This window comes from Erythrobacter sp., assembly GCF_039988855.1.
Lineage (GTDB): Bacteria > Pseudomonadota > Alphaproteobacteria > Sphingomonadales > Sphingomonadaceae > Erythrobacter.
On sequence record NZ_JBDXIY010000019.1, the window covers coordinates 173,015 to 624,753 of the forward strand.

440 protein-coding genes and 3 tRNA genes (1 of these 443 cut by a window edge) are annotated in these 451,739 nt (G+C 55.5%); 277 read left to right on the forward strand and 166 right to left on the reverse strand.

Going from position 1 to position 451,739, the window contains the following annotated elements; all coding sequences use genetic code 11:
- The 4 genes in view from ABJ205_RS12870 to ABJ205_RS12885 are tightly spaced (at most 41 nt apart) and all read left to right on the forward strand, a layout consistent with a single transcriptional unit that may run on beyond the window.
- Positions 1 to 249 carry the final stretch of a heavy-metal-associated domain-containing protein gene (locus ABJ205_RS12870; RefSeq protein WP_348157156.1) on the forward strand. It extends 1,044 nt beyond the left edge of the window, so the window shows 249 of its 1,293 coding nt (coding positions 1,045-1,293); the start codon falls outside the window, past its left edge; the stop codon is at positions 247 to 249.
- Positions 250 to 264: 15 nt separating this feature from the next.
- Positions 265 to 906, forward strand: coding sequence for an ATPase (locus ABJ205_RS12875; RefSeq protein ID WP_348157159.1), 642 nt, complete (start codon positions 265 to 267; stop codon positions 904 to 906).
- 41 nt (positions 907 to 947) lie between these two features.
- Positions 948 to 1,682, forward strand: coding sequence for a serine O-acetyltransferase EpsC (gene epsC / locus ABJ205_RS12880; RefSeq protein ID WP_348157161.1), 735 nt, complete (start codon positions 948 to 950; stop codon positions 1,680 to 1,682).
- Positions 1,682 to 2,050, forward strand: coding sequence for a DUF2794 domain-containing protein (locus tag ABJ205_RS12885; protein WP_348157163.1), 369 nt, complete (start codon positions 1,682 to 1,684; stop codon positions 2,048 to 2,050). The genes epsC and ABJ205_RS12885 overlap by 1 nt, the downstream gene beginning before the upstream one ends.
- A gap of 79 nt (positions 2,051 to 2,129) precedes the next feature.
- Here the strand turns inward: ABJ205_RS12885 and ABJ205_RS12890 are convergent, their stop codons facing one another.
- The gene (locus ABJ205_RS12890; RefSeq protein WP_348157166.1) at positions 2,130 to 3,059 is read right to left on the reverse strand and encodes an SDR family NAD(P)-dependent oxidoreductase; all 930 of its coding nucleotides are present in this window, start codon (positions 3,057 to 3,059) and stop codon (positions 2,130 to 2,132) included.
- A 156-nt stretch (positions 3,060 to 3,215) separates the two neighbouring features.
- On the reverse strand, positions 3,216 to 3,899 hold the full coding sequence (locus tag ABJ205_RS12895; RefSeq protein ID WP_348157169.1) for an HAD-IA family hydrolase: 684 nt from the start codon (positions 3,897 to 3,899) through the stop codon (positions 3,216 to 3,218).
- A 92-nt stretch (positions 3,900 to 3,991) separates the two neighbouring features.
- On the opposite strand from ABJ205_RS12895, the gene glmU reads away from it, so the two are divergent.
- Positions 3,992 to 5,344, forward strand: coding sequence for a bifunctional UDP-N-acetylglucosamine diphosphorylase/glucosamine-1-phosphate N-acetyltransferase GlmU (gene glmU / locus ABJ205_RS12900; RefSeq protein ID WP_348157172.1), 1,353 nt, complete (start codon positions 3,992 to 3,994; stop codon positions 5,342 to 5,344).
- On the forward strand, positions 5,341 to 5,613 hold the full coding sequence (locus ABJ205_RS12905; RefSeq protein WP_348157174.1) for an HNH endonuclease: 273 nt from the start codon (positions 5,341 to 5,343) through the stop codon (positions 5,611 to 5,613). Before glmU ends, ABJ205_RS12905 begins: the two co-directional genes overlap by 4 nt.
- A gap of 106 nt (positions 5,614 to 5,719) precedes the next feature.
- Here the strand turns inward: ABJ205_RS12905 and ABJ205_RS12910 are convergent, their stop codons facing one another.
- The 4 genes from ABJ205_RS12910 to ABJ205_RS12925 all read right to left on the reverse strand — a co-directional run bounded on the left by ABJ205_RS12910 (position 5,720) and on the right by ABJ205_RS12925 (position 10,767).
- Positions 5,720 to 5,965 carry a DUF1153 domain-containing protein gene (locus tag ABJ205_RS12910; protein ID WP_348157177.1) on the reverse strand — a complete coding sequence of 82 codons (246 nt, stop codon included), beginning with the start codon at positions 5,963 to 5,965 and terminating at the stop codon, positions 5,720 to 5,722.
- A gap of 159 nt (positions 5,966 to 6,124) precedes the next feature.
- Positions 6,125 to 7,744: a hypothetical protein gene (locus ABJ205_RS12915; RefSeq protein ID WP_348157179.1), complete on the reverse strand. Its 1,620-nt coding sequence runs from the start codon at positions 7,742 to 7,744 to the stop codon at positions 6,125 to 6,127.
- A gap of 186 nt (positions 7,745 to 7,930) precedes the next feature.
- The gene (locus ABJ205_RS12920; RefSeq protein WP_348157182.1) at positions 7,931 to 10,069 is read right to left on the reverse strand and encodes a prolyl oligopeptidase family serine peptidase; all 2,139 of its coding nucleotides are present in this window, start codon (positions 10,067 to 10,069) and stop codon (positions 7,931 to 7,933) included.
- A 68-nt stretch (positions 10,070 to 10,137) separates the two neighbouring features.
- Positions 10,138 to 10,767, reverse strand: coding sequence for a hypothetical protein (locus tag ABJ205_RS12925; protein ID WP_348157183.1), 630 nt, complete (start codon positions 10,765 to 10,767; stop codon positions 10,138 to 10,140).
- Positions 10,768 to 10,830: 63 nt separating this feature from the next.
- Here ABJ205_RS12925 and ABJ205_RS12930 point away from each other — a divergent pair, with 63 nt between their 5' ends.
- Complete coding sequence (locus ABJ205_RS12930; protein ID WP_348157186.1) at positions 10,831 to 11,319, forward strand: Rrf2 family transcriptional regulator; 489 nt, start codon at positions 10,831 to 10,833, stop codon at positions 11,317 to 11,319.
- Between the two features lie 59 nt (positions 11,320 to 11,378).
- On the opposite strand, the gene ABJ205_RS12935 is transcribed toward ABJ205_RS12930, so the two are convergent.
- Genes ABJ205_RS12935 through ABJ205_RS12960 form a run of 6 tightly spaced genes read right to left on the reverse strand, consistent with a single transcriptional unit; the run spans position 11,379 to position 16,280 of the window.
- Positions 11,379 to 11,636 (reverse strand): ATP synthase F1 subunit epsilon, encoded by a 258-nt coding sequence (locus ABJ205_RS12935; protein WP_348157187.1) that lies wholly within the window; start codon positions 11,634 to 11,636, stop codon positions 11,379 to 11,381.
- A gap of 8 nt (positions 11,637 to 11,644) precedes the next feature.
- The gene (locus ABJ205_RS12940) at positions 11,645 to 11,824 is read right to left on the reverse strand and encodes a glutathione S-transferase (RefSeq protein ID WP_348157190.1); all 180 of its coding nucleotides are present in this window, start codon (positions 11,822 to 11,824) and stop codon (positions 11,645 to 11,647) included.
- A gap of 5 nt (positions 11,825 to 11,829) precedes the next feature.
- Positions 11,830 to 13,284, reverse strand: coding sequence for a F0F1 ATP synthase subunit beta (gene atpD, locus ABJ205_RS12945; protein ID WP_348157193.1), 1,455 nt, complete (start codon positions 13,282 to 13,284; stop codon positions 11,830 to 11,832).
- 20 nt (positions 13,285 to 13,304) lie between these two features.
- Positions 13,305 to 14,174, reverse strand: a complete 870-nt coding sequence (locus ABJ205_RS12950) for a F0F1 ATP synthase subunit gamma (RefSeq protein WP_348157194.1) — start codon at positions 14,172 to 14,174, stop codon at positions 13,305 to 13,307.
- A gap of 12 nt (positions 14,175 to 14,186) precedes the next feature.
- Positions 14,187 to 15,713, reverse strand: coding sequence for a F0F1 ATP synthase subunit alpha (atpA, locus tag ABJ205_RS12955; RefSeq protein WP_348157195.1), 1,527 nt, complete (start codon positions 15,711 to 15,713; stop codon positions 14,187 to 14,189).
- A 12-nt stretch (positions 15,714 to 15,725) separates the two neighbouring features.
- Positions 15,726 to 16,280, reverse strand: coding sequence for a F0F1 ATP synthase subunit delta (locus ABJ205_RS12960; protein ID WP_348157197.1), 555 nt, complete (start codon positions 16,278 to 16,280; stop codon positions 15,726 to 15,728).
- Positions 16,281 to 16,507: 227 nt separating this feature from the next.
- On the opposite strand from ABJ205_RS12960, the gene ABJ205_RS12965 reads away from it, so the two are divergent.
- Together ABJ205_RS12965 and ABJ205_RS12970 are read left to right on the forward strand one after the other, a co-directional pair.
- The gene (locus ABJ205_RS12965) at positions 16,508 to 17,335 is read left to right on the forward strand and encodes a TauD/TfdA family dioxygenase (protein WP_348157199.1); all 828 of its coding nucleotides are present in this window, start codon (positions 16,508 to 16,510) and stop codon (positions 17,333 to 17,335) included.
- Positions 17,336 to 17,426: 91 nt separating this feature from the next.
- Positions 17,427 to 18,101: a hypothetical protein gene (locus ABJ205_RS12970; RefSeq protein WP_348157201.1), complete on the forward strand. Its 675-nt coding sequence runs from the start codon at positions 17,427 to 17,429 to the stop codon at positions 18,099 to 18,101.
- 24 nt (positions 18,102 to 18,125) lie between these two features.
- On the opposite strand, the gene ABJ205_RS12975 is transcribed toward ABJ205_RS12970, so the two are convergent.
- Positions 18,126 to 19,751 (reverse strand): serine protease, encoded by a 1,626-nt coding sequence (locus ABJ205_RS12975; RefSeq protein ID WP_348157204.1) that lies wholly within the window; start codon positions 19,749 to 19,751, stop codon positions 18,126 to 18,128.
- 81 nt (positions 19,752 to 19,832) lie between these two features.
- Here ABJ205_RS12975 and ada point away from each other — a divergent pair, with 81 nt between their 5' ends.
- Positions 19,833 to 20,900 carry a bifunctional DNA-binding transcriptional regulator/O6-methylguanine-DNA methyltransferase Ada gene (gene ada / locus ABJ205_RS12980; protein WP_348157207.1) on the forward strand — a complete coding sequence of 356 codons (1,068 nt, stop codon included), beginning with the start codon at positions 19,833 to 19,835 and terminating at the stop codon, positions 20,898 to 20,900.
- 143 nt (positions 20,901 to 21,043) lie between these two features.
- On the forward strand, positions 21,044 to 22,789 hold the full coding sequence (locus ABJ205_RS12985) for a diguanylate cyclase (protein ID WP_348157209.1): 1,746 nt from the start codon (positions 21,044 to 21,046) through the stop codon (positions 22,787 to 22,789).
- Positions 22,790 to 22,944: 155 nt separating this feature from the next.
- Here ABJ205_RS12985 and ABJ205_RS12990 read toward each other — a convergent pair whose 3' ends face one another.
- Both ABJ205_RS12990 and ABJ205_RS12995 read right to left on the reverse strand, forming a co-directional pair.
- Positions 22,945 to 23,730: an SDR family NAD(P)-dependent oxidoreductase gene (locus tag ABJ205_RS12990; protein ID WP_348157211.1), complete on the reverse strand. Its 786-nt coding sequence runs from the start codon at positions 23,728 to 23,730 to the stop codon at positions 22,945 to 22,947.
- Positions 23,731 to 23,743: 13 nt separating this feature from the next.
- Positions 23,744 to 24,376: a glutathione S-transferase family protein gene (locus ABJ205_RS12995; RefSeq protein WP_348157213.1), complete on the reverse strand. Its 633-nt coding sequence runs from the start codon at positions 24,374 to 24,376 to the stop codon at positions 23,744 to 23,746.
- A 129-nt stretch (positions 24,377 to 24,505) separates the two neighbouring features.
- Between ABJ205_RS12995 and ABJ205_RS13000 the strand changes: the two genes are divergently transcribed.
- Both ABJ205_RS13000 and ABJ205_RS13005 read left to right on the forward strand, forming a co-directional pair.
- On the forward strand, positions 24,506 to 25,267 hold the full coding sequence (locus ABJ205_RS13000; protein ID WP_348157214.1) for a siderophore-interacting protein: 762 nt from the start codon (positions 24,506 to 24,508) through the stop codon (positions 25,265 to 25,267).
- A gap of 41 nt (positions 25,268 to 25,308) precedes the next feature.
- Entirely contained in the window at positions 25,309 to 25,689 is a 381-nt protein-coding gene (locus tag ABJ205_RS13005; RefSeq protein ID WP_348157215.1) for a nuclear transport factor 2 family protein, read from the forward strand.
- A gap of 15 nt (positions 25,690 to 25,704) precedes the next feature.
- Here the strand turns inward: ABJ205_RS13005 and ABJ205_RS13010 are convergent, their stop codons facing one another.
- Positions 25,705 to 26,298 (reverse strand): hypothetical protein, encoded by a 594-nt coding sequence (locus tag ABJ205_RS13010; protein ID WP_348157218.1) that lies wholly within the window; start codon positions 26,296 to 26,298, stop codon positions 25,705 to 25,707.
- A 105-nt stretch (positions 26,299 to 26,403) separates the two neighbouring features.
- Positions 26,404 to 28,572, reverse strand: coding sequence for a primosomal protein N' (locus ABJ205_RS13015; RefSeq protein ID WP_348510063.1), 2,169 nt, complete (start codon positions 28,570 to 28,572; stop codon positions 26,404 to 26,406).
- A gap of 55 nt (positions 28,573 to 28,627) precedes the next feature.
- Between ABJ205_RS13015 and ABJ205_RS13020 the strand changes: the two genes are divergently transcribed.
- The 10 genes from ABJ205_RS13020 to ABJ205_RS13065 all read left to right on the forward strand — a co-directional run bounded on the left by ABJ205_RS13020 (position 28,628) and on the right by ABJ205_RS13065 (position 39,437).
- Positions 28,628 to 29,335, forward strand: coding sequence for a DUF4197 domain-containing protein (locus tag ABJ205_RS13020; protein ID WP_348157223.1), 708 nt, complete (start codon positions 28,628 to 28,630; stop codon positions 29,333 to 29,335).
- Positions 29,336 to 29,443: 108 nt separating this feature from the next.
- The gene (gene fsa, locus ABJ205_RS13025; protein WP_348157226.1) at positions 29,444 to 30,097 is read left to right on the forward strand and encodes a fructose-6-phosphate aldolase; all 654 of its coding nucleotides are present in this window, start codon (positions 29,444 to 29,446) and stop codon (positions 30,095 to 30,097) included.
- A gap of 63 nt (positions 30,098 to 30,160) precedes the next feature.
- The gene (gene cobT, locus ABJ205_RS13030; RefSeq protein ID WP_348157229.1) at positions 30,161 to 31,999 is read left to right on the forward strand and encodes a cobaltochelatase subunit CobT; all 1,839 of its coding nucleotides are present in this window, start codon (positions 30,161 to 30,163) and stop codon (positions 31,997 to 31,999) included.
- A complete protein-coding gene (locus ABJ205_RS13035) occupies positions 31,996 to 32,493 on the forward strand; it encodes a HEAT repeat domain-containing protein (RefSeq protein WP_348157231.1) in 498 nt (165 codons plus the stop codon). The genes cobT and ABJ205_RS13035 overlap by 4 nt, the downstream gene beginning before the upstream one ends.
- On the forward strand, positions 32,490 to 33,152 hold the full coding sequence (locus ABJ205_RS13040) for a nitroreductase (RefSeq protein ID WP_348157234.1): 663 nt from the start codon (positions 32,490 to 32,492) through the stop codon (positions 33,150 to 33,152). Before ABJ205_RS13035 ends, ABJ205_RS13040 begins: the two co-directional genes overlap by 4 nt.
- Positions 33,153 to 33,158: 6 nt before the next feature.
- Positions 33,159 to 33,737: a carboxymuconolactone decarboxylase family protein gene (locus ABJ205_RS13045; protein WP_348157237.1), complete on the forward strand. Its 579-nt coding sequence runs from the start codon at positions 33,159 to 33,161 to the stop codon at positions 33,735 to 33,737.
- 33 nt (positions 33,738 to 33,770) lie between these two features.
- Complete coding sequence (gene cysS, locus ABJ205_RS13050) at positions 33,771 to 35,213, forward strand: cysteine--tRNA ligase (protein ID WP_348157240.1); 1,443 nt, start codon at positions 33,771 to 33,773, stop codon at positions 35,211 to 35,213.
- Positions 35,210 to 36,148 carry a D-2-hydroxyacid dehydrogenase gene (locus ABJ205_RS13055; RefSeq protein ID WP_348157241.1) on the forward strand — a complete coding sequence of 313 codons (939 nt, stop codon included), beginning with the start codon at positions 35,210 to 35,212 and terminating at the stop codon, positions 36,146 to 36,148. The genes cysS and ABJ205_RS13055 overlap by 4 nt, the downstream gene beginning before the upstream one ends.
- A 223-nt stretch (positions 36,149 to 36,371) precedes the next feature.
- The gene (locus tag ABJ205_RS13060) at positions 36,372 to 38,030 is read left to right on the forward strand and encodes an acetolactate synthase large subunit (RefSeq protein ID WP_348157244.1); all 1,659 of its coding nucleotides are present in this window, start codon (positions 36,372 to 36,374) and stop codon (positions 38,028 to 38,030) included.
- Positions 38,031 to 38,057: 27 nt separating this feature from the next.
- The gene (locus tag ABJ205_RS13065) at positions 38,058 to 39,437 is read left to right on the forward strand and encodes an aldehyde dehydrogenase family protein (RefSeq protein ID WP_348157247.1); all 1,380 of its coding nucleotides are present in this window, start codon (positions 38,058 to 38,060) and stop codon (positions 39,435 to 39,437) included.
- Positions 39,438 to 39,498: 61 nt separating this feature from the next.
- Here the strand turns inward: ABJ205_RS13065 and ABJ205_RS13070 are convergent, their stop codons facing one another.
- Both ABJ205_RS13070 and ABJ205_RS13075 read right to left on the reverse strand, forming a co-directional pair.
- Complete coding sequence (locus ABJ205_RS13070) at positions 39,499 to 39,957, reverse strand: hypothetical protein (protein ID WP_348157250.1); 459 nt, start codon at positions 39,955 to 39,957, stop codon at positions 39,499 to 39,501.
- Positions 39,947 to 40,192: a hypothetical protein gene (locus ABJ205_RS13075; RefSeq protein ID WP_348157464.1), complete on the reverse strand. Its 246-nt coding sequence runs from the start codon at positions 40,190 to 40,192 to the stop codon at positions 39,947 to 39,949. Before ABJ205_RS13075 ends, ABJ205_RS13070 begins: the two co-directional genes overlap by 11 nt.
- A 226-nt stretch (positions 40,193 to 40,418) precedes the next feature.
- On the opposite strand from ABJ205_RS13075, the gene ABJ205_RS13080 reads away from it, so the two are divergent.
- Both ABJ205_RS13080 and ABJ205_RS13085 read left to right on the forward strand, forming a co-directional pair.
- Positions 40,419 to 41,081: a S24 family peptidase gene (locus ABJ205_RS13080; RefSeq protein ID WP_348157252.1), complete on the forward strand. Its 663-nt coding sequence runs from the start codon at positions 40,419 to 40,421 to the stop codon at positions 41,079 to 41,081.
- Positions 41,078 to 41,491 carry a hypothetical protein gene (locus ABJ205_RS13085; RefSeq protein WP_348157255.1) on the forward strand — a complete coding sequence of 138 codons (414 nt, stop codon included), beginning with the start codon at positions 41,078 to 41,080 and terminating at the stop codon, positions 41,489 to 41,491. Before ABJ205_RS13080 ends, ABJ205_RS13085 begins: the two co-directional genes overlap by 4 nt.
- A 90-nt stretch (positions 41,492 to 41,581) precedes the next feature.
- Here the strand turns inward: ABJ205_RS13085 and ABJ205_RS13090 are convergent, their stop codons facing one another.
- Positions 41,582 to 42,865 carry an NADH:flavin oxidoreductase/NADH oxidase family protein gene (locus ABJ205_RS13090; RefSeq protein ID WP_348510064.1) on the reverse strand — a complete coding sequence of 428 codons (1,284 nt, stop codon included), beginning with the start codon at positions 42,863 to 42,865 and terminating at the stop codon, positions 41,582 to 41,584.
- A gap of 56 nt (positions 42,866 to 42,921) precedes the next feature.
- On the reverse strand, positions 42,922 to 43,200 hold the full coding sequence (locus ABJ205_RS13095) for a hypothetical protein (RefSeq protein WP_348157258.1): 279 nt from the start codon (positions 43,198 to 43,200) through the stop codon (positions 42,922 to 42,924).
- Between the two features lie 77 nt (positions 43,201 to 43,277).
- On the opposite strand from ABJ205_RS13095, the gene ABJ205_RS13100 reads away from it, so the two are divergent.
- A complete protein-coding gene (locus tag ABJ205_RS13100) occupies positions 43,278 to 43,946 on the forward strand; it encodes an MBL fold metallo-hydrolase (RefSeq protein ID WP_348157260.1) in 669 nt (222 codons plus the stop codon).
- Here the strand turns inward: ABJ205_RS13100 and ABJ205_RS13105 are convergent.
- Together ABJ205_RS13105 and ABJ205_RS13110 are read right to left on the reverse strand one after the other, a co-directional pair.
- Positions 43,943 to 45,067, reverse strand: coding sequence for a hypothetical protein (locus tag ABJ205_RS13105; RefSeq protein WP_348157262.1), 1,125 nt, complete (start codon positions 45,065 to 45,067; stop codon positions 43,943 to 43,945). The two genes, ABJ205_RS13100 and ABJ205_RS13105, sit on opposite strands and share 4 nt — an antisense overlap.
- A gap of 92 nt (positions 45,068 to 45,159) precedes the next feature.
- Positions 45,160 to 45,555 (reverse strand): MAPEG family protein, encoded by a 396-nt coding sequence (locus ABJ205_RS13110; protein WP_348157264.1) that lies wholly within the window; start codon positions 45,553 to 45,555, stop codon positions 45,160 to 45,162.
- Between the two features lie 302 nt (positions 45,556 to 45,857).
- Between ABJ205_RS13110 and rpmF the strand changes: the two genes are divergently transcribed.
- The 5 genes from rpmF (at position 45,858) to ABJ205_RS13135 (ending at position 49,063) form a co-directional block, all read left to right on the forward strand.
- Positions 45,858 to 46,040 (forward strand): 50S ribosomal protein L32, encoded by a 183-nt coding sequence (rpmF, locus tag ABJ205_RS13115; RefSeq protein ID WP_348157267.1) that lies wholly within the window; start codon positions 45,858 to 45,860, stop codon positions 46,038 to 46,040.
- Positions 46,041 to 46,066: 26 nt separating this feature from the next.
- Positions 46,067 to 47,137, forward strand: a complete 1,071-nt coding sequence (gene plsX, locus ABJ205_RS13120; RefSeq protein WP_348157269.1) for a phosphate acyltransferase PlsX — start codon at positions 46,067 to 46,069, stop codon at positions 47,135 to 47,137.
- 23 nt (positions 47,138 to 47,160) lie between these two features.
- The gene (locus ABJ205_RS13125; RefSeq protein WP_348157271.1) at positions 47,161 to 48,165 is read left to right on the forward strand and encodes a beta-ketoacyl-ACP synthase III; all 1,005 of its coding nucleotides are present in this window, start codon (positions 47,161 to 47,163) and stop codon (positions 48,163 to 48,165) included.
- Positions 48,166 to 48,285: 120 nt separating this feature from the next.
- The gene (locus ABJ205_RS13130) at positions 48,286 to 48,588 is read left to right on the forward strand and encodes an integration host factor subunit alpha (protein ID WP_348157273.1); all 303 of its coding nucleotides are present in this window, start codon (positions 48,286 to 48,288) and stop codon (positions 48,586 to 48,588) included.
- A gap of 34 nt (positions 48,589 to 48,622) precedes the next feature.
- A complete protein-coding gene (locus ABJ205_RS13135; protein WP_348157276.1) occupies positions 48,623 to 49,063 on the forward strand; it encodes a MerR family transcriptional regulator in 441 nt (146 codons plus the stop codon).
- A gap of 41 nt (positions 49,064 to 49,104) precedes the next feature.
- On the opposite strand, the gene ABJ205_RS13140 is transcribed toward ABJ205_RS13135, so the two are convergent.
- From ABJ205_RS13140 to ABJ205_RS13155, 4 genes are all read right to left on the reverse strand, one after another.
- Entirely contained in the window at positions 49,105 to 52,530 is a 3,426-nt protein-coding gene (locus tag ABJ205_RS13140) for an AAA family ATPase (protein ID WP_348157277.1), read from the reverse strand.
- A 22-nt stretch (positions 52,531 to 52,552) separates the two neighbouring features.
- The gene (locus ABJ205_RS13145; protein WP_348157280.1) at positions 52,553 to 53,302 is read right to left on the reverse strand and encodes a thioredoxin domain-containing protein; all 750 of its coding nucleotides are present in this window, start codon (positions 53,300 to 53,302) and stop codon (positions 52,553 to 52,555) included.
- 157 nt (positions 53,303 to 53,459) lie between these two features.
- Positions 53,460 to 54,236, reverse strand: coding sequence for a thioredoxin domain-containing protein (locus ABJ205_RS13150; RefSeq protein ID WP_348157282.1), 777 nt, complete (start codon positions 54,234 to 54,236; stop codon positions 53,460 to 53,462).
- Positions 54,233 to 54,829, reverse strand: a complete 597-nt coding sequence (locus ABJ205_RS13155) for a DciA family protein (RefSeq protein WP_348157284.1) — start codon at positions 54,827 to 54,829, stop codon at positions 54,233 to 54,235. The genes ABJ205_RS13150 and ABJ205_RS13155 overlap by 4 nt, the downstream gene beginning before the upstream one ends.
- A gap of 47 nt (positions 54,830 to 54,876) precedes the next feature.
- On the opposite strand from ABJ205_RS13155, the gene ABJ205_RS13160 reads away from it, so the two are divergent.
- Complete coding sequence (locus ABJ205_RS13160; RefSeq protein WP_348157461.1) at positions 54,877 to 55,890, forward strand: A/G-specific adenine glycosylase; 1,014 nt, start codon at positions 54,877 to 54,879, stop codon at positions 55,888 to 55,890.
- Here ABJ205_RS13160 and ABJ205_RS13165 read toward each other — a convergent pair.
- Positions 55,887 to 56,108 (reverse strand): hypothetical protein, encoded by a 222-nt coding sequence (locus tag ABJ205_RS13165; RefSeq protein WP_348157286.1) that lies wholly within the window; start codon positions 56,106 to 56,108, stop codon positions 55,887 to 55,889. The genes ABJ205_RS13160 and ABJ205_RS13165 overlap by 4 nt on opposite strands.
- Before the next feature lie 158 nt (positions 56,109 to 56,266).
- Between ABJ205_RS13165 and ABJ205_RS13170 the strand changes: the two genes are divergently transcribed.
- From ABJ205_RS13170 to ABJ205_RS13200, 7 genes are all read left to right on the forward strand, one after another.
- Complete coding sequence (locus ABJ205_RS13170) at positions 56,267 to 57,589, forward strand: serine hydrolase domain-containing protein (RefSeq protein WP_348157289.1); 1,323 nt, start codon at positions 56,267 to 56,269, stop codon at positions 57,587 to 57,589.
- Positions 57,589 to 58,494 (forward strand): NAD(+) diphosphatase, encoded by a 906-nt coding sequence (gene nudC, locus ABJ205_RS13175; protein WP_348157290.1) that lies wholly within the window; start codon positions 57,589 to 57,591, stop codon positions 58,492 to 58,494. Before ABJ205_RS13170 ends, nudC begins: the two co-directional genes overlap by 1 nt.
- Positions 58,491 to 59,174: a DsbA family oxidoreductase gene (locus tag ABJ205_RS13180; protein ID WP_348157293.1), complete on the forward strand. Its 684-nt coding sequence runs from the start codon at positions 58,491 to 58,493 to the stop codon at positions 59,172 to 59,174. The genes nudC and ABJ205_RS13180 overlap by 4 nt, the downstream gene beginning before the upstream one ends.
- Before the next feature lie 32 nt (positions 59,175 to 59,206).
- On the forward strand, positions 59,207 to 60,022 hold the full coding sequence (locus tag ABJ205_RS13185) for an SDR family NAD(P)-dependent oxidoreductase (protein WP_348157295.1): 816 nt from the start codon (positions 59,207 to 59,209) through the stop codon (positions 60,020 to 60,022).
- Between the two features lie 10 nt (positions 60,023 to 60,032).
- Positions 60,033 to 60,920 (forward strand): DUF1295 domain-containing protein, encoded by an 888-nt coding sequence (locus tag ABJ205_RS13190; RefSeq protein ID WP_348157297.1) that lies wholly within the window; start codon positions 60,033 to 60,035, stop codon positions 60,918 to 60,920.
- 74 nt (positions 60,921 to 60,994) lie between these two features.
- Positions 60,995 to 61,501, forward strand: a complete 507-nt coding sequence (locus tag ABJ205_RS13195) for a cytochrome c (RefSeq protein ID WP_348157299.1) — start codon at positions 60,995 to 60,997, stop codon at positions 61,499 to 61,501.
- Between the two features lie 22 nt (positions 61,502 to 61,523).
- Positions 61,524 to 62,189: a cytochrome b/b6 domain-containing protein gene (locus tag ABJ205_RS13200; protein WP_348157301.1), complete on the forward strand. Its 666-nt coding sequence runs from the start codon at positions 61,524 to 61,526 to the stop codon at positions 62,187 to 62,189.
- A 26-nt stretch (positions 62,190 to 62,215) separates the two neighbouring features.
- Here the strand turns inward: ABJ205_RS13200 and ABJ205_RS13205 are convergent, their stop codons facing one another.
- Positions 62,216 to 62,608: a DUF1489 domain-containing protein gene (locus ABJ205_RS13205; RefSeq protein WP_348157304.1), complete on the reverse strand. Its 393-nt coding sequence runs from the start codon at positions 62,606 to 62,608 to the stop codon at positions 62,216 to 62,218.
- A 30-nt stretch (positions 62,609 to 62,638) separates the two neighbouring features.
- The gene (gene mgtE, locus ABJ205_RS13210) at positions 62,639 to 64,090 is read right to left on the reverse strand and encodes a magnesium transporter (RefSeq protein WP_348157306.1); all 1,452 of its coding nucleotides are present in this window, start codon (positions 64,088 to 64,090) and stop codon (positions 62,639 to 62,641) included.
- Positions 64,091 to 64,206: 116 nt separating this feature from the next.
- Between mgtE and ABJ205_RS13215 the strand changes: the two genes are divergently transcribed.
- The 4 genes from ABJ205_RS13215 to miaB all read left to right on the forward strand — a co-directional run bounded on the left by ABJ205_RS13215 (position 64,207) and on the right by miaB (position 67,840).
- Entirely contained in the window at positions 64,207 to 64,668 is a 462-nt protein-coding gene (locus ABJ205_RS13215; protein ID WP_348157309.1) for a peptidylprolyl isomerase, read from the forward strand.
- Positions 64,661 to 65,479, forward strand: a complete 819-nt coding sequence (locus tag ABJ205_RS13220; protein WP_348157311.1) for a hypothetical protein — start codon at positions 64,661 to 64,663, stop codon at positions 65,477 to 65,479. Before ABJ205_RS13215 ends, ABJ205_RS13220 begins: the two co-directional genes overlap by 8 nt.
- 160 nt (positions 65,480 to 65,639) lie before the next feature.
- Positions 65,640 to 66,443 (forward strand): hypothetical protein, encoded by an 804-nt coding sequence (locus tag ABJ205_RS13225; RefSeq protein WP_348157314.1) that lies wholly within the window; start codon positions 65,640 to 65,642, stop codon positions 66,441 to 66,443.
- Positions 66,444 to 66,478: 35 nt separating this feature from the next.
- Positions 66,479 to 67,840: a tRNA (N6-isopentenyl adenosine(37)-C2)-methylthiotransferase MiaB gene (gene miaB / locus ABJ205_RS13230; protein ID WP_348157316.1), complete on the forward strand. Its 1,362-nt coding sequence runs from the start codon at positions 66,479 to 66,481 to the stop codon at positions 67,838 to 67,840.
- Between the two features lie 13 nt (positions 67,841 to 67,853).
- Here miaB and ABJ205_RS13235 read toward each other — a convergent pair whose 3' ends face one another.
- Positions 67,854 to 68,108, reverse strand: coding sequence for a hypothetical protein (locus tag ABJ205_RS13235; RefSeq protein ID WP_348157319.1), 255 nt, complete (start codon positions 68,106 to 68,108; stop codon positions 67,854 to 67,856).
- A 91-nt stretch (positions 68,109 to 68,199) separates the two neighbouring features.
- Here ABJ205_RS13235 and ABJ205_RS13240 point away from each other — a divergent pair, with 91 nt between their 5' ends.
- The gene (locus tag ABJ205_RS13240; protein ID WP_348157322.1) at positions 68,200 to 69,249 is read left to right on the forward strand and encodes a PhoH family protein; all 1,050 of its coding nucleotides are present in this window, start codon (positions 68,200 to 68,202) and stop codon (positions 69,247 to 69,249) included.
- A 219-nt stretch (positions 69,250 to 69,468) separates the two neighbouring features.
- Here ABJ205_RS13240 and ABJ205_RS13245 read toward each other — a convergent pair whose 3' ends face one another.
- Positions 69,469 to 70,068 (reverse strand): hypothetical protein, encoded by a 600-nt coding sequence (locus tag ABJ205_RS13245; RefSeq protein WP_348157324.1) that lies wholly within the window; start codon positions 70,066 to 70,068, stop codon positions 69,469 to 69,471.
- A 529-nt stretch (positions 70,069 to 70,597) separates the two neighbouring features.
- Between ABJ205_RS13245 and ybeY the strand changes: the two genes are divergently transcribed.
- The 3 genes from ybeY (at position 70,598) to ABJ205_RS13260 (ending at position 73,068) form a co-directional block, all read left to right on the forward strand.
- Complete coding sequence (gene ybeY / locus ABJ205_RS13250) at positions 70,598 to 71,116, forward strand: rRNA maturation RNase YbeY (protein WP_348157326.1); 519 nt, start codon at positions 70,598 to 70,600, stop codon at positions 71,114 to 71,116.
- A gap of 28 nt (positions 71,117 to 71,144) precedes the next feature.
- On the forward strand, positions 71,145 to 72,089 hold the full coding sequence (locus ABJ205_RS13255) for a hemolysin family protein (protein WP_348157328.1): 945 nt from the start codon (positions 71,145 to 71,147) through the stop codon (positions 72,087 to 72,089).
- A gap of 94 nt (positions 72,090 to 72,183) precedes the next feature.
- Positions 72,184 to 73,068 carry a LysR substrate-binding domain-containing protein gene (locus ABJ205_RS13260; RefSeq protein WP_348157330.1) on the forward strand — a complete coding sequence of 295 codons (885 nt, stop codon included), beginning with the start codon at positions 72,184 to 72,186 and terminating at the stop codon, positions 73,066 to 73,068.
- Positions 73,069 to 73,085: 17 nt separating this feature from the next.
- Here the strand turns inward: ABJ205_RS13260 and ABJ205_RS13265 are convergent, their stop codons facing one another.
- The 6 genes from ABJ205_RS13265 to ABJ205_RS13290 form a co-directional block, all read right to left on the reverse strand.
- Positions 73,086 to 74,024, reverse strand: coding sequence for a lysophospholipid acyltransferase family protein (locus ABJ205_RS13265; protein WP_348157333.1), 939 nt, complete (start codon positions 74,022 to 74,024; stop codon positions 73,086 to 73,088).
- 11 nt (positions 74,025 to 74,035) lie between these two features.
- Positions 74,036 to 74,458, reverse strand: coding sequence for a Fur family transcriptional regulator (locus ABJ205_RS13270; protein WP_348157335.1), 423 nt, complete (start codon positions 74,456 to 74,458; stop codon positions 74,036 to 74,038).
- 197 nt (positions 74,459 to 74,655) lie between these two features.
- Positions 74,656 to 75,093, reverse strand: coding sequence for a MucR family transcriptional regulator (locus ABJ205_RS13275; protein ID WP_348157338.1), 438 nt, complete (start codon positions 75,091 to 75,093; stop codon positions 74,656 to 74,658).
- A 136-nt stretch (positions 75,094 to 75,229) separates the two neighbouring features.
- Positions 75,230 to 75,712 carry a GNAT family N-acetyltransferase gene (locus ABJ205_RS13280; protein ID WP_348157340.1) on the reverse strand — a complete coding sequence of 161 codons (483 nt, stop codon included), beginning with the start codon at positions 75,710 to 75,712 and terminating at the stop codon, positions 75,230 to 75,232.
- On the reverse strand, positions 75,709 to 76,347 hold the full coding sequence (tsaB, locus tag ABJ205_RS13285; protein ID WP_348510065.1) for a tRNA (adenosine(37)-N6)-threonylcarbamoyltransferase complex dimerization subunit type 1 TsaB: 639 nt from the start codon (positions 76,345 to 76,347) through the stop codon (positions 75,709 to 75,711). Before tsaB ends, ABJ205_RS13280 begins: the two co-directional genes overlap by 4 nt.
- Before the next feature lie 60 nt (positions 76,348 to 76,407).
- Positions 76,408 to 76,989, reverse strand: a complete 582-nt coding sequence (locus tag ABJ205_RS13290; RefSeq protein ID WP_348157345.1) for a NifU family protein — start codon at positions 76,987 to 76,989, stop codon at positions 76,408 to 76,410.
- A gap of 125 nt (positions 76,990 to 77,114) precedes the next feature.
- On the opposite strand from ABJ205_RS13290, the gene ABJ205_RS13295 reads away from it, so the two are divergent.
- The 5 genes from ABJ205_RS13295 (at position 77,115) to egtD (ending at position 84,722) form a co-directional block, all read left to right on the forward strand.
- Positions 77,115 to 80,138: an insulinase family protein gene (locus ABJ205_RS13295; protein ID WP_348157348.1), complete on the forward strand. Its 3,024-nt coding sequence runs from the start codon at positions 77,115 to 77,117 to the stop codon at positions 80,136 to 80,138.
- A gap of 150 nt (positions 80,139 to 80,288) precedes the next feature.
- Positions 80,289 to 81,665 carry a 3-deoxy-7-phosphoheptulonate synthase class II gene (locus ABJ205_RS13300; RefSeq protein WP_348157351.1) on the forward strand — a complete coding sequence of 459 codons (1,377 nt, stop codon included), beginning with the start codon at positions 80,289 to 80,291 and terminating at the stop codon, positions 81,663 to 81,665.
- 55 nt (positions 81,666 to 81,720) lie between these two features.
- Positions 81,721 to 82,341: a hypothetical protein gene (locus tag ABJ205_RS13305; protein ID WP_348157353.1), complete on the forward strand. Its 621-nt coding sequence runs from the start codon at positions 81,721 to 81,723 to the stop codon at positions 82,339 to 82,341.
- A 122-nt stretch (positions 82,342 to 82,463) separates the two neighbouring features.
- Positions 82,464 to 83,729, forward strand: coding sequence for an ergothioneine biosynthesis protein EgtB (egtB, locus tag ABJ205_RS13310; protein WP_348157355.1), 1,266 nt, complete (start codon positions 82,464 to 82,466; stop codon positions 83,727 to 83,729).
- A 6-nt stretch (positions 83,730 to 83,735) separates the two neighbouring features.
- Positions 83,736 to 84,722, forward strand: coding sequence for an L-histidine N(alpha)-methyltransferase (gene egtD / locus ABJ205_RS13315; RefSeq protein WP_348157356.1), 987 nt, complete (start codon positions 83,736 to 83,738; stop codon positions 84,720 to 84,722).
- A 92-nt stretch (positions 84,723 to 84,814) separates the two neighbouring features.
- Here the strand turns inward: egtD and ABJ205_RS13320 are convergent.
- The 3 genes from ABJ205_RS13320 to yghU all read right to left on the reverse strand — a co-directional run bounded on the left by ABJ205_RS13320 (position 84,815) and on the right by yghU (position 87,297).
- Positions 84,815 to 84,889 (reverse strand) — tRNA-Gln (locus ABJ205_RS13320).
- A gap of 57 nt (positions 84,890 to 84,946) precedes the next feature.
- The gene (locus tag ABJ205_RS13325; RefSeq protein WP_348157358.1) at positions 84,947 to 86,341 is read right to left on the reverse strand and encodes a glycoside-pentoside-hexuronide (GPH):cation symporter; all 1,395 of its coding nucleotides are present in this window, start codon (positions 86,339 to 86,341) and stop codon (positions 84,947 to 84,949) included.
- 86 nt (positions 86,342 to 86,427) lie between these two features.
- A complete protein-coding gene (gene yghU, locus ABJ205_RS13330) occupies positions 86,428 to 87,297 on the reverse strand; it encodes a glutathione-dependent disulfide-bond oxidoreductase (protein WP_348157360.1) in 870 nt (289 codons plus the stop codon).
- A gap of 188 nt (positions 87,298 to 87,485) precedes the next feature.
- On the opposite strand from yghU, the gene ABJ205_RS13335 reads away from it, so the two are divergent.
- The gene (locus ABJ205_RS13335) at positions 87,486 to 89,546 is read left to right on the forward strand and encodes an NAD(+) synthase (protein ID WP_348157363.1); all 2,061 of its coding nucleotides are present in this window, start codon (positions 87,486 to 87,488) and stop codon (positions 89,544 to 89,546) included.
- 138 nt (positions 89,547 to 89,684) lie between these two features.
- On the opposite strand, the gene ABJ205_RS13340 is transcribed toward ABJ205_RS13335, so the two are convergent.
- The 5 genes from ABJ205_RS13340 to ABJ205_RS13360 all read right to left on the reverse strand — a co-directional run bounded on the left by ABJ205_RS13340 (position 89,685) and on the right by ABJ205_RS13360 (position 94,416).
- Positions 89,685 to 90,062 (reverse strand): hypothetical protein, encoded by a 378-nt coding sequence (locus tag ABJ205_RS13340; protein ID WP_348157366.1) that lies wholly within the window; start codon positions 90,060 to 90,062, stop codon positions 89,685 to 89,687.
- 147 nt (positions 90,063 to 90,209) lie between these two features.
- Positions 90,210 to 90,863 (reverse strand): glutathione S-transferase, encoded by a 654-nt coding sequence (locus tag ABJ205_RS13345; protein ID WP_348157368.1) that lies wholly within the window; start codon positions 90,861 to 90,863, stop codon positions 90,210 to 90,212.
- Positions 90,860 to 91,789 carry a rhodanese-related sulfurtransferase gene (locus ABJ205_RS13350; RefSeq protein ID WP_348157370.1) on the reverse strand — a complete coding sequence of 310 codons (930 nt, stop codon included), beginning with the start codon at positions 91,787 to 91,789 and terminating at the stop codon, positions 90,860 to 90,862. Before ABJ205_RS13350 ends, ABJ205_RS13345 begins: the two co-directional genes overlap by 4 nt.
- Before the next feature lie 358 nt (positions 91,790 to 92,147).
- The gene (locus ABJ205_RS13355; RefSeq protein ID WP_348157373.1) at positions 92,148 to 93,227 is read right to left on the reverse strand and encodes a branched-chain amino acid aminotransferase; all 1,080 of its coding nucleotides are present in this window, start codon (positions 93,225 to 93,227) and stop codon (positions 92,148 to 92,150) included.
- A gap of 616 nt (positions 93,228 to 93,843) precedes the next feature.
- Positions 93,844 to 94,416, reverse strand: coding sequence for a hypothetical protein (locus ABJ205_RS13360; protein ID WP_348157375.1), 573 nt, complete (start codon positions 94,414 to 94,416; stop codon positions 93,844 to 93,846).
- A 34-nt stretch (positions 94,417 to 94,450) separates the two neighbouring features.
- Between ABJ205_RS13360 and ABJ205_RS13365 the strand changes: the two genes are divergently transcribed.
- Positions 94,451 to 95,203, forward strand: a complete 753-nt coding sequence (locus tag ABJ205_RS13365) for a TlyA family RNA methyltransferase (RefSeq protein WP_348157377.1) — start codon at positions 94,451 to 94,453, stop codon at positions 95,201 to 95,203.
- 4 nt (positions 95,204 to 95,207) lie between these two features.
- Here the strand turns inward: ABJ205_RS13365 and ABJ205_RS13370 are convergent, their stop codons facing one another.
- Positions 95,208 to 95,894, reverse strand: a complete 687-nt coding sequence (locus tag ABJ205_RS13370) for a hypothetical protein (protein WP_348157379.1) — start codon at positions 95,892 to 95,894, stop codon at positions 95,208 to 95,210.
- Positions 95,895 to 96,028: 134 nt separating this feature from the next.
- Positions 96,029 to 96,184 carry a hypothetical protein gene (locus tag ABJ205_RS13375; protein ID WP_348157381.1) on the reverse strand — a complete coding sequence of 52 codons (156 nt, stop codon included), beginning with the start codon at positions 96,182 to 96,184 and terminating at the stop codon, positions 96,029 to 96,031.
- A 467-nt stretch (positions 96,185 to 96,651) separates the two neighbouring features.
- On the opposite strand from ABJ205_RS13375, the gene ABJ205_RS13380 reads away from it, so the two are divergent.
- From ABJ205_RS13380 to ABJ205_RS13405, 6 genes are all read left to right on the forward strand, one after another.
- The gene (locus tag ABJ205_RS13380; protein WP_348157383.1) at positions 96,652 to 97,203 is read left to right on the forward strand and encodes a TspO/MBR family protein; all 552 of its coding nucleotides are present in this window, start codon (positions 96,652 to 96,654) and stop codon (positions 97,201 to 97,203) included.
- A 45-nt stretch (positions 97,204 to 97,248) separates the two neighbouring features.
- Positions 97,249 to 97,500: an accessory factor UbiK family protein gene (locus tag ABJ205_RS13385; protein ID WP_348157386.1), complete on the forward strand. Its 252-nt coding sequence runs from the start codon at positions 97,249 to 97,251 to the stop codon at positions 97,498 to 97,500.
- Positions 97,501 to 97,591: 91 nt separating this feature from the next.
- A complete protein-coding gene (locus ABJ205_RS13390) occupies positions 97,592 to 99,586 on the forward strand; it encodes a prolyl oligopeptidase family serine peptidase (RefSeq protein WP_348157389.1) in 1,995 nt (664 codons plus the stop codon).
- Between the two features lie 10 nt (positions 99,587 to 99,596).
- Positions 99,597 to 100,199 (forward strand): DNA repair protein RecO, encoded by a 603-nt coding sequence (gene recO / locus ABJ205_RS13395; protein WP_348157392.1) that lies wholly within the window; start codon positions 99,597 to 99,599, stop codon positions 100,197 to 100,199.
- Positions 100,200 to 100,209: 10 nt separating this feature from the next.
- On the forward strand, positions 100,210 to 101,274 hold the full coding sequence (gene leuB / locus ABJ205_RS13400) for a 3-isopropylmalate dehydrogenase (protein ID WP_348157394.1): 1,065 nt from the start codon (positions 100,210 to 100,212) through the stop codon (positions 101,272 to 101,274).
- A 14-nt stretch (positions 101,275 to 101,288) separates the two neighbouring features.
- Positions 101,289 to 102,380, forward strand: a complete 1,092-nt coding sequence (locus tag ABJ205_RS13405) for a glycosyltransferase family 2 protein (RefSeq protein ID WP_348157397.1) — start codon at positions 101,289 to 101,291, stop codon at positions 102,378 to 102,380.
- Between the two features lies 1 nt (position 102,381).
- Here the strand turns inward: ABJ205_RS13405 and ABJ205_RS13410 are convergent, their stop codons facing one another.
- Together ABJ205_RS13410 and ABJ205_RS13415 are read right to left on the reverse strand one after the other, a co-directional pair.
- A complete protein-coding gene (locus ABJ205_RS13410; protein ID WP_348157400.1) occupies positions 102,382 to 103,743 on the reverse strand; it encodes a glycosyltransferase family 39 protein in 1,362 nt (453 codons plus the stop codon).
- A 97-nt stretch (positions 103,744 to 103,840) separates the two neighbouring features.
- The gene (locus ABJ205_RS13415) at positions 103,841 to 104,230 is read right to left on the reverse strand and encodes a hypothetical protein (RefSeq protein WP_348157403.1); all 390 of its coding nucleotides are present in this window, start codon (positions 104,228 to 104,230) and stop codon (positions 103,841 to 103,843) included.
- 113 nt (positions 104,231 to 104,343) lie between these two features.
- On the opposite strand from ABJ205_RS13415, the gene ABJ205_RS13420 reads away from it, so the two are divergent.
- The 12 genes from ABJ205_RS13420 to ABJ205_RS13475 all read left to right on the forward strand — a co-directional run bounded on the left by ABJ205_RS13420 (position 104,344) and on the right by ABJ205_RS13475 (position 115,923).
- Complete coding sequence (locus ABJ205_RS13420; protein WP_348157406.1) at positions 104,344 to 104,877, forward strand: TetR/AcrR family transcriptional regulator; 534 nt, start codon at positions 104,344 to 104,346, stop codon at positions 104,875 to 104,877.
- 12 nt (positions 104,878 to 104,889) lie between these two features.
- Positions 104,890 to 106,107, forward strand: a complete 1,218-nt coding sequence (locus ABJ205_RS13425; RefSeq protein WP_348157408.1) for an aminotransferase class I/II-fold pyridoxal phosphate-dependent enzyme — start codon at positions 104,890 to 104,892, stop codon at positions 106,105 to 106,107.
- 190 nt (positions 106,108 to 106,297) lie between these two features.
- Entirely contained in the window at positions 106,298 to 107,551 is a 1,254-nt protein-coding gene (locus tag ABJ205_RS13430; protein WP_348157410.1) for an Nramp family divalent metal transporter, read from the forward strand.
- A gap of 13 nt (positions 107,552 to 107,564) precedes the next feature.
- Positions 107,565 to 108,746, forward strand: a complete 1,182-nt coding sequence (uxuA, locus tag ABJ205_RS13435; protein ID WP_348157413.1) for a mannonate dehydratase — start codon at positions 107,565 to 107,567, stop codon at positions 108,744 to 108,746.
- 378 nt (positions 108,747 to 109,124) lie between these two features.
- On the forward strand, positions 109,125 to 110,639 hold the full coding sequence (locus ABJ205_RS13440) for a SulP family inorganic anion transporter (RefSeq protein WP_348157416.1): 1,515 nt from the start codon (positions 109,125 to 109,127) through the stop codon (positions 110,637 to 110,639).
- A 352-nt stretch (positions 110,640 to 110,991) separates the two neighbouring features.
- Positions 110,992 to 111,612 carry a 2-hydroxychromene-2-carboxylate isomerase gene (locus tag ABJ205_RS13445; protein WP_348157419.1) on the forward strand — a complete coding sequence of 207 codons (621 nt, stop codon included), beginning with the start codon at positions 110,992 to 110,994 and terminating at the stop codon, positions 111,610 to 111,612.
- An 11-nt stretch (positions 111,613 to 111,623) separates the two neighbouring features.
- The gene (locus ABJ205_RS13450; protein WP_348157421.1) at positions 111,624 to 112,700 is read left to right on the forward strand and encodes a phosphotransferase; all 1,077 of its coding nucleotides are present in this window, start codon (positions 111,624 to 111,626) and stop codon (positions 112,698 to 112,700) included.
- On the forward strand, positions 112,700 to 113,782 hold the full coding sequence (locus ABJ205_RS13455; RefSeq protein ID WP_348157424.1) for a hypothetical protein: 1,083 nt from the start codon (positions 112,700 to 112,702) through the stop codon (positions 113,780 to 113,782). Before ABJ205_RS13450 ends, ABJ205_RS13455 begins: the two co-directional genes overlap by 1 nt.
- Positions 113,783 to 113,883: 101 nt before the next feature.
- A complete protein-coding gene (gene apaG, locus ABJ205_RS13460; protein WP_348157427.1) occupies positions 113,884 to 114,288 on the forward strand; it encodes a Co2+/Mg2+ efflux protein ApaG in 405 nt (134 codons plus the stop codon).
- Positions 114,289 to 114,340: 52 nt separating this feature from the next.
- Complete coding sequence (locus tag ABJ205_RS13465; protein WP_348157430.1) at positions 114,341 to 115,132, forward strand: LysR family transcriptional regulator; 792 nt, start codon at positions 114,341 to 114,343, stop codon at positions 115,130 to 115,132.
- 31 nt (positions 115,133 to 115,163) lie between these two features.
- On the forward strand, positions 115,164 to 115,652 hold the full coding sequence (locus tag ABJ205_RS13470; RefSeq protein WP_348157432.1) for a GNAT family protein: 489 nt from the start codon (positions 115,164 to 115,166) through the stop codon (positions 115,650 to 115,652).
- A 28-nt stretch (positions 115,653 to 115,680) separates the two neighbouring features.
- Positions 115,681 to 115,923: a hypothetical protein gene (locus tag ABJ205_RS13475; RefSeq protein WP_348157435.1), complete on the forward strand. Its 243-nt coding sequence runs from the start codon at positions 115,681 to 115,683 to the stop codon at positions 115,921 to 115,923.
- Between the two features lie 1,175 nt (positions 115,924 to 117,098).
- Here ABJ205_RS13475 and ABJ205_RS13480 read toward each other — a convergent pair.
- Both ABJ205_RS13480 and ABJ205_RS13485 read right to left on the reverse strand, forming a co-directional pair.
- The gene (locus ABJ205_RS13480; RefSeq protein ID WP_348157436.1) at positions 117,099 to 117,581 is read right to left on the reverse strand and encodes a glycine-rich domain-containing protein-like; all 483 of its coding nucleotides are present in this window, start codon (positions 117,579 to 117,581) and stop codon (positions 117,099 to 117,101) included.
- Positions 117,572 to 118,678, reverse strand: coding sequence for a hypothetical protein (locus ABJ205_RS13485; protein WP_348157437.1), 1,107 nt, complete (start codon positions 118,676 to 118,678; stop codon positions 117,572 to 117,574). Before ABJ205_RS13485 ends, ABJ205_RS13480 begins: the two co-directional genes overlap by 10 nt.
- Before the next feature lie 530 nt (positions 118,679 to 119,208).
- On the opposite strand from ABJ205_RS13485, the gene rpsL reads away from it, so the two are divergent.
- The 39 genes from rpsL (at position 119,209) to ABJ205_RS13680 (ending at position 145,257) form a co-directional block, all read left to right on the forward strand.
- Positions 119,209 to 119,580, forward strand: coding sequence for a 30S ribosomal protein S12 (gene rpsL, locus ABJ205_RS13490; RefSeq protein ID WP_007164630.1), 372 nt, complete (start codon positions 119,209 to 119,211; stop codon positions 119,578 to 119,580).
- A gap of 122 nt (positions 119,581 to 119,702) precedes the next feature.
- A complete protein-coding gene (gene rpsG, locus ABJ205_RS13495; RefSeq protein WP_348157440.1) occupies positions 119,703 to 120,173 on the forward strand; it encodes a 30S ribosomal protein S7 in 471 nt (156 codons plus the stop codon).
- 105 nt (positions 120,174 to 120,278) lie between these two features.
- Positions 120,279 to 122,408 carry an elongation factor G gene (fusA, locus tag ABJ205_RS13500; protein ID WP_348157443.1) on the forward strand — a complete coding sequence of 710 codons (2,130 nt, stop codon included), beginning with the start codon at positions 120,279 to 120,281 and terminating at the stop codon, positions 122,406 to 122,408.
- Between the two features lie 93 nt (positions 122,409 to 122,501).
- Entirely contained in the window at positions 122,502 to 123,677 is a 1,176-nt protein-coding gene (gene tuf, locus ABJ205_RS13505) for an elongation factor Tu (RefSeq protein WP_348157446.1), read from the forward strand.
- Between the two features lie 362 nt (positions 123,678 to 124,039).
- Positions 124,040 to 124,351: a 30S ribosomal protein S10 gene (gene rpsJ, locus ABJ205_RS13510; protein WP_061924928.1), complete on the forward strand. Its 312-nt coding sequence runs from the start codon at positions 124,040 to 124,042 to the stop codon at positions 124,349 to 124,351.
- 278 nt (positions 124,352 to 124,629) lie between these two features.
- Positions 124,630 to 125,409 carry a 50S ribosomal protein L3 gene (gene rplC, locus ABJ205_RS13515; RefSeq protein ID WP_348157449.1) on the forward strand — a complete coding sequence of 260 codons (780 nt, stop codon included), beginning with the start codon at positions 124,630 to 124,632 and terminating at the stop codon, positions 125,407 to 125,409.
- Between the two features lie 3 nt (positions 125,410 to 125,412).
- Entirely contained in the window at positions 125,413 to 126,036 is a 624-nt protein-coding gene (gene rplD / locus ABJ205_RS13520) for a 50S ribosomal protein L4 (RefSeq protein ID WP_348157452.1), read from the forward strand.
- Positions 126,029 to 126,340: a 50S ribosomal protein L23 gene (locus ABJ205_RS13525; RefSeq protein WP_034958167.1), complete on the forward strand. Its 312-nt coding sequence runs from the start codon at positions 126,029 to 126,031 to the stop codon at positions 126,338 to 126,340. Before rplD ends, ABJ205_RS13525 begins: the two co-directional genes overlap by 8 nt.
- Positions 126,340 to 127,176 carry a 50S ribosomal protein L2 gene (gene rplB / locus ABJ205_RS13530; RefSeq protein ID WP_348157454.1) on the forward strand — a complete coding sequence of 279 codons (837 nt, stop codon included), beginning with the start codon at positions 126,340 to 126,342 and terminating at the stop codon, positions 127,174 to 127,176. The genes ABJ205_RS13525 and rplB overlap by 1 nt, the downstream gene beginning before the upstream one ends.
- 6 nt (positions 127,177 to 127,182) lie before the next feature.
- Positions 127,183 to 127,458, forward strand: coding sequence for a 30S ribosomal protein S19 (gene rpsS / locus ABJ205_RS13535; protein WP_348157456.1), 276 nt, complete (start codon positions 127,183 to 127,185; stop codon positions 127,456 to 127,458).
- Entirely contained in the window at positions 127,458 to 127,835 is a 378-nt protein-coding gene (gene rplV, locus ABJ205_RS13540; protein WP_348311671.1) for a 50S ribosomal protein L22, read from the forward strand. Before rpsS ends, rplV begins: the two co-directional genes overlap by 1 nt.
- A gap of 3 nt (positions 127,836 to 127,838) precedes the next feature.
- Positions 127,839 to 128,534, forward strand: a complete 696-nt coding sequence (gene rpsC / locus ABJ205_RS13545; RefSeq protein WP_348155268.1) for a 30S ribosomal protein S3 — start codon at positions 127,839 to 127,841, stop codon at positions 128,532 to 128,534.
- Positions 128,535 to 128,546: 12 nt separating this feature from the next.
- Complete coding sequence (gene rplP / locus ABJ205_RS13550; protein WP_348155270.1) at positions 128,547 to 128,984, forward strand: 50S ribosomal protein L16; 438 nt, start codon at positions 128,547 to 128,549, stop codon at positions 128,982 to 128,984.
- Positions 128,984 to 129,187, forward strand: a complete 204-nt coding sequence (gene rpmC / locus ABJ205_RS13555) for a 50S ribosomal protein L29 (protein WP_348155273.1) — start codon at positions 128,984 to 128,986, stop codon at positions 129,185 to 129,187. Before rplP ends, rpmC begins: the two co-directional genes overlap by 1 nt.
- 11 nt (positions 129,188 to 129,198) lie before the next feature.
- Positions 129,199 to 129,489: a 30S ribosomal protein S17 gene (rpsQ, locus tag ABJ205_RS13560; RefSeq protein WP_348155274.1), complete on the forward strand. Its 291-nt coding sequence runs from the start codon at positions 129,199 to 129,201 to the stop codon at positions 129,487 to 129,489.
- A gap of 100 nt (positions 129,490 to 129,589) precedes the next feature.
- Positions 129,590 to 129,958, forward strand: a complete 369-nt coding sequence (gene rplN / locus ABJ205_RS13565; protein ID WP_034958154.1) for a 50S ribosomal protein L14 — start codon at positions 129,590 to 129,592, stop codon at positions 129,956 to 129,958.
- A 1-nt stretch (position 129,959) separates the two neighbouring features.
- Entirely contained in the window at positions 129,960 to 130,280 is a 321-nt protein-coding gene (gene rplX / locus ABJ205_RS13570; RefSeq protein ID WP_348155276.1) for a 50S ribosomal protein L24, read from the forward strand.
- Complete coding sequence (gene rplE, locus ABJ205_RS13575; protein WP_348155279.1) at positions 130,273 to 130,851, forward strand: 50S ribosomal protein L5; 579 nt, start codon at positions 130,273 to 130,275, stop codon at positions 130,849 to 130,851. Before rplX ends, rplE begins: the two co-directional genes overlap by 8 nt.
- 44 nt (positions 130,852 to 130,895) lie before the next feature.
- Positions 130,896 to 131,201, forward strand: a complete 306-nt coding sequence (gene rpsN / locus ABJ205_RS13580) for a 30S ribosomal protein S14 (RefSeq protein WP_348155281.1) — start codon at positions 130,896 to 130,898, stop codon at positions 131,199 to 131,201.
- 11 nt (positions 131,202 to 131,212) lie between these two features.
- A complete protein-coding gene (gene rpsH, locus ABJ205_RS13585) occupies positions 131,213 to 131,608 on the forward strand; it encodes a 30S ribosomal protein S8 (protein WP_298304235.1) in 396 nt (131 codons plus the stop codon).
- On the forward strand, positions 131,608 to 132,141 hold the full coding sequence (gene rplF, locus ABJ205_RS13590; RefSeq protein WP_348155283.1) for a 50S ribosomal protein L6: 534 nt from the start codon (positions 131,608 to 131,610) through the stop codon (positions 132,139 to 132,141). The genes rpsH and rplF overlap by 1 nt, the downstream gene beginning before the upstream one ends.
- A 1-nt stretch (position 132,142) precedes the next feature.
- A complete protein-coding gene (gene rplR, locus ABJ205_RS13595) occupies positions 132,143 to 132,487 on the forward strand; it encodes a 50S ribosomal protein L18 (protein WP_348155285.1) in 345 nt (114 codons plus the stop codon).
- The gene (gene rpsE / locus ABJ205_RS13600) at positions 132,487 to 133,284 is read left to right on the forward strand and encodes a 30S ribosomal protein S5 (protein WP_348155286.1); all 798 of its coding nucleotides are present in this window, start codon (positions 132,487 to 132,489) and stop codon (positions 133,282 to 133,284) included. The genes rplR and rpsE overlap by 1 nt, the downstream gene beginning before the upstream one ends.
- Positions 133,285 to 133,290: 6 nt before the next feature.
- On the forward strand, positions 133,291 to 133,467 hold the full coding sequence (gene rpmD, locus ABJ205_RS13605; RefSeq protein WP_348155288.1) for a 50S ribosomal protein L30: 177 nt from the start codon (positions 133,291 to 133,293) through the stop codon (positions 133,465 to 133,467).
- A gap of 171 nt (positions 133,468 to 133,638) precedes the next feature.
- A complete protein-coding gene (locus ABJ205_RS13610; RefSeq protein WP_348155290.1) occupies positions 133,639 to 134,085 on the forward strand; it encodes a hypothetical protein in 447 nt (148 codons plus the stop codon).
- Positions 134,086 to 134,326: 241 nt separating this feature from the next.
- Positions 134,327 to 134,539: a cold-shock protein gene (locus tag ABJ205_RS13615; RefSeq protein ID WP_298304248.1), complete on the forward strand. Its 213-nt coding sequence runs from the start codon at positions 134,327 to 134,329 to the stop codon at positions 134,537 to 134,539.
- Positions 134,540 to 134,643: 104 nt separating this feature from the next.
- Positions 134,644 to 134,880 carry a hypothetical protein gene (locus tag ABJ205_RS13620; RefSeq protein WP_348155292.1) on the forward strand — a complete coding sequence of 79 codons (237 nt, stop codon included), beginning with the start codon at positions 134,644 to 134,646 and terminating at the stop codon, positions 134,878 to 134,880.
- A 216-nt stretch (positions 134,881 to 135,096) separates the two neighbouring features.
- The gene (locus ABJ205_RS13625; protein WP_348510066.1) at positions 135,097 to 135,540 is read left to right on the forward strand and encodes a hypothetical protein; all 444 of its coding nucleotides are present in this window, start codon (positions 135,097 to 135,099) and stop codon (positions 135,538 to 135,540) included.
- Between the two features lie 136 nt (positions 135,541 to 135,676).
- Positions 135,677 to 136,162 (forward strand): 50S ribosomal protein L15, encoded by a 486-nt coding sequence (gene rplO, locus ABJ205_RS13630; RefSeq protein ID WP_348156226.1) that lies wholly within the window; start codon positions 135,677 to 135,679, stop codon positions 136,160 to 136,162.
- A gap of 160 nt (positions 136,163 to 136,322) precedes the next feature.
- Complete coding sequence (gene secY / locus ABJ205_RS13635) at positions 136,323 to 137,687, forward strand: preprotein translocase subunit SecY (RefSeq protein ID WP_348156229.1); 1,365 nt, start codon at positions 136,323 to 136,325, stop codon at positions 137,685 to 137,687.
- Positions 137,688 to 137,760: 73 nt separating this feature from the next.
- The gene (locus tag ABJ205_RS13640; RefSeq protein ID WP_348156232.1) at positions 137,761 to 138,408 is read left to right on the forward strand and encodes an adenylate kinase; all 648 of its coding nucleotides are present in this window, start codon (positions 137,761 to 137,763) and stop codon (positions 138,406 to 138,408) included.
- An 80-nt stretch (positions 138,409 to 138,488) separates the two neighbouring features.
- On the forward strand, positions 138,489 to 139,256 hold the full coding sequence (locus ABJ205_RS13645) for an SRPBCC family protein (protein WP_348313026.1): 768 nt from the start codon (positions 138,489 to 138,491) through the stop codon (positions 139,254 to 139,256).
- Between the two features lie 301 nt (positions 139,257 to 139,557).
- Positions 139,558 to 139,926 (forward strand): 30S ribosomal protein S13, encoded by a 369-nt coding sequence (rpsM, locus tag ABJ205_RS13650; protein WP_034958128.1) that lies wholly within the window; start codon positions 139,558 to 139,560, stop codon positions 139,924 to 139,926.
- 53 nt (positions 139,927 to 139,979) lie between these two features.
- Positions 139,980 to 140,369, forward strand: coding sequence for a 30S ribosomal protein S11 (rpsK, locus tag ABJ205_RS13655; protein WP_348156238.1), 390 nt, complete (start codon positions 139,980 to 139,982; stop codon positions 140,367 to 140,369).
- Positions 140,370 to 140,507: 138 nt separating this feature from the next.
- A complete protein-coding gene (locus ABJ205_RS13660; protein ID WP_348156241.1) occupies positions 140,508 to 141,563 on the forward strand; it encodes a DNA-directed RNA polymerase subunit alpha in 1,056 nt (351 codons plus the stop codon).
- A gap of 106 nt (positions 141,564 to 141,669) precedes the next feature.
- A complete protein-coding gene (gene rplQ, locus ABJ205_RS13665; protein ID WP_348156244.1) occupies positions 141,670 to 142,104 on the forward strand; it encodes a 50S ribosomal protein L17 in 435 nt (144 codons plus the stop codon).
- A 90-nt stretch (positions 142,105 to 142,194) separates the two neighbouring features.
- Positions 142,195 to 143,583, forward strand: coding sequence for a serine hydrolase (locus ABJ205_RS13670; RefSeq protein WP_348156246.1), 1,389 nt, complete (start codon positions 142,195 to 142,197; stop codon positions 143,581 to 143,583).
- A gap of 143 nt (positions 143,584 to 143,726) precedes the next feature.
- Positions 143,727 to 144,266, forward strand: coding sequence for a hypothetical protein (locus tag ABJ205_RS13675; protein WP_348156249.1), 540 nt, complete (start codon positions 143,727 to 143,729; stop codon positions 144,264 to 144,266).
- Between the two features lie 148 nt (positions 144,267 to 144,414).
- On the forward strand, positions 144,415 to 145,257 hold the full coding sequence (locus ABJ205_RS13680; RefSeq protein ID WP_348156252.1) for a hypothetical protein: 843 nt from the start codon (positions 144,415 to 144,417) through the stop codon (positions 145,255 to 145,257).
- On the opposite strand, the gene ABJ205_RS13685 is transcribed toward ABJ205_RS13680, so the two are convergent.
- The 15 genes from ABJ205_RS13685 to ABJ205_RS13755 form a co-directional block, all read right to left on the reverse strand.
- Positions 145,215 to 145,949, reverse strand: coding sequence for a trimeric intracellular cation channel family protein (locus tag ABJ205_RS13685; RefSeq protein ID WP_348156255.1), 735 nt, complete (start codon positions 145,947 to 145,949; stop codon positions 145,215 to 145,217). The genes ABJ205_RS13680 and ABJ205_RS13685 overlap by 43 nt on opposite strands.
- A complete protein-coding gene (locus ABJ205_RS13690) occupies positions 145,946 to 146,644 on the reverse strand; it encodes a PepSY domain-containing protein (protein ID WP_348156258.1) in 699 nt (232 codons plus the stop codon). The genes ABJ205_RS13685 and ABJ205_RS13690 overlap by 4 nt, the downstream gene beginning before the upstream one ends.
- 23 nt (positions 146,645 to 146,667) lie before the next feature.
- On the reverse strand, positions 146,668 to 148,026 hold the full coding sequence (locus tag ABJ205_RS13695; RefSeq protein WP_348156260.1) for an amidase family protein: 1,359 nt from the start codon (positions 148,024 to 148,026) through the stop codon (positions 146,668 to 146,670).
- 97 nt (positions 148,027 to 148,123) lie between these two features.
- Positions 148,124 to 149,209: a serine hydrolase domain-containing protein gene (locus ABJ205_RS13700; RefSeq protein ID WP_348156263.1), complete on the reverse strand. Its 1,086-nt coding sequence runs from the start codon at positions 149,207 to 149,209 to the stop codon at positions 148,124 to 148,126.
- Positions 149,210 to 149,287: 78 nt separating this feature from the next.
- A complete protein-coding gene (gene lpdA / locus ABJ205_RS13705) occupies positions 149,288 to 150,706 on the reverse strand; it encodes a dihydrolipoyl dehydrogenase (protein ID WP_348156265.1) in 1,419 nt (472 codons plus the stop codon).
- 99 nt (positions 150,707 to 150,805) lie between these two features.
- Positions 150,806 to 151,567 carry a class I SAM-dependent methyltransferase gene (locus tag ABJ205_RS13710; protein ID WP_348156268.1) on the reverse strand — a complete coding sequence of 254 codons (762 nt, stop codon included), beginning with the start codon at positions 151,565 to 151,567 and terminating at the stop codon, positions 150,806 to 150,808.
- Between the two features lie 302 nt (positions 151,568 to 151,869).
- Positions 151,870 to 153,087, reverse strand: coding sequence for a 2-oxoglutarate dehydrogenase complex dihydrolipoyllysine-residue succinyltransferase (odhB, locus tag ABJ205_RS13715; protein ID WP_348156271.1), 1,218 nt, complete (start codon positions 153,085 to 153,087; stop codon positions 151,870 to 151,872).
- 33 nt (positions 153,088 to 153,120) lie between these two features.
- Positions 153,121 to 155,949, reverse strand: a complete 2,829-nt coding sequence (locus tag ABJ205_RS13720; protein WP_348156274.1) for a 2-oxoglutarate dehydrogenase E1 component — start codon at positions 155,947 to 155,949, stop codon at positions 153,121 to 153,123.
- A gap of 73 nt (positions 155,950 to 156,022) precedes the next feature.
- Positions 156,023 to 156,913: a succinate--CoA ligase subunit alpha gene (sucD, locus tag ABJ205_RS13725; RefSeq protein WP_348510067.1), complete on the reverse strand. Its 891-nt coding sequence runs from the start codon at positions 156,911 to 156,913 to the stop codon at positions 156,023 to 156,025.
- Entirely contained in the window at positions 156,914 to 157,285 is a 372-nt protein-coding gene (locus ABJ205_RS13730; protein WP_348156772.1) for a hypothetical protein, read from the reverse strand.
- Positions 157,278 to 158,240, reverse strand: coding sequence for a malate dehydrogenase (gene mdh / locus ABJ205_RS13735; RefSeq protein ID WP_348156770.1), 963 nt, complete (start codon positions 158,238 to 158,240; stop codon positions 157,278 to 157,280). Before mdh ends, ABJ205_RS13730 begins: the two co-directional genes overlap by 8 nt.
- Before the next feature lie 242 nt (positions 158,241 to 158,482).
- Positions 158,483 to 160,462 (reverse strand): EAL domain-containing protein, encoded by a 1,980-nt coding sequence (locus tag ABJ205_RS13740; protein WP_348156767.1) that lies wholly within the window; start codon positions 160,460 to 160,462, stop codon positions 158,483 to 158,485.
- 127 nt (positions 160,463 to 160,589) lie between these two features.
- The gene (locus ABJ205_RS13745) at positions 160,590 to 161,528 is read right to left on the reverse strand and encodes a Coq4 family protein (protein WP_348156765.1); all 939 of its coding nucleotides are present in this window, start codon (positions 161,526 to 161,528) and stop codon (positions 160,590 to 160,592) included.
- Positions 161,529 to 161,620: 92 nt separating this feature from the next.
- Complete coding sequence (locus ABJ205_RS13750; protein ID WP_348156763.1) at positions 161,621 to 161,977, reverse strand: hypothetical protein; 357 nt, start codon at positions 161,975 to 161,977, stop codon at positions 161,621 to 161,623.
- Positions 161,978 to 162,167: 190 nt separating this feature from the next.
- Positions 162,168 to 163,460, reverse strand: a complete 1,293-nt coding sequence (locus tag ABJ205_RS13755; protein WP_348156760.1) for a cell wall hydrolase — start codon at positions 163,458 to 163,460, stop codon at positions 162,168 to 162,170.
- Positions 163,461 to 164,316: 856 nt separating this feature from the next.
- Here ABJ205_RS13755 and uvrA point away from each other — a divergent pair.
- Positions 164,317 to 167,280 carry an excinuclease ABC subunit UvrA gene (uvrA, locus tag ABJ205_RS13760; RefSeq protein WP_348156757.1) on the forward strand — a complete coding sequence of 988 codons (2,964 nt, stop codon included), beginning with the start codon at positions 164,317 to 164,319 and terminating at the stop codon, positions 167,278 to 167,280.
- Positions 167,281 to 167,304: 24 nt separating this feature from the next.
- Here the strand turns inward: uvrA and ABJ205_RS13765 are convergent, their stop codons facing one another.
- On the reverse strand, positions 167,305 to 169,134 hold the full coding sequence (locus ABJ205_RS13765; RefSeq protein WP_348156755.1) for a hypothetical protein: 1,830 nt from the start codon (positions 169,132 to 169,134) through the stop codon (positions 167,305 to 167,307).
- Positions 169,135 to 169,626: 492 nt separating this feature from the next.
- On the opposite strand from ABJ205_RS13765, the gene ABJ205_RS13770 reads away from it, so the two are divergent.
- Both ABJ205_RS13770 and ABJ205_RS13775 read left to right on the forward strand, forming a co-directional pair.
- Positions 169,627 to 170,151, forward strand: coding sequence for a hypothetical protein (locus ABJ205_RS13770; RefSeq protein ID WP_348156753.1), 525 nt, complete (start codon positions 169,627 to 169,629; stop codon positions 170,149 to 170,151).
- Between the two features lie 303 nt (positions 170,152 to 170,454).
- Positions 170,455 to 170,841 carry a hypothetical protein gene (locus tag ABJ205_RS13775; protein ID WP_348156750.1) on the forward strand — a complete coding sequence of 129 codons (387 nt, stop codon included), beginning with the start codon at positions 170,455 to 170,457 and terminating at the stop codon, positions 170,839 to 170,841.
- Positions 170,842 to 170,856: 15 nt separating this feature from the next.
- Here ABJ205_RS13775 and ABJ205_RS13780 read toward each other — a convergent pair whose 3' ends face one another.
- Together ABJ205_RS13780 and ABJ205_RS13785 are read right to left on the reverse strand one after the other, a co-directional pair.
- Entirely contained in the window at positions 170,857 to 171,624 is a 768-nt protein-coding gene (locus ABJ205_RS13780; protein WP_348156747.1) for a septal ring lytic transglycosylase RlpA family protein, read from the reverse strand.
- Between the two features lie 826 nt (positions 171,625 to 172,450).
- Positions 172,451 to 173,665 (reverse strand): argininosuccinate synthase, encoded by a 1,215-nt coding sequence (locus ABJ205_RS13785; protein WP_348156745.1) that lies wholly within the window; start codon positions 173,663 to 173,665, stop codon positions 172,451 to 172,453.
- Positions 173,666 to 173,823: 158 nt separating this feature from the next.
- Between ABJ205_RS13785 and ABJ205_RS13790 the strand changes: the two genes are divergently transcribed.
- On the forward strand, positions 173,824 to 175,182 hold the full coding sequence (locus ABJ205_RS13790) for an acyltransferase (RefSeq protein ID WP_348156743.1): 1,359 nt from the start codon (positions 173,824 to 173,826) through the stop codon (positions 175,180 to 175,182).
- A gap of 6 nt (positions 175,183 to 175,188) precedes the next feature.
- Here the strand turns inward: ABJ205_RS13790 and ABJ205_RS13795 are convergent, their stop codons facing one another.
- The gene (locus ABJ205_RS13795) at positions 175,189 to 176,436 is read right to left on the reverse strand and encodes a cyclopropane-fatty-acyl-phospholipid synthase family protein (RefSeq protein ID WP_348156740.1); all 1,248 of its coding nucleotides are present in this window, start codon (positions 176,434 to 176,436) and stop codon (positions 175,189 to 175,191) included.
- A 101-nt stretch (positions 176,437 to 176,537) separates the two neighbouring features.
- The gene (locus ABJ205_RS13800) at positions 176,538 to 177,872 is read right to left on the reverse strand and encodes a cyclopropane-fatty-acyl-phospholipid synthase family protein (RefSeq protein ID WP_348156737.1); all 1,335 of its coding nucleotides are present in this window, start codon (positions 177,870 to 177,872) and stop codon (positions 176,538 to 176,540) included.
- 100 nt (positions 177,873 to 177,972) lie between these two features.
- Here ABJ205_RS13800 and ABJ205_RS13805 point away from each other — a divergent pair, with 100 nt between their 5' ends.
- Positions 177,973 to 178,410 (forward strand): DUF1801 domain-containing protein, encoded by a 438-nt coding sequence (locus ABJ205_RS13805; protein ID WP_348156735.1) that lies wholly within the window; start codon positions 177,973 to 177,975, stop codon positions 178,408 to 178,410.
- A gap of 109 nt (positions 178,411 to 178,519) precedes the next feature.
- Here ABJ205_RS13805 and ABJ205_RS13810 read toward each other — a convergent pair whose 3' ends face one another.
- Positions 178,520 to 179,296 carry an SDR family oxidoreductase gene (locus ABJ205_RS13810; protein WP_348156732.1) on the reverse strand — a complete coding sequence of 259 codons (777 nt, stop codon included), beginning with the start codon at positions 179,294 to 179,296 and terminating at the stop codon, positions 178,520 to 178,522.
- Between the two features lie 74 nt (positions 179,297 to 179,370).
- On the opposite strand from ABJ205_RS13810, the gene ABJ205_RS13815 reads away from it, so the two are divergent.
- The gene (locus tag ABJ205_RS13815; RefSeq protein ID WP_348156729.1) at positions 179,371 to 180,210 is read left to right on the forward strand and encodes a PhzF family phenazine biosynthesis protein; all 840 of its coding nucleotides are present in this window, start codon (positions 179,371 to 179,373) and stop codon (positions 180,208 to 180,210) included.
- Here ABJ205_RS13815 and ABJ205_RS13820 read toward each other — a convergent pair.
- The 4 genes from ABJ205_RS13820 to ABJ205_RS13835 are packed head-to-tail and all read right to left on the reverse strand — an operon-like array spanning position 180,202 to position 183,205.
- Positions 180,202 to 180,879, reverse strand: a complete 678-nt coding sequence (locus ABJ205_RS13820; protein WP_348156727.1) for an MOSC domain-containing protein — start codon at positions 180,877 to 180,879, stop codon at positions 180,202 to 180,204. The genes ABJ205_RS13815 and ABJ205_RS13820 overlap by 9 nt on opposite strands.
- Positions 180,849 to 181,442 (reverse strand): class I SAM-dependent methyltransferase, encoded by a 594-nt coding sequence (locus ABJ205_RS13825; RefSeq protein WP_348156725.1) that lies wholly within the window; start codon positions 181,440 to 181,442, stop codon positions 180,849 to 180,851. The genes ABJ205_RS13820 and ABJ205_RS13825 overlap by 31 nt, the downstream gene beginning before the upstream one ends.
- The gene (gene rlmN, locus ABJ205_RS13830) at positions 181,439 to 182,686 is read right to left on the reverse strand and encodes a 23S rRNA (adenine(2503)-C(2))-methyltransferase RlmN (protein WP_348156722.1); all 1,248 of its coding nucleotides are present in this window, start codon (positions 182,684 to 182,686) and stop codon (positions 181,439 to 181,441) included. Before rlmN ends, ABJ205_RS13825 begins: the two co-directional genes overlap by 4 nt.
- Before the next feature lie 36 nt (positions 182,687 to 182,722).
- Positions 182,723 to 183,205: an invasion associated locus B family protein gene (locus ABJ205_RS13835; protein ID WP_348156721.1), complete on the reverse strand. Its 483-nt coding sequence runs from the start codon at positions 183,203 to 183,205 to the stop codon at positions 182,723 to 182,725.
- Positions 183,206 to 183,256: 51 nt separating this feature from the next.
- On the opposite strand from ABJ205_RS13835, the gene ABJ205_RS13840 reads away from it, so the two are divergent.
- Positions 183,257 to 183,799, forward strand: coding sequence for an RNA 2'-phosphotransferase (locus tag ABJ205_RS13840; RefSeq protein ID WP_348156719.1), 543 nt, complete (start codon positions 183,257 to 183,259; stop codon positions 183,797 to 183,799).
- Here the strand turns inward: ABJ205_RS13840 and ABJ205_RS13845 are convergent.
- Together ABJ205_RS13845 and ABJ205_RS13850 are read right to left on the reverse strand one after the other, a co-directional pair.
- The gene (locus ABJ205_RS13845) at positions 183,796 to 184,281 is read right to left on the reverse strand and encodes a GreA/GreB family elongation factor (RefSeq protein ID WP_348156717.1); all 486 of its coding nucleotides are present in this window, start codon (positions 184,279 to 184,281) and stop codon (positions 183,796 to 183,798) included. The genes ABJ205_RS13840 and ABJ205_RS13845 overlap by 4 nt on opposite strands.
- 9 nt (positions 184,282 to 184,290) lie before the next feature.
- Complete coding sequence (locus ABJ205_RS13850; RefSeq protein ID WP_348156715.1) at positions 184,291 to 186,129, reverse strand: lytic transglycosylase domain-containing protein; 1,839 nt, start codon at positions 186,127 to 186,129, stop codon at positions 184,291 to 184,293.
- Between the two features lie 221 nt (positions 186,130 to 186,350).
- On the opposite strand from ABJ205_RS13850, the gene dapA reads away from it, so the two are divergent.
- Positions 186,351 to 187,232: a 4-hydroxy-tetrahydrodipicolinate synthase gene (dapA, locus tag ABJ205_RS13855; RefSeq protein ID WP_348156712.1), complete on the forward strand. Its 882-nt coding sequence runs from the start codon at positions 186,351 to 186,353 to the stop codon at positions 187,230 to 187,232.
- Positions 187,233 to 187,247: 15 nt separating this feature from the next.
- Here dapA and ABJ205_RS13860 read toward each other — a convergent pair whose 3' ends face one another.
- Positions 187,248 to 189,206, reverse strand: coding sequence for a S9 family peptidase (locus ABJ205_RS13860; RefSeq protein ID WP_348156791.1), 1,959 nt, complete (start codon positions 189,204 to 189,206; stop codon positions 187,248 to 187,250).
- A gap of 168 nt (positions 189,207 to 189,374) precedes the next feature.
- Here ABJ205_RS13860 and smpB point away from each other — a divergent pair, with 168 nt between their 5' ends.
- From smpB to ABJ205_RS13905, 9 genes are all read left to right on the forward strand, one after another.
- Positions 189,375 to 189,857, forward strand: coding sequence for an SsrA-binding protein SmpB (gene smpB, locus ABJ205_RS13865; RefSeq protein ID WP_348156709.1), 483 nt, complete (start codon positions 189,375 to 189,377; stop codon positions 189,855 to 189,857).
- 182 nt (positions 189,858 to 190,039) lie between these two features.
- On the forward strand, positions 190,040 to 190,663 hold the full coding sequence (locus tag ABJ205_RS13870) for a DUF2062 domain-containing protein (RefSeq protein ID WP_348156706.1): 624 nt from the start codon (positions 190,040 to 190,042) through the stop codon (positions 190,661 to 190,663).
- Positions 190,664 to 190,907: 244 nt separating this feature from the next.
- Positions 190,908 to 193,343: a response regulator gene (locus ABJ205_RS13875; protein ID WP_348156788.1), complete on the forward strand. Its 2,436-nt coding sequence runs from the start codon at positions 190,908 to 190,910 to the stop codon at positions 193,341 to 193,343.
- Positions 193,344 to 193,418: 75 nt separating this feature from the next.
- Positions 193,419 to 194,915 (forward strand): DUF4139 domain-containing protein, encoded by a 1,497-nt coding sequence (locus ABJ205_RS13880; protein ID WP_348156703.1) that lies wholly within the window; start codon positions 193,419 to 193,421, stop codon positions 194,913 to 194,915.
- Between the two features lie 16 nt (positions 194,916 to 194,931).
- Entirely contained in the window at positions 194,932 to 196,611 is a 1,680-nt protein-coding gene (locus tag ABJ205_RS13885; protein WP_348156700.1) for a hypothetical protein, read from the forward strand.
- Positions 196,612 to 196,766: 155 nt separating this feature from the next.
- On the forward strand, positions 196,767 to 197,822 hold the full coding sequence (gene recA, locus ABJ205_RS13890; RefSeq protein ID WP_348156697.1) for a recombinase RecA: 1,056 nt from the start codon (positions 196,767 to 196,769) through the stop codon (positions 197,820 to 197,822).
- 323 nt (positions 197,823 to 198,145) lie between these two features.
- Entirely contained in the window at positions 198,146 to 200,803 is a 2,658-nt protein-coding gene (alaS, locus tag ABJ205_RS13895) for an alanine--tRNA ligase (RefSeq protein WP_348156694.1), read from the forward strand.
- Positions 200,804 to 200,898: 95 nt separating this feature from the next.
- The gene (locus ABJ205_RS13900) at positions 200,899 to 201,420 is read left to right on the forward strand and encodes a hypothetical protein (RefSeq protein WP_348156692.1); all 522 of its coding nucleotides are present in this window, start codon (positions 200,899 to 200,901) and stop codon (positions 201,418 to 201,420) included.
- 114 nt (positions 201,421 to 201,534) lie between these two features.
- Positions 201,535 to 201,693: a hypothetical protein gene (locus tag ABJ205_RS13905; RefSeq protein ID WP_348156689.1), complete on the forward strand. Its 159-nt coding sequence runs from the start codon at positions 201,535 to 201,537 to the stop codon at positions 201,691 to 201,693.
- Here ABJ205_RS13905 and ABJ205_RS13910 read toward each other — a convergent pair whose 3' ends face one another.
- The 5 genes from ABJ205_RS13910 to ABJ205_RS13930 form a co-directional block, all read right to left on the reverse strand.
- Positions 201,694 to 203,457, reverse strand: a complete 1,764-nt coding sequence (locus ABJ205_RS13910) for a cation:proton antiporter (RefSeq protein WP_348156688.1) — start codon at positions 203,455 to 203,457, stop codon at positions 201,694 to 201,696.
- Positions 203,458 to 203,612: 155 nt separating this feature from the next.
- Complete coding sequence (locus ABJ205_RS13915) at positions 203,613 to 204,833, reverse strand: NADP-dependent isocitrate dehydrogenase (RefSeq protein WP_348156685.1); 1,221 nt, start codon at positions 204,831 to 204,833, stop codon at positions 203,613 to 203,615.
- A 162-nt stretch (positions 204,834 to 204,995) separates the two neighbouring features.
- Positions 204,996 to 205,556: a DUF924 family protein gene (locus ABJ205_RS13920; protein ID WP_348156683.1), complete on the reverse strand. Its 561-nt coding sequence runs from the start codon at positions 205,554 to 205,556 to the stop codon at positions 204,996 to 204,998.
- Positions 205,557 to 205,639: 83 nt separating this feature from the next.
- Positions 205,640 to 205,714, reverse strand: a tRNA-Val gene (locus ABJ205_RS13925).
- A 101-nt stretch (positions 205,715 to 205,815) separates the two neighbouring features.
- The gene (locus ABJ205_RS13930) at positions 205,816 to 206,205 is read right to left on the reverse strand and encodes a response regulator (protein ID WP_348156680.1); all 390 of its coding nucleotides are present in this window, start codon (positions 206,203 to 206,205) and stop codon (positions 205,816 to 205,818) included.
- A 216-nt stretch (positions 206,206 to 206,421) separates the two neighbouring features.
- Between ABJ205_RS13930 and ABJ205_RS13935 the strand changes: the two genes are divergently transcribed.
- Positions 206,422 to 207,486, forward strand: a complete 1,065-nt coding sequence (locus tag ABJ205_RS13935) for an N-formylglutamate amidohydrolase (protein WP_348156678.1) — start codon at positions 206,422 to 206,424, stop codon at positions 207,484 to 207,486.
- 268 nt (positions 207,487 to 207,754) lie between these two features.
- Here ABJ205_RS13935 and ABJ205_RS13940 read toward each other — a convergent pair whose 3' ends face one another.
- Both ABJ205_RS13940 and ABJ205_RS13945 read right to left on the reverse strand, forming a co-directional pair.
- Positions 207,755 to 208,540: a SapC family protein gene (locus tag ABJ205_RS13940; RefSeq protein WP_348156675.1), complete on the reverse strand. Its 786-nt coding sequence runs from the start codon at positions 208,538 to 208,540 to the stop codon at positions 207,755 to 207,757.
- A gap of 127 nt (positions 208,541 to 208,667) precedes the next feature.
- Positions 208,668 to 210,116: an FAD-binding oxidoreductase gene (locus ABJ205_RS13945; RefSeq protein WP_348156672.1), complete on the reverse strand. Its 1,449-nt coding sequence runs from the start codon at positions 210,114 to 210,116 to the stop codon at positions 208,668 to 208,670.
- Positions 210,117 to 210,286: 170 nt separating this feature from the next.
- Here ABJ205_RS13945 and ABJ205_RS13950 point away from each other — a divergent pair, with 170 nt between their 5' ends.
- The 3 genes from ABJ205_RS13950 to ABJ205_RS13960 all read left to right on the forward strand — a co-directional run bounded on the left by ABJ205_RS13950 (position 210,287) and on the right by ABJ205_RS13960 (position 213,185).
- Positions 210,287 to 210,931, forward strand: coding sequence for a hypothetical protein (locus ABJ205_RS13950; protein WP_348156671.1), 645 nt, complete (start codon positions 210,287 to 210,289; stop codon positions 210,929 to 210,931).
- Between the two features lie 193 nt (positions 210,932 to 211,124).
- Positions 211,125 to 212,525: a DEAD/DEAH box helicase gene (locus ABJ205_RS13955; protein WP_348156668.1), complete on the forward strand. Its 1,401-nt coding sequence runs from the start codon at positions 211,125 to 211,127 to the stop codon at positions 212,523 to 212,525.
- A gap of 27 nt (positions 212,526 to 212,552) precedes the next feature.
- A complete protein-coding gene (locus ABJ205_RS13960; RefSeq protein WP_348156665.1) occupies positions 212,553 to 213,185 on the forward strand; it encodes a hemolysin III family protein in 633 nt (210 codons plus the stop codon).
- Positions 213,186 to 213,200: 15 nt separating this feature from the next.
- Here the strand turns inward: ABJ205_RS13960 and ABJ205_RS13965 are convergent, their stop codons facing one another.
- Complete coding sequence (locus tag ABJ205_RS13965) at positions 213,201 to 213,716, reverse strand: hypothetical protein (protein ID WP_348156663.1); 516 nt, start codon at positions 213,714 to 213,716, stop codon at positions 213,201 to 213,203.
- 133 nt (positions 213,717 to 213,849) lie between these two features.
- Here ABJ205_RS13965 and ABJ205_RS13970 point away from each other — a divergent pair, with 133 nt between their 5' ends.
- Complete coding sequence (locus ABJ205_RS13970) at positions 213,850 to 215,106, forward strand: hypothetical protein (protein WP_348156661.1); 1,257 nt, start codon at positions 213,850 to 213,852, stop codon at positions 215,104 to 215,106.
- Positions 215,107 to 215,109: 3 nt separating this feature from the next.
- On the opposite strand, the gene ABJ205_RS13975 is transcribed toward ABJ205_RS13970, so the two are convergent.
- On the reverse strand, positions 215,110 to 217,356 hold the full coding sequence (locus ABJ205_RS13975; RefSeq protein WP_348156785.1) for a UvrD-helicase domain-containing protein: 2,247 nt from the start codon (positions 217,354 to 217,356) through the stop codon (positions 215,110 to 215,112).
- 382 nt (positions 217,357 to 217,738) lie between these two features.
- Here ABJ205_RS13975 and ABJ205_RS13980 point away from each other — a divergent pair, with 382 nt between their 5' ends.
- Positions 217,739 to 218,107 carry a hypothetical protein gene (locus tag ABJ205_RS13980; protein ID WP_348156659.1) on the forward strand — a complete coding sequence of 123 codons (369 nt, stop codon included), beginning with the start codon at positions 217,739 to 217,741 and terminating at the stop codon, positions 218,105 to 218,107.
- Positions 218,108 to 218,156: 49 nt separating this feature from the next.
- Here the strand turns inward: ABJ205_RS13980 and rsmD are convergent, their stop codons facing one another.
- Genes rsmD through ABJ205_RS13995 form a run of 3 tightly spaced genes read right to left on the reverse strand, consistent with a single transcriptional unit; the run spans position 218,157 to position 220,724 of the window.
- Complete coding sequence (rsmD, locus tag ABJ205_RS13985) at positions 218,157 to 218,735, reverse strand: 16S rRNA (guanine(966)-N(2))-methyltransferase RsmD (protein ID WP_348156656.1); 579 nt, start codon at positions 218,733 to 218,735, stop codon at positions 218,157 to 218,159.
- Positions 218,735 to 219,526, reverse strand: a complete 792-nt coding sequence (locus tag ABJ205_RS13990; protein ID WP_348156653.1) for a pseudouridine synthase — start codon at positions 219,524 to 219,526, stop codon at positions 218,735 to 218,737. The genes rsmD and ABJ205_RS13990 overlap by 1 nt, the downstream gene beginning before the upstream one ends.
- 10 nt (positions 219,527 to 219,536) lie before the next feature.
- Positions 219,537 to 220,724 (reverse strand): aromatic ring-hydroxylating dioxygenase subunit alpha, encoded by a 1,188-nt coding sequence (locus tag ABJ205_RS13995; RefSeq protein ID WP_348156651.1) that lies wholly within the window; start codon positions 220,722 to 220,724, stop codon positions 219,537 to 219,539.
- 76 nt (positions 220,725 to 220,800) lie between these two features.
- Between ABJ205_RS13995 and ABJ205_RS14000 the strand changes: the two genes are divergently transcribed.
- Together ABJ205_RS14000 and ABJ205_RS14005 are read left to right on the forward strand one after the other, a co-directional pair.
- On the forward strand, positions 220,801 to 222,576 hold the full coding sequence (locus tag ABJ205_RS14000) for an MFS transporter (RefSeq protein ID WP_348156649.1): 1,776 nt from the start codon (positions 220,801 to 220,803) through the stop codon (positions 222,574 to 222,576).
- Positions 222,573 to 223,874 carry an MFS transporter gene (locus tag ABJ205_RS14005; RefSeq protein ID WP_348156646.1) on the forward strand — a complete coding sequence of 434 codons (1,302 nt, stop codon included), beginning with the start codon at positions 222,573 to 222,575 and terminating at the stop codon, positions 223,872 to 223,874. Before ABJ205_RS14000 ends, ABJ205_RS14005 begins: the two co-directional genes overlap by 4 nt.
- On the opposite strand, the gene ABJ205_RS14010 is transcribed toward ABJ205_RS14005, so the two are convergent.
- The 8 genes from ABJ205_RS14010 to purB form a co-directional block, all read right to left on the reverse strand.
- The gene (locus tag ABJ205_RS14010; RefSeq protein WP_348156644.1) at positions 223,871 to 225,190 is read right to left on the reverse strand and encodes a folylpolyglutamate synthase/dihydrofolate synthase family protein; all 1,320 of its coding nucleotides are present in this window, start codon (positions 225,188 to 225,190) and stop codon (positions 223,871 to 223,873) included. The two genes, ABJ205_RS14005 and ABJ205_RS14010, sit on opposite strands and share 4 nt — an antisense overlap.
- Positions 225,191 to 225,195: 5 nt before the next feature.
- Positions 225,196 to 226,050 carry an acetyl-CoA carboxylase, carboxyltransferase subunit beta gene (gene accD / locus ABJ205_RS14015; protein WP_348156641.1) on the reverse strand — a complete coding sequence of 285 codons (855 nt, stop codon included), beginning with the start codon at positions 226,048 to 226,050 and terminating at the stop codon, positions 225,196 to 225,198.
- Positions 226,051 to 226,061: 11 nt separating this feature from the next.
- Positions 226,062 to 226,838 (reverse strand): tryptophan synthase subunit alpha, encoded by a 777-nt coding sequence (gene trpA, locus ABJ205_RS14020; RefSeq protein ID WP_348510068.1) that lies wholly within the window; start codon positions 226,836 to 226,838, stop codon positions 226,062 to 226,064.
- A 232-nt stretch (positions 226,839 to 227,070) separates the two neighbouring features.
- On the reverse strand, positions 227,071 to 228,309 hold the full coding sequence (trpB, locus tag ABJ205_RS14025; RefSeq protein WP_348156637.1) for a tryptophan synthase subunit beta: 1,239 nt from the start codon (positions 228,307 to 228,309) through the stop codon (positions 227,071 to 227,073).
- Between the two features lie 25 nt (positions 228,310 to 228,334).
- Positions 228,335 to 228,973, reverse strand: a complete 639-nt coding sequence (locus ABJ205_RS14030) for a phosphoribosylanthranilate isomerase (protein WP_348156634.1) — start codon at positions 228,971 to 228,973, stop codon at positions 228,335 to 228,337.
- A 12-nt stretch (positions 228,974 to 228,985) separates the two neighbouring features.
- Positions 228,986 to 229,660, reverse strand: a complete 675-nt coding sequence (gene pyrF, locus ABJ205_RS14035; protein ID WP_348156633.1) for an orotidine-5'-phosphate decarboxylase — start codon at positions 229,658 to 229,660, stop codon at positions 228,986 to 228,988.
- On the reverse strand, positions 229,657 to 230,001 hold the full coding sequence (locus tag ABJ205_RS14040) for a hypothetical protein (protein ID WP_348156630.1): 345 nt from the start codon (positions 229,999 to 230,001) through the stop codon (positions 229,657 to 229,659). Before ABJ205_RS14040 ends, pyrF begins: the two co-directional genes overlap by 4 nt.
- Positions 230,002 to 230,079: 78 nt before the next feature.
- A complete protein-coding gene (purB, locus tag ABJ205_RS14045; RefSeq protein ID WP_348156628.1) occupies positions 230,080 to 231,405 on the reverse strand; it encodes an adenylosuccinate lyase in 1,326 nt (441 codons plus the stop codon).
- 122 nt (positions 231,406 to 231,527) lie between these two features.
- Here purB and ABJ205_RS14050 point away from each other — a divergent pair, with 122 nt between their 5' ends.
- On the forward strand, positions 231,528 to 233,768 hold the full coding sequence (locus ABJ205_RS14050) for an FAD-dependent oxidoreductase (RefSeq protein WP_348156625.1): 2,241 nt from the start codon (positions 231,528 to 231,530) through the stop codon (positions 233,766 to 233,768).
- 155 nt (positions 233,769 to 233,923) lie between these two features.
- The gene (locus tag ABJ205_RS14055) at positions 233,924 to 236,647 is read left to right on the forward strand and encodes a DUF3857 domain-containing protein (protein ID WP_348510069.1); all 2,724 of its coding nucleotides are present in this window, start codon (positions 233,924 to 233,926) and stop codon (positions 236,645 to 236,647) included.
- 2 nt (positions 236,648 to 236,649) lie between these two features.
- On the opposite strand, the gene radC is transcribed toward ABJ205_RS14055, so the two are convergent.
- Complete coding sequence (radC, locus tag ABJ205_RS14060; RefSeq protein ID WP_348156782.1) at positions 236,650 to 237,291, reverse strand: DNA repair protein RadC; 642 nt, start codon at positions 237,289 to 237,291, stop codon at positions 236,650 to 236,652.
- A gap of 222 nt (positions 237,292 to 237,513) precedes the next feature.
- On the opposite strand from radC, the gene ABJ205_RS14065 reads away from it, so the two are divergent.
- The 8 genes from ABJ205_RS14065 to ABJ205_RS14100 all read left to right on the forward strand — a co-directional run bounded on the left by ABJ205_RS14065 (position 237,514) and on the right by ABJ205_RS14100 (position 244,194).
- A complete protein-coding gene (locus tag ABJ205_RS14065) occupies positions 237,514 to 240,798 on the forward strand; it encodes a YdbH domain-containing protein (RefSeq protein ID WP_348156621.1) in 3,285 nt (1,094 codons plus the stop codon).
- Positions 240,799 to 240,866: 68 nt separating this feature from the next.
- Positions 240,867 to 241,055 (forward strand): YnbE family lipoprotein, encoded by a 189-nt coding sequence (locus ABJ205_RS14070; RefSeq protein WP_348156618.1) that lies wholly within the window; start codon positions 240,867 to 240,869, stop codon positions 241,053 to 241,055.
- A 120-nt stretch (positions 241,056 to 241,175) separates the two neighbouring features.
- Positions 241,176 to 241,514 carry a YdbL family protein gene (locus ABJ205_RS14075; protein ID WP_348156780.1) on the forward strand — a complete coding sequence of 113 codons (339 nt, stop codon included), beginning with the start codon at positions 241,176 to 241,178 and terminating at the stop codon, positions 241,512 to 241,514.
- Between the two features lie 139 nt (positions 241,515 to 241,653).
- A complete protein-coding gene (locus ABJ205_RS14080) occupies positions 241,654 to 241,989 on the forward strand; it encodes an AtpZ/AtpI family protein (RefSeq protein ID WP_348156617.1) in 336 nt (111 codons plus the stop codon).
- 71 nt (positions 241,990 to 242,060) lie between these two features.
- Positions 242,061 to 242,819: a F0F1 ATP synthase subunit A gene (locus ABJ205_RS14085; RefSeq protein WP_348156777.1), complete on the forward strand. Its 759-nt coding sequence runs from the start codon at positions 242,061 to 242,063 to the stop codon at positions 242,817 to 242,819.
- 47 nt (positions 242,820 to 242,866) lie between these two features.
- Positions 242,867 to 243,094, forward strand: coding sequence for a F0F1 ATP synthase subunit C (locus tag ABJ205_RS14090; RefSeq protein ID WP_324262799.1), 228 nt, complete (start codon positions 242,867 to 242,869; stop codon positions 243,092 to 243,094).
- 91 nt (positions 243,095 to 243,185) lie between these two features.
- Complete coding sequence (locus ABJ205_RS14095) at positions 243,186 to 243,680, forward strand: ATPase (protein ID WP_348156615.1); 495 nt, start codon at positions 243,186 to 243,188, stop codon at positions 243,678 to 243,680.
- Positions 243,673 to 244,194 (forward strand): hypothetical protein, encoded by a 522-nt coding sequence (locus ABJ205_RS14100; RefSeq protein WP_348156613.1) that lies wholly within the window; start codon positions 243,673 to 243,675, stop codon positions 244,192 to 244,194. The genes ABJ205_RS14095 and ABJ205_RS14100 overlap by 8 nt, the downstream gene beginning before the upstream one ends.
- A 69-nt stretch (positions 244,195 to 244,263) precedes the next feature.
- Here the strand turns inward: ABJ205_RS14100 and ABJ205_RS14105 are convergent, their stop codons facing one another.
- From ABJ205_RS14105 to rpsA, 3 genes are all read right to left on the reverse strand, one after another.
- Positions 244,264 to 245,184 (reverse strand): NADPH:quinone oxidoreductase family protein, encoded by a 921-nt coding sequence (locus ABJ205_RS14105; protein ID WP_348156611.1) that lies wholly within the window; start codon positions 245,182 to 245,184, stop codon positions 244,264 to 244,266.
- A gap of 67 nt (positions 245,185 to 245,251) precedes the next feature.
- Positions 245,252 to 246,007: a hydroxyacylglutathione hydrolase gene (gene gloB / locus ABJ205_RS14110; protein ID WP_348156608.1), complete on the reverse strand. Its 756-nt coding sequence runs from the start codon at positions 246,005 to 246,007 to the stop codon at positions 245,252 to 245,254.
- A 112-nt stretch (positions 246,008 to 246,119) separates the two neighbouring features.
- Positions 246,120 to 247,829 (reverse strand): 30S ribosomal protein S1, encoded by a 1,710-nt coding sequence (rpsA, locus tag ABJ205_RS14115; RefSeq protein ID WP_348156606.1) that lies wholly within the window; start codon positions 247,827 to 247,829, stop codon positions 246,120 to 246,122.
- A gap of 417 nt (positions 247,830 to 248,246) precedes the next feature.
- On the opposite strand from rpsA, the gene ABJ205_RS14120 reads away from it, so the two are divergent.
- Positions 248,247 to 248,705: a hypothetical protein gene (locus ABJ205_RS14120; RefSeq protein WP_348510070.1), complete on the forward strand. Its 459-nt coding sequence runs from the start codon at positions 248,247 to 248,249 to the stop codon at positions 248,703 to 248,705.
- On the opposite strand, the gene ABJ205_RS14125 is transcribed toward ABJ205_RS14120, so the two are convergent.
- The 3 genes from ABJ205_RS14125 to aroA are packed head-to-tail and all read right to left on the reverse strand — an operon-like array spanning position 248,702 to position 250,916.
- The gene (locus ABJ205_RS14125) at positions 248,702 to 249,340 is read right to left on the reverse strand and encodes a d(CMP) kinase (protein WP_348156601.1); all 639 of its coding nucleotides are present in this window, start codon (positions 249,338 to 249,340) and stop codon (positions 248,702 to 248,704) included. The two genes, ABJ205_RS14120 and ABJ205_RS14125, sit on opposite strands and share 4 nt — an antisense overlap.
- On the reverse strand, positions 249,337 to 249,597 hold the full coding sequence (locus ABJ205_RS14130) for a permease (RefSeq protein WP_348156598.1): 261 nt from the start codon (positions 249,595 to 249,597) through the stop codon (positions 249,337 to 249,339). The genes ABJ205_RS14125 and ABJ205_RS14130 overlap by 4 nt, the downstream gene beginning before the upstream one ends.
- A gap of 2 nt (positions 249,598 to 249,599) precedes the next feature.
- Complete coding sequence (aroA, locus tag ABJ205_RS14135) at positions 249,600 to 250,916, reverse strand: 3-phosphoshikimate 1-carboxyvinyltransferase (RefSeq protein ID WP_348156595.1); 1,317 nt, start codon at positions 250,914 to 250,916, stop codon at positions 249,600 to 249,602.
- A 164-nt stretch (positions 250,917 to 251,080) separates the two neighbouring features.
- Between aroA and ABJ205_RS14140 the strand changes: the two genes are divergently transcribed.
- From ABJ205_RS14140 to ABJ205_RS14195, 12 genes are all read left to right on the forward strand, one after another.
- Complete coding sequence (locus ABJ205_RS14140) at positions 251,081 to 251,419, forward strand: TIGR02300 family protein (protein ID WP_348156593.1); 339 nt, start codon at positions 251,081 to 251,083, stop codon at positions 251,417 to 251,419.
- A gap of 100 nt (positions 251,420 to 251,519) precedes the next feature.
- Positions 251,520 to 251,595 (forward strand) — tRNA-Ala (locus ABJ205_RS14145).
- Positions 251,596 to 251,721: 126 nt separating this feature from the next.
- On the forward strand, positions 251,722 to 253,203 hold the full coding sequence (gene ffh, locus ABJ205_RS14150) for a signal recognition particle protein (protein WP_348156590.1): 1,482 nt from the start codon (positions 251,722 to 251,724) through the stop codon (positions 253,201 to 253,203).
- Positions 253,204 to 253,265: 62 nt separating this feature from the next.
- Positions 253,266 to 253,775, forward strand: a complete 510-nt coding sequence (rpsP, locus tag ABJ205_RS14155) for a 30S ribosomal protein S16 (RefSeq protein WP_348156587.1) — start codon at positions 253,266 to 253,268, stop codon at positions 253,773 to 253,775.
- A gap of 81 nt (positions 253,776 to 253,856) precedes the next feature.
- Positions 253,857 to 254,360: a ribosome maturation factor RimM gene (gene rimM / locus ABJ205_RS14160; protein ID WP_348156585.1), complete on the forward strand. Its 504-nt coding sequence runs from the start codon at positions 253,857 to 253,859 to the stop codon at positions 254,358 to 254,360.
- A gap of 12 nt (positions 254,361 to 254,372) precedes the next feature.
- The gene (locus ABJ205_RS14165; protein WP_348510071.1) at positions 254,373 to 254,933 is read left to right on the forward strand and encodes a hypothetical protein; all 561 of its coding nucleotides are present in this window, start codon (positions 254,373 to 254,375) and stop codon (positions 254,931 to 254,933) included.
- Positions 254,933 to 255,769: a TIGR04222 domain-containing membrane protein gene (locus ABJ205_RS14170; RefSeq protein WP_348156581.1), complete on the forward strand. Its 837-nt coding sequence runs from the start codon at positions 254,933 to 254,935 to the stop codon at positions 255,767 to 255,769. Before ABJ205_RS14165 ends, ABJ205_RS14170 begins: the two co-directional genes overlap by 1 nt.
- Before the next feature lie 22 nt (positions 255,770 to 255,791).
- Entirely contained in the window at positions 255,792 to 256,118 is a 327-nt protein-coding gene (locus ABJ205_RS14175; protein WP_348156579.1) for a hypothetical protein, read from the forward strand.
- Complete coding sequence (locus ABJ205_RS14180; protein WP_348156576.1) at positions 256,115 to 257,068, forward strand: carbon-nitrogen hydrolase family protein; 954 nt, start codon at positions 256,115 to 256,117, stop codon at positions 257,066 to 257,068. The genes ABJ205_RS14175 and ABJ205_RS14180 overlap by 4 nt, the downstream gene beginning before the upstream one ends.
- A 334-nt stretch (positions 257,069 to 257,402) precedes the next feature.
- A complete protein-coding gene (gene trmD, locus ABJ205_RS14185) occupies positions 257,403 to 258,155 on the forward strand; it encodes a tRNA (guanosine(37)-N1)-methyltransferase TrmD (protein WP_348156574.1) in 753 nt (250 codons plus the stop codon).
- The gene (rplS, locus tag ABJ205_RS14190; protein ID WP_348156572.1) at positions 258,152 to 258,520 is read left to right on the forward strand and encodes a 50S ribosomal protein L19; all 369 of its coding nucleotides are present in this window, start codon (positions 258,152 to 258,154) and stop codon (positions 258,518 to 258,520) included. The genes trmD and rplS overlap by 4 nt, the downstream gene beginning before the upstream one ends.
- 158 nt (positions 258,521 to 258,678) lie before the next feature.
- Positions 258,679 to 260,910 carry a DPP IV N-terminal domain-containing protein gene (locus ABJ205_RS14195; protein ID WP_348156570.1) on the forward strand — a complete coding sequence of 744 codons (2,232 nt, stop codon included), beginning with the start codon at positions 258,679 to 258,681 and terminating at the stop codon, positions 260,908 to 260,910.
- A gap of 1 nt (position 260,911) precedes the next feature.
- Here ABJ205_RS14195 and ABJ205_RS14200 read toward each other — a convergent pair whose 3' ends face one another.
- Entirely contained in the window at positions 260,912 to 261,775 is an 864-nt protein-coding gene (locus ABJ205_RS14200; protein WP_348156567.1) for an alpha/beta hydrolase, read from the reverse strand.
- Between the two features lie 75 nt (positions 261,776 to 261,850).
- Between ABJ205_RS14200 and ABJ205_RS14205 the strand changes: the two genes are divergently transcribed.
- From ABJ205_RS14205 to ABJ205_RS14230, 6 genes are read left to right on the forward strand one after another with little or no spacing between them, the layout of a single operon-like run.
- Positions 261,851 to 262,876: an aspartate-semialdehyde dehydrogenase gene (locus ABJ205_RS14205; RefSeq protein WP_348156564.1), complete on the forward strand. Its 1,026-nt coding sequence runs from the start codon at positions 261,851 to 261,853 to the stop codon at positions 262,874 to 262,876.
- Positions 262,877 to 262,880: 4 nt separating this feature from the next.
- On the forward strand, positions 262,881 to 263,492 hold the full coding sequence (locus tag ABJ205_RS14210; protein ID WP_348510072.1) for a DUF2238 domain-containing protein: 612 nt from the start codon (positions 262,881 to 262,883) through the stop codon (positions 263,490 to 263,492).
- Positions 263,489 to 264,061, forward strand: coding sequence for an aspartate-semialdehyde dehydrogenase (locus tag ABJ205_RS14215; protein ID WP_348155601.1), 573 nt, complete (start codon positions 263,489 to 263,491; stop codon positions 264,059 to 264,061). The genes ABJ205_RS14210 and ABJ205_RS14215 overlap by 4 nt, the downstream gene beginning before the upstream one ends.
- 55 nt (positions 264,062 to 264,116) lie before the next feature.
- Positions 264,117 to 264,767, forward strand: a complete 651-nt coding sequence (locus tag ABJ205_RS14220; protein ID WP_348155599.1) for a DsbA family protein — start codon at positions 264,117 to 264,119, stop codon at positions 264,765 to 264,767.
- A complete protein-coding gene (locus ABJ205_RS14225; protein ID WP_348155597.1) occupies positions 264,764 to 265,510 on the forward strand; it encodes an alpha/beta fold hydrolase in 747 nt (248 codons plus the stop codon). The genes ABJ205_RS14220 and ABJ205_RS14225 overlap by 4 nt, the downstream gene beginning before the upstream one ends.
- A gap of 23 nt (positions 265,511 to 265,533) precedes the next feature.
- Complete coding sequence (locus tag ABJ205_RS14230; protein WP_348510073.1) at positions 265,534 to 266,058, forward strand: hypothetical protein; 525 nt, start codon at positions 265,534 to 265,536, stop codon at positions 266,056 to 266,058.
- Between the two features lie 11 nt (positions 266,059 to 266,069).
- Here the strand turns inward: ABJ205_RS14230 and ABJ205_RS14235 are convergent, their stop codons facing one another.
- The 4 genes from ABJ205_RS14235 to rpsF form a co-directional block, all read right to left on the reverse strand.
- A complete protein-coding gene (locus tag ABJ205_RS14235; RefSeq protein ID WP_348158625.1) occupies positions 266,070 to 267,506 on the reverse strand; it encodes an AMP nucleosidase in 1,437 nt (478 codons plus the stop codon).
- 122 nt (positions 267,507 to 267,628) lie between these two features.
- A complete protein-coding gene (gene rplI / locus ABJ205_RS14240) occupies positions 267,629 to 268,300 on the reverse strand; it encodes a 50S ribosomal protein L9 (protein WP_348158624.1) in 672 nt (223 codons plus the stop codon).
- 10 nt (positions 268,301 to 268,310) lie between these two features.
- Complete coding sequence (gene rpsR, locus ABJ205_RS14245; protein WP_348158623.1) at positions 268,311 to 268,535, reverse strand: 30S ribosomal protein S18; 225 nt, start codon at positions 268,533 to 268,535, stop codon at positions 268,311 to 268,313.
- Positions 268,535 to 268,900, reverse strand: coding sequence for a 30S ribosomal protein S6 (gene rpsF, locus ABJ205_RS14250; RefSeq protein ID WP_348158621.1), 366 nt, complete (start codon positions 268,898 to 268,900; stop codon positions 268,535 to 268,537). Before rpsF ends, rpsR begins: the two co-directional genes overlap by 1 nt.
- 381 nt (positions 268,901 to 269,281) lie before the next feature.
- On the opposite strand from rpsF, the gene ABJ205_RS14255 reads away from it, so the two are divergent.
- A complete protein-coding gene (locus tag ABJ205_RS14255; RefSeq protein WP_348158619.1) occupies positions 269,282 to 270,238 on the forward strand; it encodes a DUF808 domain-containing protein in 957 nt (318 codons plus the stop codon).
- Positions 270,238 to 270,885, forward strand: a complete 648-nt coding sequence (locus ABJ205_RS14260; RefSeq protein ID WP_348158617.1) for a glutathione S-transferase family protein — start codon at positions 270,238 to 270,240, stop codon at positions 270,883 to 270,885. The genes ABJ205_RS14255 and ABJ205_RS14260 overlap by 1 nt, the downstream gene beginning before the upstream one ends.
- Here ABJ205_RS14260 and ABJ205_RS14265 read toward each other — a convergent pair.
- Positions 270,873 to 271,148 (reverse strand): hypothetical protein, encoded by a 276-nt coding sequence (locus ABJ205_RS14265; protein WP_348158615.1) that lies wholly within the window; start codon positions 271,146 to 271,148, stop codon positions 270,873 to 270,875. The two genes, ABJ205_RS14260 and ABJ205_RS14265, sit on opposite strands and share 13 nt — an antisense overlap.
- Positions 271,145 to 272,569 (reverse strand): Mur ligase family protein, encoded by a 1,425-nt coding sequence (locus ABJ205_RS14270; protein ID WP_348158613.1) that lies wholly within the window; start codon positions 272,567 to 272,569, stop codon positions 271,145 to 271,147. Before ABJ205_RS14270 ends, ABJ205_RS14265 begins: the two co-directional genes overlap by 4 nt.
- Before the next feature lie 55 nt (positions 272,570 to 272,624).
- Between ABJ205_RS14270 and ABJ205_RS14275 the strand changes: the two genes are divergently transcribed.
- The 9 genes from ABJ205_RS14275 to ABJ205_RS14315 all read left to right on the forward strand — a co-directional run bounded on the left by ABJ205_RS14275 (position 272,625) and on the right by ABJ205_RS14315 (position 281,152).
- A complete protein-coding gene (locus tag ABJ205_RS14275) occupies positions 272,625 to 273,455 on the forward strand; it encodes an LD-carboxypeptidase (RefSeq protein WP_348158611.1) in 831 nt (276 codons plus the stop codon).
- Positions 273,456 to 273,482: 27 nt separating this feature from the next.
- Positions 273,483 to 274,418: an ACP S-malonyltransferase gene (gene fabD / locus ABJ205_RS14280; protein ID WP_348158610.1), complete on the forward strand. Its 936-nt coding sequence runs from the start codon at positions 273,483 to 273,485 to the stop codon at positions 274,416 to 274,418.
- 91 nt (positions 274,419 to 274,509) lie between these two features.
- The gene (locus ABJ205_RS14285; protein WP_348158608.1) at positions 274,510 to 276,438 is read left to right on the forward strand and encodes a beta-propeller domain-containing protein; all 1,929 of its coding nucleotides are present in this window, start codon (positions 274,510 to 274,512) and stop codon (positions 276,436 to 276,438) included.
- Complete coding sequence (locus tag ABJ205_RS14290) at positions 276,428 to 276,853, forward strand: GNAT family N-acetyltransferase (protein WP_348158606.1); 426 nt, start codon at positions 276,428 to 276,430, stop codon at positions 276,851 to 276,853. Before ABJ205_RS14285 ends, ABJ205_RS14290 begins: the two co-directional genes overlap by 11 nt.
- 11 nt (positions 276,854 to 276,864) lie before the next feature.
- On the forward strand, positions 276,865 to 277,626 hold the full coding sequence (gene fabG, locus ABJ205_RS14295) for a 3-oxoacyl-[acyl-carrier-protein] reductase (RefSeq protein WP_348158604.1): 762 nt from the start codon (positions 276,865 to 276,867) through the stop codon (positions 277,624 to 277,626).
- A 187-nt stretch (positions 277,627 to 277,813) separates the two neighbouring features.
- On the forward strand, positions 277,814 to 278,941 hold the full coding sequence (gene dnaN, locus ABJ205_RS14300; protein ID WP_348158602.1) for a DNA polymerase III subunit beta: 1,128 nt from the start codon (positions 277,814 to 277,816) through the stop codon (positions 278,939 to 278,941).
- Between the two features lie 38 nt (positions 278,942 to 278,979).
- Positions 278,980 to 279,357, forward strand: coding sequence for a hypothetical protein (locus ABJ205_RS14305; RefSeq protein WP_348158600.1), 378 nt, complete (start codon positions 278,980 to 278,982; stop codon positions 279,355 to 279,357).
- 9 nt (positions 279,358 to 279,366) lie between these two features.
- A complete protein-coding gene (locus ABJ205_RS14310) occupies positions 279,367 to 280,020 on the forward strand; it encodes a glutathione S-transferase family protein (RefSeq protein ID WP_348158598.1) in 654 nt (217 codons plus the stop codon).
- Between the two features lie 37 nt (positions 280,021 to 280,057).
- The gene (locus ABJ205_RS14315) at positions 280,058 to 281,152 is read left to right on the forward strand and encodes a DUF2855 family protein (protein WP_348158595.1); all 1,095 of its coding nucleotides are present in this window, start codon (positions 280,058 to 280,060) and stop codon (positions 281,150 to 281,152) included.
- A 28-nt stretch (positions 281,153 to 281,180) separates the two neighbouring features.
- On the opposite strand, the gene ABJ205_RS14320 is transcribed toward ABJ205_RS14315, so the two are convergent.
- The gene (locus tag ABJ205_RS14320) at positions 281,181 to 282,032 is read right to left on the reverse strand and encodes a DUF547 domain-containing protein (RefSeq protein WP_348158592.1); all 852 of its coding nucleotides are present in this window, start codon (positions 282,030 to 282,032) and stop codon (positions 281,181 to 281,183) included.
- Between the two features lie 206 nt (positions 282,033 to 282,238).
- Positions 282,239 to 284,005: a D-aminoacylase gene (locus tag ABJ205_RS14325; protein WP_348158589.1), complete on the reverse strand. Its 1,767-nt coding sequence runs from the start codon at positions 284,003 to 284,005 to the stop codon at positions 282,239 to 282,241.
- Between the two features lie 111 nt (positions 284,006 to 284,116).
- Here ABJ205_RS14325 and ABJ205_RS14330 point away from each other — a divergent pair, with 111 nt between their 5' ends.
- Together ABJ205_RS14330 and ABJ205_RS14335 are read left to right on the forward strand one after the other, a co-directional pair.
- Complete coding sequence (locus tag ABJ205_RS14330; protein WP_348158587.1) at positions 284,117 to 285,067, forward strand: glycerophosphodiester phosphodiesterase family protein; 951 nt, start codon at positions 284,117 to 284,119, stop codon at positions 285,065 to 285,067.
- Positions 285,064 to 285,975, forward strand: a complete 912-nt coding sequence (locus tag ABJ205_RS14335) for an alpha/beta hydrolase (protein WP_348158584.1) — start codon at positions 285,064 to 285,066, stop codon at positions 285,973 to 285,975. Before ABJ205_RS14330 ends, ABJ205_RS14335 begins: the two co-directional genes overlap by 4 nt.
- Before the next feature lie 14 nt (positions 285,976 to 285,989).
- Here ABJ205_RS14335 and ABJ205_RS14340 read toward each other — a convergent pair whose 3' ends face one another.
- The gene (locus tag ABJ205_RS14340) at positions 285,990 to 286,844 is read right to left on the reverse strand and encodes an alpha/beta hydrolase (RefSeq protein ID WP_348158581.1); all 855 of its coding nucleotides are present in this window, start codon (positions 286,842 to 286,844) and stop codon (positions 285,990 to 285,992) included.
- 122 nt (positions 286,845 to 286,966) lie between these two features.
- Positions 286,967 to 288,664: an alpha/beta fold hydrolase gene (locus tag ABJ205_RS14345; RefSeq protein ID WP_348158579.1), complete on the reverse strand. Its 1,698-nt coding sequence runs from the start codon at positions 288,662 to 288,664 to the stop codon at positions 286,967 to 286,969.
- Positions 288,665 to 288,882: 218 nt separating this feature from the next.
- Here ABJ205_RS14345 and ABJ205_RS14350 point away from each other — a divergent pair, with 218 nt between their 5' ends.
- The 5 genes from ABJ205_RS14350 (at position 288,883) to ABJ205_RS14370 (ending at position 297,871) form a co-directional block, all read left to right on the forward strand.
- On the forward strand, positions 288,883 to 291,078 hold the full coding sequence (locus tag ABJ205_RS14350; RefSeq protein ID WP_348158576.1) for an EAL domain-containing protein: 2,196 nt from the start codon (positions 288,883 to 288,885) through the stop codon (positions 291,076 to 291,078).
- A 206-nt stretch (positions 291,079 to 291,284) separates the two neighbouring features.
- Positions 291,285 to 293,459 carry an EAL domain-containing protein gene (locus tag ABJ205_RS14355; protein WP_348158573.1) on the forward strand — a complete coding sequence of 725 codons (2,175 nt, stop codon included), beginning with the start codon at positions 291,285 to 291,287 and terminating at the stop codon, positions 293,457 to 293,459.
- 93 nt (positions 293,460 to 293,552) lie between these two features.
- A complete protein-coding gene (gene lepA / locus ABJ205_RS14360; protein WP_348158571.1) occupies positions 293,553 to 295,370 on the forward strand; it encodes a translation elongation factor 4 in 1,818 nt (605 codons plus the stop codon).
- 67 nt (positions 295,371 to 295,437) lie between these two features.
- Positions 295,438 to 297,054: a DUF262 domain-containing protein gene (locus ABJ205_RS14365; protein WP_348158568.1), complete on the forward strand. Its 1,617-nt coding sequence runs from the start codon at positions 295,438 to 295,440 to the stop codon at positions 297,052 to 297,054.
- Positions 297,041 to 297,871 carry a PIN-like domain-containing protein gene (locus tag ABJ205_RS14370; RefSeq protein ID WP_348158565.1) on the forward strand — a complete coding sequence of 277 codons (831 nt, stop codon included), beginning with the start codon at positions 297,041 to 297,043 and terminating at the stop codon, positions 297,869 to 297,871. Before ABJ205_RS14365 ends, ABJ205_RS14370 begins: the two co-directional genes overlap by 14 nt.
- Positions 297,872 to 297,890: 19 nt before the next feature.
- On the opposite strand, the gene ABJ205_RS14375 is transcribed toward ABJ205_RS14370, so the two are convergent.
- Positions 297,891 to 298,715, reverse strand: coding sequence for a hypothetical protein (locus tag ABJ205_RS14375; RefSeq protein WP_348158562.1), 825 nt, complete (start codon positions 298,713 to 298,715; stop codon positions 297,891 to 297,893).
- Between the two features lie 150 nt (positions 298,716 to 298,865).
- Here ABJ205_RS14375 and ABJ205_RS14380 point away from each other — a divergent pair, with 150 nt between their 5' ends.
- The 3 genes from ABJ205_RS14380 to ABJ205_RS14390 all read left to right on the forward strand — a co-directional run bounded on the left by ABJ205_RS14380 (position 298,866) and on the right by ABJ205_RS14390 (position 303,011).
- The gene (locus ABJ205_RS14380; RefSeq protein WP_348158561.1) at positions 298,866 to 300,965 is read left to right on the forward strand and encodes a molybdopterin-dependent oxidoreductase; all 2,100 of its coding nucleotides are present in this window, start codon (positions 298,866 to 298,868) and stop codon (positions 300,963 to 300,965) included.
- A gap of 108 nt (positions 300,966 to 301,073) precedes the next feature.
- The gene (locus tag ABJ205_RS14385; RefSeq protein WP_348158558.1) at positions 301,074 to 302,063 is read left to right on the forward strand and encodes a tetratricopeptide repeat protein; all 990 of its coding nucleotides are present in this window, start codon (positions 301,074 to 301,076) and stop codon (positions 302,061 to 302,063) included.
- Positions 302,064 to 302,204: 141 nt separating this feature from the next.
- Positions 302,205 to 303,011, forward strand: coding sequence for an outer membrane protein assembly factor BamD (locus ABJ205_RS14390; RefSeq protein WP_348158556.1), 807 nt, complete (start codon positions 302,205 to 302,207; stop codon positions 303,009 to 303,011).
- A 107-nt stretch (positions 303,012 to 303,118) separates the two neighbouring features.
- On the opposite strand, the gene ABJ205_RS14395 is transcribed toward ABJ205_RS14390, so the two are convergent.
- On the reverse strand, positions 303,119 to 304,594 hold the full coding sequence (locus ABJ205_RS14395) for a serine hydrolase (RefSeq protein WP_348158553.1): 1,476 nt from the start codon (positions 304,592 to 304,594) through the stop codon (positions 303,119 to 303,121).
- A gap of 249 nt (positions 304,595 to 304,843) precedes the next feature.
- Here ABJ205_RS14395 and recN point away from each other — a divergent pair, with 249 nt between their 5' ends.
- The 5 genes from recN to ABJ205_RS14420 are packed head-to-tail and all read left to right on the forward strand — an operon-like array spanning position 304,844 to position 310,017.
- Complete coding sequence (gene recN, locus ABJ205_RS14400; protein ID WP_348158550.1) at positions 304,844 to 306,511, forward strand: DNA repair protein RecN; 1,668 nt, start codon at positions 304,844 to 304,846, stop codon at positions 306,509 to 306,511.
- Positions 306,511 to 307,062: a hypothetical protein gene (locus ABJ205_RS14405; RefSeq protein WP_348158547.1), complete on the forward strand. Its 552-nt coding sequence runs from the start codon at positions 306,511 to 306,513 to the stop codon at positions 307,060 to 307,062. Before recN ends, ABJ205_RS14405 begins: the two co-directional genes overlap by 1 nt.
- An 18-nt stretch (positions 307,063 to 307,080) precedes the next feature.
- Positions 307,081 to 307,449: a hypothetical protein gene (locus tag ABJ205_RS14410; protein ID WP_348158544.1), complete on the forward strand. Its 369-nt coding sequence runs from the start codon at positions 307,081 to 307,083 to the stop codon at positions 307,447 to 307,449.
- Positions 307,439 to 309,523 carry an NAD-dependent DNA ligase LigA gene (ligA, locus tag ABJ205_RS14415; protein WP_348158541.1) on the forward strand — a complete coding sequence of 695 codons (2,085 nt, stop codon included), beginning with the start codon at positions 307,439 to 307,441 and terminating at the stop codon, positions 309,521 to 309,523. The genes ABJ205_RS14410 and ligA overlap by 11 nt, the downstream gene beginning before the upstream one ends.
- Positions 309,523 to 310,017, forward strand: a complete 495-nt coding sequence (locus ABJ205_RS14420; protein ID WP_348158538.1) for a CinA family protein — start codon at positions 309,523 to 309,525, stop codon at positions 310,015 to 310,017. The genes ligA and ABJ205_RS14420 overlap by 1 nt, the downstream gene beginning before the upstream one ends.
- Here the strand turns inward: ABJ205_RS14420 and ABJ205_RS14425 are convergent.
- Genes ABJ205_RS14425 through ABJ205_RS14435 form a run of 3 tightly spaced genes read right to left on the reverse strand, consistent with a single transcriptional unit; the run spans position 310,014 to position 312,569 of the window.
- Complete coding sequence (locus ABJ205_RS14425; protein WP_348158535.1) at positions 310,014 to 310,925, reverse strand: 50S ribosomal protein L11 methyltransferase; 912 nt, start codon at positions 310,923 to 310,925, stop codon at positions 310,014 to 310,016. The two genes, ABJ205_RS14420 and ABJ205_RS14425, sit on opposite strands and share 4 nt — an antisense overlap.
- Positions 310,922 to 311,854 carry a subclass B3 metallo-beta-lactamase gene (bla, locus tag ABJ205_RS14430; RefSeq protein WP_348158532.1) on the reverse strand — a complete coding sequence of 311 codons (933 nt, stop codon included), beginning with the start codon at positions 311,852 to 311,854 and terminating at the stop codon, positions 310,922 to 310,924. The genes ABJ205_RS14425 and bla overlap by 4 nt, the downstream gene beginning before the upstream one ends.
- Positions 311,844 to 312,569, reverse strand: coding sequence for an SDR family oxidoreductase (locus tag ABJ205_RS14435; protein ID WP_348158529.1), 726 nt, complete (start codon positions 312,567 to 312,569; stop codon positions 311,844 to 311,846). The genes bla and ABJ205_RS14435 overlap by 11 nt, the downstream gene beginning before the upstream one ends.
- 109 nt (positions 312,570 to 312,678) lie before the next feature.
- Here ABJ205_RS14435 and sdhC point away from each other — a divergent pair, with 109 nt between their 5' ends.
- From sdhC to ABJ205_RS14455, 4 genes are all read left to right on the forward strand, one after another.
- A complete protein-coding gene (sdhC, locus tag ABJ205_RS14440; RefSeq protein ID WP_348158526.1) occupies positions 312,679 to 313,068 on the forward strand; it encodes a succinate dehydrogenase, cytochrome b556 subunit in 390 nt (129 codons plus the stop codon).
- Positions 313,069 to 313,071: 3 nt separating this feature from the next.
- Positions 313,072 to 313,458 carry a succinate dehydrogenase, hydrophobic membrane anchor protein gene (gene sdhD / locus ABJ205_RS14445; protein WP_348158523.1) on the forward strand — a complete coding sequence of 129 codons (387 nt, stop codon included), beginning with the start codon at positions 313,072 to 313,074 and terminating at the stop codon, positions 313,456 to 313,458.
- Positions 313,458 to 315,290 (forward strand): succinate dehydrogenase flavoprotein subunit, encoded by a 1,833-nt coding sequence (gene sdhA, locus ABJ205_RS14450; protein WP_348158520.1) that lies wholly within the window; start codon positions 313,458 to 313,460, stop codon positions 315,288 to 315,290. Before sdhD ends, sdhA begins: the two co-directional genes overlap by 1 nt.
- A gap of 68 nt (positions 315,291 to 315,358) precedes the next feature.
- A complete protein-coding gene (locus ABJ205_RS14455) occupies positions 315,359 to 315,631 on the forward strand; it encodes a hypothetical protein (RefSeq protein WP_348158517.1) in 273 nt (90 codons plus the stop codon).
- Here the strand turns inward: ABJ205_RS14455 and ABJ205_RS14460 are convergent.
- Positions 315,628 to 315,783, reverse strand: coding sequence for a hypothetical protein (locus ABJ205_RS14460; RefSeq protein WP_348158515.1), 156 nt, complete (start codon positions 315,781 to 315,783; stop codon positions 315,628 to 315,630). The genes ABJ205_RS14455 and ABJ205_RS14460 overlap by 4 nt on opposite strands.
- A 186-nt stretch (positions 315,784 to 315,969) precedes the next feature.
- On the opposite strand from ABJ205_RS14460, the gene ABJ205_RS14465 reads away from it, so the two are divergent.
- Positions 315,970 to 316,959 (forward strand): C13 family peptidase, encoded by a 990-nt coding sequence (locus tag ABJ205_RS14465; protein ID WP_348158512.1) that lies wholly within the window; start codon positions 315,970 to 315,972, stop codon positions 316,957 to 316,959.
- Here the strand turns inward: ABJ205_RS14465 and ABJ205_RS14470 are convergent, their stop codons facing one another.
- Entirely contained in the window at positions 316,960 to 318,495 is a 1,536-nt protein-coding gene (locus ABJ205_RS14470) for an esterase-like activity of phytase family protein (protein ID WP_348158510.1), read from the reverse strand.
- 198 nt (positions 318,496 to 318,693) lie between these two features.
- Here ABJ205_RS14470 and ABJ205_RS14475 point away from each other — a divergent pair, with 198 nt between their 5' ends.
- Both ABJ205_RS14475 and ABJ205_RS14480 read left to right on the forward strand, forming a co-directional pair.
- The gene (locus ABJ205_RS14475; RefSeq protein ID WP_348158508.1) at positions 318,694 to 319,098 is read left to right on the forward strand and encodes a BlaI/MecI/CopY family transcriptional regulator; all 405 of its coding nucleotides are present in this window, start codon (positions 318,694 to 318,696) and stop codon (positions 319,096 to 319,098) included.
- Positions 319,095 to 320,864, forward strand: a complete 1,770-nt coding sequence (locus ABJ205_RS14480; RefSeq protein ID WP_348158505.1) for a M56 family metallopeptidase — start codon at positions 319,095 to 319,097, stop codon at positions 320,862 to 320,864. The genes ABJ205_RS14475 and ABJ205_RS14480 overlap by 4 nt, the downstream gene beginning before the upstream one ends.
- Positions 320,865 to 320,927: 63 nt before the next feature.
- Here ABJ205_RS14480 and ABJ205_RS14485 read toward each other — a convergent pair whose 3' ends face one another.
- Together ABJ205_RS14485 and ABJ205_RS14490 are read right to left on the reverse strand one after the other, a co-directional pair.
- Positions 320,928 to 321,530, reverse strand: a complete 603-nt coding sequence (locus ABJ205_RS14485) for a hypothetical protein (protein WP_348158502.1) — start codon at positions 321,528 to 321,530, stop codon at positions 320,928 to 320,930.
- Positions 321,508 to 322,377 (reverse strand): neutral zinc metallopeptidase, encoded by an 870-nt coding sequence (locus tag ABJ205_RS14490; RefSeq protein WP_348158499.1) that lies wholly within the window; start codon positions 322,375 to 322,377, stop codon positions 321,508 to 321,510. Before ABJ205_RS14490 ends, ABJ205_RS14485 begins: the two co-directional genes overlap by 23 nt.
- Positions 322,378 to 322,560: 183 nt before the next feature.
- Here ABJ205_RS14490 and ABJ205_RS14495 point away from each other — a divergent pair, with 183 nt between their 5' ends.
- The 6 genes from ABJ205_RS14495 (at position 322,561) to ABJ205_RS14520 (ending at position 328,830) form a co-directional block, all read left to right on the forward strand.
- The gene (locus tag ABJ205_RS14495; RefSeq protein WP_348158496.1) at positions 322,561 to 323,313 is read left to right on the forward strand and encodes a 3-hydroxybutyrate dehydrogenase; all 753 of its coding nucleotides are present in this window, start codon (positions 322,561 to 322,563) and stop codon (positions 323,311 to 323,313) included.
- On the forward strand, positions 323,310 to 324,842 hold the full coding sequence (locus tag ABJ205_RS14500; RefSeq protein WP_348158493.1) for a M20/M25/M40 family metallo-hydrolase: 1,533 nt from the start codon (positions 323,310 to 323,312) through the stop codon (positions 324,840 to 324,842). The genes ABJ205_RS14495 and ABJ205_RS14500 overlap by 4 nt, the downstream gene beginning before the upstream one ends.
- 99 nt (positions 324,843 to 324,941) lie before the next feature.
- Entirely contained in the window at positions 324,942 to 326,396 is a 1,455-nt protein-coding gene (gene guaB, locus ABJ205_RS14505; protein WP_348158630.1) for an IMP dehydrogenase, read from the forward strand.
- Positions 326,397 to 326,399: 3 nt separating this feature from the next.
- The gene (locus ABJ205_RS14510) at positions 326,400 to 327,578 is read left to right on the forward strand and encodes an RsmB/NOP family class I SAM-dependent RNA methyltransferase (protein ID WP_348158491.1); all 1,179 of its coding nucleotides are present in this window, start codon (positions 326,400 to 326,402) and stop codon (positions 327,576 to 327,578) included.
- Positions 327,579 to 327,640: 62 nt separating this feature from the next.
- Entirely contained in the window at positions 327,641 to 328,135 is a 495-nt protein-coding gene (locus ABJ205_RS14515) for a tetratricopeptide repeat protein (protein WP_348158488.1), read from the forward strand.
- Between the two features lie 23 nt (positions 328,136 to 328,158).
- Positions 328,159 to 328,830 (forward strand): glutathione S-transferase family protein, encoded by a 672-nt coding sequence (locus ABJ205_RS14520; RefSeq protein WP_348158486.1) that lies wholly within the window; start codon positions 328,159 to 328,161, stop codon positions 328,828 to 328,830.
- On the opposite strand, the gene ABJ205_RS14525 is transcribed toward ABJ205_RS14520, so the two are convergent.
- Both ABJ205_RS14525 and ABJ205_RS14530 read right to left on the reverse strand, forming a co-directional pair.
- The gene (locus tag ABJ205_RS14525; protein ID WP_348158483.1) at positions 328,827 to 329,300 is read right to left on the reverse strand and encodes an RNA pyrophosphohydrolase; all 474 of its coding nucleotides are present in this window, start codon (positions 329,298 to 329,300) and stop codon (positions 328,827 to 328,829) included. The two genes, ABJ205_RS14520 and ABJ205_RS14525, sit on opposite strands and share 4 nt — an antisense overlap.
- The gene (locus ABJ205_RS14530) at positions 329,301 to 330,245 is read right to left on the reverse strand and encodes an alpha/beta hydrolase (protein WP_348158481.1); all 945 of its coding nucleotides are present in this window, start codon (positions 330,243 to 330,245) and stop codon (positions 329,301 to 329,303) included.
- Positions 330,246 to 330,308: 63 nt separating this feature from the next.
- Between ABJ205_RS14530 and ABJ205_RS14535 the strand changes: the two genes are divergently transcribed.
- The 4 genes from ABJ205_RS14535 to ABJ205_RS14550 all read left to right on the forward strand — a co-directional run bounded on the left by ABJ205_RS14535 (position 330,309) and on the right by ABJ205_RS14550 (position 335,207).
- On the forward strand, positions 330,309 to 331,265 hold the full coding sequence (locus tag ABJ205_RS14535; RefSeq protein WP_348158478.1) for a metal-dependent hydrolase: 957 nt from the start codon (positions 330,309 to 330,311) through the stop codon (positions 331,263 to 331,265).
- Between the two features lie 15 nt (positions 331,266 to 331,280).
- Complete coding sequence (locus ABJ205_RS14540; RefSeq protein WP_348158476.1) at positions 331,281 to 332,669, forward strand: deoxyribodipyrimidine photo-lyase; 1,389 nt, start codon at positions 331,281 to 331,283, stop codon at positions 332,667 to 332,669.
- Between the two features lie 95 nt (positions 332,670 to 332,764).
- The gene (locus ABJ205_RS14545; protein WP_348158473.1) at positions 332,765 to 333,988 is read left to right on the forward strand and encodes a serine hydrolase; all 1,224 of its coding nucleotides are present in this window, start codon (positions 332,765 to 332,767) and stop codon (positions 333,986 to 333,988) included.
- Positions 333,989 to 334,016: 28 nt separating this feature from the next.
- Positions 334,017 to 335,207 (forward strand): serine hydrolase domain-containing protein, encoded by a 1,191-nt coding sequence (locus tag ABJ205_RS14550; RefSeq protein WP_348158470.1) that lies wholly within the window; start codon positions 334,017 to 334,019, stop codon positions 335,205 to 335,207.
- Between the two features lie 16 nt (positions 335,208 to 335,223).
- Here the strand turns inward: ABJ205_RS14550 and ABJ205_RS14555 are convergent, their stop codons facing one another.
- From ABJ205_RS14555 to purF, 3 genes are all read right to left on the reverse strand, one after another.
- The gene (locus tag ABJ205_RS14555) at positions 335,224 to 335,571 is read right to left on the reverse strand and encodes a PilZ domain-containing protein (protein WP_348158469.1); all 348 of its coding nucleotides are present in this window, start codon (positions 335,569 to 335,571) and stop codon (positions 335,224 to 335,226) included.
- Positions 335,572 to 335,738: 167 nt separating this feature from the next.
- Positions 335,739 to 336,452, reverse strand: a complete 714-nt coding sequence (locus ABJ205_RS14560) for an SDR family NAD(P)-dependent oxidoreductase (protein WP_348158467.1) — start codon at positions 336,450 to 336,452, stop codon at positions 335,739 to 335,741.
- Between the two features lie 12 nt (positions 336,453 to 336,464).
- The gene (gene purF, locus ABJ205_RS14565; RefSeq protein ID WP_348158465.1) at positions 336,465 to 337,982 is read right to left on the reverse strand and encodes an amidophosphoribosyltransferase; all 1,518 of its coding nucleotides are present in this window, start codon (positions 337,980 to 337,982) and stop codon (positions 336,465 to 336,467) included.
- 259 nt (positions 337,983 to 338,241) lie between these two features.
- Between purF and ABJ205_RS14570 the strand changes: the two genes are divergently transcribed.
- The 4 genes from ABJ205_RS14570 (at position 338,242) to dnaE (ending at position 344,297) form a co-directional block, all read left to right on the forward strand.
- Positions 338,242 to 339,480 carry a lipoprotein-releasing ABC transporter permease subunit gene (locus ABJ205_RS14570; protein ID WP_348158464.1) on the forward strand — a complete coding sequence of 413 codons (1,239 nt, stop codon included), beginning with the start codon at positions 338,242 to 338,244 and terminating at the stop codon, positions 339,478 to 339,480.
- On the forward strand, positions 339,473 to 340,147 hold the full coding sequence (locus ABJ205_RS14575; protein ID WP_348158462.1) for an ABC transporter ATP-binding protein: 675 nt from the start codon (positions 339,473 to 339,475) through the stop codon (positions 340,145 to 340,147). The genes ABJ205_RS14570 and ABJ205_RS14575 overlap by 8 nt, the downstream gene beginning before the upstream one ends.
- Before the next feature lie 46 nt (positions 340,148 to 340,193).
- Positions 340,194 to 340,673 carry a glutathione peroxidase gene (locus ABJ205_RS14580; protein WP_348158460.1) on the forward strand — a complete coding sequence of 160 codons (480 nt, stop codon included), beginning with the start codon at positions 340,194 to 340,196 and terminating at the stop codon, positions 340,671 to 340,673.
- Positions 340,674 to 340,796: 123 nt separating this feature from the next.
- Positions 340,797 to 344,297, forward strand: coding sequence for a DNA polymerase III subunit alpha (gene dnaE / locus ABJ205_RS14585; protein ID WP_348158459.1), 3,501 nt, complete (start codon positions 340,797 to 340,799; stop codon positions 344,295 to 344,297).
- Positions 344,298 to 344,485: 188 nt separating this feature from the next.
- On the opposite strand, the gene ABJ205_RS14590 is transcribed toward dnaE, so the two are convergent.
- Complete coding sequence (locus tag ABJ205_RS14590) at positions 344,486 to 345,613, reverse strand: outer membrane beta-barrel protein (RefSeq protein WP_348158456.1); 1,128 nt, start codon at positions 345,611 to 345,613, stop codon at positions 344,486 to 344,488.
- A 352-nt stretch (positions 345,614 to 345,965) separates the two neighbouring features.
- Between ABJ205_RS14590 and ABJ205_RS14595 the strand changes: the two genes are divergently transcribed.
- Entirely contained in the window at positions 345,966 to 347,576 is a 1,611-nt protein-coding gene (locus ABJ205_RS14595) for a long-chain fatty acid--CoA ligase (protein ID WP_348158455.1), read from the forward strand.
- 3 nt (positions 347,577 to 347,579) lie between these two features.
- Positions 347,580 to 348,020 (forward strand): DUF1330 domain-containing protein, encoded by a 441-nt coding sequence (locus ABJ205_RS14600; RefSeq protein ID WP_348158452.1) that lies wholly within the window; start codon positions 347,580 to 347,582, stop codon positions 348,018 to 348,020.
- A 250-nt stretch (positions 348,021 to 348,270) separates the two neighbouring features.
- On the opposite strand, the gene ABJ205_RS14605 is transcribed toward ABJ205_RS14600, so the two are convergent.
- The 3 genes from ABJ205_RS14605 to ABJ205_RS14615 all read right to left on the reverse strand — a co-directional run bounded on the left by ABJ205_RS14605 (position 348,271) and on the right by ABJ205_RS14615 (position 350,587).
- Positions 348,271 to 348,432 (reverse strand): hypothetical protein, encoded by a 162-nt coding sequence (locus ABJ205_RS14605; RefSeq protein WP_348158450.1) that lies wholly within the window; start codon positions 348,430 to 348,432, stop codon positions 348,271 to 348,273.
- Between the two features lie 146 nt (positions 348,433 to 348,578).
- Positions 348,579 to 349,688: a PA0069 family radical SAM protein gene (locus ABJ205_RS14610; protein ID WP_348158448.1), complete on the reverse strand. Its 1,110-nt coding sequence runs from the start codon at positions 349,686 to 349,688 to the stop codon at positions 348,579 to 348,581.
- A 53-nt stretch (positions 349,689 to 349,741) separates the two neighbouring features.
- A complete protein-coding gene (locus ABJ205_RS14615) occupies positions 349,742 to 350,587 on the reverse strand; it encodes a LytTR family DNA-binding domain-containing protein (RefSeq protein ID WP_348510074.1) in 846 nt (281 codons plus the stop codon).
- Between the two features lie 209 nt (positions 350,588 to 350,796).
- On the opposite strand from ABJ205_RS14615, the gene ABJ205_RS14620 reads away from it, so the two are divergent.
- The gene (locus ABJ205_RS14620; protein ID WP_348158442.1) at positions 350,797 to 352,308 is read left to right on the forward strand and encodes an acyl-CoA thioester hydrolase/BAAT C-terminal domain-containing protein; all 1,512 of its coding nucleotides are present in this window, start codon (positions 350,797 to 350,799) and stop codon (positions 352,306 to 352,308) included.
- Here ABJ205_RS14620 and ABJ205_RS14625 read toward each other — a convergent pair.
- The 6 genes from ABJ205_RS14625 to ABJ205_RS14650 form a co-directional block, all read right to left on the reverse strand.
- Positions 352,218 to 352,628, reverse strand: coding sequence for an MAPEG family protein (locus tag ABJ205_RS14625; RefSeq protein WP_348158440.1), 411 nt, complete (start codon positions 352,626 to 352,628; stop codon positions 352,218 to 352,220). The genes ABJ205_RS14620 and ABJ205_RS14625 overlap by 91 nt on opposite strands.
- Positions 352,629 to 352,715: 87 nt before the next feature.
- On the reverse strand, positions 352,716 to 353,201 hold the full coding sequence (locus ABJ205_RS14630) for a YHS domain-containing (seleno)protein (RefSeq protein ID WP_348158437.1): 486 nt from the start codon (positions 353,199 to 353,201) through the stop codon (positions 352,716 to 352,718).
- A gap of 217 nt (positions 353,202 to 353,418) precedes the next feature.
- A complete protein-coding gene (locus ABJ205_RS14635; protein WP_348158434.1) occupies positions 353,419 to 354,351 on the reverse strand; it encodes an AraC family transcriptional regulator in 933 nt (310 codons plus the stop codon).
- A 104-nt stretch (positions 354,352 to 354,455) separates the two neighbouring features.
- Entirely contained in the window at positions 354,456 to 354,986 is a 531-nt protein-coding gene (moaB, locus tag ABJ205_RS14640; RefSeq protein WP_348158431.1) for a molybdenum cofactor biosynthesis protein B, read from the reverse strand.
- A 14-nt stretch (positions 354,987 to 355,000) separates the two neighbouring features.
- Positions 355,001 to 356,761, reverse strand: coding sequence for a lytic transglycosylase domain-containing protein (locus ABJ205_RS14645; protein WP_348158430.1), 1,761 nt, complete (start codon positions 356,759 to 356,761; stop codon positions 355,001 to 355,003).
- A gap of 11 nt (positions 356,762 to 356,772) precedes the next feature.
- Complete coding sequence (locus ABJ205_RS14650; protein WP_348158428.1) at positions 356,773 to 357,558, reverse strand: uracil-DNA glycosylase family protein; 786 nt, start codon at positions 357,556 to 357,558, stop codon at positions 356,773 to 356,775.
- 105 nt (positions 357,559 to 357,663) lie between these two features.
- Between ABJ205_RS14650 and ABJ205_RS14655 the strand changes: the two genes are divergently transcribed.
- From ABJ205_RS14655 to ABJ205_RS14690, 8 genes are read left to right on the forward strand one after another with little or no spacing between them, the layout of a single operon-like run.
- Complete coding sequence (locus ABJ205_RS14655; RefSeq protein ID WP_348158425.1) at positions 357,664 to 359,310, forward strand: electron transfer flavoprotein-ubiquinone oxidoreductase; 1,647 nt, start codon at positions 357,664 to 357,666, stop codon at positions 359,308 to 359,310.
- A gap of 28 nt (positions 359,311 to 359,338) precedes the next feature.
- On the forward strand, positions 359,339 to 359,869 hold the full coding sequence (locus tag ABJ205_RS14660; RefSeq protein WP_348158422.1) for an STM3941 family protein: 531 nt from the start codon (positions 359,339 to 359,341) through the stop codon (positions 359,867 to 359,869).
- Positions 359,869 to 360,681 (forward strand): 4-(cytidine 5'-diphospho)-2-C-methyl-D-erythritol kinase, encoded by an 813-nt coding sequence (locus tag ABJ205_RS14665; protein ID WP_348158421.1) that lies wholly within the window; start codon positions 359,869 to 359,871, stop codon positions 360,679 to 360,681. Before ABJ205_RS14660 ends, ABJ205_RS14665 begins: the two co-directional genes overlap by 1 nt.
- Positions 360,678 to 361,406 (forward strand): N-formylglutamate amidohydrolase, encoded by a 729-nt coding sequence (locus ABJ205_RS14670; protein WP_348158419.1) that lies wholly within the window; start codon positions 360,678 to 360,680, stop codon positions 361,404 to 361,406. The genes ABJ205_RS14665 and ABJ205_RS14670 overlap by 4 nt, the downstream gene beginning before the upstream one ends.
- Before the next feature lie 42 nt (positions 361,407 to 361,448).
- Positions 361,449 to 363,164: a dihydroxy-acid dehydratase gene (gene ilvD / locus ABJ205_RS14675; RefSeq protein ID WP_348158416.1), complete on the forward strand. Its 1,716-nt coding sequence runs from the start codon at positions 361,449 to 361,451 to the stop codon at positions 363,162 to 363,164.
- Entirely contained in the window at positions 363,145 to 363,501 is a 357-nt protein-coding gene (locus tag ABJ205_RS14680) for a hypothetical protein (RefSeq protein WP_348158414.1), read from the forward strand. The genes ilvD and ABJ205_RS14680 overlap by 20 nt, the downstream gene beginning before the upstream one ends.
- On the forward strand, positions 363,501 to 364,901 hold the full coding sequence (locus ABJ205_RS14685; RefSeq protein WP_348158411.1) for an NAD(P)H-hydrate dehydratase: 1,401 nt from the start codon (positions 363,501 to 363,503) through the stop codon (positions 364,899 to 364,901). The genes ABJ205_RS14680 and ABJ205_RS14685 overlap by 1 nt, the downstream gene beginning before the upstream one ends.
- On the forward strand, positions 364,832 to 366,106 hold the full coding sequence (locus ABJ205_RS14690) for a class I SAM-dependent RNA methyltransferase (RefSeq protein ID WP_348158408.1): 1,275 nt from the start codon (positions 364,832 to 364,834) through the stop codon (positions 366,104 to 366,106). The genes ABJ205_RS14685 and ABJ205_RS14690 overlap by 70 nt, the downstream gene beginning before the upstream one ends.
- 7 nt (positions 366,107 to 366,113) lie before the next feature.
- On the opposite strand, the gene ABJ205_RS14695 is transcribed toward ABJ205_RS14690, so the two are convergent.
- The 4 genes from ABJ205_RS14695 to ABJ205_RS14710 form a co-directional block, all read right to left on the reverse strand.
- Complete coding sequence (locus tag ABJ205_RS14695) at positions 366,114 to 366,902, reverse strand: hydrolase 1, exosortase A system-associated (protein WP_348158405.1); 789 nt, start codon at positions 366,900 to 366,902, stop codon at positions 366,114 to 366,116.
- On the reverse strand, positions 366,899 to 367,603 hold the full coding sequence (locus tag ABJ205_RS14700; protein WP_348158402.1) for a hypothetical protein: 705 nt from the start codon (positions 367,601 to 367,603) through the stop codon (positions 366,899 to 366,901). The genes ABJ205_RS14695 and ABJ205_RS14700 overlap by 4 nt, the downstream gene beginning before the upstream one ends.
- Before the next feature lie 5 nt (positions 367,604 to 367,608).
- Positions 367,609 to 367,923 (reverse strand): acyl carrier protein, encoded by a 315-nt coding sequence (locus ABJ205_RS14705; RefSeq protein WP_348158628.1) that lies wholly within the window; start codon positions 367,921 to 367,923, stop codon positions 367,609 to 367,611.
- Positions 367,924 to 368,027: 104 nt separating this feature from the next.
- A complete protein-coding gene (locus ABJ205_RS14710) occupies positions 368,028 to 369,053 on the reverse strand; it encodes a GNAT family N-acetyltransferase (protein WP_348158400.1) in 1,026 nt (341 codons plus the stop codon).
- Between the two features lie 30 nt (positions 369,054 to 369,083).
- Here ABJ205_RS14710 and ABJ205_RS14715 point away from each other — a divergent pair, with 30 nt between their 5' ends.
- From ABJ205_RS14715 to ABJ205_RS14775, 13 genes are all read left to right on the forward strand, one after another.
- Positions 369,084 to 370,646, forward strand: a complete 1,563-nt coding sequence (locus tag ABJ205_RS14715; RefSeq protein WP_348158397.1) for an acyl-CoA ligase (AMP-forming), exosortase A system-associated — start codon at positions 369,084 to 369,086, stop codon at positions 370,644 to 370,646.
- Complete coding sequence (locus ABJ205_RS14720; protein WP_348510075.1) at positions 370,643 to 371,893, forward strand: pyridoxal-dependent decarboxylase, exosortase A system-associated; 1,251 nt, start codon at positions 370,643 to 370,645, stop codon at positions 371,891 to 371,893. The genes ABJ205_RS14715 and ABJ205_RS14720 overlap by 4 nt, the downstream gene beginning before the upstream one ends.
- Positions 371,894 to 372,072: 179 nt before the next feature.
- Entirely contained in the window at positions 372,073 to 372,714 is a 642-nt protein-coding gene (locus ABJ205_RS14725; RefSeq protein WP_348156795.1) for an XrtA/PEP-CTERM system exopolysaccharide export protein, read from the forward strand.
- 18 nt (positions 372,715 to 372,732) lie between these two features.
- Positions 372,733 to 374,256, forward strand: a complete 1,524-nt coding sequence (locus ABJ205_RS14730) for an XrtA system polysaccharide chain length determinant (protein WP_348156797.1) — start codon at positions 372,733 to 372,735, stop codon at positions 374,254 to 374,256.
- Between the two features lie 11 nt (positions 374,257 to 374,267).
- Complete coding sequence (locus ABJ205_RS14735; RefSeq protein ID WP_348156800.1) at positions 374,268 to 375,293, forward strand: P-loop NTPase; 1,026 nt, start codon at positions 374,268 to 374,270, stop codon at positions 375,291 to 375,293.
- Between the two features lie 2 nt (positions 375,294 to 375,295).
- Positions 375,296 to 376,924 (forward strand): preprotein translocase subunit YajC, encoded by a 1,629-nt coding sequence (locus ABJ205_RS14740; RefSeq protein ID WP_348156802.1) that lies wholly within the window; start codon positions 375,296 to 375,298, stop codon positions 376,922 to 376,924.
- A gap of 24 nt (positions 376,925 to 376,948) precedes the next feature.
- On the forward strand, positions 376,949 to 378,196 hold the full coding sequence (locus tag ABJ205_RS14745) for an XrtA/PEP-CTERM system-associated ATPase (protein WP_348156804.1): 1,248 nt from the start codon (positions 376,949 to 376,951) through the stop codon (positions 378,194 to 378,196).
- Positions 378,197 to 378,216: 20 nt separating this feature from the next.
- On the forward strand, positions 378,217 to 379,149 hold the full coding sequence (locus ABJ205_RS14750; RefSeq protein ID WP_348156807.1) for an XrtA system polysaccharide deacetylase: 933 nt from the start codon (positions 378,217 to 378,219) through the stop codon (positions 379,147 to 379,149).
- Positions 379,146 to 380,207 (forward strand): FemAB family XrtA/PEP-CTERM system-associated protein, encoded by a 1,062-nt coding sequence (locus ABJ205_RS14755; RefSeq protein ID WP_348156810.1) that lies wholly within the window; start codon positions 379,146 to 379,148, stop codon positions 380,205 to 380,207. Before ABJ205_RS14750 ends, ABJ205_RS14755 begins: the two co-directional genes overlap by 4 nt.
- A 12-nt stretch (positions 380,208 to 380,219) precedes the next feature.
- Positions 380,220 to 381,443 (forward strand): TIGR03087 family PEP-CTERM/XrtA system glycosyltransferase, encoded by a 1,224-nt coding sequence (locus ABJ205_RS14760; RefSeq protein ID WP_348156812.1) that lies wholly within the window; start codon positions 380,220 to 380,222, stop codon positions 381,441 to 381,443.
- A complete protein-coding gene (gene xrtA, locus ABJ205_RS14765; RefSeq protein ID WP_348156815.1) occupies positions 381,433 to 382,464 on the forward strand; it encodes an exosortase A in 1,032 nt (343 codons plus the stop codon). Before ABJ205_RS14760 ends, xrtA begins: the two co-directional genes overlap by 11 nt.
- 14 nt (positions 382,465 to 382,478) lie before the next feature.
- Positions 382,479 to 384,377 carry an XrtA/PEP-CTERM system amidotransferase gene (locus tag ABJ205_RS14770; protein WP_348156817.1) on the forward strand — a complete coding sequence of 633 codons (1,899 nt, stop codon included), beginning with the start codon at positions 382,479 to 382,481 and terminating at the stop codon, positions 384,375 to 384,377.
- 225 nt (positions 384,378 to 384,602) lie between these two features.
- Positions 384,603 to 385,526: a crotonase/enoyl-CoA hydratase family protein gene (locus ABJ205_RS14775; RefSeq protein WP_348156819.1), complete on the forward strand. Its 924-nt coding sequence runs from the start codon at positions 384,603 to 384,605 to the stop codon at positions 385,524 to 385,526.
- 18 nt (positions 385,527 to 385,544) lie between these two features.
- Here the strand turns inward: ABJ205_RS14775 and zapE are convergent, their stop codons facing one another.
- Genes zapE through ABJ205_RS14790 form a run of 3 tightly spaced genes read right to left on the reverse strand, consistent with a single transcriptional unit; the run spans position 385,545 to position 387,942 of the window.
- Entirely contained in the window at positions 385,545 to 386,675 is a 1,131-nt protein-coding gene (zapE, locus tag ABJ205_RS14780) for a cell division protein ZapE (protein ID WP_348156822.1), read from the reverse strand.
- Positions 386,672 to 387,148: a PaaI family thioesterase gene (locus tag ABJ205_RS14785; RefSeq protein ID WP_348156824.1), complete on the reverse strand. Its 477-nt coding sequence runs from the start codon at positions 387,146 to 387,148 to the stop codon at positions 386,672 to 386,674. The genes zapE and ABJ205_RS14785 overlap by 4 nt, the downstream gene beginning before the upstream one ends.
- Before the next feature lie 11 nt (positions 387,149 to 387,159).
- The gene (locus ABJ205_RS14790; protein ID WP_348156827.1) at positions 387,160 to 387,942 is read right to left on the reverse strand and encodes a succinate dehydrogenase iron-sulfur subunit; all 783 of its coding nucleotides are present in this window, start codon (positions 387,940 to 387,942) and stop codon (positions 387,160 to 387,162) included.
- A 386-nt stretch (positions 387,943 to 388,328) separates the two neighbouring features.
- Here ABJ205_RS14790 and ABJ205_RS14795 point away from each other — a divergent pair, with 386 nt between their 5' ends.
- On the forward strand, positions 388,329 to 388,961 hold the full coding sequence (locus ABJ205_RS14795) for a class I SAM-dependent methyltransferase (protein WP_348156830.1): 633 nt from the start codon (positions 388,329 to 388,331) through the stop codon (positions 388,959 to 388,961).
- A 64-nt stretch (positions 388,962 to 389,025) separates the two neighbouring features.
- Here ABJ205_RS14795 and ABJ205_RS14800 read toward each other — a convergent pair whose 3' ends face one another.
- Positions 389,026 to 391,731, reverse strand: a complete 2,706-nt coding sequence (locus ABJ205_RS14800; protein WP_348156833.1) for an Rne/Rng family ribonuclease — start codon at positions 391,729 to 391,731, stop codon at positions 389,026 to 389,028.
- A 469-nt stretch (positions 391,732 to 392,200) separates the two neighbouring features.
- Here ABJ205_RS14800 and ABJ205_RS14805 point away from each other — a divergent pair, with 469 nt between their 5' ends.
- From ABJ205_RS14805 to ABJ205_RS14840, 8 genes are all read left to right on the forward strand, one after another.
- Positions 392,201 to 393,085 carry an N-acetylmuramoyl-L-alanine amidase gene (locus tag ABJ205_RS14805; protein WP_348156836.1) on the forward strand — a complete coding sequence of 295 codons (885 nt, stop codon included), beginning with the start codon at positions 392,201 to 392,203 and terminating at the stop codon, positions 393,083 to 393,085.
- 83 nt (positions 393,086 to 393,168) lie between these two features.
- On the forward strand, positions 393,169 to 395,694 hold the full coding sequence (locus ABJ205_RS14810) for a transglycosylase domain-containing protein (protein WP_348156839.1): 2,526 nt from the start codon (positions 393,169 to 393,171) through the stop codon (positions 395,692 to 395,694).
- Between the two features lie 116 nt (positions 395,695 to 395,810).
- Positions 395,811 to 396,938 (forward strand): peptide chain release factor 2, encoded by a 1,128-nt coding sequence (gene prfB / locus ABJ205_RS14815; protein WP_348156842.1) that lies wholly within the window; start codon positions 395,811 to 395,813, stop codon positions 396,936 to 396,938.
- 216 nt (positions 396,939 to 397,154) lie between these two features.
- Entirely contained in the window at positions 397,155 to 397,808 is a 654-nt protein-coding gene (locus tag ABJ205_RS14820; protein WP_348156843.1) for a class I SAM-dependent methyltransferase, read from the forward strand.
- A 119-nt stretch (positions 397,809 to 397,927) separates the two neighbouring features.
- The gene (gene fabA / locus ABJ205_RS14825) at positions 397,928 to 398,437 is read left to right on the forward strand and encodes a bifunctional 3-hydroxydecanoyl-ACP dehydratase/trans-2-decenoyl-ACP isomerase (protein ID WP_348156846.1); all 510 of its coding nucleotides are present in this window, start codon (positions 397,928 to 397,930) and stop codon (positions 398,435 to 398,437) included.
- Positions 398,438 to 398,495: 58 nt separating this feature from the next.
- Positions 398,496 to 399,725, forward strand: coding sequence for a beta-ketoacyl synthase N-terminal-like domain-containing protein (locus tag ABJ205_RS14830; protein WP_348156849.1), 1,230 nt, complete (start codon positions 398,496 to 398,498; stop codon positions 399,723 to 399,725).
- Positions 399,726 to 399,731: 6 nt separating this feature from the next.
- The gene (locus ABJ205_RS14835; protein ID WP_348156851.1) at positions 399,732 to 400,187 is read left to right on the forward strand and encodes a GNAT family N-acetyltransferase; all 456 of its coding nucleotides are present in this window, start codon (positions 399,732 to 399,734) and stop codon (positions 400,185 to 400,187) included.
- Positions 400,188 to 400,243: 56 nt separating this feature from the next.
- On the forward strand, positions 400,244 to 400,891 hold the full coding sequence (locus tag ABJ205_RS14840) for an alpha/beta hydrolase (protein ID WP_348156854.1): 648 nt from the start codon (positions 400,244 to 400,246) through the stop codon (positions 400,889 to 400,891).
- Here ABJ205_RS14840 and ABJ205_RS14845 read toward each other — a convergent pair.
- Complete coding sequence (locus ABJ205_RS14845) at positions 400,888 to 401,907, reverse strand: D-glycerate dehydrogenase (RefSeq protein WP_348156856.1); 1,020 nt, start codon at positions 401,905 to 401,907, stop codon at positions 400,888 to 400,890. The two genes, ABJ205_RS14840 and ABJ205_RS14845, sit on opposite strands and share 4 nt — an antisense overlap.
- 108 nt (positions 401,908 to 402,015) lie before the next feature.
- Here ABJ205_RS14845 and ABJ205_RS14850 point away from each other — a divergent pair, with 108 nt between their 5' ends.
- Positions 402,016 to 402,537, forward strand: a complete 522-nt coding sequence (locus ABJ205_RS14850; RefSeq protein ID WP_348156858.1) for an SH3 domain-containing protein — start codon at positions 402,016 to 402,018, stop codon at positions 402,535 to 402,537.
- 56 nt (positions 402,538 to 402,593) lie between these two features.
- On the opposite strand, the gene ABJ205_RS14855 is transcribed toward ABJ205_RS14850, so the two are convergent.
- Positions 402,594 to 403,790, reverse strand: coding sequence for an acetyl-CoA C-acyltransferase (locus ABJ205_RS14855; protein ID WP_348156861.1), 1,197 nt, complete (start codon positions 403,788 to 403,790; stop codon positions 402,594 to 402,596).
- Between the two features lie 177 nt (positions 403,791 to 403,967).
- On the opposite strand from ABJ205_RS14855, the gene ABJ205_RS14860 reads away from it, so the two are divergent.
- The 23 genes from ABJ205_RS14860 to ABJ205_RS14970 all read left to right on the forward strand — a co-directional run bounded on the left by ABJ205_RS14860 (position 403,968) and on the right by ABJ205_RS14970 (position 425,308).
- Positions 403,968 to 405,398, forward strand: a complete 1,431-nt coding sequence (locus ABJ205_RS14860) for a coniferyl aldehyde dehydrogenase (RefSeq protein WP_348156863.1) — start codon at positions 403,968 to 403,970, stop codon at positions 405,396 to 405,398.
- 243 nt (positions 405,399 to 405,641) lie between these two features.
- Positions 405,642 to 406,028: an NADH-quinone oxidoreductase subunit A gene (locus ABJ205_RS14865; protein ID WP_348156865.1), complete on the forward strand. Its 387-nt coding sequence runs from the start codon at positions 405,642 to 405,644 to the stop codon at positions 406,026 to 406,028.
- Positions 406,029 to 406,052: 24 nt separating this feature from the next.
- The gene (locus ABJ205_RS14870; protein WP_348156867.1) at positions 406,053 to 406,628 is read left to right on the forward strand and encodes an NADH-quinone oxidoreductase subunit B family protein; all 576 of its coding nucleotides are present in this window, start codon (positions 406,053 to 406,055) and stop codon (positions 406,626 to 406,628) included.
- Positions 406,625 to 407,140: a hypothetical protein gene (locus tag ABJ205_RS14875; RefSeq protein WP_348156870.1), complete on the forward strand. Its 516-nt coding sequence runs from the start codon at positions 406,625 to 406,627 to the stop codon at positions 407,138 to 407,140. The genes ABJ205_RS14870 and ABJ205_RS14875 overlap by 4 nt, the downstream gene beginning before the upstream one ends.
- A complete protein-coding gene (locus tag ABJ205_RS14880) occupies positions 407,137 to 407,841 on the forward strand; it encodes an NADH-quinone oxidoreductase subunit C (protein ID WP_348156872.1) in 705 nt (234 codons plus the stop codon). Before ABJ205_RS14875 ends, ABJ205_RS14880 begins: the two co-directional genes overlap by 4 nt.
- The gene (locus ABJ205_RS14885; RefSeq protein ID WP_348156874.1) at positions 407,838 to 409,049 is read left to right on the forward strand and encodes an NADH-quinone oxidoreductase subunit D; all 1,212 of its coding nucleotides are present in this window, start codon (positions 407,838 to 407,840) and stop codon (positions 409,047 to 409,049) included. Before ABJ205_RS14880 ends, ABJ205_RS14885 begins: the two co-directional genes overlap by 4 nt.
- 235 nt (positions 409,050 to 409,284) lie before the next feature.
- Positions 409,285 to 409,953 (forward strand): NAD(P)H-dependent oxidoreductase subunit E, encoded by a 669-nt coding sequence (locus ABJ205_RS14890; protein WP_348156876.1) that lies wholly within the window; start codon positions 409,285 to 409,287, stop codon positions 409,951 to 409,953.
- Between the two features lie 6 nt (positions 409,954 to 409,959).
- Positions 409,960 to 410,100 carry a hypothetical protein gene (locus ABJ205_RS14895; RefSeq protein ID WP_348156879.1) on the forward strand — a complete coding sequence of 47 codons (141 nt, stop codon included), beginning with the start codon at positions 409,960 to 409,962 and terminating at the stop codon, positions 410,098 to 410,100.
- Between the two features lie 88 nt (positions 410,101 to 410,188).
- A complete protein-coding gene (locus ABJ205_RS14900; RefSeq protein ID WP_348156881.1) occupies positions 410,189 to 410,389 on the forward strand; it encodes a hypothetical protein in 201 nt (66 codons plus the stop codon).
- Positions 410,379 to 411,671 (forward strand): NADH-quinone oxidoreductase subunit NuoF, encoded by a 1,293-nt coding sequence (gene nuoF / locus ABJ205_RS14905; RefSeq protein WP_348156884.1) that lies wholly within the window; start codon positions 410,379 to 410,381, stop codon positions 411,669 to 411,671. The genes ABJ205_RS14900 and nuoF overlap by 11 nt, the downstream gene beginning before the upstream one ends.
- A 3-nt stretch (positions 411,672 to 411,674) precedes the next feature.
- Positions 411,675 to 413,690 carry an NADH-quinone oxidoreductase subunit NuoG gene (nuoG, locus tag ABJ205_RS14910; protein ID WP_348156886.1) on the forward strand — a complete coding sequence of 672 codons (2,016 nt, stop codon included), beginning with the start codon at positions 411,675 to 411,677 and terminating at the stop codon, positions 413,688 to 413,690.
- The gene (gene nuoH, locus ABJ205_RS14915) at positions 413,687 to 414,733 is read left to right on the forward strand and encodes an NADH-quinone oxidoreductase subunit NuoH (protein WP_348156889.1); all 1,047 of its coding nucleotides are present in this window, start codon (positions 413,687 to 413,689) and stop codon (positions 414,731 to 414,733) included. The genes nuoG and nuoH overlap by 4 nt, the downstream gene beginning before the upstream one ends.
- Positions 414,730 to 415,302 (forward strand): hypothetical protein, encoded by a 573-nt coding sequence (locus tag ABJ205_RS14920; RefSeq protein ID WP_348510076.1) that lies wholly within the window; start codon positions 414,730 to 414,732, stop codon positions 415,300 to 415,302. Before nuoH ends, ABJ205_RS14920 begins: the two co-directional genes overlap by 4 nt.
- Entirely contained in the window at positions 415,299 to 415,787 is a 489-nt protein-coding gene (nuoI, locus tag ABJ205_RS14925; protein ID WP_247159176.1) for an NADH-quinone oxidoreductase subunit NuoI, read from the forward strand. Before ABJ205_RS14920 ends, nuoI begins: the two co-directional genes overlap by 4 nt.
- A 42-nt stretch (positions 415,788 to 415,829) precedes the next feature.
- Positions 415,830 to 416,453 carry an NADH-quinone oxidoreductase subunit J gene (locus tag ABJ205_RS14930; protein ID WP_348156895.1) on the forward strand — a complete coding sequence of 208 codons (624 nt, stop codon included), beginning with the start codon at positions 415,830 to 415,832 and terminating at the stop codon, positions 416,451 to 416,453.
- A complete protein-coding gene (gene nuoK / locus ABJ205_RS14935) occupies positions 416,450 to 416,758 on the forward strand; it encodes an NADH-quinone oxidoreductase subunit NuoK (RefSeq protein ID WP_348156898.1) in 309 nt (102 codons plus the stop codon). The genes ABJ205_RS14930 and nuoK overlap by 4 nt, the downstream gene beginning before the upstream one ends.
- Before the next feature lie 7 nt (positions 416,759 to 416,765).
- Positions 416,766 to 418,760, forward strand: coding sequence for an NADH-quinone oxidoreductase subunit L (gene nuoL / locus ABJ205_RS14940; RefSeq protein WP_348156901.1), 1,995 nt, complete (start codon positions 416,766 to 416,768; stop codon positions 418,758 to 418,760).
- 15 nt (positions 418,761 to 418,775) lie between these two features.
- Positions 418,776 to 420,320 (forward strand): NADH-quinone oxidoreductase subunit M, encoded by a 1,545-nt coding sequence (locus ABJ205_RS14945; RefSeq protein ID WP_348156903.1) that lies wholly within the window; start codon positions 418,776 to 418,778, stop codon positions 420,318 to 420,320.
- Positions 420,320 to 421,801 (forward strand): NADH-quinone oxidoreductase subunit NuoN, encoded by a 1,482-nt coding sequence (gene nuoN, locus ABJ205_RS14950; RefSeq protein ID WP_348156906.1) that lies wholly within the window; start codon positions 420,320 to 420,322, stop codon positions 421,799 to 421,801. Before ABJ205_RS14945 ends, nuoN begins: the two co-directional genes overlap by 1 nt.
- Positions 421,798 to 422,508, forward strand: coding sequence for a biotin--[acetyl-CoA-carboxylase] ligase (locus ABJ205_RS14955; protein WP_348156909.1), 711 nt, complete (start codon positions 421,798 to 421,800; stop codon positions 422,506 to 422,508). The genes nuoN and ABJ205_RS14955 overlap by 4 nt, the downstream gene beginning before the upstream one ends.
- Before the next feature lie 11 nt (positions 422,509 to 422,519).
- Positions 422,520 to 423,317: a type III pantothenate kinase gene (locus ABJ205_RS14960; protein WP_348156912.1), complete on the forward strand. Its 798-nt coding sequence runs from the start codon at positions 422,520 to 422,522 to the stop codon at positions 423,315 to 423,317.
- A gap of 36 nt (positions 423,318 to 423,353) precedes the next feature.
- Complete coding sequence (locus tag ABJ205_RS14965) at positions 423,354 to 425,018, forward strand: ribonuclease J (protein WP_348156915.1); 1,665 nt, start codon at positions 423,354 to 423,356, stop codon at positions 425,016 to 425,018.
- The gene (locus tag ABJ205_RS14970) at positions 425,018 to 425,308 is read left to right on the forward strand and encodes a DUF1467 family protein (RefSeq protein ID WP_348156918.1); all 291 of its coding nucleotides are present in this window, start codon (positions 425,018 to 425,020) and stop codon (positions 425,306 to 425,308) included. Before ABJ205_RS14965 ends, ABJ205_RS14970 begins: the two co-directional genes overlap by 1 nt.
- A 6-nt stretch (positions 425,309 to 425,314) precedes the next feature.
- On the opposite strand, the gene ABJ205_RS14975 is transcribed toward ABJ205_RS14970, so the two are convergent.
- Positions 425,315 to 427,939 (reverse strand): ATPase, encoded by a 2,625-nt coding sequence (locus ABJ205_RS14975; RefSeq protein ID WP_348156919.1) that lies wholly within the window; start codon positions 427,937 to 427,939, stop codon positions 425,315 to 425,317.
- Positions 427,940 to 427,967: 28 nt separating this feature from the next.
- Between ABJ205_RS14975 and ABJ205_RS14980 the strand changes: the two genes are divergently transcribed.
- The 4 genes from ABJ205_RS14980 to ABJ205_RS14995 all read left to right on the forward strand — a co-directional run bounded on the left by ABJ205_RS14980 (position 427,968) and on the right by ABJ205_RS14995 (position 432,035).
- The gene (locus ABJ205_RS14980; protein WP_348156921.1) at positions 427,968 to 428,285 is read left to right on the forward strand and encodes an Hpt domain-containing protein; all 318 of its coding nucleotides are present in this window, start codon (positions 427,968 to 427,970) and stop codon (positions 428,283 to 428,285) included.
- Between the two features lie 106 nt (positions 428,286 to 428,391).
- Complete coding sequence (locus ABJ205_RS14985) at positions 428,392 to 429,591, forward strand: hypothetical protein (protein ID WP_348156922.1); 1,200 nt, start codon at positions 428,392 to 428,394, stop codon at positions 429,589 to 429,591.
- A gap of 53 nt (positions 429,592 to 429,644) precedes the next feature.
- Positions 429,645 to 430,589, forward strand: coding sequence for a hypothetical protein (locus ABJ205_RS14990; RefSeq protein WP_348156924.1), 945 nt, complete (start codon positions 429,645 to 429,647; stop codon positions 430,587 to 430,589).
- Positions 430,590 to 430,598: 9 nt separating this feature from the next.
- A complete protein-coding gene (locus ABJ205_RS14995; RefSeq protein ID WP_348156926.1) occupies positions 430,599 to 432,035 on the forward strand; it encodes a HAMP domain-containing sensor histidine kinase in 1,437 nt (478 codons plus the stop codon).
- A 74-nt stretch (positions 432,036 to 432,109) separates the two neighbouring features.
- Here the strand turns inward: ABJ205_RS14995 and ABJ205_RS15000 are convergent, their stop codons facing one another.
- Positions 432,110 to 433,396 carry a citrate synthase gene (locus ABJ205_RS15000; RefSeq protein ID WP_348156928.1) on the reverse strand — a complete coding sequence of 429 codons (1,287 nt, stop codon included), beginning with the start codon at positions 433,394 to 433,396 and terminating at the stop codon, positions 432,110 to 432,112.
- A 48-nt stretch (positions 433,397 to 433,444) separates the two neighbouring features.
- A complete protein-coding gene (gene gltX, locus ABJ205_RS15005; RefSeq protein ID WP_348156930.1) occupies positions 433,445 to 434,875 on the reverse strand; it encodes a glutamate--tRNA ligase in 1,431 nt (476 codons plus the stop codon).
- Positions 434,876 to 434,913: 38 nt separating this feature from the next.
- Here gltX and ABJ205_RS15010 point away from each other — a divergent pair, with 38 nt between their 5' ends.
- A complete protein-coding gene (locus tag ABJ205_RS15010; RefSeq protein ID WP_348510077.1) occupies positions 434,914 to 437,220 on the forward strand; it encodes a ComEC/Rec2 family competence protein in 2,307 nt (768 codons plus the stop codon).
- A 33-nt stretch (positions 437,221 to 437,253) separates the two neighbouring features.
- Here ABJ205_RS15010 and lexA read toward each other — a convergent pair whose 3' ends face one another.
- From lexA to ABJ205_RS15065, 11 genes are all read right to left on the reverse strand, one after another.
- Positions 437,254 to 437,964 carry a transcriptional repressor LexA gene (lexA, locus tag ABJ205_RS15015; protein ID WP_348156935.1) on the reverse strand — a complete coding sequence of 237 codons (711 nt, stop codon included), beginning with the start codon at positions 437,962 to 437,964 and terminating at the stop codon, positions 437,254 to 437,256.
- A gap of 202 nt (positions 437,965 to 438,166) precedes the next feature.
- The gene (locus ABJ205_RS15020) at positions 438,167 to 439,372 is read right to left on the reverse strand and encodes a molybdopterin molybdotransferase MoeA (RefSeq protein ID WP_348156938.1); all 1,206 of its coding nucleotides are present in this window, start codon (positions 439,370 to 439,372) and stop codon (positions 438,167 to 438,169) included.
- Positions 439,369 to 439,854, reverse strand: coding sequence for a cyclic pyranopterin monophosphate synthase MoaC (gene moaC, locus ABJ205_RS15025; protein WP_348156940.1), 486 nt, complete (start codon positions 439,852 to 439,854; stop codon positions 439,369 to 439,371). The genes ABJ205_RS15020 and moaC overlap by 4 nt, the downstream gene beginning before the upstream one ends.
- Before the next feature lie 182 nt (positions 439,855 to 440,036).
- Positions 440,037 to 440,825: an indole-3-glycerol phosphate synthase TrpC gene (gene trpC / locus ABJ205_RS15030; protein ID WP_348156943.1), complete on the reverse strand. Its 789-nt coding sequence runs from the start codon at positions 440,823 to 440,825 to the stop codon at positions 440,037 to 440,039.
- 11 nt (positions 440,826 to 440,836) lie between these two features.
- Positions 440,837 to 441,829 carry an anthranilate phosphoribosyltransferase gene (gene trpD, locus ABJ205_RS15035; protein ID WP_348156946.1) on the reverse strand — a complete coding sequence of 331 codons (993 nt, stop codon included), beginning with the start codon at positions 441,827 to 441,829 and terminating at the stop codon, positions 440,837 to 440,839.
- Positions 441,826 to 442,425: an aminodeoxychorismate/anthranilate synthase component II gene (locus tag ABJ205_RS15040; RefSeq protein WP_348156949.1), complete on the reverse strand. Its 600-nt coding sequence runs from the start codon at positions 442,423 to 442,425 to the stop codon at positions 441,826 to 441,828. Before ABJ205_RS15040 ends, trpD begins: the two co-directional genes overlap by 4 nt.
- 1 nt (position 442,426) lies before the next feature.
- Entirely contained in the window at positions 442,427 to 442,969 is a 543-nt protein-coding gene (locus ABJ205_RS15045; RefSeq protein WP_348156951.1) for a YcxB family protein, read from the reverse strand.
- Positions 442,969 to 443,940 (reverse strand): prolyl aminopeptidase, encoded by a 972-nt coding sequence (gene pip, locus ABJ205_RS15050; protein ID WP_348156954.1) that lies wholly within the window; start codon positions 443,938 to 443,940, stop codon positions 442,969 to 442,971. The genes ABJ205_RS15045 and pip overlap by 1 nt, the downstream gene beginning before the upstream one ends.
- A complete protein-coding gene (locus tag ABJ205_RS15055; RefSeq protein WP_348156956.1) occupies positions 443,940 to 444,773 on the reverse strand; it encodes a phosphodiester glycosidase family protein in 834 nt (277 codons plus the stop codon). Before ABJ205_RS15055 ends, pip begins: the two co-directional genes overlap by 1 nt.
- Positions 444,770 to 446,302, reverse strand: coding sequence for an anthranilate synthase component I (gene trpE, locus ABJ205_RS15060; RefSeq protein WP_348156959.1), 1,533 nt, complete (start codon positions 446,300 to 446,302; stop codon positions 444,770 to 444,772). Before trpE ends, ABJ205_RS15055 begins: the two co-directional genes overlap by 4 nt.
- 46 nt (positions 446,303 to 446,348) lie before the next feature.
- Complete coding sequence (locus ABJ205_RS15065) at positions 446,349 to 448,286, reverse strand: SurA N-terminal domain-containing protein (protein ID WP_348156962.1); 1,938 nt, start codon at positions 448,284 to 448,286, stop codon at positions 446,349 to 446,351.
- Positions 448,287 to 448,578: 292 nt separating this feature from the next.
- On the opposite strand from ABJ205_RS15065, the gene tpiA reads away from it, so the two are divergent.
- From tpiA to ABJ205_RS15080, 3 genes are all read left to right on the forward strand, one after another.
- Positions 448,579 to 449,343 carry a triose-phosphate isomerase gene (tpiA, locus tag ABJ205_RS15070; RefSeq protein WP_348156965.1) on the forward strand — a complete coding sequence of 255 codons (765 nt, stop codon included), beginning with the start codon at positions 448,579 to 448,581 and terminating at the stop codon, positions 449,341 to 449,343.
- Between the two features lie 114 nt (positions 449,344 to 449,457).
- Positions 449,458 to 449,871, forward strand: coding sequence for a preprotein translocase subunit SecG (gene secG, locus ABJ205_RS15075; protein WP_348156968.1), 414 nt, complete (start codon positions 449,458 to 449,460; stop codon positions 449,869 to 449,871).
- A 106-nt stretch (positions 449,872 to 449,977) separates the two neighbouring features.
- Positions 449,978 to 451,615, forward strand: a complete 1,638-nt coding sequence (locus tag ABJ205_RS15080; RefSeq protein ID WP_348156971.1) for a CTP synthase — start codon at positions 449,978 to 449,980, stop codon at positions 451,613 to 451,615.
- Positions 451,616 to 451,739 lie beyond the last annotated feature (124 nt).

A 451,739-nucleotide genomic window follows, 5' to 3' on the forward strand; every position in this document is an offset into this window, starting at 1 on the left:
ACCACGGCGGCATTGAACAGTTTCACAATTCAGTTTGCAACGCCTGACCCTATGTCATTCGATGCAAATCTCTCGAGCGTTCGCCAAGTGCCCGGCATTCGCGGTGTCTCAGTCACCAGCACGGCTATGGGCGGGACTTCAGTCATGCGAGTGAGCTTTGCCGGGGAACTTTCGGCCCTTGCTGCAGAGCTTCGCTCGCGCGGGTTTGCCGTGAATGAGGGCGCAAACGCGCTTGCCATTAGCCGCTAAGAGCGTTGACGTTGAATGTCTCCAGCAAAAGACCATCCATCGCAAATTGCACTCCCACTTTCGATTGCGGGGGGCGTTAATTCGCACCGTATTGTCGTTGGTAATGCAAATGCAGGGATTGTGGATGCCCTGCGCAACCCTGACCATTGGCCCTTCCGTGCAGCCGTCCTAACCGGTCCGACCCGTTCGGGTAAGACACTACTGGGACGATGGGCAAGCGCCCAAGGGATCGAAGTCGTTGATGGCGCAGATCAGCTTGATGAGGCGGATGTATTCCACCGTTGGAATTCGGTTCAGGACGGGGGGTCAAATGCGGGCCAATCCTTATTGCTGATTGCGAACGTGACACCGTGGGACGTGACCTTGCCAGATCTTAAATCGCGACTTGGTGGTTCGCTCCATCTTGCCATCGGCGAGCCAGACGACGCCATGGCGGCAGAATTGATTGAAGCGCATGCCGAGGCGCGCAGCCTTTCTTTGGCAGAAGGAGCCGCCGAATATCTGGTGCCCCGCACAAGGCGCAGTTTTGCAGATATTGAGGCGCTTGTTGCGACAATCGACCGCATAAGCCTTGAACGGGCCCATCCTGCCACCATGTCTGTCTGGCGCGCAGCGTTAGAAGCTCTGCATGGGCCGCCCCAAGCAAAACTGCTGTAGTCAAATTTGCAATTGCGCCAGTTTGGTGGGAGAATCCTCACATGTTCACGAAGCTCAAATCCTATTTGGACTCGGTAAAAGAGCGCGACCCTGCGCCGCGTTCGCGTTGGGAAGTCTTGCTTTACCCCGGCGTTTTGGCACTCGGATTTCACCGCATTGCGCATTGGCTGTTTAACGCCAAGCTGTTCTTCCTTGCGCGTTTCGTAAATCATTTCAGCCGTTTGTTGACGGCGATTGATATTCATCCCGGCGCAAAAATCGGGAAGAACTTTTTTATCGACCATGGCTTTACCGTGATCGGCGAAACCGCTGAGATCGGCGACAATGTGACGATCTATCAATGTGTGACACTTGGCGGGACCAACCCCACCAACGGTAAAGGGGGAAAACGCCATCCCACGCTTTGTGACAATGTGATCATTGGTTCCGGCGCGCAGGTTATTGGCCCCATCACCGTGGGCGAACGCGGGCGCATTGGCGCCAATGCCGTTGTCACAGATGATGTGCCTGAAGGCGCAACGATGGTCGGGTTGAAGGCCCGTTCCACCCTTCTGCCTGCTGAAGAATGGATTAAAGAATTTATCCCCTATGGCACGCCGCTTGGCATGCAGTGCGAGGATGAAGAGGGCAATACGGTCGACTGCATCGAAAAGCTTGAAAGCGAACTTCGCGCGATGAAAGCAGAGATTGCGGTTCTTAAAGAGGCGCACGGGCGATCTGCAGATTCTGTACAAGGCACATTTGACCTTGATAAGAAAAGCGGGACCGCTGACTGATGAGCGCAGGGCTTGGACCGGGTAAAACCGGCCAAATTGTTGCATTTCCGGGCAAGGGCTCTGCAAGCCAAATTGGGTTTGAGCGCGAAGAGCTCCAACGGATATTGGACCTATATGGCCGAATGGTCGCCGCCGGAGAATGGCGCGACTATGCGATGGACTTCGACCGCCACGCTGCGACCTTTTCCGCCTTTCGCCGCGCAGCAGAACGCCCCAATGCCCGCGTGGAAAAGCGCCCAAGCCTTCGCGGTAAGCAAGGTATGTACACGCTTTTTGGCGAACATGGCCAAGTGCTCAAGCGCGGGTCAGACCTCTCTAACGTCCTTGCCCCGATGGAACGCCGCCTTGTGAAGGCGGTTGACGATTAGGTCACCATGAAAACGGCCCCCGCACATTTCTGTGCGAGAGCCGTGAAATTTCAAGCCAGTTTTTGGCAAAGCGGCGGAATTACCCCCGCGTGCTGGAAGGTCCGGTGCCGGTCACTTTCTGCATCGCTTTGAGGATTGCGCCTGACTGCTCGGAACCTGACTGCGGGGCGATCAGGTTTGAGAAGTCGCTAATGTCGCTCCAGCGGTCGGCAAAGCCTTCGACTGTGCGCTCACCATCGGGAAGCCATACGGCGTCGTTCATCACAACCCATGAAGAGTGGAAACCGCCAGCGCCAGCGCCGACGATGGCGTTGGTTGGGGCATCTTCGCTCACGAGGTAAAGCGCGGCAGGAACCACGTTTACTGGATCGAACAGTTTGAAGGCTTCTTCTGGGAAGAGGTCTTCGGTCATGCGCGTGCCAGCAACAGGTGACAATGAGTTCACACGGATGTTGTACTTCGCGCCTTCAAGTTGGAGCGTCTTGGTAAGGCCAGCAAGTCCCAGCTTCGCCGCGCCGTAGTTGGCTTGACCAAAGTTACCGAACAGGCCGGTTGACGATGCAGTCATCAGGATGCGGCCATAACCTTGCTCACGGAAGGTTTCCCAGCATGCCTTGGTAACGAAAGCGGAACCGGTGAGGTGAACTTTGAGAACGAACTCAAAATCATCAGGGGTCATTTTCGCGAAAGTCTTATCGCGAAGAACGCCGGCATTGTTGATCAGGACATCGACGCGGCCCCATTTTGCTTTGGTGTCCGCGACCATTTTTTCCATTTGGTCATATTCGGTGACGCTGCCGCCATTGGACATGGCTTCGCCGCCCATAGCTTCGATCTCTTTGACGACTTGAAGAGCCATGTCAGAGTGGCCAGTACCGTCGCGCGAACCGCCAAGGTCGTTGACGACAACTTTCGCACCGCGGCGAGCAAGCTCAAGCGCGTATTCGCGGCCCAGACCGCCGCCGGCGCCGGTTACGATGGCTACCTTGTCTTTGAAGTCGATGCTCATGGGATCGTTCCTTTCCGTACAAATTTGTTTTTCGTTCGAGGGGGACGGGCTTTACGTGCCCGTAAACTCAAATATGGACGCTGCGTGGCAGGATTCTTGTTGCGTTGCAACAGGGGGATTTGTTGATGCGCGCTGCCGTAGCGTCAGCTGGGCGACCTAGAGTGCTTCTAGGGCGGAAATAAGACCGCCGAGCGAATCAATCACGCTATCTGCGCCAAGGTCATGGGGCGGCTTGTCGCAATATCCGTATGCCGCGCCAATGACGGGAACGCCTGCCGCTTTGGCCGCGTTTACGTCATATGTGCTGTCGCCGACAAAGGCGAAGCTGCCGCCGCCGCAGATCTCTTGCGCTTTCAAGATGGGATCGGGGTGGGGCTTTGCGAGGAACTGCCCATCGGCACCTTTGCCCAGCGAATTGCCCCCAATGACGCCCTCAAACGGCGCGATAAAATCGATCTGCGTGAGGATAGAGCGGGCGAATTCTTCAAACTTATTGGTCACCACGATCACTTTGACGCCGCGTGCTTTCAGTTCGTCCACGACTTCGCGGGCGTGGGGATAGGGGCGCGTGTGGACGGCGTTGTTTTCGGAATAGAAGCCAAGCATCTTTTTATAGAGGACCTTGAATTCATCCGCCGGAAGCCCGCCTTGCGCATCGACCGCCTTGGAAAGCATGATTTTCGCGCCGCCACCGATTAGATCTTTGGAGCTGTCCACTGGCACACGGTCAAACCCGCCAAGCTCCAATGCAAAATTCACCGCTTCGCCAAGATCTCGGAAGCTGTCGACAAGGGTGCCATCGAGGTCAAAACCGACGGTTGAAAAGGGAAAATCGCTCATATTGGGGCGTGGTTGAAGGATCGGACTTCAAACTGCAAGCAATTGCTGGCAAGCCAGCCGCAGATTTAGATTTTCCGTGTTATAAGGCTCCTATGACAGATTTCGCCGCCATTATCCTTGCCGCTGGCAAGGGAACTCGCATGAAGAGCGATATGCACAAAGTGCTCCACCCGATCGCGGGTAAGCCGATGTTGATGCATATCCTCGATGAGTTTGAAACGCTTTCGCCTAAGAAGACCGTTGTGGTCGTGGGTGACAGGCGCGAACAGATCGATGGCGCTATCGAAGGCCGGGCAGTGGAAACTGCGCTGCAAGACCCGCAGCACGGGACAGCGCACGCCGCACTTCAGGCTAAGACCGCGCTTTCCGGTTTTAGCGGCCATGTGCTGGTGACATTTGGCGATGTTCCCATGGTCAGCGCTGCGACGGTTCAACGGCTTTTGGGCGCGCTTGAAGGCGGGGCCAAGGTTGCTGTGCTGGGTTTTCGCCCGGACGATGCGCTCGCCTATGGCCGGATCATTGCCGATGAGACAGGCACGGTGTCCAAAATGGTCGAGTTTAAAGACGCGAGCGAGGAAGAGCGCGCCGTCAACCTGTGCAATTCCGGGCTGATTGTGGCGCATTCTGACGATATGTGGCCGCTCTTGGGCGCGGTCGGCAATGATAATGCGCAAGGCGAATACTATCTCCCCGACGTTGCAACAGGCGCGATTGCGCGCGGTGACAAGGTGGTGGTGATCGAATGCGAGACGGGCGAAGTCGCCGGCATTAACAGCCGCGCTGAGCTCGCCGAGGCAGAGCAGCGCTGGCAGGCCGCGCGCCGAAACAAAGCGATGGAGGAGGGTGCGACCCTCAAAGCGCCCGACACTGTCTTTTTCTGCCACGACACGAAGCTAGGCCGCGATGTGACCGTGGACCCGCATGTGGTCTTTGAACCCGGCGTTTCTGTTGCGGACGGCGTCCACATCAAAGCCTACACGCACCTAGAGGGCGCAAGCCTTGCCACAGGCGTTCAAGTGGGGCCTTTCGCCCGGCTTCGCCCCGGCGCGGTCATGGAAGAAAACAGCTTTGTCGGCAATTTTGTCGAGATGAAGAAAGCGACCCTTGGCCCCGGTGCCAAGGCCAGCCACCTGTCCTACATCGGCGATGCAACCGTGGGCAAAGACGCCAACATTGGCGCTGGCACCATCACGTGTAATTACGATGGATATTTCAAATATCAGACCGTGATCGGCGAACGGGCCTTTATCGGATCAAACTCGGCCCTGATTGCGCCGGTGACTATTGGCGATGATGCCATTGTCGCCGCAGGCAGCGCGGTCAGCCGCGACGTGGGCGCAGGCGATCTTCGCATGGTGCGCGCCGAACAACTCGTCAAACAGGGATGGGCTGATCGTTTTCATGATACGATGAAAAAGAAAAAGGCCGCGAAGAAGAAGGGGTGAGCGACGAGTTACACACCTGCTGGCTTTGTGGGCGTCCCTTTGAAACCTTGATCCAGTGGCACCATCCTGTGCCCAAATCGAAAAAGGGGCGGGCAACGGTCCCGGTGCACCCGATCTGTCATAAGACAATTCACGCCAATTTCACCAATGCTGAACTCGCTCGCATTGGCGATGACCCAGACACGGTCCGCGCAAACCCGGCGATTGCGAAATTCGTGAAATGGGTGGAGCGCAAAGAGCCCGATTTCCACGCGCCAACACGGCGGTAAAGGCTCCCGGGTCGAGGTCGCCGCCCTGCAAAACGTTCTTTGGGCAACGGGGGGGATAGTCACCCAATGAACAAAGAATTGGGGCAACGACCTCTGGGGTCAGGAGTCACGCGTCCTCAAGTTGAGAGCGGCGAAGCGCTGCGACACCAGGGGAGAAGTCGCGCTCCCATTCCTCAAACTCGCTGCGTGATAGAAGATAGCGGTCGCGCGCTTCGTGAAAGCTGATCGCGCGTTCATGCACAGCGCGCACAACGCCAGCCTTGCGCGCTGGAGACCAATGCGCGCGGTGGCTTTTGGGAAGACCATATTGTTTAATCGCTTGGGCGATGGATATGTCGCGGGGGTACGCCATTTGAAACTCCTTGTTTGTGCCCTGTCGAGTTTCAAAATTGGCTTTGAAGCTTAACACGGGGCTGCCGAAGAAAGTTAATTTGGCGTTGAGGAACCCTCCCGTGGTTTCCTTGGGACGAACGGAGGCGAAAGTGTCGGATTGCTTTACGCGCTGTAGGTTTTAGTTCGTGAAGCTCGCAAAATACTGACACTGATTGCCATGCTTGATTACGCATGGGACCGAGGCAGGTCGATCGATTCCATCCCGATCTGCAGGCGCAAGATCAGCGCGAAGATACAATTCGAGCATTCCCGGATAAAACTCTGTCCTTTCGGCGAGCACATAACCCTTAGTGATAGCATCGCGGACCATGGCGCGGGTTTCGCTGACATAGCGGGGTGCATTGAAAGTTTCAGAAACGACAATCACGCCGGGCTGCCCAGCCAGAATGCGCGCTGTTTCTGCTGCGGGATCTACATCTAAGGCCGTTTGTTCATGGAAGCTGTTGAGATGCGGAGTGAACGCATACCGCGTTGGAATGCATCTTTGCGACTTTGAATAAAGGATGCTGGGTCCATCGAAGATGAAAATACACTCATCATCAGGAACATAGGTGCCGATCGCTTTCGTTAATGTCGCAATGGCGTTTTTGTGAGAGGAGGAGTGGACACGCTGTTCGGCAAATCCAGTACACCAAAGGGCCAGAGCCAGTGCCAAGAAGTTGAATATCTTGCGTGACGGGTGGAAGCTGAAAAAGCTGGAAGCCGCAAGACAGATGAATGGCAGCGTTACGCCAAAATAGTGAACGAACGGCGATCCCAACATAAAGAGTGAGAACGCTCCAACCAATGCGAACAAGAGGGTTAGGACGAACAAAGTTCCATCAATTTGCTCGCGCATTTTGCGCGCAGTGATGACGCTCAACACCGCGTAGACCGCAAGCGGGAAAATGACCGTGGCCAGATTGATCAGATTGTAGCCGACCAATCGTGGGTACATTTCGGTCCGCAAGAATATCGAGACGAAATTCGCGAAAAAGAACGTTTCAAACTCACCAACAGACGCAAAATACGCCGCGAATATTAGAGTCGGCAGCAGGCCAAGGAATGCGAACACACAAAGGCTTGCGCTGATCTGAGCAAAGCTCAATTGCATCTGCCACAATCGGAATGTGGCAAGAACCGCCAAAAGCGCGCAAAACGGCAGAACCGAATATTTGATCTGTAACGCAATTCCGCCCAGCAACATAATGCCGCATAAAGTTCGGAAGACTTTGGCCGGATCAGAATTCCTCAGAACGCTGGCTATGCCGATCAGTTGGAGCAGCAAAATCGGGACTAGAAATGTCTCTGATTGTCCCAAGTGCATAAAGAAGCGCGGAATGTTGAGTAGGAACAACACAGTCACAACCGCTGCGCCTGTTGGTGTCCCGATGCGCTTGGCGAGATGATAGATCATCAAGGCGCTAGCGGCGGTACAGGCAACTCCGGGTATTTGATAAGCGAGCGGTGAAGGGCCACCAATCCAGTGCATACCGGCAAACATGGCAAATAGGCCCGGCGGTTTGCGATCCCACAGATCACGGTACGGCATTTCCCCTTCCAGCCATGCTTGGCCGATTAAGGAGTACAGTTGTTCGTCTGGGTCCGCGGCTGGATCGCCAAAATATGGCGAGCGAATAAGCACGGTCACGGCAACAACCAACAAAGCGACCGCAAATGATCGTGCTTGCGCGGTGTTAAGAACATGCAAGCCCTTGGGCCAAGGTTCCCTGACCTTCAAAGTGAATGCATCAGACATTGGCCGCAAGCTATTAAAAATTAGTCTGAATATTTAGTTTACATTTGGCGAAGGTGATTGAAAAATCGGAGGTCCTGGCGGTTAACTTTTCAGCATGATTCACAGCCGCAAACAAAAAGGCGACCCCAAAAAGGGCCGCCTTTTTCGCGGTAATCGGCGAAAAAATAGATCGCCTCACACCTTGCGTTATTGTGCCGTGTCCATCAATTGCTGCATCAGATAGACATATTGCAGCGCTTGGAGCTTGGCGCGTTGTTCATTGTCGACGCCGCCTGAGTGACCGCCGGTCATATCTTCAAAGTAATAATAGTGATGGCCCTGTTCTTTGAGGCGCGCCGCCCCTTTGCGCGCGTGCGCCGGGTGCGTGCGGTCGTCGGCGGTTGAAGCCCATAGGAAGGGGGTTGGATAATCCACACCCTCTTTGATCAATTGGTAGGGTGAATACCCTTCAATCCATGCGCGCTGTTCGGGAATACGCGGATCGCCATATTCGCCAATCCACGATGCGCCTCTGCCAATGACGTGATAGCGCAGCATGTCGAACAGAGGGATCTGCACAATCGCCGCACCAAACAGGTCGGGACGCTGGGTGAAGGCTGTTCCGACCAGAAGGCCGCCTTGTGACCCGCCTTGAATGCCGAGGTGTTCGGGCGAGGTGAAGCCCTTGGCCACCAGATCATCTCCAATTGCGATGAAATCGTCCCAGGTGCGCTGCTTATTCTCGCGGATGGCGGTCTGGTGCCAGCCGGGACCAAACTCCCCGCCGCCGCGCATATTGCCAAGGACATAGGCCCCGCCGCGCTCTAACCACATCTTGCCGGTTGAACCCAGATATCCGGGCAGGCGCGGGACTTGGAAACCCCCATACCCCGTCATCAGCACGGCGGTTTCACCGTTCATCTCCATGCCTTTAGGCTTGACGATGAAGTAGGGGATTTTGGTGCCATCGGCGCTCGTCGCTTCATGTTGCTCCACTTCCATGCCGGCCGCATCAAAATAGGAAGGCGAGTTCTTGATCGGCTGAGGGGGAGCAGAGCCGTCAGTGTAATAAAGCGTTGTCGGATTGAGGAAGTCGGTGACAGTGAACATGATCTGTTCGCTCTCATTTGAACTTGCCGCGATGCCCACAGTGGCGTTGTCGGGCAGCGCAACCTCATCGCTTTTCCAAGCCCCGTCTTCGAAATTGAACTTCAAAACCTTGCCAACGACATTGTCGAGCAGACCGACATAAAGCGCGCCCGCTGTAATTGCGCCGCCGCGTTTGGTCTGGCGTTCTTGCGGTGCCCAAACGAGCGTTTTGGCCGCGCCATTGGGGTCAGCTTTGAATGCTTCAAGCTCAACTGCGATCAGGCTGTCCGCAGCAAAGGTTTGGCCGTCCACCTCCCAATCCACATCGGTCGAAAAGAGTATGTGGCCGTCGACGATGCCGTAAGGTGACGCCTTTTTCGGGATGTCGAGAGCGATCCAGTCGCTATCGATGGAGACGAAATATTCGCTTTCGTGGAAGCTGACGCCTCGGAACGCGGTCATTAACTGCACTTCGCCGGTTGCATCGCGCATCAGGCTCGCGCCTGCCCACACATCATCCGATTGCCCGCGGAATACCTCAGGCGCATTGGCGATGTCGGTTCCCCGGACCCAGACGCGGCTGGTGAAGGGATATTCGCTGTCGGTCAAAGTGCCTTCGCCAAAGTCGCGGCCAACAAGAAGCGTGTTTGCATCAATCCATTGAATGCCGCCTTGGCTTTTATGAGGAAGCTCAAACCCGCCTTCGACAAAGCTCTTAGTAGAGGTGTCGAACTCGCGCATGATGGTGGCATCTTCGCCTCCATCGCTCAATGCGATCATGCATTTGTTAAGTGCAGGCGGGAGGCAAGTTGAACCCTTATAGACCCATTCCTTCCCTTCAGCCGCTGCCAGAGCGTCGACATCGAGAACGGTCTCCCATTCCGGTTCATCGCCTTGGTAACTTTCGATGGTAGTCCGACGCAGAAGCCCCTTGGGGTTCTCCTTATCCTGCCAGAAATTGTAGAGACCATCAGGGCGAAAATTCACGAACGGAATGCGATCTTCGCTGTCGTAAATGGCGAGCGCTTCGTTCTTGAGGGTTTCGAACCGAGGGTCTGCTTCGAGAACGCTAAGGGTGCGTTCGTTTTCGGAAGTCACCCATGCCAGCGCTTCGTCGCTGCGGGCTTCTTCGAGCCAGATATAAGGATCCTGATCGGGGCCGGGAACACCATCGTCCGATTGGCCTTGTGCGTTTACGGAAGTTGCAGCGCCAATTGTCATGACAGCCGCCAGAGTGAGAGTGGATACAAGTTTCAAACCTTCTCTCCTTGAGGGATTGTGGATGAACTTGTGACGGGTTGATGGCCCCTTGTGAAGGGGAAACGCTAACTCTTTACACCGGGGAATGAAGCGAAATAGTCGCGATATTCCAGGGGCAGGGTGGCCGTTTCGAACACACCGCCATACCCAAGGACAAATGCTGCTCCCACCACAGGGCCAAGAGCCAGCGCTGGTGTGTGCCAGCGCCTGGGCTTTCGAAAATGAAGCGCTGCAAGAAGGTGGCTGACAAACGCGATCACCGCGAGGGTGTAATAGACGGCAAAATAGTATTTGATCGGTTCAAGGGTGAGGGTGCCTGCGATCCAATAGAAATTGGTATCAAGGCCCACAAATAACCGCGTGATGAGCGCAGCAGCCGTGTGCTGGACGATGAAATAGGCGAGGTAACACCCGCTTGCGAATTGTACCCAGTGCCAGCGGTCCTTGCGCAAGCGTTTTCGAATAGCGGCGAGCAGTCTTATCCCGATCACCACTTGCGCGGCGAAAGCACTGATAAGTCCGATCTCGATGAGCGGGAATTGGTAAAGCAACCTTCCCCAGCCAAGGGTTTGGGTGTGCAGTGAGGCCCCGCCAAGCGAACTGAAATGGGTGACGAAGTGCACGGCGATAAAGATCAACAGAAAGACCGCCACCCGCCCGTGGGCCTGGCGAACTTGCCTTGCAGAGAGGGTCATGTCATCACTCCTTAATCGGATATTCTTTATCCGGATAAAATATATCCGATTAAGGAGTCAAGCATGCAATTGGGCAAAGGGGTGGAATGGTGCACGCATATCTGCGGTATGCTTGCGCTTGTGCCAACGGGTAAGGGCCTTAGCGCCGAGGCGCTCGCCGATTTCTTCGAAGTGCCGAGCGCCTATCTTGCCAAGCAGATGCAGCTTTTGCGGCGTGCAGGAATTGTCGAAAGCGTACGCGGCAAGGGTGGGGGTTATCGCCTGGCGCGCGGTGTGGATGCGATTACCTTGCTCGACATCGTACAGGCGATCGAAGGCCCAAGCCCCGCCTTTCGCTGCACAGAGATCCGTCAGAACGGGCCATGCGGACTAAAACGCAAGGATTGCAAAGCGCCATGCGAAATCGCCAGCGCCTTTGCCGAGGCGGAAGAGGTTTACCGCGATGCCCTTCGCGCCAAGACCCTTGCCGCAATCAACGCAGAGGCCGCGGCCAATGGATCACCAGAGCATTTCATCGAAGTTGCCCAGTGGGTGCAACGTCAAGTGAGCTGAAACGAAAAAGGGCGACCCGTAAGGCCGCCCTTTGAACTCGTGTCGATGTCTAAAGCGATCTACGCCTCAACATGCTCCGCCAGAACGGTGATGCCGTTTTCGCTCACCTCGGCAAAGCCGCCTTTGACATTGATCAGCTCAGGCTCACCGCCAGCGGTTTTGAACACCTGAACCGCGCCGTCGTCGATTGTGCTCATGAAAGGCGCGTGGCCTTCAAGAACGCCAAATTCGCCTTCTGAGCCGGGCACCACAACCATGTGGACTTCCTCAGAGCGGACCTGCTTGGCAGGGGTTACGAGTTCAAAATGGAGTGCCATTTTCGCTTTTATCCATCAACGCTTGCGTCAAAGTGACGCTTAGCTTTTTCAAATTTGTCGCGGCAACCGGGATTACAAAACCCCACAACTTTGCCGCGGTACATCGTTAGGCTGTCTGCCGAAACCGGATCACCCGACCAAGGGCACGTCTCGTTGACGCAATCCTTGATGTCGAGCGTGTCAGACATGCCTCTTAGTCTTCTTCAGCGAGCTTGGCGGCTTTCTCAACCACCATGTCGATGCCGCCAACCATGTAGAATGCTTGCTCTGGCAGGTGGTCGTATTCACCGTCCACAACCGCCTTAAACGAGGCCACCGTGTCTTCGACCTGAACAAACAGACCGTTAATGCCCGTGAAGACCTCTGCCACGTGGAATGGCTGCGAGAGGAACTTCTGGATCTTACGAGCGCGCGCAACGGTGAGCTTATCTTCTTCAGAAAGCTCGTCCATGCCCAGAATTGCGATGATGTCTTGGAGCGACTTGTACTTCTGCAACGTCTCTTGAACGCGGCGAGCGGTGTCATAGTGCTCTTGACCAACAACCGACGGCTCAAGAACGCGGCTGGTTGAATCGAGCGGGTCAACGGCTGGGTAAATACCAAGCTCTGAAATCGCACGGTTCAGCGTTGTGGTCGCATCCAAGTGAGCAAACGATGTTGCAGGCGCAGGGTCGGTCAAGTCATCTGCGGGGACGTAGATGGCTTGCACCGAAGTGATCGAACCTTTGTTGGTCGATGTAATACGCTCTTGCAGGTTACCCATGTCGGTCGACAGAGTAGGCTGATACCCCACAGCCGAAGGAATACGGCCGAGCAGCGCGGACACTTCGGAACCAGCCTGCGTAAAGCGGAAGATGTTGTCGACGAAGAACAGAACGTCCTGACCTTCCACATCGCGGAAATATTCCGCCATGGTGAGGCCGGAAAGCGCCACACGAGCACGCGCGCCGGGAGGTTCGTTCATTTGACCAAAGACGAGGGCCACTTTCGAGCCTTCTGGCGTTGCAACGCCGTTATCGTCTTTCTTGATCACCTCTGCGTCGAGGAATTCGTGGTAGAGATCGTTACCTTCACGGGTACGCTCACCAACACCGGCAAACACAGACACGCCGCCGTGGCCTTTTGCGATGTTGTTGATGAGTTCCTGAATAAGAACGGTTTTACCAACGCCCGCGCCGCCGAACAGGCCGATCTTTCCGCCTTTTGCGTAAGGGGCGAGAAGGTCGATCACCTTAATGCCGGTTACGAGAATGGCCGCTTCGGTGGATTGATCCACGAAAGGAGGCGCTTCTGCGTGGATCGGCATGCTTTTATCAGCGCCAACCGGGCCAAGCTCGTCAATTGGCTCACCAACGACGTTCATGATGCGGCCGAGTGTTTTCGGGCCAACAGGCACAGAAATCTGCGCGCCAGTGTTCACAACTTCAGCGCCGCGAACGAGACCTTCGGTTGCGTCCATCGCGATCGTGCGAACGGTGTTTTCACCAAGGTGCTGTGCAACTTCGAGGACAAGCGTTTTGCCGTCATTCTTCGTTTCAAGCGCGGTGAGAATTGCGGGCAGTTCGCCAGGGAACTGAACATCGACGACAGCGCCAATGATCTGGCTGATCGTGCCGTTGGTGGTTTGGTTAAGTGCTGCGGTAGCCATGGTTCTTCCTTAGCCTTGCTTTAGAGCGCTTCTGCGCCAGCGATGATTTCGATAAGTTCAGTGGTAATCGCGGCCTGACGGCTGCGGTTGTACTGGATGGTCAGCTTGTTGATGAGGTCGCCTGCGTTGCGGGTGGCGTTATCCATCGCGGTCATCGAAGCGCCTTGCTCTGATGCCTCACGCTCAAGCAGCGCGCCGAAAACTTGCGTCTTCACATAGCGCGGCAGGAGAGCTTCGAGGATTTCCTCTTCGCCCGGCTCATACTCAACCACAGCGCCGCCTTCATCCGATGCTTCGGGTGAGGGGACAGGGATCAGCTGATTGACCGTTGGGTTTTGCACCAGAGCCGACTGGAAAGTCGGGTAGATCAGGTGAGCCACGTCAAACTTGCCTTCATCAAACATTGTGATGAGCTCAGCGGAAATGGCGTCAGCTTCTTCAAAGCCCGGTGTTTTCGCAACCGTTGTGTCGAAGCCGCCGGTAATCGCCGTTTCAAACTCGCGTTTCAAAGGGGCACGGCCCTTTTTGCCGACGAGATAAAACTCAACCGTTTTGCCAGCCGCTTGAAGCTCAGCCGCCTTGGCTTTCGCAGCCTTGACGATGTTTGAGTTCAAACCACCACACAGGCCCTTATCGGTGTTGACCACAACCAGAAGGTTGCGTTGGTCGCTATCGGAACCTGCGAGAAGTTTTGGCGCGCTGTCGCCGGAAACCTTGCCCGCGAGCGAGGCCATAACGGCGTTCAAACGCGTGGCATAGGGCCGGCCAGCTTCGGCAGATGCTTGCGCACGGCGAAGTTTCGCCGCTGCAACCATCTGCTTGGCCTTGGTGATCTTCTGAGTCGATTTAACCGACCCGATCCGATCTTTTAGTTCCTTAAGTGAGGGCACTGACGGCCTCCCTTACGCGAATTGCTTGGCGAAAGCCTGGAGAGCGGCGACGGTTGCGTCTTTGGCGCCATCAAACTTTCCGCTGTCACGGATCGTTTTCAGAACGTCAGCGTGCTCGCTGCGGAAATATGCAAGCATTTGCTCTTCATATTCGCCCACGCGGCTCACATCGACATCGTCGATATAGCCATTGGTGCCAGCGAAGATCGAAACGGTTTGCTCTTCAAACGGCATTGGCGAGAACTGCTTTTGCTTAAGCAATTCGGTCAAACGCGCACCGCGGTTGAGCAGCTTTTGCGTTGAAGCGTCGAGGTCTGAACCGAACTGAGCAAACGCTGCCATTTCGCGGTATTGAGCAAGGTCGAGCTTCATCGAGCCCGAAACCTTCTTCATCGCCTTGGTTTGCGCTGCGCCGCCCACACGCGACACCGACAGACCCACGTTAATCGCAGGACGGATGCCTTGGTAGAACAGGTCGGTTTCAAGGAAGATCTGACCGTCGGTGATCGAAATCACGTTGGTTGGAATGTAGGCCGACACGTCGCCTGCCTGCGTTTCAATGATCGGCAGAGCGGTGAGTGACCCAGCGCCATTGTCAGGGTTCATCTTCGCAGCGCGCTCAAGAAGGCGGCTGTGGAGATAGAAAACGTCGCCCGGATACGCTTCACGGCCCGGAGGACGACGAAGCAGAAGCGACATCTGACGGTAAGCAACAGCTTGCTTGGAAAGGTCATCGTATACGATCACAGCGTGCATGCCGTTGTCGCGGAAAAACTCACCCATCGCACAGCCAGTGTACGGTGCGAGATATTGCAGCGGAGCAGGTTCAGAAGCGGTCGCAGCGATAACGATGGAGTATTCCATCGCGCCGTTCTCTTCGAGTTGCTTCACGATTTGCGCAACGGTCGAACGCTTTTGGCCGACGGCTACATATACGCAGTAAAGCTTCTTGCCCTCATCATCGCCTGCGTTCACGCCCTTCTGGTTGATGAAGGTGTCGATCGCGACGGCGGTTTTACCGGTTTGACGGTCACCAATGATAAGTTCGCGCTGTCCGCGCCCAACAGGGACCAGAGCGTCAACAGCTTTAAGGCCAGTTTGAACAGGCTCGCTCACTGATTCGCGCGGGATAATGCCCGGCGCTTTGACTTCAACACGTTGGCGCGTGACGTCCGTGATCGGGCCTTTGCCGTCGATAGGGTTACCAAGCGCGTCAACAACGCGGCCAAGAAGACCCTTACCAACCGGAACGTCCACAATGGTCTCGGTCCGTTTAACCGTGTCGCCTTCCTTAATCTCAGCGTCAGAGCCGAAGATCACGACGCCGACATTGTCGCTTTCAAGGTTCAGAGCCATGCCCTGAACGCCGTTGGCAAACTCAACCATCTCACCAGCCTGAACTTTGTCGAGGCCGTGGATACGGGCGATGCCGTCACCAACGCTAAGCACGGTGCCAACTTCGCTGACTTCAGCTTCAGTGCCGAAATTGGCGATCTGGTCTTTGATGACCTTTGAAATTTCTGCGGCGCGGATTTCCATGTGTGTAGTCCTTTAAGCCTTCATAGCTTGCGATAGTGAATTCAAACGGGTGCGGATCGAAGCATCAATGCGCTCTGATCCAATGGTGACGACCAGACCGCCAAGAAGGTCGGCATCTGTGTCGGTTGTAAGCATAACGGTGCGGCCCACACGTGCGGTGAGCTTGTCTTTGAGCGTTTTGATTTGGGTCTCATCCAAAGGGTGCGCCGATGTGACATTGGCCGAAACTTCGCCGCGTTGGTTCGCTGCGATCGCTCTAAAGGCGGCAATCATCTCTGGCAGTTTTGACAGGCGACGATTGCCAGCCAGAACGCCGAGGAAATTGGTGGTGAGGTCAGAAAGCTTCAAATGCTTGGCGATTGCGCTGACCGCTGCACCTTGCTCAGCGCGGGACAGCTGAGGGTTAGTGGTGGCAGCCGACAGATCATCCGATTCGCTTAGCGCTGAGCCAAGCGTCTCGAGGTCTTTTTCGACAGCCGTGACGGTCCCATTCTCGCTTGCGAGATCGAAGAGAGCCGAGGCGTAACGCCCTTGAAGGCTAGACTGAATACCGGCGGAAGTTTCCACGCGTTGAATGTCCTCTTTGAGGCATGAGAAAAAGTAACGAGGCAAGGCGAGTGATGGCGGGCATCATAAATCCCTCCTGCCGAAGTTGGCGCGCGCCTAGCAAAGGGGTCTCCGTGATGCAAGCGGTGCGAGTGGGATAGTGGCGGGATTCTCTGGACAGGCGAGAATTCTTGGGTCAGATTACACCCCATACGAAGGCGAAAACGCCTCGACCGAGGAGAGAGAAAATGGAATTTACACCAATGGCGCCCCAATGCGGCGTTGAAATTTCTGGTGTTACACTTGCAGATTGCACCGACGATCAAATGGACGCGATCCGCAATGCCATTTATGAACACGGCGTGGCGGTTTTCCGCGATCAGGAATTCTCTCCCGAAGATCACATTAAGTTTGGTCGCCGGTGGGGCGGGATTGATGTGAACAATTATTTTCCGCTGCAGGAAGACTACGGCGAAATCGCGGTGGTGAAGAAAGAGCCCGATCAACAAACCAATATCGGCGGGGCATGGCACACAGATCATTCCTATGACCAAATTCCCGCAATGGGTTCGGTTTTGGTTGCACGCGAGTTGCCTCCTCAAGGCGGCGATACGATGTGGGCGCATATGGGAGCGGCTTACGATGCGCTTTCAGACGATATGAAAGCGCGCATTGATGGACTCGAGGCGTTTCACACTGCTGATCACGTTTACAAAGAGGATGGGCTTTATGCTCAGACCGACATGGGCAAGAGCCTTCGCGGTCAGAACCTGAAAACGGGCGCAGTGCATCCAGTGGTTATTCGGCACCCGCAAACCGGACGCAAATTGCTCTATGTAAACACTGCCTTCACGATCAATTTCGTTGGCGAAACGCGCGAAGAAAGCCTGCCACTCTTGATGGAGCTGACGAACGCAGCGCTGACTGAGGACAATCAATGCCGCCTGCAATGGAAGCCGGGTACGATTGCGATCTGGGACAACCGGACAAGCTGGCACAATGCGATGAATGATTACGCCGGCTACCGCCGCGAAATGCATCGGATTACATTGTCGGGCGAGGCGCTGGCGGCCTGATCGCTTTCTCGATCAGTTGCCTGCGTTCTCTGTTTCGAATTTTTTGTGCGGGTTTGCTTCGCACTTCACGCGTGTCTGGGAGAATTGCGAAATGGCGTCGACTTTCGAGCTTTTGGGAGCTGTCGAAACGCGTACGGTCGAAGTCATACTCAATATGCCAAACCCAGCGCCTGCGTTACCGATCTTGGCATATTATCAATCATTGGCGCGTCTCGCTTCCTCACCGGTCGTTTATGGCAATGCGCGCTCCTTTGAACTCCATTCGGTCAATGAGGGCAGCTTTCGGGCTCTATTCATCCAGGCCGCTGGCGTATCGGCGAGCATTGGAGGTATTTTTGGTCTGGGCGTATTGTTTGGTGCCGCTACCACTATGCCCGCGGAGCCGGCTTGCCACCATGCACGAACTCAGGTGCGTCTACACGGGTTGGAACAAATCGACATCATTGCTGGAGATGATGTCCTTACGATAACTGCGAGCGAAATTGGGAAAGCAAGGGTTCCACCTTCAATCGGGACGTTCGAGATTTCAGATGCGGATCAAGACAAGTATGAAGCTGGCTACAGGAGTTTTCTCGGTCGGATAGAAAAAGGGCGAGTGTTCTTATCGGAGATCCCTACCAATCATGATGGATACAAAGTTCAAGTGGCAGAAGAAAACTTGAGTCTGCCTGATAGAGCGTACGCCATTATTGTTGGCCGCCTCGTACCTCATGAGACCGAGGGCGTGCACTTTTTGATGGCAGATTATACAACAATTGTGAGATAGTTCGGGATCAAGCCCCGGGAAAAACTATTCACCTGCTCCAAACTCTTCGTCAAATGCTGCACCCAGTGCGCCGCCGACGCCTCCGGCCTGTTTGCTCTCGCACGAATAAACCAGCCGTTCATTGGGGCGATCGGGCAATAATGCGATCAAGGCCGCTTGCTGTTCACCCAAGACACGCGCGGCATCTGTGACGCCGCAAGCGGGGGGATCGTATTTGCTGCGGGCTTCGCGCGCAGCCGCCATATCCTCTTGGCTCAGCAAATATCTGTCCGTGCGATAGGTGCGCGTTTCCGGGTCGTAACTGCTTATCGAGACCGCCGCTTCGCTGGAGGGTACAAGTACGCGGGTCCATTCGCCGCCCACCATTCCATATTGCGTGCGCTCGTTGACGCATCCATTGGCGGCCCAATCAAATTCCACGTCATCAGTCCGCGCGCCAGTAATCCGGCTGCGTTCTGGAACCAATGTGCAGATAAGGGTGCCATCTCCTGCAAGGTTGCCGTCAGGATCATCCGGGCTCGCATCTGGGTCTGTGACCTCGCCCATCAAAGCCGCCACGCGTTCCTCGATGTCGCCATAACTTGGCCGGGTGATCCAAACGAGAGCCGCACCAATAAGAGCAGCGCCAGCAATGCCCGCTGCGATCAGAGCGCGTTTCTGATTCTCAGGCTTGTCGGCCATGCCCGCGCGCAATTGAGCGGCAGTGTAACCCGCTCCAATCGTGATCAGAAGCAGCACCATTGCCAATGCCATGGCATTGTCGCGCGCATCGAGGACTTCGATCTGAGCTTGCAATTGGGCGGCCGAACGCTTTTCGCGCAATTCTTCGGCCCGCGCTTCCAAACGAGCGGCGGCTTCTGCGCGTTGTTGTTCGAACCGTGCGCGCTCTGCTGCGTTTAGGTCTTCGATTGAGGTGCAAGGTAGGGCATTGACCGAAGGCTCCAACCCATTTTCACGCAAGAATGGCAGAAGTTCGCGCAAAGACACTGCGAAGTAGAATTCTGCGTCTGACCCGTCGGAGTCCGCGCCAAAGCTGTTGACGCCCAGAACGCGGCCACACCCGTCGAGCAATGGCCCGCCGGAATTGCCCCTTGCAATCGGGGCGGTGTGGAGGATCGTATCAAATTGGCGGCTTGGCCGTTCACCAGATAAGAAGCCGCGCGACTTCACCGGTGGCTGCGCGCGGAAAATGTCGCGGATTTCCAATCCCTGTGCGAGGTCCACATTCATCGGGTAACCGACGGCTGAAACTTCCCCCATATCGCCGTTTACCCCGCCTGATAGGGTCAATGGTGGCAAGCGAAGGTTGCCATCAGTAATGCGCAGCAGCGCCAAATCGTTGCGCGGGGAAACCGCCACGGGTGTCGCGAAGGTCCCTGCATCTCCTTCGCTGGGTACGATACCGATCTTCAACGTATCATCCAGCAATGCCTCGCGGATCACATGGGCGTTTGTGACGATCATACGCGGGCTGACGGCAAAACCGCTGCCATGGGTTATCGGCGCTGCATCCTCACCGCTATTGTCGATCAAGACCACGCGAACCACGCCGCGTGCGGCCGCGTCAACGTCTGCGGGGTCCGCGCTGGCCGTGGCGGGAATGAGGGTGAGCGCGATCAGCGCCGCGAGAATACGGGAGAAAACTGTCATCGCACCCGCCTTTACAAGGCACTTTACATTGACCGCAAGCTTCGGGATGCCTTTATGTGAACCTCATTGCAAAAGGGCAGCATGACGAACACAGGCGACCTTACCGACGACGAACGCTGGCGAATCGCGCTTGCGAAGGACCGCCGCCATGATGGCGCCTTTGTGACAGGGGTGCATTCCACGGGGATTTATTGCCGCCCCTCGTGCCCGGCGCGTGCGCCGCTGCGCAAGAATGTGAAGTTCTATGCCAATGCCGCTGATGCCGAGGCAGCTGGGCTGCGCGCTTGCAAAAGGTGCTCTCCCAACACCCAAAGCGCCGAAGAGGCCTGTGTTCTCGCAGCCATTGCCGCGATCAGAAGCCACGTTGGCGAAGGTAAGGGCGCGATGACATTGGATCAGCTGTCCGACCTTACCGGATACTCGCCGACCCATTTCCAGCGCCTGTTTAAACGCACCGTGGGGCTCTCCCCATCGTCTTTTGCAAGGGCACTTCGCGAAGAACGTGTACGCGGTGCATTAGAAAGCGGGGCAAGCGTCACGCAGGCGCTTTATGATGCAGGGTACAGCGCGCCGTCGCGCTTTTACGCCGACACAAAAGGACGATTGGGTATGCAGGCAAGCGATTGGACCAATGGGGGCGAGGGACGCCGTGTGCATTGGAGCGTGATCGGTACATCCCTTGGTGCGATGTTGGTCGCGGCGAGTGAAAAGGGCGTGTGCTGCCTTGCTTTTAACGAGGGCGAAGACGAATTGCGCGCCCGCTTTCCCAAGGCTGAGATCATAGAGGCAGGCGGCGATTTTAAGGCGTTGTTCGATCAAGTTGTCCAAGCAATTGAAGAACCGGGAAACGACAATTCACACATTCCATTGGATGTGAAGGGCACTGCTTTCCAACAGCGATGCTGGGAAGCCTTGCGCCAAATCCCGCCTGGAGAAACGCGCAGCTATGGCGAACAAGCCGCCATGCTGGGCAACCCCAAGGCCAGCCGCGCGGTGGGCAGCGCCAATGGGGCTAACAATATCGCGGTCCTTATCCCGTGCCACCGGGTCGTCCCCGCAAGTGGCGGTGTAGGCGGATATGCTTACGGGCCAGAAATAAAGGCTGAATTGCTCAAACGCGAAGGCGGTATTGACGAAGAGCTGTTTTAGACCAGCTGGAGGCGGTCCGAATACCCACCGCTCTGAAAACCGCCTGATCTGCTTGGATAAAAGCCTTTCATTTGCATCATGTTAACCATGGCTTGCTAACGCTCAGGACTTGAGCTGAAAGTTCTCGGAGCCGCAACACGCCAATGACAAAATGGCCTTTCCTTCTATGGCGCTTTGCTATCGTATGCCTGTTTCTTTCGCTGCCAATGACCGTTGCCAAAGCGGAAACGGCGGGGCCCACAAACTTTAGTAGCCGCACTTGCACCTTGGCAGGGCACGCGGCGGAGCGTCCAGAAGAGATTTTGAAACGACGCCCTGCTTTTGATTGCAGCGCTGACAAACTTACCAAAAAAACCGATATGTTGTGGTTGATTGCCGATATCGGAGATCTGCAAAATGGCATGGCCGAGCCCGTATTACGCTTTCGCGCAGCGCGGCAGGGCGCGGTTTTGTTGCATAGCGTGTATCCCGATGGAAGCACCCAAACAAATCAATACGATCAAGCCGAGATGACGTCTCGGTGGCGCTCGCCCTATGCGATCGCATTGCCATTAATTAGTCGCGACGGCCAATTCCCCCAAACAGTGTTGATAGGCGCAGCCAATCCGTGGGACCCATCGAACTGGAATGACATAGAGTTGATCGAGGCCAAGGCTGATTTGGCTTTGCATGAACAAAGTCAGCTGATCGGCGTATTGGTTGCAGGGCTGCTATTTGCGCCTTTGCTTATGGATTTCATGTTTTTTGTGTTCATGCGGCAGCGATTCATTTTTTATCACAGCCTGATGACAGTGGCCATTGTGGTCAATCATATCTGCTGGTCGGGGCTGATATTTGACTTGTTTTCGTCAGCGACATTGGTGGATCGGTCTTGGGTTGCCTTCATTGCATTGGCGGTTTTGGCCTTTGGCGGATGTATGTTGGTCCGTTCGCTTTGCGACAAGGATAAGCTGGGGAAATGGGGTGCGCTCTCGCTAAAGTTCATGGCTTGGACCACGCTGGTAACCACAACTTTCGTCATGATTTTTGCGGAGCAGTTGTCGCTCACGGGTTCTCTGATCTTCCATGCAGTGTACGGCTTAATGGCGGTGATCGCTCTCGGCAATTTGCTGCGTTGCGCGATCAAAGGCGACCGAATGGCGATGCTGCAATTGCTTGGCCTTTCAGGCGCAGCATTCATTGCGATTTGCCGCGTGATCCGCGCGATGGGTTGGATCGGTGATCTGCCGATTTTCGACTTTGGATTTTACATTGCCATTTTGGCTGAAGCGTTGGCAACAAGCATGGTTGTGGGATACCGCGCGATGCAAATGCGGCGCGAACATGAAGAGGCGTTGCTGGTCAAACGCGGGCTTGAAGAAATCGCCTATACTGACGAGCTAACCGGCATCCCCAACCGCCGGGCTTTCCAGGCGGCATTTTCTAGATTTGTCGCGAGCGAAGAAAAACGTGGTCAAGCATGTGCAATCGCAATCATCGATATTGATCACTTCAAGAAGGTGAATGACCAATATGGCCACACCGCAGGCGATATGGTCTTGATGCAGGTGGCGGCCATCATCAGAAGCCAGTGCCGCCACGGCGATTATTTCGCGCGCTTTGGGGGCGAAGAGTTTGTTCTGTTGTTATCAAACCAGACCAGAGAGGATATCGCCCGTTCCGCACAGAGCTTGGTGGAGAGCTGCGCGGCATATGATTTTAGAAGTTCTGAGCATGAAATTGGGCAGGTGACTATCAGCATTGGGCTAAACTATCTTAGCAACCACGCCGAGGCTGACCTTGAAACGAATTTCCGCCTTGCTGACGATGCGCTTTACAAAGCGAAGAAATCCGGTCGCAATCAAGTTAACTTTGCTTTGCCCGGCAATCTGGAATTCGCTGCCGCCTGACGTCCAACTCTCTGCGACGACAAGCAGCATCGCGGATTGCGAAACCCCATAGTGTGGAATGCCAAGATGGTGAATTGTCATCGCAAACCGCAGCACTTGGGTCGTTAGCGGAAGGGCTGCTTTGACCATATCAGGCCGGGTAATCGGCCCACGGCTCACGCGTTCTTGATCGTAAGCCCGCCATCGACTGGGATCGCAACGCCCGTCAGATAACTTGCCGCAGGCAGCACCAGAGACAGTGTCATGTTCGCAACCTCTTCGGGTATACCATACCGGCGGAGCGGCACGCGGCGCTTGGCGTAAATTTCCTTGTGTTCGTCTGGAATGGCCTCAGTGATACCGGTGCGAATGGGCCCAGGACAAATGGCGTTCACCGTTATCCCATCGCGCCCAAGGTCCACCGCGAGACCCCGCGTTAGGCCGATTACCCCGTGCTTGGCTGCGACATAAGGTGAGTTGCCCGGTGTTGCACCAAGCCCTTCGGTGGAGGCGATGTTCACAATGCGTGGGCATTCGCTCTCGCGCAAATGGGGCATGGCGGCTCGAATGATGCGCTGATGCGCGGTGAGCATCGCGGCCACACTTGCATCCCAGATACCGGGGTAGCTTTCATCCTCGATCAGTGAGTGCTTCGCAAAACCGGCATTGTTCACGACTATATCGATCCCGCCCAATTCCTTTGCGATGTTCGCAATTCCAACCTTGATCGCCGCTTCATCGCTTACATCAAGGGCCAGAGGGAATGCGCGGCCGGAATAGCCCGCCTCATTGATTTCCTTGGCCACCGCGTCGCATTTGGACTGATCGAGGTCGGTAACTGCGACTGCTGCGCCTTCGGACGCGAACAAATGCGCTGTGGCCCGGCCCATTCCGCTGGCAGCACCCGTGATGACGGCTTTATGGCCCGAGATTGACCGGCTTAGGGGTTTGTAGGGTTCCAATGTTGCGCGCTCCTTAGTCCAACTTGGGCGGAAAGCCGGGTTCAGCTTTGGCCATAGCCGCCTGATAGGCTGGCCGCGCGCCTATCCGCTTGAGATAGGCTTGCAAATTGGGCATGCCTTCAATGCTCATATCGTTGAACGCGCGCGCTGTGGTTAGCGAGAAGCCGAGCATAATGTCAGCCGCTGTGAAATTCGCGCCGCCGAAATAGTCTGCTTCGCCCAAGGCCGCCTCAATATGCGCCCATGCGTTGGAGACCCGCTTGGCCAGGGGAGGGGGCATTTCGGCCCCAACGGCGTTCACCGCAATACTCATCATGCCATTCGTCATCAGCGTCGCATTGGCGAAGTGATACCAATATAGGTGGCGTGCAAAGTCGGGATTATCAGCGGCGGGAACTAGGTCAGTTCCGGGTGCATATTTGCCGACAATATAATCCATGATCGCGCCACTTTCGCCAAGAACAAGGTCGCCAACAGTAATAACCGGGGCAATTTCCATCGGGTGAAGCGCCTTAAGCTCGGGTGGGGCGAGGCGTGTTTCGGGATCGCGGTTGTAGAGCTTTAGGTCATACTCAATCCCCAACTCCTCACATAGCCAGACGATGCGTTCGGATTGCGAAATGCGAAGGTGGTGAACGATGAGCATTGAGGGAACCTTTCATACGCTTTTGAATTGCGGTTCTGATTGGGCGATGTGTTGAGCAGTGTCGAGAGAATTTCGCACCTGTTGCACCATTGACCTTGTATTGCGAGCGATTCGCATTAAGTGGGGTGTATGGCTCAAGCATTCTATGAACTTACCGTCGCCGCAAGCAATCGCGTCTCGCCGTCGATGCATCAGATTACACTGGCAGGCGAAGCGCTCCGTGATTTTCCAAAGGGTCAGGATGGCGGCTATTTCAAGCTGATCCTTGAGCCGGGTAGCGCGGGCAAGAAAGCTCTTATGAGAACCTATACAATCCGGCGTCAGCGCGAGACGGAGATCGACGTGCTGTTTGCGCTTCATGGTGGCCATGCAGCGGGGGCTGCGACAAGTTGGGCCTTAAATGCGAATGTGGGCGATCCCATGACCATTCGCGGCCCCGGTCCAGCAAAGCCCTCGCCAAACACCTGCGGGTTTTATCTCATTGCTGGAGATATGGCGGCGCTGCCTGCGATCACGGCCAATCTTGAGGCGATGCCCCGCGGTGCCAAAGGTGTTGCTGTGCTGGAAATCCAGCATGAAAAGGATGCCTCACAGATCGATGTGCCTGAGGGGATTGAGCTGCGCTGGGTTGTGAATCCAGAGCCCGGTCTCGAACCATCGCTTTTGGTGGATACCCTTCGCCAGATTGATCTGCCGGATTGCGAGATTGCTGGATGGGCGGCGTGCGAATTTAAAGGGATGAAGCTGGTGCGCGAATATTTCCGCACTGAACTTGGGATTGAAAACCGTAATCTCTACGCATCGAGTTATTGGAAGCTTGGTCTTACCGAAACACAGCACAAAGTCGTAAAGCGTGAGGATGCTGAGGCGCAGGATGTGCCCATCAGCTAGAACGCTTCCCAATTGCGGCGATGCGCATTAGCGTGGGTGTCATGGACAACATCACACTTTGCCGCCGCTTCTTTTCAGCTTTGGAGGCAAACGATCTTGCCGCTGCACGCAAGCTGTGTGCGAGATCGTTTGAAGGCAGTCAGAACGGCGGCCCTTCGATGAATGTCGATACTTTGATGCAATTTACCGGCGCGGTGCATTTGATCGTGCCCGACTTTCATTATGAAAACACGAATTGCACGGCCAATGACGCCGGTTTTGTCGAAGAACACGATGTGTGTGGGACGCTGCCTAATGGTGAGACGTTCAAACTTGTCGTTTGCGTTGTGGCGCAGGTTAGCGACGGAAAAATCACGGCCTTGCGCGAGTATGTCGATACAGGCGCGGCGGCTGGTCTGTTAAAAGCGCTTCGGCCGACTTAACGGCGCACTACGCTGCTACAGCGCACCGGGCGCGGGGCTGAGATCGCGAGCGACAGTTACACCTTGTGGTGCAGGCTCATTGCCGAATTCTGTTCGCACAAAGCCGGGGGGAGGCGTGAATTGGAAGCCCCTCGAACGAAGCCCGACAAGCTTCGACCCGGAACAGCTGCGGCTTTGGCGCAAATGTCCGTCTTCGCGAAACGCCTGCATGACTTCTTCGCGCGTCTCTCTGAAGTACACTTGAGGGGGTTCATGTCCAACCGAGGTTGTGAGCCAGCGATATGGGATCGGTGCACGTTCAGCGACAAACATCATCCACCAAGAGGCCAGCTCATCTCCGTGCGCCGCGCGCACTTGCGGCGGACCTGTAACCACGATCGGCTCAACTGTGCTCACCTTATAGCGATAGGTGTCACAGCCGGCGGGTCCCACCGCCTGATGGACTGCGATCATCACATGCCATGTCTTTGGCTTATCGCTTTCCAGCTTTTCCCATGACCAAGCGGCGCCCTCTTCAGCAGGCGCTGATTGAGCAAAAGCAGGCGCACTGGTTGCGGTAAGGCAAAGCGCAATTGCAGGGGCGGTTATTGTGGCAGCGAACTTCAACATTCCATCTCTCTGACAAGCTATCGTGAATATTCTTCCCAATGGTTGCCATAAGAGGGTGACGATTGGCTTAACTTTTCAAGAGGACAGTTCTGAGTCCCTTGGTTGTCACACAAAGCTGTAGGGATCGACATCCACACCCACACGCACACCCGGGGGGAAATCCTGCACATCAAGCCAATCGCGAAGGACCGCTTGCAAATTGGCACTGCGCCGAGCGTTGATGAGGAAGCGATAGCGGTACCGATTCCTGAGAAGGGCCATGGGGGCAGGGGCCGGCCCTAAGATCATTACGTCATCCAGCTGCGGACGCGAATGGCCCATACGAGTGGCGCTGTCTCGCACTTCGCGTTCATCTTCACTTGAGAGGATGATGGCGGCCCACCTTCCGAAAGGCGGAGCGCCTGCATCACGTCGGGCCTCGGTTTCGGCTTCGTAAAATCCGTCGCGGTCGCCATCGGCAAGGGCTGCAATGACGGCGGCCTCTGGATGACGTGTTTGGATCAAAACCTCGCCCGGTTTTGACCCGCGCCCTGCACGGCCAGCAACCTGTGCGACTTGTTGATACGTACGCTCGGCGGCCCGCAAATCGCCGCCCTCAAGGCCCAAGTCTGCATCCACCACCCCGACAAGGGTGAGTTCTGGAAAGTGGAAGCCTTTGGTGACAAGCTGTGTGCCAACGATCACGTCGATGGCTTTGGCCTCGGCCTTCGCGATAAATTCGGCGGCGCGTTCTGGCGAACCCAAAGTATCGGATGTCGCCACTTCGACGCGGGCATCGGGGAACAATTCTCCCACTTCGTCCGCGATCCGCTCAACTCCCGGCCCGCAGGCGACAAGGCAATCCGCCTCCCCGCATTCCGGGCAGCTTTCTGGGACTGGTCCCTCTAATCCGCAATGGTGGCAAGAAAGGCGGCGCGATAGGCGGTGTTCGACCAACCAAGCGCTGCAATTGGGGCATTGGAACCTGTGTCCGCAATTGCGGCAGAGAGTGAGGGGGGCATAGCCGCGCCGGTTGAGGAAAAGGAGCGATTGTTCGCCCGCCTCCAGCCGCACCTCGATCCCTTCGACCAATGGCTGTGCGAGCCAGCGGCCTGCACCTGGTTTGTGAAGGGTTAAGTCTATCAGCTTGATTTCAGGGAGCTGCGCACCGCCAAAACGGCTGGGCAATTCAAGCTTGGTATAGGTGCCGCTGTTCGCCATATGCAGGCTTTCCAGCGCCGGTGTTGCGCTGGCCAGCACCACGGGGACTTTCTCAAACCGCGCCCGCATTACGGAAACGTCGCGCGCGTTGTAACGCACGCCGTCATCTTGCTTGAAACTGATCTCATGCGCTTCATCGACGACGATCAGGCCAAGGTTGGCATAGGGCAGGAACAGCGCCGAACGCGCGCCCACAATCACTTGCGCGCTGCCTTCGCTAATCGCGCGCCATGCGCGTCTGCGCTCGCTTGATTTCAATGACGAGTGCCATTGTACAGGCGCTGCACCAAAGCGTTGTTCGAACCGCGTGAGAAAGTTCTCGGTAAGGGCAATTTCTGGGAGCAAGACCAGAACCTGCCGTCCCATCCGAAGCGCCTCAGCGACAGGTTCAAAATAGGTTTCGGTCTTGCCTGAACCTGTGACACCGTCGAGCAAAAAGGGTTCAAATGCCCGTTTTTCGACCGCTTTTACCAAAGTCCTAGCAACGCGCATTTGGTCATCAGAAAGGGCGGGTTGGTGGAAATCAGCGTTCGCGGCGGGGTAGGGGCGGTCAATCGCGACAGTCACCGGCTCGATCACACCTTGGTTCACAAGGCCTCGCAGGACCCCGGTTGAAACCCCTGAAATTTCCGCTAGTTCGCGCAAGATACCTTGCTCACCTTTAAGCAGGTCGATCGCGGTTTCGCGCTGCGGGGTCATGCGTTCTGGCACGGCCCCTTCGACCAGCCGGTATTCGGTTGTCGTGGTTGGCCCGCCCAATGCTCCGCCGCTTGATAAAACCATGCGCGCAACGCTGGCCAAGGGTGCGCAGTAATATTCGGCGGTCCATTCGATCAGGCGGCGCAAGGGAGCGGAAATGGGCGGCACGGATACCACTTCGCGAAGTGCGCGAAGTTTGCTCGCATCGACCTCAGTTCCCGGCAAACGGCCTTCGTCCCAGACCACGCCTATAACCGTGCGCGGCCCCAAAGGCGCGATCACAACGCTGCCTGCTTCCACAGCGATTCCTGTCGCCAGCTTGTAATCAAGGGCTCCGAGTGCTGCATTAAGGACAAGAAGGCGAACGCGTTTCATATGTGTTAGAAATACGCAGGCCGACAAAGATATACCAGCCGTAGGAGAGGCAGATATGCACAAAGCCATTCAACAAGACACCCAAAGCCCGTTGGCGAGGCGTCAAATTCTTGGAGGCGGGCTCGCGCTTTCTGCGGCGCTTGCCTTGCCCGCCTGTGCCAGCATCCCCGGTTTTAGCCTGACTGAGGCGGTGCAGCGATTGCTTTTGATATCCAGCGAGAACGCCTTTGCCCGGCTTACTGCACCCAATGGTTTCTGGGACAGCGAAGTCGCAAAGCTTGGCCTTGGGGATATGTTGGGATCGCGCGGTAATGTGCTTACGCGCTTGCTCACATCGACGCTGGTCAAGGATCAACTTGAGGATGCCTTCGCAGATTTTGCCGTGGATGCGTCTTTCAAAGCTGCGCCTATCGTCACCGATGCGGTGCGCACAATCGGTTTTGCAAACGCGGCCGAACTTGTGCGCGGCGGTCCGAATGCTGCAACCAGTTTCTTGCGCGGCGAGCTGGGCGGACGATTGGTCGATCAATTGGTGCCAGAGCTTGGCGACGCTATCCGCATTGCCTCGAATCCGGGCGTGGCTGAGCTGCTGAGGCAAGTGAGCGGGGCAGATATTGGCGGTATTGCGCAAGGGTTTGCGGGCAATATCGATGACGCGATCTGGAATGAGATTGGTAATGAAGAGGCCCTTATCCGTGCAAACCCGCGATCGACCAATGACCCGCTCTTGATCGGTGTGTTTGGACTTGGCGAAGTGCTTTAGATCGAAAAACTCCACCAGTTCTCACCAGCGCACAAAGGCCCCTTGGTTGCGAATCTCGCCTGAGGTTGGCAGTCACTTCTGCGAACACGTATTGAAAGGCCGCGCCCCATGAAATTTTTCGCCGACACAGCCGAAATCGAACCGATCAAAGAGCTTGCTGCGACAGGCCTTTTGGATGGTGTCACAACCAATCCATCGCTGATCCACAAATCGGGCCGCGACTTTATGGAAGTGACGAAAGAGATTTGCGGCATCGTGGATGGCCCCGTCAGCGCCGAAGTCGTGGCTCTCGATCACGCAACCATGATGAAAGAAGCCGAAGTCTTGCGCAAAATCGCGGACAATGTGTGCATCAAAGTGCCGCTGACGGTGGATGGCCTTAAAACCTGTAAGGCGCTTTCCGATGATGGCACCATGGTCAATGTGACCTTGTGCTTCTCAGCCAATCAAGCGCTCTTGGCGGCCAAGGCTGGCGCGAGCTTTATCTCACCCTTTGTAGGTCGCCACGATGACAATGGTTTTGACGGGATGGACCTTATCTCTGACATTCGCCTGATTTATGACAATTATGATTTCGATACAGAAATCCTTGTCGCATCGGTGCGCCATGTCACCCACGTCCTTGAAAGTGCGAAGATCGGCGCAGACGTCATGACAGCGCCGCCGAAGGTGATCCTTGCCTTGTTCAAACATGTGCTGACCGACAAGGGCATCGAAGGTTTCCTTAAAGATTGGGAAGCAACGGGACAATCAATCGTCTGATGGCGATCCTTTGATCAGATACACCTTCCGCCGCCGCCCATGAGTTGCTAACGGCAACGGGTAATGGCTGAAGAAACTCCTCTCGATAAGTTTAAACAAGCTCTCACCGGAGCATCGCGCGCTATCGCAAAAGACGCAGAGGTTGAGGTTGCGTGGAGCGCCGATGTGCCCGGCGCGAGCGGAAACCGCTTCCGTGTGCCATTGCCGGGCCGCGATCTGCCCGTGGAGCAAGTTGCCGAGGCAAGAGGGTTCTCCGACAGTTTTTCACTTAAATTACGTCACCACAACGCCGGATTACACGCTCAGAATGCGCCGCCTGAACCGGTTGCAAGAGCCTGCTATGATGCGGTGGAGCTTGTTCGATACGAAGCTCTTGGGTCGAACAATTATGACGGAATGCGTGAGAACCTTGATGCAGCGTTGATGGTCCGCATGCAGACAGATCCGATCACTCGGGCACAAAAGTCAAACGAGGTCCCGCTTCAAGGTGCGTTAGCTTTGCTGGTTCGAGAGAAACTGACGGGGCAAGCGATCCCGGAAGTCGCGAAGGCTGGTGTCTCAATGGTCCAAGAATGGATCGAGGACACAGTAGGCGGTGGCATCGATGGCTTAGTTGACAATGTAAACGACCAAGAAGCGTTCCAAAAACTCGCCCTTGATATGCTGCGCGACTTGGATCTCACCCGTCCGGCAGAGGAGCAGGATCAGGGCGACGATGACGATTCTGATGAGGACGATGGTCAGGACGAAGAGGACCAAGGCGACGAGCAGCAAGAGGGTGAGGCAGAACCCGATGCCGCTGATGCGGCTGGCGAGATGCAAGAAGGCGAAGCAGACGGCGACACCGAAGCCGAAATGCAGGGCGATGAGGATTTCGAAGAAGGCGAACCGGGCGAAGACGGCGATGCCTCCAACGCGCCGACCCGCCCCAATCGCCCGCAGGCCGATATTCCCGAAGGGCTCGATTACAAGAGCTTCACGGAGAAATTCGACGAAGAAATCCTCGCACCGGAGCTATGCGATGCAGAGGAACTTGACCGTCTGCGCGCCTATCTCGATAGCCAGCTGACAGGTTTGCAAGGGGTGGTGACACGGCTCGCCAATCGCCTGCAACGCCGCCTTATGGCGCAGCAAAACCGCAGTTGGGATTTTGATCAGGAAGAGGGCGTTCTGGACGCAGCGCGCCTGTCCCGTGTGATTGTGTCGCCGGGCACGGCGCTGTCTTACAAGGTCGAACGCGATGTCGATTTCAAGGACACGATTGTGACCTTGCTGATCGACAATTCGGGGTCCATGCGTGGCCGCCCGATCTCTATCGCCGCGATCAGCGCCGATATCCTTGCGCGCACTTTGGAGCGGTGCGGGGTGAAGACAGAGATCCTTGGCTTTACCACCAAGGCATGGAAAGGCGGCCAATCGCGCGAAGCATGGCTCGCCGATGGAAAGCCGCAGCAGCCCGGCCGCCTCAACGATCTGCGCCACATCATCTACAAACAAGCGGACGAACCTTGGCGCCGCGCGCGCCGCAATCTCGGCCTGATGATGCGCGAAGGATTGCTGAAAGAGAACATCGATGGCGAGGCGCTTTTGTGGGCGCACTCACGCCTCGTCTACCGCCCCGAGGAGCGCCGCATTTTGATGGTGATTTCCGACGGTGCACCGGTCGATGACAGCACGCTCTCGGTGAACTCAGCCGGATATTTGGAGGCACACCTTCGCGGCGTGATCGACTGGATCGAAAACGTCTCGCCCGTGCAATTGGTCGCCATCGGCATCGGCCACGACGTAACCCGCTACTACCGCCGCGCCGTGACGATCATGGACGTCGAGCAATTGGGCGGCACGATTATGGAGCAGCTTGCGGAGCTGTTCGAGGATGAGAAGGGGCCTAAGCGGCGGTGAGTCAAGGCGAGCGTTATCTTCCCGCATCAGATTTTCTTTGCATGATTCTCAACGAGGAGGTTCCATTGACTGGAAGCGAGTTCGCGGAGAAGAACGTTCAACGCTTAATTGAATTCACTCGGGACAAGGATACCAGCAATCGAGATTGGGCGACCTTATTTCTTGCTCAATTAGCAGAATATGACGGATTAGAGCGCCCGGACATTGTCGCAGCACTCCTGACCGCTGCCGAAGATTCTGACCAAAACGTCCGTTCAGAAGCAATTCTTGGCCTTGCGAAGCTAAAGCATGAGAAAGCACCCTCATTGGTCGGACTTGAACTGAAAAAGGTCAACGCGAGCATGCAAATTTTCGAAGCGGCAGAACTGCTGGCCGACCCAACTTTGGTCAATGACCTTGAAGATTTCCAAGACGAAAGTGATGAACCTTTCGTCGATGAGGCGGCGAGAAGAGCTTTAGAAGCATGTCGCAAACACAATGGGAGAGCAAAATGAACGTAACAGAAGCCGTAACCAGCCGCCGCTCTGTGCGAATGTTCACTGACCAACCGGTCGAACTCGAAACCATTCGCCGCGTGCTAGACACTGCGCGTTGGGCAGCTTCTGGTTGCAACTTCCAACCTTGGGAAGCTGCCGTTGTTACCGGGGAATCCCTCAAACAACTGCAAGCCAAAATCATCGAAAACGGCCCGCAAAAGCCTGAATATGATTGGACTGCTCCCGAACAAGAACCCGCCTACAAATCCCGCCTTCATGCGGTGGGAGCTAGCATGTTTGGCGCGATGGGCATTGCGCGCGGCGACACCGAAGCGCGGATGAAGGCGATGGGCCGTAACGCCACATCTTTCGATGCGCCCTGCGTTATGTTCACGTATTTCCCGCGCTTTATGAAAGAGCCGCAGTGGTCGGACACGGGCATGTGGCTGCAAACGGTCGCGCTGCTCCTGCGCGAAGAGGGACTGGATAGCTGTTATCAAGAAGCGATGGCGATGTATGCGGACACGATCCGCGATCATCTTGGCCTCGATCACGAGCGTTATATGCTGTTTTGCGGCATGGCGATTGGGTACCGCGACGCGCAAGCACCCCTGAACAATTATGAACGCGAGCGTGTGCCATTGGATGAGCACGTCAGCTTCCATGGGTTTGAGTAAGCGCGCATGAGCCGTATTGATCCGCCAAGCGAGGAACAGCTCACACCCGAACTTAGACAAGGCATGGCCATGGCAGAGGCGTTTATGGGCTTTCTGCCCAACTCCTCTGTCTCCATGGCGCATTGGCCAGAGCTTGCTCAAACTTTTGCACCGTTTGCAGCCAACATCTTGGGCGGGGGCGAACTGGATCGTTCACTCAAGAATATGATCGCAGCAGTGGCCAGCAATGCGGCCGGGTGCCGGTATTGCTCCGCCCACACAACCCATCAGGCGCACCGCGCGGGCGGAGACGCCGAGAAGATTGCCAAGGTTTGGGAATACCAAACCAGCGACCTGTTCACCGATGCCGAACGCGCCGCGCTCGATTTGGCTTTGGTTGGCGGGCAAGTTCCCAATGGCGCGACCGACGCGCATTTTGACGAGCTTAAAAAACACTATTCTAACAAGCAGATTGTTGAGATTGTTGCGGTGATATCGCTGTTTGGTTTCCTCAACCGTTACAACGACACGATTGGCAGCGAGTTAGAGGAAGAACCGCTCAACTTTGCGAAAGAAACCTTTGCGCAGCGCGATTGGGACGGTTGACCCCGGCGAGGGCTTGCATAAAAGCGCCTGATTATGACCGGCCTTAAACTCTTCAACTCGCTCACCCGCGAGATCGAGCCCTTCACCCCCGTCCACGAAGGCGAGGCGCGGGTCTACACTTGCGGGCCGACGGTCTACAATTACCCGCATATCGGCAATATGCGCGCCTATGTGTTTGCGGATATTCTGGGGCGCGCGCTCAGCCACCAAGGGCTCAAGCTTACGCATATCATCAACATCACCGATGTGGGCCACCTCACCGATGATGCAGATGAGGGCGAGGATAAGATGGAGAAGATGGCGGCTGAAAAAGCGCAGTCCATCTGGGATATCGCAAAGCACTATACCGAGGCCTATTGGGCCGATGTCGAGGCGCTTGGCATTCGCGCACCCGCCAAATGGTCAATCGCAACCGACTATATCGAAGAGATGTTGGAGTTTGCGAAAAGCATTGCGGACAAGCACTGCTATGAACTGGAAAGCGGGCTATATTTCGACGTTGCTTCAATCGAGGATTACGGCCGCCTTGCGCGCGCTGTTACCGAAGACGGTGAAGGCAGGATCGATACGGTTGAAGGTAAGCGCAACGCGGCGGATTTTGCGATTTGGCGCAAGACCCCTGCTGGCGAAACGCGCCAGATGGAATGGGACAGCCCATGGGGCAAAGGCGCGCCGGGCTGGCACCTTGAATGCTCGGTCATGGGCGAGAAGCTGCTTGGTTTCCCGTTTGACATTCACACCGGCGGCATCGACCACCGCGAAATTCACCACCCCAATGAAATTGCGCAGAACCAAGCGTTTTGCGGCTGCGGGGGGCTATCCGAAGCGCGCAATTCGGGCGCGAACATCTGGATGCACAACAACTTCCTAGTTGAGCGGTCCGGCAAAATGTCTAAGTCGAGCGGAGAGTTTCTTCGCCTGCAATTGCTGCTTGGCAAAGGGTACCACCCGCTGGCCTACCGGATGATGTGCTTACAGGCGCATTACCGCTCTGAGCTTGAGTTCTCTTGGGAGGGGCTTGAGGCCGCGCTTACGCGGCTTAAACGCATGGTAATGCTCGTTGAGCGGTTAAAGGATGCGGAGAGCCAGCCGATGGCCGAGCACCAGAAGTTTGCAGCATCCCTTGCCAAGTTTGAAGAAGCGATTGCGGATGACTTGGGAACCCCGGTCGCGCTTACCGCTTTGGAAGACGCTTTGGCGGTCAAAAAGGTCGCGCCAGAGATTAAGCGGGCAGTGATCGAACATATGGACGCGGTTTTGGGGCTACAGCTGTTTGAGCTTACCCGCGAAGACTTGCGCATTCGTCCGGTTTCTGCCGAAATCAGTGAAGCCGAGATCGAAGACGGGCTTGCCCGCCGTAAAACCGCACGGGCCGAAAAGGACTTTGCCTCATCCGATGCGATCCGCGATGACCTCGCAGCAAGAGGCGTAGAGGTGATGGACGGCGACCCGCTGGGTTGGGAGTGGAAATTATGACCAAACTTGCTGCCTCTGGCCTCATTCGCCCTTTGCTTGAACCCCAATTGCCAGAAGATATCGAAGTCAGCTGGTTTATGACCCACGAGGAAGCTCTCGAAGCGGTCAAAGGCGCGGAAATCGGCTGGTTCGATATGAATGAGAAAGAAGCGATGGCGGCTGCCCTGCATGCAGCGACCGACCTCAAATGGCTCAATTCTATCTATGCGGGCCTCGATTTTCTGCCGATGGATGTGCTGGTTGATCGCGGGATCACCGTGACGAACGGCGTTGGCATCAATGCAATCACCATCGCCGAATACACCATCATGGGCATGCTCAATATCGCCAAGGGTTACCGCGATGTGGTTCGCGCACAGGAGCGCCGCGAATGGTTGATGGACAGCCCCGGTAAGCGTGAACTGGCTGGCTCCAAGGCGCTGCTCTTGGGCTATGGCGCGATTGGCAAACTTATCAAACCACGCCTTGAGGCTTTCGATGTAGACGTCACCGTCGTGCGCCGTTCAGGGGGCGAGGGTGTGCTGACACCCGATCAATGGCGCGGCAAATTGGGTGAGTTTGACTGGGTCATTCTGGCAGTGCCCTCAACGCCTGAGACCGAGAATATGATCGGGGCGGAGGAACTCGCCGCGATGAAGCGTGAAGCGGTTCTTGTGAACATTGCACGCGGCGAAGTGGTCGATCAGCTCGCTTTGATTGAAGCGCTTAAGGCACGGTCGATCGAAGGTGCATTCCTCGACGTCACAACGCCGGAACCACTCCCGAATGAGCATGAATTGTGGACTTTGGATAACGCCCATATCTCAATGCACTTGTCTGGCCGCGCGCAGAATATGATGTTCATCCGAAGTGCGCAGCGCTTCCTTGAAAACTTGCAAAAATACCGGGAAGGTGAGCCAATTGCGCCAATTTTTGATCCGAAATTGGGTTATTGATCCCCTTAAGGCGCCCATGTCTGATGCAAATTGTGCATTGTGCACTTGGAATCTGATGGATTCCTGCAATACTCTTGCGCGTACACAGGGTATTGCGCGCGCTCTAGGATTTGGAATGCAGCGCGCCGCGTAACCCAATTGTTATTCTAAGCGAACACAGGGCTATGTCTTAGCCCGCACCGCCAACCTTATTGTTGGGTGCAAAACGGGGGAAATTGCGATTATGACTGATACAAAAAAAGCGTCCGACGTATTCATCGAATGTCTGGAAGCAGAAGGCTGCGAATACATCTTTGGTGTGCCGGGTGAGGAGAATTTGGACTTTCTCGATTCGCTTGGCCGCTCTGACAAAATCAAGCTGATCTTGACGCGCCACGAACAAGGCGCAGGTTTTATGGCGGCAACCTATGGCCGTCATACGGGTAAGACCGGCGTTTGCGTTGCGACGCTTGGCCCGGGAGCTACGAACTTTGTGACCTCTGCGGCTTACGCGCAGCTTGGCGGTATGCCGGTTCTGATGATTACGGGTCAAAAGCCGATCAAGAAATCAAAGCAAGGCCGTTTCCAAATTGTCGATATCGTCTCCCTTATGGAGCCGGTGACCAAATATTCGGTTCAAATCGCTGCAGGCGACAACATTCCCAGCCGCGTTCGCGAGGCCTATCGCCTCGCCGAAGAGGAAAAGCCTGGCGCAACTCTGATCGAGCTGCCTGAGGATATTGCTGAAGAGCCCACGAGCGATTGGAAACCGCTTCCAAAAAGCGTCGCGCGCCGTCCTTCTGCAGAATCCAAAGCGGTTCGTGCAGCCGTTGAAGCGATTGAAAAGGCGAAGCACCCCGTCCTTGTGATTGGTGCTGGTGCCAACCGCAAAACCGCCGGGCGTATGCTTGAACAATTGGTTGAGAAAACGGGCATTCCTTTCCTTACCACGCAAATGGGCAAAGGCGTGATCGACGAACGCCACCCCAAATTCCTAGGCTGTGCAGCTTTGTCCGCGGGCGACTTCGTCCACCGCGCAGTTGAGGCAGCAGACTGCATCATCAATGTCGGCCATGATGTGATAGAAAAGCCGCCGTTTTTCATGCAGGACAACGGCGTGACAGTCATCCACGTCTCCACCAACACCGCTGAGGTAGACCCCGTTTACTTCCCACAAATCGAGGTGATTGGCGACATCGGCAATGCAATCTGGCAAATCAAAGAAGACATCTCGCCCAACCGCAGCTGGAACTTTGATAAGGCGCTGTCTTACCGCGCCGCAGAAGTGGCGCACACGACACCGCTTGAAAACGACACGCGTTTCCCGATCTTCCCGCCGCACCTCGTAAAGCAAGTGCGCGACTGTGTGCCGCATGACGGCATCATCTGCCTCGATAATGGGGTTTACAAGATCTGGTTCGCTCGCGGGTTTACGGCCTATCTGCCCAACACGGTTCTGCTCGACAATGCGCTGGCGACCATGGGTGCAGGCCTACCAAGCGCGATGATGAGCGCGATGCTGTATCCAGACCGCCATGTGATGGCGATCTGCGGTGACGGCGGGTTTATGATGAACTCTCAGGAGCTTGAGACCGCGGTTCGCCTTGGCCTTAATATCACTGTGCTGATCCTTCGCGATGATGCGTACGGCATGATCCGTTGGAAGCAGGCGAATATGGGTTTTGACGATTTCGGTCTCACCTATGGCAACCCAGACTTCGTCAAATATGTCGAAAGTTATGGCGGTCACGGTCACCGGGTGGAAAGCAGTGAGCACCTTACCGAGGTACTTGCGCATTGCCGCGATACGCCGGGTGTTCATCTGATCGATTGCCCGGTGGATTACACCGAGAACGACCAGATCCTGAACATCGACATCAAAAAGCTCAGCAAAGAACTCTGATCGCTCCGGTCGATAAGGACTTATTGTATGAATCTCGAAGTCGTGAACCCATTCACCCTTTCGCCGATTGGCAGCGTCCCTGCCGATTCGTGGGATGTCGTAGATGGCTATTTGACCAAGGCGGAAGCATTGTATCGCAACCGTGATGGTTGGATGAAACCGCATGAGCGCGCCGCAATCCTGCATAAAGCGATGAAAATCATGGAGGAACGTAAGGAACACCTTGCGTTCCAAATCGCGGATGAAGGCGGGAAACCGTTGATGGATGCACGCGTCGAAGTGGACCGTGCCATCAACGGTATGGAGCTTTGCATCCATGAAATGGGATCGCTGAAAGGCACCGAAATTCCCATGGGACTTACCCCTGCGGGTGATGGTCGGATGGCCTGGACGACGCGTGAACCGATTGGCGTTGTTGTTGCGATTTCGGCTTTCAATCACCCGCTCAACCTGATCGTTCATCAGGTTGCCCCGGCTGTTGCCACGGGCTGCCCCGTGATCGTTAAGCCATCGGGCGATACCCCATTGTCGTGCTTCGAATTTGTTTCGATCCTGCACGAAGCTGGTCTGCCAGAAGATTGGTGCCGCGCGACCTGCGCTCCGCGCGATGCGGCTGAAAAGATGGTGACCGATCCGCGCGTCGCCTTCTTCAGCTTTATCGGTTCGGCAGGTGTTGGTTGGTCTTTGCGTTCAAAGCTTGCTCCGGGCGCGCGCTGCGCGCTTGAACATGGCGGTGTGGCCCCCGTTATCGTTGATGCGTCAGCGGATATTGATGCAGCCGTGCCAAGCCTAACAAAGGGTGGTTTCTACCACTCGGGTCAGGTCTGTGTGTCGGTTCAACGCGTCTTCGCACACAGCTCGATCATTGATGAACTCGCGGAAAAACTGACCAAAAGCGTGATGGCGCTCAAAGTTGGCAATGCGACGGATGAAACGGTTGAATGCGGTCCGTTGATCCGGCCAAGGGAAGTCGACCGGGTGTCTGAATGGGTCGAAGAAGCACGGGCAGGCGGAGCGACAGTGCTCTGCGGGGGCCAGAAGCTTTCGGACACCACCTATGCGCCGACCTTGCTGCTTAACCCGCCTAAGGACGCGACCATCTCTCGCAAAGAAGTGTTCGGCCCAGTCGTCTGCCTCTATTCCTATGACAATGTCGATGATGCCATTGCACAGGCAAACTCGCTCGAAGTCGCATTCCAGGCGGCCGTTTATACAAACGACCTAAAGGGGGCGATGCACACATACCGGCATATCGATGCATCGGCAGTGATGGTGAATGACCATTCTGCCTTCCGCACCGATTGGATGCCGTTTGCAGGGCTAAGAAGTTCTGGCCACGGCGTGGGCGGTATTCCGTACACCTGCCACGAAATGACGCATGAAAAAATGATCGTCATCAAGTCATAAGTTTGATGAATTGAAATGATGCTGCGGGGCGAGGCTTTTTAGCTTTCGCCCCGCAGCTGTTTCAACTCTCTTCTAGCAGCAACAGTACCGCCGTTATTTCGAGCCGTTCGTTCATGCCGAAATGGTGATCGACCTCGCGAATGGTTGCATCGGCGACCAATTGACCGGGGATGGAGAATTCATGCTCGGGCAGCAGCTCCATAAGCTCCTCGCCATTGGCTACTGCCTCGGCCCCATCAAAGCGCAAGGTCACCTCGTGCCGCGTGCCGGAAAAGGTGATTGAACTCCACGCCTTTTCCTCATGTTTGACGCATGTGGCGCAGTGTCCAGAGAGTTTTAGGAGAGCTTCGCGAAGACGGTCACCGGTCGTGCGGCGAGCCCGCATTGGGTGCCTCTTCTTCGACTTGGCTTGCTGGCCTTCACCTTGTGCGGATTTGGTCTCAAGTGGAGGGATGCCAATAAGCGCGCCAATGGCGTTCCCGAAGGACGCACGGCCAAGGCGTTGGGGATCAAGCAGCATGGCGAAACCCTTTCACTTCGAGATCAGGTACCGCCTTAAAAGCGGTGTTCGGCGACGCGGATGACAGACGGCGGAAAGAATGCGGGCGAGCACCTTCCGGATTTTGCGCGTCGTATTTAGCCATCCATTCAAGCGTGCGCTTTTCGGTTGCCGGGCGCGGGATTCGGCCCATGCGCAGGTCCAAGACAAAGCGTGGATCGTGGGCCGCAAGACGGCCAAATTTTGTCGCGGCCATTTTGTGCGCCTGTAGGAAGCATTCGACTTTTCTGATCAACATCATGATCCCCTTCGGTGTTCCGTTCCTTGGTTACCGAGCTTCGTCTGCACCGCGAATCGCTCAATGTTCCTATAATGTTCCATTCCAATTCCTACTTGTCTAGGAAAAATCTTTCGTCTAGGAAGGATTTGTAAAGGATGTTCGCCAAAGCAGAGGCATGGGCATCATCAAAAGGGGTTTGAAGATGAGTCAGCCAGATGCACGTAACCGCTTGGCACAATTGTCAAAAGAGCGCGCAGCCAGCCTTGCAAGCCTGTCAGAATTGCTTGGAAGAAACGCCTCTTACCTCCAGCAATTTATCAAGAAGGGCAGCCCGCGAAAGCTGGAAGAAGGGGACCGAAAAACCTTGGCTGAGTTCTTTGGTGTGGATGAATCCGAGTTAGGCGCACCCGATGGAAGGTCGAAGGAAAATTCCTACAAGGCGCGTCTTGTTGCGCAGGATATTGACTATATTGACGTGCCCCGGCTCAATATTGGCGCCTCTGCAGGGCCGGGTGCATTACCCGATAGAGAAAAGCCCTTTGATGCCTTCCGCTTTTCGCGCCGTTGGTTGGCGGAGCAGGGCCTTGAGGGGGCGAAGCTTCAAGCGATCACGGTTGAAGGGGATTCGATGGAACCGCTTCTTAACAATGGTGATGAGATCCTGATCGACACCGCACCGCGGGCGTTCCGGGACGGTGTGCATGTGGTGCGCCTAGGCGATACGTTAATGGTCAAACGCATCGCGCAGGCCGGGGCAGGGCGGTTTTCGCTGCTCAGCCAGAATTTGGCCTATCCGCCGGTAGATGTGGCGGCGGATGAGATGGAAGTGATTGGCCGGGTGGTTTGGAAAGGGGGGCGGATATGATTAATCAAAAGCGCTTTCTTGCAGCCATCCTTTTGGCTTCGATTGTGAACACCATCCTGATGGTGACTGTGTTCAGGAACGGTAATGCGATCTGGGATGGCCGCGCATTCGAGACTGCCTATTGGATTGCATACCGGCCGAACCTTGGATCGGCTGTATTCGTCCAGTTCTTCTCATTGGGATTTACCGGCTCAGGATTGTTCCTGCTTCTTGGAATTGTGCACCATTTGGTCCCGAAATTTGTATCAGGTTGGAAGGCAAAAGTGGTTTTTGTGGCAGGAGGAGCTGGTCTTGGTTTTGCTATCACAAAGCTGCTCGTCCAAATTGAGATAGGTGTGTTTTTCGGTGCCGTCACAGCAGTGTTTTTTGCCTTGTTTTGTCTTGAATGGTTCGAAGAGCGGCGGATTTAGTCTGCGCGTTCTAAGCATCATCCGTTCGCCCTGAGCTTGTCGAAGGGCGCGCGCGTGCTTCGACAGGCTCAGCACGAACGGAGTTTGCATTTAACCCCGCCGCCGTTTCAGCCAATCTTTATGTTCCGCCTCGGTCTGCCTCCAAGCGGCGAACACAGAGAGGCCCTTATCCGACTTACCCGTCCGCCCAAGTGCATAAATCTGGCCATAGAACCAGAATTGCACTGCAAAACTCGCCGCTGCGCGCAGAGCCTTGATGCCGGTTAGGAACCGCAAGGGAGCGGGGAAGAGCGAGAGTTCATCTTCATAGCGGTGGAGGCTAGCCTCCCCTTCCAACAATCGCTTTGGCCCATCGGGATCGGCGCACAGCGGGCGGCCTAGGCCGATCACATCCGCAGCCCCGCTCTCCAATGCCTGTTCCATAGCTGCCTTGCTGCGAAAGCCGCCTGTGACCATCAGCGGCACTTTGCAGGCCTGTTTCATGGCATGCGCGAAATCCACGAAATAGGCTTCGCGCGCGGCGGTGGAGCTGGCGACCTCGGGGTTTTCGGCTGGTTCCATGCCTTCAATGCCGAGCAGTTTGGGCTGTTCATAGGTGCCGCCGGAAATCTCAATGAGGTCCACGCCCAATTCCTCGAGCCATGCGACCACTTGCACGCTGTCTTCAAAGGCAAAGCCGCCTTTTTGGAAATCGGCGCTGTTCAATTTGACGCTGATGGGAAATTCTGGCCCCGCCGCCTCGCGTGACCCACGGATTACTTCGGTCAGGACCCGCGCGCGGTTCTCTAAGCTGCCGCCCCATTGGTCGTTTCGCTGATTGGTGCGCGGGGAGAGGAATTGCGAGATGAGATAGCCGTGCGCACCGTGGATTTGCACGCCGGTAAAGCCGATCTCTTGGCAGGTCCGCACCGCCCGCACGAAGCTAGCGATGATGTCTTCGATCTCGCCGGCCTCAAGTGCGACAGGTTCGCCAAATTGCCCGCCGGGAATGCCGACTTTGACGGCAGAGGGCGCCTTGGGGTGCGGGTTCACGATCTTAAAGCATTGGCGCCCAGCATGGCTGATCTGCGCCCAGAATTGGTTGCCACTCGACGTGCCAGCATCTGTCCACTCGCGAAACTTGGCGCGCTCATCTTCGGTCAGGTCGCGGTCGATGATGACATTGCCGGGGCGTTCCAAATGGTCGGCATCAATCTGTATATTGCCCGAGAGCAGCATCCCCGAACCGCCCTCAGCCCAGATGCGATAAAGCCGCGTGAGCTCCGGCGTCGGCAGCCCTTGCGGGTCAGCCAGCCCCTCGGTCATCGCCGCTTTCGATAGGCGATTGGGCATCACCGCGCCGCAAGGCAGTTTGAGTTCGCTTGCGAGTGTCATTGTGTTTTCTCTCCCCGATTGCCTCGAAGCATAGCAAACTGGTTTCAATGGGAAACTTATTTTTCGTCGAGGCGATCACGCTGACTTGGGTGCACGACCTTTGCCCAGAGCCTCGAGCAAACATGATGTGCCAGATCAAACAGCGCAATTGAGGCGATCGTTGCAACCAGCAGCGATATTCCAAATATTGTCGTACCTCCGATGTCGAAAGCGAAAGCGTTAGACGCGCTGGCGATGGCAAACAAACTGAGCGGCCAGGAAATCATAAAGATCGCCGTACCGATGAATGCTTCTGAGAACCGATAGAGCCATGACTGCTTTTCACGATTGGGCATCGCTAGTGTTCGCTTTCTTAAGTGACAACTCAAACTTACCGATTGAATTTATCCATTCAAGCTACCAAACCGCATCCATGACCGACACGCCAAAACAGCCTCCGATGAAGGCCGCCATCATTCCTGTGACGCCATTGCAGCAAAATTGCTCGCTGATCTGGTGCACCGCCACAGGCAAGGCAGCGTTGACCGATCCGGGCGGCGATCTGGACAAGCTTAAAGACGGCATCGCCAAAGCGGGTGTGACTTTGGAGAAAATTCTCATCACGCACGGCCACTTGGACCATTGCGGGCAGGCGGGCATGTTGGCGGAAGAGCTCGGCGTGCCGATCGAAGGTCCGCACAAGGATGACCTTTTCTGGATCGAGCAACTCGACAGCGACGGCGCGCGTTACGGGATGGAAGCGAAAAGCTTTACCCCTGACCGCTGGTTAGAGCAGGGCGACACGGTGACAGTGGGTGAATTGACGCTCGATGTGATCCATTGCCCCGGCCACACCCCCGGCCACGTCGTCTTCGTCCACGGGCCCAGCAAGTTTGCAATTGTGGGCGATGTCTTGTTCCAAGGGTCTATCGGGCGCACCGATTTCCCGCGCAGCAATCATCAGGACTTGATCGATTCGATAACGCAGCGTCTTTGGCCACTTGGCGAAGACATAACCTTTATCCCCGGCCATGGCCCCACCAGCACCTTTGGTAGGGAACGCCAGACCAATGCCTTTGTCAGCGACTACGCGTTAAGTTAATTTTCGTCGGTCACGAGTGTAACCAAGATTTCCTCGTCAATCGGCTGAGACGGTTCTTGAAAGACAATATCGGTGATCGGCTCGAGAAGCTCGACATCGTAATCGCCGTCTTGTCCTTCGGTTGCGTTTAAACCGGCACCCATATTGTGATTTCGCCATGCTGGCGTACCAAATGCAGGCTTCCCAGGTTTGTGGTTGAGATAACGCCTTGGCTCTCCGCAATTGCCGTCTCGGCTGCCGACGGGGCCAGTTTTACCCGGTTTACCCGCTTGGCCGGGTCGTCCACCTACACCTCGGCTGTCACCGTCACATTCGCCGCCATTCAATCTGAAACGAGATCGTTCGATCGCGTCCCAAATATCGTTTTCACCGACGTAAAAGAAAAGCGAGGCACCATCTCCGCTGCAACCTGCGTTTCCTCCCTTGCCACCGCGCCCAGCGTTGCCACCTCTGCCACCTCTGCCATTATTGCGCCGGCAAAAGGGGCCGTCAGAACGCGCATTTTTTCCGCGTTTGCCCACGTTGCCATTGCTGCCGTTGCCGCCGCGTCCGCCATTGCCCCCGGGAATGCCGGGTAGGTCGAATTCGAAGTTAACCTCGCTTGGATCGCCGCCTTCCACTGTCATTTTCTTTATGAACACAAAAAAGGTGGGCGAGTGACGAGTGCCTCCAGTCCCGCCGGTGCCCCCGGTGCGGCCATGAGCACCTTTGCCGCTAGGGGAGGGCGCGTTCCCTCCGATACCCCCTTCTAGCGAACGCATGTAGGCATCGTAATCGCGAAAGAACCAACGAAAATTCAGAGTTGGAACGGATCGATCTGATTGTTTCACAATAAGCTCGTCGACAATCAGGCAATATGTCTCATTGTCTTTTGCCAAATCCCATTGGATGAACGCCTTGTCGAAGAGGGTCAGGCTCTTCCATTTCATGATCGGCTCATCGAAGAGGATGTCCGTTGGCCCGGGTGCGGCTGGATTTATGTCGAGATTTTGGCCGGTGTAGGGCGCGCGTGCGCACTCAACCAGGATATCAAAAACCTCGGGCAACTCGTGGTTGCTACAAATCGCATCATCACATGTGCTTTCATAGGCCAGCACGTTTTCCTGTTGTTCTGCTTGCATGTTTTCCCCCTCGAAGTTGCTCCGAGCCAACGATTTACTAGGGAATCGCAGTGGTAAAGTGCGAAAGTCACAACTCTGGCAGCCCCAAACCTTTACATCACTCTGCCAGCGATCAGAGCTGCCACGATTGCTAGACCCAGCAGTGTCAGCATCGAAACAACCGTGCCGATTACCCGGCCCACCTGAAACGATCCGCCGTCCATACCAAAGCCGTGTGCGATGCGGCCGATGATGAAGAGCCCGGCGACCCATGCAAGCCACGGATCGCCCCTGCCAGACAGCTCAATCGCGCCGATTAGTATGAGAGCGAAGGGTGCGTTCTCAACAAAGTTGGCCTGCGCGCGCATGCGGCGGATGAGGTTTTCATTGTCTTCGTCACCGATTGAGATCTTTTCGGCCTGACGCACCGCGCCGATCCGAAGCATAAGCCAGATATTCAAAATCGCAGCGGCGCCCGCCGTTGCCAAAGTAACAGGCAGAAGTTCCATAAAGCGTTCCCCTCAAATATGTTTTTAGTTTTGATCAGAAACCGAAATAGAGGGAATAGAAGGGTCTTGCAACGTCCCGCCTGTATCGCCGCCCAATTGCAGCGCAGACAAGCTGGTGCTTGCAAGCTTGGAGTTTTGCGTTATATCGCGCGCCTTCCCGCCATTTGAGGTTAGGACTCGCAATAGCGAAGGTTATTCACCTTGTGCACCTTGCGACCTTGCCGTAAGGGCGTCACCGAAACACATTAAAAGCGCCGGATTCCTGCGCTTTCTAACGCAATATTTAAGGAAATGGCTGAGCCATGGCTGTCCCTAAGAGAAAAGTATCCCCGCATCGCCGTGGAAATCGCCGTGCGCATGATTCGCTGAAAGTGGAGGCGTTCGTTGAATGCTCAAACTGTGGTGAATTGAAGCGCCCGCACATGATGTGCAACGCATGCGGTTACTACAACGGCCGTCTGGTTCTTGCCCCTAAGGGCATTTAAGCCGTCATTATAAAAGGACTTAGCGCATGACCCTCCCGCGTATCGCCATTGACGCGATGGGCGGTGATGAGGGCGTGCGCGTTATGGTCGAAGGCGCAGCGCTCGCTCGCCGCGATCATGCCGGCTTCAAATTCTTGCTTGTTGGTGATTCGGAGCGGATTAAGCGCGCTCTCGAAAACCATCCGGGCATGGCTGGCGCTTCCGAAATATTGCATTGCGATGATGTGATCAGCGGCGATGAACTGCCGTCAAAAGCCATTCGCCGTGCCAAAACCACCAGCATGGGCCTTGCGGTTAATGCTGTGAAGGAAGGCGCGGCTGGCGCTGCGGTAAGTGCTGGCAACACCGGCGCTTTGATGGCGATGAGCAAGATCGCGCTGCGCACTCTTCCCGGAATTGATCGGCCCGCTCTTGCGGCATTGATGCCAACGCTCGAACCTCACGATGTGGTCATGCTCGACCTTGGCGCCAATACAGACGCGGACGCGCGCAACCTTGTGCAATTTGCGGTGATGGGCGCGGCCTATTCTCGGATCGTCAATGGGTTTGAGAGCCCCACTGTACGCCTCCTCAATATTGGCACCGAAGACATCAAAGGCACTGGCGCGCTTCGTGACGCGGCCACTCAATTGACCGAAGCAACCGGGCTCGCGATGACTTTTGATGGTTTTGTCGAAAGCGATAAGATCAATCGCGGCGAAACGCATGTTGTAGTCACTGACGGGTTTTCCGGTAATATTGCGCTTAAAGCCATCGAAGGCTCGGCTCGGTTTGTGACCGATCTGTTGCGGCAGGCTTTTACCAGTTCGCTGCGTTCAAAAATCGGATTTCTCGTTTCACGTCCGGCGACGGAATTGCTGCGCCACCATCTTGACCCAAACAACCACAATGGTGCCGTCTTTCTCGGCCTCAACGGGGTTGTCGTCAAAAGCCATGGCAGCGCGACAGCCAAAGGCGTGGCACAGGCGGTAACGGTCGCCGCAAGCCTTTTGGAAAACCGCCTAATTGACCGGATTGCGGATGATTTGGGTGAATTGGGCGAAGAGGCCTTGAAACATAGCGGAAACGGGCCGAAAGCGGAACCCAACGAAACGTAACGTCAATCATCGGAGCTTTGCTCGTGACACGATCAAGAGCGCCTAGCTCGCGAATATTGGGCTCCGGCTCAGCCCTGCCTAAGCGCATCGTCACTAATGCCGAAATGGCCACTATGGTTGATACCTCTGACGAGTGGATTGTCGAGCGGACCGGCATTCGGCAACGCTACATCGCGGGTGAGGACGAAACGACTTCGACATTGGCAATTCAAGCTGCTCTGGCGGCGTTGGATGATGCAGGCCTGACGCCAGACGACATTGATTTGATTGTTTTGGCCACCGCGACCCCAGACAACACTTTCCCTGCGACCGCGACAAAGGTTCAAAACGCACTCGGATGCAATGGCGGTATAGCTTTTGATGTGGCCGCAGTGTGCTCGGGTTTCCTTTACGCGCTGACCACAGCAGATTCGCTGCTCACCACTGGCATGGCGAAGCGCGCTCTGGTGATTGGGGCAGAAACCTTTAGCCGAATCCTTGATTGGGAAGACCGCACAACTTGTGTTCTTTTTGGCGACGGGGCGGGCGCTATTGTCTTGGAATCGCCAGCTACATCCACATCGGTCGAAAAAGACGGGCAGAAAGACGCTCGGGGAATCTTAGCAAGCCGCCTCCACGCAGACGGCGCTCAGCACGATCTTCTATATGTCGATGGCGGGCCATCAACCACCCAAACCGTTGGACATTTGCGCATGCGTGGGCCCGAAGTGTTTAAGCATGCAGTCGTGAATCTCTCCAATGTGCTTAAAGAAGTCATTGAAGAGGCCGGTGTTTCTGCGGATCAGATCGACTGGATAGTGCCGCATCAAGCAAATAAGCGTATCCTAGATGCGACGGCGCGCAAGCTTAAGATCGCGCCGGAGCGGGTGGTCGTCACCGTTGATCGACACGCCAACACATCGGCCGCGTCTGTCCCGCTCGCATTTGATACAGCGCGCAAGGATGGACGGATAAAGAAGGGCGACCTAGTCTTGATGGAAGCCATGGGTGGCGGTTTCACTTGGGGCGCAAGTCTCATCCGAATTTGATATGCATTTGTATGGATGCGCCAAATTTTGCATGATACCAACACATTGAATTGCGTACGCCTGAGAAAAGGCTTATGCTACCATGGTTTAAGGGATCGCGCCGATTAAGGAGATATGCATATGATGCGTTCAGTTGGCACTCTAACTCGGGCCGATTTGGCCGAGACGATCAATCGAAAGATGGGCTTTAGCCGTGCTGAATCGCTCGATCTGGTTGAGGCGATCTTGGACAAGATGTCCGACGCTTTGGAAAAGGGCGAGAACGTCAAAATCTCAGGATTCGGCAGCTTCGTCTTGCGTGACAAGAATGAACGGGTTGGCCGCAACCCCAAGACTGGTGTTGAGGTTCCGATTACGCCGCGCCGCGTGCTCACCTTCCGCGCTAGTCAGCTGCTGAAAGAGAAAATCGCTGGCGCGTCATAACGCCAACGATTTTGTCAGCTAAGAGAGCGCCGCAATGGTAGAATTCGCCGATGGGAAAGCGAAAAGCGCCTTTCGTACGATTGGCGAGGTTAGCGAGGCGCTCAACATAAAGCCGCACGTCCTGCGTTATTGGGAGCAGCAATTTTCGCTGCTTAAACCGATGAAACGCAGCGGCGGGCGCAGGCTTTACCGCCCAGCCGACATCGAAATGGTCGAAGAGATTGACCGGCTGGTCAATCAAGAAGGCTATACGCTCAAAGGGGCTGAGGCTGTTTTGCGTTCAAGCGGTGTTTCTGGTGCGGAACGCCGCAAGGGCGAACGCCGGGATTTTGACCGCCGCGACGGTGAAGAATTTGCAGGCGCCCCTGCAACTCCACAACCATCGGCTGAACCCGGCGCCGCCGCCTCAACTGCAGAGAGCGTCGCCAAGCTCAAAGAGATCAGAATGCGGCTTGCGCGCGCTATTGAGGCTTAGAACAATTGGCGGGGATCGCGCGGATTTACCGCCCAATCGCTCTATTCAGCCGCCATTAGGGCCGCTTCTCCCAAATCAACGCTTACAAGACGAGAGACGCCTTTTTCGGCCATCGTTACACCGAACAATCTGTGCATACGGCTCATGGTGACGGCGTTGTGGGTCACGATTAAGTAGCGCGTTTTGGTTGTTTGAACCATGGAATCGAGCAGGTCACAAAAGCGTTCGACATTGGCATCATCAAGCGGCGCATCGACTTCATCAAGCACACAGATGGGCGCTGGGTTTGTCAGGAACAGTCCGAAAATCAGCGCGGTTGCGGTGAGTGCTTGTTCGCCCCCTGAAAGGAGCGAGAGGCTTTGTAATTTCTTGCCCGGAGGCTGGGCGTAAATCTCAAGGCCTGCTTCCAAAGGGTCATCGCTATCGACCAGGGCTAGGTGGGCCTTGCCGCCTTGGAAAAGGCGTGTGAACAAGACACGGAAATGGCCGTCGACTTCTTCAAATGCTGCACGCAGGCGTTCGCGGCCTTCGCGGTTGAGATTGCCGATGGAGGCGCGCAAACGCCCAACCGCTTCGACGAGTTCGGCTTGCTCTGATGCGCTGGTGCCGTGCTCTTCCTCGATCCGCGCAAGTTCGTCTGCAGCGACAAGGTTCACCGGACCAATCCGTTCGCGGCTAGCGGTGAGGCGCTCCATCTCTGCACTCTCGGTAGAGGCGGGTTCGACGCGTTCTTCATCAAACTCGAAACGCTCCGCCAAAAGTGGGGGCGGGCACTGGAATTTCTCGCCTGAGATCCGTGCCATCTCGCTTTGGCGGGCTTCTTCGTTCTCGGCGCGAGCAGCAAGGGTGGCACGGCCTTCGCGGGCAACGGCCAATGCCTCTTGCGCAGTGGCAAGCTGGCGATCTGCATCTGCAATCGCATCCTGGCAGCGGTCCATTTCGCTCTGCGCTTTATGCAGCTCATCGGTGAGACGCTTGGCGATGACGTCGCCTTGTTCAATTTCTGCCATCAAAGATGCGGGTTTTGCTGAATAGACGGCGTGCTCTTGGCTGATCTCCTCCAGCCGGTAATTGGAATCAGCCACGCGTTTGGTCGCTTCGCCTGAACGCGCTTCCCAATTGTTTTTATCCGCTTGCTGTGCCGCCAATCGTTCGCGCGACACTGCGAGACCTTGGTCGTGCGCAGCAAGCTGTGCCATTGCCGCCTGAACACTCGATTTCGCGGCCTCGTGCTTTGCCCGCGCTGCTTCGAGTGCGGCGCGGCCAGTATCAGGCGATGGGAGGGCGGAGCGCGCCTGTTCAGCAGCAGCGACTTCGCTTTTTGCGGCCGTAAATTGTTCTTCTAGATCAGCGCTTGTTGCTGCGAGTTCTTCGAGCCGTGCTGCGTTGCGCTCGCGGGCTGACTCTGCCTGATCGAGGCTGCGCAAAGCGCCTCGTTCTTCGTCAATTGCGCCAGCAAGCTCTCGTTCTTGTGCGATCAGGCCGGTCTGCAACGCCGAAAGCTCTTCACGGCTCGATACTTCGTCCGCTTGCGCCTTTTCCAAGGCTTCGCGCAAAGGAGGAAGCTGGACTTCAAGCTCGCTTATCCGGTTGGCCGCTTCAAGCCGCGCGGCCTCGGCTGAACCCTCACCGCGCGCAACAAATCCGTCCCATCGGCGCAGATGACCAGCCTTGGTCACGAGCCATTCGCCCGGATTAAGCGCCCGGCCATCATCGCTGTCGGCCACATGGACAAGGGCAAGACGTGCACGCAGTTCTTCTGGGCAATCAGTGATCTGATCGAGCAAATTGTTAGAAACAGGTGAGGGCCCACCTGTTCCGCCTGTCCAAAACCGTCCATCGGGATTGTCGGGCGGAAGGCCCAAGGGCGACTTCGCATCACGGCCCAGAACGGCTGCAATTGCGCGCTCATACCCTTTGGCAATCTTTACTCTGTCGAGCGCGGCAGGAAGGCCAATACGTCCCTTCTCGCGTTTGGATCGCGCATCGCGGTCGCGCACTAAAGCCGAATATTCGCGTTCAATCCCTGCGAGTTCCGCCTTTGCGCTGGCAAGAGCGGTTGAGGCATTATCGCGAGAGGTTTGAAGCTCACCTTTGCGCGATTGTTCTTCTTCAAGACGAGTGCGCTGGCGTGCGACGTTAGAAGTCGCCGCATCCACTGCCGCTTGCGCTGCAACGACATCGGCTTCGACGTCTGAACAATCGGCAAGCTCTGCGCGCATGGCGGTGATACGTTCGCGCTCGCGCTCTAGCCGGGTAAGCCGGGTATTCGCCTGTTCAATCGCGGCCTCAGCGACACGCCATTCCGCCTCGACCCCGGCGTGATCGGCGGTGGCTTTTGCAAGCGAAAGCTCAGCGGTGCGGCTGGCGCGTTCGGCGTCTTCGCTTTTGTCGGCAAGGGCAGGGCGTTCACTGTCTGCCTTGGTTACGCTCGCTTGAGAGGCCTCAACCTCGCGTTCAAGCCGGGTCAAAGCTTCTGCTGCATCTTTCGTTAGCCGGTCTGCATCCTTCCGATCTTCTTCAAGGCGGGTGCGTTGGCGGTCCAAGTCTTTGAGCCGCTGCTCTGCTGCGTCGAGTTTCTCGGACAAGGCGGCCATACGGTGACCATGCGCGCTCGCATCATCACGGCGATCGGCAAGTTCTTCGCGCGCTTCTGCCAAAGTCGCGGCAGCTTCAGCCTGCTGTGTTTGTGCCTCGGTTGCGGCGGTCTGAGCAAGGGTGACCTTGTTCTCTGCCCCTTGGGCCGCGGCGCGCGCTTCTTTTGCGGCATATGCGGCATCGCGCCAACGGGCGAACACAACGCGCGCTTCGGCGTGTTGGATTTGCTCGGTTAGCTTGGTGTAACGCTCGGCCTGCTTTGCCTGCCGTTTAAGCGATGCCATTTGCGCATCGAGGCCCGCCATTAAATCCTCAAGGCGTTCCAGATTTTTCTCGGTCGAACGAAGCTTGCTTTCAGCATCCTTGCGCCGAACATGAAGGCCAGCGATCCCGGCGGCCTCTTCGAGCATCATGCGCCGTTCGGCAGGCTTCGCCGCGATCACCTGAGCAATCTTGCCCTGACTCACCAAAGCAGGCGAGTGCGCGCCAGTCGCCGCATCGGCAAAGGTCAACGCCACATCTTTCGCCCGAACATCGCGGCCATTGACGCGGTAAGCAGAGCCCGCGCCTCGTTCGATCCTGCGGGTTACGACAAGCTCTTCGCCGCGGTCATCCTCGGCATGCAAGACAACTTCGGCAAAGGCACGCCTAGGCCGGGCATCGGTTCCGGCGAAGATCACATCTTCCATACCGCCCGAGCGCATGGACTTGGCGGAAGTTTCCCCCATGACCCATCGGATCGCTTCCAAGACATTGGATTTTCCGCAACCATTGGGGCCCACGACCCCGGTTAGGCCCGGTTCAATGCGCAATTCAGCCGGTTCTACAAAGCTCTTAAAGCCTGAAAGTTTGAGCCGGCTGATCTGCATCGAAGACGTGTTTTCTTACCTCTTACTCTTGGCGAGCGCCTGCACGTTGCAAGGTCGCTTCAAGGTCTTCCCAGCCTAGCGGATCAAGCTTGCGATCGTTCAGGAGGAATGTTGGCGTTGCCGTGATGTTCAACTCTTCGCCTTGTGCAGCTGAGTTGTCGGCAATGGCTTGAATCGTTGCGGTATCGGTCAAACATGCAAGCTGTTGATCGGCAGAAAGGCCGCGCGCTGCGAAAAAGTCGATGAGCCCAGCCGCCTGCGCGATGCCTGCAAAGCGTTGTTCAATCGGAGCCGCGCCGGCGGTTTCATATGCGGCTTGGTTGCGTTGCACATTCTCAAAAATTTGCGGCAAGAAACCCCATGCTTCGTCGGAAAGGACTTGCATGTTCTCTTTCGCACCGCAGCGAACAAGGGTCGCAACCGTCAGATCGATCGGGTCACGGACCAGATTGCGTTGTTCAAAGCTGACCACGCCAGTTGCGACATATTCTTTGATGCTTGTCTTAGCCTGCGCAGAGAAAGACGCGCAGCCGCCGCATGTGTGTGAGGCGTATTCGACGAGCTTTATCGGTGCCTCTGGGTTACCAAGGACATAGCCATCGCTTTCACTGACATTGACGGTATCCCCCCAATTGGTGCCATCGGGCGCTTCGATTGGGGCGATGACATCGCCTTCAAGTTCGTCCGTTGCAGCGTCCCCTCCGCAAGCGGCAAGGGCAAGTGCGAGCGGGGCGGTGATTGCCAATTTCATAGAGATGCGAAAGGCGGTCATGGCTATTAAGAATCCTCTGATCTAAGCAAAAAGACTATACGTATGCTCCCTTGGTCGGGAAGAGGACCAAGGGCGCGTGTTGTGCAAAAAGGGTGGATAGGTGAATTCGCATGAGATTTCACCCGGATTTATCCGAGAAAACGCACATAAATTTCCTCTATCGAGACGAATTGTTGGGTTTGAAACGCTCCGCGATAACGGGATAAAGTGTTCCCCACGCGTGAACTTGGTCAAGCAGCTCGCCATCAAGAGCAAAACTCGGCGTTAAATTGATGCCTAACTCTTTCCGGTCAGCCGCGCTTTCTTGCAACAGCTTTTGGGCCGCTGCATCGTCGCTAAGGCAGGTAGTGATGTCCATGCGAGACACACCGCGCTCAGCGAGCATATCATCAAGATCAAGTGCCGCGGCCATGCTGATGCGCGCCGATCTGTTACCACTTCCCCAAGTCGATGTCTGCAATCTGGGTGCAGTTCGTGCTTTCTCCAGCCAAGTTTTTTGCTGCAACAGATACATACGGTGGCGGTTTTTGAAGTCTTCTGTGCCGCCGCATTGGACGAGCATTGAGACAGTCAGGTCAACCATATTACGGATAATAGGGCGCACTTCGACGTTCATATGACCCGGCGCAAGCAGAGCCAGATCCAGCGCACCTTCGCCCTCGCGAGCGAATGCTGCACAGCTCCCACAAGTGTAGCTGATCCATTCGATCAATGAGGCTTCGGCCTCTGGGTTGCCGATTTTAAAGCCGTGTTCTGTCCGGACGACTTCGGCATGCCACGCGGCGCGGCGACCGCTGTTGACGAATGCGCTTGGCGGATCTTTAAGCTGGTTTTCAGCCTCAACCTGATTGCGCTCTTGAGCCGTTACGGCGCCTGCGAATGTCAAACCGATTGCACTTACCGCAATGAGGCCTGCGCGTTTGAAACTTCTCATCTCTTGTCGTCTTTCTTGTCATCACCAAGGTTCCGCGCGAGAGACTCAAGCACGGTGCGCAGTTCTGGATCCCCAATATCCCGCAAAGAGTCGCCCAATTCCATTGGTATGGGTTTAAGAGACGGCGGCGGTTTGGGGCGCTCTTCACCAGATGGCGGCTTAACCTCGCCTTGCCTGATTTTAGCGCGCGCAACGGCCTTGTATCCGAAAAACCGGTTTACCCGCTCAATAATCTCGGGGAGCACCTGTTGGATCAACGGCGCATGGGCAGGCTTTACCACCAATTGCAGTATGCCTTCGGACTTCTCTCCGGGAGGAAACCGAATGGCTTCGGGAGAACATACAAGCGCATGGGTGGGGCCCACAATTTCGGGCCAGCGGGTTACGACTGAACTTTGCACAAAACCGAAGCGGCGAAAAGCGGTACGGCCGATTTCTGGCATAAGGTCGCCAATTGCCTTTGCCCCCCGGCCACGCGGACGGGTGTATGGCTTGCCTGCTTTCTTGCGGCTCTTTGCGCCCGTTCCCTTGCTGCCCGTTCCCTTGCTGCCCGTTCCCTTGTTGGGGGTCTTTTTGTCGGTGTCGCTTCCCATGGTGCAAGTGCCCATGCCATAACCGGCCTGTGACCGCCACCATCTCAATGACGCTTTTGGACTGGTATGACGTGCATGCACGCAATTTACCTTGGCGTGTGCCGCCGGGCGCAGAGCGTCCGAATGATCCTGCCTATCCTTATAGGGTGTGGCTATCTGAGGTGATGCTTCAACAGACCACGGTTACGGCGGTGAAACCGTATTTCGAGAAATTCACAGCCATTTGGCCAACGGTGTTCGATCTTGCCAAGGCGAACGACGAAGACGTCATGGCGGCTTGGGCGGGGCTGGGATATTATTCGCGGGCGCGCAATCTGGTGAAATGCGCGCGGGCTGTGGCAGCGCGAGGAGGTTTCCCTGAAACCGAAGCGGAATTGTTGAAACTGCCGGGGCTGGGCGCGTACACGGCGGCGGCCATTGCCAGCATCGCCTTTGGCAAGCGCGCGGTGGTCGTCGATGCGAATGTTGAACGAGTGATGTCACGTCTGTTCAATATCGAAGAGCCATTGCCGCGGGCGCGCAAGGCCATTCGCAAGTATGCAGATAAGGTCACACCTGCAATTCGTGCGGGCGATTTTGCCCAAAGCATGATGGATTTGGGTTCGCAGATTTGCACCAATAGAGCGCCGCGTTGCCTGCTGTGCCCTCTGCTAAATATGTGCAAAGGCAATGCGGCAGGTGAGCCTGAACGATTACCCGTCAAACCACCCAAAAAGGCCAAGCCTGCGCGGTCCGGTACTGCCTATTGGATCGAACGAGAGGGCAAGGTCTGGCTTGTAAAACGGCCTGGCACAGGGATGCTGGGCGGGATGCGCAGTCTTCCTGATGATGGCTGGAGCGCGCAAGCCGACGGCACAGGCGATGCGCCCATTGATGGCGATATGAAGAGCCTAGGCGCCGTGCGGCACAGTTTCACCCATGCGCATTTGACGCTTGAACTTGTTCGAATTGCTGGGGAACAAATTCCTGCAGGTGAAGGCGAATGGTGGTCTGTGAGCCAAATCGAAGAGGCGGGTCTTCCCACGCTTTTCGCGAAGGCTGCGCGGTTGGCGATAGCTTAGATAAACCCGCCGCCAATAGCCAAGCGCACTGCGGCGATTAGGAAGACCACGAGACAGAAATTTCTGCCTCCATCGCTAGACGATAGGGCGCCAAAGATAATTCCGATTACAATCAACGGCATGGCCAACCAATTGCCCCAACCAAGAAACGGAATGGTCGAGGGGATGACGATCACAAGGCTGATAAGCCCAAAAAGATAAGCAAGAAGATTTCCCATGTGTGTTATATGAGTATAACACCAAAGAATTTCAAGGCCTCAGACGACAGGTCAGACAAGCGGGCCTTTCCAGTCCCAAATCACAACGTAATTGACCATTCAGCTCTGCTCCCCCAAGAGATACAAAACGCGCAAAGCGCCTGATCGGAGAGAGACCCTTGGCTTATCGTAACTTCGCAAACACAGATTTTTCACGCCGCTCCTTGTTTCGCGGCAGCGCCTTTGCCGCTGCGGGGGCAACGCTTGCAAGCTTGCCTTTTGGGCGCGAATTGCTTGCTCACAGTGTTGATGAAAGCTGGCCTAATGTTGCGGCAATGGCGAAGAGATATGTCGACGAGAAAAAAGTCGCACAAATGTACCTCACTTTCGGCTGGGGCCAAGACGATCACGCACACCATGTGGGCGGGGGCACTTTGGCGTTGAATTCGCAGCAAGAGGTCGACGAGAACTCGCTCTACCGTATCTATTCAATGACCAAGCCGATTACTGGCATGGCGGCGATGATCCTGATCGACGAAGGTAAGCTTGGCCTTGATCAGCCGATCTACGAATTCCTGCCTGCTTACAAAGACATGATGGTGCAGGTAGAATATGACGGCGCGATCACTGAAGATAATCTAGAGCCTGCGAAAACTCCCATCACTGTGCGTCATCTGCTGACCCACACTGCGGGTATTGGTTATGGCATCATCCAAAAGGGTCCGATTGTTGAGGCTTACAACAACGCTGGGGTTGTCGCTGGCCGCGTAACGCGCTTGCCTATTCCGGGCATCTTCCGCGGCGATCCTGCGCCAAGCCTCGAAGCTTTTGCGGATGAACTCGCTAAGTTCCCTCTTGTGCTGCAACCAGGCACGAAATTCAGCTATTCCATGGGTCTCGATCTGCTTGGCCGCGTGATCGAAGTCGCCGCTGGCCAGCCATTTGACGAATTCCTGAAAGAGCGCATTTTCGGTCCATGCGGCATGGACAGCACGGCATTTTTCGTGGCGCCTGAGAATGTCGATCGCTTCACGGACAATTACGGGCTTCTAAACGGCAGCGCTTTCCCGATCGATCCAGCGGCAAGCTCGGTTTATCTGGAGAAGGGCGCATTCCCAACTGGCGGTGCGGGCCTTGTGTCTTCACCCAAAGATTATGACCGCTTCCTGCGTATGCTGCTTGGCTACGGTAAGCTTGGTGACAAGCGTGTGATGAGCGAAGCGGCTGTACGCAAAGGCGTCTCGAACCTCTTCCCCGAAGGCACTGACCTTGTGGGCACTTGGATGGAAGGTCAGGGCCACGGCGCCGGTGGCCGCAGCGTCAATGGCACATTTGGTTGGGGCGGCGCGGCAGGCACACTTGCTGCTGTCGACTACAATCTGAACCTTCGTGCGTGCCTGTTCACCCAGTACATGCCGTCTGACGCCTTGCCGATTCGCGATGAATATATGGCCGCACTTGAGGCCGATACAGCTGCGATGCGCGCCAAGAAAGTGGCTTAATGGCCGAACGAATGGGGCGCTATCAGGGGCAAATATCCTTTGCCGGCTCGCCGCTTGACCGGGCAGACAATATCCGCGCGGACCGTGATGCGCTTGGCGGGTTGATGAATTGGAAGGCAAAGTTCCTTCTGCTCGATCAACTCATGCCGCTGCTTGATGATGCAGGGCGGCTTAGCTGGGGCACTTTGGCCGATGCGCCTGAGGACGCAGAGCTTGTGTTCTTGGGCCTCGATCGTGAGGGTGGAGGCGAGAAAGCCTGTTTCGCCGCCGTTCCTGCCGAAGGCGATGCCGCCCCGCGTATGGCCAACCCGCGTTTGTGGGCGCTTATGGCGAATCTCGATCCGGGTGATCTGGCGCTGTATGGCGGCGCGCGAAGCCTTATCGATTGGCATGCGCGCCATCGCCATTGTGCGCAGTGCGGTGCGCCCACCAAAATGGCCAAAGGCGGCTGGCAGCGCAACTGCGACAATTGCGGTGCTCAGCATTTTCCGCGCACTGATCCGGTGACCATTATGCTCTCCGAATATGAGGGCAAACTCATGCTTGGGCGCGGCAAAAACTGGCCCGAAGGCCGGTTTTCGGCGCTTGCGGGTTTTGTCGAGCCAGGTGAAACCATTGAAGAGGCGGTTGCGCGAGAAGTTTTCGAAGAGGCGGGCGTTCGCGTCCGCGATGTCGAATACGTCGCTAGCCAGCCTTGGCCGTTTCCAAGCCAGTTGATGATCGCGTGCCATTCGTATGCGGATGATGACGCACTGACAATTGACGAGACTGAAATGGCAGAGGTCAAATGGTTTGAGCGCGCAGATGTTGCGAGCGCTTTGAAAGGCGAGGGGCCATTCCACGCGCCGCCGCCTCATGCAATTGCGCATAATTTGATGGCTTGGTGGTTGGAGAAAACAGCATGAACGCCCAAAAACTGACAATCGACATTTATTCTGATGTCATGTGCCCATGGTGCGCGATTGGATATGGCCAGCTTAATCAAGCGCTTGGATCACTCGAAGGCGAGATTGAGGCGGAGATCCGCTGGCGCCCGTTTGAACTCAACCCTGACATGCCAAAGACGGGCGAGGAGCAGGAGGCGCATCTCACCCGCAAATATGGCCGTTCCGCAGAAGAAGGCGCGAAGGTGCGCGGGCAAATGCGCTCTATTGCCGAAAGTGCGGGGGTCTCGCTCACCTATGAAGGCGGCGACGAGCCAGCGCCGCCTGCAATGATGTGGAACACGCGCGATTGTCACAAACTTTTGGGACTGGCGCTCGAACAGATGGGGCCGCAGGTTCAAACCAAGCTTAAACTTGCCCTGTTTGAGGCGCATTTCAACCAGCGCAAAGATTTGTCGGATCACGGTGTGCTGCTCGATATTGCAGCGGGTGTTGGCGTCCACAGGGGCGCGGCAAAGGCGGCGCTGGAAGATGAAGAGCTTGAAGCGCGCGTGATCGCCGAAGAACGCCAAGCGTGGGATCTCAATATCTCTGGCGTGCCCGCCATGATCATCAATGAGAAATTTATGGTGCCCGGCGCGCAAGGGCCAGAGACCTATGTCAACGTCCTAAGGAAAGTGGCTGAGAAGTCGCGAGCCTGAATGGCGGCTGGTAATCAGGGGAAGGGGCGCGAATGAGCGAATTTGACCCGAAAACCGCCGTCATTACTGGCGGGGCGAGCGGAATTGGCCTTGGCCTTGCACGCGGATTGGCTGCACGCGGCGTTCGGGTGATGATCGCGGATTTGCCCGGTGATAAGCTGGATGCTGTAGCGGTTGAGGGCTTTGACGCGCAGCCTTGCGACGTTTCCGACCTGGCGCAAGTAGAGGCCTTTGCAAGGGCCGCCTTCACGCAGTTCGAAGCGGTCGACCTCGTCTTTAACAACGCTGGCGTAGGCGGACCCCATGGCAAATTATGGGAAGTCGACCCAGAGGCCGCCCGCGCACATTTTGACATCAATTTTTGGGGTGTATGGAACGGATGCCGTGCTTTTGCCCCGCGTCTTGCCGCGCAGGCCGCCCCATCCGCCATGTACAACACCGGCAGCGAGAACAGCCTGTTCCCCGCCTTCCCGCAAACCGCCGCCTATATCGGGGCAAAACACGCGGTGTTGGGCATCACTGAAAGTATGCGCGAAGACCTGCCGCCGCATGTTCATTTGGGTATGATCATTCCCGGCTGGGTCTTCACTGACATAGGCCCGGAAAAAGCCATGCGCCGCGCTCTTCCGGTTGCGGATTATATTGAGGTCATCCTCCCACAAATCCTTGCTCTCAGACGTTTTGTGGTGAGCCATGGGTACAATCAGGTCCGCATCGCGGAACGCATGGATGAGCTGACCGCTAGTTATCAGCAATTTGCGAGCGCAATTGCAGATGACGAACAATATGATGTTCGATTGATGTTTGATAGAATGCAGCGCAGGAATGCTGAGAAGAGATGGAGTTAGGGGAAGCACAATGGGGAAATCGGCGAAAAGCCTATTCGTGGTGGCATTGGTCACGGTGATCGCGGTCGCGTTTTCAGGGTTTGCAGGATCGGGCAGTGTCGAAGTGTTTGGCAGGCCTTCAATGTATCTCGCAGGTTGGCTTGCTTTGGCGATTAACTGGCTTGCCTTCATCCCATCTGCTGCGGCGAAGAGCGACAAGTTCTATGACACCATCGGCGCGGTCACCTATCTGTCGGTAACGGCCTTTGCGGTTTATGCGGCAATCGGCTTTCACGGCGATCTCGATGTTCGCAGCATGGTTGTGGCCGGAATGGTAGCGATCTGGTGCATCCGCCTTGGTTCATTCCTTTACACGCGCATTCACGCAGCAGGCGGTGCAGACAGCCGGTTTGAGAAAATTCGTGTGAACCCGGCCCGCTTCCTTGTCGCTTGGACCTTGCAAGGCCTTTGGGCTATCCTGACGGGGTCGGCTGCGGTTGCGATTATAACTTCGGAAACGCGCGCACCAATTGGTGCTTTCTTCTATGCAGGCGCCGCGATTTGGCTGCTTGGATTCGTGTTTGAAAGTGTCGCCGATTCTCAAAAAAGCGCGTTCAAAAAGGATACATCGAACGTTGGCAAATTTATCAATGTCGGCCTTTGGAGTTGGTGCCGTCACCCCAATTATTTTGGTGAAATCACATTGTGGTTTGGCATCCTTGTGATCGCCATTCCGGTGCTTTCGGGGCTTTCATGGCTCGTCGTGATTTCGCCTGTCTTTGTATTCCTGCTGCTTACCCGGATAAGCGGAATTAATTTGCAAGATGCGCAAGCCAAAGCACGTTGGGGCGATAATACCGCCTATCAAGCGTACCGCAAAAAAACGCCTGCTTTGTTCCCCAAACCGCCGGCTGGATAATTCGCCAGAATTGTGGTCAAATAACCATACGATAGATCCGCCAAGGGGATCGTCATAAATGAGAGGAAAGCCTTATGGCCCGCACGTCTGTCCCTAGTGTATTTGTTGCTGTTTCTGCCTTCACATTGCTCGCCGCGTGCAGCGGTGAGGCAGGTGATACGGTTGAGGAAATCGCTGTTCCTTCTGGTGATGCGCCTGCCGAAATCGTGCAGCGTCAGGACAATTTCGAAGCCATCGGCGACAGCTTCAAAACGATCCGCGAGCAGCTGGAATCAGAAGCGCCAGATTTTGCCGTGATCACTCCGGCGGCGGCTGACATTAATGAGCGTTTGCAGCGATTGCCCGGCCTCTTTCCGGAAGGGTCGAGCATGGAGGCAGGTCATGACACAGAGGCGCTGGCTGTGATTTGGGAAGATCCCGATGGCTTTGCCGAAGTACAAGAACAAGCGGTTGCCGCCAGCGCCGACATGATGGCAGCAGCAGCGACCGGCGATGCAGAAGCGGTGGGCGGTCAGGTGGGCAACCTTGGCCTCAACGGGTGTAAAGCGTGCCACGACAAATACCGCGTCGAACAAGAGTAATTTGACGCCGGGCAAACCCACTATGGCAACGCATGCAGTGAAGATATGGGATTGGCCGGTGCGTTTGACGCACTGGTCATTCGCTCTGCTTTTGCCTGCAATGTATCTTACCGCTGATAATTCTGAGTGGGGCTGGCACATGCGGCTGGGCCATGTGCTCTTGGCGCTCATCATCTTCCGAGTGATTTGGGGAGTGATCGGCACGGATACGGCGCGGTTTTCCAGCTTTGTTAAAGGGCCCGGCGCGGTGCTTAGATACCTTCGCGCTGAGCTCTCTCATAAGGAGTATAAGGGGCACACCCCTTTGGGCGCGCTCGCGGTTTTGGCTTTGCTCGGTTTGACCCTAGCGCAGGTTGGCATGGGGCTTTTTGCAGGCGACCCTTACGATGGAGCGACGGGACCATTGAACTCGCTAGTGGGCGTGGGAACAGCCGATTTCCTAACCGATACGCACGAATGGTTTTACTACGCCGTCTTCGGAATGGTGGGCCTGCACATCGCGGCGGTCGTGTATTACAGAGCGTTCCAAGCGCAGAAGCTGATCGGCCCAATGATTGGCGGTAAGGGTGAGAAGGCGCTCAGCGTTGAGGACAATACGCCCGCACCATGGGGCAGGGCGCTAGGCGCGCTGGCTGTGTCAGGGGCAATCGCGTTTTGGGTGTATTCGGGCGCGCCGGGGTTGATCTAAGCCCTCATACGTTTTCCACTATTGCCTCAAATCAATCCCAATCGTTCCAGCTTGCCTGCCAGTTTCCCGGGCAGCGCATCGCCGATATCTTCACCCTCATCCAAATCGCGTGGTGGTTCACCTTTTAGGTAACGCCAACCTTGGTGGGCGCGTTTGGGGCGGGGGTGAATACGGATGAGTTCGGGCTTCATCTCGATTAACCAGCGTCCATCATCGGTTTGGGAGAACCCCAGGATTTCGGAACGCGCAACCAGCGAGTGCTGATGTATCCAATAGAGCGAGCCGCCTATGCACTGTTCCCATTTTGTGGGGCGGTATTTGGTGGTGAGGCGGGGCGAACGCTTACCGCCTTGATACCAACTCTCAAGCTCGGCGTAGCTCTTTGCACCATAAGCGATTTTTGTGAGGTGTAGGGGCATGTTTGAAAGATAGCGCACCTGCGCTCAAGCTCAACCCAGCGGGGCCAATCCAGCCACAACTGCGAGGCCCAAAAACGCCAAAAAGCCCATGGAATCAGTGATCATGGTGACAAAAACGGATGATGCAACTGCCGGGTCTTGGCCCATGCGTTCAAATCCAACCGGCACCAGCACACCTGCAAGGCCGGATACAGCGATGTTAATCACCATAGCCAATGCAATCACGGCGCCCATTTCCGGGCCAAACAATATGCCCGCTGCTATACCGATAAGGACCGCGACCGTACCGCCATTTAGCAGCGCCACACGAAGTTCGCGCCAGACAATACGCCACGTGTTTGCCCGCGTCAGTTGATTGGTTGCAATCGCGCGCACGACCACGGCCATGGTCTGCGTACCTGCATTGCCGCCAATGCTTGCCACGATTGGCATCAACACTGCGAGCGCCACCAATTTCTCAATCGCAGCGCCAAAGAATGCGATGATGGCCGAGGCCACTACCGCCGTTCCAAGGTTCGCCACCAGCCAGCGAACACGGCTGGAATAGGCTTCTTTGATCGGTTCGTTAATGTCGCCATCACCTGCGCCGGAAAGAAGCAGTGCGTCCTCGCCCGCCTCTTCGGAGATGATGTGCACAATGTCATCGACTGTGATCTGCCCGACCAAACGTCCGCTTTCATCGACCACAGCAGCCGAGATCAGGGCGTATTTCTGGAACATCAAGGCGACTTCTTCCTGATCGGTCGTTACCGGGATCAGGGTCTGATCGCGTTTCATCACATCAGTGAGCGCGATATTGCGCGGCGTTGTGAGGATCCAATTAAGCGCGCAGGTGCCCACCGGGTGATGCGATGCATCGACGACGAAAACTTCCCAGAAATCATGCTCCAGATCACCTTCTTCGCGCAGGTAATCGATAAGATCGCCCACGCTCATATGCTCTGGCACCGCCATAAAGTGGCGGTTCATCAGGCGCCCGGCTGTCTCCTCTGGATAAGATAGCGCGCTTTCAACTGCGGCCTGTGTTTCAGGCCCAAGCTCGGCGATGATCGCCTTTTGGTCGTCTTCGTCAAGGTCTTCGAGCAATTGGACCGCATCATCGGTTTCCAACTGCTCTGTGATGGTGGCAACGTCCTCTGGTGCGAGGGCCTCCATCATCAATTCGCGCACGTGGTCGTTAAGCTCCGCGACCACTTCGGGCGTCATCAGATCGGTGAGGGCCGCCGCAAAAGTTTCCCGGTCGCTTTCGTCGATAAGCTCAACAAGGTCGGCAATGTCCGCGGGGTGGAGCGGTTCGACAAGTTCGTACACCGCCACTTGATCGCCGCGTTCCAACGCACCGCGCACCGCGCTCACAAAGGATGGCTTCAACCGATTCTCTTCGTCGTGCCGTTCGTCATCGATCCGGTCATCGGGGTGCACTTCGACTTCGTCTGCCTCAATCGGCAGCAGACCTTCATCGAGAGAGCTTTGATCGACCATGGTTGAGAGGGTCTAGGGCCCGCGCCTTCAAAAGCAAGCATACGCTTGCGACTAGTGGGTGACAGGAGCGCTGAATCCACTATATCACCGGCCAAACTTTCAGGAGATATTTGAAAATGGCCGATACACTCACTTTCACGCTCGACACCGGTGATGGGACGAGCAAAGACGTTGTTATCAAACTGCGCCCTGATCTGGCCCCCGGTCACGTTGCGCGCATCACCGAACTTGCCAGCGAAGGTTTTTACGACGGCGTGGTATTCCACCGCGTAATCCCGGGTTTTATGGCGCAAGGCGGCGATCCCACCGGTACCGGAATGGGCGGCAGTGAAAAACCCGATCTTAAGGCCGAATTTAACGCAGAACCGCATGTCGAGGGCACATGTTCAATGGCGCGTTCGCAAATGCCCGACAGCGCAAACTCACAATTCTTCATCTGTTTTGAAGATGCGCACTTCCTCGACGGTCAATACACCGTTTGGGGCCAAGTCGAAAGCGGCATGGAACACGTCCACGCGCTTCCAAAAGGCGAACCACCCCAGGCACCGGGCAAGATTGTTAAGGCGAGCGTTGCGTAAGCATTTGATATGGATCGGTGTTGCGGGCGCACAGCTTGCAACACCAGTCTCCGTTGCTGCCGACCACCCCGATTCAGAGATCGTAGGCGAGATGTCAAATAGACTATCGACGACTATTGAGATACTTGAAAGCGATGCGTCCGAGGAAGCAATTCAACGTCTGACCGACTTGATAAATCAAGGTCAGAACGCCGCAGAGGAATACTCCTCCGAAAGGCGGAAAAGTCGGGAAACCGAGACAAGATCGGAAGAATACCAGCTCCGCAAAGCAGCAGTTGAGGCGATTGTTGAAGAGATCAATTCTCATTCGCCAATGAAAGTCGATTGGCTCTGGCTGGTGACGCTTTACGGCTGGTCGAGCTCCGAAGAAGTCGCCCAAGGTTGGGCAATCGACTTTCCTGATCCAATCGTTGATCTTAACGTGGATGAAATTCGCGCACTCCTTGATAGGGTCGACAAGCATGCTAGCTCCAATAAGCTTGATCGCTTCCTTTGGTTTCTTGATGAGTCGCTTGGTAAGGCTTTCAGTACTGGCTTGATTTTCTATCCGTATCGCGAATGGGATAACGAAGAGCTTGCCCAAGAGATCGTCAAACGCCGGGATATCATTGAGACAGGTGGACAAGGCGAACTGGATGCGTACGAGCTTGATGTTGCCCAAGAAGTTTGGACCAATTTGGAGTCCGAATATTGGTCGCTCCAATGGGCCTCTTCGAGGCTGTATCCCGATGATCGTTCGCTTCGACATGAAAAGTTAGAAGAACGACATCAGTTGGCAAAAGAACATTCCAGCGCGAATCCAAACGACTGAGCCACTGAGTAACAGCACATTGAAACTATCAGTCCGACCATTGCTTTTAGGGCTCCTCCTCACTCTTTCCGCCTGCGCAACTTTCCCCGATATCTCCCAATCACGATCCCCGTGCCGGATGGAGCCGGGTGGGTGGTGTTCCTTTGTGCGTGAGGGGGCAGTGGAGGCTTACCCCTATGCAGTCGCCTCGCTTCAGGCTTATGTGGGTGATGGCGATCTATACACCGCGCCCATTCCCATGTTGGAGCAGTTGGAGGCGCTGCCCATTGATGAGGATGCGAGCGACAAGGGCTTTGGCTATGCCTTGTTCAATCAGTTTGCGCCCGGCACTTCAGAATTAGAAAACCGACAGCCTATCGCGCGCGTGCTGGCCTTTCGCGGGACCGATTTCGATGGGTTCTCAGATATTTTCTACGGCAGTTTGCGCAATGACCAGATCAATTTGGCGGTTGAGACATTCGCAGCAGAAGCGGCGCGTTTCGATGACAGTGTGCCTTGGGTGGTCACGGGGCATTCGCTAGGCGGGGCGCTGGCGACGGAGGTCTCCGTCGCGAACCCGCAAGTGCGCGCCTTTATGTTCAACACTTCGCCCTTTTACGGGGGCGATGCCATGTCCAATGATGTTCGGCGCACGGTGTTCAACGAACGCGGAGAGCTTTTGCGGCGCTTTGCCAAGTTTAAATCCGCGCCTGCTGCCGAAGTTTACACCATCAATTGCAGGCCGGGCGCAAGCGCGATCAAAAAGCACTCGATGCGTCTGCTCGCTGATTGCCTGACATGGATTGCGGCCTATGCGGACAAGGACGCGCTTCAAATGGTTGAAACCCAAGGGGTTGTACGGCCAAGGGTCGAATGCAAGCGTGATAACCCCGGACACCCGGGCATCGGTCACCGCGAGATCACGCCATGCGTTCACCAATCGCGTCCTGATAAAGAGATTTCGCCGGACGAAGCTGATGATTGAACCGGGCCCGACTTCCCGCTAGGTGCGCTTCAATCATGAAACCGACCACAGACCCCCGCGTGGCTCCTAATGAGAGCCCCAAGACCTACCGCGTCAAAAGCTTCGGCTGTCAGATGAACGTCTATGATGGCGAACGTATGGGCGAGCTTCTCGATGAAAAAGGCCTGTCGCCTGCGCCAGAGGGCGAGGATGCGGATCTTGTCGTGCTCAACACCTGCCATATTCGCGAGAAAGCGGCGGAAAAGATTTACTCCGACATTGGCCGCCTGACCAAAGGCAAGACCCAGAAGAAGGCACCGATGATCGCGGTGGCTGGCTGCGTGGCGCAAGCCGAGGGCGAAGAGATCATGACGCGCGCGCCTGCTGTGTCGATGGTTGTGGGGCCGCAGGCGTACCACCGCCTTCCAGATATGCTGGATTCAGCGGTTGCGGGTAAGCGCGCGACTGACACCGATATGCCTGCAATTGCGAAGTTCGGCGCGCTGCCGCAGCGCAAGCGGCGTTCGCCAACGGCATTTCTTACCGTTCAAGAGGGCTGCGACAAGTTTTGCACCTATTGCGTTGTGCCCTACACACGCGGCGCCGAAATCTCGCGGCCTTTCAATGATTTGATCGGCGAAGCACGCAAGCTAATTGAAGCGGGCGCACGCGAAATCACCTTGCTTGGACAGAATGTCAACGCTTGGGCGGGCGAGGATGATGCAGGGCGTCCTGTCGGTCTTGCTGGCCTGATCCGGGCCATTGCAAAGCTCGATGGGGTAGAGCGCATTCGCTACACCACGAGCCACCCCAACGACATGGAAGATGACCTCATCGCGGCACATGGCGAGGTCGAAAGCCTTATGCCGTATCTGCATTTGCCTGTGCAATCGGGCAATGACCGTGTGCTCAAGGCAATGAACCGTGCGCATACGGCAGAGAGTTATCTGAAACTGCTTGAACGGTTCCGCGAGGCCCGTCCCGATATTGCCCTGTCAGGCGACTTTATCGTCGGCTTCCCCGGTGAGACCGAAGCCGAGTTCGAAGACACTCTGAGCCTTGTTGACGAAGTGCGCTACAGCCAAGCGTTCAGCTTTAAATACTCGCCGCGTCCGGGCACCCCGGCGGCGGCGATGGACAATCAAATTGCGCGCGATGTGATGGATGATCGTCTTCAACGTCTCCAAGAGCGGCTAAACCGTGATCAGCGTGCCTTTAATGACGCTTTGCAAGGTAAGACTTGCGACATTTTGGTTGAGCGTAAGGGTAAACTTCCCGGACAATGGCTTGGCAAATCTCCTTGGCTCACCAGCGTCTGGTTCTCCGATGAAAATGGGGGCAAGACTGAGATCGGTGACATGGTGCGGGTCAATCTTGTCGATGCAGGGCCCAACTCAATTGAAGGCCGCCTGATCTAATCTTCCCCGGTGTTTAACGGCCCGCGTTTTGGGCATCTTGGTTTTTCAATATCGGCAGATAGCGATCCGCTGCGCCGCGAAGGCCGCGTGCATTCTCTTCAATCTGTTCTTTTACAGACCGGGCAATGTCGCCGGGCAGAAGATCACAGACCATAATGCAAGGCGGTGCGCCGCCCCGCGCAGCTGCAAGGCGAGAGCGTGCGAGAAGATTGATTTGACGTCCGATCCGTGACTTTCCACCATCATATGCCCCCTTCAAACTTGCCAAGATGCCTCGGAAGCCTACCTTTGCGACTCACAGATATCTTTTCCCCTGTTGCCAACTCTTCAGCGGGAAGGGCGTAAGCGCAAAGGACGTTATGGGACGCAGACCCACAAAACAGACCGCAGACACGATTGATCCAACAGTCGTACCCGAGGCCATCAATCTAAACGAGCCCGATGACGAAGGCGGGCGCGCCAAGGCCGAGCTCTCCTTTGAAAACCAATCGCTTTTGGGAACTTTGTTCGGGCAGTTCGATGCCAATCTGGTGCAGGTGGAAAACCGGCTCAATGTCTACATCCATGCACGCGGCGACAAAGTTCTGATTGAGGGGACGCCCGATGCCGTGGGGCGAGCGCGAGAGACACTCACCACCATGTACGACCGGCTTGCCAAGGGACAGGACTTGGATAGCGGGGCAATTGAATCGCTGATCGCAATGTCGAACGAGCCTACATTGGAAGGCATCATAAGCGGCGATAGCCAAGAGCCGCCAATCATGATTAGGACGCGCCGCAAAACGATTGTGCCGCGCTCTGCCATGCAAATCTCATACATGCGCAGTTTGACCCGCGACGACATTATCTTCGCGCTTGGTCCAGCCGGAACCGGCAAGACCTATATCGCGGTTGCACAGGCCGTAAGCCAACTTATCAGCGGCAGCGTCCAGCGCCTGATCCTGTCGCGACCTGCGGTTGAAGCAGGCGAAAAACTTGGCTTTCTTCCCGGCGATATGAAGGACAAGGTCGATCCCTATTTGCGGCCCCTGTATGATGCGCTCAATGACTGCATGCCGCCCGAACAGGTCGAGCGCCGCATTGCATCGGGTGAGATCGAAATCGCGCCTATCGCCTTTATGCGCGGGCGCACGCTGGCCGATGCTTTTGTGATCTTGGACGAGGCGCAAAACACCACGCGCGAGCAAATGAAGATGTTCCTCACTCGCTTTGGCCAGAACAGCCGGATGGTGATTTGCGGCGATCCCAAACAGGTCGACATCCCCGGAGGCGACCGCATGAGCGGTCTCGCCGATGCGGTCGGCAAGCTTGAAGGCGTCGATGGTTTCGGCACCATCCGCTTCACCGCTGCCGATGTGGTCCGCCACCCGATTGTGGGCCGAATTGTCGAGGCTTACGAGGGCGAGTGATTTGCCTACCTAAGCTTGGGTAAAAGCGTGAGGTCCGCTTCCAAATCGACAAGAAGTCAAAGCGGACGTGGATTCCATATTCCGAAAATGGCGGCTAACGATCCAAAAATGGCCGCAGATAGTTCGTTCGAAATAGATCAGTTACGAAACCTACGTCCGATCTGAAAACCAACTTATTGGGGTTTGACAAACATAGGACCAGAAACGGTTGATGAGAAGCTAGTGTTTGATCACCGAGACATGTGTCCCAGCCAACATGGTCCAGTTTTGCTGGTTCCTTTTTGATTTTGCTTGAGACATCAAGATGTAGCCATCTTCAACATGCCGATAAGGAAAAGCTATATCTTGCACCGCGCTAGTAGCCCAGCTGCCGTAGAGAGGCGTACTGATATGAACAATGAATTGAGTTGGCTGAGTCTTGGGAACGCTGGTTGTCTGTATTGCTATCGGCACGCTAGGAAATTGAACAAACTTCTTTCCATTCCTAAAATCAAATACCTCGACTTCTAAAATGACGAGTTGCCCTAGGGCTCTTGAACCTGAGATGGACGTGTTCTTGATATGGCAAAGCCCATCTTCACGACTTTTTAAATATTTCACATTGTTGCCGGATTTTGCTCTGAGAAAAACGGTGCAAGTTGCATTTGAATTTCCGCGCCCTTCAGGTTGGACGTACTCAATGCTGCTTGATGACTCGCTTGTGTCTAAGTCCACCACTTCGCGCTCGGTTTGTGCGAGAGCAAATGAGGAAGGAAGCGCTAGCAAGACGATTAGAACGCAGCAGAATGCACAGCTAAAGATTTTTGATATTTTGTACATTTGTAGATATGCACCTATAACTTCTTATTAGCTCTCAAAAAGACAATATTAGATTATTAGTTGCTTTGAGAACCTCAGCCACGCATATAACAGAGCGATGGTTTCGTCACGCCAAAATATTAAAATAACAAATGTGAAGGCAAGAGTTTTAGCTTGGTAGTGTCCGCCACACCCCAGTTTTGGACTTGCTGACATTCCCGAAATTAGGTCCGTTCTTGGGGAGTTGCTTCAACGCCACCTACTCCCGCGATCGAAGTCGAGAAAGGGCATTGCCGAATACTCTACCGGGCAGTTTTGTTGTGAGGCGAACTTGCCTTTGAAATGCTTCATGATGAGCAAACGCGGCTGAAACGCACGCTTTCCTACTGCGCCGGTGTTGGACTATGCAGTGCGCTATGAACCCTGCTTCTCCATCCAATTTACCCCGTCAGACCAGCGAGAAAATTGCGCCAAAGGTTTTTCTTCCTTTGGACAGTGTGTCATGTGTGTCAAAACTTTCGTTAAATGATTTTAATTCAATGAGATGCCCGTGCAGTTAGAAATTGACCTTGAAGATTGGCCTAAAGGTGATGGGCCGGATGATTTTTGGGAGGCACTGGTTGGCGATTGCGCAAAGGCCATTGGCGAAGTCGCGTCTGAACTTACGAACGCGCGCCTGCACACCAGTGTCCTTTTCACTTCCGATGAAGAAGTCCACACACTCAACCGCGAGTGGAGAGACCGGGATAAGCCCACAAATGTGCTCAGCTTTCCCATGCTCACCCGCGATGAGCTTTTAGAGCTGGGCCCCGATGGGCCTCCGGCAATGCTGGGCGATATTGCGTTGGCGTATGGAACTTGCGCGCGCGAAGCGGCAGAAAAAGGCATCGCGCTTAACCATCACGCCGCGCATCTCATCATCCACGGACTGCTGCATCTGGCCGGCTTTGATCATGTTCATTCAGACGAAGAGGCCGAGGCAATGGAGCATTTGGAGATAGCGGCTCTTGCCAAAATGGGCATAGGGGACCCATATGGGGACCGTAGCATCAACGACAAAACGTCGTAGGGCCCTAAGGAGCACATCAGGGAGCAAAATGCCCGATAGCAGTAGCAGCACCGCCGCGGGAGACGCGGAGAGTAGCAGCGGCATATGGGCCGCACTCAAAAAGATGGTTGGCGTCGATGAGGCGAACCGTTCTTTGCGAAAAACGCTCGAGGAGAAAATCGACGAGCATGAAGGCGAGAATGGCGACCATTCTGATACGAGCAGCGCGGATGGAACGGGCAATGGTGATCTATCGCCGGTTGAACGCCAAATGCTGCGTAACCTGCTGCACTTTTCTGAACATGATGCAGATGATGTTGCTGTCCCTCGCGGGGAGATCGTTGCGGTAGATGCAGCGCTGAGCTGGGATGAACTGGTCGCTGCTTTTGCTGAACACGGACACTCGCGCATGCCGGTGTACCGCCATACTTTGGATGAAGTGATCGGCATGGTGCACATTAAGGATGTGTTTGCTTACCTTGCGAAGGGTAAAGCGCCGCCGAGCGATTGGACTGTCCTGATGCGCCAGCCGCTTTATGTCCCGCAAACGCGCGGGGCCTTGGATGTGCTGGCGGATATGCGCCTTCGGCGTGTACACTTGGCGGTTGTTGTTGATGAGTTTTCGGGGACCGATGGTCTCATCACCATTGAAGATCTGGTTGAGGAAATCGTCGGCGAGATTGAAGATGAGCATGATGAAACGCCCGAAGAGCTGATCGTTCCGATCGGACAGGGTATGTGGGACTGCGATGCGCGTGCGGAGTTGGATGATGTGGCGAGCACTGTCGATCCGCGCTTGGCCGAAGTCGAGGAAGCGGTGGATACGCTGGGCGGTCTTGCTTTCGTTCTTGCAGAGGCGGTGCCATCCATTGGCTCTGTGCTGGAACATCCCAGCGGATGGCGCATTGAAGTTACTGCTGGAGATGAAACCCATGTGAAACGCCTGCGGCTTCACGCTCCTGAGGATCAGTCCAGCGAGAAGGGATCGCAGTAACGTCATCGGATTTGGGCTTCTTGAAAATACATTTCACTTTCTTGCATCACGGTCTAGTGACCATGCGTAGTCCCTTGCAAAGAAGCTAATGCTTATGCCGTCACGTCGCCTTCCCCCTCTGCGAGCGCTCGAAGCTTTTATGCGCACGGTCCGCCTTGGCTCTGCCCGCGCGGCTGCAGAGGAGATTAGCCTAAGCCCATCGGCGCTGTCTCGGCGGATTACCAATCTCGAAGAATTTGTTGGCAAAAAGCTGTTCACTCGGGCGCGTCAATCCATGCAGCTGACCGATGAAGGTCAGGCCTTTTATGAAGCGGTGAACCCGCATATGGAGGCACTTACTCGGGCGGTTGAAAGCCAGTCTGACAATATCGCGCTATTGCGGCTGCGTTTGGGCGTGCTTCCAATGTTCGGGAGCCAACGGTTGTTCCCGCGTCTTGGCGAATTGCGCAAACGTCATCCTTTACTCCACATCGACATCGACACCGCCCCCCATCTTGAGGACCGTGTTGGTGATACGCTGGATGCGGCGATTATCCTGTCTCGCGGACCGGCGAGCGGGCTTCACGCCGTGCGTTTGGACCACAACCTTGTCCACGCAATATGTTCGCGCGCAGCAGCTGGGGTGATCGGTGAAGAGATGAGCGCGGAGATGCTTTCCAAGCAGACATTCCTCATTCACAACGAATTGCCAGAAAGTTTCGTCGCCTGGAAAAAGGCCAACGAGCTTGAAGATCTAGAGCCGGCGGCCATTGATCATTACGATTCAGGTGCGTTGATGATCGAAGCGGCGGCGCAAGGGCTTGGAATTGCAATAATGCATGATGATCACCTGCGAAGAGCAGCCGATAATCGTTTAACCAATTTACCTGGCCCCGATGTGCACAGCCCGTACAGTTATTGGTTCGTATGCAAGCCAACTGCGCTTGAATCGCGGCCGGTGCGGCTCTTCCACGATTGGTTGGTCCGCGCGGACTTGTAGTCGGTTTGTCCGGCCGGTTAAGGGCCTTCTACCTCATGCACGGTTTTGCCCTCGCTCGCGGAATAGCGGATCGGAGGCACATCATGTGCAAAATCACGCAAGGGCTTTCCCAGCGCCTCGCATAGCGCCTCTTCGATGCGGCGGCGGCCTTCGACACTGATCGCCTTTCGACCTTGGTATTCCGCAGGGCTAAAGGGTTCTAGAAAGTGAATGTGGACAGGGAATGTCCCTCTGCGCGAAAGGATGCGTTTCGCATTGTTGAGGCCGTCTTCTTCGCCAATCCAACCGATCCATTCAGCAGCGGTACCATAGTCGATAAGGACCGGTTGAACCATGACGCCCGGGGGAGGAGGTTCGAGTACCGAGAGCATGCTGGTCTTAAATGGCAGCAATGACTGGCCGTCGGTGGTTGTGCCCTCTGGGAAGACTGTCACGGCCCAATTGTCGGCAAGCGCTTCCTTTAAAGCGTTGATTTGATTGGCAACGCTCATGCGAGCTTCGCGTTTTACAAAGACGGTGCGGTTCATCTTTGCGAGCCAACCCACCACAGGGGCCTTTGAAAGCTCCGCCTTTGCAACAAATGCTGTTCCGCAGGCACCTGCCAAACTCAAAATGTCTAGCCATGACACATGGTTAGCCATGTAGAAGACATCGCGCTTAAGATGGGTGCCGTGGATACGGACCTTCGCCCCAGAGATGCGCGCGGTGAAACGCAAGAACCACATGGGGAAGGGTGAGCCATAGGCAAAGATGCGATATAGAAAGTGCAGCGGTACGAAGATCACGATCAATGCAGCCATCAACGACGCCCGCATGATGATCCTGAACCAGCCGCGGAGCGAAATCGGCGTGCTTTCACCACGCGCGGCGGCCACTCTCAAATCCCAAGCACGATCGGAGGCATTCGCTTGAGCGCGCGCATCGGGAGAAGGGGTGGTGGTCTGCTGCTCACTCATCGGCCTATGCCTTAATCGTCACGCGACAGGCGCACCCCGTAAAGTTCCATCCGGTGATCAACCAAACGATAGCCTAACTTTTCGGCGATCTGTTTTTGAAGAGCCTCGATCTCTGGATCGACAAATTCGACAACCCTGCCGGTTTCGACATCAATTAGGTGATCGTGATGCGCCTCAGGCACAGGCTCATATCGAGACCGGCCGTCACCAAAGTCATGGCGATCAAGAATGCCTGCTTCCTCGAAAAGCCTAACCGTGCGGTAAACTGTTGCAATTGAGATCTTATTGTCGATTGCAGATGCGCGTTCGTGCAGCAATTCAACGTCAGGGTGATCTTCGCTTTCAGAGAGGACACGTGCGATGACGCGGCGTTGTTCGGTGATGCGCAGGCCTTTTTCTGCACACAATTGTTCAAGATCGATTTTCTGGCTCACGCCATTTCATCCTTGCTAACAGGGTGCCGGAGAATTCCAGCCGGGATCGCCTTCGTCCTTACCGATGGTTGGCCGAATTCTCAAGTTTCGTGCACTGTAGTGCCTGTCGATAGCTGCGCATTGCACGGTGCCAACGGAAAAAGGGCATCGCCTGCACAAAACCGGCAGGCAATGCCCTATTCAAAATCCAGCTCTAATTAAGCAGCTTTGCGGCGACCTCGCGATGCGCCGGGTTTGCGGCCAAGGCCGATTTTCTTGGCGAGATCACGACGCTTTTCAGCGTAGTTTGGTGCGACCATTGGATAGTCAGATGGAAGGTTCCAGCGATGACGATATTCCTCTGGTGTCATATCGTAGTTAGTGCGCAGGTAGCGCTTGAGCATTTTAAGTTTTTTGCCATCTTCCAAACATACAATGTAGTCTGGCTTGACAGACGCCCTGATCGAAACAGCTGGTTCCGGGCGAACTTCTTCTGCCTCTGGTTCTTCGCCTAAGCCAGCAAGTGCACCATAAACATTGGTGATCAACCCCGGTACAGCGTCGACATCTACGTCGTTGTTGCTGAGATGGGCTGCCACGATATCGCTCGTAAGCGTTATCAACGTCTCTTTCATCTCTATCTCTAAGTTTTGCATGAGTTCCTCGATCTTTTTTAGGTCGGATTTTTCCGATTCTTAGCGCATGGCTTACAAGGTTGTTAATTGCAAGTATGCTGCACGCAAGTTTTCCAAGAAACCGCGCTCCTGTCCAATAACTGGATGTATCTATTGATTAGATCGAGTAGGCGAAAGTAATCGCATCGACCCTTTCGCCATTGGTAAGGCGGTAGTAATTGGGGCGCTTGCCAATAGGCCTAAACCCAACTTTCTCATAGAGATGGATAGCAGGATTACCGCGCCGCATTTCAAGGAAAATGCGGGTCGTGCCTCTGGATTTGGCATGTTGGAAAAGTGTCTGGATTAAACCTTCCCCAAGGCCGCGTTGGCGAAAATCAGGCGAAACTGCGATCAAAAGCAGCTCTTCTTCATCGGCTGCTTGGCGAGTTAGAACGAATCCAACGGCGGTTTTCGCACTGTCATCGGGCGAGTCGTCAGCGATGATTGCACCGGTTTCGTCGATGACGAGTCCCCTTGTGCTGGGCATTGCCAAAGCATCGGAAACCTGACGGACATTCCATGCCTCGCCGTATGTGGGGTCAAAAGCTTCTGCCATCACCGTCATAATGCGCGCGATGTGGTGGTTAGATGGGGTCACGGCTTTGCCGCCTGCAAGCTTTGGGGTTTCGCATCCGGCGCACGGCCATAGATCGGGGAAAGGTCAAGGCTTAGGCGTGTTTCATCCAGACGATGCGCGAACCCTGCGTCGGGCAACAAATCCAAGGCCACCCGGTCATCGTCCAATAGGCCTGCAAATTCCTTTGCTCGGTTGCCAGCAATTACGCCTTTTGCATCCGTCTCAGCCGCGGCTTTGGGCGTGAGTGAGCGCACTGGGCCATCCGTGTTGTCAGGATCAAAGTTCTGAACGAACCATTCACCGTGCCCGCCATTCATACACACCGTGACGGGGCGAGGGGCCGGATCCCATGCCCGCACAGCCACCAGCGCAAGGGTTGGGTAGCCTAAGACCGGCACGCCCCAAGCAACGCCGAGCGCGCGGGCGGCCGCGATACCAATGCGTACGCCTGTAAAGCTACCCGGACCAAGAGATGTCAGTATGCGGTCTGCGCGGCCTTTGGCGGGGAGCGCATCGATCATTGGAATGAGGCGTTCGGCATGACCCCGCCCAAGTTCGCGGTGGTCATTGGCAATGCACTTGCCCGCGTCGAACAAGGCGACGGAGCAAGCCTCACTGGCCGTTTCAATGATAAGAGTTCGCCCGCCGAATTGCATGGCTGCGCCCTGCCTTAGCCGCGCGTCATTCGCAAGTCGCCCAAGCAATTGCGCCTAAAATTATGCTGCGCGAACCTCGGTCACTTCAGGTACGTAATGTTTCAGGAGGCTCTCAATCCCTTGTTTCAGGGTCATTGTGCTGGATGGACAGCCTGCGCAAGCGCCTTGCAATGTGAGGTAGACCACGCCTTCGGAAAAGCCGCGATAAGCGATATCGCCGCCGTCGCTGGCGACCGCTGGACGAACGCGGGTTTCGAGAAGTTCGTGGATTGAAGAGATTATTTCGGCATCTTCTTCACGGTCTTCGACCATAAGGGCCAACTCTTCGCCCGGAACAGAAATGCCATCGGCGCTTCCACCGACGAAGAGCGGCGCCTCGGACACGAAGTGATCGAGAAGGATGGTCACGACTTCTGGTTTCAGCCCGCTCCATTCGGCACCGGGCGCAGCCGTTACGGTCACAAAGTCATAGCCGAAAAAGACATTGACCACTTCACCGGTGTTGAAGATCGCCTCTGCAAGTGGGCTCGCTTCGGCCGCTTCTGGCGACGCAAATTCACGGGTTCCGGCTTGCATAACGGTACGGCCGGGCAGAAATTTGAGGCTCGAAGGGTTCGGGGTGATTTCAGTCTCGATAAACATGGAGGTGTAAATAGGGGTGAAAGAGCCTCGGGACAAGACGGGCAAATGGTCTTGAGAGTTTGGGTGATTGGTTTTGGGGCATCATTCACTGGTCCTTCATGCCTTGCATCCCTATAGTAGAGCCCATGAACGTTCTGATCCGGGCAAGCGCTGCCCTCTCCATTGCCGTGAGCACCTTTGCTTCGAGTGCCCCTCTCGCCTCGCAAGAGCTCATTTCCCCACTTGGGCCGGTTTACGATGTCCCTGCTCCCAAAGCGGTTCAAGGCGAGGACGAGACCCCTTGGCTTTATGAAGGAAGCAATGTCCCCGTTGATCGGGAATGGGTCTTTGGTGAAATGGACAATGGCCTTCGATATGCTGTGCGCCGCAACGGGGTGCCGCCACGTCAGGTGTCAATCCGCCTTCGTGTGGATGCTGGGTCTTTGCATGAGACAGATGATGAACAGGGCTATGCCCACCTGCTCGAACACCTCTTGTTCCGCGAGAGCAAATATCTTGGGCAGGCCGAGGCGATTGCGGCTTGGCAGCGCCTGGGTGCGACCTTTGGCGCGGATGCCAATGCCGAGACGAGCCCGACGCACACCGCCTATAAGCTGGACATTCCAGATATCGGTCCGGAGAAGCTGAACGAGAGCTTCAAATTGCTTTCCGGCATGGTTCGCGAACCCGTTTTGAATGATGAGAATGTTGCAGCCGAACGGCCCATCGTGCTGGCTGAAAAGCGGGAGCGAGGCGGAGCGGCGTTGCGCGTTAGCGATTTGACCCGCCGCACTTTCTTTGCAGGACAGCGCCTTGCGGTTCGCAATCCGATCGGCACGGATGAAACGCTGATCGGGGCGAATGGCTCGAAGGTTAAAGCGTTCTACGACCGTTGGTATCGCCCTGAAAATACTGTGATTGTTGTGTCTGGCGATGCTGATCCGATGGTGCTGGCTGGTTTGGTGGAGCAGTGGTTTGGCGACTGGCAAGGATCGGGCGAACCCGGTGTTGCTCCCGATTTCGGTGATCCGGTTGCGCCGCAGGGTGCGCCTACCATTAATGGCACGGACCTGCCTATCGGCGATCTTGGTGTTGCGGTCGAACCTGATCTTCCGCGCAATCTGACCTATGCTATCATGCGTCCTTGGCGCAAAGTTCAGGACACAATTGTCTACAACGAAGGCTTGCTGCTTGATGCCTTAGCCCAGGCTATCATCAACCGCCGACTAGAATCGCGTGCACGCAGCGGTGGCTCGTTCCTGTATGCACAAGTCAATCAGGACGATGTGTCGCGTTCGACCGATGCAACATTTGTGACATTTGCACCGCTAAGCAATGATTGGGAAGCCGCATTGGCGGATGTGCGCGGTGTGATCGCCGATGCTATTGCGACGCCGCCGACCCAAGAGGAAATCGACCGCGAGGCAGCTGAGTTCGAAGTGGCATTCGTCAATTCGGTGGAACAAGAGAGCGTTCAAGCAGGACGCAATCTGGCTGATAATATCATCAATGCTGTCGACATTCGCGAGACCGTTGCAAGCCCAAAGGTCGTCCTTGACGTGTTTCGCGGCATGAACGCTCGGCGGACTCCAGAGGAAATTCATGCCCGCACCAAAACCCTGTTCGAAGGAGACGTGGTGCGCTCTGTTTATGTGACGCCATCAATCGGTGAGGCAGATCAGACAAAGCTTCAGTTGGCACTTGCCCGCGAAGTTGAAGTGGACACAAGCGCTCGTCTTGCTGCGGAAAGCATCTCATTTGATGAACTCCCGGCAATTGGGGATCCGGGCACGATTGTAGAGCAAGGCCGCTTAGGGCTGCTTGAAGTTCAGAAGGTCAAATTCGCCAATGGCGTCAACGCAATCGTTTGGGCCAACGATGCAGAACCGGGGCGTGTGACCGTCAGAGTTCGCTTTGGTGCAGGATACCGGGCATTTGACGAGGACAGCGCCGTTTATGCTGGACTTGGCCAATCTGCTCTTGTTGGTTCTGGCATAGGCGAGCTTGGGCAGAACGAATTGGATCGGATTGCCACCGGACGAAAGCTTGGTTTTGATTTTGGCATTGATGATGCGGTGTTCACATTCACCGCGCAAACCCGCTCTAGCGATGTGGAGGACCAACTTTATCTCTTCGCTGCAAAGCTCGGCATGCCGCGCTGGGATGCAGACCCCGTAATCCGCGCAAAAGCGGCGTCGGAGCTCGCCTACAACACCTATTCCACCGGGCCTGCTTCCGTGCTCAATCGCGATTTGGAATTCCTGACCACTGGGGAGGACCCACGTTTTTCAACGCCGACCCCTGAAATGCTAGAGCGCGTGACGCCAGAGGGCTTTCGCGAGGTCTGGGAGCCCCTGTTATCGCAAGGACCAATCGAAGTGCTGGTCTTCGGAGAGTTTGATCAGGCCGCTATCGTCGAAAAACTTCGCACAACCTTTGGCGCCTTACCAGAGCGCCAGCCGATTTCACCTGAAGTCGCAGCGCGGGTCCCGTCATTCCCTGTAGCTGGTGCCTCTCCAACGGTGCTCCACCACCGCGGCGACCCGGATCAGGCAGTGGCGGCAATCGTTTGGCCGAGCGGTGCTGGCACGGCTCGTACTCGCGAATCGCGTCAACTCGAGATTCTTGTGCAGCTGTTCGGTAATCGCCTTCTCGAATCCATGCGTGAACGGGTCGGAGCAAGCTATGCACCGCAAGCATACTCTGATTGGCCATCTGATCTTGAGGCGGGCGGAAAGATCGTTGCTCTTGCCCAGCTCAAGCCAGAATTCGTGCCTGTCTTTTTTGCAGAGGCGCAGAAGATCGCAAATGACCTTGCGACTTCTCCGGCAAGCCTCGATGAAATCAACCGGGTGACCGAACCTTTGGGGCAACGTGTCCGCCGCGCATCAACGGGCAATCAGTTCTGGCTCTACAATCTGGAAGGATCGAGCGAGGATCCCCAACGTATTGAGCTTTTGCGTTCATTGTTGGTCGATTATTCGCGAACCACCCCCGAGGTGATGCAATTCTTGGCAAACCACTATTTCAATGGTCCTGTTCCGCTCAAATTGGCGGTCATCCCAGAAGGTCAAGAATTGACAGAAGTGCCTGAAGGACAAGGTGTTCCTGTGGCGACTGCACCCGCTGTGCGGCCTGCGCCGTCGACTACTCCTTTGCAAGGGCGTTAAGGCACAATCGAGTGCTTCGATAAGACAGTCCTTGAAATAAAACTGTCGCGGGTGTCCAACTCGCTTTACATATAGATCAAGCGGGCCTAGTCGGCGCGCCGCACTGTATTGAAAAGACGACAGATAGTCTCAAAAGAAACGAGTTTTACCGTGGCCCAAAATTGGCAACCAGAAAGCTGGAAAGAGTTCGAAGCAAAGCATTTGCCTCATTATGAGGATGCAAGCGAGTTGGCGGATGCAGAGGCAACGCTGGCGGCTTATCCGCCGCTCGTCTTTGCTGGTGAAGCGCGCGCGTTGAAAGCGGACTTGGCCGACGTGGCTAATGGCAGCGCGTTTTTGCTGCAGGGCGGCGACTGCGCAGAGAGTTTTGCCGAGTTCCACCCGAACAACATTCGCGACACTTTCCGTGTCTTGTTGCAGATGGCGGTTGTCATGACCTTTGGCAGCAAACGCCCTGTGGTCAAGGTGGGCCGGATGGCTGGCCAATTTGCCAAGCCGCGCTCCTCTGCGACGGAGACCAAGGGCGACATGACATTGCCCAGCTACTTCGGCGACAACATCAACGGGATCGATTTCGATCCGGTACAACGCCGCAATGATCCGGGCCGGATGGTGCGGGCATATTCTCAGGCTGCATCGACGCTTAACTTGCTACGCGCCTTTGCCGGCGGCGGCTATGCCAACCTTCGTCAGGTGCACCAGTGGACGCTCGATTTCATGGGGCGCACGCCATGGACGGAAAAATTTGCTGAGACTGCCGATCGGATCGGTGAGGCGCTCGACTTTATGGAGGCTTGCGGGATTGACCCGGCGACCGTTCCGCAATTGCAAGGCACAAGTTTCTACACCAGTCACGAAGGTTTGCTGCTCCCATATGAGCAGGCTTTGACCCGTCAGGATTCGCTGACCGGTGATTGGTATGCGACATCTGCACATATGCTTTGGATTGGCGACCGCACACGTTTCCCGGGCAGCGCTCATGTTGAATATGCCCGCGGCATTCAAAATCCGCTTGGCATGAAATGTGGTCCAAGCCTTGAACCTGATACGCTTCTTCAATTGCTTGATGAGTTGAACCCATCGCGCGAAGCAGGCCGGATCACGCTCATCGCGCGCTATGGCCATGATAAAGTGCTTGATGGCCTGCCCAAATTGGTCCGCGCTGTTAAGGCGGAAGGGCATCCGGTTGTGTGGTCCTGTGACCCAATGCACGGCAATGTGATCAAGTCGGAGAGCGGCTATAAAACGCGGCCCTTCGATCGTATCCTGACCGAGGTAAAAGGCTTCTTTGACGTCCACCGCGCCGAAGGCACGCATCCAGGCGGCATCCATATCGAGATGACGGGTCAGGACGTGACAGAGTGTGTTGGCGGAGCAGTTGCTATCACGGATGAGCGTTTGGGTGACCGTTATCACACCCACTGCGACCCGCGCTTGAATGCTGAACAATCGGTGGAACTGGCGTTTGCTTTGGCAGAAATGCTCAACGCTGAAGTCAATGACCAACGTGCAGCGGATGCTGCCTGATTGGTGGCAAGGTTAGGTAGTCGTCCTAGGGCGGTTTAATCGTCTGCGCTGAGCTATGGCCGCAAAGGTCATGTTTGCCTCTGCCAATCCGTCTTTTGCCTCTTTGGCTTTTCTTGCTGGGACAGGCGGCGATGCTGTATTTGGGGTACAAGCGCCCGTTCAAACAAGCGGTGATTTTCTCAGGGGCTTTCTGGGGAATGAGACGCTCTTGTGGGGCTGTATGGCGATGGCGCTTATCGCGCTTTTTACCGTGGCAAAGGTCGCTTCACGCAGGCGCAAGGCAGGCAAAGCCAGTCGGATGGCCCGCGCACGGGCCGATGCAGTGCACAGCTTTTTAGAGACCGTTCGGGCAGGGCATGGCGCTGTCCAACAAGGGATGTGGCACTTCGATTTTGCAAGCGGTGCACAGCAATATTCTGATGATCTGCGAACGATGCTCTCCAGCAATGGACAAAACTTTGCGGCGGATGAGCAGATCGTTGAGACCCTTGCGAAGGCAGGGATCAATCTTGCAAAAATTGCCCGTGACCGGTTCGAAGAAATAGAACCTTATGAGGCGACGTTTACCCTTGAAAGCGAGGGTGGTCCAAATCGCCAAATGACACTGCGCGCCTGCAATTTCCGGGGTGTGAACGGAAAAGTACAGCGCGTCGTCGCGATTATCAGCGAGGCCTGACGATCGGGGCATGTGTGAACAATTATCAAGCAAATGAGACAGTTTATTGCGCAATTTGGGTATGACTTTGCGGGCAAGCTCGCATATAGTTAGGGTACAAACACCCATTGGGGGAACACCGCTTGCCCAATTCTCTGCCGTCATCGGCCCAACGCCAAATTGACCATTCGCTCGCCGCACGTTTTGCTGCGACGCGGGCCCTAATGCTCAGTCTGGTGGAACCTCTTTCGGACGCAGATGCGACAATCCAGTCGATGGAAGACGCCAGCCCTGCCAAATGGCACCTTGCGCATACGACTTGGTTTTGGGAGACGTTCCTGCTGCGCGAACATGGTCGGGGTTACCGGCTATTCAATGATGATTGGCCCTTCCTCTTCAATTCATATTACGAGGCGGAAGGCGCGCGTATCTCTCGGTTTTCGAGGGGAATGTTGTCGCGGCCGACCTTAGATGAGGTGATTGAATGGCGCGTCCATGTTGATGCCGCAATGGAGCCATTGCTGAACGATCCAGACCTCTTCGATCTCATCGCATTGGGCATTGCCCACGAACAGCAACATATCGAATTGCTCCTCACTGATATCAAACACGCCCTGTTCCAAAACCCATTTGGTCCAGCGATGTGGTCTGAGAAAATTGCCTGCGCGCCTGCTGCCGGTCAGATTGATTGGCATCAGCATCCCGGCGGCATTGCCTTGATCGGGGATGATGAAAACGGCTTTGCCTTCGACAATGAAGGACCGCGCCACCGTGTTCTTCTCGAACCCTTCGCGCTTGCTGACCGGCTGGTGACTGTTGGCGAGTGGCAGGATTTTATCGCTGACGGCGGATATGAAACTGCGTCCCTTTGGCTTTCCGATGGCCTTGCGTGGGTGCGCGAGAATACGGTTCAAGCGCCGCTTTATTGGCGAGAGAATGAACATTTCACCCATGCCGGCTGGGAAACCAGAGATCCCAATGCGCCCGTAACCCATGTCTCCTTTTTCGAGGCGGACGCTTTTGCCACATGGGCAGGTGCGCGGCTTCCGACAGAATTCGAATGGGAAGCGATCGCTCGCGGTCAAGATGGCGAGGGCGCAGCTCAAGCCCATGATGCGAATGAAGGACACCAATTGGACCGCGCCTCATCGGTTTTGCCTAAGGGGGGCAAACATCTGTTCGGCGATTGCTGGCAGTTCACCCGGTCCGCCTACTTGCCATATCCTGGATTTAAGCCCGCGACCGGGGCAGTCGGCGAATACAATGGCAAGTTTATGAGCGGGCAATGCGTCCTCAAAGGCGCAAGCTGTGCCACCGTTCGCGGCCACTCACGCGCCTCTTACCGCAATTTCTTTTACCCGCATCAACGCTGGCAATTCACCGGCCTGCGGCTTGCACAGGATATTTGAAGACCGATGAATACTCACAAGGCCCTCCAATTGGTGACACGCGATGATGACGGCGTGGCCACAGCCTTTCGCGAGGACGTGCTGCGCGGTCTTAACCAAGAGCAAAAAGCGATTCCTGCGCGCTGGCTCTATGATGACGCTGGCTCGCAATTGTTCGAGGACATTACTCAGCTTCCCGAATATTACCCCACGCGGGCCGAAACCGAGATATTGAAAGAGCAATCATCAAGCTTTGCTGAGATGATCGCGCCAGGATGTGCAGTTGTGGAGTTTGGTTCTGGTTCATCGGTAAAGACCCCGCTGCTGCTTTCCGCGATTGACCCTGCCGCTTACGTGCCGCTCGACATTTCGGGTGACTTCCTGCGCGCCTCTGCAAAGGAGCTTGCGGCCAAATTTCCATCACTCCCGATCCATCCGGTCGAAGCCGATTTCATGCGGCAGGTCGAATTGCCCACTGGAGTTGAAAGCGTGCCCAAGCTTGGTTTCTTCCCGGGCTCCACTATCGGTAACATGATTGCCCGTACCGCCGTTGATTTGCTGCGCTCGATGCGGGAAACCTTGGGTGAGGGCGCAAAGCTACTTATCGGGATGGACCTCATCAAAGACGCCGAGATATTGGAGGCGGCTTATGATGATGCAGCGGGGGTTACGGCGCAGTTCAACTATAACCTCATCCGCCGCATCAACCGAGAATTGGACGCCGACATTGATTTGGATGCGCTTAAACATGAGGCGCGTTGGAACGATGAATATGCAAGGGTTGAAATGCATCTGGTCGCACAGCGTGATTTCAAGTTCACCGTCGCTGGCCGTCAGTTCGCGCTCGCTAAGGGCGAGAGTCTTCATACCGAAAACAGCCATAAATTCAACCGACGCACATCTTCAATGATGTTGCTTGCGGGCGGATGGGAGCCTCAGGCGCGTTGGCTAGATAGCAAAGAGCGTTTTTCGCTTATCCTTGCCGAAGCACGCCCCAATCGCAGCGCGCCCTAATTTGGGGAGCTCGCAGCTGGGCACGGGCTTGTTCAACACATGCTTTCCATGTGCGCAAAAGCGCGGCGCAAATGCTCAAATTTTAAGGTGTGTGGCTGGGGCGGCAGGGATCGAACCTGCGAATGCCGCTACCAAAAAGCGGTGCCTTACCACTTGGCGACGCCCCAGCAGAGAGCGCGATATAGCGGGTCTTTTGCAGATGTGAAGAGCTGAATTGCAAGAAATTACGCTTCTGCCCTGCGGCGTTCAAAAAGTTCGGACTCAGCACGCGCCAGAACCTTTCGGTTTATCCCGTAAAATGACATCGCGAATGCCGCTGGAAGTAAGAGCGCGGCTGGGATGAAGGCAAAGGCGAGCTGAATACCAAAGAGTGCCGTTTCGCTTTGTTGACCGCCCGAAACGAACCCCGTCCATTCAAGTGTCACTCCGGGAATGAACGTTCCAAAAGCAATGCCTGCCTTCACGCCAAATACAGAAGCTGCGATCACCAAAGCGGTCATTTGAAGCGTGGTTTTCCAATCTACATATTCGGCGATATCGGTGAACATGGAATAGGATATGACCATCAATATGCCGAAGCCGATGCCAATCCCATATTGCAGTCCCGTTTGCGGCCAGACCGCGCCGAGAGGCAGGACGTAAAACCCCATTATTAGCGTCGCCATGCCGGCCCCTGCACCGATTATGAGGTGCGATTTTTCCGCCCATTTCGCCGCAAACTTGCCGGCTATCACGCCTGAAACTTGTCCCAGGCCAAGGGCGGTCAAAAATAGAGCGGGCCGGTCAAGGAAGGCAAAGACGGGCGTCCCATCATCGCCAGCGACATATTTGAAAAAGAATGGTGCAGTGGCCGCCCGGGCCGCGATGGAGGCGACGCCAAGGATGGCTGCGATGGCAACCGCGATCCATGGACCCGTGCGCAAGAGAACTTTGAGATCGCCCGTGACGGAACCGTTTTGTTCAACCGGTGGAATGCGTTCTTTCGTGGTCGCAAAGGTGGTGATCAGACAGCATACGGCAACCGCTGCGATGCATGATATAGTGAGCAGAATGCCAAGTCGTTCATCCCCGCCGCCCAGTTCGCGTACAAGCGTCGTACCAAGCGCGCCGACCAATAAGCCGCCCAAGGCGGAGAAGAACATTCGGTATGCGGTGACACTCGAACGCTCACGCGAAGAAGGTGAGATCACACCGAGAAGCCCGCCATAGGGCACATTGGCGGCCGTAAAGGCGAGCATACACAGCGTGTAAGTGGCATAGGCCCAGATCAACAGCGCAGTGCCGCCCATATCCTCTGGCGCGCTGAAGATCAGCACCATGCTTAGGCCAAGGGGAATTGCCGCGAACAGAATGTACGGGCGATAACGTCCCCAACGTGTCCGCGTCCGGTCTGCGAGCGCACCCATGACCGGGTCTGTGAACGCATCAATCAGTTTGGTTATGAGGAACATAAAGCCAATTGCAGCCGGGGCAAGGCCGCCCAGATCGACGAAGAAATAGATGAGATAAAAACCGAAAAAATTCAGCATCAGCCCCGAGGCCAAATCTCCAACGCCGTAACCCAGCTTTTCGCCGATGCCGATGCGCTCATCTGGTTTTGCTGGTGCCGTGTCGGCCAAACTCGAATGCTCCCCAAAATTCGAACAACAATGGGCCGGAAGCGGTTAAACTTCCAGCCCATTTGTCTGAAATATCGAAGGGTTGGTCAGAAAGTGAAATCGAGGTTCTTGCCTTCGAAATCTGCCGCAGAGTTGCGGACGGGGACTTGCTGGTCCTCATCACCCCAAACTTTGTTCACCAATCGCCCGCGCTGAACGGCGGGACGCTTGGCGATCTCGCGCGCCCAGCGGCCAACGTGCGGATAATCTTCTTCGATTGAGAGGAAGGTCTTGGCCTCGTTGTAGATCACGCCAGCGAAGAACGGCGCGAACCATGGGAAGTTGGCCATGTCCGCGATCGTGTAGTCATCGCCTGCCAGATATTGCGTCTTGGCAAGTTGCTGGTTCGCAACGTCAAAGATGCGCTTGGTTTCCATCGCATAGCGGTTGATCGGATACTCATATTTCTCTGGCGCATAGGCGTAAAAGTGACCGAAGCCGCCGCCAATGAAGGGGCCGCTGGCGACTTGCCAGAACAGCCAGCTCAGTGTCTCTGCACGCGCGGCTGGATCGGTTGGAAGGAATTCGCCGAATTTCTCTGCCAAGTGCACAAGGATCGCGCCGCTTTCAAAAACGCGCACATCTTTATCGCCGCTTGCATCGAGGAGGGCGGGAATTTTGGAGTTTGGATTCACATCAACAAAGCCGCTGGTGAATTGCACACCTTCGCCAATGTTGACCGTGTAGGCATCATATTCTGCGCCCGCGTGCCCTTTTTCGATTAGCTCTTCGAGCATGACCGTGACCTTCACGCCATTGGGCGTCGCAAGCGAATACAGTTGAAATGGGTTCTTGCCGCGGGGCAATGCCTTTTCTTCGCGCGCACCAGCGGTCGGACGGTTGATGCTGGCAAAACGTCCGCCGTTTTCCGCATCATAGGCCCAGACTGCGGGCGGGGTGTAGGTGGGATCAGCCATATTCAAATGTCCTTGTCTTTGGGGCACGCTGCGTTCGCTCGCCCCTGTTGTTGCACAAGAAATGGCGCTTTCAGGCGTCTGATGCAAGCAAGTGCACGCAATCTTTCGCTGTCAGGCAGTAAAGCGGTTCTTGTTTGGTAGATGGTGCAGCTCTGGCACGCCGAGGCAGTTCCCGCTATGGGACGTATATGGCTGAAAACGCGCACCCCTTTTACGATATGCACACCCACGGATTTGTCCGCGTGGCAACTGCAACCCCATGTCACCGCACAAGCGATGTGGCCTACAACGTCAAAGGGATTTTGGCAGAGGCCAAGAAGGCTTCAGAGCAAAACGTGGACCTTGTGGTCTATCCAGAGCTTTGCATCTCATCTTATGCGATTGATGACCTTTTGCTGCAAAACGCCATTCTTGATGCGAGCGAGGCGGCGATTGCGACCATTGCGGAGGTGTGCGCGGACCTTGCTCCTGTGCTTATCGTTGGCGCGCCTTTGCGCCGAAATGCCAAGCTATACAATTGCGCGGTTGTGATCGCAGGCGGTGAGGTTTTGGGCGCGATCCCCAAAAGCTACCTGCCCAATTACCGTGAATTTTATGAAAAACGCCATTTCACTCATGGGCGGAACTGCCAAGACCTTTGGATCGGATTGAATGGCGAAGAAGTGCCCTTTGGCACCGACCTTTTGTTCTCAGCTTCGAACCTGCCGGGTTTCACATTTGGTGTTGAGATATGCGAAGACTTCTGGGCACCCAATCCGCCCGGCACGCTGGCCGCGCTCGCTGGCGCTCTCATCCTATGCAACCTGTCTGCCTCGCCTATCACTATCGGGCGCGCAGAAGATCGCCACTTGCATTGCCGGTCCAGCTCATCGCGCTCAATTTGCGCCTATGTCTATTCCGCCAGCGGACACGGGGAGAGCACGACGGACCTTGCTTGGGACGGGCAGGGCGTCATCTATGAAATGGGGGCTCTCTTGGCGGAAAGCACCCGCTTTGACCTTGATCCAGAGCTATGCGTGGTGGATTTGGACACTGACCGCATTGCAGGTGAGCGGATGCGCAATCAGACCTTCGCCGATGCAGCCGAGGCGCATGATCGGCCCGAAGACAGCTTTCGCCGTGTGGTGTTCGAACACGCCTTTGTTGACGGCGATATCGGGTTGGAGCGACCATCACGGCGTTTCCCATTCGTGCCGAACAACGCCAAAACCTTGGATGAAGACTGCTATGAAGCGTTCAACATCCAAGTCGATGCCCTAATGCACCGGATCAAGGCAACCCACGCAAAGAGCCTGATTATCGGCATTTCAGGCGGGCTCGACAGCACACATGCTCTGATCGTGGCATGCAAAGCGTGCGATAGGCTTGGCCTTCCGCGAAGCACGGTGCGCGGCTATACCATGCCGGGCTTCGGTACCTCAGATGGGACCAAATCCAACGCGTGGAAGTTGATGGAAGCCTTTGGCATTACTGCTGAGGAAATCGACATCAAGCCGGCAGCGACCAAAATGCTCGAAGATTTGGGCCACCCCTTTGCAAGCGGCGAACCGCACTATGATGTGACCTTTGAGAATGTGCAGGCGGGCCTTCGCACAGACTATCTCTTCCGCATCGCAGGCCAGCATTCAGGCTTTGTCGTGGGCACAGGCGATCTTAGCGAACTGGCGCTTGGTTGGTGCACATACGGCGTCGGTGACCATATGAGCCATTACGGCGTCAATTCGGGCGTTCCTAAAACGCTCATCCGTTTCCTCATTCGCTGGACCGCTGAAACCAAGCAATTCAGCGATGAATGCGGCGAGGTTCTCCTTAGCGTTTATGACACAGTGATCTCGCCTGAATTGATACCAGCGGACGAAGATGGGGCCTTGCAAGACACAGAGGCGAGCGTCGGCCCTTACGAGCTCACTGACTTTTTCCTCCACCACTGCGTCCGCTTTGGTCAACGGCCCAGCAAAATTGCGTTCCTTGCATGGCATGCATGGCAAGATGCATCGGCTGGCGAATGGCCTGCCGGTTTCCCAGAGCATCGCAAGAATGACTATGACCTTGCCGAAATCGCCAAATGGCTAGAGCTTTTCCTCAAACGATTCTTCGGCTTTTCTCAGTTTAAACGCAGCGCCATGCCCAACGGACCCAAGGTGTCATCGGCAGGCGCGCTTAGCCCGCGCGGCGATTGGCGTGCGCCAAGCGATGCGGCGGCAGATGTGTGGCTCAAGGAGTTGAAGGATAACCTTCCGGGTCAATAACCCAGCGCCAATTGAACGCATCGGGGAACCGGTCGCCCGGCTGGTGTTCGAACCTTGCGATCGGCGGAGCGGAGTTCGTCCCAGTCGCCGCGCCTAATCATCAACTTTGCCAGCTAGGCGAGCACAGGCTGCGACCTCTTAGCTGCGGAGCCAGGCAAGTGCCTCAAGCTTGTTATCCTTGAAGCTGACTTCAATTCCATGACTTAACCGTTTATACTGCATCTGCATCAGAGGGGTCGCGCCGATGATAGCAATCCGTTTCAAACCGAACTTTGCGGATGCCAGAAGATGATCGCGGATCTTCTCGCTGGTGCCGCGATCTTGCGGCACAAAGCCTGAGAAATCGACAAACGCGTGTATGGACTTGCGGGCTTTTAATAAGGGCACCGCGCTGTCATTCACGGCATCGAAATACTCTTGGATGCTGTCTTCTGACCATAGTCCGGCGATGGATGAGTGAAGTTCACCGTTTTCTTCATTAAACGAGGCCGTATATGATTTTTCAAGCGTTTTCATCGTATTACCCCTCTCTTAGCCTCGATTGACCGATGGCTTTGCGGCTCTTCGTAAGGCTGTCAATTCAGCGTTTCAATACCGCCAGAACAATGCTCTGTTCGAATATCTATGTGACATGCGATGGTGAATTCTTGGTAAAAATTGCGATCAATTTTCCGGAAGTGGCCCAAATTTCACGGGGCCATCTCCCTGCTGCCAAGGTGCGAATTTCGGCATGATGGATGCGAAGAGTGGACTTGAGAGATGCGCAGCGAGCCATGGGTGCAAATGCGGCAGGTCCTGAGCGTCGAACCAATCGCGATTGTGGTTTGCGAACTGGCGGATGAATGGAAAGAGCGCGATGTCGGCAAGGCTTCGGGTTTCTCGGCACAGCTGGCCCTGCTTGCTGAGACGCGCATCCCATCTTTTTAAAATCGCAAGACCTTCTGCCTGATGATCGACTGGGCCAAAGCCGGGCTCGCTTTCATAACGATTAGGGTATTTGTAGCGGTCGAGGTGATGTTTAAACGGTCCATCAGCCTCTGCGAGCAGTTCTGCATCATCACCGGCAATCCAACCTTCAGGGTCGCTTTGACGAAGCGCCCATCGCATGACGGCGATGCTTTCATCGACGATCGTTCCCCTGCCCAAATCGAGCACGGGCACTGTCGCTTTGGTGCTGGCCTCGATGAGTTCAGGCGGTTTGTTCGCAAGCTTGACCTCGCGAAGCTCCACTGTGACCCCAGCCGCCCATAGAGCCATTCTTGCGCGCATCGCATATGGACAGCGGCGGAAGCTGTAGAGGACGGGAAGGGCGCTCATTTCGCTTTTGCGTCCTGTGATTTTGAGGCCCGCTCTTTTTCAAGCTCACGCTGACGTTGGCGCTCCGCATAGCGGGCGCGCTGAGCTTCGCTCTTTTCGTCATAGCAATAGGGGCACGAAACCCCTTCGGCATAATGGTCGTGCTCCATGTCTTCGTCGGTGATCGGGCGGCGGCAGGCACGGCACAGGTGATAGTCACCTTCTTCAAGCCCGTGTTTGACCGTCACCCGCTCATCAAAGACGAAGCAGTCGCCGTGCCACTTGCTTGTCTCTTCAGGCACGGTTTCAAGGTATTTTAGGATGCCGCCTTTGAGGTGGTAGACATCTTCGACCCCTTCGCCGCGAAGGAAGCTTGTCGATTTCTCACAGCGAATGCCGCCGGTGCAGAACATGGCAACCTTTTTCTTGCCCTCAAGCAGGTCATCACGGTTGTCGCGGAACCATTTGGGAAATTCGCGGAAAGAGGTGGTCTCCGGGTCCACTGCGCCCTCGAACGTGCCCACCGCGACCTCATAGTCATTGCGCGTGTCGATCACGATGGTGTCGGGGTCAGAGATTAGGTCGTTCCAATCCTGCGGCGCGACATAGCGGCCAACGCTCTCGCGTGGGTCAACATCGGGTTCACCCATCGTGACGATCTCGCGTTTGAGGCGCACTTTCATGCGGTGAAACGGGGCCTCGCTCGCATAAGAGAATTTGACGTCCGTGCCCTCGCATCCAGGGATCGAGCGAATGTGATCGAGCACCGCGCCAATCGCATTGTCGGTCCCTGCGATGGTGCCGTTGATGCCTTCGTTTGCGAGCAAAAGCGTGCCCTTGGTCCCCGCTTCTTCGCAGATCGCCAGCAGTGGCTCACGGATGGCCGCAGGGTCCTCAAAGGGAGTGAAGCAGTAGAGTGCTGCGACGGTGTAGGCGTTAGTTGGCATTTCGTTTCTCGTTATCACCGCAAGGGTCTGGCAGTAACTTGATGCTCAAACCTTTTCGCTCGACTTTAATCTTGTCGCCAACTTTGCAACTCATTCCAATCTCGGCTGTGGTTCGTCCAGTGAACTCGTTTCCTTGCTGATCAATTGTCTTAACCAGTGGGCCCCCACTCCCATAATCTGCGGTCACAAAGAAACCCGTTACAGTATGAATTTCTCGCTGACCCTCCTCACGTGCGGAGGATTGATGCATACTGAAGCCCCAAATTAACGTTGTAGCCAGTCCTAAAATCAAAAGAACTAGAGGAGAGTTTCGCCTGAACCGTTCGGCCTTTGAGGGTTTAAACGGATCAGCCATCGCTCAAACCCGCATCACCCAGCCATGCTGGTCAGCGACCCGGCCATTTTGCACACCCACCAACTTCTCGCGCATTTTCTGCGCCATTTGGCCGATGCCGCCGGTGCCGATGGTGAATTCACCCGAAGGCGAGGCGACCGTGCCTACTGGGGTAACAACCGCTGCGGTTCCGCAGGCGAGGGTTTCTAGCAGCTCACCGTTTTCCGCTTCCTCGCGCCATTGCCCAATCGAGTAAGGCTCTTCGCGCACCTCAAGGCCTTCCTCGCGCAGCATGGCGATAAGGCTGTCGCGGGTGATCCCGGGAAGGATCGTGCCGGTCAGAGGCGGTGTAATGACACTGCCATCGCGGCGGATGAAAAACAGGTTCATGCCGCCAAGCTCCTCGACCCATTTCTTTTCCTCTGCATCGAGGAAGACCACTTGGTCACAGCCTTGCGCAATCGCTTCGGCTTGGGGGACGAGTGAGGCGGCGTAATTGCCGCCGGTCTTGGCCGCGCCTGTGCCGCCGGGGGCTGCGCGGGTGTAATCTTGGCTGACCCAGATTTTGACCGGGTTCACGCCGCCTTTGAAATAGCTTCCAGTGGAAACCACGATCACAACGAATTTGTACTGCGTTGCCGGGCGCACACCCAAAAACGCTTCGTTGGCGAACATAAAGGGGCGGATGTAGAGCGAGCCGCCATCAACAGGCGGCATCCAATTGGCGTCCTTTTGCACGGCCAGCTTAACCGCTTCGAGGAAGAGCTCTTCTGGAATTTCCGGCATCGCCATGCGGCGCGCGCTGGCGTTAAAACGCTGCGCGTTGGCCTCTGGCCGGAACATGCAAAGGCCGCCGTCTGCGTGCGGGAAGGCTTTCATCCCTTCGAAAATCTCTTGCGCATAATGCAGCACTGACGCCGCCGGATCGAGGGCGATGGGTTCGCGAGGGCCAATGCTGGCCTGATACCAGCCGCCTTTATTGGCGTCATAATCGATCACCACCATGTGATCGGTGTGGACTTTGCCAAAACCGGGATCTTGGATGGCGGCGATACGGTCTTCGTCGGACGTAGGCGCGGGGTGAGGGATGGAAGTAAATTGCATGGCAGAGGCAGATAATAGCGAGCGCCTCGCAGGGCAAGGATATTGGAGCAGTGACCGAAAACGGCCCATCGGGCCGCATGGGGGACCGCCCGCACGCAGCGGGTCCGCAGCGAATGCGGAGGACGTCTAGCGAGGACCCGCCCGCGTATGCGGGCGCAAGAAGCAAACTCCAAATGAAAAGGGCCACTTCTCGCCCGTAGGAGAAGTAGCCCTTTCATGGTCAGCGGCGGTAAGCGCCGCTCACGTAGCCTTACGAGGCAATAAAATTACCCAGTATGCTCCGTGCGGAAACTTGCCGACCCCTTAACTGAACCATGAGACATCGGATCACCTCCTTTCGCGCTTTTAAGCCAAGACTCCAGCCGTTCACCGGGGGGAGCCGAGAGCCGCGTGTGCCGCTGGCCTCAATGACATTTGTGAATCAGTCGAGGGGTGTTCGCAAGACTTGAAAATACCTTTTTTCACGTCATACTCGTGCGCCGTTGCTCAGTAGACAGAGCCCGCAGCGCCCGAGGTTTTCCTAGGGCGCTTTTTGATTCCGGGACCATGCGATGGGCCGGCGTGGACACACAGTGCACAAGCCTGTGGATATTAATGTATAGAATCGGGAAAACTTTTAGCGGCAATCCTCGATCACGCGTGTGACCTCAGCCCATGCTGGCAGATAGAGCGTGCGCTCGCCTTCAACACCCACAGCAAAGCGGCCCTTGGTAATGGCCATTGCATCAAGCAACGGATCGCGCGCCGCCAGCTGCACAGCGACCAATCGGCCTGTTCCAGTGATAGGCGCCGCTGTAAGGCTGCGCTTTGTTGTCTCGGTGCTGATCTCCATAACCCGCGTAGACGCCGAGGCATTTTCCGCTGCGCGCGCTAAGCCAATTTGCCGTGTCGATTTGTCGCAGCGAACGATGAAGCGGTAATCCTCGCCCACGCCGTAAAGCGCCAGTGTCTCCGAAGGTTCATCAGAATAGGACCACGTTCCCGGCGTTTGCGGGGCGTCCAGATAACTCTCGAACCGGGGTTCATTGATTACAGGGAGAGGTGTGGGCGTTGGTGCTGGTGCCGGCGTAGCAACCGGTTGAGGAGCCGGTGTGATGATTGGCGGCGGCAAATCAGGACCTGCGACACATGCAGCAATCGCGAACGTCAGCGCAATCGCGCCAGCGGTTTGGAAGTAGACAGCTTTCATGCCGCCTCAATGCGCGCTAACGCCTTTCTCGTCTATGACTAACGCCACAAAATTACCCAAAACTCGCGTGGATCACCTGCTGGTCGAGCGCGGCCTTGCCGAAAGCCGTACCCGCGCGCAGGCCTTGGTGATGGCTGGCCTTGTGTTCGCGGGTGAAACCAAGATCGCAAAACCCGGTCAGCAAATTGCGGCAGATAGCGCGCTAGAGGTGCGCGGACGCGATCATCCTTGGGTAAGCAGGGGCGGGATCAAACTCGCACACGCGATCAAGCATTTCGGCATCGATGTATCGGGCGCGATTGCGATGGACATCGGAAGTTCAACCGGCGGGTTTACCGACGTGATGTTGCAAGGCGGTGCGAGACATGTCTTCGCCGTGGATTCGGGCACGAATCAGCTTGCTTGGAAACTGAGGCAAGACGACCGTGTCACCGTCTTGGAGCAGACCAGCGCACGCATTTTAACGCGCGATCACATCAATCAAGACTGCAATCTAGTGGTGTGTGATGCGAGCTTTATTGGGCTTGCAAAAGTGCTTGAACGGCCACTTGAACTGGCGGCGCGCGAGTGCCGTCTGCTTGCCCTCATCAAACCTCAGTTTGAAGTGGAAAAGCACGAAGTAGGCAAGGGCGGTGTGGTCCGCGACGCTGCTCTACATGAGCGCGTGTGCGACGAAGTTCGTAATTGGTTAGAGGGGCTTGGCTGTACAATCGAAGGGGTCGTCACAAGTCCGATCACCGGCCCTCAAGGCAATGTCGAATTCCTTATTTCCGCAGTTCGCAGCTGAGGAATTAATCCAAATCGAGCGAATTTAGCTTGGTATCCAAATCGATTGGGGCTTGGCTCAACACTTCCACCCCGCTTGCCGTGTTGTATGCATCATCACCTAATTCAGCCACAAGCTCTGCATGACGCACGTCGCGTTCGCGCAGCAATACGGCGATTTCGTCGCGATACAGTGCAACCATTGCGGTCACGAAGCGGTTGACGAGATCATCTTCTTTTGTGTGGTCGACGTCGAAATCAGGCAGATATTCGATCATGACATCGGCCGGATAGAGGAATTCGTTGGTCACAAAACGGTTTACGGTGAACCAGCTGCGCGGAATGCCATTATTGTCGATTGATAGTGAGATCAGATGGGTGACATGAGCACGCGCGTCTTCACCCTGGGGAGGCCAGACCTTTGGCTCCAATCCTTCTGGCAATTGCGTGCGGTGAAGGAACAGGTGGAAGTGACCGTGCTCGTCCTTATCGCGGTTTCCCGGAGCATGGACATGATAATACCAACGCGATTTGCAGAATTTGTCGCGCGCATCGTTCTTTGGATAATGCGTCCAGAACGTGGCCCCATCCTCTGGAACAACACGCAGCATTAATGGTTTTTGATCTTGAGCCATCTGTGTGATCGTTTCGATCACGGTAAGTGCGGCGTCTTTGGGGCTCATCGGAGCTTTGGTCACGGTGGCAGTTGTCATAGCAAGGGTTTCTAGCGATCTAGCGCAAAAGTTACAGTTTCAATTTCAGCCGTACATATCTCAGTTCGAGAGATTTTGGGCCAGATACAAAACGACCGGCAGCAACAATGTTACTACCGGTCGAATTGAAACGCTTATGCGTTGCAGTGAAGCTTAGGCAGCTGCACAGCAGCCAGCCGCACAACAACCAGCCGCACAACAACCAGCTGCACAGCAGCCAGCAGCACAACAGCCAGCTTCACAAGCAGCTGCACAGCAGCCACCTTCGCATGCAGCTGCACAGCAGCCACCAGCGCAATCAGCTACTGCAGTCGCGTCAGCGTCTGTTGCAGTGTCGTCAGCAGGAGCTGAACATGCAGCAGTTGCGAGTGCCAGACCGCCTGAAACAGCGAGCAGTGAAGCAAAATTGGTCTTTTTCATCAAATGTTCCCCTCAAAAGAAACGAAAGCCTAGATGGCCAGTCCCAGTTTGGTACCTGGGGCGCGAGGATAATTCCAAGCCGCAGCGCCCCGAATCACGGCAAGAATGTGGCAACGCTAACATGTTATGACAAAAGCGCGAGGGGTCTTCTTGCGAATTGTGGCTAAAACTTGTCCGAAATCGCCCAAACGCGCGCTTGAGGCGACGGGTGAGTTCGCTGTAAAACTCGTGATTTGCACGAAAAACTGGCTCGTGTATCGCTTGCGACCAAGAGCCGGGCTGTACGAATCGAATGATCGAAGGCCCCTTAAGGACTTGAAGTCCCTCAGGAGACGCAATGAATTTTCTGGCTTCGAAGGCGCAATTGCGGGCAAGCTTTGCCCGTTGGTCGCTCTTTACGGTTCCTTTGATCGTGTTGCTCGGTTTTCTGGCTGGGCAATTGGGCGGTCCTGATACGCTTTGGTTCCAAAGCCTAACAAAGCCTTCGATCTTTCCTCCGCCTGCTGCCTTTGGCATTGTGTGGACGATCCTTTATGTGATGATTGGTTTTTCCGTCGCTCTCGTGGGAAGCGCGTGGGGCGCGCATGGGCGCGGCATCGCAATCATTGCCTTTGCGATCCACTTCATTGGCAATCTGGCTTGGACTTTCGTCTTTTTCGGAATGCAGAACATGACCGCCGCGCTAGGCGTGCTGGTTTACACAACGCTCACCCTTGTGTTGGTGATTGTGCTGTTTGCAAGGGTGCGCCGGTCGGCTGCTGTTCTGCTGATACCCTATCTTGCCTGGGTTGCCTTTGCGAGCGTGCTCAATTGGCAGTTTATCGCAGAAAACCCCGACGGCGGAGCGAATGCGGGTCAGGCTGGCGCGGTTGAGCGGGTGGAGTTCTAGGGCAAAACTCTTGCTCTTTGCGCCAGCGATCTCCAAATAGCGCCCATGCAAAGTCAAAACCCACTGCTCGCCGATTTCGTCAAACTTGCAAACAGCGCAGCTGGCACGGTTGCCGGCATGTCGCGCGAAGCGCGAGAGAACGCGCGAGAACGCATGCGCGAGACACTTGGCGGGATGGATTTTGTAAGCCGCGAAGAATTCGACACGGTCAAAGCCATGGCGCAAAAAGCGCGGGAGCAGACAGACGCTCTCGAGGCCAAGGTGGCTGAGCTCGAAGCGAAACTTGCACGCAAGTAGTCTTTGACTCACTAGGTCGGATGAATCGGCATTGCGCCGAGGAGCGGTTTGACTAGGTTGCGCGCAGACGCAATCTTGGAAAGCTCCCGATATGACCCGCACCTTCCTGCTCACCAGCTCTGCCGCTTTGGCGGTAATGGCTGTTCCTGCCTACGCACAAGACAACACAGAGAGTTTTGGCGGTGCGAAAGGGGCAGACCTTTCGATTGAGGCGATTGAGCCTGATGGATCGGACGTAAAGCTTGGCAAAGCGGGGGAGTATCCAGCGGACATAGCGCGCTATCTGCTCGCAAGCGGGCCCGGCGCGGCAAATCTGTCACCTGATGGCGAAACGATTGCCTTTTCATGGGATGTTTCCGGCCAGCCTGAGCTTTGGGTTATGCCCGCAAGCGGCGGTGTTCCGCAGCAGTTGACATTCCAAACCGGCGTGGAGGCTCCTGTCTGGACACCAGATGGCAAGGGCTTGTTTTATTCGGCGGACCGTGATGGGAATGAGCAGCCGGGCTATTTCATGCTCTCCCCCGACGGCAAGACAGAGACAGAAATCCTTCCCGCTAAACGCGGCGATTTCCGTATCTTTGGCGACTTTGCACAGGATGGTAGTTTTATCTACGCATCCACAGCGCGCGGGGCAGGGGTATTCGACATCTATCGTGGTTCGCTTTTGGGCGAAGCTGAGATTATCGTTCAGTCAGAGCTTGGGCTCGCCGCCCGTTCAATCTCGCCTGATGGCAAATACGCGCTTGTCACGGAAACCGTGGGTGAGGACGGTGACAATCTTTATCTGCTCGATCTGAGGTCGCGCGAAATGACAACCATTTCCAAACCCGATGTGGCAGACCGTGCGAGCCACAGCCTTGGCGGCTTTGAATGGCGGCCAGATTCGCAAGGCTTTGGTTTTTCAAGCAATGTTGGGCGCGAATTTGGAGCGCTTACGACCTTTTCGCTGGCCACTGGCGAACTTAGGACGATTGCCAGCCCCGATGCAGATATCGAGAATTTTGAGGTGTGCGGGGAAGGGCAAAACGAACTCGTCATCTATACAGAAAATCACGGCGGTTTTGACAAATTGCGGATCCGCAATGGTCGCGACGGGAGCGACCGGATTGTGCCCGGCTTGCCGGAAGGCACTTATTCGCTCGATTGCGAGGGAACCACTGATCCAAAACTCTTCGTGCGGGTCAACGGATGGCGAACACCGGGCGAACTTTGGATGGTTGATCCCTTAGCAGGCACGGCAAAAAAGATCTTCGCAGCAAACCTCGCCGGGCTTGATGCAGACCGGCTGATCCGTCCGCAGATTGTCCGCTACGCCGCGCGCGATGGGGTGGAATTACAGGGTTTGCTGTATTTGCCAGAGGGCGCGCAAAAGGGTGAGAATGCGCCGCCTGTGGTATTCTCGGTTCACGGGGGTCCTTCGGGTCAGTCGCGGGCGAATTTTGACGCCGTGGCGCAATATCACGCCGCGCGCGGAGTTGCAGTGTTTGAACCCAATGTACGCGGATCGACGGGGCTTGGGCGGACTTATTCGACCCTTGATGACCGCGAAAAACGGCTCGATTCCGTGCGTGATCTTGTCGATTTGAAACAGGCGCTGGCGACCGATGGTCTCATCGACGGTAACCGCGCAGCCGTCATGGGGGGATCGTATGGCGGCTATGCCGTAAATGCGGTGCTTGCTGAATATCCCGGCGAATTTATCGCCGGTGTTTCCCTGTATGGCGTTGCCGATTGGGTCACCGCCCTAGAAATCGCATCACCGTCGCTGAAGGCCTCTGACCGGATCGAGTATGGCGACATCACCGAGGAGCGTTGGCGCGCCTTTTACCTCCTGAATTCGCCCATTCGCAAAGCCGATCAGATCACTGTGCCGGTCTTATATTCTCACGGCGTCCAAGACCCGCGCATCGACATTTATGAAACCGAAGTGATGGTGAAGGCCCTGCGTGCTAACGGCGTGGAAGCCCCCTTCGTGCGTATCCCGGACGAAGGGCATGGATGGCGTAAGCTCTCCAATCAATTGTTCTATTATCGCAAGCAAGCTGAGTTTCTGGAAGAGAAACTGGGACTGAATACCTCCGAATGAATGCGCCGCAATGAACCTAAGCGCGCCCGCCATCCTCATCGCTAGCCGCCCGCATGGTGAAAATGCGTGCGTTGCGCGCATGCTTACCGAAACGCACGGCATGGTCGCCGGATATGTTGCGGGCGGGCGGGGAAAGCGCATGGGCCCTGTTATGATCCCCGGCAACGGCGTTGAATTCGAGCTGCGCGCCAAGTCTGAAGGGCAACTGCCCTTTGCAAAGATAGAACTTGCGAAAAGCCGCGCGCCTTGGATGACCGAGCCATTGCCTGCTGCTGCGATCAATTGGGCCTGCGCACTTACGGCCAGCACTTTGCCAGAGCGCAATCCATACCCCTCGCTCTATACAGCGTTGGATGCATTGCTTGAGGCGATCTGTTCGGCGCCCAGCGCACGTGGATGGCTGGCTGGGATGGTCGCCTTTGAAGCAATGCTGTTACGCGAATTGGGCTATGGCGGAGCGAAACCTGACCTTTCAGCCGAATTTGACGAACAATTCGAAGCTTTTCGCAGTCTTCACAGGCCCATACGTGACTACTTACTTGCAGGGAGCCCCGGTGATGTTATGGCCGCCAGAACCGCTTTGGGAGAGCGGCTGAAGCGCATGGTCGAGTGAGGTAACCTTCATGAAAATAGCAGTAATGCCAGGGGACGGGATTGGTCCTGAGGTCACACGCGAGGCGGTCCAAGTGCTTGAGGCGCTTTCACTACCGGGGTTAACACTGTTCGACGGCGATGTTGGCGGGGCCGCGTATAAACGCCATGGACATCCGCTTCCTCAAGAAACGCTGACGATGGCGCGCGAGTGCGATGCAGTGCTGTTTGGCGCGGTTGGTGATCCGGATTGCGATGATCTGGAACGGTATTTGCGCCCAGAGCAGGCGATCTTAGGTCTTCGCAAAGAGTTGGGGCTGTTTGCTAATCTTCGCCCAGCAAAAGTTTTTCGCGGTCTTGAGCATCTCTCGCCTCTCAGCCCTGAGAAAGCGGCTGAGATCGACATGATGTTCGTGCGCGAGCTAAATGGCGATGTGTATTTTGGCGATAAAGGCGAACGCATCGGCGCGGATGGCTCACGTGAGGGGTGGGACATGATGTCTTATTCCGAGAAAGAGGTCAGCCGTATTGCGCAGGTCGCCTTTCGCACGGCGCGCGCGCGCGCCAATAAGCATCGCGTGACCAGCGTCGATAAAGCCAATGTGCTTGAAACCAGTCAGGTGTGGCGAGACACCGTGATTGCGGCGGCTGCTCCGCATCCTGATATCGAGCTTTCCCATATGTATGTCGATAATGCAGCGATGCAGATCATCACCAATCCCGGCGCGTTTGGTGTGATCCTGACCGGCAATTTGTTCGGCGACATCCTATCTGATCTTGCCAGCGCGGCGGTGGGCTCCATCGGACTCCTTGCAAGCGCTTCTATGGGGGAACGGCAAACGGAACATGGCCTGTTTGGCCTTTACGAACCCATCCACGGAAGCGCTCCTGACATTGCAGGACAAGACAAGGCCAATCCGATGGCTACGATCCTGTCGGCGGCCATGATGCTGCGCCATTCGTTTGGGCTTGATGCGCAGGCCGCGCAGATCGAAGCCGCGGTTGCAGGCGCATTGGCCGACGGCATCCACGGCGGTGACCTTGGCGGGAGCTGCGGTACACAGGCGATTGGCGAGGCCGTCCGCGAGCGGCTTTAAGAAGCAAAAGCCTCATGGCACTAGAGCTTGCGATCATTCTGCCTACGCTCAATGAGAGCGGCAATCTGGCCCCTTTAATGGAGAAGATTGACGCCAGTTTGGGGGACACGGGCTGGGAAGTGCTCATCGTTGATGACGACAGCGAAGATGGCACTGCGGATGAGGCGCGCGCGCTGGCGTTAAAAGACCCCCGGATCAGAGTAATTCAACGCATTGGCAGGCGCGGCCTTGCAAGCGCTGCGATTGAGGGGTTTTGTGCGACCGCTGCACCCTTTGTGGCTGTGATGGATGCCGATCATCAACACGATCCAGCGCTGCTTGCCGATATGCTCACCGAGCTTAAGGGCGGGGATGTGCAAGTTTGCGTCGCCAGCCGGTTTGTCGAAGGTGCAAGTACGTCAGATTGGAATCAACCAGAGCGCGAGCGTCTTTCCGGGCTCGCTAACAAAGCGGCGCGGTGGATCACTGGGGTCAATTTGACTGATCCGATGAGCGGTTATTTCATGCTCAATACGGCAACCGCTCGAACGCTTGCCCCGCGGTTGTCCGGGATTGGATTCAAAATTCTGCTCGACCTTCTGGCGACGTGCGACACGCCCATGAAGGTCAAAGAATTCCCGCTTAAATTCGCCGCACGCCGCGAAGGGGAGAGCAAGCTTGATCGCGCGATCTTATTCGACTTTCTTGCAGGGCTCTATGACAAATCTCTTGGCCGCGTGATCCCTACGCGGTTTGCCTTGTTTGGCACCGTTGGTGCATTGGGCGTGGTGGTTCATTTGGCGGTACTTTATGTGTTGCTTGTCATCGCAGGCGAAGGGTTTGCGTTCAGCCAAGCGATTGCCGCTCTCTCCGCGATGACCTTCAATTTCTGGTTCAACAACTGGCTCACGTACCGTGATCGGCGCTTAAAACACTGGAATGAATTTTTGCGAGGCTGGGCCAGCTTTTGCATAACTTGCTCGATTGGAGCGCTTGCCAATGTCGCGGTCGCGAGCTTACTAGAAGCGCAAGGGTTGTTATGGATTGCTGCTGCGCTTGCCGGGATCCTCATTGGTTCGGTCTGGAACTATGCGCTTTCGAGCCGTTTTGTTTGGGGACGATTTTAAATCACACCCAGCTGTCGAGCCACATCCAATTTTTGAACGTGACGGGTGGTTCCAACGGGGCAGCGGACAAGATTGGGAAGAACCATGCGAAGACCGCAATGCTCGCGGCTATGACGCCAAAGCTGACCTTTGACCAACCGGCCTGGCGCACATGGCTTAGCGTGAGAGCCAATGCACCCAAAAGGAAAACGCTTGGGATTGTGTAGTGGTAATAAAACTGCACCGGCTTTGGAGCAATGAGCCAAAAACCGAGGCTTACCGCATATCCAACGACTGCGGCGAGCATTGCCGGGTTTCTGCGCTGAATTCCCACCCCAAGACACCATAGGAGCGCGGGCAGTCCCAACAGCATGGTCACAGGATTGCCAATCAAAAGAACGCCGCGCTGGGCGCCGTCGATCTCCTCATATAAATACCAAATCCCGCGAGTATTTAGAGCCCATTGGTCCCAACTGCTTTGGTAGGGATGGGCGTCCAGCACTTGGCGTTGCAATGATAGAATTTCACTATGGAAAGCGATGATCCCGTCTTGCGCTAGCAAAGAGGGATCATTTTGCGTGCCGAGCCAATATCCAGGGGCAAAGCTTAAGGCGTAGATTGCAAGCGGCATTACGCCGAGCCAGAGGAATGCTTCGGCAAGGCTGATACCTGGCACCGGTGCACCTCTGCGACTTAGCAAAAGGCGCCTTCGACCTGCGGACAAGCGAAGGATGAAAAAGGAAAGGCCAAACACAGGAGCAAGCGGCATGGCATTCCACTTCGCCCCTATTGCAGCGCCTATTGCGACCCCGGTGAACGCCAATCGCCAGCGCCCCTGCTCAGGTTTGCGGATAGCGGCGGCGAACTGCCATGCCGCGATTGCAATCGCGCTCAGCATGAAGGTGTCAAGCATAGCGATGCGCGCGTGAATGAAGATGTGAAAACCCGTGGCCAGCAGCACGCCAAAGGCAAGGGTTGCAAAGCGGTCTTCGCTTGCATGCCACATCGCGCGCATGGACGCGCCGACGGTCACAGTTCCGGCGATAAGTGACATGATCCGCCATCCCAATGGATTGTCGCCGAACAGCGCCATTCCAATCGCAATCAGCGTCTTTCCCAAAAGTGGATGTTCTTTGTTGCGATAGATCGCCTCACCCCCGTTCCATACGTCCAGCATATCGCGCGCAGCCGGCAGGTAATGGACTTCATCGAAGAGCGGTGTGCTGGGGATTGCCAGCCGGGTGCTGGCAAGGGCGGCGAAAACGGCGCAAATTGCAAGGCTCCACACCCAAGGATCGTTGGGATGAACACGGGAGGCAGAGGCGCCGCCGAGGGACAGTTCTGCCTCAAGGTCCAGATTTTCGTGAGGGTTTTCGTGGGCCATTGCTGCGGAAGGCTTAAGCTAGGCTCCCGCCGAAGGGCAAGTGGATGTTTGGATATATGTCGCAGGCTTTGCCGTGGCTGCCTCATTTACGGCGTTCTCATTCTTGTGAGGATGCGTTCTCCAACCAAAACAAGCGGGCGCACATCGCAAGAAGCCCAATGCTTGCCGTTGAGAAGACGAAAAGTGCCCACGGTACAATGTTCATGTCCTGTTTTTGCGCACGCGGAAGGATAAAGAAGAACGCGATGATCACGCACATGACAAGATCCCACCAAACCTGAATGCCTGTCAGGTTCGCAGCATGATTGGTGTAGAACATGACCACGCCTTCTTGAGCGATTTGGATCGCGGTGTAGCCTGCGAATAACCCTGCCAAAAGCGCTGCAAGGATTGGTATGCCCTTTGTCGGGCGTACGGTAAGGATATACGCCGCCGGAATGATCGCGCCGCCAATGATGAGAAAAAAGAGGATTTGTAGATAGTCCATCACCAAGTCTCCATATTATGTAGCACTTGCTACATTTGCGCTCGTAAGCCATTGTAGCAGTCGCTACAAGAGCGGAAATGATGACAAGTCAAAAAAAACTATCGAAAACCAAGATGACGAAAGAGACGCTGCTTCCCAGCCTCGCAGCGCATGTGCTTGCACAAGGATTGGCGGGGGCCAGCTTGCGCCCGCTTGCAAAGGCGGCTGGGACGAGCGATCGAATGCTCATCTATCACTTCGGCAATAAGGAGGCGCTGATCAACGACCTGCTTGATTACATTGCTGAAGTTTATGCAGCGACCTTGGATGCCGGGATGGGAGATGAACGTGCGGCCACTCGCTACGAACTGGTGAAGCGTGTTCTCGCGCGGCTGGATGAGCCTTCGCTGAGACCCTTTCTTGCGCTGTGGTGGGATATTGTTGCGGGGTCAGTGCGAGGCAATTCGGGTCATAAAGATGCGGCCAAGCGCATGATGCACAAACTGCTACAATGGGTGGAGGACAATATGCCCGAGGGAGATCCTGATCCCAAAGGGGGCGCACGCTATCTTTTGACGCTGATTGAGGGTTCTCACATGCTCTCATCGGTTGGTCATGCCCGCACCGCAAATGAAGGATTGCTTGCGAGCAACCTATCTCAAGACTAAGCCGCGCAGGTTATGAAAAAGACCACAGGAATGGACCGCGCGGCAACGCGCAAATGGCGCCCTCAAACCCAAGCCGTGCGCGGCGGCACTTGGCGCAGCGAACATGGCGAGACGAGCGAGGCTCTGTTTCTGACCTCTGGCTACACCTATGACGATGCGCAAACGGTAGCTGACCGCTTTGCGGGCGAGGCCGAGGGCATGACCTATTCGCGCCTCCAGAACCCGACCGTGGCGATGTTGGAAGAGCGCATTGCCCTTATGGAAGGGTCCGAAGCCTGCCGTGCTCAGGCATCGGGAATGGCGGCGATGACGGCGGCGCTTTTGTGCCAAGTTTCCGCAGGCGATCATGTGGTCGCCGCGCGCGCTGCGTTTGGATCATGCCGGTGGCTGGTGGATCATCTCCTGCCGCGCTTTGGTGTGGAAACGAGCGTCATCGACAGCGCGGACAATGCGCAGTGGGAAGCGGCGATCCGGCCCAACACCAAGGTGTTTTTCTTCGAAAGCCCCGCCAATCCAACGCTTGATATCGTTGACCTTCAGCATGTGTGCGATGTCGCACGGGCACACGGTATCACCACGGTTGTCGACAACGCCTTTGCCTCACCCGTGCTTCAGCGCCCGATGGAATTTGGCGCAGATGTTGTCGCTTACAGCGCGACCAAATTGATGGACGGACAAGGTCGCGTGCTAGCAGGTGCGGTATGCGGGACCGAGGAATGGATCAATGAGGTGCTCCTTCCCTTCCAACGCAACACTGGCCCCAACATCTCACCCTTTAACGCATGGGTCGTGCACAAGGGCTTGGAAACGCTGTCCTTGCGCGCGCATCAGCAAAGCCGCAATGCAGTGGCGCTCGGCGAATTTTTGGAGCCGCGAGTGGTGAAAGCGGGCGGAGTAATGCAGCACCCGGGCCTTGCCAGTCACCCGTGCCATAATCTTGCGACGAAGCAAATGGATGCCACCGGGCCAATCTTCGCATTCGATGTTCAAACACGCGAGCGGGCGTTTCAAATCCTCGACGCGCTGGAATTGATCGACATCTCAAACAACATCGGCGATGCGCGCAGCCTGATGTGCCACCCGGCGTCCACGACCCATGCCAATATGGGCGAGGAAGGGCGCGCTGAAATGGGTGTGACGGAAGGGCTCTTGCGGATCAATGTGGGACTTGAGGATGTTCAAGACCTCGTTGAGGATATGGATCAAGCGCTGGTGAGGGCTGGGGTTTAACTCTTTGGGTCCTTCACACGCAGTGAGCGTAGCTAACTTGGATGATGGCTGCCTGACCGTTTCCGGTCCAATTGCGGACGTTGGATAGCGACGCTTTCCCCTGCTCCCAAGATTAATAGACAAGAGCAGCAGCTGTCCTTATTCAATTCATGGAGAGGTGGCTTAAGATGGCGGACTTGGGAGCAGAACGGTGACTGGCGAAAGCAGCGCGCAGGGCTGGAAGGCAGAGCTCGCCCTGTTCCTTCCAGGAATTTTCCTCGTTGGCTTTAACATTGGCACCGGCAGCGTCACGACCATGGCTTCGGCAGGTGCGAACTTCGGCATGGCGCTGCTATGGACGGTCTTGGTCTCCTGCGCCGCGACCTATTTGATGGTTGCGACATATGGTCGTTACACTTTGGTCACGGGTGAGACAGCGCTCGAGGCATTTCGCAAACATATTCACCCAGCCGTCGGGCTGTTCTTCATCGCGGCCCTTGGCTTGGGCGTATTTGCAAGCCTGATGGGCGTGATGGGGATAGTGGCGGAGATCAGCTTTGAATGGTCAAAGACCTTCGTTTCCGGCGGCATCAAGCCGCTCTATTGGGCAGCGTTTTTCTGCTCCGTAGCCTATTTCATATTCTGGAACGGCCACACGCAGGTTTTTGAACGCATCTTGGCTGTGGTCGTAGCCGTGATGGGCGTGTGCTTCGTGCTAAATTTCTTCATCCTCATGCCACCAGTCTCGACGATGGCCGCAGGGTTAATTCCAACGGTGCCAGATACTGGTTCAAGCGAGGCGGGACCTATGCTGCTTATCGCATCGATGGTCGGCACCACGATCTTCTCGGGGCTGTTCATTATGCGCACAACCTTGGTGAAGGAAGCAGGCTGGACGATCGCACAGGACAAACAACAACGGCGCGATGCGGCATTCGCTGCGATCATGATGTTCGTCATCAGTGCATCGATTATGGCGGCCGCTGCGGGGAGCCTGTTCGTAGAGGGCATTGCGCTCGACAGGGCATCGCAAATGATTGGATTGCTTGAGCCGCTTGCTGGACCGCTGGCCGTCTCAATCTTTGCCATCGGAATTATCGCGGCAGGCGTCTCGTCACAGTTCCCGAACCTTATTCTCATTCCGTGGCTCATTTGCGATTTTCGCAGCTCGCCGCGCGACATGACGATCTGGAAATACCGCCTATTCGTAGGCATCATTTCCCTCCTTGGGCTTGTCGTACCTCTTTTCGAGGCAAGACCAGTCTTGGTCCTCATCTTGAGCCAGGCATTCAACGTTGCGCTTTTGCCGGTGACGGTTGCGTGCATTCTCTATCTCGGCAATCGCACTGACCTGATGGGTGAATATCGCCATTCATCGATGACCAATGCTGGGCTTGGTGCGATATTCCTCTTCTCACTCGTAACCGGCTATATGGGCTTTCAGGGCCTATTGGGCATGATTTGATGGAGCAGGGTTGATGCGCGAATCTTGGCGTTGGTTTGGGCCGAACGATCCGGTCAGTCTCGAAGACATACGCCAAACAGGCGCGACTGATATCGTGAGCGCATTGCACGATATCCCGATCGGTGAACGTTGGCCCCGCGAGCGTATCGCTGCTCATCGTGCACTGATCGAGCAAGGCAATGTGGCGGGTTCCACTCTGCACTGGACGGTGGTCGAGAGCATCCCTGTTCATGATGACATCAAGATCGCTTCGCCCGGGTGTGAAGCCTATGTCCATGCATGGATCGAAAGCATGAGCAACCTGGCGGCAGAGGGTATCAAGACCATCTGCTACAACTTCATGCCGGTTATTGATTGGACGCGAACAGACCTACGACACCTACTTCCGAACGGCGCATATGCGCTGAAATTTGATCAGGACCGCTTTGCAGCATTTGATCTTTTCATCCTCAAACGAGCAGGTGCAGAGGCGGACTACAGCGAAGTCGAGATTGCCCGTGCAAGCGCAGCATTCAAAGCCATGTCAGCAAAGGATGTCGCTGGCCTAACCAACACGATCATTGCCGGGCTTCCAGGCAAGATGACAGATGCCTATTCGCTAGACGATTTTCGCGCGATGCTGGCGCGCTATAACGGGATTAGCCATAATCAACTGCGCGCAAATCTCGTCCAGTTCTTGAAGCGTGTGCTGCCCGCCGCTGAGAAGCTTGATGTGAAGCTCGCGATCCATCCCGACGATCCACCATGGAGCATGTTTGGACTCCCCAGGGTCATCTGTACACCAACCGATCTGGATATGCTTTTTGAGGCTGAACCGAGCCCTTCAAATGGCATTACCCTGTGCGTCGGCACTTTTGGCAGCCGGCCCGACAATGATCTGCCGCAAATGGCTCGCGATTACCGCGATCGAATACACTTTGCCCATTTGCGCGGCGTTTCGCGCGACCCTGAGGAACCACGCACATTTATTGAAGCAAGCCATTTGGACAGCGACATCGACATGCTCAGCGTGATCCGCAATCTGCTTGCCAATGAGCGAGCCACGAACCGTGAGATATTCATCCGACCCGATCACGGCCATTTGATGATGGGCGATATCTCCAAGGAGACCAATCCTGGCTACTCGGCGATCGGGAGAATGAAAGGCCTTGCTGAAATACGCGGTGTTATCCGCGCTTTGGCCTCATCTGCTTAGTCGGCCTAATCTGCCGAGATCGGACTTTGTCCACTTTCATTCCCAGTCCCTGCCTAAAAGCCATGGCTCAAAGTGGGCCGATTGCAGAGTATCTGCTGTTAGCAAGCAAAGGTTGATCTGGCTTGCCCGGACTCGCTTTCGACAAGCCAGTGATTGCTGGTGTTGAACGCTTGCGGCCAACCGGTCTCCGAAGTCGAGTCCCTTTTTCTTCCGCTTTCCACCCCAATAGGCGCCACTGGTTCATCCAATCGTGCTGCATCAAGGCGGTCATTCCTTACCCCCATCTTGTGCATCGCGGCATAAACCCCTAGGCGGCGAGGCACTCTTTTATGCGGCAAGATAAACTATGCCGTGCCAAGACATCAGGACACCGCTTCAATGACCCAGACCGCTACATTCGCGGACACTTTTCGCCGTGATTGGCTCGCGCAGCCGCGCGCTGATATCCTTGCAGGGATTGTGGTGGCGCTTGCGCTTATCCCGGAGGCAATCGGCTTTGCTCTCATCGCGGGCGTTGATCCCAGCGTAGGCCTTTATGCCAGCGTCGCGATTGCGATGGTGATTGCCTTTACGGGCGGGCGTCCGGGCATGATTTCAGCAGCGACGGCTGCGGTGGCCGTGGTGGTCATCCCCTTGGTGCGGGATTACGGGGTCGAATACCTTTTCGCCGCGACCATCCTTATGGGCGTTTTCCAAGGGATTGCGGCGGTTTTGCGCCTGAATTTGTTGATGCAGTTCGTCAGCCGGTCCGTGATTACCGGCTTCGTCAATGCGCTCGCGATCTTGATTTTCATGGCGCAGGTGCCTCAGTTGATGCCCGGTAATGAAGGCGTTGGTCCTTGGACATGGGCGATGGTGCTCGGCGGACTTGCCATCATTTATGGCTTCCCCCGCATCACAAAGGTTGTCCCAAGCCCGCTTGTTGCGATTGTTCTGCTGACTGCGGCCACAGTCTATTGGGGGCTTCCGGTCAACAATGTCGCAGGCGAGGGCGAGTTGCCGAGCGGCCTTCCAAGCTTTGCCTTCCCTGATGTTCCGCTGACATGGGAAACCTTGCGGATCATCGCTCCCTATTCGGCAACAATGGCGGCAGTTGGCTTGCTTGAGAGCTTTCTCACGGCGCAGATTGTCGATGATATGACCCATACGGACAGCAACAAACAGCGCGAAGGCGCAGGTCAGGGCGTTGCTAATATCGTGGCGGCATTCTTTGGCGGCATGGGCGGCTGTGCGATGATCGGGCAATCGGTGATCAACGTGGCATCAGGCGGGCGAGGGCGATTGTCGACCTTTACCGCCGGTGCGTTTCTGTTGTTCTTGCTAACGGTATTGGGCCCCTATGTCGGACAAGTTCCGATGCCTGCATTGGTCGCGGTGATGATCATGGTCAGCATTGGTACGTTCAGCTGGAACTCCATCCCCAATCTGCGCCGTCATCCTCCCAGTAGCTCTGTTGTGATGTTGGCGACGGTTGTTGTCGTTGTGTGGACCCATGACTTGGCCATGGGTGTGCTGATCGGTGTTCTGCTTTCAGGCATCTTTTTTGCGCAGAAGGTCAAACAGCTCTTCACAGTCGAACGCGTGCGCCGTCCGAATAGCGCGGTTTACGTTGTCACCGGCGAAATCTTCTTTGCCAGCGTTGAGAAATTTCAAGACATGCTGGGCCCAGAAAGCCAATATGAAGATGCCGCCCACAACGTTGTAATCGACGTCTCTAAAGCGCATTTTTGGGATATATCTGCGATTGGCGCGCTTGAAAAAGTGGTTGAGCGGATGCGGCGCAATGGCCGGCATACGCGGGTTGTGGGGCTGAATGCCGCGAGCGCGGACTTGTTTGATCAATTCGCGTTAGAAGACCGCACCGGTTTGGAATTGGGCCTCGCACCGCACTAACGCGCGCGCCTTATTGACGGGCCCCAAATGCGAAGAGCCGGAGCGCTGCGCATAAACGCAGCACACCGGCTCCCAAGCACATCCGCCGCATGGTGGAAGGACCCCTTTTGGGAACAACCATAGCGGGCGGTCGGAACGACATTCGTCAGGCCATCAGCCCATACCCCCATAGGCGGTACATGGTGCGACTTTGCAAATTGATCCTAAAAAATTGAAGCGAAACGAACTTAACACGCGGTTCACCATGTGATTGGATTGCGCGCGCGCATTGTCCCTTCGTCTGGAAGACAGACTTGATAATTCGGCCGTCCCATGCAAGCCATGCTGCAAAATGAGCATAGGAGAGAACACCATGGCCGACCGCGTTGAGCTAATCTTCGATTTTGTGAGCCCCAATGCATATTTGATCTGGGGAGCTCTGCGAGACGTTGTCGCGCGCACTGAGGCGGAGCTTGATGTGACGCCGGTTTTCCTTGGAGGGATGCATAAACTCACTGGCAATGCGCCTCCGATGATCCGGAACAAGGATGTAAGGGGTAAGGTCGAATACGACATGCTTGAGATGAACCGCTTTGTCTCCAAGCATGGTCTCTCCAAGTTTAAGATGCACCCGCAATTTCCATTCAACTCCATCACTTTGCAGCGCATGCTTTATGCAGCGGATCAAGATGGTCGCGGGGTGCAGTTCGTCGATGGCCTGGTTACCAAAATCTGGGAAGAGGGCATCGATGTGCTTAACCCAGAGGCTCTTGGCCAAGCTGTTCAGGCGGCCGGATTTAACGCGAAAGACTTGTTCGAGCGCAGCCAATCTCAGGAAGTGAAAGACGGCCTTGTCGCCAACACTTCCCACGCGGTTGATCGCGGTGCCTTTGGCATTCCGACCATGTATGTGGGCCCAAAAGGCGGCGATACTGAAATGTTCTTTGGCAAAGAGCGCCTTAGCCAGATTGAAGAGGAGCTGGCAAAGGGCTAGCATCCCTTTTTATGAGGGGATTTCCAACACATCCCAATGAGGTAACACCTGATTGGCTCAATGATACTTTGGCGCGCAGCCATACAGCTGAGCTTGGCAAGGTCGCATCGGTCACTTGGATGCCGATTGGCACCGGACAAGTGGGGGATAGTGTTCGTTTTACGCTAACCCACGATGGTGGCGAGGTTTCTACCCTGGCCGCCAAATTCGCAGCCGAAGACGAAACCAGCCGCGGCACGGCCCAGATGATGCGCCTTTATGAAAAAGAGGTGCGCTTCTACGGTGAAATCGCACCTCATCTAAGCGCGCGGCTCCCCCGGACCTATGCTTGCGAGGTCAGCGAAGATGGCGGTGAGTTCATTCTCCTCTTCGAAGACTTGGGGCCTTCACGCGGCGGGAATCAGATTGCAGGGTGCACGATCGAAGACGCGCGCGCCGGTATCCGCCAAGCCGCCGCAATCCACGCTTCAAGCTGGGAGCGCGGGGATATCATCGGCAAAGACTGGCTCAAAACACCTGAGCCTGTTTCTGCACAAATCGCCGCCATGTATCCGCATGCACAAGCCACTTTTGCCGAGCGCTATGCCGAAGTGCTTGAGCCGGAATATATGGAAATATGCCAAGACTTTGCCCCGCATTTCGCGGATTGGAGTATACCTTCCAAACCGCCGCAATGCTTGCTTCACGGCGACTTTCGGCTCGACAATATGCTGTTCGATATCAAGGACGGTCGCGAACCCATCGCCATCCTCGATTGGCAAACCGTTACAGTGGGCAATGGAATGACGGACATCGGTTACTTTATGGGTACCGGGATCGGCAATGAACTTCGCCGCGCACATGAAGGTGAGATGCTTGACCTCTATCTTTCCGAAATGGCCGCCAACGGGGTTGTGCTTACCCACGAGGGTATCTGGCAAGATTATCTGATTGGCTCGTTAAGCGGCATTGCGACAGGTGTTTTCAGCGCCGCTTTCGTTGAACGGACCGAGCGGGGTGATGCCAATTTTCTATCCATGGTGCGCGGGGCCTGCACGCTCGCGCATGAGCACGGTTCCCTTGAAACGCTGGAAAAGGCGAAGACATAATGACCCTTTCATACGGCGACGAATATCCCATCCATCAAACGCCTGACCCCATCGCGTTTTCGGGCACGGACCGGAATTTCTACGACCGCTATTTCTTCAATGGCTATGCGCAAGACGGTACCGGGTTTTTCGCACTCGCATTCGGAGTGTACCCCCACCTTAATGTGGCGGACGCACATTTCAGCTTCATCCGCGATGGGGTTCAACACTCGCTCCACGCAAGCTGTGAACTCGGCATGGAGCGCATGTCTCTTAAAGTCGGGCCCATCAGCATTGAAGTGATCGAACCGCTCAAAGCCTTGCGTGTGACCATTGCAGAAACAGACGGCATCGCGGGCGAGTTTGAGTTTACCGGGCGCTCTTTCCCCATCGAAGAACCGCGTTTCATCCACCGCATCGGCTCACGCGCCTTTATGGATTACACCCGAATGACCCAGAACGGCCATTTCACCGGCTGGATCACCCTTGATGGCGTGCGTGAGGATTTGGCGGAGGGGACCATGGGCACGCGCGATCGCAGCTGGGGTATACGTCCGGTGGGCGCGCGCGATCCTCAACCCAATCCGGGACATGAGGCGTTGCAATTCTTCTGGCAGTGGACGCCGATCAATCTGGAAGACGGCTCGCTCTTCTTTCACATCAATGCGGACGCCCACGGCAATGCGTGGAACACGCGCGCCGCCTTTGCTCCCGATGGAGCGAGCGCGGGCGAGATCATCGAAGGTTCCGCAAGCCTTTCAAGCCAAACGCAGGCCGGAAGCCGCTGGCCAGCAGGCGGCGTGCTTTCAGGTATAAGCCCGCAAGGCGCACCGCAGGAATTGACGTTAGTCCCGCTAGAACGGTTTCAGATGAAGGGGCTTGGCTATACGCACCCCGTGTGGGGCCACGGCATCCACCACGGCCCGGTCAAGGTGGAGCGTGAGGCTTATGAGTTGGACAGTCTTGACCCCGCCCAGTTCGACAATCGCCATGTGCAAATGATCTGCCGGATTGAGGACGATAAAGGAAATGCCAAAGGGGTTGGCGTCTTTGAACAGCTCATCCTTGGCGACTATGCACCGCTGGGCCTTGAGGGGATTTAGCGGACCGCTGATAGGGATTTCGTGTTCATCGAAGACTAAGGAGATTTTCTGCAATGAGTCCCTTGTGAGGGGGAAAAGCGCTCGCTACTTTGGGACACGATATGAAAGAACTTTTCCAACACGCAGCCACTTCTGAAGGCATTACCGTGCGCGTCGCGGTCAATTTTTTGCCGGAGCAATCGCATCCTGAGGCGGGTAAGTGGTTCTGGGTGTATCATATCCGCATCGAAAACGGTTCTCACGAAGAAGTGAAACTTCTTACCCGACATTGGCGCATCACCGATGCGCGCGGCATGGTGAATCATGTCGATGGTGAAGGTGTGGTTGGCGAACAACCCCTGCTTTCACCGGGCGAAAGCCACGATTACGTGTCTGGCTGTCCTCTCACTACGACGCATGGATCGATGGAAGGGTTTTACACCTTCTCAAAATCGGATGGTTCTTCGATGGAGGTGCGCATCCCGTTCTTCCCATTGGCAGCGCCTGAAACGGCTGACGGACGCTAAAGATTCTCAACCAAGCTTGCGGTCAGCCCATTGGCCACCTAAATCGCTTTTCGTGAAACGCACACATCTCCCTTTGAACGCCTTGCGCGTTTATGACGCTGCGGCGCGTCACTTGTCCTTTACACGGGCAGCGGACGAGCTTGCTGTGACTCCGGCTGCGGTCGGGCAACAAATACGCGCGCTTGAGGATCATCTTGGCGTTGTGCTGTTCCGGCGCACTTCCAAGGGGTTAGAGCTGACACCTGAGGGTGAGGCTGGGCTTGATCCATTGCGCGAAGGGTTCTTGCGTTTTGAAGAGAGCGTGTCGGCGATGCAGATGGGGCAGGCGAGTGACCGCTATACGATTGCGGCGCCGCGCGAATTTTATGCCTCATGGCTCGCTCCTCGGATTGCTCCCTTCCAGGCATCGACACCGGGCGTGCAATATATCTTGGCCCCGGATGAAGCTTCGGACTTTACCGAGGCGAACCTTGACCTTGCGATCCGGTTTATTGCCGGGCCGGGAGAGCTTGAAGGCGTGCAACTTGCGCCCGCTTTGCAGGTGAGCGTTGCCGCTCCCGATGCGCGTGATGCGTGGATTGACTGGCCAGAGGCGGGGCTGCCCGAGGATGTCAAAGCCTGCGTCAAGACCAGCAGTGCAGGGCAGGCCATGAGTTCAGCGCTTGCCGGCATGGGCCGCACGGTTCTGCCGCTTGCTTTGGTGGAGCGGGCATTGGCGGATGGGCGGCTGGAAAAGCTCGATGAACCAGTTGAAAGCAAGCGCGCCTATTGGCTTGTCGCGCCGGTGCCGCAATGGCGATCAAAAAAGGTGAAGGCGCTGGTCAAATTTCTGACCGATGGTTGAGGTTCCGACCTTAACGACGCCCCGTTTCACTATGCGCTCGTTAAGGCGCGAGGATGCGGCGGCGATGTTCCCTACCATGGCGGATGAGCAGCAGGCCCTCTACCTCACCCGCCCCAAGTTCGAGAGTGAAGAGGAGCTGCGGGATTGGTTTGCGGCGCCCGAGTGGCCGGGCCGCACATGGATCGCAGTCGGCGCCAGCGGCGAGGTCGCGGGCCGCTTTGTCGCTGTGCCCGGGCATGGCGGAGATGAAACCCACGGCCCCGTGTTCGAGATCGGTTATATCGTCGCTATGCACGCCCAAGGGCAGGGCATCGCCCGTGAGTGCAGCCAAGCCCTTATCGATCACCTCTGGTCCGAAGGCGCACGCAAGCTCACCGCCGAAGTCGACACGCGCAACACGCCGTCGGTGCGCCTTCTTGAAAGCCTCGGCTTTACGAGGGAGGCGCATTTGCGCGAGCATGAGGCAACCCATATTGGCATGTGCGACGTCTATTGGTACGGCAAGCTGCGCTCTGATTGAGGGCGGCTAGGGGTTCATACAGAACACCATGCTCGAGACAATCCGCACCCAATTGTACGTTGCCCGCCTAGGGAATAACCTTCCCGGAGTGACTGCCGGCGACCACTGCGTCATCGCGGCGGGAACCATGGTCACCGGGGATGCGCCTTCGCGCAGCGTTGTTGCAGGCAATCCGGGCAATATCCTCAAAAGCGATATCAAGACCGCCGCTTACGGCATAATGGGCAACCTCCAACCGCATGAATTGGCGGTGTTTGAGGACGAGGATTGAACTTTCCCGCAAGCTTGTGTTTTTGCGATGTTATTCGCAAGTTTTGACACAGTTGATACAGTGTCCAAGGGCGAAAAAGTTCTGGGGTGGTTGAGAGTTCTCCCGTCGCCGCCAGATGAGCGACAATTTCGCGCTGAAGATCAGGAGTGATCGAATTCGAGCGCGGCCTTTTGTGGATATAGGGCTGGAACGCAAGCAGCGGATTGCCGGGTTCAGGCGGCTGAGTTTCAAAGGCCACGCGGCTGATCGTTTGGTGAGGGATTTTGCGAGTGGGGACGGGGAGGTTGGGCATAGCCCGAGCGTATTGATCACAATTTTGGCGGGTAAGAAAATGGGAGTTGTCTGTCTCATGCTCGCCCATCCGGGCGAGCGTCCTCGCTAGACGGCCTGCGCTACGCTTCGACCCCGCTGCGGGCGGGCGGTCGCTCTTGCGGCGCTGCGCGCCGTATTGGCGCAACCCAATCCCTCTCCACTTTAGGGGAGGGGAGGCCTTGGCGCGAGGAGGGCGGGGGGCGATGGAACGGTCGGCGACCAGCCGACCGCAAGCGCGCCCGCGCGCGGCGCTTGAAGGCGAAAACAAACTAAGTACCGGGGGATATTGTAGATTGTTGGCGTGTAGGAAAATCGGCTAGGCGAACCTGACCCCATTCAAAGAATAATACGTCAATGCTCCGATTGAACTTAGGAACAGCAATATTGCGAATGCTAAACAGCATGTTCTGACTAGAGTTAACTTTTGGGAACACCGTTCAGCCTTCCTTAGCTCAGTTGTACAAACCTCAATACCATCTGCCAGTGTATCGAAACCGTGGTTACGGTTTGAAATCTGGACAATTGCAATTCTGAGCATGTCAGCAATCAGCAGATCATCGTCCGGATGCTCTCTAGCAGACACCTTACTGATCGCGCGTGCCGCGCAATGTAACGCGAGGTTGATTTGCTGTTCCTTTTTCGAAGCTTCTAGTTCTAGCCAATGGCCGACGCCTGCGATACAGGCGCCAACAGTTTGTAGCCAGATGGGTATCAAGAATACAAAGAGCGTTCGGTCCAGATCGGGTGAGTTTGCGATAATATTCGTGCACCCGAGAATTCCAGCGAGATTAATAGCCACTATGCTTATCCCGGTGGATTGCTTAGGGCTCACGCTTGCAAAGACGCGGTTCTCATCAGGTCTTTCATTCAAAATTGCGTCTTTCTTCCAAGTGCTTGAATGCCATTTGTTGAAGCTCTGCATGGCTTAACAAGATGCACTGAGTATATGCCTCTCCAGAAATTTGAAAGTGGTGCTGCATTGCCGATTTGGTCCACTCCTTCTGTAACCTATACTCTTGGATTTCTTCATCATTCCGGGTACCGAAAAGAGGGTCATGATGAAGGTAATAGCCGCAAATGCGCTGGCAATCAGCGGTATACTGTTGTGTTAGAATAATATGTGAATGCCAGACTAAATCCACTGAGTTGGATGGCACCACCTTTGCGGGTCGGTATGCGACTTTCAATGCTAAGAATTTTTTGTAGAGTTCCAAGGCCTCCATAACCTGAAATCGAGGGTATCTTAAGCCATCAGGGCAATGAGTAAGCGAGTATATCACATTCTCCAGATCTAAAGCCCATATCTCGCGAGTGACTTCGGCGAACTGCTGCTCGGCTACCCACATCTAGATAACTCGTTATAAATGCTACTACTTTCCGAAACTAGATCTCTGAGCGAACTTATGCGTGTCTCGTCCTCCCAGATGTTCTTCAGATCGTAGAATAACCTAGCTCGACCACTTGGCCGCCCACCAATGCCATCACCTATGGATACAAGATCGTCGGCGAAGTCTACTATTTTGATTGGGACACGCAGAAGATCTATGTCAAAACTAGCATCCAATATCTCAGAACGGGCCGATTGGTTGGTTTGCGGTTGAGTATCATGCAGAAAATCTCTCTCCAGATGTTGATAAATTCCAGAATTTATAATCGCCTGAAGAAGCAGCGCATCAACGTCGCTTAATCTTAGGGCAAGCTGTGTGCTGCCTTTTCGTTTTTCTATGATCATCAAAGACTTCTCAGGCAGGCGTGATCCCAAAAATCTCAAAAATTCATCGACGTTGTCTTCCAAATCATTCTTAAAAACAATCTCCGCCTTTGTTTTCTTGACGCTCTGTCTTGAGGTGGTTGAGCTTCTATGGTGAACAATTTCGTAAGCAGCCAAGCCCAGCGCAAAGGCCAATTGAGCGTCAAAATGACGGTTAAGGGCTTGTTTTTCGGCTTCATTGCACGCGATCTGAAACTGATTGTTCATAATTGGTGAGAAGAGCGGGATTGCATGCCAATTCGCCAGCTCTTCTAAGGTCGGGGTCGACTTTAGCCGCTGCGCAAGGGCAGTGGTTTGACGATCGGCCCTGATATTAGAGGATATCATCTCTAGTTCGCGCTCGCTGGCAAAATAGACTTGATCCCAACTGAATGATGGCGATTCATTGTGGCCAAATGAGTGATACACTGATTGCCAGTCGACTTGGTCGGCAAACAAGTTAAGTCTCGACTTCTTATTCTGGCCGAGGGCTTCCTTTGTCTCCCCTATCACTTTGCCTTCGTAGATTTCGGGCCAAATACAGCTAGAACAGATCCCGAATTGGGCATCTCGATCCATTTCAGGTAGTTTCGCACCAGAATGAATGTGGACTAACAATTCGGGCTTGAGCTCTTCTTTTAGTCTCATCCAGTCTTCTTTGTTAAGATTGAACAGAGGGATTGTTTCGATCAATATGCTTAGGTGTTCACTTACTTGATGTAGGTGCGAAGTATGCTCTTCCTGTGTGAGTTCTGGCGGGAAGAGCTCTATGATCCTCTGATGTTGTTCAATGGTCGAGACTCCCAGAGCAAGGCGGTAATGCAATTTGGCCCTCCGTTTCTGTGTCTTGTGTTAGCCTGACGTGTCTTTTCTTCAAGTCTTTCTAACGAGAATTGAATGACAGTCCCTTGACCCCACCCCAAATTCCCCCTAAGCGCGCCTCGATCTGAGGGCAGGGCTCGCAATTGCGCTCCCCCAACTCACATTACAACAGCTGAACATTGGCACTCCCAATCACCTCCATGGTAAATGGTGGTAAATGGGGTGGCAAAGTAATCCGGGGCTTTTGGCTTTTGGGTGGAGTGTTTCAGGCTTGTGCATTGCGGTCGGTCCGCTGGCGTGGGGTTCGCCCTTCGACAGGCTCAGGACGAACGGTTTTCTTGCACGGTCCTTTTTCTCTTCATCCTTAAAGCGATAAGCGCCAATTTAGGTGAAGAGTACATATGCCAACTATCAACCAGCTGGTCCGCAAGGGCCGCACTCCGCAGAAGGCCAAGTCTAAGGTCCCTGCTATGGAGCAGAACCCGCAGAAGCGCGGCGTTTGCACACGCGTCTATACGACGACCCCGAAAAAGCCGAACTCGGCGCTTCGTAAAGTGGCCAAGGTTCGCCTCACCAACCAACGTGAGGTCATCTCTTACATTCCGGGCGAAGGCCACAATCTGCAAGAGCACTCTGTTGTGCTGATCCGCGGCGGCCGTGTTCGCGACCTTCCCGGCGTTCGTTACCACGTCCTTCGCGGCGTTCTCGATACGCAAGGGGTCAAGGACCGCAAGCAATCCCGCTCGAAGTACGGCGCCAAACGCCCGAAATAAGTTTGACGCGGCGGTGTTCTTCTCCCGCGCGGCTTTTTCACCTTGGATGCACTCTGCAGGTGGAAAGGCGCGAAGAAATGGGAGGAGGGGGCCGGTGCCGCACTCCGAAGGAGTTTTGAAATATGTCACGTCGTCGTAGGCCCGAAAAGCGGGTAATCTTGCCGGATCCCAAGTTTGGTGATCAGGTTTTGTCGAAATTCATGAACAACCTTATGCTTGACGGTAAGAAAGCCGTTGCAGAAGGCATCGTGTACACGGCTCTTGATGCGGTTGAAGCTAAGGCGAAAACCGATCCGGTTCAGCTGTTCCATGATGCGCTGGGTAATGTGAAGCCGCAAGTTGAGGTTCGCTCACGCCGTGTGGGCGGTGCAACGTATCAGGTTCCTGTTGAGGTTCGTGATGAGCGTGCACAGGCACTTGCCATTCGTTGGTTGATCGGTGCGGCGCGTTCGCGTCCAGAGACCACCATGAGCGCGCGTCTTTCAGGTGAGCTGATGGATGCAGCGAACAATCGCGGCAATGCTGTGAAGAAGCGTGAAGATACGCACCGCATGGCGGATGCTAACCGCGCGTTCTCGCACTACCGCTGGTAATTCGATGATTGTGGACAGCCTCAAGGCCATGTCTTGGGGTTGTCACACTTGTAACTGTATGGGGCGCAAACCTCTTCCGCCTCTGTTAAACCCAAGGAATTAGATATGGCCCGCGAATATCCGCTGGAGCGTTATCGTAACATCGGCATCATGGCTCACATCGATGCTGGTAAGACTACCACAACCGAGCGTATCCTTTATTACACCGGTAAATCCTACAAAATCGGCGAAGTGCACGATGGTGCTGCGACGATGGATTGGATGGAGCAAGAGCAGGAGCGCGGGATCACGATCACGTCTGCTGCGACGACCTGTTTCTGGAACCCAGAAGATCCGAGCATGGATCCAAAAGGCGATCCAAAAGCGCTACGTCAAACTCCAGAGCACCGCATCAACATCATCGACACCCCAGGCCACGTTGACTTCACCATTGAAGTTGAGCGTTCGCTTCGTGTGCTTGACGGCGCGGTTGCCTGTTTCGACGGCGTTGCCGGCGTTGAGCCACAGTCTGAAACGGTATGGCGTCAAGCGGACAAGTATAAAGTTCCGCGGATGTGCTTTATCAACAAGCTCGACCGGACCGGCGCAGACTTTAAGTACTGCGTGAACTCGATCATCGAGCGTCTTGGTGCAACGCCAGCAGTTCTCTATCTCCCAATCGGCATCGAAAGCAGCCTCACCGGTCTTGTTGACCTTGTGAACCAGCGTTCGATCACTTGGCAGAACGAAGATCTGGGTGCTGAGTATGTTTACGGCGATATCCCTGCGGATATGGCTGACGAAGCGGCGGAATACCGTGAGAAGCTGATCGAGCTTGCTGTTGAGCAAGACGACGATGTGATGGAAGCTTACCTTGAAGGTGAAGAGCCTGATGCGGCAACGCTTAAAGGCTTGATCCGTAAAGGCACGCTCAACCAGAGCTTTGTTCCTGTGCTTTGCGGCTCTGCGTTTAAGAACAAAGGCGTTCAGCCTCTGCTCGACGCGGTTGTCGATTACATGCCGAGCCCGCTCGACGTGGACGCGATTAAGGGTGTTCTGCCTGATAGCGACGAAGAAGATTCGCGCGCATCCGACGATGCAGTGCCGTTTGCGGCTCTCGCATTTAAGGTCATGAACGATCCGTTCGTGGGTTCGCTTACCTTTACCCGCATCTATTCCGGTGAACTTTCTAAGGGCACTGTCTTGAACTCTGTTAAGGGCAAGAAGGAAAAGATCGGCCGTATCCTCGAAATGCACTCCAATGACCGTAAGGACATTGAAGAGGCGTTTGCTGGCGATATCGTCGCATTGGCAGGGATGAAGGCGACCACCACGGGTGACACGCTTTGTGATCCGGCCAATCCGATCATTCTTGAGCGGATGGAATTCCCAGATCCCGTGATCGAACTGTCGGTTGAGCCTAAGACGAAAGCTGACCAAGAGAAGATGGGCGTTGCCCTCAACCGCTTGGCTGCTGAAGATCCCTCATTCCGTGTGACGACTGACCACGAAAGCGGTCAGACGATCATCAAAGGCATGGGCGAGCTTCACCTCGACATCCTCGTCGACCGGATGAAGCGTGAGTTCAAGGTTGAAGCAAACGTTGGTGCGCCGCAGGTGGCATACCGCGAAAGCTTGGGCCGCGAGATCGCCGTCGATTACACCCACAAGAAGCAATCGGGTGGTACGGGTCAGTTTGCCCGCGCCAAAGCGACCTTCACTCCGGGTGAACGCGGTCAGGGCATCGTCTTTGAAGACTCCATCAAAGGCGGTAACATTCCGAAGGAATACATCCCGAGCCTTGAAAAAGGTATCCGTGAGCAAGCCGACAGCGGCTATCTCATCGGCTTCCCGATCATCGACTTCACCATTCACCTCACAGACGGCGCCTATCACGACGTCGACTCGTCCACTGTGGCGTTTGAAATCTGTGGTAAAGGTGCAATGCGCGAAGCGGCTGAACGAGGCGGCATCAAATTGCTTGAGCCTGTCATGAAGGTTGAAGTGGTGACCCCTGAGGATTATCTGGGTGATGTTATCGGCGACCTCAACAGCCGCCGTGGTCAAATCCAAGGTACAGACAGCCGGGGCAACGCCCAAGCCGTTGAAGCCATGGTGCCACTGGCCAATATGTTTGGTTACGTGAATGAGCTTCGCTCGTTCAGTCAGGGCCGTGCACAATACTCCATGCAATTCTCGCACTACGACGAAGTGCCTGCGAGTGTTGCTCTCGAGGTTAAGGAGAAGCTTGCTTAAGCAGGCAACACAATCTATGGGCGGCGCCACATTGATGCGGGCGCCGCCACCTCCCCGTAAAAATTCAAATTCAGTAAGAAGGTTATAAGAGACATGGCGAAGGAAAAGTTTGAGCGTAACAAGCCGCACGTAAACGTCGGCACCATCGGTCACGTTGACCACGGCAAAACCACTCTGACCGCGGCAATCACCAAGGTTCAGGGCGCTGCTGTTGACTTCGGTAACATCGATAAAGCTCCAGAAGAGCGTGAGCGCGGCATCACCATCTCAACTGCACACGTTGAGTATGAAACAGATGCACGTCACTACGCACACGTCGATTGCCCAGGCCACGCTGACTATGTGAAAAACATGATCACCGGCGCGGCTCAAATGGACGGCGCTATCTTGGTTGTGAACGCAGCGGACGGACCCATGCCACAAACTCGTGAGCACATCCTGCTTGCGCGTCAAGTTGGTGTTCCACAGCTCGTTGTTTACATGAACAAGGTTGATCAGGTCGACGACGAAGAAATCCTCGAACTGGTTGAACTCGAAGTTCGCGAACTCCTCAGCGAGTACGGCTTTGACGGCGACGATATTCCAATCGTTAAAGGTTCAGCTTTGGCTGCTCTTGAAGGCCGCGATCCTGAAATCGGTGAAACTTCGATCAAGGCTCTGATGGACGCTGTTGACAGCTACATCCCACAGCCCGACCGTCCGGTTGACAAAGACTTCCTGATGCCGATTGAGGACGTGTTCTCGATTTCTGGTCGTGGTACGGTTGTTACCGGCCGTGTTGAAACCGGCGTTGTGAACGTTGGCGACGAAGTTGAAATCGTTGGCATCAAAGAAACCGGCAAGACTACTGTTACCGGCGTTGAAATGTTCCGCAAACTGCTTGATCGCGGTGAAGCTGGCGACAACATCGGCGCGTTGGTTCGCGGCGTTGCTCGTGAAGAGATTGAGCGCGGTCAGGTTCTTTGTAAGCCTGGTTCGGTTAGCCCGCACACTGAATTTTCTGCAGAAGTTTACGTTCTGTCGAAAGACGAAGGTGGCCGTCACACGCCATTCTTTGCGAACTACCGTCCACAGTTCTACTTCCGTACGACTGACGTAACCGGCGAAGTGATCCTCCCAGAGGGCACGGAAATGGTTATGCCTGGCGACAACGTGACCATCAACGTCAAGCTGATCGCACCGATCGCTATGGACGAAGGTCTCCGCTTCGCTATCCGTGAAGGCGGCCGTACCGTTGGTTCAGGCGTTGTGGCTAAAATCACTGCCTAATTCGAATTTGAGCCTTTCGGGGCTCACACGAAATAATGAGACCCGGCCTACGAAAGTGCGCCGGGTCTCTTATTATGTAGGCCCAATTTTGATGGTGATTTCGCATCGTTAATTGGGGCTTTGTTGATAAGCGTGTAGCTTCGTGTGAATGTTTGAGCATTTCTGGCTTGCCAGAATCCAACTCCCCCGATATACGCGCGCCAACTCGACGGCGATTCCATTGCCGTTGAAACGAAATTCATGGGGCCTCCCATTCCGGACCGGTCAAAATTGGCTAGGCGGGGCAGGGCGGGCCTTTTACTTTTTGGGAGCGGGTTTCCCCCGAGACACGTTCCTTGGCTCTTTCGCATTGGTAATAGGTAATGGAAGCACAGAATATCCGTATTCGCCTTAAGGCGTTCGACCACCGCGTACTCGACCAGGCAACTGGCGAAATCGCTGAAACAGCTCGTCGTACGGGTGCTCTTATTCGTGGCCCCATTCCTATGCCAACGCGCATTGAGAAATTCACCGTGAACCGCGGTCCGCACATCGACAAAAAGTCGCGTGAGCAGTTCGAAGTTCGCACATACAAACGTCTGCTCGATATCGTGCAGCCGAACGCCCAGACAGTCGATGCTCTCATGAAGCTCGACCTTGCTGCTGGTGTGAATGTTGAAATCAAGCTCGCGTAAGCAATCGCGAGCTTTTTTCACGTCTTCAGGCGGACGTTAAACGGCTCTGAGACTTTGGCCCGCCATTGGGCCTGCTGATCGGAAAGATCGGCAAGACATATGGATACCGCCGGGCGCCCTTTAGGGGGCATCTTGATCCGGGCTGAGTCCTCCGTCTCGCCAAACCACTCCATAGGGAGTGGGGCGGCATCAGCCCAGACGGGGCTCAGTTAAAAAGTTTGGGTTGGCACGCACCTCGGGGATGGTCCTCTGGGTGCCTCTGTAAGGAGTACAAGACGATGCGCACTGGCGTGATCGCGAAAAAGGTTGGGATGACCCGCCTCTTCCAGGAGGATGGACAGCACGTGCCTGTGACTGTTCTTTCGCTGGAAGATTGTCAGGTTGTTTCACACCGCACACAAGATACGGATGGCTACTTTGCTGTTCAGCTTGGTGCAGGCGAAGCAAAACAAAAAAACGTAAACAAGCCGCAACGCGAGCATTTCGCGAAAGCTGGCGTTGGCCTCAAAGCTCGCATGGCTGAGTTCCGCGTTGAAGGCGAAGAGGGTCTCGTACCTGTCGGCGCACTCATCAGCGCAGAGCACTTTGTGGATGGTCAAAAGGTCGACATCACCGGGCATACCCAAGGTAAGGGTTTTGCTGGTGCGATGAAGCGCTGGGGTTTCGGCGGTCTTCGTGCAACCCACGGTGTTTCGATCTCTCACCGTTCGCACGGTTCGACGGGTAACCGTCAGGATCCGGGTCGCGTGTTCAAAGGCAAGAAGATGGCCGGTCACATGGGTGACCGTCAGCGCACGCAGCAGAACCTCGAAGTGGTTCGCACGGACGCTGATCGCGGGCTTCTCTTCATTAAGGGTTCTGTCCCTGGCTCGAAGAATGGCTGGCTCCTCGTTCGTGACGCTGTGAAGCTTAAGCACTCTGACGATCTCCCGTTCCCGGGCGCTGTTGTTGAGGCGGCCGCTTCTGCGGCTCCTGTCACTGAAGATGCCGCTCCTGCGCCAGAAGCCGAGGCTCCCGCAGCCGAAGCTCCCGCAGCTGACGAAAATAAGGAGGGCTAAACCATGAAGGTGAAGGTCCAAAAAATCGACGGTAAGGCGTCAGGCGATATCGAGCTCAATGATGATGTGTTCGGTGTTGAGCCGCGCGCTGATATCTTGCACCGCGTTGTAACGTGGCAGCTTGAGAACCGCCGCGCTACGGCACGTCCAACGCGTGAGCGTTCCGATGTTGCTCGCACCGGTAAGAAGTTCGGCGCTCAAAAGGGTTCCGGCGGCGCTCGTCACGGCGATCGCGGCGCTCCGATCTTTATCGGTGGTGGTAAAGCTCACGGTGCTCGTAAGCGTGACTTCAACCAGTCGCTCAACAAGAAGATCCGCGCACTCGGCCTTAAGATGGCTTTGAGCACTAAGGCAAAAGACGGCCTCGTTGTTGTCGATAGCCTTGAGCTTAAAGACGCTAAGACGAAAGCTCTTAAGGGTCAGCTCGATAAGGGCGGCTTTGCTGGTAAGGTCCTTGTGATCGACGGTGAAGCGGTGAATGCTGGTTTTGCGCAAGCTGCTGGCAACCTTGTTGGTATCAACGTGATCCCTGCTGCTGGCGCGAACGTCTACGACATTCTCAACCACGACACGCTGGTCCTTACCAAGGACGCGGTTGCTAAGCTGGAGGCGCGCTTCAATGGCTAAAAAAGACAGCATCGACGCGCGGCACTATGACGTGATCGTAGCCCCTCACATCACTGAGAAGTCGACTATGGCTTCTGAAGCTAACGCTGTGGTGTTCAAGGTGGCTAACGATGCGACCAAGCCGCAAATCAAGGAAGCGGTGGAAGCGATCTATTCGACGAAAGTCGTCTCAGTGAACACCATCCTGACCAAAGGCAAAACCAAGCGCTGGAAGGGCAAGCCCTACAAGCGTTCCGATTTCAAGAAAGCAGTGGTTCGTCTCGCCGAAGGTGAAATGATCGATATCACTGAGCAGGTCGGCTAATGGCACTTAAGAATTATAATCCAACAAGCCCGGCGCGCCGTGGTCTTATTCTGGTCGACAAAACTGGCCTCCACAAAGGTGGTCCGGTTAAGTCGCTCAGCGAAGGCAAGCGCAAGACCGGTGGCCGTAACAACAAAGGCCATGTCACCTCACGCGGTATCGCGGGCGGTCACAAGCAAAAGTATCGCATCATCGACTTCAAACGCCGGAAGTGGGATATGGCAGCGACCGTGGAGCGGATCGAATACGATCCAAACCGCACCGCCTTTATCGCGCTTCTGAAGTACGAAGACGGCACGCTTGCCTACATCATTGCCCCGCAGCGTTTGGCTGTTGGTGACAGTGTTGTGGCCGGCGAAAAGGTCGACACTAAGCCTGGTAACGCCATGCTTCTTGGTCAAATGCCAGTTGGTACCATCTGCCACAATGTGGAGATGAAGCCAGGCAAGGGCGGTCAGATTGCTCGCTCTGCTGGTGCATATGTCCAGATCGTTGGTCGTGACCGCGGCATGGTAATTGTTCGCCTGAACTCAGGTGAGCAGCGTTACCTTCGCAGCGATTGCATGGGTACGGTTGGCGCGGTTTCTAACCCTGACAACCAGAACCAGAACTTCGGTAAAGCTGGTCGCACCCGTTGGAAGGGCCGCCGGCCACTCACACGCGGTGTTGCGAAGAACCCTGTTGATCACCCCCACGGTGGTGGTGAAGGCCGGACCTCAGGTGGTCGTCACCCAGTGACCCCATGGGGCAAGCCTACCAAGGGTGCTCGTACTCGTAAGAACAAGCAGACGGACAAGATGATTATCCGTTCGCGTCACGCCAAGAAGAAGAGGTAAGACACGATGGCACGTTCCGTCTGGAAAGGTCCGTTTGTCGAGCTCAGCCTGCTTAAGAAAGCAGAGACAGCACAGGACGCAGGAAACTCGAAGCCGATCAAAACTTGGTCGCGCCGTTCGACAATTCTCCCGCAGTTCGTCGGGCTCACATTCAACGTCTACAATGGTCGCAAGTTTATTCCTGTGACTGTTTCGGAAGAAATGGTTGGTCACAAGCTCGGTGAATTTGCGCCAACGCGCACATTCCCCGGCCACGCGGCTGACAAGAAGGGCAAGCGATAATGGGTAAGGCAAAGTCTCCCCGTCGCGTAGCTGACAATGAGGCGCTCGCAGTAGGCACGCAAATTCGCGGGTCCGCTCAAAAGCTCAACCTCGTTGCAGAGCTCATTCGCGGCAAGAAGGTTGAGGAAGCTCTGAACATCCTCAGCTTTTCGAAGAAGGCAATGGCGCGCGATGCAAGCAAAGTGCTCGCATCGGCTGTTGCTAACGCTGAAAACAACCACGATCTCGACGTCGACGCGCTCGTCGTTGCTGAGGCGAGTGTTGGTAAATCGATCACGATGAAGCGTTTCCATACGCGCGGTCGTGGTAAGTCTACCCGCATTCTTAAGCCGTTCAGCAAGCTGCGCATCGTTGTTCGTGAAGCAGAAGAGGCATAAACCATGGGTCAGAAGAGTAATCCAATTGGTCTGCGTCTTCAGATCAACCGCACTTGGGATAGCCGCTGGTACGCTGAAGGGCGTGATTATGCGGGCCTTCTCAAAGAAGACATCACGATCCGTAAGTACATCTTGAAGAACCTGCCACAAGCAGCGATCTCCAAGGTAGTGATTGAACGTCCGGCCAAGCTTTGCCGCGTTTCGATCTATGCGGCTCGTCCAGGTGTCATCATCGGCAAGAAGGGCGCAGACATCGAAAAGCTGCGCGCTAAGCTTTCTTCTATGACTTCGAGCGAAGTTAAGCTGAACATCGTTGAAATTCGGAAGCCCGAAATCGACGCTAAGCTTGTTGCTCAAGGCATTGCGGACCAGCTTATTCGCCGTGTCGCATTCCGCCGCGCGATGAAGCGCGCTGTTCAATCGGCTCTGCGTCTGGGTGCTGAAGGCATCAAGATCGTTTGTGGTGGCCGTTTGGGTGGTGCTGAAATCGCCCGTGTTGAATGGTACCGCGAAGGTCGCGTGCCGCTCCACACTCTGCGTGCAAACATTGATTACGCTGAAACCGAAGCGCTTACCGCTTACGGTATCATCGGCATCAAGGTTTGGATCTTCAAGGGCGAGATTTTGGCCCATGATCCAACTGCGCAGGATCGTCTCATGATGGAAGCTCAGACTTCCGGCGTGCGCCCTGCTCGTTGAGGTAATTGAAAAATGCTGCAACCAAAGAAAACCAAATACCGCAAGGCCTTTAAAGGCAAGATCAAGGGCGAGGCCAAAGGCGGCACGACTTTGAACTTCGGTTCGTATGGCCTCAAGGCGCTTGAGCCTGAGCGTATCACTGCACGTCAGATCGAAGCGGCTCGCCGTGCGATCACCCGTGCGATGAAACGTCAGGGTCGCCTCTGGATCCGCGTATTCCCAGATGTTCCGGTTTCTAAGAAGCCTGCTGAAGTTCGTCAGGGTAAGGGTAAGGGCTCAGTTGAATTCTGGGCAGCCCGCGTGAAGCCAGGCCGCATTATGTTTGAACTTGACGGTGTGCCCGGCCCAGTTGCTGCGCTCGCGTTTGAGCGTGCTGCGATGAAACTGCCGATCAAAACCAAGGTTGTTGCCCGCTTTGGCGACACCTCGCACCTCGGAGGGGACAAGTAATGGTTTCTACCGAAGATCTTCGCACTAAGACCGACGATCAGCTTTCCGCTGAACTGATCGAGCTTAAGCGTGAGCAGTACAACCTGCGTTTTCAAGCTGCAACTAACCAGCTTGAAAAACCATCGCGCATCAAAGAAGTGCGCCGCACGATCGCACAGATCAAAACGCTCCAAAATGAGCGTTCAGCGGCCGCGAAAGCATAAGGAGCAAGACAATGCCTAAGCGTATTCTTACCGGTACTGTCACCTCCGACAAGACCGATAAAACCGTGACCGTTCTGGTCGAGCGTAAGGTGAAACACCCCCTCTACGGGAAGATCATCCGCCGCTCGAAGAAGTATCACGCGCATGACGAAACCAATGAATTCACAGTTGGTGATATTGTGCGGATTGAAGAAACCAAACCGATCTCCAAAACCAAGACATGGGCCGTTAAGGACCGTGTTGTGGCTGGCGGAGTTCAAGCGGTTGAAGCTGATCTCGATGTCGAGGCAGCTGGTAACTAATTGACGCGCCCTCCTCTGGTGGAGGGCAAATTGACGATGGAACTGCTGAGCCCCGGTCACAGTCGGGTGTCCCAGCAAGCCTAGAGAAGGAAACGGATCCATGATCCAGATGCAATCCAATCTCGACGTCGCGGATAATAGCGGCGCTAAGCGCGTCCAGTGCATTAAAGTACTGGGCGGCTCTAAGCGCCGGTTTGCCTCCGTTGGCGACGTGATCGTGGTCTCTGTTAAAGAGGCCCAGCCGCGCGCAAAGGTGAAAAAAGGCGACGTACACCGTGCCGTCATCGTGCGCACCAAGAAGGACGTTCGTCGTAAAGACGGCAGCGTCATTCGCTTCGATAGCAATGCTGCTGTTCTGGTGAATAAGAGCGAAGAGCCAATCGGCACTCGTATCTTTGGTCCAGTGGTTCGCGAGCTTCGTGGCCGCGGCTTTATGAAGATTATCTCACTTGCTCCGGAGGTGCTCTAAAATGGGTGCTGCAAAGATCAAAAAGGGCGACGAAGTCGTTGTCCTGTCGGGTAAAGACAAGGGCCGTAAAGGCACCGTCAGCCAAGTCATGCCGAAAGATGGCAAAGTCATCGTTGAAGGCGTGAACGTTGCAACCCGTCACCGCAAGCCAAGCCAGACCAACCCGCAAGGTGGCATCGAGCGTTTTCCTGCTCCGATGGATATCTCAAAGGTTGCAGTGGCTGATCCCAAGGATGGTTCACCCACCCGCGTTCGTTTCGAAGAAAAGGACGGCAAGAAGGTGCGTGTAGCTGTAAAGAGTGGGGAAACGATCGATGGCTGATTATACACCACGTCTTAAGTCCAAGTTTGAGGACGAAATCGTCAAGGCGATGACTGAGAAGTTTGGTTACACCAACCGTCTTCAGGTCCCGTCAATCGAAAAGATCACCCTCAACATGGGTGTTGGCGAAGCAAGCCAGGATAAGAAAAAGATCCAGACGGCTGCTGAAGAAATGGCTCTGATTGCTGGTCAAAAGCCGGTGATCACCCGCGCGAAGAAATCAATTGCGCAGTTTAAGCTGCGTGATGGCATGCCCATCGGTTGTAAGGTGAACCTTCGCCGCATTCGCATGTACGAATTTCTTGATCGTCTTGTGACCATCGCAATGCCGCGTATTCGCGACTTTCGTGGTCTCAACCCCAACTCGTTCGACGGCCGTGGCAACTATGCCATGGGTATCAAAGAGCAGATCATCTTCCCAGAGATCTCTTACGATAAGATCGATAAGGTCCGGGGTATGGACATCATCGTGACCACCACCGCCAATACTGACGAAGAAGCTCGTGAGCTTCTGCGCCTGTTTGGCTTCCCTTTTGAAGGTGAAGCTGGCGATCAGAAAGAGGCGGCGTAAGCCGTCTCATGACAGCAATTTTTTAGGAAGAGAGCTTAAGTCCCATGGCGAAACTGAGTTCGATCAATAAGAACGAGAAGCGTAAAAAGCTCGTTCAGAAGTATGCAGCGAAGTACGAGAAGCTGAAGGCAATCGCGAATGACGAGAGCCTTGATGAAGGTGAGCGCCTTATGGCCCGTCTGAAAATGGCTGAACTTCCCCGCAATGCAAACCCAACGCGCGTACGCAACCGCTGCGCCACCACCGGCCGCCCGCGCGGCTATTATCGCAAGTTCGGTATCAATCGTATTGAACTTCGTAATCTCGGCAACCGGGGAATGATCCCTGGTCTGACCAAGTCGAGCTGGTGAGGAATTAACAGATGGCTATGACCGATCCACTGGGTGATATGCTCACCCGCATCCGCAACGGCCAACGTGCGAAGAAGGATAGCGTTGTCTCTCCGGCTTCTAAGTTGCGTGCGAACGTTCTCGAAGTGCTTACTCGTGAAGGCTACATCCGTGGCTATTCCGACGATGCTTCGGGCAAGCACCCACAGCTGCGCATTGAGCTGAAGTATTTCGAAGGCGAGCCTGCGATTAAGCATGTTGCTCGCGTATCCAAGCCTGGCCGGCGCGTCTATTCAGGAAGCCAAGAGCTTCCGACTGTTCGCAACGGCCTTGGCATCACCATCGTCTCGACCCCGCGCGGTGTCCTTTCGGACAACGAAGCCCGCGAAAACAAGGTCGGCGGCGAAGTGCTTGCGGAGGTCTTCTGATGAGCCGCATTGGTAAAAAAGCGGTCAGCATCCCTGCGGGTGTGACGGCAGAACTCAAAGACGGCGCGCTTAGCGTAAAGGGGCCGAAAGGCACTCTTTCGATGGGCCTGTCCGATTTGATCACATATAAGATCGAAGACGGCGAAATCGCTGTGAGCCCGGCGAATGACAGCAAGCAGGCACGCTCCTTCTGGGGCATGCAGCGCACGCTGGTAGCGAACCTGGTTGAAGGCGTGACGGATGGTTTCTCCAAGACTTTGGAAATCTCCGGTGTTGGTTATCGTGCTAAAGCGCAGGGCAAGACGCTCAAGCTTGAGCTTGGTTTCAGCCACGACGTCAATCTGGCAGTGCCAGAAGGTCTCGAAGTTAAGACGCCCGATCAGACCACTGTGGAAGTGAGCGGCACCGATAAACAGGCCGTTGGCCAGTTTGCTGCTGAAATCCGCAAATGGCGCAAGCCTGAGCCTTACAAAGGCAAGGGTATCAAGTATCGCGGCGAGTATATCTTCCGCAAGGAAGGGAAGAAGAAGTAAGATGGCAAAACTATCTCTCTTTGAACGTCGCCGTCGCCGCGTGCGTACCGCTTTGCGGGCACGGGCTGGTGGCAAGCCACGCCTTTCGGTGCACCGCACTGGTCGCCACATCTACGCTCAGGTCATTGACGATGCTGCGGGTAAAACCGTTGCAGCTGCCTCGACCCTTGGGGCGAAGAAATCAGGCGCCAATGTCGATGCCGCTACCCAAGTGGGTAAAGACATCGCAGCGGCAGCTAAAAAGGCTGGCGTTACCACTGTCGTGTTCGATCGCGGCGGGTTCCTGTTTCATGGTCGCGTAAAAGCGCTGGCCGATGCCGCTCGTGAAGGCGGGTTGGAGTTCTAATGATGGCTGACGAAAACAAGACACCAGAAAACGCCCCAGAGACAGCGGGCGCTCCAGCCGAAGCAGCAGCTGCACCAGAGGCAGCTCCTGCAGAAGCGGCGCCTGCTGCGCAAGCAGCTCCGGCTGAGGCGGCTCCTGCCGCTCCGGCTGAAGAACAACAACGTGGCCGTGGTGGCCGTGGTCGCGGTGGTAACAACCGTGATGGCGGCGGTCGGGGCCGTGGTCGTGGCCGTGGCCGCGACAATAAGCGCGAAGAAGAAGATGATGGCATCATCGAGAAGCTCGTCCACATCAACCGTGTTTCTAAGACGGTTAAGGGTGGTAAGCGCTTCGGCTTTGCAGCTCTCGTAGTGGTTGGCGATGGTCAGGGCCGTGTTGGCTTTGGCCACGGTAAAGCCCGCGAAGTTCCAGAGGCGATCACCAAGGCAACCGCTGCGGCTCGCAAGAAGATGATCCGCGTTCCTTTGAAAGAAGGCCGCACGCTTCACCATGACGGCAATGGCCGTTTCGGTGCTGGCAAGGTGACCCTTCGTACAGCGCCTCCGGGTACTGGCATCATCGCCGGTGGCCCAATGCGTGCTGTGTTTGAAAGCCTCGGCGTTGCAGACGTTGTGACTAAATCGGTTGGTACTTCAAACCCATACAACATGATCCGCGCAACCTTCGACGCGCTTAGCGATCAGACTTCACCGAAGTCTGTGGCTCAGCGTCGCGGTAAGAAAGTTGCCGACCTTTTGGGTCGTGGCGGTGCCAGCGAAGCTGAAGCGGCAGTCGATGCTGCGGCAGTAGTGGAGTAATTCATCATGGCTACCATCAAAATCAAGCAGATTGGTTCGCCGATCCGTCGTCCAGAGAGCCAACGTCAGATCCTTATCGGTCTTGGCCTCAACAAGATGCACAAAGTCGTGACACGTCAGGACACCCCTGAAGTTCGCGGCGCGATCGCAAAGATCCCGCATCTGGTGACTGTTGTCGACTAAGCTCGGTGCAAGATTAACATTCAAGAGGGCCCGTCATGCACATGCGCATGGCGGGCCCTCTTTGCGTTTAGGCCGGAGAGTAGAACCAGGGTGACGGTTTCCGGGGCTGGTCACTGATGAAGCGGGGTGTTACGTCCAATTCAACCGTAGAACGGTTCAGGGGCTGAAATTTTGGAGCATTCTCGGGTCTTAGGGGCGTTGGCCGCACTGGCGTTTGGTTGCGCGGTGGCTGGATGTACGCCGTCCGTCTATCCGAAGGATCGCGGCTTTGAAGAGATGCTCAAAACCACCAAAGATATTGCGCTGGGGCGGGGATTTTCGCGAAAACATGGGCAAGCATCAGGTTATCTTGATAGCCGCCAAACCAATGTGTCATGGTTCGATCTTGAGGCGGACCAAGATTTCCTTTTCGTCGGACTATGCGGCCCCGCTTGTTCAGACCTTGATCTTGAAGTGTTTGATAGCGAAGGATTTGTGCTGGCAGGCGACACTCTTGACGACAATATCCCGATCATTGAACTTCGCCCCGATCAAGGCGGCCGCTTTTCGGTAGGCGCTCGGATGATTATTTGCGACCGGGAACCGTGCGTGTTCGCCTATGGTGTGTATCGTAAATAGCCCCTTCGGAGCGGGTTTCTCACGTAAGAAAATTTTTCTTTCGGTTATTTGCGCAAATGCTGCTATAGGGCGCGTGCTGACGTCGAAATTTGCGACGGACTTCGGATTTTTGACGACCGCCATGTGGTTTCGGTTACTACGGCGCAGAAGACGACGACTTCCTTTCATCTAACGATTTGATGCACGACCGCAGCGCATGTTGCGTTGCGGCAATCTTAAAGTGTTCTTGAAAGGAACCATTATGAGCAAGACCGGAACAGTGAAGTTCTTCAACACCGACAAAGGCTATGGTTTCATCCAGCCTGACGACGGTTCAAACGACAGCTTCGTCCACATCAGCGCCGTGCAAGCCGCTGGCATGCAAACGCTCGATAAAGAACAGCGCCTCAACTACGAAGTTGAAACTGGCAAGAACGGCAAAGAAAGCGCCGTGAACCTGTCAGCTGCTGACTAAGCAACGTTACGGAATTCTCCCGCGCCCCAAACCGCAACATGTTTGATCTGCGGCGCGGGAGAATTGCCAATCCCTCCCACCAAACCAAGATTGAGAGGCGTGTCATGGCCGCAACGTTTGAGTTTTATGATGCCAGAGCCAATGAAGCTGCGAAGGCAGCGCAAGAGGCCACTCTTGAAAATGTGAGGGAGCGCAACCTTCGCGCGGAAAAGACTTGGCGAGCGCTCGCCGACCAGTCGCGCAAAGCAGCGCATGACCGCGAAAAGCTAGAAACCGAGAAAGCCGCCCGCCGCGAAGCAGAAGCGCAGGCTGAGGCGCAGGCCGAAGCTGGCGAGGGTTGAGGGCTAGGTAGCAGGCGAGGGCGGTCTTTCGTTTTGTGTATGCCTTATGCGATGTATAGCTGGGTCAATTTTGTGCGAGAGCTATTGTGAGTAAACGCTGCAATCTCGCCGAAACGGCTCGACAACGTCTGCTAATTTGGTCTGTGCACTATCTTTTACAGCTACGAGCTTATTCAATTCGACTTCACGCCAGGCGTGCATCAAATGGAGCTTCCGATGTCTAAAACAAAGTTTGGTCTATCTGCTCTTCTCATGGCAAGTTTAGTGACTCTTGCACCGTCTTCGTCTTTTGCGCAGGAAGACGATCGAGAGTTGATGCAGAACCAGCTGAGCGAGTTCCAAAAAGAGTTTGAGGGCTATCCGAAGGAGCTCAAGAAGCACTTCGGGTCTCTTGCCAACGCTCAGACTGAAACCTTTATCGTCGAGCTGGAAGCGGGTAAAGAATACGCTTTTGCAGGAACATGCGGAAATGCATGCGCAGATTTTGATCTTGTCTTGACGGATGATGAGCGGTTTGAGGTCGAGGTTGACGCCCAACCCACTGATTTGCCTCTGATTATATTCACTTCAGAGAAGACCGGTTTGTATAGCCTGCGGAGCAAGATGATCCGGTGCTATGACGATACATGCCCCTTCGCTGTTGGCGTGTATAGCAATTAGACTTAGCAAGCTGGCGAACTAGGAAGATACCACACTTCCCCCTTGCGCCCCTGCCAACTCTCCGCTATCCGCGCGCCTTCTAAATAGCGCGTTGCCCCATGGTGGGGCCGTACTGAAAGCGAAAGCGAGTGCAACGATGAAACTCAACGACATCCGTGACAATGATGGTGCCCGTAAGGGGCGTATGCGTGTGGGCCGTGGTATCGGTTCTGGCAAAGGCAAAACTGCTGCACGCGGTCAAAAGGGTCAAAAATCCCGTTCCGGTGTAGCGATTAAAGGCTTTGGCGGTGGTCAAATGCCGCTTCACATGCGTCTGCCAAAGCGCGGGTTCAACAACCCGTTTGGTAAAGATCACGCAGAAGTGAACATCGGCATGGTCCAAAAATGGATCGATGCGAAGAAAATCGACGCCAAGAAAGACATCACTGAAGCAGTTCTTCGTGAAACCGGCCTTGCCCGCGGCGGCAAAGACGGTGTGCGTCTTCTGGGCAAAGGCGAGCTTAAAGCGAAAGCCAAATTCGTCGTCACTGGCGCCACCAAAGGCGCGATTGCTGCTGTTGAAAAAGCTGGCGGCAGCGTCGAAGTGACTGCTCCTGCAGAAGCGGCAGCTGACGCGGAGTAAGCCTGGATTTATCACCCCGAAGCCTCGATTGAGCGCTTCGGGATGATGAAAAGTTCACCACAGGGTTCGACAAGCGGGCCTGTGGTTCCTATCTAGGCCCTCTCAGTTGGCTTCTCCTTGGGGATACCCCCAAAGGACACCCATAGGATCGACACCGAAAATGGCTTCACGCGCCGATAATATCGCAAGCAATTTGAACCTGGGTAATTTTGCTCAGGCGACTGAACTGCGTCAACGAATCTGGTTCACCATTGGTGCGCTGATCGTGTTCCGCTTCTTGAGCTTTGTGCCATTGCCCGGGATCAACCCGCTGGCCTTGGACCAATTGGCTCAGCAGAACCAAGGTACGATCCTTGACATGTTCAACATGTTCACCGGCGGCGCTTTGGCGAATATGAGCCTGATCGCTCTTGGTGTGATGCCGTATATTACGGCCTCGATCGTTGTGCAGATGGCATCGGCGCTTCACCCGACGTTGACCGCTCTTAAGAAGGAGGGCGCCACCGGGCGTCAGAAGCTCAACCAATACACCCGTTACGGCACGGTTTTCCTATGCGCCATTCAAGGGTATTTCCTTGCCACCGGCCTTGAAAGCTATGCCGGTCAACAGGGCATTCAAGCCGTGGTTGAGCCGGGCTATATGTTCCGCATGGGCGCGGTGATCAGCCTTGTTGGCGGCACTATGTTCCTTCTGTGGCTGGGTGAGCAGATTACCTCGCGCGGGATCGGTAACGGCGTTTCGCTCATCATTATGGCGGGTATCGTTGCCCAGTTCCCTGTGTTCGCAATGAACATGTTTGAAGGAGGCCGCACCGGTTCGATTGCTCCTGGCATTATCATTGCTTTCATCGTGATGGTTGTCGGCCTGATCCTCCTCATTTCATGGGTTGAGCGTGCGCAGCGGCGTCTGCTTATCCAATACCCAAAACGCGCAACCCAGCGCGGCATGATGCAGGCGGATCGCTCGCACATGCCTTTGAAACTCAACACGGCCGGCGTTATTCCGCCGATCTTTGCAAGTTCGCTGCTGTTGCTCCCGCTGACGATCAGCTCGTTTGCGGGACAGTCGCTCGATACCACTTCGACATCGGGCAGCCTTATCCAGTCGACGCTTCAATATCTTCAACACGGTCAACCGCTTTACATGACCTTGTATGCGGTCGGCATTGTCTTCTTCTGCTTCTTTTACACTGCGGTTGTGTTCGACCCTGAAGAGCATGCAGAGAATTTGAAGAAGAACGGCGGCTTTATTCCGGGCATTCGTCCGGGCAAGCGTACGGCTGAATATCTTGAATACGTCCTTACACGGATCACCGTTGTGGGCGCAGCGTATCTGACCTTCGTTTGTGTTGTACCAGAGTACATGATCGCACAGACCGGCATTCCGCTCTTCTTGGGTGGGACCAGCCTTCTGATTGTGGTGAACGTGACAGTGGACACGATCAGCCAAGTGCAATCGCATCTCTTGGCGCACCAATATGGTGACCTTATCAAGAAAGCGAAGCTCAAAGGCCGGATGCGCTAGAAGCTATCGAGAGCGATAATCGAAAATGCCGCGGTCACCTTCGAGAGCTGCGCGGAAAAATTAGGGGCGTTTCGTGAATATCATTCTTCTTGGTCCTCCCGGTGCTGGTAAGGGTACGCAAAGTGCTGGCTTGGTTGAACGCCACGGCATGAAGCAGCTCTCGACCGGCGATATGCTTCGCGCTGCGGTCAAGGCACAGACGCCGGTTGGTCTGGCGGCGAAGGCGGTGATGGATCGCGGTGAGCTGGTATCGGATGAAATTGTCTCGAACCTGATCGACGAAAATCTTGCCGCTATGCCTGCGGATCAAGGCGCGATCTTTGATGGTTATCCGCGCACGGCTGCTCAAGGTGAACAACTCGATGCGCTTTTGGCAAAGCACGGTCGCAAGCTTCATCATGTGATTGAACTTGGCGTTGATATTGACGCATTGGTTGAGCGGATTACGGGACGTTTTTCGTGTGCGAATTGTGGGGCACTGTACCACGATACGGCCAACACCCCTTCGAAAGAGGGCGTTTGCGACAATTGCGGGCACACCGAATTTAAACGTCGGCCCGACGACAATGAAGAGACTGTGCGCACTCGCAACAATGAATATCGCGAAAAGACTGCACCGATCCTTCCGGGCTATGAAGCGCGCGGGATTGTGAAGCGCGTTGATGGGATGGCGGACATCGACGTCGTTGCAGGCGCGATCGACGCTGTCCTTGCTGGGTAATTTTCAAGTCCAGAGCGCATCCGGGCTTTTCAGGGCGCACGTGATCTCCTAATCCTAGGCTACCTTGGAGGAGATCTGTTTTGCATCGTATTCACCGTTCGCTCGTGGTTGCCATTGGCGCTGTCCTTGCCGCGAGCGCTTCGCCAGTTTTGGCGGAGGTTGTCGAAGTCCACGATGACCATTTCATCACCCGCAATGAGGCTATTGTCGATGCCAGCGCCAAGGAAGCTTGGCTTGCGTTGATCAGTCCGGCGCGGTGGTGGTCAGGTGAACACACGTGGTCGGCGGATGCCGCCAATCTAAAGCTCACTCCCCAAGCCGGCGGCTGCTTCTGTGAGACCATACCGGAAGTTAACGAGCCGGGGCGCTTCACGCTTCAAGGCAGCGTTGAACATATGCGGGTGATCCAAGCCTATCCCGAAGTGGCGCTGCGCATGTCGGGCGCGCTTGGACCGCTGCAAAGCGAACCAGTGACCGGCATCCTCACCATTGCGATGAGCGATGTCGAGCCGGGCGAAGACGGCTCTGAGCGCACGCGGATTGTTTGGGAGTACAATGTCGCCGGAAAGATGCGCTACCCTCTGCCTGTGATCTCGCAGGCAGTGGACGGGGTTATGACATTACAGCTGACCCAGCTTGCCGAGGTGCTAGGCGTAGTGGAGGCCCCCAAAATCAGCGGCGCCGGTGAAGATGCCCAAAGTGAAGCAGACGGCGACGAGGCATCGACGATCGAAGCCGAGGCCGTTTTAGACGAGGGCACCATTGGCGAAGAGAGTTCAAACGCCAACGCGCCAGAAAGCCCAAGCGTTGATGAGGCGTTTGGCGATCTTGGCGCTGGCAACGGTTGAGATTCGGGCGTTTTTTGACCGGTCTGCGCTGTTCGTGTATTAAAGGCTTGTAATCCACTGGCGGCTGCACATTTTGGCGGTTCGCATGATTATCTGCGTCTTGCGGTTGACGTGTAGTTTTAAAGACCGTAAGCGCGCGTCTATTCGATATTTCGATTCTTGTCTGGCAAGCGCTGCCTATCTGTAGTGCAACCCGGACTTTTTGTTGTCTTGGCAGCGTTTCGGAATGATGAATAATTTTAGCGTCGAGATAAAGGTCGGTGACCATTCACCCAAACCTTTGTGGAGCATGGAGAATTAAGTGGCTCGTATTGCCGGGGTAAACATCCCCACCAACAAGCGTGTTATTATCGCGCTTACCTATATTCACGGGATTGGCCGCACAACGGCTGTCCAAATCGCTGACAAGCTTGGCATTGCGCATTCTGCACGGGTGCAAGATCTTACCGATGAGGAAGTTCTTCGCATTCGTGAGACGATTGATGCTGATCATCAGGTGGAAGGCGACCTTCGCCGTGACACCGCGATGAACATCAAGCGTTTGATGGATCTGCGCTCATACCGCGGCCTTCGTCACCGTAATGGTCTGCCTGTTCGCGGCCAGCGCACTCACACCAATGCCCGCACCCGTAAGGGTAAGGCGAAGCCGATTGCAGGCAAGAAGAAGTAAGCTTGAGCTTTACGCTCTTGAGCTCCTTCGCACGAGTTAAAGGAATATAGAAAATGGCACGCGAACCCGGAAAAGTCAGGAAGCGCGACAGAAAGAACATCAGTAGTGGTGTTGCTCACATTAATGCGAGCTTCAACAATACGATGATCACCATCACCGATGCACAAGGCAATGCGATCAGCTGGTCTTCTGCAGGTATGATGGGCTTCAAAGGCAGCCGTAAATCCACCCCGTACGCCGCACAGGTTGCAGCGGACGACGCAGGTAAGAAGGCTGCTGAACACGGCGTACGTACGCTTGAAGTCGAAGTTAAAGGCCCAGGTTCTGGCCGTGAGAGCGCGCTTCGCGGTCTTGCAGCTGTTGGCTTTAACATCACTTCGATCCGCGATGTGACGCCGATCCCGCACAATGGTGTGCGTCCTTCTAAACGGCGCCGGGTCTAATCCGACGCTGATCCGATTGAGGAGGGCGGGCCGCCCGATGCGGTCCATCCTCTCCAACGGGTTCATTTGCTGCTGACGAGCGCTTTGAACCCGCACTTTGAAATCGAACCGCTAACGTAAGCGAATTAGGGGAAATCCATGTCCGTCAATATGAAGAACTGGCAGGAACTGAAGAAACCCAACGCTCTCGAAATTAAAGAAGGCAGCGATCAAAAGCGCAAAACTACCTTCGTCGCCGAACCGCTGGAACGCGGCTTTGGTCTGACGCTTGGTAACGCTTTGCGCCGTGTCCTTCTTTCGTCGCTTCAGGGCGCGGCGATCACCTCGATCAAGATTGAGAACGTGCTCCACGAATTCTCATCGCTCGCAGGTGTGCGTGAGGACATCACCGATATGGTCCTCAATGTGAAGCAGATTGCTCTTAAGATGGAAGGCGAAGGACCAAAGCGTCTTCAGCTTTCTGTGACGGGCCCTGCTGAAGTTAAAGCTGGCGACATTGCTGTCACTGGTGACATCGAAGTGATGAACAAAGACCTCGTTCTTTGCCATCTCGACGAAGGTGCGACGCTCAACATGGAGCTGACCGCTGACGTAGGCAAAGGCTATTCGCCTGCGGTGGCCAACCGTCCGGCTGATGCGCCGATCGGCCTTATTCCAGTGGACTCGCTTTACTCTCCTGTTCGTCAGGTGAGCTATAAGGTTGAGAACGCTCGTGTTGGTCAAGAGCTTGACTATGACAAGCTCAGCCTCACCGTTGAAACCGATGGCACAGTCACACCTGAAGATGCAGTGGCTTATGCTGCGCGCATTTTGCAGGACCAACTGACCCTCTTCGTACACTTCGAAGACGGAATTCCGCAGCCTCAATCACAGATGATCGGTCAAGCAGCGACCCCGCAAGAGGACGATGCCAACCAACTCAATCGGTACCTTCTCAAGAAGGTGGACGAGCTGGAATTGTCGGTTCGTTCGGCAAACTGCCTCAAGAACGACAACATCATCTACATCGGCGATTTGGTTCAAAAGACCGAAGCCGAGATGCTGCGTACCCCGAACTTTGGCCGCAAATCTTTGAACGAGATCAAAGAAGTGTTGTCATCCATGGGTCTGCGCCTCGGAATGGACATCCCCGGATGGCCACCTGAGAACATCGAAGAAATGGCTAAGAAGCTCGAGCAAGAACTGCTTGGTTAAGCCTCTGGGCTAATCTAGGTATCGGCGGCGCACCTCCAAAGATCTGGGAAGCGCCGCCAGTACTGGGCTACCTGATACGGGCCCCTTACAAACAAGGAATTGAATAATGCGTCACGGAATTTCACAGCGTAAGCTTTCGCGTAAGTCGGGCCACCGTAAGGCTCTTTTCCGCAATATGTCGGCGGCTCTCATCAAACATGAGCAGATCGTTACGACTGCGCCAAAGGCGAAGGAACTGCGTCCCTACATCGAAAAACTCATCACGCTGGCCAAGCATGGCGGTCTTTCAAATCGCCGCCTTGCGATGGGCCGTCTTCAGGACGAAACACAGCTTAAGAAGCTGTTCGACATTCTGGCTGAGCGTTACAAAGACCGGGATGGTGGCTACACCCGTGTGATCAAAGCGGGCCCGCGCGCCAGCGACAGCGCGCAAATGGCCGTTATCGAGTTGGTCGACCGCGACGAAGATGCACGTGGTCAAGACTCTGGCCCAGACATGAGCCAAGTTGACGAGTATTCAGAAGCAGAAGCGGCTGCATAAGCGCATCTTCTAGCATACGAGATTAAGTGGCTGGTGGAGCGATCCACCGGCCCCTTTTCTTTTGAGCGCGCGCGGCTAGTGTGCGGACCTATGAAGAAACTGATCCTTGCCGCAACGGCTCTCGCCCTAAGCACCACCGTCACTACAAGCATCTCTGCCCAAAGCGCGCAAGAGCGTCTCGATGATCGCTACAACCGTGCGCTTGCGGCGGGGTATAAGGCGCTCTTTATGTGCAGTGCCATCTCTCATGCAGAGGCAAATGGTACGTCGCGCACAGCTGAAAGCGTAATGGAGTGGGAGCTCACCGGCATTCAGGCTCCGCTTGATCAAATGGTCCGAGAAATGCCGTTTGAGATTGTGCGACATGACAATGGCACAGTCGAACGCGTGAAGGTCGAGTGGGCAGAAGATTCTCAACCTCGCGCCGCCATCCACTTAGACAACGACCGTGGATGCGCTCTCAACCCGATCATGGGGCCGGGCCATTACTATGGGCGTCCCGCCAACGCGGTGCAAAGCCGGATGCGTCGATACCAGAGCATTGCCGAGGCACCACGAGCACTTCGACCTTCTTTTGAAAGGGCGTTCTCTGGCGCATATGGGGAGGAAGCAAGGACCACCACGGTTCTGGTCCGCCATAACGGCAAAAACGTGGGCGAGCGTTATGTAAAAGGGTTCGATCACGCTACGCCTCAGCGCACGTGGTCGGTCGCGAAAAGTATCGCTGCGACGGTGGTCGGCGCGGCGGTCCAGCGCGGCGATGCCGATGTCGGGAACTCGGCTGACCTAGGTTTCAAGCGCGGCGAACCACGCGCAGAGATAACAATCGACCATGCTCTCCGGATGGCTTCGGGGCGCTACACCGACACGCCGGGAAATCGGACCGATCCGCTTTATTGGGGCGGGGCAAGCATATTGGAGACCGCACTCGATTGGCCTTTGGTCTATAAGCCTGGGACAGTTTATCGTTACGCAAACAATGATACACTTGCCGCTGTCCAGGCGATTGCAGGCACTTTCGAAGATCACCCACCTTCCGAGTTGTTTGCCAAATTGGGCATGACGCACACAGTCGCAGAGATTGATTGGCGCGGTCAGTACATCATGTCGAGCCAAGCGTGGACCACCGCGCGTGACCTTGCAAAGCTTGGGCAACTCTACCTCAACGATGGCATGTGGGACGGAGAACGCATCCTGCCAGAAGGTTGGGCAGACTACGTGTCTGATCCCAGCGGTCCTCAGCCCGAAGGCACGCAATGGGGCTATGGCGCAGGGTGGTGGACATTCCGCCGGCCAGAGGGCAACGCGTTTGCAGGTATCCCCGATGACGCCTTCGCAGCTCGGGGCAACCGCGGGCAATATGTGGTCGTCGTCCCATCGCGCAATGTTGTGATCGTGCGCCGGGGTGAGGATATGGTGGGCACCCGCTTTGATATCGCCGCGTTCACCCGCGATGTGCTCGCAGCGCTCGAAGAGTGATTTTGAACTGTTCAGATAATGAGCTAGTTATCTGAACGTAGTCTGCAAGTCTTGCTCAGACTCACCTCAGCTCCGTTCATCTAGAAGGGCCTCACAGTGAACGGGGATGGTCCTCGTCACTGAAAACCCGAGGATGAACCGACATGACTGATCTTACAAAGACACTCACCAAGGCAACGCTCGGGACTGTCGCGGCTGGCGCGATGGCCCTAGCGTCCGCAACTCCTGCTATGGCTCAGGATCGCCACCGTGATGGCGGCGTCGATGCAGGTGATGTGATCGCTGGCGCAGTTATCATTGGCGGTATCGCTGCTCTGGCAGGCGCCTTTGATGGCAAGAAAGACCGCAGTTACAACAATAGCAGTTATCGCGGAAGCAATTACAACAACCGCAACTACCACAACACAGCCGCCTCTAGTCGAGGTGCAAGCCAACAAGCGATCCAACGCTGCATCCGTGTGGCTGAGCGTCAGGCTCAACGCTTTGGAGGCTATCGTTACGCCGATGTGACCCAAATCCGTGATGTTGATCGTACCCGTTACGGTTGGCGCGTGAAGGGCCGCTTGGAAGTGCAAGGTGCGCGCGGCTATCGTGGGCAGAACTCAGACCGAGGCCGGTTTACCTGCACCATTGACGGTCGTGGGAGCCCCCACATCGACTTCAAGAGCATTCGCGGCCTTTGATCTTCACAACTTTCCACCCACTGGATGTTTCTATATCCTAAGCCTCCGGGCGGTTCAGGCCTCTGTAAGCCTGGACCGCCTAATGGTGTTCGTCACTATGGGCGTTGGTGGGCGCTCTGCTAACTGATAATAAACAGGAGGGAGCATTATGGCTCACCAATCCCGAATAACCGGTCTCGCAGGTCTTTTGGCCGCTGCCTCGCTCGTCGTTACCCCGGCGCAGGCGCACGCCGCCGAAACAGCACTGCAAGGAACAATGGGTTACGCAACCGGCGTAATTGCCCAATCTCAAACATTGCCACAGGCGACTGGCGCGCAGGGCGGGGCTCTGGGCCCGCTTGCTTTGCCAGGCGCAGATCAGGGAAGCGAGTATTTCGGTTTCCGCAGGCGCGGGCGTGGTTATCGTGGCCGCAGAGGTGTCAGGGGCGGTGACATTTTGGCTGGTGTATTGGTGCTTGGCGGGATTGCCGCAATCGCGAGCGCTGCAAGTAAAAACAACCGCCGCCGTGACCGTGAGGTTGTAGTGGTCGAACGGGATCGCGACCGCGACCGCGACTATAATTACCGTCCGGAAAACCGCCGCTCAACTGACCGTTCAACATCTGACGGCTCTGGCATCGACAATGCGGTGTCCATGTGCCTCAATGAAATCGAACAGAACATCCGCGTGGAGAGCGTCGATGGCGCAAGCCGTGTCAGCAGTGGCTGGGTAGTCACCGGTTCCCTGTTTGATGGTTCAGGCTTTTCATGTGAAATCGACAATTCGGGCCAAATTTCGGGCGTCGATTACGGGCGCGGGGCGAGAACATCTTATGCTCCTGCCTCACAGCAATCTGCGCGTGCAGAAGGCCAGCTGTCGGATAACCGTTATTCGAATGCCCGCGCTGATCTTGGCGGGGAAACCCGTCCTGATCTTGCGATTGATCCAGAGGATCAACGTCTTCCAGCCTATCCGGGCGGACCGCTTCCGGGCGAAGCGGCATCTGAATGATCGTCTGAGTGGGTATCGGGGGAAGAGGTGTCTTCCCCTTCATATTCGGCCCCCCCATATTCTGGCCCCCCATAACTCGGCAGGCCCCATTCAAATCGAATGGCAGCTGCGCGCAAGGTAAATCCTGCAAGGAAGCCCGCGATCCAGATGCCCCAATTGCCAATGGCGAGCCCTTGTGAGAACTGCATGGCCAGAACGGTGATCGCTGCGCTTAAGGCTGCGGCAGTCACGTAAAGCTCTGGCCGTATTATGATGGAGGGGCGTCCGGCGACCACGTCACGGATCACACCGCCCACGCATCCAGTGATCACGCCCATAAGGGCCGCTGGTAAAGGCGGAATGCCGTAAGCCAACGCCTTCGCGCTTCCCAAGACGGCATAGGCCGCAAGGCCCAGCGCATCGGCGTAATCGACAAGCTTGCCGTCCCACCACTTCACCGGCGTGAACCAAACGATCACCGCGGTCATCAGGCACACAGCCGCAGCCCAGGGGTCTTGCATCCAGAATACGGGTGCATCGATCAAAAGGTCGCGCACTGTGCCGCCGCCAACGCCAGTGACAAGCGCGAAGAAACCCATTGTGACGAATGTCTGCTTCGCTCGTGCCGCAACGAGGGCACCTGACAGGGCAAACACTGCAATTCCTGCAATGTCGAGCCAGTCGAGGATCGGTGTGAAGATTGCGTTGTTCATCGTGCTTCGCCCTTTGCGTGCACTTTGCGGCGCCGGAACATCAAAATGCAGCCAAGGATTGCACCAAACAGCGACAAGGCTGCAAAGCCGATCAGGGTTGGATGACTGGTATCCTCACGCTCTGAAATATCCATGATGTGCAGGCCCCACATAAAGTCGAACCAGCGCCACCAGCGAGTGCGCACGGCCTCGATTTCGCCTGTGTCGCGCCCGATGTAGACGTGGGTGCCGTCTTCAAGGGAGACTTGCCAAACGGGGCGCGGGCGGCGGAAGTCGAAGGGGACTTCATCGGCTTCGAAAAAGTGCACAGATGTGGCTTTGTCCCCTCCAACAATCCGGCTCTCGGCAATTGCGCGGGCATTCTCAGCGGTGAGCGGCGCAATCGCCTCTCCGGTTGTATAGTCGACTCGCGTCGTGACACCGTCCAAAGTGGTAAGCACTGCAACTGCGCGGCCCTCTTGCATCACGAGGCGCATCTCTTTGATTTGCGCTTCCTTTGTTGCAAGCTCGCTGTTTTCGATAACGAGAGGAGCTTCAGCCATCGGCTGGCGCAAATGTTCGCCGCGCACTTCTTGGATGGGCTTTATGACCATGAATAGGCCGGTGGCCAGCCACATGACAATGGGCACGCCGACGAGCCAGCCGAGCCAGACGTGCCATTTGGCTAGGGTTTTTAGAGGGGAGAATTTTGTCATGAAGCGCCAATGGCGACACTTTGTTACCCGTGCAAGATGTTCCCGATCTCGCGCGCCGCTTCGATGCAGTCCAAATCGCTCATCATGGGGCCCATAACTTGCATTCCGCACGGCAACTCTGCGCCTTCATAGATCCCCGAACCAATAGGAAGCACGGTTGCAGGTAGGCATGGGAATGTCGCAATTCCCGCCCATGCAAGGCCCGATGGTCCGGGCACTTCCTCGCCATTGATGCGCATGGGCTCGTCGAAGGCGCGTTTGTCACTGTGAGGGATCGCCAGCACCGGAGCAGGGGGGGCGAGCACGAAATCATAACTTTCGAATAGAGCTGCCCATTGCGCCTGATTAACGGCCTGCGCGTCAAGCAAATCGAACCAATCGGTTGCACTTGCTCTTGAACCATTGGGTGAGGGCGCTCCGCGTGCCATCGCGACATTGAGCATCATCATGTAGTCGTCTTGTTGCTTCGCCAGATCGGGGATGAGGCTGCTAGTTCGTTCGACTGAAATGCCTGCTTTGACCAGCTCGGCAATCGCTGCCTCGGTCGGCTCTGCCACCGATGCATCGACCGGCGCGCCCGGATATTCGGTAATCGCGAGAATGCGGCAATCTTTAAGCGGTTTTCCCTTGCGCTTGAGGGGATATTGACCCGTGATTTGCATCATCACCGACAAGTCTTCTGCATTGCGCGCAAATGGCCCTGCCACGGACAGCACACCATCATGCGCCGTCACAAAACCCTTTGCCCGCGCCATTTGCGGATGGTCATGCCCGCGTTTGGAGACAAGGCCCCATGTCGGTTTATGGGCCCAAACCCCGCAGAAATGCGCGGGCACACGAACCGATCCGCCGATGTCTGTTCCGAACTCACAAGGCACCATGCCAGAAGCGACCGCTGCCGCGCTTCCGCCTGATGAACCACCTGGAGAATGGGCGGTATTGTGAGGATTGCTGGTACGGCCATAAACCGGGTTGAAACTCTGCCAGTCGGTCAGATCGACGGGGACATTGGTCTTGCCCACAATCACTGCGCCCGCTGCTTTCATGCGGGCCACAAGCTCGCTATCCTTAGTAGGCACATGATCGGTTAGGCTTTCGTGCCCCCAACAGCTTTGCAGGCCGGCCACATCGAAGCTTTCCTTGACCGTCATGGGGACCCCGAACAGCGGCTGTTCGCCTTGCGGTCCTGCCTGATCCATGGCTTTCGCCGTCTCAGCCGCCCGTTCAAAATCAGGCACAGCAACCGCGTCGATCTCTGCATCGAGCTGTTCAATCCGTCCGATTGCCGCATCAACCGCTTCGGTCACGGACATTTTGCCCGCACGGATCGCGGCGGCTGTTTCAAGCGCACCGGGCTTTTCGGTCAGTTTTGGGTAGGTCAAATTTTTTCCTCTCGCGCATGGTTCTACGGGCGAGGGGGGATGGGATCAATCAGAGTGTTCGGATGTGTGCAGACTTTGCTCGGCCACGTCCGCTGGCTCACTCTTTCCGGGTGGCCTCTAGCAGCTCCATTCCGAGCTTCGATGCCGATCCTCCATTCAAATTGGCAAGGACGACAACCGTCACTTTGGTATCTGGGTCATAGCCAAGAAATGCATTGAAGCCTTCGATCCCGCCGCCGTGCCAGATCGAGTGTCCCTGTGGTGTGTCAGTGACCAGAAGGCCCATGGCATATTTCGCACCCGCGACAGCTTCAAACTCGCTAGGCGTCACCAACTGGGCAAGGCTCTCCTCGGAAAGCACCTTTCCTCCAAACAGACCGCGCTGCCATTTGAGAAGATCGCCAGTCGAGGAATAGAGCGCTCCAGCCCCTGTGGGGATCGCCATATTCACGTATTCGGCATTCACAATGCCGTTTTGTGATGGCGTGTATCCAGCGGCGCGCCTTGGCAATATCTCTGCGCTTTGATCAATTCCTGTCGAGTCCATGCCAAGGGGATCAAAGAGGTTCGTTTTGACAAAGTCTTGATAGCTGGTTTCACTAACGGTCTCGACGATGCCCGACAGAAGCACGAAATTGGAATTGGAATAGCCCCACTGTGAGCCGGGCTCAAAGGTGAGCGGCAGGTCTAAGAACATCGCAATCAGTTCATCCTGCGAAGTCGGCAAGAACTTCTGAGTCCCAAAGTCCTCCAGCGAAGTCACATTATGCAAACCGGACGTGTGCTGGAGAAGATCGCGCACAGTGATTGCGCCCCATGCATCAGGCGCATCCTTGATGTACTTGCTGATGGGATCGTCAACATTCACCATCCCGCGCTCTTGCAGCAGCATGATTGAAACGGCGGTGAATTGCTTGGTGACAGAGCCAATGCGAAAGCGTGTTTCGCTGGTGTTGGCGATATCCCATTCGAGGTTCGCAGACCCCCATCCGCGATTGATGATAATTTCATCGCCCTTTGCGACCAAAGCAGCGCCCATATAGGCGCCGCTGTCCGCTTCTGGCTGAACTACTGCGGCGAGCTGCTCTGTGCTTTGCGCTTGAACAGGCCCAAAGGCGGCCGTGAGCGCCAGCACAGAAAGGGACAGGCTAAGTGCTTTGGTGAGTGATCGTGCGAATGGCATAGGAAGCTCCCGCGTGTTGGTGTGTTATTTCACCAACACGCATACAGCAATCCGGAACATGCGCAATAGGCGCAGTGCTTACATATGAATGGGCTTACCCTGAACTGCCATGGCTGCCTCTTTGAAGGCTTCGGCGTGGGTGGGGTGGGCGTGGCAGGTGTAGGCAATGTCTTCTGACGTTGCGCCAAATTCCATGGCCTGCGCCGCCTGTGCTATCATTGTGCCAGCAAGGCTGTTGACCATCCACACGCCCAAAACGCGGTCGGTTTTGGCATCCGCAATGACTTTTACAAAGCCATCGGTGTCGCGGTTTGCTTTACCGCGGCTGTTCGCCATCATCGGGAATTTGCCGACTTTGATCGCTTTCTTATCGCCGCCAGCACGCTCAATCGCTTGCTCTTGGCTAAGGCCAACGCCTGCGATTTCAGGAGTGGTGTAGACGACGCTCGGGATCACATCGTGGTTCACAATACCGGTTTCGCCAGCGATGTTTTCAGCAACCGCTACGCCTTCATCCTCGGCCTTGTGGGCGAGCATGGGGCCAGGGACAACGTCGCCAATGGCCCAGATGCCATCAACGCCCGTGCCAAAGTCGTGGTCAATTTCAATCTGGCCGCGTTTGTTGACCTCAAGGCCTGCTTTTTCAAGCGCGAGGCCATCGGTGTTGGGACGCCGGCCAATTGCAACCAGAACGTGGCTTGCATCAATCGTCTGCTCATCCCCGCCTTCGGATTTCTCCACGGTAAGAGCGACCTTCTTGCCCTTGACCGTGGCACCAGTGACCTTGTGGCCGAGCATCAGTTCCATGCCCTGTTTCTTAAAGATCTTGTTCGATTCTTTGCGCACTTCCTCGTCCATGCCGGGGAGAATTTGCGGAAGGAATTCTACCACACTGACTTTTGCCCCCAAACGGCGCCAAACGCTGCCAAGTTCAAGCCCGATGACGCCGCCGCCGATTACGACAAGGTGTTCTGGCACTTCTTCAAGCTCGAGCGCGCCTGTGCTGTCAACAATGCGTCCCTTGGCGTTGTCGACTTCGACACCGGGGAGTGGGGTGACGCTGGAGCCGGTAGCGATCACGATGTCTTTGGCCGTGACGGTCTGATCGCCCACTCTAACAGTGTGCGCGTCTTCGAAAGAGCCAAGGCCCTTAAGCCACGTCACCTTGTTCTTCTTGAACAGAAACTCAATTCCGCCGGTAAGCTCGCCCACGGCCTTGGTCTTTTCGCCCATCATTTTCGACAGGTCGAAGGTAGCATTGGCTTCAATGCCCCAAGTGGCAAAGTGACCGCCCTCTGCCTCTTCGAACAGCTCGCTCGCGTGGAGCAGCGCTTTGGATGGGATGCAGCCAACGTTGAGGCAGGTTCCGCCCAGCGTCTCACGAGCTTCAACACAGGCCGTTTTGAGGCCCAATTGCGCGGCGCGAATGGCAGCAACATAGCCGCCGGGCCCCGCGCCAATAACAAGGCAATCGTAGTCGTAATTGTGGTCAGCCATGGTTCGTATGATCCCGTTTTGATGGCGTGAAATAAGATCCGGTGTTCATTTAGGCACTTTGGCGCGGATTCGCCATTGCTGTTTTTGCTCTGCGACTTGTCATTTTGTGCGCCGCAAATGCCAGTAAATGCCGATTGTGACATATTTTTCGAACGCGGGAATGATGGAGGGGATAAGCATCGCCTTCATCGCGAGTTGTTTAAGCGGGTGTGCGGCGACGTTTCGCCGCGCTGAGATGACTTCGACAGGTAGACCTTTAAGCGCTGCACGAAAGTCAGCAGGCGCCGCACCGTTAAAGCCCAGCTCTTGGATGGTCTCAGGCGATTTGCCCTCGTCATCGACTAAGCGGTCTAGGAATGCACGGTTTGCGCGGGGCAGGTGTGCCCACGGCATGCGCGTTTCCATCAGGCGGTGGTGGCCATAGGGGGAATGCCACAAGGGCGAGAATCCGATGAACATCTCACCGCCGGGCTTTGCCTTTTGCACTAGTGCGCCGAGGGTTTCGGGCAGAGGCGTCACATGTTCCATCACGTTGCAGGATGTGATGATGTCAGCGGGTTCAAGCGCCTCCTCGCGTACATCGCCGCAAATGAACTTTGCGCGCTCACCCCATTTCTTCGCGTGTTTGGCATTCGCAAAGGTGATGTAGTCCGGGTTGATATCAATCCCCGCTGCGCTCGAAGCACCAGCCTCCAGCATGGTGTGCACCATCCCCCCACGCGCGCAGCCAAAGTCGAGCACATGCTTGCCGGCCACATCCGGCAATCCCCCAAACCGCGCCCAAAACTGAGGCAGGGTCTGGGTGACAGACGCGTTGTAGCGGCGCTCGTCGAAAGTGGCTTGGGAGGGAGTTGCGTCCATCTGCTACTCGGACGATGTGCCATAGATCCGAACCTCAATAAGATTCAGTCCGTCGCCGCTGGTTTTGCAGAAGATCGGAGCCCCGTAAGACTTCGAATGCTTGGGGCGCCAGAAGAACGCTATCTGGTCGTCGTGCGGCTCGATCAAGGAAGGCGCATAGTATGGGGTCTTACCACCAAATCCTTTGGTGACGCATGTTTCCCAAGCTACAGCCTGCAGACCTCTGCTCTCCCGACCGAATTCTGCTCCTCCTCCATCGCAAGCTGTAATTGCGACAAAGACGGGAAGAAGCGCTATGCGCATCAAAGATCAATCAGCATCCGAGTTGGATCTTCGATCGCTTCCTTGATGATCTTCAATGCCGTCACAGCCTCGCGCCCGTCGATCAGACGGTGGTCATAGGAAAGCGCGATGTACATCATCGGGCGGATTTCGACCTGACCGTTCACCGCAACAGGGCGGTCTTCAATCCGGTGAAGGCCCAGCACGGCCGATTGCGGCGGGTTGATGATCGGGGTCGACATAAGGCTGCCGAACACGCCGCCATTGGAGATGGTGAAGGTGCCGCCGGTCATATCGGCCATGGTGAGCGTGCCTTCATTGGCGCGCTTGCCAAAGTCTGCGATGTCTTTCTCGATCCGGGCAAAGCCTTTGTCCTGACAGTCGCGGATTACCGGGACCACAAGACCGTTTGGCGCAGACACTGCGACAGAGATGTCGACATAGTCGTGATAGACGATTTCGTCGCCTTCAATATAGGCGTTGACGCTTGGTACGTCTTTCAGTGCAAGACAGGCCGCTTTTGCGAAAAAGCCCATGAATCCGAGGCGGATATCATGCTTTTTTGCGAACATGTCTTTGTATTTGGTGCGCGCTTCGATGACCGCGCTCATGTCCACATCGTTGAATGTGGTGAGCAGCGCCGCCTCTTCCTGAGCGCCTTTCAAACGCTTGGCGATGGTTTGGCGCATGCGGGTCATTTTGACGCGTTCTTCGCGCCTTTCGCCAGTGGCGGCGGAAGCAGGCGCAGGTGATGAAGCAGTTGGCGCAGGGGCAGGCGTTGGAGCTTTACCCTTGTTCTTCGCCGCTTCGAGCACGTCTTCCTTAGTGATCCGGCCACCTTTGCCGGTGCCTTTGATCGTCGATGGGTCAACGCCGTTTTCAAGAACTGCGCGGCGAACGGCCGGCGACAAAGTCTGCGTTGCGTCCGTATCAGCAGGAGCACTTGCCGCCGGAGCGGGGCTTGCTGCTTTGGCAGCGGGAGCCGCAGCACCAGCAGAAGCACCCTCTTCGATGATCGCCAGAACAGCGCCCACTTCGACGGTGTCGCCTTCGGCAGCGCGGTGTTCACTCAAAACGCCAGCAACGGTTGAAGGTACGTCCACCGCGACCTTATCGGTTTCGAGGCTGACGATGGGTTCATCGACGGCAACTGCATCGCCGGGCTGTTTAAGCCATTCGCCGATGGAGCCTTCTGTGACCGATTCGCCCAATACTGGGACTGTGATTTCTGTAGCCATTTCTCGTGATCCTAAATTTGAATTGGCGTAAAATTATTCAGCTAAGCCAAGCGCTTCGGCGACAAGCCGCGCTTGTTGTTCCGCATGGCGTTTGGCGAGACCCGTCGCAGGCGAAGCCGATGCCTCGCGCCCGACATAGAAGGGCCGCATGCCAAAGTGGCCGCCCAGTTCGAGCGATTTTTCAATCTGGCTTTCAACGAAGAACCAAGCGCCGTTGTTCTTGGGCTCTTCCTGACACCAGATGACGTCCTTCAGGTTCTTCATGCGGCTTAGACGCAGTCCGAGCGGGTCGCCGGGGAAGGGATAGAGCTGTTCGATGCGGATGATCGTAACGTCGTCGATCCCTTCTGCATCGCGCTTTTCGATTAAATCATAGGCGACCTTGCCCGAACACAGGACAACGCGCTTGATCTTCTCATCGGCTGGCGTGTTCGTTTCCATCGCAGGATCGGATTTGATCCGCTTAAACTGCCAATCGCCCTGGAATTCTTCGCGCGGGCTCTTCGCCATTGGGTGACGCAGAAGTGATTTCGGCGTCATAATCACCAGAGGCTTACGGAAAGACCGCAGCATTTGACGGCGAAGCACGTGGAAGTAATTCGCAGGCGTGGTGATATTGCACACCTGAATGTTGTCGCTCGCGCACAGTTGGAGGAAGCGTTCAAGGCGCGCAGAGGAGTGCTCTGGACCTTGACCCTCAAACCCATGGGGGAGCAGCATCACCAGACCATTGGCGCGAAGCCATTTGGCCTCACCGCTGGCGATGTATTGGTCGATCATGATCTGCGCGCCATTGGCAAAGTCGCCAAATTGCGCTTCCCAAAGGACGAGGCTTTTCGGGTCCGCCATGGCGAAACCGTACTCGAACCCAAGCACGCCGTATTCGGAAAGCGTGCTGTCATAGACCTCAAACTTGCCGTGGGGCAGGGTGGTCAATGGGATGTATTTGTCTTCGGTTTTCTGATCGACCCACACGGCATGACGCTGTGAGAAGGTGCCGCGGCCACTATCCTGACCGGACAGGCGGACGCCGTAACCTTCCATCACGAGGCTACCGAAGGCGAGCGCTTCTGCGGTGGCCCAATCGAAGCCTTCACCGCTCTCAAACATTTGAGACTTGGCTTTAAGTACTCGGCCCAAGGTCTTGTGAATAGTCACATCTTCGGGAACCTGCGTCAGCGTGCGGCCCAGCGCATCGAACGTCTTTGGCTCAATCGCGGTTTCGATATTGCGGCGCGCCGTTTCATCATCGGCTGGCTTGTTAAGGCCTGCCCAGCGCCCGCCGAACCAGTCGGCTTCATTGGCGGAATAGCTTTTCGCCGCTTCAAACTCTTCTTCGAGAAGATCGACAAATTCCTGCGCAACCGCCTCACGGTGGCCCGCTTCAATCACGCCTTCTGCGATCAGGCGCTCTTCATAAACGCGGCTCACCTTGGGGTGATTTTTGATCACGTCATACATGAGCGGTTGAGTGAACTTGGGTTCATCGCCTTCATTGTGACCAAAGCGGCGATAACACCACATGTCGATCACCACATCGCGGTGGAATTTCTGACGGTATTCAATCGCGAGTTTACACGCGAAAGTCACGGCCTCTGGATCATCGCCGTTCACGTGCAGGATCGGCGCCATCACGCCTTTTGCGACGTCGCTTGGGTAAGGCGAATTGCGCGCAAATTTCGGCGACGTGGTAAAGCCGATTTGGTTGTTGATGATAAAGTGGATGCACCCGCCCGTGTCATAGCCATTGACGCCAGACAGGCTGAGGCTTTCCCATACGACGCCTTGCCCTGCAAACGCCGCATCGCCGTGGATGAGGACGGGGAGCACTTGAGCTTTTTTCTCAAGATCGTCGCGAATCGCCTGCTGCGAGCGGGCTTTGCCCAGAACCACCGGGTTCACCGTCTCAAGGTGAGAAGGGTTGGGGGTGAGCGACATGTGCACGCTGATCCCGTCAAACTCGCGGTCGGTGCTGGTGCCCAGGTGATATTTCACATCGCCCGAACCGCCCACATCTTCTGGGTTCGCGGTGCCGCCAGAGAATTCGTGGAAGATCACCTTGTAAGGCTTGCTCATTACATTGGCGAGCACGTTCAAACGCCCGCGGTGCGCCATGCCGTAAATGATCTCGCGAACGCCGGAGGAGCCGCCGTGTTTAATCACAGCCTCCAGCGCAGGGATCATGCTCTCCCCGCCATCAAGGCCGAACCTTTTGGTCCCGACGTATTTCTTGCCGAGGAATTCTTCATAGCCTTCACCGCGAAGGACGGCGGCAAGGATCGCTTTCTTACCCTCGGGCGTAAACTCGATCGTTTCGCCGGGGCTTTCGAACTTGTCCTGCAAAAAGCGCCGTTCTTCCGTGTCGGCGATGTGCATGTACTCAAGGCCGACATTGCCGCAGTACACTTCGCGAAGGCGATTGTAGAGCGCGCCAACCGTGGTCCACTCCATGCCCAAAACGCCGCCTACGAAGACCTCTTCGTTCTCATTGCCGTCAAGCTCGTGGAAGGCGAGTGAAAGGTCGGCAGGTTCGCCCTGTTTTTTGGAAAGGCCCAGCGGATCAAGATCTGCTGCCCGGTGCCCGCGCACACGGTACAGCCGCACAAGGGTCATCGCCTTGTTCGACAGGTCCGATGCATGGCGCAGCGCCTCTTCATCGGTGGGCTTACCCGCCGCTTTTGCAGCAGACTTCACTGCCTTTTCGACCACCATGCGCATTTGCGTGGGGTCCATTGCGGCATTGAGGTCCGCGCCTGCATCGGCAACCTCGGCCATCCACTTGGGATTGCCCCAAGACGGTCCGGGCTGCGGGCCTTCCTGATCGGTCATGTCAGGGATGAAGCTGGCGGTTTCTTTGTTCATGAATATGGTTCCGGGGAGGAGTTGAACAAAATGTTCGAGGGCGCTTCAACCGTGGGTCAAAGCGCCCGCTACATCAGGCCATTTCTTTGAGCATAGCGTCCAATGTCGTGCCGAGCTCAGATGGCGATGGACTGACGCGGATGCCCGCATCTTCCATCGCGGCGATCTTGTCGTCTGCGCCGCCTTTACCGCCAGACACAATCGCGCCTGCGTGACCCATACGGCGGCCCGGAGGCGCCGTGCGGCCTGCGATAAAGCCAACGGTTGGCTTGGAGCGGCCCTTGGCAGCTTCTTGCTTTAAGAATTCAGCGGCTTCTTCTTCGGCAGACCCGCCAATTTCGCCGATCATGATCATCGACTTGGTCTCTGGATCGTCGAGGTAGAGGTCGAGCACGTCGATAAAGTTGGTGCCGTTTACCGGGTCACCGCCAATGCCGACAGCCGTGGTCTGGCCAAGGCCAACCGCGGTTGTCTGGTGCACGGCTTCGTAAGTGAGCGTGCCGGAGCGTGAGACCACGCCAACCGAGCCCTTCTTAAAGATTGAGCCCGGCATAATGCCGATCTTGCATTCATCAGGGGTCAGAACGCCGGGGCAGTTCGGACCGATGAGGCGCGATTTGGAGCCGGTGAGGGCCGCTTTCGCGCGCACCATGTCGAGCACGGGAATGCCTTCGGTGATGCAGATGATAAGCTCAACTTCCGCCTCAATTGCCTCGCAAATTGCGTCGGCGGCGAAGGGTGGGGGAACGTAGATGCAACTTGCCGTCGCACCGGTCGCTGCTTTGGCTTCGGCAACAGTGTTAAATTGCGGCACGCCGATGTGTGTCGAACCGCCCTTACCGGGGGTAACGCCAGCAACCATTTGCGTGCCGTAATCAAGCGCCTGCTGGGTGTGGAAGGTGCCGGTGTTGCCGGTCATCCCTTGAGTGATGACTTTGGTGTCTTTGTTAATGAGGATGGACATTTAGTAGCTCCAAATTTCATCGCCGGATGGGCGGATTTCTTCTTGGCCGAGCTGCAAAAACTCGATCGTGCGTGAGTTCACGTTGCCTGCACAGGTTAGGACGAACGGATTGGTTCGATCAGAACGAGGGTCAGTAACTTCGAGGACAAATCGTCCGTCGTCGTCGACCCGCCACGTTTGTTTTTGGCTATCGTCTGGCAAACCCTCGAATTCTTCTTCAATCTTTGCAAAGCCATCAAGGCTAGTCGCGAGCCCTAAGCAGGCGAAGTTAGCTTCCTGCTCGTCATACTCGACTGTTCCCGGTTCCGCACATGCGTGAAGCAGCAGCGCGAGACCGGGAGTAAGCAGAATAAGGCCGATTGGCTTAGCCAAGCGAGCTATCCAGACCCTTACACGCCTCAAGCAGCTCTTCGACTGCGTCGGTTGAGACTTTGAGGTTGGCTTTCTCTTCGCCTGAGAGTTCGATTTCGACCACTTCCTCGGTGCCGCCAGCGCCGATCACTGTCGGGACGCCGACATACATGCCGTCGAGGCCGTACTTGCCTTCAACAAAGCTTGCACATGGCAGGATGCGTTTTTGGTCGCCAATGTACGCCTCGGCCATCGCAATCGCGCTTGTCGCTGGGGCGTAATAGGCTGAGCCATTGCCCAGAAGGCCAACGATTTCGCCGCCGCCTTTGCGGGTGCGGTCTACGATTTCGTCGATGCGGTCAGCAGAAACGCCTTTGATCTTGGCGTAGTCGTCTACAGGGATGCCGTTGATGGTGGTGTAGCTCTTCACCGGAACCATAGTGTCGCCGTGTCCGCCAAGAACGAACGCGTTGACGTCCTTAACGCTGCAATCAAACTCCCAAGCAAGGAATGTCGCAAAGCGCGCGCTGTCGAGGACGCCTGCCATGCCGACAACTTTATTGTGCGGAAGACCAGAAAACTCACGCAAAGCCCAAACCATCGCGTCCAGCGGATTTGTGATGCAGATCACAAAAGCGTCAGGGCAGTTGTTCTTAATGCCTTCGCCAACGGACTTCATCACAGAAAGGTTGATGCCGAGAAGGTCATCGCGGGACATACCGGGTTTACGCGGAACACCGGCGGTGACAATCACCACATCAGAGCCTGCGATATCGGCATAGTCATTGGAACCAGTGATTTTGGCGTCAAAACCCTCAACCGGGCCGCACTGTGACAGGTCCAAAGCTTTACCCTGAGGCATGCCTTCGGCGATGTCGAACAGGACAATATCGCCAAGCTCTTTTTTCGCAGCGAGGTGAGCGAGCGTGCCGCCGATCATACCAGAGCCGATAAGTGCGATTTTCTTGCGGGCCATAAGAGGGGGTAATCCTTCCCTATTAATCTTGGGACGTGGATGAGCCTTTGGGCGATGTGTCGGCGCGTTCGTCCCAATGCACCGATTGCCCGTCAGTAAAGGGGGCCTAAGCTGCGGGTTAACCGATTGCAACCGGGAAACTGGTGCAAACGCCAACTATCTTTGCAAATAGTTTGCAAGTGCAATAAAGGGTAGGGGAAACCACCTTCCCCTGCGTTACGCGCGGTTACAGGAATAAAAGCTCAGGCGCTGGCGCGGCCGATAGCTTGCTTGGGTTCGTGTTCGCGTTCCTGTGCGAGCAACATCGCCGCCAGATAGTCCGGAACGGCGCGGCTAAAGTGATAGCCTTGACCCAAGTTACAGCCAGCTTTGCGAACGGCCTTGACCTGCTCTGGGGTCTCAAGGCCCTCGGCCACAATATCCATGCCCAGTGTATTGCCCATCTTGGCTACCGCTTGAATGATGGCCTCGCTCTTTTGACCGGCCTGCGCACCTGAAACAAAGCTGCGATCGACCTTAATCTTCGAGAAGGGGTAGCTGTTGATATAGCCGAGCGAAGAATAGCCCGTACCGAAATCATCAAGCGCAAAACGCACGCCGAGTGCGGAGAGTTCTTCGATGAAGGCCGAAGTCGAATGATTGTCGTCGATGAAGAGGCTTTCTGTAACTTCAAGTTCAAGCCGATGTGGGTCAAGCCCGGCTTCGCGCAGAGCGTTTTTGATTCCAAGTGCGGCGCCCGGAGCGCGAATTTGCAATGGTGACAGGTTGACTGCAACGCGAACATCTTCGGGCCAACTGGCCGCAATGCGCGCCGCTTGAACCGTGATCCAATTGCCAAGGGTCACAATGACACCGGTCTCTTCGGCGACAGGAATGAATTCGTCAGGGCGCAGTTCGCCTTTTTCCGGGTGGAACCAGCGCACAAGCGCCTCGAAACATTTGATCCGGCCCGTTTCAAGATCGACGATCGGCTGGAAGAAGATCGACAATTCATCGCGCTGGATCGCGGTGCGCAGCTCAGCTTCAATCTCGCGCCGGCGCACAAGATCACGGCTCATCGACGGATCATAGAAACACGTCTGGCTACGTCCGCCGACTTTCGCGTGATACAATGCAAGATCAGCGCGCTGCATCAATTGGTCAGCGTCTTCTGCATTATCAGGTAGGATAGCAACACCCAGCGAGGCGCGGATTTCCAGCAGCTCGCCATCAAGTCGCATCGGGCACATGATCTCACAGTGGATTTCGCTGGCGATCAGTTCGGCATGCTTCAAGTCCGCGACTGGGCAAAAAACAATGAATTCGTCGCCGCCGAAGCGGGCCACAGTGCTGCCTTCTGGCGAAACCTCAATCAAACGCTCAGCAACGCCTTTGAGGACCTTGTCCCCAACCGGGTGGCCCAGCAGATCATTCACTTCTTTAAAACGGTCAAGGTCGATCCAGATCAAAGCAAGGTTCGTGTCGGCATCGATCTTGGTCATCGTTTCAGTGACAGCGTGATTAAGACCTGCGCGGTTGGCGAGCCCTGTGACAACATCACTGCGAGCCAGCTCCTGCATTTCCTGCGCAAGGTCCGCATTGGCGTTGGCCGATGCGATAAAGCTGCGAAGAATGCCGAAGATGTTGCGCGAAATCACCGACTGGGCCGGGATCAAAAGTATGATCGTAAGGCCAAGAGTGATCAACCCGACTTGCGATGAAAGCAAACATGCAATGGCGATAGGCAAGCAAGAGAATGTCAATTGCCCGATCGCTATAGTGGGGCGCCCTGCGTTTCGGGCAGATACGCCAATACCGTAGCCAAGCGCGTTGGCGACCATCAACACTTGAATTTGCGAAGGCGCGTCGAAGACGATCGTATAGGCTGCGGTCGACCCGAGGGCCAAGGCAAAACTGAATGCGCCGATTTCGTATACCAGTTCGAGCATGGTGGTCGAATTGTCTTCGGCGTCAGGAGAAAGACCAAGGGCAGCGATGATACGAACAGCCGCAACGGATGCGAGAATCACAGCTGCGACCCAGAGCGCAGACATTTCAGAAACCCATGCGGCGACCGCCGCCGCACCCACAGTTGTGATTGCGCCGACAACGAGGCTGAGAGGACTGGCGTACAGCGTCGTGACCAGGGTTCTACGAACCTTTTGGTCAACTGCGTCTTCCTCATGACGCCCTTGTAGAAGTTTACTCGACTTAAAGATGCATTGGTTCCTACTGCTACCCATCCGCTCTTAAGCCGATAAAATCACGGATTGGTTAACGTGGGCTATACGCATCGCTACGAGGGGGCGATCTAAGAAGAACCGGCAGGAACCAGCCTAAAACGCCGTAAGGCACGGCTTAAAGGTATGGTTAAGCGTTTTGCTTCCCAAGGAGCGCATGAGGGTCAATCCCTTCAGAACGCCAGATATCAAGCACTTTCAGATATTTTGTCGGCTCAGGAATATTCAGCTTGCGCCGTACTTCATCCATCGGAAGTGGCAACAATTCGAGGATGGGTTGTTCGACAATCCGCTGTGTCAAACGGCCATCGCGGCGCGCTTGCAAGAAGGCCCGAAAGAACGGAGCTTTGGTCTTAAGCTTTGCTTTCATAAGCACAGTGCCAAGCCAGCCAAGGAACAGATGTCCCGGACTAGGGCGCTGATCAAACAGGAATGCAAGCAAGCTTTGTTCACCCAATGTGTCGCGGCCATAACCGGTCAACACGTGGAGGATGTCATGCGTATCGCGCAGCCGGTCGTTGTACCATTCCACGCCATCTTCAAGCTTCACCAGGTCTTTGCGATAGACATTGGCCTCTTCGATAAGGCCCGCAGCTGACAGCCCTTCGGCTTCCATGAAGTTGCAATAAACGTCGGCAAAACTGCCCTTTGGCATTTTTTGCAACGTCTCATGATCGTCGAGAATAGCAGGCAGATACGGCTCTGATTGATAAATCTTCCGGCCAAGGTCTGTGCTCAGAAATTCGGCAGCTGCCTCACCGACACCGCGCCACGGCAGGGCATCAAGCACACCGAACAGTTCGTCGGTCCGATCTTTGTCTTTCACAAGGATTTTGAGGTGCCTCAAAGCCTTGCCAAAATCAAATTGGGGTCGGCGCCTATCATTGTGCACTATTGGGAGGTTTTCGACGCCGTTTGGCGTTACACGCGAGATAACATTGGGGGGCAAAGTGCCGCCCTCTGTTCCTCCTGTATCATTCAGAAGGAAAGCAGATGCAGCTCCAGTATTTCCTGAATCAAGTTCAGGCGATAGGTCGCCTGGGTGTTGGGTTTTGGCCGCGTGTCCCATGCGCAAAACGCTGGGGCAGGGTTAATAGATTGTCAACTCCCGTTAACCATTTGCGCGATGGCCAAAAGCGCTATTTGGGAGGTCCGTTAGATTTAGCGAGCGCGTGGGTTTGATTTGCCGCGCACTCCATCATCCTGACCCGAAACATTGGCGGCCAGACGCCGATCCAAGGTCCGCGTGATGTCCACCCACCAATCGTAAGTGTCGCGATCGCCTTTGAAAAACGCCGTTTCGGCTTGCGCTCGTGCAACCTTAGCCGCACCCATGCCGTGGGCCGCAAAGTGGCGCAATGCGGCGCGCATCACGAGATCGTTGCTCTGAGATCTTTCGCTGAAATCGGCATTATCATTGGCAACGCGCTTTTGTGCGCGAAGAACAAGATTTCTGGCATCGCGTGAGCGCGCAGGTGCGGTGTTTGCGGATTTTGCAGCGGCAAAATGGATCGACATGGGGCGTCTTTGTCCAATCTCGAGATCGCCTCACGGACGCCGCCCCTTGTCTGCAAAGGCGGTGGTCCGGCGAGGGCAGGGGTGTATCGTGGACTACGGAAATAGACGCAGGGGCCTAAGGCTTAGTGTGGAGCTAAGGTTGAGAGCGCGTTAACCCTCATCAAAATCGCAAGAGCGCCCCGTCGCGAAATCAGCGCGGCACAGCGTCTTCATCCGCCGATTGCGCAGAGGTCCCTTCGGCAACACTCTGCCGATCATCTTGCAATGCTGCTCTTGCGGCATCACTTTTCCACTGACCGGCGCGCGCATAATCGTCGCGGACTTGACCAGCCCCAGAAACGCTTGGCTGGATTAGGGGCGCCCCCAAACCCGTTGTTGAGGTCTGAGAAGCTTGCGATCGGGCGTTTCTGGATTGCCCCGAATTCGATGTGCTTACACCTGTATCACCGACATGATCTCTTGATGCTTCCTCGCCGTTCGCCAGATCAGCCAATTCAAAGCTCGGCGCCGGGGTGACGCGGCTTTGAGCGCCGGGCTCTGTGCCGGTATAGTTTTGGGTGAAGGCCTCTTTGCGTCCGCCGGAACCGCGATTGCGATAAAAGCGGTGCGCGCCAATCGTACCCACATGATCAAGGCTGGAGGCCCAGTACGGATTGATCCAAAGCGTGTGGTAATGGGTAGCGTGCCCAATGGGCTCATAAACACTGCCAGACAGCGCGTCCGTTGCGATGTTCTGGGCGCGGGCCCAAGAACTGCCGCTGGGTTTGCGCCTTAAACTGCCATCGCATGTAAAGGTGAATTGGCAACCGGTCCGGCGGCTTGATCCTTGATAGACCACGCCGCACACACTGCTGGGCCAACTGGGGTGCTTGACCCGATTGAGAACAACTTGTGCAACGGCGCGCTGACCTGCTTCGCGCTCGCTGGCGGCCTCGTACCACACCGCCTGCGCCAGACAGTCTTGCGCCCGTGCAAGGTTATTGCCGCCTGTGCCAAAGAAGGGGCGTGCGCTGGGCCCTGCATCGATCAATGCGCCCACTTCGCGGCCCGCTTCGCCGATCTCTTGAGATAATGCATCGGTTGTCGGCAAAGCGATCAAGGCATCAGATGGCGGGTCGGCAAGAAAGAAGAAGGCTGAGCCCGGAAAGCTCATCCCAGGACGTTCAAACGGCATGGCAGGGTTTCGCGCAAGCTCCTCTTGCAAACGTTCGCGAACGGTCTCCGCTTCCGTTGGCGCACCGCCCGGCAATGCGCCAAAATCCGAAGGCGCAGCCATAGCGGGCACTGCAATTACGGCAAGAAGCGCCGCAACGCGGTGTTTGAGCGACCAGTTTCGAGTGGTTTGACCGCCGTTCGACTGCGCGTGGAATTTTGCATTTTCTTGCTGGCTGGAATCGCCCAAATAGATCACCTCAGGCGCCGAACCGTGAGGCGATTTGAAAATTGGCTTATGGCCAAAAGTGAAGGAGCGATTGTCTGTCATAGCGCGCTACTTGCGCGTATTCGGAGTGCATTCAATTTGCGAGGGGCATGCGAGGTCATGTCCCATTCGCGCACATCTAATCAGAAGACCTTAAAGTGCAGCGCACCCTCTTGGTGAAGGCCGTGCTGGTCAGCGATTGGCCTGTTCATACCTACAGGGGAAGGCGTTCATACCTACAGGGGAAAGCGGAAAAATTGCCGGACTGGCAGGTCACGCTTTGATTGTAAGAAAGGAGCGCCGGGTGCAGCGACGAACCTTCTTACGAGCTATGACCTACCAGTCCGGCGCGGCGGGTTAGGAGCGCCGCATCTCTTAAACACGTTTGCCTGACATCTTTGGTACGACCCGAAGGGCGCCTGGCAGGAGAATGCTAAAGAGGAGCCAAGCATTCACCATTTTGCCCAATGCCGGCACTTCATATTTTCTGTAGCCCCCCTAAATCGAAGGATAGATCTTTGTTTTTAAGGGATTGAATCACAGAACCTTAATCCATGGCATTGTTAATTAGACACGCAAAGGGTGCCGGAACGGCCAATTAAAGGGCTGCAATTGGAGCTTTGGGCGGCGTTTAACTCGCCATATGAGTCGATGGGGATGCCTGCCGGGTCATGCTCAAACGTGCGTCCTTGCCAACCGATTGCGCACCACGGATAATTGAGAGCATCGGCGGTTCGTAAGTTCTTGCAAGACCAATCAATAAATCTGTCTGGGAGACTCTACTCCCTGAACCCGATGCCTTTGGCCGTTGATCTGGCAGAGAGACACACCATTTGATGAGAATCCTATGTTGGATAACTCGCGTGGTCTGCTCTACCCCACTTGACGCGCAAGAACATTTCCGGAACACGCTTCACTTATGTCTCTTACAAAAATCTCGGTTCGTGGTGCGCGTGAGCACAATCTTAAAGGCGTCGATATTGATCTGCCGCGCGATGCGCTGATCGTGGTCACGGGGCTTTCGGGTTCGGGTAAGTCCAGCCTCGCGTTCGACACTATCTATGCCGAGGGGCAGCGGCGCTATGTTGAGAGCCTTTCTGCCTATGCGCGCCAGTTCCTGGAGATGATGCAAAAACCCGATGTTGAGCATATCGACGGGCTCTCGCCAGCGATTTCAATCGAGCAAAAGACCACGTCGCGAAACCCGCGCTCAACCGTTGCGACGGTGACGGAGATTTACGACTATATGCGGCTGTTGTGGGCGAGGGTGGGTGTGCCTTATTCGCCTGCCACGGGAAAGCCGATTTCCGCGCAAAGCGTCTCGCAAATGGTCGACCGGGTGATGGAATTGCCTGAGGGCACGCGCGCCTATCTGCTCGCGCCAGTGGTTCGGGGCCGCAAGGGTGAATATCGCAAGGAAATGGCCGAGTGGCAGAAGGCGGGCTTTACCCGCGTGCGGATCGACGGAGAGCTGTACCCGATTGAAGAAGCGCCCGCGCTCGACAAGAAGTTTAAGCACGACATTGAAGTGGTGGTTGACCGGATCGCGGTGAAAGCCAAGGCGGATGGCAGTTTGCAAACGCGGCTGGCGGATTCGTTTGAAACCGCGTTGAAGCTGGCCGAGGGGCTGGCGTATTTCGACCTCGCCGATGGCGTTGTGCCAGGGCGCGAGGATGAAGCGGACAGCGGCGGCGCCCAAGAGCAGAAAATGAAAGGGGCTGGCATCCCCGCCAACCGCATCGTCTTCTCCGAGAAATTCGCCTGTCCCGTCAGCGGCTTCACCATCGAAGAGATCGAACCGCGCCTGTTCTCGTTCAACTCACCCCAAGGCGCGTGTCCGACCTGCGACGGTATCGGTGAAAAGCAGCTGTTCGACCCGCAACTCGTCATCCCCAACGAAGGGCTAACCTTGAAACAGGGGGCGGTGGCTCCGTGGGCGAAATCGAACCCGCCGTCGCCTTATTACATGCAGGTCCTGACCAGCCTTGCCAAAGCCTATGACTTCTCCATCACCACACCGTGGCGCGATTTGGAGCCGGATCAAAAGCTCATCATTCTGCATGGGACGGGCGGAATGCCGGTGCCGCTCACCTTTAAGGATGGGCGCAAGGAATACACCGTCAATAAGGCGTTTGAAGGCGTCGTTGGCAATCTCAATCGGCGGCTGGCGCAGACCGAAAGCGCGTGGATGCAGGAGGAGCTTTCCAAGTTCCAAACCTCCCAGCCTTGTGAGGCGTGCGGGGGTAAACGCCTCAATGAAAAATCACTAGCCGTGCGTATCAATAGCGCCAACGGCCCCACCGATATCGCAGAGCCTGTGCGCATGAGCGTCTCCGATGCCAAGGCGTGGTTCCTCGACCTCGACAACCATTTGTCCGACCAACAAAGCCAAATCGCAAAGCCGATCCTTAAAGAGATCAACGAACGGTTGGGCTTCCTCGACAATGTCGGGCTCGACTACCTCAACCTTGACCGCACCAGCGGCACTCTCTCGGGCGGGGAGAGCCAGCGCATCCGCCTCGCCTCCCAAATCGGCAGCGGTCTATCGGGCGTGCTCTATGTATTGGATGAGCCGTCCATCGGCCTACACCAGCGCGACAATGACCGGCTGCTGGAGACGCTCAAACGCCTGCGCGATCTGGGCAACACCGTCATCGTGGTTGAGCATGACGAGGACGCGATCCGCACCGCTGATCATATCGTTGATATTGGCCCGGGCGCAGGCGTTCGCGGGGGAGAGATTGTCGCGCAGGGCACGCTCAAACAGATCATGAGAGCCAAGGGCTCGCTAACCGCCGATTATCTCACCGGAAAGCGCGAAATCACGGTTCCCAAGGAGCGGCGTGGGGGCAATGGCCTGTCCATCACCGTACACGGGGCGAGCGCGAATAACCTCCAAAACGTCACGGCCTCCATCCCGCTTGGCACCTTCACTTGCATCACCGGCGTGTCGGGTTCGGGCAAATCGTCCTTTACCATCGACACGCTCTACGCCGCCGCCGCGCGGGAACTCAACGGCGCGCGCATTATCGCTGGCCGCCACGATAAGGTCGAAGGCCTTGGCCACTGCGACAAGGTGATTGAGATCGACCAATCGCCCATCGGCCGCACCCCGCGTTCGAACCCCGCCACCTACACCGGCGCCTTCACCCAGATCCGCGATTGGTTCGCAGGCCTGCCCGAAAGCCAAGCGCGCGGGTACAAGCCGGGGCGCTTCTCCTTCAACGTGAAGGGCGGGCGGTGCGAGGCATGCCAAGGCGACGGCGTGCGCAAGATCGAGATGCACTTCCTCCCCGACGTTTACGTCACCTGCGAGGAATGCGGCGGCGCGCGTTACAATCGGGAGACTTTGGAAGTGAAGTTCAAAGGCCACTCCATCGCCGACGTGCTCGATATGACGGTTGAGGATGCGGCCGAATTCTTCAAAGCCGTGCCCCCCATTCGCGACAAGATGTCGATGCTATGCGAGGTGGGGCTTGGCTATGTGAAAGTAGGCCAGCAAGCAACGACGCTATCAGGCGGAGAGGCGCAGCGGGTAAAACTCGCCAAGGAACTGGCCAAGCGTTCGACGGGCAAGACCCTCTACATCCTCGACGAACCGACAACGGGCCTGCATTTTGAGGACGTGCGCAAGCTCTTGGAGGTGCTCCACCGCTTGGTCGAGCAGGGCAACAGCGTGGTGGTGATTGAGCACAATCTCGACGTGATCAAAACCGCCGACTGGATCGTGGACCTAGGCCCCGAAGGCGGAGTGCGCGGAGGCGAAATCGTGGCCGCTGGCACGCCGGAAATTGTGGCGAAGGAGCCGCGCAGCTTTACGGGGCAGTATTTGGCGCCGATGTTGGCCAAAGCGCAGAGCACGGAGAAAGAGGCGGCGGATTAGGAAGCAAACCTAAGCCGATAAAAACTAATCTAGAATTGAGACAGATTCTCTTTTCTTAACTCTTGCATTAACTATCTTGTTGAATGCGAAAAGCTTCTCAAGCCCCTCGTTGATGCGGCCTGCCAGTCCTGTTTCTTCCAACCATTCTGGGGAAATGCTTCCAACCGGGATCTCGAGCCCACTATCTGTCTCTTCGTAGGTATCGTCACCACAAGCCTCGCGAATTCGCGGCGGTGAAATAGATTGATCAATTTCACAAAGTGATGAGTAGGAACTCTTGATTTTCTGGTTGATTAGTGACGGGAAATGGAATTCTCTGGGATAGATTTTTCGGAACTCTATTATCCAGCGGTGATAATTTTGGCCAGCAGTCCAGCTATACGTCCCAAGTGTTGTCGGCGGTGTGCCGTGTGAATTTAGAGTTAGACAGTAGTTTTCGAGAAATCTGAGTGGTCGAGTTTTTTTCGGATACTTCTTAAAGAAACGAGACATTTCATCGAGGGCTGGCGCTACCCATTCACGCTCGAAAGTCCGAGGTTCCATATCATATGCCATTGCTGGCAAGTCATTGAAAATAATACTTCCTATGACTTGGTTGCAGACTTTGAAAGACTGTGTTCCCCGGTATCGTAAGATGTAAATAGCAGCAAAATATTCTTGGAACGAGCGGTGAATAAAATAAAGGAGCTTGCCGTCTCGCATGATCATGCAAACTGCGGAAACTAGATCAGACGCATAATCGTCCACGCTAACGTCGATTTCGCACTCATTCAGTGCAGCTCTAATATGGCGTTGTAATTGGTCGTCTGTGAACGAAACTTGGCTGAATGCGAGGGTTCTGTAACAGAAAGCAGCAAATATGGCTTTGAAACGATCAGATGGTAACTGGGACTTGAAGGGGCGATTGAAGTTGCCTTCTTTCAGCCTATCATGTCGCCGAAAAAGTGTTTCGAATGCTTGCTCATAGAACAGAGTAAGGCGGGTTGGAACCACTCTAAACTCATCATAAGTCAGCAACATTAACGAACACAAGAGAGGTATTTCTAAAAAGCTTTTGTGTCTGTCGAAAAACTGCTCATCAAGCAAGTTAAGAAACTCGTTTCGCAAATCAACATCAAAGCCTGTCTTTTTGACTAACATACGAGCTTGAGCCAATGCCATCCCTTGCACGTCTAAAGTTCGCAGTTCATCCCAATTTCTGGTGTCGATTTCTGGACGTGTCGACGCGATGACACGAACACTGGGATAATCAATCGAGAACCTTTGTATTCTGTGATAGATTTCGTCTCGATACTCAGGACCGACTTCGTCTAGTCCATCAAACAAAATTGTGAATATGCCTGCCTCTAAACCAGCTTCGAATGATTTGTACCTTCGGTGAAGCCTCTTGGGAGTGACATGTTGGAAGATGTCCTCATAAAAACCCCCTTTTGCCTCTAATCGGAGAGTACGCAATTCGATGTAGATCGGTATTTTGCCAGAAGGGGAAGTTAGCTTTTGAAGGGCCAAATTCTTCATCAGCATCGTCTTTCCGGCACCACCCGTGCCTCGAATGACGATGTTGTGATCAGGGTAAGACTCGGAAATAAGATCTTCGTCTCTGATTTTCGTCGTTCCGTCGCTTAGGTAGAGGTTGATATACAAATCTGACAAAGGAACATATTTGTCGTCTGTGAAGATCGTTTTCACCTTAGAACATTTTTCGTACATCTTTTTTAGATGAGGTTCGAAGGTCTTCGTGAATTGGCCTCTTATCTCGGTCGTTTTAGTTCCAGTGAATTTGGCAATTGCGGTCAATGAAGAAGTCGTAACAGATGCGATAACGGCTGTGGCAATTGAAGCTGGATCAATCAATCTTAAACTCCGATGAATTGGCGCTATTTAGGTCTTTCTCTCTTCGGGCCTAGACGAATATTGACTGGGTGACCAGTTTAGTCTCGGTCGCGCTCTACTTCCGCTTGCTAGAGAGGGTTTGTTTGGCTTGGTGGTGGTCCTTCGGGTTGCTGTGGTCCTTCGACAGGCTCAGGACGAACGGGGAGGTGGATTGGCTCCCAAGGTCACCAATTCGTCACCCCAGCGTGGGCTGGGGTCTAGGGCGGTTGGGCTCGGTGCTTTGCCGCTTGAGATCCCAGCGTTCGCTGGGATGACGGGTAGGGGTTAATGGCCCCTGACCGCCAAAGTTTCCTACTCCCCCAATTCCCTATAAATGGACCGGCTCCTGCTTTTTTGTTTCGCCTCAAGCGCCGGCGCGGACATCCGTCCGCTTAGGCTTTCCTCGGCCCTATCGGGCCTGCGGGCGGCCGGTCGGCCTTGCGGTTGCTGCGCAACCGTTCACTGGAGCCCTAAATGTCCGATCTGACCCCCATCCTTGCGCAGGCGCGCGAGCAGCTTCCCGCAACCAAGGCTTTCCCTCGCAAGCTTCAGGCGAAGTTCCTGCAGGTGCTGGCGCAGTGGGGGAATGTTCGGGCGGCGGCTCAGGCGGTAGGGGTGTCGCGCTCTGCCGCTTACCGGATGCGGCGGCATTGCCTTTTGTTTGCAGAGCTTTGGGATGCGGCGCTTTTGCTGGCGCGGCCTCAGGTTGAAGAGGTGCTGGCCGACCGCGCACTTAACGGGACACAGGAGACGGTGTTCTACCACGGCGAGGAAGTGGCCACCCGCACGCGGTATGACCCGCGCCTGCTTTTGGCGCATCTGGCGCGGCTGGATCGGCTGGAAGATGACCCGCGCGTGACGGATGCGACGTACGGTTTTGACAGACAGTTGGCAGAGCTTGCGCATTCGCCGGAGCGGGACATTGTGGATGGCGATTTTGAAGGCGATCTCGGGGGCGATTTTGCCGGGAATTTGGGCCCCAATCTTGGGAGCGAGTAGGGCCTCTGTCGTTTTTTCGTCTTGGACAGTGTGTCAACTGTGTCAAAACTTGCCGATTTTTCTTTTGTTTGAGCGTGTTAACCCGGTTGCTGAGAAGAGAAGGTTAGAGCGCCGAAAATGCCTTTGTTGATGAGTATTCGGATAAGCCGCGATGGGCGCGCCCATGCGCTTTGGGAGGAGGACAGGAAGATCATCACCGGCAGGGCGGCGATGGGTTTGGCGCCGCGGCACAGACAGGTTTGCGCAGTTAACCCAAACTCAAACTACCAATTGTAAGAATCTGAGGCCGTGAAGAGGGGTTGGATGATGAAGAATTGGTGGGGCGCTGCCGCTTTGATTGTTTTGGGCGTCGTGGGGGTTATGGCTTCTGCGGGTTCAAACACGGTCTATAAAAGCGAGAACGAATACGTCAGGCAATGCAAGAGCAGCGTCTCTAACCTCGTGCCGCGCTCCGAAGCCGAAGCGGCGTGCCGGTGCGTTTATCGCAACGCGCTACCCGTGGTGGAGGCACGCGGCGATACTGAGATGACGGATAAGGAGGCCGATCTTTTCTACGATCAATGCCTTGCGCCGGTCGTATCAAGGATGGAAGCCGATGCAGCCTGGAATGCCGAGGCGAGCTATGGTTCTTCTGACGATGATGGTGGTTGGGGCGGTGAAGGGGGCGGCTCATCCGATTGGGGTAACTGACCCCATTGCCGCATCTTACCGCGAAACGATGTCGAGCTTTACGCGTGCATGCCCGCTTGAGATTATGCCAAGCTTTTGGGCCGCACTTCGAGAGAGATCGATTGTTCGTCCGCGTATGAAGGGCCCGCGATCGTTGATGCGCACGGTCACAGATCGGCCATTGCGCGGATTGGTGACAAGGACGTGCGTGCCGAACGGCAAGGTTTTGTGAGCGGCTGTCATGGCGTTCATATCAAAGCGCTCACCATTGGCGGTGAGACGGCCGTGAAAGCGGCGGCCATAGTATGATGCGACGCCCGTGCCGAGATCGCGCAAGACGCTAACTTGCGGCTTTACCTCGCGCGGCGCTTCGAAAGTGGTGAGGTCGACGGCGTTGTCGGGGAGGGCAAGGTCGATATCGACCAGATCGGGATCAAGCGGTGTGATGACGTCTGCAAACTGCTGAGCGAAGGCATCAGTCTCTTCGGTTGCGGGACCTGCCTCGGGCGCGGTTCGGAATTGGGCTGATAGATTGGTTGTCTGGGCAGAAGATGCACCAAGCGGCATCACAAAAAGGCAGACAGCGAGCGTCAACCTTTGTGCAAAGCGTGCGCGGTGTTGCGGCATGCGCCTGTGATCCCTGTTCTCTCCCATCACGATGACGATCATACACAAGGAAAGCTGTGATGGCCAATTGAGGGCGGTCTGCTTACCTTCCGGATGGCTCGTTACGTCTTGCTTGAGGGCGCTGGGAATAGCGGCGGGTGGTTGTTTCTGGTCCAGAAATGCAAATGGGGCCGGCATTTCTGCCGACCCCACTCTCACCTGCGCGTGGGCGCCTCGTTTTTCGTGATTGGTCAGGCAAGCCTTCCCTCTCACGTCTTTCGCTGCGCGCTTGGCGTCCAGTGTCTACCCGCGTCCAGTTGCGTCTTACTTGATCCGCCTTTGCAGGCTTCTCTTGTCCGATCGCCGCTTTGCTTCGCGGTTCGTCACCGGTGCTCGCGCCGGCATCCGACTTTGCTTTGCGTCGTTGGCTTTGCTTTGTTCGGGCCGGGGCCCTCTCTTCACATCGCTCGCTGCTTAGCATAGCCGAGACCGTCATCTTGATATTGGTAAGTCAAACACTTGTTGGTCATTGCCCGAAGGCGCTTTCCTAAAGCTATTACCAGTCACTATAGCGGCCTTGAACGATTGTTTGCTTCGCATCTCTTTCAACGATCCGACTTGCACCTAACCGAAGCCCAATGCATGCCTTCTCTCAAGAGCTGCGTGGACAGCTACAACCGTATCTTTGTTTTGATAAAAACATCATGAAATCAGTTCCTTGCGGTTCTTTTTTCGAAGTCTTTATCGTCCCGAAGACAAGTTGAAACTGCGCCGAGATTGGCGTTTTCGCAAGGTCCGCAAGGGCGACTTATCCACTTTTCCTAAGATCACTTGTGGACGAAGGTGGACAACGCAACGTTTCGTCGCATTTACTTCAATTCAGTAGGCACTATTGACCCAAACGCGTCTTGGGATGGGTTCTATTTGGAAAGATCAGCTTTAGTGAAATTGCTGATTTGAGAAATGCCTCGCAGCGACTCGGTCAGGGTGATTCGAAACGGTGACGATTTCCGAGTTTCCCGGCCTATCTGTCGCGCTGAGCGAGCAGCTTCAATCGCAGCGCATTCAGCTTGATGAAGCCTTCTGCGTCGTGCTGATCATAAGCGCCTGCATCGTCTTCAAAGGTCACATGAGCCTCTGAATAGAGCGAATGGGGTGACTTGCGGCCCACAACGCTGGCAAGGCCTTTGTAGAGCTTCAGGCGCACCGTACCTGTCACCTTCTCTTGGGAAAGGTCGATCGCTGCTTGCAACATCTCACGTTCAGGCGCGAACCAAAAACCGTTGTAGATGAGTTCCGCATATTTCGGCATTAGTTCGTCTTTGAGGTGGGCAGCGCCCCGGTCGAGGGTGATTTGCTCAACACCGCGGTGCGCAACAGCGTAAATCTCGCCGCCCGGCGTTTCGTACATGCCGCGCGATTTCATGCCGACAAAGCGGTTCTCAACCAGATCAAGGCGGCCAATGCCGTGCTTGCGGCCAAGTTCATTGAGTGCGGTCAGCAGGGTTGCTGGCGACATCGCCGCGCCGTTCAATGACACACCATCGCCGCGTTCAAAGCCGATTTCGATGTATTCAGGGGTGTCTGGTGCGTTCTCCGGGTGATCGGTGCGCGAATAGACGTAGTCCGGTGTCTCTTCCCATGGGTCCTCAAGCACTTTGCCCTCAGACGAGGTGTGGAGGAGGTTTGCATCGGTGGAGAAGGGGCTTTCACCGCGCTTGTCGGTTGGGACTTTGATCTGGTGCTGTTCAGCCCATGCAATGAGAGCGGTGCGGCTGGTCAAATCCCATTCGCGCCATGGGGCGATCACTTGGATGCTTGGATCAAGCGCATAGGCCGACAGCTCAAAGCGGACTTGGTCATTGCCCTTGCCGGTTGCGCCATGCGCAATGGCATCGGCGCCCGTTTCATGCGCGATCTCTACCAAACGTTTTGAAATCAACGGCCGGGCGATCGACGTGCCAAGCAGATAGTCGCCTTCATAACGGGCATTGGCGCGCATCATTGGGAAGACAAAATCACGCACAAATTCTTCGCGCAGGTCCTCGATAAAGATGTGCTCGTCAGGAATGCCCATATTGCGCGCTTTTTCGCGCGCAGGTTCGATTTCTTCACCTTGGCCAAGGTCGGCGGTAAAGGTCACAACTTCGAGTCCGCGCTCAACACTTAACCATTTAGCGATAACAGAGGTGTCTAAGCCACCTGAATAGGCAAGAACAACGCGTTTGATATCAGACATTTAAGAGCCCTTGTTTATGGCAGTTCAATTGGACGCATACAAAACGAAATTGCGTTCGATCCACATTTGAATTGCCCCTTAAACTTGCAAGGGGGCACCGCGCCACCAATATTTTTTGCACTGACCGTTAGAATTCGGGTAGAATAGGAGAGACCTTAATGTTCACGATGTGGAACAAAGCGCGCGAGATGGCGGAGATAACACCGCCAGAGCGCAATCGCTGGGTCGATTTCCTTCGAGCCGTATCAATTCTTGCGGTGGTATTCGGCCATTGGTTGATGGCGGGGCTATACGTCGATGACGCGGGCGCGTTGCAGCGCGGCGATTTGATCGAGACCGCGCAGTGGACGCATTGGCTGACTTGGGCGTTTCAAGTGATGCCGGTGTTCTTCCTTGTCGGGGGCTATTCGAATTCAGTGAGCTGGGAAGGGACTTTGCGTAAGGCGGTTCCAGGACAAACCGGCGTTTACCGCGACTGGCTGGCCGCCCGTGTGCAGCGATTGATTGCCCCCACATTCCCGGTCTTGTTGGTCTGGGCAGTGGTCGCAGTGGTGTTGACCCAAGTGGGGTTTGATCGCGCGCAGATCCGTATGGCAACAGAGGCGGCATTGATCCCGGTTTGGTTCTTGGCGGTGTATTTGTTGGTCACCGCTTGCACACCGCTCGCTATGAAGGCGTGGAAGCGCTTTGGCTGGCTAAGCTTTGCGGCACTGATCCCAATCACCGCATTGGTGGATTGGCTTCGGTTTGAGCACGGCGTACCCTACATCAGCTTCACAAATTTCCTCTGGGTCTTCCTCGCAATTCATCAACTGGGTTTTGCTTGGAAAGATGGACGTTTCGACAACCGCTTGTTTGCGTTTGGATGCTTTGCGATTGGCCTAGGTATCCTTGTTTGGATAACCGTCTATGGGTTTTATCCAGTGGCGATGGTGTCAGCGCCCGATGGGTTCTCAAATTCTCTGCCTCCCACCTTCGCACTTCTCGCGCTGGGCGTGGTGCAGGTGGGCCTTGTCCTTGCGTTGGAGCCATTGGGGCGCAAAATGCTTGATAAGGTCGGTGTTTGGACGGCGACTGTGTTGATGAACGGCATGATTATGACCGTTTTCCTGTGGCACCTTACCGCCTTTGTGTTGGTTATGACCTTCACATGGATCGCGCTTGGTGGGATTGGCTTAGATAGCGTACCAGGGACGAGCGAATGGTGGGTGAGCCGGCCATTGTGGCTTGGCATCTATGTCATTGCATTGCTGCCCTTCATCGCGGTCTTTGCAAAGCATGAGCGCACATTCAGACCCATCAGAGGTGGCCGAACCGTACCAAGAGCGCGCGTAGTTGCAGGTGTCCTGCTGATCTGCATTGGGTTGGGATGCACGGCAGGGATTACCATCGCAAGCCCGGAAGGGATCACGGGCCTGCGTATATGGGTGGTGGCCGCGCCTTTTGTCGGCGCAGCGTTGCTGGGCTTTGGTCCGGTCTATGACTTTATCACCCGGAGGCGAGAGGAAACGGCTTAGCGAGGCCTATTTGCCAAGCAGGGTCTTCTCCGTCTCACCGATGTAGTCGCGCGTCAGCGGCAAGGCGTTGCGGTTGCGGGTGTATTGGATCTGGAAATTGCACATGCCGCCGTGCTCAAACACGGTCGCGGCGCCCGCCAGATAGAAAGTCCACATATTGAAGAAGCGCTGATCATACATTGCGATGATCGCCTCGCGGTGCTCCATACAATTGGCGTACCATTGGCGAATAGTCTTGGCGTAATGGAGCCGCAAAATCTCGATGTCGGTCGCCATCAATCGGTGCTTTTCGCTCGCCGCCATGGTCTCTGAAAGTGCGGGGATATAGCCGCCGGGGAAGATATATTTGCGCGTGAAGGCATCGGTCATTCCCGGCGATCCCATGCGGCCAATCGTGTGAAGGAGCATGACACCATCATCGTTGAGCAGATTAGCGCAAGCGTTGAAAAAGGTCTCAAACTGAGCCTTGCCCACATGCTCAAACATGCCAACAGAAACGATACGATCGAACTTCCGGCCAGCCTTGGCAAAATCGCGGTAATCGACGAGTTCAATCGAAACCTTATCGGCGACACCTGCCTTTTCGACACGCTCACGCGCCAAAGCGGCTTGTTCTTCGGACAACGTTATACCGGTCACGTGAACATCGTGGTGTTTGGCAAGGAAGATCGACATGCCGCCCCAACCACAGCCGATGTCGAGCACTTTTTGTCCCGGTTCGAGCGCAAGTTTGGCGGCGATATGCGCAAGCTTTGCCGTCTGCGCCTCGCCCAACGTCATGTCATCGTTTGGCCAATAGGCGCAGGAGTATTGCCAATGCTCGTCATCGAGCATCAACGCATAGAGATCGTTCCCTATGTCATAGTGATGCGCGACGTTGTCTTTTGAACCGATTGCATTGTTGACTTGTTCAAAGGCAAATGTTGCCCGGTTTAGCATTTTTCGAGACAGCTTTGGCGGCGATATCTTTCCGCCTTTTTCCCAGCGATTGTTGGCGCGCAAAAGGGTCACAAGACCCATCACATCACCTTCTTCGATAATCAGTCGCCCGTCCATAAAGGCTTCCGCAGCACCAAGGCGCGGGTCCGTTAGGATGTCGCGCGGAACCTTTGCATCAGCAAACCGTACGACGATTTCTGGGAACCCGTCTTCGGCTTCGCCGTAGGTTTGCGAACTGCCATCGGCAAAGACCACGCCAAGGCGGCCCTTTTTCACGCCCTTCTTAAGGAAGGAATTCAAAAATCTTTTACTCATGCTTTCCTGTTCGGGTTCGGGTTCAATTGGGTTACTGTGAAATCGTGACCGTTTGCGGGCAAGCCTGCTTGGACGAGCCGCAATTGGTTCGCGACAGTTGGCTATTCAGCCGCTTCTTTTAGTCCGGGGTCAAAGTGCCATTGAGGGATGTCACCGCGAGCGCGCAGTTTTGCGCTTTCCTCTTCAAGGTATTCGCGTGTCATCGGAATGGCGGACCGGTCCTTCACATATTGCAGCTGCCAATTGACCATAGTGCCATTGCGGAAGCTCTGTTCGGCGCCCGCAAGATAGAACAGCCACATGCGGTAGAAGACTTCGTCATACATGTCCGTAATTTCGGTCTGGTGAATGACCGTGCGGTTGTACCATTCCTGCAAGGTGTGGCTGTAATGAAAGCGCATGCCCTCAACGTCCATCACTTGCCAACCGTTCTTCTCGCTCTCTGTGACAAGTTCGGAAAGGGCGGGGATGTATCCGCCTGGGAAGATATATTTGCGAGTCCAAGCATCGGTATACCCCGGAGGCCCGCTGCGCCCGCAGCAGTGCGACATCATTACACCGTCGTTTTTGAGCAGCCGGTTCGTGTGCTCAAAGAATTGCGGGTAATGGATCGTGCCCACGTGTTCGAGCAGGCCAACGCTGGAAATGCGGTCAAACTGTCCCTCGACATCGCGGTAATCGCACAGTTCAAAATTGACCTTGTCATCAACGCCAAGCGCCTTGGCGCGCTCGTTTGAAAATGCGATCTGATCGGGGGCAAGTGCGACCCCCAAAACTTCGCAATCGTACATCTTGTTGAGGTAGAGCGCGAAACCGCCCCATCCGCACCCAATGTCGAGCACGCGCATTGGCTTGCCGCCATTGTCCTCTGGCCGTTTCAGGAACATTTTAGCAGCAAGATGCGCCTTCTTGTCCATTTGCGCCTGTTCCAGCGACGTTTGGGTCGGATCATCCTCGCGGTAATATGCCATAGTGTATTGGCGATCTTCGTCGAGGAAGCGTTCGTACAGTTCGCGGGTGAGGTTATATGTGTGCTCAGCATTGGAGCGCGCTGAACCGCGCAAGTTAACGCCATCTACGGCTGCTTTGATCTTTTGAACGGCCTTGCGGACCGGGCCTTTGGCCTTGAGCGCGCTATCACCCAAACGCTTGGCGTTCATAGTCACCAATAGAAGCATATCGCGGATGTCATGCGGTTCTTCGACCACTAGCCATCCCCACATGAACGCCTCGCCTGCACCCATTTGCGGATAGCGCACAATATGGTTGGCGGCTTTCTTGTTGGTCAGTTTGATCCGGACCGGCCCCGGACGGCCACCCTCAAGCGGATCATATTCGCCGCCCGGTCCATAGGAATATTCTTTTCCATCGTGATCCGTAACGATCAACTGTCCGTGTGTGATCGCCTTGTCCAGAAGCTTATCGAGTAGCCACATACGCTTAACAGTCTCCTTCTGCGCATTCTTCGTGACCGTGTGGAGCCCCTTGTGTTATCCTGTCAATCATCGAATGAAAGTTGGATGGGGAGGGGTAACGGTGGCGGATAATAAGACAAAGCCTACACTGATCTCAGTCGAGGACTTTATTGCAGCGGTCGAACCGGCCACAAAACGCGAAGATGCAAGAGTGCTCGATGCCTTGTTTCGCAAAGTGACGGGTCAACAGCCGCAGATGTGGGGCCCGACAATCATCGGCTACGGCAGGTATCACTACAAATATGAAAGCGGGCGCGAGGGCGACATGTGCCGTGCTGGTTTCAGCCCGCGCAAAGCCAAGCATTCGCTCTATCTTATGGGCGGTTATTGCGACGATATTACAGCAAAAAAGCGCGATGCTGCGCTAGCTAAGCTGGGCAAACACAAAACAGGGGCGTCTTGCCTATATGTCAACAAGCTGGCCGATATTGACCTTGATGTGCTTGAAGAAATGCTCGTGGCCGACTGGGAAACGATGAATCGGTTTTTTCCTGAGTAAGGTTCAGATGCAGGCGTACCATTGGTAGTCGCTGATATCCTTCCCAAAGCCGCCTTTGCCGCGGTCCAGATCCGTCAAAGCGAGCCGCAGCCCCTAACCCGATCTCCGATCATGCATTCTCCCGCGCCAGATAAATCACATCGCGCGGCTGGGAGACCAGATGCTGACCGCTGTCTACGAACAGGGTGGAGCCGCTTTTGAGCGCTCCGCTACTGAGGAACAGCGCAGCATCTGCGATCTCATCGGTGCCCGTTTTGCGCTCTAACAGATTGAGCCGGTGAGAGGTCTCTGTCTCTTCCTCGGTCTGATCGTGGCTTGCAAGGATTGCGCCCGGAGCAATCCCATAGATGCGCGCCTTGCTGCTTTCTTCAATCGCGAACATCTCAATCGTTGAGGCCAGCGCGTGTTTGGACATGGTGTAACTGAAGAAATCGGGGTTAGCGTTCTCGATCTTCATATCTGTCACTTGAATGACGCACGGTTTTTCGTTTTGGGAGGCACCACCTTGCGCGCGGTCGAGAAAGGCGCGTGTCATCAGAGCAGGGGTTAGTGCGTTCACTTGCATTGCTTCCCGGTTCGTTTGCGCGTCGAGCCTTGCTGCGTTGTCATAATGAAAAATTGACGCTGAATTCACCAGGCACCGAAAACCGGGAAGCCGCGCGGCAAGATCTTCGATCATCGCGACAGCGGCATTCTCGTCATCGAGATCACAGGACACCGTTTCGGCGCTGGAAAACGTCTTTGCCAATGCGTCCGCCTCGTCTGGCGAGGTCAAATGATGGATCACCACATGCCAACCTGCTTGCGCGAAGCCCTTGGCGATTTCAGCTCCAATGCGGGTCGCGCTTCCTGTGATGAGAACGGCTGGCTTTTGCATAAATGTCATGGAGCAGAAAAATCTCGTCTTGCCTAGCGGGCTTGGCGTGCCGCATGAGGCTCAAAATTCTAGGAGATAGAAAGTTGCCAAGCTGTGATCTGGTCGATGTTTTTTGTGATGGACCGCTTTCGGGCAACCCGCTCGGCGTGGTGCATGGCGGGGACGATCTCTCAACTGAGGAAATGCAGGCCTTCACCAATTGGCTTGGATTTTCTGAGACGACTTTTCTGTTGCCGCCAACCCAAGAGGGTGCGGACTACCGTGTCCGAATATTCTATCCCGGCGGCGAACTTCCCTTCGCAGGACATCCCACGCTGGGTTCGTGCCATTCTTGGTTGGCCGCAGGAGGATCGCCTGCCCGCAGTGGTTCAGTTGTACAAGAATGCGGCATTGGGCCGGTCGAAATCCGTGTGGGCGCAGGCCAGTTGGCGTTTAAAGCGCCGGAGCTTTTGAAATACGAACCGCTCACGGATGAAGAACGCGCTTTCGCCATTCAGACGACGGGCATTGATGAGGCGGCCTTGGTTGAGGCTGTGCATGTCGTAAACGGGCCAAAGTGGCAGCTTTTACGTCTGAAAACTGCGGCGGACGTGTTGGCTGCGAACCCTGTATCAAAGGCGCCTCTTGGCACCGATATTGGGTTGGCTGGGCCTCATGATGCTGAATTCGGGCGGGATTGGGAGCTGCGGGCTTTCTTTGCAGACACCCATGAGTGTCTGACCGAAGATCCTGTCACAGGCAGTTTTAACGCAGGTGTCGCGATCCATCTGTTCAAAGAAGGGCTTGCCCAAGGCTCCTACACCGCAGGGCAGGGACGCAAGATCGGCGCAAATGGACTTGTCCAATGCCAGCAAGATGACGGCGGCGACGTTTGGATTGGCGGGCAGTGTCAGATTGTTAGCGCTGGCGGGCGTCTAGCCTAACCTGACCTTCGCCCGTGCGCGTTCCTTGGCAGAAAGCGCCTCCATCGCGGTAAGCTCGGCATAGTCTTCTTCGCTGCCTTTTCCGGCGTGCAGGGCTAGAGACGCGCGCGCTATGTCCCATTGCTCGTGGCCGATCTCAACCCGCTCCAGCGTGTCACCCGCTTCAGCTTCGCCGATTTCTAACACGCGGAAATACCATCCGCAGCGGGCCGTCTTGACGATTGCCGCGACCATCCCTTTGGAATTGCAATGCGGGTCAAATCGGTGCTCGATCTTCCAACAAGGCTTGCGCGGTTGGCTGACTTCGAGAAGCGCGGTGCCGAGACGGAAGCGATCGCCAATGTGCACCTGGCTCTCGGTCAGATCGTTCACTGCAAGGTTTGAACCAAAAGCACCCGGTTCATTGAGGAGGTCAATTACACCCAGCCTCTCTCGCCAAAAGTCATGGTGCGCAAGCGGGTAGAGATGCACCGCCATATCAGGGCCGCCATGGTTCCTTCGGTCTGCCTGTTCATCGGGAGCAAAGCCCTCGTCAAGGATTTGGACTTTGCCGTCGCGGGGGCGTTTCACAAAAGCGCTAAGCTCTGCTCCGTTAAAAGGGCGGGCAGTGCCGGTGCAGATTGCTTCGAGAGTGCGTTTCAAACCTTCCTCACCGTAATCGCTAACCAATCGCGCTGTGTTCCATCGCTGCCTTTGCCTGCAAAGATCTGACTGTCAACGCTCTCAAAATTTGCGGCTTTATATGCCGTGTTAAGCCAATCGCTTGAAGGGAAATTGTGCAATCGGCCCAGCAAGTCCCGCCCCTCTCCATCGCCCAATTTGAAACTTGCATAGTGATGGCTGCCGGGTTTTAGGGCGCGGTGAATACGCGATAGGATATCGGGTAGCTCGGCGCGGGGGCAGTGGAGAAGGCAGGCATGGGCCCAAACTGCATCATATTCGTCCTGCGCCCCCAGTTCATCGAACCGCATCAACCGCGCATTGATATCATGACGTTCATTGGCCTTGGCAACCATCGCGGGGATGCCGTCGGTAGCATCGAGGTCAAAGCCGCGATCCTTGATCCGCGCAGCATCGCGCCCGCCGCCACATCCAAGTTCTAGCACGCGGGCGCCAGCGGGTAATCGGTCCAAAAACCCATCCAAATGGCGTGAATGTGCGACAGCAGAACTCAGCGAGAAGTGAGGGGCCTGTGATTGGTAGAATCCATAAGTTGCAGGGTCGATGGTCACTGACTGACCGTTTGTGCTGCCGCTGCCTCGCGGTCTCTTTCGGCACGGCTCTTCTTTTCGGCGGCTGTTTTCAATTGCCCGCAAGCTGCATCGATATCGCGTCCGCGCGGGGTGCGAACCGGCGCGCTGATACCGCCTTCGAAGACAATATCGCTAAAGGATTTGATCCTCTCGGGTGTAGAGCACTCATACCCCGCGCCCGGCCATGGGTTGAAGGGGATCAAATTCACTTTAGCAGGCAGGTCGAACTGTTTGAGAAGGCGCACCAATTCATGGGCGTCTTCGTCGCTGTCGTTCTTGTCCTTCAGCATGACATACTCAAATGTGATGCGTCTCGCGTTCGAAGCTCCCGGATAGTCTGCGCAGGCCTGAAGCAGGTCTTCTAGTCCGTATTTCTTGTTAAGGGGCACGATCTCGTCGCGTACCTCTTTGGTTACAGCATGAAGCGAAACCGCAAGATTGACGCCGATTTCCTCACCGCACCGCTCCATCGCCGGAATAACGCCGCTGGTGGAAAGGGTGATGCGGCGCTTGGACAGGGCCAGCCCGTCACCATCCATCACAAGGTTGAGAGCATCGCGAACGTGATCGAAATTATACAGCGGTTCGCCCATGCCCATCATCACGATATTGGTAAGTAGGCGTCCGTCGGATGTGTAGTGGCCTGCATCTTCCGCATCATCCAAACCATCCATCACTCCCTTGGGCCATTCACCCAAAGCATCGCGGGCAAGCATGACCTGTCCCACAATCTCGCCGGGAGTGAGGTTGCGAACGAGACGCATGGTGCCTGTGTGGCAGAAGGTGCAGTTGAGCGTGCAGCCGACTTGGCTGGAAACACACAAAGTGCCGCGGTCTGCATCGGGGATAAAAACCATCTCGAAATCATGGCCATCATCGGTTTGGAGCAGCCATTTGCGTGTGCCATCTGAGGAATGCTGCGCTTCGACCACATTGGGGCGTCCAATGACAAAGCGTTCCGAGAGCCAAGGGCGCATGGTCTTGGCAATATCGGTCATGGCATCGAAATCGGTAACGCCGCGATGATAAAGCCAGTGATAGACCTGTTTAGAGCGCAATTTAGCCTGGCGTCCATCAAGGCCTGCTTCTTCAAATATCTCACGAATGCGAGGGCGAGAGACGCCCATAAGGTCAACACGTCCATCTTCGCGCGGTGTAATGTCACGCGCGACGGGAACCGGGTCCACTTGGCCCGGAATGGTCATGAGGGTCGTATCTGCCATAATTGGGGTCGCATATAGAACTGCGCGCGCTGTTTGTCAGCCTCTGTTTGCGCATCCGACAACGCTTGCGTCCATCGCCGTGGCAGAACCGGAAAGACTGTAACTATCGGAAAAGCGTGCGCCATTGCTCTGACGAGCTGCGACTGTCATCCGGCTTGCAGAGCGCATAGCCGCAATAATCCCGGCATCGATTGTCCTGTTTGCTGCCCAAGCATTTCGGCCTTGAGCAACAAGTTCAAATTCTTGTTCGCCAATCGTGAGGACCGCGTTCGCGTTCTCACCGGTTTGGCGGGAAAGTCTGAAATACACCTGCCCGCGAAGACCTTTGCCAGGCCAAGTGGCAACGCTGGCAAAGGGGCCTGCCGCACCTGAACGCGGCTTTGCGATGGCATAGCAGCGCGAAGGGCTATCATCGCGAAAGGCGGCCCAATTGGAATAAACACCAAGGCTGTCGCGCGCGTATGCGGGAGAGACAAAGGTTGCCAGAAGGCCGCAAAAGATTGCAATTCGAGCGAACATGATGCGCGTAAGATTGCCTCTCTCAGCTGAATATGCAACCGACTATTTGTTATGTCTGACATTTTGAGAAAGAGATCGAAAGCCCTATCTTATTGGCTCCGTCACGCGCCCGAAAAGGGCGGGATCGTGCTTGATGCCGAAGGTTGGGCTGAAGTTAGCTCAGCGCTCAGAGCTTTGGCCGAAAATCGCCTTGAAACCGACGTGGCTCTGCTCGCACGCGTTGTCGAAGAGAACGACAAAAAGCGCTTTGAGCTTTCGCCGGACCGACTCCGCATCCGGGCCTGGCAAGGGCACTCGATCGCTGTCGAGGGGGCGTGGGAACGTACCGATCCGCCAGAGGCGCTCTATCACGGGACGGTTGAGAAATTCATGGAATCGATAGAGGCGGAAGGCTTGACTAAGCGTAACCGCCATCACGTCCATCTGTCACTGGACCTGGAGACGGCGAGCAAAGTAGGACAGCGGCGCGGTAAACCCGTGATCCTGCAAGTGGATACGACCGCGATGGTCGCTGATGGCTTCAAATTCTATTTGTCGGCAAATGGCGTTTGGCTGGTGGATGCGGTTCCAACTCGCTTTTTCAAGCGGCTCTAGTCATAGCTAATTGCCATCACTTCCCATTCTTTGACGCCGCCCGGAAGCTTTACCTTTCGGCAATCCCCAATAGATGCGCCTTTGACGGCCTTGGCGATTGGCGATGACCAGCCGACTTTGCCGCAGCCTGCGTCTTGTTCATCATCGCCAACGATCTGGACATGCATCCGCTCATCGTCTTCATCGGCAAGTTCTACTTTCGCGCCAAAGAACACGCGGGCCTTGTCTGGTTGCTGCGATGGATCAACCACACGGCAGGCCTTCATCCGCCCCGAGAGATAGGCAAGCTCGCGGTCAATCTCGCGCATGCGCTTGCGGCCATAAAGATAGTCACCGTTTTCCGAGCGGTCGCCATTGCCCGCCGCCCAAGAGACGATCTCGACGATCTCTGGCCGTTCTTTGCCCAGCAAATGGTCATAGCGCGCCTTTAGCGCCGCCATTCCCGGCGGCGTGATGGGCGGACCCAGAGGTTTGCTCGCCATAGTGCGGGGTTATGGCAAGAAGCGGTCGACCGTGCGGGGCAGGCCTGCTTCTTGTGGGTACATATGCGAATATGTCACCGCGTTGCCGATCACCCGCATCACATAATAGCGGGTTTCGAAATTGGCTGGGATCTTCTCGATCCATTCGACCCAATCTATTCTGCCGTTTCGAGGGTCGCCGTTGAGGCGCACCCATTGACGAACCCGTCCGGGGCCAGCGTTATAACTTGCCACTGCAAGCGGATAGGCCCCGCCGTAAAGATCCATCCGCCGCGCATAGTGCGCATCGCCCAATGTGATGTTGTAGAGCGGATCTTCGGTCAGCGACGCGCTCATATATTGGATGCCAAGAATGCCCGCTTCCTCGCGCGCTGTGCTGCGCAAGAGCTGCATCATGCCGATGGCGTTTGCGTGGCTTTTGCGGGTGCGGTCAAACTCGCTTTCCTGACGCGCGATGGCGTGGACCATCGTCCAATCGTTGACCCGAGGGGTAGGGACAATGGGGAAACCTGCTCGTTCAACACCTTTGATCCCGTTTGCGCCGGCTTCCATGCCGAGCACTACCGCCATTTCTGGCAATGCCGTTTGCGCTGCGAGCTGGCTGAACTTGGCCACATCTTCCGGCGTCTTGGCACTTGCGCCAATAGCTTGGAAAAAACGGCGCTCTGTTTGCCATTTTAATCGGTTACTTGCAATTGAGCGGATCGCTTGCACAAGGGGGCGAGCTTCAAATTCCGCGCGAGCTGCCTCATCCATAGAAACGTCTGGTAGCTCGGCAAATGTCGGCATTGGCCGGTTCAGTGCCCCAAGTGCGAGCTGTCCGTAGTAATAATGCGGATATTTGGCGGCCTTTTCAAAATAGGTTTGCGCCTCGGCATTGAGACCGGCTTGGCGCGCGGCGCGACCAGCCCAGAAATATCCTTTGGATTTGGTCAATGGAGTGCGGGCTGCATCGCCATAACGATCGAATAAAGGCGCAGCAGTTGACCCGCTGCCCATCCGCCAAAGCGCGTTCGTGCCGCCTTTCCACATAAGATCAGTGTAACGGTCACGTAAGCGGAAAGATCCTTTGGAAATATCTGTACCTGGCGCGAACAGGTCGTCGATCTTGCTCGCAATCTGGACCGTGTCAGAGATATTTGCCGCCTTGGCGCTTGTCAGCATTGCCCCGACCAATTCCTCTGCATTGAATGCGGGTGATGTGAATTGGGGGCGGTTTTTTAAAAGGTTGATCGCAGCCGAACGATTCCCGCGTTTCAGGTAGTAACTGGCGAGGTTATAAACATAGCCAGCGTCGTTCATTGCGCCCGCCGGAGTGGAGAGCCCTGCTGCCTGCGGGGTCGAGCCTCTGACAAGAGCGAGCCGCGCCAACGCCAAATCACGCTGCAAAGGATCCAAATTGATTAGGTTACGCTCAACCGCTTCGGCCTGACCCTGCCACAGCAAAGCATCGACGCGCGCTGCATGATCTGCAGGGGTAAAACGCGATCCAAATAACCCAATAAGATAAGCTTCCGCTGGCCCTGACATTTCGCCGCCGCGCCAAGCTTCGCGTGCAACATCAAAGGCATCTGCACGTTGAGCGCTTGCCAGAGACAAAGCATAGCGCGCACGTCCTGCGTTTGTGAGCGGAGAATAGGTGTCAAAAAAGGCGAGGATTTCTGCTTGAGAAGGCGCTTCTTCGCCAAGCCGATCTTCGGCCTTGCTGCGAATAATCTCCATCCGCGGAAAGTCCGGATACTTCAGCGCAAACCCTCCATAGGCCGCGAAGGAGTAATTTCCTTGCCCTTGCAATTGCTCCCACCGATTGATTGCTGCACCGGCAAACTGCGGTTGGCTTGCAACCATATTTGCGCGCTGATTAGCGGAACCTATTTGCGCAGATGACGGTGTAGAAAGGGCTCCGATTGAACACACTGCAAGAGCTGTCAAAGCAATGGGTGAGGTAAGTAAATTTCTGACCATGCTGGACATAATGCCGCTGGGCTCCTTAGTAGGCGCTGAACGAAGAGGTGGTTGACGCCCCTTCAACCAATTTCACGACTATTGTTCAATATAGGATTATTACAATGTTCAGCGGTTCCATTCCCGCTCTAGCGACTCCTTTTCGCGACGGATCGTTTGACGAGAGCGCATTTCGCAAGCTTGTCGATTGGCAAATCGAGAACGGTAGCTCCGCTCTGGTGCCTTGCGGAACCACCGGGGAAGCATCGACGCTTTCCAATGCAGAACATCACCGGGTCATCGAAGTCTGCATCGAACAGGCCGCGGGCCGTGTGCCAGTGATTGCAGGGTGCGGTTCCAACGATACACGTAATGCCGCCTTGCATATGAACTTTGCGAAGAAAGCGGGCGCGGCAGCAGGGCTTTGTGTCGCACCATATTACAACCGCCCAAGCCAAGCAGGATTGATCGCGCATTTCAGTTATCTTGCTGAAACGTGTGAACTGCCGATTGTGCTCTACAATGTGCCCGCACGAACAGTGACCGATATCGAAGACCAGACGGTAGTTGAACTGGTCAAGAAATACCCGGAGCAAATTGTTGCGATCAAGGATGCCAGCGGCGATCTCAGCCGTGTTGCCGATCACCGCATGGGTATTGGCCGCGATTTTTGCCAATTGTCAGGCAATGATGAGCTTTGGCTTCCCCATAATGCAGCGGGCGGCAGGGGAGCAATCTCGGTGACTGCCAATGTCGCGCCGGCCCTTTGTGCCGAATTCCAAGAGGCGATAAATAATAACGAATTGAAGCGCGCTCGTGAGCTCAATGACCGCCTGTTCCCGCTGCATTATGCGATGTTCTCTGATGCATCACCGGCACCGGTGAAGTATGCGCTGAGCCGGGTGCAGGAATGGTTCTCGCCTTCGGTCCGCTTACCAATCGTTGAGGCGTCGGAAAGCTCACGCAAGGCAGTGGATGCGGCGCTGGAGCATGCTGGATTGGTTTAAGCGCATCCCTCGTGCTTACTGCGCGGGATTATGCTGCTCCACAAAGGCAACTGCCTCGTCCAACATGCGTTGGCGTGTTTCGGAGAGGGAAAGCCAATGGTCTTCCCCATCCAGCGCAATCAGTCGATGCGGTTTGTCAGCATCTTTGAGCCCATCGGCCATTTTTGACGAATGGACAAAGGGTACCACTGTGTCATCCTTTCCGTGAATCAACAGGATAGGTGCATCCGCATTTTCTGCGTGCCGATGAGGCGAGACTGCATCCCAAGTGTCAGGGTCTCCCAGCTGATTGCGCAAAGTCTCGCGCGTTGTACGGCGCTTGCCGCTGGCCCGATAATCTTCACGATAGGCACGCCGAATGTCGCTAACCGGGGCGACCGCAACGGCGCATTTGTAGAGCCCTTGCTGCAAAGTCACCCCTGCTAGCGCTGCATATCCGCCATAACTTGCGCCCACGATACAGGCGCGGTTTGGATCAACAATTCCAGCTTCGGCTAGCGCTGCGAGGCCATCCGAAATGTCGGTCTGCATCTTTCTGCCCCATTCGCCATAACCTGCCTCGATAAAGGCAAGGCCGCGATTGGTGGAACCGCGAAAGTTGGGTTGGAACACTGCATAACCGCGTGAGGCGAAGGCCTGCGCCCACCAATCAAACTGTTCGCTGTCATAGGCATGCGGACCGCCATGAGGGAACATAACAACCGGCAAATTCTTCGCTTCGCGGTCAGGCGGGAGGGTTAAGATGCCGTCCATTTCAAGACCATCAGTAGCGGTGTATTCAAAGGTCGAGAACGGCCCAACCTGTGCTGGCCCGATCGCCTCGCGTTCATAGGCAAAGGCCTTGGCGTTTAGATTTTCGACATCGACTTTGAACCAAGTGCCACTGTCTTTTTGTCCTGTGGTTCGAACGATCACATTGCTGAAATCATCGGTCCAATCCATGATCGACATACTATGTCGGGCAAATGCGGCTTCGGTCTTTCTGATGGCTTCGGCTTTACTTTCATCGTCGAACACCGGCCGGGGTTTGTTGCCTTCTTCAAGATAGCCTTCAAGTTCGCCGGTTTGACGGTTGAAATACAGGCGCTCAACATCGACCCCTTCGAGGAATGGTGTTGGTTCTTCGCCAGCAAGTGGCACTTGCAACCACCGCCTCGACCCATCTTCTTCTGCTTGCCAGTAGATGACCGATCCGCCGCCTTGCGTAAGACCTATCAGTCCTCCTCTTCCCAGTTCTGAGCGGCCCTTGGCGATGATGTTATTGCGCGAATTGCGAACCGTCCATTCGCCGGTTTCTCGATTCATCAGGAAGGTTGCGGCCAATTCACCGTTCTTACCGACCAACCAATCGCTATTCATTCCCGCGCGGGGCGCGAATGCTATCCGTTTATACTTTTGGCTTTCGAAATCGACGCGGTAAAGAGATGGACGGCCATGGTCGAAAAAGTAGTCGCCTCCGCCATCTCTGGCCAATTCTACGGCGCCAAAGAAGCCATACTGTTTCCCGTCGATCTCACGGATCCCATAAAAACCAAAGACGGCATTCACGATACCGTGCTTATTGCCAAACACGAGGCTGCCTTCATCAGATTTATCGATGGGAATTATGAGCGCTTGTGAGAATTCATGTTTGTCGGTGGTGAAGCCAAAGCCGAGGCTTTTGGTTACGCCGCGCGTGAGCAACAGACGATCGTCACCAATCCAGCGGAAATTGCGCACCTTCGTATCTTGCACATTTGTGATCGAGATGACTTGATAGTCGGCTCCAAATGCTACCAACATGCGGTTGCCTTCAACCGTCATTAAGGCAGCAAGCTTTTCTCCCGATGGCGAGAGGACGGCATCTTCGATTGCAGGGAGTTCTCCATACGCGCTAAGCGGAGGGGCAGGGGGCGTCGATGCTGAACTTGGTGCAGTAATAAGTCCAGCAAACATCAATGCACTAAAGAGAAAAGTCTTAGTAATCTCGAGCATTTTTCTCACGTCATTGCCCCTTTAACGCCGTAATATTGCCGAAAAACTTATCAGGATGCATAAATTTGGCAACCGCAACTCTGCTCGCGATTCCGAATGCGATATTTGGGCCGTGCATGTGCAATAGCCTTCCCATTTCGCTCTCTATTGATTAGAGGCACCCCCACTATGGCTCGCCCTAAACCTGAAACTTTCGACAAGACCAAAGTCGTCGCGGAAAATCGCCGTGCGCGTTACGATTATCATATCGAGGACAAATTTGAGGCAGGACTCGCGCTGCAGGGCACTGAGGTAAAGGCACTGCGGGCTGGACAGGCGACAATCGCGGAAAGTTACGCCGAGGTGCGCGATGGCGAGGTTTGGCTGGTCAATGCCAACCTGCCCGAATACAGCCACGGCAATCGCTTGAACCATGAGCCAAAGCGGCCGCGCAAATTGTTGCTCCACGAACGCGAGGTCAACAAGTTGTTTGGCGCGATCGAGCGCAAGGGCATGACGCTGGTGCCGCTCTCGATTTATTTCAATCGCACCGGCCGCGCAAAGGTGGAGCTCGCCCTTGCCAAGGGTAAACAGGCCCACGACAAGAGGGCGAGTATTAAGGATCGCGACTGGAAACGGGACAAAGCGCGGCTGATGCGAGAGCGATCTTGATCGGTTTTAGTCGCATGCCGTCATCAGTTTGTCGCAAAACAAAGTAATTTTGACGCTATTCTAATTCACCCATTGGTCAGATGACCCGTGCTACCCATATGAATGATCATGATGGACCAAGCTTCTCTTTTCAGCTCTCATTTTGCAGCGCATTGGTGCGATTGCACAAGGTGGGCATGTAGATGAGCGTGCACTCACCATCATCTCCTGGTTTCTTTCCCAATCCAATTGTCTGGATGAAAGATCGCCTTGGGCGCACGATGCCTGACCGTGAGGCGATGGCTAAGAACAAATATCTTGCCCCGATTGCTCATCGGTTTTTGAACCCGGAGTTGTGGCGATTTACTCGTCGCTCTGTTCCGCGCGGTGTGGCGTTGGGCTTGTTTGCTGCGTTCATCATCCCGGTGGGACAGATTTTTCTTGCGGCGTTTCTGGCTTGGCCGGCACGGGCGAATGTTCCTTTGGCAGCCGCAGTGACGTTTGTCACAAACCCGTTCACCATTGCTTTTTGGGCTGTGGTTGCAAACAGGGTCGGCAATTTTGTCCTGCGCATTGATGCAACCGCTACTGAAATTGTTATGACCCAAGCCGAGAGCACTTTGTGGGTCTATATTGTCGATGCGTTTCAGGTGGCTGGCGTGACCGTAATGGGTTTCTTTGTCCTGGCCGTTGTTACCTCAGCTGTGGGTTATCTCGCAGCTGGTGGCATATGGCGCATGATTGTCGGCCGCAAACTTGCACGCAAACGGGCAAAACGTCTCAATCCTGAGACAGCAAGCCTCGACCATGAGCACGGCTCGAAGTAATAGTCTTGGTCAGACGAGATTATCGCTGGCTTTGCTGGTTCGGTGTCTCTTTAGATTTTAGATTATGGCAATTAAGAGCGTGAGCGGGAAAAGCGTGACCGGCACATCTGCACAAATTGAGGAAAGCCCAGTTTCTGGCCCAGTTTCTGGCCCAGTTTCACGTTGGGAGACTGACTCTGCGACGCAATTCGTCGGCGCAACCAACAACCTCACTGGAAAGCCAAACACGATTTTGTTTGTTGCAATGGGGGTTGCGCTTTTCGTTAGCGCAGGCCTTATTTTCGCAGTCACCCTCAACCCGGTGATAACGGGGGTTTATTTCGGCGGTCTTGTTGTGCTTTTGCTTGGGGTGTTTGCTGCTGAACGGTTTTCTGGCGCAGAAGAGCAAGCCGAAATCGCCACTCCTGACTGGTCAGTCACCGTTGCTGCGATTGAATCGGAAAACGACGCCGTTCCTCACGCGATTGCGATTACTGACAGGGCCAATAGGCTTGTCTGCGCGAACAAGGCGTTTCTTGCCGCATTCGGAACCAAGGCTGCGCCGCCAATGCTGGATGCTGAGCGGCCAGCTCTTGAAGCTCTTAATCGTGCTGCGCGCAACGCTTGGCGTGATGGCGAGGCGGTGATTGAAGAGTTTAATGACAGTAAGCTTCGCAGTTGGGGCGTTCGCGCAACAAGAGCAGGCCGCGGTGACGATCACCTAATCTGGCGTTTGGTAATGAAGGTCGTGCCCACCGCGAGCGAGGCGCTTAAGGTTGATTTGTCTGGACCGCTGAGCGGCATCCTAAGCCGGGCAGGTATCGAAGCAGCGATTACGGGCCCAGATGGGACCATCCGCAGCGTTGGCGCAGGCTTTGCGGAACGAGCCGTGGGCGACCGGGAAGCAACCTTAGCTGGGCAACAGCTCGTGTCGTTTTTGCGCGCTGATGAACGTGAGCGCATCTTCTTCGCCCGTGAGGGGCGCAGCGGAACTCCGCAAACCTTGATCGATGTGCCGCTTTCAGAACCTGCGCTCGCAGGTACCTCGCCAACGCCAGAGGACGGCGCAACGCTGATGCTTCTAGTGGATGGCGGCGTTGGTGTTGGCAGCGGTTGGGATGGTTCAGCGCAGGCGGGCGTCGCGCAATTGGAGGCACTCCTCGCGCAATTGCCGTTGGGACTTGCCATGACGGATCGCGATGGGCGTTTCTTGTTTGGCAATGAGGCTTTCTTGAGATCGGTGGGCCGGGGTGAGGGCGAATTGCCTGCATTCCCGACGGACCTCGTGGTGCGCGAAGATAAAACGCCGCTTTCCGATGCGGTGCGCCGACATGGGCGCGGCCCTGCGACCAGAGGCGATATGGCTGTGCGCCTAAGCTCGCAAGTGGATGAACCAGTTTCAATGGGCCTCGCTGGGGTGCGCGGGCTGGGTGAAGCGGCCGTATTGCTTAGCCTCGCGGACAGTTCGGAGGAGACGCAGCTCAAACGTCAAGTTGCACAGGCCACTAAGATGCAGGCGGTGGGTCAGCTTGCAGGCGGTGTTGCGCATGACTTTAACAATGTACTGACGGCAATAATTGGCACTTGCGATTTGATGTTGCTGCGCCATACGCCGGGCGATAGCGACTATGATGATATCCAGCAGATACGAGCCAACTCCAACCGCGCAGCTGCGCTAACGCGGCAGTTGCTGGCATTCTCGCGCCAGCAAACCTTGCGGCCAGAGATCTTGCAACTGCCCGATGTGATCAGCGAAGTGGGGCCCCTTATCAAGCGGTTGCTTGGCGAGAAAATCGACTATCACGTTCAACATGATCGCAACCTTGGTCAGGTGCGCGCAGACCCACAACAGCTTGAACAGGTCATCATGAACCTCGCTGTGAATGCGCGTGATGCAATCAACACCAATGGGGCCCATGGCCGCACGAGCAAGCAAGACGGGCAGGGGCGTATCTCTCTTCTTACCCGCAGCGTCAAATCGCACGAGGTGGTAAAGTTTGGCTCTGAGATTTTGCCAGCTGCCGACTATACGGTTCTTATTGTGCAGGATAATGGCGGCGGCATTCCCGCCGAGGTTTTGCCGAAACTGTTCGAGCCGTTCTTTACAACCAAGGAATTGGGCAAAGGCACGGGGCTTGGCCTCTCGACCGTTTACGGCATTGTGAAACAGACGGGCGGCTTTATCTTTGCCGACAATGTGATGACGACATCGGGCCGCCCGATGGGCGCGCGCTTTACCATTTACCTACCAGTCCACGCTGGCGAAGCGCCGCAGCGACGCAAGGTTGAGGCTCCCGAAACATCGTCGGAATGGTCTGCAGGGGGTAGGGTCCTGTTGGTCGAGGACGAGGATATGGTTCGGGCCGTCGCCGAACGCGCACTTGTACGAGCAGGCTATCAAATCACGGCGTGCAGCGATGGCGAAGACGGATTGGAAGCAATCCAAGCTGATAGTGGTTTTGATATTGTCGTTAGCGACGTGGTAATGCCGGGGATGGATGGTCCAGCGATGGTCCGCGAGATACGCAAGATGCATCCGCACATCCCTGTGCTCTTCATGTCGGGCTATGCAGAAGAAGCTTTGCGCAACGATATTGATGTGCCGCACATGCACTTCTTGCCCAAGCCATTCAGCGTCGCCGCGATTACTGATAAGGTCGCGATGGTCATGGCTCAAGCACGCGCAGAAAAGGTCGACTAATCGGCTGGGACGCGCGTTCATATCGCGTAAAGCCTGAGAATCGCAAGATTTGTTTAAGGCATTTGGGGAGGTTGCATGAAACAAGCAAAATGGATTCTAGCATTGAGCGCGGGCGCGCTCATGGGTTCCGCAGCAGCATCGCAATCGACCAATGCGAACGGCGAAGTAACCGCTCAGGGCGATGTTTCGGTCACGATCTATAATTCCAATCGCGCGCTCATCCAAGATGTGCGTCAGATTGATATTGATAGGGGCCGCAGCCGCGTCGAATTGCCTGATGTTTCTGCCAGCATAAGTCCACAAACTTTGAGCTTTTATGCTCCGCGAACCACGATCATCGAACAGAATTTCGATTTCGATCTGCTGACGCCGGGCAAGCTGATGGATAAGGCCATTGGCGAGACTGTGACCTTACTCCGGACAAACCCCGCCACAGGGCGCGAAACGCGCGAGCGGGCCAAAGTGCTGTCTACTGCGGGCGGTGTTGTTGTGCAGATTGGCAACCGAATCGAGGTATTGCGCGACGATGGCTTGCCGGTACGCGTGATCTTTGATGAAGTGCCTACAAACTTGCGCGCTAGGCCAACGCTCTCCGTCAATCTGGAAAGTTCGGGATCGGGGCGCCGTCCTGTCTCGATCCGCTATTTGTCGGGCGGCCTCGGGTGGAGCGCGGATTATGTCGCTTTGTTCAATGAAGAGAACAGCACCATTGATATGCAGGGCTGGGTGACGCTGACAAACAATACGGGAACCACTTTTCACCGCGCAAACACACTGTTGGTTGCTGGCGATCCGCTCAGCAATGGGCGAGGAAGGCGTGGTTCAGCGAATTTGGGCGCTCTATCGCTTGGCACAGAGGCTGCTGATCGAGAGCGGCTAGGGGATTTTTATCTCTACCCCATTGCCGATCGCACAACGATTGCCAATGCGCAAACCAAGCAGGTGAGCTTCCTTGACGTGCAAGGCGTTCCCGCTCGCAAAGTCTATACGCGCAATATTGGCTGGCTTGCCAATGAAAGCAGCCCGGTTAACGTTTCAAGCGGCATATCCTTCTCAACCTCTCGTGATCAGGGGCTGGGCGATGCGCTGCCTGCTGGCACGGTGCGTTTCTATCAACGCGACAACCAAGGCACGCCGCAATTCATCGGTGAAAACGGCCTTGGCCATACTCCAATGGGCAGCGAACTTTTGCTTCAAACGGGCGCCGCTTTTGACATCAGTGTTCAAGCCGAAGTCGAATCCCGCGAGAAAATCACTTCAAGCGAATGGGAGCGTACCGTCCGGTACCGCGTGGTCGAAGATGGCGAAGTAACGCGCCAGTACGATGTTGAGCGCCCCAAGCGCTTCTACCGCACGACGATGCGCTACACGCTTACCAATGCCAAATCACAAGCCGCCGAAGTGGATCTCACCCAATCAGGCCTGATGCGATATTGGTGGGCCAATGATTATCGGATTATCAGCGAAGATATCGAAGGCAAGCAGATCAATGCGGATCTCCGCAAATGGATCGTACCTGTGCCTGCTGAGGGCAAACGGGTGGTAAGGGTCGTCTACGAGACGCGTTACTGACCGGGGGGGGCACCGCATGATGCGTTCCTCTTCCCTCATAGCAGCGCTTGGCGCATTGCTGGCTTTCGGGCTCACTTCAATGCCAGCATTGGCTCAATCGGATGGCGTCCCTGCTGAGCGCGCAATCGTATATGCCGATGCTCCTAGCGACCTTTCAGTCACGATCTACCGCGACCCTGAAAGGCTCAAAGATGAGGAGATGAACACAAAGAACCCGCGCGGATTTGCGATGATCAGCGAGGCCCGCAGAGTGACATTGCCCCCTGGTGAAAGCACGATCCGGTTCGAAGGGGTTGCTGAAGGCATGGTGGGGGTCAGCGCAATCGTTACCGGCCTACCCGGCGGCACGATTGAAAAGAACCGCAATGCCGAGCTTTTATCGCCTGCCGCGCTTGTAAACGGTGCACTTGGGAACCGCATTACGATCACGCGTACCAATCCCGCGACCGGAGAGGCCGTATCGGAGCAAGCGGTTGTGCGCACCCGCGCAGATGGCGGCCTTGTATTGCAAACCGGCGATAGCTTTGAGGCGGTGCGATGCGCCGGGATCGCCGAAACCCTAGGCTTTGACCGTGTTCCCGAAGGATTATCCGCTCAACCCGTTTTCTCAATCGACACGCGCGACGAAAATGGCGGCACCTATGAGGTGACGCTAACCTATCTTTCGTGGGGTTTTGATTGGCAGGCCAATTACATCGCGTCCTTAAAAGACAAGGGCGGTTCTGATGATTTTGAGATGGGCGTGCTTAGCTGGCTAACCGTGTTCAATGACAACGCCCAAAGCTTTGTAGATGCACAATTGTTGGTGGTGGCTGGCGAGCTTAACGTTGTGAGTGATTATCAAGGCTTGGCGAGCCCCCCTCGCGGCGAGCCCTTGAGACTATCCTGCTATCCCATTGGCAGCACGGCGGCTGGATCGGCTATTCCCAGATATGCCAACCCTCTTTCCTTGGCGGAATATGAGGCAGGCTATGAAGATGGCCGCGCCATCGTAGTCACCGCTCGAAAGCGCTCCGAAAACTTGCAAGCAGCGCCCATGGCTGTGGCCGCTATCAGCGCTGAGGTGATGGAAGCTTCAGAAGAGCAATTGGGGGACCTTAAACTCTACCGTGTCCCCGAACGCGTGACGGTCAGCGCACAAGGGATCAAGCAGGTCGCCTTCCTGAACCGTGATGAAGTAAGCGCGCGCTATATCTATGAAATCAGTTGCGAAGCCTGGACAATGGTTCGCCGCAATCCAATGACCGATATCCGGCGAGCCACGATCCTTCTTCAAACTGAAAATGAGACTGAGCAAGGGTTAGGCATTGCCTTGCCCCAAGGAGCATTCAATTTGTTCGAGCCTAGCTCATTCGGTCCTTTATTGGTGAATGAAAATGCTCTGCGCGATTATGCGGTAGGTCAAGATATCGAGCTTGATGTTGGGCAAAGTCAGCACGTCAGCGCCAGCTGCGCACCAATGATTGCCTATCGTGACGTTCGTGATGAGGGCAATTGGCGAGAGATTGAAGCCGAACTTACCAATGCCAACGGGCACAGCGTAAAGGCGCGTATTGTTCTGGGCCGTGGCGGCGCATGGCGCGTGCGTTGGCCCAACGATGAAATTGAAACCAAGGATGGGAACGTCGTAGGCAGCATAGTGCTTGGCCCGTATGAAACGCGCAAAATCCGCTGGAGTGTACAGAGCTCACAATAGCTCCAAACGACCTATTTGAAAAAAATTCTGTTCCCCACTTGTTCTAATGGAACAAATGGCGTACATGCTCTCCTACAGGGGTTGGCAATCAGGCTTTCCCAGATGGCCGGTTAAAAGTGCTTAATCGGACCTATGCAAGCGAAGGAGTGCATGCGATGGCTACGCAACTTAAGCTGGTAGACAAGGAAAAAGACGTGGATCGTCAAAAAGCGTTGGACGCTGCTCTTCAACAAATTGACCGTGCATTTGGTAAGGGTTCAGCGATGAAGCTGGGTTCGAAAGAGGCGATGCAGGTTGAATCGATTTCAACCGGGTCACTTGGCCTTGATATTGCGCTTGGTATTGGCGGCCTTCCAAAAGGGCGCGTGGTCGAAGTGTACGGCCCGGAAAGCTCCGGTAAGACGACGCTTGCATTGCATGCCATTGCCGAAGCGCAAAAGGCAGGCGGCACGGCGGCATTTGTCGACGCTGAGCATGCGCTTGATCCCGTTTATGCCAAGGCTTTGGGCGTCGACATTGATGAGCTGATCGTCTCGCAGCCCGATACTGGCGAACAGGCGCTCGAGATTACGGACACTCTGGTCCGTTCAAATGCGGTTGATATTCTGGTGGTCGATTCAGTGGCGGCACTGGTGCCGCGGGCTGAGATTGAGGGCGAAATGGGCGACAGCCACGTCGGCCTTCAGGCGCGTTTGATGTCGCAGTCGCTGCGTAAGCTCACCGGTTCGATCAATCGTTCGAAGTGCATGGTGATCTTCATCAATCAGCTGCGTATGAAAATTGGTGTGATGTACGGCAACCCGGAGACAACGACGGGCGGTAACGCGCTTAAGTTTTACGCTTCGGTTCGTCTCGATATTCGCCGCACTGGTCAGATCAAAGACCGCGATGAGGTGATCGGCAATTCGACCCGCGTCAAAGTTGTGAAGAACAAGGTTGCACCGCCCTTCAAGCAGGTCGAATTCGACATCATGTACGGCGAAGGCATCTCCAAAATTGGTGAGATACTCGACCTTGGCGTGAAGGCTGGCGTTGTTGAAAAATCGGGCAGCTGGTATTCATATGACAGCGTTCGGATTGGCCAAGGGCGCGAAAACTCTAAGCTTTATCTCAAAGAGAACCCTGAAGTTTGCGACAAATTGGAAGCCGCCATTCGCGGTAAAACCGATGAGGTCGCCGAGGAGATGATGACCGGTCCGGACGCGGACTGAAACTCACATCCTTAAGCGGGCGCTCCTAACGCCTCGAATTGGTCCAATGGTCCAACTTGGATGGGAGCAGCACAGGAGCGAGACCTAGCGTGTCGCCGCCCGGAAACACGGAATACCGGCGTAAATCGCTTCTGCCTTTGCGGGCGGAATGCAGGTTTGCGCCGGTTTTTCGTATGCTGGTAAGGCGTGTCCTAAGCCGCTTCTGAATGTGCCCGAGTGCAACATGAATACAGTGATCGAAAATCAGTGATGAGCTTTCACTTGTCGCTGTCCAGTCCATGGCTTACCTGCACGCCATAACATTCAGTGGTTCAGCAACAGACATGACTTCAACAAACGATATCCGTCGCTCTTTCCTCGACTTCTTTGCAGGCGAGGGGCACGTTTCTGTGCCCAGTGCACCGCTCGTTCCTTACAACGATCCGACACTCATGTTCGTGAACGCGGGGATGGTGCCGTTCAAGAACGTGTTTACCGGGCTTGAAACGCCTCCGGGGCCTTGCGCGACATCATCTCAAAAATGCGTGCGGGCCGGCGGCAAGCACAACGACCTCGACAATGTGGGGTATACAGCGCGTCACCACACGTTTTTTGAAATGCTAGGTAACTTCTCCTTTGGCGACTATTTCAAAGAACAAGCGATCCACAATGCTTGGAATTTGTTGACCCGCGAATGGAGCATTCCGGCTGAGAAACTCCTCGTTACGGTCTATCACACCGATGATGAAGCTTTCGAACTTTGGCGCAAGATCGCGGGCCTGCCCGAAGATCGCATCATTCGCATCGCGACCAATGACAATTTCTGGTCGATGGGCGAGACTGGGCCATGCGGGCCATGTTCAGAAATATTCTATGACCACGGCGCCCATATTCCCGGAGGCCCTCCCGGAAGCCCGGATGAAGATGGCGACCGTTTCATCGAGATTTGGAACCTGGTCTTCATGCAGTTCGACCAAGGGGCGGACGGCACGCGTAGGGATTTGCCGCGCCCTTCGATTGACACAGGTATGGGTCTCGAGCGGATCGCGGCCGTGATGCAAGGCGAGCATGACAATTATAACACTGATACATTCAAAGCGTTGATTGCCGCCTCGGAAGGTTTGACCGGTGTCGCCGCGACTGACGAAACCACCGCGTCGCACCGCGTCATTGCTGACCATTTGCGCTCAACCTCTTTCCTAATGGCCGACGGTGTCCTGCCTTCAAACGAGGGCCGCGGTTATGTGCTGCGCAGGATTATGCGCCGCGCAATGCGTCATGCCCATTTGCTCGGTGCAAGCGAGCCATTGATGCACCGCCTTGTACCGTCGCTTGTGACTGAAATGGGGCAGGCTTACCCAGAGCTTGGCCGTGGTCAGGCGCTCATTGAAGAGGTGCTGCTGCGTGAGGAAACGCAGTTCCGCAAGACGCTTGATAAAGGTCTGAAACTTCTCGACGAAGCGACCGGAGCCATGGGTGAAGGTGGTGAGCTTGACGGCGAAACCGCGTTCAAACTCTATGATACATACGGCTTCCCATATGACCTGACGGAAGATGCCCTTCGCGCTCGCGGCATTGCAGTGGACCGAGGCGGATTTGATGCCGCGATGACCCGCCAAAAAGAGGCTGCGCGCGCAGCATGGAAGGGGTCTGGTGAGGCGGCCTCTGACGAGATTTGGTTCGATATTGCTGACCGGGAAGGTGCTAGCGAGTTTACGGGTTATGTGGCGACATCGGGCGAGGGCAGCATCGTTGCAATCGTCAAAGACGGTGCCGAAGTTCAGAGTGCATCAGCAGGTGATGACGTCGTCCTTTTGGCTAACCAAACCCCGTTTTACGGCGAAAGCGGCGGCCAAACAGGAGATATCGGCACGATCAGCACTCCGGAAGGGTTTGCCGCTAAGGTTTCTGATACGAGCAAACCGCTTGGCCGGCTCCATGCGCATCACACAACGGTGAGCGCGGGCGAAGTGAATGTCGGCGATAATGTTCAGTTGGAAGTCGATGTGAGGCGCCGCAATCAAGTGCGCGCCAATCATTCGGCTACGCACCTCGTCCACGCAGCGTTGCGTGGTCAGCTTGGCAATCATGTGACTCAAAAAGGGTCACTGGTTGCAGATGACCGCCTGCGCTTTGATTTTTCTCACCCAAAGGCGCTTTCGCCCGAAGATATTGCGGCGATTGAAGCTGAGGTAAACGCCGAAGTCCTTGCCAATGAGGAAGTCAGCACAAGGTTGATGAGCCCTGATGATGCAGTGGAGGCAGGCGCTCTTGCGTTGTTCGGTGAGAAATACGGCGATGAGGTTCGCGTGTTATCAATGGGCCGCACGAATGAGGGTGGACGCAACTACTCCGTAGAGCTGTGCGGCGGCACGCATGTGAAAGCGACGGGTGATATTGGCGTATTCCGCATAGTTTCAGAAAGCGCTGTCTCCTCCGGTGTTCGCCGGATCGAGGCGCTTACTGGTGAGGCTGCACGAAATTGGCTGGTGGCCCGCGAGGATGCACTAAAGTCAGCAGCGTCTGTTATCCGGGCAACACCCGAAGAGGTTCCGGGCCGCATCACTGCGTTGATGGAAGAACGCAAACGCCTTGAGAAAGAGCTGGCCGAGGCCAAAAAAGCGCTTGCCCTTAGTGGTGGTGGTTCTGGCGGTGATGCTGCGGGTTCTGCTGACGAAGAGGTTGGCGGAGTGGCCTTCAGCGGGCAGGTACTCGAAGGCTTGAACCCGAAAGAACTGCGCCCGTTGCTGGATGAAACCAAGCAACGCCTTGGCAGTGGTGTTGCAGCGATTGTGGCGGTTAATGATGGCAAGGCAAGCATAGCAGCAGCGGTTACCGATGATCTCACCAACCGATTCAGCGCGGTCGACCTGGTGCGAGCCGGCGTTGCGGCGCTTGGCGGAAAGGGCGGTGGTGGCCGACCAGATATGGCGCAAGGTGGCGGACCAGATGGCGCAAAAGCGGCAGATGCAATAGCGGCAGTCAAAGGCGTCATTGGGTAAGCGCAACCATCAAGACGCGAATATTTCAGCTTTTTTCAATTTTTCGATCTCAATCCTTTTGAGCTTAAATCAAAGCTATCGAAGGATTGGGATTGATGAAGAACAGCGTTTGCGTTCGCCTTGCGACGATTTTGCCTGTCAGTTGCCTCACTCTAGCCGTGCCTGTTGCTGCACAAGATCCCGGTCCGGCCACTGCTGCTCTCCGGATACAATCTGAGGAAGGCGCGGTTGAGGCACGAACGCAGGCAAAGCCCTTTACTATCTCTGTCCGCATTATGGGCCAGGATCGGGAGCTTTGGGCCGGTGATTTGACGATGTCGGTCTACAATCGTGCTCAGGTTCGCCTTGATATCAATGACAGTGATATTCAGTGTCCCTTGGAGGACAGCCGATTTGCCTTGCGGCGTAACGCGATCGAATTTCAAGTGCGCCCTGGTTACGGCAGGGCCAATTCCAAATACACTATCGAGACCAACTGGACCCGCCCAACCGGCTCGTGTTCAGAACAAGGTTCACGGGTGACTGGTTTTGAAGTGCAAGTGGAGCTTGAAGAAGGAAAGCCACGTGTCATCGAAGGAGACGGCGGTCTGCGTGTTGAGATTACCCGCAGACAATAGGCCGTTCCAAGTGTCCCAGCTTCGGATAATGCTTGGAGTGCTCTAGTGCATCGCATCGGCGCATTGATTCTGTCGCGCGTACCCATTGATCTGATCGAGGGGTAAGGGTCCAGATTGACGGCATATTTAAAGCACCGCTTGCCAAATTGTGGTGACGCGCGGGGCGATACAGAATGGTCGAATGTGCCCGTTGATATTGAAGAAGGTGAGAGCCAGATTTTTTCTGGTAACGATTTCGAGGTCGAACTTACTCGGCGCAAATGGCCTGAATGATCAGCTTTCTACCGCCGATGTTCTCAACTTGGGCGGCTCCTTAAGGCCGCCGTCGATCTCAAGTTTCTCCCGGAATTCGTCGCGCTTTTCATGAATTGAGGCGATGACAGGCCCCATCGCGACGCCGATGTCAACAAGCACTGCTTCCGACAACTGCAAAGAGCTTTCGAGTGTTTCGGGCACAGCGTGACTTGCGCCTGCGCGGTAGAGTTGTGCCGCATGATCGGTATCGCGCGCACGCGATACAATGAGGAGCTCTGGATGATCACGCCGCAATTTCGCAACAAGCCTTTGCGCAAGGACAGGCTCGTCCATTGTTAGAACCACCGACGGGGCAGCCTCAATCCCTAACTTTGTAAGGGCGTCCCCGCGTGCAGCGTCACCAAAGGTTGCACGGTATCCCGCTCGCTTGGCGTCAATGATGAGGTCGGGGTTTGAATCAAGGATCACATAGGGTTGATCATGCTCGCACAACATATCGGCGATCAGTCGACCAACACGGCCACCACCAATGATGATGTTTCGAGCATCATATTCGTCCTCATCAGGAAGTTCAGGCGTTGCCTCTATCCGCCGGGCGATGACTCGGCCAAGCTTTGCCAGAAGGGGAGTAATCGTCAGGCCAACTGCGGTTACGATCTGCCAAAACTGCGCTGTTTCAGCATCGATTACCAAAGCGCTGGTTGCGGCCGCGAGAACAATAAGGCTGGTTTCTGAAGGGCTGGCCATCAACACACCGGTTTCCGCAGCAGTGCTGCGCCGAGCGCCCATCATTTTGAGCAACGTGCCGGTGATCACCGCCTTGAATGCCAGCAATCCAATGACAGCCGCCAAAATCTCCCAGACATTGGTCCAAATTTCGACGAGATTGACCGTCATTCCAATGGTGATCAGAAACACGCCAAGGGCAAGCCCCTTAAACGGCTCCATAATGGTTTCAACTTCGCCGTGGTATTCGGTTTCAGCAATAAGAAGTCCGGCGATCAGTGCTCCGACGATTGGCGAAAGTCCGGTGGCGGAGGTTGCAAGACTGGCACCGATTACCACCAACATCGTAGCGGCAAGAAACAGCTCAGGACTTTTGGTGCGGGCTGCTTGGCTGAAAAGGCTTGGGAGTGCGAAACGGCCAAGGACCAGCAAAGCGAGGATGACTAAACCGCCAAGGACCAATGTATCAGTTAGGCCGTCAACGCCTTCTGCGGCTGCATTTGGGGCAAGCGCGCCAAGAATAAAGATGATCGGAACGATCATAATGTCTTCGAACAAAAGCATGGAAAGTGCCGCTCGGCCGACTGGGCTTTTCGTACCCGATATTGGCAGCACAATGGCGGTGGACGAGAATGCGAGGGCAAAGCCAAGGGCAAGGGCTGCGGTTGTGTCCATCCCGCTGTATTGTCCGAAAAATGCCGCCGAAATGCTGCCGATGATAAGCAGTTCAAGGCTGCCAAGGCCAAAGACCAGCTTTCGCATTTGCCATAGGCGATTGAAGGAAAGCTCCAATCCAATCGCAAACAGAAGCAGGATAATACCAAAATCGGCAAAGGGGGCTAATCGTTCAGGGTCTGAAATCGTGACATATTCAAGCCACGGGGCTTCGTTGACCAGAGCGCCAAGCCCAAAAGGACCAACAGCAACCCCGATTAGGATGAATCCGATAATCGGAGTGATCCGGAATCGGGCGAATACCGGGATGACGATGCCGGCTGACCCAAGGATCACCAGAGCATCTTGCATTACCGGGGAGAGGGTGAGTTCGCCTGCCATGAATTGCTCTGTTTTGCACCCTTACTTCTGCCTGACGGGCAGAACGATTACTGCCACGCCAATCAAACTACCAAGCACTGTACCATCAAAACCAATAGGGGCGACTGTTCGTTTCAAACAGCCGCCCCTAGCGAAAACTCAATCGGTTTTGTGGGTTAACCCCAGTTTTTCATCTCGGTTTCGAGGTTTTGCACAATGGCTTCGAAGAACTGCTCAGTGGTGAGCCAGTTTTGCGATGGGCCAATCAACAACGCCAAATCTTTGGTCATCTGACCTTTTTCGACGGTCTCAATGCAAACGCGCTCAAGCGTTTCAGCAAATTTGACCACATCAGGTGTCTCGTCAAACTTGCCGCGATACATAAGGCCGCGGGTCCAAGCGAAGATAGAAGCGATCGGGTTGGTCGATGTCGCTTTGCCTTGCTCGTGTTGACGGAAGTGACGAGTAACGGTGCCGTGCGCTGCTTCTGCTTCGATGGTCTTACCATCGGGCGTCATCAGAACAGAGGTCATAAGACCAAGTGAGCCGAAGCCTTGTGCAACGGTGTCAGACTGAACGTCGCCGTCATAGTTCTTACAAGCCCAAACAAACTTGCCTGACCATTTAAGCGCTGCAGCGACCATGTCGTCAATCAGACGGTGTTCATAGGTGATGCCTGCTTCGGCGAACTTCTCTTTGAATTCGTTTTCGAAAACTTCTTCGAACAGATCTTTAAAGCGGCCATCATAGGCTTTCATGATCGTGTTCTTGGTTGAGAGGTACACTGGCCATTTGCGGTCCAGGCCATAGTTCATCGACGCACGAGCAAAGGCACGGATCGAATCGTCAAGGTTGTACATCGCCATGGCGATACCTGAGCTTTCGAACTCAAACACTTCGAGGTCGAGGTTCGTGCCGTCTTCGCCTTCGTAAACGAGACGCAGCTTGCCCGGGCCCGGGATCAGCGTGTCAGTCGCGCGGTATTGGTCGCCAAATGCGTGACGGCCAACAACGATGGGGTGGGTCCAGCCCGGTACCAACCGCGGCACGTTGTCGATGACAATCGGCTCACGGAATACAACACCACCAAGAATGTTGCGGATCGTGCCGTTAGGCGAACGCCACATTTTCTTGAGGTCAAACTCTTCAACGCGCTCTTCATCAGGGGTGATGGTTGCGCATTTCACGCCCACGCCGTGTTCTTTAATGGCATTGGCAGCATCGATCGTGATCTGATCGTCAGTCTCATCGCGTTTTTCGATGGAGAGATCGTAGTACTTAAGATCAACATCAAGATATGGCAGGATCAACCGTTCGCGGATCCACTGCCAGATGATTTTCGTCATCTCATCGCCGTCGAGTTCGACAACGGGGTTTTTAACCTGAATTTTTTGCATGGGCAGACGCCTGTTCCTTCCGTCCCGGGGACAGTCATAAATTTGCATTTGCGGATGTGTGATTTCATCCTTGTGACGGGGCTTTAGCAGAGGAACGGCGATGCGCAAGTGAGGGCACAGCTCAGGACCCATTTCGGCTCAAAAGCCGTAAAGGAAATGACCCTAAAAACCGCTGCCGGGTTGGCGCAGATATTCCTTTTCTTGCGGGGTCGATGTCCTGCCCAAGATGGTATTTCGGTGAGGGAAGCGGCCAAATCGAACAATCACATTACGGTGTGTATGGGCGTAGCGGGTGAAATCATCGTCACCCAAGGGCTCAATCATACGAACCGCCTCGTCTTGATCGGCCAAATTCTCGCTGTGCTCAAACGGGAGATAGGCAAATACCCTTTGATCATGCGCGATATTTGCATCCCACTTCTTGGTTATTAATTCGCGCGCAATATCAAGGGCTAGCAGGTCGCTCGCGAAACTTCGGGGATCATTTCTGTATAGATTGCGCGGCAGTTGGTCGAAGAGAATGATCGCGGCAAACGCCTTTGATGGCGAGGTCAGAAAGCCGGAAGGCGACTTTTGTGAGAGCTGTTCGTGCAGACTTCTAAAGCGCCTTTGGATTTGTGCATCCACGGCTTCGTTTTTGGAAAACCAGTCTTTTGCGCCGAGCTCGCCGAACCAAAAGTCGAGAATCTCATCAGGCCAACGGTCAGTTGCGGGAATCGCCATAGTTCTTGTTTAAAGGACTGATCCCAGATGCACAAAAGGCGCCGCTTTTGCGACGCCTTTTGAGTGGTGCTTTTAGTGGATGATGGTGGGCGTACCAAGATTTGAACTTGGGACCCCTACGATGTCAACATAGTGCTCTACCCCTGAGCTATACGCCCGCACCATCATCAAACCCGCGCCGTATCGATGCGGGAAGCGGCGAGTTAGCGAAGCTCGCGGGTCAGTGCAAGCGATTCGCGGATGCCGTGTCCAAGTTTTATCAAATGCGCGCTTCTTGCTGCTCTTCAAACACACGCTCTACTTCGAGAACGAGATCCCGAAGGTGGAATGGCTTGGACAGGACTTTCGCGTGAGGTTGCTCGCGACTTGCCCTTAGGCTGACGGCTGCAAAGCCTGTGATAAACATGACTTTCGTGCGTGGGCTCACTTCGGCACAGCGTTGTGCCAATTCGATCCCGTCCATTTCCGGCATGACAATGTCGGATAAAAGCAGATCGAAGAACTCTGCCTCAAGTAGGGGCACAGCCTCGGTTCCGCGATCGACGCTTACGACCTCAAAACCAGCTTTGGTAAGGGCGCGCTCAAGGTAGGCGCGCATGGCCTCTTCGTCTTCGGCAAGGAGGATTCGCGGTGATGCGGTTGTCGTCATGGGCAGCTTAATACAATCGATCGCTTAATAAATCTTATGCAATTTACAAAGGTGCCCTGCTTTGAAACGCCCAAGTGAGAAGTTTTATATCCAAAGTGGATTAACTATATTGGTCTGTTGGCACTGAAATCCGACCATCACGGCGCAAAACTCTACCCTTCAGCGGGTGATTCTGGCTTTGACTCGCAACAGCAAAGCAGGCAGCAATAGGCTAACATGGCTTCTTCTCGCCCACCTTGGGAATCCTCCCCTTCAAACTCGCAAGCGTTTGGCCGCGCCGAAGCTGTATCCACCGGCGCAGTGCAGCGGGATCTTGTAACTAAGAAGGGTGGCTCAATCGCTTGGGCGTCGGGGCAGGGCGCTGAAGATTACGCATTTGTTCACGTCGCGCCGTGTCATATGCCGCTCCCCGTACTTATCGCAGTGCCTCATGCAGGACGGGCTTACCCTCCTGAAATCGAGGCGCAAATGCGGGATGCGCGCCACAGCCAATTGCGGCTTGAAGATAGGCTTATCGATACAATCGGGGTCGAAATTGCGCGGGCAACGGGCACTGGTCTTTTGGTTGCGCATGCGCCGAGAGCGATGATCGACCTTAACCGTGCCGCTGATGATATAGACTGGGGTATGGTCAAGAAGCCCCAAGGTTTTGATTCCTCGACATTTACCGCTCGTCTTGTCGGTGAAGGGCGGTCTGTTGGTTCCGGCAATGCTCGCTCCCGCAGCGGATTGGGTCTGGTGCCTCGCCGCTTGCCCGGGAGCGGAGAAATCTGGCGTTCTGCAATTCCATCGGATGAGGTTAAACGCAGGGTAGAACACATTCATCGGCCCTATCACGAATTTCTTGCAAGAGAGCTTGTCCGGATACGCGATGCTTGGGGGGCTGCGTTGTTGATCGATTTACATTCCATGCCACCTTTGCGGAGACGGGAGGGTGAACAACGGGCGCCGCGTATCGTGCTGGGGGACCGTTACGGCGTTTCATGCGATAGCGCGATTTCCGATCACGCTTTCAACTACCTTGATCATCATGGATGTGTGACGGCACATAACCGCCCGTATTCAGGAGGTTATGTTCTCGATCGCCATGCACGCCCAACTCGCGGCATTCATGCGATTCAAGTTGAAGTTTGCCGTAGCACCTATCTCGATTCGGCCTTTGCCGAGACGACTAATGAGGCTGTAGGGCTCGCGCAAATGCTTGCGGGATTGGTACGGGTTCTGGGTGCAGAGACCGCTGGCCTTGGGTCAGGTGGGCGGATTCCCCAAGCGGCTGAGTAGAGCCCTTGGTCCCGGGCCTGTCCCTTTTTTGAAAATTGCAAAAAAGAAGCCACCTCGCGCGAAAGGGGGGGAGCACGAGGTGGCCAGGTTCAGGGAGGATCACGCCCAATGAAGGGCGCGGTCCAGAGCGGCTCATGAGGGGGTCACCGCTACTAGACTATAGATATGCTTGGGGCGGCCCGCTTTCAAGCAGTGGGCCGCCCCAATCGTATCGTAAATGGACACATTACTGCACCCAATATGTCTTCAGGCCCGATGGGCCAGCCTGTTAGGCTTTGTCGTCAGGCATTGGAACTTTGCCTTGCGCGGTTTGGCGTTCAAAGATGACCCGCATCAAGTTCATTGAGAACAAATGTGCGTGGATCAGCATCATCATGCCGCTCTTGTTAAGCTCTTCCACTTTTTCAGTAGGCAGCTCGCGCAGTTTCTCTTCGTTCACCATGCGGAATCCGCGGTAAACAAATGGTTTTTCAGGCATGTCATTGCGAGTGATTGCAATTTCGCCGTCCATCATAAGGTCAAGTGCATTAAGTTGCTCAAGAAACGCTTTTGTGCGCTGACCCGAAGTTTCGAAACGACGGCAGAATTCCAAAACATCGTTGGTGTATTGGGTCGGCTTCTGCTCATCACCTTCAGCTTCGAACAGAGCGTTGCCTTCTTTGTCTTTGCCAACAACGCCTGCTTCTGGGTCGAAACAAAGAGACATCTCTTCGCTGCCTTGATTCAGTTTCGCGAGAATGAACGGGTAGCGGCGAATGTAAGCTGGCACATAAACATTTGCTTGAAGCTTGCCATTGTCTTCGATGAAGGTGTTCACACCTTCATTGAGGCCCATAAGTGCGATTGGAAGCGGCGTATCATTCGCGGTGAACACGATGGGATAGTTGCGCTGTGCATCGACAAATTCGTCAACGGTAAGCGGGATGGCGTGCGTATCGGCCATGTAAGATGCATCGTCAAAGTTGCCTACAGACCAGTCAGCATGATCTTTGCTGTTAAGTGGAAGCAAGTCTTTGTAAAAAAGCGGTAGTTGCGGCTTCGGCGCGGTCGCCATGGATTGTCTCCTAGATCCCTAAGTGAATGTTGATTAAGGGTGGTGCGCGCGATTGAGATGGACCCCACCCAAGAATTGTGAGGCGCTTTAGGCGTTCAGGCACGTAAGGGCAAGCGCCGAGCGCGGACTACTCTTGTGACATCGGTACGAGCTTGCCCGGATTGAGCAATCCTTGCGGATCAAGGGCCTGTTTCACAGCGCGCATCATGGACAAGGCCACCGGATCGCCGAGGCGCCCAAGCTCGTCCACTTTCATCTGTCCAATACCGTGTTCAGCGCTGATCGAACCGCCCCATTGCGTAACCAAATCATAGACGCGCGCACTCACTTTCTTACCTTGGTTTTCTTCCCATTCACCAGCTACAGCGCTTTGCGGGGCAAGGACATGAAAGTGCACATTGCCGTCGCCTAAATGGCCGAAAGCTATCGCTGTGGTTCCGGCAAACTGGTCTTCAATGCTAGGAGATGCGGCGAGAATAAACTCCGGCATCTTCTCAACAGGCACCGAGATATCGTGCTGCATTGCTGGGCCAAGCGCGCGTTCAGCAGCGGAGATGGAATCGCGAAGAGTCCAAAAGTCTTCGGCTTGCCTTTCATTGGTGGCAATAACCGCATCTTCCACAAGACCATATTCGGCAGCGTTTGCCAGTGCGTTCTCTAGGCTTTGGCGAAGGGCGGTATCATCACCCTTGGTTCCTACACATTCGACAAGAGCGTTCCAGGCATGACGCCCCTCCAATGGCGATCGCGCCGAGGGGAGATGGGCCAGCACGCTGTCCAAGCAATGTTGAGGGATGACCTCAAACCCTTCCAAAGTGTCACCCAATACCCGGTCCACCTGTTGAAGGAGGGAACGCGCATCGATGATCGATGAAAGGCCAACCCACGCGGTCGCACGGGCGCGCGGTGCAGGAAGCAAACGCAAAGTTGCACCTGTCACAATGCCAAGCGTCCCTTCGGATCCGATCAAGAGCTGTTTGAGGTCGAAGCCTCGATTGTCTTTCTTCAAAGCGGTAAGGGCGTTGAAGACGCTACCATCAGCGAGGACGGCCTCGACGCCCAAAACCTGTGCACGCATGGTCCCATGGCGCAAAACCTGTGTGCCGCCAGCATTGGTGGAAATCAATCCACCGATCGTGGCAGATCCTTTGCCTCCAAGCGTCAGGGGGAAGCGCAAGTCAGCTTCTTCGGCCGCTTCGTGAAGCGTTTGAAGGATTACGCCCGCATCGCAAACGGCAAGGCCAGCGTCTGCGTCCATCTCGCGGATTGAGTTCATCCGGCGCAAGGATAAAAGAATAGCTGTGCCGCTCGAATCCGGGGTTGCGCCGCCAGCCATTCCGCTATTGCCGCCTTGCGGAACAATCGGGATCGCGTGGCGCGAGCAGAGTTTGACAAGGGCTGCGACTTCCGAAGTGGAAGCGGGCGATGCTAGGCCTATCGCTTTGCCGGAATAGCGGCCGCGCCAATCCGTCAGCCATGGTTCCAAATCATCGGCAATCGCAGTCCAGCCTTTGACGCCAAGCAAATCGGCGGCCTGGCGGGCAAAATCTTTGGCATCGATGATCAGCGCTGTCATTGTTGCGCCTATGCCACAATCGGGCAGGAATACACCAGACCTTTAGCGGCTTACAGCCACCGGGTTAAGGCAGCGTTCAATGACTCTTGCTAAGCCGCTGGTTCGCATTTTTGAAAGGGCTCGGGTGGGGCCTGGTTGGAACTGTCGTTTGGAGGGGCCTGAAACCGCCGATGTCTAGCCTATACGCCTTCGCCGCGTCAGCCGCGTTGTTCTTGCCGTTTCTCGGGCAAGCAAACGATGCGCCTGCGTCATTTCCAGCAATTTCTGCTTCTCAGTGTTCGATCGGCGATACACTCTCGGTCTCTTCTTCAGAGCCGCTTGATCGGAGCGCACACCATAGCGAACCACCAGCGTCAGGATTGCCATTGCCGATTGCTGCGGAAGGGCAAGCGTCCACTCCGCTTGAGGCGTTTTATGCCACGCGCACTGTCAATCAGGTCAGGATCGAACGGCGCGTAACGATCCGAATTGCCCCTTTACGTCAAAGCAGTCGCAACAGCCTTCTTGCACAGCTTCCCCGGCGCGGCGTTACTCGAACTTATGAAGAGCGCAAGATGAACGGGTGCATCCCTGTCGCGGGCATTGCCGGCGTGCAAACCGGGACCGGCAACCGCCTGCTTTTGTTTCTCCGCGATGAGCGCATCATCGGCCTTAATCTGGAGCGCGGCTGTGAAGCGCGCGACTTTTATTCGGGCTTTTATGTCGAACGCAACGATGATGGCCGGCTCTGCGTGAAACGCGATCAGCTTCAGTCGCGAAGCGGTGCCAAATGCGAAGTCGAGCGCATGCGCCATCTTGTCGTCACGGAAGATTAATTGCGCCAAGATCGCGGCACTTAACCGCACAATCCAAGGAAAAGCATCGGGGTATGTCCGCGCGATTTCTTGACTCGGAGCGCCTTTTTGGCCAAGCGGAGCGCGTTTTCATGCTCGGCGTTCAGTCCATTTGCGGTCTGCCCTTCATGAAACGGCAATCTTTGCTTATTCTTATCCGGACATTTTCTCGCCTATGACCTTTGCCGATCTCGGCCTCTCTCCTGAATTGCTCAAAGCGGTAGAAGAAGCCGGCTATACTGAGCCGACCGCTATTCAAGCCGAAGCGATCCCTTCTGTTCTGATGATGAAAGATCTCATCGGAATTGCCCAAACGGGCACCGGTAAAACCGCAAGCTTTGTTTTGCCAATGATCGATGTGATGGCTTCTGGTCGCCGGCGTGCTTTGATGCCCCGTTCTCTTATTTTGGAGCCAACCCGCGAGCTTGCTGCGCAGGTCGCCGAGAATTTTGAGAAATACGGCAAGAACCACGACCTTAAGATGGCGTTGCTTATTGGCGGTGTGCAGATGGGCGATCAGATTAAGGCTCTAAACGAAGGTGTTGATGTTCTCATCGCTACACCTGGCCGGATGATGGACCTGTTTGAACGCGGAAAAATCCTGCTTTCAGGATGTGAACTTCTGGTGATCGACGAAGCGGATCGAATGCTCGATATGGGCTTTATCCCGGATATTGAGTTCATTTGCGATAAGCTTCCCGAAACGCGCCAGACGATGCTGTTTTCTGCGACCATGCCTGCGCCGATTGAGAAGCTGGCTAAGAAATTCCTCAGCAATCCCAAGCGGATCGAAACGGCTCGGGCGGCAACCACCAATAAAGATATCACCGCATTCAAGGTTCCTGTGCACGCGCGCAAGAAGCGTGAGACATTGCGCTGGCTTTTGCAAAACGACCATGTCGAGACCGCGATCATCTTCGCCAACCGAAAGACGACCGTGCGCGAGCTCAACAAGAGCCTTCAGCAGCACGGCTTTGCCTCTGGTGAGATCCACGGGGACATGGATCAAAACTCTCGACTTAAAGAGCTGGAGCGCTTTAAATCAGGTGATGTCAATATTTTGGTCGCTTCCGACGTGGCTGCCCGCGGGCTCGATATTAAAGGTGTGTCCCACGTCTTTAACTTCGATACTCCATGGCATCCGGACGATTATGTCCATCGCATCGGCCGCACAGGCCGTGCGGGGGCAAAGGGCCGGGCATTCACTCTGGTCGCTGATGAAGATGCAGAGGCCATTACCAATGTCGAAAAACTGACGGGCAACCCTGTAAAAGTGTTTGGGAAAGAAGACGTACGCGTCGAACTTGCTGATCCGGGTTCAGAAACAGAATCGACTGAAGAACGCGAAGAACGTCCCAAGCGTTCGCGCGGCGGGAAATCACGCCGCGATGCATCGGAGAGAAAACCCTCTGATGAAATGCCCAAGCGGGCAAAGCGTACCCGGGACGATGAGGCCGAGGAAAAGCCGCGCAAGAGCCGTAAACCTCGCCATCGCGAAGATGACGATGAACCCGTCGCACCGGGTGAATGGAACGGACCAAAGCCGGGCTTTTTGGACATAGGTTTCAACGGCTAAGTCTTAGCTCTGCACTAAAACACGACTATGTTTCCCAGTAAAAGACCCGAAGAACGCAAGGCAGATTTTGTCATCCATGCTTTGAGCTTGGCGTTTATCCTGCCTGTGAGCGGATTGTTCATCTATTGGGCGTGGGAACGAGGGACGATGCCGCTGATCTTGGCCACCATTGGCTATGCGATTGCGGCCTTGTCTTCGATTAGTGTGTCTTTTGCTTATCATTTGTTGCCGCGTCATGATCTGCGCTCTGTTTTGCGACGATGGGACCACGCGGCAATTTATGGCGTAATCGCGGGCACGTTCAGCCCGCTCTTGATAATGGCAGGGACACAAAGCGCCCACGCAATTCTTGTGGTGATATGGGCGTTGGCGCTGTTTGGCTTTATCTTCAAACTGGCCGCGAGCGATATGGACCCGCGTTGGTCGGTGTTTTCCTACCTTGGCCTTGGGGCTTTGGGCTTGCTTGCAATGCCCGACTTTTGGCGCGAACTTCCCGTGCTTACTACTGTAGCGATTGGGGCCGGCGCTCTATTCTATACAATTGGCACATGGTTCTATCGACAGAAGGAACGAGCCTTCCGTTATCCGATTTGGCACACTTGGGGCACGTTGGGCGGCCTATCGCTGTGCGCGAGTATTGGGATTGCCTTGGCGGGATAATTTCGCACGCGGTATTTAGGGTGCAGCAAAGACATGCGCGATCATACGGCTGTCTTCGAACACGGCCCGGTCTTCGACATTTATTCCATCTTCAACAAAGACGAAGTCAAACACTCCATCTGAATTGGCATCGGAGTGAAGCATCACCAACAACATCGCTCCTGGCTCCGGTGCAGGGTTCAGCGTGACGGCCACATCCTTATTGGTACCGCTTTCAACAAAGCTATAGCCTGCAACCCAGTCGCCATTGGGTTTGCCATCGATAAACGGGTGTATCACTAACCAACCGTCGCCTTCGATTTGCACTTCGCTAAAGGTGAGGGTGGCGCTGTCGCCGCGGCGCACCGCATTGTTTGCCGAAGTGATGCGTTGTTCGGTGTAGGTCGCATCGGCAGAGCGACTGACGCTCTCCACCTTGATCCAGTTTTCTTCGCCATTGCCCAAAGTAAGCGCGGGTGCAGCGCCATCATTTTGTGCAGAAACGCTCGGCACCAGCGACAAGAGTAAGGCGATGGCAATTGTCTTTTTCATGTTGTTCTCCCGGCGTTCCGCGATTTTCCGAGAGGAGTGTGGACCGTAAAGACCGGGGCTTCAACCCCATCAGCTTGACACAGAATCATTTGAAGATAGGTGTGTCGTTGTACTAATACAGCAGGAGGGTTGAATGCGTGCATTGTCGAAAGTGATTGGATTGTGTTTTGCTGCGGCGGCTTTGAACGTGCCAGTCTTTGCGCAAGAGCATGCCGAACCAGCGCCTCCCGAACCGAGCGTCACACCGTTGGCGCTGTCATTTTCTAACGAGGGGCTTTCTGGACCCGGCGCAGACCAATTGAGGGCTCATGTCGAGAACTCGCAATTCATTGCGATCGGTGAGGATCATGGTTTTGCAGATGCGCCTGTATTGCTTTCCGCTTTTGCAGCGGAAGGTGCAGATCATGGTTTTGACACTTACGCAGTCGAGACCGGACCATGGAGCGCGGACTGGGTGCGAGATCGTTTGAACCACGGCGGTGTCGACGGATATGCTTCCGATCTGGCAGGGAGGCCATTGGCAATTCCGTTTTTATCAATGCGTGAGGAAGCAGACGTAGCGGCTCAATTCCTCGGTGATGGGCAATTGTGGGGAATTGATCAGGAGTTTATCGGCTCCCCGCTTATCCATCTCGAATGGTTCGCTGATCGTCTCGGTGGTTCGGAAGCTGGTCAAGAACTGCGCAGTTGGCTTGATACAGAAAAGAGCGCTTTTGCGACAGGAAATCAGCAAGCAATCTTCATGGCAAGCGCTGATCAGGGAAAATGGGATCGTCTGCGCGAGATGTTCGCCGGCGACACTGACGCTAGCGAACGGATCGATGCTCTGGAGAGGAGCCAATCGATCTACATGGCCAACTTCAGCGGGCGCGGGTTTGACAACAATACCGACCGGGTTGCGCTGATCCGAGAATATTTCCTCAAAAACTGGACGGCGGCGCAAGCGGATGGTGCAGTTGCACCGCGTGTGCTTTTCAAGATGGGTGCCGTCCATATCGGCAGAGGCACTTCGCCAATGAAGACCTTTGATATTGGTTCATTACTTGAAGGGGTTGCAGCGGCAAATGGGATGGAGATCTTACGCGTTGCTTATCTGCCCGTTGGTGGTGAGCAGCTTTCGGTGCGGCCGTCCTCTGATGGCGCGTTTTCAGTCGTCCCAGTAAGTCGAGGCGCGCAGCTTGCTGTGCAAATGCGAGACGCGGGTGTGGATATGGATGTCGTGCGTGAAGGCGAGGGGCATTACATTATCGATCTGGAACCGGTTCGCCGGGCGATGGGTAACAAGGGGCTCAACGATGCCGATGGTATGTTTCGTTTTGTCGTCCTCGGGTTCGATTATCTCGTCACAACAAATACCGGCAAGGCGGGAACGCCTTTGGCAGAGCGCTAGTCCTCAACTAACTACGCTCACAAAGCTGTCGATCACGCGCTTTTCGCCTGCGTCTTCGAATTGGATGGTGAGTTTGTTGCCTTCCTGATCGATCACGCAGCCAATGCCGAATTTGGCGTGTTCCACCATTGCACCGATTGCGATGTCAGAGCGGGATTGGGCCGCGAAACTCGCAGCGGAGCGCCTTGGTTCTGCAAGGCGTTTTTGCTGCATCTCGTAGCCCGACGAGACCGCGCGCCTCCATCCCGGACCACGCGTTTCAGCACGTCCCGGATTTTGCTGGGCCACATGGGCGAAGGGATCTTCATTCTCTGACCAATTGGCCCGCCAAAGCGAAGCACCGCCAGTCATTGTGCTTTCTTGCTCAATAAACTCTTCTGGCAATTCTTCTATAAAACGAGAAGGTATTGAACTGGTCCATTGTCCATAAATCCGCCGATTTGCGGCATGCATGATGATGCATTTACGCTTTGCCCGGGTGATCGCGACGTAAGCGAGGCGGCGCTCCTCCTCCAAGGAGGCAAGGCCCCCTTCGTCGATTGCGCGCTGAGAAGGGAAGACGCCTTCTTCCCAGCCCACGCAAAAAACATTGTCATATTCAAGGCCTTTCGCCGCGTGCATGGTCATAATGGTGACGGTCTCTTCCTCGTCGCTTCGGTCATTGTCCATGACGAGGCTGACGTGCTCTAGGAAGTCTCCGAGACTCTCATAATCTTCCATCGCGCGGGCAAGTTCCGAGAGGTTCTCGGCTCTCCCTGCGCTTTCCGCTGAACGATCCTTGGCAAGCATGTCGTTATAGCCGCTCTCATCCAGCACAAGGCGTAAGAGGTCCGCTGGCGTCATGACCTCAGCCGCTTCGCGCCAAGCCAAAAATTGCTGCAGAAGCGATCCAATGGTGTTCGCCGCGCGTTTGGGTAGTTCGTCGCTATCGGCCAATTGCAACGAAGCTGCGGCAAGGGGCAAGCCCACACGGCGCGCATGAATATGCATCTTTTCTAGTGTTTTGGAGCCAAGCCCGCGTTTGGGTTGGTTGTAAATCCGTTCAAATGCCAGATCATCTTGCGGCTGCGCAATGACCCGCAAATAGGCGAGCGCATCGCGGATTTCGGCCCGTTCGTAGAAACGAAAGCCCCCGATAATCCGGTAGTTGATGCCAACTTGGATAAAGCGGTCTTCAAACTCGCGTGTTTGATACTGCGCGCGCACCAGAATGGCGACCTGATCCAGCGGCGCGCCTTCGCGTTCCAATCGCTCAATCTCTTCAGACACCCGCCGCGCTTCTTCGGGCGCGTCCCAAACGCCCACGACTTTGACTTTGTCGCCGCCATTGCTTTCGGTCCAAAGGGTCTTTTCATGCCGTTCGGAATTGGCGCTGATCAAGCCTGAAGCAGCGCCCAAAATTTGCGGGGTGGAGCGATAATTCTGCTCCAACCGGACCACATGGGTGCCGGGAAAATCCTTTTCAAACCGCAGGATATTGGCAACTTCTGCCCCGCGCCATGAATAGATCGATTGATCGTCATCGCCCACAACGCAGATATTCTTGTGGCTCTGGGCAAGCAGCCGCAGCCAGAGATACTGGACCGCGTTGGTGTCCTGATATTCGTCCACCATGATGAATTTGAAGCGGCTCTGGTATTCGGCCAGCACATCGGTGTGCTTCCTAAAAATATTGAGCATATGCAGCATCAAATCGCCAAAATCGCATGCATTGAGGGCCTTTAGCCGCTCCTGATAGGCGCCATACATCTGCGCGCCTTTGCCATTGGCATAAGCTTCGTTTTCGGCCGCATCGAGGTCAGGCGGGTTCAGCCCCCGGTTCTTCCAACGATCAATACACCCGGCAAGTTGGCGGGCAGGCCAGCGTTTTTCATCAAGCTCATGATCGTTGATAAGCTGTTTGAGCAAGCGCAGCTGATCATCGGTGTCGATGATGGTGTAATTGCTTTGCAATCCTGCAAGCTCTGCATGATGCCGGAGCATTTTGGCACAAATGGAGTGAAAGGTCCCAAGCCACGGCATCCCTTCTCCGGGCGCTCCCAAATGTCCCGCAACCCTATCGCGCATTTCGCGGGCGGCTTTATTGGTAAAGGTGACGCACAAGATCTGACTTGGCCATGCGCGCCTGGTTGCCACCAAATGCGCCATTCGTGCCGTAAGCGCCGCCGTCTTTCCAGTGCCAGCACCTGCCAGCATAAGCACTGGCCCCTCTGTCGTCAGCACAGCATCGCGCTGCGGCGCGTTAAGCATTCGCGCATAGGGAGGCACCGTTTGATCTTTGGGCACATCACCGGAAGGATGGGAAAGGTTGGGGGTCATAGCACCGGAACAACTAGAGAACAAAATTCAAGTAAGCAATCTCGCATATTCACCTGCTGCGTGCACCCCCGTTAGCGCTGCGAAGACAATATCGTCCCCACAAATGGTCGAAACTGCGGTTCGTCGGGTTTGCGAAACGGCTCTCGGTAGGCCGGTTTTATAGTGAGATACGCGCGATGGCTAACGGTTCGCAAAATCCCAAAAGGCTGGCATCAAGCATTCGTCCGGGTTTGGAGAAAATGAGGAGTGGGGATTATCCGTCCGGCACATATACGTTCGTCAACGCTTGGGAATCACCATTAAGGAGTATCCCATGCGTAAATCCCAATACCAAATGTCAGGCGTTGCTGCGGCAGCGCTCGGCTTTCTTGCTGCCAGCCCAAGCCTTGCGACTGCACCGCAAGAGGAGGGCGCAAAAGATGCTGGCCCGTCTCAGCTGTCCGATCCTGCACTTTCGGCCAAACAACAGGCCGAGGTAGACAGTTGGCCGGTTGAACAGCAGACCGCCTATATGGGCTGGCCCGCTGAAACGAAGGGATATTATTGGTCCCTGACGTCAAGTAAGCAGATGCTGTTTTGGCGGCTGACCGATGAACAAAAAATTGCCCTTACGGCGATGACTGGACCTGAACGAGAAGCCGCATGGCAGAGAATTGAAGGAAGCGCCTCGTCTCCGCGTTAGGCGGATCATTCGCATTCTGGTCCACTGCCTTTTTGGTCCGGCGCCATCCTCAGTCCAGTGCTGGATCAGAGGCACATGTGGCGGCAGGCTCGCGTGTCAAAAGCGTGAGCCTGCCTTTGCCAACTTTACGAGACGTATCGATGAGAAAGCCTTTGATTTCGGGCTCTTCATTGAAAGCGGTTTCGAGCGCGATCCAAGTCCCATCTCCGATCCAACCAAGGCGCTGGAGCCTGTCGAGGGCCACTTCGCCAGCTCCCGTGTGGTAAGGCGGGTCAAGCAGCAAGAGGTCATATGGCTCGCGGGCAGGCCGCAAGGTCATAACTGACGTTGCCTCCATTGTGGCACGCGCGCGCGCATCGAAGGTGGATATGTTGGACCGGATCGCATCGAGAGCGGTCCGGTCTTGTTCAACGAAATGGCAATGCGCAGCGCCTCTGGAAAGCGCTTCGAGCCCCAGCGCACCGGACCCTGCGAACAGGTCAGCTACCTTAAGATCCTCAAAACTTCCCAACCTGCTCGTAAGCATCGAAAACAGCGTCTCGCGCGTGCGGTCTGCGGTCGGGCGGGTTGCATCGCCCTTGGGTGCCACCAGCTTACGTCCACGCCAGTCGCCTGCAATAATGCGCATCAACTCTTCCGTCCGCCTTTCAGGCTGCTTACAAAACGATCGAGGTCGCCTTTCTTGATGCGCGCGGCCTGACCACGAGGGAGGTCACCCAAGTGGAATGACCCATAGCCGACCCGTATCAAGCGGTTCACTTCAAGCCCGAGATATTCAAGCACCCGGCGAACCTCACGGTTTTTGCCTTCGGTGATCGTCATTTCAATCCAGTGGTTCTTATGTCCCTTACCGCCCGAACCCCGTTCGAGATTCGCATCGATCGGGCCGTAGCGCATACCTTCGATCTCGACGCCCTCGCTCAAGGCTTCCAGCTGCTCTTGATGAATTTCACCAAAGGCGCGGGCGCGATAGGTCCGCGGTATGCCGGTCGACGGGAGCTCCATAGTGCGCTTCAATCCGCCATCATTGGTAAGTAGCAAAAGCCCTTCAGTATTAAAGTCGAGCCTCCCAATTGGCATCACTCGCGGTGTGCCCTTTGGTAAGGCGTTGGTGAGCGCAGCGTAGATGGTTGCGCGTCCTGCGGGATCTCGTTCGGCTGTGATCAACCCGGCCGGTTTGTGAAAGGCGTAGAGCTGCGATGGTTCGGGTTCTGCCACAGGTTTGCCATCCACGCTCACCCCTCTGAGGCTTGTGAGGAACGTCGCGGGAGTCTCTACTGGCTTTCCATCCAAAGTGATGCGTTTGTCAGCGATCATGCGCTCAATCTCGCGGCGTGAAGCAATGCCAGCGCGGGCGAGCAGTTTTGCGATCCGGTCCCCTTCAGGGCGGCCGTCTGATTTCTTTGGATTGGTGGGCATGAAGGGCCCCTTAGGCGTTTAGGTGCTCTTGCACAATCGCATCAAAGCGCACGATGCCGCTTTCCAGTGTTCCCATCGTCAGTTCCCTGATCGCGCCGCTCTCAAGACCTTGCTGGCCAAGTTCAGCTGCGCGGAAGTCTTCGGAGGCGAAAACACCACCATCAAGAAGGTTCCAACTGCGCTCCCAATGGCTCAATGCCTTTTCGGTCTTGGGCTCTTCGGGGATGAGCATGAAGTCCTCTACAACCGTATGATTGTGGGCTTGCGGCATTAACACCATGATGTTGACGTAATCAGGGCTGGGCACGATCACGGTGGCGGGGAACAACTGATAAGCAAAGGTAACGATTTTGCGCAGGTCAGCCATATTGGAAAAATCGACCCCCTCCATTTCTTCGAGCCGGCCAACCGCTGAACGCATATGCGGGCCAACGATATCACCGCTGGTGATACCGTCTTTGAAGAAAGGGCCGATGGTGTTCGCATGGAGGCGCGTCACATGATAGCTTTCGAGAAAAGCATCCATGATGAGCTTCCAATTGCCTTTTACCTGATGGGTCTTGCGGCGGAAGAGGTGAAGGTCTCGCATTCCAAAAGCGTCGAAATCGGCGCTGATCGCCCTCGCGTCTGTGAAATCCGCGCCTTCTTGCGGAGCGAACCAGATAAGCCCGCCGGTTTCCAGCGACGGCAATTCGACAAGGCTGTGCTCTGATTTGTCGAGGCCGGGGAAGGTCTCCGAGCGGGGCAAGGCAAGGAGCTTGCCGTCGAGCTTATAGGTCCAAGCGTGATAGGGGCACACCATCCGCTTGGTGCAAGCCACGTCTTTGCCTTCGACCAGCCGCGTGCCTCGGTGCTGGCACACGTTCAGGAAAACGTGGGCCTTGCCATCATTGTCGCGGGTGATGAGCAGCGGGCGCGCAGATCCATTGGGCAAAAGCGTGTCATCGTGCGGCACCACCATGCCGGGTTCGGGGAGCAGCGCTGAGGGGGCGAGCACTTGCGGGAGCCGATCAAACAGCCCCGCTTTCTCGCGCGCAAAGTGATCGGGGCAGGTGTATCGGCTGGCCGGGACCGTGCCGATGGTGTCGACTGGGCGGCGCGCTTCGCCATTGCGAATGCTTTCTGCCAGCGCGAGTTGGCCAGCGGTTGACTGCGGTGTTGCACCGGGCTCACTTAAATCTGTTGTTGGCGCGTTCATGACGGCTTCCCTATCCCTCTCACATAAGGCTAGTGTGCCTTAAACCGGGATCAAGGAAAAGGGATAGGCTGCAAATATGGCCACCGCCGAAGCATCTGCCGACACTGAGAAGAAGCCAGGCTGGGGCGCGTTATTGCATTCGCTGCGCAGTCCCAAGAGCGGCTTTATGGTCCTCTTCGGCTTTGCCCAAGGATTGCCGCCTGCGCTGTTCTTGGGAACGCTCTATGCGTGGCTAAGCGAGGCGGATGTTGATCTGGAAACGATGGGCGTATTCTCGCTCGTAGGCCTGGCCTATGCGTTCCAATTCTTGTGGTCTCCGCTGCTCGACCGGGTCGATATTCCGATCTTGCGTAAGCTAGGCAAGCGTAAGCAGTGGATGGTGCCCATGCAGCTTATCGTGGGGGCAGCGCTTGTCACGATGAGCACGCTGAACCCTGCAACCTCGCTCGGCTGGTTTAGCCTTTTGGCAGCCATCGGAGCCTTTGCTAGCGCCACGCAGGACATCGCCATCAACGCATGGCGGATTGATGTGGCAGATGAGGTCGCGACGCTCGATATTCTTTCGACAATCACGCAAATGGGCTTTCGCTTGGCGGCCCTTGTCGGCGGCGCGTTTGGCCTTATCCTCGCAGAGCATATCGGCTGGTCGCAAACCTATGTGATCATGGGCGGCCTGATGCTGCTCATTGGCTTTGCGGGGCTCTTTGCCCCCGATGTGACGGTTTCAGACCGCACCGCGGCCTCTGCGGCAAATGAGGACGAGATCGCTCAGCTGAACGCAGTAGGCGAAGTGAATGAGAAAACCCGGGGCCGCGCGCTCTGGACGGTGGGCATCTTATGGGGCTGGGCGATTGTGACCGTTGTCGTCTTTATGGTTCGCTCCATGACCGCGCTTCCAGAGGATCGGCCTGATGTCACCTTGTTCACGACCACATTCGGTCCGCTAATCGTAATCGCGACCATCGTATTGCCAGCTTTCGTCGCTGCATGGGTTGTAAAGCAGAAGCGCGATGGCACCAATGTCATTACCACTGCTCCAGAGCTAGGCACGCAAGGCTCACTCAAATTCACTGATCAACTTTATCGAGCGCTGGTTCTGCCGCTGGTGGAATTTGTAGGCCGGATGGGCTGGTCGTTGGTCCTCATCTTAGCGCTCGTCCTTACATACCGGATCACGGATTCTGTTTGGGGCGTTTTCGCCTATCCGTTCTATTTGGGAGAGTTGGGGTACACGGGTGAAGATGTCGCTTTCGCCTCCAAGATACTCGGCATTTTTGCGATCATTTTGGGCCTCGCCGTCGGCGGTTGGCTCATCACGGTTTTTGGCCGTATGTTTATGCTGACCTTCGGCGCAGCGATCGCGGCGGCAACAAATCTCCTTTACGCAGAACTCGCTCAAGGTGGAGCGCTAATGCAAGCGGCAAGCGATGCGGTTGGCTTTACTTGGGCGGTGAATACGCTTGCGGCCGCTGTCTCATTCATCTTTTTCACCGCTGCGCCGCCCTCCGAAGGCCTTGCAAAGCTGGCTTTCACAATCTTCTGGGAAAACTTGGCGATTGGCATTGCAGGTGCGGCGTACATTGCATGGCTCAGCTCAATCGTAGCGAAACGCTATGCCGCCGTGCAGTTCGCCTTGCTCTCCTCGTTGACCTTGCTGATCGGAACACTGGGACGCGGTGCATTGGGCCAATTGATCGAGGATCGCGGCTATTACTTTGTCTTTATCTTCACCGCATTGATTGGCGTGATTGCGGTTATTTTGTGCGCGCTTGAGTGGATACGCGAAAGTCGCAGTGGCGCTCATAGCGGCATTGTGACGCCTGATGCTGCCTCCACTCAGCCCGCCACGTGACAAGCGCGCCAAGAGGCGCTTGGGGAGCCATCGCTCCCTACCTTGAGAAAGAGGCGCTGGCCGCGTTTTTCGTCGGGGTTTCTTCCGGCTTTCCCTATGCGATGATCGGAGCGACTCTAACCACGCGGCTTGCCCAAGATGGGATCGATAAAGCGACCGTTACAGCCTTCACGCTCGCGTTTCTGGTCTACAATTTCAAAGTGTTTTGGGCATGGGTGGTGGACGGGGTTCACCTGCCCATCCTTGGCCGCATGGGACAGCGCGTCTCGTGGATGCTGCTTTCCGGCGTGTTGGTCATAGCGAGCGTTGTGAACCTGGCGCTGGTCGACCCGAATGAGAACATGGCGACGACTATCCTCGCAGCCGTCCTAGTAGGCGTTGCAGGCGCGACCTTCGACATCGTGATCGACGCTTACCGGATTGAGACCTTGCGTCCCGATCAATTGGGTACCGGCTCTGGCATGAGCCAATATGGTTGGCGCATTGGCGCGGCAGGCGCAGGGGCGCTCGCTCTAGTCGTGGCGGCGCGTTACGGCTGGTCCGCTGGCTATCTGGCCTGCGCTCTGTTTGCGCTTCCGGCCATGTTCACCGCGCTCATTATGGGAGAACCCGAAAGGCGCACCGTTACCATCGCCAAGAAGGGCGTTTCAGACGTGTGGCAATCCATCGCAGGCCCATTCCGAGAGTTTCTTGGGAGGCACGGTGCGTGGTTGGTGCTGGCCTTTATCCTTGTCCACAAGATCGGCGACACGCTCGCAAACCTCACCTTCCGCCTATTGTTCGAAGACCTTGGTTTCACCAATGACGAGATCGCCTTCTACGACGTAGGGCTGGGGTGGGGCGCCTTTATGGTGGGCATATTCCTTGGCGGGATATTGTACGCGAGGATGGGCCTTAAACGCTCCGTCATGCTCGCGCTTGTGCTGATGGCGGTGTCCAATGTGAGCTTTGCAGGGCTTGCCGTGGTCGGACACTCCAATTGGGCAATGGCGGGAGCGGTAGGGTTTGAGAATTTCGCCAGCGGATATGGCGGCGTGGTTGTGGTCGCCTATTTCTCGGCCCTATGTGATCTGCGTTTCACCGCCGCGCAATATGCTTTGATCTCAGCGGGCGCGAGCGTTGTGGGCCGCTTGCTCACCGGCACAACGGCTGGCGGGTTGATTGATGGCGTGGGCTATGTGAACTTCTACCTGCTCACGTGCCTGCTGGCCCTGCCGGGAATAGCGCTGTTCTGGTGGATGAGCCGCAGTGGCCTAGTGGATGAGGCGATGGGGAGTGCAGGGCGTGAGGCACCCTAATCCGGCATCTCGTCGTTCAGCCTTAGCGCTTCACCTGCGAGGTAAAGCGAGCCTGCGATGAGGACCGGTAGACCGTCCGAGGGCACATTCAAAAGCGCCTCTTCAAGGTTCTCCCGAGCCACGGCGTCTTCACCAAAGGCATCCGCTGGATGGCTGTCGTGGACCGGCACGGGTACCACTTGAAGGGTCCGCACCCGGCCGCCCAGCGGATCGAGTAAGGCGGACGGGTTCTTGTTGTCCAGCATACCAAGCACAAGATGAAGCGGACCTTCCAGAGCCTCAGCAATGGCCGCCCCTGCGCCCGGGTTATGGCCACCGTCGAGCCAGACCTTCTGCTCGGAAACAAAGCAGGTAAGCGGGCCGTCGGACATTAGCTGCATGCGGGCTGGCCACTGCGCAGATTTGATGCCGCGCGCCATCGTCTCAAGCGAAGGGGCCGGCACTCGATTTTGCGCCCGGAGCATCGTCACGGCCAAGCCTGCATTGAACAATTGATGATCGCCGTCGATTGAAGGGCGTGGAAACCAGTGATCAAGGCGGTAGTTCATGCAATCCAAGTAGTAGAATTCGGTCTCACCAGCCGGATCCGACTGCCAATGACGGAAAAATTCAAACCTTGGTGAACCGACGGCTTGCGCTACCTGTGAAATCGCACTGCACGCTTCTTCAGGGTAGGCCTGATCCATCGTAACCAACGGAACACCCTTCTTCGCAATCCCCGCCTTCTCAAACGCGATCCGCGCCATCGGCTCTTTTGGCACGCCTTCCTCTGGCGCGAGCAAGAACCGTTCGTGATCAATCCCCAGCGCCGTAACCCCGCAGGCAGCCACCGCCTCTGGCTCCAGCACATTGGTTGCATCGAAGCGTCCGCCAAGGCCCACTTCGACCACGCAGGCATCGGCTGGTGTGCGACTGAAAGCCAGAAATGCGGCCGCTATGGTGACTTCGAAGAAGCTAGGCGCAAGGTCTTCGCCTGCATCAAGCACTTCTTCGAGCAACTCCGCTAGCGCCCCATCCTCAATCAGCTTACCCGCCAGCCGTATCCGCTCATTATAGCGCACCAGATGAGGGCTAGTGGTGACATGCACCCGCTTGCCATCGGCCTCCAACATAGCACGCAGGAACGCGCAGACCGAACCTTTGCCATTGGTACCCGCAACGTGGAAAACCGGCGGCAGTTTGCGATGCGGATTGCCAAGCCGCTCCATCAGGGCGGTGATCGTCTCCAGCCCCAAGCGCCCTTGCGGCACGCTCAGCGCGCCCAAACGGTCCAATTGCGCCTGAACGCGCGGGTCATCCGAGCGGCCAAAATCCATGTGAGTTAGGCAGCTTCATCTGCCGGCTGAAGGAAGTCGAGGACAGTCGCCAAACGCTCTTTCAGCTCTTTGCGCGGTACGATCATATCGACCATGCCGTGCTTGCTGTAATACTCGCTTGTCTGGAAATCGTCGGGCAGCTTTTGACGAATGGTTTCTTCGATAACCCGGCGGCCTGTGAAAGCGAGTGTCGCTCCCGGTTCGGCAATATGGATATCGCCTAGCATAGCGTAGGCAGCCATTACCCCGCCCGATGTCGGGTCTGTGAGGAGGACAATGTAAGGCAGTCCGGCCGCCTTCAAACGCCGTGTCATAATGGTCGCTCTCGGCATTTGCATCAGGCCCAAAATGCCTTCTTGCATCCGCGCACCGCCGGAGGCTGTCACCACGACGAACGCACATTTGCGGTCCAAAGCCTTTTGCGCGCCCTGACAAAACGCCTCACCCACGGCCATACCCATCGAACCGCCCATAAAGGAGAAATCTTGCACGCCCACAACTGCAGGCTTGCCGTTGATCGCGCCTGAGCCGGTCACAAACGCGTCGGCATGAGGACCCTTCGCGCGCGCGGCTTTCAAACGGTCGGTGTACTTCTTTGAATCTTTGAATTTGAGCGGGTCTTCGGTCACTTCCGGAATGGGGAGCAATTCAAACCCCTCGTCGAGCAGCAAGTTCAGACGCGTATCGGCATTGATCCGCCCATGGTGCCCGCATTTTGGGCAGACGTGGAGGTTTTCCTCATAGTCGGAGACAAAGAGCATTTCCTGACAATTGGGACATTTGATCCAAAGGTCTTTTTCGGTGCTTGTCTTCTCTGTGCCAAAGCCCAGCGAATTGCGGACGCGGTTTAACCAGCTCATGTTTGTATCCCTTAGACCGACTTAATCGCAGCGACCATGCTCGCAGTCAGCTCTTGTAGCTTTGCCGGAGCCTTTGCGCCATGTTCGCCTACCAAGTCAACAAAGGCTGACCCTACGACAACGCCGTCTGCATGGGCGGCAATGGCAGCGGCTTGCGCAGGTTCGCGCACGCCAAAGCCAACCGCGACAGGGATATCGGTGGCGGCCTTCAGTGCCTTCACTGCCTCTTCGATTGAGCCAGCAGCGGCTTGTTGCAGGCCCGTGACCCCGGCGACGGAGACGTAATAGAGAAAGCCGCTCGACCCCTCTAACACTTGCGGCAGGCGCGCAGCATCGGTGGTGGGTGTGGCAAGGCGAATGGGCGAAATGCCCGCATCGCGCAAAGCCGGACCCAGCGCATCGTCCTCTTCCGGCGGAATATCGACGCAGATCACGCCGTCCACACCTGCGCCCTTGGCCGCCTTTGCAAACCACTCAGGGCCCCGGCGGATCATCGGATTTGCGTATCCCATAAGGACCAGCGGCACATCGGGGTGACGTTCACGGAACTCATATGCGCATTGCAGCACATCGGCGGTGGTGGTCCCTTTGCCAAGCGCGCGCAGGTTCGCGCTCTGGATAGCAGGCCCATCGGCCATCGGATCAGTAAACGGCATCCCCAGCTCAATCACATCAGCTCCCCCTGCGACGAGGGCATCAAGATTGGCAGCTGTGTCACCATCACCAGCAGTGATGAAAGCGACGAAAGCGGCGTGAGGTTTGGAAAAGGCGTTTTGGAGGCGTGTCATTTTTTCGGCCTTAGCGATGTCCAAAGAAGTAGAATTGTTGCAAGCAGTAAGAAAAACAAGAGCGAAAGAAGCGTGATACTCTCGAAGCCAGTCGGGTAAATTGCTCCGGCTTCAAAGGGCGTCCGGTCTATGGGAATTCTCATTCGTTCCAACAGAGCAGTGTACCAGAGAAAGCCCGAAATGAGCGCAATGACCTGACACACTAGCGCGGCAACAACCCGCCAATCTCGCCTCACATCTCCACCCCAAGCTTCTCTGCGACGGTGAAAATGTCCTTATCGCCGCGTCCGCATAGGTTCATGCAGATGATCTCGTCCTCGCGCATCAATGGCGCGCGCTTGGCGACGGCGGCGAGGGCGTGGGAGGGCTCTAGCGCGGGGATAATACCCTCTGTGCGGCAGAGCAGTTGGAAGCCTTCCAATGCCTCATCATCGGTGACGGCGGTGTATTCGACGCGGCCTGTGTCTTTGAGCCATGCGTGCTCTGGACCAATGCCGGGGTAGTCTAGCCCAGCGGAAATCGAGTGGCCTTCAGTGATCTGGCCGTCTGCGTCTTGCAACAGGTACGTCTTATTGCCGTGGAGCACGCCGGGAGCGCCGCCCAAAAGGCTTGCCGCGTGTTCGTCGCCGTCAAGGCCGTGACCTGCGGCTTCGACGCCGAGCATCTTCACGTCCGTATCATCCAAGAACGGGTGGAATAGGCCCAGCGCATTTGAGCCGCCGCCAATGCACGCGATCAAAAGATCGGGCAGGCGGCCAGCGCGGGCCAGCATTTGAGCGCGCGCTTCGGTGCCGATGACGCTTTGGAAATTGCGTACCAGTTCGGGGTAAGGGTGGGGGCCTGCTGCTGTCCCGATGATGTAGAATGTGTCGTGCACATTGGCGACCCAATCGCGAAGGCCTTCGTTCATCGCATCCTTGAGCGTCGCGCCGCCGCTGGTCACGGGGACGACTTCTGCGCCCAATAGCTTCATCCGGAACACATTGGGCGATTGGCGCGCAACGTCCTCTGCGCCCATATAGATCACGCAAGGCAGGCCAAAACGCGCGCAAACGGTCGCGGTCGCAACGCCGTGCTGTCCCGCGCCAGTTTCGGCAATGATGCGCGTCTTGCCCATGCGGATCGCGAGCAGGATTTGCCCGATGCAATTGTTGATCTTGTGAGCGCCGGTGTGATTGAGCTCATCACGCTTAAACCAAACCTGCGCTCCCATTCCCTTGCCTGCGTCCTTGCGCAGTTCTTCGGTCAGACGTTCCGCATAATAGAGCGGGCTTGGCCGGCCCACATAATGCTCCATCAGGTCGTCAAACTCGGCCTGAAACGCGGGGTCTTCTTGAGCGGCGCGATATTCGCGCTCCAGGTCAAGGATCAATGGCATCAAGGTTTCAGCGACATAACGCCCGCCAAAATCGCCAAAATGCCCCCGGTCATCGGGCTGATTGCGGAAGGAGTTGGGAGAGGTCTCGTTCATGGGATTTGCTTTGTGTGAAAGGGGATCAAGCTTGAAGAGCGGCTTTACAGAAGGCGGTGATCTTGTCCACGTCCTTGATGCCCGGCGCGCGCTCCGTGCCTGAACACACATCGACCATCGGTGCGCGGGTTAGCTGGATTGCTTTGCTTACATTGTCCGGGCTCAATCCCCCGGCAAGTCCCCAAGGGAGGTCCATTTCGATGCCGTCCAGCAATGTCCAATCAAAGCGCAAGCCCATGCCACCTGGAAGCGCGCCGGGCGGGGTTTTTGCATCGAAAAGGATGAGGTCGGCGGACTGTTGATAGGCTTGTGCGCTTTGTATGTCCCGTTTGGTGGCAACGCTGATCGCTTTCCACACATCAACGCCATAGCGCTCGCGAATGGCCTGAACTCGTTCAGGGCTCTCGCTGCCTTGGAGCTGTAATGCTTCAAGCTCGACCTTGGCGAAGAGTTCGTCGAGAAAGGCGTCTTGCGGATTGACGATCAACCCCACGCGGGCAATGCGGCCATTGGCGCGTTTAGAAAGGCTTGCGGCTTCCTCAATGGTCAAATTGCGCGGGCTTTTGTCGTGAAAGATGAAGCCACCAAAGTCGGCCCCTGCGTCAATCACTGCTTCGAGAGCGCTTTCCTCACGGATGCCGCAAATCTTGATCTTTATTTTCATTGCAAGGGGGGCCTAAAGCGTCGCCTCAATCGCGCGCGCGGCGGCCATGGGATCGTCGGCGCGGCTTATCGGGCGGCCTATGACGAGGACGCTTGCGCCGTCATCGCGCGCCTTGCGGGGAGTAACGACGCGTTTTTGGTCGCCTGCACCGGTTCCGGCAGGGCGAAGGCCGGGGACGACGAAATAGCCGTCTTTCCATTGCTTGCGTACTTGGCCCACTTCGCGGCCCGAGCACACGATCCCATCGAGGCCCGATGCGTGGGCAAGTTCTGCCAAACGCATGACTTGGTCTTCGGCGCTACCGCCGACACCGGTTGAGGCAAGGTCGCTTTCGTCCATGCTGGTGAGCGTTGTCACTGCGACAACTTTGCAGCCTTCTGCTGCCGCAGCCTTCGCATCCTCCATCATCGCGCGCCCACCACTTGCGTGGATGGTCACGATTTTGGGTTCGTAGACATGGATCGCCATCATCGCCGATGCGACAGTGTTGGGAATATCATGAAACTTGAGGTCGAGGAAAATAGGCAGACCCATATGTGCGATTTCATGGACGCCGTGACCACCATGGGCGCAGAAGAATTCTAGCCCCAGCTTAATCCCGCCAATATGTGCCTTCACCTTTTCAATCAGAGCTTTCGCCGGATCAATTTGAGGGACATCAAGCGCTAAAAATACCGGATTGGTCATGCTGGATTCTCATCCACCGGGGTCAGCGCGTCGCCCGACTTGTCCGCAAGTTTGTCCCCCGGCTTATCCACAGGCTCATCCCTGCCTCGCGCCAAAGCGGCGGATTTGATTGAATTTTCAAGGCTGCGAATGCGGCGATCGAGGCCCCATTTGACGCTGCGATGGTAAAGCCACATCGGAAACAGGCCGAGGAGAAAGGCAAGGATCACGAGCGCAGGAACCTTGGTTTCCACAAGGAAGCCGTCCCAGAGCGTGATTTCAACCGGGTTCCAGTTGAGGAAAGAGAAGAGCATGATCGCGCAGGCGAGCATGACCCATAAAATGGTGCGCACTATTTGCATGGGTTCGTATGATCCCTCTTCATGGCCTCGGAAGCTCTAAATCTAGGGCTTTTGGCGCTCAAGTCCAGTTTGGCGAATTTATCCAAAGACGCGGGCAAATATCGTGTCGACATGTTTGAAGTGATATTCGAGGTCGAATTTCTCTTCGAGCTGCTTGTGAGAGAGTGCCGCGGTTACTTCTTTATCGCCTTTAAGCAGATCGAGCAGCGACATTTGGCCATTCGATTCCCACACTTTCATCGCATTGCGCTGAACCAGGCGATAGGCATCCTCGCGGCTGACGCCCGCTTGAGTAAGGGCAAGCAGAACACGCTGCGAATGCACAAGGCCGCCCATGGAATCCATATTGGCCTGCATCCGGTCAGGATAGACCAGCAGCTTTTCAACAACACCAGTCAGGCGGGCGAGGGCAAAATCCAACGTGATGGTCGCATCGGGCCCGATAAAGCGTTCCACAGAGGAATGGGAGATATCGCGTTCATGCCACAATGCCACATTTTCCAAAGCAGGCAGGGCATAGGCGCGGATCATGCGCGCTTGGCCGGTAAGGTTTTCGGTCAGGATCGGGTTGCGCTTATGTGGCATAGCGCTGGAGCCTTTTTGCCCCGGCGAGAAGTATTCTTCCGCTTCCAGTACTTCTGTGCGCTGCAAATGGCGAACTTCGACCGCCAGCCGTTCGATTGAGCCAGCGATCACTGCGAGCGTTGAGAAATACATGGCATGGCGGTCACGCGGGATTACCTGCGTGCTGACGGGCTCAACCGCGAGGCCCAGCTTTTCTGCGACATATGCCTCAACCTCTGGGTCGATATTGGCAAACGTGCCTACTGCACCCGACACGGCGCAGGTTGCGATTTCGGCGCGGGCAGCGATCAGGCGGGCTTTGCAGCGATCAAATTCAGCATAAGCTTGCGCGAGCTTCAATCCAAAGGTCACAGGCTCAGCGTGAATGCCGTGGCTGCGCCCGATCGTGGGGGTGAACTTGTGTTCTTCGGCCCGAGTTCTGATCGCGGCGAGAAGCGCATCCAAGTCTTCTAGTAAGATATCGGTCGCGCGCGCCAATTGCACTGCCAGTGTCGTGTCGAGCACATCGGACGAAGTCATACCCTGGTGCATAAAGCGCGCTTCGCCAGTGTAGCCTGCCGCATCGACCTGCTCCGCGACCCAGGTAAGGAAAGCGATCACATCATGCTTTGTCACTGCTTCAATCGCGTCAATCGCCTCAACGTCGATCTTAGGGTTCGTAGCCCACCAATCCCACAACGCTTTGCCTGCGCTTTTGGGAACAACACCCAGTTCGCCAAGCTTTTGTGTCGCATGCGCTTCGATCTCGAACCAGATGCGAAACTTGGCTTCCGGCTCCCAGAGGGCGGTCATGGCTGAACGGGCGTAACGGGGGACCATGGGAAAGGCGTCCTTTTTTGAGGATAAGTATTGGGGGCGCGGCTATTCGCGCTAGCGCGACTTGGCAAGAGCGAATGCGGCGCTATCACCTGTAACTGGCCTCTGAAGGAGGCTGTAACCGCATGCAGGGGCCCCGCGAATGTGCAGGTCAGGAGGACATTACGATGACAAGCGAGACGGCTAAACCGCCAGCACCTGCGCCTTTGCAAGAGGAGCGGTACTCGCCGTTCTTAAGGGTTACGTTCAGGCGCTGGACCAAATGGTACTTGGAAGGAACCGAGACATTCTGGCCGGTTAGCGATCTTGTGATCCGCTTTTTCATTGGCATGTGGTTCCTGCGATCCGGTCTGGTGAAGGCGACTGATTGGGACACAGCGCTATTGCTTGCAACAGTCGAATATCCGGTCAGCTGGATGAGCCCTACTCATGCGGCAATGACTGGCATTGCGATTGAGATTCTTGGCCCAATTCTGTTGATTGCTGGCCTGTTCACAAGACCAGCGGCATTTGCGATGGCCGCGCTCACGATTGTGAGCCAAGCGGTCTATGTTCCGACTACGACAAATTTGATCGTGAGCGCCATGCTCATCTGGTACGTATTGCACGGGCCAGCGGCCTTCTCACTCGACCGCGTGCTGGCGTTTGGCTTTAAGTCTTCCGCTTTACCATTGGCGCGTCCCACAATTGTGGCTTGGGATTGGTCGCGCGAGCATTTGGCACCCATTGTGATGGCGATATTGCGCCTTTGGATGGGAGTGACCCTTCTGACTTATGCTGGTGTGATCGAACCACCTGTTGCGGTCATGACGTGGCTTCCGGCTACTATCTTTTTAGGTTTTCCTGATTGGCTTGCAATTTTCTGGGCGGTGTTCTTCTTTACCGGGTTCGGTGCGGTGATCGTATCCTACGGCCTGTTCTTTCTGATGGCGGCATTCATGATTACAGGCGCGCATCCCAATGTGACGCTGTTCCCATTCCTCTTCCTCGCCATTTACGAGGCAAAAGGGGCAGGGATACTCTCTGCCGACCGCGCTATTCTTGCCTGGCTTGAAAAGAACATTCTGTTTGACCGGGACTATTCTGAAATCCCAGATCGCTGGCCTCATGTTGTGGTGGTAGGCGCAGGCTTTGGCGGTCTTGCCGCGGTTGAAGGATTGAAGCGCTTGCCTGTGCGCATCACTTTGATCGACAAACGCAATTATCACCTATTCCAACCGCTGCTCTACCAAATTGCAACTGCCACCTTGAACCCTGCTGATATTGCGGCACCTATCCGTTCGCTGTTCAAAGGGGATGGCAATGTTCGCGTGCTTAAAGGCGAAGTCAACGGGATAGACGCCCAGAATGGCACCTTGACCTACGGTGATGGCTCGGAACTTTCCTATGATCGGTTGGTTCTCGCAACAGGAGCCACGCACAGTTACTTCGGGCGCGATGAATGGGGGCCGTTTGCTCCTGGCCTTAAGACCATTGAAGACGGCGTTGCGGTGCGCGCATCAATCCTCAACGCCTTCGAAGAGGCGGAAGCCTCAGACGATGATGAGCGGATCAAGCGGCTGCTTACATTTGTGATCGTAGGTGCAGGGCCTACGGGGGTTGAACTTGCCGGTGCAATCGCAGAACTGGCCAAGGTTAGTGTTGAGCGCGAGTTCCGAACTATTGATCCTGCCTCCGCGAGGGTCATTCTGGTGCAATCGGGTAACCGAATTTTACCGGCTTTTCCCGAAGAGTTGTCCGCCAAGGCGGCGCAATCATTGGAGGATCTTGGCGTCGAAATTCGAACGGCCGGCCGGGTTACTGAAATCGCCGAGACGCATGTTCGCATTGGCGATGATACACGGCTCGATACCGAAACAGTGCTCTGGGCAGCAGGCGTTGCTGCGTCTCCGGCTTCGAAATGGCTTGGTGCAAAAGCTGATCGGGCGGGGCGAGCGGAAGTCAATGACCATATGCGTGTCCTTGGCGCGGATGGCGAGGCGTTTGCCAACATTTTTGCGATTGGCGATACAGCCGGCAGCAATGCCTGGGATGGCAAGCCGGTACCCGGCCTTGCACCTGCCGCAAAACAGGCGGGTGCATATGTGAGCAAAGTTATAGAAGCCGAATTGCTCAGCAAAGCTTGTCCCGGTCCTTTTACGTATAAACATCAGGGAAGCCTAGCCACCATCGGACGCAAATCTGCCGTGGCTGACTTCGGTGTTTTCAAGATCTCGGGCGCGACCGCGTGGTGGTTATGGGGCTTGGTGCACGTCGGCTTCTTGACTGGCGCGCGCAACCGCGTGACGGTGACAGTAAATTGGGCTTGGAGCTTTTTTGCGAAACATTCTGGCGTACGGCTCATCACCGGTAAGGAGGGGTCGTAGGATACGGCTTGAAAGCTTAACCAAAACGGGTGGTGCAACGTAAAAACATGTGGAACAACCGAAGGATTTCTTGTTAGGTGTTGGAAAAACAGGTTTTCTAAATGCGTTTTTCTTTTGCGTGTCGTTCAATTTCATTTCTTGCGTTGGGTTGGTCATTGGCTGTTCTAGCCGGTGAAACGCCGCTCTATGAATCTGCTCCGGCCTGGGTTGAGAGAGTTGATCTGTCAGAGCTTGAGCGTGACCCGGCCAATACAATATTGGTCGCCGACACTCAGATCCGGATCGAAAAAGGTCGGCGTTGGCATTATGTCGACGAAGTTGTCCGTATCGCGAGCGCCCAACAACTGACGAGTTCAGGCACGGTGAACGCCGTTTGGTACCCGGACAAAGGGGATCTCATCGTTCACGATGTGGCCATTGTGCGCGGCGGTGAGGTCATCGACGTGATTGCTCAAGGTGAGACGTTTGAGGTCTTGCGCCGTGAACGCCGTTTGGAAGAGGCGGTGGTTGACGGTTCTTTGACCGCCACTTTGTTCGTCCCGGGCTTGCAGATCGGCGACGAATTGCGCGTCAGCTATTCAACAACTCTCTCGGATCAGGCGCTTGGTGATGAGGTCCAGAGCCAATCCCATTTGTGGCGTAAACCCGAAAGAACCGCCGATTTTGCCCGCGTCTTGGTGTCATGGCCAGAAAATCTGGATGTTAGTTATAAGGCTTGGCCCCAAGCCGATTTGGCCCCGGTCGAAACCCGTAAAGGGTACGATTGGCTCAACGTCGAATTGCCTTTGGCCGAAGCAATTGAGATGCCTAGCGATGCGCCGTCGCGTTTTAAGCAGAGCACGTTGTTGCAGGTGGGTACATTTGCAGGTTGGAACGAAGTCGCCTCTGCCATGGCACCGCATTATTCGGTTGAAGGCGCGCTTGACGGGCTTGATGATCTGGTAGCGCGCGTAGACGCGATCCGTTCCGAGAACAGCACAAAGCTTGAGCGCGCAGTGGCGGCGTTGGAACTTGTGCAGAGCGATGTCCGCTACCTCTTGAATGGGCTCAATGGCGGTAATTATATCCCGCAAGATGTCGCAACCACTTGGGATAGGAAGTACGGCGATTGTAAGGCTAAGACACTGATCTTGCTTGCATTGCTAAACCATTTGGGAGTTGAGGCCGAGCCTGTTTTGGTTGATATCGACACAGGGGACGGCGTTCAAACATCGCTTCCAATGCCAGGCGCGTTTGACCATGTTTTGGTGCGGGCAACCATTGATGGCCAGCTCTATTATCTCGATGGAACATCCATTGGTGCGAATATTGAGCTGGTCGGCAATGTTCCGGATTTTCAGTTTGCTTTGCCAATCCGCACTGCTGGCGCTGATTTGGAGCCGATTGTTCAAGTTTTACCACGCGCGCCAGAGTTGAAAATGTTCATCACTATGGATTCTTCTGCCGGTGCAGATCTGCCCGCATTGACCAAATTTGAAATGAAGATGTTCGGACCATCGGCCGCACAGTTAAATGCTGTGGCGGATCAGTTGACCGATGATGTTAAACGGCAAATCGCTCGAAATGCGTCCGAGGAAATCGACATCATCAATGTCGAATTCATCAAAGGCGAGACCTTGGGAGAGGCGACTTTGAAGTATGACGGCATCTCTGAGGCCGTCTTCGATTTTAGCACCGGTCGCGGTGAACTTGGCGGAGAATCCGCTTTTGGCAGTATCGGATTTTCTCCCAACCGTTCGCGCCGCGATTGGCGCGAAGTGCCTGTTGCGATTACTGGACCCAGTGCGACAGAGTTTTCTTCTCATGTTATTTTGCCGGCCGATTCTGCTCAATATGAGTTGGTCGGAGAGGCGCAGCTTGAGGGCGAAGCCGCCGGACGTCGGGTTATTCGGAATGCGTCATTGGATGATGACGTGTTCGCCGTCTCTGAAACAAGTATCGTTAGAGGCGGTGAAATTGCTGCCGATCAGGTGCTTACAGAACGCCGTAAAGTGATGAGATTGGCGCGAAATGAGCTAAAACTGCTTGCGCCCAAGGATACGCCGCGCTTGTGGCGCTTTGCTCAGGCAAAGGATCGCAGCGAGCTTGCCAAGCTTGATGCAGCCTACGATCAATTGGTGGCGTTCGATCCTGAGAAAGCCGCGCCTTATCTGACGCGTTCGTGGTTTAGATATGACACCTATGATTTCGCAGGAGCACTTGCGGATATGAACAAGGTGATCGAAATTTCCGGCACAGCAGAGTATTATTCGCAGCGTGCGCTCATGCATAAGCAATTGCTCGATTATGAAGCAGCGGAAGCGGATTTCGAGGAGGCCTATGCGCTCGATCCCGCGCCGGACCGTGCAATGGAATTGGCTTCGCTCCTTCTCGACATGCAAGACCCCGTGGCTGCACGTGATGCAATTGCATATGAAGATGGCGATGAAGGTGTTCGCCGAAGCCTTGCCTATTGGTTGGCTCATGTTGATGGGCAAGAAGGCAAAAGTGAAGTGGGGCTTGATCGCTTTGATTTGCTTCTCCTAGACGATCCTAACAATGCAAGCCTGCTCAACAATAAATGCTGGTTCATGGGGGTTTGGCAGGTCCAACTCGACCAAGCCGCACAGGTTTGTACCCGCGCTGTAGAGGTGAATGGCACTTCAGCCGCTCAAGACAGCCGGGCGATGGTGTATTATCGTCTTGGCCGGTTCGAAGACGCGCTGAGTGATCTGGATGAAGTCCTTGATGTAAGCCCTGGTTTTACGACATCCCTTTTATTGCGTGGGTTTGTGAAGCTGGAATTGGGAGACAAAGAAGGAAAGGTCGAAATCGAAGAGGCCCTCGCTCGATCGCCTAGCCTTGCCGCAAACTTTCGAAAGTGGGGCTTTGATTTGTAAGGCTAAATCAGGCCTTTTGCGCGCATGCTAGAATGGCCTTCTCGGCCGACAATCACATGATCGTGCAGCGTTACGCCAAGCAGGCGCCCGGCTTCTGCTATCCGTTTGGTGATTTGGATGTCGGCCTTGCTCGGCTCTGGACTGCCTGATGGGTGATTGTGCACAAGAATAAGCGCGGCTGCGCCGACGTCCATCGCCCTGCGGATGACTTCGCGTGGGTGAATGGCGGCTTCGTCAATTGAGCCATCGCCAACATGGTGATCGTCGATCAATCGGTTCTTTGTATCGAGGTAAAGCACGCGCACGCGTTCAACGGTAAGGTGCGCCATGTCTATCGAGAGATAATCGATGAGCGCCTGCCAGCTCGCAAGGATAGGTTTCTCGCTAACTTCGCTTCGGGCCATGCGCCGGGCAGCGATAGCAACGCTCTTAAGCGCCGCTGCACTGGTTTTGCCGACGCCTTTGGTCCGTTGAAGCGCGTTCACATCTGCATTGAGCACGCCGGCGAGCGAACCGAATTGGGCGAGCAATGCCTTTGCTATGGGTTTTGTGTCCCCTTGCTTGATCGCGGCGAACAGCAAATATTCAAGAACTTCGTAGTCAGCGAGCGCTTCTGCGCCGCCTTTGAGCAGCCTTTCCCTCAACCGTTCACGGTGACCAAGGCCTGCGTGCCTACCAGAATCGGACCTGCCAGAATCGGACCTGCCAGAATCGGATTTGCTACCAGCCGAAGTGGACGCAGTGTCACCTGCACCATCTTCACCAAAGTCAAACCCGTCTTCAGATTGGGGCAATCTTGCCTCACACACTATTTTACTTGAACCCATCATTGCCTTTGAAGGCGAGACGCGCAAGTGATGTGATTAATGCCAGAGGTAAAACCTGAAACTGACTTGCCTGATTTAAAAGGCGCCGCGCGGCGTCGGCTGTGGCCTGAACGGTGGCGCTGGCGCGTCAGTCTTGTGCTTGCCGTGCTGATTGTTCTGGCAGGGGCCCTTGCGTGGTATAATCGGGAACAGATCGCAGGCGACCTAATTGATGACACACTCACCCAATATGGGTTGCAGGCGTCATACGAGATCGAAGATATCGGAACACGGCGCCAAGTGATCAAGAATTTGGTGGTAGGTGACCCAGCAAGTCCTGACCTTACAGCCAAGCGAGTGACGCTTGACATCTCGTACACGTACGGCCCCCCTGAAATCGGTCAAGTTGAATTGGTGGGCGCGCGGCTTTTCGGCTCGTTCCGTGAGAACGCGCTGAGTTTTGGAAGTTTAAACCCAATTATCTTTGCCGAGAGCGATGAACCAGCGGGGCTTCCGGCGCTCAATCTTAGGATAACAGATGGCCGGGCGTTGTTGCAGACTGATTATGGCGACATCGGAGCCAAGCTCGAGGGTGAGGGGCGACTTGATGATGGTTTTGCTGGCAAGCTTGCGGCGACCGCGCCGGGTATCGGTATTCAAACGTGCAAGGCTGATGCGCTGACGCTCTATGGCGACGTGACAAGTGCGGATGGGCGGTTGAGCTTTGATGGGCCGCTGCGGACGCGCGATATTGACTGCGAGGGGTCTTTGATTGAAGCCGCAGACATCGGAATGAGGCTGACCCTCTCCGAAGGTTTTGAGTCAGTTGAAGGTGACATGGCTCTGTCTGCCTCAGGCTTGTCGGGGCCGGGTGCGATGCTCTCTAGACTAGGTGGAAGCGCGAATGTCGCTTGGCGTTTTGGCGGTGAGCTTAGTTTGCGTCACGACCTTAACGGGGAAGGGCTTGTTACGGACTACGCCAATGCACAAGAGGTCGGCACGCAAGGCACATTCCGAAGCCGCGAAAGTTTCGCCCGGAATGATTGGACGGCAAGGTTCAGTGGCCGCGGTGTGAATGCGCAGGCTCTCCTCCAAGGAGCTGCTTCGTCGCAAGCTCACCTTGCGACCGCGGGCACCTTTGCTGGAACATTGCTTGGTAAGTTTGAGGATGCGTTTGCAGTCGCTGTGACAGGCAGTTCTTTTGCAGGCGACGTTTCGCTGCGAACTCAACCAGATAGCCTGCGACTGGTGATCCCAGAGGCGCGGCTGCGCAGTCCGAGCGGTGAAACATTGTTTGCCCTGTCTCGGATCAATTACGCCGGTGCCAACAACGATCAGCCAGAGCGGCTTGTCGGGAACATCCTTACAGGAGGCGCTGGTCTTCCCCGCATCAATGCAAGGTTTCAGCAAGCGGATGCCGGTTCCACCACCTTGCGCATGACCATGGCAGAATACCGGGAAGGCGGCGATGCAATATCGATTCCTCGTCTGGAAGCACGGCAAGATATTGCAGGCCGTGTTGGCTTTTCCGGCATTATTCAGGCCGACGGTGCAATTCCAGGGGGCAATGTTCGGGGGTTGGCCCTTTCAGTTGATGGTGGTTGGTCAAGGGGTTCTGGTCTCAGGCTTGGATCAAGATGCCTTGATGCCAAGTTTACTGCCCTGGAAGTCTATGACTTTGCAATCAGGAACGAAAACCTGTCGATCTGCACAAGTGCGGGCAAATCACTTGTGATTTACGACCGTGAACTCAAGGTCGAGGCCAGAATGAATGACGTGTCGCTGTCGGGACAATATGGAGAGAGCCCTGCCGGCATAACAATTGACAGTGCGGCCTTGCACTATCCGGGTGGGTTTAGCGTTGAAGGGGTAGAGGCAACACTTGGCGTTGGCGAAGAAACCATGCGCCTGGCATTTGATAGTTTTGATGGGAGTTTCTCTGGCGGATTTGAAGGCGGTTTTGCCGGAGGAAGCGCGATCCTTGGAGCCGCTTCGGTCGATCTCACCGATCTGACGGGACAATGGAAATATGCGAACGATGCTTGGCAGGTTTCAGAGGGAGCCTTTACGCTTTCTGATCGGCAACCTTCCGGAAGTGTGGAGCCCGCGCGATTTGAACCGATAAGAGGCACAGGCGGCAGGCTTGACTTTGTTGATGGCGTGGTCCGAGCCACGATCGGGATGGAAAATCCGTGGAGCGGGCGCAAACTGGCAGATGTGGTGATCGGCCACGACCTTGCATCGGCCAAAGGGCGTGCAGATTTCACGGTACCGGGCATCAAATTCGATGAAGGTTTCCAACCGGAAGAGCTGACGTCTTTGACAAGAGGTGTGATCGCCTTTGTTAATGGCGAGGTCAAAGGTCGCGGGGCTGTAACGTGGGAAGGTGAAGAGCTAACCAGCAGCGGTGCGTTTTCGTCTGATGGGTTTGACTTTGCCGCTGCTTTTGGCCCTGTGCGCGGAGTTAAGGGAACGATCGAGTTTACCGATTTGATCAACCTGACCACCGCGCCTTCCCAAGTCGCCACCATTGAATCGGTGAACTCTGGCGTAGAAGTATTGGACGGACGCGTCGTCTATTCGGTTGAGAATGGCACACTTATCACCGTGGAAGATGGTCGTTGGCCGTTCATGGGTGGTGAGTTGATCCTCCGGCCCGTGAAGCTCGATTATGGAGGCGGCAAGGGGCAGAGCTACATCTTTGAGATTGTTGCGTTGGACGCAGCGACGTTTGTCACACAAATGGAGCTCACCAACCTTGGGGCGACGGGCGAGTTTGACGGGACCATCCCCATCATCTTTGACGCGCAAGGCAATGGTACCATCGATGGCGGATTGCTGATCTCACGGTCACCGGGCGGCAATGTTTCGTACGTTGGTGAACTTAGCTATGAAGACCTAGGCGCAATGGGCAATTACGCCTTCCAGACCCTTCGTTCACTCGATTACAATCAGATGAGCATTGAATTGAACGGCAATCTGGCAGGCGAAATCCTGACCAATTTCAACATTGACGGGGTACGACAGGGCGAAGGAACAAATCAGAACTTTATAACGCGCCAACTCGCTGAATTGCCCATCCGCTTTAAAATCAATGTGCGTTCAGAAAACTTCTATCTGCTTGCCACAATTGTCCGCGGATTGTTTGATCCCACAGTTTTTGGCGATCCGGTCGATCAGGGCCTGTTCCAAATCGAAGGTCAAAGCATTGTGCCGCGCGGAAACGACGGGCCTGTTTCCCAAACTCCTGTTCCCCAAACACCCGTTCCCATAATCACACCGGGCGAAGCTGAACGCCGCAATGAACCCTTTGTTCAACCTCCAGAAAGCGATTCCGAGCTATGACACACCTGAAATTGACCTCCGTGGGCGGCAATGCCAGAGAAAGGCGCAACGCAGGCCGGGGAGCGAGAATGAACAAAAGGATATTGCAAACTGGTCTTGTTTGCGCGGGGATCTTAGGGCTGAGCGGATGTATCAACGTCGCTGCGCCAGAAGAACCCATCGTGATTGAGCTAAACGTCAACATCCGGGCTGAAGTGCTTTACCGGTTGGCAGAAGATGCCAGCAATACGATTGATGAGAATGCAGATATCTTCTGATCGGTCTGTGAACGACCGATTTAGACGATAGGAGGAAATGAGATGACCCTGACCCCAAAGACTTCGATACGTAAAACCATTCTGGCCGTTATTGCGGGCCCAGTGGCAGGTCTGGTCGTGATGTCTGCTTTTGCCGCTCCGGCCATGGCACAGCGCGACCCCGCCTACGCAGCAGCGCGTGCAAGCGGAACCGTGGGTGAGCAGCTCGACGGTTATCTTGGTGTTGTTGGCCAGGCGACGCCTGGGCTGCAAGACATGGTGAATGATATCAATATCAAGCGGCGCACTGTTTACACTCGCAAAGCACGAGAAAATAGCGCGACAGTTGAGCAATATGCGACGACCGCCGGGTGTCAGGCGATTGCTCGCACAGTTCCAGGTGAAAAATATCAAGCCCCCGATGGTAGCTGGAAAACGCGCACTGACGCTCAGCCAGAACGCCTCCCCATCTGTCCATAAACGGGCAAGAATTGCCACGGGCTTGCGGAAACTATCGCAGCGCACCATTGACTCAAGAATCGCCCTCTTCTAGGGGGCACTCGCCCTTGGCGGGCACTGGTCTTCGCTCGCGCACCTGCATCCCTAATAGGAGGCTCGCATGAGCGAGGATAAACCCGCCCAAGAACCCATCGTTGAGGATGCGCGAATTGATGCGCTCGAAGCGCGGCTCAAAGCTGCGAAAGAGCGCGAAGAGGAACGCACCCAATCGCAAGTCAAAGGGGCCGATGCGAATTATCGTAGCGGCAACCGAGTGCTAGCGGATTTAATCGGTGGAATCCTTGGAGGCTGTGTGATTGGATATGCGTTTGATGCCATATTCAGCACAGTGCCATGGGGTCTGTTGGTAGGCTTGTTCCTCGGAATAGGCGTTGCCTTCAGGAACATAATCGTTGCGGCAAACAAGGCCTCGAAAGATTCTGACGAATCTTTGTGAACGGGACCGCGTTTTTACTGGTACCAGGGATACACACGATCGTGGCAGCCGAAGAAGGCAAAGTCGATCCGATGAAGCAATTCCAGATTGAACCGTTGTTTGGTTCAGACGTTTGGGAAATTGCCGGATACAACATCGCGTTTACCAATTCAGCCTTGTGGATGGCTATCACCACAGTGCTGCTTTGGGCGTTCATCTTTGTTGGTATGAAGCGCGAGTTGGTGCCGGGCCGGTGGCAGATGGCGGTGGAGACATTCACCGGCTTTATCGATGATATGCTTGAGGCAAATATCGGTAAAGCGGGGCGTAAATACCTCCCTTATATTTTCAGCCTTTTCATGTTTATCCTTTTTGGTAACCTGCTGGGCCTTTTGCCGGTTGGTTTGTTTGGGGCTCATCCCTTCACATTCACCAGTCACTTCACCGTGACCGGCGTGCTCGCTGTAATCAGTTTCTCAATTGTGCTGATTGTTGGCTTTTGGAAGCACGGTATCAAGTTCTTCACCCTGTTCGTACCCCACGGTACGCCGCTGCCGATGATCCCGATCATTTTCCCGATCGAGTTGATTTCATTCCTCGTGCGTCCGTTCAGCCTCGCGCTGCGTCTCTTTGTTGCGATGATGGCAGGGCACGTCCTTTTGAAGGTTCTTTCCAGCTTTGTGATGGACGGCATCAATGCAGGTGTGGGTTTTGGCCTATTGGTCAGCGCGCCGAGCTTTATTTTGATGATCGGCATCTCAGCACTCGAAATTCTGGTGGCAGGCATTCAGGCTTACGTCTTTGCATTGCTGACCTCGCTTTACATCAATGATGCAGAGCACCTTCACTGATTTTCACTAATCCACTTACAATAGATTGAATTTAAGGAGTTTTTACAATGGAAGCAGAAGCAGCCAAGCTCATCGGCGCAGGTCTCGCAGCAATCGGTGCCGGTATGGCCGCGATCGGTGTGGGTAACGTCTTCGGTTCGTTCCTTGAGAGCGCTCTTCGTAACCCAGGCGCTGCAGACGGCCAACAAGGCCGCCTGTTCATCGGCTTCGCCGCAGCTGAGCTTCTCGGCCTGCTGGCGTTCGTCGTTGCGATGATCCTGATCTTCGTCGCTTAATTCTGAACAATTCCTACACGCAAGGCAGGTTTCTTGAATCTGCCCTGCGTGGAGGTGTTTTATCAACTTGCTCTTGGCGAAGGCCTAACCAATGCCTCAAATAGCCCAACTTATGGATACCTATTCCAGCCAGATATTCTGGCTGCTGGTGTTCTTTGGCATAACCTTCTTCCTTATCGGCCGCGGTATGGTGCCCAAGGTGATGGGCACGGTTGAGCTGCGCGATAAGCAGATCGCAGACGACCTTGCCGCCGCGCAAGGTGCCCGTGATGCGGCGGACAGCCAAGAAGAAGCCTGGCGTGAGCGTGAGAACGCAAACCGGGCTTCTGCGCAGAACCTGATTGCTGAAGCGAAAGCTAAGGCGGCAGCGGCTTCTGAGAAGAAACTGGCCGCGGCGCAAAAGCGTCTCGACACCAAGATCGAGAAGGCCGAGGCCGAAATTGCTGCTGCGCGTGATAGTGCAATGGCAGAGGTCGAAGACGTTGCTGTTGAGGCGGCTCAAGACATCGTCTCACGGCTTGCAGGAACCAAAGTTGACAAGCGGAGCGTTCGCTCTGTTGTGAAGAAGGCGCTTTCTGATGCCTAATCTCATTTCTCTCATGATCGCAGCGGGCGAAGGCCCTTCGGCATTCGGCTTGCAGGATTATCAGTGGGTCAGCCTTTCTATGGCGGTGCTTATCGCTGTGATGCTTTGGAAGAAAATTCCATCACTCATCACTGGTGGGCTCGACAAGAAAATCGCTGAGATCAAAGCCCAGCTTGATGAGGCTAAGAATCTTCGTATCGAGGCAGAGAAGCTTCGCGACGAATACGCATCCAAGATTGCCGGCGCTGAGAAAGACGCCGAAGCAATGATGGAAGGCGCTCAGCGTGAAGCGGACGCGATCCTTGAAAAAGCGGCGGCCGATAGCGAAACCATGGTTGCTCGCCGCAAGCGCATGGCCGAAGACAAAATCGCAGCGGCTGAGCGTGATGCGATTGCGGGTGTTCGGGCTACGGCTGTTGATGCCGCATCTGTTGCATCGCGTAAGCTGATCGCAGACAAGCATAGCGGGGATGCGGACAAGGCGCTCGCGGATGAGGTCATCGGTTCGCTTTAAGTCCGATTGTCACAACCAGAAATTTGAAGAGGCGGCTCGATTGGGCCGCCTTTTTTGTTTGAGCGCCGCTTAGCTACCCGGCACAAACACCACCTTGCCAATAAGCGCACGCGCGGCCATCGCGTCGAAACCCTCTTGCCAATTGGAAAGGGGCAGGATGCGATCGATGGTTGGTGTGACTTTTCCAGAAGCCGCAAGCTGAGCGACCGCTTGGTTGATGGCCGCTCCTCGCTCTGGAAAACGGCGGGCATATTCGCCTGCGCGAAGGCCCACGATAGAGAAGCCTTTGATGAGCGGTATATTGGTCGCCACTTCCGCGATGCGTCCACTGGTGAAACCCACCACAACCAGTTTTCCTGCAAAACTCACACAGCGTGTGGACTCGTCGAATACATCGCCGCCAACCGGGTCAAAGACTACGTCGCACAGTTTGCCACCTGTCAGGTCAGCTACTCTCTCCCTAAAGCGTCCTGCCGCGGTGATGACGGCATCTGGGGCGACGGCAGCCTTGATGGCATCATGTTTATCCGCAACCCCGGTTGCAGCAATAACCCGCGCGCCCATGGCTTTCGCCAAATCACAAGCAGCAAGGCCAACACCGCCGCTTGCACCGTGAACCAGCACCCATTGTTCAGGCTGCACATTACAAAGCTCGATTAGCCCTGTGTAGGCGGTTTGATAGGCCGCTCCCATGGCGGCGCCTTGTGCGAATGTAAGGCCGGTTGGGAGCGGGGAGAGACCGCGAACAGGAACGCTAGCGACCTCGGCAAAGGCATCGGTTTTCTTCCCGCCGATGACCTTGTCGCCGGGAGCAAAACCGCTTTCTGCATCCGCCTCAATGACCTCGCCCGCCATTTCGAGCCCAGAGGTGAAAGGCACCTCGGGTTTGAACTGATACTCCCCTTTGGTCATCAACAGGTCGGGAAAATTCAAAGAAGCAGCGCGGACGCGTACCAGGACTTCTCCGGGTACGCGGGCAGGCTCGCGCATATCGACTAATTGAACCCCTGTTAGGTCCTTGGAGAGCGATTCAACGCGTAAGGCCTGCATGGGGGGACTAGAAGTTGTCCTTGCCCGCTCTAATGGCTGCAAATGTCTCGTGGGGTGCGTCTCCGCCCCATCGAGCCTGCAACGCCGGATCGTCAGCGCGTAGGAACGGATTGGTCGCAAGTTCCCGCTTCAGCACGGTGGGCACCGTCCACTCCCCGCGAGAACGCTTATCCTCGATTTCAGCGGCATAGGCTTGGAGTTCTGGATTGTCTGGGTCAGCATGAAGGGCAAAGGCGGCATTGGCCTGTGTATATTCATGCGCGCAATAAAGAACGGTGTCCTCTGAAAACGCCTTAATCCGTTGCAAACTGTCCCAGAACTGTTTGGGCTCGCCTTCGAACATGCGGCCACAGCCGAGCGCGAACACACTGTCTCCTACGAAAGCGATGCCGCTGTCTGGGAAATTGAAGGCCACATGACCGTTGGTGTGACCCGATACATCAATAACTTGCGCAGTATGGCTGCCCAAGGTGACTGTGTCGCCATGGCTGACCACTTGATCGATCGAAGAGAGCTTTTCGACCTCTTGCGGGGCGACGATTTTCGCACCGACAGCCTTTGCAATATCGCCATTTCCGCCGGCGTGATCGGGATGCCAATGGGTGTTCCAGATATGCGTAATGGTCCAGCCTTTGGCCTTGGCCTGTTCCAGATACTCGTCCGCGTCAGGTGTATCGATGGCGGCGGTTTCGCCGCTTTCACTATCATGCAGCAGATAGCCATAATTGTCTGACAGGCAGGGAAACTGGTGAACTTCAAGCATTGCGTTGGGATCCTTCTCTTGGATGCCATCCTAACCGTGCAGCCGCCAATAGAAAAGGCCCGCCTGCATTGCTGCGGGCGGGCCATTCTTATTTGTCGAAAGGATAGAAGACTTAGTCTTCTTTGCCTTTGAGCGCTTCACCGAGAATGTCGCCAAGCGATGCACCTGAATCGGATGAACCGAACTGCTGCACTGCTTCTTTCTCTTCGGCGATTTGACGCGCCTTGATCGAGAAGTTTGGTTTTTTCGAGCGGTCGAAACCTGTGACCATCGCGTCGACTTTGCTGCCAACTTGGAAGCGGTCAGGACGTTGCTCGTCACGGTCACGGCCAAGGTCGCTGCGCTTGATGAAGCCGGTTGCGCCGTCGTCGCCAACTTGCACTTCGAGGCCGCCATCGCGAACTTCGAGAACGCTGACAGTGACGGTCTGACCCTTGCGGAGCGAACCGGCTGCTGCTGCGCCTGCTTCGGTAGGTGCACCTTTTTCAAGCTGCTTCATGCCGAGGCTGATGCGTTCTTTCTCAACATCAACGTCGAGAACAACCGCTTTGACTTCTTCGCCCTTGCGGTGAAGCGCCAGAGCGTCTTCGCCCGAGATGCCCCATGCGATATCTGACATGTGGACCATGCCATCGACATCGCCATCGAGACCGATGAAGAGACCAAACTCGGTGGCGTTTTTGACTTCGCCAGCAACTTCGGCGCCCACTGGATGCGTTTCTGCAAACTCTTCCCAAGGATTGCGCTGAGCCTGTTTAAGGCCGAGCGAAATACGGCGTTTGTCGCTGTCGACTTCGAGGATCATCACATCGACTTCTTGCGAAGTGCTGACGATTTTGCCTGGGTGAACGTTCTTCTTGGTCCAGCTCATTTCAGAGACGTGGACAAGACCTTCGATACCGGCTTCGAGTTCAACAAATGCGCCGTATTCGGTGATGTTGGTCACGTGACCAGACAGCTTCATGCCAATTGGGTATTTCGCAGCAACACCGTCCCATGGATCGCTTTCGAGCTGCTTCATGCCGAGGCTGATACGCTGTGTATCGGCGTTGATACGCACGATCTGAACCTTCACGGTGTCGCCAATGGCGATCACTTCGCTTGGGTGGTTTACGCGCTTGTAGCTCATGTCGGTGACGTGGAGGAGGCCGTCGATGCCGCCAAGGTCAACGAACGCACCGTAATCGGTGATGTTCTTGACCACGCCCTCGATGACCTGACCTTCAGCCAGATCGTTGATTAGTTCGCTGCGCTGTTCTGCGCGGGTTTCTTCAAGAACGGCACGGCGCGATACAACGATGTTGCCGCGGCGACGGTCCATTTTGAGGATTTGGAACGGCTGAGGCACTTCCATAAGCGGTGTGACGTCGCGCACAGGGCGGATGTCGACTTGTGAGCCGGGAAGGAACGCAACAGCGCCGTCGAGGTCGACAGTGAAGCCGCCTTTGACGCGGCCAAAGATGCGGCCTTCGACGCGTTTGCCTTCGCCAAATTCGTTTTCGAGCTTGTCCCAAGCCGCTTCGCGGCGTGCGCGGTCGCGGCTGAGCATGGCTTCGCCGTCAGCGTTCTCTACGCGGTCGACATAAACTTCGACTTCACCGCCTACTACAAGGCCGTGGTCGTCATCGCCGCGTGAAAATTCTTTGAGATTGACGCGGCCTTCACTTTTAAGACCTACGTCAATTACGGCGTGACCTGCTTCGATTGCAGTGATCGTGCCCATGACGACGCGGCCTTCAAAGCCCTGATCGCCGGCACCGCCGAGTTGTTCGTTAAGGAGCGCTTCGAAATCGTCGCGCGTTGGGTTGGGTGAGGTTGCCATAAGTCTTGGCTAATCCTTCAGGTTATGTTTGCTACCGGCCACCGGTTTTTCCGGAGGTCTTAAACTGCCTCCCACGCACCATTGCGGGGGCTAGCAGGGCAAGAGGCCGATCTCTCCACGGAGCCGAATGCAAACCGCAGAGGTTCTTTTCACCATTATCGATGTCCGGAACGTGCGCGCGCCTAGCGGCAAAGGGGCATGATTGCAAGGAAATTGACCTTGATAAGAGAATTCTAACGATGGCCTTGTTAACGCGCGTGGACCAGCAAAAAGCGCTGGCTATGGCGATAAGGAATTACGATGCCGATGAAGTTACATTGGATGTGCACGTTTGCGATTGCTGGACTGAGCGCGCTTGGCACAAACGCTTGCGGGGAAAATGACCCAAATGTTCATGTAATCGCCAAAGCAGACGCGATGGCTGCGCTGAACAACGCGGCACGGTCTTTCAAACTCCCCGAAGCAAAGGAGGAAGGCAAAGTTGCCATCGTGGGTCTCGAAAATGATTTGTTCCGAGTGGATGTGAGATACAACAGCTCAGAAAAGGGCACTCATGCCTGCAAATTGCGGGTGCAGGAGATTGACGATTCCTCAAGTCGCATTGTCCCGATGTGCATCCAAAGAAAGAGCGAAGCGAGCAAACTTAAGGCTCAAGCATCGAAAATTCATATAAGTGAATTTGCTGCCGCCGTCATTGAGCAGCGCGAAATCGACGTGGCCGCCCTTCATTCCCGCCTTAATGAACTGCCGATCAACATCGCCAATGGCTTTGTCTCGGAAGCAGACTATTCGGACACCCCGCAAACTGATCCTACTACTGGTTGGGCAGACAGTGAGGCAAGCAGTGAAGATCTTTCGGATGACTGGGGAAATTAGCGCTCATTGAGCGCCTCTTGAACCGCCTCTAGGACCATCTCAAATGCCGCTTCGCGATCAAAGGTCGTGGTATCGATAACCAAGGCGTCTGGTGCTGCCTTAAGCGGCGCGTCTTTGCGGTTGATATCGCGGGCGTCGCGCGCAACCACGTCTTTCTCAATCTCAGAGAGTGGGATTTCCTCTTCGTGGTCGAGTTTCTTCTCCACCATCTCGAGCCAACGGCGTCGTGCCCGTGATTGGACGCTCGCCGTGATGAAAAGTTTCACATCGGCATCTGGCGCAATGACGGTCCCGATATCGCGCCCATCCAGAACCGCTCCGCCGGGTTGTTCGGCAAAGGCGCGTTGGCGCTTGAACAGGGCTTCGCGCACCTCTGGGTGGACAGAGGCGCGGCTTGCAAGACTCCCACTTTCTTCGGTGCGAAGAATTTCGTCTTCGAGCAATTTATCCGGGAAATTGCAGGCTGCAAGCGCATCGGCCGCAATATCGGGATTGCCGCCATTGATCGCCACTTGCCGTCCAACTGCGCGGTAAAGCAGCCCTGTATCGAGGCAAGGGACACCCAGGTGTGCCGCGAGCCGCTTGGCGATTGTACCTTTGCCCGAAGCTGTGGGGCCGTCGACGGCGATGATCATGTTTCGGCCTTTCTACTCTTCAGTGCCTTTGCAATCCCGAAAATCGCAATCGCTGCCCAAAATCCCTCAAGCACAAGGCTTGGCCAATTGGTGTGCACCATAAGGCTCACCGTGAGCAGCGCGGCACCTGTCAGATTGGTGCCGTGGAGGATAAAGGGGTTGGGCTCATTGACCCATGTCAAATAGGCATATGCGCCGATGATGCAGGCGGTGCCGATGAAACCTATAAAAGAGTAGATATCGAGCGGGGTGGTCATATTTACCGTGCCGCTCCTTCGAGCAGTTCCATGAATGACGGGAAGCTGGTGGCAATTGGCGCTGTGTCATCGACGTCAACTCCATCTTTGCTGGCTAGACCTGCGATAGCCATGCTCATGGCAATACGGTGGTCGAGGTGGGTTTTGACGCGGGCATTGGAGGTGCCTCTGAGCGGATCGCCTCCGGTGCCATGGATGGTGAGGCCGTCATCTTGTTCCTCTACCCGCGCACCAGCTGCGGTGAGGGCGGCGGCCATTACGGCAATGCGATCACTTTCCTTGACTCGCAGTTCCTCAAGCCCGGTGCAGCGCGTAGTGCCCTTTGCATATGCGGCCGCAACGAAAAGCACGGGGAATTCGTCCACCATGCTGGGGACGATGGCCGGGTCCACATCAATGCCGGTTAGCGGGGCATGGCGCACCCGTAGGTCCGCAACAGGTTCACCGCCCACATCCCTTGGGTTCAGTTCTTCAATGTCCGCGCCCATTTGTTTGAGCACGGTCACTATCCCCGCACGGGTCGGATTAAGCCCCACGTTTTCGATCACAAGATCGCTTCCCGGCACAATGCTCGCGGCGACTAAGAAGAAGGCGGCAGAGGAGGGGTCTCCGGGGACCACCACATCCATGGGCTTTAGGTCGGCTTCGCCATGGATGGAAATCACGCGTTCACCGTTTTCTTCGCCTACTTCGAGTCTTGCGCCGAAGCCTGTCAGCATGCGCTCTGTATGGTCACGGGTTGCAACCGGTTCGATCACGCGGGTGATGCCGGGTGTGTTGAGCCCTGCGAGTAAAACTGCGCTTTTGACCTGCGCGCTGGCCACGGGAAGGCGGTATGTGATCGGCACAGCGGGAAATGCGCCGTGCATCATAAGGGGAAGAGTTCCTCCGCTCGAGCTTTCGAAACTCGCGCCCATTTGAGAAAGGGGATTGATGACCCTATTCATCGGCCGTCCTGAAAGGCTGGCATCGCCGACGAAGGTCGCTTTAAACTGATGACTCGCCAAAAGGCCCATCATTAACCGTGTTGAAGTACCTGAGTTGCCCATGTCGAGCGCTTGTTTCGGTTCCAGCAGGCTTCCAACACCAACGCCATTGATAATCCAAGTGCCTTGGCCCTCGCGTTCAATATGTGCGCCCAATTGCCGCATCGCAGCAGCAGTTGCGAGCACGTCTTCGCCTTCTAAAAGGCCAGTGACGTGGCTTTCTCCAATGGCAAGACCTGCAAACATAAGCGCGCGGTGGCTAATGGATTTATCGCCCGGCACGCGCAAACGGCCGGTTAATGGGGCGGATGAGGTAAAAGTATGGGCTGGCATATTGGGGCAGGTCTTTGACAGCGGCACGGGGCTATGGCAAGGCGCGCCCGCCCAAACAAGGGATCTAATTCGAATGCACTTGATTCCAGTGCAAACCAAGCCCAACTGACCTTCTCATGTTTGCTACCTGCCTTTTGATGCAGGACCAGATAAGGACCAAATAGATGCCTAAACCCGAATGGGGAACCAAGCGCACTTGCCCGGAAACCGGCGAACGCTTTTATGATCTTGGCAATGATAACCCTGTGACCAGTCCCAATGGCCACAAATGGTATCCAGAGCCAGTGCTCAAATCTAAACAGCCAATTCCGATCGACGATCCTAAAAAGGCGAAGGCTGGCGAAGCTGATACTGATCTTGCCGATCAGGAAGATGATGAGCTCAAAGACATCGAGAATATCGATGATGAAGAAGATTCTCCAGATAACGACGTCGACCTTGGCGGCGACGACGATCTGGGTGTCACTGCTGCTAAAGACGACGACGGCAGCGACGATAGCTGATTTTGCACTTGCGTTTCGCGGGGGGCGGTCTTAATGGAGCGCACCCTTGCGAGGGCAAGGAATGGTCTTATTTTTAATAGGGCCAATACGATGGATAAATGGGGCCTTAGCTCAGCTGGGAGAGCGCAACACTGGCAGTGTTGAGGTCAGCGGTTCGATCCCGCTAGGCTCCACCATCGAAAAAGATACATAAGCCGGACGTCTGTCGAGGATTTCCGCACGCTGGCCGACGAGGTTTCGTCCGCCGGCGTTTTTCGCGTTTATCAGGCGGCATTGTGTTGTTCTGAGAGGAGTAGTTGAAGATGTTTGACAATTTGTCCGATCGCTTAGGCGGCGTCTTTGACAAGCTCAAAGGGCGCGGCGCTCTTAAAGAGCAAGACGTGCGCGATGCCATGCGCGAAGTGCGTGTTGCCCTGCTTGAGGCCGATGTTGCGCTTCCTGTGGCGCGCCGTTTCATCGATGCGGTGACGGAAAAAGCCGTCGGCCAAGACGTACTGAAATCGGTCACTCCGGGTCAGCAAGTCGTTAAAATCGTCCATGATGAGCTTGTTGCGATGCTTACCGGTGACGACGACGAGGTTGGATCGGGGGAAGAACTAAACTTCAACGCTGCTCCCCCTGTTGTCTTCATGATGGTGGGTCTTCAGGGTTCTGGTAAGACCACGACCACCGCAAAGCTGGGTAAGCTGATCCGAGAGCGCCACGGCAAAAAGGCCATGATGGCCTCGCTCGACGTGAACCGTCCTGCGGCGCAAGAGCAGCTTAAGGTGCTGGGCGAGCAGGTTGATGTAGCGACCTTGCCAATTGTCGATGGTCAGCAGCCGGTCGATATCGCTCGGCGCGCAATGGGCGCAGCAAAGCTCCAAAACTTCGACGTCCTCCTACTCGATACAGCAGGCCGCCTTCACGTAGACGAAGCGCTGATGGCCGAGATGAAGGCGGTCAGCCAAGTCTCAGCGCCTACCGAAGTGCTCCTCGTAGTTGACAGTCTTACCGGGCAAGACGCAGTGAACGTCGCGCAAAGCTTCTCTGGCGAAGTCCCGCTTACTGGTGTGGTCCTCACCCGGATGGACGGCGATGCGCGCGGCGGCGCGGCGCTTTCGATGCGCGCTGTTACCGGCAAGCCGATTAAATTTGCAGGTACCGGCGAAAAGCTCGACGCGATTGAGACGTTCCGCCCGGCATCGGTTGCAGACCGCATTCTTGGCATGGGCGATGTTGTCAGCCTTGTTGAAAAGGCGGCGGCGACAATCAAAGAGGAAGAAGCTGCTCAGCTCGCTGAGAACTTTGAGAAGGGTAAGTTCGACCTTAACGATCTGCGTATGCAATTGAAGCAAATGCAGAATATGGGCGGTCTTGGCATGCTTGCTGGCATGATGCCGGGCATGAAGAAAGCCAAGGCTGCGATGGCGGCGTCCAATATGGACGACAAGGTGCTCGTGCATATGGATGCGATCATTAGTTCCATGACGGCTAAGGAGCGGACTTCGCCCGGCCTGATGAATGCCAAGCGCAAAAAGCGCGTTGCAGCCGGTTCTGGCACCGATGTGCAGACGGTTAACAAGCTCCTGAAAATGCATCAGGAAATGTCCAAGGCAATGAAACAATTGAAGAAAATGGGCGGCCTTAAGAGCCTTGCTGCCATGTTTGGCGGCGGAGGTCCCGGGGGGGGTGGCGGAATGCCTCCTGGAATGGGCGGCATGCCCGGAATGGGCGGACCCGGTGGCGGAATGGGCGGTCTCCCGCCCGGTCTCCCCGGCCTTGGTGGCCCCAAGAAGAAATAGCGCAAAAATAGTTCAACGAATTTAAACGAATACAGACAGAATAACTCGAAAGGTAATCTACAATGGCAGTTGCAATCCGGCTTTCGCGCGGTGGTGCTAAAAAGCGTCCTTACTACCGCATCGTCGTCTCTGACTCGCGTTCACCACGTGACGGTAAATATCTCGAGCAGATCGGCACATACAACCCGCTCCTCGCGAAAGACAATCCTGAGCGCGTGAAGGTCGACGAAGACCGTGCACGTCACTGGCTTTCAGTTGGCGCGAAGCCTTCAGACCGTGTGCACCGTTTCTTTGATGCCGCTGGCATTCTTGAGCGTGAAGCACGCAACAACCCGAACAAAGCAGAGCCGGGCGAAAAAGCCAAAGAGCGCGCTGAAGAAAAAGCTGAAAAGCTGAAAGAAGCCGAAGAAGCGGCGAAAGAAGCGGAAGAGGCTGCAAAAGCTGCTGCTGAAGCACCGGCTGAAGAGCCAGCAGCTGAAGAAGCTCCTGCGGAAGAAACACCTGCGGAAGAAGCTCCTGCAGAAGAAGCTGCGACCGAAGAAGCGGCTGCTGAAGAAAAAAGCGAAGGCTAAGCCCTTTCATGTCTTACCCCGTTCGTTTTGGGCCTGTCGCAGCGCAGCGCCTCGATATGTTCAATTCGAACGGGAAAGACTGTGTCTGACGAACTAATCGTTCTTGCTGCGGTCACCGGCGCGCACGGTGTCGCGGGTGAGGTTCGCCTCAAATTACTGGGCGAGGGGCTTGATGCTCTTCGCGAACATAAGACCTTCAATGAAGGCGAACTGACCCTCAAGAAAATTCGTTCTGACAACAAAGGCGGTGCGATCGCGCGCTTCGCGGAAGTTTCGGGCCGGAACAACGCCGAAAAACTGCGCGGGACCACCTTGAAAGTGCCGCGTGACGATTTGCCCGCTCTTGATACTGGTGAGTATTATCACGCTGACCTGTTGGGGCTTGCTGCGGTGACAGACGCAGGCACGCCAATTGGCACTGTTGCCGCTGTCGAAAACTTTGGCGCGACCGACATCATCGAAATCACGCTTGAGCCGGTGCCTGCTAAGGGCATGAAGACCATTATGGTCCCAATGACCAAGCAGGCAGTGATCGAATGGGACACCGCAAGACTTGTCATTTCCGAGGAATTCGCCGACCAATAGCGCATGAGCGCAATGGGAAACGCGACTTCGACTGAGATTTGGGAACGTCTATTGGCTCATTCGATTGGGCCCGATGATGCGCCTTTATCTTTTGCTGACCGCCTTGCGCGCGAAAATCGTTGGTCTTTGGCATTCACCCAGCGTGTGATCCTTGAGTATAAGCGTTTCTGCTACCTGGCATGCACTGCTGACCACGAAGTCACACCATCGGATGCAGTGGATCAGGTCTGGCACCTCCACCTTACTTACAGTCGTGATTACTGGGGCAAGTTTTGTCCTGAAATCTTGGGTGCAGACCTACACCATGGACCCACCGCCGGGGGACAGGTTGAGCGCACCCGCTACTACAACCAATATGCGCGCACGTTCCAATCATATGAGGACGCGTTTGGAGAGCTTCCGCCGGGCGACATATGGCCCGGAGCCAGGCGCAGGTTTGGGGTCGATCCGCAAGGGCTTCGCGTGAACCCAAATGATGTTATGATCCTCGACAAACGTCTCGCTCTTGCAGGGGCGCTAGGGTGGACCGCGCTTGGCATAGCGATTGCTGTTTTGATTGGAGTTTTTGTCTGATGGAGTTCTTTTCATCCTATACCGGGCCCGATTTTCTGCTTTTTTATGGCATAATGCTTGTGACCTGTGTGGCGGCTGGTCTTTGGATTTCCGCCAATTTACGGCCAGTAGGCAAGCGCGGCGAAGTCGAAGACTTGGAGGAGGTTGCGGTGCTCACGGGAGGTGCGGACCGGCTAACAGTCGCGGTTCTCTCTTCGCTATTTGCCAATGGCTCCCTGCGCGAAGGCGCCAGGGGCAAGCTCAATGTGAGGCGTAGAGAGGAAGCGGAGGGCAGCGCGCAGCGCGCGGTGCTCGCCAGAGTTGGCGATTTTACCCCGTCTGAGGCGCAAAAGTCGATTAATGCGGAGGCTGAGCGGGTCGAGGTCAATCTGATCCAACGCGGCCTGATCATGGACAGTTCAGAGCGGTTGCGAATGCGGTTTCTCTCCGCGCTACCTTATGCGGCGTTGTTCGTTATCGGACTGTATCGCCAACAAGCAGGTGAGGCGCAGGGCGAACCCACTGATTTTCTGTTTGCACTTTTGGTCGTGACCTTAGTCTTTGGTCTTATCCGCTTCTTTACGGGCACCAAGCGCACCGTTGCGGGCCAGCAATTGGTCAAGTCGCTTGAAGAGGAAGGCAGCCGTTTGAAACGCGCTCCGCAAGCCAATGAAGCGGGCTTTGCGGTCGCTCTGTTTGGCACTGGCGTGCTCGTGGGGACCCCGTGGGAGCCCGTTCACGCCGCGCGTCAAGCCGGATTTGGCGCTGATGGTGGCGATGTTGGTGACAGCTCCGACGGCGGCGACGGCGGCGATAGCGGCTGCGGAGGTGGCGGTTGCGGCGGTTGCGGGGGGTGATTTTGCGCCTTAAGGGGCGAACATGATCGCCGTTCTCCTGACATTATTCGCAGTTTTGTGTTTTCTTGGCATGATGAGGCTAGGTGCCGTGTTGCTTGTAAAGTTCGTTCTGGGAAAACGCTCCCGCCCGAACCGCATCCTCGCCGCAAGTCTTTTTGCCCCAGTGGGATTTCTGCTTCCGATTTCGTTGATAAGCCTTGCTGACGGCGCGGCTGACTTTGCTGACCTGCTTATTGGGCTCGGCGTTGTTGGAGGGGTTTTTTCGGTCATTTTCTGTTGGCCGATCGCCCATTTCGCGACGAAAAAACTGGACAGCCTAACCGAATTTGACATTGAGACTTTTACATGACCCAATTGCCTGTTGCCATTTGCCAAGCCGCTCCGATCCCTTTGGATTTCAATGGAGGGATTGAGAAGGCGACCCGTTTGTCGCGCGAAGCTATCGAAACGGGCGCGCAATTTGTGGCCTTTGGAGAGACGTGGCTAGGCGGCTATCCGCTGTGGCTGGATGAGAGCCCCGGCGCGGCGCTGTGGGACCATCCGGGGACCCGGGCGTGCCACAACATCATGCTCGATAACGCGGTTGTGCCGGGTGATGAGCGACTTCTGCCCTTGCAAGAGCTTTGCGATGAAAGCGGCGCGTGCATCTCCATCGGCGCGCATGAGCGGGTTCGCTCTAGCCTTTACAACAATCAGCTCCTTTTCCGCCCCGGCCTGCCGCCGCTGGACCACCGCAAGTTGGTGCCAACGCATGGTGAGCGCCTTATCTGGATGCGCGGTGATGGCTCGACTTTGGGCGTGCATGAGGCCGAATGGGGGAACGCTGGCAACCTTATCTGCTGGGAGCATTGGATGCCGCTTGCCCGCGCGGCGATGCATAATCTGGGCGAGAGCCTGCATGTTGCCGCATGGCCCACCGTGCGCGAGGAATATGCTCTTGCCTCGCGCCACTATGCGATGGAAGCACGCTGCTTTGTGCTCGCTGCTGGGTTGGTGCAGCACCGCGATGATCTGTTCGACGGGTTGGAGCGTGTGGGCGGGTCTCCTGAAGCGCGCGAGATGTTCGAGGCGATTGAGAGCGAGGCGCTTAATCGCGGCGGCTCAATGATTATTGCGCCTGATGCGCGGGTTCTGGCTCAGGCGGGCGAGGGCCAAGAGATTTTGCACGCCGAGCTCGACCTGTCAGAGCGCGGGCAGGGGCTCACCAGCCTTGATACCGACGGTCACTACTCGCGCCCCGATGTGTTTGAGCTCAGCATAGATACGCGGGCGAAGGATGGGGTGAATTGGGGGACATGACCTTCGCTTCGGTTCTTTCTCATGTTGCTCAGACGGTTTTTGTCTTGATTGCTCTCAATCTGGCGACAATTTGGGGCTATCAGTTTCTCTATCGCGCCAGCATGCGATTTTGCACTAAACGTGAGATGGTTTGGTTGCTTCCAGCAAGCTGGCCGGTCCTTATTGTCGCGTGGTGGATGCTTGGCTTGTACGATAATGGGTTGAGGGTTTTGTCAGACCGCAAACACTATTGGGCATGGTGGATGCCCGCAAGTGCGTTGATTGTTTTTGGTGCTGGTTGTTGGTTCGCGCGGTGGAACAGGGCGCGGCTTTTATTGAAGTTGGCGCGCTCTGTATGACCTTCGCCGCCACCATCCTGACCCTCTATCCGGAGATGTTCCCTGGTCCCCTCGGTGTTAGCCTTGCGGGCAAGGCGCTTGAGCGCGGAGATTGGTCGCTAGACACCGTCAACCCGCGCGACTTTGCCACGGACAAGCATCGCAAGGTCGATGATACGCCCGCAGGGGGCGGGGCGGGGCTTGTGCTTAAACCCGACGTGTGGGCGCGGGCTTTGGACTCGACCCTCCCCGAAACGGGGGATGCGGTGCCTATCCTTGCCATGACGCCGCGCGGCAAACCCATCACGCAAGGCCGCATACGCGAGATCGCCAGCGGCCCCGGTGTCACCATTCTTTGCGGGCGTTTTGAAGGATTCGATGAGCGTCTGTTCGAAGCGCGCCCTCAGATTGAGGAGGTTTGCCTTGCCGATATTGTGCTTTCCGGCGGTGAGCCCGCAGCCTTAGCCATACTTGATGCTTGCATTCGCCTCATTCCCGGCGTAATGGGCGCGGCTTCTAGCGGGGTTGAAGAATCGTTTGAGGACGGTCTTCTTGAATACCCGCAATATACCCGACCTCAAGAATGGGAAGGGCGCACGATCCCCGAAGTGCTGCGATCTGGGGATCATGCGAAGGTTGATGCTTGGCGTAAAGCTCGGGCTGAAACTGACACTAGGTTACGCAGGCCGGATTTATGGGAGCGCTATGAGAGCGCTCGGGTCCAGTCTGCCTCTGGCGCGCGGCGAAAACAAAAGGATACGGACCAGTGAACCTGATCCAGCAAATCGAAGCCGAAGAAATCGGCAAGGTTACTAAAGACATTCCAGATTTCCGCGCAGGTGACACCGTGCGCGTGGGCGTTAAGGTGAAGGAAGGCACGCGCGAACGTGTGCAGAACTTTGAAGGCGTTGTCATTGCGCGGTCAAACCGCAGCATCAACTCCAACTTCACCGTGCGCAAAATGAGCTTTGGCGAAGGCGTTGAGCGTGTGTTCCCGCTGTATGCGCCCATCGTGGACAGCATCACCGTGGTTCGCCGCGGCGTCGTGCGCCGTGCGAAGCTTTACTATCTGCGCGGCCGCACCGGTAAGCGTGCGCGTATCGCGGAACGCCGGGAAAACGCTCCTAAAAAGTAAGAGCGTATCACAAGCAAATTCGAAGAGGGCGGTTCCGGTTGGAGCCGCCCTTTTTCATTTGCAGGCCTTGCGTTTCCTCGTCGTCATTGCGAGGAACATTTGCGATGAAATTGAGCGGTCTCTCGCGCCGCTTTGGATAAAGAGGGATCCCACTCGAAATGCGCTTGTTTCTGACAGCTGCTGCCGCCGCTCTTCTTTCCACCACAGCATTGGCCGACGACCATATGACCGACACCCCTGATACTGGACCAGAGCTCACATTTGAGCGCGTTTTTGCTTCGCCTTCGTTAAATGGCTCTAGCCCGCGCGGTGTGCAGTTTTCGCCTGATGGACGGTATCTGACGCTGCTGCGCAATCGGGCGGAAGATGCGGCGCGCTATGACCTATGGGGCTTTGACCTTCAGACACGCGAATGGCGGATGTTGGTGAATAGCGAGGCGGTGGGTTCAGGCCGCGAGCTTTCCGAAGACGAAAAGATGCAGCGCGAACGAGCGCGCGTGGGGAGCCTTAAAGGCATCATCACCTATCAATGGGCAAGCGATGCGAGCGGCGTTTTGGTACCAATTGATGGCGATCTTTATTTTGCCAAACTTGACGGTGACGTTCAGCGGTTGACCGATACCGAAGAAAGCGAACTCAACCCCAAATTGTCACCAAATGCTGGCTTCATCTCTTTTATCCGCGATCGCCAGCTCTGGGTTGGCGCTGTTGGCGGAGACGCCGCGCCGATCACTCCCAAGGAAGGTGACACTATTCGCTGGGGCGAAGCGGAATTTGTCGCGCAAGAAGAGATGAGCCGCCTCACCGGCTATTGGTGGAATGGCAGCGACACGCGCCTTGCCGTGCAGCGCACCGATGAAAGCCCAGCTGGCATCGTCACAAGAGCTGCGATTGGTGCCACAGGTACCAAAGTGTTCGACCAGCGCTATCCCGTGGCAGGCTCAGACAATGCGATTGTTGAGCTGTTTGTGATGGACCCCGATGGTGGGAATCAGGTGAAAGTCGATCTTGGCGAGGACGCCGACATCTACATCGCGCGGGTCAATTGGGGCCCCGATGGTATGCTGTATGTCCAGCGTCAGAACCGCGAGCAGACGGTGCTCGATATGCTCAAGGTCGATCCTGCTTCGGGTGAGAGCGAGATTTGGTTCACTGAGAAAGCGGCGCGCGAAGAGTATTGGATCAACCTCAGCGACAACTACCGTTTCCTCAAAGACGGCAGCCTGTTGTGGTGGTCAGAGCGTGATGGTTTTGGCAATTTCTACCGTTACGACGGAAGCGATTGGATGCAGCTCACCAGCTTCAAAGAGCCCGTGACCAAACTCGTCGGGATCAATCAGGACAAAGACCAACTCTTCTTCTCCGCCGTCGAAGGTGTGCTGACGGAACAAGTCTATTCCGCGAGCCTTTCCGATCCCTCAGAGCCAAAGCGTCTGACAGAAACCGATTACACCAACACCGCCAGCATGGACCCCACCGGCTCACTCATGCTCGTCAGCCGTTCTGCACCCGATCAACCCACGCAAAGCTATCTCGCCGGCGATCTTGGTCAGCGCCTGACATGGGTGGAGGAGAACGCGCTGGGTGAAGACCACCCGTACACGCCGTTCCTGCTGGGACACGCCATGCCTGAATATGGCATTATCCCGGCGGAAGACGGGACTGATCTGCATTACATGATGCTCAAGCCCGATATGGAGCCGGGTAAGCAGTATCCGGTGTTCTACTATCACTATTCAGGCCCGGGTCCGCAGATCGTGGATAAAGGCTGGGGCGGGGCGCTGGCGCAAGCTGTGGTCGACAAAGGCTACATCTATTTCGCGCTCGACAACCGGGGCACAGCCAATCGCGGAGTGGATTTTGAACAACCGATCTACCGCGCCATGGGCGGGGTTGAAGTGGTGGATCAAAAGACCGGCGCAGAGTTCCTGAAAACGCTGGATTTTGTCGATCCGGACAAGCTTGCGCTCTATGGCTGGTCCTACGGCGGTTATATGACGCTGAAGCAGCTTCAGGCCGATCCAGGGCTTTATGCAGCAGGCATTTCCGGCGCGCCCGTGACCAAGTGGGAGCTCTACGACACCCACTACACCGAACGCTTTATGGGTGACCCACGCGAAGTGCCTGAGGCGTATGAGAAAGCCAGCGCCATTCCCGATGCGACCAAGATCGCTGATCCGCTTTTGCTGATTCACGGCATGGCGGACGACAATGTGGTGTTTGAAAACTCATCAGAGCTAATCAGCGTTCTGCAAGAGAACAATGTGCCGTTCGAAATGATGCTCTACCCCGGTTACACGCACCGTGTGTCGGGAGAGCAGATTTCACCGCATATGTGGAACTCAATCTTCCGCTTCTTGGAAGCGCACGGGGTTACGCCGCCTGAGTAAATTAGGCGAGCCACTCCAGCACCTTAGCCGCCACTTCCTCGGGCGCTTCGACCTGAGGGTAGTGGCCAATTGTCGGTAACAAATGGTGCCGCGCTCCCGGCACCACTTCGCGCCATTTGTCATAGGCGTGCTTACCCGAAACCGGGTCAAGCGCGCCATTGATAAGGCCGATTTTGCTTTCAGCACCTCTAAGAGCCGCCTCCCAGCGATCCTTATGCATGCGGCGGTCTGCGATGTAGTGCAGCAGCTTGTGCATGATGCGATTGCCGGAATTGTGCGCGATAAAGTCCCAGAACTGATCAAGCTCTTCAGGAGAGGGCTTTGTGTTGGGACCAAAGACTTGGCTGAAACTCTGTCCAAACCGCTCTCGGTTCATCAGCAAACCAAGCAGAAAGCCAAAGGGCGACACGCCGATCTTCTGCATGGTCACGGGGCGATGTTGATCGGGGAAGATGCCGCCATTGAGGAAGATTATCTGCCCCAAGCCCGGAGCACCATCCCCCGATTGCTGGCGCGCAAGCAACTCCTGCCCTACCGAGACACCGTAGTCATGGACCAATGCGTCAAATTTCCCGATGCCAAGATGCGCCAATTGAGCCTGTTGAATGTCGGCCTGTTTGTGGATCGAGTATCCTGAGCGTGGTTTGTCTGAGAGCCCAAACCCGAGCATATCGCACACGATCAGATGATGGTCTGCTCCCAACTGTTCCCAAACGCTCGCAAAATCCCACGCACATGTTGGATAGCCATGCACCAGCAACAATGGCCGCGCATTCGTATTCTCTCCTGTCCAATAGGCAATCTGGTGCCCCTGAAAGTCGAAATATTTGGCCTTTTGCCGCCAAACCTGTGTATCGGCCTGCATGAAATCTCCCTTTGGAGATGATGCTAGCTGTCCACCGGGGCAGCGCAACCCAAATTGACGTGAAGGATAATAAGAATGGGCTACCGTGTAGCAGTCGTCGGCGCGACCGGAAATGTGGGCCGCGAAGTCATGCAAATCATGGCCGAACGCGAATTTCCCGCTGACGAAATCGCAGCGGTTGCAAGCTCGCGCAGCCACGGAACCGAGGTTGAGTACGGCGACAGCGGCAAGATGCTCAAATGCCGCAATATCGAACATTTCGATTGGTCTGGCTGGGATATTGCCTTGTTTGCTGCTGGCTCTGGCCCGGCAAAAGAATACGCGCCCAAGGCGGCGGCTGCGGGCTGCGTTGTGATCGACAACTCCTCGCTATATCGTATGGACCCGGATGTGCCGCTCATCGTGCCAGAGGTGAACCCGGATGCGATTGATGAGTATTCAAAGAAGAACATCATCGCCAACCCCAATTGCTCGACCGCCCAGCTGATGGTGGCTCTAAAGCCATTGCACGATGCCGCGACGATCAAGCGCGTCGTCGTCTCGACCTATCAGTCGGTCTCGGGCGCAGGCAAAGCGGGCATGGACGAATTATTTGAGCAAAGCCGCGCGATCTTTGTGGGCGATCCGGTTGAACCATCAAAGTTCACGAAGCAGATTGCCTTCAACGTCATCCCGCATATCGATGTCTTCCTCGACGATGGATCGACCAAGGAAGAGTGGAAGATGGTGGTTGAGACCAAGAAGATCCTCGATCCCAAAATCAAGCTTTCTGCCACATGCGTGCGTGTGCCCGTGTTTGTCGGTCATGCAGAAGCGGTGAACATCGAGTTCGAGGAAGAGCTTTCGGCAGAGCGCGCTCAGGAAATCCTGCGCGAGGCACCCGGCCTTATGCTGATCGATAAGCGCGAGGACGAAGGTTATGTCACGCCGGTCGAATGTGCCGGCGACAGCGCCACCTACATCAGCCGCGTACGCGAGGACCCAACGGTTGAAAACGGCCTTGCGCTTTGGTGTGTCTCCGACAATCTTCGCAAAGGCGCGGCGCTCAATGCGGTGCAGATTGCGGAACTCCTTGGGCGTCGTCACCTGAAGAAGGGGTAAGCGTATGGCTCCTCTTGCAAAGGCCCAGATGTGGATGCTGGCAACCATTGCAGTAGGGGTCCCGCTAAGCGCTTGGGGTGCCACATATCCTGCCAACACTTGGCTGCAAGTGGGGCCGGTCGCGCTCATGTTTCCTGCCGCCTATTGGGCACTGCGCCGTTGGCCCTTTAGCAACGCGTCTGCGGCATGTATGGCTGTGTTTGTCATCCTGCACCTGTTCGCAGCTCGCTGGTCGTACAGTTTAGTGCCGTATGATGACTGGACCTACGGTTCTATCAGCGCCCTGTTTGGATGGGAGCGCAATCATTTTGATCGACTCGTGCATTTCTCATTCGGCGTGCTCGCCATGCCGCTTATGGTCGAAATGGGCGCGCGCTATTGGGGAATGACAAAGCGGCTTGCCTGCGTCTTTGCGGTGACCTTTGTCTTCGCATTCGGAGGCGTTTACGAGATATTCGAGTGGACGCTCACTTTGGCTCTCGCTCCTGAGGCAGCGGGCGCGTATAACGGAGAGCAAGGCGACATGTTCGACGCGCAAAAGGATATGGCGCTCGCCGGGCTTGGCGCGGTTTTGATGATCCCTTTTGTTGGAAAGGCAGTTTGGTGGACAAAATGATGAACAACCGGCCTCTTCAGTTCGTGCTTGGACTTATTGGCGCGCTCGCGCTGGCCTCATGCGATAGCGGTCAAGTTCCATCGCCTGCGGACCGCATGGCTGGCGATGTGCCTGTCGATGTCGTCGATGAAGGTCTTGTGGCTCTTCACGGTGAGGGGCTCGTTGCGGGCGCTGAAAGCTTCTATTTCGCGGCGGGCCGCAATGAGGTTGAAGCCGCGCTTGCCTATGTGCTTGGCGAACCGGTCAGCCGCAACGAAATTGATGAATGCGGGGCAGGGATCATGGCGATGACCAGCTATTCCGGAGAGCTCACGGTCAATTTCCAAGACGGCTCTTTGGTCGGATGGAACATTGGGACCGCGCCCGAAGGTGAGGCCGCAAAAATCCAAATTGACGCCGATGTTGCCATTGGGATGCCGGCAGAAGAGTTGGCGGACACAGCGGGATATTCACCAATTGAAGACAGCACTTTGGGAGAGGAATTCGCTCTTAGCGATCGCGTGGGCGGATTCGTCGATGGCGGCTCTGTCTCAATGCTTTATGCCGGGACCCAGTGCTTTTTTAGATAAGGGCGCTTCTTCAGATAGCAGTGTTTTTTCCGCTGGCTTACGTTAAGCTGTCGGAATGACATTAAAGGCAGACCTCTATTTCAGCTTCCGTTCGCCCTATTCCTATCTGGCGGTGGGGCGATACCGTGATATGGCGCGCGAGTATGATCTCGACATAAATTTGCGCACGGTCATGCCGATTGCAGTGCGCGATCCTGACTTATTGTTTACCGGAAATCCCGCTGCTCCGCGTTATATCGTCTTGGATTGTTTTCGCGCAGCGCAGTTTCTTGGAATACCTCTTAGCTGGCCGCGTCCTGATCCGATTGTACAAGATTTGGCAACGCGTGAGATCGCCAAGGAGCAACCCTATATCTTCCGCATTTGCCGCTTGGGACAGGTGGCCACGCGCAGGGGAAAGGGCTTGGAATTCGCCGCTGAAGTGGCGCAGATCATCTGGGATGGATCAACTGAGAACTGGCACGAAGGCGATCATCTGGCACAGGCCGCAACGCGCGCTGGGCTCAATCTGGCGGAGCTAGAGGCGGAGGCCGAGTCCGATGCAGAGGCGCTGGATAGCGAGATCGCAGGCAACACCAAAGCGCTCGATGACGCAGGCCATTGGGGCGTGCCAACCCTTGTGGTCGATGGGGAGCCCTTCTTCGGGCAGGACCGGGTGGATATGGCCAAATGGCGCATGGAGCAAAAGGGGTTGGTTAAGCGGTGAGTGCTGATAGCTTTACAGGCTTCGACGGAGCTGAGCTTGCCGTTACCGTGATGGGCGAAGGACGGCCCGTGGTTTTGGTCCATGGCCTTTTCTCAACTGCTCAGATGAACTGGATCAAGTTTGGCCACGCTGAGAAGCTTGTGGAGGCTGGTTTCAGGGTCATCATGCCCGACCTTCGCGCGCATGGGGCAAGCGCTAAATCCCACAATGCACTCGACTATCCGTTCGGCGTTTTGACCAAAGACCTGACCGCCCTTGTCGAGCATTACGGTCTGACCGACTATGATTTGGCGGGCTTTTCCCTTGGTGCGCGGACTTGTGCAAAAGGTGTGATTGACGGCCTTGCCCCGCGCCGATTGGCGCTTTGCGGGATGGGCTTGCAGGGACTTTCCGGTTGGGCACGGCGTTCCGCCTTCTTCATCGATGCAATCGACCGCTTTGATGAGATTAAACGCGGCGACCGTGCCTTCATGGCCAAAAGCTTTATGAAAACCATGGGCATTGACCGCGAAGCAGCCTTCTTGTTGCTTGGGGCAGTGGACGACGTGAGCGATGCGGACCTTGCCACAATCACCATGCCAACCGCGCTTATTTGCGGTGACAAGGATCAAGATAACGGTTCTGCTAAAGATCTTGCACTGGTACTGCCCGATGGGCGTTACCGCGAGGTTTCAGGCACGCATATGAGCAGCGTAGCTGACGGCGCATTTGGCGATGCGTTGGTGGAATTCTTCGAGAGTTAACAAAGCCGCACAGGGAGAGGGAAATGCAAGAAAAAGTGAGCGTTCGTTTCTGGCTGATTGGGATTGTCGTCTTCCTCGGAGTGATGGCTGCAACGGCATCGGTTGAGCAAGGCGGGGTCACTTACGGCATTGTAGACCACCAAGCCGCAGCAACAGCGGCGATGGTCAATGAGATTCAAACCCAGTGGCGCGAGGAAGGGGTGCGCAACTTCGCGATCTTTGCTGTCATCTGCGATCTTGGCTGGATCTGGATTTACGCTCTGGGAAGTTATCTTGCAGGCCGTGAATTTGCGGCAAAGCGCCAAGGTGTTTTGCGTGTGATCGGGCTGGTCATTGCGGCGTCCGGCATGGTGTTTGGCATCACCGATTACGTGGAGACCATCTCGCAATTCATTCAATTGCTGCAAGACGCAGGCAGCGACACGCTCGCCGGCATCGCGGCATTCATGCAGCCAATCAAAAGTGCCGCTTTCGTGATTGCATTTATTGGAGTGATCATCGCGCTTGTGATGGATCGCTTTGCTAGGCGCTCCATCACAAGCAGCTAGAAGTCACCGGCTTACCGGAAGGGCGGCTCGTTGAACGCCCTTAACTTGCGAGAATGCAACCGGTCGCCTTCATCGCGAAGGTGCTTGCACGCTTCCAAACCTATCTGAAGGTGGGCTGCAATTGCCTCTTCGTAGAATTTGTTGGCTTGACCGGGCAGTTTAATCTCACCGTGGAGCGGTTTGTCCGATACGCAAAGGAGCGTGCCATAGGGCACTCTAAAGCGGTATCCTTGAGCAGCAATTGTCGCGCTTTCCATCTCCACCGCAATTGCACGGCTTTGTGAAAAACGCTTGGCAGAGCTTGCGTAAAGAAGCTCCCAATTGCGGTCATCGGTGGTGACCACGGTGCCTGTGCGCATACGCTGTTTGATGTTGGCACCTTGGACGCCGGATACGGCCTCAGCAGCGCTGGCAAGGGCAAGTTGCACCTCGGCAATGGGGGGAATGGGCACTTCGGGGGGAAGCACGCTGTCGAGCACATGGTCATCGCGAAGATAGGCGTGGGCAAGGACGAAATCGCCGATTTTCTGGCTGGAGCGGACCCCGCCGCAGTGGCCGATCATCATCCAAGCGTGCGGGCGAAGCACGGCCAGGTGGTCGCAAATGGTCTTGGCATTGGAAGGGCCAACGCCGATGTTGACCAAAGTGATGCCTTTGCCGTCTTCGCGCATCAAGTGATAGGCAGGCATTTGGTGACGGCGCCATGCCGTTTCATCCAACTGAATTTGCGCGTTGTCGGTGTTTTCATTGATGTCGAGGCCAGCGGCACCTTTCAGCGCGGTATAATCGTCCCGACCGATCTGCTGCGCCCCCCAGTTCACAAACTCATCGACATAGCGGTGGTAGTTTGTGAACAGGATGAAGTCTTGAAAATCCTCAACCTTGGTCCCAGTGTAATGCGCTAGGCGTGCGAGCGAATAATCGGTGCGCAGGCCATCGAAGATCGACAGCGGCATATCCGAATTTTCATCAAACTCGATCCCATCGGCTAGCTCATCGCCGATCAGCGAGAGGTCGGTTGAAGGGAAGTGCTGTGCAATGTCTTGGGGCGCAATGCCTTGCATGGCAGCGCCCGCTTCGCCGTCGAGCACGTAAGGGAAGGGGATTTCTTGGCGCGAACGGCTGACGGTGACGTCGATTTCATACTCGGCGGAAATCAGCTCCAACTGCTCAGCGAGGTAACCTGCGAACAGATCAGGGCGCGTAATTGTCGTGGTGTATGTCCCCTGCAGCTCCAAGCGGCCAAAGGCGCGGCTGCGGTCTTGGGGATCGCCCACACCTGAATAATGCAATGTCAGCTGGGGGTAGGCGTAGCTGCCGTCGTGGCGCTTGCGCTCAGGGGGAATTGTACCGTGCTTACCAAAAGCGATAACATCGCTGCGCAGGGCCAGGACAGCCTCAGAATAGTGGTCTTGTAATTGTTCAAGGATAGTTGGGATTGGTGTCATATAGTTTTTTCCTGTTGTTATTGTCGTCATATCTAGGGGTTTTTAACCCCTTTTACAAAAAGGGCGCGACAGTCGTGTGACTGCCGCGCCCTTTTGATTGGGTGTTATGGGGAACGAGGCGCTCAGCCTTCGCTCTCCTCAGCTTTAGCCTCACCAGCGTCCGCCGCAGCTTCGCCTTCAGCGTCTTCCGCAGGAGCAGCGCCTTCTTCGAAGAGCTCCTCAGGGATTTCGCCAGGCTCAAGGCTTGGGTCGCGGGTGTTGATTGAAGCGGCTTCTTCGATCTCACGCTGTTCGTCTGCGAACATTTGCGCAAGAACATCAACGCCTTGCGTCTGAAGCTCAGCTTCGTCGTCTGAACGAGCGACGTTTGCTTTGACAGTCACATGCACCTCAGGGTGAAGCGCGACGGTTACGTCGTGCATACCGATGGTTTTAATCGGCGCGCCCAAGATGACTTGCTTTTTGTCAACTTCGTGACCTTGCTCAGTCAAGCCAGCGATCATGTCACGTACGTTGACGGAGCCATAAAGCTGACCGGTGTTCGATGCTGCACGGATGAGGATAACCTCAGCGCCTGCAACTTTTTCACCAGCGCTTTCAGCAACAGTCCGCTTTTCAGCGTTGTCTTTTTCAAGACGCTCACGGTTGGCTTCAAATACGGCCTTGTTGGCGTCATTAGCGCGCAGAGCCTTCTTTTGTGGAAGAAGGAAGTTGCGTGCGTAGCCATCCTTAACGGTAACAACATCGCCAATCGTGCCGAGCTTTTCGACGCGTTCTAGGAGAATGATATCCATGTGTTCTCTCCTATTTCACGATGTATGGAAGCAGGCCGATTTGGCGTGCGCGTTTGATGGCCTTGGCCAGTTCACGCTGCTTCTTGGCTGAGACGGCGGTGATGCGCGAAGGCACGATCTTGCCACGTTCGGACATAAAGCCCTGAAGCAGACGCACGTCTTTGTAATCGATTTTTGGGGCTTCCTTGCCTGAAAACGGGCAAGATTTGCGGCGGCGGAAAAACGGGCGGGCCATCAGTCGCGCTCCTCACGGTCTGAACGGCGCTTACGATCGCGCTCGTTTTTGCGCATCATTACCGAAGGACCTTCTTCGTGCTCTTCAACACGAATGGTCATGTAACGGATGACGTCTTCATTGATACGGGTCTGGCGTTCGAGCTCTGCAACAACCGAGCCAGGGGCGTCGATGTTGAGCATGACGAAATGCGCCTTACGGTTGCGGTCGATTTTGTAGGCGAGGGATTTGAGGCCCCAAGTTTCGGTCTTAGTGACCTTGCCTTCGTTCGCTTCGACGATTTCGGTCGCCGTGGCCGCCAGCGTGTCGACTTGAGCTTGGCTCAGGTCCTGACGCGCGAGGAAGATGTGCTCATACAGAGCCATATTCCATGTCCTTACTATGTAATGCCGATCGCTGGCTTGTCTGCACGATTGCAGGGCCCCTCCGGCTTTCTTTTGGCCCTCCTTTGAAAGAAGGGTTGGGGGCACATAACGGGTGCAGCTCAAAAGGCAAGGGCCAATGCAAGTTCAAACGCATGCGTGTTCAATTACCGCAGACGGAGCGGCGATTCTCAAATCCATCAATCAAAAGCCCGATTGAGAGCTAGGTGTGTGATTAGGAACGGCAAAATTGCACAAACTCCTTCCTCCACATCGCAAAGCTGTTGGAGAATCCGGGGTTAGTGTCCAGCTCCTATCTTGCGCATTGGTTCAACGGGCGGCAGTCCTATGTCACGCGCAATGAAAAACTAGGAAAGTACCTCAATGCCTTCAGGCTTAGTCGCACTGCTTGATGATGTCGCAGTAATCGCTCGAACCGCTGCGGCATCGGTTGATGATATCGCTATGGCCGCCGGGCGGGCTGGGTCCAAAACCGCAGGCGTTGTCATTGATGATGCAGCGGTGACGCCGAGTTATGTGACCGGCCTATCACCAGCGCGCGAACTTCCCATCATTTGGGCGATCACAAAGGGGAGCCTGTTTAACAAGCTTATCATCCTTTTGCCGATTGCGATGTTGCTTGATTACTTTGCCCCGTGGCTGGTCATTTACCTGCTTATGATTGGCGGCGCGTTCCTTTGTTATGAAGGCGCGGAAAAGATTTTGGAGAAGCTGGGCGGGGCAAAGCACGGGCAAACGGTCGAAGATGAGATCGAAGACCCTGTCGCTTTCGAAAAACAGCGGATTGCAGGCGCGGTGCGCACCGACTTCATTCTATCTGCTGAGATCATGGCCATCGTGCTTAATGAGCTAACCCAAAACGCGGTCATCGCTGACAGCCTTTGGCAAAAGGGTGCAGCGCTTGCGACTGTTGCCGTTGTTGTCACCGTGGCTGTTTACGGCACTGTTGCGATCATTGTGAAGCTCGATGACATTGGCCTTGCCTTGACCAAGCGGGAGAGCGAAGCTGCGCAGAAATTCGGAGCGGGCCTTGTCGCCTTTGTGCCCAAATTGCTGACGGCGCTTTCTGTCATTGGCACCGCGGCGATGCTGTGGGTTGGCGGCGGCATTATTGTGCACGGTACTCACGAAATCGGCTTCAACTTTCTCTATGATATCGCACACGGCGCCGAATATGCTGTGGCGGGCGCAACTGGGGCGCTTTCCGGGATTGCTGGCTGGTTCACCTATGCCGCGATTTCAGCGGTGGTCGGGGTGATCCTTGGCGCGATTATCGCGTTTGTCCTACACAAGGTGATTGGATATGAGGGCGCGCATTGATGGCCCAAAATCAGCCAACAAAGCCTATCCTCTATACCTGCGAGCGTTCACGCGGCCTTCGCGCGACTTGGGCTGCCGAGGAGGCGGGTGTTGAGCTGGACCTGAGGACGCTTCCCTTCCCACCGCGCCACAAAGCGCCTGAATATCTTGAGACCAATCCGCTGGGCACGATCCCGATGCTGATCGACGGCGAGACTGAGATGACCGAAAGCTGCGCGATTGCGCATTATCTTGCGGTCAAAGCAGGGGCAGATCACCTCGTGGTTGCTCCTGGCGAGGCCGACTATGGCGCATATCTCGACTATACCTATCACGCCGACGCAACGATCACCTTCCCGCAAACGGTCTATATGCGCTTCGCTTTGTTCGAGAAGCACAAAGGCTGGGAAGACGCGGGCCATGCCTATGCCGATTGGTTTGAAAAACGCCTTGTGAAGACCAGTTCACGGCTTGAACAGCGGGACTTCCTTGTGGCGGATCGATTTACGGTTGCCGATATCTGTGTGGGCTATGCGTTAATTCTGGCAAAGGCTGTGGGACTGGATGAGAGGGTGTCGGAACCCCTTAAGGCTTACCGCGAAAGGCTAACGTCAAGGGACGCATTCATTGCCGCGATTGCAAAGGAAAAGGCCGGTCAGCCCGGTTGATCCAGATCAGTGCCACATTGGCCGCAGGTCTTATTAGGCCAAGGCACGATAATCATCCCGCGAAAGAACAGGTTCTTCCCACATTTGGGGCAGTTAAAGAGCCTGATCCGAACATTGATCACGATCAGCAAAAGAACCGCCACGGCAAAGGCCCATGTGGAGTGGCCCAGCCATTTGTCCACGGTGATCACAAACATGAAAGCCGCAAGGGTCGCGAACAGCATCAGCTGAGCGTGGCGCACAGCTAGGCGGTAAATTGTCATGAGAGCCGCTCAAACACACTCTTCGCAAACGCACTCAAAGTGTCATCGCGTGCGCCCATAATGACGATGCGGTCGCCGGGCTTTGCAATCTCCACGATCTTGTCCCCGCAGGCATCACGCGCGCCAATATGCTGCGCTGATCCGCCATGCTGTTCGATCAGGTCGATGATCCGCTCGGTCCCTGCGCTGCGGTCGACTGTACCGCCAAAATATACCGGGTCACACATAATGGTGATGTCATCGGCCCCAAGTTCATTCGCAAAGGTTTGGGCAAGCTCATCGCCCATTTGACGCAGGGGCCCGTATCCATGTGGTTGGAAGAATGCGATCACGCGGCTCTCGGTTGCCTTAAGCGTTCGCAAGGTGGCTGCGCATTTTTCTGGGTTGTGACCAAAGTCATCAATGACGCTGATGCCGCTTTCGCTGGTGCCCACAACGTCAAAACGCCTCGCGAGCCCTTCAAATCGGCCCAGCGCATAGACGCAGCGTGTTATCTCAATGCCCGCTGCGCTCATCGCTGCAATCGCCGCAAGAGCGTTTGCGAGATTGTGGAGGCCAGGCATAGGCAGCTCCAGCGGGAAAACTTCGCGTGTGCGGTTGTCGATCAAAACAGCACGAATGCTCAAAGGGGTTTGTTCAATACTGTCAGGTTCAACTGTGATGTCGGCCGATTGGTCGTGAATGCCAAAAGTGACCTTTTGCGAAGCACGGCTCGCAAGTTCGCGCGATTCCTCGTCATCCAAATTGATGATGGCGCAGCCTGATTCTGCAAGAAAGTCACCAAACAACTGGCGCAATTCCTCAATCGATTTGTGGTCGAGGCTGACATTGAGAAGAACGCCGATAGTGGGTTTGTAGAGAGCGATTGAACCATCGCTTTCGTCCACTTCGCTGACAAAGACACGCGGTGAACCCACCCGCGCGCTGGCGAAAGGATTGGCCTCATCGGCAAAGTTTTTCATCACCGCGCCGTTCATGACGGTGGGGTCATGGTCCGCATCGGCCATAATCCAGGCGATCATGCCCGTAACCGTGCTTTTGCCCGATGTACCCCCAACTGCGACGGAGTATCCCGCTTCGTTGAACAGTTCTGCAAGCAATTCAGCCCGCGTCATCCGCTTGCAGCCCAGCTCATTGGCGCGGGCAACCTCAGGTACGGTGTCTTCGACCGCTGCTGATGCGATCAGGACTTGATCGGCAGAGTTAATTCCACTCCCGTCCTGCGGGAACAGGGTGAAGCCATTTTCATCAAGCCATTTGAACTTTTCCGGTGTTCGCCCTTGGTCATAAGACCGGTCGGAACCCGCGACAACATAGCCGAATCCTTGTGCAAGCTGTGCCAATGGAAGCATGCCCGAACCGCCGATTCCACAGAAAAAGAAGGGGCGCTCTATAGGCGCTTGATCCACCAATTCACTCATGGAACCCATGGTTATGGGCTTGCCACGAGAGTTACAAGCGCCCTAGGCTGAGTTAATGACAAATATCGCCATTTGTGCGCCTGCTAGGGCGATTACTCGTGACCATGCCGCCACGCTTGAAGCTTTGGTTGAGGTCGAATTTCCCGATCATTCGGTGACATTCCATGATCAATGTTTCGAAGGCGCGGGGCACTTTGCCGGGGATGATCTGACCCGGCTTTCCGGGCTGCTGGATTGCGCGAACGACCCTTCGTTTGATGCCGTATGGTTCGCGCGGGGCGGATATGGTTCCAACCGGATTGCCGAGGCGGCTATCGCCCGAATGAACGCTTCGGCCAAGTCTAAAACCTATGTTGGCTATTCAGACTGCGGTTATCTCTTGGGAGCGTTGTACCGAGCAGGAATCGGGCAATGTGCGCATGGTTCTATGCCGATCAGTGCCAGTTCCAGCAGTGGTCCCGAATCAGCCCGGCGTGTGCTGCGATGGTTTAGTGGTGATAATTCCGGGTTAGAACCCAGTCTTGATGGAACGACGCCCACAGCCGCCTTCAACCTGATAACTCTCGCCATGCTTGCAAAGACCCCGCTCATGCCGGATCTGACTGGGCATGTGGTGATGGTCGAAGAAGTCAGCGAGCAGCTTTATGCAATAGACCGAGTGTTCTTTGCGCTTGCAGGCAGCTTGCCGCGCATTGCGGGTCTTCGGTTGGGTGCGGTTACCGATATCCCCGAAAACGACATTCCCTTTGGTTCAACCGAAGAGGAAGTCGCCAAGTTTTGGTGCGCGCGGGCAGGTATTCCCTATCTGGGCAGGGCCGAGATAGGGCATACATCTGCCAACAAGGTTGTGCCTTTCGGGCTTGCAGGTCCTGCCTCAGCTTCGTAACGGCTCGCCGCAACAGGAGGAATTTTAATGCGAGCTTTCGTTTTTCCGGGACAGGGCAGTCAGAAGGTCGGCATGGGCGTAGAGCTTGCCGCTGCCAGCAGAGCTGCACGCGAGGTGTTTGAGGAAGTCGATGAGGCACTCGGCCTCAAACTTTCCGGGATCATGGCCGAAGGGCCAGAGGATCAACTTACCCTAACCGAAAACGCGCAACCTGCGATTATGGCCAATGCTATTGCGACTTTGCGCGTGCTTGAGGCTGAGTTTGGGGTGAAACTGACCGAGGCTGGCTCTTGCGTCGCGGGTCACTCGCTTGGCGAATACACCGCGCTTTGCGCAGTCGGCGCGTTTGACCTTTCCACCACGGCGCGTCTCTTGAAGCTGCGCGGCTCGGCTATGCAGGCCGCTGTTCCCGTGGGCGAGGGTTCTATGGCAGCTCTTCTGGGTGCAGACATCCAGAAAGCCACCGCTTTGGCTCAGGCCGCTGCCGAAGGCGAAGTGTGCGAAGTCGCCAATGACAATGACCCGGCACAAGTCGTCATCTCAGGCCATAAAGGCGCGATCGAGCGCGCGGTGGCTCTCGTCAAAGAACACGGCATCAAACGCGGTGTTCTTCTCCCCGTTTCCGCACCGTTCCATTGCTCTTTGATGCAACCCGCGGCGGACCGCATGGCCGAAGCGCTTAGTGAGAACTCTCCGGGCGCGCTTGCCCTGCCGCTTTACGCCAATGTCACTGCAAGCAAAGTTACCGACCCTGCCGAAGAGCAAAGCCTGCTCGTCCAGCAAGTCACAGGCCGCGTGCGCTGGCGCGAAAGCGTAGCGGCAATGCATAGCGATGGCGTCGGGCTTTTCGTAGAGCTAGGCGGCAAAGTCCTCTCCCCCATGATCCGCAAAATCGCCGGCGAGGCGCAAACGACCAGCCTAATCACGATGGAAGATTTAGAGGGCTTTGCGAGCTCAATTTGAGGAAAAGGCGCCACTAGGCGATCTATGTGCCTTAAATCTGGCATAATTTTTATGTAGCTTCTTCCACAAACGCTTTGGGGAGAGGGTGGCTATGGGCTGGACAAAATTTTTGCTTTCGGGGGCAATGGTCCTTGTGCTGGGCGCCTGTACCAGCTTGCCGCCAATAGAACGCAATCCCGGCAGCATTCCGACCTTCGCAAACGAGGCGGAGATAGACGCCTATATCGCGGCGCAAAAACGTGAAGCGAAAAGGCTCATGGCTAAGCCAGGCAGTGGTTACCAAGAGGGTGTAATCATCGTAACCGGCAGCCGCATGCAAGAAGTCGCCATCACCAACAACCAAGAGGAAGGCATTGACGAAGGCGGCATCGTCAAAGCTACCGGGGAGTTTCTCGTTATCTTAAGGCGCGGGCGAGTGCATGTAGTGCGCTATGGCGGCAATGCATTGGAGCCGGTCTCCAGCGTGGATGCATTTGCGCCAGGTGACCCTGACCCCGACGATACGTGGTATGATGAAATGCTGCTGTCCGGCGGAATGGTGGTGGTAATCGGCTATTCTTTTGGAGAAGACGGCACCGAAATCTCGCGCTTTAAATTGTCCGATGAGGGCGCGCTTTCCTATGTCGACACCCACTATCTTTCGAGCTTCGATTACTATTCTTCGCGCAATTTCGCATCGCGCATGATCGATGGAGAATTGTGGACCTATAGCCCCAGCCCGTTTGACGAGGATTGGCGCGATAACTTGCCCTTTCTCGAACGCCGGCTTCCCGATGGCAGTAGGGAGCGCGTTGGCTCCAATCTAAAGCCTGAAGATATGGGACTATCGGCCAGCATGCTTGAGCACATCTCGCCTGCGGCTGATTTGATGCATGGGATCACGCGGTGCACCGTTTTGGAGCCAGAGCTTACCTGCACTTCGCGCGCAGTTTTGGGGACGGAGTCGGGTGAGTATTACTTCAGTCAAAATGCCGCCTATCTCTGGACTGAAGAAGGTCGTCAAAGCTGGCGCTGGCGGGGGCTTGATGAAGAGGAAAGCCATGTCCTTTATCGCATTCCTTATGATCATTCTGATGTGACCGCCATCCGCGTCCAAGGGGCGCCGATTGATCAGTTTTCCTTCCACGAGGATGACGACACAGACAGCCTTTTTGTTCTGACACAGGGCGAGTTCACATTTGGCGACAGCGCCGGATTTGGGGCAACGATGTGGGATAGCGAGTTCTCCGATGGAGAAACCGCTCTTGTCCGCATTCCGCTGGATGCAATGGGCAACGGAACACGCGCGGTCCCGCAAGGCCTGTTCCGCGATCTTCCTGCGCCTGATGGGTGGCGCGTCCAGAACCGTTATGTCGGGCGGCACCTGCTTTACAGTGGCGCACGATACCGCGAGGAAGGTGAAAGCCCAGAGGTGTTTGTTACCCCGCTTGATGCAGGATGGGTGCAACGCATCGAACTCGATCATGGAATCAGCCGGATCGATCGCCTAGGCAAAGATGGCGTGGTCATCGGGCAAGACGATGAGGAACAATTGGGTTTCTCCACAATCGAATTGGGTCAGGCGGCCAGCCCCGCGCGCCTTGGAACGACAAGCCTCTTGCCCGCTAGCGACGAAGGCGAAAACCGCAGTCACGCCTTTTATTGGCGGCCCAATAGCGCATCTCCTGAAAGCGGTGACGGTATGATGGCTTTACCTGTGAACAAAGAGATTGAAGGGTATGACTTCGAATTTCTGGGCTCATCCACCGCTATGGCATTTATTGAGCGTAGGAACGGCAAATTGGAGCCAATCGGCGAGCTCGGCACGATTCCAGACGAAAGCGTCATCAAAGCAGCGCAAGAGTTGCAAACGCTGGACGAGGAGGGTGAATGCAAGGCGTCTTGCACCGATTGGTACGGCAATGCGCGTCCGATCTTTATTGATGAACGCGTTTTTGCGCTGATGGGTGACCAAATTGTTGAGGGTGAGATCTCGGACGGAGCCATTGAAGAAGTGCGAAGGATCAACTTTGCCAAGTGAGTTCGGCATTCACTGGATCACCCACGACAATAGGAAATTGCTTGGCAGCGTATCACCAGGAGTGTTCGATCACGCGATCGACCCAGACCGTCTGAATGCCTATTTGGCGAGTCCTGCCAATTGGATGGGCGTTGCAATCCACGAAGGGCTTGTGGTTGGCATGGTCATGACGGTCATCCACAATCATCCGGACAAACCCACCGAACTCTTCCTTGACGAGATCGGCACTGGGGATGATTGGCGCCGTAAAGGTGTTGCGCGCTTGCTGATCCAGGCTGTTTTTGACAGGGCTGATGAAGCAGGGATTGAAGAGATTTGGTTAGGCACAGAGCCTGACAATATTGAGGCAAATGGCCTCTACAAAGGTTTCAAGCACGAGCGCGAAGACGCCGTGATTTATTATTTCGATTGGTGAGGAGCCGACACATGTTTCGATTGGATGGAATGAACGCGCTGGTAACCGGCGCAAGCGGCGGGATCGGTTCGGCAATTGCAATCGCTCTTGCCAAGCAAGGTGCCCGCGTTGCGCTTTCGGGTTCAAATGGAGACAAGCTGCGCGCCTTTCGCGAACAGCTTAATGCAGAAGTTGGCTCACCGGATGCTGGCGATCATGTTGAGATTACGTGCAACCTGTCTGATAGCAATCAAGTCGATGAGCTGATCCCAGCGACCGTCGACACGCTCGGCGGGATCGACATCCTTGTGAATAACGCCGGTATCACCCGCGATGGATTGGCCATGCGGATGAAGGATGACGACTGGAACAGCGTCATTTCAGTCAATCTCGAAGCCGCTTTCCGCCTTATGCGTGCATCTGCCCGGCCGATGATGAAGGGGCGTTTTGGCCGTATCATCAATATCACATCCGTTGTTGGGCATACCGGCAACCCGGGGCAGATGAATTATTGCGCTGCCAAAGCAGGGCTGACGGGTATGACCAAGAGTTTCGCTCAAGAAGTCGCAAGCCGCGGGATAACAGCCAATTGCGTGGCACCAGGCTTTATCCGAACCGCAATGACGACAGCGCTTGATGAAAAGCAAACCGAGACGATCAACGGCAAGATTCCCATGGGTAAAATGGGTGAGGGCGATGATATTGGCTCGGCCTGCGCATTCCTTGCGAGCCGTGAAGCAGGATATATCACGGGTGAGACCATGCACGTGAACGGCGGTATGGCGATGCTCTAAAGGGACGATTTGGCCGACTTGGGGCTTTCAATCGCCCCTTATCCCCAATGGAATGCACGCTAGAGCCGGTACAATCTTGCCCCTAGTGACAGCCACGCTAAGGTTTTTGTGATCTACAAGGCTTTTTCGAGGGCGATTCCGTGCCCTAGGCGAAGGCTGTGAAACACAAAGACGATAGGTTACGCTGATGAAGGCTACGATCGAACGCGCGACGCTCCTGCGTTGTCTCTCCCATGTTCAATCGGTGGTTGAACGCCGCAACACCATTCCGATCCTATCCAATGTCTTGATTGAGGCATCGGAAGGCGGAAACGTAAAAGTCATGGCGACTGACCTCGATTTGCAAGTGGTTGAGACGATGAGTGCAGCCTCGGTTGAAACACCGGGTGCGATCACCGTATCGGCACACCTTTTGTTCGATATTGCTCGCAAGCTTCCTGAGGGATCTCAAGTAAGCCTTGATGCTGCCGACAATCAGATGGCGATCAAAGCAGGGCGTAGCCGGTTTAAACTACCAACTTTGCCGCGCGATGATTTCCCCGTGATCGTCGAAGGCGACCTGCCAACCTCTTTTGAACTGCCTGCTCGTTCGCTTGCCCGGATGGTTGATGCGACGCGCTTTGCGATCTCAACTGAGGAAACGCGCTATTATCTCAACGGCATCTTCTTGCACGTAAGCGATGATGATGGACCGGTTCTGAAGGCTGCTGCGACCGATGGTCACCGTCTGGCGCGCTTTACCATTGCCCAGCCTGATGGCGCGGATGGCATGCCAGACGTCATTGTGCCGCGCAAAGCAGTTGCGGAATTGCGCAAGCTTCTTGAAGAAGCGCTTGATGGCGCTGTGATGGTTGACCTGTCTGCATCGAAGATCCGGTTCACGCTCTCGGGTGAGGGCGGTGTGGTGCTGACCAGCAAATTGATTGACGGGACCTTCCCTGATTACAGCCGCGTTATTCCAACCGGCAATGACAAATTGTTGAAGGTTGATCCAAAACTCTTCTTCCAAGGTGTTGACCGCGTTGCGACCATTGCGACGGAGAAGACCCGCGCTGTCAAAATGGGCCTTGATGCCGACCGCGTGACCCTTTCTGTGACGTCGCCCGATAACGGCAATGCAGCAGAAGAGCTGGCCGCGACCTATAGCAGCGATGGTTTTGAGATCGGATTTAATGCCAACTATCTGAAAGACATCCTTGGACAGTTTGATTCTGAAGAGATCGAACTTCACTTGGCTGATGCTGGTGCTCCGACACTTATTCGCGAAGATGATGAAAGTCCGGCGCTGTACGTGCTGATGCCAATGCGCGTCTAATGCGAGTTTTTGGGGGGATCATTGTAGGTGCCTTATTGTTGAGCGGGGCTTCCCTCTCAGCTCAGGAAAATAGTGAGCAAACTGGTCAAGGCTTCTCGCCAGAGGATGATTTGGATTGCGCCCTATACACTGCGGGTCTCTTGGCTTCTGATGACGGGGTGATGACGCCGGATGCTCGAACAGCCCTGATCGGGACAATGACTTACTTCCTGGGCCGATATGAAGCGCAGCGCGGAACACCAATTAGCGTTGCTTTAGTAGAGCGTTATCCGGCATATCTCGAAGCGGACTCAACTCAGTTGGAGCAAATCTGCGGCCTCCGCGCCCGCGGATTTGCGAGCCGTATGGAAGATATGGGCCGAGTGATGATTGAGGCTGAAGCGCAATCCTCTCCCAATGCGCCGGAAACCCCATAGGCTTGAATAATGAGCAAGGATGACGAAGCTCAAGTTCGCATTTTTGGAACAGTTATATCCACTTACACCCGAATAGTTCAGATCACTTCTGAAGAAGCCGGGTTAATCCACCAAACAATAGCGACTCCGGCGAATTCGCCGCAAAATCGCCATCCATTCGGCAAAGTTCCAGTGGTCAAGGTCGATGGTCTTGAGCTGATCGAGAGCGTCTCAATCGCGCACTATCTAGATAATGCGCACAATCAAGCTGCGTTGCAGCCCTTTGAACCGTCACACCGTGCTGTGATGGATAAGTGGGTCGCAATTGCAAACAACTACTTATTTCCCCTTTTTGAGGAGGGGTTGGTGATGCCATGGATCATGCACCGTGTAGCAGGTTATCCCCTTGACCCAGAACGTATAAATAATGCTCTTCCGCAAATCAGCAGGGCCTTGGGCTTCCTTGAACTCGAATTGCAAAATGATGGTGCGTGGACTGTGATTGCGGGTGAGACCGGTATCACATTGGCCGATGTGTTTTTGTACCCGATCCTGCGTTCGTTGGAGCTTACACCGCAAGGTGAGGTGGGAATTGCACAATGCGATCACATCAAGGCGTGGCTTGAGACTCTAAAGAATCGTCCTTCGATTGCTGCTACACGCTGGGAAATCGAAAAGGGATAGGCTACCTTCTAGATGATACGAGGAGGACCTTAAACCAATGACCCTAGCCCAAGTTCATGTTCGCAAGAATGAATTGACCCATGCCAGGCTTGTGGAGATGCCAGTTGGAGATCTCGCTGACGGCGCTATCCGACTGAAAGTTGAGAGTTTTTCTGTAACGGCCAACAATATCACCTATGCGGTGGTAGGCGACGGATTTGGCTATTGGAATTTCTTCCCCCCCACCTCGGACGAAGAAGGGCTCGGTATCGTGCCGATGTGGGGTCACGCAGTGGTCATCGAAAGCAATTGCGCCGAGATCGCCGTGGGTGAACGGGTGTATGGCTATTTGCCTATGGGAACGCAGTTTGACGCGGTGCCGGGCAATGTCTCGGCCACAAGTTTCTCCGATATGACTGATTACCGCCAGCCGATGAGCCCGGTTTACAACAATTACAATCGCTTGGCCGCTGATCCTGAGCATGATCCGGCCCGTGAAAAAGAGCGGATGATCTATGGCCCGCTGTTCAAAACCGGCTTTGTGATCGATTATTTCATGCGTTCTGAAAATTGGTTCGGGGCAGAGGCCGTGATCCTTACAAGCGCTTCGTCCAAAACCGCATTGGGCCTTGCCAACGTTGCCAAGCAAAACTCACCGGATATCAAACGCATCGGCCTTACCTCTCCGGGCAATGTGGATTTCACCGAAAGTACAGGGCTTTACGATGAGGTCCACACCTATGATGCGATTGGCCACTTGCCCATTCGTCCAAGTGTTTCGGTTGATTTCGCTGGCAACGCAGAAGTGCTTGGCAAACTGCATCACCACTTTACCGACAATCTCAAATATTCATGCCTTGTGGGTGCCACTCACATCGAAGCTCGCAGTTCAATGGGCGGAGGTGCAGGAAACCTTCCAGGGCCACCACCGACACTGTTCTTTGCCCCTGACCATTTCGTCTCCTTCTTCAAGGAGCACGGCGCAGCCGAGGGCGGCGTGATGGTCGCCAAGACATGGCACGCCTTCTTGGAGGCGGTTGATGGGACCGTTTCGATTGAAACTCTCAAAGGTCTCGATGCGGCGCGCACGACCTATCTTGAGATGATCGGTGGCACGATTAACCCAGCTAAGGGTATCGTTGTCGAACCATAGGCCGGTTAAATGCGAACCAAATGAGCTGCTACTGCGGACCTTGTGTCGCAGTGGCTGTATCATTGAGCGACCAATCATAGGCATAGCTGATGGAAAGGTCAGGCTGGTCTAGCGCTGCAAGCAAATCCGGCTCAGCATATTGGCGCACATGCACAAGGACCGTCTCCTCTGATCCGCCATAGTCTTCGCGGTACCAGCTGAAGATTTTGGAGAGGGTGACTTTGCCGTCTTCACCCACAGACACGCCGCGCGGGTCATTGATGTAGAGGACGGAGTTCTCTTGCAGCTTCTGCTCAAGATTGGAGGCCGTGTATGCGCTTTGCGCAAGGTTCGGGCAGCCAAAGGCGGCGCAGTTGAGCGCGTAGTGAATTCGTGGTTCCTCGCTCCAGAGCGGGCGGACGATGCCATGTTCGATATCATGCAGGCCCAGTTCGCGTCCGTTGACCACAATGCGTTTTTCACCCCAGGGGCCGAAATCCAGCGGGCTGGTCGAGATATCTCTTATTGAATCAACAGGATAGTTGTCGAGAATGACCGAAACCGTCAACGCGTTGTAGAGGTTAATCCAATAGGCAAGCTGCGCATCGCGGGTGAATTGCGTCGCGTCCTGAGCGGCGAGATAATCGACATAACTGTCGAGCTTCTGCTTGTCGTCCGCGCTCACAGCGCCGTAATCGACCCGCACAATGCCGTCTTCGCCAAGCGTTGTGTAACTTGAGAGAAAGCTATCCCAGGCCTCATTCGAGATGCTGTCCTGCGTTCCCGCTGTTTGGAACTGCGCCGAGACGAGTTCGGAGCTTGGGATGGCCAACCGTTCTAAGCTTGTGCAACCTGCCACTGCAGGCAGCAGACACATGATCACTAAGGGTTTGAACTTCATTCTAGCCTCGCCGGTTTTGCGGCGTGCTCAAGTGCAAAAAACCCGCCGAATGAACTGCCAAGAGTTCAGTTCGATACCGGGATTGCCTCGCCGCCATAGCATGTTCTATCTGATCGGGGCTTCGCGAGAACCTGGATCAAAGTTACAATGCCGGCGGTAGGGCTTAAGAATGGAGCGTGACTGGCTGTCCGGTCACAAGCCGCAGGCTACTCCGCCGCTTCCGCCATTTCCGCGCGCTGAGGCCCGCGGATCAGGCCTCCGGGTGTCTCTCCTGTCCACTTGCCCGCTTCAAACGTGACTGCGCCGTTTTTGATGGTGTAATCATACCCGTCCGCTTTTTGCAGCAAGCGTTTGCCGCCTGCTGGCAAGTCAAAGGCGAGCCATGGTTTACCCAGTGTGAGGCGTTCCAAGTCGATTACATTGAGGTCGGCCATATAGCCCGGCGCAATGACACCGCGATCTTCAAGGCCATAGAGCAATGCAGTGTCGCGGCATTGGCGCTTAACAGCGTTCTCTAAAGTGATCCGGTCACCGCGCTTGCGGTTCTTCACCCAGTGTTCGAGCATAAATGTCGGCGAGGCCGCATCGCAGATGGTGCCGCAGTGCGCGCCGCCATCAGACAGCGAGTTCACCGTGTCATCGGAATGCTGAAGGGGGTGGAGAAAATCGAGATTGCCGTCCGCGTAGTTCAGGATCGGCAGATAGATGAAGCTAGTGGCATCATCACGGCATAGCAGGTCATAGGCGTATTCTTGAGGATCAACGCCTGCCGCCTGACCGCGCGCATTGATGCTTGCGCTGGCTTCGGGTTCATAGTCGAAACCGTCGTCCATCTCATATTGCAACGCCCATCCCATCGTAATCACCGCGACCACTTCCATAATGTCTTGCGGTGCGTCGGAATAATCGCTGGTCTCTGAAAGAAGCTGCGCTTTGAATGCAGGATCGAGCAGCTTCGCTTTTTGCTCTTCCCACGGAAGGTCTGCGATTGCCATCCAGCTCGGGCGGTAAACAAAGGGGTGCACCGTGCCTTGCCATGCCATGATGATGCCATTTCCGCGCAGGGCAATTTGCGCAACGATGTTCGCGCCATTGTCATTCTCGCTGCGCATTTTGTCGATCTGCTCTTGCAGGGGCAGCTCTTTGGCGATGGATTGGAGCGCCGCAAACGTAACTGGCACGCCGGCCTCGCGGCTTAGCTTACCCATCCATTCAAACTCATTCCAATCGCGTTTGAGGTCGCTGGCCATTTCAAAGACCGCATGACCGCCCGCCTTTTGACCGCGTCCCATCGCGTGACCAATCGCGACCAGTTCCTCTGGTGTGGCAGTGGTGCCGGGGACAAGCTCGCCCTCGACCGATTTGTGAAGCACTGTGCGGGAAGTCGAAAAGCCAAGGGCGCCTGCGCGAACGCCTTCCTCAACGATATCGGACATTTCCTTGATGTCCTGCTCTGTCGGAATAGCGCCCGGTTGCTCACGGTCGCCCAGCACATAGGCGCGTACCGCGCCGTGGGGCACATGGGTGCCCACATCGACCGCGCGCGGCATTTCTTCGAGTGCATCGAGATATTCAGGGAAGGTCTCCCACTCCCATGTGATCCCTTCAGCAAGAGCCGTGCCGGGAATGTCTTCCACCCCTTCCATCAGACTGATCAGCCATTCGTGGCGGTCAGGTTTCGCAGGGGCAAAGCCCACACCGCAATTGCCCATGACAACCGTTGTAACGCCGTGCCAGCTGGAGGGGGCCATTTCCTGATCCCACGTTGCCTGCCCATCATAGTGCGTGTGGATGTCGACAAATCCCGGAGCGACAACTTTGCCGCTCGCATCGATTTCTCGCGCTGTATCGCCTTGTACAGTCCCAACTTGCGCGATCAGTCCGTCTTTTACGGCGACGTCTCCGGTAAACCGAGGTTGGCCAGTGCCATCGACGATCGTTCCGCCCCTGATGATGAGGTCGAATGCTGGCATTTTTATCTCCTATCTCTCGAAACGGAAGGTCTCATATTGAAATTGGCTTGGCAACCGGCTTGTCCAGAGGGATAAGGCCGATAGTTGGGCACCCGTAGGAGAAGCAGTTCCATGAAATATAAGGCGATGTTCATAGCCGCGAGCACCTTTGTGTTTGCCGCGGCGAGTCCATCGACTGCTCAGGAGGAGTCTGGACGCTGGGAAATGCCGACAAATGGCGACCTTTCGGCGATGCTCGATTGTCTTGAGGAGTCGGGAAAAACGATCATCTCTGCGCACCGAGGCGGACCTTCTCCGGGTCTGCCTGAAAATGCTATTCCAACGATGGACGCGGTTCTTCACGCTTTGCCCGCGATGATGGAGATTGATGTCGCACAGAGCCCAGATGGGATGCATTACCTGATGCATGACCGAACATTGGATCGCACCACTACGGGTTCGGGCGCTGTCACAGATGTGCCTTGGACTAAGGTTTCAACGCTTAAGCTGGTCGATGAAGCTGGGTGGATGACCCCTTATTTTGTGCCGACTTTTGCAGAGACACTGACCTGGGCAAAGGGGAGGGCGGTGCTTCAGGTCGATTTCAAACGCACCGCTGATTTTGCCACTGTTGTCTCGGAAATACGCGCGGCGGATATGGTGCAGGGCGTTATCCTAATTGCTTACACCAAGGCGCAGGCGATGAGCCTGTATGAGCTCGCGCCTGATATGCTGATCTCTTATTCAGTGAACGCGCCGGGAGATCTGGACGAGATTGTCGCTGCGGGCATTCCAGCGGCAAATATCGTCGCGTTCACGGGCACGGGCACAGCGCGGCCTGACCTTTATTCGGTATTGGAAGCGGCGGATGTTGAGGTGATCTTCGGCACCTTAGGGAGGCCGGATCGTTCTCTCGATGGCGTTTTCGCGCGTTTTGGTACAGATGAACGCTATGCCGAGTTGGGCGAGGGCGGTGTTGATGTTATCGCCACCGACCGACCGCGCGCAGCCGCAGCTGCCCTGGCCAAGGCCGATCGTCTGCCAACCCGGGGCATATGCGGTATAACGAAGGGCGGCGAATGACGGAGCGTTGCGCAAGCTGGCACCCGCCAGTGGGCAGCGGAATCGCCGTTCGATTTGTTGAGACAAACGGTCTGACTTTCGAAGTCGCAGAAGCGGAAGCCAAAGATGGGAGCCGCGATCATTTAGCACTTATGCTCCACGGCTTTCCTGAGCTGCACTATTCGTGGCGGCATCAGATGCCTTTGCTTGCCGAAAAGGGATACCGGGTTTGGGCCCCGAACATTCGCGGTTATGGCGGGACCGACAGGCCGGGCGAGGTTTGCGATTATGCGCTTGATAGGCTTACGCAGGACGTGGCCGACCTCATAGATGCAAGCGGAGCTAAACAGGTCACGCTGTTTGCGCATGACTGGGGCGCGATCATCGCTTGGGGTTTTGCGATTACCAAGCTTCGGCCGCTCACCCGGCTTGTCATCATGAATGTGCCCCATCCCATGGTTGCGCGGCGCGAGATGCGTCATTGGCGTCAGTTGAAGAAGAGCTGGTACATTTTCGCCTTTCAGCTCCCATGGCTGCCTGAAAAGATGCTTGCGCGCAAAGACGGCAATGTGGTCGGCGATCTCATCGCGCGTACATCTTGCCGACCCGAAGCCTTTGGCCCCGCAGAACGTGCCATTTACAGCGATGCCAGCCGCCGTCCGGGCGCGCGCTCAGCCATGGTCAACTATTACCGTGCACTGCTTCGCCACGGCGATACAATCGATCTCGGCGATGGCCGCGTCGAAGTGCCTACGCTCATGGTCTGGGGCGAAGAGGATGTGGCGCTGAACATCCACTGCACTGAGGGGACTGAGCAGTGGGTAAGCGATTTTACGCTCAAACGCCTTCCGAGTGTCTCGCACTGGGTGCAGCAGGACGCACCTGAAGACGTGAATGCGATCCTGAAGGAATGGCTACCAAAGGCGTAAGCCTTGGCAGAAGTTCAAGCGGCTTCGCTTTTGCCTTCGGTGTTGGCTGGACGATTGAGAAAGTCGCGGATTGTATTCATGCTCTCTTCCTCGTGACTGAGCAGGAATAAATGCCCGCCGCCTTTCATCACTACTAGCTCGCTGTTGGGGATGAGCATTTTGAGAAACTTACCATTGGTGAGCGGGACAATTGCGTCTTCATCGCCCATCATGATCAGTGTTTCCTGTTTAAGCAGGAAAGGCAAAGCAGGCGCACTGGTCCAGCCAAGCATGCACATTAATTGGTACATATAACCGCGCGGGGATGGAGGCTTTAGGCGCGACATATGTCCGCCCTTACCAGCGCTCTTGCCCAAACCATCACCATAGAGCGCTTCAAAGTTTTTGAGCATGTAATCGGTGTCAATATAACGGCGCGGGTTGGCCATTTTGCTGAGCGCTTTGGGACTCCCTGGCATCATCAACATGCCTGCACTGGTCGCGATCAAGACAACCCGCCGGCTGCGGCCTGCATGTTGCATGGCAAAGTGTTGAGCGATACCGCCGCCCCAGCTGATCCCCATCACATCCACATCGCCTACTCCCAATTGATCGAGCAATTGGGCAGCGGTCCAGCTGATTGTGAACGGGTTATAAGGCAGAACGGGGTCAGGCGATTCGCCGACGCCGGGCATATCGAACATGATAAAGGGACGTTCGGTCAATGCGTCGGCAAGTGGCGCGACTGCTTCGATATTTGCACCAATGCCGTTGAAGAACAAAACCGGCAGATGATCCGAGGGCTGATCCAGTCTCCAGGTCGCGACCCGTAACGTCCGGCCGGCCACTTCTTGCATTGTGACAACGGCATCTTTCATGAATTCACTCACGGCTATTCCAACCTTTCAGCCTGCGTCTCTAGGGGGAAGAGCGTGGGAGGGTGGGGTCGCAGATCCCTTGCGGGCTTCGCCTTCCATAAGCTCTTTGTAACGCGGCTTTTGCCGGCTCTGTATCAGACTTCTTCGGTGACGTAGAGTCCCGGCGCGCTTTCTTGCGCAGGATAGGCGTCGCTGCCCACAGTCTCTGGCGCGGCGATTTTCTTGCCTGAACGCTTTTGGATCCACTCCATCCAAAGGGGCCACCAGCTGCCTTTGACCTCTTCAGTGCCTTGGAGCCAATCGTCTGCCTTTTCTGGCAATTTGCCCTTTTTCTTTTGCACGAAGTATTTCGCTTTCGGATTGGTTGGCGGGTTCAAAATCGCTTGCATATGGCCCGACTGGGACAGGACATATGTGACGTCTTTAGAACCAAACAATTGCGTCGAGCGGTAGGTCGCTTTCCAAGGCGTGATGTGGTCGGTGACACCTCCAAGAATAAACAGGTCAGCGGTGACATTGGAGAGGTCGATCTTGTGATCGGCCATCTCGGTCTCACCCGGTGTTGAGAAAGCGAGAGTTTCATAAAGCGTCAGGAAGTCGCCCATGAGGCTTGCCGACAGGTTCGTTGCATCCGAATTCCAATACAGAACATCGAACGCTGGCGGGTCCATGCCGAGCAGGTAGTTGTTGATGACATAGTTCCAGATGAGATCATTCGGGCGCAGCCATGCAAATCCGCGTGCCAGATCATCGGCCTTGATAATGCCTTTGTTGGCGGCGCGTTTTTTTGCGATCTGCATGCCGTTTTCACTGACGAGAGAACCGGCTTCGATGTCGGTAGGTTTGGGGTGCAATACGCAGACCATTAGCGTCAACGTGCCAAGAACCGGATTGCCCGTCGCGGCAAGCTTTGACGCGAGCACAGATGCGGTTTGGCCACCTGAACAGCCAGCAGACACATTGACCTTCTTCGAGGCCGAAATTTTAGAGACCACCGCCAAGGCTTCTTCGCAGGACGCGATATAATCCGACATATCCCAGTGCCCTTGATCTTTGGACGGGTTGCGCCAAGAAATCACAAAGGTTTGCATGCCGTTATCGACTTGCCATTTGATAATCGACTTCTCAGGGGAAAGGTCGTTAATGTACATCTTGTTGATCTGAGGCGGGATGGTGAGCTGCGGAACTTCGTAAACCTCATCTGTCGTCGGAGCGTAGTGAACAAGCTCATACATCTCAGTGCGATGGACGACGTTGCCTTTGGAAGTGGCAATGTTTTTCCCAATCTTAAACGGACGCTTGTCCACTTGGCTTACCATGCCGCGATTGTGCACAATGTCGTTGTATGCGTTCTGAAGCCCTTTGATGAGGCTTAGCCCGCCGGAGTTGATTACCTGCTTTTGCGCGATCGGATTGCCTACCAATGTGTTGGTTGGGGCAAGGCTGTCTATGATAATGTTAGAGATGAAATTGGCGCGGTTGCGCTCGAGCTCGTCTAACTCAAGATCTTCAAGCCAATTGTTCATGCCCTTCTGAATGGCCAGATAGTATTGCGCGCCCGCCCGGAAGAACGGATTGAATTGCCATGCGGGGTCGTGGAACCTCTTGTCCTTGGGATTAGGTGCAAGGTCGCTCTTACCTGTGACAATCTTGACCATGTCTTCGCCCATGGTTTGAGCGTGTTTCATCAGCCGCTTGGGATCGGACGCAGTCTCACGCAAGAGCACAGCAACAGCCCCAACAAAGTCCTCGCGAGCAAGACCCACCACAGGTCCCAATGCGTTGGTCGACTGCGCCGCTTCATTTTCAAGTGTGACTTTTGGTCCAGGCATCCATGTATCCCCTCATGATCGGCTGATGTGTCTCGATCTAGTTCTAGCCATTGATGACCGTAGCAGACGAGCTTTGCAAGATCGACTTCAACCCGAACAAAGCGGCAGTATCAATCTGATGCAAGCGGGACAGCGCCTTATGAATGTGAATGGAGTTTAGTCTTCCTTCATCCAATGCGGGTATTCTTGCAGGAATTGAATGAGGATTTGTGACTCCAATGAGCGGTCTGTTATCTAAATTGTCGGGGGGACAATTGTCTGCTTCTGCGGCTGAGCACAGGCAGATGGTGGCGCACGATCCTAACCGCAGCGCATCGTTGCTCGCAGGCCTTGAGGCTGCCAATTTGGGTTGGTTCTGGGAAAGCGATGCGTCAGGGCGCCTCACTTATCTAACCGATTCTGCGATATCCGCAGCTGGCCGCGAAAAGGACAGTTTTATTGGGCTAAACCTGACGGAGATTTTCGCAACAGGTGATGCGGATGACAGCGATACAACCTCAAGACCCCTCAAATTTCGTCTCGCGTCGCGGAGTCCGATTTCGCGGCTGAATGTCAAAGTCCTTGGTGACGAGACCAAAGAGATGTGGTGGGAAATTTCCGCTACGCCGCGTCTGGATGGACATGGTAACTTTGAAGGATTCCACGGAACTGCCCGTGATATTACTCGCAGTCTAGCCCAATCTCGCGATTCAGAGCGTGCTGCGCAATATGATTCACTTACGGGACTAGCCAACCGGTTCCGCATGGCGCGACAGCTTGAGCAAACGTTGAAGACTTTCAAGCAATCCAAACGATCTTGCGCGGTCATGCTGCTCGATCTTGATCTGTTCAAAAAGGTCAATGATACTTTAGGACACCCTGCGGGCGATGAGCTGCTCAAACAAGTTGCCGTCCGCATCAATAAACTTGTCGGAGAAACGGGTGAAATCGGTCGGCTTGGTGGCGACGAGTTCCAGATTATATTGCCTGATAAAGACGACCGCGGGGAACTGGCTGACCTTTCAAAGCGACTGGTTCAGATGTTGTCCCAGCCATACTCGATAGAGGGCGCTCGTGCCATCATCGGTTGCTCGATTGGAGTTGCAATCGCACCTTATGACGGAATTGATGCGAGTGATCTTATCAAGGCAGCTGATCTGGCGCTTTACGCGGCAAAGGATGCGGGCCGAGGTACGTACCGTTTTTATTCAAGCCAACTCAGCCAAAGCGCACACTTTCGTCAGCGGATCGAAGATGATCTTCGAGATGCGCTTTCGCAAGGTGAGCTACTCATTCAATATCAGCCTATTGTTGATGCAAAGACCCATAATGTTGCTTCGCTCGAAGCGTTGTTGCGGTGGGAGCATCCCGAAAGAGGTCGCGTCTCTCCTGCAGAGTTTATTCCAGTAGCTGAAGAACTTGGGATCATCACAGAGATTGGTGAGTGGGTCCTTGAACAGGTTTGCATTCAATTGGGTAATTGCCCGACTGAAGTGCGGGCTGCGGTGAACGTTTCTCCGATTCAGTTTGCATCAGATGATTTTTACTCAACAGTCGACCGTATCTTGACAAAGACCGGTGTTGATCCGTCGCGGGTAGAATTGGAAATCACAGAAAGTGTATTCGTCGGAGATCTCGATCGTACTCTGGACTTGTTCAAGCAGTTGAAAGGTCGGGGTGTTCGCCTCTCCTTGGACGATTTTGGTACCGGCTATTCTTCGCTTAGCTATCTGCGTGATGCACCCTTTGACAAGGTCAAGATCGACCAGAGCTTTGTCCGTGGGTGCACCGAAGAAGGCAACAACAATGGTGCGCTGGTCTCTGCGATTGTGAGCATGGCCAAAGCCCTAAAGATGGAAACCGTTGCTGAGGGTATCGAAGCCAAGGATGAGCTGGCGATGGTAACCGCCCACGGGGCAACGCATTTGCAAGGTTACCTGTTCTCAACCCCAATTTCGATTGAGGAACTGCTCACCCGTTTTGAGAACAAAGAGCTTGAGTTCAAGCCGCGTGGTCCTGAAAAGTATCGGTCTGAACGGCGCACTGAGTTCCGTAGAATTGGGTTGATCCATGGTGACAGCCGGTATGATGTGTTCCTCCGCAACATCTCAAAGACCGGTGCGCGGATCGAAGGCTTGCTCGATGTTCCAATCGGCACCGAATTTGTCCTCGATCTGGGTGATGGCCAATTGGCTATTGCCACAGTGAGGCGTTCTGATGGATTTACTCAAGGCGTTGAGTTTGAGACGCAGCTTATCAGTGATGGTGCGCAAGGGCTTTGCACGCGGCATCGCGTATCCCCATATCAAATCGAAGCTGCAGGAAGGCCATTGGGAGCGCTCACCAATTCTGCAGTGGCGGCATATACAGGGGCCATGCAATCAGCACCCAAGGCATTTGTCGAAGTCGACATTGGCGCACAGATAAGACGTTAATCCGGACTGCAAGGCGCATCCAAAGCCATTTCTGAATTTCTGGCATGCTGGGGTCCTGGCATCATTCTTGATGCACGCCAGCCCAACCAATCTCCTCCGGTATTAACTTGTTGCTTTAGCGAAAAAATAACCAACTGGGTTTACACCTAATGAACACAGCGATTTATGAATCTGAGTAATCGCGGTGCGGAAAGGAAAGGCGCGGGGTGCCCCTAAAGGGTTTCTTGTCATCAATTAGCGGCGCAAACTCACGCGGGGCAGTCAGCAAGCTGTCCGATGCGGAGAAGCTCGCCATGCTGGATGACCTCGAAAGTTCAGGGCTCGGCTGGTTCTGGTCGTGTGACCCGCAAGGCAACCTTACCTATTTAAGTGGTACGATCGCTGAACGTCTTGATCTTCCCCTTGATGAGATCATCGGTCAGCCTCTCTCGAGCGTATTCGTTTCCGCAGACCGGGATGGCCGGACCAAATCCCTTGCCTTGATGCTAGGTACCCATAAGTCCTTTTCTGGCTTTGCAGTCAGGGCCGAAAAGCGGCCCGAAGGTGCCGTTTTGAGGCTTTCGGGCCAGCCCACATTTACTGGAAATACGTTTGACGGTTTTCGTGGAACGGGCTGGGACATCACCGACGAATACTTCCGCGAAGAAGAAACAGCGCGACTGGCGAAATTTGATTCACTTACTGGCCTTTCCAACCGCCATCGGATGAAGGGCCTGATCGATTCAACGCTAACCGCATTCAAAGCTGCAAAGCGCAGCTGCGCGCTTATGATGCTTGACCTGGACAAATTCAAACACGTCAACGACACGCTCGGTCATGCTGCTGGTGATGAACTGCTAAAACAGGTCTCCGACCGCCTGAAGCGTTCGATTGAGGTCGAATGCGAAATTGGGCGCCTTGGTGGTGACGAATTTCAGGTCCTGATCCCCGATCTCGATGATCGCGGCGAACTGGGTGAGATCGCGATGAAGATCATCACCATGCTCAAGCAGCCATATACCTTAGAGGAAGGCAGATGTGTCATCGGTTGTTCCGTTGGCATTGCCGTTGCCCCGCACGATGGGGTGACAATGGACGAGGTTGTGCGTTCGGCCGATTTGGCTTTGTATGCTGCAAAGAACGGTGGCCGGGGGCAATATCGTTTCTTTTCTGGTGAATTGGAAAACGAAGCAATTTTCCGCCGTAGGCTTGAAGAAAATTTGGGCGAAGCGGTGCGCGAGAAGCAATTGTTTCTCAAATACGAGCCAATTGTCGATGCCAGTACAGGCACTGTCCGAGCGCTTGAGGCGCACATTTGCTGGATGCATGACCAGCGCGGTGAAATCGACGAGGAAGAATTCGCCTCAATTCTTGATGGTTCAAGCCAGGTAACCGAAGTTGGAACCTGGGCAATCAGAGAAGCTTGCGAGCAAGCTATTGCTTGGCCTGAATCGATCAAAGTTGCAGTGAATGTTCCAGTTGCGCTCTTTGCGTCAAATGATTTTGTCGACTCTGTCTCCGAAGCTCTAACTGGAACTGGCTTACCGCCGCACCGATTGGAACTCGAAGTCAGCGAGGCTGTGTTCTTCGGCGATACGGACGCAGTAGATCGGACGCTTGGCCAATTGTTCAAACTGGGTGTGCGGCTGACACTCGACGAATTTGGGAGCGGGTATTCCTCTCTCGCCTACCTTCGCCGTGCGCCGTTTGATGCGATCAAGATCGACGAAAAACTGGTCGAGGAGGCTGAACAACACGACAGCGCAGACCTTGGCCTCATCCGCGCTATCGTGGCTCTTGCTGGTGCACTTGAGATGGACACCATTGCCAATGGCATTGAAAGCACACAGCTTCTTGAGCGGCTAAAAGAATGCGGCGTCAAGCGCATGGAAGGGCCGATCTATTCCGACCCCGTGGGCCGCGATGTGGTTGAAAAGGAACTGGTTGGCGACAATTGGAAGATCACTCCAAGCGGGGACAGGATCAAACGCTCCAAACGCCGCACGGTTTATCGCCGGATCAACGTCATCCATGACGATCACTCTTATGAGGTCGTGCTGCGCAATCTGTCTAAGACAGGCGCGCTCATTCAAGGTCTTGATGACGTGCCAAAGGGCACACAGTTCGTGGTAGATCTTGGCGGCGGTCAACTCGCTGTCGCAACAGTTATCCGTACCAACGGTGACACTCAGGGCCTCGAGTTTGAGCAGCATCTGATTGACGACGGGTCAGGCGGCTTGTGCACTCGCAACCGGGTTTCGCCTTACGCATTATCGGCTGCCGGCGCGCCTCTCGCGGCACTCTCGCCGGGAAGCTATCACAAGATGCAAGGCGGCGCCTTGGGGCAAGGGAGTGTGCCGCAATTTACCTATGCCCCGCAGGCCCGTTTTGAGGCGGCCTAAAAGCGATCAGATCGGCTTTGATTTTGCGAGTGATCTGTTGTTGCAATATTCGCGAATGACATGAGGCTTTAGGCCCGCTAAACGGCAGTCGAAATGACTGACCTCTCCAAAATCCGCAATTTTAGCATTATTGCACATATCGACCATGGCAAGTCCACGCTCGCTGACCGGCTGATCCAGTTCACCGGCGGCCTCACTGCGCGCGAAATGTCCGAGCAAGTCCTTGATAACATGGACATTGAGAAGGAGCGCGGTATCACCATCAAGGCCCAGACCGTGCGCCTTAACTACACCGCGAAGGACGGCGAAACTTACCAACTTAACTTGATGGACACCCCCGGCCACGTCGACTTCGCTTACGAGGTCTCACGCAGCCTTGCCGCATGCGAAGGCGCGCTGCTTGTCGTCGACGCTGCCCAAGGGGTTGAGGCGCAAACGCTTGCCAACGTCTACCAATCTATCGAGCACGACCACGAAATCGTCTCCGTCATCAACAAAGTCGACCTTCCCGCCGCCGAGCCAGAGCGTGTGCAGGCCGAAATCGAAGAGGTCATCGGCCTCGACGCATCAGACGCCGTCATGACGTCGGCCAAAACCGGCATCGGCATCGAAGACGTGCTCGAAGCCGTCGTCGCCAAGATCCCACCACCCAAAGGCGACCGCGATGCACCGCTGTCTGCTTCCCTCGTGGATTCGTGGTACGACCCCTACCTCGGTGTCGTCATCCTTGTGCGCGTTATCGAAGGCGTCCTGACCAAGGGCCAACAGATCAAATTCATGCAAGGCGGCACACAGCACCTTGTCGACCGCGTCGGTTGTATGCGCCCGAAAATCGAGCAACTGCCTGAACTGGGCCCCGGCGAAATCGGGTTTATTACGGCCCAGATTAAAGAGGTCGAACAGGCCCGCGTGGGCGACACCATCACCACGGTGAAGGGCGGGGCGACACAGGCGCTTCCCGGATATAAAGAAGTCCAGCCTGTGGTTTTCTGCGGCCTTTTCCCCGTGGACGCCGCCGACTTTGAAAAACTGCGCGAAAGCATCGCCAAATTGCGCCTTAACGATGCCTCCTTCTCGTTTGAGATGGAAAGCTCGGCCGCGCTTGGCTTTGGTTTCCGCTGCGGGTTCTTGGGCCTCTTGCACCTCGAAATCATCCAAGAACGGCTTAGCCGCGAATACGATCTTGATCTGATCACCACCGCGCCGTCCGTGGTTTACCGCCTGCAACTCAGCAAATCGAAGACTGAGGATGCGAAGGAGATCATGCTCCACAACCCGGCCGACTGGCCCGATATCAACCGCATCGCGATGATAGAGGAGCCGTGGATCAAGGCGGTGATTTACACCCCCGACGAATATCTCGGCTCTATCTTGAAGTTATGCCAAGATCGCCGCGGTATTCAGACCGATCTCACCTATGTCGGCGGGCGCGCGCAGGTGACTTATGAGCTGCCTTTGAACGAGGTGGTGTTCGATTTCTACGACCGTTTGAAGTCTATCTCACGCGGCTATGCCAGCTTTGATTACGAGCAAATTGGCCTTCGCGAAGGCGACCTTGTGAAGATGAACATCCTTGTGAACGCAGAACCCGTGGATGCGCTGTCCCTGATCGTTCACTCCGGCGTCGCGGAAGAGCGCGGCCGTGGCATGTGCGAGCGACTAAAAGACCTAATCCCGCGCCATTTGTTCAAGATCCCCGTGCAAGCGGCCATCGGCGGCAAAATCATCGCCCGCGAGACGATTGCCGCCATGCGCAAAGACGTGACCGCCAAGTGTTACGGCGGCGACATTTCGCGTAAGAAAAAGCTGCTCGAGAAGCAGAAAAAGGGCAAGGCCAAGATGCGCGAATACGGGAATGTGAGTATTCCGCAGGAGGCGTTTATTGCCGCGCTGAGGATGGGTGAGGAGTGATCACTTTTTTTTAATTCCTAATTGTGCCAAGTTAATGAGATCGGAATGATCAATGGGACAGCCTTATATGGATACTCCACTTAATGCATCGGCAAGTGCTGCTGGAGCTGTCTTCTCAAATTCGATCTTCGAAGTTCCACAATTCCAGCGGGAGTATTCTTGGACAGCCAAAGATGAAGTCGCTGATTTTTGGCTAGACCTGAGTGGTAGCCTTGGTTCAGACGTTTATTTCTTAGGGTTGCTGATTCTAACTAGTGAGAATGACCGTAGTCATGTGGTGGATGGTCAGCAAAGACTCATTAGTCTTAGTCTACTGGCTGCGGCACTATATCATGAAGCGCTATCTCATGGCCGGGATGCCCTTGCTGACAGGATCTCTGCGGCATTCTTGAAATCAATCAATTTTGATACGGATGCCAAGGAACCGCGAGTGTTTCTGTCTCATGCACCTGACAATGAGACCTTCCAGTTGATCGTCAATACTGGAGAAGCGCCGAGCACTATGTTTGGTGGAGACACGGTAAGCGCGAAGATTGTTGAATCGTTCAATTTTTTGAGATCGGAGTTAAGAAAAGACCTTAGTTCTGACCCGTTCAAACGCATGGGACTTTGGGCCGAATTTCTCACAAAAAAACTCTATTTTGCTGTGTTTATGCATCCTGATCCGGCAGCTGCATATCAGGTTTTTGAAGTCGTAAACACAAGAGGAAAGGAGCTTACGACCTCCGACCTTTTGAAGAATTATCTGCTTAGCCAGACCAAGCCAGAGCATCGCGAGAACCGATATGAACGATGGCAATCAATCGCTTCGAACTTTGCGTCTGAGGGTTCAAATAATTTTGTCCAATTCATCAGGCACGTCATCACGGTGCACAATGGCCACGTTCTGCCGAAGGACCTCTACGCATTCTTGGCCGGAAGAATGCGAAATCAAGAAGGTCCGCCGCATGCACCCGGGGAACTAATGGAGATTTTTGAAGACAGTCTAAGATTGTATCTACAGATGATCGATCCAAGCGCTGCCGGCCCGGGAACAGAAGGTATGCTCGCGGCCTTCGGTTCATTGAATAGCTTGGGTGTCATAGCCGTACGTCCAATGTTAATCGCGATTGCTGGGACTCCAGATCCAGAGGCCGGGATGACTGAGGTTGTAAAACTAGTGGTTCGCCGTGTCGCTGTCGGAAGTTTAGGCACTGGTAACGTTGAGAGGCGCTTCGGTGAAGCTGCCAACAAGATCTTCAAAGAGGGTAATTGGCAAACGGGGCTCGACGATCTTAGAGATCTTGTGCCTCCACGTGAAGACTTCGAAACTCAGCTTTCGAAGAGGTCTTACAACAAATCCACTCTGACATTCCTTCGTCAGTCAACTATCCAGAACACAATGTTCCCACAGAGAGAAGGATCACTGCATTTTGTCTTTCCAAGACAAGCTGATGAATGGGTGGGAATGGATGAAGATGCGCGATCGTTCTGGCATGCGACTATAGGCAATTCTTTATTAGCTAAGGTGAACAGAAGAGCGCCAGACAGTTCGGACTGGGAAGGTTTCCAAACATCAATGCTCCCGCTCGCAGTTGACGGAGAGATAGTTGATGCGCTCGCCCTCATACCTGAGTGGAATGTCGAGGCTGTCTCCAAGATTGGGCAAGAGCTCGCGCAACGGGCGGCTAATGTTTGGTATTGAGCGAAGAAGAGACTTGGATGCGCGACGAGATAAGCAATTGCTTGATGTGCTTAGCCGGAAAAAGTCGATTCCTGCGCTTGAAACCCTCATTAGTGGTCTTGGTACAACTAGTTTGCCGGACGACATTCGAACGTTCGCCATATCGCTTGATGCCTCGGTTTTTCTACGATTAGCTACTCATGATAAGTCAGCAGATGTCATTGATTATCTTAAAGGCCCGCATGAAGCAGGTGTGATCCTGCCGGGTCAGTCTGTTCAAGAGTTTTGGAATAACCGTTACAATGTTGTGCCGAGTTTAGCTCGACAGTTGTCAAAATCATTTGAAGATTTTAGCAAACAACTTGATAAGCTCGACGGTGATTTCAGCGTATTCAAGAGCAAGTTCGAAGAAATAATAGAGGACTTTCAGACTAGCCACGGTCACATTTTCGATGAAGGGACCGTCAATCGCACTTTTCAAATGCTGGAGACACTAAGAGAAGTAGCCGTAGTTCCTTTCGTTAACCGACTACAATTTGAAGGGTTGGCAGCCCAACGGCAGATGACGAAAACACCCCCCGGTTTTCGCGATAAGCCCGGAAACAATGGAGACTTTTACATTTGGCTGGATACGCTCCGCGGAGTTCAAACACTGCTCCGTTCAAGGAACGGCATAAAGGGCTTGGTGTTTGTCACAAATGATACAAAGGATGATTGGAGTCGAGATGGCACCCCACACCCAATCCTTAGTGCCGAATTAAAGGCGATATCAGAGTTGGACCTTCATATCGTGGACTTAAAACGATTCGTAAGCCTTGTTTCAAACTCGGCGACGTAAATAGTTCGTTCGTTGTGATCTACTCCCTCTCATCCCAACCATCATCCTTAAGCGAGTGCACCGTCTTCCTCGGCTTCGGCGGCTCGGGCTTTTTGCGCCAATCATAGGGTTCCATATTCACCGTCTCACGCGGGCCTTGGGATAGGCGGCGGCGCGTGGCTTCGTCGGCCCCCAAACGCTCGAAATCCGCGTCGCGTAGGGCCTCGAACGCTTTCCACGCCTCGCGGGTTTCTGGCGACATTTGCTCCCATTCCTTCATGCGCTCTTGGTCGACCTGTGCGCGGATCGCCTCGACTTTCGCATCGATGCTGTCGCGGATCGCTTGAACCGATGTGTGAGAACGTGACGCCTCCAGCTCGGCGTCCCATTCTGCGCGAAGCTCCTCGCGCCACTTCTTCTTAAGGCGGCGCTTTTCCATTTTGCCGATGGCGTTGAGGCCCTTTAGGTTCCCGCTGCCGCCTCCAAACCGCTCTGGCGCGCGGTTCCTTAGGATGAACATCAACAGCCGGTCGTTATAGACTTTGCGCGTCCCGATCAGCTCGCCATAGGAATAGACGGGCACCTCAACCCCGTTCAGCGCGCGGTCCATGGCGACGTCTTCCAATTGCTGCACGCCCAGATCAAGCGCTTTGCGCCATGCTTCGCGGAAGCTTTCGGCACCTTTTTGGCGGCGCAGGTAATACGCTCCGGGCTGGCTCATATCGACGGATTTGCAGGCGGCGGCGACGGAGCCTGTGTCGGCGAGCGCTTCGATGAAGGCGCGTTGGCGTTCCTCTGTCCAGCCATCGCGGCGTGCGCATTCGCGGGGCACGGGGGTGAAGGCGGGCAGGTGGGCTTTGGACACGGCTATGCGTTTGCTTTGGGGGTCTTTGCGGCGGGTCATGGCGGGAGCAAGAGAAGCAAAAAACGTGCAAGTAGGAAAATTGCTATTTCGTCATTGCTCTGATTGGGCGGGGCGTTCAGAGTGCTGGGCGAGAAGAAAGCAGTCAGGGATATGATGAGCCAAGTACATAAGCGCACGTGCCATATTTGTGAGGCGAATTGCGGGATTTTGGTCGAGACCCAAGGGCGCAAGGTCCTCTCGATCAAGGGTAATCCCGACAACCCGCTTAGTCGCGGATATATCTGTCCCAAGGCAACTGCGATTGCTGATTTGCAGGATGATCCTGACCGGCTGCACGCTCCGGTGAAGCGAACGGACGATGGCTGGGAAGAGATAGACTGGGATACGGCCTACCGCGAGATTGCGGGCAAAACCGCCAGCATTGACCCTGATGGGACCGCTTCGGCATTTTATCGCGGGAACCCAAGCGCGCACGATTATGCCTTGGTTTTGCAGTCCCGCCATTTGCAACGAGCCGTTGGTGCTAAGCGTAGCTATTCCGCGTCCACCCTTGACCAAATGCCGCATCACTATGTGCAATATAAAATGTATGGCCATGTAAGTTTGGCGGCGGTGCCCGACATTGACCGGACACAGCACTTGGTGATCCTTGGCGGCAATCCCATGGCGTCCAATGGCAGTTTGTGGACGGTTCCTGATTTTCGCGGCCGGGTGAGGGAACTTCACGCGCGCGGAGGCAGGGTGACTGTTGTGGATCCGCGCAAAACGGAGACAGCCAAAGTTGCCGATCATTGGGTTCCGATTAGGCCTGGCACCGACACAGCATTGCTGCTCGCAATCCTCAAAAACGTGCTTGAGGCGAAGCCCGATTTGCGTCTTGGCTTGAGCGAGGTGTGCGATCAAAGCCTTGATCCAGTGCGCGGTGCGTTGGCGCAGTTTGAAATCGCTCAATTGTCCGCGTTCTGCGGGGTCAGCGAAGCAGATATCGCGCAAATGACAGCGCCTTTCATCGGGGATGAACCGGCGGCGATTTACGGCCGTATGGGCGTTTCCGTCTGCGAATTTGGCGCGCTCAACCACTGGATTGTTCAACTCATCAATCTAGCATCAGGTAATCTCGACCGTGAAGGGGGGACCATGTTCCCCAAACCTCTATTCGATCTTGTTGGCCTTAATGGTCCGGGCGGGGTCAGCACTGTTGAAACCGTGCGCGGCACGCTTCCTTCGGTGATGGGCGAAACACCAATGGTGGCGTTCGCGGATGAGATGCTGCGCGAGGATGATGGGCGGATCAAAGTCCTGTTCGTGCAGTCAGGAAACCCGGTCCTTTCGGCTCCGGATGGGCAAAGGACAGAGGAAGGTCTGGCAAAACTCGATCTGATGGTTGCGTTTGATCCGCATATAACGGAAACCTCGCGGCACGCAGATTACATCTTACCCCCGTGCGGCCCGCTGGAAAAAGACCATTTCAACATGTTCTTTGGCCCGCTGTCGGTGCGCAATTTTGGGGCTTACTCGCCCCCGACTTTGCCACTGGAAGAAGGGGCAAAGACCGATTGGGAAATCGTAAGCGAGCTGGCCATTGCGGTTCATGCAGCCAAAGGCAGCGCCGCCCCCAATATACAGCATCCGCGCGAGCAATTGGACGGTCTCCTCAAGGCGTCACCTGCTGGCATGACACTCGCCGAAGTTGAAGCCATGCCTGACGGCGTTGATCTGGGCCCGCTAGAGCCTTGCATTAAGGACCGGCTGAAAACACATGACCAGAAAATCCATGTCGCACCGGCGGAACTTTTGGCCGATGTTGCACGGTTTGCCCAGACAATGAACGAAGTGCCCGAAGATGCGCTGCGCCTCATTGGCAGACGTCATGTCCGGTCCAACAACAGCTGGCTCCACAATTCGCGCCGCCTCGTCAAAGGGCCGGACCGTTGCACCCTAATGATGCACCCTGAGGATGCAAAACTGCGCGGGATTGATGATGGGCAAACCATAACAATCCAGTCGGATATCACATCAATAGAAACGACCGCTGAAATTACCGACGACATGATGCAAGGGGTAGTATCCCTTCCACATGGATGGGGGCACAACCGCAGCGGTCTTAGTTGGAAAACCGCCGCAAACCATGCCGGTGTTTCTTTCAATGATTTGGTCGGGACCAAGCGATTTGATGTGCTTACCGGCAATGCGGTCCTTAATGGGATCGCGGTGAGTGTTGAACCCAAGGAAGCTGCGCTCGTTTCCTAGGGAATGCGCAGAGGTATAGGTTTAGCAAAACCTTAGGGCCTTTGCCTTACAGGCATTGGCATGGAAAAGCCTTGTTCAAGATTGTGGTCTTGCGCTGTGGCAGCGGTCATGGCCGTTTCGCTTGCTGGATGCGAGGGACTCAGCACGTCATCCACCTATGAAGCCGCGCAGAATGCCTATGACCAAGGGCAATACAGAATTGCTAATGCGCATTTGAATGATGTTTTGGCAAAAGGCGGCGCAGAAGACCGCGTTCGCAAGCTCCAACTGGATTTGATGCTGAAATATGGCGATGGCAACCGCGCCGTCGCGGCCCTAGGGCAATTGTCCAAAGATGCCTTAAGCGAGCAAGAGCGCCGGCTCGCGCTTGCTCACGCGCTCCTTCTGCAAGGTTCGGCGCAGCGGGTCATCAAATTGTATGATCCCATTTTGCTTGATGACCATTCCGAACAGGATTTGCGCATGCTGCTTTGGGCATTGGTTCAACTGAACGATGAACCAATGTTCGAGAAGCGTCTGGATTATGCGCTTGGTCGATACCCAGACAGTGCGCATATCAACGCACTTGCTGCCAATCGCTTGTATGATCTTAAGAAGCCATCAGAGGCTGGAGCTTATGCGGTTACGGCGATCATAAATGGTAAAGACAATCTGGAGGCGCGGCTTGTCGCTGGCCGTAAGGCGATTTTCGATGGCAACTTAGAAACTGCCATAGAGCATTACAAAAAAGCGCACACAATCAATCCCTTGATGCCTTTGCCGCTTGCAAATGTGGCGGGCTTGCAACTTGATCTGGGGCAAGTTGATGCAGCGGCGGATACGCTTAAAATCGCCGTGGACAATCATTCTGAGTATCCGTTTTTGCAGTGGCAATTGGCACGTTACAGGGTTGCCATTGGGAATTTCCAAGGTGCACGCGAGGCGAAGGATCGCGCTGTGCGAGCCTTCGGCAACAATGCGGAATTCATACTGTTGACTGCGCAGATCGAGGCGGGTCTTGGCAACAAAGCTCTTGCACTGGACAATTACCGGCGGTTCGTGCGTGAAGCAGGCGAATTGCCCCAAGTCATGGCAAAAATCGCAGAGCTTGAAGGGTGAATTTTTCGGTTGATTGAACGATTTTCGTGGTCAGTTAGGCAGGGTTCACGGAAAGATTTTTTCCGATGCCGTGTTTTGACGGCGCAAAAGCCCAAGAACTTCACTTGGCGTTCACCTAGAGGGTGGCTATATCCCGCTCCTATGACACGCTCAATTCGTTCGAAAATCGCCCTGAAGACCATTCGCGCCGCCCTCCTTGGCGGTGTCATTGCCACAACCGCTGCGTGCGGAGGGGGCTCTGCCAATGATGATGTCGCCTACATCGCGCGCGATGTTGAGACGCTTTATGCCGAAGCGCAAAACCGTCTTGATGATGGTAATACGCAGGTTGCGGCCGCATTGTTTGACGAGGTTGAGCGTCAGCACCCTTATTCGCCTTGGGCCCGCCGTGCCCAGTTGATGAGCGCATTCAGCTATTACATTTCGCGCGATTACAACAGTTCGATCCAGAACGCTCAACGCTTCTTGTCGATCCACCCGGGCAATAAAGACGCGCCTTACGCCTATTACCTCATTGCGCTTTGCTATTACGAGCAAATCTCCGATGTGAACCGCGATCAGTCTATCACTGAACAGGCGCAAACCGCGCTTCGCGAGGTTAACCGCCGTTTCCCACAGACCGAATATGCCGCCGATGCGCGGCTGAAGCTGGACCTTGTGGCTGACCACTTGGCAGGCAAGGAAATGGAAATTGGCCGCTTTTATCAGCGTTCAGGCCGTTGGCTCGCTGCGCAATTGCGTTTCCGCAATGTGGTGGATGAATTTCAAACCACGAGCCACGCACCAGAGGCGCTCTATCGCCTGACGGAAAGCAGCCTTGCGCTTGGCATCCGCGAAGAAGCGGTGAAATACACCGCTGTTCTTGGTGCGAACTATCCGGGCACGGAATGGTATGAGAAAGCCTATGAGCTTGTCGAAGATCACGCCAGCGACGTGACGCCTAGTTAACGGTTCTTGGGTTTACAAATTGTCGGCAAAACAATGCGTTTTGCCGACAATTTGCAGGATGTCTGTACGCAACGCTTCCAAAAAATCATGAAGTTTGGGGGAAGGGGCTAATACTCCTTCAGTTTTGCGATCGCCGCGTGAGAGTCAGCGCACCATGAGCACCCTTCGTCTGGAGCAAGGTCGAGAGATTTTTGGTAGCTGGCAATAGCTTCTGCGGCGTCGCCCTTGACCTCATATCCCTCACCAAGGCTGGCCCAGAGATAGCCATCATTGGGAAACAATTCGGTGTTGAGTTTGAATATTGCGACAGACTTGTCGTAACGCCCCTCTTCTTCGAACGCGATACCGACCCGGTTCAAAAAGGTTCTTTGTGTAATGGCCTTGCCCGTGTTCTTTTCCAGATGCTCTGGCAGACCTTCGAGCCGACCGTCCGTTTTAGAACTGACATATTCGTAGGCTACCCGATGAGGAGATATGGAGAAGGCTCTCGGCTTGTAGTCTGGCTCAAATATCATCTTGTGCACTTCGTAAGCTGGCCATTCACCAACGGACGTGTTGTTTGCGTAAATGATGGTGACATCGCCATCCAGATACCAGGCGAAGGCAGTAAAGAACACGCCATTGCCGCCATTGTGGTTTACAAGTGTCTTACCCTCATAAGCGGTTCGCACCACCCATCCATAGGCCAGATAACGCGCGGGCCCAGAAGGCGAGCGAACGTGGCGACCGAACATCTGGTCGCGGGATGATTTGGACAGGACTTTGTCGGTTTTAAGTGCCTCGATCCACCTGTAAATATCTACCGGGGTAGAGTGCAGGCCGCCATTCCCAACAAGGTTCCAAGAGACCTGCCCATCATCAGCATAACGCTGCGCCGTTGAGCCACGGGGGTTAATTCCATGCCAATATCCCTTGGCCAAACTTTGCGCCTCCAGATCATCAAAGAAGTACCCAGTATGCGTAAGCCGAGCGGGCTCGAACAGGTTCTCGCGCAGGTAGGTCTCATAATCTTGCCCGGAAGCCTTCTCGATAATCGCGGCCAGTATGCTGTAGCCGGCGTTCGAATAGCTGTACCTTTGATCTGTGTGCAAAAGCTCGCTTGTGAACGCCTTGACCAAGAACTCTTCTTTTGTGACCGCTTCGAAATCCCCGCCAAACCCTTGTTGAAAACCTGCCGTATGGGTGAGCAATTGGTGGACCGTTATTTGTGCCTTATCGTCTGGAACAGAAGCGAAGAGTTCATCCAATGTGTTGGTCGTGGATAGCTTGCCTTGATCCACCAATTTCATGATCGCAGCTGCGGTGAATTGCTTTGTGTCAGAGCCAATATCGAAGGTCGTGTCAGGCGTGTTGGATACCTTGCGCTCCCTATCAGCCTGACCGTATCCCTTATTCAGGATAATGTTGCCGCCCTTAGCGACGAGCAAAGTTCCGGCATAACCCTTTTCCAATCCTGACATCATGAATTGGTCGATTCTAGTGGCAAGCGCTTGATCGTCAGGTGGTAGGGCGGCGGCCTCAGAGGCGCCGCCGGAGCACGAAATTCCGCCAATAGAGGCAATTAGGGCCAATACATATTTCATTAGGTCTGCACTTCCTTGGCTTTGTTGAAGGTAGTTTCATCGTTAGTGTATTGCTAGAATAACACAGTGGTGCACCTCCATCCATCGGAAGTCAACCGATCCGGCGCCCGATTTCGAACGGGTTTGATCAAGACGAGCCGTCCCCAAATTAAAGCAGGCAGATCGTCGCAGGCGATGGTGTCAAACCTGTTCGTTTCCGCATTTGTCTCAGGTGACGCCGCGTTTCGATTGCGTTAAACGGTGGCAGTAATGCTGACCCGCCTTTCCATCCGTAATATCGTCTTGATCGAAGCGCTTGATCTGGATTTCAGGCCCGGCCTTGGTGTGCTCACGGGTGAAACCGGCGCGGGTAAGTCGATTTTGCTAGATGCGCTTGGCCTTGTTCTGGGCGACCGGGCGGAGTCGGCGCTTGTTCGAGGAGGCGAGCCGAAGGCAAGTGTTTCTGCGAGCTTTGAGTATGCGCAACTGCCGCCCGCGATCACAGTTGCGCTGGATGATGCCGACATTGAAATTGAACCGGGCGAACCGCTTATTATTCGCCGCCAGGTTAAGGCCGATGGCGGGTCCAAAGCCTTCATCAATGACCAATCAACCAGTGTCGGCCTGCTGCGCGAGCTCGCAGCGTCATTGGTAGAACTTCATGGGCAGCATGATGATCGGGGGCTTGTAAATCCGCGCGGTCATTTGGCGTTGCTCGACCGGTTTGCTGGCACCGATCTTGATACGCTTGGCCTCCGCTGGAAGGCGTGGGCCAAGGCCGAGGCACAGCTTTCCGAAGCGCGTGATGTAGTGGAGCAAGCGCGGGCGGATCAAGACTTGCTGATCGTGCATCTGGCGGAATTGACAAACCTTGAACCGCAAGCAGGCGAGGAGAACCGGCTCGCTCTATCCCGTGCAGATATGCAGAAAGGTGAGAAGCTTTCAGGCGACCTTGAAAATATGCGTCACCTTTGGGAAGGGTCCGATTCGCCGCTAGCCAATTTGCGGGTGGCCGCGCGCAAATTGGATAGGATTGCTGAAGAACACCCGCTGCTGAAAGAGGCGCTTGAGGCGCTCGACCGGGCTGTCATCGAGGCAGGCGAGGCGGAGGACAAGCTTGAGGCAGCAGCGCTTGCCTTGGTCCATGATCCGCAAGCATTGGATGCCGCTGAAACGCGTTTGTTTGAGCTTCGGGCGCTGGCAAGAAAGCACCGCTGCGAAGTAGACGCTCTGCCCGAACTGATCCGCGAGATGCGCGGGCGGCTTGATGCGATTGAAGGCGGTGAAGCGCAATTGGATGCATTGGAGGCAGGCGCCCGTGAAGCGCGCGAAGCCTATCTCAAGACCGCCGAGAAAACCCATGATGCCCGTGTGAATGCCGCAAGGAAGCTTGACAAGGCGGTTGCAGGAGAACTTGCTCCGCTTAAACTCGATGCCGCCCGGTTTCAGACGGCGATCACAGTTTTGCCCGAAGATCGCTGGGGCGCGTCTGGAATGGATGGGGCGGAATTTCTTATCTCAACCAATCCGGGCGCGGATTTCGCGCCGCTCAACAAGATTGCCTCTGGCGGTGAGCTTTCGCGCTTTATTCTCGCGCTTAAAGTGGCGCTTGCCGAAAAGGGCGGGGCAGCGACCATTATCTTTGACGAGATTGACCGCGGTGTGGGCGGAGCCGTTGCCAGCGCCATCGGCGAACGTCTTTCCCGATTGGCAAACGAAGAGGGGCAGCTTCTGGCTGTTACCCACTCACCTCAGGTCGCAGCGCGCGGATCGCAGCACTACCTCATCGCAAAATCGTCCAATGGCACAGTCACTAAGACCGGTGTTGTTGAGCTTGGACAAGAAGGCAGGCAGGAAGAGATTGCACGCATGCTTTCAGGCGCAGAAATCACATCCGAAGCACGCGCGCAGGCGGATCGGCTGCTGGAGGACGTATAATGGAAATACTGGGAGGAATTGTCGCTGGGCTGGTGCTTATGGCACTTTTGGCAGGCGTTGGCCTTGCGGCGATCGTCGCGCTTGCGCTTATGGGTGTGCTCTATTTCCTCACCGAACTGGATTTCAAAAAGGTGTTTCTCATCTCCTCGGGCGTGGGCCTTTTGGCTCCGGTCATTCTGGGTCTCGCCATATCGGGCGCTATTGCCGACGGCTCGATTGAGCGCGATCTGCGGACAGAATTGGGTGACATTGTGCAATTGCCCGGTGACGTGGGCGACAGGTGGGCGGAAGCGCTTCCGAAACTGCGCGAGATCGGAGAGGCGACCGAGCGCGGGGAGCTGTCGGAGGAAGAGGCCGCGGCCCGAGCGCGCGAGATTCTCGGCGAAGCCGGTGATATTCCTATTACTATCAACTTGGACGGCGATGGCGTTGTAACCGGTGAAATCGAGGATGGCACCGAAGAGGATGCTGGCGCTTTGGACTCGGGCGTTCCTCTTGAATTGCCGGAAGCGGTTGAGGTTGGTTCTGCGCCGGGTGATGGAGAACAGTGAGAAGCGGTAGGAGGAGTTATGGTTGGCAATGAAGAGACTTCCAGCTATCCGAAGTCGTCGACTGTTGTAGCCGCCTTTGCGCTACTCCTTTCCTTTATTGGAACCATGTTTGGCTTTGCAGGCCTCTTAATGTGGAGCTTTCGCACCGCCGAGGTCATGCTTCCCAATGCGCGCGGCGAACCCGATTGGCTGACTTCACTTTTCCCATACGCCACTCTGGTCAACCTTGGCCTCATGGCGACCGTCACCGTTCTTGGCCTTCTCAACATCCTGCTTGCCATTCGCGCACGGGAATTTCTCGCAGGCGGGTGGAAGCGTTGGATGATCCAGTCCATGGTGAGCGTGATCGCTGCTATTATCTTTTTGAATGCCACAAATGTCTCTTGATCCCAAAGAAATATCTGAAGTCGACGCCGCCAATGAATTGATGCGGCTTGCCCGAAAAATTGCGCATCATGACAGGCTTTATCATGCCCAAGATGCGCCTGAGATTACCGATCAGGAATATGACGCGCTAACCCGCCGCAATCGTGAGCTTGAGGAGGCGTTTTCGCATCTGATCCGTGATGACAGCCCCTCCAAAAAGGTCGGGCACGAAATCGCCGCATCTCCTTTGAGCAAGGTTACACACGAGGTTCGCATGATGAGCCTCGACAATGGCTTTAACCGCGAAGAGGTCGCCGAGTGGGTGGCGCGGGTCCGGCGTTATCTCAACCTGTCAGAAAACGATCCCGTTGCGATTACGGCAGAGGACAAGATCGACGGTCTTTCGTGCAGCTTGCGCTACGAAAAGGGCAAGCTTGTCAGGGCGGCGACGCGCGGGGATGGGCAGGTGGGCGAGGATGTGACGCCCAATGCCCGGCATATTGCGGACATTCCGCAGCAGCTTCCAGACGGCGTGCCGGATGTGTTCGAAGTGCGCGGCGAAGTTTATATGTCGCGCGCCGACTTTGCGGCTTTGAACGAGACGCAGGCAGCAGCAGAAGCAAAGCTGTTCGCAAACCCGCGCAATGCGGCCGCCGGGTCATTCCGTCAGAAAGACGCGAGCGTCACGGCGAAAAGGCCGCTGAAGTTTTGGGCTTATGGATGGGGCGCGGCATCAGATGTTCCGTGCGAGACCCAAAGCGAGATGATGCGCCGAATCGAAAGCTGGGGATTCCCGCTTTCACCCTTCCTGACGCGCACCGAAACGGTCGACGCCATGATCGCACATTATGAGGAAATCGGGCGTCAGCGGCCTGATCTTCCCTACGAAATTGACGGCGTTGTCTACAAAGTGGACCGGCTCGATTATCAGACACGTCTCGGATTTGTGGCAAAGGCGCCGCGCTGGGCGCTTGCGCATAAATTCCCGGCGGAACGCGCGCGAACGACGATTGAGGCGATCGACATTCAGGTTGGGCGCACGGGTAAGCTCACGCCTGTGGGCAGGCTTACGCCTGTTTTGGTGGGCGGGGTGACGGTGACCAATGTGACGCTGCACAACCGCGATGAGATTGAGCGTTTGGGCGTGCGCCCCGGCGACCGTGTCGTGATCCAGCGGGCAGGCGATGTGATCCCGCAAGTGGTTGAGAACCTGACTCGCGATGAACCGCGTGAAGCATTCCTTTTCCCCGATCACTGCCCAGTTTGCGATAGCGAGGCGGTGGCGCAGGATGATGATGTGGATGTGCGCTGCACAGGCGGCCTTATCTGCGGGGCACAGCGCACACAGCGGCTTGAACATTTTGTGAGCCGCAAGGCGCTTGATATCGATGGTTTCGGGACCAAGACCATTGCGCAATTCTTTGAAAAAGGCTGGCTTGAAAGTCCGGCAGACATCTTCCGTTTGAAGGAGCGGCGCGAGGAAATTTTGGCCCTTGAAGGGTGGCAGGAAAAGTCAGTCGATAATTTGCTGGAAGCGATAGAAAACAAGCGCGAGCCAGATGCCGCGCGGCTGCTGTTCGGACTTGGCATTCGCCATGTCGGCGAAGTGACAGCGCGTGATCTTCTCAAACATGTTCATGATTTGCCCGCCTTGCGTCAAATTGCAGAGAATGTGCGCAGCGCAGATGCCGAAGCGGCCAGCGAACTCACCGCGATTGATGGTATTGGCCCCAGCGTGATCGAGGCGCTTGGCGACTTCTTCCATGAACCGCACAATGTGACCGTGTGGGAAGACTTGCTCTCCCTCTTGAACCCGCCGCGTTACGAAGTGGAGACGGTCGAAAGCCGTGTCGCTGGTAAAACCGTGGTCTTCACCGGAAAGCTCGAAACCATGAGCCGCGACGAAGCCAAGGCGCAGGCCGAAAGGTTGGGCGCAAAGGCAGCGGGCAGCGTAAGTGCCAAGACCGATCTGTTGGTCGCGGGACCGGGCGCGGGTTCAAAGCTTAAAAAGGCGGAAGGCCTTGGCATTGAGACTGTCGACGAAGCAGGCTGGGCCGCGATTGTTGCAGAAGCAGACAAAGGGGCGGAAGCTTAATGGACTCGCTTAGGGAATTTCATCCTCAAGCCTTGCGCATTGCAGAGGGCCTGCGCGCACGCGGTGAAAAAATTGCGGTGGCCGATGGGGCTACCGGCGGGCTTATCATGGCGAGCCTTTTGACTGTTCCCGGCGCGCTCAATTTCTTTGTTGGCGGGGGTGTGGTCTATTCGTTCCGCGCGCGCGATGTTCTTTGGGCGCATCCCCGAGAGGCTTACAAAGGCATTCGCGGACCATGTAAAGAATATGCCACCCTTCAAGCGCGCGGGATCAGGGACAATTTGCAGGCGGACTGGGGCCTTGCCGAAAGTGGATCGGTTGGCGGTTCCACCCATCCGGGCGGCGCGCCTTCGGGGCTAAGCGTGGTAGCGATTGCGGGACCTGATGGGTTTGAAACGCACACAGTTCTGGAAACCGAGAGCGATGACCGGATCGAAAACATGCATGCATTCACGCGCAATGCGCTGAATTTTCTTGAAACTTCGCTTGGTTAGATCAATTTTCGCCGGCGGAACCAAAGGATTGCCCAATCGCCCCGTTCAAGCCGTCCTGCAAGGCGAAATCCAACACGGCGATAGGCACGGCGAACGGCGTTCTCCTGATCTCCGCTTAGAAGGCCGGCGAGAAGCAAGTTTCCGCCGGGTGCTACCGAACCGCTAAAATCCGGAGCGAGGTCCACGAGTGGGCCTGCAAGGATATTGGCGATCAAAAGATCATACGGTCCGCGCAGCCGCAGAAGGGGGTCCTCCATCCCATCTGCGATCACCATTGTGACCTCATTGGGAAATGGACCGATCTTGATCGAATTGAGATCGGCATTGGCGTGCACAGCATCGGCGCAAATGGGATCAATATCAGAGGCCGTAATACGCGCTGAAGGCCATAATTGGGCCGCTGCAAATGCGAGTAAGCCCGTGCCGGTCCCGATATCTGCGATGCTGCGGGCTCGCATGCCCGTGGATTTCATCGCGCTCAACACTTCGAGGCATCCTGCGGTCGTTTCATGCTGACCGGTCCCAAACGCCTGCGCTGCTGGGATAACGAAGTTGGTGAGATCAGGGGCTGGATCGTAATCGGGTGTATGGACACAAAACCTGCCCGCGTGGATTGGCGGGGTGCCTTGCTGGCTTTCGGAAACCCAATCGGTATTGGGCAACTCTTCGATTGCGATAAGGGGCGCTCTTCCCTCAAACAAACTTTGAAGTGCGCGCGTTTCAGAATTGGTTGGTTTGGTTGGAAACCATCCTTCAAGCACCCAATCTTGAGGGCGTTCTTCGCTCAATTCGCGGCCAGAGATGACGAGGTTAAAGTCCCATTCGTCAAGTTCGTCATGTGCCAAGAGGGCTGCTTGCACGGTCGTTTTGGGAGCGTGGGCAATCAATTTCCAGCTTTTCGTACTCATTGATCACCTTCGGCTTCGCGCTGTAACCGCGCATCCAGATCGTTCATTTTTCCGCTCGCATATTGGGCGCAGCTTATACCTCCATCAAATGTACCAGTCGCAGCGCGTTCGACCATAAGGCTATGCGAAGGATGCGGCGTTAGTAGAATGTCGCAATCAAGCGCGGCGATACGGCCCAACCCCTCTCTAAACAGAGCCAGATCTGTCGGATGGTCTGAGAAACGGTGTTCGTCGCTGCTGATCGGGGAAAGGCTGTCGGCGTAAACAATAGTCTTGCAATTATCGCCATCGCACGCTTGCCAATGCCAGCTGAACGCGCCCGGGGAATGGCCCGGTGTTTCAATGGCAAAAACCTCGACATCGCCCACAGAAATGCTCTCCCCATTTCCAATCTTGTTCCACCCAGCCGAAGCTGGCGGAGCAAGGATGGGTGGGAAGCTTGGATGCGTGCCGTGCTGCGGATCAAGTTCACCGGGCACCCCTGATAAGAGCACAGGAATGGACGCGGAATTGCCAATGATGACTGCGCCGGTCAGCGCCTGCACCTTGGCGAAACCACCGACATGATCGAAGTGTTCATGGCTATGCGTCAAATATCGCACGTCGCTGAGGTCGAAACCTAATGAGCGGATGTTTTCCGCAACCACATCCGCACCGTTTTGTGTCCCTGTGTCGATGAGGATGTGGCCCTCGTCATTTGTAATCAGGATCGCTGCAATGCCGCATGTTCCGACATAATATGTATTTGCGTGCACTCGGAATGGTTTGGCAGGTTTGTCCCACTCGTCCCACTTCTTGCACTCCTCAGAAAAGCGCACGATTTCGCTGGAATGGAGATCACGGTCAGAGCCAGCACTTTCAGGCAATTGGTCAACCGGAACGCAGGCACAAGCCGCGAAAAGGGATGCAGGTAACAGTCTAGCGAACAAAGCTGGCTCCATTGGCGTCAATGACGGCGCCTGTCATGCTCGCAGGAGCATCCAAGGCGCAATAAGTGATGATCGAGGCGATTTCGTCTGGCTGTGCCACCCGGCCAAGGGGAATGTCGGCAAGCAAACCCACGCCGCCCCGGCTTTGCAGGTAATCGCCTGCCATGGATGTATCGGTAAAGCCGGGCGTTATGGCAAAGCTCAAAATGCCTTCTGCTGCATAGGCGCGCGCGATTGTCTTGTGCATGGCAACCATCCCGCCTTTTGCGGCGGCATAATGCCAGTGCCCCGGCGAATCGCCGCGATAGGCGGCACGGCTTGCAACATGGATCAATCGTCCCCTCTCGCCGCTTTTGCCAGCAAGGCGGTTTTGCCAATGCCGCACCGCATATCGGCTGAGCTGTGCCGATGCAGTGAGGTTGATCCGCAGCGTGTCTTCCCACCGGTCGAGCCATTCAATATCGGACGAATCAAGCGAGCTATGTTCGAACAATCCAGCGTTGTTGACGACAGCGATGATGTCTCCGCCGCTCCTATCAAGCGCTTCATTCCACAGCGCCTGCGCGGCCATAGGGTCGGCAAAATTGGCGGCGATAGAATCGTCATCGGCTTCGGAAGAGCGATGCCCAATGACTTTCAGCCCCCGTGCTTCGAGGGCGTTTTTGGCAGCTTTGCCTATTCCGCGGCTTGTTCCGGTGATGAGAATGTAACTCATGAAAGTCTCTATCGGGAAAATTGCATGCAAAGTCGAGCGCGTGTAGGCTTGCACAAGGGCTCCACTTCGTTAAGTGGGTTCGGGGATAAACAAACAATATGAGACGAGTATGAGCCAAAGACCGCTTTCGCCGCACCTCCAAATTTGGCGGTGGGGACCGCATATGCTGGTTTCGATCCTGCACCGTGTGTCAGGGGACGGCCTTGCTTTGGTCGGCCTTGCTGTTCTGGTCTGGTGGATCGGCGCTCTCGCAAGTGGCCCGGCGGCTTATGAGACATTTATCTCGGTCGCGACCTCGCCGATTGGATATGTCTTTCTGGTTGGCCTTACTTGGGCGTTCTTCACCCATATGATGAGCGGCCTTCGCCACTTCGTACTTGATGTGGGCGCAGGATACGAACTTGATACCAACAAGTTTTGGTCAATTGCATCGCCGATTATCGCGATCCTTCTGACCGCCGCGCTTTGGGCGTACATTCTTCTCGGCAAGGGAGCCTGAACCATGGGCAATGGCACTTCAATTGGCCGCGTTCGCGGGCTTGGCTCCGCACATGAAGGCGCGCATCACTGGCTCGTCGCGCGCACCACGGCAATCAGCAATCTCATCTTGATGACATGGCTCATCGTGAGCTTTATCCTGCTTCCCGATTTCACATATGAAACGGTCTCTGGCTGGATATCGCAGCCTATTGCTGCTGTTCCTATGATGCTTTTGATTATCAGCGTTTTCTATCACGCAAAGCTTGGCCTTCAGGTTCTGATTGAGGACTACGTTCACGAAGCGGGTCTGAAATTCGGAACGCTGACTGCCCTTAACCTTGCCGCATTTGGCGGCGGCGCATTTGCTTTGTTCAGCATTGCCCGCCTCGCACTTACAGGAGCTGCCTGATGGCAACTGCACCCGCAAACGACGCTTACAAGATTATCGACCACGTTTACGATGTGGTTGTTGTCGGGGCAGGGGGCTCTGGCCTTCGTGCGACCACTGGCGCGGCCGAAGCTGGCCTTCGCACCGCGAATATCTCGAAAGTTTTCCCCACACGTAGCCACACTGTGGCGGCGCAAGGCGGGATCGCGGCTTCGCTTGGCAACAACACGCCGGACCACTGGACCTGGCATATGTATGACACCGTAAAGGGGTCAGACTGGCTGGGCGATCAGGATGCGATTGAATATCTCGTTCGCGAAGCTCCCCAAGCGGTTTACGAGTTAGAGCATGCAGGTGTTCCGTTCAGCCGCAACGAAGACGGCACGATTTATCAGCGCCCCTTTGGCGGCCACATGCAGAACATGGGCGATGGTCCCCCGGTGCAGCGCACCTGTGCAGCGGCGGACCGTACTGGCCACGCAATGCTTCACGCGCTCTATCAACAGAGCCTGAAATATGATGCTGACTTCTTTATCGAGTATTTTGCGCTCGACCTGATCATGGCGGATGTCGACGGCGTGCGTAAATGCGTCGGCGTTATTGCTCAGTGCCTTGATGACGGCACAATCCACCGTTTCCGCGCGCAGTCTGTTGTACTGGCAACGGGTGGTTATGGCCGCTGTTATTACACCGCAACATCGGCGCACACATGCACCGGCGACGGCGGCGGCATGGTATTGCGCGCAGGCCTTCCATTGCAGGACATGGAGTTTGTTCAATTCCACCCAACCGGCATTTACGGCGCGGGCGTTCTTATCACAGAGGGTGCACGCGGTGAGGGCGGTTATCTGACCAACTCCGAGGGTGAGCGGTTCATGGAACGCTATGCGCCTTCTGCCAAAGATCTCGCATCGCGCGATGTTGTCAGCCGTTCAATGGCTCTTGAAATGCGCGAAGGGCGCGGTGTTGGCGCGGATGGCGACCATATCCACCTGCACCTTGATCATATTGCACCCGACGTTTTGGCACAGCGCCTTCCCGGCATTACTGAAAGCGGCAAGATTTTTGCTGGCGTTGATCTCACGCGTGAGGCTTTGCCTGTAACGCCAACCGTTCACTACAATATGGGCGGTATTCAGTGTAATTATCACGGCCAAGTCGTGACCATTGGCAAGGACGGTAATCCGGATGACGTGGTGCCCGGCCTTTATGCTGTCGGAGAGGCGGCCTGTGTGTCGGTTCACGGCGCGAACCGTCTGGGTTCAAACTCGCTAATCGACCTTGTGGTCTTTGGCCGTGCGACGGGTCTGCACCTGAAAGAAACGCTGACGGCGGGCGCAGCTCAGCCTGAGCTTCCCACCGATGGCGCGGATTTCGCTCTGACGCGTCTCGACCACTTCCGCTATGCGAAGGGTGGTTCACCCACGGCGGCGATCCGCAGCGATATGCAAAAAGCGATGCAGAAACACTGCGCCGTGTTCCGCGATAGCGAACTGATGGATGAAGGCGTTAAATTGCTCACTGAGCAGAACAAGCGCATGGAAGACATCCACGTGACCGATCAATCGCTTATTTGGAACAGCGACCTGATCGAAACGCTCGAGCTCGACAATTTGATGAGCCAAGCCAATGTCACCATGGCATCGGCCGCCAACCGCAAAGAAAGCCGCGGCGCGCACGCTCACGAAGATTTCCCTGATCGCAACGATAAAGAGTGGATGAAGCATACGGTTGCATGGTTCGAAGGCTGGGGCGGCAATGGCGGCGGTGTAAAAATCGACTACCGTCCGGTCCACGAATACACGCTCACCGAAGATGTGAAATACATCGAACCAAAGGCGCGGGTGTATTAACCGCAATGGGGTCAGTCACTATTAGGCGGCATGGAGGTTTCTACAGAGACCGGCTCCGCGCATATGCAGTGACTGTCAATGGAGAGCGTTTGGGAGAGGTCAAGCATGATGGAACCATCACGCTTGACCTGCCTCCGGGAAGTCACCGGATAAAAATGACCATCGATTGGTGCTCTTCGCAGGAAATTGTGGTCGAAGGCGATGAAGATGCCGAGCTGATCTGTCAGCCCGGTTCGTCGGCTTTTATGGCGCTTCTTGATATTATCTTCCGCTCGAACGGATACATCATGCTCGAGCGGAGTAATCAATCGGCTATCCCGGCCAGCAAACGGCCTTCTTAGGCTGGCTCTTCCACTGCCTCAGCGGGTTGGCCATCTATTAGGCTGCATTCGTTTTGCGTGACCAGCTTGCGACCGAACAGGCCGAACGAAAGGCTTTGTGCAGGCGCTTTCGTGTCGTTTGGCTCGCGGATTGTCTTCTTGTCGCTGTTCATAAATGACCCCAAAAAAATGGCCTCTTCAAATGGCTGCGCATTGATGCACTGAGCCAATGGCGAGCGTTCTATGCGTTGTTGGAGCGAAACAATTGTACGCCCGCGACACGCTTAAAGAATATCGCATTGCTACAAATGCACCGTCCAAAACTTGACGCAGGCCTCGTGCTTCGTGATTGATTGTCTATGATTAAAGCGACTAGCACCCTATTGGCCGCATTGCTGTGTTATGCATCACTTTGGATGCCCGCAATTGCGATTGCGCAGGATGGCAACCACCAACCGCCTGAACATACAAAACCTTGGCCCAATCTCGCTGCGGGTCAAACACCAGAGCAATTGGCTGCTAGTATGGAAGGCGCACCGCAGCTTCAGCGCGGGGTGCCTGTGGGTGAAATTGTCGAACAACGCCGCCGTCTTGACGCTAGCCTCACAGCGGTAACTCCGCAGCGCGCAGGTGTGGCCGACGTTTATGTCCTCTCCATTGCTCTCGACAGTGACCCAGTGTTTGCTCGTGAAGCCCGCGAGGCTGCCAAGGTCCTTAGCCGGCGATATGGCGGGGAAGGGCGCACAATAACTTTGGCGGGACCCGATGGGACGCAAGACGACCTGCCTCAAGGCTCGATTGATAGCCTCCTCATATCGCTCGCGCATTTGGCCGAGGTGATGGATACATCGCAGGATGTCCTTGCGTTTTACACAACCAGCCACGGTAACAAGCTCGGCCTGGCATACCATTATGGCGATACGGGCTATGGCATCTTGTCTCCTGCGCGGCTTAAGACAGTGTTGGAAGAGTTGGGGATCGAAAGGCGCATTCTTATCATAAGCGCGTGCCATTCCGGTGTGTTCGTACCCGGTTTGGCCTCACGCGACACTGCGATCCTCACTGCGTCTGCATCTGAACGCAATTCGTTTGGGTGCAAGGCTGAAAACGATTGGACATTCTTTGGCGATGCATTGATCAATCGCGAGCTGCGTAAACCGCAAAGCTTGAATGAGGCCGCGCAGGCGGCGTCTTTAACGATTGCAGGTTGGGAAGCTGATAAGCGCCTTCTTGCATCTCTCCCGCAAAGCACATTTGGCGCCGGGGTGAGCGATTGGTTGCCGCAGCTTGAAGCCACCATTCCGCAAACAGTTAGCGCGCCAGTCGGCCGCCCTGCGGTGGCTGAGTGATTACTGGGCTGGTTCCGGCTCCGCAGCAGCAGCGACCTCGGGCCCTCGGCGGGCTTTGGTGATCACAACTGGGTTGGCAAGGATTTGCCCTGCCAACGAACCCGTTTCCTTTGGATCTGCCGCTTCGGCATGAATTGCCGCGACCACATCCATTCCATCGATGACATACCCAAACACGGCAAAGCCCGGGCGTTCCTCTGCATTCTGTGAATCGGGTTTAGCATCAAGGTTGGTCAAATCGCCAAGCATGATGGTAAAATCGCCATTGGCCGTACCGGGCTCAAGGCGGGCCATCGATACTGCGCCGTTGGTGTGGCTCAAGCCGGTCACATTGGTTGGTTCATGCGCAATGTTGGGCCGCAAACGCTTGCGATCATACCGTGTGCCTCCTTGAATCAAACCATAAGGCCTTGGCTCAAGGCGGAATTTGAGGGAGCGATAGAAGTTTGTTCCGTCAAATCGACCCTCATCGACATAAGCGAGGAAGTTGGCAGCGGTGATCGGAGCGCGTTCGACTTCCAGACGGATCGTTATATTGCCCTTGGTTGTTTCCATCACAATGTCCCGGGTTTCGTATTCGATCACGGGTTCAGGCGTCGCGATTTCGATTGGGGGATCTTCAACTTTGATCTCGAACTTCATCAGCAGCGTACGTTGGTCGCCGGAAAAATTGTTGTCCGAAACCACATAGAGATACGTGCGGCCAAACTGCTCGCGAACGGCCAGTCCTTCGAAATTGTCGAGGGTGAGAGGAGGGGTGAAGACAGCAAGCGTTTCGGGTTCGCCCTCTATCCCAAGTTTTACAATGGCTGCCCGGTTACCGTCGCCCTCACGGAAACTGCGGAATAGGACGAAACAGGTTCCATCTTCTAGGCAAGTTGCATCCGTGGGCGCGCCGCCTTGTTCGACCAATGCAGGCGGGGCAGGTAGTTCAAACTGTGCGGTGACGCCATTTGAAACGCGAACACAGTTCGGTTCGCCAACGCGCGCTTGTTCAGCGCAAGCGATAAAGGCATCGCGTCCGGTGTGGAATGTTTCCAGTCCGTTGTTGGGCTGCGCGTCGCTGACCAATTCCAGGGCAGCTGCGATTTCCGGGGCATCCGTTGGTACACCGGAATCCGTAAGGCTTTGATAGAACAGAGCCCTATGCTGGCGTTCAAATGTGACGATCCAACCACCAAGGGGGGCAGGCGCTATCGCTTCTGCGTCAGTGCGATCCTGCCCTCGCAACCGTTTCCCCCGTTCATCCAACAAGCGTCCGCGCTCAACGGAAAGAAGATCGATAAGCTGCCCATCAATCTCATCAGGCTCAACGGTAAGCCAGTGGCCATCATCGCTCACCGCATAAAGTCGGTCTTCGTGCCACGTTAGGCCCGAGATGCCGCCGATATTCTCGTCACCTGAGGCAATTTCCAAACCTCCGCGATAAATCAGCTCGCCAATCTCTTCTTGTGCCTCGTCTTGCAGGTTCAACGAAACAGGCTCCGTCTCAGCGAATATTTCGTCTTGGGCCGAGGCGACTGCGGGCCATCCCATAAGAATGCCTAGAATCAAGGATGGGGCGAGAAGGGTTCTTCCAAGATCATTCCATGTCATTCGTCCTGCAATATCGGCCTCTCGCCGAGAAACAAGGGGGGCAGACAGATGTTCATCGAACAGCAATGTTTACAGTCGTAGTCGCTGTGACTACAGATGTAATCACATGTTCTTCTTCAAGGGTTAGGGGAGGCTGTTTTGAGTAAGTCGGTTTTAGGCAAGTCGAGCAATTCTGGTCCAGAGCGGATCAGCGAGGCTGAACACGCAGTGATGGAAGCCTTGTGGGACCGGGGTACGGCAACCGCATCGGACGTATGCGATACGGTTTGCGAGGCCCGTGGATGGAGCTTGGCAACGGTCAAAACGCTTCTATCAAGGCTTGTTCAAAAGGGAGTGATTGAAACGCGCCCTGATGGAAGGCGCTTCATCTACAGCCCGTTGATCGCGCGTTCTGATTATGTTGGCGGTGAATCGCGGCGGTTGGTTGATCGTCTGTTTGGTGGGCGCGCCGCATCGCTCGTCGCACATCTGGCAGAGATCGAAGCTTTAACAGAAGACGATCTCAGCGAAATCGAGGCTTTGCTCAAGGAGTATAAGTCATGACCGATTGGATGATGGAAACTCTCGTCTGGACGGCTGTCTTGATCGCTTTTGTTTTGATGGTCCGCCGCCCGGTTTCGCGCGCCTTTGGTCCGCAAATCGCGTATGCTTTATGGGCTCTTCCTGCCATTAGATTGATGCTTCCCCCGATCGAACTGCCCGCATGGATGCGCATTCTGCAAGCTGAGCCGGAGCAGATGGCTGTCCCTATCGCAGCAACAGAAGCTCCAGCAATTTTCACGCCCGCCGTATTTGAAGCCCCCGCAGCGCGCGAAGGAAGCGCAGTTGTGGCGCACCCGGCGGCGTCCGATACCACACCACCGCTTACCCAGATCTCTGGTTTTGACATGACCAATCTAGACACCGGATTGCTTGTCGAACTTGGAGTCACCGTGTGGCTTATCGGCGCCGCCATCTTTCTTGTCTCTCGTTTTTCATCATATTTTCGACTTCGCGATGAACTGCTCGAAGTTGGACGAGAGGTGGGCCGCCAAGGCTCGGTTCGCTTGATCGAAACGCCCGGAACCAAGGCCCCCTTGGCCTTTGGCGTTATCGACAAGGTTGTGGCTTTGCCTGAAGGGTTTTTGGCCCGCCCGGATCGCCAATCGCGCGATTTGGCACTGTCGCATGAACTGGCGCACCATAAAGGCGGCGATCTTTTGGCCAATGTTTTGGTCCAACCTTTGTTTGCCATCCATTGGTGGAACCCGCTTGGCCGATATGGCTGGTTGGCTATGCGCCGCGATCAAGAGGCTGCCTGTGACGCACGTGTCATGGCGAGTGCGCGGGCGGAAGAACGCGAAGCCTACGCCAACTTAATTGTCAGCTTTGCTGCCTCTCCCTGTGTCGCTCTGGCAGCTCCGATGGCGTGCCCGGTCTTGGGAGAGAAATCTATCATTCACCGTTTAAGGAGCCTGAAAATGGATCAAACCAATACTAAGCGCCGCGCCGCAGGTAAGTTCATGCTGGGAGCTGCCGTTGTCGCGCTGCCGATGACTGCGTCGATCAGCTATGCCGCAAGCGAAACGCCGCTGTCCCCTGCTGCGCCCAAGGCTCAGATTGCTGCCGCCGCGATGCCTGTTGCACCACGCGTTCCGCACGCACCAGCCGCTCCGCAAGCCCCTGTTGCACCATTGCTCGAAGAACAAATCATCGTGATTGATCCTGATGGAGAGGTCTCAAACATCGATGCCAACGGCAAGAACGTGTTTACTCTAAAAACCGAAGACAGTGACGACAAAACGGTCGAGTTCTTTGCGAAGTCTGAGTTCCGTGGTTCGAGTGAAATAGGCAAAGAGCGTTCGGCGAGTTCAAGGCTTGCCTTTGGAAACCGTAGCAATTCGGTTCGCTTTATTGATCGCTCTGAATTGGATGCGGAAGGCCGCCTAAGTGATAAGCAGATCGAAGAAATTCTGGTCGAAGTTCGTGAAGGGCTTGAAGAAGCGAATAAGGTTCTCGAAGACCTGCCTAAGATCATCGAAAAGGCACAGGCTGAAGCCAATGCTGCGCGAGATGCCGCAGGCCGAAGTGTCGTTCGTGTCGAGGCCAGCTGCAAGAGTGGTAACAAGCGACCCGTCAACGAAACGGAAGATTCTGACGGCGTAAAGGTCATCGAAATTTGTCAAAAGCGCGTGATGGCTCAAGCTCTTGATGGTCTTCGCGAAGCGCGCCGTTCGCTCAAGAAATCTGATGTGGAAGGCGACATCAGAAGCACCGCTCTTCGCGAAATCGATCGCGTGATTTCACGTTGGGAGAGCGAAGCCCGCTAACGAACGGCATCGTCACGATACATAAAACACCGGCGCAAAAGGTAACTCCTTCGCGCCGGTTTTTTATTGTTCAATTGGGACCAAGTCTTGATTGCTTTCGTCCACCACATCGCGTTCAATATTTGGCGGGACAGGATAATCTCCTGATCTTTCGATCGCGCTATCATCCTCTCTTGGGCGAGCGGGATATGCGCATCCGCGCGCTTCACCCATGCCTTTGAGATAGGCCCTGCGCACCATGCCGGCGGTCAATGCGCGGCGAAATTCATTGCGCTTCTTGTTCGCGCCGGAAACTTCTCGGACAATACCGCGAAAGGGTATGAAGGATCCGATCACGCTTTTCGCGACGCGGCCTTTACTTATGCGCCTTGCCTCTTCTTGGGTAATATCAAAGTCAGGCCCAAGCTCGTTGTCTAGCACGGCGATTTCTTGAACCACGGCGTTGCAATTGGTGATGCCGGTATCGTCATATGGATTTTCAGCCGCTTTGACCAAGATTTCCGGGATGTCTTTTGAATCGATGTTAAAATCTTCAAGCGGCGTGCGCGCCACATCCATCACGTCGGGTCCGTCCTGACTCATTTGGGCATTGGCCGCATCAAGTGGTACGACAAGCGCCAAAGCCGCACAAAAAGTGGCCGCTTTAACTGCCTTCGAAATAAACATCACATGCTCCTGCATTCGCGCTTTGAAGCCCAAGCTTCAGCGCTTCCATACGTTGTTGGCTTGACCCATGGGTAAAGCTCTCTGGATTGATTCTTTGGCCTGAACCGCGTTGAAGTGTGTCATCGCCAACGGCACTTGCAGCGCGCATACCTTCTTCAAGATCGCCCGCCTCGATCAAACTGCGGTTCATGCCCGCCCAAACACCGGCGTAGCAATCGGCCATAAGTTCAAGGCGAACAAGCAATTGGTTGGCTCTGTGCGGGTTTTGTGCCTGTGCGCTGCGTACTTGGTCGGAAATCCCGGTAAGGTTTTGGATGTGGTGCCCATATTCATGCGCCATCACATAAAGTCGCGCAAAATCGCCATCGGTCCCAGACATTTGGGCAAGTTGATCGAAGAACCCCGTTTCGATGTAAATGCCCATATCTGCCGGACAATAAAACGGACCGGATGCAGAGCTTGCATTGCCGCAGCCCTGAGTGGAAATGGGCCCCGGCGGGTAAAGGACGAGCTCAGGTTGCTCAAATTGAACGCCTGCCTGCCGGAACACCGGCGCCCACGTTTCATTGAGGCTCGTCATCGCCTGACATGTTTCTTGCGCATATGGGCCGCTGGAACACAATTGATCTTCGCTCAAACCGGATTGCTGACTGACTTGAGGAGCTGTGCCTTGCCCGTCGCTCAGAACACCAATGGTTTGCATGGGATCAACCCCAAAGACGAGGGCGGCAATAATCGCGATTATGATCGTGCCGCAGCCTACGCCGCCTGCTTTTCGCGCGCCGCCGCCGCTTGCGCCGCCAGAGCGAACCTTTATCTTTGAAGTATCGTAACGACCAAGCCGCACTGTAATTCCCCCTTGGAGCCTTTGCGGGCAATTTAGACCAGCCCGACGAATCGGTGATAATCTTGCGCTATGCGCATTGCACCATTTCGCAATTTTCTGGACACGGCGGCCCAGCAAAGCAAAAGCATGATTTCACATGGTACACGTCTTAGTGCCGCTCGCAATGGGAAAGGAAGATCGCCAATGCTCACCGGAAAACGCGCGCTAATCACAGGCTCAACGTCGGGGATTGGCCTTGCGATCGCTCGCGCCATGCGAAAAGAGGGCGCGCAGGTTATCCTCAACGGTTTTGGTGATGAGGCTGAAATTGCGCAGCTTTGCGAAGAACTTGATGCACAGCACTCGGCCACTAACCTGCTTGATCCTGAAGCGATAGAGAGGATGATGGCTGAAATTGGCGAGGTTGATATCCTGGTCAACAATGCAGGTATGCAGCATGTGTCCGCCGTCGAAGATTTCCCTACCGAAAAGTGGGATCAGATTATGGGGCTCAACATCAGCGCAGTGTTTCATACAACGCGCCTTGCGGTGCCGTATATGAAAGAAAAGGGCTGGGGCCGGATTATCAATACCGCGAGTGCGCATTCCAAAACCGCCTCCCCTTTTAAAAGCGCATATAACGCCAGCAAGCACGCCGTGGATGGGTTTACCAAAACCATCGCGCTTGAACTTGCTCAGACGGGTGTGACTGCGAACTGCATTTCGCCTGGTTATGTGTGGACCCCTTTGATTGAAGGGCAGATCCCCGACACGATGGCAGCGCGCGGACTTTCGCGGGACGAAGTCATCAATGATGTGCTCCTGGCAAAACAGCCGACCAAGAAATTCGTTCAGCCTGATGAAATAGGCGCTCTTGCAGTCTTCTTATGCCGTGAGGAGGCGGGCAATGTGACAGGGGCCAATTGGAGCATCGATGGAGGCTGGACCGCCGAATGACGGTTTGGGCCCGCCTATATGTTGTCATCTTTGTGTGCGCTGGCCTTGCAGCCTGCGCCACGGTTCCGTCTGGGCCCGGCCCACAAGTTGAGCGCGATGCCATTGCTGCGCGTATGATGCGCGATATCGAAGTTCTGGCCAGCGATGAATTCGGAGGCCGAAAACCGGGGACACCGGGCGGCGAACAAACGGTCTCCTATCTGATTGAACGGATGCAAGCGGTGGGGCTTCAATCCGGCACAAATGATCCGGGAAGCGCGTGGCGTGCGCCTGTTGAACTCCTGAGTTCAGAGCCACTTGATCACGAAATAACCGTTCGGACGGCAAATGGTTCATCCATTTTGCCCACCGAAAGCAGTCTTGCATTTTCCCTCAGCAGCCGGGTTTTGGTTGACGGCGTTGAAGTCGTATTTGTCGGCAATGGCCTGCGCACCGTTCCGCAAGGCGAGCTTACTGGCCGGATCGTTGTTTTGTCGGATGCAGGCACTGATCGATCCATGGTTGAGACCATATTTGCGGCCAATCCTGCGGCCGTTCTCTCCGTGGTTCCGGGGCGTGTCGCATTGGAACGTCAAAGGGGCCGTTTCGCGCGAGAAAGGCTGCTTTTGGCGTCCGAAGCTTCAGATCGGTTGAGCGCATTTGTTACCCGCGAAGCCTTTGCCGCTGCTTTGCCTGATGGTGAATGGGATAGGCTTACAGCGCGGGCGAATGATCGGGACTTTGAGTTTGAAGTTCTGGCCGCCACCATTGCGATTGACGTCCATTCCGAACGCCGGGAGTTCACCAGCTCCAATGTAATTGGGATGATCCCTGGCACGCTTCCGGGTTCGGGCGCGGTTTTGCTTATGGCGCATTGGGATCATCTGGGTGAATGTGCAGCAGGCACGCCTGACACCATCTGCAATGGAGCCGTCGACAATGCGAGCGGCCTGGCGTTATTGCTGGAACTGGCAAGCAGGCTAAAGGCCGGACAACCTCTCGATCGCGATATTTACTTCCTTGCTACAAGTGCCGAAGAATCGGGGCTTTTAGGCGCAAAGGCCTTTGCCAAAGCCCCTCCGATTCCGCTCGATAGCATCGTTGCCTCGTTCAATTTTGATTCTGTCGCTGTGGCGCGAGCAGGCGCTGCATTTGGTTTTATCGGCGAAGGTCGGACCCCTCTTGATACCGTTATCAAGGACGTGGTTCGCGAACGTGGGGGAGAGCTTGGAAGCCGCGAGTATGCGGCGAGTTTCTTACAACGTCACGATGGCTGGGCTTTGCTCGAAAAGGGCGTGCCTTCGGTTTTGGTTTCAACCGCGTTCTCTTCGGAAATTGTGCTCGGCCCCTATCTTGCAACCAATTACCACCGCCCGGGAGACGAGCTTGGCATAATTGAGTTGGGCGGCGCAGTGGATGATTTGTTATTGCATGAGGCGTTGGTGAAACGGGTTGCAAATACGCAAAGTTACCCGTCATCTTATGCCTCGACAGACACAGGCTCTGGCACCGGCTCTGGCTCTGGGCCTGACACATCTGTGCCACAATAGTCGGCGATTACCGACAGCCAGCCCTAGCGCCAAGCGAAAACCCGTCCTACAGGGGCCTGCACGATTCGCTCTTGCCAAAGAAAGCTGACCCACGTGCATATTGAAATCCCCCTCGGCCTTACTTTTGATGATGTCCTTCTTCGCCCTGCGGAGAGCAATGTTCTGCCGAGCATGGCAAAAACGCATACGCAGCTAACGCGTGATATTGCACTCAATATCCCCGTCGTTTCATCCGCAATGGATACAGTGACAGAGGCCGATATGGGTATCGTCATGGCGCAATTGGGCGGCATCGGTGTACTTCACCGTAATCTCGGTCTGGAAGAGCAAGTGGCCGCCGTTCGCGCCGTGAAACGCTTTGAAAGCGGTATGGTCGTAAACCCTATCACTATTGGTCCGGATGCGGTTCTTGGCGATGCGCAAGCCTTGATGGACCAACACAAGATCAGCGGTATTCCAGTCACCGATTTAGCGGGAAAACTGGTGGGCATTTTGACCAACCGGGATGTGCGCTTTGCTGAAAATCCGGCGCAGCCCGTGCGCGAATTGATGACCACTGAAAACTTGGCCACCGTTCCACTGGGAACAAGCCAAGAAGACGCTCGCCGCCTGTTGCATGGGCGGCGGATTGAAAAACTATTGGTGGTCGACGATGATTATAGGTGCATTGGCCTTATCACTGTCAAAGACATCGAAAAGGCCGTGAATTATCCCAATGCGACCAAAGATGGCGCTGGGCGCCTGCGTGTCGCTGCGGCAAGTACAGTTGGTGATAAAGGGTTTGAACGCTCTGCGGCTTTGGTTGATGCCGAAGTCGATGTTGTCGTTATCGACACTGCGCACGGCCACAATAAAGATGTTGGACGGGCTGTTGAACGGGTGAAAGCACTCTCCAGCTCTGTGCAAGTTATCGCAGGTAATGTCGCCACCGCCGAAGCGACGCGCGCACTGATTAACGCAGGTGCAGATGCGGTGAAGGTTGGCATTGGTCCGGGCTCAATTTGCACCACCCGCGTGGTTGCGGGCGTTGGTGTACCGCAATTGACCGCCGTCATGGAAAGCGCCGAGGAAGCGGCCAAGTCTGGTGTTCCGGTGATCGCTGATGGCGGTCTTCGCACATCGGGCGACGCCGCCAAGGCTCTTGCCGCTGGCGCATCGAGCGTCATGGTCGGCTCAATGCTTGCTGGAACGGCTGAAAGTCCGGGTGAAGTATTCCTGTATCAAGGACGCTCTTACAAGGCGTACCGCGGAATGGGCAGCGTTGGCGCTATGGCGCGCGGATCTGCTGATCGGTATTTCCAACAGGATGTGTCTGCTTTGAAACTAGTCCCAGAAGGGATCGAAGGCCAGGTGCCCTTCAAAGGTCCAGCAGCCGATGTCATTCACCAATTGGTGGGCGGCGTGAAAGCGGCCATGGGCTACACCGGCTCTGAAACCATCACCGACCTCCAACAACGCGCGCAATTCGTTCGCATCACAAATGCCGGGCTTTCTGAAAGCCATGTGCATGATGTAGCGATCACCCGAGAGGCACCCAATTATCCGACACGTTAAACCATGACCCCCTCAGCGCGGGTCCAAGCAGCGATTGAGCTGCTCGACCAGATCATCGAGGGTGCGCGCAATAAAGGCGCACCGGCTGACCGGTTGATTTCGGCTTATTTCAAAACACGTCGCTACGCTGGGTCCAAAGACCGGCGGACGGTGCGCGACCTTGTGTATCAGGCAATCCGGCTTTGCGGCGAGGTGCCTCATGATGGGCGCTCTGCTATGCTGGCAATGGCGACACAGGACGCAAACCTTGTGCCTCTGTTCGATGGCTCGGCCCATGGACCGGCAAAAATGGGCGACGGGGAAATGGCCGCATTTATCGGTGTTGCTCCAGAGTGGCTTGAGAAGAAGCTCACGGGCTCTGCCATTACCGGACAAGAAGCTGAGGCCCTGCTTGGCCGCGCATCGCTTGATGTTAGGGTGAACGTGCTCAAAGCATCGCGGGAAAGCCTTGAATTGCCTGAAGAGGGCGAAGCGTTATCTGCGCCTAATGGTCTTCGTTTTTCCAGCGGAACTCAGGTCGAACAATGGCCGCAATACCGCGATGGCCAGATCGAAATTCAGGACCACGCCAGCCAATGGGTGTGCGAGGCGATTGGTGCTGAGACCGGCGAGACGATTGTTGACCTTTGTGCAGGCGCAGGCGGAAAAACGCTCGCACTCGCGGCGAAACTTGGCAATGCAGCAAGCCTTGTGGCCTGCGACACCGACAAGCGGCGACTAGGAAACCTTGCGCCAAGGGCGGCGCGGGCGGGCGCACAGGTGGATCACACGGTTTTGCTTAATCCGGGCGAAGAACGCGAGGCTCTTGCCGTATGGGCCGGCAAGGCGGACCGGGTGCTGGTCGATGCGCCTTGTTCTGGCAGCGGAACCTGGCGTCGCAGTCCCGAAGGGCGCTGGCGGCTTGATCGCAAAGAGTTAACACGGCTTACCAAACTGCAAGATCATGTCCTTGATATTGGGGCCGAACTAGTGAAGCCGGGCGGCACTATGACCTTTGTTACTTGCTCTGTGCTTGATGATGAAGGACCGGCACGCGTCGGCGCATTTCTATCACGCCACGAAGGGTGGAACGCGGTCCCGATTGAGATGCCGATTGGCCGTAAGCGGGGGGAAGGAAAGCGGTTTACACCGTTCCATGACGGTACGGATGGGTTTTTTGTCGCCAACCTCCATTTCGGATGATAGCTAACTAGGCCATGGCTGAGCCATCATCTTTCCGGCTTTCGCACTTCAAGGAGCTGTTCATGCGTTTCGCGCCCGTTGCCGCTGCCCTCTCACTATTCCTTGTGACCACCGCAAGCGTAACGAGCGCTGGTGAGCGAGTGCCCGATCCGCGTGCAGCTCAATTGATCGCGCTTGGGCAAGCGGCCCTGAAAAATGGCGACACACAAGGTGCGATTGATGCGTTTGAGGCAGCATTTGCCGTCGATCCGGCTTACACGCCGATTTTCTTGGATTTAGCGGAGGCCGCGCGCCAAGACGGTCTTCAGGGCAAGGCGATTGCGTATTACCGCGAGGCATTGCAGCGCGAGCCCGATAATTTTGCAGCGATTTCAGGCGAGGGTGAAGCTTTGGTTGAACGCGGCGCGTTGGATAAGGCACAGCGTAATTTGTCGCGGCTTGAAAGCCTGTGCGGCACATCATGCCCCGAAACCCAAGCGCTTCAGCAAAGAATTGCAGCGGGTCCACCTGCGCGCCTCGCAGTGGACAGCGGCGAGGAAAACACTGTCACCAACTGAGTTTGCGCGCTAGGCTTGCGCTCATGCTGACACTTCACCATCTCGAATATTCGCAGAGTTTTCGCATTCTGTGGCTCCTCGAAGCTTTGGGCGCGGACTATGCGCTCAAATCTTACGATCGCAACGCTGACGATAATCTCGCGCCTGATGAATATAAGGCCTTGTCGCCCTTGGGGACGGCTCCGGTCGTGACGGATGGTGATCTGGTGCTGTGTGAAAGCAATGCGATCATCGACTATATTCTCGACAGCTATCCCGATAGCGCCCTTCGCCCCGCAGCAGGACACAAGGACCGCGCGCGGCATTTGTTCTGGTTCCATGCATCGCCGGGCTCGCTCATGAGCCTTCAAGGGATTGCGATGGTTCTTGGCCTTTTGGAAATGCGTTCGCCATGGCCGATTTCTTCCCTGCTAAAGGCGGTCTTCGGGCAGGTGCGTACAATTTTCCTAAACCCGCGCAGCAGCGCTTTGATCGATTTGATGGAAAAGGATTTGGGCAAACAGCCGTTCTTTGGCGGAGACAATCTGACCGCCGCCGACATCACATTGGTTTATCCAATGTATGCCGCGCTGGACAAAGGGCAGTTTGAAGGACGCACCAACATCCTTGCGTGGTTTGCCCGGATCGAAGCGCTCGATAGCTTCAAATCCGCCCGCGCCAAAGATGACCGCGAACGGATCATCTTCAAGTTCTAAATGAGGGGCGCGAATTCCGCGACAAGCTCTTCATAAACCGCGCGTTTGAACGGGATGATAAGCTCGGGCAGTGTATGTACGTCAACCCAGCGGAAGGCTTGAAATTCGGCCGGATCATGCGCGGCAAGGTCAATATCGGCATCTTCGCCCAAAAATCGGCCTAAATACCAATGTTGTTCTTGTCCGCGATATTTGCCCTTCCAAATACGGCCTGAAAGCTCTGGTGGAAGATCATACTTGAAGGTTTTGGACGCGGGCACGATGATTTCGACCTTGTCTGGGCCAACACCGGTTTCCTCCTCCAACTCGCGCAATGCAGCGGTTTTGGGGTCTTCGCCCGGATCAATGCCCCCTTGCGGCATTTGCCAAAACCCGTGGGCGCGCTGGTCTATGCGTTCACCGACAAAGACTTGGCCCGAAGCGTTCACGAGCATAAATCCGGCGCAAGGGCGGTAGGGCAGATCGTTCATTTATGCGGTTTCCAGCATCATTTTCATTGCTGCGATAATTCGCTCTAAATCGCCCTGTGTGCTTGGCACAGCGGCGCGGATGTTGGTGAAAGAGTGGGTGACGCCTTGCATTTCCAAATACACCACGCTGCGTCCTGCCTCAATCAGAGCCTTGGCATATTCGCGTCCGGAATCGCGGATGGGATCGAGGCTGGCGGTTGCGACAATTGTGGGCGGAGCGATGGAGTGATCGCCAAGAATCGGAAAACCGCGCGGATCGCTACGCTCGGCCTTATAGGCGGCATCGAAGAATTCGATGGAGGCCTTGGTAAGAAGGTAACCGTCGTCAAATTGCTCAAGACTTGCCGACCCGTTTGCATCGCTTGCCAGAGGGAAGATCGGCACTTGCAAGGCCACTGGCACATCAGCCGGCTTTGCGCCGAGCAACTGGCTCACCACAATGGCTGCATTGCCGCCTGCGCTGTCGCCGATCGGGACGACGCCAGTTGCTTTGCGCTCTAGCTCTGATGGCGATGAGGCGACCCAGCGTGTTGCCGCTTCGCAATCTTCAATCGCTGCGGGAAAGGGGTGTTCGGGCGCTAGACGGTAATCAACTGCGACAACTGGCAAATCCATGAGCGCGGCGATTTCGGTGCAGAGATTGTGGTGGGTATCCAGATCGCCAATCACAAAGCCGCCGCCGTGATAGAATGTGATGACAGGCCCCGCCTCGCGGGTTTCACGCGCGTCATAAAGGCGAAGCGGAATGCCTCCAGCAGGCCCGGGGCAGGTGAGGTCGCGGATCACGGCAAGCTCGCGGGCAGGGCGGTCCGCCATCCCGTGCAGCGCAATGTATGATGCGCGCGCCTCTTCCAAAGTCAGTTCGGCGAGTGTGGGCCCCGCCATTCCGGCAAGGCCATCAAGGAAGGCCTGCATGTCGGGCCGGACAAAAGGTGCATCGGTCATTTTTTGCGTCTCTCCCAAAGGGTAACTTTGACCCTGCTATGCACCATGGGTAGAGCGTTGCAAATGGATAACCTAACCCACAGTCTTGTCGGTGCAGTCATGGGGCAAGCAGGCCTCAAACGGAAAACTGGGCTTGGAATGCCCGCGCTTATCATTGGGGCCAATTTGCCCGATGTGGATGCGGCGTGTTTTTTCTGGCTTGAAGGGACGGAACATTTGGGGTTCCGGCGCGGGATCACGCACGGACCGCCCGCATTGGTGATCTTGCCGCTGATATTGGCGAGTATCCTTTGGTATTACGACCGCTGGCAAACGAAACGTGGGACCAGGCCAGAGGACAGAGTGCAGGTCCATTTTGGCTGGCTCTATGCCTTGAGTTTTATCGGCGCGCTTAGCCATCCGCTGTTCGATTGGCTCAACGTCTACGGCGTGCGTTTTTGGGAGCCGTTCGCACCGACATGGGCATATGGAGATACGCTTTTTATCGTCGATGTGTGGCTTTGGGCGCTTTTGATTGTCTCGGTCTGGTGGGGCTACCGGCGGGAGAAGTCCGGCGGAAACCAACGCCCGATTGCGCGCGGCGCGATTGCGATTATGCTTGCCTATATTGCGGTGAATTGGACGATAACTTGGGCGGCTTATACTACAAAAGGCACCCTTTCAGAGCCCTATCCGACAGAGTTTATCGCTTCGCCTGCGCCTATTGCATCGCTTTCTCGTGAACGGATCGCAAAGCTTGAAGACGGTCGTTGGGTGTCGGACGCATGGCAGGGTGAAGATGCAGGGTATGGCTACCGCCATTCGGTGGAAACACAGTGCCTGCTTCCCGACTTTGACCACGAGACAGAGCATAATTCGCAGCTTGATGCGTTCCTGTTTTGGACAAGAGCCCCCTTTGGTACGCGCGCCGAAGATGGCTCTGTTGTCCTTCACGATGCGCGTTTCTACGATCCCCGAGCCCGCGACCGTTTCTCTCTGGCGTTGCCAAATGTTGAATGTGAGGAACTAGGTGACGATTAAGGCGCTTCATCTCACATGACAGAAACACAAATCGTCTGGCTGCGACGCGATCTGCGCCTTGCTGACAATCCCGCCCTTTACGAAGCGGCCCAAAGAGGCCCTGTGATCTGCGTCTATGTTCTGGACGATGCGGCGGCCAAGACCCATGCTTACGGCGGGGCATCGCGTTGGTGGCTGCATCATTCGCTGGCCGATCTGGCGGTGCGGTTGGAGGAGCGCGGTTCCACTCTAATCCTTCGTAAAGGCGATTGCGTGGAGGAATTGAGCGCACTTTCGGCAGAGCTGGGCGGGGCGACCATCCATGCCAATCACCATTACGAACCATGGTGGCGTAATGTTGAAAAGGCGCTGGGTGAGAAGGTTTCGCTTGAACGTTATCACGGCAATTTTCTGACTGTGATGGGTGCGATCAAAACCGGATCGGGTGGGCAGTATAAGATATACACGCCCTTTAGCCGCGCCGTGCGAACGCAGTTTCCGCCGCGTGATCTGGTGCCAGAACCTGAGCTTACGGTGCCCGCCACATGGCCGGCGTCTGATATCCTCTTGGACTGGAGCCTCCTGCCCGCAAAGCCCGATTGGTCAGGGGGGATTGCTGAGGCTTGGGAGGTTGGCGAAGAGGCAGCCCATGAGCGTCTTGAATGGTGGTCGGATCATGTCGATGATTATGATGAAGCTCGCAATCTTCCCTCTATTGAGCGAGTCTCGCGCCTCTCTCCCCATTTGCATTTTGGTGAGATTACTCCGGTGCAAATCTGGCATCACTTCCAAGGGCGCTCCACCAAGGGCTGGGAGGTTTACGAAAGCGAGCTGATTTGGCGCGATTATGCGCAAAACACGGCGGCGCAATTCCCGCTTTATGCGCGCAGTAACTACCGCGAAGATTTCGACCATATCCAGTGGCGCGATCCTGAGAGCGATCCAAAGGCAGCGAAAGACCTCAAGAAATGGCAGCAAGGTCGCACCGGTTACCCCATTGTTGACGCGGGTATGCGCGAGCTGTGGCAAACCGGGTGGATGCACAACCGCGTTCGGATGATCACGGCGAGCTTCCTTGTCAAACACCTGCTCATCGATTGGCGGCATGGCGAACAATGGTTCTGGGATACTCTGCTTGATGCCGATTACGCCTCCAACGCGACAAATTGGCAATGGACCGCGGGAACGGGTGTCGATTCCAATATGTTCGTGCGGATCATGGCTCCGCTAACCCAGTCGGAGAAGTTTGATTGCACGGCCTATATTCGCAAGTTTGTGCCAGAGCTCGCCGGGCTTGATGAACCCTACATCCACGATCCAGAAGAGTTTGGACGTTTGCCCAAAGCGTACCAGCCCAAGATGATCGGCCATAAGGCTGCGCGCGAAAGGGCGTTGGCTGCATATAGAGTGATGAAGGGCAGTTGAGGGGCGGATTGGCGAACAATCCTGACGCGCTCTCTTGCTTGTCCTTTTCTCTCGCGCTTATGAAGGTTCAAAGGTTGAGGAGCCCGCACAGCATCATGAGAAAAACGCTTTTTATTGTCCTTGCATTGTTGGTGCTTGGCATGTCCGTCTTTTGGTTTTCACTCGATAAGGATGCGCGCGCCTTTCTTGCGAAAGGACAGACCAGCTCAGATGTCTTGTTTTGGTCGACAGATGAGCGCGATGCGGGTTTTCGCGTGCTTGATGCATTTCCCTTCCTCGCAGGTTCGCGCACAATCGCGGCAGGGGGTGACATTTTGGATCTCCCGGATGGCGATCCCATTACACTGCCGGTGGATGTCGAAGGCTATATGACCAACCAGCGTACATCGGCGCTGGTGATTGTTCACAAGGGCAAGGTCGTGCTCGAGGAATACGGCCTTGAATTCTCAAACGAAGGAAAATGGACCAGCTTTTCCGTCGCCAAAAGCCTAACATCGACGCTGGTTGGGGCCGCAATTGCAGATGGCTCTATCGCGTCCATTGACGATCCCGTCACCAAATACATCGCGAACCTCAAGGGTTCTGCATATGACGAGGTCTCCATTGCTCAACTGCTCACTATGACCAGCGGTGTCGCGTGGAATGAAGATTACGGCGATCCCAATTCTGACGTAGCAAGGTTCAACAATCATCAGGCGGAAGAGGGCATGGACACCACCGTCAGCTATATGCGTTCGCTTCCAAGAGAGGCGCCTGCAGGTGAGAAGTGGGTCTATAAAACGGGTGAAACCAACCTTATTGGCTTATTGGTGAGCGAGGCGACCGGCAAAACACTCGCCGATTACCTGTCCGAGAAGATTTGGGCCCCGTTTGGGATGCAGCAAGATGCGACCTGGCTGCTGAACAAGACCGGCAATGAGATAAGCGGTTGCTGTATTCAGGCGGCCACTCGCGACATGGCGCGTTTTGGGATGTTCATGCTGGCCCAAGGACAGGTTGGGGGGAAACCAGTTTTGCCAGAGGGCTGGATCGAGGCGGCGACCACACGCCAAGCGGAAATCGGGACACCGGGCGAGGGATACGGCTATCAATGGTGGACGTATGATGACGGCTCTTATGCGGCCCAAGGCATTTTCGGGCAGGGTATCTTCATTGATCCCGCGCGCGATTTGGTGATTGCTTCCAACGCGAATTGGCCTGAAGCTGTGCCGCAAGAACAAGCTGCCGAACGCAATCAGTTCTATCGCGCCGTTCAAGGCGTATTTGAGGCAAAGGGTGTTGAGAGCGCCAATGTATCAGTAGACGCCATTGCCGAGTAGGCTGTGCGTTGATGGGAGAGCGAAAACAATGAAGCGAATTTCACTGATGATGGCGGCCGCAGCTTCGCTCGTGCTTGGCGGTTGCGGATTTGGTGCAGCCGAAGGTTTTGAAAGCGGGCTAGCGCCTCTTGCTGCGGTTGAGGATGTTGTGCCTCCGACACGCGACCCTTCTGAACTGCAAGTGTTATTCTGGAGCGATGAAGAGCGTTCTGCACGCTTTCGCGAGATGGAAAGTTGGTTTGCAGGCAAAGAAGTGCCAGCGTCGAGCAATCCAAGAGAACTCCTAGAAGGCGAGGCTTTGCCTGCAAATTTGGTTGCGGAAATCGATCAGGTAATGGCGAAAACCAACGCCGCAGGCGTGATGGTCCATCACAAGGGAGCAGTGCGATTTGAAAGGTATGGTCTCGATTTTGCCCCTACCCAGCGTTGGACCAGTTTCTCAGTTGCCAAGAGCTTCACTTCGACATTGCTAGGCGCTGCGGTGCACGATGGCTTCATCTCCAGTCTTGATGATCCAGTGACGCTTTATGTTCCGGGCTTGGCGGGGTCAGATTATGAGGGCGTCTCCGTCCGCCAAATTGCGACAATGACCAGCGGTGTTGCTTGGGATGAGGATTACACCGACCCTAATAGTGACGTCGCTCAGATGAACAATTTCGTCCTCGAACACGGCGCAGAGGCGACGGTCGCACAGATGCGCGGGCTATCGCGGGAGGCACCTGCAGGCGAAAAATGGCTCTATAAGACGGGTGAGACAAATCTCATCGGTCTCGTGATTGAAAACGCCGTTGGCCTTTCTTTGGCGGAATATGCGCAAGAGAAGATTGTCGAGCCAGCAGGCCTAAAAGACGGCTTGTTCTGGATGTCGGATGCGCGCGGGGGAAGCATCGGGGGATGCTGCCTTTCCTTATCTCTGGGTGATTATACCCGCATGGGCATATTCGCTCTCGAAGGGGGAGGCGAAAGCGTTCCCGAAGGGTGGTTTGCCGAGGCCGGCGACAGCTTGGTCGATTTTGATCAGGCCGGGTTTGGTTATGGCTATCAATGGTGGACGTACCCGCAAGGATACGGCGCGCAGGGGATATTTGGTCAATCGATCACGATTATGCCGGAAAAACAGCTTGTGCTTACCGTAGTCAGCAATTGGTCAACCGCAACCAGCAATGACCACCGCGCCGCATGGCGAGATGTTGCGGATAAGATTGCTGCGTTGGATTAATTGGTTGGTCGCACGGTCAGATGATCGTGCGACTTACGCCCGTTGCTGTGTAACGCTGAAGGATGTTGTCGTGGACGATCGGGCTCAAGAGCTCTTCGAACGCGCAACCCACGATACAATTTTCCCACCACACGACCTGAGCTGGAAGCGATTCAAGGCCCGGCAGTGTCAACCAGCACATCTGACCATCATGCATCCGATTGATGGAGCTTGCAGAGAAACCAGAGATCGACAGGTCCTGCACATTGGTTTGGAACGCACGGCCACCTGATGCCCGCAAAGTTGCAGGGATGGTCAAACGCGTACGAGGAGAGCAGCGATCTTCCTGCGCTGCCATGTGATATTGATTACTGCCGGTCGGCATAGCCGTGGAAACCTTCTCAAAATCAGTGGGTGGTCTCTGATCACACACGCAATCGCACAAAAGTGACTTAGGGAAGGTTGCTAGTTAGGGTTAACTTAGCGCTAAGGACGAATATTTCATCCTGAGGTCCGAGATCCAGTGCCGATATTCATTCACGCCGAAATGGATTAGTCGATACGCTCGCGGTGTCCGGTCTCAAACCCGTCAGTGGCAAGGGTGACAATACGATCCGCCACAACTTCTGGGGCTTTCACTGTCTCTGGGTTCTCGCCGGGGAACGCGCGCGCGCGCATTGCGGTGCGGGTTGCACCCGGATCGACAATTGCCACGCGCAGCTCGCTAAGTTTTTCTACTTCCGCTCCGTATGTCACAAGCAGATTGTCAAATGCGGCCTTGGTGGAACCATATGCACCCCAGAACGCACGTGGATCGGCGCCCACACTGCTGGTGAGGCCAATGACTTTGCCCGCCTTGGCGCGTCGCAATAGCGGATCAAAACCAGCCAGCAGCGCCTGAGTCGCAACGACATTGGTTAGGATGGCCGTGTTGAATTGTTTGGGGTCGATCTGGCTAAGCGGCGTGAGCTCTGGGAGGTAAGCCGCTGAAACCACCATTAGATCAAGCGTATCCCAACGCCCAGCGATCGCGGATGCAAGACGGCTTATCGCATCAGGCTCCATCATATCGACAGGAGCAATAGTGGAGGTCCCGCCCTTCGCATGGATTTGGTCCTCGACCGCCTCCAACTCTTTTACCTTGCGTGCAGTGATGATGACATGCGCGCCTGCATTGGCAAGAGCGATGGCAGTGGCTGCGCCAATGCCGCGGCTTGCGCCAGTGACCAAGGCCGTTTGACCGGAAAGGAGTTTTGAATCAGTCATGCGCGATGTGCCTTAGGCAGCTTTGGGATCAGCAAAAGGGAGCTCATCGCTGCCTTCCTTGGACTTTACAAGATCGGTGAGCGAGGTTGGGTAATCGCCCGTGAAACAGGCATCGCAAAACTGCGGACAAGATGTATCGCGACCCTTTGCACCCACGGCGCGGTAAAGTCCGTCGATGGAGATAAAGGCGAGGCTGTCGGCTTTGATAAACTGGCGCATTGGCTCCAAATCCATTCGTGCGGCAAGCAATTTAGAGCGTTCAGGTGTATCAACGCCGTAGAAACACGAATGCGCTGTTGGCGGGCTTGCTACCCGGAAATGCACTTCCTTTGCCCCTGCATCGCGCATCATCTGAACGATTTTGAGGCTGGTGGTGCCGCGTACGATGGAATCGTCGATAAGAACAATGCGCTTGCCTTCGACAAGGCCGCGGTTGGCGTTGTGTTTGCGTTTAACGCTGGAATCGCGCGCGCCATCGCCTGGTTGGATAAAGGTGCGCCCGACATAGTGTGAGCGGATGATACCAAGTTCAAAGGGTACGCCGGATTCTTGGGCATAACCGATCGCTGCTGGGACACCGCTATCCGGAACAGGCACAATCAGGTCAACATCGCACGGTGCCTCGATAGCAAGCTCACGGCCGATGGCTTTGCGGGCTTCATATACGCTTTGACCAGCAAAAATGCTGTCAGGACGGCTGAAATAGACATGCTCAAATATACATGGGCGAGGGGACGGACTTCCAAAGGGCCGCATGCTTTCAATTCGGCCGTCAAAGCCGACCTGAAGCATTTCACCCGGCTCCACCTCCCGGATAATCTCTGCGCCCACCACATCGAATGCGACGCTTTCGCTAGCGAAAAGAACGGATTCAGAGCCATCGCTGTTCGTCATTTTACCCATGACAAGAGGGCGAATGCCTAAGGGGTCGCGGCAGGCAATCATGCCTGTTGGGGTCATGACGATAAGGGCATACGCCCCTTCGACCAATCGCAGCGCATCAATCAAGCGATCTGCAACTGTTGGGTAACGCGATGTAGCGACCAAATGGATGATGACTTCGGTGTCAGAGGTCGACTGGAAGATCGAACCTTTGCCAACGAGGTCTTTTCTCAACGCCAAGGCATTGGAAATATTGCCATTATGCGCAATTGCGAAACCGCCGCTCGCAAGCTCTGCGTAAAGTGGCTGCACATTGCGCAGCCCGGCTCCGCCGGTTGTTGAATAGCGCACATGCCCTGCGGCCATATTGCCGGGAAGTTCATCGATTGCTTCTTGAGAGGAAAAATTTTCCGCCACATGACCAAGCCCGCGCCGAGAGATGAAATCTCTGCCATCGAAACTGGTAATGCCAGCAGCTTCTTGTCCGCGATGTTGCAAGGCGTGAAGGCCAAGGGCCGTCGCAGCCGAAGCTTTCTCGGCGTTAATTGCACCAAAAACGCCGCACTCTTCGCGCAGCTTATCACCATCTTCATCAAGAAATGGATGAGTGAGATTTCCGCAAAACTGACCAGATCCGGTAAATGCCATCGTTTCTTCGCCCGCTGCTCCGACGTTTGTGCCCCGCCGATGGGGGCGTCAATGACGGTGTTACGGTTCAATTACAAGCATTGTTCCAGCCAGCTCCACGAGATTCTGCGTAAACTCTTGGGAAGGAGGGAAAGTGCGGCACTTCGATTACACACAGATAGGGCGGTTTTGCGCATTGTGCGCGCTCGTGATGCCGCTTAAAGCTCACTCTTCAATCTAAAGCCTGTGTTCATTGAGCACCTTACAAAGACCCAAACGCATGCTCACTCCCTTCGAAAGAATGATCGCCAAGCGCTATTTGTGGCCGGGCAAAGGTGAGGCCTTCATTGCGCTGGTTGCCGGAATTTCGGTGGGCGTGGTGATGTTGTCTGTTGCGATGCTTGTCTTAGTGATGAGCGTTATGGGCGGCTTTCGCAGCGAAATGCTCGACAAGTTTGCAGGCCTTAACGGTCATGCTGTTATTCAGGCATACGGCGGCGAGCTCGACGATTGGGAAAACGTGCTTGCCGAAGTTCAAGCGACCGAAGGAGTGGTGAGCGCCTCTCCACTGATTGAGCAGCCTCTTGTTGGAGGGTTTAATGGCCGCAACAATGTGATTTTTGTCCGCGGAAACACAGATGAAGACATCGCTTCCATGGGCGACAAGGTCATAATGGGCGATATTTCCAGCGTCGTGCCGGGCAGCGGCAAGGTTGCAATTGGGGTGCAATTGGCGACGAACCTTGGGATCAGGATCGGAGACACAATCACCGTCATCAATCCGCAAGGGCGTTCGACACCATTTGGCACCTCTATCCGGCAGGTGGGGTACGAGGTGGGGGCGATCTTCGAGATTGGCCTTTATGATTTTGACGAAACCTTTGTGATCATGCCCATGTCCGATGCACAAACTTTGCTGTTGCTTGGTGACAAGATAGGCTTGATCGAAGTCACGGTGACCGATCCAGATAATGTTGGCGATATCCTTGGCGGGATAGAAGCGCAGCTTACCGGACGGGCTCAAATCGCCGATTGGAAACAGATCAATTCCACGCTTTTCGAAGCGCTTGAGGTAGAGCGGGTGGCGATGTTCTTTGTGCTCAGCTTCATGGTGCTGGTGGCCTCGTTCAATATCCTCTCAAGCCTTGTGATGCTTGTGCGGGCAAAGACGCGCGATATTGCCATTATGCGCACGATGGGGGCGACGCGGCGTTCGCTGCTGAAGATTTTTGTGACGACGGGCACGACGATTGGTTCACTGGGGACGCTGGTGGGCCTCCTTTTGGGACTTTTGCTGCTCTATTTTCGTAATGGTATTGTGAACGGCATTGCGGCGGTCACCGGGGTTGAGATTTGGGACCCACAGGTTCGATTTCTCACCACTTTGCCGGTGCGGGTTGACCCGTGGGAAATCGCCGGGATTGTGGCGCTTGCCATCGGGATGAGCTTCCTTGCAACGCTTTATCCAGCGCTCAAAGCGTCGAACACCGATCCGGTACAGGTGCTGCGTTATGAGTAAGCCAATCGTAGCCCTGCGTGATCTCAAGCGCTCTTTCGAACAGGGCGGGACCCGGATTGACGTGCTGCGCGGTGTCAATCTCGACATCATGCCAGGGGAGATCGTGGCGCTGCTGGGACCATCGGGTTCGGGCAAATCGACAATGCTGCAAGCCGTTGGCCTTCTCGAGGGCGGTTTTGAAGGTTCCATCCATATCGCAGGGCAAGCAGCGGAAAGCCTGCCTTCTGATGGGCGCACTCGTGTTCGGCGCGAGCATTTGGGGTTTGTCTATCAATTCCACCATCTTCTACCCGATTTCAACGCGACAGAGAATGTGGTGATGCCGCAAATGGTGGCGGGCACGTCTGAGGACGAGGCGAAAGCGCGCGCTGAAAGCCTGCTTTCCAACCTTGGCCTTGGCCACCGCCTGACCCATCGGCCAAGCCAATTGTCGGGCGGTGAACAGCAGCGCGTTGCCGTTGCGCGGGCTTTGGCCAATCAGCCGACTTTGGTGCTGGCTGATGAACCTACGGGCAATCTCGACGAGGCGACTTCAAACACTGTGCTAGGCCAATTCCTTGAACTTGTGCGCGGGGAAGGCAGCGCGGCTTTGGTGGCGACTCACAATGAACGTCTCGCTGCGCGCATGGACCGCGTGGTTCGGCTGCATGATGGGGTCTTGACCTGAGCGGCGCGGTACCCATTGTTATGGGCAGCTTATTTAAGGACGCTCCATGATCACTCTTGCCGATTTTACAGTCACCACCAACCAGGGGGAGACGCTCGATCTTGCGACAAAAAAGGGCAAAGTGTTGCTGGTGGTCAACACGGCATCCAAATGCGGATTTACCCCGCAATATGATGGGCTTGAGGCGCTGTATCAGCAATTCAAGGATTCCGATTTCGAAGTGCTCGGATTTCCGTGCAATCAGTTCGGCGCGCAGGAACCTGGCAATGCGGACGAAATCGCCGAATTTTGTAAGGTCAATTTCGGCGTGACATTTCCTCTTATGGCAAAGGTTGATGTGAACGGGGTGGATGCCTCGCCTTTGTTTGATTGGATGAAGTCAGAGAAGAAGGGGTTGATGGGCTCAACCTCAATCAAGTGGAACTTCACCAAATTCCTGATAGACCGGGATGGTAATGTGGTGAAACGCTATGGCCCTCAGGACGCGCCAAAGGCTATCGTTCAAGATATAGAGAAGCTGCTCTGATTTCCTGCGGCCCCGTGGAGAATTAAACCCTTCGACCCTGTGGAGAATTAAACCCCTCGACCCTGTGGAGAATTAAACGGGGTTGGCGCTTTAGATTTGCGCCAAATTTCTTAGATTGTGGGCATGCTATTTGCTCCCTTTGTTCCTTTGCGTGTTTTGTCGTCCTATTCCATGCTGGAAGGGGCGATTGACCCCAAGGCGATTGCCAAGCTTGCTAAGGAACGCGGCTATCCCGCGATCTCGATCTGCGACCGTAATGGCCTATATGGCGCAGTGATGTTCGCAAATGCGTGCAAGGGTGAGGGCGTGCAGCCGATTATCGGCACACTGCTCGGCGTGGCGCGGGAAGGTTCTGACGGAAAGCTCGTCGATTATCTGCCGCTGCTCGCCAAGGATGAGGCGGGGTATGACAACCTTTGCCATCTCGTGTCCGCCGCCCACCTTGACCGGCCATTGGAGCTGGAACCCCATGTTCAGATGTCCGAACTTGAAGGGCATTCCGATGGTCTGATTGCTCTGACGGGAGCGGGCGAAGGGGCGCTGACCCGGCTTCTGGCCGAGGGCCAGAACGATGCAGCTCGCGCTTTGGTTGAAAAGCTGGAGATGCTTTTCCCGAACCGCCTTTATATCGAGCTTGCCCGCCACGGCGATCCCGTTTGCGAACACGCGGAAGAGCCGCTGATCGACATGGCTTACGCTCGCAATCTTCCGCTGGTGGCGACCAACCCGTCGAACTTTGCAGAGCCACATATGCACAAGGCGCATGACGCCATGCTTTGCATTGCCAATTCGACCTATGTCGAAAACGAAGACCGCCCGCGCACCAATGAAGAAGCCTACGTGAAAACGGCGCATATGATGCGCGACCTGTTCATCGACGTGCCCGAAGCCATCGCCAACACAATGGTCATCGCCCAGCGCTGTGCCTATGCGCCGCCTTACCGCGATCCGATTTTGCCAAGTCTTGCAGGGGACTTAGAAGGCGAAGCTAAGATGCTGGCTGACCTCTCTAAATCGGGCCTTGAAGATCGTTTATCGTCCTACGAGGACCTGTCGGAAGAAGACCGCGCCACGTATTTTGAACGCCTCGACTATGAGATTGGCATCATCGTCAATATGGGCTTTCCCGGCTACTTCCTGATCGTTGCCGACTTTATCCAATGGGCCAAGGATCAGGGTATTCCGGTGGGGCCGGGGCGTGGTTCTGGTGCGGGTTCGATTGTGGCTTGGGCGCTAACAATTACCGACCTTGATCCCATCCAATTGGGCCTTCTGTTTGAGCGGTTCTTGAACCCGGAACGTGTATCCATGCCCGACTTCGATATCGACTTTTGCGAGACGCGGCGGGGCGAGGTTATCCGCTATGTGCAGGAGAAATACGGGGCCGATCACGTCGCGCAGATCATCACCTTTGGTAAGATGAAAGCGCGCGCTGTGCTGCGCGATTGCGGGCGGATTTTGCAGATGAGCTATGGTCAAGTAGACCGATTGTGCAAAATGGTACCTAACCATCCAACCGACCCATGGACGTTGCCGCGTGCCCTCAATGGTGCGGCGGATTTCAAGAAGGAATATGACAATGACAATGAGGTGAAACGCCTCGTTGATCTCGCGCTTCAGCTTGAAGGTCTGCCAAGGAACAGTTCCACCCACGCAGCCGGCGTTGTGATTGGCGATAGGCCATTGGCGCAGCTTGTCCCGCTCTACCGCGATCCGCGTTCGGATATGCCGGTGACGCAATACGACATGAAGAATGTTGAGAGTTCGGGGTTGGTCAAATTCGACTTCTTGGGGCTCAAAACGCTCTCGGTCTTGCGCAAGGCGGTGGACCTTCTCGCAGAGCGTGGGATTACAATTGATCTGGGCGCGCTTCCGTTGGATGATACGGGCGTTTATGACCTTATGCAGTCGGGTAATACGGTCGGCGTGTTCCAGCTGGAATCGGAAGGCATGCGCCGCACGCTTAAGGCGGTGAAGCCGTCCAACTTTGGCGACATCATCGCACTCGTCTCGCTCTATCGTCCCGGTCCAATGGACAACATCCCGCTGTTTGGACAACGCAAAGCGGGTGAAGTGCCGATTGAATATCCGCACGAGAAACTCAAAGGTATCCTCGAAGAAACCTACGGCATTTTCGTCTACCAAGAACAGGTGATGCAGGCTGCGCAAATCCTCGCGGGATATTCGCTTGGCGATGCTGACTTGCTGCGCCGCGCGATGGGTAAGAAAGTCCAAGCCGAGATGGACATTCAACGTGTCCGCTTTGTCGAAGGTTGCAAGGAAGTCTCTGATATTGAGGCGAAACAAGCCAACGAATTGTTCGATTTGATCGACAAGTTTGCAGGCTATGGTTTCAACAAATCACACGCTGCCGCCTATGCTCTGCTCGCGTTCCAGACAGCATGGCTCAAAGCGCATTACCCCGAAGAGTTCTTCGCTGCGTCCATGTGTTTCGACATGCACCAATCGGACAAGCTTTCGATCTTTGTCGATGATGCGCGGCGTTATCCGGTTGAGCGGGAGGGCGGCGCAGGTGTCGAAGTCCTCGCGCCCGATGTGAATTTCTCCCAAGCCAAATACATCACCGAGCAAACCGATCATGGCTATGCAGTGCGTTACGCGCTCGCTGGCATTCGCAATGTGGGTGAAAAGGCGATGGACGCCATCGTTGCAGAGCGCGAGGCAAACGGGAAATTTGAAAGCCTCAAAGACTTCTTCGAACGCATCCCCCAAGGCTCCATGAACCGGCGCCAGTTGGAGGGGCTCATCTGTGCAGGGGCCTTGGACGGTCTCCACGCCAATCGCGGGGAATTGTTCGCCAATGCTGACCTGCTGCTTGCCACTGCCGATGCCGCCGCGCGTGAACGGTCCAGCGGGCAGGGCGGTCTTTTCGGAGGGGAAAACGCCCCACAAGATGACCTTCGCCTTCAGGCCGCAGAAGCCTGGCCGCGCATTGAACAAATGGCGAAGGAGCGCGAAAACTTCGGCTTCTATTTCTCCGCCCACCCGGTCCAGCAATATCGCGATGCCGCCTCCGCCCACGGCGCGCGCACTTATCAAAGCCTTATGGAAGGCGGCGCGCCTGCTGGTGGCCGCTCCACCGCGATGATCGCGGCGATGGTTGAAAGCGCGAGTAAGGGGCGCACCAAACGGGGGGCTGAGTTCATTCGAGCCGATTTCTCAGACAGCTCCGGCCAATTCTCAAGCGCGTGCTTTGAAGAATCGTTGGTTGAGAAATTCCCCGAATGGGCAGCTTCTGGCGAATGCGTGCTTTTGACCGTCGAGCTGGACAGCCCCAATCCCGGAGAGCCGCCGCGCCTCACCGTGCGCGGCGCGCGTCCACTGGCGGCGGTCTCCGGTTCGATCCCCATGATCCTCAAGGCCGACGTGCACAGCCTTGATGCCATAGCTGAGTTAAAGCTCGAACTTGCAACCGCGAGCGGCGCGCAAGGTGAGGTGCTTTTGCGGCTGATCCTTGGTGAGGACGAGGAGGCGAATGTGCGCCTTGGTACCAATTTCGTTCTGAATGGAGACCTTGCGGAGCGTTTGACGGAAATGGAGGGACTTTCCAACGTCGCTCTCACGCCTGCACGCGGACGGCCCAATCTCAAATTGGTGGCGTGATAACGGCGGCATCGGTGCGCGCAAACCGTGTCATTGACGGGAGTGGATGCCGGTCATCTTGGTGCGCGATGGAAACGATCTTGAGTTTTCCGGATACTTTATCCGTTGATCCATAGTTACTAGGATGCACGAAAAAGGGGCCGGATCACTCCGGCCCCTTTTCGTTTGTTCGCTATGAAGCTGAAAGCTTACAGACCAGAACCTGGGCCATAAGTGACTTCTACGCGGCGGTTTTGCAGCTCGCGTACGCCGTCTTCGGTTGGCACACGGTTTTGCGTTTCACCAAACGCTTGAGCAGAAATGCGGCCCGCCGGAATGCCTTTTCCGGCGAGATACTGCGTAACGCTCGCATTGCGGCGCTCCGCCAGTGCTTCGTTATAGGAGTTGCTGCCCGAACGGTCTGTATGACCAGCGAGCATCACCGCAGCGGTTCCGCAGTTGGAATAGGCTGTGAACGCATTGTCCAGAATGGTTGCTGCGTCCGAAGTGATCGCCGATTGGTCAAAATCGAAAAATACGATGTATGGGCCCGTATTGCAAACAGGCGCGGGAGCCGGAGCTGGTGGAGGCGGCGGTGCAGGAGGTGCAGGAATTGGCCGCGGAGCTGGAGGTGGTGGAGGTGGCGGCGGTGTCGGCGCACCAAAATTGTAGAGCAAGCTTGCAAGGATTGAGTGCGATTCATAAGCAGCGTCCAGCTCAGCCCCACTGGTTGCGTTAATGCCAACGCTGTCGGCGACGAAATACCGGTATTTTAGGCCAAAATCGACATTGTCGGAGACCGCGATACGGGCGCCCGCCAGAGCCTGATAAGCAAAGCTGGTATCGCTATCGCTAATCGGTTCTCCAATGGTGGTATTGCCAGCGCTAATATCGACATGCGCAAGGCCAGCCCCGCCGCCCGCAAAGACGGTAATGCCATCGTCATCGCCAAATTCAATCAGCCCATTGATCATCGCTGTAAGCACATCGGCACTGCCGATGTCGACTTGATTGAGGGCGATCGGAAGGCCAGACGCATTGCTGAAACCGGGAGTGATAATTTCCAATTGGTCAGAATCGTTTTCGCGGTAGCTAACGTCGGCCTCAAGACGGAAGGCGCCGAAATCATATCCGGCGACAACGCCAAGCTCATAACCGTCATCGCGGTCAACCCGTGCCGCGCGATCTTCGTTCACTGGGGAGTCGAGGTCCAAATCAATGTCAGTCCCGAGAACGAAACCGGCATCTACGCCAATATATGGCTGTCCTTCGCGCGCTTGAGCTGGGACCGCGATGACCGCAGCAGCGCCTGCAAGCAAGAGTATTTGTTTGTTCACAATAAGACCTTTGTTAAGTTCATCTGAAAAGGTGAGAATCGTCAAAAATTGACGGTAAACCTATTGCCGGCAGAATAGTGAAAATTTGTGAAAAATCGTTCTGTATTTGCGTTCAATTGACCGAAATTGGGTTTCTAACCTGCCTCTAATAGCCATAGAATTTTGTTTATTTCATGTTCGGGGCGATGGAACACGTCGGTCTTGATTTTCGTCCTAATGTTCTTGGGGCAGGGTTCCGGATGAACCTTTGAGCGGGGCATATGATGATTGCAAAGGGTAACCTTGCGCGTCATTGTCTTCGTTGAAAATTGCATCCAAAACGATGCGACGACCAATTAGGAGAGAGAAACCCATGCCGACGCAAACTCTTGGGGCCATGCAAGGTCAATCAATGCGCATTACCCATGTGATTGACCATGCTGCGCGCGAAGCTAGTGGACGCGAAATCGTAACCCACTGGGCCGACGGTAGCGAAACCCGGACCGACTGGGCCGGAATACGCCGCGACGCTCTCAAAATGGCTCAAGCGTTAGAAGCACTTGGCATTAAGCCGGGAGAGCGTGTTGCAAGCCTAGCCATGAACCATTCGCGCCACTTGGTAAGTTGGTACGGGGTCGCAGGTATGGGAGGAGTGCTCCACACGGTGAACCCGCGCCTTTTCGAAGATCAACTCGAATATATCGTCAACCACGCCGAAGACCGCGTTTTGCTTTACGATGCCGCGTTCCAACCCATTGTCGACAAAATGAAAGACCGTTGGACCAGCGTTGATCACTATATTTGCTTCGATTCCGGTGATCATTCCCCGTCTTTCGAAGAATGGATTGGTGAGCAGGACGGACATTATGATTGGTATCAGGGGGATGAACGCGATCCTTGCATGATCTGTTACACTTCGGGCACGACCGGCAATCCCAAAGGCGTGCAATACGAACACCGTTCCACGATGATGCACGCTGTCGCGGGGTTACAGCCATCTGCATTCAACTTCTCAAGCGGGTCTGTCATGCTGCCGGTTGTGCCAATGTTCCACGCTGCGTCTTGGGGCTTGCCTTATGCAGGCGGAATGGCCGGTGTGAAATTCGTCTTCTCTGCGGTCAATGACCCTGCCGTCTTGCACGATTTGATGATCCGCGAAGGCGTGACCGACAGCGCCGGTGTACCGACAGTTTGGCTTGCCCACTTCCAATATTGCGATCGTGAGGGTCTCGATCTACCCCCATTGAAAGCGGCAACAATTGGCGGTTCTGCCTGCCCGCGCTTTATGATCGAACGGCTCATGAAAAATGGCACCCGTGTTCAGCACGCATGGGGTATGACGGAAACCTCGCCTATCGGCACGGTTGGCGGACCAACATGGGATTGGGATCAACTTACCTTTGAGGAGAAAGTTGATAAGACCGCGATGCAGGGGCGTCCGATTTTCGGAGTAGAGCTTCGAATTGTTGATCTTGAAGACATGACAACCGAGCTTGCGCGCGATGGGAAGACATCGGGCGCGCTCCAAATTCGCGGGCCGTGGATCATCCGCCGCTATTTCAAGGGCGAAACAGACGCGACCAACAGTGAAGGATGGTTCGATACAGGCGATGTCGGCATCATTCACCCGGATGGCACGCTCCAACTGACCGACCGTACCAAGGACGTGATTAAGTCAGGCGGCGAATGGATCAGCTCGGTTGAGCTGGAAAATGCGGCTGTTGGTCATGCGGAAGTCGCCGAAGCGGCGTGTGTCGGGATGTATCACTCCAAATGGGACGAACGCCCTGTACTTTTCGTGGTTCGCAACGAAGGTTCAAAGGTCACAGCCGACGATATAATGGATCACCTTAAACCACTGATTGCGAAATGGTGGCTGCCGGATGCAATTGAATTTGTGGATGACATTCCGCACACCGCGACTGGCAAGATCAGCAAGAAAGACCTTCGTGAACGGTTTTCGGATTACAAATTGGAAGGGTGAGGAATGGCAAAAGTCTATATCGATCCAAGCCCGTCCAATTTTCAGGCATTCAAAGATCTGCCCCGCGATGAGCCGATCCATATGCTCAACCTGCTGCGCTACCGCGAGTTTGCGGAATATCCCGAGGGGCATGAGCACCGCGGCAATGGCTGGACCGGGCGGCGCGCGTATGAGGAATATGGCAAGACCTCAGGGCCCATCTTCCAAGGCGTAGGCGGCACAGTCGTATGGCGCGGCGCATTTCAGACGATGGTCACCGGGCCAGAACCTGACGACAAGGTCTGGCACGATGGCTTTGTGGCGGAATATCCCAATTCGGGCGCCTTCTTCGCGATGATCAAGGACCCAGATTACCAGATCGCCGTACAGAACCGCACAGCAGCGCTGCTCGACAGCCGTTTGATGCGGTTTAAGCCGGGGGAGACTGGCGGGGGCTTTGGGTGAGGCAAACACTGCTTCGCGCTACTTTCGTGGAGCGGGCGTGCGATCTTCGCCGGAGGATTCACACCTCTCAGCCAGGTTAAAGTTTTTCGAAACGGCTTGGGGAGAGGGCAACGGCTCTTTGCCCAACGTTTTTGGTTGCCCATGCTAGCTGCAACGTGAACCGCGCGAGGCGAACAATGCGCGCCTGCTTTTTGACCAAGATGGACGAGGCAACGGTGCGTGATGCTGCCGCTCTAGCGGCGGTCGTCACCTAAGTGCGCGGATGTTTGCGCCGTTCGGGTCCGGTGTAAGGGGCATCGCTTTGGCGGCGCTCGCCTTTCCGGCGATCATCCATGCCGCGGTCCGATACTCTGCGATCCGCTTTACGACGATCAGCTTGGCTATTGCTTTGTGTACTTGCGTCTTTTGTCACGGTTTGCACCCCCCCGATTACGAGATGCTAATAGTCCAATTTGTTTAGCGAGTCCTTAATCACGGTTTATTTCGAGTTAAACCGGTCTGGTGGAGCGCTGTCCGGAGATGAATTCCACAAATAATAACCCAATACATTGAGCTATATCAAAGCAGCCGCATCTGCCCGTCGACTTCCGGTGGTCGAAACTTCGAGCAATCTAACTCAAACCGTGATGCAGTTTTACCATGCTCCACACCGCTGCGCTTGCATGCGATCCTAAATCTAGCCCGGAACATGTCGGCCCATACGCCTGTGGGTTTCATTCGAGTGAAGAAATTGGGATCGTTATCTTTACCCCCTCGAATAGAGCGGACGATGCGCATCACTTTGCTTGCACGGTCGGGATAATGAACGGCGAGCCATTCACGGAAGAGTGGGGCAACCTCGTGTGGAAGACGCAAAGGTATCCAGCTGGCGCTGCGCACTCCGACATTGGCGGCTGATTCAATTATCCCTTCCATAAATTCGTCCGTTATCGCTGGGATTATGGGGGAGACCGAGCAATGCACCGGCACGCCAATTTCGATCAACTTGCCCAAAGCTGCAATCCTTTTGGCAGGGGCCGCGCAGCGTGGTTCAAGCTTGCCTGACAGCTTTGAGTCGAGCGTCGTGACGGATATCGCCACGGCTACCAAATTGGCCTGCGCCATCTCTTCCAACACATCCACATCGCGTAAGACCCGGTCAGATTTGGTCGTGATCGTCACCGGATGGCGCGCTTCCAGGCACGCCTCCAAAATCCCCCGCGTGATTTCATAGCGTTTTTCAATCGGCTGATACGGATCGGTATTGGTGCCAAGCGCGATTGGGGCCGGCTTATACCCTCTCTTGTTCAAGGTTTTGCGCAACAGCTCAGGCGCGTCAGGCTTGGCAAACAACTGCGTTTCAAAATCCAAGCCCGGCGACAAATCGTGATAGGCATGGGTAGGGCGCGCATAACAATAGACGCACCCATGCTCGCACCCGCGATAGGCATTGATCGAGCGGTCAAATGGCACATCGGGCGAAGAATTGAACGACAGGATCGTCTTGGGCCGCTCTTCGGTCACATGGGTGCGCAGTTTAACCGGCGGAGCGCCCTCTACGCCAAGGCTCTCCATGTAGTCGCGCCAATCGCCATCGATCTCCCGCGTGGCAAGGCCAAAGCGGGTAGGGACCTTCGCAGAAGCCGCTCCGCGGCCTTTTACAGAATCAGGGTGATTTTGTGTTCCCATAATGAGAACATATATAGAACATAGAGGTCAGAGCCAACCAAATTCCAAGCAGGCTAAATTACCCGGTTACGCAGCGATTTGGCGCCGGACCTGCTCGTCTGGATATCTTCGCCGCTTTCCATATGCAGCACCATGCGGCCATCACCAATGGGCTGCGCGCGGTCGATCTTGTTGATATTGACAATGCGGGAGCGGTGGACGCGAAGGAACTGTTCGGGGTCGAGCGCGCTTTCAAACTTGGCGAGCGTGGTTCGAACCAAATGTGAGCCTTCTGCCGTGGTGACTTCGGCATAGTCATCAGCGCCAATGATGCTGATGATTTGCGGTATGTCGATGGGTTGAATGTCTTCACCGCGACGGATGAAGTAGCGCTTCATCGGCGGTTCCGTTTCGGCCTGTGCGCTAGCATCAGGCCACAAGTCATCATCGGCACCGAGGAAGGCCGGCAATTCGCCTTGCTCGCGCATGTACGTGAGCGTTGCCACCAGCGTATAGATGGTTACGCCTTGGAGCAATTGCCACGCGAGCGCAGGGTCGCTGAAAAAGGCGCTCACGGTGAATTCTGTGGCAGAGCCGTCGTCACGGATCCCTACAAGGATGAGGATCATCCAATGCCAGAGGGCGCTGAACAGCGCGGCGAGGGCTACGTGGCCCAACACCTGCCGAATTACGCCAGAACCGATCAGCCACCGCCGAATGGCAGGGCGAACAGCTGCGGTAAGCAGCACGAGCGGCAGCGCGTTGAGCAATGCGGATACGAACACTTGGCCAAAGCTCACATCACTGCGCACCAGGGCAAAGACGACAACATATGCTGCCAGAACAAGGCCAATCGCGAGGGCGTCAAAGGCCCGATCGCCTATCCGAGTGCTTGGATTGAGGCTCTCACCCATTTTCATGCTGCCACTTATGCGCACTACCAACAGAATCGGCAATGTGATTTCGCGGGACCTATTCGGCGCACCTCCATTGACCTGAATTGCCTTGTTCTTTGGCAGTGAATTGATGTGCGCTCACCGATTTTCCGACGGGCCGCTGGGAAGCTGAGCTATATCGTTTGTCGGGATCACAATTCGTCGGTCTGTACCGAAGTGCGAGGAGCAGCCTCTTGATTATTAGTCCCCAATTCCTCTCGGCCCTGGGCACCATTGCCTTGATTGCGGGAGCCACCTCCACATCGGCCCAGCGGATTGAATTCGCAAGCGGCGAAATCGTGACCGCTGGTGATCCGGTTGCTGTGGAAGTGCTTGATTTACCGCCGGAGATTGAAGTTGAGATTCGCGCCGAGCGGGTGCTCAAAGCATATTACGAGCGCGGGTATCCGGTGCGGCGTTATCAGTCTGCCGCCACCTTTCGCAGCGATGAAGAGGGCCGTGTGGATATCGCGGCGAGCGAGGCAATCGCAGGTTCCTATGAGGGGACAGATGCGCTGGGCCTTTTCCGTTCGATGCGGCAGGTGAGCGACGAACCGGCGGAAATGGACAACCGCGTCACGGTTAGCGCGCTGATCGATGCGGAAGTGGTGGCGTCGAACTCATTTGAGATGCGCTACGCCGCGCCTTCGTACAGCGTAGAGGAACTTCCCTCGCTGCCCGGCTCCTATTTCGCTGCCCCGGCAAGCCCCGGAAAGCACCCGGTTATCATCGTGATCGATGGGGTCGATAGCCATGCACAGAACCGCGAACTGCTTATGCCGCAGCTGGTCGCCAAGGGTTATGCGGTGGTCCACTTTGCGACCTATGAGATCATCTATGGCCCGCGCGAGCCATCGATCGCGGGCATGCCAACAACCTATGTTGATATTCCCATCGACCGGCTTCAACAGGTGCGCGATTGGTTGCTTACACGCGATGAGGTCGATGAAGACCGCATGGGCCTCTACGGCTATTCACGCAACGGCGCCTACGTGCTGCTGGCAGCAACCAAATATGACTGGGTGAAAGCGGTTGCGGGCATCTCGCCTTCCGATGTCGTTTGGGAAGGTTGGGGCGACCGCGTGAAGCAGGGGACGACTTCATCCTACTCATGGAAAGGCGAGCCGCTCGCCTATGTGCCTTACAGCGTAAATTGGAACCGCGAAGTCTCCAAGTTTGGACGCGGGGAGCGCGGTCGCCTGCGAACCCCAATGGATGAAGGCCGCTGGGCCAATCCTAATCAGGTGGCCGCCGCTCGCATTCCGATTGAGGAGTTTAAGGGCGCTGTTCTCGTCGTGGGCGGTGAACTCGACGATCTATGGTCAGCAGGGCACCAAGTTCAAAATGTCGCAGAGCGCCGGGCTGAAGCGGGGCTTAAGACTTCTTTGCTAGTGCTCCCCGATGCAGGGAACGGCATTACGGGGACGGGTACCAATCCAACCCTGCTCTTTGATGGAGGCGAAAAGCGGCGAATTGAAGCGCAGGCCCAAGCGAAAACGTGGGCGGCGATCCTGAAGTTCTTTGAAGAAGCGCTTCAGTCCGAGCGTCGATCCGAGAAAGGAGGCGAGCGAGGTTACCCTATGAGACCCCGCCCGCGAGCCGCGATTGGCTCGGATCACAGAATGACTTGTGCGCCGATTACCAAGATTGCAGCCCAGGAGACGAGATATGTCGGTGTCCGAAGCGCAGGGATCGCTGCGATGTAGACGGCCGCATGTGCGATACGGGCAAAGAAGAAGATTTGCGCCCAAGTGCCGACAGTTGCCGCGGTGGAAGCATCGCCAAGCAAGCCTGCAGCCACAACGACCGCGATAAAGGCGGGCATGGTTTCAACCATATTGAGGTGAGCGCGCTTGGCCCGGTTCATCCACATCGGCGTTTCCGGCTCGGTTTTGGGAAAGCCTTCAGGGTAGTTGGTCAGAAATGTGGGAAGCCCCCAGACGAACAGGCGTCCGGTGATATATGGGGTCCAGAGCAGGACGGTAAGAACGCCGCTCAGTGCGAGATAAGTGTATGCTGTTTCCATTGGAATCCTCCGATTATTTTTCTTTGAAAAGGTGTGGCTGGCGAAGCGTGGGATTGGATGCTTCGCCAGCCACAGGCGCGTGATGGGTTAGAGGTCAGTCGCAGCTGTGCTGCGGATCGCGCGCCATTGTGTTTCAGCCTTGGCGATCGTGCCTTCTGGGTCTTTCAGATAGGCATCGAAAATCGCTTCGCTGAGGAAGACATAGAGCTTACCGTCACGAACATCGGCCCAGCGTGGGTTGCCGTCGAACTTTTTGCCGACAGACACGCCGAACGTGCAGAAACCGCCGTTTTGCGGGATGAATCTGGCTGGGTTTGCATTGAACGCATCAAGGTTCTCTTGGCTTGTGAAGTAATATGCCACTCCATCATGCACTGCGGTGTAACGAGCCGCGCCTTGGATGCGGTTGCCAGTGGTGATGAAAGCGACGGTGTCCACGCCGTGTAGAGCGAGGGGAGCACTTGCTGCGGTGAGGCCTGATGAGACGTTGTATTCATCGGCAGCAATTGCCGCAGAGCCTGCTGAAATGGCCGCGCTTGAGATGGCGACGGCGTAGATGACTTGCTTCAACATTGTTTGATCCTTTCCGATCATTTTGGTTCGGCCCGGCGTCCGCAGGGCCAAGGTCTGTAAAATCGGAACGGTTTGAATGGGGGGCTTGGGGTGCCTAGGTTTCATCCGTTCCATCGTTGCGATAACGATGAGTCGGAATTGATCGCAGTTGGACTAAATGGCAATATGAGCGAGCCATGTACCGCCTAATTGCAAATCCGATTGGACGATCTGCAAATTATATGGCGTTTTGGCGGTACTGACTGGGAGTCTCACCAAACTTCGCAGCAAAAGCCCGGGTGAATGCCGCGGGCGATTGATAGCCAGTTTGAGACGCGATTTGCTGAACGCTCTCCTTGCGCTTTTCCAGAAGCGAGAGAGCTTTCTGCAGCCGCCAATCGGACAGGTATGACATCGGCCCTTGATCCATCAGATCGGCGAAACGGTCGGCAAAGCTGCTGCGAGACATGCCGACCTCACGCGCGAGGCTGTTCACGGTCCAAGGCGATGCCAATTCGGTGTGCATCAAGGATAAAGCCTGAGCGATCTTGGGGTCGCGAAAACCTTTGAGTGATGAATTGATACGGTTTTGAGTGTCGTCCTCAATCCCGATCCGCATCAGTTCGATAAACATGACTTCAGAAAGCCTGCGCACCGAAGAGGCAAGCCCGGTGCGATCTGTGAAGATCTGACGGCTCATCATCCTGAGAACTTCGTCGAGCAGCGGGTACTGCGCCCTCATGGACGAGGTGATGATAAAGTGATCGGGCAGGGTGCGTAGCAAAGCATGGTCGGCTTTCTCGCGAAAGGTGAAGTGGCCACAAACCAATTGCGTATTTGCCGATTTGTCGCCTTCGCCCACCACCAGCACGCCGTTGCCATCATAGCCGCATTGCTCAAGCACGGTCTCAAGCGGCGGGGCGCTTTCAACCGGTGCATCGGAGAGTATGTGCGTCTGGCCATGGGGGATGAGAACAAGGTCGCCGGGGTGCAAGATCGTAGGCTCACATCCGGGTAGAGTGACGGTGCATTGCCCTTGAACCACAAGATGAAACCGCGCAGCTGCACCAAGGACAGGCACAGTCGTTGCCCACGGCGCTGAAAAGTCCGTGCGAAAATAGAGCGAGCCTTTAAGGTCGAGGGTATCGAGAACATCGTCGAGAAGGTCCATCCCTTTAGTCTAGGGATATGCCGATCATCCGACAACCGTGATGGGATTGTCGAATTGACTACATTCCTTTGCAGATCGTCCAGAGCCCGTACAGGGGTGTGCGATTATGTCTCGGTGAGGCGCGGCATCAACTCGACAAAATTGCAGGGGCGATTGCGGCTGTCGAGTTGTTCGGCAAGGATGCCGTCCCAGCCGTCTTTGACCGCACCGTTGGAACCAGGGAGGGCGAAGAGATAGGTTCCGCGCCCGACGATTGCACAGGCGCGCGATTGGACGGTGCTGGTGCCGATGGTCTTGTAAGAGAGCCAGCGAAACAATTCCCCAAATCCGGGGATGTCGCGTGCGCCTTCTATAAGGGTGAAAGCTTCGGGTGTTACGTCGCGCCCTGTAAGCCCCGTGCCGCCGGTGGAGACGACGGCGTCTATGTTCGGATCATTGATCCATCGATCGAATTGCTCAGCGAGGATTTGAGCATCGTCTTTCACGATGGTTCTAGCGGCAAGATGGTGGCCTGCGGCCTCGACACGGCCAGCAAGAATATCGCCTGATGTGTCGGTTTCAGCGGTACGAGTGTCTGAAACGGTCAGAACGGCGATATTGATCGGTTTGAAAGGTCTGCTCTCGTCAATCGCCATTGTGATATTTCCCGCTACCGCTGATATTCGATCCGTGCAGAGCGCGTCCTAGCGGGATGGGGAAAGGTTGGCCACTGCCCTTGTGCAAGGGCTCGGCGGCTTGGAGATGGGCTCCCGGCGGCGCGCTCATACATCCAATAATTGCGCATGACGATGGCGACATAGCCGCGTGTTTCCCAATAGGGGATCGATTCCATCCAAAGCAGCGGATCGCCCTGATCGTTGATCTCTGTGTTCCAGCGGCTGACCGGGGAAAGCCCTGCGTTATAGGCCGCCATAATCTTAGGCAGGAGGCCCTGTGTTGCACCGCTGTCTCGCAGCATTTCAAGATGCTGTTGACCATAGGCGAGGTTTACTTCTGGCTTGTTAAGGTCCGCATAGCTCGCGCCAAGGTTGAGGCGGCGGTTATGATCGCGCGCCGTGCCCGGCATGATCTGCATCAGGCCGCGTGCATTAGCAGGCGAAACGGCGCTGGCGCGGAAATTGCTCTCTTGCAGCGCATGAGCGAAGGCGAGCGATGGGTCTACGCGCCACCCCGTACTTGGTTGCCAATGGGCGACCGGAAAGCGCAGCGATGGATCGGCGCGGTATCCGCGCGGCGCGTAATTCGCCATGTAGAGCTGTGTCGATGGGAGACCAAGTTCGCGCGCCAATTTGGCCACCGCGTGGTAGTCATCGGCCCGGCCAATGCGGGCTTCATGGCGCAGCACTTCGTCAGCAAGGCCCGGCCGTCTCACTTCAACCAAGGCCGCCGCAATTCGGATATTCTGACGCTGAGAGATCGCGCCCCATTCCTGAGAGGAGAGCGGCTGTACAGGAGCGGACGACGGCACCTCAATGCCGAGTTGGTCTACGGCAAGGAGGCCATAGAGCGTTTCATCGTAGCGTGCCGCGTTTTCAAGATGCGCCTGTGCTGCGCCCGGCTCTCGGCAACGTACCAATGATCGGTGTGCCCAATAATGCGCAGCCGAGGTCAGCTCGATATTGGTCGAACGATCAGCTGCCCTTGCAAACGAGTCTGCTGCAATTTGGCACGATCCAATCCGCCATGCTGCGAGACCTGCAACCCATTCGCCCTCTGCGACCCATGCTCCAGACCCTTCGGCGACGGTTTGCGCCAGAGCGAGGGCGTTTTGGTCGTCGTTTTCAATGTAGAAGCTCCAAGCCACCCGCTGCCGCCACTCGGCGCGCGCCTCCGCGCTTAGATAGGGCTCAGCCTCAAGCAGCGTATTATATGCGGTGATGGGATCATCGTTCTTGATCGAATCAAGGATCGAGGAACGCATTTGGCTTGGCAAAGTTCCGTCATCGACTGTGCGTGGACGGGTGCGTTTTGTGATGCCGGGTTGGCGCGAAAGAGCGATCGTCCGCGGAAACGCAGGAAGCCATTCGAGGCCGCGCGTTGTGCCAAGCCGGCCAAGTTGCTCTGATTGGGGCAGATGAGCCCCGGCTTGGAACCAAAGCGAGATCTGCTGGGCGGAAACTTTTGGGCTCTTTGCGTGAGTGTAAAACTCGGCGACTGCAATCTGGTGAAGGATGCTGTCGGTGCGTTTGTCGAGCATTGAGCGCACATCGTCCCAACGCTCTGCGTCAATCGCAGCGAACAATTGTTGGAAATGACGGCGCTCGTCACCGCTTAACTGCGCTGGGATTGGGTTATTCTGATTGTTATACTGCGCAACCAAGCTGCCGCCTTGTGCAGACGCGGCAGGTGCAATCGCAACAGCAGAAATCCCAGTGCTAATCAGGGTAAGGCCAGCAATCAGTACGCGCATAGATTTCAACGTCATTCCTTGACCGACCATTCGTTCCATCTCCGCCAGAACTTTGCCTTCAGACGGGGCATCGCCATCATGGCGTCCAGTCCTTCGGTTACGAACAGCGGTATTGGTGACTGTTTTCGGTTGATTTCGCGTAAATGCGAGAGGTCATTCGTTAATGCGTGGCCCAAAAGCGGCGGAATGCCTGCGCCCAAAGCCAAGACTTGTCGCGGGTTAACAAGGTTAACGTGAAACTGCATTATTTCATCCATTCCGGATGCAGCCAGCGATGCCGTGTCTGCCATTGGCGTATGCCGAGGCAAAGCCGAAGCGAAATAGACCGATTCTTGAGGTACGCCCATGGCCGCAATGATTCGCGACAGAAGACGGCCCTGAGGCCCGCTTAGCAATATATCGCGATCCCCTTGTTCCGGGTCGATCACCAACACCATAAGTTCAGGGTTTGCCGCCCCTCGCGGTGCCACTCGGCCGCGTGGACCAATTGTATCGAGCCCCGGTGCCGACAACCACCATTCGCGGAACGCATCCAGGTCCGCCGGGGGATTCGGCCCCAAGAGATCGGCCCGAGTGGGTTTGACAGGCTCTGGAGCGGGTTCTTGATTTTGATTGAGGCCTTGCGGCTTTGTCTTGGCATTCTTACCGCCAGAAGCGGCATCAACCACGCCGTGATCGCCCGAATCACTCAGCCAGTCCGTAGCGTCATCGGTAAAGTCGCCATCCACACCAGCCAGCTCCCACCATTCCATAGCGGCGCGTAATTGGCTGGATAAAGAGGGGTCTGGCATGGTCATAGCTTACAATGCCCCCCTTGACTGGAGGCGGACTGCTTAGCAAGTGCAGGAACATACAAAATATGCGATAGAATTCGCGAAGACATAACTGGGATAGAAAAGCTCATGAGCGAACGGGAATCAATGCCATGCGACGTCGTGATTGTGGGTGGCGGGCCAGCGGGCCTGTCTGCTGCGATCCGTTTGAAGCAGCTGAATGAAGAACTCGAAGTCGTAGTCCTTGAAAAAGGGTCGGAAATCGGCGCGCACATTCTTTCAGGCGCGGTTGTCGATCCAAAAGCATTGGGCGAACTTTTCCCCGACTGGCGCGATATGGATTGCCCGATGGCAGAGACGCCGGTGACCGATAACTGGCACTGGTCGCTCACCAAGAACGGCAAAATGTCGCTGCCGCACCTCATCATGCCGCCATTGATGAGCAACAAAGGCTGCTACACGGGTTCTTTGGGTAATATGACCCGCTGGCTTGGTGAACAGGCCGAAGCGGCCGGCGTCATGGTCTTTCCCGGTTTCCCTGCGTCGGAAGTTATGTTCGATGACAAGGGCACCGTGCGCGGCGTCATTACGCAAGACATGGGAATCGCCGAGGATGGCAGCCAAAAGGGCGACTATCAGCCCGGCATGGAGATCGAGGCGAAATACACCCTGTTTGCAGAAGGGGCTCGCGGAAGCCTTACCAAACAGATGAAGGCCAAGTTCGACCTAGAGGCCAATTGCGAGCCGCAGGTTTATGGTCTCGGTATCAAAGAGCTGTGGGATATTGATCCGGGGAAACACGTCCCCGGCCGCGTGATCCACACCCAAGGGTGGCCGCTTAGCGAAAGCCAGACATGGGGTGGCGGCTTTTTCTACCATCAGGCCAACAACCAAGTCGCCTTGGGCTTTGTCACCGCGCTTGATTACAAGAACCCATGGGTATCGCCTTACCAAGAATTCCAACGCTGGAAACAGCACCCTGCGATCCGCGAATATCTCGAAGGGGGCACCCGTGTCGCGTACGGCGCGCGCGTTATCAACGAAGGCGGCTGGCAGTCTGTGCCAAAGCTTGCCTTCCCGGGTGGCGCATTGATCGGCTGTGCGGCTGGTTTCGTAAACGTACCGCGCATCAAAGGCAGCCACACCGCCATGAAGAGCGGTATGCTGTGTGCAGAGGCAATCGCCGCCGAGATCGAAACCCAAGAGAGCCAGCCCGAGCTGCAAGGCTATGAGCCAGCGGTTCGTTCAAGCTGGATCGCGGATGAGCTCAAACTGGTCCAAAACGCAGAACCTGCCGTTGCCAAATATGGTGAAGACATTGGCGCTATCCTTGCCGGTGCTGATATGTGGATGCGCACGCTCAAGATCGGTCTGCCGATCAGTATGAAGCACCATGCCGATTACACCATGACGGGCAGGGCCGACCTCTATCCAAAGATCGACTATCCAAAGCCCGATGGCGTGATCAGCTTCGACCGTTTGACCAATGTGGCGTACTCCTTCACCAACCACGCAGAGGACCAACCGGTCCACTTGCAATTGGGTGATGCAGACCTTCAAAAGTCGAGCGAGTACGACATCTTTGGCGGACCATCGAACCGCTATTGCCCGGCGGGCGTTTACGAGTGGATCGTAGAAGAGGGCAAAGAGCCCCGCTTCCAAATCAACTCACAAAACTGCGTCCACTGTAAGACGTGCGATATCAAAGACCCGAACCAGAACATCAACTGGGTGACCCCAGAAGGGATGGGCGGGCCTAACTATCCGAATATGTGATCGGGATAGGGCTTAGATCCGGACCGCTATGGATCCCTTTGTTGCGAACTCTTCACCCTGGCGGGTACTCCTCATTGCTAGCGGTGCCCTGGTTTTCGTAATCGGTGGTCTGTGGCTGGCGGGAGCGTTTGGCGAACCGCCAGCTTCCTCGCGTTATTCCGAGGAGGCTAGAACCTTAGTTGGCTGGCTATGTTCGGGCTTCTTTAGCTTGATATTTCTAGCAAATGCCAAGCAGCTCTTCGGCAACGCAGAGCGAGTGGTTGTGAACGCGAATGGGATTAGGGCTGTCCAATGGTCTGATGAACTCATACCTTGGACTGAAATCACTGGTATCAGTGTATGGAAGAGTAGAGGTAACTCGTTCATCATCCTCGTTCTCAAAAATCCTGAGAAGTATCCCGGTCGAGGGATCAACAACTGGTTGAGGAGTATCGAACGCCTTTACACTGGCGGCGATGTATGGATCAACTTGATCGGAACCGATAAGAATTTGGATGAAGCATTGATGGCGATAGAGCATTTTCGGCCGGTTCCCAGCTCCAGTGATTTGCTCGACTAATGGTCCTTACCCAAACCGCCTACGCCAAGATCAACCTTGCGCTGCATGTCCGCAAGCGTCGCGACGATGGCTATCATGAGCTTGAGACGCTTTTCGCCTTTGTCGACGCAGGCGACACGCTGAGCGCTAAGCGTGCTGATGCAGACCGTGTGATCACTGTTGGCGAATTTGTGGGCGGGATCGACGATCCCTTCGACAACCTTGTGGCAAAGGCCTTGTCCCTGCTCCCGCGCACTGGCGGGCTCGACATCAGGCTTGAAAAACTGCTCCCTGTGGCGGCTGGCCTTGGCGGGGGGTCTGCGGATGCGGGCGCGATATTCCGGTTGGTGGAGGCGCTCCATGGTCTTCCCGATGACTGGCAGGCGAGGGCGGCGAAGCTTGGAGCAGATGTGCCATGCTGTGTGCGCAGTGAGACTGTGATCGGGCAGGGTACTGGGACCGAATTGGAACCCATTGAAAATGACCTTAAAGGCACGCCCGTGCTGCTGGTGAACCCGCGCGTACCCCTTTCAACGGGCCCTGTGTTCAAGGCATGGGACGGGCGGGACCGAGGGGCGCTGCCGCAAGGATCAGCAAAGGAAATTGCGCTTGCGGGCCGCAATGACCTTGAGGTGCCTGCTGTCGAACTGTGCCCTGCCATTGTGCAGGTCTTGGATACTCTCAAAGCGGACAACCCTTGGCTCGCCCGGATGTCGGGGTCTGGTGCGACCTGCTTTGCGCTTTACGACACGCTTGAGGCCCGCGATGCGGCGCAGGCGCGTTTGAACACAGACCACCCCGATTGGTGGCAACTCGCCGGGAAGCTGCGATGAGCCTACCTTACCGCCAGATAGGAGAGGCCACGCGCGGCCCAACTCGCGGCGGCATCGTCTGTGTCTCCGACCATGCCTCAAACCAAGTGCCCGATGGCATCGACTTGCTGATCGACGAAGCACTCATGGACGAACACATCGGCGTGGACATTGGGGTTGAGGGCATCGCCGAAGAAATGGCCGCCAACCACGGCATTCCAGCATTCCTAGCCACCGTTAGCCGCCTCGTCGTCGACCTCCACCGCGAGGAAGACCACCCCGGAGTAGTCCCCCAGACAAGTGACGGCCATGTGATCCATGGCAATTTGGGCGTGGACGTTGAGGAGCGGCTCAGCAGCATCTACCGCCCCTATCACGAGGCGATGGCCAAGTGGCTAGATAAGCGCGACCCCGCTCTCATCATCTCGCTCCACAGTTTCACCCCAAAACTTGCCACCAGCGATGAACCGCGCCCATGGGAAGTGGCATTCCTCTACAATCAAGATGACCGCGCAGCGCGCCTTGCTATCCAATTCTTTGCCGAAGAAGGCTTCACCGTAGGCGATAATGAGCCATACTCAGGCCGCCAATTGAATGCGACGATGAACCGCCACGCCGAACCTTTTGGCCGCCCCTATCTGGCGACGGAGATCCGGCAAGACCTGATTGCGAGCCGCGCAGGCCAAAAGCATTGGGCCGGATTGCTCGCCAAAGTGGCTTCAAGGGTTGCACAAGAGCTCGGCTAAGGGCACAGGCCGTGTCGCAAATCTAGCTCTAAGAGTAACAATATGTCTTTCGACAAGTCCAAACTCCCTTCGCGCCACGTTTCCGTAGGACCAGAGCGCGCACCGCACCGCTCATATTACTACGCCATGGGCATGACCGAGGAAGAGATCAGGCAGCCATTCGTGGCCGTGGCGAGCGCTGGCAATGACAGTGCGCCTTGCAACACCACTTTGAACGCGCAGGCCGATATCTGCCGCGAGGGTGTGATTGCAAATGGCGGCACACCGCGCCGGTTCAACACCATCACAGTCACCGATGGCATCGCCATGGGCCACCAAGGCATGAAAAGCTCGCTTATCAGCCGTGAGATTATTGCCGATAGCGTCGAGGTCTCGGTGCGCGGGCATTGTTACGACGCGCTCGTCGGTTTTGCAGGTTGTGACAAGAGCCTGCCCGGCATGATGATGTCGATGCTGCGCCTTAACGTGCCGTCGATCTTTGTTTATGGCGGCTCTATCCTTCCCGGCACGCACAAGGGCGAGGACGTAACAGTCGTCGATGTGTTCGAGGCCGTCGGTCAGCACGCGGCGGGCAATTGCCCATTGAAAGAGCTGATCGCGCTCGAAAAAGTCGCGTGCCCCGGACACGGTGCATGCGGCGGCCAATTTACCGCCAACACCATGGCATGTGTGGGCGAGGCGATTGGATTGTCCTTGCCGAACAGCAACATGGCACCTGCTCCTTTTAGATCACGCGAAGAGATCGCGCGTGGTGCCGGGGCTCAGGTTATGGAGCTTTTGAGGCTCAATCTTCGTCCGCGCGATATTTGCACCCGTGAAGCATTCGAAAACGCTGCGCGCGTGGTGGCTGCAACAGGCGGTTCCACCAATGCCGCGCTCCACCTGCCTGCTATGGCGAGCGAGGCGGGGATCGACTTTGACCTGTTCGATGTGGCGGAGATATTCAAATCAACGCCATACATCGCCGACCTCAAGCCCGGCGGCAAATATGTCGCGAAGGACATGCACGAGGCTGGCGGTATCTACATGGGTATGAAGACGCTTCTCGAAGGCGGTTTCCTTGATCCCAACCCGATGACCGTTACCGGCAAGACATTGGGTGAGAACATCGAAGAGATCACTTGGAAACCGGATCAAAAGGTATTCTACGATGTGAAAGCGCCGATCACCCCAACGGGCGGCGTAGTGGGCCTTAAAGGGTCGCTTGCACCAGAAGGGGCGATTGTGAAAGTCGCTGGCATGGAGCGCCTGCAATTCACTGGAACGGCGCGTGTTTTTGATTGCGAAGAAGACGCTTTTGCCGCCGTAGAAAAGCGCGACATCAAAGAAGGTAGCGTCATCATCATCCGCTACGAAGGCCCTAAAGGGGGTCCTGGAATGCGCGAAATGCTCTCCACCACCGCTGCGCTGTATGGGCAAGGCATGGGCGAGAAAGTCGCGCTCATCACCGACGGCCGTTTCTCAGGGGCGACACGCGGTTTTTGTATCGGTCACGTTGGTCCAGAGGCAGCAGAAGGCGGACCCATCGCATTGGTCGAAGATGGCGATACCATCTCAATCGACGCCAAAGCAGGGACAATCGACCTCGATGTAGACGAAGCGACCCTCGCAAGGCGCAAAGACGCATGGCAGCCGCGCACGAATGACTATCAATCTGGCGCACTTTGGCGCTATGCTCAAAACGTAGGGCCAGCGCGAGATGGTGCGCTTACCCATCCCGGAGCAAAGGCAGAAACTCATGTATTTGCGGATATTTAGCAGCGTTTTTGCACTCAGCGCTTTAACCGCCTGCGAAGCGACGCAATCGCCGGAACCCGAAGGGGAAACCCTTGATTGCGCCATTGGGGCAGGGGCTGAACTCTCAAATGTCTGCACCCTTGAATGGGTGGGCGAAGAACGTGGCCAAGAGTTCCTCGTCCATCACCCGGATGGCGGGTTTCGCCGCTTCACCTTGAGTGAAGATGCGAGCAAGGTGGTTGTCAAAGACGGCGCCGAAGACGTTGAAATGGTTGAGCCAGCCCCCAGTGGGTTTTGGCAGTTTTCGGTATCAAGTGACCAATATTTAGTGCCGCTGCCGCCGCCTTCGGGCGCGTGATGGCCGCAGACAGAGCCCTCTGTCAGGTGCTCACTGCGCAGCAAATGCGTGATGCAGAGCAGCGCATCTTTGATGCCGGGATGCCCGAATTTGACCTGATGCAATTGGCAGCGGGCCGCGTGGCTGAATGGGTCCGCAGACTTGCGGCAGGACGCAGTGTTACGGTGCTGTGCGGCCCCGGTAACAATGGCGGCGACGGATACGTCATCGCGCATTGCCTCCGTGAATTTGGCCTCAAGGTCACCGTAATTGCACCTCAACCCCCAAAGAGAACATCGGCCAGAAAGGCGCTTGAACTTTGGAACGGCGAAGTTTTGACGTCAGGAGGCAGTGTTCAAGGCGAAGTCTTTGTCGATTGCCTGTTCGGCTCGGGGTTAACCCGCAAGCTTAGCGGCGAACATTCATTGCTTTTGCGCGATTTGGCCCAGCGGCATCAGTTTGTGATTGCATTGGATGTTCCCAGCGGTGTGGCAAGTGATAGCGGTAAAATACTCAATGAACATTTGCCGCAGTCCGATGTGACACTGGCAGTTGGGGCATGGAAATTTGCGCATTGCTTGTTACCAGCGCGTGAGAAGATGGGGACACGGCGCATCGTGCCGATTGGGGTAAATGCCGTCGAGGCGGCGGCCGAACAGGTTGTCAGGCCCCAGATAAAACCGCCTTCTTCCACCGATCACAAATACACGCGCGGACTAGCGGCAATTGTTGGCGGCGATATGGCTGGTGCCTCGTTGCTCGCCTCTGAAGCAGCGATGCGAGCGGGGGCGGGCTACGTCAAATTTTTGGCGCAGCACGTTTCGGCCAAGCCACCTGAATTGGTCGTCGAGGCAGGCGATGTTGCCGATTTGCTCGCTGACAAACGGATCAATGCAGTTCTCATCGGTCCGGGATTAGCCCGTCATGAGGGTTCATTGAGGGCTGTTGAGGCTGCACTCAAATGTACGGGCGGCCTCGTGCTTGACGCCGATGCTCTACATCTTATTGGGCCAGACATGCTCGATCGGGATAAGCCCATGCTAGCAACCCCTCATGATGGAGAGCTTGATGCGCTTTGTCGCAATTTCGCCGTTGTTGCCGAAGGGCGAATGGCGCGCGCAAAGGCGCTTTGCGCGAGAAGCGGTATGGTAATCTGTGCAAAGGGGCCTGACACGATCATCGCCTCGCCTGACGGAAGGGTCGCGATTGCGCCTCCCGCACTGTCATGGCTTTCAACTGCTGGAACAGGTGATGTACTAGCTGGAATTGCGGTTAGCCGTATGGCCGTTGGATCAGATCCATTTATGGCCGCCTGCGAGGCCGTTTGGCTTCATGGCGAAGCGGCCCGAATATGCGGGCCAGCCTTTACTCCTCGCGAATTGGCGCACGCCATCCCAAGCGCATTGTCGAGGTGCTTGTGACAGACAAAGCTATGATTGTTCGAATCGCGGCGAAAGGCGATGGCGTGAGTGAAACCGGCGCGCATGTCGCACGCGCTGTTCCGGGAGACAGCGTTTCTGTGGATGGGACCGTCAACCCTGGTCCGCATCACATTTCGCCAGTCTGCGGGCATTTCGGGACGTGCGGTGGCTGCCAATTACAGCATGGCGATGACGAAGTCCTTAGCCGCTTCGTTCGCGAGCGGGTTGTCAATGCCGCGACCGGGCAAAGCCTTGAAATCGGAGAATTATTGCCAGAGCACCTTTCTCCGCCGGGTTCGCGCCGACGCGCTGGGCTTCATGCGCAAAAGACGCGGGGCGGGGCGATTGTTGGTTATAGAGAAGGTGGTTCGCACACACTCGTTGATTTGGTCCAGTGTCCAGTTCTTGATCCAAAACTCGCGGGCCTGATCAAACCGTTAAGGGACTTTGTCGCGGGACATGGTCCAAAGGGTAACGTCGATCTCGCTTTGACAGTGTGCGACCAAGGGATTGATGTGGGTCTTTCACATTTCCCACTTGAAAGTCTTGAAGCGACCGAAGCTGCGCTTGAATTTGCACAATGCAATGGCTTGGCTCGGATGACAATCGACCAAGGTTACGGGCCTGAGGCCATTTGGGAGCCTGAGCCTGTGACAATCACTTTGTCGGGTTTGCCGGTTGGCCTACCAGCGAACGCGTTTTTGCAGGCCACCCCTGATGCAGAGGCGCTTATGATTGCAGAAGCATCGCAGTGGCTCGGCGAAGCGAGGGTCGTCGCGGATTTGTTCTCGGGACTTGGTACCTTTGCCTTCGCTTTGGCCAAAGCAGGTAAGGGAAAGACCAAGGTTTTGGCCGCCGAGGCAGATCAATCGGCCCATCTTGCTTGCAAAGCGGCGGCTGCACGCACGGGCGGCCGTGTGATTTCGCTTCATCGCGACCTCTTCCGCAACCCCTTGCAGGCCGCTGAACTTGACCGGTTTGATGCCGTTTTGCTCGACCCTCCGCGCGCAGGGGCAAAGTCACAGATTGCTCAGATTGCTGAAAGTACGCTGTCGCGTGTGGTTTATATAAGCTGCAATCCGTCAAGTTGGGCCCGCGATGGTGCTGTCTTAGCCGAAGCTGGTTTTAGCCTCAAACGCCTTCGTCCCGTCGGGCAATTCCGTTGGTCCACCCATGTTGAATTGGTGAGCCTTTTCGAACGGTAATTTCCGGTTAGTCGCGCAAGGCAGAGAGCACCTGCTCTTCGAGCCAAGCACGATGTTCTGGTTCAACATAGGCATGACCTGCGCCCGTGCACCGCTTAATACGCAGGTCCGCCTTATCCCAAGAGCTTTCGAACACTTGTGCCGTACGGTCCGCGCCAGAGAGCAGAATGCGCGCGTTCCCTCCAAACGTTTTGAGCCCTGCGTCCATATCCTGTGCAAGGCTTGATGGGGCTGGGGCAGGACGAAGAGATGCCTTAATGCCATGCGCCAACTTTCGCACATCTACGCCGCCCTTGAGGAGCCGCCAAATTTCGCGCGGATCTTTTAACTTAGAGGCATAGCGAGAACGGATGGCGTCGGGGCTGTGTGTTGGCGTGTTCGTATCTTCGGCGGTTTCTTCTATTGTCCAAGGGTTCGAGAGAACAAGGCCGTCAAATCCTGATCCGCCCATCAGCATAAGCGCCGAGGCGGCATCGCAATTGCCAAAGGCAAAGACTCGTTCAACTTGCGGAGCCATGGCGCGGAAGGCCTCAAGCGCAGCTTCGATATCACCAGTACTTTTGCGAAAACCCCGGTTCTCGCCTTCGCTGTCGCCTGTGCCGCGGCGATCAAAGCGAAAAACGGGGAACCCCTTTTTGGCGATATTTGCAGCCAGTTGTGATTGGCCTGAAAACGCGCCCGAGCGGATTTCATTCCCGCCATTCACGATGAGAAGGCCGGTTATTCCGGGCGCGGTGTCGAGGGAACCTGCAAGCTTGAGGCCCCGGCAGCCAAAATGAAATTGCAACCGGCTCATAGTGGCCTTTCTGCAGGGTGTGCGACAATCTCAGCTAGCGCCTCTGATAGGCGTTGATCTTCGTCGGGTTCTGCACGAAGCCAAAGTCCTGCACCGCCTAGATCTTTTTGCTCAATGAGCATGTGATTGTCGTTGGCGCCGGGCAGTGCAACTTCAATCTCGCGAACCATTTGTGGGCCAAGGTTCCATCCCGCAAGCTGCAAGCCGGATTGCCGCGCCTCTTCCATCAATTGTGCAGAGGTCATTTCGCGGCCGGCCTCTCGCGATGCGATAGTCTGCGCGCGTAGCATGCCGCGCAGCAATTTGGCACCTGTTAGCGGTGCATACTGCCACCCTGTTAGAGTGTCAGGCGCAATAAGTGCGCCGCCTCTGATGCTCAGAACGTGGGTTGCTCCGAAGGCTTCAGCGGCGCTCGCTGCGATATCACGCCATGATGTAAGGGTTTGGGTTTCTAGGGGAACAAGGCTTTCGTTGCAGCCGGGAAGATCGGGCAGAAAAGTATCCACGCCGAGCTCATCTGCCGCCCGCATCATCTGTAGGGTAAACCGCCTTAGCTTGTTTGCTTCGTCAAACAGCGCGGGCAAAATTAGGACCCGTCGTTCCCGCGCTCGATCAAACGAGACAAGCAATTCATCAACCGTCTTGCCGCCCTCCAATAGGGCCTGCCAACTTGCGATCATGCGCGGCTCTGGCGCATTCACTTGGCTTATCCCTCTTCTGAATCTGGGTTCAACTTGCCCTCAACAAATGCAAGCAAACCACCATAGGTTTCAAGCATTTCGCCATCCACATCTTCGTCTTCGATGACGATGTCGAGCCGATCTTCGATCTCGGTTAAGAGGCCTGCTACGGCCATGGAGTCGAGTTCGGGCAAATGGCCAAACAAGCCGCTGTCTTCTTCTAACTCGTTTGCCTGTTCAGCTTCGAGCCCCAAGACATCGGCGATGATTGACTTAAGCTCGATGTCAAGCGACGCGTTGCCGGATCCCTGGCCAGTTTCTTGGCCGGTCTCTTCATTCATCGCTGCGCCACCACTCGCCGGTTGAGAGCCCATATGCTTGGTTGTCCTTATCCAGAGGCCATTTAACCTATGGCGCATCCGTTTGCACCAAAGCGATGCGCGCCTTAACTAGCCTTGGGAGAACGCGCAAGTTCGGGGACGTCAGGCAGGGTTAAGCGTTTTGCGGTGAGACGCGCAAGATCAAGCCATCCGCGAGGGGAGGATAGATCAAGGCAGTCAATGCGGTAGCGCGGCCTGATGTCTTCCATCCAGTCGCCCTTGTAACGCTGTGTGCCTGTCCCAAAGTCGATCACATCGACTTTGTCTTCATCGATTGCGTGTCTAAACAAGGCTGCTGAAAGCGTGGTTCCAGCCGAGAGGTTTTTCGCACTCTCCAGATGAGCCAGCTTGTGAATGAAGGCACTGCCGTTTTCGATCGTCCAACATTGGGCCGCTACCGGTTTACCATCATGGAATGCCAATCCTAACCGTAAGCGTCCTGCAGCCCCTTCGATCTCGGCAAATTTGCGCAGCATTTCAGGTTGGTCTTCCCCGGGTTTCCAGCTGGACTCATAAATCGCTTCATAGGCGGCCCAAAGGTTGTGATCAAAATGCGAGACAATCTGGGTTTCGACCTTTTTCGCCTTGCGCTTGAGTGTGGTGCGCAATTGACCAGGGCGCGACGCCCAATATTCGTCGAAACTGCGTCCTTGGACGTATAGAACGTGATTGACATCGCACCGCGTGACTTCAACACGCCATCCAGCCTTGGAAAACGCCCGCGAAAGGTGCGTTGCGGACGCGTCTTCATCAGGGACAGGTTCCAGCGTAACCCTATGCGCAGTCGTCTTCAGTTGTTTTGCAAGCTCATCGAGCAACTGTGCGCCTTGCTCACCATAGGGAACCAGCTGACGCCAAGTGAAACTGTACCAATTGCGCAGCGAACTGAGATGACCGTTGTTCTGGCTTAGGACGAGGGCGGCGCTGTGTTCAGCATCACTTGCGGCCGCAATAAAGGGATCAAGACCTGTCTCTTCAAGAAGAGTAAACCACTCGGCGCGATCGAAGGGCGCGCGCATGATTGTATGAGAGCTGTCTTTAAACAGCTCTTGCAAGACGTTAACCGTGTCGTGATAGCGCGTTTCGATCACTTGAATTGAGTGCCCTTCAAAAGGAAGCCGATGACTGCAAATCCCGATCCCCAAGGCCTGGACCAAGCCCCGCGCCCATTAGACCACCTCGCTGAGCGAGCGTGCTTGATGGGTGCTGGCGAACGGCCCGCATTGGTTCTTCGGGATGAGAGCTTTACCCACAAGGCGTTAAAAGAGCGTGTGGCCACTCTTGCTGGGTGGTTGGCCCGTGAGGTGCCGGAAAAGGGCGCGCGGGTTGCGAGTTGGGCCGCCAAGGGCGAATTGACCTGTCTCCTGCCCCTCGCAGCAGCGCGCGCAGGGCTCGTCCATGTACCCATCAACCCATTGCTCAAAAAAGCGCAAGTGGCGCATATTTTGAGCGATTGCGGGGCTCAATTGCTGATTGCGACGCCTTCTCGCTTGAAGTCACTGGACAAAGGCGATGTGCCTGCCGGTTGTTTGCAATTGGAGGAAGCGGCGGCTCTAAAAGCGGCTTATGATGCGAGCGTAACGCTCGGTCCCTCCCAAGCGGATCCAGATGAGTTATGCGCTATCCTTTACACCAGTGGTTCAACCGGGCGTCCAAAAGGTGTGATGCTAAGCCATGCAAACCTATGGCTTGGTGCGGTTAGCGTCGCGCACTACCTAAAGCTTGCCGATGATGATGTGACCCTTGCGGTGCTGCCGCTGTCTTTTGACTATGGGCAAAACCAGCTGCTTTCGGCTTGGTATGCGGGTGCATGTGTTGTCCCGCTTGATTTTCTATTCCCCCGCGATGTGTCCAAAGCTTGCGCCAAACACGGTGTCACAACGTTGGCAGCTGTACCGCCATTGTGGGTGCAACTGACCGAGACGGAGTGGCAGGAAGAAGCCAGCACCTCCTTGCGCAGACTTACCAACAGCGGCGGCGCTCTCACGATTGAATTGGTCGAAGGGCTCACAGGGATTTTCCCGCAAGCGGACCTTTATCCGATGTATGGCCTCACCGAGGCATTTCGCTCGACCTATCTCGACCCAGAACTGGTCGATGCCCATCCGACAAGCATGGGGACCGCCATTCCTTTTGCCGAAATCATGGTCATTGATGATGATGGCGAGGTCGCAGGGCCGGGCGAAGAAGGTGAATTGGTCCATTGCGGCCCTTTGGTCGCTCAAGGGTATTGGCAAGATGCAGTGCGCACGGCTGAGCGGTTTAAACCCGCGCCCGCTTCTTCACACTATGGCGGCACCGCAGTTTGGTCCGGCGACCGGGTACAGCGAGAGGCCAATGGGCTTTTGTATTTCGTTGGCCGCCGTGATGCGATGATTAAGAGCGCAGGCAACCGCATCAGCCCGCAAGAGATCGAAGAGGCTGCGATTTCGACCGATTTGGTGGTTGAGGCCGTTGCCCTTGGAATGGCGGACGATAGGCTTGGGCACAAGGTCTATCTGGTGGTAAGAGGGACGCAAGACCAACAAGAGCAATCCAAGCTTCGTAAGGCTTTATTGAAAGAACTTCCCAACTTTATGCAACCTCAGGAAATTCACTGGCGCGAGGCTATGCCTCTCAATCCCAATGGTAAGATTGACCGCAACGCGCTTTATCGTGAACTGAGCGGGAAAAATGCGTCATGACGACAAAACCAAAGTCGAAAACCAAGCCCTTGGGGCCAATTCCTGCTGGATATGCAGCAATTGATGGCGAACTGGCAATTGGCGGCCACAAGGCCAGCAATCTGGTAGAAGCTGCGGGGCGAACGCCTTTGTTTGTCTATTCGAAGGATCGCTTGGATACGCGCGTTTCTGAGCTTCGCAAGGCTCTGCCCGGCAGTATCGGGATCAATTATGCGGTCAAAGCCAACCCGCATCCCCAAATCATCGCGCATATGTCGGACCTTGTGGATGGGTTCGACATCGCTTCATCCGGCGAACTTGCGATGTTGAAGAAGGCCGCAATCGACCCTGCGAGGGTCAGCTTTGCCGGGCCCGGCAAACGTGATGATGAGCTTGAGGCGGCAATCGCTGCCGGTGTTACGCTCAACTGCGAGTCCGAGGGTGAGGCGCAGCGCTCGCTTGCCATAGGCCAAAGGACGGGGAAAACGCCGCGAATTGCCATTCGGGTTAATCCGGATTTCGAACTGAAAGGTTCAGGCATGAAAATGGGCGGCGGCGCAAAGCCGTTTGGCGTAGACGCGATCCGTGTACCAGCTTTGGCCAAGATGATCATTGCCGAAGGTGCGCACTGGCGCGGGCTCCATATCTTTACAGGCAGCCAAACACTTAGCGCTGACGCTATCATCGAGGCGCAAGCCAATGTCTTGGACTTGGCGCAGTCTCTTGCCGATGAGATCGGGCACGCTTTGCCCAAGCTTAATATGGGCGGCGGTTTTGGAATTCCATATTTTCCGGGTGATGAACAACTCAATCTGGCGGCCGTTGGTGATGCCTTGCATGAACTTGTCGAAGCTCGCCAACACAGCCTTATCGAAACCGAACTTTGTGTTGAACTTGGCCGTTATCTGGTTGGCGAAGCAGGGGTTTATCTATGCCAGGTGATTGACCGAAAAGTCAGTCACGAACAGACGTACCTTGTCACCGATGGGGGGTTGCACCATCAATTGGCGGCTTCTGGAAACTTTGGGACAGTGGTCAGACGCAACTACCCGGTAGCTATTGCTTCACGCTTTGATGCTACGCCTTCGGCACCGGTTAACGTCGTGGGCTGTCTTTGCACACCGCTCGATAGGCTGGCCGATATGGCCGAATTGCCAGACGCCGATGTTGGCGACTTGGTGGCGGTGTTTTGCGCCGGCGCATATGGGGCGAGCGCTTCACCGCTTAACTTCCTTGGGCATGGCCCAGCGGCAGAGATGATTGTTTAATCATCACTAATTTGCCTGTCCCGAAATGGGATGAGGCGGCAAATGTCCCACTATTACTAACATTATATTCACCATTATCGGCGAGTAAGTCCGGGTCATTCGCGGAAAACCCCGTTTGCGTGAGGTCGCTCCTCACATTTGCAAGCGATCCGCATCAGCTGACCTAAGGAAATGCATCGATGCCTACTTCGCCCACTTTCGCCCGTATTGCCGGCGCCCTTTTTGCGACCTCAACGCTCGCAGCCTGCGCTGGGTCGGGACCTGAGCTTCCTTCGGCGAGCTATACAGAGGCGCAGACAGCTTCAACTGAAGAGTACATCATCGGGCCTCTCGATCAGCTCACCATCCATGTTTGGCGCAATCCAGAGCTGAGCGCAGAAGACATCCAGGTGCGTCCCGATGGCCGGATTACCATCCCGCTTGTGCGTGATATGACCGCCGTTGGGAAAACCGCAACTCAGCTTCAAGACGATATCCGCGACGTGCTTGTTCAATATATCGAACAGCCGCTCGTCTCGGTGATCGTGAACGAGTTCAATTCCACCTTTGACCAACAGATCCGCGTAGTGGGTTCGACCGAACAGCCGGCATCTTTGCCGTACCGCGCGAATATGACTGTGCTTGACGCCATGATCGCCGTTGGCGGCTTGGGTGAATTTGCAGCGGGCAACCGTGCCAAGCTCCTTCGCATCAACCGCGAGACCGGCACTCAAAAAGAATACCGACTGCGTCTTTCCGACTTGCTGAAGCGCGGCGACAGCTCGGCCAATGTCATGCTTCGTCCAGGTGACACGATCATCATTCCTGAGAGCCGGTTCTAAGGGAGCGGGAACGGAACAATGAACGAGCTCTTCGATGAACTGCGCACAGCGCTCTATTCGGTTTGGCACCGCCGCTGGCTGGCGCTGGCGATTGCTTGGGGTGTTTGCCTTCTGGGGTGGCTCGTTGTTGCTATGATTCCCAACACATACGAATCCAAGGCGCGCATCTTTGTCGATGTGGACGATGTTCTCTCGGAGCAACTTGGTATTGCAGGTGATGGTAAGGATGAAATTGCGCAGGTTCGTCAGACGCTCTTAAGCTCGGTCAATCTCGAAAAAGTCATCACAACGACCAAGCTTGGTGACGGTATTTCTGACCGCACAGAATTGGAAAGCGCGATCGCAGCACTTTCTGATGACGTGAAGGTTGAAAGCGAGGAAGACACGCTATTCTCGATCAGTGCGACTGTCGGCAAAAGTGGTTTGAGCGATTCCGAAAACGCGGTTCTTGCGCGAGATGTTGTGCAAAAGCTGCTCGATATTTTCCGCGAAGAACACATCTCTGGAAACCGTGCAGAGATCAGCGGCGCCATCAATGATTTGAATGGACAATTGGATGAGCGCAAAGCGGAGTTGGAGGAGGCCGAAACTCGCCGTTTGGCGTTTGAGGCACAATATCCCGATCTAATCGGGGGAACAGCGACGCTCTCGACCCGCGTACAGCAATCGCGGACTGAACTGCGTGATATCGATGCGGATCTAGCTGCAGCCCAAAGCGCACTTGCCGCGCTCAACAATCAGATCACCAGCACACCGCGCACCATTGTCGGTGCAGCGAATGCTGTGGGTCCACAAGCTGCCTTGCTCCAAGCTCAAACGCAGCTAGCGGGGCTTCGCTCCCGGGGGTTGACCGAGCAACACCCCGATGTGGTCTCAACCAAACGTCAGGTCGAATTGCTGACGAGACAGGCTGCGGCTGCGGGTCCAAATGATGCTGGTGGAACGCCCAATCCAGCGTATTCATCACTGATCGCGCTTCGCGCAGATCGTCAAGCCTCGATTGAATCGCTCCAATCGCGCCGTGCAGCCTTGCAATCTCAGCTCGCATCGCTTGCTGCCAGCCAAGCGACAGAGCCCGCCGTGGCGGCCGAAGCGAACAGGATCAGCCGCGACTATGAAGTCTTGCGCGATAACTATGAAAAGCTTCTCGAGGACCGCGAAAAGCTGCGCACGCGTAGCGATGTGGTTGATGAAACAAGCCAATACAAATTTGATCTCGTCGATCCGCCGGTTGTCCCGCAAAAACCGGCTGCGCCCAATCGCCCGTTGCTTCTGCTGGGTGTGCTCATTGCTGGGCTCGGCGCAGGTGTAGGGGTTGCTTGGATTTTGAGCCAGCTGCGCTCGGGCTTTGCGACATCCCAAAAACTGGAAAAATCCATGGGCCTCCCGGTCATTGGTTCAGTGTCACTCAACCTTTCAGAAGCCGCTCAATCTTTGCGCAAGCGGCGTACCAAACAATTTGCCGGGGCCTTTGCAGGCTTGGTCGGCATTCTCGGAATTCTTCTGATCATCGAGGTTGTCTCGATCGGAACGGTTGTGTGAGGACACCTTGAATGACTGAACACAGCAAATTTACCCGCAAACAGCCGAAAACCAACGGGCGGCGCTCCTCAATTTTTGAGAGGGCGGATGCTGCGTTTGGTCTGGATGGATTTGGGACGAAGCCAGTTCCAAAGAACCTGCCGTCGGCTCCGCGCCCTTTTGTGCCGCCTCGCCAGCGCGGTGAAGCCATAGAAGATCAGATGCCTCATGCTGATCAGCAATTTGCGCGCCCAAGCAATGAAACGCAATTCCATCATGAGGATGCGTCCAAGTTCCAGCCTGCGCCTAAACCGCAGCCGTCGGTCGCATTGCGGGGGCCACGCGTTCAGATTGACCGAGAAGTTCTCCTGGAAGAAGGACTGATCTCGCCTGACGATCAAGTGACGGGCCTTTTGGAAGAATTTCGGATCATCAAACGAGAGCTTCTCGCGGATGCGCGCCAATCGGGGGATGACTTTACACGGCGGGTATTGGTCAGCTCACCGCATATGGGTGAGGGCAAGACATATTGCGCGACGAACCTCGCTATCGCACTTGCTGCTGAACGCGATATCGAAGTTATTTTGGCTGATGCTGATGTGATCAACCCCTCGGTTACGCGCCGTCTAGGCGTTGAGCCAGGTCTGGGTTTGATGGACGCGTTGGTCGACAAATCTCTGCGTCCAGAAGATTTGGTTTGCCCAACCGATATCAACGGCCTCTTTATCCTGCCCGCAGGTACAAGCAGCGCGCGCGATGCGGAATATCTGACCAGCAACCGAACTGGGCAAGTGCTCGACCGTCTGACGCGCGGTGCGCCTAACCGTTATCTCATTTTCGATACGCCGCCTGCGCTTGCCGCATCACCCGCCGCAGAGCTAGCTGCACATGTTGGTCAAGCATTGCTGGTGGTTCGCGCTGATGAAACAAGCCGCGCTGCTCTCGACGACGCGGTTCAGCTTTTGTCGGCGTGTTCGGACATCAAATTACTACTCAATGCGACACAGTTCAGCCCGTCCGGTCGCCGTTTTGGCGATTATGGCGAGAGGGAAGATTGATCATGCGTCATACAACTGGAACCCTACTTGCTGGGATCACAGCGCTCGTGATTGCAACTCCTGTCGCCGCGCAAGACGGCAGTCAGGCAAGCGGCCAAGATCGTGCAGTCACGGTGCAGCCTTACATTGAGGTTTCGCAAATTCTAACTGCACAATTGTCGCCGGAAAGCGATCAATTGACCTTCACACAAGTGGCGATCGGGGTTGATACCAGTCTCCGCGGCCGGAACAGTGGAGCTTCGGTTTCTGTGCGTTACGAGCGTAACATCGGTTATGGCGATGATGCGGTTGATACAGATACGGTCAGTGGTATCGCGCGCGGCTATCTCTCGATTATTCCGCAAAACCTAACGCTTCAAGCTGGCGCTTTGGCAAGCCGTTCGCGCGTTGATGGCGGGGGTGCTGTTTCTGGCAATCCTCTGGTGAGCGATGATGCCACGAGCCAAGTTTACAGCGCCTATATTGGACCAGACTTCCAAACCCGCGCCGGTGCACTTGAGATCGCTGGTAATGCCCAAGTGGGCTATAACCGGTTCGAGGCCAATGACGCAGTTTTCGATTCCGCTGGAAATCAGGTGGACATTTTCGATGACAGCACAACCTTCAGCGGCCGCCTTGCGGTGGGTGCACGTCCTGGCGACCTCCTACCGATTGGCGTTGCGGTAAGTGCGAGCGGTTTTCAGGAAGACTCTTCCAATCTTGATCAACGCGTCCGCGATGCATTCGTGCGCGGCGACGTCACAATTCCCGTATCTCCAACGGTCGCCCTGGTTGGCGGTGTGGGATATGAAGATGTTGAGGTTTCAAGCCGCGATGCTGTTCGCGATGTGGATGGCAATCCGGTTTTTGGCGACGATGGCCGTCTAATCACGGACACTGCATCAGACCGCTTGATCGCTTTCGATGTTGACGGGCTTTTGTGGGATGCAGGTGTCCTATGGCGCCCATCCTCGCGCACCAGTTTAGAGGCGCGAGTTGGCCGCCGCTATGACAGCACCACCTATTACGGCACCTTCAGCTATGTCCCGAGTGATCGCAGCTCGCTTGCAGTGCAAGTCTATGATGGCATTTCGGGTTTTGGCGGTGTGTTGAACAACTCGCTAGCTCAACTCTCGAGTGATTTTGAAGCGCAGCGCAACCCGGTGTCTGGTGATTTCGGCGGCCTCGTCCAAAGTGACGAAGGCGTCGGGCTCATTAACCCGCTGGGCTCCATCCGAAGCTCGGCATTCCGTGGCCGGGGTGTTGCGGCCAGTTACCAACAACGGATCGGTCGCCTCAATGCCGCTCTTGGCGTGGGCTATGATCGCCGCAGTTTCATCGCTGCGGAAAATAGCGTTCTTGCATCGGTCGATGGTCTCGTTGACGAAAGTTATTACGTCACTGGCTCGCTTAGCCGCAATGTCGGTCGCAGCGGAACCTTATCTGGTAGCGCTTACGCAAGCCTCTTCGAGACGAGCGGCGATGACAATGGCGACGTGACCGCGTTTGGTGCCTCGGCTGCATACAGCCGTACAATTGCGGGTCGGCTTTCAGCACGAGCCGCCCTTGCATTGGATTATTTCGACAGTGAATTTTCGGACGAAGATTTCGCCACGGCCACAGCTTTGCTGGGCCTTCGGTATGACTTTTAAGAGCGACATGGAGCGTTAGGAAACATGTACGATCAATATTACGGCTTCAGCGGACGACCGTTTCAGCTAACCCCTGATCCTGATTTCTATTTTGAGAGCGCAAGCCACAAAAAGGCGATGAGCTATCTCGGATACGGGCTCAATCAAGGTGAGGGCTTTATCGTCATCACTGGCGAGGTTGGAGCCGGCAAGTCAACGCTGGTCGCGCATCTGATGGAGCGTATCGACCCAGAGGCGCTAACCGTGGCTCACGTTGTCACATCTGCCTTGGACGGTGAAGAGTTGATCCATGTGGTTGCGCAGTCTTTTGGCATTGCCGTTGATGGCAAGGATAAAGCAGGCGCATTGGGAGCGATTGAACAATTCTTGCAAGATGAGGCGCGCGAAGGACGCCGTTGCCTTTTGATCGTGGATGAGTGCCAAAATCTTGAGTTTACCGCGCTTGAAGAGTTACGGATGCTATCGAACTTCCAACTGGGTTCGCACCCATTGTTGCAGAGCCTGCTGTTGGGACAGCCGGAATTCCGCCGCACGCTGGCACATCACCCAAACCTTGATCAATTGCGTCAACGGATCATCGCCTCGCATCATCTCGAAGCGCTCGATGAAGAAGAGTTGGAAGATTATGTCCACCACCGCCTGACCCATGTGGGTTGGGAAAATCAGCCTACGCTTGGTGAAGGGCTGCTACCGGCCTTGTTTGAATCAAGCGATGGTATCCCGCGCCGCGTGAACCAGATTATGAACCGCGTCCTATTGCTTGGTGCAATTGAAGAACGTGACGAAATCGGCGCGCGGATGCTTGACGCTGTTCTTGAGGAAATGGACGAGGATCACCTGCGCGCAACCCCTAAGCAGTCGGCGCCCAAAGAAATCAGTGAGACTGGGTCAACTCTGGATTTGGCAGAGGCGCAGATGGTTGACGCTGACGAGCCAGAGCCGTTTGTTGCAGACGTCGAGGTGGCCGTTCCTGCTGAACCTGTTGCTGCTGACGCAGAAGCAGAGATAGAGAGTGTTCCAGCCTCCGAAGTCGCAGCCATTATGGCGCAGCGTGATGCGCGGACTGCCGAACTCGAAGCGGCGATCGGCGAACTTCAAGCAGCGGGCGCAGAGCCTGTGTTTCATATGCCTCAACCACAGGTCGGAGAGGATATGGACGACGCACTTGGCCGGATTGAGGCACGTTTGGAAGAACAAGAACGTTCCTTCCGCCATGTGCTGACCATGCTGATCGAGTGGCTTGAAGATGATCGGTCCCGCGAGGCGGCCTAGTTGACGAGCGCGCAAAGGCCATGAATGCACAAAGCCCATTTCCTTTTGAGGCTGCTCAAAAGCAATCCATCATCAATGGCCTCTCGGTCGATGTTGAAGATTGGTTTCAAGTGGGCGCCTTCGAAAATGTCATTGAACGTGATGACTGGGACGGCCTGAAAAGCCGCGTTGAAGGCAATGTTGATCGGATCCTTGATCTGTTTGGGGAGGCGGGTGTCAGTGCGACATTTTTCACCCTCGGGTGGGTTGCAAAACGCTGCCCGCAAGTGATCAGGCGAATTGCGGACGCAGGGCATGAGGTTGCCAGCCACGGCTTTGACCACGCGCGCGTTTTTACCCTTGATCCTGCAAAGTTTGCAGAGGACATTCGGGTCACAAGGGAAATTCTAGAAGATGCATCGGGCCATGCAGTCATTGGATACCGCGCACCTAGTTTCTCAATCGACCCGCGTTCGCTTTGGGCGTTTGAGGCGTTGGCGGCACAAGGATACAAATACTCTTCTAGTGTCGCGCCTGTGGTTCATGATCATTATGGATGGCCAGAGGCGCCGCGTTTCGCGTTTCGGCCTGTGGTGGGCTCTGATCTCATAGAAATTCCGGTGACTACGGCTTTGTTGGGGGCACGTCGCTTGGCAGCTGGGGGAGGGGGCTTTTTCCGTGTCTTGCCTTACGCTTTTTCCCGCTGGGCCATCGCCCAAGTTAACCGCGAGGATGAGCGCCCGGCAGTCTTCTACTTCCACCCATGGGAAGTTGATCCAGAGCAACCGCGCGTTGCCAACGCTCCGCTGCGCTCAAAACTGCGCCATTACACCAACCTTGATAAGATGGCGGCTAAGCTAGGCAGGTTGGTTTGCGAGTTTGAATGGGGCCGGATGGATGCATTGGCCGAGATCGAAGCGCGCCGCGCCAGTGATCTTCATATCGCATCATCTGACTTGGATGCGGCGCAATGAACGTGCCGGTCAACCTTTCGCTCAAAGTCGAGCTTGTCGATCTTTCAGATGCGAGAAGCAGTCTGAGGGTTGATGAATTTGTCAACGAAACGGGTGCCAGCCTGTTCCATCGTACTGCATGGCTGCGCGCGGTGGAACGCGCGACTGGTCAGAAAGCTACCGGATTTATCGCTGAACAATTGGGCGTCATTCGGGGCTGGCTACCTTTAACACAGGTGCGCTCATTCCTTTTTGGCAAAGCTCTGGTCTCAAGCGGTTTTGGCGTTGGCGGCGGAGTATACGCCGAAACCCCAGAGGCCGCAGAAGCGCTTGCCCGGGCGGCACAGGAATTTGCTGCAAGGTTCGGGTTTGGCAGTGTGGAACTTCGCGGCGGCGATATTCCGGAAGATTGGCAAGCTGTTTGCGGCAAGCACGTTGGGTTTGAACGGGCCTTGGCTGCGGATGACGATGCAGAATTGCTAGCAATCCCGCGCAAGTCACGTGCTGAGGTCCGTAAAGGGCTCAAAAACGGGCTCGAAGTTCGGGTGGGACGGTCGAAAATAGACGCCAAGATGCACTACGCAGCCTATTCGGAAAGTGTCCGCAACCTGGGCACTCCTGTCTTCCCAAAGGCGCTTTTCAAATCGATGCTCGAAGCGTTTCCGGAAGAAAGCGATATCCTGACCATCTTGCGCGATGGCAAGCCGTTGGCGAGCGTTCTTTCTTTCTATCACAATGGCTCTGTCCTGCCGTTTTGGGGCGGGGGAAGCGTTGCAGCGCGCAGCGCGCGAGCCAATGAACTTATGTATTACGAATTGATGCTGCATGCTCGGAAACGCGGGATGGGGCGTTTTGATTTTGGGCGCTCAAAAGTGGGAAGCGGTCCAGCCAAGTATAAGAAAAATTGGGGTTTTGAACCCTGTTCTTTGTCCTATGCGATTTGGACCCCGCCCGGAGCCGTAGCACGTGATGTCGATCCGACAAGCGAAGCTTACAGCCGCAAGATTGAGCTTTGGAAAAAGTTGCCGTTGCCGGTTGCAAACACGATTGGTCCGTTCATCGCTCGCGGACTTGCGTAAAGAGGCGGGTCGATGAGCGAAATTCTCTTCCTCGCGCACCGTGTGCCGTTCCCGCCCAATCGCGGTGACAAAATTCGCAGCGCCCATTTGCTGGAAAAGTTAGCAAAACTCGCTCCGGTGCATGTCGGTTGCTTTGCTGAGACTGACGAAGACAGGGAAGGGGGTAAGGATGTCGCCGCACTCGCTGCCACACACTGCGTTGTTAACCGCAGCAAACCCCTTGTGCTCGCCGGTGTCGAAGCGGTGCTTTCAAGAAAGCCAGTTAGTCTCACAGCCTTTCACAGTGCCCGGTTAGAAAACTGGGTGCGCGAGACGCTCACAAATCGTCCGATAACGACGATATTCGTGTTCTCAGGCCAGATGGGACAGTACATTCCGGACGATTTTGCCGGACGGATCGTAATCGACCTTTGTGACGTTGATAGCGCCAAATTCGAAAATTACGCCGATACAGGTCAGCGTGTTTGGCTCAATTCGCGGGAAGGCCGCCTCCTCGCTTTAGAAGAAGAGCGACTGGCGAAGCGTGCCGATGCAACCATCTTGATTAGCGAGAACGAAGCGGCGCTTTTCCGGTCACGCCTTGATGAACCTTCAAAAGCCAATGTTCAAGTGATCGGCAACGGAATTGATGCCGAGTTTTTTGACCCCAGCCGTGCGCAGGTCCATCCAGAGCTCGCTTCTCGACCCGGACCACATTTCGTGTTCACAGGGCAGATGGATTATCCGCCCAATGAGCAAGCAGCATTGTGGGCCATCGACGCGTTCTGGATAGCCTATAAGGGCGATCAACCAACCGCAGAGATGCACATTGTTGGCCGAAATCCAACGGGTCTTCTGGAAGGAAAGGCCGGGAACGGTGTCACTATTTGGGGCGAAGTCCCCGATGTCAGGCCTTTCATCGCTGCTGCCGATTGCGTCGTCGTTCCGCTGTCAATCGCGCGCGGTGTTCAGAATAAAGTGCTTGAAGCTATGGCCATGGCCCGGCCTGTAATGCTGACTAGCCAAGCGGCCACAGGTATCGATGCACGCGATGGAGAGCATTGGTTGCTTTGTGCTGCCGAGGCACAGGCAATGAAGACGCGCTTTGATGCGATGATGGTTGATCCGTTAAATGCACAAGAGATTGGCGCAAATGGCCGGCAGTATGTGCTCAACCATCACGACTGGGATGCGATGCTTGCACCTCTCGACATGCTTGTCGACATTGGTGCAGAGGAGCCGCGCAATGCCGCATAAGGTGTCCTTAGAAAACGCGGCGGCGCCTTCGTTCGTCGCTCGGTTCAATACAGCTTGGCGTGAGGCAATAGCTTTGCTTGCGTTTGGGGCTTTGGCGATTGTGACCGTCACGATGCGAGAATGGGCAGAGATGCTGCACCAGTGGTGGAACATCGACACCTATTCTCACATTCTGCTTGTCCCGGTCATCATCGGTTGGCTCGTTGCACTCAAAGTTGGCGAGCTTACGAAAATGGACCCCCGTCCTTGGATGCCAGGTCTTTTGATCGTCGCAGCAGGATTAGGGCTTTTGTTGCTTGGACGGGTGAGCGGCGCCAACCTTGTCGCACATGCCGGCGGGGTGGGCGCGCTTCAAGGGCTCGTCATTGCCGCGTTGGGGCCGCGCGCGTCTGCGGTCATCGCGCTGCCGCTTTGCTTCGGCATATTTCTTGTGCCGTTTGGTGATGAGATCATTGAACCGCTGCAAGCCACTACAGCACATATTGCAATCGCTCTTACAAAATGGAGCGGCATTCCTGCGCACTTTGACGGCATATATATTGACACCCCTGTTGGTTTGTTCGTTGTTGCCGAGGCGTGCTCGGGTGTGCGCTTTCTTATCGCCATGGTGACACTTGCCGTCTTGGTTGCATTTACCCGTTTCACCAAATGGGCCCACCGAACCGCATTCCTGGCAGTATCGATCATTGTCCCAATTATTGCCAATGGGATCCGGGCGTGGGGAACGGTTTACGTCGCGCAAAGTCAAGGCGTTGAGTTTGCCTCTGGATTTGACCACGTCTTTTATGGCTGGTTCTTCTTTGCCTTTGTCGTGGTCCTTATTCTGGGCCTTGCTTGGCGCTTTTTCGATCGGGAACCCGAAGATTATGGCTGGACTGCCACACAGACCGAACGATTTGCATTGTTGAATCCGTTGGAATTCGGGTTTGCTCGTCCGCTCACTGTCCTTGCAGGCGTATTGGCGCTGAGTGTACTCGTCGGTTTTATAGCCCTGATTGCTGCCCAAGCGACTTTGAGCTAACCGCTTGAACCATAATGTGCGGGATCGCTGGAATATTTCACTCTGAGACGCCAAAGCCGGTCGATCCTATTCGGGTTGAACGGATGTGCGAGGCTATGGTCCATCGCGGGCCCGATGGCTCTGGTGTTTGGACTGAACTTGGCGTTGGCCTTGGCCACCGGCGCTTGTCGATCATCGACCTTGAAGGATCGCCGCAACCGATGCATTCAATCGATGGACGCGCGGTCATCGTGTTCAACGGCGAGATCTACAACTACCGAAAACTGCGGGCAGAGTTAGAGCGCGAAGGGGCGACATTTCGCACTCAAGGAGATACCGAAGTTATCCTTGCAGCTTGGCGGCGTTGGGGGCCTGATTGCCTCTCCCGGCTTGACGGGATGTTCGCCTTTGCGCTCTATGACTTAGACAAACGCCAGCTCTTTTTGGCGCGTGACCGGTTTGGAGTTAAGCCGCTTTTCCTTAGCCAACTCTCGGATGGAAGCTTGATTTTTGCTTCAGAGTTAAAGGGACTGCTAACGCATCCACTCATGCGTAGACGGCTCAATCCGCAAGCGCTCGATGCTTATATGGCTTGGGGTTATGTTCCCGACACGCATTCGATCTTGGAAGGCGTGACAAAGCTCCAGGCGGGCCATTTCCTTCTTTTGGAACAAGGCAAGCCCCTTACTCCGCAGCGCAGATGGTGGGATATTAGTTTCGCCGAGCGGAGCAAAGGTAAAGAGGCCGATCTTTCGGCAGAGCTTGTGCATTTGCTGCGTGAAGCGGTGCAGTCTCGCATGGTGTCTGATGTGCCATTGGGGGCTTTCTTATCCGGCGGTGTCGATTCATCGAGCGTCGTTGCCTTGATGAGTGAGGCGAGTTCTGAGCCTGTGAGAACATGCTCGATAGGCTTCGATGTCGAGGCGCTTGATGAGACAGGGTATGCCCAGAGAATAGCCGACACGTTTGAGACTTCGCACGAGGCCCGAACGGTTAGTCAAGACGATTTCTCCGAGATCGACACATTGGCTGGCATGTTTGACGAACCCTTCGCCGATGCCTCGGCGCTTCCAACGTGGCGCGTTTGCCAGTTGGCGCGAGAAAAGGTCACTGTGGCACTGTCGGGTGATGGCGCGGATGAAGCGTTTGCGGGATACCGGCGCCAGGTTTTTCATCACAATGAAGAACGCGTGCGCTCGCTCCTCCCAGCAGGCGTTCGTGGAAGCTTGTTCGGCGGGCTGGGCCGTGTTTGGCCCAAGGCTGATTGGGCACCGCGTCCTCTGCGCGCCAAGACCACATTGCTTGCTCTCGCCGAAAGCGGTGAAGAAGGATACGCCCGTGCCTTATGTGTTACGGGATCAAATATTCGATCTACGCTCTATTCGGCGACACTTCAGCAGGAACTTGGCGGGTTTCGACCCGAGGACGAGTTGATTGGCGTTATGCAAAATGCCCCTGCGCAAAGCGGACTTGACCGGGCGCAGTATGCCGATCTTTCGTTTTGGTTGCCGGGGGATATCCTAACCAAGGTCGATCGAACCAGTATGGCTGTAAGCCTTGAAGCGCGGGAACCGTTGCTTGACCATAGATTGGTGGAGTTCGCCGCCAAACTTCCCGATACGATGAGGGTTCGTGGGACGACGGGCAAATATCTGCTTAAGAAGTGCATGGAGCGGTATCTGCCGCAAGACGTACTCTATCGCCCAAAGCAGGGGTTTGTGACACCGATTACTGCTTGGATGCGCGGTCCTTTGGCAAAGGACGTGCGTGCGATCGGGCAAAATTCGGTTTTGGTCCAATCCGGATGGTTTGATAGAAAGGCTGTTACAGCACTTGCGGATGGTCATATATCGGGCGCAAGCGACCATTCCCGCACCCTATGGCAGTTGCTAATGCTCGAAAAATCGATCTCAAGATTGGGCGTGCAAGGATAAGTTACTGCCGACAACGGATAAAATTGAAGTCAGCGGAATAATCTTATTACGAACAACTGTCCCAATTTGTCACAGTAATGAGCGAGACTGTCTAAACCTGAAAAATATGCATTTGCAAAATCATGCAACATCGGAGTAATCTTTCCTTGACGCGCTACAAAATAACGGCGTGCACATGCCATTCGATTGAATTGGTGTGATTTGGGTCAAGCCGGAGAATGGTGCATGGACAGCAGTGCTGGAAATCCGATCCCTTTATCAAGGGATGATGATGTGCTTGCTGATAGCGCGCTAAACAATGCCGTTCCAGGCGGCCTTTTCGAACTGAATGAACTGGATATCTTGTACGATGATCGCTCTGCGGTCTTGTGGTCCTATATGCGACCAGAAGGTCGGCCGAGCTTCACATCTTCGTTGCTTGCAGATTTTGAGCGTTGGCAAGACCTGATCTCAGACGGATTTGGTGAGGGGAAGGTGCCCTTGCGCTATCTTGTCCTTGGTAGTCGCTCACAAGATGTGTTTTGCTATGGCGGCGACCTGCACCTGTTCCAGAAATTGATCCGGTCGAAAGATCGGGCAGGTCTCATGCGATACGGCCATCGCTGCTGCGCGATCTTGGAACGTAATATGCGTTCGCTTGACCTTCCAATGCTGACCATTGGTTTGGTTCAAGGTGCCGCACTTGGCGGTGGGTTCGAAGCGCTCTTGTCCTTTGACCACATCATTGCTGAACGACATGCCACATTTGGCCTTCCTGAAATCATGTTCGGCTTGTTCCCAGGAATGGGAGCGCACGCCTACCTTTCGCGCAAGGTGGGTAAAGCAATGGCAGAGCGGATTATTGTCTCAAATAAGACTTACACCGCTGAGGAAATGTACGATTTTGGTATCGTCCATGAAATTGTCGAGCAAGGCGAAGGCGAAAGCGCAGTGCGCGACTTTATCAAGAAGTCTGAACGCCGTCATTCTGGCCTTGTCGGTGCGCGCCGTGCCAGCAAGCTTGTTTTCCCACTCAGCCTCGAAGAGTTGAATGGGATTACCGAGCTTTGGGCTGAAACCGCGCTCAAACTCACTGAAACGGACCTGAAGGTGATGAGCCGGCTTGTTGCAGCGCAAGGGCGCATTGCGGACCGGTTGGCTGCCGCCTGAGCCCGGCGGCGTGACCCGCTAACCCAACAGAACGCTGGAATGTGCACCATGGCCAAGCGCCATGTATTCGTCGCTTTGCATCTCATTCAAGCGGCTGACGGTGCGTTCAAATTCGAAGCTTCCATCGCCTGAGGGATAGAGCGTTTCAGGCTCATTTGCCGCGGTTGCAAACAGCTTCACACGGTGTTCGTAAAGAGCGTCAATCAAAGTCACGAAACGCGCCGCTTCATTGCGTTTTTCCGGACCAAGTTCAGGAATTCCCACGATAATCACGGTGTGATAGGCCCGCGCGATTGCGAGATAATCGGGGGCCCCCCTTGCTTCGACGCATAGGCGCTTAAAGCTGAATACGGCCACACCTTTGAGCGCTTTGGGAACATGCATTGTGCGTTTCGCGCCAACCGCCAATTCGCTACTCGGTACATTCGCGGCGTCCTCAGGGTTAAAGTCGGTGAGTCTGAAGAACACCTCGCGTACCTTGTTAGTCGCGGGATCTCCGAGCGGCGAATACCAGCTTTTCAAATCGCCAATGCGATCGAGCCTGTAATCGGTTGGGCCATTTAGACTAACCACATCAAGTTCGGCGTGGATCAAATCGATAAAGGGTAAGAAATGTTCGCGGTTGAGACCGTCCTTATAAAGGTCTTGAGGAGGGCGATTGGATGTGGTCACGATTGTCACATCACGCTCCAAAATAAGCTGTGTGAATAGCCGGCTCATAATCATGGCGTCAGCTGAGTTGGTCACCACCATTTCGTCAAAGGCTAATACGCGCACGCCTTCCGAGAGCTTCATCGCGGCGGGAGGAATGGGGTCACCTTCATGGGTCTTGCGCGCCTCTCGCATGGCCTCATGGACTTCTTGCATGAATGCATGGAAGTGAACGCGTCGCTTTTCCTTAATGCCAAGGCTCTCGTGAAACAGGTCCATCAGCATGGACTTTCCGCGCCCGACGCCGCCCCACATATATACACCTTCTGCGCGCACGGTTTTGCGAGAGAAGAGCTGTGTCAAAAGCCCGCCTGGGCGCTCCGCCTCAAGCTCTTTTTGCAATGCGTCCAGCCTTGCCGCAGCCCTTCTTTGATCGGGGTCCGCCTGCAACTCGCCGCTGGCGATCAGCTGTTCATACCGGGCGAGGGTGCCCGTCATGCGGTTGTGTTAGTTTTTGTGCTCGAAAACTTACGCACGATACCGGAATGAGATGCGACGACATTGTCGCCTTGGACGACCTGACCGCGGATGAACATGAGTTTGCCGGTTTCGCGCACGATTTCGTTGACAGCATCAAGTGGGTGAGCGGGGTCTCCGCCTCCTACAAACTGGGTCGACAATTCGAGGGTGACAGAAGGACCTGCGTTTCCTCCGCCGATCAAATGCATGGCCGTGAACATCGAAATGTCGATCAAGGAAAGCGTGATCGCGCCGTGGATCATCCCCTGCAAATTCTGATGCTTACGCTCTGGAAACATACGAAGGCGAGCTTTGCCGTCTTCATCCACGCGAGTGATAAGATGCCCCATCACCGTGCCATTAAAAATGGTCTTGTCCCGAATGTTCCATTGCCGCCAACCTGGGTTGTGAGGGCAGGGGCCGTCCTCGAAATACTCTTCGCGCAGAGACATCGCCGCCAAGCTTAGATAGCGCGTTCGGCCATCATTTTCTTGGTCTCCGCAATGGCTTTTGCAGGCGACAAACCTTTCGGACACACATTCGCGCAATTCATGATTGTGTGACAGCGATAGAGACGGAAAGGATCTTCTAGTTCGTTCAAACGCTCACCGGTCATCTCATCACGGCTATCGGCAAGCCAGCGATAGGCCTGAAGCAGGATCGCAGGGCCGAGGAATTTGTCTGAGTTCCACCAATAGGACGGGCAAGAGGTTGAGCAGCATGCGCACAAGATGCATTCGTATAGTCCGTCAAGCTTCTCGCGTTCTTGCGGGCTCTGTAGGCGTTCTTTACTTGACGGCGTCGTGCTGACGGTTTGCAGCCACGGTTTGATCGATGCATATTGCGCATAGAAGTGAGTGAAGTCAGGCACGAGGTCCTTGATCACGTCCATATGCGGTAGAGGCGTAATGCGAATTTCGCCCTTCAGATCCTCAATCGCTGTGGTGCAGGCAAGACCGTTCTTGCCGTTCAAATTCATCGAGCAGGAACCGCAAATCCCTTCGCGGCAGGAACGACGAAATGTCAGGGTTGGATCAACTTCATTCTTGATCTTGAACAGCGCGTCCAAAACCATTGGACCGCAGTCCGCAAGGTCAATCTCGAACTTGTCATAGCGCGGATTTTCGCCTGTATCGGGATCATAGCGATAGATCTTGAATGACTTTACCCGAGAACCGCCGGACGCCTTGTGTACCAGGCCTTTGCCTTTGATCTTCGAGTTTTTCGGTAGCGTGAAAGTCGCCATGATCGCTTATCCCTATTTGCGTGCCCCCCTATCTAACGCCTTCGCTGTGAGTGGCAAGAGAGCGGGTGTTGCGAGTATTGGGTTCGGCAGCGATCAGTGGTCAATTTGTTGGGGAAAATTGACCCTGGCCTTAGTTCCTTCCAGAAGGCATGGGGATAAATAGCATTTAAAATGAATGGGTTATGTAGCTGCCAGAGGTTGGTGCCTTTCCAAGCATCCCATTGGCGAGAACTCATTTGTTTATCCCTCAATATGGCCGTGATTTCCAATGCAGGAATTATCGCCACGCCCAGCGACCTGTCAGGCCTCAAGACAAAGACAGGTTTTCGCTTGGCAAAAGCGCAATTTTCTAAGAGCTTGTCAGATTAAGAGCAGGGGAGAGCGAGATGCCGGGAGTTGGCGATTGGTATGATGCGCACATTATGCCGAAATTGATCGGATGCGCGTGCGGAACGGGTCAGGTGCTGAAACGCCGCGCGAACGTGGTTCCGCTCGCATCTGGAGACGTGTTCGAGCTTGGCTGTGGCTGCGGGATTAATCAGCAGTTTTATGACGCGAAAGCGATAAGGAGCTATGCAGGGATCGACCCGCACGAAGGAATGCTCGATACCGCTCGTGAGGCCGCGGCTGCCAAGGGCTGGGAGGTCGATATGCGGCAAGGTGTGGGCGAAGATATCCCCTTCGCCAGCCAGTCATTTGATACCGTCGTTTGCACATTTACGCTTTGCTCGGTTCAAGAACCGCAAAGTGTTTTATCCGAAATGCAGCGCATTCTTCGCCCCGGCGGCACTGCGTTATTCCTTGAACATGGCCGGGCGCCCGATACCAATGTTGCGAAATGGCAGGACCGAATTGAACCTGTTTGGAAGCGGTTGGCGGGCGGTTGTCACTTGACGCGCCCAATTGCAGCAGCCTTTGAAAAGGCGGGCTTCAATGTCCACCTTTTGGGCAAAGGCTACATGCCCAAGACGCCGAAATTCGCCATGTGGAATGAATGGGGTGCAGCGAACAAGGCGTAAGTTGAAAAGAACGCGCCTGTTCAAAAAGAAACAACTTCCCGAACAAGCGCGCTCTTTATGTCAGTTACTCACCAAAAGTACGCTGCCACCAACCGCGTTTCTTCGGTGCGCCATCATCCACATCACTGTTTCCTGCATCGTCTGATGCGATCTCTTCAGTTGCCTTTGTGGCTTTAGCGGGAGCCTTAGCCGCTTTCTTGGCCTTTGCGGGTTTGGCCTCCACCTCAGCGGTTTGCGCTTCGGCTTCAGGCTCCACCTTCTTCTTGCGAGGCGCGCGCTTACGTTTAGGCTTCTCGGGCTTAGGTTCTTCTTCCGCTGCCTCGGGCTCTTTTGCCTCGGCTTTGTCGCTCTCAGATGCTTCGGTTTTAGCTTCTGCTTCGACTTCTGCCTTCTTCTTACGGGGAGCGCGCTTGCGTTTAGGCTTCTCAGGCTTGGCGTCTTCCGCAGGCGCCTCGTCGGGCGCAGGCTCTTCAACCTTAGCCTTTGGAACCTCTTCGGCCTGAACTACAGCTTCGCTGTCAGCCTCACCTGCGTCGTTAGCAGGTGTTTCTTCTGGAGCGCTCTCGCCTTCGCCATCCTGCTTGCGTCGGCGACCACGGCCACCACGGCGGCGGCGCCGCTTCGGCTTGTCTTCGCCATCGGCATTTTCGTCAGAGGAACCTTCTTCATTCGAGTCATCTTCAGATGATTCTTCGGAACCTTCATCGCCTTCATCGCCATTTTCATCATGGCGTTTTTTGTTGCGACCCCGGCCACCGCGGCGCCGGCGACGCTTTTTCTTGCGTGGTTGATCGTCGTCTTCCTCATCGAAATCTTCATCGACAGGCAGATCGTCATCTTCTTCATCATCGACGATAGGCTCAAACTTCGGTGCCTGAGACGGACGTGGACCAGAGCTGGCCACGCTCATCTTCGCACCTTCATCTTCACCTTCAGGGGAGACTTCGATGGTGACACCGTAACGCTTTTCAATCTCGACCAGTTCGCCGCGTTTTTCGTTGAGCATATAGATCGCAGCTTCGGTGCTTGCCGCAAGCTTGATCACGGTGCCTTTGCCTTTGGCGGCTTCGTCTTCGATCAGGCGAAGTGCGGACAGGCCGGCGGATGATGCGGTGCGTACAAGTCCTGTGCCATCACAGTGTGGACATTCGCGAGTGGTCGCCTCCAGCACGCCGGTGCGCAGCCGTTGGCGGCTCATTTCCATCAGGCCAAAACCCGAAATACGGCCCACTTGAATACGCGCACGGTCGTTCTTCAAGGCCTCTTTCATCGCCTTTTCGACCTTACGAACGTTGGAGTTGTACTCCATGTCGATGAAGTCGATTACGACCAGACCTGCCATATCGCGCAGACGCAATTGGCGTGCAATCTCACGAGCTGCTTCAAGGTTGGTGTGGAGCGCTGTCTGTTCAATGCCGTGCTCTTTGGTGGAGCGGCCTGAGTTAATGTCGATAGACACCAACGCCTCAGTTGGGTTGATGATCAGATAACCGCCCGATTTGAGCTGGACCATCGGATCATACATCGCTCGAAGCTGATCTTCAGCTCCATAACGTTGGAACAAAGGTACAGGATCGGAATAGGCTTTTACCCGGCGCGCATGGCTGGGCATCAACATTTTCATGAAGGCCTTGGCCGATTTATAACCGTCCTCACCTTCGACCACGACCTCTTCTATCTCGCGGTTATAGATGTCGCGGATCGCGCGTTTGATAAGGTCGCTGTCTGAGTGGATCAGGGACGGTGCAGTAGAACTTCTTACGTTATCGCGAATGCCGTTCCACAAACGGGCAAGATAATCGAAGTCGCGCTTAATCTCGGTCTTTGTGCGTGAAAGTCCGGCAGTGCGAACAATCAAGCCCATGGTCTTTGGCAGATCGAGACCGCTCACGACCTCTTTCAAACGCTTGCGGTCACTGGAAGAATTGATCTTGCGGCTGATACCACCGCCGTGGCTGCTGTTAGGCATCAGCACCGTGTAACGGCCAGCAAGGCTAAGATAGGTGGTGAGGGCAGCGCCCTTGTTGCCGCGCTCTTCTTTGACCACTTGCACTACCAAAATTTGGCGGCGTTGGATTACGTCCTGGATTTTATAGCGGCGGCGAAGGGCCATGCGTTTGGCGCGCACTTCATCGACCTGCTTAGCGCGGCTTCGGCCGCCCTTATTGTTGCCCTTACCTTGGCGCCTGCGACCACGGCCGCGGCGACCACGGCGCGGTTTTTTGTCTTCGCCTTCTTCTTCAGAAGCAGCCTCTTCGGCTTCGTCATCATCAGCATCGTCATCATCTTCGCCGTCGTCGTCAGACGTACCGTCTTCGATTGTGGCGACTTTTTCTTTTTCGCTGGTGTCGATTTCTTCCAGACCATCTTCGGCGAGATCTTCTGCGAAAGCTTCAGCGCTTTCATCCTCGGCGTCATATTCTTCGCCGGGAGTGACGCCCTCTTCCTCTTCCTCGGCACGAAGGCGCGCTTCTTCTTCGGCGGCCTCGGCTTCTTCAGCAAGAAGCGCTTCGCGGTCGTCTTGCGGGATTTGGTAATAATCAGGGTGAATTTCATTAAAGGCAAGGAAACCGTGACGATTACCGCCAAAGTCCACAAATGCGGCCTGCAACGAGGGTTCAACCCGCGTGACTTTGGCCAAATATATGTTGCCTTTTATCTGCTTGTGTTCAGCAGATTCGAAATCGAATTCCTCAATTCGGTTGCCTTTGAGCACCGCCACCCGGGTCTCTTCCGAGTGGCGCGCATCGATTAGCATGCGCGTTGCCATTAAATATTCTCCAAACGCCCCGCGCTCGTTCCGCTCGACCAGCAAATATGCTTAGCCGCCGGGAGGGGGTGGGACGTAAATTGTGTGGGTAAACAGCGCAGTGTCTCAGATGTTTACTGTGTGCGCTGGTGTTAGAAACAACGTCTTCTCTTGTTAGAGAGAAAGATGTCATGAACGTGTCTGCTGTGAACGAGTTTCGGGTATCTACCGGCTTGCGACTCGCAATTTCTCCTGCGGCAAAGCGCCGGGAAAATTCTTGCGAGGAGAAGCGTCTCGTCACTGCATCAACCTGTGTGTGGCCGGGGGCGCAATGTGTTTCGCGCTCGGGGACCTTGTGAATAAGGCGGAAATTCGAAAGCACCCTAGAGGTGGTATCCTTTCCGCTTTCCTAGCAACAACTAGCACCGTGGGTAGTTAGCCGCAACACTATTGCGCTATTGGTGCGCAACATTCTAATCCGTTGAGCACTATGAGTGTACGCACGCTCCTTTTCCTGATCCTTGCTCTTCCTGCGCTTTTGCTGGGGGGGGCGACTGCATTGGGCATGACAATACCTGTTCCCGAATGGGGGCGCGAATATGTGATGCGGATTGTGATCGCCTCTGAGGCCCCTCCACTTGAGCTACCTGATATTCAAGGGCCGGATGACACGGCCCGACCTCTTGTCGTCATTGACGCAGGCCATGGCGGACGCGATCCGGGCAAGGTTCAGCGGCTTCCCAATGGGGATGAAGTTTACGAGAAAGACTTGGTTCTCGCTCTTGCATTAGAATTGCGCGACCGTTTGTTAGAAGGCGGCGGTGTGCGTATCGCGATGACACGCGACGATGACCGTATTATCCCGCTTGCCTATCGCCCGGAAATCGCACGGCAATTGGGGGCGAATTTGTTCGTGTCGATCCATATCGATTCCGCAGGCGACCGGTCAGAGGTGTCAGGAGCCACGGTTTATACGCTTTCCAATGAAGCATCGAGCGAAGCGGCGGCACGTTTTGCAGAACGTGAGAACGCAGCAGACAGCCTAAACGGGATCAGCGTCGAAACGGACAATTCACAAGTGAGTGACATCCTTGTGGAATTGTCGCAGCAACGCACCCAAGAAGACGCAAGCGAGCTTGCCGCGCTCATCTTGCGCGAAGGCGACGGCAAGATTGCCTTCCATCCGTTCGCGAAACGCTCCGCAGAGCTGGCGGTTCTGCGCGCACCTGATGTTCCCGGTGTCCTATTTGAAAGTGGTTTTGTGACCAATGAAAATGATCTCGCCCGCTTGATGAGCGAAGAAGGGCGGAGCGCCTATGTCGATACATTGGAGAGGGCGATTAGGGTCTATCTCGCGCGGCGGTCGGAGCGATAGTTCCCCTTCGCCCAACACTTAGCCGGAAACTAAGTCTCTTGATGCTAGTATTTGTCCGCGAACCCAAGTAAATCGATAAAATAATGTCCAGCGATACCCCAACACTCGACCCGAGCGAACTCTCTTTCCCGGCCTATTTCCGCTATCGCGTGACCCGCGATCTGGGCGGTGCAACGGCGTGGTTTGGCGAAAAATGGCGTGCCAGCCTTTTGTTTAAACTTATCGCGTTTGCGCTGGCTTGGTTGATAGTACTATGGCTTGCCGTGTGGTTTTTTCTGGCAAGCGATTTGCCGGAAGCGGAAAGCCTTGTGGAATATCAAACCCCGCTTCCTACTGTTGTTCGCGGGGCGGATGGCGAGATTGTCCATTCTTATGCCCGTGAACGCCGGGTTCAACTGCAATTTGCCGATTTCCCTGATCGCTTGGTTCAGGCTTATATTTCGGCCGAAGACAAAACCTTTTTCACCCACGGCGGTGTGGATGTGACGGGCACAGCCAATGCGGTGTTCGATTATGCCACTAAATACGGTTCGGGTGAGCGTGCAGTGGGCGGTTCAACCATCACGCAGCAGCTTGCGAAAATCCTGCTTTTGGGTGACGAATATTCCGTTACGCGAAAGCTGAAAGAGATGATCCTTGCAAGCCGCATCGAGGGCGTGCTTGAGAAAGAAGAGATCCTTGAGCTTTACCTCAATGAGATACCTTTGGGACGGCGTTCGTTTGGTGTGCAAGCCGCGGCCCGGGCCTATTTCGACAAAGATGTAGGCGATCTTGAATTGCACGAGGTGGCATTCTTGGCGATCCTGCCCAAGGCACCGGAGCGCTATGGTCGTTCGGGTCAAGAAGAAGCCGCTATGAACCGGCGCGACTTTGTGCTGGCTCAAATGGAAGACAACGGTTTTATCACAAACGCAGAACGCAGCGCCGCAGCGGCTAAGCCACTGGGCCTCGCTCGACAACGCAGTCGACGTAGCGCGGACGCTGGATACTTCCTCGAAGAAGTGCGCCGCCAGTTGATCTCTGACTTTGGCGAGACCGCCGAAGATGGCGAAAACAGTGTTTACGCAGGCGGTCTTTGGGTTCGAACGTCACTTGATGTTGAAATGCAGAATGCTGCGCGCGAAAGCCTTCGTCGGGGGCTAATGCGTTATCATGGGCGGCGGGCGTGGTCCCGACCGATTGCGACGATCGATATGAGCGAAGGCAATTGGGCAAGGCAGCTAGCCAGCTCGTTTTTGTCGGTCAGCTATGAGGACTGGCGTGTAGGCGTGGTGACAACGCGCACGGGCTCATCCGCTACAATTGGCTTTTCCAATGGCGATGAAGCGCCGCTCACCAATTTGCCAAATGCATTGAAAGCGGGCGACGTCATCACAGTTAGCCCTAGCGGGAATGGGTTTAGAGTGGAAACGCCGCCAGCTGCAGAAGGCGGAATGGTAGTCCAAAATGCGCAAAGCGGGCGGGTGCTCGCCATGCAGGGCGGGTTTGATCACCGTCTTTCAGACTTCAACCGTGCAACACAGGCGATGCGTCAGCCCGGCTCCACCATCAAACCTTTCGTTTATGCGACAGGCCTCGACAATGGCATGACCCCATCGACCGAGATCGATAACACGCGCTATTGTTATTATCAGGGCCGCCAATTGGGCGAAAAATGCATTCGCGGCGGGCGTGCAGGACAATTTCCGATGCGCTATGGGCTTGAGCAATCACAGAACATTATGACAGTGCAGATCGGAATGCAGGCGGGCATGTCGAATGTCGTCGATACGATCAAAGCTCTCAATATTAGTGATGATGCAGACCCTTATGCCGCAACGTCTTTAGGTTCTGAAGAGACATCGGTTTCGCGCATTGTTGCAGCCTATGGAGCGCTTGCGAACCACGGTAGGTTGAACAGTCCAACAGTGATTGATTACGTCCAAGACCGCATGGGCAAAGTCATCTGGCGCGCGGACAACCGGCCGTGCAATGGCTGTAACATGGCCTCTTACGATGGCTCGTCCATGCCGCGTTTCGGTATCAAAGGGAGGCAGGCGATGGATGGTCGTACCGCTTTCCAGATTATGCATATGCTGGAAGGGGTTGTGACCAGAGGCACTGCGACGGTGCTTAATGACCTTGGCCTGCCATTGTTTGGTAAGACGGGCACCACAACCGGACCAAAAGACGTGTGGTTTGTTGGCGGCACACAGCGTATTGTTGCAGGTGCATATGTGGGTTTTGATAACCCTCGCAATATGGGTGGCTATGCCTATGGCGGGACTATTGTTGCGCCGATCATCAAAGACCTGATCAGAAGTTCACGCGACCATTGGTCCGATTTGCCGCCGGTTGCGCCAGAAGGCATTCGCATGGTCCGGGTGGATCGCCGCACTGGTAAGCGGGTTCAGGCAGGCTGGCCTTCGAGAGATGGAAATTCCGACATCATCTGGGAGGCGTTCAAACCGGATACAGAACCAGAGCGTTCAACTCGTCAGGATGAAATCGCTGCCAAGCGCGACGAAATTCTCGCGTTGATCCAAGCAGGCCGCGAAGGCGGTGGCCAGGCCCGCCGCGCAGAGGGTGAGCCTGAGAACTTTGCGGAAGAACAGGGCGGGATTTACTAAGAACGAGGCCGCACCTGCGAAGTACGGCACGCTGCCTGCTTTACAATCACATTCCCTGCGTTAATCGGGGCCTGCATTTGCCGGGCTTCGTGCAAGCTTAAACCAAAGGAATTCCCATGCGGGCCGAGGCCCAATCCTATATCGACCGGATCGAAGCAGCGCTTGATCTTGTTCGCCAATCGCTTGATTGGGAATCCGCTTTGCGGCGTCTGGATGAACTCAACGCTCGGGTTCAGGATCCGACGCTTTGGGATAATCCTAAAGAGGCGCAAAAGATCAGCCGCGAACAAAAGCTGCTCGAAAATGCGGTGGAGACAGTCAATCATATCTCCGCTGAAATGGGCGACGCAGTCGAATTCATCGAAATGGGAGAGGCCGAAGGCGAGGAAAGCATCGTGAATGATGGTCTTGCCAGCCTTGAAAAGCTCGCGGCGCGCGCTGATGCCGACAAAGTGCAAGCGCTTTTGTCAGGCGAAGCAGACGCGAACGATACATATCTCGAAATCCATGCGGGTGCTGGCGGGACGGAAAGCCAGGACTGGGCCGAGATGCTCTTCCGCATGTATGCGCGCTGGGCCGAACGGCGCGGGTTCAAGGTTGAAACGGTTGAATATCAAGCAGGCGATCAGGCCGGCATTAAATCGGCAACGCTTCTGATTAAGGGTGAGAACGCATACGGTTATTCCAAGACCGAAAGCGGTGTTCACCGCCTTGTCCGGATCAGCCCCTATGACAGCGCGGCAAAACGCCACACCAGCTTTTCCAGCGTTTGGGTTTATCCGGTAATCGACGATGACATTGATATTGAGATTAATCCTGCAGATCTCAAAATTGACACTTACCGTGCTTCTGGTGCGGGCGGGCAACACGTAAATACAACCGATTCTGCCGTTCGTATAACCCACCAACCCACCGGCATTGTGGTCGCAAGCCAGAACGACCGTTCGCAGCACAAGAACCGCGCCACAGCGATGAACATGCTCAAAGCCCGCATGTTCGAACGCGAAATGGCGATCCGCGAGGCAGAGGCGTCGGGCGAATATCAGGAAAAAAGCGAGATTGGCTGGGGTCACCAGATCCGATCATACGTGCTGCAGCCCTATCAGATGGTGAAGGACCTACGCACCGGCTTTACCAGCTCATCGCCTGACAAAGTTCTGGATGGCGAGATCGATGGCTATATTTCAGCGGCGCTCGCGCAGCGCGTCACAGGAGAGGCTGTGGATGTTGAGGATGTCGAGTAGATACCAACAGCCCCGCTGGATGCACTGCTAAAGTTATTTGAACGCGGCTTTGACCGTTCGCGTGCAGCAAGGCTAGGCATCCTAAATGTAACCTTGTGGCAAATCGGTTTTGCCTAGGGCCCGCTGTAACGCTAGAAGCTGGTAGATATGTTTTTCCGCCCTCATTGTTTAGCCCTTACCTTGTTGGCTCCCCTTACAGGATGTGACGCTCTAGAATTGGCTCGCCCGGAAAATGTCGCTGAATTTCCCGCGCCTGATCGCTCGATGCCAATGGGAGAAAGTGGATCGATTGATCCTTTCCCGAACGAAGACGCACGCGAGGCCCGAGGTGAGGCGAAGGCGATCATGGACCTCGCCAATATCTCCGAAGGGATGACAGTCGCCGATATCGGAGCGGGAGAAGGGTATTACACCGTCCGTCTTGGGACACGGGTAGGTGAGGGTGGGCGCGTCCTTGCTCAAGACATCAATGGCGAAGCGCTCGCTCGTCTTGGCCAACGGGTGGAACGCGAAAGGCTCGAAAATACTTTCATCAAGCTTGGCGAAGTTGATGATCCTCAGCTTCCTACTGACAGTTTTGACCGGATTTTTCTAGTGCACGTCTATAGTGAGGTTACGGAACCTTATGCCTTTATGTGGCGCATGTGGCCCGCTCTTGCGCAAGGTGGGCAGATCATCATCGTGGAGTATGATCGTCCAACCAATGCAGGCGGGATCCCACCTACGCTTTTGTTCTGTGAGATGGATGCCATCGGGTACAGGTTGGTCGAGTTTGTTGAGCGGCCTGATTTGCGTAGTTACTTCACCCGTTTTGAACGGGGTCAGAACCGGAGCGAACCGGACCAGATCAACGTTTGTTCAAATTCGTAATTTGGCTGCAACTATCCATTTATCAACGATGGGCCTTGCACGGTCTTTCCATCACCTGAGCACGGTGCTAGTCGCCGCCTCTACGACAGTAAAAAAAAGACTAGGAGCCGCGCTGAGTAATGACAGATTTTCCTACCAGTTTTGATCGAGAAGATTTGCTCAAATGCTCGCGCGGGGAGCTTTTTGGTCCCGGCAATGCGCAATTGCCTGCGCCGCCGATGTTGATGATGGACCGGATCACCGATATTTCAGGCGATGGTGGTGAACACGGCAAAGGTCACGTGGTTGCTGAGTATGACATCAATCCTGAATTGTGGTTCTTTGATTGCCATTTTCCAGGAAACCCTATCATGCCGGGATGTCTTGGTCTTGATGGTCTTTGGCAGCTCACCGGGTTTAACCTTGGTTGGCGCGGATGGAAGGGGCGCGGCTATGCGCTTGGTGTAGGCGAAGTAAAGCTCACGGGCATGGTTCGCCCAGATCGCAAGATGCTCAAATATTATGTGAATTTCACCAAGGCTGTGCAGACACGTCGTCTTACGATGGGTGTGGCAGACGGAATTGTCGAAGCGGACGGTGAAGTTATCTACCAAGTCAAAGACATGAAGGTTGCTCTTTCAGAAGCCTAACTTTGGAACGCAATTTGGGCTAAAGCATACAAAACGCTTGGTACGTTAAGGGGAAACAATGCGCCGCGTAGTGATCACAGGGTTGGGGATTGTCTCCTCAATCGGAAATAATGCCGAAGAGGTCACGGCCTCATTGAAAGCTGGGAAATCCGGCATTTCGTTCAATGAAGATATGGCTGAACACGGCTTTCGTTCGCAAATTGCGGGCGCGGTTGATCTCGACATTAAAGAGCATGTCGAGAAACGTACCCTTCGTTTTATGGGCCCAGGTGCCGCCTATGCTTATATTGCGATGGGGCAAGCGATTGCCGATGCGGGGCTTGAAGAAAAAGACGTGATTAACCCGATGACCGGGGTGATTGCGGGCTCTGGCGGACCATCGACTTCGGCGATGCTGACCGCGCACCAGACGGTTCTGAAATCCGGCGCGACAAAGCGTATTGGCCCGCTTGCCGTACCCAAAACGATGTCGTCGACCGTGAGCGCAAACCTTGCGACCGCATATCAAATCAAGGGGATGAACTTCTCCATCACTTCGGCTTGCTCAACTTCGCTTCACTGCATCGGCATGGCCGCTCAGCAGATTGCGCTTGGCACACAAGATGTGATGTTTGGCGGTGGCGGGGAAGAGCTTGATTGGACGCTCTCTTGCCTTTTTGATGCCATGGGCGCGATGTCGAGCAAGTATAACGATACACCAACCCGCGCAAGCCGCGCTTTTGATGCAGACCGCGATGGCTTTGTCATTGGCGGCGGCGGCGCGATGCTTGTCCTCGAAAGCCTTGAGCACGCTCAAGCGCGCGGCGCGAAAATCTACGCCGAAGTCACCGGATTCTGTGCCACCTCTGATGGTGCCGATATGGTCGCTCCATCGGGTGAGGGCGGCGAACGGGCTATGGCTGGCGCACTCAAAACCCTGCCAGAAGGGCGCAAAGTCAGCTATATCAACGCGCACGGCACCTCGACCCCGGTCGGCGACGTTGGCGAAATCGAAGCGGTACGCCGCGTCTTTGGAGAGGGTTCAACCCCGCCAGTCAGCTCGACCAAGTCGATGACCGGCCACAGCCAAGGGGCCACCGGTGCGCAAGAAGCGGTGTACTGCCTGCTCGCGCTGCAAAACGACTTCATCATTCCATCGATCAATGTCGAAACGCTTGATCCTGCGTTAAAGCCTGAGGAAATCGCGACCACCTTGGTCGAGAACGCAGGGCTTGATACGGTGATGACCAACAGTTTCGGCTTTGGCGGGACCAATGGCTCAGTGTTGATGAGCAAATTCGAAGGGTAAATCATCGTGGAGATCAGACGCACTGACCTCTCAGAACCCGAAGTCATTGCCCTGATCGAGCTTCACGGGCACGAAATGGACGAGGGCTCTCCGGCCGGTACGTGCCATTTCCTCGATCTTTCTGGTCTCAAAGTGCCAGAGGTTGAGGTCTATGCGGCATGGCACGGAGCAAAGCTTCTCTCAATCGGTGCGCTCAAGCATCATGACGGTTTTGGTGAGTTAAAATCGATGCGAGCTCATCCCGATGCGAGAGGGAAGGGCGCTGGTAAGGCCATGTTGGTGCATCTTATCGACCGGGCGCGGGAACTGAACTTTTCCGCTGTTAAACTTGAAACCGGTTCAGGGCCGATTTTCGAGGCGGCTGTGGGTTTGTACAAGAGCTTTGGGTTTGAACCTTGCGAGGCGTTCGGGGGGTATCATCCGGGCGATTTTAACAAGCTGTATTCGTTGAAAATTGGGTGAGCGAGGCAAAACCGCCTTCTTTTGGGCTATTGCTTGGAGAACTTCCCTGATTCCCGGTGATCGCAGTTAATCAATTCAGGCGCGCAGAAAAGCTTGAACTTGATGTCCAATTCGATGGTGATGCGCCGCCAGTGCTGGTGATCCCGGGGCTATTGGCGAACGACGGCACAACCAGCCTGCTTCGCCGCACATTGGCTGCGAGCGGTTTTCCCACCTATCCCTCTGGCTTTGGTTTGTTGACCGGAGTTACACCTCAACGCCTTGAGAAAGCGCGCCTGCGGCTTGCGGAGATGCACGAGCGGCATAAAGAACGAGCGGTCATCGTTGGGTGGAGCCTTGGCGGCATTTATGCCCGCGTGCTAGCTCAGCGGCATCCCGATCTGATAAAGATGGTTGTGACGCTAGGTTCGCCGTTTTCAGGTGACCCGCATGCCAATAATGCTTGGCGGATTTATAACGCGCTGAATGACCACACGGTCAGTGAACCCAACTTGCCAGATGATCCTAGTGTAAAACCGCCTGTCCACACGGTTGCAATTTGGTCCCAAGCCGACGGGGTTATTGCTCCTGAATGTGCAATGGGCGAAGGTGTTGAGCGCGATGCAGAGTACCTTGTGAACATCCCGCATATGGCGTTTGGTAGCGGCAAGCGCGCCGCCGCAATCGTTACGCGAATTGTTTCGAGCGAGCTTAAGAACGCCTAGTGCCCCACCAGCGCGGTTAACACCTGATCGGGTGGTCTGTGCCCATTCACCCAAAACTGGATATTGGCGATTACTTTCTCGCCAGACGCTTCGCGACCTTCGACTGTTGCGCTGCCGATATGAGGCAGGGTCATCACGTTTGGGTGACCGACAAGGCGCGGGTCGACGGCGGGTTCATCGGGATACACATCAAGGCCAGCGCCAGCGAGGTGCCCTGATTGGAGTGCCCCAATAAGCGCCTCTTGGTCGATTATCTCGCCGCGCGCGGTGTTCACAATGCTGGAACCCGGCTTCAAAAGAGCGATGCGCCGGGCATCAATCAGTCCGCGTGTTTCTTCGGTTAGGGGGCAATGGAGGGTAAGGATATCGGCCTCAGCCATAAGCTGGTCGACATCCTCCACGAACCGCGCGCTCAGCATGGATTCCATCGCTTCGGATAAGGGTTTCCGCCCTGTGTAGGCGATTTCCATACCGAAAGCGCGGGCCCGGTGGGCAACAGCCTGACCGATGCGGCCCATACCGATTATGCCTAAAACCTTGCCGCCAATCTTGCAGCCCAGCAATCCCGTCGGTGCCCAGCCGGTCCAGCCACCAGAGCGGATAAGCTCGACCCCTTCGCGAATGCGGCGGGGCACGCCGATGATCCCAGCCATGGCAAGGTCTGCCGTGTCGTCGGTGAATACGCCGGGAGTATTGGTGACGATGATCTTGCGGTTAGCGGCAGCCGACAGATCAATATGCTCTGTACCGGCCCCGAAATTGGCGATGAGGCGAAGGTTCACGCCTGCGCTCTCAATCATCTTTGCATCAATCCGGTCCGTGACAGTTGGAACCAGGACGTCGCATGTTGCCAACGCTTCCAAAAGAGCTTCGCGCGGCATTGGTTCGTCAACGGTATTGAGGGAAACGTCAAAGAGTTCGCTCAAGCGTGCTTCAACGCTAGGCGCAAGGTGACGGGTGACGACGACTTTGGGCTTGGAAGAACCAAACTGAGGCGGGCTATTGATCTGAGACATTGTGATCAGATCGCTAGGGGTATTAGCTATCCAGCGTCAAGGTGAGGGTTGAACGATTGGGTGAATCCCGGATTGGTACATGTCTTTACATCATAGGGACCGTTCATCTTGAAATTGCGCAATAAGCTTGGCTATTTGGACGCTATGAAAGCTTTGAGATCTCTCGCCATAATTGCCGCCACACTCACTTTATGGGTCATGGTTTCCAATACCGCCGTGCACGCACAAGATCGCGAGGTTCCTTATTGGGCGACGCTCCGCTTTGACGAGGTCAATATGCGCAAAGGGCCAAGCCAGGATTTTCCGATTGATTGGGTCTATAAACGCAAAGGCATGCCTGTTCAGGTCGTTCGCCTGCGTGAAGGTTGGCGCTTGGTACAAGATCCGGACGGTGCACAAGGATGGATCGCTTCAAGCCAGCTCAGCCCAAAGCTGGGTGCCATGATTGTTGGGGACGGCGTTGCCAATATTCGCGATCAGGCTTCGGGAGCCGCCACCGTGCTTTGGAAGGCGCAGCCGGGCGTTGTTGGTGAGCTTTTGCGTTGCCGAGACAGCTTTTGCGAGATTGATATCGAAGGTAAAAGCGGTTGGGTGCTAGCGACCCGGATTTGGGGCGCGGGAGAAACGTAGGGCGAGATATGCGAGGGAAGGGGCTCCTCAATTTGAGAAAAACCCCTCCTAGATGTTTAGACCAGTTCTACCGCTACAGCGGTTGCTTCGCCGCCGCCGATACAAAGGCTTGCTACCCCCCGCTTTTTACCTTGTGACTTTAGCGCATTGAGAAGCGTTACCACGATGCGAGTGCCCGATGCACCAATTGGGTGACCAAGTGCAGTTGCGCCGCCGTTTACGTTGATCTTGGAGTGGTCAATGCCAATGTCGCGCATCGCGAACATGGCAACACAGGCAAACGCCTCGTTCACTTCCCAAAGGTCAACGTCATCAATTGACCAGCCAGCGTTCTTAAGCACCTTTTCAATTGCACCCACCGGAGCCACGGTAAAGTCCTTGGGCTCGCGAGCATGCGCGGCCATTGCAATTATCTTGGCAATTGCTTCTTGGCCATTTTCTTTCGCAACACTTTCGCGGGTAAGGACAACAGCAGCTGCACCATCTGAGATCGAGCTTGATGTTGCAGCCGTGATCGTACCATCTTTTGCAAACGCTGCGCGCAAGGCAGGTATCTTGTCTGGACGACCTTTGCCGGGTTGTTCGTCAGTGTCGACGGTGACTTCGCCTTTGCGGGTTTTGAACGTCACCGGTACCACTTCACCGGCAAACGCGCCGCTTTCAATTGCTGTGTTGGCACGGTTGAGCGATTCAATCGAATAGGCGTCCTGCTCTTCGCGGGTTAACTGATATTCGTCGGCTGTGTCCTGCGCAAAAGTACCCATCGCGCGGCCTTCCTCATAGGCATCTTCAAGCCCATCGAGGAACATGTGATCATAGGCCGTATCGTGGCCAATGCGCGCGCCTGAACGGTGCTTTTTTAGGAGATATGGTGCATTGGTCATGCTCTCCATCCCGCCCGCAATCACGTAATCAATGGTTCCGCTTGCCAATGCCTCGGCGCCCATGATGACCGTTTGCATGCCCGATCCGCAGACCTTGTTGACTGTGGTGGCTTGAACCGACTTTGGCAGGCCCGCTTTAAGCGCAGCCTGACGCGCAGGCGCTTGTCCAAGACCCGCTGGAAGGACGCAGCCCATATATGCGCGGTCAATTTTGTTCCCGTCCACGCCCGAACGCTCGACTGCTGCTTTGACTGCGGTCGCACCCAATTCGGTCGCCGACACGTCTGATAGTGCGCCCTGCATTCCGCCCATAGGGGTGCGGGCATAGGAAAGAACGACAATCGGATCGGTCGATGCGAACTGGGTCATGAAACGTGTCCTTGGTAAAGGGAGGGAGAGGTTTGTTGTCCCGCGATTTAAGGATCACCTTGTCAGTTGGCAATGTGCAGACGATCTGTGCACGATTGTTTTGGCTTGCCCAGTCGCAGTTTTGCGCGCAAAGTTCATTGCAAATTAAAACTAGAATGACTTTGGGAGAGGGTAGCCATGGCCGATGATCTGCGCGAAAAACAAGAAGCTGCGCTGAAATTACAACGTGATGCCTTTACCGCATCACGGCCGGAATCAATGTCGATGCGCAAGGACCGGATCAAACGAGCGATGGCTCTTTTGAAAGATCACGGCGAAAACCTGTGCAAGGCGATGGCGGCGGATTTTGGCAATCGATCGATGACGCAATCGATGCTGACCGATATTGCGACCACCGTGGGGTCGGGCAAACATGCGCTTAAACACATGGACAAATGGGCCAAAACCGAAAAGCGCGGTGTGACGTTTCCGCTTGGGCTTTTGGGGGCGAAGGCTGAGCTTCGCTATGAGCCAAAGGGCGTTATCGGCATCCTTTCTCCGTGGAATTTCCCGGTCCAATTGGCTTTCTCGCCGTTGATGCAGATTTTTGCAGCTGGCAACCGCGCCATGATCAAGCCAAGCGAGTTTACCGAACGCACCAGCATGTTGATGGCCGAGCTTGTGGCTGAATATTTCACGCCAGACGAGCTGACCGTTATTACCGGCGGCCCAGAAGTGGCAGCAGCATTCTCCGCGCTTCCGTTTGATCACCTTGTCTTCACAGGCTCTACCCCAACAGGTCGCCGCGTGATGGAGGCAGCCTCCAAAAACCTCGTGCCAGTCACGTTGGAGCTGGGCGGAAAATCCCCAGTTATCATGGGCAAAAGCGCCGATTTTGCCAAAGCGGGTGAGCGTATTGCCTTAGGCAAGATGATGAATGCAGGCCAAATCTGCCTCGCGCCTGACTACATGTATGTGCCAGAGGACGCCCAAGACGAAGCCGTGCAAGGCGTGGTCCAAGGGGCGAGCGCGATGTACCCAACGCTGCTCCAAAACGATGATTACGCCTCGATCGTATCTGACCGCCATTTTGAGCGGCTCCAAGGCATGGTCGAAGATGCCCGCGATAAGGGCGCAGAAGTGATCGAGGTCAATCCGGCGAACGAGGACTTCAGTAACGCAAACCAGCGCAAGATGCCGCTCACCATTCTCAAGAATGTGAACGATGAAATGGCTGCTATGCAGGAGGAAATCTTTGGTCCTGTTTTGCCAGTGAAGACCTATCGCGCCGTGGATGAAGCGGTTGACTACGTGAACGAGAATGATCGTCCGCTTGGCCTTTACTATTTCGGTGACGATAAGTCCGAACAAGAGCGCGTGCTTACCCGCACGATTTCTGGCGGTGTCACCACCAATGACGTGATCTTCCATATCTCAATGGAAGACCTACCGTTTGGCGGCGTAGGGCCATCGGGCATGGGCAGCTATCACGCGATTGAAGGGTTTAAGGAATTCAGCCATGCGCGCGCTGTCTATCATCAGCCGAAAATCGACATCGCAAAGCTTGGCGGCTTTAAACCTCCTTATGGCAAGGCCACGGATAAGGCGGTCGCAGGCATGATGAAATAGCCGTTTTTCTAAACCAGAATTGGCTTTTCTAGAGCGTAACTGCTCGACAATGGACCGGGTCCCGTGGGCCCGGTCTAATTGTTTGCGACCTTTACGTCTTTCCCCGGTTGACACAGGCGCCTTGAGAGCGTTCGGTTTTATGCACGGAAAATGCAGCCTTTTGCGCGTCACTTTCCCTTGCGCGTGGGCAAGGGCAGGCGTAGGGGCCTTTCGCATTGGGATAAAAATTACATGGACAGTGGGATGCTCGACCAAACAGTCGACCTTAGCCAGTACCTACCGATACTGCTTTTCATCGGTGTAGCCCTCGGACTTTCCGTCCTTTTCGTGTTTCTACCGATGGGTGTTTCGCGCCTTACCGGCACACACAATCCGGACGAGGAAAAGCTATCCGAATATGAGTGCGGCTTCCCCGCTTTCGAAGATTCGCGCAGTCAATTTGACGTGCAATTCTATTTGGTCGCAATCAGCTTCATCATTTTCGATCTCGAGGCCGCGTTTCTTTTCCCTTGGGCGGTCAGCCTTGGGGAAACGGGCTGGGTCGGTTGGATCGGTATGATGACCTTCCTCACTATCCTCGCCATTGGCCTTGCCTATGAGTGGAAAAAAGGCGCCCTTGATTGGCAATAGGGCATTGGCCCTGAGAGATTGATCATGAACACGATTACCCCTCCTGCAAATCTTTCTGACGTAAGCGCCTTGGAAACCGCCAAAGGCGGCGAAGTGCGCGCGCCTGATCAGGATTATTTCCGCGCGCTTCAATCCGAAGTGAACGACAAAGGCTTCCTCGTCACTTCGACAGAGGATTTGTTCCAATGGGCGCGCACAGGTTCGCTTTGGTGGATGACCTTTGGTCTTGCATGCTGCGCGGTGGAGATGATCCACGTCAACATGCCACGCTATGATATGGAGCGGTTTGGTGCAGCGCCGCGCGCATCCCCACGTCAATCAGACGTGATGATTGTGGCGGGTACGCTGTGCAACAAAATGGCCCCTGCGCTTCGTAAGGTTTACGACCAGATGTCTGATCCAAAATATGTGATCAGCATGGGGTCATGTGCGAATGGTGGTGGTTATTACCACTATTCCTATTCCGTTGTGCGCGGATGTGATCGCATCGTACCGGTCGACATTTATGTGCCCGGTTGCCCTCCAACAGCAGAGGCGCTGCTTTACGGCGTCATGCAATTGCAGCGTAAAATCCGCCGCGTTGGGACGATTGAGCGATGAGTGCTTTGCGCATCTCGACTGCATTATTGTTTGCAGTGTTCGCTTCGTCTGTTGCGGTAGCTCAACCTGGCGAGTGGAGCACTGCGCAAACCACTTATGGTACAGTCTCGGCTGAGGTGCCGTGTGCCAAAGAGGCTGTTCAAACGAAAGAACGTGACGGCACAGAAGCTGTCCGTTGTGATGTTTCGGGTATCACGGTTTATCTTTTCGTATTGAAGAATGAGATGATCCCTGCGTTCGGCTTTCCCGGCTCAACAATTGCGGAAATCAAGCAGAGCATCACAAAAGATGCCGATACTGTCTATCTGACCGATGTGTCTGTTAGTGGCTATCCGGCCTTCTTCAGCGAAGGCCGTGCTTCGGATGGCAAGGTCGCGATCGGCGTCGTCGAATTGGATGACGGACGCACAGTGATGCTGAACGTTCAGACAGACGGGAGCGAAGCCGCGGACGCAGAATTCTCGAGTATCTTCGTTCGCTCATGGGAATCTTTGCAGGTAACCAAACCATGACAGTAGTACACTCCGCCCCGAAATATGCTTCCAACGAAGGCGTGATTGATGCGCTGGCTGGTACTTTGAGCGTTTGGCTCGAAGGATCGACTGAGCAGCATGGCGAGATCATCCTGACTGCAAAGCGTGAGGAAGTCGCAAACGTCCTCAGCTCGCTCAGAGATGATCACGATTATCAGCAGTTGATGGAAATCGCTGGCGCTGATTATCCTGACCGTGCTGAGCGGTTTGAAGTCGTCTACATGCTTTTGTCGCTGACCAAGAACCACCGGGTTATGGTCAAGTGCTCGACTGATGCGGACACGCCTGTTCCAACGGTCACGACGCTTTGGCCAAACGCTGGTTGGTTAGAGCGTGAAGTGTTCGACATGTACGGCGTTGTGTTTGAAGGGAACCAAGACCTTCGCCGCATCCTCACCGATTACGGCTTTGAAGGGCACCCGTTCCGCAAAGACTTCCCGATGACTGGCTATACAGAACTGCGTTATTCCGAAGAGGAAAAACGCGTTGTGTCTGAGCCGGTTGAATTGCCGCAGGACATGCGCACTTTCGACTTCCTCTCTCCTTGGGAGGGCGGTGAATATGTTCTTCCCGGCGACGAGAAGGTGGAAGAGCCTGCTCCCGTTGAGGAAGAAGAAAAGGATGAGGCACCAAAGGATGGTGTCGAGTTTGAAATTGACGATGAGGAGCCAAGCAAATGAGCGTCCAAATCGAAGAATCGCCCACCAATGACGGCGATGTCATCCAGAATTACACTCTGAACTTTGGGCCTCAACACCCGGCGGCGCACGGCGTGCTTCGCATGGTGATGGAGCTTGACGGTGAAGTTGTTGAGCGCGTCGACCCGCACGTTGGTCTGCTCCATCGCGGCACGGAAAAACTGATCGAGCAGAAGACCTATCTGCAGGCGCTGCCGTATTTCGACCGTTTGGATTACTGTTCGCCTCTATGTCAGGAGCACTCTTATGTGCTCGCGACTGAGAAGCTGCTGAACATCGAAGTTCCAGAACGCGCGCAATACCTTCGCGTTCTGTTTGCTGAGCTTACCCGCATCTGCAACCATATGCTCAACATCGGCGCGCACGTCATGGACGTTGGCGCGATGACGCCCAACCTTTGGGTGTTTGAGCTGCGCGAAGATTGCCTCAACTTCTTTGAACGGGCGTCTGGCGCTCGCATGCACTCGGCATGGTTCCGTCCCGGCGGTGTGCACCAAGATGTGCCGGAGAAGCTGCTGGTGGATATTGGCGACTGGCTCGACAACCGTTTCTTCCAATTGTTCGACGATGCGATGAGCCTGGTTATGGACAACCGCATCTTTAAGCAGCGCAATGTCGATATCGCCGTTGTGGGCCGCGATGATGCGATTGCTTGGGGTTTTTCGGGTCCGATGATCCGTGCTGCTGGCATTCCGTGGGATCTTCGCAAGTCACAGCCTTACGATGTTTACGACCGGATGGAGTTTGACATTCCCGTCGGCACCAATTCGGATTGCTACGACCGCTTTATGGTGCGGGTCGCCGAAGTTCGTGAGAGCGCCAAGATCATCAAGCAGTGTATCCGCGATATGCCGCAAGGGCAGATTGCGAGCACGGATGGCAAAGTTTCACCGCCCAAGCGCGGCGAGATGAAGCAATCGATGGAAAGTTTGATCCACCACTTCAAGCTCTACACCGAAGGCTTCCACGTTCCCGAAGGCGAAGTTTACGTCGCCACCGAAAGCCCCAAGGGCGAGTTCGGCGTGTATTTGGTGAGCGATGGTTCGAATAAACCCTACCGCTGCAAAATCCGTCCAACGGCGTTCAGTCACCTTCAAGCGATGGAAATGATGACCAAAGGCCACATGCTCGCCGATGCGACTGCGATCCTAGGTGCGATTGATGTTGTGTTTGGGGAGTGTGATCGGTGAGGATTGGTGCGGTAGCCAGCTGGGTCCATCGGGATTTCGACGAGGTCAATTCACTTGGAGCTTTGATCTGCATGGGATTGTTTGCCATTCCCTTAGCAATTGCGTTTCTTGTCGGAGCTCCGGTTTGGGCGGTTAACTTTGCCAAGGGTTTCGCTGGAGCAGGTATCCTCTTCCTTGTCGTACCTTATTACGTTTACCGACAGATCAGAAGTCTTTTCAATAAAGGTTCGAGGTAATGGCTGACCGTACACCCGCACCCGATACCCCTGAACTGCGCGCGCGTTGGGGCTCTTTCGAATGGACGAAAGAGAGTAAGAAAAAGGCCGATTACCATATCGCCAAATATCCGGAAGGCCGGGCGAAGTCGGCAACGATGCCGCTGCTTGATCTTGCGCAACGTCAGGTTGGCGAAGAAACGGGTACCCAAGGCTGGCTACCACTTCCCGTCATTGAATATGTCGCGAAATACATCGACGTACCGGTGATCCGCGTGCTCGAAGTCGCGACCTTCTACTTCATGTACAATATGAAGCCGGTCGGGAAGTATCACGTGCAAGTCTGCGGCACGACGCCGTGCATGCTGCGCGGTTCTGACGACATCATAGCTGCGTGTAAGAAGCGCGGCATGAAGATGGGGCATGTGTCCGAAGATGGCCTTTGGACCCTGACCGAGGTTGAGTGCATGGGCAATTGCGCCACTGCTCCCATGGTTCAGATCAACGATGACAATTACGAAGATTTGACGGCCGAACGCCTCGACGCGGTTCTCGACGCCTTGGCAAAGGATGAGACGCCTAAAGCCGGGACACAAGAACCCGGGCGCCACACATCAGAACCTTCGGGCGGTGTCACCACTCTTCCAGAAATGGTCGATGCCAACCACGACTACCGGGGGGACTGGTAAGGCGCGATGGACATCCTCTCGATCATCCTTGCGCTCGCAATTGCCTTCGTCGCCTATAAGGTGCTGATGGGCCTTTTGCGCGTGATGGCGATCGTGCTTGTGATCGGTGTGACGGGCTATCTTTGGCAGTCTGGAGTGATCGGCTGATGGCTCTTTGGATTGTCCTTGGGGGATTGTTCCTCGCTTTCACTGTGGTGCTTTTTGTCATCAACGCAAAGACGCTGGAGGATAAGTGATGGGTCGCAGCACGCTTCTTCTCATGATCGCAGGGCTTATCTGCTTTGGCGCGGGCGCATATATCGCACCCTTGGGCCAACGTGAGCTTGGCATTGGATTGATGGCGGCAGGTTTGGTGTTTCAGGTTTTGACTTTGCGGCAAATGAAATTGGCTCGAAATAACCGGGCAGTACAAAGGGATATACACGATGCTGGCTGATAAGGACCGCATCTTTACCAATGTCTATGGCTTCCAAGATTGGGGCCTGAAAGCGGCGCAAAGCCGCGGCGATTGGGATGGTACAAAGGCTCTGATTGAGCGCGGGCAAGACGCGATCATCGAAGAGATCAAGGCCTCTGGCCTGCGCGGCCGGGGCGGGGCGGGTTTCCCGACGGGTCTCAAATGGTCGTTTATGCCAAAACAAAGCGCGGATGGCCGGCCAAGCTTCCTCGTTATCAATGCCGACGAATCTGAGCCCGGTTCGTGCAAAGACCGTGAGATTATCCGCCACGATCCGCACAAACTGATCGAAGGGGCTTTGGTCGCTGGTTTCGCCATGCGTGCACGCGCCGCCTATATCTATATTCGCGGCGAATATATTCGCGAGGCTGAGACGCTTCAGACTGCGATTGATGAGGCGTATGATGCCGGGCTGATCGGTAAGAATGCCAGCGGTTCTGGCTATGACTTTGATGTGTTCATGCACCGTGGTGCGGGCGCATATATTTGCGGCGAAGAAACCGCGATGATCGAAAGCCTTGAAGGCAAAAAAGGTCAACCGCGTTTGAAGCCGCCATTTCCAGCGGGCGCTGGGCTTTATGGGTGTCCGACTACGGTAAACAATGTGGAGAGCATTGCGGTTGTGCCCACAATTTTGCGGCGTAGTGCCGCGTGGTTCAGCTCCTTTGGCCGTGAAAACAACAAGGGCACCAAACTCTTCCAGATCAGCGGCCATGTGAACAAGCCTTGCGTGGTCGAAGAGGCGCTGAGCATCCCGTTCAGCGAGCTGATCGAGAAACATTGCGGAGGCATTCGCGGCGGCAAGGACAATCTCCTTGCAGTCATTCCCGGCGGCTCGTCGGTTCCTCTGGTTCCGGCTGAGCAGATTTGGGATGCTCCGATGGATTTCGACGGTCTCAAGGATCTTGGCTCAGGGCTCGGCACAGCGGGTGTCATCGTGATGGATAAGTCCACAGACATTGTCCGCGCGATTTCTCGCCTGAGTTATTTCTACAAGCACGAGAGCTGCGGCCAGTGTACGCCGTGCCGTGAGGGCACCGGTTGGATGTGGCGCATGATGGAGCGGCTTCGTACAGGCGATGCTGAGATCGAAGAGATCGATATGCTCCAAGAAGTCACCAAGCAGGTCGAGGGCCACACAATCTGCGCGCTTGGCGATGCAGCGGCGTGGCCAATTCAGGGTCTCATCCGTCACTTCCGTCCAGAGCTGGAGCGCAGGATTGAAGAGCACAACGCACAATTCCGGGAGGCGGCGGAGTAACCCATGCCTAAGGTAACCGTAGACGGCCAAGAGATCGAAGTCCCACAAGGGGCAACCGTCCTTCAAGCGTGTGAGGAAGCCGGGAAAGAAATCCCGCGTTTCTGCTATCACGAGCGCCTTTCCATCGCGGGCAATTGCCGCATGTGTCTGGTCGAAGTGAAGCCGGGACCGCCAAAGCCTCAGGCGTCTTGCGCGCTTCCTGCCACCGAAGGTCAGGAAATCCGCACTGACACGCCCATGGTCAAAAAGGCGCGCGAAGGGGTGATGGAGTTTCTCCTGATTAACCACCCGCTCGATTGCCCAATTTGCGACCAGGGCGGTGAGTGCGATTTGCAAGACCAGTCCATGACCTATGGCAAGGGCACAAGCCGCACGCAGGAGATGCGCCGGGCGGTGACCGAAAAGTACATGGGTCCGCTGATTAAGACAGTGATGACCCGCTGCATTCACTGCACGCGCTGTGTGCGGTTCTCCGAAGAGATTGCGGGCGTTGACGAAATCGGCGCGCTGTATCGCGGCGAAGATATGCAGATTACGACATATCTTGAGCAGGCCGCGGCGCATGAATTGTCAGCCAATGTGATCGACCTTTGCCCTGTGGGCGCTTTGACCTCGCGGCCTTATGCGTTTGAGGCTCGCCCTTGGGAATTGAAGCGGACACTTAGTGTCGACGTGTCGGACGCTGTTGGCGCGAATATCTCGCTCCACTCAAAAGGCCGCGAAGTGATGCGCGCTCTGCCGCGTGTGAACGATGATGTGAACGAAGAATGGCTGTCGGACAAAGCGCGCTATCAGGTTGATGGCCTTGGCAAACGCCGCCTTGACCGCGTGTTTGTGCGTAAAGATGGCAAGCTCGCCGCTTCCGATTGGAACGAGGCGTTCGGGGCGATTGCAGGCGCGCTTGAGGGTGACAAATCCTCCGTCGCAGCGGTTGCTGGCGATATGGTTGATTGTGAGACCATGTTTGCGGCCAAGGCGCTGCTTAAAGCTTGCGGCTCGACCCTGCTTGAAGGTCGCCAGACGGGCATGACCTATGACGTGTCGAACTTGGCAGCGGTCAATTTCAACTCTGGCCTTGCCGGGATTGAGACCGCAGACAGCATCCTGATCGTGGGTTCGCACATCCGCTGGGAAGCGGCGCTTGTGAATGCTCGTATTCGCAAGGCTGTGAAAGCGGGCGCGAAAGTGTTTGTGGTGGGGCCGGAGTGGGAGACCACTTACCCGGCGGAATTCCTTGGCGAAGACCTTAAGGTTTTGAACCGTGTGCCAAAGGCGCTTGGTGACGCCATGAAGGCAGCGGGGCGTCCTTCCGTAATCATTGGCGGCGCGGCACTGGCTGCGGGCGCTTTGGGTGCAGCTCTCAAGCTCGTCGACAAATTCGGCCTCGTGAAGGATGACTGGAACGGATTTAACGTCCTCCACATGAGCGCTGCTCGCATGGGCGGTTTGATGCTCGGCTACGCAGCTGAAGGCGGCATGGCGGATATCGCGGCGGCCAAGCCAAAAGTGCTGTTTAGCCTTGGCGCGGATGAGATGGACTATTCAGCCTTTGAGGACAGCCTCAAAGTCTACATCGGCCACCACGGCGATAAAGGCGCACATAGCGCAGACATCATCCTGCCAGCGGCAAGCTATGCCGAGAAAGACGGCACATACGTCAACACCGAAGGGCGCGTTCAGTTCGCTGAAAAAGCGGTCTTTGCACCCGGCGATGCACGCGAAGATTGGACGATCCTGCGCGCGCTTGCTGATGCCATTGGTGTGAGTGTTGGCTTTGACAGCTTTGCAGCTTTGCAAGGCGCTATGATTGCCGAAGTCCCTGCATTGGGTGAAGAGGATGTTGCTGATTACGGCGCGCTACCGAAGGCGGACAGCAAGGCCAAGGCGGAAGGCACAATTGCTGCCTATCCGGTCAAGGATTTCTACCTCACCAACCCTATCGCCCGTGCAAGCGCGGTGATGCAGCAATGTTCGGCAGAACTGCTCCACGGGGAAGAGATGAAGGAGGCTGCGGAATGACCGCGTTCTTTGAAGGTCTTGGCCTCCCGTATGAGTGGGCCTGGGGTATCGCCACGATTGCTGGCATCCTGCTCATCGCGCTTCCCGTCATGTTGGCGGTGGCGATGGTGATTTATGTCGACCGTAAGGTGCTGGGCGCGATTATGCTTCGGCGCGGGCCCAATGTGGTCGGGCCGTTTGGCTTGCTGCAAAGCTTTGCCGACGGCCTCAAAGTGTTCTTGCAAGAGACCATCATCCCTAGCGCCGCGAACAAAGGTATCTTCCTGCTTGCGCCGATCATCACCTTTACCGTGGCCTTGGCCGCGTGGGCGGTGATCCCGTTTGGCGATGGCGTTGTGCTGGCCGATATCAATGTGGGCCTTCTTTACATCCTCGCGATCAGCTCTTTGGGCGTTTACGGCGTGGTGATGAGCGGGTGGGCGTCCAACTCCAAATATCCGTTTTTCTCCGCGATGCGCGCCGCCGCGCAGATGATCTCTTATGAGGTCTCTATCGGCTTTATTCTGGTGTGCGTTGTCCTGTGGGCAGGCACGTTCAATATGAGCGGCATTGTCGAGGCACAGCGCGGTCACGGTCTAGGTTTCGTCAACGGGTTCTTCTTTAACCCGCTGCTTTTCCCGATGTTTGTCGTGTTCTTTATCTCGGCCTTGGCTGAGACAGCGCGCGCTCCGTTCGATTTGACAGAGGCCGAGTCAGAGCTCGTCGCAGGGTATCAGACTGAGTATTCGTCTATGGCCTTTGCGCTGTTCTGGCTGGGTGAATATGCGAATATCCTGCTGATGTGCTCGCTGTGCGCGATCCTGTTTATGGGCGGATGGTTGCCACCATTTGAGTGGGCACCGCTTTACTATGTGCCGGGCTTTATCTGGTTCCTCTTGAAGACGTTCTTCTTCTTCCTGCTGTTCAGCTGGATATGGGCGACCGTACCGCGTTACCGCTATGACCAGCTGATGCGACTTGGTTGGAAGGTGTTCCTGCCGATGAGCCTTTTGTTCGTCGCAGTGATCAGCGGCTATCTGATGGCGACGGGGCATTTCGGATGAGAACCTTTGCCAGAATCGCCCAATTTGCTTGCCTTGCGTTGGGCACGTTAGGCGCAGCCGGCGCCTTGGGACAAGATGCATCGAGGGATGTTCCGGTTATCGTGCCGCCTGTTAGAACGGTCCAGAGTGAGACCTGGCCTGCGTACAGCTTTTCTTGTTCGATCAATCATGTGATTCATGGTCCAATGAACATCTCATTTAGGCTGACAGGCGGAAGGGCTTTCGCTCATGAAGGACGAATTCGGAAATCACCGAGACAACTTGAGATCACAAAAGACGAAAAGGGCTTTTTTGAAGGTTACCAATTCTTGCCCTCGGAAACATCATTTAGTGGATACTCTGAGCTTGCTGATGCGAAGTTTGGCAGTAGCTTTCAAGCGCTTTTCAACAAGGCGGACAAGCAACTTACGGCTGACGCCCCGGGAAAGGTCTCCATTCAAATAAGAGAACACAGGCCTCCTCACCACGGGATGCGGCCATTTCACACCGCGCACGGGTTTTGTGATGCTTTGATGAGCGATCAATTGCCTCTATCCGCTGATGGAATCGAAGAATTGAGCAGCCAATGACCACCGCAACACAGCTCCTTAAGAGCTTCACCCTTTGGGAATTCCTCAAAGCGCATGCGCTGACCTTGAAGTATTTCTTCAAGCCCAAGGTGACGATCAACTATCCGTTTGAGAAGTCGCCGCTTAGCCCGCGTTTTCGCGGTGAACACGCGCTGCGCCGGTATCCCAATGGGGAAGAGCGCTGCATTGCGTGTAAGCTGTGCGAGGCGGTTTGCCCGGCACAGGCGATCACGATTGAGAGCGAACCGCGCGAAGACGGCAGCCGCCGCACCACGCGCTATGACATTGATATGACGAAATGCATCTATTGTGGATTTTGTCAGGAGGCCTGCCCGGTGGATGCTGTGGTAGAAGGGCCAAACTTCGAATACGCCACCGAAACGCGTGAGGAACTGCTCTATGACAAGGCCAAGCTTCTCGCGAATGGTGACAAATGGGAACGGGCCATTGCGGCTAACCTTGAAGCAGATGCTCCCTATCGCTAGGGGCCGCTCCAATCGGGATATGCGGGACGGAAAACAGGGATTATGATTCAAGCATTAGCCTTCTACCTGTTCGCAGGTCTGGTCATCGCAAGTGCGGTGATGGTCATCATGTCAAGGAACCCGGTTCACAGCGTGCTGTGGCTGATCCTCGCCTTCTTTAACGCGGCCGGTTTGATGGTCTTGGTCGGCGCAGAGTTCATCGCCATGCTGCTGGTCATTGTTTACGTCGGCGCGGTTGCGGTGTTGTTCCTGTTCGTCGTGATGATGCTCGACATCGACTTTGCCGCGATGCGCGCAGGGTTCATCAAGAACTTCCCGCTGGGCATCGCGATTGCTTTGGTGCTGCTGGCTGAGCTGGGCCTTGGTCTTGGCGCTTATGGCGCTGGCGGGGTTGAGCTGGGCACACCTGACGGCACCGCTGTTCAAAGTGCTGGCGTATCAAACATCGAGGCCCTCGGCGCGCTCCTTTATGGCCGCTACATCGTGCTGTTTGAAATCGCTGGCATCATCCTGCTGGTCGCGATGATCGGCGCAATTGTGCTGACCTTCCAACCGCCGCCTCCCGGCAGCCGCGCACAGCAAGATATTGGCAAACAGATTGCTCGTCGTCCAGAAGAGGCCACGCAAATGAAGAACCCACAAGTCGGGCAGGGGGTCGAGCTATGACCATTGGTATCGAACACTACCTTGTCGTGGGAGCGATCCTGTTCGTGCTTGGCGTTTTGGGCATTTTCCTCAACCGCAAGAACGTGATCGTCATCCTTATGTCGGTCGAACTGATCTTGCTCGCGGTGAACATCAACCTCGTCGCGTTCAGCGCCTTTATGAACGATCTGACGGGTCAGATTTTTGCGATGATGGTGCTGACCGTTGCTGCTGCTGAGGCGGCAATCGGGCTGGCGATCCTTGTTATTTACTACCGCCGCCAAGGCACGATTGCGGTTGATGATGCCGCACGGATGAAGGGATAAGAGCGCCGTGGACACGCAAATCCTTATCATCGTCTTTGCCCCGCTGGTGGCTGCAATCATTGCTGGGCTTGGCAACCGGATGCTGGGCAACACCATTGCCAAGTCGATTACGACGGGAGGGTTGTTCCTTTCAGCAGCTCTTAGCTGGCCGATTTTCATCGGGTTTTTGACCGGTACACACACCGCCGAAGTCGTCCCCGTGCTTCAATGGGTGCAGTCGGGCGATATGACCTTTGATTGGGCCTTGCGTGTTGATGCTCTCACCGCAGTAATGCTGGTGGTGATCAACTCGGTTTCCGCGCTCGTGCACCTGTATAGCTGGGGCTATATGGAGGAAGACCCCGATCAACCGCGCTTCTTCGCCTATCTCTCGCTTTTCACCTTCGCCATGCTGATGCTGGTGACGGCTGATAATCTGGTTCAGATGTTCTTCGGTTGGGAAGGGGTGGGGCTTGCCTCATACCTGCTCATCGGGTTCTGGTTCAAAAAGCCATCTGCGGGCGCTGCTGCGATTAAAGCCTTTGTGGTCAACCGCGTGGGCGATCTTGGCTTTATGCTGGGTATCTTCGGCACGTACCTGGTGTTCCAGACAACCTCTATCCCGGAAATCCTTGCCGCATCCGCTGGTATGAGCGGATCGACCATTGGCTTCCTCGGCATGCGTTTGCCGACGATGGATATCCTTTGCTTCCTTCTTTTCATCGGTGCGATGGGTAAGTCGGCACAATTGGGACTGCACACATGGCTGCCGGACGCGATGGAAGGGCCTACACCTGTGTCCGCTCTCATCCACGCAGCGACCATGGTCACTGCGGGCGTGTTTATGGTTTGCCGCCTATCGCCGATGTTTGAAGCTGCTCCAACAGCCTTGATGATCGTGACGATCGTGGGCGCGGCAACATGCTTCTTCGCGGCAACCATCGGCACGACGCAGTGGGACATTAAGCGGGTCATCGCTTACTCAACCTGTTCGCAGCTTGGGTATATGTTCTTTGCCGCCGGCATTGGCGCATACGGTGTTGCGATGTTCCACCTGTTCACGCACGCCTTCTTTAAGGCGCTGCTGTTCCTTGGCGCTGGTTCGGTCATCCACGCGATGCACCATGAGCAAGACATGCGCTATTACGGCGGCCTTCGTAAGCACATCCCGCTGACCTTTGCGGCGATGTTGCTGGGTACGCTCGCGATTACGGGTCTTGGTGTTTATCACCTTGGTGCAGGCTTTGCTGGCTTCTGGTCTAAAGATGCCATCCTTGAAGCGGCCTTTGCGCGCGGTACCACCACATCGACGATTGCTTTCTGGGCAGGTGTGACGGCGGCGCTTCTCACCAGCTTCTACAGCTGGCGTCTGATGTTCCTCACCTTCTGGGGCACACCGCGCTGGATAGAGAGCGAGCATATTCAGCACACCGTGCACAAGACACCGGAAGATGCAGGCGAAGACACGACGGGCGGTTATCACCCGCATGAAAGCCCGATTGCTATGCTGATCCCGCTGGCGGTTCTGTCGACCGGCGCGGTGCTGGCTGGGCAAGTCTTTGCGCCAAGCTTCATTGACGATGCCGCTTTCTGGGCCGGGTCGATTTTCTACAACGAAAACCTCATCCATGCGCTTCATGAAGTGCCGTATTGGGTGAAGTACTCGGCCTTTGTAGTGATGGTACTCGGCTTTATCGGTGCCTACATCGCCTACATCGCCAGGCCTGACATTCCAGCCAAGTTCGTCGGCACCTTTGGCTGGCTGCACAACTTCGTGTTCCGCAAATGGTACTTCGATGAGCTGTATGACCGGGTCTTTATCAAACCTGCTTTTTGGCTTGGCCGCCAGTTCTGGAAACTGGGCGACGTGGGCACGATTGACCGCTTTGGACCCAATGGCATTGCCGCCGCGGTTCGGCGCGGCTCGGTCGCGGCCAAGACGATCCAGTCGGGCTATCTCTACACCTATGCGTTGATCATGCTTTTGGGCCTGATCGCCGCTGTCACTTATGTGCTGCTCTAGGGGTTTTTGAGCGTAATGGACTTTCCCATCCTCACCACCATGATGCTGGTGCCGCTTGCGGCAGCCATCGCGTGCCTGTTCGCAGGTCAAGCCTCACGCATGATTGCGCTGGGTGCGACGCTTGTGACCTTTGCCTTGGGCGTCATGCTCTGGGCCAATTACGAGATCGGCGGGGCCCAGTGGCAGTTCCAAGAGAAGTATGAGCTTGTCGCAGGCTTCTCCTACGCGCTTGGGATCGACGGCATTGCCTTGATGCTGATCATGCTCAGCGTCTTCTTGATGCCTATCTGCATCTTGGCGAGCTGGGATTCGATCAAGAAACGTATCGGCGAATACATGGCGGCCTTCCTGTTTATGGAAGTGTTGATGATCGGGACGTTCGCGGCGCAGGATTTGTTCCTGTTCTATATCTTCTTCGAAGCAGGCCTTATCCCGATGTATCTTATCATCGGTGTGTGGGGCGGCGATAACCGGATCTACGCCTCTTACAAATTCTTCCTCTACACACTGTTTGGTTCAGTTCTTATGCTGATCGCGATGTTCTGGATGGTGGCTCAGGCTGGCACCTCGGACATTCCGACGCTGATGCAGTATGACTTCCCCGGCGGGGCGCAGACGTGGCTGTGGCTGGCGTTCTTTGCGAGCTTTGCGGTGAAGGTGCCGATGTGGCCGTTCCACACCTGGCTTCCCGATGCCCACGTTCAAGCGCCGACTGCGGGTTCGGTCATTCTGGCGGGCGTTTTGCTCAAACTGGGCGGCTATGGCTTTATTCGTTTCAGTCTGCCGATGTTCCCAGAGGCGTCTGCTGACTTTGCGTGGTTCGTATTCATTCTGTCGATGATTGCGGTGATTTACACCTCGCTGGTCGCTCTGGTTCAGGCCGATATGAAAAAGCTCATCGCTTACTCATCGGTTGCTCACATGGCGATTGTGACTGTGGGGCTGTTCGCCTTCAACGTTCAGGGTCTTGAAGGCGCGATGATCGTGATGCTTTCGCACGGCCTTGTATCGGGCGCGCTCTTCCTTTGCGTTGGCGTGATCTACGACCGCCTGCACACGCGCGAGATTGAACGGTACGGCGGGCTGTCGATCAACATGCCCTATTACGCGCTGTTCTTCCTGCTGTTCACCATGGCCTCTATCGGCCTTCCAGGAACCAGCGGGTTTGTGGGCGAATTCCTTTCGCTTGCAGGAATTTACCAAACTTCCAGCCTCGTGGCGCTGGTCAGCACCACTGGCATCATTTTGGGCGCCGCTTACATGCTCTACCTTTACCGCCGCGTGGCCTTTGGCGATCAGAAAAACGCAGATGCCGCCGCGATGAAAGATATCACGGCGCGCGAGTGGATTATGATGACACCCATTGCGGCCGTTGTCCTTTGGATGGGCGTTTATCCGGAAAGCTTCCTTGCACCTATGCGTGCGGATATCGCAGCGCTCGATGCGCGGCTCGCAAGTGCGGCACCTGCTAGTGACGCAGCGCTGGCGAGCGGTGAACCGCTGGAGAAAGCGGCCAACGCCATCGAGTACGAAGGCCACCAAGGGGAGGGCCAACACTAATGCTCGACTTTGCATCCTCTTTTGCGCTCATCACGCCTGAGCTGATCCTTATTGCAACCGGCCTTGTCCTGCTTCTTGTGGCGGCATGGGCCGGTGATGAGGCATCGCGCGCTGCGACGATCATTGCCGCAGGGGCGTTGTTCGTCGCGGGGCTTTTCACCATTCCGGGTCTTCACTTTGGTGCGGACGGTCCAGACGCATACGCATTTGGCACTTTGATGAAAGTCGATAGCTTCGCGCTGTTTTCAAAAGCGCTGATCTATCTGGCCGCCATTGGCGCGCTTGTCGTGGCGCCAGCCTTCTTCAACGGTCCCGCCGCGTCAAGCGAACGCGGCCTTCGCGCTGAATACCCGGTCCTGGTCCTGTTCGCGACTGTCGGCATGAGCATCATGGTTTCGGCTTCTGACTTCATGACGCTCTATATGGGTCTCGAACTGAACTCATTGGCCGCTTACGTGCTGGCTGCGATCCTTCGCAAGGATGAGCGTTCAACCGAGGCGGGTCTGAAATACTTCGTTCTTGGCGCGCTTGCCTCGGGTATCCTCCTTTACGGGATGAGCCTTCTGTACGGCTTTACCGGCGGCACCGATTTCGCCAGCGTTCGCGCTGGACTTGAAGGGGAGCTTTCCACCGGTCAGCTATTCGGCCTTATCTTCGTGATGGCGGGGCTCGCCTTTAAGATCGCAGCCGTGCCGTTCCACATGTGGACGCCTGATGTGTACGAAGGGGCTCCAACGCCCGTCACCGCATTCTTCGCAACCGCACCAAAAGTCGCAGCCGTCGCGCTTACCGCGCGTGTTGTATTCGAAGTGTTTGGTGGTCAGGTTGGGGCGTGGCAGCAAATCGTGATGTTCACCGCGCTCGCTTCCATCGTGTTCGGCGCTTTGGGCGCTATCGGTCAGGATAACCTTAAACGTCTGCTGGCTTATTCTTCGATCAACAATGTTGGCTTCATCCTTCTGGGTCTCGCGGTTGCGACGCCTGCCGGGGCAAGCTCCATGCTGATCTATCTCTTCATCTATGTGGTGATGAGCCTTGGTAGCTTTACCGCGCTCCTGATGCTGCGCGGGGAAGACGGCAATCTGTTTGAGACCTTCGGCGATATTGCTGGCCTTGCGGTAACGCGTCCGGCAATCGCATGGTCGCTGCTGATCTTTATGTTCAGCCTTGCCGGCATTCCACCGCTGCTGGGTTTCTACAGCAAGTTTGTGGTGTTCCAGGCTGTGGTTGCCGCCGACCTTGTGGTGTTCGCAGCGATTGCCATCGCCGCAAGCGTTATCGGCGCGTTCTACTACATCAAGTTCGTGAAGGTAATGTTCTTCGATGAACCAGCGGGCGTTGCCACAGGTAAGAGCGAAACTTCGCACTGGGTCACCCTTGGCATTTGTGCCTTGATCATCTCACCGCTTGGCTATCTGCTCACCGGCTCGCTCAGCGATCTTGCCAACAAGGCAGCATCTGCGCTGTTTCTTGCCGTTTGATCCGTTTCGTTGAAGAAACCGGGTCCACCAATGCGGACCTCGCTCAGGCTCTGAGATCCCAGACCCCTCCATCGGAAGGCGAATGGCTCGTGGCCAAGCGTCAAACGGCGGGCAAGGGGCGGCAAGGGCGCGAGTGGTTCGATGGATCGGGCAATTTTATGGGTTCTTGCGTGGTGACGCTGAATGCAGGTGATCCGCTGCCTGCCTCTTTGAGCTTTGTTGCAGCGATGGCAGTGTATGATGCAGCGGCGCAGGTCTTGCCTGATGCCGACACGCTCCGCCTCAAATGGCCCAATGACGCCGTTCTGGATGGAGGAAAGCTATCTGGCATCCTGCTTGAATTGGTAGGGGATAGCATTGTTGCCGGGATCGGTGTCAATCTTGCCAAGGCCCCGGATTTGCCAGACCGCAAAACTTCCGCCCTTTGTGTTCTTGCGGGGCCAATTGAGCTCACCGCATTTGCGCAAAACCTCGCCGCAAGCTTTGCCCATTGGCTTTCGGAGTGGCGCGAGCATGGTCTCGCCCCGCTTCTTTCAGATTTTCTGGAACGTTCGGTCCACGCCAGTGGCTCAAGTGTAACCGTGCATGATACCGATGGCACTTACATCTCCGGCACCTTCGCAGGTCTGGAAGAAAGTGACGGCGCGCTGCGGCTACGCTTGGCGGATGGCTCGGAACGTGTCATTCGTGCTGGTGATATTGCATAAAGGAGTACCCGATGCTGCTCGCGGCTGATGTCGGAAACACCAATGTTGTCTTTGCTCTATTTGAGCCTGATGGAAAGGGCGGCTTTGTCACGCCTCCCAAGGCGCGCTGGCGCATTGCAACAGATCCGCGCCGGACCGGCGATGAATATGCGGTGTGGCTGCTGCAATTGCTCAACATTGAAGGCGTGTCGCGCGATGATATCAATCATATCATTTACGCCTCTGTGGTGCCGCGGGCTGATCACAATCTGACCGTACTGTGTCAAAAGTACTTCAACATCACGCCGTTAAAGGCGGGTGAGGGCAAGGCCAAATGGCCGTTCATTGCCGACGTTGATCAACCAAGCTCACTTGGCGCAGACCGCGCTCTCAACATTCTGGCCGCGCACCACAAATATGGCGGCGACATCATCTGCATCGACTTTGGTACAGCGACCAAGTTTGAAGCGATTGACTTTACAGGGGCGTATAAAGGCGGCTCCATCGCGCCGGGGATCAATTTGTCACTCGACGCATTGGTGGGGAAAACGGCGAAGCTTCCGCGCATTGCGATCCGTGCTCCGACAAGCGATAGTGTTATCGGGCGCAACACCGAAGACCAAATGCTTATAGGAGTGTTCTGGGGCTATGTCGCTATGATGGAAGGCATTGTTGAGCGGATGAAGACCGAAATCGGGCGCCCCGCCAAAGTGGTGGCGACCGGCGGCCTTGCGATCTTGTTCGATGATGCGACGGAAATTTTTGATGAAGTCGATACCGATCTGACGATTGAGGGACTTGCGATTTTGGCCAAAGTGGCCGCGAACTGATCGAAAGATCATTGGGATAGAACGACAACAAAACCCGTGAACAAAAAATATAAACCAGAACAAGAACTGCTGTTCCTCGCCCTTGGTGGCTCGGGCGAAATTGGCATGAACGTCAACCTGTATGGCTGTGATGGCAAATGGTTGATGGTCGATCTCGGAATGACGTTTTCGGGGGGCGAATACCCGGGCGTTGACCTTGTTTTTGCCGATCTCGACTTCATTGAAGAGCGCACTAAGGACCTTCTCGGCATCGTCCTGACCCATGCGCATGAAGACCACATTGGCGCAGTGCCTTACTTCGCAGGCGAGCTTGGCGTCCCGCTTTACGCAACGCCGTTCACCGCTGACTTGGTCGCCAGAAAGCTCGAGGAGGCCGGACTGCTTGGCAAGGTTGAGCTTAACATTATTGAAGAAGACCACGGCCAGATTGACATTGGGCCCTTCAACGTCACTTACCTCCCGCTTGCCCACTCTATCGCAGAGGGCAATGCACTTTTGATCGACACGCCTTATGGCCGCGTATTCCACACCGGCGATTGGAAGCTCGACGAAGACCCCATCATCGGTGAGCCTACGACCGAAGAAGAGCTGCGCGCTATTGGTGATGAGGGTGTGATGGCGCTTGTGTGCGATAGCACTAATGTCTTCAATCCGAACCCTTCTGGATCGGAAGGGGCTGTACACAAAGGCCTGATGGAAGAGGTCGCCAAGCATAAGGGCAAGCGCGTCCTCGTAACCACTTTTGCGAGCAATGTTGCGCGGCTTCACACACTTGGCGAAGTGGCCCGCGAAACTGGGCGGCAGGTGTGCGTTGCAGGGCGTTCGATTGATCGCATCCTCGAAGTGGCACAGGACAATGGGTATCTGCAGGATTTCCCCAAGCCCGTCGACTTTGACACCGCTATGCGCTTGCCGCGCGGTGAGGTGATGATTTTGGCAACCGGCGGGCAGGGCGAACCACGTGCCGCTTTGGCCCGAATTGCTGATGACAATCACCCGCTGGAACTGGCGCCCGGCGATGTGATCTTGTTCTCATCGCGCCTCATTCCCGGCAATGAAATCGCGGTGGGTAAGATGCAGAACCAGCTTGCCGCGCGCGGGATCGAAATGATCACCGACCGGCAGAGTTTTATTCACGTATCTGGCCACCCGGGCCGCCCTGAATTGGAAGCGCTGTATAGCTGGTTGAAACCAGAGGTGCTCATCCCTGTTCATGGCGAGATGCGTCACATGCGCGAGCAAGCGCGTGTGGGCAAAGAGTGCGGCATTCCCAGCAATGTTGTGCAATCCAATGGCGATATTGTGCGCCTTGCTCCGGGTGAGCCGGGCAAGATTGCCGAGGTGCGCAATGGCCGCCTTGTGCTGGACGGAGACATCATTTCCCCTGCCGACGGGGATGCAGTCAACACACGCCGCCGCGTGTCGTTCGAAGGCATGGTTATCGTTGTGCTGGCAAGAGGCGAGGCTCCTTTGATCGAAGCGATTGGCCTTCCACTTGACGAAGATATGGCAGAATTTGCCGAGGAGACCCGCGAGGACATCCTCAAGGCTATCGGGAAGTTAAAGGGCCGCGATGCGGGCGATCCTGCTTCTGTGCATGAGGCGGCCCGGCTTGCTGCTCGGCGCGCGGCACGGCGATGGTCAGGCAAAAACCCTCAAGTGCGTGTGCTGATGCCGGGCCTTACGAAAGCCGCAGACTGATGCAGTGGACCTCGATCCTCGCGGTCTATTTTCTCATCTGGGTGATGAGCGCTTTCATCATGCTGCCTTTTGGTGTCCGCACTTCTGAAGAGGTGGGAGAGGCGTTAGTTCCCGGCCAAGCTGAGAGCGCGCCATCGAGTTTCAGGCCCAGAAAAATCCTTGTTCGCGCAACCATAATCGCGATTGTCTTGACGAGCTTGTTTGTGCTCAACTTCGAATATGGTTGGGTGTCTCCGCAGGACTTGGACATTCTGCCCAAACCTCCAAGCAGTGTCGCAGTCCGCAATTAAAGGCCCTTACTGACGCAGGCGTTCGATTGACTGCGCGAGCACAACGTAGAGCTTGCCTACATCGGAACCCAAAATCGTGACGCCCAATGCCTTGCCATCGCGGGTGGAAAGCACCGAACGCAGCATCGCTTCGAAGTCGTGAATATAACGGCTGACATTGGCCCTAAACTCATCATCACTCTGATAAAGGTCAGCAATCTCACGCGCGTTGCCATTATCGATCAATCGCACGGCCCGCCGGGTAAAGATGCCGCGATCGCCTTTAAGATAGTCATCCCAAGAGGTGTCAGAAACCTCGTGAGACAGCGCAGATGTAAGGTCGATTGCTGAAGAGTTCAGGCTGTCGGTGATCAACGCCATACGCCGTGCAAAGTCATTATTGACTTGCTCCTCTGCAAGTTCGCGTGAGCGAGCGATGCGTTGTTCGAGGTTCTTAGTGAGCTCATTCACTTTCGCGAGTTGATCACGCAGCTGAACGGTGGCCTCACGCCCAACACCTGATGCGTGTGCAGCCGCCTGTTCCAATTTGCCGGCGGCCTCGGCTGAGTTGTTGCGCAATGACCGTTCGAGGTCTTCGACGGCCTGCTTTGACAAAGAATCGGCAAGGGCAGTGACCTTTTCCCGGGCCCCCGTGTCGAGTGTTTCGAACACTTCCTTTGTCGCTATATCCAACTTGGTAAGCTCTTCGCGTAGGCGTTCTTGAGTGGCCCCTGCGACCGTCTCACTTTCTTCTGCAAGCCTTGCAAGGCCGCTTTGCAGCCCTTGAATGCGGGCCAGAGCCTCTTCAGAGTTTTCGGCAGTTTTGAAATGTAGCGCCTCGATTGAAGCATCGTTTTCATCGACCTTACCGCGTGCTTCGATCAAATAGTTGGTAAGCGCGTCGGCCTTTTCACTAGTGGCCAGCATAAGCGTAGACACTTCCAGGGCGCGCTCCTCAACATTAGAGAGGGTTCCAAGTGTTTCCTTCATCGCTTCCGGTAAATCTTCACGGGTGAAAGTTGCGCTTGATTGGATGATCTCGAGTAAACGCACACCGGATTCGGTGAGCTCGTTGATCTCGTCCTGTGTCTGACGAAGCTTCTCACGCTTCGCATCAATTTGGCCATCGAGAGAATCCAAACCTGAAGCCAGAATTGCTTCGGCAGAGCCAGATTGCTGGGTTGCTTGCGTGATGAGCCCAGACAGTTGTTCAATCTTCTCATTAAGTTCTGCGGAATGAGAGACCAGCTTATCCGTCTCAGCGATATGCGCTTGGCGTCGTTGAGATAGGGCGTCATCAAGGTCAGCGAGGCGCTGCGAAAGAACTTCGCTTGCCTGTGCTTCATTGGTCGAAAATTCCTCTTGCACCCGAACAACTTGTTCATTGAATTGGCGGTCGCGTGTTTCAAGCTGGTCAACAAAGACGGCAACTTTCGCATTGAGATCGTCGACCCGTTTTTGCGCCAGATTAATCGCTTTTGCATCAACTTCATCGAGCCAATTGATTGCTTTGACGACTTCATCACTGAAGCGTTCTTTCGAAGCGTCGAGCCGAGCCATGGCCTGCTCTTCACTTTCGCGAAGCTGTGATCCCATCTCTTGGGTTTCGGTTTTCAAGGCGCTCACACGCTCCGTAAGGGCCTGCAAGGCTGCTGTTTCAGCGCCCTCGACTTCGCCGCGATATTCCTCAGTGCTGGCTTTGACGTCTTCTAACTTCATGCCGGCGCGATCTTCAATCCCGCTTATTTGTTCTTCAAATCGTGTAAGGACCTCGCCAACACGGCCTTCGACCGATGTCACCTGCGTTTCGCTGGCTCTGCCGAATTCGTTTAAGCGATCGAAGCTTGTGACCAGTCTTTCCAGATTGTCATGGGCTGTGCGCCCTGCTGCACCGACCTGATTAGACACATCGCGTGCGGAATTCGCAACGACAGGTAAGTCATCTCGGAGCCGGGTCATATTGGCCAGAGCGCTCTCACTAGCGTTTCCGATTGCATCGACTTGTTTGCCGTTGGTTTTGATCAGACCTTGCAATGTATCGGCATGGGCGGAGATACGCTCACTCGCCATACGGCCCAAGCTTTCAAGCTCGCGTGATTGTGCGCTTAGGAATTCGCGCGCCAAGCTCAACTCGCGGTTTACAACTGTCAGACGGCTTTCAAGCTCGCGGCTTTCTTGAGAGAGAAGCGCGGCGCTTTGTGCAAAGCGATTGGCTTCGGCCCGGGAATGGCGCATCGCCAGAAGCCATGATACGCCGATTAAAAGGATGGGCACAGACCAATCCACTAACAATCGGGTCCAATCGCTGGGCGTTGCCGCCGCGTTTGAAAGCTGATTTTGCATGGCCCAACCGTAAAATCCGGTCCAGCTAACCACTGCCAAAATGGCCAGCGCAGGCGCAAGCCAGGAAAGCCTTGGCGAAACGCTTTGCACCTCATCCCCTTCATCCAGATCGTATTGCGCCAGATCCAGTTCGTCCTCTGGTTCGATCGCGTCGGCAAAATCAACGCCTTCGCTGAGATCGGCACCATCTGCCGTTGAACCTGTATCGGATTGCGCCTTGATCGCAGCTTTTTGCCCGACCGCGCGAATGTGCTTTCCACTTGCCATATCGCCAGAATACCACAGCCGAGGGAAGGATAAACCCCACATTAACCCGAATCCGGCTAATCCGGTCTTTATGGTATATGAAAGTGGTGCTCTTGATGCGACTCTCGCGGCGGCAGCGGGTGATAACTCAGTGTTGCTGGGCGAACTTCGCGGTGCTTTTCTTGAGAGCGCGGAAAAGTTGCTCGACTTGCTAAAGCGTTCTCGTTGTGACGGAAATTGGAACGTTGCAGCGCACCGTTTGAAAGGGCTTGCGGCGAGTTTTCATGCTCAAGACCTGCTTGAAGCGGCGGAGAATGCGCTGGCATCGGCCCCGGGTGAACCGACCGCAATTCGAAAAATCGAAGCAGTACTTGCCCGCTTTAACGGCAACGTTCCGGGACGGTTCTAACTCGAACTGCCTCAAAATCGTGGAAACACCCTCCGCCTTGCGCTTGATGCGACAGGGCCAGAAGGCGTAGCGACTACGCACAGCCTATTCTTAGGAGAGATTGGCTTTGCGCATTGCTTTAGTCTCGGCGAACGAGCGGACAAGAAACGGTGAATTGCGCGCAGCGCAGGAGCTTGCAGGGCGCAGCGTGCTCGAATGGCAAGTCGACCTTGCGTTAAAGCTGAGCTGTGAGCGCGTCATTTGCCTTTGCATGACGCCAGCCAGTGAGTTGATAATCGCGCAGCAGCAGCGAGTGGAAGGTGCAGGGGCCTCCTTCCATGCCTTGCGCAATCACTTGCAACTGACCAATCTGGTTCGTGATGAAGATCAATTGTTTGTCCAGCTTGACGGCCTGATCATCGATCAGGATGCGCTAGATGAAGATCTCGAACCTGCTGGCGAACTGCAAAACACTATCTTTGAACTCAGCGCAGATCACCCTTTAAGCACAGGATATCCTTCTGATTTTCAACGGATTGATAAGGAAACCCATTGGGGCGGCGTTGCAGTCTTGCCAGGTGATAGTGCCGTTGCCCTCAAGGAAATGCCTGATGATGCTGACGCTGTTTCGGTGCTATTGCGAGTAGGCCTGCAATCAAGGGTGCCGCGTGAAAATGTTCCGGTATCCCTTCTTGAAAACAACCAATGGATATTGGCGAGCGACAGCGAAAGTCTCGAACTGCGCGGCAAAGCCTTGATGGAGGCAAATCTGCCTCATGCAAACTGGGCAGGCCCCGGATCAGCCATAGCCACAAGCATCATACGCTTAACACCGGGGCGGTGGTTTGGCGCTGGTAGCGAAATATCGGCGGGGTTAGGGATCGCTGGCTTGGTCATTGCGGCAGGTTTGGCCGGAATTGGGTATGATGCCGCGGCGATTGCGCTAGCCAGCATGAGCGCATTTGCAGCTGCTCTATCAAATGGTTCGGCCAAGCTGCGATCTGGAGTGTCAGCGCAAACGGGACTTAAAACGTCCATGGTTTGGATGACCCCAATGCATATCGCGCTCGTATGTCTGGTCTTGGTGATAGCCAATCTAAAGCCAGACGACTGGCAGGTCAGCGTTTCTATCCCTTTGTTTGCAATAGGCCTTTCATATCTGGCTGGAGATGAAAAACGTAAGGGTTTGCGGCCGTTTTGGCGTGACACGACCTTGCACCTTGCATTTTTTGCCGTGTGCACCGCATTCGGCCATCTTCAAACCGCGTTACTTGCCTTCTCGCTGGTAGCTCTTTTGCAATTGCTGCTGCGTGCCCCGACAAAGTGAGCTAGTGTGTAAGGCTAACCGGGACTTAACCTTAACCCTGTAGGTGCTGCGCAATGGGCAAGAAGGCCATAGACCGATCTCAGTCCACTTTGGTGGATGCATTCCTCCGGGATGAAATGGCGCGCGGCAACCGTGCGCTACGTTCGATTGCGCCTGTTGTGGGGCAGTTGCTCGATGGGGAAGGGCCGAGCCTCTTTGGCGACGCGATCATCGCGCGCCTGCGGGGTATGTTAGGCCATATCGCAGAACAATTGATAGGCGAACTACCTGTTATCGAAGGGAATAATCCCGAATTAGAGAGCCCGCAAAACGCGCTGGCCGCGCGAATGTCCACCGACGAAACGGTCGTTGACCATCTCTACACCTGTGCGCTCGAAGGGTATTTGTCTGGTAAGCTTGAACAATCTGCATCGATCGATCCAGTGCTCAGTCCGTTGATTCAGGAGTTAATCGCTTCAGAAAAGCCTGAGATTGCTGAGCTTGCGATGAGTGCCCTGGCAGCTCAATCGCGCTTTTCACAATCCCAACGCCGCATGGAAATTCCTATTGGGGAGCTTCCTTTTGAGGTTTTTGGACGCGTTTTGGAGCATTTTGAGGCTGTTTCTCTCGGGGCTGAGAAACGTCAAATCGATACGATCATAACCAACCTAAAGCAGCGTTATGACGAGGGCGCGGGAAGAATTGGCCTTTTTGCAAGGCTGAGTGCGTCTATGCACGGCGGCGCTGTTGCTGCCCTTGATCTGGGCCACGCTGGCCTTGCTTTGTTTACAAGCGGATTGGCTTCGCTCACTCAGCAACAACGTGACCGGGCTGTCTTTGCTTGTCACGAAAGCCATACTGTAAGGCTCGCTCTAATGCTAAAGGCTGCTGGGCTGAGCTCGCATTCGATTGACAGCCAATTGACGATCCTTGGCTGCACCAAATCATTGCCAAGCCAATTTGAGATGCTCTCTCAGACGGTTGCGCAGGACACTTTGCGCGAATTGAGCGAGGTCTAGACGCCGCTCATGAACCGCCAACAATCCATCGTCGCCGCTTACGGTTTAACCGATGAGCACGATCGGCTTGTAAAAGCGGATGAGCTTCTTGCTGAATTGCAAGAGGCGTGCGGCGGTAGGTTGCCGGGGGCATTGGCGGTGCCAGAATTGCGCGATCTTGTGCGCCAATGCCGTGAACGCGGCCTTCGTATTGCCCGCGAGTTCAGCGCGTTCGACGGTCAAGATAAGGTTGACGGGTTTGTCCGAGTAAATCCTGTGCTTGACGCAAACATGGATGATCACAGCGTTCTCGGCGGTTGTGAGATTATTATCGAGAATTGGTTGAACGGCGCGGTGGATGAAGGGCATTCGCGCGCCAGCGTGGATTGGCTTGATGCTGCTGACAAAGCTTCGGCCGAAATCACGGCGCGGCTTGATGCGTGGCAAAACCTTCAAGTTATCACCACATTGAGCAGCGATGCTCAGATGCTCTCTAAAGCTGTCGAGGATCAACCGGGAAAGCTCTGGAGCGAATATTTAGAGCTTGAAGGTATTACCCACGAACAGCCGCTCCATTGGCGGCTGCTTGATGGGACGAAGGCGGTCATTCCGGGGTCAAACCGTACTTGGCGTGCACGTTTGTTGCCCGTTGGCCCGTCCGCCTTCGCACCGCGTGGTTTTGAACTCTTGCTGATCGCAAATGAACCCTTGGCATCGGATATGCCGAAAGATGACGAGACGGAAAGTGACGCACCAGAACATTCGCGTTTGGTTGGCAGCGCGCTCACACCTGTCTTGCGCCAACCCATTGCTCGCATCGTTGCCAATGCTGAGACTATTCATTCGCGCCTCGCTGGCCCCTTGCGCGCCGAATACAGTGAATACGCCGCCAACATTGCGGCTGCTGGTCAACATCTTGCAGGGATGCTCGATGATCTTGCGGATCTCGAAGTGGTGGAAGCCCCCGGCTTTGAAACGGCTAAAGAACGGGTTGATTTGGCAGATGTGGCGCAGCGAGCCGCCGGCATTTTGGGTGTGAGAGCGCAAGCGCGGGGCATTTCCGTTAAGGTCGATAAGCTGGCATCTCCACTCTACGCACACGCCGAATTTCGCCGTGTGCTTCAGATACTCATCAACCTAGTTGGGAATGCGATCGCTTATTCTCCTGAACGCAGCCAAGTAACAGTGCGCGTGGATGAGGACGCGCGCGGACAGGTCAGCGTAACCGTGAGTGATCAAGGACCGGGCGTGACACCCGAGCAGGCAGACAAGATTTTTGATAAATTTGAGCGGCTTGGCAGAGATAGCGATGGTGGCAATGACACCGGATCAGGGCTCGGACTGTTTATCTCGCGTAAGCTGGCCCTCGCGATGGATGGCGACCTTGAGGTTCTTACCCAAGACGAAAATGCAGATCACATCGGCGCACAGTTCCGTTTGAGTTTGCCCGCGCTCGAAAGTGTGTAAGCCGCGCCTTAGCAATAAAAAGGCGCGGCTTGCACATCTGCAAACCGCGCCATTTCTAACTGTTTATCCGTCGATTAGCGTTGGCCAACTGGCACATAATCGCGTTGAGTAGGGCCAGTGTAAAGCTGACGCGGACGGCCGATGACTTGTGCTGGATCAGAGATCATTTCGTTCCACTGAGCAACCCAACCCACAGTGCGTGCCAGAGCGAAGAGCGCCGTGAACATGGTTGTCGGGAAGCCGATTGAGCTCAAAATGATGCCTGAGTAGAAATCAACATTCGGGAACAGCTTCTTCTCTTTGAAGTAGTCGTCGTTGAGAGCAATTTCTTCAAGCTTCAGAGCGGTTTCGAACACCGGATCTGTGGTTTTAAGCGCTTCAAACACTTCACGAAGTGTCTTCTGCATAACTGTCGCGCGCGGGTCGTAGTTTTTGTAAACGCGGTGACCAAAGCCCATCAAACGGAATGGATCGTTCTTGTCTTTTGCGCGTTCAATATAATGCGGGATGCGGTCAGGTGTGCCGATCTCTTGGAGCATGTTGAGCGCGGCTTCGTTTGCACCGCCGTGTGCGGGACCCCAAAGGCATGCAATGCCCGCGGCGATACACGCAAATGGGTTGGCGCCCGACGAACCTGCAAGACGCACAGTGGAGGTCGACGCGTTTTGTTCGTGGTCGGCATGGAGGATGAATATCCGGTCCATTGCTTTTTCAATCGCCGGGTGAATTTCATATTCCTCGGCCGGAACCCCAAACGTCATACGCAGGAAATTGCCCGTGTATGACAGTGAGTTATCCGGATAAAGGAATGGCTGACCGACGGCATATTTGTATGCCATCGCAGCGATAGTTGGCATCTTTGCGATCAAGCGATGCGACGAAATCTTGCGGTGCTCAGGATCGGAGATGTCAGTGCTGTCGTGATAAAACGCTGACAACGCGCCAACCACGCCGCACATAATCGCCATCGGGTGCGCGTCGCGGCGAAAGCCACGATAGAATGTCATCAACTGCTCGTGCAGCATCGTGTGATTAGTGATGGTGTTTTCAAATGTGTTGAGCTCACCAGCATTTGGCAGCTCGCCATTCAACAGCAGATAGCTCACTTCCATGAAGCTAGAGTGTTCAGCGAGCTGACCGATTGGATAGCCACGATGAAGCAAGATGCCTTCTTGACCATCGATATAAGTCAGAGCGCTTTCGCAGCTGGCTGTTGATTTATAGCCAGGGTCAAAGGTGAACGCGCCGGTTGCGCCATACAGCTTGCGAATGTCGATTACGTCGGGCCCAGTGCTGCCTTCGAGCACTGGAAAATCGTTTGTCGCACCGCCAAGTTCGAGCTTCGCTTGCTTGTCAGCCACCATGTGTCTCCTAATCAATCTTTCTTTGAACCAAACCGGCTCAACTTCTTAAGAAGCTTGCGCGTCAATGCGAGCCAAGGATTCATCCCGTCCTAAAAGGACCAGTACGTCAAAAATTCCGGGCGAGGTTGTCGTCCCGGTAAGGGCAGCGCGCATTGGCTGCGCCAGCTTGCCGAAGCCCAATTCCAGTTCCTCTGCAAGCGCTTTCGTAGTGGCTTCGAGAGCTTCCATTGTCCAGTCATTTTCGCCAGCTAATGCCTTGGAAATGGAACTAAGTCGTGCCCGGCCATCATCGTCGAGCAGTTTTGCTGCTTTCTCTGTCATTACCAGAGGTCTCTTCGCGAACAGAAAGCCAGCGCCTTCAGCGAGTTCGTCGAGGTTCTTTGCGCGGGTTTTTAGGACTGGCATGGCCTTAGCCAAAAGCGCCAGGTCTGCATCCGTCTCAAGCCGCTTTGCTACGAGTGGGGCGAGCTTAGCGTCATCCTTCTCGCGGATGTAATGCCCGTTAAGGTTTTCAAGCTTCTTCAGATCGAAGCGTGAGGGGCTTTTGCCAACACCAGAAAGCTCAAACAGCTCAATCGCTTCGCCGCGCGTGATTTCCTCACGATCGCCATGTCCCCAACCAAGGCGGAGCAAATAATTGAACAGGGCCTCGGGCAAAATGCCGAATTCATCGCGATAGGTTTCCGCACCCAGCGCGCCGTGCCGTTTTGAAAGTTTGGCGCCGTCAGCGCCGTGGATCAACGGCACATGGGCATAGGTCGGATCAGGCCACCCGCCCTCAATATCATCCATTGCCCGGTAAATCGGCAACTGGCGGAAGGCATTGTTGAGGTGGTCATCGCCGCGGATGACGTGCGTCACACCCATATCGTGATCATCCACGACAGCTGCAAGCATATAGGTGGGTGTGCCGTCTGCGCGCAGGATGATGTAGTCGTCGAGCTCTTCATTTCTTACTGAAACGCTGCCTTGAACGCTATCTTCAATGGTTGCTTCGCCCTCTTGTGGGGTTTTGAGGCGCACAGTGAATGAAGCCCCATTAGGCGCTTCGTTTGGGCCCCGATCCCTCCAGCGGCCATCGTAACGCATGGGTTGTTTGCTTGCGCGTTGCTCAGCCCGCATTTCTTCTAGCTCTTCCGGCGTCGCAAAACACTTATAGGCGTGCCCAGCCTCAAGCAGCATATGTGCAACTTCGGCATGACGCTCTGCACGCTTGGACTGAAAAACTGGATCATCGTCATAATCCAACCCCAGCCAATCAAGCCCATCCAAAATGGCATCTATCGCGTCTTGGTTAGACCGCTTCTTGTCGGTGTCTTCAATCCGAAGAAGCGCTTTGCCGCCGTGATGCCGGGCAAACAGCCAGTTGAACAACGCCGTACGCGCACCGCCAATATGCAAGAAGCCAGTAGGCGAGGGCGCAAACCTGGTAACAACAGGGGCATCGTTCAAAGAATTTGACGTAGGGGCCGTCATAGAATTAAGCTTCCTATCCGTTTGGTGCAAAAGGAACGGTGCCTGCCCTTGGGGGAAGCGAGCCGATGGCCGATGCGCCGATTATTCCGATGGGAGACAAACCCGCTGGCGAAGATGCCGCGTGGGGTGAGATCCCAGTCCCGCCTCGAAAGGCTTTCGCTGGCCTGTGGCAAAGGGATGCTGGATTGTCCAGTATTTGGAATGCCATCGGCGTTGCATTTGCAGATCGGACGGAACGTTTTCTTGCCGAAGCCGGATTTGATCGTGCCCCTTGGTTGGCGGTGATCTTCGCAAGCGGCATCCTCTTTTGGTTTTACCTTAAGTCCCCATGGCAATGGGCAAGCGTAATCGGTTTTTCGATGTTGCTCGCACTCTTTGCCTTCGCTGTATGGCGTGACAAGTTGGAGCGGGATCATTTGCGCGGTGCTATCATTGCGTGCGCCTTGCTTTTTGCCGCTGGGATCAGCGTCATCTGGATCCGATCAGAATTCGTGGGTGCGTCAGCGATTGAGCGGCCAACGGTAGAGCGTGTTCAAGGTTACATCCTCGCGCGTGAGGACCAGCCAGCCCAAGACCGCATCCGCCTCACCATGGCTATTCGAGACGCTGAGAGCGGCGAAAGCAGAAAGATCCGTGTAAATGTTCCCTTGGCTACTGAGGTTGAAACGGCCGCTGAAACAGGTTTTGCGGATGGCATTGGCAAATTGACCGAAGGAGCGGTGGTCCGGATGCGGGTCCGTTTGATGCCTCCAGCAAGCCCGATGCTGCCTGGTGCATACGATTTTGCACGAGCAGCTTGGTTCAAAGGCTTGGCCGCTTCGGGCAGCGTTATTGGCCGTGTTGAACTTGTCATGCCTGCTGAGACGTCGGGAGTTGTAGCGCGTACGCAGAGAGCCCTGTCGGCCCACGTCCGAACACGCGTTGACGGTTCTGCCGGCGACATCGCAGCGGCTTTCGCAAGCGGAGATCGCGGCGCAATTGATGCCACTGACAGAGCAGCGATGCGTGACGCTGGGTTAACCCACTTGCTCGCAATCAGCGGATTGCACGTGAGCGCCGTCATTGGTGCTGCCTATTTCTTGGCTCTTAAACTGATGGCTCTTCTTCCCTCGCTTGCCTTGCGTGTGCGATTGCCAGTGATCGCTGCTGGTGTCGGGGCGCTGGCGGGCATTGGTTACACGCTTTTGACCGGCGCGCAGGTCCCCACGGTTCGGGCATGTGCGGCGGCTATGCTTGTCCTGATCGCGCTTGCAAGTGGCAGGGATGCATTGTCGTTACGTATGGTGGCGGTGGCGGCAATTTTTGTCCTCCTGTTGTGGCCAGAGAGCGTGATTGGTCCAAGTTTTCAAATGAGCTTCTCAGCAGTGCTGGCGATCGTAGCTTTGCACTCAAGCAAACCAGTCCAGGCCTTTCTGGCACCGCGTGAAGAGAGTGTCTTGGCCCGCCTCGGACGGGGCACTGCAATCCTGTTCCTGACAGGGCTTGTGATCGAGATTGCTCTTATGCCGATTGTGCTGTTCCATTTTCACCGAGCAGGGCTTTATGGTGCCTTTGCAAACGTACTGGCGATACCCCTTGTCACATTCATTTCCATGCCCCTTATTGCTCTAGGCCTTGCCTTTGACACCGTAGGGATGGGAGCGCCCTTTTGGTGGCTTACTGAAAAGTCACTCGATTTTCTCTTGGCGATCGCTCACTTCACGTCCGCTCAACCTGGCGCGGTCAAGCTGATGCCGCAGATGAGCGGGGTGACGATTGCTTTGTTTACAACAGGCGGTCTTTGGCTGGCTTTGTGGACTGGCAAGGCAAGATTGCTTGGATTTATTCCAGCATCAATCGCGACACTCATGCTATTGGCGACGCCAATTCCAGATCTCTTGATCGGAAGAGATGGCAGGCATGTCGGGCTTACCCTGAATTCTCCTGATGGCAGCCGCAATCTCTTATCCTTGCGAGACAGTCGAAGCTCCTACTCACGGGACAACTTGCTTGAGCTTGCCAGCGTGACCTCGGAACCGATCCCATTGGCAGACTGGGATGGGGCGCGGTGTTCACCAGAGTTCTGCACCATCGTCCTAAAACGAGGAGGGCGCGACTGGTCGCTTCTTCTTGCGCGCAACCGCGAACTTATCGAAGAACGCGCCCTTGCGGCGGCCTGTGAGCGAGCCGACATTGTAGTGGCGGATCGTTATCTTCCTAGATCGTGCAGCCCGCTATGGCTTAAAGCCGACCGCGGGTTTCTTGAACAATCAGGCGGTCTGGCGATCAACCTCGAAGACAAAACCATCACCAGTGTTGGCGACAGCCAAGGGGCACATGGTTGGTGGATCGCCGGACGCGACTAGGCCTGTGCACCAGTCCCGCCCGGCTCATCCCAATCAATGGTAGCGGCGAAGAAGCCCTGCAAGCTTGCCTTGAACTTCAACTTCACCCGGACCGTAAACTTGCGGATCGTAGGTGGCATTGGCCGGATCAAGGCGAACAAGGCTGCCGTCTTTGTGCAAATATTTGAGAGTTGCCTCTTCCCCGTTCACCAGTGCGACGACAATTTCCCCGTCACGCGCAGTGTTGGTTCTGCGTACAAGCGCAAAGTCACCATCAAAAATTCCAGCTTCAATCATTGAATCGCCAGACACCTCAAGCGCATAATGCTCACCCGGGCCAAGCAAGGCCGCAGGTACTGGGAGCGAACTTTGTCCCTCGAGCGCCTCTATAGGAGCGCCAGCAGCAATTCGGCCGTGAAGGGGAATTTCAATCACGTCATTGGCTGCTTCGGGCGCCGGCTTTGGCGTGCTCGTCGTTGGAGCGGCCGCATTGGAGATAACCCTATCGTTTGCGGCCAGCGTCGTAGTATTGCGCGGGATGGGGGTGGAATCCTCAGGGTTCTTGATCACTTCAAGCGCGCGGGCCCGGTTGGGCAAGCGCCGGATAAAGCCGCGTTCTTCGAGTGCGGAAATCAGGCGGTGAACGCCCGACTTGCTCTTCAAATCGAGCGCCTCTTTCATTTCTTCAAAACTAGGTGAAATACCGGTCTCTTCCAGACGCTGCTGAATGAAACGGATCAGTTCGTGTTGCTTTGCCGTTAGCATGGGCAAACTCCATCAACTGCACTCTATGTGCCCCAAAGCCAATTAGCTTCAACGCACAGTGCCAAAGTCACGCACTCCACAGAGGCACCAAACCGAATAATCGGAACAGGTGCGATACAGAACGCTAACCGTTGCACCTTTATGGTGAACGAATGCGGAACGAATAGGCAACTTGATTCGTCAAGTCAAGCGCATCGAAGCACTAAGCCCCTGCAAAACCGCCATTCTGGAGGCTATAGACGGTCACAGGCTCAGCTTTGGCAGTTTCGGGCGCGCCGGGAGCGCGATCAATAAGACAATTCGCAGAGGCCAATGATGCAAGCGCGCTTGAGTCCTGAGAATTTGCAGTGATCACGGATGTCCCGTCGCTAATGCCGCGCACGAACTCGCGCCGCTGCCCGACGGCGGGGAAGGTTTGTCCTGCAATACGGGTTTGCGCCAAGGGCAACGGGTTTGCGAATCCAAGACATTGACGAATGGCGGGAAGGGCGAACAGGAAAGCGGTAACGAAGCTGGAGACGGGATTGCCCGGCAGGCCCAACACAAGTTGGCGGCGATCACCACTCTGGCGCGTTGCCACCATCAAGGGTTTGCCGGGCTTCATCGCGACTTTCCAAAAAGCAATATCCGCGCCCCATTCTCGTAGAGCATCTTGGACAAGGTCGTGGTCCCCAACCGATGCTCCGCCAGAGGTGATCAAGATGTCGCAGTCGTCGGCGTGAACAAGCGCCGATGCTAAGGCGGCCATATTGTCACCGACCGGCCCAATGCGTTTTGCCTTTCCCACCAAGGGAGCCGCCATTGCAGCAATCATTGCTCCATTGCTGGCGGGAATTTGGTCTGGCCCGCAGTTTTCCGGGTCAGAGGCCAGCTCATCCCCGCTGTCTATTACGGTGACTTTCGGGAGGCGCCTCACCGGCACTTTCGTATGGCCGCCTGACAATGCGAGAGCGATGTGAGCGGGGCCAATGGCGGCACCGGCATTTATCAAGGGGTCACCATCGCTAAAGTCGAAACCGCGGCGCCTGATGTGGCGGCCAATAGGGGGCGTTTCCGTGGAAGAGACGCTGTCTTCGCCGCGCACCGCGTTTTCTTGCAGCAGAACGCTTTCGGCCCCAACTGGCATATGAGCGCCGGTTGAAATGCGAACGGAGGTTCCGGTTTTAAGAGTTCCCACAAAGGGTGCACCGCACCGGCTTTCGCCTATCACCTTCCACGGGCCTTCGCCGCAAATGGCATATCCGTCCATCGCCGAAAGGTCAGCGGGAGGCTGTGTTCGGCGGGCGTATATATCTGCGGTAAGGACGCGGCCAAGGGCGGCCTCGATCGCCGCGTCTTCGCTGCCCATAACCGGTGCAAGAGACAACAGCTGCCGCTGTGCCTCGTCCAGATCAAGCCAACCGCTCAATTGGCGCTATCCTCTTGGGCCTTCCAAATTCCGGATTTGCCGCCGCGTTTTTCGATTAGGCGCACCTCGCCAATAACCATGGCTTTGTCGATGGCCTTCGCCATATCGTAAATGGTGAGAAGGGCAGTGGAGACGGCAACCATGGCCTCCATCTCTACACCCGTCTTGCCAGTAAGAGAGGCAGTTGCGGTGACGCGGATGGAGGTTGGTTCAAGAGCGAAGTCCACGGCGACCGCTTCGAGGCCCAAAGGGTGGCACAGCGGGATGAGATCACCTGTGCGTTTGGCTGCCATTATTCCGGCCACGCGTGCAGTGCCCAATACGTCGCCTTTGGGTGCATCGCCTTGGCGGATTGCCTCAAGAGCGTCCTTCGACATGGTGATAAGTCCGCTTGCGATTGCTACGCGGTGTGTTTCGGCTTTGCCGCCCACATCGACCATGTGCGCCGCACCGTTTTCAGCAATGTGGGTTAAGCCGCTCATTTTCTTTCCTTTTCAGCGCTTTTTGACACAGTTGACACACTGTCTAAGAACAGAAACCTAATCGATCAATCACGCGTATTCTAATCGCTTTGTTCGATGATGGACGCGGTTGAATGGTCATTGCGCTCACCTAATGCCATTTTTCGCCGGTGTAGGACAGTGGAGCCGGTCTTACCGGCAAGTTATCCGTTCAAGAGCTTTGACGTCGCCGCCGCGACATCATCGGCGCGCATCAGGCTTTCCCCGACAAGGAACCCGCGCACGCCCGAACGGGCAAGGCGCCGGCAGTCGCCATGGCTCGCAATGCCGCTTTCCCCGATAAGCATTGTGCCTTCCGGGGCCATCGGCGCGAGGCGTTCTGTCGTCTCTAATGAGGTTGTGAATGTCTTGAGATCGCGGTTGTTGACACCGATTAGGCGGCTTTTGAGATGGGTAAGGGCGCGCTCCATCTCTGCTTCATTGTGCACTTCGACCAGCACGTCCATCTGGCGCTCGTGCGCGGCCGCTTCGATTTCGGTCATAACCGTGTTGCCGAGCGCTGCGACGATGATCAGGATGGCGTCTGCCCCGATGCTGCGCGCTTCAAGGCACTGCCACGGATCGACCATGAAATCCTTGCGCAGGGCAGGAAGAGCGCATGCTGCACGCGCTTCGATGAGATAGTCCTCGTGCCCTTGGAAATAGGGGGCATCGGTCAGGACAGAAAGGCAAGCCGCGCCGCCTTTTTCATAGTCGCGCGCATGATCAGCGGGCCGGAAATCTGGACGGATAAGGCCTTTGGAAGGGCTCGCCTTTTTGACCTCTGCGATAAGGGCAAAACCGGTTTCTGCTTTCTTACGAAGAGCCGCTTCAAACCCGCGAGGGGCCGTTTGCTTTGCAGCGCTCGCTTCAAGCGCTGCGATTGTGGTCGCAGCCTTACGAGTTGCAACTTCGCCAGTCTTGGCATGGCAGATTTCTTCGAGTTTGTTCATGGTGCGGCGCGCTATACCGTCAATTCGATCCATTTGGCGAGCAAGGTTTTGGTCTTGCCACTATCGAGAGCTTCGGCGGCTTTGGCAGCGCCTTCGTGCCAGTCTTGCGCGGCACCTGCGACGACCAGCGTACCAGCCGCATTGAGAAGGACAGCGTCGCGATATGCGCTTTTCTCACCGTCGAGAAGGCGGGTGAGGGCAGCGGCATTGAACACCGCATCATCACCGCGAATGGCCTCGAGCGGGGTGTTGGAAAGGCCAATGTCACCAGCGTCAACGCGGCGCATTGTGACTTGGCCATCCTCTACATCGGCAAGAGTGTTGCCGCACGCTAGGCTAAGCTCATCCAGACCTTCGTCACCGGAGACGATGAATGCGGGCTCTTTATCAAGGTTTGCCTTGGCTTCTGCGTAGACAGGCACAAGCTCCGGCCGAGCAAGGCCGATGAGTTGACGCCTTACGCCTGCGGGATTGGTGAGCGGACCAAGCAAGTTGAAAATCGTTCGCTTGCCGATCTTCTCACGAATGGGCGCAATTGGGCCAAGAGCGGGGTGGTGCACGCGGGCAAACAAAAAGCAAATGCCGACTTCATTGAGAGTCTTCTGGGCTGAACGCACGGCCGCATCTAAATCGAGCCCAAGGGCTTCCAAAGTGTCGGCTGCGCCTGATTTGGAGGAAGCGGCTCTATTGCCGTGCTTGGCAACCGGCACACCGCATGCGGCGACGACAAGGCTCACCGCGGTAGAAACATTGAGCGTATGTTGACCATCGCCGCCCGTGCCGCAGCAGTCGACGGCATTGCTTGGTGCTTCGATCCCATTGACCCGTTCGCGCATGGCACTGGCCGCAGCAGCGATTTCGACAGCCGTTTCGCCTCGTGCGGAAAGGGCGATAAGGAAGGCCTCGATCTCCTCAGCGCTGGCCTTGAGGTCGAGGATATTGGCGAAGACTTCATCCGCTTCAGTTCGGGTGAGCGTAGGTACATCAAGAGGTAGGACGCTCACGGCAGTTTCTCCGGTTCAAGTCCGCAAATCATCATAAAGTTGGCAAGCAATGCGTGGCCGTGCTCGGTCGCGATGCTCTCCGGGTGGAATTGCACAGAATGGATGGGAAGCTCAGCGTGGCGAAAGCCCATCACGCTGGGGTGATCTTCGCTTGGTGTCTCGGCATGGGCGTTTGCGATCAGGCTATCCGGCACATCGACCACCTCAAGGCTGTGATAGCGTGTGGCGGTAAAGGGCGAGGGCACACCTTGGAACAGCCCGCTGCCGTCATGCGTCACTGGCGAGGTCTTGCCATGCATCAACCCGCCGCGTGTAACGGTGCCGCCAAAATGCTGTCCAATGGATTGGTGGCCAAGGCACACCCCCAGCAAAGGCTTACCCGCATCAGCGCACGCCGCGACCAGATCAAGGCTGACGCCGGCCTCATTGGGGGTGCAGGGACCGGGCGAAATGAGGAAGCCGCTCGCATTCGTGGCCAACGCTTCAGCCGCACTCATCGCATCATTGCGTTCAACCCGCACATCTGCGCCCAATTCCATCAGATAATGGACAAGATTGAAGGTGAAGCTGTCGTAATTGTCGATGACTAGGATCATACTACCAGCCTCTAAACGGTTTTCCTGTATAGGCCAGTAGACATTGGCGCAGTGAATCAATCTGATAAGAGTCAAGTTGGCTCTTGACGATGAAATAGTACGATTTTGGCGCGCGATAAAGAAGCAGCAAGCCGTCATTTTCGTGCCAACCGTAAAGATCGGTCAGAGTTAACGTCTCAGTGGAAGTCCCAGTTTCGACGCGAATCTCTTCGCCTTTGAAGTAATATGTCGACGACTCGCTCGATGCTCCCACTTGTTCACGATACGCGACGATTTGCCTCTTCAGACCGAGAGTTAACAGTCGTTTTGGAGGCCAAATTATCAGCCAAGAAAGCGCGCCGCAAACTGGAATCCAGATTAATCCCCACAGGATCGAAGGAAACTTATCGTCAGAGATCCCGATCGACAAAAGGACCAAAATGAGAAAAATGACGATGAACGTTGCGCGTGGATTCGACTTCGAATGAGCTACCCTAGAGAAGACCGCATGCGCTTCTACCGCTTGGTCAAGGTCAAACTCCTGGGTAAAACTGAAGTCAGCCATCAATATGCCGCAAACTTATCCGTCGCGCGGACTAGCCCGTCGACAATGCCCGGCTCGCTTGCGGCATGGCCTGCGTCTGCGATCATCCATAGCTCTGCCTCGGGCATGGCCTTTTTAAGGTCCCAAGCCGCGCGGGGCGGGGTGCAGGCGTCGTGCCGACCTTGCACGATGATAGTTGGGATATGGCGGATTTTCTCCACATCGCGAAGCAACTGCGCTTCTTCGAGATAGAAATCGTCCATAAAAAACCGCGCGCAAATCCGGGCAAAGGGCAAGGCACTTTCCGGCTCGTTCATATTACCCAGTAGCTCGTCATTGGGTAGGACCGTGATGACAGTCCCCTCCCAAGAAGCCCATTCTTTCGCCGCCGCAAGGCGTGTTTCCCTGTCATCAGACGTAAGCCGCGTGTGATAGGCCGTGAGCAGATCGCCGCGTTCGTCTTCTGGAATAAGTCCAGCAAAACTGTCCCATTGGTCGGGATATAGTTGGCTCGCCCCATAGTTATAGAGCCATTGCTTCTCTGCTTGGCGAGCTAAGAATACACCGCGCAGGACCAGTTCTGTCACCCGCTCAGGGTGTTTTTGCGCGTAAGCGAGCGCCAAGGTAGAGCCCCAGCTTCCGCCAAAGGCTTGCCATGCATCATGCCCGCACATTTCGCGCAGTTGCTCAACATCACCAACGATACGCCATGTGTCATTGTCTTCGATTTCTGCAAAGGGGGTGGATTGCCCGCAACCGCGCTGATCGAACAAGAGAACGTCGTATTTTTCCGGATCCCATTGACGCCGGTGCGATGGGGCCATGCCGCCACCGGGGCCGCCGTGCAGGAAGACCACAGGTTTTGCGCCAGGTGTGCCGACCCGCTCATAATAAAGCGAATGGCCTTCGCCTACATCGAGCATTCCGGCCTCATAAGGCTCAATCTCTGGGTAGAGAGTGCGGTCATAGCTAAGCATGTTGCTATTGCTCATTATTTTGTCTCCACCACAAGAAGGGGGCCCACACGCCTTTCGTCCATTCGCCCGCTTGCCGGGTCCCATAGCGACGATATATTCCCGTCCAGGAACAACGCGTTGGGTGTTTCCAATTCATCGCGGAAGTATCGCGCGATCTGGCCAAAGCTCAACGGAGCGTTTGAAATAACGAAGTGCGCCTTGCCGTCAGCAGCGATGCCAACGCCGTTGCGGATTGCCTTTGACGGACCGTTTTCCTGAATGTCAGGATGAAGCTTACCATTGATGACGAGCATGGGGCCCGACTGGGTGCCAAATTGTGGGCGCGTTCCAACAGTGCGCAGGAATGTGTCCGTATCAAGGATGCGCCAATTACCACCTGTGCCGAAGAAAACGCCATTTGGCTGCATGTAGAAATTGCCGCTTCCCTCTCCACGGTTGAGTTCTACCAACCGGTCGCCGCCGCGCACAAAATACCCAATGGCTTTAAGATCATCACCATACATGCCGCCGTTCATAACAAAGGCAATCCGGCTTTCATCCCGGCCTGCGGCCCAGCCTTCGATTGTGCCGAAATTGTTCCCGCTAGACGGTGCAAGACCGGTGTTGATGCTGTGTAATTCTGGGTCCGCGATACAATGAGTAAGCGAGACGCCTTCAAACGTCGCAGCCCGGCATATGTCACCAATGTTCTCTTCAGTGCCTTCTTCACTGATCTGGGGAATTGTTTCGGCCGTATCGCGCGGGACCGCTTGGCCGATCTCGGCGCGTGTAACTGGCTCGCCCGCCGGTTGATCCTGACAAGCGGTGAGGGTCAGCGCAGCCAAAAGAGCAATTGAAAAACGTGTCATTGGCCAAACCCTGGTTCACTCGCTACGCGGACCGCTTCTTTAGCGGCCGCAATCAATGCGCCGGCTTTGGCGCGGCATTCGGCAAGCTCGTAGTCCGGGTCGCTATCGGCGACGATCCCCGCGCCCGCTTGGACATGCATCGTACCATCTTTGACAACCGCCGTGCGTAGAACAATGCAACTGTCGACCGAACCATCAGGTGCGAAATAGCCTACACCGCCAGCATAGGCGCCGCGGGCCTCCGGTTCCAACTCGGCGATGATTTCGCACGCTCTGATCTTTGGCGCGCCTGAGACAGTGCCAGCAGGAAAGCCTGCAAATACCGCATCAAGTGCGTCGCTGCCATCGGCAAGCTTGCCAATAACATTGCTGACGATGTGCATCACATGGCTATAGCGTTCGATTGTGAAGCTGTCGGTGACTTCGACGCTTCCTCGTGCGGAGACGCGGCCTGCATCATTGCGCCCAAGATCAAGCAGCATCAGGTGTTCTGCAAGCTCTTTAGGATCGGCGAGAAGTGAAGCTTCATTCGCATCGTCTTCTTCACGCGTTGCCCCGCGTGGCCGCGTACCGGCAATTGGGCGAATAGTCACATCGCGCTCACCTTTTGCATTGGCGCGCACTCGGACAAGGATTTCAGGGCTCGATCCCACAATCGAAAAACCGGGTAGATCAAGAAAATAGAGGAATGGCGATGGGTTTACTCGGCGAAGGCTCCGGTAAAGCGCCAATGGTGGCAGTTCAAACGGGCATGTGAAACGCTGCGCCAGCACGACCTGAAATATGTCGCCTGCAAGGATATAGTCCTTCGCCTTTGCTACCATGCTCTTATAATCATCGCCCGACATAACCGGGGTCAGTTCAGGTTCGCTCGCGTATGCAGATACACGAGGTTCCGATGGGCGGGGCTGAGTGAGGGCGCGCAAGGTTTCATCGATACGCTCACCAGCATGCTCGATCGCAGCTTTTGGATCAGCGGCTTCCCAAATGGGGGCAACGCAAAACAATTCATCTGAAAGTCCATCGAAGATCAGGATGATGGTTGGACGCACGAACAGCATGTCAGGCAATGCAAGTTCGCTAGCAGGTGCGCGCGGCAGAGTTTCGACGAGGCCAATTGTCTCATAGCCAAAATAGCCGACGAGACAGGCAAGGGCAGGCGGAAGCCCTTCAGGCACATCGATACGGCATAGCTCAGAAAGCGCGCGCAGTTCCTGCATCGCATCGCCTTTGCATGGCTCAAACGCGTCTCGGTCTCGTTTCCAATTGGAGTTGATCGCTGCGCCATTGGCGTTGGCACGAAACACAAGGTCCGGATCAAGGCCAAGCAGGCTGTAGCGTCCCCGGACTTCGCCGCCTTCTACTGATTCAAGCAAGAAATCGCCGCGCCCTGATTCGATCAATCGCCTTGCGGCGCCCACTGGCGTGTCACAATCGGCAATGACCTTACGCCAGATAAGCGATGGCTTACCCGACGCAAGAACGCGCTCTGCATTCCTTGCATTCTCCAGATTTGTTTGGGTAACCATGGCTTGTGTCACTGCGAGCACCTATCCCAAAGCGCCAAAGAGCGTATCAACTTTCACCCGAAAGAGTGCGTCGCAGAGCTTCGATAGCTTCTTCATTGCGCTCAACGCCGACTTCCTCGCGGATGGAGGCAGACAATTGCTCCGCATATTCGCCGCTAAGCGCCGCCGCGATCTGTTGCTGCGTTTGCAACAACACAGGATTATCATCAGCCACTTCCCCGACAACAATTTCGTCCAAATTGATGAGGAACCAGCCAAGGTCACCTTGGTTTTCAAGCAATTTTGCCGAACCTTGAGCCATAGAGAACATCAGCACCAATGAAGATGGCAAACGCTGGTTGGTATTGGCCAAAAGCTCTGCCCTTGTAAGGTCAACTTGCTCAAGCTGACTTGCGCTGTCTCCTGCATCGCTAAGGGCTTGAGCGATGGGTGTTCCGGCACCTATTGCTTCAAGCGCAGCTTCGGCCACTTTCTTTGCTTCTTTGCTGCCTTCCGAAATGCGCCATGCAGAGATTGCAGCGTCGCGCACTTCAGCAAGCGGAGGAGCGGCGCTTTCGGTAATGTCGGAGACGTCGAACACGAGGAATTGTGCACCGGGCACGATTTCTGCGAGTTGCGGATTGCCTTCCTCCATTTGGAACGCGGTGTCGAGGATTGGACGAACTTGAGGTGTGACCGTTTGTCCTAGGCTGCCGAAGACTTGGCCGTTGGCAAGAAGGTCGGGGGTCACATCAACCTGAAGACCGAATTGCTGGGCGACATCAGTGAGCGATGTGCCTGTATCCACCATTTCTTCGATCTGAGAGCTCAGCTCTGCTAGTTCAGCGGCAAGCATTTCAGCCTGAAGTTGATCCGCGATGTCACTGCGAACCTCGCCCAGTCCGCGTGCTGGTGTGCGTTCGATTTCATCAACCCGCGCTACGTACCAACCAAGCGCACTGCGGGCGGGTTCAATAAGCGCGCCTTGCTCGGCCTCGAACAAGGCTTCACCAACGGCAGCGCTTGTGGCCGTCCCCGTCTGTTCACGGTCACGCAGCTCATTTTGAGACACGTTGAAACCGGCTTGCGCCGCTGCTGCTTCAAGGCTTGATCCACCGCGAATGCGCGCTGTAATCGCCTGTGCCGCTTCTTCGGTGGGAACGACAAAAGATGTGAATGCACGGCGTTCTTGCGCTGCATACACTTCTGCATCGCGTTCAAAGCGCGCTGCGATTTGAGCCTCATTGGGGGTCAGATCGGTCGTAACAGTCTCAGCACCAAACCGCGCAAAACGCAGTGTGCGGCGCTCTGGTAGGATGAAATTGCTGCGGCTTTCTTCGTAAAAGGCGGTGAGTGCTTCGTCGCTTGGATCACCTTCTGGCGCATATGCGACGCTGGAGATAAGAGCGATTTGTCCGCGGCGCCGTTCAAGGGCAAGCGAGGCATAATGCTTCGCTGCTGCTTTGGGTAGGCGCGGGGCACCAAGTGCTGGCCGAAGGATTTGCTGCGCTAAAAGGCCATCACCAATATCCTTGCGCAAAATAGCATCCGAAATGCCCTGACGCTGCAACGCCAGCTGGTAGGTCTGCGGGTCAAAATCACCTGTGAGGCTGCGGAACGCAGGAATTTGCAGGATTTCGCTATTCACAAGGTTATCGCCAGCGCGAAGGCCATAATCCTTAGCAAATCGGCCCAAGGCATAACGATCGATAAGGACTGATAGCTCTGCTTCGTATCCACCTTCGGCGATGAATTGAGGCATGGTGATCGTCGGATTTTGTTGTCGCTGACGCGAGAGCGCGTTGTTTATTGCGCCGTTGGCCTCGCTTGCAGAGATGGTTTCTCCGCCGACTGATGCGATTTTGTCGCTACCGCTGAGGCCGCCAAAGGTCGATGAACCCGAAATGTCGGCTGAAGCAAAGGCCAATGCGACGATCACGAGAAAACCAATGAATATCGGAAGGCCGATCTTCGACTGGAAAAAATTACGAAAAAGCGAAATCATCTAAGTCAATTCCCAGTACATTATTCTGTGCGCGCTACCGCAAATTTTCATGTTCAATATCCGCCCAAAGGGGTAACGCAAACCCGATACCCACATTTGAACTGTGTGAAACGGGTGAAACTCACGCTTTGCCCAGTTACTATGAACGGATCTGCGCTTTATCGGGCCTGCGACCTCGCGGCAACAGGTTGGATGGGTTTTGACTAAACTTGCACGCTCCGCTAGCGGACCAGCCCGCACGCGCCTAAATCTCTCAGGCAAGATTCGTATCAGTTGATTTCAGGAATATTGAATGCCCTTGCGCCCCTATATCGTTGGCAATTGGAAGATGCACGGCACCCGCTCCATGCTTTCCGAAGCGCGCGCTATCGATAGAGCTGCCCAGCGCCACATGAAGGTCGAGGTGGCGATTGCTCCGCCTTACACCTTGATTCACCCGATCCACCGCGAAGCCGAACAGATCGCGGTGGGCGCGCAAGATTGCCACGAACAAGAAGGCGGCGCACACACCGGCGATATCTCTGCGGCGATGATCGCTGATGCTGGCGGCAAATTTGTGATCCTTGGCCATTCTGAACGGCGCCAATCACACCGTGAGGGCAATCCGTTGGTCAAGGCGAAGGCCGAATCGGCTCTAACGGTTGGTCTGCGCGTGATCATGTGCTGCGGTGAAACGAACGAAACCCGTGAAAAGGGCGACGCCGTTTCATTCGTGACGAAGCAACTCAAAGCCTCGCTCCCGGTTGAGATCGAAAACCCTACGGAACTTCTTTCTGTTGCGTACGAACCCATTTGGGCGATCGGTACAGGTAAGACTGCTCAACCGGCTGATATTGAAGAAATGCATAGTGCAATCCGTGCATTACTCATCAGTCTCTATGGTGAAGAGCACGGGGGAGCGGTCCGCATTCTTTACGGCGGTTCTGTGAAACCCGAAAATGCGTCTGAAATCTTTGCGGTGCGTAATGTCGGCGGCGCCTTGGTTGGCGGTGCAAGCCTTACAGCCGACAGTTTTATGGGCATTGCGCTAGCCGCTGGCGAAACGACTGAGGCGTAACCAGCCCAAGACCATCCCATTTCGGTGAGACCTTGTTGTTCTGAGTGCTTATCCCTAAGTGCGACACTTCAGAACGCATGTTCATAATCAAACACTTTTTCAAAAGAAGCCAATATGTCGCTGTTTATCATCCTTACCGTCATCCAGGCCATGATCGCCGCCTCACTAGTTGCAGTGGTGCTTATGCAGCGTTCCGAAGGCGGAGGTCTGGGAATTGGCGGCAATCCATCGGGCGCTCTTGGCGCGCGCGGTGCGGCTGATTTTCTTACCCGTTCAACCAAATGGTTGGCTGTGGCTTTTGTTGTGATGTCGATTGTTCTGGCCGCATTGGCCGTGAGCGACTCGAGTGTAGGTGATTTGTCATCGACGCTTGACCGCGATGCATCTGCTCCAACGGCTGATGACTTGCTTGGTGATCCGGCCGGATCTGGCGCGGCGTCACCGAGTGATGATCTTCTAAGTGATGACAGCTCAGTTGATGCAAGCGAGGCACCTGCGACCACTGACGCAGACCCTCTAGCCGAGTAAAACTCAGCCAAAATCGTAAAAAATTGCCACACTTGTGGATTGGCGGCGCTTTGCCTCACCAATTTGCTTGCCCCGAATCCCCTGACACGCTTAAGGCTCAACTCCCATGGCGCGGTACATTTTCATCACCGGCGGCGTGGTCTCCTCGCTCGGCAAAGGTCTCATGGCAGCAAGTCTTGCTGCACTCCTACAAGCACGCGGGTACAAGGTACGTATTCGCAAGTTTGATCCCTACCTCAATGTCGATCCGGGCACGATGAGCCCGTATCAGCATGGCGAGGTGTATGTGACCGATGACGGCGCAGAATCCGATCTCGATCTTGGGCACTACGAACGCTTTACCGGCGTAACCGCGCGGCAGAGCGATAACATCACCTCGGGCCGCGTTTACCGCGACATTATCGCGAAAGAGCGAAGGGGTGATTATCTCGGCGCAACCGTGCAGGTGATCCCGCACGTGACCGATGCGATCAAACAGTTTGCATTGGCCGACCAAGATGACCACGATTTTATCTTGTGCGAAATTGGCGGCACGGTGGGGGACATCGAATCGCTACCATTCATGGAAGCCATCCGTCAGATCCGGAACGATCTTGAGCCGCTTCAAACGCTCAGTGTCCATGTGACACTCGTGCCGTACATTGCCGCTGCTGGTGAGCTTAAGACCAAACCAACGCAGCACTCAGTGCGCGAGCTGGCCAGTCTTGGGATTAAGCCCGACGTCCTGCTATGCCGCGCGGAACACCCCATTCCCGATGGTGAGCGGCAGAAGATCGCGAACTTCTGCAACGTCCGTAAGGAATCGGTGATCCCGGCTCTCGATGCGCCGTCGATTTATTCTGTGCCATTGCAATACCACCAAGAGGGCCTCGATGCAGAGGTCTTGCGCGGTTTTGGCATTACCGATGCGCCTGATCCCGATCTGTCTTCTTGGAACGATGTCACCGACCGATATTTCAATCCAGAAGGCGAAGTCACGATTGGTGTGGTGGGCAAATATGTCGGTCTTCCCGATGCTTACAAAAGCCTCAACGAAGCGCTGGTCCATGGCGGCCTTGCTAACCGGGTCAAGGTCAACATTAAGTGGATCGACGCTGAGATATTCGAAGGCGATGACGACGCCGATATTGTTTCGGCGCTTGAGCCGATGCACGGCATCTTGGTGCCCGGCGGATTTGGTGAGCGCGGAAGCGAAGGCAAAATCTCTTCTGTGCGTTTTGCAAGGGAACGCAAAGTTCCGTTCTTCGGTATCTGCCTTGGAATGCAAATGGCCTGTGTCGAAGGCGCCCGACATGCTGGCGTTGCTGATGCTTCCTCGACTGAATTTGGCGAAACCAAAGAGCCGGTCGTTGGTATCATCACAGAATGGATGACCCAAGAAGGTCTCCAGAGCCGTGAAGAGGGCGGTGATATGGGCGGAACGATGCGACTTGGCGCTTATGAAGCGAAGTTAAGCGCCAACAGCCGCACGTCGGACATCTATGGCGGTGCAAACTCGATTTCAGAGCGTCATCGCCACCGTTACGAAGTCAACAGCGCCTATATTGAGCCACTCGAGAGCAGCGGTTTGGTGTTTTCTGGCATGTCGCCTGACGGGTTGTTGCCTGAGATTGTCGAGCGTCCAGACCATCCATGGTTTGTGGGGGTTCAGTTTCACCCGGAACTTAAATCGAAACCGTTTGATCCGCACCCTCTGTTCGCAGGATTCATCGCGGCGGCGCTGGAGCAATCGCGTCTCGTTTGACGGAGTTGCTCGGGCGCAATGCGCGCTTCAACGAATAGGCTGTCGCCTACTTACAAGTTTGTAAGTTTACACTTGCGGACGGTGCCCAAAGCGCATTACGCCCTTGCTTGTCTTAAGCATTTTA

Excerpts from the sequence above, each read along its gene's own strand:
- ABJ205_RS12875 (WP_348157159.1), top strand. The coding sequence starts at position 265 with ATGTCTCCAGCAAAAGACCATCCATCGCAAATTGCACTCCCACTTTCG.
- epsC (WP_348157161.1), top strand. The coding sequence starts at position 948 with ATGTTCACGAAGCTCAAATCCTATTTGGACTCGGTAAAAGAGCGCGAC.
- ABJ205_RS12885 (WP_348157163.1), top strand. The coding sequence starts at position 1,682 with ATGAGCGCAGGGCTTGGACCGGGTAAAACCGGCCAAATTGTTGCATTT.
- ABJ205_RS12890 (WP_348157166.1), bottom strand. The coding sequence starts at position 3,059 with ATGAGCATCGACTTCAAAGACAAGGTAGCCATCGTAACCGGCGCCGGC.
- ABJ205_RS12895 (WP_348157169.1), bottom strand. The coding sequence starts at position 3,899 with ATGAGCGATTTTCCCTTTTCAACCGTCGGTTTTGACCTCGATGGCACC.
- glmU (WP_348157172.1), top strand. The coding sequence starts at position 3,992 with ATGACAGATTTCGCCGCCATTATCCTTGCCGCTGGCAAGGGAACTCGC.
- ABJ205_RS12910 (WP_348157177.1), bottom strand. The coding sequence starts at position 5,965 with ATGGCGTACCCCCGCGACATATCCATCGCCCAAGCGATTAAACAATAT.
- ABJ205_RS12915 (WP_348157179.1), bottom strand. The coding sequence starts at position 7,744 with ATGTCTGATGCATTCACTTTGAAGGTCAGGGAACCTTGGCCCAAGGGC.
- ABJ205_RS12925 (WP_348157183.1), bottom strand. The coding sequence starts at position 10,767 with ATGACCCTCTCTGCAAGGCAAGTTCGCCAGGCCCACGGGCGGGTGGCG.
- ABJ205_RS12930 (WP_348157186.1), top strand. The coding sequence starts at position 10,831 with ATGCAATTGGGCAAAGGGGTGGAATGGTGCACGCATATCTGCGGTATG.
- ABJ205_RS12935 (WP_348157187.1), bottom strand. The coding sequence starts at position 11,636 with ATGGCACTCCATTTTGAACTCGTAACCCCTGCCAAGCAGGTCCGCTCT.
- ABJ205_RS12940 (WP_348157190.1), bottom strand. The coding sequence starts at position 11,824 with ATGTCTGACACGCTCGACATCAAGGATTGCGTCAACGAGACGTGCCCT.
- atpD (WP_348157193.1), bottom strand. The coding sequence starts at position 13,284 with ATGGCTACCGCAGCACTTAACCAAACCACCAACGGCACGATCAGCCAG.
- atpA (WP_348157195.1), bottom strand. The coding sequence starts at position 15,713 with ATGGAAATCCGCGCCGCAGAAATTTCAAAGGTCATCAAAGACCAGATC.
- ABJ205_RS12965 (WP_348157199.1), top strand. The coding sequence starts at position 16,508 with ATGGAATTTACACCAATGGCGCCCCAATGCGGCGTTGAAATTTCTGGT.
- ABJ205_RS12970 (WP_348157201.1), top strand. The coding sequence starts at position 17,427 with ATGGCGTCGACTTTCGAGCTTTTGGGAGCTGTCGAAACGCGTACGGTC.
- ABJ205_RS12975 (WP_348157204.1), bottom strand. The coding sequence starts at position 19,751 with ATGACAGTTTTCTCCCGTATTCTCGCGGCGCTGATCGCGCTCACCCTC.
- ada (WP_348157207.1), top strand. The coding sequence starts at position 19,833 with ATGACGAACACAGGCGACCTTACCGACGACGAACGCTGGCGAATCGCG.
- ABJ205_RS12985 (WP_348157209.1), top strand. The coding sequence starts at position 21,044 with ATGACAAAATGGCCTTTCCTTCTATGGCGCTTTGCTATCGTATGCCTG.
- ABJ205_RS12995 (WP_348157213.1), bottom strand. The coding sequence starts at position 24,376 with ATGCTCATCGTTCACCACCTTCGCATTTCGCAATCCGAACGCATCGTC.
- ABJ205_RS13000 (WP_348157214.1), top strand. The coding sequence starts at position 24,506 with ATGGCTCAAGCATTCTATGAACTTACCGTCGCCGCAAGCAATCGCGTC.
- ABJ205_RS13005 (WP_348157215.1), top strand. The coding sequence starts at position 25,309 with ATGGACAACATCACACTTTGCCGCCGCTTCTTTTCAGCTTTGGAGGCA.
- ABJ205_RS13010 (WP_348157218.1), bottom strand. The coding sequence starts at position 26,298 with ATGTTGAAGTTCGCTGCCACAATAACCGCCCCTGCAATTGCGCTTTGC.
- ABJ205_RS13015 (WP_348510063.1), bottom strand. The coding sequence starts at position 28,572 with ATGAAACGCGTTCGCCTTCTTGTCCTTAATGCAGCACTCGGAGCCCTT.
- ABJ205_RS13020 (WP_348157223.1), top strand. The coding sequence starts at position 28,628 with ATGCACAAAGCCATTCAACAAGACACCCAAAGCCCGTTGGCGAGGCGT.
- fsa (WP_348157226.1), top strand. The coding sequence starts at position 29,444 with ATGAAATTTTTCGCCGACACAGCCGAAATCGAACCGATCAAAGAGCTT.
- cobT (WP_348157229.1), top strand. The coding sequence starts at position 30,161 with ATGGCTGAAGAAACTCCTCTCGATAAGTTTAAACAAGCTCTCACCGGA.
- ABJ205_RS13040 (WP_348157234.1), top strand. The coding sequence starts at position 32,490 with ATGAACGTAACAGAAGCCGTAACCAGCCGCCGCTCTGTGCGAATGTTC.
- ABJ205_RS13045 (WP_348157237.1), top strand. The coding sequence starts at position 33,159 with ATGAGCCGTATTGATCCGCCAAGCGAGGAACAGCTCACACCCGAACTT.
- cysS (WP_348157240.1), top strand. The coding sequence starts at position 33,771 with ATGACCGGCCTTAAACTCTTCAACTCGCTCACCCGCGAGATCGAGCCC.
- ABJ205_RS13055 (WP_348157241.1), top strand. The coding sequence starts at position 35,210 with ATGACCAAACTTGCTGCCTCTGGCCTCATTCGCCCTTTGCTTGAACCC.
- ABJ205_RS13060 (WP_348157244.1), top strand. The coding sequence starts at position 36,372 with ATGACTGATACAAAAAAAGCGTCCGACGTATTCATCGAATGTCTGGAA.
- ABJ205_RS13065 (WP_348157247.1), top strand. The coding sequence starts at position 38,058 with ATGAATCTCGAAGTCGTGAACCCATTCACCCTTTCGCCGATTGGCAGC.
- ABJ205_RS13070 (WP_348157250.1), bottom strand. The coding sequence starts at position 39,957 with ATGCTGCTTGATCCCCAACGCCTTGGCCGTGCGTCCTTCGGGAACGCC.
- ABJ205_RS13075 (WP_348157464.1), bottom strand. The coding sequence starts at position 40,192 with ATGGCCGCGACAAAATTTGGCCGTCTTGCGGCCCACGATCCACGCTTT.
- ABJ205_RS13080 (WP_348157252.1), top strand. The coding sequence starts at position 40,419 with ATGAGTCAGCCAGATGCACGTAACCGCTTGGCACAATTGTCAAAAGAG.
- ABJ205_RS13085 (WP_348157255.1), top strand. The coding sequence starts at position 41,078 with ATGATTAATCAAAAGCGCTTTCTTGCAGCCATCCTTTTGGCTTCGATT.
- ABJ205_RS13090 (WP_348510064.1), bottom strand. The coding sequence starts at position 42,865 with ATGACACTCGCAAGCGAACTCAAACTGCCTTGCGGCGCGGTGATGCCC.
- ABJ205_RS13095 (WP_348157258.1), bottom strand. The coding sequence starts at position 43,200 with ATGCCCAATCGTGAAAAGCAGTCATGGCTCTATCGGTTCTCAGAAGCA.
- ABJ205_RS13100 (WP_348157260.1), top strand. The coding sequence starts at position 43,278 with ATGACCGACACGCCAAAACAGCCTCCGATGAAGGCCGCCATCATTCCT.
- ABJ205_RS13105 (WP_348157262.1), bottom strand. The coding sequence starts at position 45,067 with ATGCAAGCAGAACAACAGGAAAACGTGCTGGCCTATGAAAGCACATGT.
- ABJ205_RS13110 (WP_348157264.1), bottom strand. The coding sequence starts at position 45,555 with ATGGAACTTCTGCCTGTTACTTTGGCAACGGCGGGCGCCGCTGCGATT.
- rpmF (WP_348157267.1), top strand. The coding sequence starts at position 45,858 with ATGGCTGTCCCTAAGAGAAAAGTATCCCCGCATCGCCGTGGAAATCGC.
- plsX (WP_348157269.1), top strand. The coding sequence starts at position 46,067 with ATGACCCTCCCGCGTATCGCCATTGACGCGATGGGCGGTGATGAGGGC.
- ABJ205_RS13130 (WP_348157273.1), top strand. The coding sequence starts at position 48,286 with ATGATGCGTTCAGTTGGCACTCTAACTCGGGCCGATTTGGCCGAGACG.
- ABJ205_RS13135 (WP_348157276.1), top strand. The coding sequence starts at position 48,623 with ATGGTAGAATTCGCCGATGGGAAAGCGAAAAGCGCCTTTCGTACGATT.
- ABJ205_RS13140 (WP_348157277.1), bottom strand. The coding sequence starts at position 52,530 with ATGCAGATCAGCCGGCTCAAACTTTCAGGCTTTAAGAGCTTTGTAGAA.
- ABJ205_RS13145 (WP_348157280.1), bottom strand. The coding sequence starts at position 53,302 with ATGACCGCCTTTCGCATCTCTATGAAATTGGCAATCACCGCCCCGCTC.
- ABJ205_RS13150 (WP_348157282.1), bottom strand. The coding sequence starts at position 54,236 with ATGAGAAGTTTCAAACGCGCAGGCCTCATTGCGGTAAGTGCAATCGGT.
- ABJ205_RS13155 (WP_348157284.1), bottom strand. The coding sequence starts at position 54,829 with ATGGGAAGCGACACCGACAAAAAGACCCCCAACAAGGGAACGGGCAGC.
- ABJ205_RS13160 (WP_348157461.1), top strand. The coding sequence starts at position 54,877 with ATGACGCTTTTGGACTGGTATGACGTGCATGCACGCAATTTACCTTGG.
- ABJ205_RS13165 (WP_348157286.1), bottom strand. The coding sequence starts at position 56,108 with ATGGGAAATCTTCTTGCTTATCTTTTTGGGCTTATCAGCCTTGTGATC.
- nudC (WP_348157290.1), top strand. The coding sequence starts at position 57,589 with ATGGCCGAACGAATGGGGCGCTATCAGGGGCAAATATCCTTTGCCGGC.
- ABJ205_RS13180 (WP_348157293.1), top strand. The coding sequence starts at position 58,491 with ATGAACGCCCAAAAACTGACAATCGACATTTATTCTGATGTCATGTGC.
- ABJ205_RS13185 (WP_348157295.1), top strand. The coding sequence starts at position 59,207 with ATGAGCGAATTTGACCCGAAAACCGCCGTCATTACTGGCGGGGCGAGC.
- ABJ205_RS13190 (WP_348157297.1), top strand. The coding sequence starts at position 60,033 with ATGGGGAAATCGGCGAAAAGCCTATTCGTGGTGGCATTGGTCACGGTG.
- ABJ205_RS13195 (WP_348157299.1), top strand. The coding sequence starts at position 60,995 with ATGGCCCGCACGTCTGTCCCTAGTGTATTTGTTGCTGTTTCTGCCTTC.
- ABJ205_RS13200 (WP_348157301.1), top strand. The coding sequence starts at position 61,524 with ATGGCAACGCATGCAGTGAAGATATGGGATTGGCCGGTGCGTTTGACG.
- ABJ205_RS13205 (WP_348157304.1), bottom strand. The coding sequence starts at position 62,608 with ATGCCCCTACACCTCACAAAAATCGCTTATGGTGCAAAGAGCTACGCC.
- mgtE (WP_348157306.1), bottom strand. The coding sequence starts at position 64,090 with ATGGTCGATCAAAGCTCTCTCGATGAAGGTCTGCTGCCGATTGAGGCA.
- ABJ205_RS13215 (WP_348157309.1), top strand. The coding sequence starts at position 64,207 with ATGGCCGATACACTCACTTTCACGCTCGACACCGGTGATGGGACGAGC.
- miaB (WP_348157316.1), top strand. The coding sequence starts at position 66,479 with ATGAAACCGACCACAGACCCCCGCGTGGCTCCTAATGAGAGCCCCAAG.
- ABJ205_RS13240 (WP_348157322.1), top strand. The coding sequence starts at position 68,200 with ATGGGACGCAGACCCACAAAACAGACCGCAGACACGATTGATCCAACA.
- ABJ205_RS13245 (WP_348157324.1), bottom strand. The coding sequence starts at position 70,068 with ATGTACAAAATATCAAAAATCTTTAGCTGTGCATTCTGCTGCGTTCTA.
- ABJ205_RS13255 (WP_348157328.1), top strand. The coding sequence starts at position 71,145 with ATGCCCGATAGCAGTAGCAGCACCGCCGCGGGAGACGCGGAGAGTAGC.
- ABJ205_RS13260 (WP_348157330.1), top strand. The coding sequence starts at position 72,184 with ATGCCGTCACGTCGCCTTCCCCCTCTGCGAGCGCTCGAAGCTTTTATG.
- ABJ205_RS13265 (WP_348157333.1), bottom strand. The coding sequence starts at position 74,024 with ATGAGTGAGCAGCAGACCACCACCCCTTCTCCCGATGCGCGCGCTCAA.
- ABJ205_RS13275 (WP_348157338.1), bottom strand. The coding sequence starts at position 75,093 with ATGCAAAACTTAGAGATAGAGATGAAAGAGACGTTGATAACGCTTACG.
- tsaB (WP_348510065.1), bottom strand. The coding sequence starts at position 76,347 with ATGCAATTCGGCGGGCGAACTCTTATCATTGAAACGGCCAGTGAGGCT.
- ABJ205_RS13290 (WP_348157345.1), bottom strand. The coding sequence starts at position 76,989 with ATGTTTATCGAGACTGAAATCACCCCGAACCCTTCGAGCCTCAAATTT.
- ABJ205_RS13295 (WP_348157348.1), top strand. The coding sequence starts at position 77,115 with ATGAACGTTCTGATCCGGGCAAGCGCTGCCCTCTCCATTGCCGTGAGC.
- ABJ205_RS13305 (WP_348157353.1), top strand. The coding sequence starts at position 81,721 with ATGGCCGCAAAGGTCATGTTTGCCTCTGCCAATCCGTCTTTTGCCTCT.
- egtD (WP_348157356.1), top strand. The coding sequence starts at position 83,736 with ATGAATACTCACAAGGCCCTCCAATTGGTGACACGCGATGATGACGGC.
- yghU (WP_348157360.1), bottom strand. The coding sequence starts at position 87,297 with ATGGCTGATCCCACCTACACCCCGCCCGCAGTCTGGGCCTATGATGCG.
- ABJ205_RS13335 (WP_348157363.1), top strand. The coding sequence starts at position 87,486 with ATGGCTGAAAACGCGCACCCCTTTTACGATATGCACACCCACGGATTT.
- ABJ205_RS13340 (WP_348157366.1), bottom strand. The coding sequence starts at position 90,062 with ATGAAAACGCTTGAAAAATCATATACGGCCTCGTTTAATGAAGAAAAC.
- ABJ205_RS13345 (WP_348157368.1), bottom strand. The coding sequence starts at position 90,863 with ATGAGCGCCCTTCCCGTCCTCTACAGCTTCCGCCGCTGTCCATATGCG.
- ABJ205_RS13350 (WP_348157370.1), bottom strand. The coding sequence starts at position 91,789 with ATGCCAACTAACGCCTACACCGTCGCAGCACTCTACTGCTTCACTCCC.
- ABJ205_RS13355 (WP_348157373.1), bottom strand. The coding sequence starts at position 93,227 with ATGCAATTTACTTCCATCCCTCACCCCGCGCCTACGTCCGACGAAGAC.
- ABJ205_RS13360 (WP_348157375.1), bottom strand. The coding sequence starts at position 94,416 with ATGAAAGCTGTCTACTTCCAAACCGCTGGCGCGATTGCGCTGACGTTC.
- ABJ205_RS13365 (WP_348157377.1), top strand. The coding sequence starts at position 94,451 with ATGACTAACGCCACAAAATTACCCAAAACTCGCGTGGATCACCTGCTG.
- ABJ205_RS13370 (WP_348157379.1), bottom strand. The coding sequence starts at position 95,894 with ATGACAACTGCCACCGTGACCAAAGCTCCGATGAGCCCCAAAGACGCC.
- ABJ205_RS13380 (WP_348157383.1), top strand. The coding sequence starts at position 96,652 with ATGAATTTTCTGGCTTCGAAGGCGCAATTGCGGGCAAGCTTTGCCCGT.
- ABJ205_RS13385 (WP_348157386.1), top strand. The coding sequence starts at position 97,249 with ATGCAAAGTCAAAACCCACTGCTCGCCGATTTCGTCAAACTTGCAAAC.
- ABJ205_RS13390 (WP_348157389.1), top strand. The coding sequence starts at position 97,592 with ATGACCCGCACCTTCCTGCTCACCAGCTCTGCCGCTTTGGCGGTAATG.
- recO (WP_348157392.1), top strand. The coding sequence starts at position 99,597 with ATGAACCTAAGCGCGCCCGCCATCCTCATCGCTAGCCGCCCGCATGGT.
- leuB (WP_348157394.1), top strand. The coding sequence starts at position 100,210 with ATGAAAATAGCAGTAATGCCAGGGGACGGGATTGGTCCTGAGGTCACA.
- ABJ205_RS13405 (WP_348157397.1), top strand. The coding sequence starts at position 101,289 with ATGGCACTAGAGCTTGCGATCATTCTGCCTACGCTCAATGAGAGCGGC.
- ABJ205_RS13410 (WP_348157400.1), bottom strand. The coding sequence starts at position 103,743 with ATGGCCCACGAAAACCCTCACGAAAATCTGGACCTTGAGGCAGAACTG.
- ABJ205_RS13415 (WP_348157403.1), bottom strand. The coding sequence starts at position 104,230 with ATGGACTATCTACAAATCCTCTTTTTTCTCATCATTGGCGGCGCGATC.
- ABJ205_RS13420 (WP_348157406.1), top strand. The coding sequence starts at position 104,344 with ATGACGAAAGAGACGCTGCTTCCCAGCCTCGCAGCGCATGTGCTTGCA.
- ABJ205_RS13425 (WP_348157408.1), top strand. The coding sequence starts at position 104,890 with ATGAAAAAGACCACAGGAATGGACCGCGCGGCAACGCGCAAATGGCGC.
- uxuA (WP_348157413.1), top strand. The coding sequence starts at position 107,565 with ATGCGCGAATCTTGGCGTTGGTTTGGGCCGAACGATCCGGTCAGTCTC.
- ABJ205_RS13440 (WP_348157416.1), top strand. The coding sequence starts at position 109,125 with ATGACCCAGACCGCTACATTCGCGGACACTTTTCGCCGTGATTGGCTC.
- ABJ205_RS13445 (WP_348157419.1), top strand. The coding sequence starts at position 110,992 with ATGGCCGACCGCGTTGAGCTAATCTTCGATTTTGTGAGCCCCAATGCA.
- ABJ205_RS13450 (WP_348157421.1), top strand. The coding sequence starts at position 111,624 with ATGAGGGGATTTCCAACACATCCCAATGAGGTAACACCTGATTGGCTC.
- ABJ205_RS13455 (WP_348157424.1), top strand. The coding sequence starts at position 112,700 with ATGACCCTTTCATACGGCGACGAATATCCCATCCATCAAACGCCTGAC.
- apaG (WP_348157427.1), top strand. The coding sequence starts at position 113,884 with ATGAAAGAACTTTTCCAACACGCAGCCACTTCTGAAGGCATTACCGTG.
- ABJ205_RS13470 (WP_348157432.1), top strand. The coding sequence starts at position 115,164 with ATGCGCTCGTTAAGGCGCGAGGATGCGGCGGCGATGTTCCCTACCATG.
- ABJ205_RS13475 (WP_348157435.1), top strand. The coding sequence starts at position 115,681 with ATGCTCGAGACAATCCGCACCCAATTGTACGTTGCCCGCCTAGGGAAT.
- ABJ205_RS13480 (WP_348157436.1), bottom strand. The coding sequence starts at position 117,581 with ATGTGGGTAGCCGAGCAGCAGTTCGCCGAAGTCACTCGCGAGATATGG.
- rpsL (WP_007164630.1), top strand. The coding sequence starts at position 119,209 with ATGCCAACTATCAACCAGCTGGTCCGCAAGGGCCGCACTCCGCAGAAG.
- rpsG (WP_348157440.1), top strand. The coding sequence starts at position 119,703 with ATGTCACGTCGTCGTAGGCCCGAAAAGCGGGTAATCTTGCCGGATCCC.
- fusA (WP_348157443.1), top strand. The coding sequence starts at position 120,279 with ATGGCCCGCGAATATCCGCTGGAGCGTTATCGTAACATCGGCATCATG.
- tuf (WP_348157446.1), top strand. The coding sequence starts at position 122,502 with ATGGCGAAGGAAAAGTTTGAGCGTAACAAGCCGCACGTAAACGTCGGC.
- rpsJ (WP_061924928.1), top strand. The coding sequence starts at position 124,040 with ATGGAAGCACAGAATATCCGTATTCGCCTTAAGGCGTTCGACCACCGC.
- rplC (WP_348157449.1), top strand. The coding sequence starts at position 124,630 with ATGCGCACTGGCGTGATCGCGAAAAAGGTTGGGATGACCCGCCTCTTC.
- rplD (WP_348157452.1), top strand. The coding sequence starts at position 125,413 with ATGAAGGTGAAGGTCCAAAAAATCGACGGTAAGGCGTCAGGCGATATC.
- ABJ205_RS13525 (WP_034958167.1), top strand. The coding sequence starts at position 126,029 with ATGGCTAAAAAAGACAGCATCGACGCGCGGCACTATGACGTGATCGTA.
- rplB (WP_348157454.1), top strand. The coding sequence starts at position 126,340 with ATGGCACTTAAGAATTATAATCCAACAAGCCCGGCGCGCCGTGGTCTT.
- rpsS (WP_348157456.1), top strand. The coding sequence starts at position 127,183 with ATGGCACGTTCCGTCTGGAAAGGTCCGTTTGTCGAGCTCAGCCTGCTT.
- rplV (WP_348311671.1), top strand. The coding sequence starts at position 127,458 with ATGGGTAAGGCAAAGTCTCCCCGTCGCGTAGCTGACAATGAGGCGCTC.
- rpsC (WP_348155268.1), top strand. The coding sequence starts at position 127,839 with ATGGGTCAGAAGAGTAATCCAATTGGTCTGCGTCTTCAGATCAACCGC.
- rplP (WP_348155270.1), top strand. The coding sequence starts at position 128,547 with ATGCTGCAACCAAAGAAAACCAAATACCGCAAGGCCTTTAAAGGCAAG.
- rpmC (WP_348155273.1), top strand. The coding sequence starts at position 128,984 with ATGGTTTCTACCGAAGATCTTCGCACTAAGACCGACGATCAGCTTTCC.
- rpsQ (WP_348155274.1), top strand. The coding sequence starts at position 129,199 with ATGCCTAAGCGTATTCTTACCGGTACTGTCACCTCCGACAAGACCGAT.
- rplN (WP_034958154.1), top strand. The coding sequence starts at position 129,590 with ATGATCCAGATGCAATCCAATCTCGACGTCGCGGATAATAGCGGCGCT.
- rplX (WP_348155276.1), top strand. The coding sequence starts at position 129,960 with ATGGGTGCTGCAAAGATCAAAAAGGGCGACGAAGTCGTTGTCCTGTCG.
- rplE (WP_348155279.1), top strand. The coding sequence starts at position 130,273 with ATGGCTGATTATACACCACGTCTTAAGTCCAAGTTTGAGGACGAAATC.
- rpsN (WP_348155281.1), top strand. The coding sequence starts at position 130,896 with ATGGCGAAACTGAGTTCGATCAATAAGAACGAGAAGCGTAAAAAGCTC.
- rpsH (WP_298304235.1), top strand. The coding sequence starts at position 131,213 with ATGGCTATGACCGATCCACTGGGTGATATGCTCACCCGCATCCGCAAC.
- rplF (WP_348155283.1), top strand. The coding sequence starts at position 131,608 with ATGAGCCGCATTGGTAAAAAAGCGGTCAGCATCCCTGCGGGTGTGACG.
- rplR (WP_348155285.1), top strand. The coding sequence starts at position 132,143 with ATGGCAAAACTATCTCTCTTTGAACGTCGCCGTCGCCGCGTGCGTACC.
- rpsE (WP_348155286.1), top strand. The coding sequence starts at position 132,487 with ATGATGGCTGACGAAAACAAGACACCAGAAAACGCCCCAGAGACAGCG.
- rpmD (WP_348155288.1), top strand. The coding sequence starts at position 133,291 with ATGGCTACCATCAAAATCAAGCAGATTGGTTCGCCGATCCGTCGTCCA.
- ABJ205_RS13615 (WP_298304248.1), top strand. The coding sequence starts at position 134,327 with ATGAGCAAGACCGGAACAGTGAAGTTCTTCAACACCGACAAAGGCTAT.
- ABJ205_RS13620 (WP_348155292.1), top strand. The coding sequence starts at position 134,644 with ATGGCCGCAACGTTTGAGTTTTATGATGCCAGAGCCAATGAAGCTGCG.
- ABJ205_RS13625 (WP_348510066.1), top strand. The coding sequence starts at position 135,097 with ATGTCTAAAACAAAGTTTGGTCTATCTGCTCTTCTCATGGCAAGTTTA.
- rplO (WP_348156226.1), top strand. The coding sequence starts at position 135,677 with ATGAAACTCAACGACATCCGTGACAATGATGGTGCCCGTAAGGGGCGT.
- secY (WP_348156229.1), top strand. The coding sequence starts at position 136,323 with ATGGCTTCACGCGCCGATAATATCGCAAGCAATTTGAACCTGGGTAAT.
- rpsK (WP_348156238.1), top strand. The coding sequence starts at position 139,980 with ATGGCACGCGAACCCGGAAAAGTCAGGAAGCGCGACAGAAAGAACATC.
- ABJ205_RS13660 (WP_348156241.1), top strand. The coding sequence starts at position 140,508 with ATGTCCGTCAATATGAAGAACTGGCAGGAACTGAAGAAACCCAACGCT.
- rplQ (WP_348156244.1), top strand. The coding sequence starts at position 141,670 with ATGCGTCACGGAATTTCACAGCGTAAGCTTTCGCGTAAGTCGGGCCAC.
- ABJ205_RS13670 (WP_348156246.1), top strand. The coding sequence starts at position 142,195 with ATGAAGAAACTGATCCTTGCCGCAACGGCTCTCGCCCTAAGCACCACC.
- ABJ205_RS13675 (WP_348156249.1), top strand. The coding sequence starts at position 143,727 with ATGACTGATCTTACAAAGACACTCACCAAGGCAACGCTCGGGACTGTC.
- ABJ205_RS13680 (WP_348156252.1), top strand. The coding sequence starts at position 144,415 with ATGGCTCACCAATCCCGAATAACCGGTCTCGCAGGTCTTTTGGCCGCT.
- ABJ205_RS13685 (WP_348156255.1), bottom strand. The coding sequence starts at position 145,949 with ATGAACAACGCAATCTTCACACCGATCCTCGACTGGCTCGACATTGCA.
- ABJ205_RS13690 (WP_348156258.1), bottom strand. The coding sequence starts at position 146,644 with ATGACAAAATTCTCCCCTCTAAAAACCCTAGCCAAATGGCACGTCTGG.
- ABJ205_RS13700 (WP_348156263.1), bottom strand. The coding sequence starts at position 149,209 with ATGCCATTCGCACGATCACTCACCAAAGCACTTAGCCTGTCCCTTTCT.
- lpdA (WP_348156265.1), bottom strand. The coding sequence starts at position 150,706 with ATGGCTGACCACAATTACGACTACGATTGCCTTGTTATTGGCGCGGGG.
- ABJ205_RS13710 (WP_348156268.1), bottom strand. The coding sequence starts at position 151,567 with ATGGACGCAACTCCCTCCCAAGCCACTTTCGACGAGCGCCGCTACAAC.
- odhB (WP_348156271.1), bottom strand. The coding sequence starts at position 153,087 with ATGGCTACAGAAATCACAGTCCCAGTATTGGGCGAATCGGTCACAGAA.
- ABJ205_RS13720 (WP_348156274.1), bottom strand. The coding sequence starts at position 155,949 with ATGAACAAAGAAACCGCCAGCTTCATCCCTGACATGACCGATCAGGAA.
- sucD (WP_348510067.1), bottom strand. The coding sequence starts at position 156,913 with ATGTCCATCCTCATTAACAAAGACACCAAAGTCATCACTCAAGGGATG.
- mdh (WP_348156770.1), bottom strand. The coding sequence starts at position 158,240 with ATGGCCCGCAAGAAAATCGCACTTATCGGCTCTGGTATGATCGGCGGC.
- ABJ205_RS13740 (WP_348156767.1), bottom strand. The coding sequence starts at position 160,462 with ATGGGTAGCAGTAGGAACCAATGCATCTTTAAGTCGAGTAAACTTCTA.
- ABJ205_RS13745 (WP_348156765.1), bottom strand. The coding sequence starts at position 161,528 with ATGGGACACGCGGCCAAAACCCAACACCCAGGCGACCTATCGCCTGAA.
- ABJ205_RS13750 (WP_348156763.1), bottom strand. The coding sequence starts at position 161,977 with ATGTCGATCCATTTTGCCGCTGCAAAATCCGCAAACACCGCACCTGCG.
- ABJ205_RS13755 (WP_348156760.1), bottom strand. The coding sequence starts at position 163,460 with ATGACAGACAATCGCTCCTTCACTTTTGGCCATAAGCCAATTTTCAAA.
- uvrA (WP_348156757.1), top strand. The coding sequence starts at position 164,317 with ATGTCTCTTACAAAAATCTCGGTTCGTGGTGCGCGTGAGCACAATCTT.
- ABJ205_RS13770 (WP_348156753.1), top strand. The coding sequence starts at position 169,627 with ATGTCCGATCTGACCCCCATCCTTGCGCAGGCGCGCGAGCAGCTTCCC.
- ABJ205_RS13775 (WP_348156750.1), top strand. The coding sequence starts at position 170,455 with ATGATGAAGAATTGGTGGGGCGCTGCCGCTTTGATTGTTTTGGGCGTC.
- ABJ205_RS13780 (WP_348156747.1), bottom strand. The coding sequence starts at position 171,624 with ATGCCGGCCCCATTTGCATTTCTGGACCAGAAACAACCACCCGCCGCT.
- ABJ205_RS13785 (WP_348156745.1), bottom strand. The coding sequence starts at position 173,665 with ATGTCTGATATCAAACGCGTTGTTCTTGCCTATTCAGGTGGCTTAGAC.
- ABJ205_RS13790 (WP_348156743.1), top strand. The coding sequence starts at position 173,824 with ATGTTCACGATGTGGAACAAAGCGCGCGAGATGGCGGAGATAACACCG.
- ABJ205_RS13795 (WP_348156740.1), bottom strand. The coding sequence starts at position 176,436 with ATGAGTAAAAGATTTTTGAATTCCTTCCTTAAGAAGGGCGTGAAAAAG.
- ABJ205_RS13800 (WP_348156737.1), bottom strand. The coding sequence starts at position 177,872 with ATGTGGCTACTCGATAAGCTTCTGGACAAGGCGATCACACACGGACAG.
- ABJ205_RS13810 (WP_348156732.1), bottom strand. The coding sequence starts at position 179,296 with ATGACATTTATGCAAAAGCCAGCCGTTCTCATCACAGGAAGCGCGACC.
- rlmN (WP_348156722.1), bottom strand. The coding sequence starts at position 182,686 with ATGGCAGATACGACCCTCATGACCATTCCGGGCCAAGTGGACCCGGTT.
- ABJ205_RS13835 (WP_348156721.1), bottom strand. The coding sequence starts at position 183,205 with ATGTTCGCTCGAATTGCAATCTTTTGCGGCCTTCTGGCAACCTTTGTC.
- ABJ205_RS13840 (WP_348156719.1), top strand. The coding sequence starts at position 183,257 with ATGTCTGACATTTTGAGAAAGAGATCGAAAGCCCTATCTTATTGGCTC.
- ABJ205_RS13845 (WP_348156717.1), bottom strand. The coding sequence starts at position 184,281 with ATGGCGAGCAAACCTCTGGGTCCGCCCATCACGCCGCCGGGAATGGCG.
- ABJ205_RS13850 (WP_348156715.1), bottom strand. The coding sequence starts at position 186,129 with ATGGTTGCAAGCCAACCGCAGTTTGCCGGTGCAGCAATCAATCGGTGG.
- dapA (WP_348156712.1), top strand. The coding sequence starts at position 186,351 with ATGTTCAGCGGTTCCATTCCCGCTCTAGCGACTCCTTTTCGCGACGGA.
- ABJ205_RS13860 (WP_348156791.1), bottom strand. The coding sequence starts at position 189,206 with ATGCTCGAGATTACTAAGACTTTTCTCTTTAGTGCATTGATGTTTGCT.
- smpB (WP_348156709.1), top strand. The coding sequence starts at position 189,375 with ATGGCTCGCCCTAAACCTGAAACTTTCGACAAGACCAAAGTCGTCGCG.
- ABJ205_RS13870 (WP_348156706.1), top strand. The coding sequence starts at position 190,040 with ATGAGCGTGCACTCACCATCATCTCCTGGTTTCTTTCCCAATCCAATT.
- ABJ205_RS13875 (WP_348156788.1), top strand. The coding sequence starts at position 190,908 with ATGGGGGTTGCGCTTTTCGTTAGCGCAGGCCTTATTTTCGCAGTCACC.
- ABJ205_RS13880 (WP_348156703.1), top strand. The coding sequence starts at position 193,419 with ATGAAACAAGCAAAATGGATTCTAGCATTGAGCGCGGGCGCGCTCATG.
- ABJ205_RS13885 (WP_348156700.1), top strand. The coding sequence starts at position 194,932 with ATGATGCGTTCCTCTTCCCTCATAGCAGCGCTTGGCGCATTGCTGGCT.
- recA (WP_348156697.1), top strand. The coding sequence starts at position 196,767 with ATGGCTACGCAACTTAAGCTGGTAGACAAGGAAAAAGACGTGGATCGT.
- alaS (WP_348156694.1), top strand. The coding sequence starts at position 198,146 with ATGACTTCAACAAACGATATCCGTCGCTCTTTCCTCGACTTCTTTGCA.
- ABJ205_RS13900 (WP_348156692.1), top strand. The coding sequence starts at position 200,899 with ATGAAGAACAGCGTTTGCGTTCGCCTTGCGACGATTTTGCCTGTCAGT.
- ABJ205_RS13910 (WP_348156688.1), bottom strand. The coding sequence starts at position 203,457 with ATGGCAGGCGAACTCACCCTCTCCCCGGTAATGCAAGATGCTCTGGTG.
- ABJ205_RS13915 (WP_348156685.1), bottom strand. The coding sequence starts at position 204,833 with ATGCAAAAAATTCAGGTTAAAAACCCCGTTGTCGAACTCGACGGCGAT.
- ABJ205_RS13920 (WP_348156683.1), bottom strand. The coding sequence starts at position 205,556 with ATGGCGATTCCCGCAACTGACCGTTGGCCTGATGAGATTCTCGACTTT.
- ABJ205_RS13930 (WP_348156680.1), bottom strand. The coding sequence starts at position 206,205 with ATGACGACAACCGCATCACCGCGAATCCTCCTTGCCGAAGACGAAGAG.
- ABJ205_RS13935 (WP_348156678.1), top strand. The coding sequence starts at position 206,422 with ATGGCTTCTTCTCGCCCACCTTGGGAATCCTCCCCTTCAAACTCGCAA.
- ABJ205_RS13940 (WP_348156675.1), bottom strand. The coding sequence starts at position 208,540 with ATGGCGACCGCGCCGAAGCCGCAACTACCGCTTTTTTACAAAGACTTG.
- ABJ205_RS13945 (WP_348156672.1), bottom strand. The coding sequence starts at position 210,116 with ATGACAGCGCTGATCATCGATGCCAAAGATTTTGCCCGCCAGGCCGCC.
- ABJ205_RS13950 (WP_348156671.1), top strand. The coding sequence starts at position 210,287 with ATGTCTAGCCTATACGCCTTCGCCGCGTCAGCCGCGTTGTTCTTGCCG.
- ABJ205_RS13955 (WP_348156668.1), top strand. The coding sequence starts at position 211,125 with ATGACCTTTGCCGATCTCGGCCTCTCTCCTGAATTGCTCAAAGCGGTA.
- ABJ205_RS13960 (WP_348156665.1), top strand. The coding sequence starts at position 212,553 with ATGTTTCCCAGTAAAAGACCCGAAGAACGCAAGGCAGATTTTGTCATC.
- ABJ205_RS13965 (WP_348156663.1), bottom strand. The coding sequence starts at position 213,716 with ATGAAAAAGACAATTGCCATCGCCTTACTCTTGTCGCTGGTGCCGAGC.
- ABJ205_RS13970 (WP_348156661.1), top strand. The coding sequence starts at position 213,850 with ATGCGTGCATTGTCGAAAGTGATTGGATTGTGTTTTGCTGCGGCGGCT.
- ABJ205_RS13975 (WP_348156785.1), bottom strand. The coding sequence starts at position 217,356 with ATGCTTAACGCGCCGCAGCGCGATGCTGTGCTGACGACAGAGGGGCCA.
- ABJ205_RS13980 (WP_348156659.1), top strand. The coding sequence starts at position 217,739 with ATGCGTAAATCCCAATACCAAATGTCAGGCGTTGCTGCGGCAGCGCTC.
- rsmD (WP_348156656.1), bottom strand. The coding sequence starts at position 218,735 with ATGCGCATTATTGCAGGCGACTGGCGTGGACGTAAGCTGGTGGCACCC.
- ABJ205_RS13990 (WP_348156653.1), bottom strand. The coding sequence starts at position 219,526 with ATGCCCACCAATCCAAAGAAATCAGACGGCCGCCCTGAAGGGGACCGG.
- ABJ205_RS13995 (WP_348156651.1), bottom strand. The coding sequence starts at position 220,724 with ATGAACGCGCCAACAACAGATTTAAGTGAGCCCGGTGCAACACCGCAG.
- ABJ205_RS14000 (WP_348156649.1), top strand. The coding sequence starts at position 220,801 with ATGGCCACCGCCGAAGCATCTGCCGACACTGAGAAGAAGCCAGGCTGG.
- ABJ205_RS14010 (WP_348156644.1), bottom strand. The coding sequence starts at position 225,190 with ATGGATTTTGGCCGCTCGGATGACCCGCGCGTTCAGGCGCAATTGGAC.
- accD (WP_348156641.1), bottom strand. The coding sequence starts at position 226,050 with ATGAGCTGGTTAAACCGCGTCCGCAATTCGCTGGGCTTTGGCACAGAG.
- trpA (WP_348510068.1), bottom strand. The coding sequence starts at position 226,838 with ATGACACGCCTCCAAAACGCCTTTTCCAAACCTCACGCCGCTTTCGTC.
- trpB (WP_348156637.1), bottom strand. The coding sequence starts at position 228,309 with ATGAACGAGACCTCTCCCAACTCCTTCCGCAATCAGCCCGATGACCGG.
- ABJ205_RS14030 (WP_348156634.1), bottom strand. The coding sequence starts at position 228,973 with ATGAAAATAAAGATCAAGATTTGCGGCATCCGTGAGGAAAGCGCTCTC.
- pyrF (WP_348156633.1), bottom strand. The coding sequence starts at position 229,660 with ATGACCAATCCGGTATTTTTAGCGCTTGATGTCCCTCAAATTGATCCG.
- ABJ205_RS14040 (WP_348156630.1), bottom strand. The coding sequence starts at position 230,001 with ATGCAAATAGTGCGCACCATTTTATGGGTCATGCTCGCCTGCGCGATC.
- purB (WP_348156628.1), bottom strand. The coding sequence starts at position 231,405 with ATGGTCCCCCGTTACGCCCGTTCAGCCATGACCGCCCTCTGGGAGCCG.
- ABJ205_RS14050 (WP_348156625.1), top strand. The coding sequence starts at position 231,528 with ATGCAGGGGCCCCGCGAATGTGCAGGTCAGGAGGACATTACGATGACA.
- ABJ205_RS14065 (WP_348156621.1), top strand. The coding sequence starts at position 237,514 with ATGCCAGAGGTAAAACCTGAAACTGACTTGCCTGATTTAAAAGGCGCC.
- ABJ205_RS14070 (WP_348156618.1), top strand. The coding sequence starts at position 240,867 with ATGAACAAAAGGATATTGCAAACTGGTCTTGTTTGCGCGGGGATCTTA.
- ABJ205_RS14075 (WP_348156780.1), top strand. The coding sequence starts at position 241,176 with ATGTCTGCTTTTGCCGCTCCGGCCATGGCACAGCGCGACCCCGCCTAC.
- ABJ205_RS14080 (WP_348156617.1), top strand. The coding sequence starts at position 241,654 with ATGAGCGAGGATAAACCCGCCCAAGAACCCATCGTTGAGGATGCGCGA.
- ABJ205_RS14085 (WP_348156777.1), top strand. The coding sequence starts at position 242,061 with ATGAAGCAATTCCAGATTGAACCGTTGTTTGGTTCAGACGTTTGGGAA.
- ABJ205_RS14090 (WP_324262799.1), top strand. The coding sequence starts at position 242,867 with ATGGAAGCAGAAGCAGCCAAGCTCATCGGCGCAGGTCTCGCAGCAATC.
- ABJ205_RS14095 (WP_348156615.1), top strand. The coding sequence starts at position 243,186 with ATGCCTCAAATAGCCCAACTTATGGATACCTATTCCAGCCAGATATTC.
- ABJ205_RS14100 (WP_348156613.1), top strand. The coding sequence starts at position 243,673 with ATGCCTAATCTCATTTCTCTCATGATCGCAGCGGGCGAAGGCCCTTCG.
- ABJ205_RS14105 (WP_348156611.1), bottom strand. The coding sequence starts at position 245,184 with ATGCGCGAGCCTGCCCGCGTACCCGGAGAAGTCCTGGTACGCGTCCGC.
- gloB (WP_348156608.1), bottom strand. The coding sequence starts at position 246,007 with ATGCTTGAAGTTCACCAGTTTCCCTGCCTGTCAGACAATTATGGCTAT.
- rpsA (WP_348156606.1), bottom strand. The coding sequence starts at position 247,829 with ATGGCAACCTCACCCAACCCAACGCGCGACGATTTCGAAGCGCTCCTT.
- ABJ205_RS14120 (WP_348510070.1), top strand. The coding sequence starts at position 248,247 with ATGGCTGCGCTGAACAACGCGGCACGGTCTTTCAAACTCCCCGAAGCA.
- ABJ205_RS14125 (WP_348156601.1), bottom strand. The coding sequence starts at position 249,340 with ATGATCATCGCCGTCGACGGCCCCACAGCTTCGGGCAAAGGTACAATC.
- ABJ205_RS14130 (WP_348156598.1), bottom strand. The coding sequence starts at position 249,597 with ATGACCACCCCGCTCGATATCTACTCTTTTATAGGTTTCATCGGCACC.
- aroA (WP_348156595.1), bottom strand. The coding sequence starts at position 250,916 with ATGCCAGCCCATACTTTTACCTCATCCGCCCCATTAACCGGCCGTTTG.
- ABJ205_RS14140 (WP_348156593.1), top strand. The coding sequence starts at position 251,081 with ATGCCTAAACCCGAATGGGGAACCAAGCGCACTTGCCCGGAAACCGGC.
- ffh (WP_348156590.1), top strand. The coding sequence starts at position 251,722 with ATGTTTGACAATTTGTCCGATCGCTTAGGCGGCGTCTTTGACAAGCTC.
- rpsP (WP_348156587.1), top strand. The coding sequence starts at position 253,266 with ATGGCAGTTGCAATCCGGCTTTCGCGCGGTGGTGCTAAAAAGCGTCCT.
- ABJ205_RS14165 (WP_348510071.1), top strand. The coding sequence starts at position 254,373 with ATGGGAAACGCGACTTCGACTGAGATTTGGGAACGTCTATTGGCTCAT.
- ABJ205_RS14170 (WP_348156581.1), top strand. The coding sequence starts at position 254,933 with ATGGAGTTCTTTTCATCCTATACCGGGCCCGATTTTCTGCTTTTTTAT.
- ABJ205_RS14175 (WP_348156579.1), top strand. The coding sequence starts at position 255,792 with ATGATCGCCGTTCTCCTGACATTATTCGCAGTTTTGTGTTTTCTTGGC.
- ABJ205_RS14180 (WP_348156576.1), top strand. The coding sequence starts at position 256,115 with ATGACCCAATTGCCTGTTGCCATTTGCCAAGCCGCTCCGATCCCTTTG.
- trmD (WP_348156574.1), top strand. The coding sequence starts at position 257,403 with ATGACCTTCGCCGCCACCATCCTGACCCTCTATCCGGAGATGTTCCCT.
- ABJ205_RS14195 (WP_348156570.1), top strand. The coding sequence starts at position 258,679 with ATGCGCTTGTTTCTGACAGCTGCTGCCGCCGCTCTTCTTTCCACCACA.
- ABJ205_RS14200 (WP_348156567.1), bottom strand. The coding sequence starts at position 261,775 with ATGCAGGCCGATACACAGGTTTGGCGGCAAAAGGCCAAATATTTCGAC.
- ABJ205_RS14205 (WP_348156564.1), top strand. The coding sequence starts at position 261,851 with ATGGGCTACCGTGTAGCAGTCGTCGGCGCGACCGGAAATGTGGGCCGC.
- ABJ205_RS14210 (WP_348510072.1), top strand. The coding sequence starts at position 262,881 with ATGGCTCCTCTTGCAAAGGCCCAGATGTGGATGCTGGCAACCATTGCA.
- ABJ205_RS14215 (WP_348155601.1), top strand. The coding sequence starts at position 263,489 with ATGATGAACAACCGGCCTCTTCAGTTCGTGCTTGGACTTATTGGCGCG.
- ABJ205_RS14220 (WP_348155599.1), top strand. The coding sequence starts at position 264,117 with ATGACATTAAAGGCAGACCTCTATTTCAGCTTCCGTTCGCCCTATTCC.
- ABJ205_RS14230 (WP_348510073.1), top strand. The coding sequence starts at position 265,534 with ATGCAAGAAAAAGTGAGCGTTCGTTTCTGGCTGATTGGGATTGTCGTC.
- ABJ205_RS14235 (WP_348158625.1), bottom strand. The coding sequence starts at position 267,506 with ATGACACCAATCCCAACTATCCTTGAACAATTACAAGACCACTATTCT.
- rplI (WP_348158624.1), bottom strand. The coding sequence starts at position 268,300 with ATGGATATCATTCTCCTAGAACGCGTCGAAAAGCTCGGCACGATTGGC.
- rpsR (WP_348158623.1), bottom strand. The coding sequence starts at position 268,535 with ATGGCCCGCCCGTTTTTCCGCCGCCGCAAATCTTGCCCGTTTTCAGGC.
- rpsF (WP_348158621.1), bottom strand. The coding sequence starts at position 268,900 with ATGGCTCTGTATGAGCACATCTTCCTCGCGCGTCAGGACCTGAGCCAA.
- ABJ205_RS14255 (WP_348158619.1), top strand. The coding sequence starts at position 269,282 with ATGCCTTCAGGCTTAGTCGCACTGCTTGATGATGTCGCAGTAATCGCT.
- ABJ205_RS14260 (WP_348158617.1), top strand. The coding sequence starts at position 270,238 with ATGGCCCAAAATCAGCCAACAAAGCCTATCCTCTATACCTGCGAGCGT.
- ABJ205_RS14265 (WP_348158615.1), bottom strand. The coding sequence starts at position 271,148 with ATGACAATTTACCGCCTAGCTGTGCGCCACGCTCAGCTGATGCTGTTC.
- ABJ205_RS14270 (WP_348158613.1), bottom strand. The coding sequence starts at position 272,569 with ATGAGTGAATTGGTGGATCAAGCGCCTATAGAGCGCCCCTTCTTTTTC.
- ABJ205_RS14275 (WP_348158611.1), top strand. The coding sequence starts at position 272,625 with ATGACAAATATCGCCATTTGTGCGCCTGCTAGGGCGATTACTCGTGAC.
- fabD (WP_348158610.1), top strand. The coding sequence starts at position 273,483 with ATGCGAGCTTTCGTTTTTCCGGGACAGGGCAGTCAGAAGGTCGGCATG.
- ABJ205_RS14285 (WP_348158608.1), top strand. The coding sequence starts at position 274,510 with ATGGGCTGGACAAAATTTTTGCTTTCGGGGGCAATGGTCCTTGTGCTG.
- fabG (WP_348158604.1), top strand. The coding sequence starts at position 276,865 with ATGTTTCGATTGGATGGAATGAACGCGCTGGTAACCGGCGCAAGCGGC.
- dnaN (WP_348158602.1), top strand. The coding sequence starts at position 277,814 with ATGAAGGCTACGATCGAACGCGCGACGCTCCTGCGTTGTCTCTCCCAT.
- ABJ205_RS14310 (WP_348158598.1), top strand. The coding sequence starts at position 279,367 with ATGAGCAAGGATGACGAAGCTCAAGTTCGCATTTTTGGAACAGTTATA.
- ABJ205_RS14315 (WP_348158595.1), top strand. The coding sequence starts at position 280,058 with ATGACCCTAGCCCAAGTTCATGTTCGCAAGAATGAATTGACCCATGCC.
- ABJ205_RS14320 (WP_348158592.1), bottom strand. The coding sequence starts at position 282,032 with ATGAAGTTCAAACCCTTAGTGATCATGTGTCTGCTGCCTGCAGTGGCA.
- ABJ205_RS14325 (WP_348158589.1), bottom strand. The coding sequence starts at position 284,005 with ATGCCAGCATTCGACCTCATCATCAGGGGCGGAACGATCGTCGATGGC.
- ABJ205_RS14330 (WP_348158587.1), top strand. The coding sequence starts at position 284,117 with ATGAAATATAAGGCGATGTTCATAGCCGCGAGCACCTTTGTGTTTGCC.
- ABJ205_RS14335 (WP_348158584.1), top strand. The coding sequence starts at position 285,064 with ATGACGGAGCGTTGCGCAAGCTGGCACCCGCCAGTGGGCAGCGGAATC.
- ABJ205_RS14345 (WP_348158579.1), bottom strand. The coding sequence starts at position 288,664 with ATGCCTGGACCAAAAGTCACACTTGAAAATGAAGCGGCGCAGTCGACC.
- ABJ205_RS14350 (WP_348158576.1), top strand. The coding sequence starts at position 288,883 with ATGAGCGGTCTGTTATCTAAATTGTCGGGGGGACAATTGTCTGCTTCT.
- lepA (WP_348158571.1), top strand. The coding sequence starts at position 293,553 with ATGACTGACCTCTCCAAAATCCGCAATTTTAGCATTATTGCACATATC.
- ABJ205_RS14365 (WP_348158568.1), top strand. The coding sequence starts at position 295,438 with ATGGATACTCCACTTAATGCATCGGCAAGTGCTGCTGGAGCTGTCTTC.
- ABJ205_RS14370 (WP_348158565.1), top strand. The coding sequence starts at position 297,041 with ATGTTTGGTATTGAGCGAAGAAGAGACTTGGATGCGCGACGAGATAAG.
- ABJ205_RS14380 (WP_348158561.1), top strand. The coding sequence starts at position 298,866 with ATGATGAGCCAAGTACATAAGCGCACGTGCCATATTTGTGAGGCGAAT.
- ABJ205_RS14385 (WP_348158558.1), top strand. The coding sequence starts at position 301,074 with ATGGCCGTTTCGCTTGCTGGATGCGAGGGACTCAGCACGTCATCCACC.
- ABJ205_RS14390 (WP_348158556.1), top strand. The coding sequence starts at position 302,205 with ATGACACGCTCAATTCGTTCGAAAATCGCCCTGAAGACCATTCGCGCC.
- ABJ205_RS14395 (WP_348158553.1), bottom strand. The coding sequence starts at position 304,594 with ATGAAATATGTATTGGCCCTAATTGCCTCTATTGGCGGAATTTCGTGC.
- recN (WP_348158550.1), top strand. The coding sequence starts at position 304,844 with ATGCTGACCCGCCTTTCCATCCGTAATATCGTCTTGATCGAAGCGCTT.
- ABJ205_RS14405 (WP_348158547.1), top strand. The coding sequence starts at position 306,511 with ATGGAAATACTGGGAGGAATTGTCGCTGGGCTGGTGCTTATGGCACTT.
- ABJ205_RS14410 (WP_348158544.1), top strand. The coding sequence starts at position 307,081 with ATGGTTGGCAATGAAGAGACTTCCAGCTATCCGAAGTCGTCGACTGTT.
- ligA (WP_348158541.1), top strand. The coding sequence starts at position 307,439 with ATGTCTCTTGATCCCAAAGAAATATCTGAAGTCGACGCCGCCAATGAA.
- ABJ205_RS14420 (WP_348158538.1), top strand. The coding sequence starts at position 309,523 with ATGGACTCGCTTAGGGAATTTCATCCTCAAGCCTTGCGCATTGCAGAG.
- ABJ205_RS14425 (WP_348158535.1), bottom strand. The coding sequence starts at position 310,925 with ATGAGTACGAAAAGCTGGAAATTGATTGCCCACGCTCCCAAAACGACC.
- ABJ205_RS14435 (WP_348158529.1), bottom strand. The coding sequence starts at position 312,569 with ATGAGTTACATTCTCATCACCGGAACAAGCCGCGGAATAGGCAAAGCT.
- sdhC (WP_348158526.1), top strand. The coding sequence starts at position 312,679 with ATGAGCCAAAGACCGCTTTCGCCGCACCTCCAAATTTGGCGGTGGGGA.
- sdhD (WP_348158523.1), top strand. The coding sequence starts at position 313,072 with ATGGGCAATGGCACTTCAATTGGCCGCGTTCGCGGGCTTGGCTCCGCA.
- sdhA (WP_348158520.1), top strand. The coding sequence starts at position 313,458 with ATGGCAACTGCACCCGCAAACGACGCTTACAAGATTATCGACCACGTT.
- ABJ205_RS14460 (WP_348158515.1), bottom strand. The coding sequence starts at position 315,783 with ATGAACAGCGACAAGAAGACAATCCGCGAGCCAAACGACACGAAAGCG.
- ABJ205_RS14465 (WP_348158512.1), top strand. The coding sequence starts at position 315,970 with ATGATTAAAGCGACTAGCACCCTATTGGCCGCATTGCTGTGTTATGCA.
- ABJ205_RS14470 (WP_348158510.1), bottom strand. The coding sequence starts at position 318,495 with ATGGGATGGCCCGCAGTCGCCTCGGCCCAAGACGAAATATTCGCTGAG.
- ABJ205_RS14480 (WP_348158505.1), top strand. The coding sequence starts at position 319,095 with ATGACCGATTGGATGATGGAAACTCTCGTCTGGACGGCTGTCTTGATC.
- ABJ205_RS14485 (WP_348158502.1), bottom strand. The coding sequence starts at position 321,530 with ATGTTTATTTCGAAGGCAGTTAAAGCGGCCACTTTTTGTGCGGCTTTG.
- ABJ205_RS14495 (WP_348158496.1), top strand. The coding sequence starts at position 322,561 with ATGCTCACCGGAAAACGCGCGCTAATCACAGGCTCAACGTCGGGGATT.
- ABJ205_RS14500 (WP_348158493.1), top strand. The coding sequence starts at position 323,310 with ATGACGGTTTGGGCCCGCCTATATGTTGTCATCTTTGTGTGCGCTGGC.
- ABJ205_RS14510 (WP_348158491.1), top strand. The coding sequence starts at position 326,400 with ATGACCCCCTCAGCGCGGGTCCAAGCAGCGATTGAGCTGCTCGACCAG.
- ABJ205_RS14515 (WP_348158488.1), top strand. The coding sequence starts at position 327,641 with ATGCGTTTCGCGCCCGTTGCCGCTGCCCTCTCACTATTCCTTGTGACC.
- ABJ205_RS14520 (WP_348158486.1), top strand. The coding sequence starts at position 328,159 with ATGCTGACACTTCACCATCTCGAATATTCGCAGAGTTTTCGCATTCTG.
- ABJ205_RS14525 (WP_348158483.1), bottom strand. The coding sequence starts at position 329,300 with ATGAACGATCTGCCCTACCGCCCTTGCGCCGGATTTATGCTCGTGAAC.
- ABJ205_RS14530 (WP_348158481.1), bottom strand. The coding sequence starts at position 330,245 with ATGACCGATGCACCTTTTGTCCGGCCCGACATGCAGGCCTTCCTTGAT.
- ABJ205_RS14535 (WP_348158478.1), top strand. The coding sequence starts at position 330,309 with ATGGATAACCTAACCCACAGTCTTGTCGGTGCAGTCATGGGGCAAGCA.
- ABJ205_RS14540 (WP_348158476.1), top strand. The coding sequence starts at position 331,281 with ATGACAGAAACACAAATCGTCTGGCTGCGACGCGATCTGCGCCTTGCT.
- ABJ205_RS14545 (WP_348158473.1), top strand. The coding sequence starts at position 332,765 with ATGAGAAAAACGCTTTTTATTGTCCTTGCATTGTTGGTGCTTGGCATG.
- ABJ205_RS14550 (WP_348158470.1), top strand. The coding sequence starts at position 334,017 with ATGAAGCGAATTTCACTGATGATGGCGGCCGCAGCTTCGCTCGTGCTT.
- ABJ205_RS14555 (WP_348158469.1), bottom strand. The coding sequence starts at position 335,571 with ATGCCGACCGGCAGTAATCAATATCACATGGCAGCGCAGGAAGATCGC.
- ABJ205_RS14560 (WP_348158467.1), bottom strand. The coding sequence starts at position 336,452 with ATGACTGATTCAAAACTCCTTTCCGGTCAAACGGCCTTGGTCACTGGC.
- purF (WP_348158465.1), bottom strand. The coding sequence starts at position 337,982 with ATGGCATTTACCGGATCTGGTCAGTTTTGCGGAAATCTCACTCATCCA.
- ABJ205_RS14570 (WP_348158464.1), top strand. The coding sequence starts at position 338,242 with ATGCTCACTCCCTTCGAAAGAATGATCGCCAAGCGCTATTTGTGGCCG.
- ABJ205_RS14575 (WP_348158462.1), top strand. The coding sequence starts at position 339,473 with ATGAGTAAGCCAATCGTAGCCCTGCGTGATCTCAAGCGCTCTTTCGAA.
- ABJ205_RS14580 (WP_348158460.1), top strand. The coding sequence starts at position 340,194 with ATGATCACTCTTGCCGATTTTACAGTCACCACCAACCAGGGGGAGACG.
- dnaE (WP_348158459.1), top strand. The coding sequence starts at position 340,797 with ATGCTATTTGCTCCCTTTGTTCCTTTGCGTGTTTTGTCGTCCTATTCC.
- ABJ205_RS14595 (WP_348158455.1), top strand. The coding sequence starts at position 345,966 with ATGCCGACGCAAACTCTTGGGGCCATGCAAGGTCAATCAATGCGCATT.
- ABJ205_RS14600 (WP_348158452.1), top strand. The coding sequence starts at position 347,580 with ATGGCAAAAGTCTATATCGATCCAAGCCCGTCCAATTTTCAGGCATTC.
- ABJ205_RS14610 (WP_348158448.1), bottom strand. The coding sequence starts at position 349,688 with ATGGGAACACAAAATCACCCTGATTCTGTAAAAGGCCGCGGAGCGGCT.
- ABJ205_RS14615 (WP_348510074.1), bottom strand. The coding sequence starts at position 350,587 with ATGAAAATGGGTGAGAGCCTCAATCCAAGCACTCGGATAGGCGATCGG.
- ABJ205_RS14625 (WP_348158440.1), bottom strand. The coding sequence starts at position 352,628 with ATGGAAACAGCATACACTTATCTCGCACTGAGCGGCGTTCTTACCGTC.
- ABJ205_RS14630 (WP_348158437.1), bottom strand. The coding sequence starts at position 353,201 with ATGTTGAAGCAAGTCATCTACGCCGTCGCCATCTCAAGCGCGGCCATT.
- ABJ205_RS14635 (WP_348158434.1), bottom strand. The coding sequence starts at position 354,351 with ATGGACCTTCTCGACGATGTTCTCGATACCCTCGACCTTAAAGGCTCG.
- moaB (WP_348158431.1), bottom strand. The coding sequence starts at position 354,986 with ATGGCGATTGACGAGAGCAGACCTTTCAAACCGATCAATATCGCCGTT.
- ABJ205_RS14645 (WP_348158430.1), bottom strand. The coding sequence starts at position 356,761 with ATGCGCGTACTGATTGCTGGCCTTACCCTGATTAGCACTGGGATTTCT.
- ABJ205_RS14650 (WP_348158428.1), bottom strand. The coding sequence starts at position 357,558 with ATGACCATGCCAGACCCCTCTTTATCCAGCCAATTACGCGCCGCTATG.
- ABJ205_RS14655 (WP_348158425.1), top strand. The coding sequence starts at position 357,664 with ATGAGCGAACGGGAATCAATGCCATGCGACGTCGTGATTGTGGGTGGC.
- ABJ205_RS14660 (WP_348158422.1), top strand. The coding sequence starts at position 359,339 with ATGGATCCCTTTGTTGCGAACTCTTCACCCTGGCGGGTACTCCTCATT.
- ABJ205_RS14665 (WP_348158421.1), top strand. The coding sequence starts at position 359,869 with ATGGTCCTTACCCAAACCGCCTACGCCAAGATCAACCTTGCGCTGCAT.
- ABJ205_RS14670 (WP_348158419.1), top strand. The coding sequence starts at position 360,678 with ATGAGCCTACCTTACCGCCAGATAGGAGAGGCCACGCGCGGCCCAACT.
- ilvD (WP_348158416.1), top strand. The coding sequence starts at position 361,449 with ATGTCTTTCGACAAGTCCAAACTCCCTTCGCGCCACGTTTCCGTAGGA.
- ABJ205_RS14680 (WP_348158414.1), top strand. The coding sequence starts at position 363,145 with ATGTATTTGCGGATATTTAGCAGCGTTTTTGCACTCAGCGCTTTAACC.
- ABJ205_RS14685 (WP_348158411.1), top strand. The coding sequence starts at position 363,501 with ATGGCCGCAGACAGAGCCCTCTGTCAGGTGCTCACTGCGCAGCAAATG.
- ABJ205_RS14690 (WP_348158408.1), top strand. The coding sequence starts at position 364,832 with ATGCGGGCCAGCCTTTACTCCTCGCGAATTGGCGCACGCCATCCCAAG.
- ABJ205_RS14695 (WP_348158405.1), bottom strand. The coding sequence starts at position 366,902 with ATGAGCCGGTTGCAATTTCATTTTGGCTGCCGGGGCCTCAAGCTTGCA.
- ABJ205_RS14705 (WP_348158628.1), bottom strand. The coding sequence starts at position 367,923 with ATGAATGAAGAGACCGGCCAAGAAACTGGCCAGGGATCCGGCAACGCG.
- ABJ205_RS14715 (WP_348158397.1), top strand. The coding sequence starts at position 369,084 with ATGACTGCAAATCCCGATCCCCAAGGCCTGGACCAAGCCCCGCGCCCA.
- ABJ205_RS14720 (WP_348510075.1), top strand. The coding sequence starts at position 370,643 with ATGACGACAAAACCAAAGTCGAAAACCAAGCCCTTGGGGCCAATTCCT.
- ABJ205_RS14725 (WP_348156795.1), top strand. The coding sequence starts at position 372,073 with ATGCCTACTTCGCCCACTTTCGCCCGTATTGCCGGCGCCCTTTTTGCG.
- ABJ205_RS14730 (WP_348156797.1), top strand. The coding sequence starts at position 372,733 with ATGAACGAGCTCTTCGATGAACTGCGCACAGCGCTCTATTCGGTTTGG.
- ABJ205_RS14735 (WP_348156800.1), top strand. The coding sequence starts at position 374,268 with ATGACTGAACACAGCAAATTTACCCGCAAACAGCCGAAAACCAACGGG.
- ABJ205_RS14740 (WP_348156802.1), top strand. The coding sequence starts at position 375,296 with ATGCGTCATACAACTGGAACCCTACTTGCTGGGATCACAGCGCTCGTG.
- ABJ205_RS14745 (WP_348156804.1), top strand. The coding sequence starts at position 376,949 with ATGTACGATCAATATTACGGCTTCAGCGGACGACCGTTTCAGCTAACC.
- ABJ205_RS14750 (WP_348156807.1), top strand. The coding sequence starts at position 378,217 with ATGAATGCACAAAGCCCATTTCCTTTTGAGGCTGCTCAAAAGCAATCC.
- ABJ205_RS14755 (WP_348156810.1), top strand. The coding sequence starts at position 379,146 with ATGAACGTGCCGGTCAACCTTTCGCTCAAAGTCGAGCTTGTCGATCTT.
- ABJ205_RS14760 (WP_348156812.1), top strand. The coding sequence starts at position 380,220 with ATGAGCGAAATTCTCTTCCTCGCGCACCGTGTGCCGTTCCCGCCCAAT.
- xrtA (WP_348156815.1), top strand. The coding sequence starts at position 381,433 with ATGCCGCATAAGGTGTCCTTAGAAAACGCGGCGGCGCCTTCGTTCGTC.
- ABJ205_RS14770 (WP_348156817.1), top strand. The coding sequence starts at position 382,479 with ATGTGCGGGATCGCTGGAATATTTCACTCTGAGACGCCAAAGCCGGTC.
- ABJ205_RS14775 (WP_348156819.1), top strand. The coding sequence starts at position 384,603 with ATGGACAGCAGTGCTGGAAATCCGATCCCTTTATCAAGGGATGATGAT.
- zapE (WP_348156822.1), bottom strand. The coding sequence starts at position 386,675 with ATGACGGGCACCCTCGCCCGGTATGAACAGCTGATCGCCAGCGGCGAG.
- ABJ205_RS14785 (WP_348156824.1), bottom strand. The coding sequence starts at position 387,148 with ATGTCTCTGCGCGAAGAGTATTTCGAGGACGGCCCCTGCCCTCACAAC.
- ABJ205_RS14790 (WP_348156827.1), bottom strand. The coding sequence starts at position 387,942 with ATGGCGACTTTCACGCTACCGAAAAACTCGAAGATCAAAGGCAAAGGC.
- ABJ205_RS14795 (WP_348156830.1), top strand. The coding sequence starts at position 388,329 with ATGCCGGGAGTTGGCGATTGGTATGATGCGCACATTATGCCGAAATTG.
- ABJ205_RS14800 (WP_348156833.1), bottom strand. The coding sequence starts at position 391,731 with ATGGCAACGCGCATGCTAATCGATGCGCGCCACTCGGAAGAGACCCGG.
- ABJ205_RS14805 (WP_348156836.1), top strand. The coding sequence starts at position 392,201 with ATGAGTGTACGCACGCTCCTTTTCCTGATCCTTGCTCTTCCTGCGCTT.
- ABJ205_RS14810 (WP_348156839.1), top strand. The coding sequence starts at position 393,169 with ATGTCCAGCGATACCCCAACACTCGACCCGAGCGAACTCTCTTTCCCG.
- prfB (WP_348156842.1), top strand. The coding sequence starts at position 395,811 with ATGCGGGCCGAGGCCCAATCCTATATCGACCGGATCGAAGCAGCGCTT.
- fabA (WP_348156846.1), top strand. The coding sequence starts at position 397,928 with ATGACAGATTTTCCTACCAGTTTTGATCGAGAAGATTTGCTCAAATGC.
- ABJ205_RS14830 (WP_348156849.1), top strand. The coding sequence starts at position 398,496 with ATGCGCCGCGTAGTGATCACAGGGTTGGGGATTGTCTCCTCAATCGGA.
- ABJ205_RS14845 (WP_348156856.1), bottom strand. The coding sequence starts at position 401,907 with ATGTCTCAGATCAATAGCCCGCCTCAGTTTGGTTCTTCCAAGCCCAAA.
- ABJ205_RS14855 (WP_348156861.1), bottom strand. The coding sequence starts at position 403,790 with ATGACCCAGTTCGCATCGACCGATCCGATTGTCGTTCTTTCCTATGCC.
- ABJ205_RS14860 (WP_348156863.1), top strand. The coding sequence starts at position 403,968 with ATGGCCGATGATCTGCGCGAAAAACAAGAAGCTGCGCTGAAATTACAA.
- ABJ205_RS14865 (WP_348156865.1), top strand. The coding sequence starts at position 405,642 with ATGCTCGACCAAACAGTCGACCTTAGCCAGTACCTACCGATACTGCTT.
- ABJ205_RS14870 (WP_348156867.1), top strand. The coding sequence starts at position 406,053 with ATGAACACGATTACCCCTCCTGCAAATCTTTCTGACGTAAGCGCCTTG.
- ABJ205_RS14875 (WP_348156870.1), top strand. The coding sequence starts at position 406,625 with ATGAGTGCTTTGCGCATCTCGACTGCATTATTGTTTGCAGTGTTCGCT.
- ABJ205_RS14880 (WP_348156872.1), top strand. The coding sequence starts at position 407,137 with ATGACAGTAGTACACTCCGCCCCGAAATATGCTTCCAACGAAGGCGTG.
- ABJ205_RS14885 (WP_348156874.1), top strand. The coding sequence starts at position 407,838 with ATGAGCGTCCAAATCGAAGAATCGCCCACCAATGACGGCGATGTCATC.
- ABJ205_RS14890 (WP_348156876.1), top strand. The coding sequence starts at position 409,285 with ATGGCTGACCGTACACCCGCACCCGATACCCCTGAACTGCGCGCGCGT.
- ABJ205_RS14895 (WP_348156879.1), top strand. The coding sequence starts at position 409,960 with ATGGACATCCTCTCGATCATCCTTGCGCTCGCAATTGCCTTCGTCGCC.
- ABJ205_RS14900 (WP_348156881.1), top strand. The coding sequence starts at position 410,189 with ATGGGTCGCAGCACGCTTCTTCTCATGATCGCAGGGCTTATCTGCTTT.
- nuoF (WP_348156884.1), top strand. The coding sequence starts at position 410,379 with ATGCTGGCTGATAAGGACCGCATCTTTACCAATGTCTATGGCTTCCAA.
- nuoG (WP_348156886.1), top strand. The coding sequence starts at position 411,675 with ATGCCTAAGGTAACCGTAGACGGCCAAGAGATCGAAGTCCCACAAGGG.
- nuoH (WP_348156889.1), top strand. The coding sequence starts at position 413,687 with ATGACCGCGTTCTTTGAAGGTCTTGGCCTCCCGTATGAGTGGGCCTGG.
- ABJ205_RS14920 (WP_348510076.1), top strand. The coding sequence starts at position 414,730 with ATGAGAACCTTTGCCAGAATCGCCCAATTTGCTTGCCTTGCGTTGGGC.
- nuoI (WP_247159176.1), top strand. The coding sequence starts at position 415,299 with ATGACCACCGCAACACAGCTCCTTAAGAGCTTCACCCTTTGGGAATTC.
- ABJ205_RS14930 (WP_348156895.1), top strand. The coding sequence starts at position 415,830 with ATGATTCAAGCATTAGCCTTCTACCTGTTCGCAGGTCTGGTCATCGCA.
- nuoK (WP_348156898.1), top strand. The coding sequence starts at position 416,450 with ATGACCATTGGTATCGAACACTACCTTGTCGTGGGAGCGATCCTGTTC.
- ABJ205_RS14945 (WP_348156903.1), top strand. The coding sequence starts at position 418,776 with ATGGACTTTCCCATCCTCACCACCATGATGCTGGTGCCGCTTGCGGCA.
- nuoN (WP_348156906.1), top strand. The coding sequence starts at position 420,320 with ATGCTCGACTTTGCATCCTCTTTTGCGCTCATCACGCCTGAGCTGATC.
- ABJ205_RS14960 (WP_348156912.1), top strand. The coding sequence starts at position 422,520 with ATGCTGCTCGCGGCTGATGTCGGAAACACCAATGTTGTCTTTGCTCTA.
- ABJ205_RS14970 (WP_348156918.1), top strand. The coding sequence starts at position 425,018 with ATGCAGTGGACCTCGATCCTCGCGGTCTATTTTCTCATCTGGGTGATG.
- ABJ205_RS14975 (WP_348156919.1), bottom strand. The coding sequence starts at position 427,939 with ATGTGGGGTTTATCCTTCCCTCGGCTGTGGTATTCTGGCGATATGGCA.
- ABJ205_RS14980 (WP_348156921.1), top strand. The coding sequence starts at position 427,968 with ATGGTATATGAAAGTGGTGCTCTTGATGCGACTCTCGCGGCGGCAGCG.
- ABJ205_RS14990 (WP_348156924.1), top strand. The coding sequence starts at position 429,645 with ATGGGCAAGAAGGCCATAGACCGATCTCAGTCCACTTTGGTGGATGCA.
- ABJ205_RS14995 (WP_348156926.1), top strand. The coding sequence starts at position 430,599 with ATGAACCGCCAACAATCCATCGTCGCCGCTTACGGTTTAACCGATGAG.
- gltX (WP_348156930.1), bottom strand. The coding sequence starts at position 434,875 with ATGACGGCCCCTACGTCAAATTCTTTGAACGATGCCCCTGTTGTTACC.
- lexA (WP_348156935.1), bottom strand. The coding sequence starts at position 437,964 with ATGCTAACGGCAAAGCAACACGAACTGATCCGTTTCATTCAGCAGCGT.
- moaC (WP_348156940.1), bottom strand. The coding sequence starts at position 439,854 with ATGAGCGGCTTAACCCACATTGCTGAAAACGGTGCGGCGCACATGGTC.
- trpC (WP_348156943.1), bottom strand. The coding sequence starts at position 440,825 with ATGAACAAACTCGAAGAAATCTGCCATGCCAAGACTGGCGAAGTTGCA.
- ABJ205_RS15040 (WP_348156949.1), bottom strand. The coding sequence starts at position 442,425 with ATGATCCTAGTCATCGACAATTACGACAGCTTCACCTTCAATCTTGTC.
- ABJ205_RS15045 (WP_348156951.1), bottom strand. The coding sequence starts at position 442,969 with ATGGCTGACTTCAGTTTTACCCAGGAGTTTGACCTTGACCAAGCGGTA.
- pip (WP_348156954.1), bottom strand. The coding sequence starts at position 443,940 with ATGAGCAATAGCAACATGCTTAGCTATGACCGCACTCTCTACCCAGAG.
- ABJ205_RS15055 (WP_348156956.1), bottom strand. The coding sequence starts at position 444,773 with ATGACACGTTTTTCAATTGCTCTTTTGGCTGCGCTGACCCTCACCGCT.
- trpE (WP_348156959.1), bottom strand. The coding sequence starts at position 446,302 with ATGGTTACCCAAACAAATCTGGAGAATGCAAGGAATGCAGAGCGCGTT.
- ABJ205_RS15065 (WP_348156962.1), bottom strand. The coding sequence starts at position 448,286 with ATGATTTCGCTTTTTCGTAATTTTTTCCAGTCGAAGATCGGCCTTCCG.
- tpiA (WP_348156965.1), top strand. The coding sequence starts at position 448,579 with ATGCCCTTGCGCCCCTATATCGTTGGCAATTGGAAGATGCACGGCACC.
- secG (WP_348156968.1), top strand. The coding sequence starts at position 449,458 with ATGTCGCTGTTTATCATCCTTACCGTCATCCAGGCCATGATCGCCGCC.
- ABJ205_RS15080 (WP_348156971.1), top strand. The coding sequence starts at position 449,978 with ATGGCGCGGTACATTTTCATCACCGGCGGCGTGGTCTCCTCGCTCGGC.